Source organism: Rhodobacterales bacterium HKCCA1288 (genome assembly GCA_015693905.1).
In the GTDB taxonomy this organism is placed as follows: Bacteria; Pseudomonadota; Alphaproteobacteria; order Rhodobacterales; family Rhodobacteraceae; genus M30B80.
The window spans coordinates 286,295-739,017 of record CP065161.1; the positions used below are offsets into that span (position 1 = coordinate 286,295).

General features: G+C 56.5%; 437 protein-coding genes, 7 tRNA genes, 1 other RNA gene and 1 pseudogene (2 of these 446 running past the window's edge). 245 read left to right on the plus strand and 201 right to left on the minus strand.

From position 1 onward, the window contains the following. A protein-coding gene (gene gyrA / locus I3V23_01395) for a DNA gyrase subunit A (protein ID QPI85691.1) crosses the window boundary here: on the minus strand, positions 1 to 924 show its 5' end (the start). 1,851 nt of this gene lie to the left of the window's left edge; only the first 924 of its 2,775 coding nucleotides appear in the window; the start codon lies at positions 922 to 924; its stop codon lies beyond the left edge, outside the window. A gap of 253 nt (positions 925 to 1,177) precedes the next feature. Between gyrA and I3V23_01400 the strand changes: the two genes are divergently transcribed. After that, positions 1,178 to 1,468, plus strand: a complete 291-nt coding sequence (locus I3V23_01400; GenBank protein QPI85692.1) for an usg protein — start codon at positions 1,178 to 1,180, stop codon at positions 1,466 to 1,468. Between the two features lie 20 nt (positions 1,469 to 1,488). On the opposite strand, the gene I3V23_01405 is transcribed toward I3V23_01400, so the two are convergent. Next, on the minus strand, positions 1,489 to 1,986 hold the full coding sequence (locus I3V23_01405) for a disulfide bond formation protein B (protein QPI85693.1): 498 nt from the start codon (positions 1,984 to 1,986) through the stop codon (positions 1,489 to 1,491). Then, complete coding sequence (locus I3V23_01410; protein QPI85694.1) at positions 1,983 to 2,564, minus strand: DedA family protein; 582 nt, start codon at positions 2,562 to 2,564, stop codon at positions 1,983 to 1,985. Before I3V23_01410 ends, I3V23_01405 begins: the two co-directional genes overlap by 4 nt. 412 nt (positions 2,565 to 2,976) lie before the next feature. Here I3V23_01410 and zwf point away from each other — a divergent pair, with 412 nt between their 5' ends. From zwf to pgi, 3 genes are read left to right on the plus strand one after another with little or no spacing between them, the layout of a single operon-like run. Continuing rightward, positions 2,977 to 4,428: a glucose-6-phosphate dehydrogenase gene (zwf, locus tag I3V23_01415; protein ID QPI85695.1), complete on the plus strand. Its 1,452-nt coding sequence runs from the start codon at positions 2,977 to 2,979 to the stop codon at positions 4,426 to 4,428. A 4-nt stretch (positions 4,429 to 4,432) separates the two neighbouring features. After that, positions 4,433 to 5,104, plus strand: a complete 672-nt coding sequence (pgl, locus tag I3V23_01420) for a 6-phosphogluconolactonase (protein QPI86627.1) — start codon at positions 4,433 to 4,435, stop codon at positions 5,102 to 5,104. 3 nt (positions 5,105 to 5,107) lie between these two features. Then, entirely contained in the window at positions 5,108 to 6,715 is a 1,608-nt protein-coding gene (gene pgi / locus I3V23_01425) for a glucose-6-phosphate isomerase (GenBank protein ID QPI85696.1), read from the plus strand. Here pgi and I3V23_01430 read toward each other — a convergent pair. Together I3V23_01430 and I3V23_01435 are read right to left on the minus strand one after the other, a co-directional pair. Continuing rightward, a complete protein-coding gene (locus tag I3V23_01430) occupies positions 6,712 to 7,188 on the minus strand; it encodes a DUF2938 domain-containing protein (GenBank protein ID QPI85697.1) in 477 nt (158 codons plus the stop codon). The two genes, pgi and I3V23_01430, sit on opposite strands and share 4 nt — an antisense overlap. A gap of 25 nt (positions 7,189 to 7,213) precedes the next feature. Continuing rightward, a complete protein-coding gene (locus I3V23_01435; GenBank protein ID QPI85698.1) occupies positions 7,214 to 7,903 on the minus strand; it encodes a fumarylacetoacetate hydrolase family protein in 690 nt (229 codons plus the stop codon). Between the two features lie 307 nt (positions 7,904 to 8,210). Here I3V23_01435 and I3V23_01440 point away from each other — a divergent pair, with 307 nt between their 5' ends. The 12 genes from I3V23_01440 (at position 8,211) to I3V23_01495 (ending at position 17,050) form a co-directional block, all read left to right on the plus strand. Beyond that, a complete protein-coding gene (locus I3V23_01440; protein QPI86628.1) occupies positions 8,211 to 9,185 on the plus strand; it encodes an ABC transporter substrate-binding protein in 975 nt (324 codons plus the stop codon). Between the two features lie 75 nt (positions 9,186 to 9,260). Further along, entirely contained in the window at positions 9,261 to 10,055 is a 795-nt protein-coding gene (locus I3V23_01445; GenBank protein ID QPI85699.1) for an ABC transporter ATP-binding protein, read from the plus strand. After that, complete coding sequence (locus tag I3V23_01450; GenBank protein QPI85700.1) at positions 10,052 to 10,819, plus strand: ABC transporter permease; 768 nt, start codon at positions 10,052 to 10,054, stop codon at positions 10,817 to 10,819. Before I3V23_01445 ends, I3V23_01450 begins: the two co-directional genes overlap by 4 nt. Before the next feature lie 359 nt (positions 10,820 to 11,178). Continuing rightward, positions 11,179 to 11,832 carry an urease accessory protein UreD gene (locus I3V23_01455; protein QPI86629.1) on the plus strand — a complete coding sequence of 218 codons (654 nt, stop codon included), beginning with the start codon at positions 11,179 to 11,181 and terminating at the stop codon, positions 11,830 to 11,832. A gap of 3 nt (positions 11,833 to 11,835) precedes the next feature. After that, complete coding sequence (locus tag I3V23_01460) at positions 11,836 to 12,138, plus strand: urease subunit gamma (GenBank protein ID QPI85701.1); 303 nt, start codon at positions 11,836 to 11,838, stop codon at positions 12,136 to 12,138. Positions 12,139 to 12,156: 18 nt separating this feature from the next. Continuing rightward, complete coding sequence (locus I3V23_01465) at positions 12,157 to 12,324, plus strand: peptidase M23 (protein QPI85702.1); 168 nt, start codon at positions 12,157 to 12,159, stop codon at positions 12,322 to 12,324. Continuing rightward, complete coding sequence (locus I3V23_01470; GenBank protein QPI85703.1) at positions 12,321 to 12,626, plus strand: urease subunit beta; 306 nt, start codon at positions 12,321 to 12,323, stop codon at positions 12,624 to 12,626. The genes I3V23_01465 and I3V23_01470 overlap by 4 nt, the downstream gene beginning before the upstream one ends. Beyond that, positions 12,626 to 14,338: an urease subunit alpha gene (gene ureC, locus I3V23_01475; protein QPI85704.1), complete on the plus strand. Its 1,713-nt coding sequence runs from the start codon at positions 12,626 to 12,628 to the stop codon at positions 14,336 to 14,338. The genes I3V23_01470 and ureC overlap by 1 nt, the downstream gene beginning before the upstream one ends. Before the next feature lie 14 nt (positions 14,339 to 14,352). After that, positions 14,353 to 14,841 (plus strand): urease accessory protein UreE, encoded by a 489-nt coding sequence (locus I3V23_01480; protein QPI85705.1) that lies wholly within the window; start codon positions 14,353 to 14,355, stop codon positions 14,839 to 14,841. Beyond that, complete coding sequence (locus I3V23_01485) at positions 14,795 to 15,481, plus strand: urease accessory protein UreF (protein ID QPI85706.1); 687 nt, start codon at positions 14,795 to 14,797, stop codon at positions 15,479 to 15,481. Before I3V23_01480 ends, I3V23_01485 begins: the two co-directional genes overlap by 47 nt. After that, the gene (gene ureG / locus I3V23_01490; GenBank protein QPI85707.1) at positions 15,478 to 16,122 is read left to right on the plus strand and encodes an urease accessory protein UreG; all 645 of its coding nucleotides are present in this window, start codon (positions 15,478 to 15,480) and stop codon (positions 16,120 to 16,122) included. Before I3V23_01485 ends, ureG begins: the two co-directional genes overlap by 4 nt. A gap of 112 nt (positions 16,123 to 16,234) precedes the next feature. Further along, positions 16,235 to 17,050: a (S)-ureidoglycine aminohydrolase gene (locus tag I3V23_01495; protein ID QPI85708.1), complete on the plus strand. Its 816-nt coding sequence runs from the start codon at positions 16,235 to 16,237 to the stop codon at positions 17,048 to 17,050. Here I3V23_01495 and I3V23_01500 read toward each other — a convergent pair. Continuing rightward, positions 17,045 to 17,527 (minus strand): ureidoglycolate lyase, encoded by a 483-nt coding sequence (locus I3V23_01500; protein QPI85709.1) that lies wholly within the window; start codon positions 17,525 to 17,527, stop codon positions 17,045 to 17,047. The genes I3V23_01495 and I3V23_01500 overlap by 6 nt on opposite strands. Then, entirely contained in the window at positions 17,524 to 18,936 is a 1,413-nt protein-coding gene (puuE, locus tag I3V23_01505; GenBank protein QPI85710.1) for an allantoinase PuuE, read from the minus strand. The genes I3V23_01500 and puuE overlap by 4 nt, the downstream gene beginning before the upstream one ends. Before the next feature lie 175 nt (positions 18,937 to 19,111). Between puuE and uraH the strand changes: the two genes are divergently transcribed. Continuing rightward, complete coding sequence (uraH, locus tag I3V23_01510) at positions 19,112 to 19,465, plus strand: hydroxyisourate hydrolase (protein QPI85711.1); 354 nt, start codon at positions 19,112 to 19,114, stop codon at positions 19,463 to 19,465. Here the strand turns inward: uraH and I3V23_01515 are convergent. Further along, positions 19,462 to 20,379, minus strand: a complete 918-nt coding sequence (locus tag I3V23_01515; protein QPI85712.1) for a LysR family transcriptional regulator — start codon at positions 20,377 to 20,379, stop codon at positions 19,462 to 19,464. The two genes, uraH and I3V23_01515, sit on opposite strands and share 4 nt — an antisense overlap. 104 nt (positions 20,380 to 20,483) lie before the next feature. On the opposite strand from I3V23_01515, the gene I3V23_01520 reads away from it, so the two are divergent. Beyond that, a complete protein-coding gene (locus I3V23_01520; protein ID QPI85713.1) occupies positions 20,484 to 21,710 on the plus strand; it encodes a urate hydroxylase PuuD in 1,227 nt (408 codons plus the stop codon). Here the strand turns inward: I3V23_01520 and I3V23_01525 are convergent. After that, positions 21,707 to 22,522: an IclR family transcriptional regulator gene (locus tag I3V23_01525; protein QPI85714.1), complete on the minus strand. Its 816-nt coding sequence runs from the start codon at positions 22,520 to 22,522 to the stop codon at positions 21,707 to 21,709. The two genes, I3V23_01520 and I3V23_01525, sit on opposite strands and share 4 nt — an antisense overlap. Before the next feature lie 168 nt (positions 22,523 to 22,690). Here I3V23_01525 and I3V23_01530 point away from each other — a divergent pair, with 168 nt between their 5' ends. The 4 genes from I3V23_01530 to I3V23_01545 are packed head-to-tail and all read left to right on the plus strand — an operon-like array spanning position 22,691 to position 27,005. Beyond that, the gene (locus I3V23_01530) at positions 22,691 to 23,881 is read left to right on the plus strand and encodes an aminotransferase class V-fold PLP-dependent enzyme (protein ID QPI85715.1); all 1,191 of its coding nucleotides are present in this window, start codon (positions 22,691 to 22,693) and stop codon (positions 23,879 to 23,881) included. Between the two features lie 12 nt (positions 23,882 to 23,893). Continuing rightward, positions 23,894 to 24,865 (plus strand): pyridoxal-phosphate dependent enzyme, encoded by a 972-nt coding sequence (locus tag I3V23_01535; protein QPI85716.1) that lies wholly within the window; start codon positions 23,894 to 23,896, stop codon positions 24,863 to 24,865. A gap of 4 nt (positions 24,866 to 24,869) precedes the next feature. Beyond that, positions 24,870 to 26,033: a DSD1 family PLP-dependent enzyme gene (locus I3V23_01540; protein QPI85717.1), complete on the plus strand. Its 1,164-nt coding sequence runs from the start codon at positions 24,870 to 24,872 to the stop codon at positions 26,031 to 26,033. 12 nt (positions 26,034 to 26,045) lie between these two features. After that, positions 26,046 to 27,005, plus strand: a complete 960-nt coding sequence (locus I3V23_01545) for an ornithine cyclodeaminase family protein (GenBank protein QPI85718.1) — start codon at positions 26,046 to 26,048, stop codon at positions 27,003 to 27,005. Positions 27,006 to 27,020: 15 nt separating this feature from the next. Here I3V23_01545 and I3V23_01550 read toward each other — a convergent pair. The 5 genes from I3V23_01550 to I3V23_01570 all read right to left on the minus strand — a co-directional run bounded on the left by I3V23_01550 (position 27,021) and on the right by I3V23_01570 (position 31,671). Then, a tRNA-Gly gene (locus tag I3V23_01550) sits at positions 27,021 to 27,094 on the minus strand. Positions 27,095 to 27,161: 67 nt separating this feature from the next. Further along, the gene (locus I3V23_01555; GenBank protein ID QPI85719.1) at positions 27,162 to 29,225 is read right to left on the minus strand and encodes a DUF4445 domain-containing protein; all 2,064 of its coding nucleotides are present in this window, start codon (positions 29,223 to 29,225) and stop codon (positions 27,162 to 27,164) included. Between the two features lie 101 nt (positions 29,226 to 29,326). Then, the gene (locus tag I3V23_01560; protein ID QPI85720.1) at positions 29,327 to 30,403 is read right to left on the minus strand and encodes a methyltetrahydrofolate cobalamin methyltransferase; all 1,077 of its coding nucleotides are present in this window, start codon (positions 30,401 to 30,403) and stop codon (positions 29,327 to 29,329) included. A gap of 6 nt (positions 30,404 to 30,409) precedes the next feature. Continuing rightward, positions 30,410 to 31,339 carry a methylenetetrahydrofolate reductase gene (locus I3V23_01565; GenBank protein ID QPI86630.1) on the minus strand — a complete coding sequence of 310 codons (930 nt, stop codon included), beginning with the start codon at positions 31,337 to 31,339 and terminating at the stop codon, positions 30,410 to 30,412. Positions 31,340 to 31,368: 29 nt separating this feature from the next. Then, positions 31,369 to 31,671: a virulence factor gene (locus I3V23_01570; GenBank protein ID QPI85721.1), complete on the minus strand. Its 303-nt coding sequence runs from the start codon at positions 31,669 to 31,671 to the stop codon at positions 31,369 to 31,371. A 367-nt stretch (positions 31,672 to 32,038) separates the two neighbouring features. Here I3V23_01570 and I3V23_01575 point away from each other — a divergent pair, with 367 nt between their 5' ends. After that, a complete protein-coding gene (locus I3V23_01575) occupies positions 32,039 to 33,154 on the plus strand; it encodes a Ppx/GppA family phosphatase (GenBank protein QPI86631.1) in 1,116 nt (371 codons plus the stop codon). A gap of 25 nt (positions 33,155 to 33,179) precedes the next feature. Here I3V23_01575 and I3V23_01580 read toward each other — a convergent pair whose 3' ends face one another. From I3V23_01580 to I3V23_01600, 5 genes are all read right to left on the minus strand, one after another. Beyond that, positions 33,180 to 34,175: a hypothetical protein gene (locus tag I3V23_01580; GenBank protein QPI85722.1), complete on the minus strand. Its 996-nt coding sequence runs from the start codon at positions 34,173 to 34,175 to the stop codon at positions 33,180 to 33,182. A gap of 15 nt (positions 34,176 to 34,190) precedes the next feature. Beyond that, positions 34,191 to 34,397 carry a hypothetical protein gene (locus I3V23_01585; protein QPI85723.1) on the minus strand — a complete coding sequence of 69 codons (207 nt, stop codon included), beginning with the start codon at positions 34,395 to 34,397 and terminating at the stop codon, positions 34,191 to 34,193. A gap of 167 nt (positions 34,398 to 34,564) precedes the next feature. Beyond that, positions 34,565 to 35,779 (minus strand): NADP-dependent isocitrate dehydrogenase, encoded by a 1,215-nt coding sequence (locus tag I3V23_01590; protein ID QPI85724.1) that lies wholly within the window; start codon positions 35,777 to 35,779, stop codon positions 34,565 to 34,567. Between the two features lie 102 nt (positions 35,780 to 35,881). After that, a complete protein-coding gene (locus tag I3V23_01595) occupies positions 35,882 to 36,106 on the minus strand; it encodes a hypothetical protein (GenBank protein QPI85725.1) in 225 nt (74 codons plus the stop codon). A 6-nt stretch (positions 36,107 to 36,112) separates the two neighbouring features. Further along, on the minus strand, positions 36,113 to 36,772 hold the full coding sequence (locus tag I3V23_01600; GenBank protein ID QPI85726.1) for an alpha/beta hydrolase: 660 nt from the start codon (positions 36,770 to 36,772) through the stop codon (positions 36,113 to 36,115). Between the two features lie 255 nt (positions 36,773 to 37,027). On the opposite strand from I3V23_01600, the gene I3V23_01605 reads away from it, so the two are divergent. The 13 genes from I3V23_01605 (at position 37,028) to I3V23_01665 (ending at position 46,472) form a co-directional block, all read left to right on the plus strand. After that, positions 37,028 to 37,489 carry an Rrf2 family transcriptional regulator gene (locus tag I3V23_01605; protein ID QPI86632.1) on the plus strand — a complete coding sequence of 154 codons (462 nt, stop codon included), beginning with the start codon at positions 37,028 to 37,030 and terminating at the stop codon, positions 37,487 to 37,489. Next, a complete protein-coding gene (locus I3V23_01610; protein ID QPI85727.1) occupies positions 37,489 to 38,541 on the plus strand; it encodes a cysteine desulfurase in 1,053 nt (350 codons plus the stop codon). The genes I3V23_01605 and I3V23_01610 overlap by 1 nt, the downstream gene beginning before the upstream one ends. Positions 38,542 to 38,661: 120 nt before the next feature. Next, complete coding sequence (sufB, locus tag I3V23_01615) at positions 38,662 to 40,179, plus strand: Fe-S cluster assembly protein SufB (GenBank protein ID QPI85728.1); 1,518 nt, start codon at positions 38,662 to 38,664, stop codon at positions 40,177 to 40,179. After that, entirely contained in the window at positions 40,179 to 40,373 is a 195-nt protein-coding gene (locus tag I3V23_01620; GenBank protein ID QPI85729.1) for a hypothetical protein, read from the plus strand. The genes sufB and I3V23_01620 overlap by 1 nt, the downstream gene beginning before the upstream one ends. Before the next feature lie 4 nt (positions 40,374 to 40,377). Continuing rightward, complete coding sequence (locus tag I3V23_01625; GenBank protein QPI85730.1) at positions 40,378 to 40,572, plus strand: hypothetical protein; 195 nt, start codon at positions 40,378 to 40,380, stop codon at positions 40,570 to 40,572. A gap of 5 nt (positions 40,573 to 40,577) precedes the next feature. After that, on the plus strand, positions 40,578 to 40,889 hold the full coding sequence (locus I3V23_01630; protein QPI85731.1) for a heavy metal-binding domain-containing protein: 312 nt from the start codon (positions 40,578 to 40,580) through the stop codon (positions 40,887 to 40,889). 33 nt (positions 40,890 to 40,922) lie between these two features. Next, positions 40,923 to 41,678 (plus strand): Fe-S cluster assembly ATPase SufC, encoded by a 756-nt coding sequence (gene sufC, locus I3V23_01635; protein QPI85732.1) that lies wholly within the window; start codon positions 40,923 to 40,925, stop codon positions 41,676 to 41,678. Beyond that, on the plus strand, positions 41,678 to 42,976 hold the full coding sequence (gene sufD, locus I3V23_01640; protein QPI85733.1) for a Fe-S cluster assembly protein SufD: 1,299 nt from the start codon (positions 41,678 to 41,680) through the stop codon (positions 42,974 to 42,976). The genes sufC and sufD overlap by 1 nt, the downstream gene beginning before the upstream one ends. A 15-nt stretch (positions 42,977 to 42,991) precedes the next feature. Then, positions 42,992 to 43,498: a YIP1 family protein gene (locus tag I3V23_01645; protein QPI85734.1), complete on the plus strand. Its 507-nt coding sequence runs from the start codon at positions 42,992 to 42,994 to the stop codon at positions 43,496 to 43,498. A gap of 4 nt (positions 43,499 to 43,502) precedes the next feature. After that, on the plus strand, positions 43,503 to 44,099 hold the full coding sequence (locus tag I3V23_01650) for a YIP1 family protein (GenBank protein QPI85735.1): 597 nt from the start codon (positions 43,503 to 43,505) through the stop codon (positions 44,097 to 44,099). 9 nt (positions 44,100 to 44,108) lie between these two features. Continuing rightward, on the plus strand, positions 44,109 to 45,329 hold the full coding sequence (locus I3V23_01655; protein ID QPI85736.1) for a cysteine desulfurase: 1,221 nt from the start codon (positions 44,109 to 44,111) through the stop codon (positions 45,327 to 45,329). Between the two features lie 56 nt (positions 45,330 to 45,385). Next, positions 45,386 to 45,462 (plus strand) — tRNA-Arg (locus I3V23_01660). Positions 45,463 to 45,539: 77 nt separating this feature from the next. Next, entirely contained in the window at positions 45,540 to 46,472 is a 933-nt protein-coding gene (locus tag I3V23_01665; GenBank protein ID QPI85737.1) for a 3-hydroxyacyl-CoA dehydrogenase, read from the plus strand. A 5-nt stretch (positions 46,473 to 46,477) separates the two neighbouring features. Here the strand turns inward: I3V23_01665 and I3V23_01670 are convergent, their stop codons facing one another. The 12 genes from I3V23_01670 to I3V23_01725 form a co-directional block, all read right to left on the minus strand. Further along, positions 46,478 to 48,109, minus strand: a complete 1,632-nt coding sequence (locus tag I3V23_01670; GenBank protein QPI85738.1) for an acyl-CoA synthetase — start codon at positions 48,107 to 48,109, stop codon at positions 46,478 to 46,480. After that, the gene (locus tag I3V23_01675) at positions 48,106 to 48,915 is read right to left on the minus strand and encodes an enoyl-CoA hydratase (GenBank protein QPI85739.1); all 810 of its coding nucleotides are present in this window, start codon (positions 48,913 to 48,915) and stop codon (positions 48,106 to 48,108) included. The genes I3V23_01670 and I3V23_01675 overlap by 4 nt, the downstream gene beginning before the upstream one ends. 24 nt (positions 48,916 to 48,939) lie before the next feature. Next, a complete protein-coding gene (locus I3V23_01680) occupies positions 48,940 to 49,386 on the minus strand; it encodes an OsmC family protein (GenBank protein QPI85740.1) in 447 nt (148 codons plus the stop codon). 27 nt (positions 49,387 to 49,413) lie between these two features. After that, entirely contained in the window at positions 49,414 to 50,592 is a 1,179-nt protein-coding gene (locus I3V23_01685) for an FAD-dependent oxidoreductase (GenBank protein ID QPI85741.1), read from the minus strand. Beyond that, complete coding sequence (locus I3V23_01690) at positions 50,589 to 51,653, minus strand: Ldh family oxidoreductase (protein QPI85742.1); 1,065 nt, start codon at positions 51,651 to 51,653, stop codon at positions 50,589 to 50,591. The genes I3V23_01685 and I3V23_01690 overlap by 4 nt, the downstream gene beginning before the upstream one ends. A gap of 76 nt (positions 51,654 to 51,729) precedes the next feature. After that, the gene (locus I3V23_01695) at positions 51,730 to 52,869 is read right to left on the minus strand and encodes a deoxyribodipyrimidine photolyase (GenBank protein QPI86633.1); all 1,140 of its coding nucleotides are present in this window, start codon (positions 52,867 to 52,869) and stop codon (positions 51,730 to 51,732) included. A 121-nt stretch (positions 52,870 to 52,990) separates the two neighbouring features. Continuing rightward, positions 52,991 to 53,539, minus strand: coding sequence for a carboxymuconolactone decarboxylase family protein (locus I3V23_01700; protein ID QPI85743.1), 549 nt, complete (start codon positions 53,537 to 53,539; stop codon positions 52,991 to 52,993). A 15-nt stretch (positions 53,540 to 53,554) separates the two neighbouring features. Further along, on the minus strand, positions 53,555 to 55,591 hold the full coding sequence (locus I3V23_01705) for an NADH:flavin oxidoreductase (protein ID QPI85744.1): 2,037 nt from the start codon (positions 55,589 to 55,591) through the stop codon (positions 53,555 to 53,557). A 109-nt stretch (positions 55,592 to 55,700) separates the two neighbouring features. Beyond that, the gene (locus tag I3V23_01710; protein QPI86634.1) at positions 55,701 to 56,309 is read right to left on the minus strand and encodes a nucleoside/nucleotide kinase family protein; all 609 of its coding nucleotides are present in this window, start codon (positions 56,307 to 56,309) and stop codon (positions 55,701 to 55,703) included. Between the two features lie 16 nt (positions 56,310 to 56,325). After that, positions 56,326 to 57,123 carry a sugar ABC transporter ATP-binding protein gene (locus I3V23_01715; GenBank protein ID QPI85745.1) on the minus strand — a complete coding sequence of 266 codons (798 nt, stop codon included), beginning with the start codon at positions 57,121 to 57,123 and terminating at the stop codon, positions 56,326 to 56,328. After that, positions 57,099 to 58,187: an ABC transporter permease gene (locus I3V23_01720; GenBank protein ID QPI85746.1), complete on the minus strand. Its 1,089-nt coding sequence runs from the start codon at positions 58,185 to 58,187 to the stop codon at positions 57,099 to 57,101. The genes I3V23_01715 and I3V23_01720 overlap by 25 nt, the downstream gene beginning before the upstream one ends. Positions 58,188 to 58,396: 209 nt before the next feature. After that, positions 58,397 to 59,416, minus strand: coding sequence for a substrate-binding domain-containing protein (locus tag I3V23_01725; protein ID QPI85747.1), 1,020 nt, complete (start codon positions 59,414 to 59,416; stop codon positions 58,397 to 58,399). A gap of 149 nt (positions 59,417 to 59,565) precedes the next feature. On the opposite strand from I3V23_01725, the gene I3V23_01730 reads away from it, so the two are divergent. Further along, positions 59,566 to 60,768: an ROK family transcriptional regulator gene (locus I3V23_01730; protein ID QPI85748.1), complete on the plus strand. Its 1,203-nt coding sequence runs from the start codon at positions 59,566 to 59,568 to the stop codon at positions 60,766 to 60,768. A gap of 106 nt (positions 60,769 to 60,874) precedes the next feature. After that, a complete protein-coding gene (locus tag I3V23_01735) occupies positions 60,875 to 62,341 on the plus strand; it encodes a methyl-accepting chemotaxis protein (GenBank protein QPI85749.1) in 1,467 nt (488 codons plus the stop codon). A gap of 523 nt (positions 62,342 to 62,864) precedes the next feature. Here the strand turns inward: I3V23_01735 and I3V23_01740 are convergent. The 7 genes and pseudogenes from I3V23_01740 to I3V23_01770 form a co-directional block, all read right to left on the minus strand. Beyond that, a complete protein-coding gene (locus tag I3V23_01740; GenBank protein QPI85750.1) occupies positions 62,865 to 63,311 on the minus strand; it encodes a hypothetical protein in 447 nt (148 codons plus the stop codon). A 51-nt stretch (positions 63,312 to 63,362) separates the two neighbouring features. Continuing rightward, on the minus strand, positions 63,363 to 63,749 hold the full coding sequence (locus I3V23_01745) for a response regulator (protein ID QPI85751.1): 387 nt from the start codon (positions 63,747 to 63,749) through the stop codon (positions 63,363 to 63,365). Positions 63,750 to 63,751: 2 nt separating this feature from the next. Next, a pseudogene (locus I3V23_01750) lies at positions 63,752 to 64,659 on the minus strand (protein-glutamate O-methyltransferase CheR). Then, positions 64,656 to 65,084, minus strand: a complete 429-nt coding sequence (locus I3V23_01755; protein ID QPI86635.1) for a chemotaxis protein CheW — start codon at positions 65,082 to 65,084, stop codon at positions 64,656 to 64,658. Before I3V23_01755 ends, I3V23_01750 begins: the two are co-directional and overlap by 4 nt. A 47-nt stretch (positions 65,085 to 65,131) precedes the next feature. After that, entirely contained in the window at positions 65,132 to 67,273 is a 2,142-nt protein-coding gene (locus tag I3V23_01760) for a chemotaxis protein CheA (GenBank protein QPI85752.1), read from the minus strand. Between the two features lie 24 nt (positions 67,274 to 67,297). Continuing rightward, positions 67,298 to 67,666 carry a response regulator gene (locus I3V23_01765; protein QPI85753.1) on the minus strand — a complete coding sequence of 123 codons (369 nt, stop codon included), beginning with the start codon at positions 67,664 to 67,666 and terminating at the stop codon, positions 67,298 to 67,300. Further along, entirely contained in the window at positions 67,663 to 67,962 is a 300-nt protein-coding gene (locus I3V23_01770; protein ID QPI85754.1) for a hypothetical protein, read from the minus strand. The genes I3V23_01765 and I3V23_01770 overlap by 4 nt, the downstream gene beginning before the upstream one ends. Before the next feature lie 226 nt (positions 67,963 to 68,188). On the opposite strand from I3V23_01770, the gene I3V23_01775 reads away from it, so the two are divergent. The 3 genes from I3V23_01775 to I3V23_01785 all read left to right on the plus strand — a co-directional run bounded on the left by I3V23_01775 (position 68,189) and on the right by I3V23_01785 (position 71,980). Then, positions 68,189 to 69,160, plus strand: coding sequence for a chemotaxis protein CheB (locus tag I3V23_01775; GenBank protein QPI85755.1), 972 nt, complete (start codon positions 68,189 to 68,191; stop codon positions 69,158 to 69,160). Further along, a complete protein-coding gene (locus I3V23_01780; GenBank protein ID QPI85756.1) occupies positions 69,157 to 69,705 on the plus strand; it encodes a chemotaxis protein CheD in 549 nt (182 codons plus the stop codon). The genes I3V23_01775 and I3V23_01780 overlap by 4 nt, the downstream gene beginning before the upstream one ends. 136 nt (positions 69,706 to 69,841) lie before the next feature. Beyond that, entirely contained in the window at positions 69,842 to 71,980 is a 2,139-nt protein-coding gene (locus I3V23_01785) for a Cache 3/Cache 2 fusion domain-containing protein (protein QPI85757.1), read from the plus strand. Positions 71,981 to 72,051: 71 nt separating this feature from the next. Here I3V23_01785 and msrA read toward each other — a convergent pair whose 3' ends face one another. The 3 genes from msrA to I3V23_01800 all read right to left on the minus strand — a co-directional run bounded on the left by msrA (position 72,052) and on the right by I3V23_01800 (position 73,708). Continuing rightward, positions 72,052 to 72,552, minus strand: a complete 501-nt coding sequence (msrA, locus tag I3V23_01790) for a peptide-methionine (S)-S-oxide reductase MsrA (protein QPI85758.1) — start codon at positions 72,550 to 72,552, stop codon at positions 72,052 to 72,054. A gap of 3 nt (positions 72,553 to 72,555) precedes the next feature. Beyond that, complete coding sequence (gene msrB, locus I3V23_01795; protein QPI85759.1) at positions 72,556 to 72,999, minus strand: peptide-methionine (R)-S-oxide reductase MsrB; 444 nt, start codon at positions 72,997 to 72,999, stop codon at positions 72,556 to 72,558. Between the two features lie 142 nt (positions 73,000 to 73,141). After that, complete coding sequence (locus tag I3V23_01800; protein QPI85760.1) at positions 73,142 to 73,708, minus strand: DUF882 domain-containing protein; 567 nt, start codon at positions 73,706 to 73,708, stop codon at positions 73,142 to 73,144. A gap of 474 nt (positions 73,709 to 74,182) precedes the next feature. Here I3V23_01800 and I3V23_01805 point away from each other — a divergent pair, with 474 nt between their 5' ends. The 4 genes from I3V23_01805 (at position 74,183) to I3V23_01820 (ending at position 78,491) form a co-directional block, all read left to right on the plus strand. Then, positions 74,183 to 75,826: a L,D-transpeptidase family protein gene (locus I3V23_01805; protein QPI86636.1), complete on the plus strand. Its 1,644-nt coding sequence runs from the start codon at positions 74,183 to 74,185 to the stop codon at positions 75,824 to 75,826. 66 nt (positions 75,827 to 75,892) lie between these two features. Continuing rightward, the gene (locus I3V23_01810) at positions 75,893 to 76,984 is read left to right on the plus strand and encodes a UDP-3-O-(3-hydroxymyristoyl)glucosamine N-acyltransferase (protein ID QPI85761.1); all 1,092 of its coding nucleotides are present in this window, start codon (positions 75,893 to 75,895) and stop codon (positions 76,982 to 76,984) included. A 32-nt stretch (positions 76,985 to 77,016) separates the two neighbouring features. Next, a complete protein-coding gene (locus tag I3V23_01815; GenBank protein ID QPI85762.1) occupies positions 77,017 to 77,283 on the plus strand; it encodes an acyl carrier protein in 267 nt (88 codons plus the stop codon). Continuing rightward, the gene (locus I3V23_01820; GenBank protein QPI85763.1) at positions 77,280 to 78,491 is read left to right on the plus strand and encodes a beta-ketoacyl-[acyl-carrier-protein] synthase family protein; all 1,212 of its coding nucleotides are present in this window, start codon (positions 77,280 to 77,282) and stop codon (positions 78,489 to 78,491) included. The genes I3V23_01815 and I3V23_01820 overlap by 4 nt, the downstream gene beginning before the upstream one ends. Before the next feature lie 22 nt (positions 78,492 to 78,513). Here I3V23_01820 and I3V23_01825 read toward each other — a convergent pair whose 3' ends face one another. Then, complete coding sequence (locus tag I3V23_01825; GenBank protein ID QPI85764.1) at positions 78,514 to 79,026, minus strand: invasion associated locus B family protein; 513 nt, start codon at positions 79,024 to 79,026, stop codon at positions 78,514 to 78,516. Positions 79,027 to 79,506: 480 nt separating this feature from the next. Here I3V23_01825 and I3V23_01830 point away from each other — a divergent pair, with 480 nt between their 5' ends. From I3V23_01830 to rpsI, 10 genes are all read left to right on the plus strand, one after another. Continuing rightward, the gene (locus I3V23_01830) at positions 79,507 to 81,051 is read left to right on the plus strand and encodes a DUF853 family protein (protein QPI85765.1); all 1,545 of its coding nucleotides are present in this window, start codon (positions 79,507 to 79,509) and stop codon (positions 81,049 to 81,051) included. A gap of 152 nt (positions 81,052 to 81,203) precedes the next feature. Then, the gene (locus I3V23_01835; protein ID QPI85766.1) at positions 81,204 to 83,183 is read left to right on the plus strand and encodes a heme lyase CcmF/NrfE family subunit; all 1,980 of its coding nucleotides are present in this window, start codon (positions 81,204 to 81,206) and stop codon (positions 83,181 to 83,183) included. After that, the gene (locus I3V23_01840; protein ID QPI86637.1) at positions 83,183 to 83,656 is read left to right on the plus strand and encodes a cytochrome c-type biogenesis protein CcmH; all 474 of its coding nucleotides are present in this window, start codon (positions 83,183 to 83,185) and stop codon (positions 83,654 to 83,656) included. Before I3V23_01835 ends, I3V23_01840 begins: the two co-directional genes overlap by 1 nt. Positions 83,657 to 83,683: 27 nt before the next feature. Then, the gene (locus I3V23_01845) at positions 83,684 to 84,460 is read left to right on the plus strand and encodes an enoyl-CoA hydratase/isomerase family protein (protein QPI85767.1); all 777 of its coding nucleotides are present in this window, start codon (positions 83,684 to 83,686) and stop codon (positions 84,458 to 84,460) included. Positions 84,461 to 84,573: 113 nt separating this feature from the next. Further along, the gene (gene fabZ / locus I3V23_01850; protein QPI85768.1) at positions 84,574 to 85,056 is read left to right on the plus strand and encodes a 3-hydroxyacyl-ACP dehydratase FabZ; all 483 of its coding nucleotides are present in this window, start codon (positions 84,574 to 84,576) and stop codon (positions 85,054 to 85,056) included. Next, positions 85,056 to 85,856, plus strand: a complete 801-nt coding sequence (lpxA, locus tag I3V23_01855) for an acyl-ACP--UDP-N-acetylglucosamine O-acyltransferase (GenBank protein ID QPI85769.1) — start codon at positions 85,056 to 85,058, stop codon at positions 85,854 to 85,856. Before fabZ ends, lpxA begins: the two co-directional genes overlap by 1 nt. Positions 85,857 to 85,867: 11 nt before the next feature. After that, entirely contained in the window at positions 85,868 to 86,653 is a 786-nt protein-coding gene (gene lpxI / locus I3V23_01860) for a UDP-2,3-diacylglucosamine diphosphatase LpxI (GenBank protein ID QPI85770.1), read from the plus strand. Beyond that, on the plus strand, positions 86,650 to 87,837 hold the full coding sequence (lpxB, locus tag I3V23_01865; GenBank protein ID QPI85771.1) for a lipid-A-disaccharide synthase: 1,188 nt from the start codon (positions 86,650 to 86,652) through the stop codon (positions 87,835 to 87,837). Before lpxI ends, lpxB begins: the two co-directional genes overlap by 4 nt. A 169-nt stretch (positions 87,838 to 88,006) precedes the next feature. After that, a complete protein-coding gene (rplM, locus tag I3V23_01870) occupies positions 88,007 to 88,465 on the plus strand; it encodes a 50S ribosomal protein L13 (protein QPI85772.1) in 459 nt (152 codons plus the stop codon). Between the two features lie 3 nt (positions 88,466 to 88,468). Further along, the gene (gene rpsI, locus I3V23_01875; protein ID QPI85773.1) at positions 88,469 to 88,978 is read left to right on the plus strand and encodes a 30S ribosomal protein S9; all 510 of its coding nucleotides are present in this window, start codon (positions 88,469 to 88,471) and stop codon (positions 88,976 to 88,978) included. A gap of 97 nt (positions 88,979 to 89,075) precedes the next feature. Here rpsI and I3V23_01880 read toward each other — a convergent pair whose 3' ends face one another. Together I3V23_01880 and I3V23_01885 are read right to left on the minus strand one after the other, a co-directional pair. Beyond that, positions 89,076 to 90,494 (minus strand): methyl-accepting chemotaxis protein, encoded by a 1,419-nt coding sequence (locus I3V23_01880; GenBank protein ID QPI85774.1) that lies wholly within the window; start codon positions 90,492 to 90,494, stop codon positions 89,076 to 89,078. 113 nt (positions 90,495 to 90,607) lie between these two features. Then, complete coding sequence (locus I3V23_01885; GenBank protein QPI85775.1) at positions 90,608 to 91,390, minus strand: glycosyltransferase family 25 protein; 783 nt, start codon at positions 91,388 to 91,390, stop codon at positions 90,608 to 90,610. Between the two features lie 226 nt (positions 91,391 to 91,616). Here I3V23_01885 and I3V23_01890 point away from each other — a divergent pair, with 226 nt between their 5' ends. From I3V23_01890 to I3V23_01900, 3 genes are read left to right on the plus strand one after another with little or no spacing between them, the layout of a single operon-like run. Then, entirely contained in the window at positions 91,617 to 92,510 is an 894-nt protein-coding gene (locus I3V23_01890; protein ID QPI85776.1) for an ABC transporter permease, read from the plus strand. Beyond that, positions 92,507 to 93,313: an ABC transporter permease gene (locus I3V23_01895; GenBank protein ID QPI85777.1), complete on the plus strand. Its 807-nt coding sequence runs from the start codon at positions 92,507 to 92,509 to the stop codon at positions 93,311 to 93,313. The genes I3V23_01890 and I3V23_01895 overlap by 4 nt, the downstream gene beginning before the upstream one ends. Then, positions 93,310 to 94,398, plus strand: a complete 1,089-nt coding sequence (locus tag I3V23_01900; GenBank protein ID QPI85778.1) for an ABC transporter ATP-binding protein — start codon at positions 93,310 to 93,312, stop codon at positions 94,396 to 94,398. The genes I3V23_01895 and I3V23_01900 overlap by 4 nt, the downstream gene beginning before the upstream one ends. On the opposite strand, the gene I3V23_01905 is transcribed toward I3V23_01900, so the two are convergent. After that, positions 94,395 to 94,637 (minus strand): sulfurtransferase TusA family protein, encoded by a 243-nt coding sequence (locus tag I3V23_01905; protein QPI85779.1) that lies wholly within the window; start codon positions 94,635 to 94,637, stop codon positions 94,395 to 94,397. The genes I3V23_01900 and I3V23_01905 overlap by 4 nt on opposite strands. Before the next feature lie 107 nt (positions 94,638 to 94,744). Between I3V23_01905 and I3V23_01910 the strand changes: the two genes are divergently transcribed. From I3V23_01910 to I3V23_01925, 4 genes are all read left to right on the plus strand, one after another. Further along, positions 94,745 to 95,491, plus strand: coding sequence for a cytochrome c biogenesis protein CcdA (locus I3V23_01910; protein ID QPI85780.1), 747 nt, complete (start codon positions 94,745 to 94,747; stop codon positions 95,489 to 95,491). Between the two features lie 52 nt (positions 95,492 to 95,543). Next, on the plus strand, positions 95,544 to 96,716 hold the full coding sequence (locus I3V23_01915) for a hypothetical protein (GenBank protein ID QPI85781.1): 1,173 nt from the start codon (positions 95,544 to 95,546) through the stop codon (positions 96,714 to 96,716). Then, positions 96,713 to 98,068, plus strand: a complete 1,356-nt coding sequence (locus I3V23_01920; protein QPI85782.1) for a cytochrome P450 — start codon at positions 96,713 to 96,715, stop codon at positions 98,066 to 98,068. Before I3V23_01915 ends, I3V23_01920 begins: the two co-directional genes overlap by 4 nt. Positions 98,069 to 98,168: 100 nt before the next feature. Then, positions 98,169 to 99,053, plus strand: coding sequence for a fructose bisphosphate aldolase (locus I3V23_01925; GenBank protein QPI86638.1), 885 nt, complete (start codon positions 98,169 to 98,171; stop codon positions 99,051 to 99,053). Here I3V23_01925 and I3V23_01930 read toward each other — a convergent pair. The 7 genes from I3V23_01930 to ssrA form a co-directional block, all read right to left on the minus strand. Continuing rightward, entirely contained in the window at positions 99,035 to 99,265 is a 231-nt protein-coding gene (locus I3V23_01930; protein QPI85783.1) for a ribbon-helix-helix domain-containing protein, read from the minus strand. The two genes, I3V23_01925 and I3V23_01930, sit on opposite strands and share 19 nt — an antisense overlap. Continuing rightward, on the minus strand, positions 99,262 to 99,459 hold the full coding sequence (locus I3V23_01935) for a DUF4169 family protein (protein ID QPI85784.1): 198 nt from the start codon (positions 99,457 to 99,459) through the stop codon (positions 99,262 to 99,264). The genes I3V23_01930 and I3V23_01935 overlap by 4 nt, the downstream gene beginning before the upstream one ends. Before the next feature lie 112 nt (positions 99,460 to 99,571). Beyond that, positions 99,572 to 100,966: a class II fumarate hydratase gene (fumC, locus tag I3V23_01940; GenBank protein QPI85785.1), complete on the minus strand. Its 1,395-nt coding sequence runs from the start codon at positions 100,964 to 100,966 to the stop codon at positions 99,572 to 99,574. Positions 100,967 to 101,014: 48 nt separating this feature from the next. Next, entirely contained in the window at positions 101,015 to 101,593 is a 579-nt protein-coding gene (locus I3V23_01945) for a methyltransferase type 12 (GenBank protein ID QPI85786.1), read from the minus strand. Between the two features lie 63 nt (positions 101,594 to 101,656). Continuing rightward, positions 101,657 to 102,154, minus strand: a complete 498-nt coding sequence (locus I3V23_01950) for a hypothetical protein (GenBank protein ID QPI85787.1) — start codon at positions 102,152 to 102,154, stop codon at positions 101,657 to 101,659. Positions 102,155 to 102,233: 79 nt separating this feature from the next. Continuing rightward, positions 102,234 to 102,584, minus strand: a complete 351-nt coding sequence (locus tag I3V23_01955; GenBank protein ID QPI86639.1) for a DUF4345 family protein — start codon at positions 102,582 to 102,584, stop codon at positions 102,234 to 102,236. A 121-nt stretch (positions 102,585 to 102,705) separates the two neighbouring features. Next, positions 102,706 to 103,059, minus strand: a transfer-messenger RNA (tmRNA) gene (gene ssrA / locus I3V23_01960). A 63-nt stretch (positions 103,060 to 103,122) separates the two neighbouring features. Between ssrA and I3V23_01965 the strand changes: the two genes are divergently transcribed. Next, positions 103,123 to 105,417 carry an AAA family ATPase gene (locus I3V23_01965; GenBank protein QPI85788.1) on the plus strand — a complete coding sequence of 765 codons (2,295 nt, stop codon included), beginning with the start codon at positions 103,123 to 103,125 and terminating at the stop codon, positions 105,415 to 105,417. Positions 105,418 to 105,548: 131 nt separating this feature from the next. Here I3V23_01965 and I3V23_01970 read toward each other — a convergent pair whose 3' ends face one another. After that, the gene (locus I3V23_01970) at positions 105,549 to 106,592 is read right to left on the minus strand and encodes an extracellular solute-binding protein (protein QPI85789.1); all 1,044 of its coding nucleotides are present in this window, start codon (positions 106,590 to 106,592) and stop codon (positions 105,549 to 105,551) included. Positions 106,593 to 106,874: 282 nt separating this feature from the next. On the opposite strand from I3V23_01970, the gene I3V23_01975 reads away from it, so the two are divergent. The 7 genes from I3V23_01975 to I3V23_02005 all read left to right on the plus strand — a co-directional run bounded on the left by I3V23_01975 (position 106,875) and on the right by I3V23_02005 (position 115,034). Further along, positions 106,875 to 108,290, plus strand: a complete 1,416-nt coding sequence (locus I3V23_01975; protein QPI85790.1) for a deoxyribodipyrimidine photo-lyase — start codon at positions 106,875 to 106,877, stop codon at positions 108,288 to 108,290. 78 nt (positions 108,291 to 108,368) lie between these two features. Continuing rightward, positions 108,369 to 109,580 (plus strand): class I SAM-dependent methyltransferase, encoded by a 1,212-nt coding sequence (locus I3V23_01980; protein QPI85791.1) that lies wholly within the window; start codon positions 108,369 to 108,371, stop codon positions 109,578 to 109,580. Positions 109,581 to 109,588: 8 nt separating this feature from the next. Next, positions 109,589 to 110,695: an NUDIX domain-containing protein gene (locus I3V23_01985; GenBank protein QPI85792.1), complete on the plus strand. Its 1,107-nt coding sequence runs from the start codon at positions 109,589 to 109,591 to the stop codon at positions 110,693 to 110,695. 79 nt (positions 110,696 to 110,774) lie between these two features. Then, positions 110,775 to 111,803 (plus strand): cysteine synthase A, encoded by a 1,029-nt coding sequence (locus I3V23_01990; GenBank protein ID QPI85793.1) that lies wholly within the window; start codon positions 110,775 to 110,777, stop codon positions 111,801 to 111,803. Continuing rightward, a complete protein-coding gene (locus I3V23_01995; GenBank protein QPI85794.1) occupies positions 111,803 to 114,133 on the plus strand; it encodes a mechanosensitive ion channel family protein in 2,331 nt (776 codons plus the stop codon). Before I3V23_01990 ends, I3V23_01995 begins: the two co-directional genes overlap by 1 nt. Positions 114,134 to 114,141: 8 nt before the next feature. After that, positions 114,142 to 114,858: an alanyl-tRNA editing protein gene (locus I3V23_02000; protein ID QPI85795.1), complete on the plus strand. Its 717-nt coding sequence runs from the start codon at positions 114,142 to 114,144 to the stop codon at positions 114,856 to 114,858. 86 nt (positions 114,859 to 114,944) lie between these two features. Continuing rightward, positions 114,945 to 115,034, plus strand: a tRNA-Ser gene (locus I3V23_02005). Between the two features lie 21 nt (positions 115,035 to 115,055). Here I3V23_02005 and I3V23_02010 read toward each other — a convergent pair. Next, on the minus strand, positions 115,056 to 115,388 hold the full coding sequence (locus tag I3V23_02010) for a hypothetical protein (protein ID QPI85796.1): 333 nt from the start codon (positions 115,386 to 115,388) through the stop codon (positions 115,056 to 115,058). A 129-nt stretch (positions 115,389 to 115,517) separates the two neighbouring features. On the opposite strand from I3V23_02010, the gene I3V23_02015 reads away from it, so the two are divergent. Next, the gene (locus I3V23_02015; protein ID QPI86640.1) at positions 115,518 to 116,270 is read left to right on the plus strand and encodes an SDR family oxidoreductase; all 753 of its coding nucleotides are present in this window, start codon (positions 115,518 to 115,520) and stop codon (positions 116,268 to 116,270) included. Positions 116,271 to 116,275: 5 nt separating this feature from the next. On the opposite strand, the gene I3V23_02020 is transcribed toward I3V23_02015, so the two are convergent. Further along, positions 116,276 to 117,802: an altronate dehydratase gene (locus I3V23_02020; GenBank protein ID QPI85797.1), complete on the minus strand. Its 1,527-nt coding sequence runs from the start codon at positions 117,800 to 117,802 to the stop codon at positions 116,276 to 116,278. An 86-nt stretch (positions 117,803 to 117,888) separates the two neighbouring features. Here I3V23_02020 and I3V23_02025 point away from each other — a divergent pair, with 86 nt between their 5' ends. From I3V23_02025 to I3V23_02035, 3 genes are read left to right on the plus strand one after another with little or no spacing between them, the layout of a single operon-like run. Beyond that, complete coding sequence (locus tag I3V23_02025; GenBank protein QPI85798.1) at positions 117,889 to 118,617, plus strand: GntR family transcriptional regulator; 729 nt, start codon at positions 117,889 to 117,891, stop codon at positions 118,615 to 118,617. A 10-nt stretch (positions 118,618 to 118,627) separates the two neighbouring features. After that, positions 118,628 to 119,620, plus strand: coding sequence for a TIM barrel protein (locus I3V23_02030; GenBank protein ID QPI85799.1), 993 nt, complete (start codon positions 118,628 to 118,630; stop codon positions 119,618 to 119,620). Continuing rightward, complete coding sequence (locus tag I3V23_02035) at positions 119,610 to 120,506, plus strand: bifunctional hydroxymethylpyrimidine kinase/phosphomethylpyrimidine kinase (GenBank protein ID QPI85800.1); 897 nt, start codon at positions 119,610 to 119,612, stop codon at positions 120,504 to 120,506. The genes I3V23_02030 and I3V23_02035 overlap by 11 nt, the downstream gene beginning before the upstream one ends. Here I3V23_02035 and I3V23_02040 read toward each other — a convergent pair. Next, complete coding sequence (locus tag I3V23_02040) at positions 120,501 to 121,340, minus strand: amidohydrolase family protein (GenBank protein QPI85801.1); 840 nt, start codon at positions 121,338 to 121,340, stop codon at positions 120,501 to 120,503. The genes I3V23_02035 and I3V23_02040 overlap by 6 nt on opposite strands. Positions 121,341 to 121,362: 22 nt before the next feature. Next, positions 121,363 to 122,385, minus strand: coding sequence for an aldo/keto reductase (locus I3V23_02045; protein QPI86641.1), 1,023 nt, complete (start codon positions 122,383 to 122,385; stop codon positions 121,363 to 121,365). Positions 122,386 to 122,494: 109 nt separating this feature from the next. Here I3V23_02045 and I3V23_02050 point away from each other — a divergent pair, with 109 nt between their 5' ends. From I3V23_02050 to I3V23_02065, 4 genes are read left to right on the plus strand one after another with little or no spacing between them, the layout of a single operon-like run. Beyond that, positions 122,495 to 123,298, plus strand: coding sequence for a BtpA/SgcQ family protein (locus I3V23_02050; GenBank protein QPI85802.1), 804 nt, complete (start codon positions 122,495 to 122,497; stop codon positions 123,296 to 123,298). Beyond that, on the plus strand, positions 123,295 to 124,386 hold the full coding sequence (locus I3V23_02055; GenBank protein QPI85803.1) for a M20/M25/M40 family metallo-hydrolase: 1,092 nt from the start codon (positions 123,295 to 123,297) through the stop codon (positions 124,384 to 124,386). Before I3V23_02050 ends, I3V23_02055 begins: the two co-directional genes overlap by 4 nt. A gap of 15 nt (positions 124,387 to 124,401) precedes the next feature. Then, positions 124,402 to 125,898, plus strand: coding sequence for an FGGY-family carbohydrate kinase (locus I3V23_02060; GenBank protein QPI85804.1), 1,497 nt, complete (start codon positions 124,402 to 124,404; stop codon positions 125,896 to 125,898). Then, positions 125,898 to 126,638 carry a creatininase family protein gene (locus I3V23_02065; protein ID QPI85805.1) on the plus strand — a complete coding sequence of 247 codons (741 nt, stop codon included), beginning with the start codon at positions 125,898 to 125,900 and terminating at the stop codon, positions 126,636 to 126,638. The genes I3V23_02060 and I3V23_02065 overlap by 1 nt, the downstream gene beginning before the upstream one ends. 13 nt (positions 126,639 to 126,651) lie before the next feature. On the opposite strand, the gene I3V23_02070 is transcribed toward I3V23_02065, so the two are convergent. The 4 genes from I3V23_02070 to I3V23_02085 form a co-directional block, all read right to left on the minus strand. Continuing rightward, entirely contained in the window at positions 126,652 to 127,107 is a 456-nt protein-coding gene (locus I3V23_02070) for a fucose-binding protein (GenBank protein QPI85806.1), read from the minus strand. Beyond that, a complete protein-coding gene (locus tag I3V23_02075) occupies positions 127,107 to 128,024 on the minus strand; it encodes a carbohydrate ABC transporter permease (GenBank protein QPI85807.1) in 918 nt (305 codons plus the stop codon). Before I3V23_02075 ends, I3V23_02070 begins: the two co-directional genes overlap by 1 nt. Position 128,025: 1 nt before the next feature. Further along, positions 128,026 to 129,213 (minus strand): sugar ABC transporter permease, encoded by a 1,188-nt coding sequence (locus tag I3V23_02080; protein QPI86642.1) that lies wholly within the window; start codon positions 129,211 to 129,213, stop codon positions 128,026 to 128,028. Between the two features lie 77 nt (positions 129,214 to 129,290). After that, the gene (locus tag I3V23_02085) at positions 129,291 to 130,940 is read right to left on the minus strand and encodes an extracellular solute-binding protein (GenBank protein QPI85808.1); all 1,650 of its coding nucleotides are present in this window, start codon (positions 130,938 to 130,940) and stop codon (positions 129,291 to 129,293) included. A 221-nt stretch (positions 130,941 to 131,161) separates the two neighbouring features. Here I3V23_02085 and ugpC (I3V23_02090) point away from each other — a divergent pair, with 221 nt between their 5' ends. From ugpC (I3V23_02090) to I3V23_02105, 4 genes are all read left to right on the plus strand, one after another. Beyond that, complete coding sequence (ugpC, locus tag I3V23_02090; GenBank protein QPI85809.1) at positions 131,162 to 132,226, plus strand: sn-glycerol-3-phosphate ABC transporter ATP-binding protein UgpC; 1,065 nt, start codon at positions 131,162 to 131,164, stop codon at positions 132,224 to 132,226. Positions 132,227 to 132,256: 30 nt separating this feature from the next. Next, positions 132,257 to 132,709 carry an RbsD/FucU family protein gene (locus I3V23_02095; protein QPI85810.1) on the plus strand — a complete coding sequence of 151 codons (453 nt, stop codon included), beginning with the start codon at positions 132,257 to 132,259 and terminating at the stop codon, positions 132,707 to 132,709. Positions 132,710 to 132,718: 9 nt separating this feature from the next. Next, the gene (locus I3V23_02100) at positions 132,719 to 133,639 is read left to right on the plus strand and encodes a ribokinase (protein QPI85811.1); all 921 of its coding nucleotides are present in this window, start codon (positions 132,719 to 132,721) and stop codon (positions 133,637 to 133,639) included. A 69-nt stretch (positions 133,640 to 133,708) separates the two neighbouring features. Beyond that, the gene (locus I3V23_02105) at positions 133,709 to 134,716 is read left to right on the plus strand and encodes a LacI family DNA-binding transcriptional regulator (GenBank protein QPI85812.1); all 1,008 of its coding nucleotides are present in this window, start codon (positions 133,709 to 133,711) and stop codon (positions 134,714 to 134,716) included. Here I3V23_02105 and I3V23_02110 read toward each other — a convergent pair. Genes I3V23_02110 through I3V23_02120 form a run of 3 tightly spaced genes read right to left on the minus strand, consistent with a single transcriptional unit; the run spans position 134,706 to position 137,873 of the window. After that, positions 134,706 to 135,842 carry a Gfo/Idh/MocA family oxidoreductase gene (locus I3V23_02110; GenBank protein QPI85813.1) on the minus strand — a complete coding sequence of 379 codons (1,137 nt, stop codon included), beginning with the start codon at positions 135,840 to 135,842 and terminating at the stop codon, positions 134,706 to 134,708. The genes I3V23_02105 and I3V23_02110 overlap by 11 nt on opposite strands. An 18-nt stretch (positions 135,843 to 135,860) precedes the next feature. Beyond that, positions 135,861 to 136,751 (minus strand): TIM barrel protein, encoded by an 891-nt coding sequence (locus I3V23_02115; protein ID QPI85814.1) that lies wholly within the window; start codon positions 136,749 to 136,751, stop codon positions 135,861 to 135,863. A gap of 18 nt (positions 136,752 to 136,769) precedes the next feature. After that, complete coding sequence (locus I3V23_02120; protein ID QPI85815.1) at positions 136,770 to 137,873, minus strand: Gfo/Idh/MocA family oxidoreductase; 1,104 nt, start codon at positions 137,871 to 137,873, stop codon at positions 136,770 to 136,772. A 188-nt stretch (positions 137,874 to 138,061) separates the two neighbouring features. Between I3V23_02120 and I3V23_02125 the strand changes: the two genes are divergently transcribed. From I3V23_02125 to I3V23_02135, 3 genes are read left to right on the plus strand one after another with little or no spacing between them, the layout of a single operon-like run. Continuing rightward, positions 138,062 to 138,967: a permease gene (locus tag I3V23_02125; GenBank protein ID QPI86643.1), complete on the plus strand. Its 906-nt coding sequence runs from the start codon at positions 138,062 to 138,064 to the stop codon at positions 138,965 to 138,967. Positions 138,968 to 138,979: 12 nt separating this feature from the next. Continuing rightward, positions 138,980 to 139,837, plus strand: a complete 858-nt coding sequence (locus I3V23_02130; GenBank protein ID QPI85816.1) for a 5-deoxy-glucuronate isomerase — start codon at positions 138,980 to 138,982, stop codon at positions 139,835 to 139,837. Next, positions 139,834 to 140,661 carry a class II fructose-bisphosphate aldolase gene (locus I3V23_02135; protein QPI85817.1) on the plus strand — a complete coding sequence of 276 codons (828 nt, stop codon included), beginning with the start codon at positions 139,834 to 139,836 and terminating at the stop codon, positions 140,659 to 140,661. Before I3V23_02130 ends, I3V23_02135 begins: the two co-directional genes overlap by 4 nt. Here the strand turns inward: I3V23_02135 and I3V23_02140 are convergent. Next, on the minus strand, positions 140,658 to 141,734 hold the full coding sequence (locus tag I3V23_02140) for a fatty acid desaturase (protein ID QPI85818.1): 1,077 nt from the start codon (positions 141,732 to 141,734) through the stop codon (positions 140,658 to 140,660). The genes I3V23_02135 and I3V23_02140 overlap by 4 nt on opposite strands. A 149-nt stretch (positions 141,735 to 141,883) precedes the next feature. On the opposite strand from I3V23_02140, the gene I3V23_02145 reads away from it, so the two are divergent. Then, a complete protein-coding gene (locus I3V23_02145; protein ID QPI85819.1) occupies positions 141,884 to 142,654 on the plus strand; it encodes an SDR family oxidoreductase in 771 nt (256 codons plus the stop codon). 30 nt (positions 142,655 to 142,684) lie between these two features. On the opposite strand, the gene I3V23_02150 is transcribed toward I3V23_02145, so the two are convergent. The 6 genes from I3V23_02150 to I3V23_02175 are packed head-to-tail and all read right to left on the minus strand — an operon-like array spanning position 142,685 to position 148,654. Then, on the minus strand, positions 142,685 to 142,885 hold the full coding sequence (locus I3V23_02150; GenBank protein QPI85820.1) for a hypothetical protein: 201 nt from the start codon (positions 142,883 to 142,885) through the stop codon (positions 142,685 to 142,687). Positions 142,886 to 142,888: 3 nt separating this feature from the next. Beyond that, entirely contained in the window at positions 142,889 to 144,802 is a 1,914-nt protein-coding gene (gene iolC / locus I3V23_02155; protein ID QPI85821.1) for a 5-dehydro-2-deoxygluconokinase, read from the minus strand. Between the two features lie 28 nt (positions 144,803 to 144,830). Beyond that, positions 144,831 to 145,727 (minus strand): MurR/RpiR family transcriptional regulator, encoded by an 897-nt coding sequence (locus I3V23_02160; GenBank protein ID QPI86644.1) that lies wholly within the window; start codon positions 145,725 to 145,727, stop codon positions 144,831 to 144,833. A gap of 11 nt (positions 145,728 to 145,738) precedes the next feature. Next, positions 145,739 to 146,860: a Gfo/Idh/MocA family oxidoreductase gene (locus I3V23_02165; GenBank protein ID QPI85822.1), complete on the minus strand. Its 1,122-nt coding sequence runs from the start codon at positions 146,858 to 146,860 to the stop codon at positions 145,739 to 145,741. Next, the gene (locus I3V23_02170) at positions 146,850 to 147,833 is read right to left on the minus strand and encodes a hydroxyacid dehydrogenase (protein ID QPI85823.1); all 984 of its coding nucleotides are present in this window, start codon (positions 147,831 to 147,833) and stop codon (positions 146,850 to 146,852) included. Before I3V23_02170 ends, I3V23_02165 begins: the two co-directional genes overlap by 11 nt. Then, the gene (locus I3V23_02175; GenBank protein QPI85824.1) at positions 147,833 to 148,654 is read right to left on the minus strand and encodes a 2,4-dihydroxyhept-2-ene-1,7-dioic acid aldolase; all 822 of its coding nucleotides are present in this window, start codon (positions 148,652 to 148,654) and stop codon (positions 147,833 to 147,835) included. The genes I3V23_02170 and I3V23_02175 overlap by 1 nt, the downstream gene beginning before the upstream one ends. 230 nt (positions 148,655 to 148,884) lie before the next feature. Here I3V23_02175 and iolD point away from each other — a divergent pair, with 230 nt between their 5' ends. From iolD to I3V23_02205, 6 genes are all read left to right on the plus strand, one after another. Beyond that, on the plus strand, positions 148,885 to 150,720 hold the full coding sequence (gene iolD, locus I3V23_02180; protein QPI86645.1) for a 3D-(3,5/4)-trihydroxycyclohexane-1,2-dione acylhydrolase (decyclizing): 1,836 nt from the start codon (positions 148,885 to 148,887) through the stop codon (positions 150,718 to 150,720). Positions 150,721 to 150,728: 8 nt separating this feature from the next. After that, the gene (iolE, locus tag I3V23_02185; protein QPI86646.1) at positions 150,729 to 151,622 is read left to right on the plus strand and encodes a myo-inosose-2 dehydratase; all 894 of its coding nucleotides are present in this window, start codon (positions 150,729 to 150,731) and stop codon (positions 151,620 to 151,622) included. Beyond that, positions 151,619 to 152,434, plus strand: coding sequence for an SDR family oxidoreductase (locus I3V23_02190; GenBank protein ID QPI85825.1), 816 nt, complete (start codon positions 151,619 to 151,621; stop codon positions 152,432 to 152,434). The genes iolE and I3V23_02190 overlap by 4 nt, the downstream gene beginning before the upstream one ends. Positions 152,435 to 152,535: 101 nt before the next feature. Beyond that, entirely contained in the window at positions 152,536 to 153,447 is a 912-nt protein-coding gene (locus tag I3V23_02195; GenBank protein ID QPI85826.1) for a sugar ABC transporter substrate-binding protein, read from the plus strand. Between the two features lie 86 nt (positions 153,448 to 153,533). Next, positions 153,534 to 154,646: an ABC transporter permease gene (locus I3V23_02200; GenBank protein QPI85827.1), complete on the plus strand. Its 1,113-nt coding sequence runs from the start codon at positions 153,534 to 153,536 to the stop codon at positions 154,644 to 154,646. Between the two features lie 2 nt (positions 154,647 to 154,648). After that, the gene (locus I3V23_02205) at positions 154,649 to 155,419 is read left to right on the plus strand and encodes a sugar ABC transporter ATP-binding protein (protein ID QPI85828.1); all 771 of its coding nucleotides are present in this window, start codon (positions 154,649 to 154,651) and stop codon (positions 155,417 to 155,419) included. Here the strand turns inward: I3V23_02205 and I3V23_02210 are convergent. From I3V23_02210 to I3V23_02240, 7 genes are all read right to left on the minus strand, one after another. After that, on the minus strand, positions 155,416 to 156,051 hold the full coding sequence (locus I3V23_02210; GenBank protein ID QPI85829.1) for an ATP-binding cassette domain-containing protein: 636 nt from the start codon (positions 156,049 to 156,051) through the stop codon (positions 155,416 to 155,418). The two genes, I3V23_02205 and I3V23_02210, sit on opposite strands and share 4 nt — an antisense overlap. Next, positions 156,048 to 157,718, minus strand: coding sequence for an ABC transporter permease subunit (locus I3V23_02215; GenBank protein ID QPI85830.1), 1,671 nt, complete (start codon positions 157,716 to 157,718; stop codon positions 156,048 to 156,050). The genes I3V23_02210 and I3V23_02215 overlap by 4 nt, the downstream gene beginning before the upstream one ends. Continuing rightward, positions 157,718 to 158,905 (minus strand): ABC transporter substrate-binding protein, encoded by a 1,188-nt coding sequence (locus I3V23_02220; GenBank protein ID QPI85831.1) that lies wholly within the window; start codon positions 158,903 to 158,905, stop codon positions 157,718 to 157,720. The genes I3V23_02215 and I3V23_02220 overlap by 1 nt, the downstream gene beginning before the upstream one ends. A 12-nt stretch (positions 158,906 to 158,917) precedes the next feature. Further along, complete coding sequence (locus tag I3V23_02225) at positions 158,918 to 159,535, minus strand: CDP-alcohol phosphatidyltransferase family protein (protein QPI85832.1); 618 nt, start codon at positions 159,533 to 159,535, stop codon at positions 158,918 to 158,920. After that, positions 159,532 to 161,685, minus strand: coding sequence for an FAD-dependent oxidoreductase (locus tag I3V23_02230; GenBank protein ID QPI85833.1), 2,154 nt, complete (start codon positions 161,683 to 161,685; stop codon positions 159,532 to 159,534). Before I3V23_02230 ends, I3V23_02225 begins: the two co-directional genes overlap by 4 nt. A gap of 103 nt (positions 161,686 to 161,788) precedes the next feature. Next, on the minus strand, positions 161,789 to 162,661 hold the full coding sequence (locus tag I3V23_02235) for a universal stress protein (protein QPI85834.1): 873 nt from the start codon (positions 162,659 to 162,661) through the stop codon (positions 161,789 to 161,791). Between the two features lie 12 nt (positions 162,662 to 162,673). Further along, positions 162,674 to 164,164, minus strand: a complete 1,491-nt coding sequence (locus I3V23_02240; protein QPI86647.1) for a SulP family inorganic anion transporter — start codon at positions 164,162 to 164,164, stop codon at positions 162,674 to 162,676. Positions 164,165 to 164,353: 189 nt separating this feature from the next. Between I3V23_02240 and I3V23_02245 the strand changes: the two genes are divergently transcribed. Then, on the plus strand, positions 164,354 to 164,902 hold the full coding sequence (locus I3V23_02245; protein ID QPI85835.1) for an N-acetyltransferase: 549 nt from the start codon (positions 164,354 to 164,356) through the stop codon (positions 164,900 to 164,902). A 70-nt stretch (positions 164,903 to 164,972) separates the two neighbouring features. Beyond that, positions 164,973 to 165,920: a tRNA dihydrouridine(20/20a) synthase DusA gene (gene dusA / locus I3V23_02250; protein ID QPI86648.1), complete on the plus strand. Its 948-nt coding sequence runs from the start codon at positions 164,973 to 164,975 to the stop codon at positions 165,918 to 165,920. Here dusA and I3V23_02255 read toward each other — a convergent pair. The 3 genes from I3V23_02255 to ccmI are packed head-to-tail and all read right to left on the minus strand — an operon-like array spanning position 165,917 to position 167,897. Then, a complete protein-coding gene (locus I3V23_02255) occupies positions 165,917 to 166,147 on the minus strand; it encodes a DUF1289 domain-containing protein (protein ID QPI85836.1) in 231 nt (76 codons plus the stop codon). The two genes, dusA and I3V23_02255, sit on opposite strands and share 4 nt — an antisense overlap. A 14-nt stretch (positions 166,148 to 166,161) precedes the next feature. Beyond that, on the minus strand, positions 166,162 to 166,653 hold the full coding sequence (gene ruvX, locus I3V23_02260) for a Holliday junction resolvase RuvX (protein QPI85837.1): 492 nt from the start codon (positions 166,651 to 166,653) through the stop codon (positions 166,162 to 166,164). Beyond that, positions 166,650 to 167,897: a c-type cytochrome biogenesis protein CcmI gene (ccmI, locus tag I3V23_02265; protein QPI86649.1), complete on the minus strand. Its 1,248-nt coding sequence runs from the start codon at positions 167,895 to 167,897 to the stop codon at positions 166,650 to 166,652. Before ccmI ends, ruvX begins: the two co-directional genes overlap by 4 nt. Before the next feature lie 240 nt (positions 167,898 to 168,137). Here ccmI and I3V23_02270 point away from each other — a divergent pair, with 240 nt between their 5' ends. From I3V23_02270 to rarD, 6 genes are all read left to right on the plus strand, one after another. Continuing rightward, the gene (locus I3V23_02270) at positions 168,138 to 169,382 is read left to right on the plus strand and encodes a sarcosine oxidase subunit beta family protein (GenBank protein ID QPI85838.1); all 1,245 of its coding nucleotides are present in this window, start codon (positions 168,138 to 168,140) and stop codon (positions 169,380 to 169,382) included. Positions 169,383 to 169,425: 43 nt separating this feature from the next. Next, positions 169,426 to 169,746, plus strand: coding sequence for a sarcosine oxidase subunit delta (locus I3V23_02275; protein QPI85839.1), 321 nt, complete (start codon positions 169,426 to 169,428; stop codon positions 169,744 to 169,746). Continuing rightward, complete coding sequence (locus I3V23_02280) at positions 169,743 to 172,745, plus strand: sarcosine oxidase subunit alpha family protein (GenBank protein QPI85840.1); 3,003 nt, start codon at positions 169,743 to 169,745, stop codon at positions 172,743 to 172,745. Before I3V23_02275 ends, I3V23_02280 begins: the two co-directional genes overlap by 4 nt. Then, positions 172,738 to 173,295 (plus strand): sarcosine oxidase subunit gamma, encoded by a 558-nt coding sequence (locus tag I3V23_02285; GenBank protein ID QPI85841.1) that lies wholly within the window; start codon positions 172,738 to 172,740, stop codon positions 173,293 to 173,295. Before I3V23_02280 ends, I3V23_02285 begins: the two co-directional genes overlap by 8 nt. Before the next feature lie 81 nt (positions 173,296 to 173,376). After that, complete coding sequence (locus I3V23_02290) at positions 173,377 to 173,979, plus strand: superoxide dismutase (GenBank protein ID QPI85842.1); 603 nt, start codon at positions 173,377 to 173,379, stop codon at positions 173,977 to 173,979. Positions 173,980 to 174,148: 169 nt separating this feature from the next. Further along, a complete protein-coding gene (rarD, locus tag I3V23_02295; GenBank protein QPI85843.1) occupies positions 174,149 to 175,021 on the plus strand; it encodes an EamA family transporter RarD in 873 nt (290 codons plus the stop codon). Here rarD and I3V23_02300 read toward each other — a convergent pair. Continuing rightward, on the minus strand, positions 175,006 to 175,560 hold the full coding sequence (locus I3V23_02300; GenBank protein QPI85844.1) for a TIGR00730 family Rossman fold protein: 555 nt from the start codon (positions 175,558 to 175,560) through the stop codon (positions 175,006 to 175,008). The genes rarD and I3V23_02300 overlap by 16 nt on opposite strands. Positions 175,561 to 175,770: 210 nt before the next feature. Between I3V23_02300 and I3V23_02305 the strand changes: the two genes are divergently transcribed. Both I3V23_02305 and I3V23_02310 read left to right on the plus strand, forming a co-directional pair. Beyond that, entirely contained in the window at positions 175,771 to 177,057 is a 1,287-nt protein-coding gene (locus I3V23_02305) for a LysM peptidoglycan-binding domain-containing protein (protein ID QPI85845.1), read from the plus strand. Positions 177,058 to 177,157: 100 nt separating this feature from the next. After that, positions 177,158 to 178,990 carry an ABC transporter ATP-binding protein/permease gene (locus I3V23_02310; protein ID QPI85846.1) on the plus strand — a complete coding sequence of 611 codons (1,833 nt, stop codon included), beginning with the start codon at positions 177,158 to 177,160 and terminating at the stop codon, positions 178,988 to 178,990. A gap of 15 nt (positions 178,991 to 179,005) precedes the next feature. On the opposite strand, the gene I3V23_02315 is transcribed toward I3V23_02310, so the two are convergent. Both I3V23_02315 and I3V23_02320 read right to left on the minus strand, forming a co-directional pair. Continuing rightward, complete coding sequence (locus I3V23_02315) at positions 179,006 to 182,701, minus strand: efflux RND transporter permease subunit (protein ID QPI85847.1); 3,696 nt, start codon at positions 182,699 to 182,701, stop codon at positions 179,006 to 179,008. After that, positions 182,698 to 183,885, minus strand: coding sequence for an efflux RND transporter periplasmic adaptor subunit (locus tag I3V23_02320; GenBank protein ID QPI85848.1), 1,188 nt, complete (start codon positions 183,883 to 183,885; stop codon positions 182,698 to 182,700). Before I3V23_02320 ends, I3V23_02315 begins: the two co-directional genes overlap by 4 nt. A gap of 294 nt (positions 183,886 to 184,179) precedes the next feature. Between I3V23_02320 and I3V23_02325 the strand changes: the two genes are divergently transcribed. From I3V23_02325 to I3V23_02340, 4 genes are all read left to right on the plus strand, one after another. Next, on the plus strand, positions 184,180 to 184,851 hold the full coding sequence (locus tag I3V23_02325) for a hypothetical protein (protein QPI85849.1): 672 nt from the start codon (positions 184,180 to 184,182) through the stop codon (positions 184,849 to 184,851). A gap of 13 nt (positions 184,852 to 184,864) precedes the next feature. After that, a complete protein-coding gene (locus I3V23_02330) occupies positions 184,865 to 186,229 on the plus strand; it encodes a PQQ-like beta-propeller repeat protein (GenBank protein ID QPI85850.1) in 1,365 nt (454 codons plus the stop codon). A gap of 74 nt (positions 186,230 to 186,303) precedes the next feature. After that, entirely contained in the window at positions 186,304 to 186,915 is a 612-nt protein-coding gene (locus tag I3V23_02335) for a peptidoglycan-binding protein (protein QPI85851.1), read from the plus strand. Continuing rightward, positions 186,906 to 187,385: a holin family protein gene (locus tag I3V23_02340; protein ID QPI85852.1), complete on the plus strand. Its 480-nt coding sequence runs from the start codon at positions 186,906 to 186,908 to the stop codon at positions 187,383 to 187,385. Before I3V23_02335 ends, I3V23_02340 begins: the two co-directional genes overlap by 10 nt. On the opposite strand, the gene I3V23_02345 is transcribed toward I3V23_02340, so the two are convergent. The 3 genes from I3V23_02345 to I3V23_02355 all read right to left on the minus strand — a co-directional run bounded on the left by I3V23_02345 (position 187,382) and on the right by I3V23_02355 (position 191,078). Further along, positions 187,382 to 189,802, minus strand: coding sequence for an FAD-dependent oxidoreductase (locus I3V23_02345; GenBank protein ID QPI85853.1), 2,421 nt, complete (start codon positions 189,800 to 189,802; stop codon positions 187,382 to 187,384). The genes I3V23_02340 and I3V23_02345 overlap by 4 nt on opposite strands. A 131-nt stretch (positions 189,803 to 189,933) precedes the next feature. After that, positions 189,934 to 190,713, minus strand: a complete 780-nt coding sequence (xth, locus tag I3V23_02350; protein QPI85854.1) for an exodeoxyribonuclease III — start codon at positions 190,711 to 190,713, stop codon at positions 189,934 to 189,936. A 26-nt stretch (positions 190,714 to 190,739) separates the two neighbouring features. After that, complete coding sequence (locus I3V23_02355) at positions 190,740 to 191,078, minus strand: iron-sulfur cluster assembly accessory protein (protein ID QPI86650.1); 339 nt, start codon at positions 191,076 to 191,078, stop codon at positions 190,740 to 190,742. Positions 191,079 to 191,172: 94 nt separating this feature from the next. On the opposite strand from I3V23_02355, the gene I3V23_02360 reads away from it, so the two are divergent. The 7 genes from I3V23_02360 to I3V23_02390 all read left to right on the plus strand — a co-directional run bounded on the left by I3V23_02360 (position 191,173) and on the right by I3V23_02390 (position 198,237). Beyond that, on the plus strand, positions 191,173 to 192,336 hold the full coding sequence (locus I3V23_02360; protein ID QPI85855.1) for a deoxyguanosinetriphosphate triphosphohydrolase: 1,164 nt from the start codon (positions 191,173 to 191,175) through the stop codon (positions 192,334 to 192,336). A 70-nt stretch (positions 192,337 to 192,406) separates the two neighbouring features. Next, on the plus strand, positions 192,407 to 194,134 hold the full coding sequence (locus I3V23_02365; protein ID QPI85856.1) for an arginine--tRNA ligase: 1,728 nt from the start codon (positions 192,407 to 192,409) through the stop codon (positions 194,132 to 194,134). A 188-nt stretch (positions 194,135 to 194,322) separates the two neighbouring features. After that, positions 194,323 to 195,387, plus strand: coding sequence for an SPOR domain-containing protein (locus I3V23_02370; protein ID QPI85857.1), 1,065 nt, complete (start codon positions 194,323 to 194,325; stop codon positions 195,385 to 195,387). A 12-nt stretch (positions 195,388 to 195,399) separates the two neighbouring features. Then, positions 195,400 to 196,413: a glycoside hydrolase family 3 protein gene (locus I3V23_02375; GenBank protein ID QPI85858.1), complete on the plus strand. Its 1,014-nt coding sequence runs from the start codon at positions 195,400 to 195,402 to the stop codon at positions 196,411 to 196,413. Further along, on the plus strand, positions 196,410 to 197,240 hold the full coding sequence (locus tag I3V23_02380; protein ID QPI85859.1) for a segregation/condensation protein A: 831 nt from the start codon (positions 196,410 to 196,412) through the stop codon (positions 197,238 to 197,240). The genes I3V23_02375 and I3V23_02380 overlap by 4 nt, the downstream gene beginning before the upstream one ends. Further along, complete coding sequence (gene scpB / locus I3V23_02385) at positions 197,237 to 197,974, plus strand: SMC-Scp complex subunit ScpB (protein ID QPI85860.1); 738 nt, start codon at positions 197,237 to 197,239, stop codon at positions 197,972 to 197,974. Before I3V23_02380 ends, scpB begins: the two co-directional genes overlap by 4 nt. Positions 197,975 to 198,054: 80 nt before the next feature. Next, positions 198,055 to 198,237: a hypothetical protein gene (locus tag I3V23_02390; protein ID QPI85861.1), complete on the plus strand. Its 183-nt coding sequence runs from the start codon at positions 198,055 to 198,057 to the stop codon at positions 198,235 to 198,237. A 51-nt stretch (positions 198,238 to 198,288) separates the two neighbouring features. On the opposite strand, the gene glnA is transcribed toward I3V23_02390, so the two are convergent. The 3 genes from glnA to I3V23_02405 form a co-directional block, all read right to left on the minus strand. Continuing rightward, complete coding sequence (glnA, locus tag I3V23_02395) at positions 198,289 to 199,695, minus strand: type I glutamate--ammonia ligase (GenBank protein QPI85862.1); 1,407 nt, start codon at positions 199,693 to 199,695, stop codon at positions 198,289 to 198,291. Positions 199,696 to 199,772: 77 nt separating this feature from the next. Continuing rightward, positions 199,773 to 200,111 carry a P-II family nitrogen regulator gene (locus I3V23_02400; protein ID QPI85863.1) on the minus strand — a complete coding sequence of 113 codons (339 nt, stop codon included), beginning with the start codon at positions 200,109 to 200,111 and terminating at the stop codon, positions 199,773 to 199,775. A 165-nt stretch (positions 200,112 to 200,276) separates the two neighbouring features. Then, positions 200,277 to 200,762 (minus strand): hypothetical protein, encoded by a 486-nt coding sequence (locus I3V23_02405; protein QPI85864.1) that lies wholly within the window; start codon positions 200,760 to 200,762, stop codon positions 200,277 to 200,279. Positions 200,763 to 200,946: 184 nt separating this feature from the next. On the opposite strand from I3V23_02405, the gene I3V23_02410 reads away from it, so the two are divergent. Then, positions 200,947 to 201,031, plus strand: a tRNA-Leu gene (locus I3V23_02410). A 41-nt stretch (positions 201,032 to 201,072) separates the two neighbouring features. Here I3V23_02410 and I3V23_02415 read toward each other — a convergent pair. From I3V23_02415 to I3V23_02430, 4 genes are read right to left on the minus strand one after another with little or no spacing between them, the layout of a single operon-like run. Next, a complete protein-coding gene (locus tag I3V23_02415) occupies positions 201,073 to 201,654 on the minus strand; it encodes a PepSY domain-containing protein (protein QPI85865.1) in 582 nt (193 codons plus the stop codon). A 5-nt stretch (positions 201,655 to 201,659) separates the two neighbouring features. Next, positions 201,660 to 202,391 (minus strand): hypothetical protein, encoded by a 732-nt coding sequence (locus I3V23_02420; protein QPI85866.1) that lies wholly within the window; start codon positions 202,389 to 202,391, stop codon positions 201,660 to 201,662. A 6-nt stretch (positions 202,392 to 202,397) separates the two neighbouring features. Continuing rightward, positions 202,398 to 202,667, minus strand: a complete 270-nt coding sequence (locus I3V23_02425) for a hypothetical protein (protein ID QPI85867.1) — start codon at positions 202,665 to 202,667, stop codon at positions 202,398 to 202,400. Continuing rightward, complete coding sequence (locus I3V23_02430; GenBank protein ID QPI85868.1) at positions 202,664 to 203,071, minus strand: hypothetical protein; 408 nt, start codon at positions 203,069 to 203,071, stop codon at positions 202,664 to 202,666. The genes I3V23_02425 and I3V23_02430 overlap by 4 nt, the downstream gene beginning before the upstream one ends. 152 nt (positions 203,072 to 203,223) lie before the next feature. On the opposite strand from I3V23_02430, the gene I3V23_02435 reads away from it, so the two are divergent. Then, positions 203,224 to 203,730 (plus strand): helix-turn-helix transcriptional regulator, encoded by a 507-nt coding sequence (locus I3V23_02435; GenBank protein QPI85869.1) that lies wholly within the window; start codon positions 203,224 to 203,226, stop codon positions 203,728 to 203,730. A 101-nt stretch (positions 203,731 to 203,831) separates the two neighbouring features. On the opposite strand, the gene I3V23_02440 is transcribed toward I3V23_02435, so the two are convergent. Beyond that, complete coding sequence (locus tag I3V23_02440; protein QPI85870.1) at positions 203,832 to 204,287, minus strand: c-type cytochrome; 456 nt, start codon at positions 204,285 to 204,287, stop codon at positions 203,832 to 203,834. Positions 204,288 to 204,462: 175 nt separating this feature from the next. Between I3V23_02440 and I3V23_02445 the strand changes: the two genes are divergently transcribed. The 4 genes from I3V23_02445 (at position 204,463) to I3V23_02460 (ending at position 209,388) form a co-directional block, all read left to right on the plus strand. Then, on the plus strand, positions 204,463 to 205,992 hold the full coding sequence (locus tag I3V23_02445; protein QPI85871.1) for an aldehyde dehydrogenase (NADP(+)): 1,530 nt from the start codon (positions 204,463 to 204,465) through the stop codon (positions 205,990 to 205,992). A 9-nt stretch (positions 205,993 to 206,001) separates the two neighbouring features. Then, entirely contained in the window at positions 206,002 to 206,859 is an 858-nt protein-coding gene (locus tag I3V23_02450) for an SMP-30/gluconolactonase/LRE family protein (GenBank protein ID QPI85872.1), read from the plus strand. Positions 206,860 to 207,000: 141 nt separating this feature from the next. Further along, complete coding sequence (locus I3V23_02455) at positions 207,001 to 208,326, plus strand: trigger factor (protein ID QPI85873.1); 1,326 nt, start codon at positions 207,001 to 207,003, stop codon at positions 208,324 to 208,326. Positions 208,327 to 208,497: 171 nt separating this feature from the next. After that, positions 208,498 to 209,388 (plus strand): hypothetical protein, encoded by an 891-nt coding sequence (locus I3V23_02460; protein QPI85874.1) that lies wholly within the window; start codon positions 208,498 to 208,500, stop codon positions 209,386 to 209,388. Between the two features lie 80 nt (positions 209,389 to 209,468). On the opposite strand, the gene rplI is transcribed toward I3V23_02460, so the two are convergent. The 3 genes from rplI to rpsF are packed head-to-tail and all read right to left on the minus strand — an operon-like array spanning position 209,469 to position 210,715. Beyond that, complete coding sequence (gene rplI / locus I3V23_02465) at positions 209,469 to 210,101, minus strand: 50S ribosomal protein L9 (GenBank protein QPI85875.1); 633 nt, start codon at positions 210,099 to 210,101, stop codon at positions 209,469 to 209,471. Between the two features lie 12 nt (positions 210,102 to 210,113). Next, positions 210,114 to 210,341 carry a 30S ribosomal protein S18 gene (locus I3V23_02470; protein ID QPI85876.1) on the minus strand — a complete coding sequence of 76 codons (228 nt, stop codon included), beginning with the start codon at positions 210,339 to 210,341 and terminating at the stop codon, positions 210,114 to 210,116. 20 nt (positions 210,342 to 210,361) lie between these two features. Next, positions 210,362 to 210,715: a 30S ribosomal protein S6 gene (gene rpsF, locus I3V23_02475; GenBank protein QPI85877.1), complete on the minus strand. Its 354-nt coding sequence runs from the start codon at positions 210,713 to 210,715 to the stop codon at positions 210,362 to 210,364. 247 nt (positions 210,716 to 210,962) lie between these two features. Here rpsF and fabD point away from each other — a divergent pair, with 247 nt between their 5' ends. The 5 genes from fabD (at position 210,963) to mltG (ending at position 215,707) form a co-directional block, all read left to right on the plus strand. Beyond that, positions 210,963 to 211,895: an ACP S-malonyltransferase gene (gene fabD, locus I3V23_02480; GenBank protein QPI85878.1), complete on the plus strand. Its 933-nt coding sequence runs from the start codon at positions 210,963 to 210,965 to the stop codon at positions 211,893 to 211,895. Between the two features lie 11 nt (positions 211,896 to 211,906). After that, a complete protein-coding gene (gene fabG, locus I3V23_02485; protein ID QPI85879.1) occupies positions 211,907 to 212,644 on the plus strand; it encodes a 3-oxoacyl-[acyl-carrier-protein] reductase in 738 nt (245 codons plus the stop codon). A gap of 213 nt (positions 212,645 to 212,857) precedes the next feature. Beyond that, positions 212,858 to 213,091 carry an acyl carrier protein gene (locus I3V23_02490; GenBank protein ID QPI85880.1) on the plus strand — a complete coding sequence of 78 codons (234 nt, stop codon included), beginning with the start codon at positions 212,858 to 212,860 and terminating at the stop codon, positions 213,089 to 213,091. A 189-nt stretch (positions 213,092 to 213,280) separates the two neighbouring features. Further along, complete coding sequence (fabF, locus tag I3V23_02495) at positions 213,281 to 214,537, plus strand: beta-ketoacyl-ACP synthase II (GenBank protein ID QPI85881.1); 1,257 nt, start codon at positions 213,281 to 213,283, stop codon at positions 214,535 to 214,537. A 3-nt stretch (positions 214,538 to 214,540) separates the two neighbouring features. After that, entirely contained in the window at positions 214,541 to 215,707 is a 1,167-nt protein-coding gene (gene mltG, locus I3V23_02500; GenBank protein ID QPI85882.1) for an endolytic transglycosylase MltG, read from the plus strand. Here the strand turns inward: mltG and bchJ are convergent. Both bchJ and bchE read right to left on the minus strand, forming a co-directional pair. Continuing rightward, entirely contained in the window at positions 215,704 to 216,276 is a 573-nt protein-coding gene (gene bchJ / locus I3V23_02505; GenBank protein ID QPI85883.1) for a bacteriochlorophyll 4-vinyl reductase, read from the minus strand. The genes mltG and bchJ overlap by 4 nt on opposite strands. After that, the gene (bchE, locus tag I3V23_02510) at positions 216,277 to 217,887 is read right to left on the minus strand and encodes a magnesium-protoporphyrin IX monomethyl ester anaerobic oxidative cyclase (protein ID QPI85884.1); all 1,611 of its coding nucleotides are present in this window, start codon (positions 217,885 to 217,887) and stop codon (positions 216,277 to 216,279) included. A 480-nt stretch (positions 217,888 to 218,367) separates the two neighbouring features. Here bchE and I3V23_02515 point away from each other — a divergent pair, with 480 nt between their 5' ends. The 18 genes from I3V23_02515 (at position 218,368) to cysE (ending at position 234,050) form a co-directional block, all read left to right on the plus strand. Then, positions 218,368 to 219,774: a DNA-packaging protein gene (locus tag I3V23_02515; GenBank protein QPI85885.1), complete on the plus strand. Its 1,407-nt coding sequence runs from the start codon at positions 218,368 to 218,370 to the stop codon at positions 219,772 to 219,774. 24 nt (positions 219,775 to 219,798) lie between these two features. Next, positions 219,799 to 220,968: a phage portal protein gene (locus tag I3V23_02520; protein ID QPI85886.1), complete on the plus strand. Its 1,170-nt coding sequence runs from the start codon at positions 219,799 to 219,801 to the stop codon at positions 220,966 to 220,968. Further along, positions 220,965 to 221,207, plus strand: a complete 243-nt coding sequence (locus I3V23_02525; GenBank protein ID QPI85887.1) for a hypothetical protein — start codon at positions 220,965 to 220,967, stop codon at positions 221,205 to 221,207. The genes I3V23_02520 and I3V23_02525 overlap by 4 nt, the downstream gene beginning before the upstream one ends. Positions 221,208 to 221,218: 11 nt before the next feature. Then, a complete protein-coding gene (locus I3V23_02530) occupies positions 221,219 to 221,800 on the plus strand; it encodes an HK97 family phage prohead protease (protein QPI85888.1) in 582 nt (193 codons plus the stop codon). A gap of 35 nt (positions 221,801 to 221,835) precedes the next feature. After that, positions 221,836 to 223,029 carry a phage major capsid protein gene (locus tag I3V23_02535; GenBank protein QPI85889.1) on the plus strand — a complete coding sequence of 398 codons (1,194 nt, stop codon included), beginning with the start codon at positions 221,836 to 221,838 and terminating at the stop codon, positions 223,027 to 223,029. 185 nt (positions 223,030 to 223,214) lie between these two features. Then, positions 223,215 to 223,799, plus strand: a complete 585-nt coding sequence (locus tag I3V23_02540) for a hypothetical protein (protein ID QPI85890.1) — start codon at positions 223,215 to 223,217, stop codon at positions 223,797 to 223,799. Positions 223,800 to 223,801: 2 nt separating this feature from the next. Next, positions 223,802 to 224,125, plus strand: coding sequence for a head-tail adaptor protein (locus I3V23_02545; GenBank protein ID QPI86651.1), 324 nt, complete (start codon positions 223,802 to 223,804; stop codon positions 224,123 to 224,125). Then, positions 224,122 to 224,532 carry a DUF3168 domain-containing protein gene (locus I3V23_02550; GenBank protein ID QPI85891.1) on the plus strand — a complete coding sequence of 137 codons (411 nt, stop codon included), beginning with the start codon at positions 224,122 to 224,124 and terminating at the stop codon, positions 224,530 to 224,532. Before I3V23_02545 ends, I3V23_02550 begins: the two co-directional genes overlap by 4 nt. A 36-nt stretch (positions 224,533 to 224,568) precedes the next feature. Beyond that, positions 224,569 to 224,985, plus strand: a complete 417-nt coding sequence (locus I3V23_02555; GenBank protein QPI85892.1) for a phage major tail protein, TP901-1 family — start codon at positions 224,569 to 224,571, stop codon at positions 224,983 to 224,985. Positions 224,986 to 224,988: 3 nt separating this feature from the next. After that, positions 224,989 to 225,312, plus strand: a complete 324-nt coding sequence (locus I3V23_02560; protein ID QPI85893.1) for a gene transfer agent family protein — start codon at positions 224,989 to 224,991, stop codon at positions 225,310 to 225,312. Then, positions 225,299 to 225,502: a phage tail assembly chaperone gene (locus I3V23_02565; GenBank protein QPI85894.1), complete on the plus strand. Its 204-nt coding sequence runs from the start codon at positions 225,299 to 225,301 to the stop codon at positions 225,500 to 225,502. Before I3V23_02560 ends, I3V23_02565 begins: the two co-directional genes overlap by 14 nt. 6 nt (positions 225,503 to 225,508) lie before the next feature. Beyond that, on the plus strand, positions 225,509 to 226,168 hold the full coding sequence (locus I3V23_02570) for a phage tail tape measure protein (GenBank protein ID QPI85895.1): 660 nt from the start codon (positions 225,509 to 225,511) through the stop codon (positions 226,166 to 226,168). A 21-nt stretch (positions 226,169 to 226,189) separates the two neighbouring features. Further along, positions 226,190 to 226,822 carry a DUF2460 domain-containing protein gene (locus I3V23_02575; GenBank protein QPI85896.1) on the plus strand — a complete coding sequence of 211 codons (633 nt, stop codon included), beginning with the start codon at positions 226,190 to 226,192 and terminating at the stop codon, positions 226,820 to 226,822. Next, positions 226,819 to 227,691, plus strand: coding sequence for a DUF2163 domain-containing protein (locus I3V23_02580; protein ID QPI85897.1), 873 nt, complete (start codon positions 226,819 to 226,821; stop codon positions 227,689 to 227,691). The genes I3V23_02575 and I3V23_02580 overlap by 4 nt, the downstream gene beginning before the upstream one ends. Next, positions 227,688 to 228,125 (plus strand): C40 family peptidase, encoded by a 438-nt coding sequence (locus I3V23_02585; protein QPI85898.1) that lies wholly within the window; start codon positions 227,688 to 227,690, stop codon positions 228,123 to 228,125. The genes I3V23_02580 and I3V23_02585 overlap by 4 nt, the downstream gene beginning before the upstream one ends. Further along, positions 228,125 to 232,444: a glycoside hydrolase/phage tail family protein gene (locus tag I3V23_02590; protein ID QPI85899.1), complete on the plus strand. Its 4,320-nt coding sequence runs from the start codon at positions 228,125 to 228,127 to the stop codon at positions 232,442 to 232,444. Before I3V23_02585 ends, I3V23_02590 begins: the two co-directional genes overlap by 1 nt. Continuing rightward, entirely contained in the window at positions 232,434 to 233,144 is a 711-nt protein-coding gene (locus I3V23_02595; GenBank protein ID QPI85900.1) for a DUF2793 domain-containing protein, read from the plus strand. The genes I3V23_02590 and I3V23_02595 overlap by 11 nt, the downstream gene beginning before the upstream one ends. 90 nt (positions 233,145 to 233,234) lie before the next feature. Continuing rightward, entirely contained in the window at positions 233,235 to 234,050 is an 816-nt protein-coding gene (cysE, locus tag I3V23_02600; GenBank protein QPI85901.1) for a serine O-acetyltransferase, read from the plus strand. A 36-nt stretch (positions 234,051 to 234,086) separates the two neighbouring features. On the opposite strand, the gene typA is transcribed toward cysE, so the two are convergent. Both typA and I3V23_02610 read right to left on the minus strand, forming a co-directional pair. Next, positions 234,087 to 235,904: a translational GTPase TypA gene (gene typA / locus I3V23_02605; protein ID QPI85902.1), complete on the minus strand. Its 1,818-nt coding sequence runs from the start codon at positions 235,902 to 235,904 to the stop codon at positions 234,087 to 234,089. Positions 235,905 to 236,011: 107 nt separating this feature from the next. Continuing rightward, positions 236,012 to 236,101 (minus strand) — tRNA-Ser (locus tag I3V23_02610). Between the two features lie 322 nt (positions 236,102 to 236,423). On the opposite strand from I3V23_02610, the gene rplU reads away from it, so the two are divergent. The 7 genes from rplU to I3V23_02645 all read left to right on the plus strand — a co-directional run bounded on the left by rplU (position 236,424) and on the right by I3V23_02645 (position 242,681). Then, positions 236,424 to 237,071, plus strand: coding sequence for a 50S ribosomal protein L21 (gene rplU / locus I3V23_02615; protein ID QPI85903.1), 648 nt, complete (start codon positions 236,424 to 236,426; stop codon positions 237,069 to 237,071). Positions 237,072 to 237,083: 12 nt separating this feature from the next. Further along, complete coding sequence (gene rpmA / locus I3V23_02620; protein ID QPI85904.1) at positions 237,084 to 237,353, plus strand: 50S ribosomal protein L27; 270 nt, start codon at positions 237,084 to 237,086, stop codon at positions 237,351 to 237,353. Between the two features lie 96 nt (positions 237,354 to 237,449). Continuing rightward, a complete protein-coding gene (locus I3V23_02625; protein QPI85905.1) occupies positions 237,450 to 237,989 on the plus strand; it encodes a GNAT family N-acetyltransferase in 540 nt (179 codons plus the stop codon). Between the two features lie 71 nt (positions 237,990 to 238,060). Continuing rightward, positions 238,061 to 239,101: a GTPase ObgE gene (gene obgE, locus I3V23_02630; protein QPI85906.1), complete on the plus strand. Its 1,041-nt coding sequence runs from the start codon at positions 238,061 to 238,063 to the stop codon at positions 239,099 to 239,101. Positions 239,102 to 239,118: 17 nt separating this feature from the next. Next, a complete protein-coding gene (locus tag I3V23_02635) occupies positions 239,119 to 240,225 on the plus strand; it encodes a glutamate 5-kinase (GenBank protein QPI86652.1) in 1,107 nt (368 codons plus the stop codon). Between the two features lie 39 nt (positions 240,226 to 240,264). After that, on the plus strand, positions 240,265 to 241,500 hold the full coding sequence (locus I3V23_02640) for a glutamate-5-semialdehyde dehydrogenase (protein QPI86653.1): 1,236 nt from the start codon (positions 240,265 to 240,267) through the stop codon (positions 241,498 to 241,500). A gap of 44 nt (positions 241,501 to 241,544) precedes the next feature. Next, on the plus strand, positions 241,545 to 242,681 hold the full coding sequence (locus I3V23_02645; protein ID QPI86654.1) for an aminotransferase class I/II-fold pyridoxal phosphate-dependent enzyme: 1,137 nt from the start codon (positions 241,545 to 241,547) through the stop codon (positions 242,679 to 242,681). A gap of 8 nt (positions 242,682 to 242,689) precedes the next feature. Here the strand turns inward: I3V23_02645 and I3V23_02650 are convergent, their stop codons facing one another. Further along, entirely contained in the window at positions 242,690 to 243,064 is a 375-nt protein-coding gene (locus I3V23_02650; GenBank protein QPI85907.1) for a hypothetical protein, read from the minus strand. A 187-nt stretch (positions 243,065 to 243,251) separates the two neighbouring features. Between I3V23_02650 and I3V23_02655 the strand changes: the two genes are divergently transcribed. The 8 genes from I3V23_02655 (at position 243,252) to I3V23_02690 (ending at position 252,170) form a co-directional block, all read left to right on the plus strand. Further along, positions 243,252 to 244,307, plus strand: coding sequence for a two-component sensor histidine kinase (locus I3V23_02655; protein ID QPI85908.1), 1,056 nt, complete (start codon positions 243,252 to 243,254; stop codon positions 244,305 to 244,307). Positions 244,308 to 244,516: 209 nt separating this feature from the next. Continuing rightward, the gene (locus I3V23_02660) at positions 244,517 to 245,536 is read left to right on the plus strand and encodes a substrate-binding domain-containing protein (protein QPI85909.1); all 1,020 of its coding nucleotides are present in this window, start codon (positions 244,517 to 244,519) and stop codon (positions 245,534 to 245,536) included. A 96-nt stretch (positions 245,537 to 245,632) separates the two neighbouring features. After that, entirely contained in the window at positions 245,633 to 247,201 is a 1,569-nt protein-coding gene (gene pstC / locus I3V23_02665) for a phosphate ABC transporter permease subunit PstC (GenBank protein QPI85910.1), read from the plus strand. Continuing rightward, a complete protein-coding gene (gene pstA / locus I3V23_02670; protein QPI85911.1) occupies positions 247,201 to 248,970 on the plus strand; it encodes a phosphate ABC transporter permease PstA in 1,770 nt (589 codons plus the stop codon). The genes pstC and pstA overlap by 1 nt, the downstream gene beginning before the upstream one ends. 24 nt (positions 248,971 to 248,994) lie before the next feature. Further along, a complete protein-coding gene (locus I3V23_02675) occupies positions 248,995 to 249,783 on the plus strand; it encodes a phosphate ABC transporter ATP-binding protein (GenBank protein ID QPI86655.1) in 789 nt (262 codons plus the stop codon). A gap of 22 nt (positions 249,784 to 249,805) precedes the next feature. Next, positions 249,806 to 250,519 carry a phosphate signaling complex protein PhoU gene (gene phoU / locus I3V23_02680; protein ID QPI85912.1) on the plus strand — a complete coding sequence of 238 codons (714 nt, stop codon included), beginning with the start codon at positions 249,806 to 249,808 and terminating at the stop codon, positions 250,517 to 250,519. A 22-nt stretch (positions 250,520 to 250,541) separates the two neighbouring features. After that, positions 250,542 to 251,228 (plus strand): phosphate regulon transcriptional regulator PhoB, encoded by a 687-nt coding sequence (phoB, locus tag I3V23_02685; GenBank protein ID QPI85913.1) that lies wholly within the window; start codon positions 250,542 to 250,544, stop codon positions 251,226 to 251,228. Between the two features lie 192 nt (positions 251,229 to 251,420). Next, positions 251,421 to 252,170 (plus strand): autoinducer binding domain-containing protein, encoded by a 750-nt coding sequence (locus I3V23_02690; protein ID QPI85914.1) that lies wholly within the window; start codon positions 251,421 to 251,423, stop codon positions 252,168 to 252,170. A 310-nt stretch (positions 252,171 to 252,480) separates the two neighbouring features. On the opposite strand, the gene I3V23_02695 is transcribed toward I3V23_02690, so the two are convergent. Both I3V23_02695 and rpsB read right to left on the minus strand, forming a co-directional pair. Continuing rightward, positions 252,481 to 253,356 (minus strand): elongation factor Ts, encoded by an 876-nt coding sequence (locus tag I3V23_02695; protein QPI85915.1) that lies wholly within the window; start codon positions 253,354 to 253,356, stop codon positions 252,481 to 252,483. Between the two features lie 109 nt (positions 253,357 to 253,465). Next, positions 253,466 to 254,257 (minus strand): 30S ribosomal protein S2, encoded by a 792-nt coding sequence (gene rpsB, locus I3V23_02700; protein QPI85916.1) that lies wholly within the window; start codon positions 254,255 to 254,257, stop codon positions 253,466 to 253,468. A gap of 220 nt (positions 254,258 to 254,477) precedes the next feature. On the opposite strand from rpsB, the gene I3V23_02705 reads away from it, so the two are divergent. The 3 genes from I3V23_02705 (at position 254,478) to I3V23_02715 (ending at position 257,090) form a co-directional block, all read left to right on the plus strand. Beyond that, entirely contained in the window at positions 254,478 to 255,368 is an 891-nt protein-coding gene (locus tag I3V23_02705) for a kinase (GenBank protein ID QPI85917.1), read from the plus strand. A gap of 2 nt (positions 255,369 to 255,370) precedes the next feature. Continuing rightward, positions 255,371 to 256,282, plus strand: a complete 912-nt coding sequence (locus I3V23_02710; protein ID QPI85918.1) for a pseudouridine-5'-phosphate glycosidase — start codon at positions 255,371 to 255,373, stop codon at positions 256,280 to 256,282. Between the two features lie 94 nt (positions 256,283 to 256,376). Next, complete coding sequence (locus I3V23_02715) at positions 256,377 to 257,090, plus strand: DUF502 domain-containing protein (GenBank protein QPI85919.1); 714 nt, start codon at positions 256,377 to 256,379, stop codon at positions 257,088 to 257,090. Positions 257,091 to 257,150: 60 nt separating this feature from the next. Here the strand turns inward: I3V23_02715 and I3V23_02720 are convergent, their stop codons facing one another. Then, complete coding sequence (locus tag I3V23_02720) at positions 257,151 to 258,962, minus strand: ABC transporter substrate-binding protein (protein ID QPI85920.1); 1,812 nt, start codon at positions 258,960 to 258,962, stop codon at positions 257,151 to 257,153. A 256-nt stretch (positions 258,963 to 259,218) separates the two neighbouring features. Between I3V23_02720 and I3V23_02725 the strand changes: the two genes are divergently transcribed. Genes I3V23_02725 through I3V23_02735 form a run of 3 tightly spaced genes read left to right on the plus strand, consistent with a single transcriptional unit; the run spans position 259,219 to position 261,862 of the window. Then, positions 259,219 to 260,004 carry a 3-hydroxybutyrate dehydrogenase gene (locus tag I3V23_02725; GenBank protein QPI85921.1) on the plus strand — a complete coding sequence of 262 codons (786 nt, stop codon included), beginning with the start codon at positions 259,219 to 259,221 and terminating at the stop codon, positions 260,002 to 260,004. Then, the gene (locus tag I3V23_02730) at positions 260,001 to 260,654 is read left to right on the plus strand and encodes a DsbA family oxidoreductase (GenBank protein ID QPI85922.1); all 654 of its coding nucleotides are present in this window, start codon (positions 260,001 to 260,003) and stop codon (positions 260,652 to 260,654) included. Before I3V23_02725 ends, I3V23_02730 begins: the two co-directional genes overlap by 4 nt. Further along, positions 260,651 to 261,862, plus strand: a complete 1,212-nt coding sequence (locus I3V23_02735) for a multidrug effflux MFS transporter (GenBank protein QPI85923.1) — start codon at positions 260,651 to 260,653, stop codon at positions 261,860 to 261,862. Before I3V23_02730 ends, I3V23_02735 begins: the two co-directional genes overlap by 4 nt. Here I3V23_02735 and mfd read toward each other — a convergent pair. Beyond that, positions 261,859 to 265,314 carry a transcription-repair coupling factor gene (mfd, locus tag I3V23_02740; protein QPI85924.1) on the minus strand — a complete coding sequence of 1,152 codons (3,456 nt, stop codon included), beginning with the start codon at positions 265,312 to 265,314 and terminating at the stop codon, positions 261,859 to 261,861. The two genes, I3V23_02735 and mfd, sit on opposite strands and share 4 nt — an antisense overlap. Positions 265,315 to 265,352: 38 nt before the next feature. Beyond that, positions 265,353 to 265,874 (minus strand): hypothetical protein, encoded by a 522-nt coding sequence (locus I3V23_02745; GenBank protein ID QPI85925.1) that lies wholly within the window; start codon positions 265,872 to 265,874, stop codon positions 265,353 to 265,355. A 119-nt stretch (positions 265,875 to 265,993) separates the two neighbouring features. Here I3V23_02745 and hemB point away from each other — a divergent pair, with 119 nt between their 5' ends. From hemB to I3V23_02760, 3 genes are all read left to right on the plus strand, one after another. Further along, positions 265,994 to 266,992 (plus strand): porphobilinogen synthase, encoded by a 999-nt coding sequence (hemB, locus tag I3V23_02750; GenBank protein ID QPI86656.1) that lies wholly within the window; start codon positions 265,994 to 265,996, stop codon positions 266,990 to 266,992. A 114-nt stretch (positions 266,993 to 267,106) separates the two neighbouring features. Beyond that, on the plus strand, positions 267,107 to 267,694 hold the full coding sequence (locus I3V23_02755) for a twin-arginine translocation pathway signal (protein QPI85926.1): 588 nt from the start codon (positions 267,107 to 267,109) through the stop codon (positions 267,692 to 267,694). Positions 267,695 to 267,705: 11 nt separating this feature from the next. After that, positions 267,706 to 270,180: a penicillin acylase family protein gene (locus I3V23_02760; protein ID QPI85927.1), complete on the plus strand. Its 2,475-nt coding sequence runs from the start codon at positions 267,706 to 267,708 to the stop codon at positions 270,178 to 270,180. Here the strand turns inward: I3V23_02760 and hflX are convergent. From hflX to dusB, 9 genes are all read right to left on the minus strand, one after another. Beyond that, positions 270,177 to 271,427 (minus strand): GTPase HflX, encoded by a 1,251-nt coding sequence (hflX, locus tag I3V23_02765; protein ID QPI86657.1) that lies wholly within the window; start codon positions 271,425 to 271,427, stop codon positions 270,177 to 270,179. The two genes, I3V23_02760 and hflX, sit on opposite strands and share 4 nt — an antisense overlap. Before the next feature lie 44 nt (positions 271,428 to 271,471). Continuing rightward, positions 271,472 to 271,705 carry an RNA chaperone Hfq gene (gene hfq / locus I3V23_02770; GenBank protein ID QPI85928.1) on the minus strand — a complete coding sequence of 78 codons (234 nt, stop codon included), beginning with the start codon at positions 271,703 to 271,705 and terminating at the stop codon, positions 271,472 to 271,474. 132 nt (positions 271,706 to 271,837) lie between these two features. Further along, on the minus strand, positions 271,838 to 273,346 hold the full coding sequence (locus tag I3V23_02775) for a TrkH family potassium uptake protein (protein ID QPI85929.1): 1,509 nt from the start codon (positions 273,344 to 273,346) through the stop codon (positions 271,838 to 271,840). 60 nt (positions 273,347 to 273,406) lie between these two features. Beyond that, positions 273,407 to 274,783, minus strand: coding sequence for a Trk system potassium transporter TrkA (gene trkA / locus I3V23_02780; GenBank protein QPI85930.1), 1,377 nt, complete (start codon positions 274,781 to 274,783; stop codon positions 273,407 to 273,409). Between the two features lie 108 nt (positions 274,784 to 274,891). Continuing rightward, positions 274,892 to 276,280 carry a sigma-54-dependent Fis family transcriptional regulator gene (locus I3V23_02785; protein QPI85931.1) on the minus strand — a complete coding sequence of 463 codons (1,389 nt, stop codon included), beginning with the start codon at positions 276,278 to 276,280 and terminating at the stop codon, positions 274,892 to 274,894. A 13-nt stretch (positions 276,281 to 276,293) separates the two neighbouring features. Continuing rightward, positions 276,294 to 278,621, minus strand: coding sequence for a PAS domain-containing sensor histidine kinase (locus tag I3V23_02790; protein QPI85932.1), 2,328 nt, complete (start codon positions 278,619 to 278,621; stop codon positions 276,294 to 276,296). A 21-nt stretch (positions 278,622 to 278,642) separates the two neighbouring features. After that, complete coding sequence (locus I3V23_02795) at positions 278,643 to 280,037, minus strand: response regulator (GenBank protein QPI85933.1); 1,395 nt, start codon at positions 280,035 to 280,037, stop codon at positions 278,643 to 278,645. A gap of 15 nt (positions 280,038 to 280,052) precedes the next feature. After that, positions 280,053 to 281,120 (minus strand): PAS domain-containing protein, encoded by a 1,068-nt coding sequence (locus tag I3V23_02800; protein QPI85934.1) that lies wholly within the window; start codon positions 281,118 to 281,120, stop codon positions 280,053 to 280,055. Continuing rightward, on the minus strand, positions 281,117 to 282,121 hold the full coding sequence (gene dusB, locus I3V23_02805) for a tRNA dihydrouridine synthase DusB (protein ID QPI85935.1): 1,005 nt from the start codon (positions 282,119 to 282,121) through the stop codon (positions 281,117 to 281,119). The genes I3V23_02800 and dusB overlap by 4 nt, the downstream gene beginning before the upstream one ends. A gap of 192 nt (positions 282,122 to 282,313) precedes the next feature. On the opposite strand from dusB, the gene I3V23_02810 reads away from it, so the two are divergent. The 4 genes from I3V23_02810 to I3V23_02825 all read left to right on the plus strand — a co-directional run bounded on the left by I3V23_02810 (position 282,314) and on the right by I3V23_02825 (position 285,796). Beyond that, complete coding sequence (locus tag I3V23_02810; GenBank protein ID QPI85936.1) at positions 282,314 to 283,513, plus strand: bifunctional 2-C-methyl-D-erythritol 4-phosphate cytidylyltransferase/2-C-methyl-D-erythritol 2,4-cyclodiphosphate synthase; 1,200 nt, start codon at positions 282,314 to 282,316, stop codon at positions 283,511 to 283,513. Continuing rightward, on the plus strand, positions 283,510 to 283,998 hold the full coding sequence (locus tag I3V23_02815; protein ID QPI85937.1) for a phosphatidylglycerophosphatase A: 489 nt from the start codon (positions 283,510 to 283,512) through the stop codon (positions 283,996 to 283,998). Before I3V23_02810 ends, I3V23_02815 begins: the two co-directional genes overlap by 4 nt. Further along, positions 283,986 to 284,465, plus strand: coding sequence for a CinA family protein (locus I3V23_02820; protein ID QPI85938.1), 480 nt, complete (start codon positions 283,986 to 283,988; stop codon positions 284,463 to 284,465). Before I3V23_02815 ends, I3V23_02820 begins: the two co-directional genes overlap by 13 nt. Before the next feature lie 149 nt (positions 284,466 to 284,614). Then, a complete protein-coding gene (locus I3V23_02825; protein ID QPI85939.1) occupies positions 284,615 to 285,796 on the plus strand; it encodes an ammonium transporter in 1,182 nt (393 codons plus the stop codon). Positions 285,797 to 285,844: 48 nt separating this feature from the next. Here I3V23_02825 and I3V23_02830 read toward each other — a convergent pair whose 3' ends face one another. Beyond that, on the minus strand, positions 285,845 to 286,297 hold the full coding sequence (locus I3V23_02830) for a type II toxin-antitoxin system RatA family toxin (GenBank protein QPI85940.1): 453 nt from the start codon (positions 286,295 to 286,297) through the stop codon (positions 285,845 to 285,847). Between the two features lie 78 nt (positions 286,298 to 286,375). Between I3V23_02830 and hpt the strand changes: the two genes are divergently transcribed. From hpt to I3V23_02850, 4 genes are all read left to right on the plus strand, one after another. Then, positions 286,376 to 286,912: a hypoxanthine phosphoribosyltransferase gene (gene hpt, locus I3V23_02835; GenBank protein ID QPI85941.1), complete on the plus strand. Its 537-nt coding sequence runs from the start codon at positions 286,376 to 286,378 to the stop codon at positions 286,910 to 286,912. A 65-nt stretch (positions 286,913 to 286,977) separates the two neighbouring features. Then, positions 286,978 to 287,139 (plus strand): hypothetical protein, encoded by a 162-nt coding sequence (locus tag I3V23_02840; protein ID QPI85942.1) that lies wholly within the window; start codon positions 286,978 to 286,980, stop codon positions 287,137 to 287,139. Between the two features lie 185 nt (positions 287,140 to 287,324). Next, positions 287,325 to 287,792, plus strand: coding sequence for a cytochrome c (locus I3V23_02845; GenBank protein QPI85943.1), 468 nt, complete (start codon positions 287,325 to 287,327; stop codon positions 287,790 to 287,792). 21 nt (positions 287,793 to 287,813) lie between these two features. Continuing rightward, a complete protein-coding gene (locus I3V23_02850) occupies positions 287,814 to 288,701 on the plus strand; it encodes a c-type cytochrome (protein QPI85944.1) in 888 nt (295 codons plus the stop codon). Here I3V23_02850 and lipA read toward each other — a convergent pair. Both lipA and I3V23_02860 read right to left on the minus strand, forming a co-directional pair. Then, the gene (gene lipA, locus I3V23_02855; GenBank protein QPI85945.1) at positions 288,698 to 289,648 is read right to left on the minus strand and encodes a lipoyl synthase; all 951 of its coding nucleotides are present in this window, start codon (positions 289,646 to 289,648) and stop codon (positions 288,698 to 288,700) included. The genes I3V23_02850 and lipA overlap by 4 nt on opposite strands. Positions 289,649 to 289,724: 76 nt before the next feature. Continuing rightward, positions 289,725 to 290,831: a helix-turn-helix domain-containing protein gene (locus I3V23_02860; GenBank protein QPI86658.1), complete on the minus strand. Its 1,107-nt coding sequence runs from the start codon at positions 290,829 to 290,831 to the stop codon at positions 289,725 to 289,727. A 245-nt stretch (positions 290,832 to 291,076) separates the two neighbouring features. Here I3V23_02860 and I3V23_02865 point away from each other — a divergent pair, with 245 nt between their 5' ends. After that, a complete protein-coding gene (locus tag I3V23_02865; protein QPI85946.1) occupies positions 291,077 to 291,427 on the plus strand; it encodes a hypothetical protein in 351 nt (116 codons plus the stop codon). Here I3V23_02865 and I3V23_02870 read toward each other — a convergent pair. Continuing rightward, complete coding sequence (locus tag I3V23_02870; GenBank protein QPI85947.1) at positions 291,382 to 292,929, minus strand: trimethylamine methyltransferase family protein; 1,548 nt, start codon at positions 292,927 to 292,929, stop codon at positions 291,382 to 291,384. The two genes, I3V23_02865 and I3V23_02870, sit on opposite strands and share 46 nt — an antisense overlap. Positions 292,930 to 293,117: 188 nt before the next feature. Between I3V23_02870 and guaA the strand changes: the two genes are divergently transcribed. The 4 genes from guaA to I3V23_02890 all read left to right on the plus strand — a co-directional run bounded on the left by guaA (position 293,118) and on the right by I3V23_02890 (position 297,205). Continuing rightward, positions 293,118 to 294,686, plus strand: a complete 1,569-nt coding sequence (gene guaA, locus I3V23_02875) for a glutamine-hydrolyzing GMP synthase (GenBank protein ID QPI86659.1) — start codon at positions 293,118 to 293,120, stop codon at positions 294,684 to 294,686. A gap of 190 nt (positions 294,687 to 294,876) precedes the next feature. Beyond that, entirely contained in the window at positions 294,877 to 295,152 is a 276-nt protein-coding gene (locus I3V23_02880; protein ID QPI85948.1) for a hypothetical protein, read from the plus strand. Continuing rightward, positions 295,146 to 295,871, plus strand: coding sequence for a ferric reductase-like transmembrane domain-containing protein (locus tag I3V23_02885; protein ID QPI85949.1), 726 nt, complete (start codon positions 295,146 to 295,148; stop codon positions 295,869 to 295,871). Before I3V23_02880 ends, I3V23_02885 begins: the two co-directional genes overlap by 7 nt. Then, positions 295,868 to 297,205, plus strand: a complete 1,338-nt coding sequence (locus tag I3V23_02890; GenBank protein QPI85950.1) for an APC family permease — start codon at positions 295,868 to 295,870, stop codon at positions 297,203 to 297,205. The genes I3V23_02885 and I3V23_02890 overlap by 4 nt, the downstream gene beginning before the upstream one ends. 382 nt (positions 297,206 to 297,587) lie before the next feature. On the opposite strand, the gene ccmE is transcribed toward I3V23_02890, so the two are convergent. Genes ccmE through speB form a run of 5 tightly spaced genes read right to left on the minus strand, consistent with a single transcriptional unit; the run spans position 297,588 to position 301,824 of the window. Beyond that, positions 297,588 to 298,031 carry a cytochrome c maturation protein CcmE gene (gene ccmE / locus I3V23_02895; GenBank protein QPI85951.1) on the minus strand — a complete coding sequence of 148 codons (444 nt, stop codon included), beginning with the start codon at positions 298,029 to 298,031 and terminating at the stop codon, positions 297,588 to 297,590. Between the two features lie 39 nt (positions 298,032 to 298,070). Continuing rightward, a complete protein-coding gene (locus tag I3V23_02900; GenBank protein QPI85952.1) occupies positions 298,071 to 299,099 on the minus strand; it encodes an N-acetyl-gamma-glutamyl-phosphate reductase in 1,029 nt (342 codons plus the stop codon). Positions 299,100 to 299,109: 10 nt separating this feature from the next. Continuing rightward, the gene (locus I3V23_02905; protein ID QPI85953.1) at positions 299,110 to 299,937 is read right to left on the minus strand and encodes an aspartate/glutamate racemase family protein; all 828 of its coding nucleotides are present in this window, start codon (positions 299,935 to 299,937) and stop codon (positions 299,110 to 299,112) included. Next, the gene (locus I3V23_02910; GenBank protein QPI85954.1) at positions 299,918 to 300,856 is read right to left on the minus strand and encodes a lysophospholipid acyltransferase family protein; all 939 of its coding nucleotides are present in this window, start codon (positions 300,854 to 300,856) and stop codon (positions 299,918 to 299,920) included. Before I3V23_02910 ends, I3V23_02905 begins: the two co-directional genes overlap by 20 nt. Next, the gene (speB, locus tag I3V23_02915; GenBank protein QPI85955.1) at positions 300,853 to 301,824 is read right to left on the minus strand and encodes an agmatinase; all 972 of its coding nucleotides are present in this window, start codon (positions 301,822 to 301,824) and stop codon (positions 300,853 to 300,855) included. The genes I3V23_02910 and speB overlap by 4 nt, the downstream gene beginning before the upstream one ends. A 136-nt stretch (positions 301,825 to 301,960) precedes the next feature. Between speB and I3V23_02920 the strand changes: the two genes are divergently transcribed. The 12 genes from I3V23_02920 to grxD all read left to right on the plus strand — a co-directional run bounded on the left by I3V23_02920 (position 301,961) and on the right by grxD (position 313,262). Beyond that, complete coding sequence (locus I3V23_02920) at positions 301,961 to 302,488, plus strand: flavin reductase family protein (protein QPI85956.1); 528 nt, start codon at positions 301,961 to 301,963, stop codon at positions 302,486 to 302,488. A gap of 11 nt (positions 302,489 to 302,499) precedes the next feature. Further along, complete coding sequence (gene mazG, locus I3V23_02925; GenBank protein QPI85957.1) at positions 302,500 to 303,312, plus strand: nucleoside triphosphate pyrophosphohydrolase; 813 nt, start codon at positions 302,500 to 302,502, stop codon at positions 303,310 to 303,312. 87 nt (positions 303,313 to 303,399) lie between these two features. Continuing rightward, entirely contained in the window at positions 303,400 to 304,296 is an 897-nt protein-coding gene (locus I3V23_02930) for a DMT family transporter (protein QPI85958.1), read from the plus strand. Between the two features lie 93 nt (positions 304,297 to 304,389). Continuing rightward, on the plus strand, positions 304,390 to 305,523 hold the full coding sequence (locus I3V23_02935) for a hypothetical protein (protein ID QPI85959.1): 1,134 nt from the start codon (positions 304,390 to 304,392) through the stop codon (positions 305,521 to 305,523). A 92-nt stretch (positions 305,524 to 305,615) separates the two neighbouring features. Next, complete coding sequence (locus I3V23_02940; protein ID QPI86660.1) at positions 305,616 to 306,488, plus strand: ATPase; 873 nt, start codon at positions 305,616 to 305,618, stop codon at positions 306,486 to 306,488. Between the two features lie 34 nt (positions 306,489 to 306,522). Next, the gene (locus tag I3V23_02945; GenBank protein QPI85960.1) at positions 306,523 to 307,470 is read left to right on the plus strand and encodes a homoserine O-succinyltransferase; all 948 of its coding nucleotides are present in this window, start codon (positions 306,523 to 306,525) and stop codon (positions 307,468 to 307,470) included. A gap of 57 nt (positions 307,471 to 307,527) precedes the next feature. Then, positions 307,528 to 308,418, plus strand: coding sequence for a polyphosphate kinase 2 (ppk2, locus tag I3V23_02950; GenBank protein ID QPI85961.1), 891 nt, complete (start codon positions 307,528 to 307,530; stop codon positions 308,416 to 308,418). Further along, complete coding sequence (locus I3V23_02955) at positions 308,411 to 309,025, plus strand: TetR/AcrR family transcriptional regulator (GenBank protein ID QPI85962.1); 615 nt, start codon at positions 308,411 to 308,413, stop codon at positions 309,023 to 309,025. Before ppk2 ends, I3V23_02955 begins: the two co-directional genes overlap by 8 nt. 144 nt (positions 309,026 to 309,169) lie before the next feature. Beyond that, positions 309,170 to 310,072, plus strand: a complete 903-nt coding sequence (locus I3V23_02960; protein QPI85963.1) for a LysR family transcriptional regulator — start codon at positions 309,170 to 309,172, stop codon at positions 310,070 to 310,072. 329 nt (positions 310,073 to 310,401) lie between these two features. Then, positions 310,402 to 312,564 (plus strand): phosphoribosylformylglycinamidine synthase subunit PurL, encoded by a 2,163-nt coding sequence (gene purL, locus I3V23_02965; GenBank protein QPI85964.1) that lies wholly within the window; start codon positions 310,402 to 310,404, stop codon positions 312,562 to 312,564. Positions 312,565 to 312,652: 88 nt separating this feature from the next. After that, positions 312,653 to 312,889 carry a BolA family transcriptional regulator gene (locus I3V23_02970; GenBank protein QPI85965.1) on the plus strand — a complete coding sequence of 79 codons (237 nt, stop codon included), beginning with the start codon at positions 312,653 to 312,655 and terminating at the stop codon, positions 312,887 to 312,889. A 13-nt stretch (positions 312,890 to 312,902) separates the two neighbouring features. After that, on the plus strand, positions 312,903 to 313,262 hold the full coding sequence (grxD, locus tag I3V23_02975) for a Grx4 family monothiol glutaredoxin (GenBank protein ID QPI85966.1): 360 nt from the start codon (positions 312,903 to 312,905) through the stop codon (positions 313,260 to 313,262). Between the two features lie 55 nt (positions 313,263 to 313,317). On the opposite strand, the gene der is transcribed toward grxD, so the two are convergent. Then, positions 313,318 to 314,778 carry a ribosome biogenesis GTPase Der gene (gene der, locus I3V23_02980; protein ID QPI85967.1) on the minus strand — a complete coding sequence of 487 codons (1,461 nt, stop codon included), beginning with the start codon at positions 314,776 to 314,778 and terminating at the stop codon, positions 313,318 to 313,320. Between the two features lie 81 nt (positions 314,779 to 314,859). After that, a complete protein-coding gene (locus tag I3V23_02985) occupies positions 314,860 to 315,327 on the minus strand; it encodes a YaiI/YqxD family protein (protein QPI86661.1) in 468 nt (155 codons plus the stop codon). 283 nt (positions 315,328 to 315,610) lie between these two features. Here I3V23_02985 and I3V23_02990 point away from each other — a divergent pair, with 283 nt between their 5' ends. From I3V23_02990 to I3V23_03010, 5 genes are all read left to right on the plus strand, one after another. Continuing rightward, the gene (locus I3V23_02990; GenBank protein QPI85968.1) at positions 315,611 to 316,795 is read left to right on the plus strand and encodes an ABC transporter substrate-binding protein; all 1,185 of its coding nucleotides are present in this window, start codon (positions 315,611 to 315,613) and stop codon (positions 316,793 to 316,795) included. Between the two features lie 75 nt (positions 316,796 to 316,870). Then, a complete protein-coding gene (locus tag I3V23_02995) occupies positions 316,871 to 317,653 on the plus strand; it encodes an ABC transporter ATP-binding protein (GenBank protein QPI85969.1) in 783 nt (260 codons plus the stop codon). Beyond that, positions 317,650 to 318,369, plus strand: coding sequence for an ABC transporter ATP-binding protein (locus I3V23_03000; GenBank protein ID QPI85970.1), 720 nt, complete (start codon positions 317,650 to 317,652; stop codon positions 318,367 to 318,369). Before I3V23_02995 ends, I3V23_03000 begins: the two co-directional genes overlap by 4 nt. A gap of 3 nt (positions 318,370 to 318,372) precedes the next feature. Next, positions 318,373 to 319,383: a branched-chain amino acid ABC transporter permease gene (locus I3V23_03005; GenBank protein ID QPI85971.1), complete on the plus strand. Its 1,011-nt coding sequence runs from the start codon at positions 318,373 to 318,375 to the stop codon at positions 319,381 to 319,383. Further along, positions 319,380 to 320,690 (plus strand): branched-chain amino acid ABC transporter permease, encoded by a 1,311-nt coding sequence (locus I3V23_03010; protein QPI85972.1) that lies wholly within the window; start codon positions 319,380 to 319,382, stop codon positions 320,688 to 320,690. Before I3V23_03005 ends, I3V23_03010 begins: the two co-directional genes overlap by 4 nt. Before the next feature lie 63 nt (positions 320,691 to 320,753). On the opposite strand, the gene I3V23_03015 is transcribed toward I3V23_03010, so the two are convergent. The 8 genes from I3V23_03015 to I3V23_03050 form a co-directional block, all read right to left on the minus strand. Further along, positions 320,754 to 321,347 carry an OmpH family outer membrane protein gene (locus I3V23_03015; protein QPI85973.1) on the minus strand — a complete coding sequence of 198 codons (594 nt, stop codon included), beginning with the start codon at positions 321,345 to 321,347 and terminating at the stop codon, positions 320,754 to 320,756. After that, the gene (gene bamA / locus I3V23_03020) at positions 321,347 to 323,584 is read right to left on the minus strand and encodes an outer membrane protein assembly factor BamA (GenBank protein QPI86662.1); all 2,238 of its coding nucleotides are present in this window, start codon (positions 323,582 to 323,584) and stop codon (positions 321,347 to 321,349) included. The genes I3V23_03015 and bamA overlap by 1 nt, the downstream gene beginning before the upstream one ends. A 420-nt stretch (positions 323,585 to 324,004) precedes the next feature. Beyond that, positions 324,005 to 325,336: an RIP metalloprotease RseP gene (rseP, locus tag I3V23_03025; GenBank protein ID QPI85974.1), complete on the minus strand. Its 1,332-nt coding sequence runs from the start codon at positions 325,334 to 325,336 to the stop codon at positions 324,005 to 324,007. Positions 325,337 to 325,351: 15 nt separating this feature from the next. Further along, positions 325,352 to 326,530: a 1-deoxy-D-xylulose-5-phosphate reductoisomerase gene (locus I3V23_03030; GenBank protein QPI85975.1), complete on the minus strand. Its 1,179-nt coding sequence runs from the start codon at positions 326,528 to 326,530 to the stop codon at positions 325,352 to 325,354. Between the two features lie 15 nt (positions 326,531 to 326,545). After that, positions 326,546 to 327,289, minus strand: a complete 744-nt coding sequence (locus tag I3V23_03035; GenBank protein ID QPI86663.1) for a phosphatidate cytidylyltransferase — start codon at positions 327,287 to 327,289, stop codon at positions 326,546 to 326,548. Between the two features lie 41 nt (positions 327,290 to 327,330). Then, entirely contained in the window at positions 327,331 to 328,047 is a 717-nt protein-coding gene (locus I3V23_03040; GenBank protein ID QPI85976.1) for an isoprenyl transferase, read from the minus strand. Between the two features lie 19 nt (positions 328,048 to 328,066). Next, a complete protein-coding gene (frr, locus tag I3V23_03045; protein ID QPI85977.1) occupies positions 328,067 to 328,633 on the minus strand; it encodes a ribosome recycling factor in 567 nt (188 codons plus the stop codon). Positions 328,634 to 328,702: 69 nt separating this feature from the next. Further along, entirely contained in the window at positions 328,703 to 329,434 is a 732-nt protein-coding gene (locus I3V23_03050) for a UMP kinase (GenBank protein ID QPI86664.1), read from the minus strand. A gap of 128 nt (positions 329,435 to 329,562) precedes the next feature. Between I3V23_03050 and miaA the strand changes: the two genes are divergently transcribed. After that, entirely contained in the window at positions 329,563 to 330,525 is a 963-nt protein-coding gene (gene miaA, locus I3V23_03055) for a tRNA (adenosine(37)-N6)-dimethylallyltransferase MiaA (GenBank protein ID QPI85978.1), read from the plus strand. Positions 330,526 to 330,577: 52 nt separating this feature from the next. Next, entirely contained in the window at positions 330,578 to 331,453 is an 876-nt protein-coding gene (locus I3V23_03060) for a helix-turn-helix domain-containing protein (GenBank protein QPI85979.1), read from the plus strand. Between the two features lie 12 nt (positions 331,454 to 331,465). Here I3V23_03060 and I3V23_03065 read toward each other — a convergent pair whose 3' ends face one another. The 9 genes from I3V23_03065 to pdxH form a co-directional block, all read right to left on the minus strand. Further along, positions 331,466 to 332,488 (minus strand): glycine betaine/L-proline ABC transporter ATP-binding protein, encoded by a 1,023-nt coding sequence (locus tag I3V23_03065; GenBank protein ID QPI85980.1) that lies wholly within the window; start codon positions 332,486 to 332,488, stop codon positions 331,466 to 331,468. Then, positions 332,485 to 333,375: a proline/glycine betaine ABC transporter permease gene (locus tag I3V23_03070; GenBank protein QPI85981.1), complete on the minus strand. Its 891-nt coding sequence runs from the start codon at positions 333,373 to 333,375 to the stop codon at positions 332,485 to 332,487. Before I3V23_03070 ends, I3V23_03065 begins: the two co-directional genes overlap by 4 nt. Before the next feature lie 99 nt (positions 333,376 to 333,474). Continuing rightward, positions 333,475 to 334,488 (minus strand): ABC transporter substrate-binding protein, encoded by a 1,014-nt coding sequence (locus I3V23_03075; protein ID QPI85982.1) that lies wholly within the window; start codon positions 334,486 to 334,488, stop codon positions 333,475 to 333,477. A 417-nt stretch (positions 334,489 to 334,905) separates the two neighbouring features. Further along, on the minus strand, positions 334,906 to 338,565 hold the full coding sequence (locus I3V23_03080; protein QPI85983.1) for a vitamin B12-dependent ribonucleotide reductase: 3,660 nt from the start codon (positions 338,563 to 338,565) through the stop codon (positions 334,906 to 334,908). Then, positions 338,555 to 338,881 (minus strand): hypothetical protein, encoded by a 327-nt coding sequence (locus I3V23_03085; protein QPI85984.1) that lies wholly within the window; start codon positions 338,879 to 338,881, stop codon positions 338,555 to 338,557. The genes I3V23_03080 and I3V23_03085 overlap by 11 nt, the downstream gene beginning before the upstream one ends. Before the next feature lie 231 nt (positions 338,882 to 339,112). Beyond that, positions 339,113 to 339,189: transfer RNA gene (locus tag I3V23_03090), tRNA-Pro, on the minus strand. A 54-nt stretch (positions 339,190 to 339,243) separates the two neighbouring features. After that, positions 339,244 to 339,732 (minus strand): DUF192 domain-containing protein, encoded by a 489-nt coding sequence (locus I3V23_03095; protein ID QPI85985.1) that lies wholly within the window; start codon positions 339,730 to 339,732, stop codon positions 339,244 to 339,246. Then, entirely contained in the window at positions 339,707 to 340,234 is a 528-nt protein-coding gene (locus I3V23_03100) for a CspA family cold shock protein (GenBank protein QPI85986.1), read from the minus strand. The genes I3V23_03095 and I3V23_03100 overlap by 26 nt, the downstream gene beginning before the upstream one ends. A 220-nt stretch (positions 340,235 to 340,454) precedes the next feature. Next, a complete protein-coding gene (gene pdxH / locus I3V23_03105; GenBank protein ID QPI85987.1) occupies positions 340,455 to 341,066 on the minus strand; it encodes a pyridoxamine 5'-phosphate oxidase in 612 nt (203 codons plus the stop codon). Positions 341,067 to 341,219: 153 nt separating this feature from the next. On the opposite strand from pdxH, the gene fabI reads away from it, so the two are divergent. From fabI to gpt, 3 genes are read left to right on the plus strand one after another with little or no spacing between them, the layout of a single operon-like run. Continuing rightward, the gene (gene fabI, locus I3V23_03110; protein QPI85988.1) at positions 341,220 to 342,035 is read left to right on the plus strand and encodes an enoyl-ACP reductase FabI; all 816 of its coding nucleotides are present in this window, start codon (positions 341,220 to 341,222) and stop codon (positions 342,033 to 342,035) included. A 7-nt stretch (positions 342,036 to 342,042) separates the two neighbouring features. After that, positions 342,043 to 342,663, plus strand: coding sequence for a LysE family translocator (locus I3V23_03115; GenBank protein QPI85989.1), 621 nt, complete (start codon positions 342,043 to 342,045; stop codon positions 342,661 to 342,663). A 19-nt stretch (positions 342,664 to 342,682) separates the two neighbouring features. Beyond that, on the plus strand, positions 342,683 to 343,201 hold the full coding sequence (gpt, locus tag I3V23_03120) for a xanthine phosphoribosyltransferase (GenBank protein ID QPI85990.1): 519 nt from the start codon (positions 342,683 to 342,685) through the stop codon (positions 343,199 to 343,201). Here the strand turns inward: gpt and I3V23_03125 are convergent. Together I3V23_03125 and I3V23_03130 are read right to left on the minus strand one after the other, a co-directional pair. Next, positions 343,198 to 344,313, minus strand: coding sequence for a 3-dehydroquinate synthase (locus tag I3V23_03125; protein ID QPI85991.1), 1,116 nt, complete (start codon positions 344,311 to 344,313; stop codon positions 343,198 to 343,200). The genes gpt and I3V23_03125 overlap by 4 nt on opposite strands. Continuing rightward, the gene (locus tag I3V23_03130) at positions 344,310 to 344,891 is read right to left on the minus strand and encodes a shikimate kinase (GenBank protein QPI85992.1); all 582 of its coding nucleotides are present in this window, start codon (positions 344,889 to 344,891) and stop codon (positions 344,310 to 344,312) included. The genes I3V23_03125 and I3V23_03130 overlap by 4 nt, the downstream gene beginning before the upstream one ends. Positions 344,892 to 345,200: 309 nt before the next feature. Here I3V23_03130 and I3V23_03135 point away from each other — a divergent pair, with 309 nt between their 5' ends. Genes I3V23_03135 through I3V23_03150 form a run of 4 tightly spaced genes read left to right on the plus strand, consistent with a single transcriptional unit; the run spans position 345,201 to position 349,625 of the window. Then, on the plus strand, positions 345,201 to 346,751 hold the full coding sequence (locus tag I3V23_03135; protein QPI85993.1) for a hypothetical protein: 1,551 nt from the start codon (positions 345,201 to 345,203) through the stop codon (positions 346,749 to 346,751). Positions 346,752 to 346,763: 12 nt separating this feature from the next. Continuing rightward, positions 346,764 to 347,714, plus strand: a complete 951-nt coding sequence (locus tag I3V23_03140; protein ID QPI85994.1) for a tyrosine recombinase — start codon at positions 346,764 to 346,766, stop codon at positions 347,712 to 347,714. A gap of 8 nt (positions 347,715 to 347,722) precedes the next feature. Further along, positions 347,723 to 349,024, plus strand: a complete 1,302-nt coding sequence (locus I3V23_03145) for an HlyC/CorC family transporter (GenBank protein QPI85995.1) — start codon at positions 347,723 to 347,725, stop codon at positions 349,022 to 349,024. Further along, positions 348,951 to 349,625, plus strand: coding sequence for a nucleotidyltransferase family protein (locus tag I3V23_03150; protein QPI85996.1), 675 nt, complete (start codon positions 348,951 to 348,953; stop codon positions 349,623 to 349,625). The genes I3V23_03145 and I3V23_03150 overlap by 74 nt, the downstream gene beginning before the upstream one ends. Here the strand turns inward: I3V23_03150 and I3V23_03155 are convergent. Next, positions 349,622 to 350,278: a Hint domain-containing protein gene (locus tag I3V23_03155; protein QPI85997.1), complete on the minus strand. Its 657-nt coding sequence runs from the start codon at positions 350,276 to 350,278 to the stop codon at positions 349,622 to 349,624. The genes I3V23_03150 and I3V23_03155 overlap by 4 nt on opposite strands. A gap of 617 nt (positions 350,279 to 350,895) precedes the next feature. Here I3V23_03155 and I3V23_03160 point away from each other — a divergent pair. Beyond that, positions 350,896 to 351,582: a haloacid dehalogenase type II gene (locus I3V23_03160; GenBank protein QPI85998.1), complete on the plus strand. Its 687-nt coding sequence runs from the start codon at positions 350,896 to 350,898 to the stop codon at positions 351,580 to 351,582. A 15-nt stretch (positions 351,583 to 351,597) separates the two neighbouring features. Here I3V23_03160 and I3V23_03165 read toward each other — a convergent pair. The 5 genes from I3V23_03165 to I3V23_03185 form a co-directional block, all read right to left on the minus strand. Continuing rightward, positions 351,598 to 351,682: transfer RNA gene (locus I3V23_03165), tRNA-Leu, on the minus strand. 37 nt (positions 351,683 to 351,719) lie between these two features. After that, entirely contained in the window at positions 351,720 to 352,559 is an 840-nt protein-coding gene (locus I3V23_03170; protein ID QPI85999.1) for a YdcF family protein, read from the minus strand. A gap of 9 nt (positions 352,560 to 352,568) precedes the next feature. After that, entirely contained in the window at positions 352,569 to 353,153 is a 585-nt protein-coding gene (locus I3V23_03175; GenBank protein QPI86000.1) for an HNH endonuclease, read from the minus strand. 187 nt (positions 353,154 to 353,340) lie between these two features. Further along, positions 353,341 to 354,012, minus strand: coding sequence for an alpha/beta fold hydrolase (locus I3V23_03180; GenBank protein ID QPI86001.1), 672 nt, complete (start codon positions 354,010 to 354,012; stop codon positions 353,341 to 353,343). Further along, positions 354,009 to 354,635 (minus strand): DNA-3-methyladenine glycosylase 2 family protein, encoded by a 627-nt coding sequence (locus I3V23_03185; protein ID QPI86002.1) that lies wholly within the window; start codon positions 354,633 to 354,635, stop codon positions 354,009 to 354,011. Before I3V23_03185 ends, I3V23_03180 begins: the two co-directional genes overlap by 4 nt. 100 nt (positions 354,636 to 354,735) lie before the next feature. On the opposite strand from I3V23_03185, the gene I3V23_03190 reads away from it, so the two are divergent. Continuing rightward, positions 354,736 to 355,953 (plus strand): MFS transporter, encoded by a 1,218-nt coding sequence (locus I3V23_03190; protein ID QPI86003.1) that lies wholly within the window; start codon positions 354,736 to 354,738, stop codon positions 355,951 to 355,953. Between the two features lie 2 nt (positions 355,954 to 355,955). Here I3V23_03190 and I3V23_03195 read toward each other — a convergent pair whose 3' ends face one another. The 3 genes from I3V23_03195 to I3V23_03205 form a co-directional block, all read right to left on the minus strand. Further along, complete coding sequence (locus I3V23_03195; GenBank protein ID QPI86004.1) at positions 355,956 to 356,732, minus strand: squalene/phytoene synthase family protein; 777 nt, start codon at positions 356,730 to 356,732, stop codon at positions 355,956 to 355,958. Then, positions 356,729 to 358,351: a citramalate synthase gene (locus tag I3V23_03200; protein QPI86005.1), complete on the minus strand. Its 1,623-nt coding sequence runs from the start codon at positions 358,349 to 358,351 to the stop codon at positions 356,729 to 356,731. Before I3V23_03200 ends, I3V23_03195 begins: the two co-directional genes overlap by 4 nt. Before the next feature lie 88 nt (positions 358,352 to 358,439). After that, positions 358,440 to 359,807, minus strand: coding sequence for a cysteine--tRNA ligase (locus tag I3V23_03205; protein QPI86006.1), 1,368 nt, complete (start codon positions 359,805 to 359,807; stop codon positions 358,440 to 358,442). 194 nt (positions 359,808 to 360,001) lie between these two features. Between I3V23_03205 and I3V23_03210 the strand changes: the two genes are divergently transcribed. Further along, a complete protein-coding gene (locus tag I3V23_03210) occupies positions 360,002 to 360,370 on the plus strand; it encodes an MmcQ/YjbR family DNA-binding protein (protein ID QPI86007.1) in 369 nt (122 codons plus the stop codon). Here I3V23_03210 and eda read toward each other — a convergent pair. From eda to I3V23_03245, 7 genes are all read right to left on the minus strand, one after another. Next, positions 360,367 to 361,008: a bifunctional 4-hydroxy-2-oxoglutarate aldolase/2-dehydro-3-deoxy-phosphogluconate aldolase gene (gene eda, locus I3V23_03215; GenBank protein QPI86008.1), complete on the minus strand. Its 642-nt coding sequence runs from the start codon at positions 361,006 to 361,008 to the stop codon at positions 360,367 to 360,369. The genes I3V23_03210 and eda overlap by 4 nt on opposite strands. A gap of 17 nt (positions 361,009 to 361,025) precedes the next feature. Next, the gene (locus I3V23_03220; GenBank protein ID QPI86009.1) at positions 361,026 to 362,831 is read right to left on the minus strand and encodes a phosphogluconate dehydratase; all 1,806 of its coding nucleotides are present in this window, start codon (positions 362,829 to 362,831) and stop codon (positions 361,026 to 361,028) included. A 71-nt stretch (positions 362,832 to 362,902) separates the two neighbouring features. Continuing rightward, the gene (ugpC, locus tag I3V23_03225) at positions 362,903 to 364,036 is read right to left on the minus strand and encodes a sn-glycerol-3-phosphate ABC transporter ATP-binding protein UgpC (protein ID QPI86010.1); all 1,134 of its coding nucleotides are present in this window, start codon (positions 364,034 to 364,036) and stop codon (positions 362,903 to 362,905) included. Positions 364,037 to 364,070: 34 nt separating this feature from the next. Further along, positions 364,071 to 365,723 (minus strand): DUF3459 domain-containing protein, encoded by a 1,653-nt coding sequence (locus I3V23_03230; protein QPI86011.1) that lies wholly within the window; start codon positions 365,721 to 365,723, stop codon positions 364,071 to 364,073. Between the two features lie 9 nt (positions 365,724 to 365,732). Further along, positions 365,733 to 366,911, minus strand: a complete 1,179-nt coding sequence (locus tag I3V23_03235) for a carbohydrate ABC transporter permease (GenBank protein ID QPI86012.1) — start codon at positions 366,909 to 366,911, stop codon at positions 365,733 to 365,735. Further along, positions 366,911 to 367,912 carry a sugar ABC transporter permease gene (locus tag I3V23_03240; GenBank protein QPI86013.1) on the minus strand — a complete coding sequence of 334 codons (1,002 nt, stop codon included), beginning with the start codon at positions 367,910 to 367,912 and terminating at the stop codon, positions 366,911 to 366,913. The genes I3V23_03235 and I3V23_03240 overlap by 1 nt, the downstream gene beginning before the upstream one ends. A gap of 92 nt (positions 367,913 to 368,004) precedes the next feature. Further along, positions 368,005 to 369,366 (minus strand): carbohydrate ABC transporter substrate-binding protein, encoded by a 1,362-nt coding sequence (locus tag I3V23_03245; protein ID QPI86014.1) that lies wholly within the window; start codon positions 369,364 to 369,366, stop codon positions 368,005 to 368,007. 337 nt (positions 369,367 to 369,703) lie between these two features. Between I3V23_03245 and I3V23_03250 the strand changes: the two genes are divergently transcribed. Genes I3V23_03250 through I3V23_03260 form a run of 3 tightly spaced genes read left to right on the plus strand, consistent with a single transcriptional unit; the run spans position 369,704 to position 373,078 of the window. Further along, entirely contained in the window at positions 369,704 to 370,723 is a 1,020-nt protein-coding gene (locus I3V23_03250; protein QPI86015.1) for a substrate-binding domain-containing protein, read from the plus strand. A 60-nt stretch (positions 370,724 to 370,783) separates the two neighbouring features. Continuing rightward, positions 370,784 to 372,112 (plus strand): beta-glucosidase, encoded by a 1,329-nt coding sequence (locus I3V23_03255; protein ID QPI86016.1) that lies wholly within the window; start codon positions 370,784 to 370,786, stop codon positions 372,110 to 372,112. Between the two features lie 15 nt (positions 372,113 to 372,127). Further along, entirely contained in the window at positions 372,128 to 373,078 is a 951-nt protein-coding gene (locus tag I3V23_03260; GenBank protein ID QPI86017.1) for an ROK family protein, read from the plus strand. Here the strand turns inward: I3V23_03260 and I3V23_03265 are convergent. Further along, positions 373,075 to 373,548, minus strand: a complete 474-nt coding sequence (locus I3V23_03265; protein QPI86018.1) for an Lrp/AsnC ligand binding domain-containing protein — start codon at positions 373,546 to 373,548, stop codon at positions 373,075 to 373,077. The genes I3V23_03260 and I3V23_03265 overlap by 4 nt on opposite strands. A 119-nt stretch (positions 373,549 to 373,667) precedes the next feature. Between I3V23_03265 and putA the strand changes: the two genes are divergently transcribed. Continuing rightward, on the plus strand, positions 373,668 to 377,150 hold the full coding sequence (putA, locus tag I3V23_03270) for a bifunctional proline dehydrogenase/L-glutamate gamma-semialdehyde dehydrogenase PutA (protein ID QPI86019.1): 3,483 nt from the start codon (positions 373,668 to 373,670) through the stop codon (positions 377,148 to 377,150). Here putA and I3V23_03275 read toward each other — a convergent pair. The 5 genes from I3V23_03275 to I3V23_03295 form a co-directional block, all read right to left on the minus strand. Then, positions 377,147 to 377,872, minus strand: coding sequence for a VIT family protein (locus tag I3V23_03275; protein ID QPI86020.1), 726 nt, complete (start codon positions 377,870 to 377,872; stop codon positions 377,147 to 377,149). The two genes, putA and I3V23_03275, sit on opposite strands and share 4 nt — an antisense overlap. Continuing rightward, positions 377,865 to 379,280, minus strand: a complete 1,416-nt coding sequence (locus tag I3V23_03280) for an FAD-binding protein (GenBank protein QPI86021.1) — start codon at positions 379,278 to 379,280, stop codon at positions 377,865 to 377,867. The genes I3V23_03275 and I3V23_03280 overlap by 8 nt, the downstream gene beginning before the upstream one ends. Positions 379,281 to 379,359: 79 nt before the next feature. Next, on the minus strand, positions 379,360 to 380,838 hold the full coding sequence (locus I3V23_03285; GenBank protein QPI86022.1) for a carboxypeptidase M32: 1,479 nt from the start codon (positions 380,836 to 380,838) through the stop codon (positions 379,360 to 379,362). Continuing rightward, on the minus strand, positions 380,835 to 381,992 hold the full coding sequence (locus I3V23_03290; GenBank protein ID QPI86023.1) for a COX15/CtaA family protein: 1,158 nt from the start codon (positions 381,990 to 381,992) through the stop codon (positions 380,835 to 380,837). Before I3V23_03290 ends, I3V23_03285 begins: the two co-directional genes overlap by 4 nt. 83 nt (positions 381,993 to 382,075) lie before the next feature. After that, positions 382,076 to 382,843, minus strand: a complete 768-nt coding sequence (locus tag I3V23_03295) for an RNA methyltransferase (GenBank protein ID QPI86665.1) — start codon at positions 382,841 to 382,843, stop codon at positions 382,076 to 382,078. A 100-nt stretch (positions 382,844 to 382,943) separates the two neighbouring features. Here I3V23_03295 and I3V23_03300 point away from each other — a divergent pair, with 100 nt between their 5' ends. Further along, positions 382,944 to 383,564, plus strand: coding sequence for a thiamine phosphate synthase (locus I3V23_03300; GenBank protein ID QPI86024.1), 621 nt, complete (start codon positions 382,944 to 382,946; stop codon positions 383,562 to 383,564). Here the strand turns inward: I3V23_03300 and I3V23_03305 are convergent. The 3 genes from I3V23_03305 to I3V23_03315 all read right to left on the minus strand — a co-directional run bounded on the left by I3V23_03305 (position 383,536) and on the right by I3V23_03315 (position 385,508). Further along, the gene (locus I3V23_03305) at positions 383,536 to 384,384 is read right to left on the minus strand and encodes a 1-acyl-sn-glycerol-3-phosphate acyltransferase (GenBank protein QPI86025.1); all 849 of its coding nucleotides are present in this window, start codon (positions 384,382 to 384,384) and stop codon (positions 383,536 to 383,538) included. The two genes, I3V23_03300 and I3V23_03305, sit on opposite strands and share 29 nt — an antisense overlap. A 4-nt stretch (positions 384,385 to 384,388) precedes the next feature. Further along, positions 384,389 to 385,162: a GNAT family N-acetyltransferase gene (locus I3V23_03310; GenBank protein ID QPI86026.1), complete on the minus strand. Its 774-nt coding sequence runs from the start codon at positions 385,160 to 385,162 to the stop codon at positions 384,389 to 384,391. Positions 385,163 to 385,322: 160 nt separating this feature from the next. Then, on the minus strand, positions 385,323 to 385,508 hold the full coding sequence (locus I3V23_03315) for a DUF3553 domain-containing protein (protein QPI86027.1): 186 nt from the start codon (positions 385,506 to 385,508) through the stop codon (positions 385,323 to 385,325). Between the two features lie 14 nt (positions 385,509 to 385,522). Here I3V23_03315 and I3V23_03320 point away from each other — a divergent pair, with 14 nt between their 5' ends. Then, positions 385,523 to 386,152 carry a histidine phosphotransferase gene (locus I3V23_03320; protein QPI86028.1) on the plus strand — a complete coding sequence of 210 codons (630 nt, stop codon included), beginning with the start codon at positions 385,523 to 385,525 and terminating at the stop codon, positions 386,150 to 386,152. Here the strand turns inward: I3V23_03320 and I3V23_03325 are convergent. After that, the gene (locus tag I3V23_03325) at positions 386,147 to 386,665 is read right to left on the minus strand and encodes a gamma carbonic anhydrase family protein (GenBank protein QPI86029.1); all 519 of its coding nucleotides are present in this window, start codon (positions 386,663 to 386,665) and stop codon (positions 386,147 to 386,149) included. The two genes, I3V23_03320 and I3V23_03325, sit on opposite strands and share 6 nt — an antisense overlap. Beyond that, a complete protein-coding gene (gene gmk / locus I3V23_03330; protein QPI86030.1) occupies positions 386,662 to 387,339 on the minus strand; it encodes a guanylate kinase in 678 nt (225 codons plus the stop codon). The genes I3V23_03325 and gmk overlap by 4 nt, the downstream gene beginning before the upstream one ends. A gap of 238 nt (positions 387,340 to 387,577) precedes the next feature. Here gmk and I3V23_03335 point away from each other — a divergent pair, with 238 nt between their 5' ends. After that, the gene (locus I3V23_03335; GenBank protein ID QPI86031.1) at positions 387,578 to 388,210 is read left to right on the plus strand and encodes a PAS domain-containing protein; all 633 of its coding nucleotides are present in this window, start codon (positions 387,578 to 387,580) and stop codon (positions 388,208 to 388,210) included. Between the two features lie 20 nt (positions 388,211 to 388,230). Here I3V23_03335 and I3V23_03340 read toward each other — a convergent pair whose 3' ends face one another. Continuing rightward, positions 388,231 to 389,616, minus strand: coding sequence for a 3-deoxy-7-phosphoheptulonate synthase class II (locus tag I3V23_03340; protein ID QPI86032.1), 1,386 nt, complete (start codon positions 389,614 to 389,616; stop codon positions 388,231 to 388,233). Positions 389,617 to 389,841: 225 nt separating this feature from the next. On the opposite strand from I3V23_03340, the gene I3V23_03345 reads away from it, so the two are divergent. Further along, positions 389,842 to 390,840 (plus strand): GlxA family transcriptional regulator, encoded by a 999-nt coding sequence (locus tag I3V23_03345; GenBank protein ID QPI86033.1) that lies wholly within the window; start codon positions 389,842 to 389,844, stop codon positions 390,838 to 390,840. A 4-nt stretch (positions 390,841 to 390,844) separates the two neighbouring features. Here I3V23_03345 and I3V23_03350 read toward each other — a convergent pair whose 3' ends face one another. Further along, positions 390,845 to 391,111 (minus strand): hypothetical protein, encoded by a 267-nt coding sequence (locus I3V23_03350; protein ID QPI86034.1) that lies wholly within the window; start codon positions 391,109 to 391,111, stop codon positions 390,845 to 390,847. 39 nt (positions 391,112 to 391,150) lie between these two features. Beyond that, complete coding sequence (locus I3V23_03355) at positions 391,151 to 393,964, minus strand: bifunctional [glutamine synthetase] adenylyltransferase/[glutamine synthetase]-adenylyl-L-tyrosine phosphorylase (protein QPI86035.1); 2,814 nt, start codon at positions 393,962 to 393,964, stop codon at positions 391,151 to 391,153. A 59-nt stretch (positions 393,965 to 394,023) separates the two neighbouring features. On the opposite strand from I3V23_03355, the gene I3V23_03360 reads away from it, so the two are divergent. The 3 genes from I3V23_03360 (at position 394,024) to speE (ending at position 396,089) form a co-directional block, all read left to right on the plus strand. Next, the gene (locus tag I3V23_03360) at positions 394,024 to 394,497 is read left to right on the plus strand and encodes a YbaK/EbsC family protein (GenBank protein QPI86036.1); all 474 of its coding nucleotides are present in this window, start codon (positions 394,024 to 394,026) and stop codon (positions 394,495 to 394,497) included. Positions 394,498 to 394,656: 159 nt separating this feature from the next. Continuing rightward, positions 394,657 to 395,157, plus strand: coding sequence for an adenosylmethionine decarboxylase (gene speD, locus I3V23_03365; protein QPI86037.1), 501 nt, complete (start codon positions 394,657 to 394,659; stop codon positions 395,155 to 395,157). A 68-nt stretch (positions 395,158 to 395,225) separates the two neighbouring features. Continuing rightward, the gene (gene speE / locus I3V23_03370; protein QPI86038.1) at positions 395,226 to 396,089 is read left to right on the plus strand and encodes a polyamine aminopropyltransferase; all 864 of its coding nucleotides are present in this window, start codon (positions 395,226 to 395,228) and stop codon (positions 396,087 to 396,089) included. Between the two features lie 4 nt (positions 396,090 to 396,093). Here speE and ispG read toward each other — a convergent pair whose 3' ends face one another. The 3 genes from ispG to hemA form a co-directional block, all read right to left on the minus strand. After that, entirely contained in the window at positions 396,094 to 397,221 is a 1,128-nt protein-coding gene (gene ispG / locus I3V23_03375; GenBank protein ID QPI86039.1) for a flavodoxin-dependent (E)-4-hydroxy-3-methylbut-2-enyl-diphosphate synthase, read from the minus strand. Positions 397,222 to 397,334: 113 nt separating this feature from the next. Next, complete coding sequence (locus I3V23_03380) at positions 397,335 to 398,588, minus strand: DUF4115 domain-containing protein (GenBank protein QPI86040.1); 1,254 nt, start codon at positions 398,586 to 398,588, stop codon at positions 397,335 to 397,337. 151 nt (positions 398,589 to 398,739) lie between these two features. Beyond that, the gene (gene hemA / locus I3V23_03385; protein QPI86041.1) at positions 398,740 to 399,963 is read right to left on the minus strand and encodes a 5-aminolevulinate synthase; all 1,224 of its coding nucleotides are present in this window, start codon (positions 399,961 to 399,963) and stop codon (positions 398,740 to 398,742) included. Between the two features lie 271 nt (positions 399,964 to 400,234). Here hemA and parE point away from each other — a divergent pair, with 271 nt between their 5' ends. Further along, the gene (parE, locus tag I3V23_03390) at positions 400,235 to 402,196 is read left to right on the plus strand and encodes a DNA topoisomerase IV subunit B (GenBank protein QPI86042.1); all 1,962 of its coding nucleotides are present in this window, start codon (positions 400,235 to 400,237) and stop codon (positions 402,194 to 402,196) included. A 30-nt stretch (positions 402,197 to 402,226) separates the two neighbouring features. Here parE and I3V23_03395 read toward each other — a convergent pair whose 3' ends face one another. The 5 genes from I3V23_03395 to I3V23_03415 all read right to left on the minus strand — a co-directional run bounded on the left by I3V23_03395 (position 402,227) and on the right by I3V23_03415 (position 406,660). After that, a complete protein-coding gene (locus I3V23_03395; GenBank protein QPI86043.1) occupies positions 402,227 to 404,056 on the minus strand; it encodes an ABC-F family ATP-binding cassette domain-containing protein in 1,830 nt (609 codons plus the stop codon). A 51-nt stretch (positions 404,057 to 404,107) separates the two neighbouring features. After that, positions 404,108 to 404,659 (minus strand): peptidylprolyl isomerase, encoded by a 552-nt coding sequence (locus tag I3V23_03400; GenBank protein ID QPI86044.1) that lies wholly within the window; start codon positions 404,657 to 404,659, stop codon positions 404,108 to 404,110. Further along, positions 404,652 to 405,158, minus strand: a complete 507-nt coding sequence (locus I3V23_03405) for a peptidylprolyl isomerase (GenBank protein ID QPI86045.1) — start codon at positions 405,156 to 405,158, stop codon at positions 404,652 to 404,654. The genes I3V23_03400 and I3V23_03405 overlap by 8 nt, the downstream gene beginning before the upstream one ends. 43 nt (positions 405,159 to 405,201) lie before the next feature. Then, complete coding sequence (gene coaD / locus I3V23_03410) at positions 405,202 to 405,696, minus strand: pantetheine-phosphate adenylyltransferase (protein QPI86046.1); 495 nt, start codon at positions 405,694 to 405,696, stop codon at positions 405,202 to 405,204. A gap of 76 nt (positions 405,697 to 405,772) precedes the next feature. Further along, the gene (locus I3V23_03415; protein QPI86047.1) at positions 405,773 to 406,660 is read right to left on the minus strand and encodes a LysR family transcriptional regulator; all 888 of its coding nucleotides are present in this window, start codon (positions 406,658 to 406,660) and stop codon (positions 405,773 to 405,775) included. Positions 406,661 to 406,776: 116 nt separating this feature from the next. Here I3V23_03415 and I3V23_03420 point away from each other — a divergent pair, with 116 nt between their 5' ends. The 5 genes from I3V23_03420 to I3V23_03440 all read left to right on the plus strand — a co-directional run bounded on the left by I3V23_03420 (position 406,777) and on the right by I3V23_03440 (position 411,135). After that, positions 406,777 to 408,276, plus strand: a complete 1,500-nt coding sequence (locus tag I3V23_03420) for a CoA-acylating methylmalonate-semialdehyde dehydrogenase (GenBank protein QPI86048.1) — start codon at positions 406,777 to 406,779, stop codon at positions 408,274 to 408,276. 84 nt (positions 408,277 to 408,360) lie between these two features. Beyond that, positions 408,361 to 409,410, plus strand: a complete 1,050-nt coding sequence (locus I3V23_03425; protein QPI86049.1) for an enoyl-CoA hydratase/isomerase family protein — start codon at positions 408,361 to 408,363, stop codon at positions 409,408 to 409,410. Between the two features lie 21 nt (positions 409,411 to 409,431). After that, the gene (mmsB, locus tag I3V23_03430; GenBank protein QPI86050.1) at positions 409,432 to 410,307 is read left to right on the plus strand and encodes a 3-hydroxyisobutyrate dehydrogenase; all 876 of its coding nucleotides are present in this window, start codon (positions 409,432 to 409,434) and stop codon (positions 410,305 to 410,307) included. 111 nt (positions 410,308 to 410,418) lie between these two features. Further along, a complete protein-coding gene (locus I3V23_03435) occupies positions 410,419 to 410,820 on the plus strand; it encodes a DUF2852 domain-containing protein (protein QPI86051.1) in 402 nt (133 codons plus the stop codon). A 90-nt stretch (positions 410,821 to 410,910) separates the two neighbouring features. After that, positions 410,911 to 411,135, plus strand: coding sequence for a hypothetical protein (locus I3V23_03440; GenBank protein ID QPI86052.1), 225 nt, complete (start codon positions 410,911 to 410,913; stop codon positions 411,133 to 411,135). Here I3V23_03440 and I3V23_03445 read toward each other — a convergent pair. Further along, positions 411,104 to 412,165: an IS630 family transposase gene (locus I3V23_03445; GenBank protein ID QPI86666.1), complete on the minus strand. Its 1,062-nt coding sequence runs from the start codon at positions 412,163 to 412,165 to the stop codon at positions 411,104 to 411,106. The genes I3V23_03440 and I3V23_03445 overlap by 32 nt on opposite strands. Before the next feature lie 112 nt (positions 412,166 to 412,277). Between I3V23_03445 and I3V23_03450 the strand changes: the two genes are divergently transcribed. Together I3V23_03450 and I3V23_03455 are read left to right on the plus strand one after the other, a co-directional pair. After that, complete coding sequence (locus I3V23_03450) at positions 412,278 to 412,484, plus strand: RDD family protein (protein QPI86667.1); 207 nt, start codon at positions 412,278 to 412,280, stop codon at positions 412,482 to 412,484. A 90-nt stretch (positions 412,485 to 412,574) separates the two neighbouring features. Next, positions 412,575 to 413,423 (plus strand): arginyltransferase, encoded by an 849-nt coding sequence (locus I3V23_03455; protein QPI86053.1) that lies wholly within the window; start codon positions 412,575 to 412,577, stop codon positions 413,421 to 413,423. Positions 413,424 to 413,515: 92 nt separating this feature from the next. On the opposite strand, the gene I3V23_03460 is transcribed toward I3V23_03455, so the two are convergent. The 3 genes from I3V23_03460 to I3V23_03470 form a co-directional block, all read right to left on the minus strand. Continuing rightward, entirely contained in the window at positions 413,516 to 415,873 is a 2,358-nt protein-coding gene (locus I3V23_03460) for a TRAP transporter large permease subunit (GenBank protein QPI86054.1), read from the minus strand. Positions 415,874 to 415,911: 38 nt separating this feature from the next. After that, positions 415,912 to 416,811 carry a TRAP transporter small permease subunit gene (locus I3V23_03465; GenBank protein ID QPI86055.1) on the minus strand — a complete coding sequence of 300 codons (900 nt, stop codon included), beginning with the start codon at positions 416,809 to 416,811 and terminating at the stop codon, positions 415,912 to 415,914. Positions 416,812 to 416,984: 173 nt separating this feature from the next. Continuing rightward, entirely contained in the window at positions 416,985 to 418,070 is a 1,086-nt protein-coding gene (locus I3V23_03470) for a TRAP transporter substrate-binding protein (GenBank protein QPI86056.1), read from the minus strand. A 706-nt stretch (positions 418,071 to 418,776) separates the two neighbouring features. On the opposite strand from I3V23_03470, the gene I3V23_03475 reads away from it, so the two are divergent. From I3V23_03475 to I3V23_03490, 4 genes are all read left to right on the plus strand, one after another. Next, complete coding sequence (locus I3V23_03475) at positions 418,777 to 420,531, plus strand: acetolactate synthase 3 large subunit (GenBank protein QPI86057.1); 1,755 nt, start codon at positions 418,777 to 418,779, stop codon at positions 420,529 to 420,531. Positions 420,532 to 420,546: 15 nt separating this feature from the next. Further along, on the plus strand, positions 420,547 to 421,107 hold the full coding sequence (ilvN, locus tag I3V23_03480) for an acetolactate synthase small subunit (GenBank protein QPI86058.1): 561 nt from the start codon (positions 420,547 to 420,549) through the stop codon (positions 421,105 to 421,107). 118 nt (positions 421,108 to 421,225) lie between these two features. After that, entirely contained in the window at positions 421,226 to 422,380 is a 1,155-nt protein-coding gene (locus I3V23_03485) for an aromatic ring-hydroxylating dioxygenase subunit alpha (protein QPI86059.1), read from the plus strand. Next, a complete protein-coding gene (locus I3V23_03490; GenBank protein ID QPI86060.1) occupies positions 422,338 to 422,604 on the plus strand; it encodes a hypothetical protein in 267 nt (88 codons plus the stop codon). Before I3V23_03485 ends, I3V23_03490 begins: the two co-directional genes overlap by 43 nt. A gap of 4 nt (positions 422,605 to 422,608) precedes the next feature. Here the strand turns inward: I3V23_03490 and I3V23_03495 are convergent, their stop codons facing one another. Continuing rightward, positions 422,609 to 423,124, minus strand: coding sequence for a lytic transglycosylase domain-containing protein (locus I3V23_03495; protein ID QPI86668.1), 516 nt, complete (start codon positions 423,122 to 423,124; stop codon positions 422,609 to 422,611). Positions 423,125 to 423,353: 229 nt separating this feature from the next. Between I3V23_03495 and ssb the strand changes: the two genes are divergently transcribed. From ssb to I3V23_03510, 3 genes are all read left to right on the plus strand, one after another. Beyond that, complete coding sequence (gene ssb / locus I3V23_03500; protein QPI86061.1) at positions 423,354 to 423,866, plus strand: single-stranded DNA-binding protein; 513 nt, start codon at positions 423,354 to 423,356, stop codon at positions 423,864 to 423,866. Between the two features lie 131 nt (positions 423,867 to 423,997). Further along, a complete protein-coding gene (locus tag I3V23_03505) occupies positions 423,998 to 425,854 on the plus strand; it encodes a SurA N-terminal domain-containing protein (GenBank protein QPI86062.1) in 1,857 nt (618 codons plus the stop codon). Positions 425,855 to 425,864: 10 nt separating this feature from the next. Next, positions 425,865 to 427,388, plus strand: a complete 1,524-nt coding sequence (locus tag I3V23_03510) for an anthranilate synthase component I (GenBank protein ID QPI86063.1) — start codon at positions 425,865 to 425,867, stop codon at positions 427,386 to 427,388. A 9-nt stretch (positions 427,389 to 427,397) separates the two neighbouring features. Here the strand turns inward: I3V23_03510 and I3V23_03515 are convergent, their stop codons facing one another. Then, complete coding sequence (locus tag I3V23_03515) at positions 427,398 to 428,324, minus strand: divergent polysaccharide deacetylase family protein (protein ID QPI86064.1); 927 nt, start codon at positions 428,322 to 428,324, stop codon at positions 427,398 to 427,400. Positions 428,325 to 428,512: 188 nt separating this feature from the next. Here I3V23_03515 and I3V23_03520 point away from each other — a divergent pair, with 188 nt between their 5' ends. From I3V23_03520 to lexA, 6 genes are all read left to right on the plus strand, one after another. Next, on the plus strand, positions 428,513 to 429,100 hold the full coding sequence (locus I3V23_03520; protein ID QPI86065.1) for an aminodeoxychorismate/anthranilate synthase component II: 588 nt from the start codon (positions 428,513 to 428,515) through the stop codon (positions 429,098 to 429,100). Then, the gene (gene trpD / locus I3V23_03525; GenBank protein QPI86066.1) at positions 429,097 to 430,113 is read left to right on the plus strand and encodes an anthranilate phosphoribosyltransferase; all 1,017 of its coding nucleotides are present in this window, start codon (positions 429,097 to 429,099) and stop codon (positions 430,111 to 430,113) included. Before I3V23_03520 ends, trpD begins: the two co-directional genes overlap by 4 nt. A 13-nt stretch (positions 430,114 to 430,126) precedes the next feature. Continuing rightward, positions 430,127 to 430,939: an indole-3-glycerol phosphate synthase TrpC gene (gene trpC / locus I3V23_03530; GenBank protein ID QPI86067.1), complete on the plus strand. Its 813-nt coding sequence runs from the start codon at positions 430,127 to 430,129 to the stop codon at positions 430,937 to 430,939. Positions 430,940 to 430,946: 7 nt separating this feature from the next. After that, positions 430,947 to 431,429 carry a cyclic pyranopterin monophosphate synthase MoaC gene (gene moaC / locus I3V23_03535; GenBank protein QPI86068.1) on the plus strand — a complete coding sequence of 161 codons (483 nt, stop codon included), beginning with the start codon at positions 430,947 to 430,949 and terminating at the stop codon, positions 431,427 to 431,429. Next, the gene (locus tag I3V23_03540; protein ID QPI86069.1) at positions 431,426 to 432,613 is read left to right on the plus strand and encodes a molybdopterin molybdotransferase MoeA; all 1,188 of its coding nucleotides are present in this window, start codon (positions 431,426 to 431,428) and stop codon (positions 432,611 to 432,613) included. The genes moaC and I3V23_03540 overlap by 4 nt, the downstream gene beginning before the upstream one ends. A gap of 106 nt (positions 432,614 to 432,719) precedes the next feature. Then, entirely contained in the window at positions 432,720 to 433,427 is a 708-nt protein-coding gene (gene lexA / locus I3V23_03545) for a transcriptional repressor LexA (protein QPI86070.1), read from the plus strand. A gap of 9 nt (positions 433,428 to 433,436) precedes the next feature. On the opposite strand, the gene I3V23_03550 is transcribed toward lexA, so the two are convergent. Both I3V23_03550 and I3V23_03555 read right to left on the minus strand, forming a co-directional pair. Then, complete coding sequence (locus I3V23_03550) at positions 433,437 to 434,315, minus strand: ComEC/Rec2 family competence protein (protein ID QPI86071.1); 879 nt, start codon at positions 434,313 to 434,315, stop codon at positions 433,437 to 433,439. 15 nt (positions 434,316 to 434,330) lie between these two features. Beyond that, a complete protein-coding gene (locus I3V23_03555; protein ID QPI86072.1) occupies positions 434,331 to 435,557 on the minus strand; it encodes a ComEC/Rec2 family competence protein in 1,227 nt (408 codons plus the stop codon). A gap of 114 nt (positions 435,558 to 435,671) precedes the next feature. Between I3V23_03555 and I3V23_03560 the strand changes: the two genes are divergently transcribed. Next, the gene (locus I3V23_03560; GenBank protein QPI86073.1) at positions 435,672 to 437,078 is read left to right on the plus strand and encodes a glutamate--tRNA ligase; all 1,407 of its coding nucleotides are present in this window, start codon (positions 435,672 to 435,674) and stop codon (positions 437,076 to 437,078) included. 104 nt (positions 437,079 to 437,182) lie between these two features. After that, positions 437,183 to 438,475 carry a citrate (Si)-synthase gene (gltA, locus tag I3V23_03565; protein QPI86074.1) on the plus strand — a complete coding sequence of 431 codons (1,293 nt, stop codon included), beginning with the start codon at positions 437,183 to 437,185 and terminating at the stop codon, positions 438,473 to 438,475. A gap of 77 nt (positions 438,476 to 438,552) precedes the next feature. Here gltA and I3V23_03570 read toward each other — a convergent pair whose 3' ends face one another. The 3 genes from I3V23_03570 to recA all read right to left on the minus strand — a co-directional run bounded on the left by I3V23_03570 (position 438,553) and on the right by recA (position 442,761). Next, positions 438,553 to 438,843: a DUF1330 domain-containing protein gene (locus I3V23_03570; protein QPI86075.1), complete on the minus strand. Its 291-nt coding sequence runs from the start codon at positions 438,841 to 438,843 to the stop codon at positions 438,553 to 438,555. 1 nt (position 438,844) lies between these two features. Further along, on the minus strand, positions 438,845 to 441,511 hold the full coding sequence (gene alaS, locus I3V23_03575) for an alanine--tRNA ligase (GenBank protein QPI86076.1): 2,667 nt from the start codon (positions 441,509 to 441,511) through the stop codon (positions 438,845 to 438,847). A gap of 179 nt (positions 441,512 to 441,690) precedes the next feature. Then, positions 441,691 to 442,761 (minus strand): recombinase RecA, encoded by a 1,071-nt coding sequence (gene recA, locus I3V23_03580; protein QPI86077.1) that lies wholly within the window; start codon positions 442,759 to 442,761, stop codon positions 441,691 to 441,693. A gap of 182 nt (positions 442,762 to 442,943) precedes the next feature. Here recA and I3V23_03585 point away from each other — a divergent pair, with 182 nt between their 5' ends. Continuing rightward, positions 442,944 to 443,546 (plus strand): gamma-glutamyl kinase, encoded by a 603-nt coding sequence (locus I3V23_03585; GenBank protein ID QPI86669.1) that lies wholly within the window; start codon positions 442,944 to 442,946, stop codon positions 443,544 to 443,546. Here the strand turns inward: I3V23_03585 and I3V23_03590 are convergent. The 4 genes from I3V23_03590 to I3V23_03605 all read right to left on the minus strand — a co-directional run bounded on the left by I3V23_03590 (position 443,517) and on the right by I3V23_03605 (position 449,457). Further along, the gene (locus I3V23_03590; GenBank protein QPI86670.1) at positions 443,517 to 445,778 is read right to left on the minus strand and encodes a response regulator; all 2,262 of its coding nucleotides are present in this window, start codon (positions 445,776 to 445,778) and stop codon (positions 443,517 to 443,519) included. The two genes, I3V23_03585 and I3V23_03590, sit on opposite strands and share 30 nt — an antisense overlap. Positions 445,779 to 446,019: 241 nt before the next feature. After that, positions 446,020 to 447,189, minus strand: a complete 1,170-nt coding sequence (locus I3V23_03595) for an RsmB/NOP family class I SAM-dependent RNA methyltransferase (protein QPI86078.1) — start codon at positions 447,187 to 447,189, stop codon at positions 446,020 to 446,022. Between the two features lie 9 nt (positions 447,190 to 447,198). Beyond that, positions 447,199 to 448,653 carry an IMP dehydrogenase gene (gene guaB / locus I3V23_03600; protein QPI86671.1) on the minus strand — a complete coding sequence of 485 codons (1,455 nt, stop codon included), beginning with the start codon at positions 448,651 to 448,653 and terminating at the stop codon, positions 447,199 to 447,201. Positions 448,654 to 448,740: 87 nt separating this feature from the next. Beyond that, a complete protein-coding gene (locus tag I3V23_03605; GenBank protein ID QPI86079.1) occupies positions 448,741 to 449,457 on the minus strand; it encodes an RlmE family RNA methyltransferase in 717 nt (238 codons plus the stop codon). Between the two features lie 166 nt (positions 449,458 to 449,623). Here I3V23_03605 and I3V23_03610 point away from each other — a divergent pair, with 166 nt between their 5' ends. Both I3V23_03610 and I3V23_03615 read left to right on the plus strand, forming a co-directional pair. Continuing rightward, positions 449,624 to 450,562, plus strand: coding sequence for a nucleoside hydrolase (locus tag I3V23_03610; GenBank protein ID QPI86080.1), 939 nt, complete (start codon positions 449,624 to 449,626; stop codon positions 450,560 to 450,562). Continuing rightward, positions 450,559 to 452,016, plus strand: a complete 1,458-nt coding sequence (locus I3V23_03615; GenBank protein ID QPI86081.1) for a YdiU family protein — start codon at positions 450,559 to 450,561, stop codon at positions 452,014 to 452,016. Before I3V23_03610 ends, I3V23_03615 begins: the two co-directional genes overlap by 4 nt. Here the strand turns inward: I3V23_03615 and I3V23_03620 are convergent. Further along, a protein-coding gene (locus I3V23_03620) for a DMT family transporter (protein QPI86082.1) crosses the window boundary here: on the minus strand, positions 452,013 to 452,723 show its 3' portion. The gene runs 186 nt beyond the window's last position; only the last 711 of its 897 coding nucleotides appear in the window; its start codon lies beyond the right edge, outside the window — the gene reads right to left on this strand; the stop codon is at positions 452,013 to 452,015. The two genes, I3V23_03615 and I3V23_03620, sit on opposite strands and share 4 nt — an antisense overlap.

The following is a 452,723-nucleotide window of genomic DNA, read 5'->3' on the forward strand; positions in this document are numbered from 1 at the left end:
GTCCGCCACGCCTGAGATGCCTTCGACCTTTTTCTCGCGCACCAATTCTGCAATGCGTTCGATCATCGAGGCCTTGTTCACCTGATAGGGGATCTCATCAATAATGATGGCAAAGCGGTCTTTACGAATTTCCTCAATATGGGTGCGCGCGCGAATGACCACGCTGCCGCGCCCCTCGGTATAGGCCCGCCTTGCGCCAGAGCGGCCCAAGATGATCCCGCCTGTGGGGAAATCGGGGGCAGGGATAAACTCGATCAACTGTTCCGAACTGAGGTCGGGATCTTGGATCAAGGCCTGACAGGCATCAATCACCTCGCCCAAATTATGGGGTGGGATATTGGTGGCCATGCCAACCGCAATGCCGCCCGCACCATTGACCAACATATTGGGAAAGCGCGCAGGCAGAACGGTGGGTTCTTTTTGCTTGCCATCATAATTGTCTTGGAAATTGACCGTGTCCTTGTCGATATCGGCCAAAAGATAGGCGGCGGGTTTGTCCATGCGCACTTCGGTATAGCGCATGGCGGCGGGGTTATCGCCATCCATAGAGCCGAAATTGCCCTGACCATCGAGCAGGGGCAGGGACATCGAAAAAGGCTGCGCCATCCGCACAAGCGCGTCATAGATCGCACTGTCGCCATGCGGGTGATATTGACCCATCACATCGCCCACGGGTCGTGCAGATTTCCGATAGGCCTTTTCATGCGTGTTGCCCGTTTCGTGCATCGCAAACAAAATGCGGCGATGCACGGGTTTGAGGCCATCGCGCAAATCGGGGATCGCGCGGCTGATGATCACCGACATCGCATAATCGATGAAGGATGTTTTCATCTCATCGGCGATATCAATCGAAGGGCCAGAATGCGGGTGCCGCGCGGGGAGCGTGGCGGGGTCATTCTCGGGGGTTTCGGGCGTATCTGTCACTGTGCGGGCCTGCTGTCTTTTCGATCTTGTTCTGCGATGACATGCTGCACCTCTTGGCACAGCTATATTTTGTTATTTGACACTATAGACCCCCGCGATATAGGGCGCAATGCTCCTGTCTGGTGAATTGGCCTTTGTCGGTCTACCGCTTGTTATCAGCCACCGCAGGATGCTGCTAATGCATTGTTTTTGTTGATTTTTAATTTGCATTTGCAATCATGAGACATCATGAACCAAGCAAGGGAAAGTGCAGATGACTTGGGGGTCTCGCAACAGTGATGAAACCGCAACGGGGCTGATGCTTGAGGGGTATGGGCTGACCACGGCGGAATTTTACTATCGGATGCCTGATTATCGTAATGTTATCAACGTGTTCATCTGGCAGGATTACGATCTCGCGCCAGATTATCCGCGCATTTTCGGATTTATTGATTTCTGGAAGCGCGAGATTGAGGCACCGTTGCATTCTGTGCGTTTTGCGCATCGGCGGCTGATATCTGACGGGTCATGGCGCAATGTCGTTGAGGAGATTTCCTATCACTAGCCCACGGGACAGGCGTGGGGCTATGCTTTGGCCGCTGCGGCCTTGGCCCAGATCACGAACAGGGCCAAGCAAATCAGGCCATTCCATGAGGCCATCGACAGACCCGCAAAGGCCCATGCAACCTCGTCACACATAACAATCGCAGGCGCGGTGTCTGTTGAGAGCAATTCACTGGCCGAAAGCGACTGGATATCTTCTGCGCCCCCCGTGCAGGAGGTGGGGCCTTGCCACCACCCGCGCTCAACCCCTGTGTGATACAGCGCGATCCCTGCATTCACGAGCATCGCGCCCGCCCCAATCAGGGTCAAGCCGCGCGCCAATTTGGGGGCAATGGCGGCAATGATTACGATGAACAGCGCAACCAGTGCAGCGCCCGCATGGGGCCAACGTTGCCACAGGCACATGGCGCAGGGCGCAAGCCCGCCAAGATACTGAAACCCAAAAGCGCCCGCCAATGTCGCGGCAGACCCCAGACCCGCGAGGGCGGATAATTTTGACAAATTCAGATCCCGCATCATCCCATGAACCTAACAGCATAAAATCCGCCAAGCAAGATGACGATGAACAATGTAAACATCAGCCCCAGACGGCGCTCGATGAAATCGCGTAAAGGGGCGCCGAATTGGCGCAGCAATGCCGCGATGACAAAGAATCGAATCCCCCGCGCGATGATCGAGGTGACAATGAATGTCCCCAAAGGCAGGCCTGTCCACCCTGACATGATGGTGATGACCTTATAGGGGAAGGGGGTTAGCCCTGCGATCAATACGGGCCAAAAGCCAAGATCATTAAAGCGCGTGTTAAACTCGGCCATTGCATCGGCCTTGCCAAGGGCCGCCAAAATCGGCGCGCCGATTTGGTCATAGAACAGCGCCCCAATCGCATAGCCTGCAATACCCCCCAAAACTGAGGCGATTAAGCAGACAGAGGCAATTAAAAAAGCCCGATTGGGCCGCGCAAGGATCATTGGGATCATCAAAATATCAGGGGGAATGGGAAAGATTGAACTTTCCGCAAAGGACACAATCGCCAAGGCCCACAGGGCGTGGCGATGACCCGCCAAACCCATTGTCCAATTATAGAGCCCGCGCAGCATCGCATTTATCCTAATATCGCCCCAATGTCAGAGGCGATGCCCGACAGGGCGGAAAAGGTCAAGCCAAAGCCAGATGACATGAGTGTGACAAAACTCTTGACGGATCGTTGCAAATGATAAAATGTCGCAGGCACATTGAATACGCGCGAGCCCCGAAAGGGAGTTTCACGTCGCGTTGAGGCTCAAGCGGAGGGGAGGCCGCTTGAGCCTTTTTCATTTTACGCCGCGCCACAGCGCGCGAAAATCTGCCCCGCCGCTTTGCCAAATCTTCAGGCTCTGCTAGACTTTGGGTTCGAGATTGGCTAAGCCCGCCTTAGCTTTCGTTAGCGCTAACGTAAATCGCGGCCAAAGGCGGCAATAACCTGTGAATTTCCCAAAGAATTTGGGTCAGATGCAGGGCAAAGGAGAGAAAATGGTTTCGCGCGTCATTCCAGTTGAAGATTTTGATCTGGTCATTTTTGGGGCGACAGGGGATCTGGCGCGGCGCAAAATCCTGCCTGGACTTTATCGGCGCTTTCATGACGGGCAAATGCCGCCCGAGGCGCGGATCATCGGCGCAGCGCGCACATCCCAAGATGACGTAGCCTTTCGTGATTTTGTCCGCGCGGCCATTGCCGAATTCACCCCCGAAGCCAGACGCGATGAAACCAGCCTTGCCGCGTTTTTGCAGCGTTTGAGCTATGTCGCCATTGATGCGCGCGGCACGGATGGATGGGCCGATCTCGCGGGAACAATGCGTGATGGTGTCGTGCAGGCCTTTTATTTCTCGGTCGCGCCCGCCTTGTTTGGCGATCTGGCCGAACGTCTGCACACCCATAAAGTTGCGCGCTCTGACGCGCGGATTGTGGTGGAAAAGCCCTTTGGTCATGATCTGGCCACCGCCAAGGCCTTGAACGCAACTCTGGCCGAGCATTTTGACGAAGGCCAGATTTACCGCATCGACCATTATTTGGGTAAAGAAACGGTGCAAAACCTGATGGCGATCCGCTTTGCGAATATCCTGTTCGAGCCGCTGTGGAACGCCCAATATGTCGACCATGTGCAAATCACTGTGGCCGAAGAGGTCGGTGTTGGCGGGCGGGGGGCCTATTACGATAAATCAGGCGCGATGCGTGATATGGTGCAAAACCATTTGATGCAGCTTCTGTGTTTGACCGCGATGGAGCCACCCAATCATTTTGACCCTGATGCGGTGCGCGATGAAAAGCTTAAGGTGATCCGCGCACTCGATCCTGTGCGCCCCGAGGATATTGTGCGCGGCCAGTATAAAGCAGGCGATAAGACAGCGTCTTATTTGGACGATGTCGAAGACCCCAAAAGCCGCACAGAAAGTTTTGTGGCCATGAAGGTGCATATCGCCAATTGGCGGTGGAACGGCACGCCATTCTACTTGCGCACAGGCAAACGGATGCGCGCGCGGATGTCCGAGATTGTGATCCATTTCAAAGAACCGCCCCATTCCATTTTTGATGAGGATGCAGGGACGAAGCCCAATGTTTTGTCTATTCGCCTGCAGCCTGATGAGGGCATTGATCTAAGCGTCACCATCAAAGAGCCAGGCCCAGGGGGGATGCGTTTGGTCGATGTGCCGCTTGATATGACCTTTGCCGAGGCGCTTGGGGCGGATGCGGCCGATGCACCCGATGCTTATGAGCGGCTGATCATGGATGTGATCCGTGGCAATCAAACGCTATTCATGCGCGGCGATGAGGTTGAGGCAGCTTGGCGTTGGACGGATCCAATCATCCAAGGGTGGCAATCGCGCAATGAGCGCCCCGTGCCCTATCAGGCCTTTAGCACAGGGCCAGAAGATGCGCTGATGTTGTTGCATCGCGATGGGCGGCGTTGGCGTGAGGTGGGCTGATCTCATGGAATTGATCACCTATCCCGACCGCGATCTATTGATGATGTCCTTGGCGGATCGTATCGCCTCGGAATTAGGGCAGGCCTTGCGCATGGCGGGGCGTGCCTCGCTCTGTGTTCCAGGCGGCACGACACCGGGCCCTGTGTTCAAAACCTTGGCCGAAGTGGATTTGGCTTGGCGCGATGTTGCAGTCTTTCTCAATGATGAACGCTGGCTTGGTGAGGATAGCCCACGCTCCAACACAAGACTTTTGAGGGAAACGCTATTACAATCAAAGGCATCCGCGGCAAAGTTAATTCCCTTATTTAACGGCGCCGATACGCCAGAGGATGGCATCCCCGATCTGACAAACGGGCTGTTGCCGCATTTGCCGATCACAGTTTTGCTGTTGGGGATGGGCGCAGATATGCATACCGCAAGCCTCTTTCCCGATGGGGATAATCTCAACGCAGCTCTCAGCGCAGATGCGCCGCCCCTGATGGCGATGCGGGCCGCAAATGCGGGCGAGCCGCGGATCACCTTGAGCGCCCCCGTGCTGAAAGCCGCGCTGCATTGCCATATCTTGATCACAGGGCCAGAAAAGCGCGCAGCACTTGAGCGGGCCGCAGACTTGCCTGAAGATCAAGCACCAATTGCCACTGTTTTAAAGACCGCCACCATTCATTGGGCTGAGTAAATCATGACCATCTGGACAGAGCTTTCCACCGCGTGGGATCACCTGCGCAGCACCCGTATGTCGCAGCTTTTTGACAATGATCCTGCCCGCGCTGCGCGGTTTTTGGCCAAGACGGGCGATATGATGTTCGATTTTTCTAAGACACATATCACCGATGAGGTGCTGTCACTCTTGGTGGAATTGGCGCGCAAGTCCAATGTCGAAGAAAAACGCACGGCGATGTTCGCGGGCGAAAAGATCAATGAAACCGAAGGTCGCGCGGTGCTGCACACGGCCTTGCGCGCGCCCTCTGGCCCGATCATGGTGGATGGGGTGGATGTTCTGCCTGCCGTGCAAGAAACCCGCGCCCGTATGGCACAGTTCGCCGATGATCTGCGCGCAGGCCGCTATAAGGGGCAGGGCGGCAAGATCACGGATGTGATCAATATTGGGATTGGCGGGTCTGATCTGGGCCCTGCGATGGCCACGCTTGCGCTTGCACCTTATCACGATGGGCCGCGCGTGCATTATGTGTCAAACGTGGATGGGGCACATATCAACGACACGCTGCAAGGGCTTGATCCAACAACAACTTTGGTCATTGTGGCCTCGAAAACCTTTACCACGATTGAAACCATGACCAATGCGCAAACGGCGCGCGATTGGATGGCGCAGGCGGTCAACGAGCCTGCCGCGCAATTCGTGGCCCTGTCCTCTGCCACGGATAAAACAGCGGCCTATGGTATTGATCCGTCCCGCGTGTTTGGGTTCGAGGATTGGGTCGGCGGGCGCTATTCCCTCTGGGGGCCAATTGGCCTTGGGGTGATGCTGGCCATTGGGCCAAAACAGTTTGACGAATTCCTTGCGGGTGCGGCGGCCATGGATGCCCATTTCCGCGAGGCTGATCTTCCCGAGAATATGCCCGTATTATTGGCCTTGGTCGGGCTGTGGCACAATCAGGTTTGCGGTCATGCGACCCGCGCGGTGTTGCCCTATGACCAACGCCTATCGCGTCTGCCCGCCTATTTGCAGCAATTGGAAATGGAATCGAACGGCAAGGGCGTGTCTATGGATGGGCAGGATTTGCCATATCATTCAGGCCCGATTGTTTGGGGCGAGCCGGGCACAAATGGGCAACACGCGTTTTATCAGCTGATCCATCAGGGCACGCGTGTCGTTCCGTGCGAATTTATGGTGGCCGCCGCAGGGCATGAGCCTGAATTGGCGCATCACCATACCCTGCTCTTGTCGAATTGCTTGGCGCAATCTCAGGCCTTGATGCAGGGCCGTAGCCTTGAGGTGGCGCGCGGCATGATGGCTGCAAAAGGCCTGTCTGGTGCGGAATTGGAACGCCAAGCGCGGCACCGCGTTTTCATGGGCAATCGCCCGTCAACCACGCTGATCTACCCCCGCCTGACCCCGTTCACCTTGGGGCAGATCATCGCCCTTTATGAGCATCGGGTGTTTGTGGAAGGGGTAATTTTGGGGATCAATTCCTATGACCAATGGGGGGTGGAATTGGGCAAAGAACTGGCTTTGGCGCTGCAACCCGCCGTTGAAGGCGCGGCGGGGGCAGAGGGGTTAGACCCTTCTACCGCAAGCCTGTTGCGCTATATCCACGCGCATCGTTAACCAAGCGCCACCGCGCCCATCCACATTCCAAGGCCAAAGACCGTATGGGCCATAAGGCCCAAAACCCGCCCCTTCCATGGGGCGGCGGTTTTGGCAAGCGCCCATCCAAGCCCGAGGCCTGGATGCAACAAAAACCATCCCGCCCCGATGGTCAGGATCGCGAAAATCCAAAGCGGCAGGAAATTGGGCGCGCTTAACCACGCTTGGCCCATGATCCCCAAAAACAGCGCACCATAGACCGCACCGACCGCATAGTGGAAAATCCAACCAATTAGGCGTTCGCGGGCCACGGGGGTGCTGGTATTGATATCAGCGTGAAACACTGTCCCGCGCCCCAAATGCGCAACCCAACGGCCCACATTGCCCCAATTGGGCGCAGGGATGCCCGCAATCCGTGTCAGGATGACCGCCCAGATATCCATCGCAACAGTGCCACAGATGCCCATGATGAGGCCCAGTGTGATGACGCTCATTTTCTCTTCTCCCCTGCTTGCAGGTTCAGGTCACGCGGACGCGCAACGTGCCCAGACCTGCAACCTTTCCTTCCATCACATCGCCGCGCGCCACGGGGCCAACCCCCGCAGGTGTGCCCGTTAGGATCACATCCCCTGCCGCCAATTCAAAATATTGCGACAGATAGCGAATGATTTCGGGCGTTTTCCAAATCATTTGCGCCAAATCCCCCTCTTGGCGCAGCGCCCCATTCACATGCAGCGTGATCTCTCCTGTGCTGGGATGGCCCACTTGGGCCACTGGCAAAAGCGGGCTTATCGGGGCGGAGTGCTCAAAGGATTTACCGATCTCCCAAGGGCGGCCTAATTTCTTGGCCTCGCCCTGCAAATCGCGCCGTGTCATATCAAGCGCCACGCCATAGCCCCACACATGGGATAGCGCGTCTTCAAGTGCGATATCGCGCCCGCCTGATTTCAGCGCCACCATCATTTCGATCTCATGATGCAAGTCAGACGTGCCAACAGGGTAGGGCATCTCGCCTGACGCATCCAAACTGTCTGGATTTTTCTGAAAGAAGAACGGCGGCTCGCGGTCGGGATCATGACCCATTTCAATCGCATGGGCGGCATAATTGCGCCCGATGCAATACACGCGGCGAACAGGAAATACGCCGCCCCCCTCCACGGGAATCATTGGGTGCGGGGGGGCAGGGATCACAAAATTATCTTGGTTCATTTGGGCTATTTTCTTTTTCAGTTCTCACGCGACTGCCACGCTAGGGGCTTGGGGTTCGCTTGGCAATTGGAGAAAAATTTAAGGGAATTTTACAAATTCTTCATCTATCAGCTTCGCGGTTTGCTTTTTTTCTAGGCAAAATTTCTGGAACTGCCTAATCTTTAACAGGCCTTCGTCATGGCGCGCCGTCTTGCCCATGCCGCGGATTGACCGCAGGCGGGTGGGATCATGAGGTGGCTTCACAGTGCTGCATTGGATTGGAGAATAAGCCGTGCTTCGTAAAACACTACCACTGATCGCCGCAGGGATGATTGCAACCACCCCTGCCTTCGCCCAAACCGATATCCCCTTTACGCTCGATTGGCGGTTTGAGGGGCCATCTGCGCCTTATTTCTTGGCTATCGATAATGGCCATTTCGCAGATGCAGGCCTTGATGTTGAGATTTCTGCAGGCGAAGGGTCGCTTGATGCGATCCCCAAGGTTGCCACGGGTGCATTTCCCATTGGGTTTGCCGATATCAACTCATTGATCCGCTTCCTAGATCAAAACCCTGGCGCCCCTGTGACCGCCGTTATGATGATCTATGACAGCCCACCTTTCTCGATTGTGGGTCGTAAAAGCCTTGGGATTAACGGGATTGAAGATCTCGAAGGCTCTACCCTTGGTGCACCGCCCCCTGATGGGGCATGGGCGCAATTCCCGATTTTGGCAGCCGTAAATGGTATCGATGTCAGCACAATCACGGTCGAGCCTGTTGGCTTCCCCACGCGCGAGCCATCTTTGGCCGAAGGCACAGTGGACAGTGTGACGGGCTTCAATTTTAGCTCCTATCTCAGCGCCGCACGTTTGGGCGTGCCTGAGGATGATCTGACCACGATCCTTTTCGCGGATCACGGGGTTAAACTTTATGGCAACGCGATCATCGTAAACACGGATTACGCCGCCGCGAACCCCGAGATTGTGACCGCGTTCTTGGGTGCGGTTGTCGATGGTGTGCGCGATGCTATGGCTGACCCTGCCGCAGGCGCAGCTGCCGTAATCGCGCGCAACCCTGCAGGCGATGTTGATTTGGAAACGCGGCGTCTGCAAATGGCGCTCGATGCGAATATCGCAACCGCTTATGCGCTTGAAAATGGCATGGGCGATATTGACCCTGCCCGCATGGCTGAGGCGCTTGAGCAGATGACCATCGTTTACGATTTCCAAAACGCGCCTGACGCATCGCTCTATTTCACCGATGCCTATCTGCCCCCCGCTGAGGAGCGCAGCTTGGCCCAATAAAGCCAAACCATAAGACAATAAAGGGCCAGCGCGACCTGATCTCGCTGGCCCAATTTTTCAGGGATAAAGGCACAGATGGCGTTTCAAATAGAATTAAAAGGGGTCACTCATGCCTATCGCACGGCATCGGGGCCTTTGCCCGTTCTTGATGATCTCTCTTTGCAGATTGAAGAACATTCATTTTGCGCGGTGGTTGGGCCTTCGGGCTGTGGGAAATCCACGCTGACGCGATTGGTGTCAGGGCTGATGCGCCCTGACCAAGGCGAGGTCTGGTTGTCAGGTCAAAAGGTAACAGGGCCACGCCCCACAGTGGGGATGGCGTTTCAAAACCCCGTTCTGTTGGAATGGCGCACAATTTTGGAAAACGTGCTTCTGCCCTTGGAGATTGTCAAAACCCCAATGAGCCGCGCCGAGGGCGAGGCGCGCGCGCGCCATTTGTTGGAATTGGTGGGGCTCAAAGGGTTTGAGGGCAAGAAACCCTCCGAGCTTTCAGGGGGGATGCGCCAACGGGCCTCCTTGTGCCGCTCTATCATCCATAAGCCCGATGTGCTGATCTTGGATGAACCCTTTGGGGCGCTTGACGCCTTCACCCGCGAAGACCTGTGGTGCACCATGCATGATCTGCGTGCGGAAGAGCCCTTTACCTGCCTGTTGATCACCCATGATCTGCGCGAAAGTGTGTTTTTGGCAGATCAAGTGGTGGTTCTCTCGGGTCGCCCCGCCCATGCCCAACATATTTTGCAGGTTGATCTGACGGGCAAGCGCAGTCTTGAAGATCTCTACAGCAAAAAAGCGGTCGATATGTTGGCCGTGCTGCGCCACCAAATTCAACTGGCGCAAGGTCGCGTTCCTCAGGAGGGCGCAGCATGAATGATAAGTTCCTTAAAATCGGCGTGCCGATCCTGTTCATCGCGGCTGTGATTGCCATCTGGGAATGGTTGGTCTGGTTCTATCAACTGCCCAATTATCGCATGGCCTCACCTTCGGATTTGATCCCAAAATTTTGGCAATTCCGCGAATTATTCGTTGTGGCCTCGTGGGAAACGCTTTGGCGCACAGTGGTGGGTTTGGCCTTGGCGGTGGTGTTTGGCACAGGGTTGGGGATGATCATGGGCTTTTCGCGCATCGCGCGCGAGGGGTTATACCCGCTCTTGGTTGGCTTCAACGCGATCCCCAAGGCGACAGTGGTGCCGATTGTGGCGCTGATCTTCGTGGGTCAGCATGATTTCAACACCGTGCTTATCGCCTTTATGATCTCGTTTTTCCCGATTGCAGTCTCTGTCTCAATCGGATTGTCCACGCTAGAACCTGAATATCGCGATATTTTGCGCGCACTTGGTGCCTCGAAATTCACGATTTTCTGGAAAATTGCGTTGCCCAAAACCCTGCCCGAATTTTTCGGGGCGTTGAAGGTTGCTGTCACCTTGGCCTTTATTGGCACAAATTTGATGGAAATCGTCAGCCCGCATGGTCGCGGCCTTGGGGCGTTGTTCGATTCAGGGCGGATTAGCGCAGATTATCCATTGATGTTTGCGGTGCTGTTCATGTTGGCCGCCCTTGGCATCTTGCTGTTCTATGTGGTTGTGGCGCTTGAGCGTATCTTTGCAGGATGGGCAGAGCGCGCGCCAAATTGACCCGAGTGATTTGGCCCCCGCAGGCACGCGCCGCGGGGGCTTTTCATTTCGCGCTATTTTTGGGCGCAGATCAAAATTTCGATTAAAATTTAATCAATCATCCGCGGGGGCCGATTGGGGCCAAGCGCGCCTCTTTTCCTTGCTGCCCGAGAGGGAAATCGTGGGTCAGACGTGCAATCCACCATCAAGGCCGCCTCCGCGTGACTGAAACTTTGCCCATATCGCCACCATGCGCCCCCCCGCGTGCAAAGGGGGCTTTGCGTGTGGCTTTGGGGCCCTCGGGGCGATTACAGGATTTTCGGGCCGAAGGATCATTGCGCGCGCTGTTTCCGCGCCGCGAAGGCACCGTTGAGGCGGTGATGATCAACACTGCTGGCGGCATCACAGGCGGGGATCGCTTCGCCATTGTGGGCGATGTGGCGGGCGGGCATCTGACGTTGACCACGCAATCGGCCGAACGCATCTATCGCGCCGCAACGGGCCGTGGTCAGGTCAGCACGCAGTTAACCATTGCAGCAGGGGCTGCGCTGTCATGGCTGCCGCAGGAGGTGATCTTGTTTGATGGCGGCGCGCTGCGGCGGCGCCTCTGCGTGGAGATGGCCGAAGACGCGTATCTATTGGCCGCAGAAAGCGTTATCCTTGGGCGCGCTGCGATGGGCGAGGTGGTGCGACAGGGCTATCTGCAAGATCACATCAGCATCACCCGCGCAGGGCGTCCCCTCTATCGCGATGCGCTGCGGATGGAGGGTGATCTTCACGCCCATCTTGCGCGTGCCGCCATCGGGCAGGGGGCTGCGGGATTTGCCACGGTGATATGTGCCGCGCCTGGTGCCTGCGCCAAGCTTGAGATGATCCGCACCCTGTTGCCCCAAACCGCTGCCGTATCAGCCCCGCAAGCGGATTTATTGCTGCTGCGCATTCTAGCCGAAGATGGGTTTGGCCTGCGCCGCACTTTGGTGCCCGTTTTGCGCGCCTTATCCCCCCATGATCTTCCCCGTTCTTGGAGCCTGTAAGAGATGAACCTCACCCCCCGTGAAAAAGATAAACTGCTAATCTCGATGGCCGCTGAGGTGGCCCGCCGCCGCCTTGCGCGGGGGGTGAAGCTGAACCATCCCGAGGCAATCGCGCTGATCACCGATGCGGTGGTCGAAGGGGCCCGTGATGGCCGCAGTGTGGCGGATTTGATGCAGGCAGGGGGCCATGTCATCACGCGCGATCAATGTATGGAAGGCGTGCCTGAGATGATCCACGAGGTGCAGGTCGAGGCCACATTTCCCGATGGCACAAAATTGGTCACTGTCCATAACCCTATTCGTTGAAGATAAAGGAATAAATTCATGAAAACTATGATCCTTTCTGCCCTGTCCCTCATGCTTGCTAGCCCTGCAATTGCGCATGAGGGTCTGCATCTTCACCCGCATGGGGTCGAACCTTGGGCCGTGGCGCTTGGCGCTCTTGGCGCAATTGGATTGGCTGTTTTGATCATTGCGGAGCAGCGGAAATGATCCCGGGCGAGTTGTTTGTTGTAGAAGGGGATTTGACCCTGAATGCGGGTGCCGCGGCGATGACTGTCATGGTTGCCAATACGGGCGACAGGCCTGTGCAAGTGGGCAGCCATTATCATTTCGCTGAAACCAACCCCGCGCTAGAGTTTGACCGCAAGGCCGCCCGTGGGATGCGCCTTGATATTGCCTCAGGCACATCGGTGCGGTTCGAGCCTGGTCAGCGCCGCGAGGTCACTCTGATCCCGATTTCTGGGGCGCGGCGGGTCTTTGGCTTTAACGCCGCAATCATGGGGGATTTGTGATGCCTGCCTCAATTTCGCGCCGCGATCATGCAGGGATGTTTGGGCCGACCACAGGCGACCGACTGCGCCTTGCCGATACAGATTTGATCATCGAGGTCGAGCGTGATCTCACAGGCCCCCATGGGGAGGAGGTCAAGTTTGGCGGCGGCAAGGTGATCCGCGATGGTATGGGCCAATCGCAACTGACCCGCGCTGAAGGGGTGATGGACACAGTCATCACCAACGCGTTGGTGGTGGATTACACAGGGATTTATAAAGCGGATATTGGCCTGAAGGATGGGCGCATCGCCGCCATCGGCAAGGCGGGCAATCCCGACACGCAGCCCAAGATCACCATCCCCATCGGCGCAGGCACCGAGATCATCGCGGGCGAGGGGCGTATCCTGACCGCAGGCGGGTTTGACAGCCATATCCATTACATCTGCCCGCAGCAGATCGAAGATGCGCTGCATTCGGGCCTGACCACGATGTTGGGCGGGGGCACGGGGCCTGCGCATGGCACGCTTGCCACCACCTGCACGCCTGGGCCGTGGCATTTGGGGCGGATGTTGCAGGCGGCGGATGCCTTTCCGATGAACCTTGCCTTCGCGGGCAAGGGCAATGCCAGCCTGCCCGCCGCCCTTGAGGAACAGATTATGGGCGGGGCTTGCGCGCTGAAACTGCACGAAGATTGGGGCACAACGCCTGCTGCAATCGATTGCTGCCTCAGCGTGGCCGATGCGATGGATGTGCAGGTGATGATCCATACCGACACGCTCAACGAGTCGGGTTTTGTCGAACATACGATCAAGGCGCTGAAAGGCCGCACGATCCATGCCTTCCACACCGAAGGGGCGGGGGGCGGTCATGCGCCTGACATCATCAAAATCTGCGGCGAGGCACATGTGATCCCGTCCTCAACCAACCCAACACGGCCCTTCACCGTGAACACGGTCGAGGAACATCTCGATATGTTGATGGTCTGCCACCATCTGGACAAATCCATCCCCGAAGATATCGCCTTCGCCGAAAGCCGCATTCGCCGCGAAACCATCGCCGCCGAAGATATCCTGCACGATATGGGCGCGTTTTCGATCATTGCGTCTGACAGTCAGGCGATGGGGCGGGTGGGTGAAGTGATCATCCGCACATGGCAAACGGCGGATAAGATGCGCAAACAACGCGGCCGCCTGCCCGAGGAGACGGGCGAGAATGACAATTTCCGCGTCCGCCGCTATGTCGCGAAATACACGATCAACCCCGCCATTGCGCATGGAATTTCGCATGAGATTGGCTCGATTGAGGTTGGCAAGCGCGCCGATCTGGTGCTGTGGTCACCTGCCTTTTTCGGGGTCAAGCCTGAGATGGTCTTGATCGGCGGCACGATTGCCATGGCGCAAATGGGTGATCCCAATGCCTCAATCCCAACCCCGCAGCCCGTCTATTCGCGGCCCATGTGGGGGGCTTATGGGCGTTCGGTGGAACGCGGATCGGTCAGTTTCGTATCCGAGGCCGCGCAATCGCGCGACATCAAATCCGCGCTTGGCCTCGCCAAAGCGACCCTTGCGGTGCGCAACACACGCGCCATCGGCAAGGCAGATATGAAGCTGAACACCGCCACCCCACAGGTCGAGGTGAACCCTGAAACCTATGAGGTGCGCGCAGATGGGGAATTGCTGATCTGCGAACCTGCCGAGGTGCTGCCAATGGCGCAGCGCTATTTCCTATTCTGAAAAAGGGGGGAAGGATGACTGATCTACCCTTGTGCCATGAGGTGATGCGCGGGCCTGTCACGGGCGTGGCCCTTTCTTTTGACACGATCACGCTGGATTACGAGGCGCGGTTCTTACGCCGCAAGCGCCTTATCAGCGATGGTGGGCGGGCGTTTTTATTGGATTTGGCGCAGACCACATCGCTGGACGCGGGGGATGTTTTGGTGCTGACCGATGGTCGCCGCATTGCAGTGCGCGCCGCCCCTGAGGCGGTGTTGGTCATCCGTGGTGAAAACTTAGCGCGTCTCGCGTGGCACATTGGCAATCGCCACACCCCTTGCGAGATTGGACAGGGCTGTCTGATCATCCGCCGCGATCCCGTAATCGCGCATATGTTGGGGCAACTTGGGGCGGATTTGGTGGAAGAAACCCGCCCCTTCACCCCCGAGGGCGGGGCCTACGGCCATGGGCGCACCCATGCCCATGAACATGGCGCAAGCGCGCATATGCCCCATGCGCATTGATGCCGATTATATCACACTGGCGCAGTGGGTTTCGCCTGCCTTCCCTGTGGGGGGCTTTGCCTTTAGTCATGGGATTGAGGCCGCCATTCAAGACGGGCTAATCACATCTGCCGATGATCTTGAGGATTGGTTATGTGACCTGCTGCATCATGGCACGGGGCGCAATGATGCGATTTGGATCGGGCTTGGCGCCAAAGCCGAGGGGCATGGCGCCTTGATCGCACTCCAAGATGAGGCCCGCGCATGGCAGTTTGCGGCCCCCCGTCTGCGCGAGGCGCAAAATATGGGGGCCAGTTTCAGCGCCTTGATGCGCGATGTTTGGGGGCAGGAGGGCCTGCCTGATCTGTTTGTGCCAATCGCGCTAGGCTTTGTGGCCGCACAGCGCGGGATTGCGCCCGCCGATGCGGCGGCCCTCTATCTTCAGGGGTTTTTCGCAAATCTTGTCGCTGCGGCGCAACGCTTGATGCCCTTGGGGCAGGTGGCGGCACAAGGGATATTGGCGCGGCTTTCGCCCCAGATTACCGCCCTTGCCCCGATTGCTGAAACCGCAAGTTTGGATGATTTGCACAGCACCGCCTTTCTTTCTGACATTGCCGCCGCACACCACGGGTTGGCCCCTGCGAGGATGTTTCAATCATGACCAATCTTTCCCCAAATGGCCCGCTTCGAATTGGGATCGGTGGCCCTGTTGGCGCGGGTAAAACCACGCTGACCGCAAGGCTCGCCGCGCGTCTGAAAAACCAGTTTTCCATTGGTGTCATCACCAATGATATTTACACCCAAGAGGATGCAGAGGCGCTGATGCGGATGCAGATCCTGCCCCTTGATCGGATCATTGGGGTTGAGACAGGGGGCTGCCCCCATACGGCCATCCGCGAGGATGCCAGCATCAATTTGGCCGCGATTGCGCAAATGCAGGCGCGCCACCCTGACCTTGAAATCGTGTTGATCGAAAGTGGCGGCGATAACCTATCGGCGACATTCAGCCCTGAATTGGCGGATTTGACGATTTATGTGATTGATACGGCATCGGGCGAGGATATTCCGCGCAAAGGCGGGCCTGCACTGACACGCTCGGATATCTTGGTGATCAACAAAACTGATCTCGCGCCTTATGTCGGGGCGCGGCTTGAGGTGATGGAGGCTGACGCCACCCGCGCACGCGCAGGGCGGCCCTTCGTGATGGCGCAATTGCGCAATGAGCAGGGCGTAGAGAAAATCGTTGATCTGATCCTTGAGATGGGCGGCTTGCCTAAGGTGCAGTCTGCAAAAATTGCCTAATAGAGTGCTGTGATTGTCAAAGAAACCCGAAAACTGCCTTCGTGCTTTTTGGGTGCGACAGCGCCGCAACAAGCGCCTATCATAGTCTCAGTTTTCAATGTGAGTTGCCTTTATGAGCCCCAAATATTTCGCCCCCACAGGCGGCCATCCCCCGCAGGAACAGCTTTTGACAGATCGTGCGGTCTTTACCGAGGCCTATGCCGTGATCCCACGCGGCACGATGCGCGATATTACCACCAGTTTCCTGCCCTTTTGGGAGAAAACCCGCCTTTGGGTGATTGCGCGGCCCCTGTCGGGCTTTGCTGAAACCTTTTCGCATTACATCATGGAAGTCGCGCCCGAAGGTGGCAGCGCGCGCCCTGAAACCGATGAGGAGGCCGAAGCGGTTCTTTTTGTGGTGGAGGGCGAAGCAAGCCTGACAGTGGATGGTCAAACCCATCTGTTGGAGGAGGGCGGTTACGCCTATTTGCCGCCTGCCCATGCATGGGAATTATATAATCGTGGGCAGTCGCCTTTGCGGTTTCATTGGATCAGAAAGGCCTATCAAGAGGTTGAAGGTCTTGATCACCCTGATGTTCTAATCTTGAACGAGCGCGATATCGCGCCCACGCCAATGGCGGGCACAGAAGGGAAATGGGCCACCACGCGCTTTGTTGACCCGGCTGACCTGCGCCATGATATGCATGTGACCATCGTGACATTTGAGCCTGGCGCGGTGATCCCGTTTCTGGAAACCCATGTGATGGAGCATGGTCTTTATGTGCTAGAGGGCAAGGCCGTCTATCGCCTCAACACGGATTGGGTCGAGGTTGAGGCGGGCGATTATATGTGGCTGCGCGCCTTTTGCCCGCAAGCCTGCTATGCAGGGGGGCCGGGCAAGTTCCGTTATCTGCTCTACAAAGATGTGAACCGCCACATGCCCTTATGAGGTGGCAATAATCACCTCATCAGGCAGCCAATATTCTTCTAAATTGGGGCCTTCGCCGATGCGGTCGATGACCGCGAAAAGACCAGGGTCATAAAGCGGCGTCAGCACCCCATGCCAGACGCCGCGATGAATATTGATCGCTTGCCCGGCCTCGGTCAGGAAGGCGCGGATGTTCTGCGGTGTCCCGTTTTGATCTTCGGCCACGACCACCAAAAACGGCTGGTGGCTCATCGGAACAAAGGCCTGAGATCCTTCAGAGTGCCGCTCGACCAGATCAAGCTTTAAGGGCAAATCGCGCTTTTCTGCGTGAAAGATACTGATCCCCGCACGCCCATCCGAAAAATCCATCCGCGCGCGGTCGTGGAAACGGCCACATAGGCCTTGATTGATGATTTTATCAGGCGTGCCTTTCGCCTCAAGCAGATCGCCAAACGGGGCGAAGGCATCGGCGCTCATGGGTTCGATGATGATTTTCATTGTGCGAACCGATCTATCAGACGCAATTCTGCGATACGCTCGACCTGACGGCAGGCTTCGGTGAATTCCACATCGCGCGATTGCGTCACCCGGCGCTTGAAGGCCTCCAAGATACTGGCCTTGGTGTTGTCGCGCACGGCGATAATAAAGGGAAATCCGAAGGCTTCGGTATAGCGGTCATTCAAGGCGGTGAATTCGGCGCGTTCTGCATCTGTCAGGCTATCAAGCCCGACTGAGGCCTGCTCGGCGGTGGAGTCTGCCGTCAGACGCTTGGCCGCGGCCAGTTTCCCCGCCAGATCAGGGTGGGCTTGCAACACCCCAAGCTGTTCCGCCGCACTGGCGCTGCGAAAGGCGCGCGCAAGAACCGAATGAACCCCCGCCGCGCAATCATGTGCGGCACCAAGCTCCATCTCAAAGGCACGTTCAGCAATCCACGGGCTATGCTCAAACATGCCTCCAAATTCGGCGACAAATTCCTCCCGTGTCATTTGCGAGGGGGTCATGCGCGCGGTCACGGGGTGGGTCGCGGCCCAATGATCGGCAATCTCCGCGCGAGTAGCAAACCAAACGCCCTCATGTGCTTGGAAATGCGCAAGCGCGCGTTTCAGCGCCAGCGCACGGGCAGGGCGCCCTGCAAGGCGGCAATGCAGACCGATCGACATCATCTTGGGCGCGCCTGCCGCCCCTTCGGCGTAAAGCTGATCAAAGGTGTCGATCAAGCTGCGCTCAAATTGCGCGCCTTCGGTGAAACCTGCTTGGATTGCAAAGCGCATATCGTTGCAATCCATTGTATAGGGCACGATCAGTTGATCCTTGCCGCCCGCCTTGACCCAATAGGGCAGGTCATCGGCATAGCTGTCTGCGATATAGGCCAGATCCCCCTCTTGCGCGGCAAGATCCACAGTGTTCATGGAGCAGCGCCCCGTATACCACCCGCGTGGCGGGGTTCCGGTCACCTCGGTATGCAGGCGGATGGCCTCGCGGATTTGCGCGCGCTCCTCTTCGGGGGGCATATCTTTGTGTTCCACCCATTTCAGGCCGTGGCTGGCAATTTCCCAACCCGCCTTTTTCATCGCCGCCACCTGTTCGGGGCTGCGGGCAAGGGCCGTGGCCACACCATAAACTGTCACGGGTAGGTCGGACATCATGGAATAAAGCCGCCAAAACCCTGCACGCGCACCATATTCGTAGATCGACTCCATATTCCAATGGCGCATCCCAACCCATGGTTGCGCGCCTGTGATCTCGGATAAAAAAGCCTCGGAGGCAGCATCGCCGTGCAGGATATTGTTTTCGCCACCTTCCTCGTAATTCAGCACGATCTGCACAGCGATTTTCGCGCCATTGGGCCAAGCGGCATGGGGCGCATCTGGCCCGTGGCCGCGTAAATCTCGGGGGTAGCGTGTCATATCAGCCTCGTTTGTTTTTCTATGGCATAATGCAGATAATCGCAGATGATTTTAAAAAAAATCTATAAGCACTCTTTTGATCGCTCTGCACTGTATCAGGCGCATAATCTCGCCTATCATGGGCGCAAGTTTTGAGATTTTCTAGGGTTCATTTACAGGCAAAAGGACGCGCGCGATGGCGGGATATTTGACCACCCATGTTTTGGATACGGCAACGGGCCGCCCTGCGGCAGGCATGAAAATTGATCTTTATCGCATCAGCGGTGCTGGGGCGGAGTTGATCAAAACTGTTGAAACCAACGCAGACGGGCGCACCGATGCGCAGATTTTGCCAAGCGCGGAATTTGCGCGCGGGGTTTATGAGCTCTGCTTTCACGCAGGCGCCTATCTTGACGCGCAAGGCGTGCCACCCGAAAGCCCCCGTTTCTTGGATATGATCCCGATCCGCTTTGGCATGTCAGAAGACACGCATTACCACGTGCCGCTTTTGCTGTCGCCTTTTGGCTATTCCACCTATCGCGGCAGTTAATCGCGCGCGCTGTTGCGGATCACATCCCCCACGCGGTCAATCATGAATTCCATGAAAAGCCGCGTTTTGGGGTCTTGTCTGCGCCGATGGGTGAAAAGACAGGCCATTTGAATAGGGGCGGGTGGGGTTTCTGTTGCCACGGGCACAAGCGCGCCTGAGCTGAGATGCTCGGCCACCTCAAAGATGGGTTTCATTACAATCCCATGCCCCGCCAAAGCCCAGTCTGTCAGGACATCGCCATCATCGGATTCGTAACGCCCGGCCACGCGGAACCGCTCAAACCCTGCTTTGGTTTGCAACCGCCATTGAAATTCCTTTGCCCCTGGAAAGCGCAAGTTGAGGCATTCATGTCGCTCGGTCACGAGATCAGCGCCTGATTTGGGCATCCCCCGCGCCGCGATATAGGCAGGCGCTGCACACAATACCCGCGCGACATCCGCAATCTTGCGGATGCGCAGATTGCTATCCTCGGGTTCCCCGAGGAAAAACGCCAGATCAAGCCCTTCGGTGGTCAGATCAATCTTGCGATCTGACAGGCGCAGACGCACATGAATTTCAGGGTATTGCGCGATAAAATCTGGCACATGGGGCGCGATCAAGCGCCGACCCACCCCCAAAGGTGCGGCCACATAGAGACTGCCTTTGAGGTTCTCTGTGATGTTGACGATCTGCGCTTCGGCATCCTCGACCGATTCCAAAATCCGCGTTGCCCCCCTATAAAAGGCTTGGCCCTGCTCGGTGGGGGTGAGGTTGCGGGTTGTGCGCTGAAACAGACGCACGCCCAAATGTTCCTCAAGTTGAGAAATCCGCGAAGATGTCACGGCAGGTGAGATGCGCAAATCGCGCCCTGCCGCCGACATTGACCCAAGCTCGTAGACACGGACAAAGGTTCGGATATTATCAATATAGGACATTGTTTTGCTTTTTTTGATACTGCTTGGCGTTTGCCCGTAATAGCAGAATAAACCTCAGCCGCCTAGTATGCAGGAAAGACAAGTAACAACAGGGAGATGCCGGTATGTATGATCTGGCCATCATTTGGGATTGGATCGCGTTTTCCGTCAGGTGGCTGCATGTCATCACGGCGATGGCGTGGATTGGTGCATCCTTGTTTTTCATTGCCTTGGATTTGGGGCTGCGGCCTGTGCCAAATATGCCCAAAGGGGCCTATGGCGAAGAATGGCAGGTGCATGGCGGCGGCTTTTACCACATTCAGAAATATTTGGTCGCCCCTGAAAACATGCCCGAGCATCTGATCTGGCACAAATGGCAAAGCTATATGACTTGGGTCTCAGGTGCAGCTTTGTTGATGATTGTTTATTGGGTCGGGGGCGAGTTGTTCTTGCTTGACCCGACAAAGGCCAATTTGGCGCTGTGGCAGGGGATTTTGATCTCAGGCGGCTCGTTGGCCTTGGGGTGGGTTCTGTATGACCAGCTTTGCAAATCGCCTTTGGGTGAGAACCCTACGACCCTGATGTTGATCCTGTTTGTGATCCTTGTGGTGATGTCTTGGGGGTATCATCAGGTCTTTACGGGGCGGGCGGCGCTGCTGCATTTGGGGGCCTTTACCGCGACTATTATGACGGGGAATGTGTTTTTCCAGATCATGCCGAACCAACGCATTGTGGTAGCAGATCTCAAGGCGGGGCGCACGCCTGATGCGAAATATGGCAAGATCGCCAAGCTGCGCTCAACCCATAACAATTACCTCACGCTGCCCGTTATTTTTCTGATGCTGTCCAATCATTATCCGCTCGCCTTTGCGACCGAATATTCGTGGATCATTGCAAGCTTGATCTTCCTGACGGGTGTGACCATTCGCCATTATTTCAACACGATGCACGCCACGGGCAAGGGGCCGCATTGGACATGGGCGGTCACGGTCTTGCTGATGATTGTCATCGCTTGGCTGTCAATCCCACGCACGGCAGAAACCTACGAGGCCGCAGCAAGCCGCGCCTTGACGCCCTATGAGGCCGAGATGGTCGCGGCAGACGGGTTTGAAGAGGCCTATTATGCCGTGATCGGCAATTGCTCGATGTGCCATGCCCGTGAACCCGCATGGGATGGTATCCGTTGGGCCCCGAAAAATGTCTATCTCGAAACCGAGGCGGATGTGGCCCGTCATGCCAGCCAGATTTATACTCAGGCGGGCGTTTCCCATGCGATGCCGCCCCCAAATGCCTTTGCAATGGATGATGAGGCGCGCCGCGCCATCGTGGCATGGGTGCAGGCCGCGCGCTAGGGGCAGCGCCCCCCAATGGCGGCGGTGACCTGATCGGCGGCTTCGCGCACCATGCCGCCAAAATCCATGGAACGTGTCAGCGACAGCCGAAATGCGGGGCCAGAGATTGAGATGCCCGCCACAGGTTCGCCATGCACATTGAAGATCGGGGCTGCAATGCAGCGCATTCCTTCGGCGCGCTCTTGGTCATCAATGGCAAATCCGCGCGCACGGGCCTGATCGAGATCGGCGCGCAAGGCTGCCTCATCTGTTAGGCTATGCGCGGTAAAGGCCGACAAGCCCCGTTTGAGGATGATTGACTGCACATGGGCGGGCGGAAGCCATGCCAATAACGCCTTACCAATTCCAGAGACATGCATCGGCGCGCGGGTTCCGGGTGGAAAAAAGGCGCGGATCGCTTCGTGGGTTTCGACTTGCGTCAGGAATAAAACCTCATCCTGCATTTCGACACCCAAATTTGCCGTCTCGCCCGTTTCGCGCATCAGCCGCGTCATGCCTGCGCGGGATCGTTCCACAACATTGGTGCGGCGCAAAAAAGCAGACCCGATTTGAAAGGCGCCCGCGCCGATATGCCAGACCTGCTGCATCTCATCGCATTCGACCATCCCGCGCGTCTGCAATGTGGTCAACGCGCGATAGAGCGTTGCGGTGGCCTGACCCGTTTCCTCGGCCAGTTCAGACAGCCGCAAACCAGGTTTTTGTGCCACCACCTCCATCACGGCAAGCGCGCGATCTAGGGCCTGCACCGTGTTTTGTTCGGTCTTGTCATGAAAGGCCTTCGGACGGCCCCTTTGACGCGTGGTTGATGTCATATTTGCGGCCCTTTCATTTGCAAAGAGAGAAGTGAAAAACTGCAACGCATTGAATTTTATGATGAAAAAGTATTTTTTCACCTATTAAAAAATTATTTCGAAAAAATTGCGAGCTGTAAAGCCCCCCTGTTAATCTGCACCCAACCTTTGAAGGGAGGGCCGCACGAGATGTCGTTTCAAAATCCAGTTTTCATTCCTGGGCCAACCAATATCCCAGAGAGCATTCGCAAAGCCTGTGATATGCCCACGCTTGACCACCGCAGTCCCGCCTTTGGCGCGATGTTCAAACCCGCCGTGGCGGGGGTGCGCCGCGTGTTGAAAATGACCGAGGGCGAAGTGATCTTGCTGCCCTCGACAGGCACAGGCGGGTGGGAGGCGGCCATCACCAACACATTGAGTGCGGGTGACACTGTTCTTGCCGCGCGGTTTGGCATGTTCAGCCATCGCTGGATTGACATGTGCCAACGCCATGGTCTGAACGTCCAGATCATTGATGTGCCATGGGGGCAGGCGGCCCCGATTGCGCAGATTGAGGCGGCGTTGCGCGCGGATGTTCAGGGCAAGATCAAAGTCGTCCTTGCCACCCATAATGAAACCGCGACAGGGGTGCGCTCTGATATAGCGGGGATACGCGCGGCCCTCGATGCCGCAGGCCATGATGCGATGCTGTTTGTCGATGGCGTGTCATCCATTGCGTCTATGCCATTTGAGTTTGACGCTTGGGGGGTCGATATTGCCGTGGCAGGTAGCCAGAAAGGCTTCATGCTGCCTGCAGGCCTTGCGATTTTGGGCGTCAGCCCCAAGGCCTTGGCGGCAATGGACAGTGCCACCCTGCCGCGCTGTTTCTTTGATTTCCGCGACATGCTGAAATCCTACGCGGCGGGGGGATATCCCTACACCCCTTCTGTTGGTCTGATCGCGGGCCTGTCTCACTCTATCGCACTTCTTGAGGGCGAGGGGTTAGAGGCTGTTTATGCCCGTCACCACCGATTGGCTGAAGGGGTGCGCCGTGCTGTTGCGGCATGGGGTCTGCAGATTTGTGCAACCGATCCTGCCACGGCCTCTGACACAGTGACGGCGGTGGTGGTGCCTGCGGGGAAATGCGGCACCGAACTCGCGCAGCTTGCCGCCACTAAATATGGCGTGGCCTTTGGTGTGGGTCTGGGCGAGGTCGCAGGCAAGGTGTTTCGCATCGGCCATTTGGGGATGTTGACCGATGTTATGGTTCTTTCTGGTCTGGCCACTGCCGAAATGTGCATGGCCGATCTGGGATGGGACATCCCGCTTGGGTCAGGGGTTGCCGCTGCGCAGGATTATTTCCGCGCGGATCAAACCGCCCTTCGCCAAGCTGCTGAATGAGAGGGTAAAAATATGAACGACCTTAGCCCAATTTCCGTGCCAAGCTATCAAGACAGCCTTGATGCCTACGCACGGATCACGCCCTATATCCACCGCACGCCCATTCTGACCTCGCGCTTTTTGAACGCGTTGGTCGGGGGGGAGATGTTCTTTAAATGTGAGAACTTTCAGAAGGCAGGCGCCTTCAAGGTGCGCGGTGCATGTAATGCGGTGTTTGGCCTGTCAGATGCAGAGGCGGCACGCGGCGTTTGCACCCATTCGAGTGGCAATCACGCCTTGTCTTTGTCCTATGCAGCAGGGCGGCGGGGCATTCCGTGCCATGTGGTGATGCCGCACAGCGCGCCGCAGGCCAAAAAAGACGCGGTGCGGGGCTATGGCGGGATCATCACGGAATGTGAGCCTTCGACAACCTCGCGCGAGGCGGTCTTTGCCGAGGTGCAGGCGAAAACAGGCGGCAATTTTGTGCATCCCTATAATGATCCCCGCGTGATTGCAGGCCAAGCCACCTGTTCGCGTGAATTGATCGAAGATGTGCCCAATCTTGACGCTGTAGTGGCCCCAATTGGCGGGGGTGGTATGATCTCTGGCACCTGTTTGACGCTGTCAAATATCGCCCCTGAGATCAAAATATATGCCGCCGAACCAGACCAAGCGGATGATGCCGCGCGCAGTTTTCGGGCAGGCCATATCATCGCGGATGACGCGCCCCAGACCATCGCGGATGGTTTGAAAGTGCCGTTGAAAGACCTGACTTGGCATTTTGTGAAATCCCATGTCACCGATATTTTGACCGCAAGCGAAGATGAAATCGTGGATGCGATGAAACTGACTTGGGCGCGCATGAAAATTGTGATCGAGCCAAGCTGTGCAGTGCCCTTGGCGGTGATTTTGAAGAACAAACATCTCTTTGCGGGCAAGCGCACTGGGGTGATTATTACAGGCGGCAATGTCGATTTAGACCGTTTGCCATGGATGAAAGGCTAAGAGCATGAACACCCATACAAGTTTTGAAAATCTGGAAGTTGGCTATGACATTCCCGCGCTGCCTGGCATGGCGGAGGCGGATATCCAGACCCCGTGCTTGATCCTTGATCTCGATGCGCTTGAGCGCAACATCAAGAAAATGGGCGATTATGCCGCCGCCCATGGGATGCGCCACCGTGTGCATGGCAAGATGCATAAATCAGTCGATGTGGCGAAGTTGCAAGAAAGCCTTGGCGGGGCCTGTGGTGTCTGCTGCCAAAAGGTGAGCGAGGCCGAAGTTTTTGCCCGCGGCGGTATTCGGGATGTTTTGGTCAGCAATCAGGTGCGCGACCCGCAAAAAATTGATCGTTTGGCACGGATCCCCCTTTTGGGCGCGCGCGCGATTTGCTGTGTCGATGATCTGAGCAACATCGCCGATCTTTCTGCGGCTGCCACCCGTCACGGCACGGTCATCGAATGTCTGGTTGAGATTGATTGCGGGGCAGGGCGCTGTGGTGTCACCACCACCCCCGAGGTTGTGGCCTTAGCCCGCGCCATTGATGCGGCCGAGGGGTTAAAATTTGCAGGCATTCAGGCCTATCAAGGCGCAATGCAGCATCTTGATCACTATGAAGACCGCAAAGCGAAAATTGCGGTTGCCGTGGCCATGGTCAAGGACGCGGTCGATACATTGGCCGCAGAAGGGATTGCCTGCGATATCGTGGGCGGTGGCGGCACAGGCAGCTATTATTTCGAAAGTACATCGGGCGTCTATAACGAGCTTCAATGTGGCTCTTACGCCTTTATGGATGCGGATTATGGCCGCATTCTTGATGAAAACGGCAACCGCATTGACCGCGGCGAATGGGAAAATGCCCTGTTCATCCTGACCTCGGTGATGAGCCATGCCAAGGCCGATAAGGCGATTGTCGATGCAGGGCTCAAGGCGCAATCGGTCGATAGTGGCTTGCCTGTGATCTATGGGCGCGATGATGTCGAATATGTCAAATGCAGCGATGAGCATGGCGTGGTGGCCGACCCAAAAGGGGTTTTGGCCATCAATGAAAAGCTGCGTCTTGTGCCAGGTCACTGTGACCCGACCTGCAATGTGCATGATTGGTATGTCGGCGTGCGGGGCGGCAAGGTTGAGGTGGTTTGGCCCATCTCGGCCCGTGGCAAGGCCTATTGAGGCGGGGGGACGATGTATATCATTCCAGAAAGTTTGATTGCCGATCTTGTCAGTGCCGAAGATGCGTTTGAGGCAATGCGCGGCTGTTTCGCCGCGATGGCCGATGGCGATGCCTATAATTTCCCCGTGATCCGCGAGGCCTTGGGCGAGGGGCGCCAATATGGGTTCAAGTCGGGCTTTGATCGCGCAGGCGCGGTGATGGGGGTGAAATCGGGCGGGTATTTCCCCGGAAATGCCGCGCGCGGTTTGATCAATCATCAATCCTGTGTGCTGTTATTTGATCCTGAAACAGGCCGTCCCACCGCAATGGTGGGGGGGAACCTGTTGACGGCCCTACGCACAGCCGCCGCATCGGCCCTGTCGATTGATCAATTGGCGCGTCCCGATGCCCAAGTTTTGGGTATGGTGGGCGCGGGGCATCAGTCGGCATTTCAATTGCGCGCGGCCCTGCAGGTGCGCGAATTTACCCGCGTTTTGGGTTGGAACCGCAATCCTGACCGCCTGTCCCGCTTGGCGGAGGTCTGTGCCGAAGCGGGGGTTGAGTTCACCCCCGTTGATCTGGCCGCGATGCAGGAGGCCGATGTGATCATCACCATCACCTCATCCAATGCCGCAAGCCTGCTTACGGACCATGTCAGTGCAGGCTGCCATATCTCTGCGATGGGAACCGATACAATCGGCAAGCAGGAGATTGATCCTGCACTCTTTGCGCGCGCTGCGGTCTTTACCGATGAGGTCGCACAATCTGTCACTATCGGCGAGGCACAACACGCCGTGGCGCAAGGCTTGATTGGGCGCGAGGATATCACCCCCTTGGGGGCGGTGGTCACAGGGGCGGCCAAGGGCCGTGTCTCGCCCGATCAGATCACGATTTTCGATGGCACGGGTGTCGGGCTTCAGGATTTGGCCGTAGCCCAAACCGCCCTCAGCCGTGCCCGCGCGCAGGGTTTGGGTTCAGAGGTCGTGTTTTAGGGAAAGACATAAGGCTGGAGCGGGTAGCGGGAATCGAACCCGCGCCAAGAGCTTGGGAAGCTCGTGTGATACCATTTCACCATACCCGCGCATGGCCTTGATGGGCCAGTCGATACGATAAGGCAGGGGTTTCGTCAACCTCTGCCTTTCTCTCAGTCAGCCCCGCCGTCTGCGCCGCCGCCCGTCATCATTGGCCCCGCCGCCAGAGGCGCCAAAATTTACATCAGGCAGGCTGACCACTGTGGTCAGATGGGGCATGGCGGCGGTTTTATGCGGGATGGCGTTTGCGGCCACGAAATGTTCCTGAAACCTTGGCTCAATCGCGGTTTCAACCTTTTGGATGGCGCGCACGCCCCCCTCAATGCGCTTGCGTGCCGCACGGTTGCACAGCGCAATGCGCGCGCCATGGCCTGCGGCATTGCCTGCGCTTGTGACTTTCTCAAGCGGGGCATCGGGGATCATCCCTAAAATCATTGCGTGTTTTGGGCTGATATGCGCGCCGAAAGCCCCCGCCAAAACCACGCGATCGACCGCTTCTACATCCATCTGATCCATCAACAAACGCGCGCCTGCATAAAGCGCGGATTTCGCCAATTGAATGGCGCGAATATCGCCTTGCGTGACGGTGATGCGCGGCCCGCCCGTGGCGGTGCCGTCAAAGATTAGATATTCATGGGTGCGCCCTGTGGGGATAGACCGCGGGGTTCCTGTTTGCTCGGCACTGCCAATCAGACCTGACCCGTCCAACAGGCCCGCGGCGCGCATTTCCGCCACGGCCTCGATTATGCCAGAGCCACAAATGCCCGTAATGCCTGTCTGCGCGGTGGCCTCGGCAAACCCTGCCTCGTCAGACCACAGATCGCAGCCAATGACGCGAAACCGCGGTTCTTTGGTGGCGGGGTCGATTTCGATATGCTCAATCGCACCAGGCGCGGCCCGTTGCCCTGACGAGATTTGCGCCCCCTCAAAGGCAGGCCCCGTGGGCGAGGAACAGGCGAGAACCTTGGTCTTATTCCCAAGCAGGATTTCAGCATTGGTTCCGACATCCACGATCAGCACCAAATCCTCAGATTGTTCTGGGGCCTCCGATAGGGCCACGGCGGCGGCATCGGCCCCCACATGGCCCGCGATACAGGGCAGCAGGTAAATCTGCGCTTGTGGGTTCAATGTGGACAGCCCCAAGTCAGGCGCACTGAGACGCAAGGCATCCGAGGTTGCCAGTGCAAAGGGCGCTTGGCCCAATTCCACAGGATCAATTCCCAAAAGCAGATGGTGCATCACGGGGTTGCAGACGAATACGGTTTCCACGATCAGCTTGGGGTCAATGCCCGCATCCTCGGCAATTTGCCCGGCTAATGTGTTAATGGCCTCGCGCACCGCGCGGGTCATCTCAGTGGCACCGCCTTCTTGCATCATGGCATAGGAGACGCGGCTCATCAGATCCTCACCAAAACGGATTTGTGGGTTCATGATCCCCGCAGAGCCCATCACTGCACCCGTGGTCAAATCACACAGATGCGCCGCGATTGTGGTCGAGCCAAGATCAATCGCAAGGCCGTAAATTCCGCCCTCATGAAGATTTGGCCAAATCTCAAGAATTTGCGCCACGCCGCCCTCATCGGGTTGAAAGAGGGCGACTGAAATTTGCCATTTGCCCTTGCGCAAAACGGTTTGCAGCTTGGCCAAAACGGGCAGGGCGGCGCTGACCTGATGCACATCCCATTGTTGTGCGAGGGCATCTTTCAAGCGTTCAAAATCGCCCGAGGGTTCATGCATGTCAGGCTCGGCCACCTCGACCATGACAATCCGCGTGGCGGGATCCATAGTGATTGGCTTGGTCGAGGCCTCTTTGCGCACGACCTGACGATGCACCTGACTGGTTTCAGGCACATCAATCACAACATCGCCCAACACCTTGGCCTGACAGCCCAAACGGCGGCCTGAAATCAGACCTTTCACGCGGTCATAGCGGGCCTCAACCTCGTTCCATTCGGAAAGGGCATCTTCGTGCACTGTGACGCCATGTTTGGCAAATTCACCGAAACTGGGGGTGATCTGGCATTTGGAACAAATGCCGCGCCCGCCACAGACACTATCCAAATCCACCCCGAGCGCGCGGGCCGCCTGCAGCACGGGCGTGCCTTTGGCAAAGCGACCGCGTTTGCCAGAGGGGGTAAAAATCACCAAAGGGTCTTTGTCATCTGTGCCTGCGCTGCCCATCGGGAAGGATCCTGTTTTGGTCTTTCATTGCTTTTATTGGCGCAAAGGCCAGAGCATAAGGTTAAATATGCTCTGGCCCGCGATTTTCAAAAAATGGTGCCTTAGCCGCGGCGGCGACCGCCTGCGCGGCGGTTGGCGCGCCCCCCTTGCAGGGCGGCATCTGGATCTTTGTTGAAATTGATCCAAGCAGTCCCACCGTCATCTTGGTTAAGCAGCAGGTTGGCGGCGCGGATCGCCTCCATCTCCTTGCCCGCGCGCGGCTTGGTCGAGCCCATGCCGAACAATTTGACGAAGGTTTCATCGTCCAGATCTGCGGGCAGGATAATTCCTGCGGCCTCAATCGCGGCTTTCTTTTCGGCAATCGCTTTGGGGCCAACGGGCAGGGCGACTGGGTTCATGATCGCACTGGTCATGCCCGCTGCATAGGCCATGGGCAAAAACGCGTTATTCACGCCGTGGCGGTTCGGCAAGCCAAAGCTGATATTGGATGCGCCGCAGGTGGTGTTCACGCCCAATTCCTCGCGCAAGCGGCGCACGAGGGTAAAGACCTGATGGCCCGCTGTGGCCATCGCGCCAATGGGCATGACCAATGGGTCAACCACGATATCATGGGCGGGAATGCCATAATCAGCCGCGCGTTCAACAATCTTTTTGGCAACGGCAAAGCGCACTTCGGGGTCTTCGGAAATGCCTGTGTCATCGTTAGAAATCGCAACAACGGGCACGTTGTATTTCTTGACCAAGGGCAAAACCATCTCAAGGCGTTCTTCTTCGCCTGTGACAGAGTTCAAAAGCGGGCGACCTTTGGCAGCAGCCAGACCATTTTCCAAGGCACCGGGAACCGAGCTGTCGATGCACAAGGGGCAATCGGTTACTTCCTGCACGCATTCGACCAAGGCCTTCATCAAGGCAGGCTCAACAAAGTTATTGTCGGCATAGCGGGGATCTTCGGCCATTTTGTTCGAGAACACCGCGCCAGAGTTGATGTCCAACACGGTCGCACCCGCCGCCACCTGTGCAATGGCATCCGCTTGCACGCGTGAGAAATCACCGCGTTCCAGCTCTTCGTTCAAGATTTTGCGCCCTGTGGGGTTGATCCGTTCGCCAATCACGCAAAACGGTTCGTCAAAACCGATCACGGTGGTTTTGGTTTGGGATTCAATGATGGTGCGAGTCATGCTGGCTTATACTCCTTCAACGGCCGGACGCGTGGATGCGCCGCCATGGTCGATGGCCCATTGGGCATTTGTCTTGATCCCGCCAAGCGGGAAGAAATGGACGGATTCAATCCCGAAATCAGGATTTGCGGCCTTATGCGCGGCGAGTTCTGCGATGATCTCGTCAGGCTCGAACGGCAAAAGAAGTTTCGAGACATCCTTGGCGCGTTTTTGCAAAACCGACAGAGATGGGCCAACGCCGCAGGCAATGGCGAATTTGATCAAGGTTTGCAGCTTGGCGGGGCCTGCGATACCGATATGGACGGGCAGATCAATCCCCGCGGCCTGCAAGGCATTCACCCATGCAATCACGGGCTTGGCTTCAAAGCAGAATTGCGTGGCAAGGGCCATTTTTGCATCTGTGCGCGCGCTAAAGGCCTGTTTCCAACGCAAAGCCTCCATCACATTGGCATCGCTGCCATCTGGGTCGATGTCGCGGTTGCCTTCGGGGTGGCCTGCCACATGCAAGCGTTTGAACCCTGCTTGATCAAACAGCCCCGTTTCCAACAGCTGCATCGAGCTTTCAAATTCACCATGCGCCTGAGGGATGCCGCCCGCCAAGATGAGGCCAGAGGTGACACCTGCCTCGCCCTGATAGCGCGCGATCCAATCGCCAAGCGTGGCCTTGTCTTTGATTGAGCGGGCGGGGAAATGTGGCATCACCTCGAACCCGTCACGGGCAAGGCGCGCTGCGGTCGCGACCATGTCATCAATCTCGGTGCCGTCAATATGGGCGATATAGACGCGGGTGCCCTCGGGCAAAAGGGCGCGGAAATCTTCCACCTTTTCGGCGGTGCGCGGCATAACCTCAATCGAATAGCCTTGAAGAAAGGCCTCAACCTGAGGGGAATGGGGCGCGACTGGCGCGCTTGGTTTTTTAAAGTTTAACAAGGCCATAATCTGATCCCTCACGCGCTCAAGGCTCATCAGGCTGCCTCAACGCCATCGCCCGCGATCAAACGCTTGAGGCGGTCGGTGTCATAGTCGGCATCCAAACGATCTGCATAGACGCGCGCGATGTCGGATGGGTCACCTTCGACCTCGGCCTCTACCACACGGCGCCACTCGGCGAGATAGGCTTCGTCATCTTTTGCCCCGACCTTCATCGCGCAGCGGTCAATTGCCTGCTCGAACCGTTCGGGCAGGGGCAATTTGGCTGCAGCGCGGCCTTTGCCCACAATCACTTGGGCAGGGATGTCGCGCCAGTAAACGATGGTCACAGATGGCATTGAATGCGATTCCTTTCTCGTACGGCGCACCATATGGGCGCAACCCCCGCGCAATGGGACTAATTTCGACACTAAAATCGGCGCAACCGACCTTGTAAGAGGCACATAGCCCGCGCATACGCACATTGCGAGTGGTCGAACATCCCAAAATTTTCATGATGATCATGCGCCAAAGCGCCCAACTGCCCCCGAATGCCACGCGAAAGCAGTTGTCGCTTTTTCATGGGGGCGCTACCATGCCCATGAAGGAGGGGCAGAAATGGCCCGCAAACGCCGCAACCCAAACCGACAGAGAGACGCAAAAGAGGGCGGGGTAAACCCTGCGCCTGTGGCGCATATTTCTGATCCAAGCGGCCTTGATCCGAATATGGGGCAGGGGCAGCGTAGATTTTATAGCAAACCCAAACCTGCCGCCCCCGCACAGATCGAAAAAGCAGACCCAGCCGATCTTTACGCCGCTCTTGATTTGGGCACGAATTCCTGCCGAATGTTGATTGCACAGCCGAAAGGCACGCATCTACATATCGTTGATAGTTTCTCGAAATCGGTGCAACTGGGGCACGGGCTAGAGGCCTCGGGGCGCTTGTCGCGTGCCTCGATGGCGCGGGCGATTGGGGCGTTGAAAATCTGTCAACGCAAACTGGCCCAACACCAAGTGCGCCATATGCGTATCGTGGCCACCGAGGCCTGCCGCCGCGCCACCAACGGGGGCGAGTTCCTCAACCTTGTGAAGCGCGAAACGGGCTTGCAGATGGAGATCATCAAGCCCGAAGAAGAGGCGCAGCTGGCGGTGATCTCCTGCGCGCCATTGGTGTCAGCCAAAACCGAACAGCTTTTGGTGGTGGATATCGGGGGGGGATCAACCGAATTGGTTTGGATCGACCTGTCTCGGGTTGCGCCCTCGGAACGCGCCCGCGCGATCATGCGCCTGCATCAAGGGTTTGGGCATGAGGAAACCATTTTTCCCCGCGCGAAAGTCGTGGATTGGATTTCTGTGCCTTTGGGCGTGGCAACCCTGAAAGACCTTTATCACGATGTCGAAGATGACGGGGCGCGGTTTGCGCTGATGTCATGGTATTTCGAAGAACAGCTTGCAAAATTCTCACCCTATGTCGATGCGGCGGATCAAGCACGCGAAGGGTTCCAGATCATCGGCACCTCTGGCACTGTCACAACTGTTGCCGCCAGTCATTTGGGCCTCAAGCGCTATGATCGCAATAAGGTCGATGGTCTGCGGATGACTTCGGATCAGATTGACACTGTGATCCAAACCTATCTTGCCTTGGGGCCAGAGGGGCGGCGCAATGATCCGCGGATCGGGCGGGATCGGCACAGTCTGATTATGTCAGGCTCTGCGATTTTGCAGGCGCTGCTGCGCGCATGGCCAACGGATCGCTTGTCTGTGGCAGATCGTGGCCTGCGCGAGGGCTTGCTCTATGCGCAGATGTGCCGCGATGGGGTGATGGAAGACGGGCTTCTGTAACAGCCGCCCGCCTTGAAAAAAGCCGTTACGCGGCCTTTTGCAGTTCAAGCCGAACAAGGGTTTGGTTCAGCAGCATATAGGCAATTTCCCCAAAGGTCATTGGGCCTGTGAAACCTGACACTGATTTGCCCTCCATTTCGCCGTAGAGATAGTTCAAGATGCAATTACAACTGTAATCAGCGCCTGTGACCTTATCGCAGAGCGAGCCGGCAAAGGCTTGGGCATAGTCATCGGGAAGGGCTGCGGCGGGGCGATAGACCACGCCCTCCTGCACAGGGGCATAGAAGCTGACAATGCCTGTATCGGCATCAACCGATTTGATCGACACATTGAGATGGGCGCCGCCGTAATTGGCGATGAGCGGCAAGCGCGTATCCCAATTTTGCGCCGTCAAATAACGTGCCAAATTCCGCTTGGCCCCGTTGATCATGGCATCTTCCGCTTCGAAACCAGAGGTTTCAAAAATAATGCTTGTGGCCGTATCCCCTGCCTGCTCGAAAATATTCACAATCTCCAAGTTGGGGGTGACCCCTTTGGCAAAGCCGAGATGCATCACGATCGCGGCATCCTCGTGGGTCTGACCGGTGCTGCCATCAATGACAATGGCATGATCTTGGCCGATCCGCTCTAGCGCAGTGCCTGCGACCCATCCCATCAAGGGCTGCGCGAATAAAGCAGGGTTTTGCGGCGCATCAATCGCAAAGCGGCGATGTGCGTGACCAAAAGCGGGGATCAAGATCAGACTTGCCCCGCCTGTCTGATACCCTGTGGCGATATCGGTTAAATTATCGGGGGCGATGACGCGGATTTCTGCGGCTTCGGCCTCGTCAAAACTGGTGCAATAGAGGCGGTTTTCGATTTTTTTGCCACCTTCAGAGGTCACAAAGTAATGGCTGCTGCCCCCGATCCAAGTTCCCTTTGGCAATTGCGCCAAATAAGCGGGGTGGCCTGCAATGCTTAGGATTTCCCCTGAGACGATGCGCGCGGATGCCTCCGCGAGGGTCAAAACTTCGTTTTTCATTTTGTTTTATCCTCGTTAGCGGGTCATTTTCGCCAAATCATCGGCGGCGAAGGCATTTGCTTTGGCAAAATCAGCCAATTCCTTGATCTTGGCTTCAAGCAATGTAGGGGTGCTTCGGATTTCGATGCGCAAACGACCGATCAAGATACGTGTGGCAAGCGAAGCTTGGGAAAGATCCTGATTGGATTGGATCACGCCCGCGAGAAAGCTGTGTGAAAACATGCAGATGGGTTCCGTTTTAAATGCGGGGCTGCGCCCCTTGGTGATGTTCGCGCATCTGTTGAAACGGCAGGAGCGGCTTTCAGCTTAGGGGTGAGGGCCGCTTTGTCGCATAAAAAACGCGCCGCACGGGTGCGGCGCGTGTAAGGTCTTGAAAGGAAAGGGGGGTCTTAGCCCACCAGTGCCTTGTTCAGATTTTCATCAATTTTCTCAAGGAAGCCTTGCGTGGTCAGCCATTTCTGATCTGGCCCAACCAAAAGCGCCAAATCCTTGGTCATAAAGCCTGCTTCGACTGTATCGACCACGGTTTTCTCAAGCGTCTGCGCAAAGCGCAGCAGCGCGTCATTGTTATCAAGTTTTGCACGATGCTTAAGCCCGCCTGTCCATGCATAGATGGAGGCGACCGAATTGGTTGAGGTCGCCTCGCCCTTTTGGTGCTGGCGGTAATGACGGGTCACGGTGCCATGCGCGGCTTCTGCCTCGACAATTTTGCCATCGGGCGTCATCAACACCGAGGTCATCAACCCAAGCGACCCAAATCCTTGGGCGACAGTGTCGGATTGCACATCACCATCATAGTTTTTACAGGCCCAGACATAGCCGCCCGACCATTTCAGGGCAGAGGCCACCATGTCATCAATCAGGCGATGCTCATACCAGATTTTCTTTTTCTCAAATGCCTCGCGGAATTCTTCGTCATACACTTTCTGGAACAAATCCTTAAAGCGGCCATCATAGGCTTTGAGAATGGTGTTTTTGGTCGACAGATAAACGGGCCATCCCAAATTCAGCCCGTAATTCAGACTGGCGCGGGCGAAATCAATGATGGACTGATCAAGGTTATACATCCCCATCGCCACACCTGCGGCGGGGGCATCGAAAATCTCATGCTCAATCGTGGTGCCATCTTCGCCCACAAATTTCATCGTAAGCTTACCCTTGCCTGGAAAGCGGAAATCGGTGGCGCGATATTGATCGCCAAAGGCATGACGCCCCACCACAATGGGCTGCGTCCAGCCTGGCACAAGGCGGGGCACGTTTTTGCAAATAATCGGTTGGCGGAAAATCACGCCCCCAAGGATATTTCGGATTGTCCCATTGGGGCTGCGATACATCCGTTTGAGGCCAAATTCCTCAACCCGCGCTTCATCTGGGGTGATGGTGGCACATTTCACGGCCACGCCAACCTCGCGGGTCTTTTCGGCAGCGGCCACTGTGATGGCATCATCGGTGCGATCCCGCTCCTCGATTCCAAGATCATAGTAAAGCAGATCAAGATCCAAATAGGGCAGGATGAGCTTATCTTTGATAAAGGCCCAAATGATGCGGGTCATCTCATCCCCATCCATATCCACGATGGGGTTTTCAACTTTGATTTTGGTCATATCAGGCAGCCTCGCGCGGGGAAGAAATACTGAGGCTGCGCATATCAAATTCTGGCGGATTCGCAAGAACTGTATGCCGTTGTATACAGATTTGTGATGCCACTAGTTTGGGGCTTGGCTGCGTTTGGTGCGCAAAAAATCATAGCCACGTTTTTCGGCCATGCGCATGCGTATCGCAGTGCGCAAGGCTTCCTCGACAGTGGGGGAAAGCGCACCAACGGTTTGGCACAGCTCATCAGTCAGGCGTTCATCCCCCGTTTCTTGCGCGACACGCAGGGCCTCTTGGGCCAAGGCATCTGCGATTTCTTCGGCAAGACGGGTGCTCATGGTGGATTACCGCGTGTTTTCCGTCAGGCGCCGCTTCACATAGGCCTTAACCATGTCGATCATCGGGTTCATCTGGGTCTCTTCATCTTCAAAGAAGTGACCCGCCCCCTCCATCTCCTCATGGGTGATGGTGATGCCTTTTTGCTCATGCAGCTTATCGACCAAGATACGGGTGTCTTGGGGTTTGGCCACGCGGTCGGCGGTGCCGTTCACGATCAAACCTGACGCGGGGCAGGGTGCAAGGAAGCTGAAATCATACATATTCGCGGGCGGTGCGACCGAGATGAACCCCGTGATCTCCGGGCGCCGCATCAGCAGCTGCATCCCAATCCATGCGCCAAAAGAAAACCCCGCAACCCAACAATGTTTCGAGTTAGGGTTCATCGTTTGCAGATAATCCAAGGCCGATGCTGCATCAGACAATTCGCCCTGACCTTGGTCATATTCGCCCTGACTGCGCCCGACACCGCGGAAGTTAAAGCGCAGAACGGTGAAGCCCATATTGTAGAAGGCGTAATGCAGATTATAGACCACACGGTTGTTCATCGTGCCGCCAAATTGCGGATGCGGATGCAGGACGATGGCAATCGGGGCATCCTTTGCCTTTTGTGGATGATAACGGCCCTCAAGCCGCCCTTCTGGGCCTTGGAATATCACCTCGGGCATGTCGTTCCCCTTGTCGCTTTCTGGCGCATGCGCGTCATGCTTGACCTGCGCAATCGCCCTACCTAGAACCTGTGTCACCGCAATGCTGCGGTTTTGCCCCTAAACGCGGGGCGCGCGTGTCTGTGCGGTTTGCACCACGCATTGCAGTTAAGCGTGACGGATCAAAAGGTCAATCACGGGCTTGGTGTGAATAAGGGCGCGCGGCAAAGTTTCTGCGAAACAGGGCTGCCAAAATGGCACAATTCGGGGGGCAAGATGAAGCTCAGCACAAAAGGCCGATACGCGATGGTGGCTATGGCCGATCTTGCCTTGCAAGCGGACGGCGCGTTGACCTCTCTTGCGGATATTGCCAAGCGGCAGGATATTTCGCTGCCCTATCTTGAGCAGCTGTTTGTAAAACTGCGCCGCGAGGGTTTGGTGGTGTCTGTGCGCGGGCCTGGCGGGGGGTATAAACTGGCCAAAGCGCCCGCAGAAATTCGCGTGGTCGATATTTTCTCGGCGGTCGAGGAAACGGTTTCAGCGATGCATAAGGGGGCGGGCGCCTCTGGCGGCATGTCGGGCAGTCGTGCGCAAAGCATGACCAATCGCCTTTGGGAAAGTCTCAGCGCCCATGTTTATGTCTACCTGCATCAAACACGGCTTTCGGATGTGATCCGCAATGATTTGACGCCATGCCCGGCCGTTCCAACCCTCTTTACAGTGGTGGATGGGGCCTGATGGCGCGCGTCTATCTGGATCACAACGCCACAATGCCGCTTCGGCCCGAGGCGCGCGCGGCAATGATCGCTGCAATGGATGTGGTGGGTAACCCGTCCTCCGTTCATCAAGAGGGGCGCGCGGCCAAGGCGTTGATGGAACGCGCGCGCGGTCAAATTGCCAGTGCCATCGGCGCAGAGGCCGCCGATATCGTGTTCGTGTCTGGCGCGACCGAGGCCGCCGCATTGGCCCTGTCTGGGCGCAATCTTAAAGGGGCCGCGATTGAACATGACGCTGTGCGCGCGTGGATCCGCGAGGAACTAGAGGTCGATGCGCAAGGTCAGGTGCATGTCACAGATCCTGCAGAAGCGACCCTCCAACTTGCGAATTCCGAAACGGGGATCATCCAATCCTTGCCCGAAGGTTTGGCCGTATCTGATTGGACGCAAGGCTTTGGCAAGCTGCCGCTTGCCTTTGATTGGTCGGGGGTCGATATGGCGTTTATCTCGGCGCATAAAATTGGCGGGCCGAAGGGAATCGGCGCGCTGATCTTGCGGCGTGGCCTTGATGTGGCGGCGCAAATTCGTGGCGGCGGTCAAGAAATGGGGCGCCGATCTGGAACCGAGAATTTAATTGGCATTGCAGGATTTGGTGGTGCAGCGCAGGCTGCAATACAAGATATTGAAAATGGCCTGTCGAAAAAGCTGGAAAAACTTAGAAATATTCTAGAAAAGACACTGGAACATCGCGCCAAAGATACTATTTTTGTCGGGAAAGATGTCGCGCGGCTTCCCAATACCAGCCTGATGGTCACGGAGGGGTGGAAAGGGGAAAGCCAAGTGATGGCAATGGATCTAGCAGGATTTGCGATTTCCGCAGGCTCTGCTTGTTCCAGTGGCAAGGTCAAATCCAGCGCCGTTTTGCAGGCAATGGGGCTGACGCCAGAGATGGCAGGATGCGCGATCCGTGTCTCTCTTGGGCCACAAACGCAGGAGGCCGATGTAATGGCCTTCGCGGAAGCTTGGGCCGATGCCTATGACAGGCGCAAGGCGCGGGCAGGGTTAAACCGCTAGGGGGCCGCATCATCATAAGATGCGGCAGGGCCACCGCGCCGCACCCCTTGCGATCGAATAGATGCACGAGGGGGTGGGTGGCCTATACGCACCCATCAGGAAGAAACAGGAGTTGATCCCATGACCGCACTCGACAGCGATATCCGCGAAGGTGTCGATCGCGAAACCGTTGAAACCGTCAAGGCGATGGGTGGCGCGTATAAATACGGTTGGGAAACCGATATTGAGATGGAGTTCGCCCCAAAAGGCCTGAACGAGGACATTGTGCGCCTCATCTCAGAAAAGAATAACGAGCCCAAATGGATGCTTGATTGGCGCCTGCAGGCGTTCAAACGCTGGAAGCAGATGGCTGAACCTGATTGGGCCATGCTGAATTACACGGCGATTGATTACCAAGATCAATATTACTACGCCAAACCCAAAAGCATGACCGAAAAGCCCAAAAGTTTGGACGAGGTCGACCCAAAGCTTTTGGCGACCTATGAGAAACTTGGTATCCCCCTGAAGGAGCAGATGTTGCTCGCAGGGGTTGAAGGCGCAGACGCCGAGGCCGCACCGCGCAAAGTGGCGGTTGATGCGGTGTTTGACAGTGTCTCGGTCGGCACGACATTCAAGGATGAATTGGAAAAGGCAGGAGTCATCTTCTGCTCCATTTCCGAGGCGATTCAAAAGCACCCAGATCTGGTGAAGAAATATCTTGGCTCGGTTGTGCCGATTTCGGATAATTTCTTCGCCACTTTGAACTCTGCCGTGTTTTCGGATGGTTCCTTCGTCTATGTGCCACCTGGCGTGCGCTGCCCTATGGAATTGTCCACCTATTTCCGCATCAATGCGGAAAATACGGGCCAATTTGAGCGCACATTGATCATTGCGGATAAAGACGCCTATGTGTCCTACCTTGAGGGCTGCACCGCCCCGATGCGCGACACCCACCAATTGCACGCCGCAGTTGTGGAATTGGTCGCCCATGATGATGCCGAGATCAAATATTCCACAGTGCAAAACTGGTATCCGGGCGATGAAAACGGCAAGGGCGGGATCTACAATTTCGTAACCAAGCGTGCCGATTGCCGTGGGGATCGCTCGAAGGTGATGTGGACCCAAGTGGAAACGGGGTCGGCCATTACATGGAAATACCCGTCTTGCATCCTGCGCGGTGATGACAGTCAGGGGGAATTCTACTCCATCGCCATCGCCAATAATGCGCAGCAGGCCGATACAGGCACCAAGATGATCCATTTGGGCAAGAACACCAAATCGCGGATTGTCTCCAAAGGCATCAGCGCAGGGCGCGCGCAAAATACCTATCGCGGTCAGGTTTCGATGCATCCAAAGGCGAAAAACAGCCGCAATTACACCCAATGCGACAGTTTGCTGATTGGTGATAAATGCGGCGCGCATACTGTGCCATATATTGAGGTCAAGAATAACTCTTCGCGGGTTGAGCATGAGGCCACCACTTCGAAAGTGGATGATGATCAGCTGTTCTATTGCCGCTCCCGCGGGATGGATGAGGAAGAGGCGGTGGCCTTGGTGGTCAACGGCTTCTGCCGCGAGGTGTTGCAGGCGCTGCCAATGGAATTTGCCATGGAAGCGCAGCAATTGGTTGCAATCAGTCTTGAGGGGAGTGTCGGCTGATGAACTGGAAATATTGGCTCACCGCAGGGGAACCACGCCCGCGTTATGCGCTGTTGGTTGCTATTGGTGTGGTTGTGATGATGGCCTTGACCTATTCTATCTGGCATCCAGGTGGGCCAGGCCTCGCGGCCTTCGCCGCCGTGGCGGCCACCATTATCAGCCATGTATCGGCAAAAATGATCATGCGGAAATAAGCCCATGTTGCCAGAGCTGTTGCATCAAACCGCGGGGATCGGCGTTGGCACCTTTCTTGGGGCGCTGATTGGCCTGTCTGTGCGGGCGCGCCAAGGCAAGCGCGGTGGATTGGTGCGCAGATCGATCTTTTTGACCTCAGTTCTGGTGGGCATGGCGGCTTGGGTTGCAATGGCCGTGCTGCGCGGCGTTATGGGGTAAGGCGGATGATCGTTACAACAACACAATCTATCGAAGGTCGAAAAATCACGGACTATCGTGGTATCGTGGTGGGTGAGGCGATTTTGGGCGCAAATGTGTTTCGCGATATTTTCGCAAGCATCACTGATATTATCGGCGGGCGCTCTGGGGCCTATGAGGGCGAGATGGCCCGTGCGCGCGAAACCGCGCTGGCCGAAATGCAAGATCGCGCGCGCGAGCAGGGCGCGAATGCGGTGGTCGGTGTCGATCTAGATTACGAAGTTATCAACAATATGCTGATGGTCAGTGCCTCAGGCACGGCTGTCACGGTGGAATAAGGTAAAGGGCCTACGCCCTTGAAGGAGAAGATAATGCTTGAGATCAAGAACTTACATGTCGAACTTGAGGAAGAAGGAAAGCAAATCCTCAAAGGTGTCGATCTGACCGTAGAGGCGGGCAAGGTTCATGCGATCATGGGGCCAAATGGCTCGGGCAAATCGACCTTGTCCTATGTGCTGTCGGGGCGCGATGGGTATAGCGTCACGGATGGCTCTGCCACTTTGCTCGGCGAAGACATCCTTGAAATGGAACCCGAAGAGCGCGCCGCCGCAGGCCTGTTTTTGGCATTCCAATATCCCGTTGAGATCCCCGGTGTTGGCAATATGACCTTCTTGCGCACGGCGCTGAACGCCCAGCGTAAGCTGCGCGGCGAGGATGAGGTAAGTGCGGCAGAGTTTCTGAAACTGGTGCGCGAAAAGGCCAAGACCCTCAAGATTGACGCAGAAATGCTCAAGCGTCCCGTCAATGTGGGCTTCTCGGGCGGTGAGAAAAAGCGCAATGAAATTCTGCAAATGGCGATGTTGGAACCCAAGATGTGCATCTTGGACGAAACCGATAGTGGCCTTGATGTGGATGCGATGAAACTGGTCTCCGATGGTGTCAACGCGTTGCGGGATGCGGGGCGTGGGTTCCTTGTGATCACCCATTATCAGCGCCTGCTTGACCATATCAAACCTGATGTTGTGCATATCATGTCGGATGGCCGTATCATCAAAACGGGCGGGCCAGAATTGGCCTTGGAAGTTGAGAAAAACGGCTACGCGGATCTGTTGGCGGAGGTTGCGTAATGGCTTTGGCGCAGGCACGCATTGATTTGACCGAGGCGCGGATTGCGGCGCTTGAGTTGCCGCACGGGGCCAATTGGGCCAATGAGGCGCGCCATACTGCCCTCACACGGCTGCGCGCCATGGGTTTGCCCACCGCGCGGGATGAATATTGGAAATACACAAACCCCGCCGAGTTGACCGTGGCCGATACACCCGAAGCGGCGCTGTTTGATCCGGGCCAAGATCGGCGTGTCTTTGAAGACATTGATCGCCTCAAGATTGTCTTTGTGGATGGTGTGTTTGACGCGGCTCAATCAGATGATCTCAGCCTTGAGGGGCTGGAAATCTCGCGACTGTCGGATGTTTTGAAAACCGACATTCACTGGGCGATGGATCTTTATGGTCATCTTGAAACCCATGGCCAAGACCCTGTCGCGCGCCCCTTGGCTGCGCTGAACACGGCCTTTGCCACGGATGGCATTGTGATCCGTGCCACAGGGCGGGTGTCCAAACCCGTCAGCCTGATCTATCTGCATCAGTCTGAAACCTCCGATGCCGTGTTGCACCATGTGATCCGCGTTGAGGAAGGCGCAGAGATGACCTTGCTTGAACAGGGCCCTGCGGCGGCGCGGTTCAATAAATGCACTGAGGTTGATCTGGCCCCGACCGCACGCTTTCATCACATCCGCGCACAGGGGCGCGATCACGCCCGCCGCGCCGTGACCCATAGCTTTGTGCGCGTGGCCGAGGCGGCGCATTACAAAAGCTTTACCCTCACCTGCAACGGCGTTCTGACCCGCAACGAGCATGTGATTGATATCGTTGGGGATAATGCAGTTGCCCATGTGGCGGGTGCAGCACTTGGCGATGGCAAGCGGGCCGAATTCCATCATGACGACACGGTCTTTGTGACCCATCGCGGTGAGGATTGCGAAAGCCGTCAGGTGTTTAAAAAGGTGTTGCGTAACGGGGCCTCTGGCGTGTTTCAGGGGAAAATCCTTGTGACGCCTGGTGCGCAAAAGACCGATGGCTATCAAATCAGCCAAGCCCTGCTTTTGGATGATGACAGCACGTTCTTGGCCAAGCCCGAGCTTGAGATTTACGCCGATGATGTGAAATGCAGCCACGGCTCGACCACTGGCGCGATTGATGAAGAGGCGTTGTTCTATCTGCGCTCGCGCGGGGTGGATCACTCAACAGCCACCGATCTTTTGGTTCTGGCCTTTTTGGCCGAGGCGATTGATGAGATCGAAGATGAGACGCTGCGCGCAGATATATTGGCCCAGCTAGAGCTGTGGTTGGCACGGCGGCGCGGCTAAAGGGTAGGGTCTGCAATGTCAGTCAGCCGCGATATTGTCGCCTCTTGGCGTCGCCCGCGACAGGTGCTGCGGTCTATGCTGAACCATGGCCGCCGCGAGGATCGGGCGATTGCCTTTGTCATGATCGCGTGTTTCCTGATGTTTGTGGGGCAATGGCCCAAACTGAGCCGTGAGGCGTTTTTGGATCCATCGGTGCCACTGCAGGCGCGCCTGGCCATCACATTTTTCTCAATGATGATGGTGATGCCTTTGATGCTCTATGTCTTTGCAGGGATTTCGCATTTGGTGGCGAAATTGTTTCGCGGGCGCGGCACGTTTTATTCTGCGCGGTTGGCGCTGTTTTGGTCGCTTTTGGTGACGGCACCGCTATTTTTGCTGAACGGGCTTGTGGCAGGGTTCATCGGGCAGGGGCCTGCATCCGATGCCACGGGTTTGGTGACATTGCTTGGCTTTTTGGTGATTTGGCTGGCGTGCCTGATTGAGGCAGAGCGCGCACCAGAGGCCGTAACAGAAGGGGTTTAGGCGCGTGAACCTGTCAGAGATTCTCACCCTATCGGGTCTGTGGCGTCATACGCGTGACACGATCCGCGCCCCGCAAGAGGCGGCGCAGGCGGTTTTGACCCTCAATTTGCCGCGCAATGTTTTGTGGTTGGGCTTGGCCTTGGTCATTACCCTATCAACCCTGTTGGCAAGTGCGGTCTTGTTGATGGTGCCGATGCCAGAGGCGGGCGCAGGCGTGCCGATGCCTGTCGTGATGGGGATTGTTCAGGCGGTTTTCCTTGTTTTGGTGTCCCTTGGCATCGCGGTGATTGGTGCGCGCTTTGGGGGCAAGGGCGATTTTGACGGTGCGCTTGCGTTGATGGTCTGGTTGCAGGCCGTGTTTCTGGTCGTGCAGGCCTTTCAAATCGTAGCCATTGCCATTGGTTTGTCGGTTCTTGCCGATATTGTCAGCCTTGCCTCTATCCCACTATTCTTTTGGCTCATGGCGCAGTTTGTCACTGTTTTGCATGGGTTTTCGTCCGTTTGGAAAACCTTTTGGGCGATTATCATGTTTCTCATCGCCTTTGCCTTTCTTCTTTCGCTAGTCGTGACAAGTTTCGGTCTTGTCCCAATGATGCCGTAAAGGGTTTCCATGTTTGATGTAGATAAAATCCGCGCTGATTTTCCGATCCTCTCACGTGAGGTGAACGGAAAGCCATTGGTCTATCTCGACAATGGGGCGAGTGCGCAAAAGCCGCGCGCGGTGATTGATGCGATGACCCATGCCTATGAGGCGGAATACGCCAATGTGCATCGTGGTCTGCATCATCTCTCTATGGTTGCGACCGAGGCCTATGAGGGGGTGCGCGGCAAGATTGCGCGCTTCCTCGGCGTGGCGGACGAGCGCGAGATTGTCTTTACCTCAGGGGCAACGGAAGGCATCAATCTGGTTTCCTACGGTTGGGCCGCGCCGCGCCTGCAGGCGGGGGATGAGATCATCCTCACCATTGCCGAACATCACGCCAATATCGTGCCGTGGCATTTTCTGCGGGAACGTCTTGGCGTGAAATTGGTCTGGGTCGAGACAGATATGAACGGGGATTTGGACCCGCAAGCGATGATTGATGCGATCACCCCGCGCACGCGGCTGATTGCGATGTCGCATATGTCAAATGTGCTTGGCACTGTATTTGACGTCAAAACGGTGATTGATGCCGCCCATGCCCGCGATATCCCCGTGTTGGTGGATGGGTCGCAGGCGGCTGTGCACATGCCGCTGAACCTTGATGCGCTTGGCGCGGATTTTTACGCAATCACAGGGCACAAACTCTATGGCCCGTCAGGATCAGGTGCGATCTATATCAAATCGGCGCGCATGGCTGAGATGCAGCCCTTCTTGGGCGGGGGGGACATGATCCGCGAAGTGCATCGTGATGAGATCACATGGAATGACCCCCCAATGAAATTCGAGGCGGGGACACCGGGCATCGTGCAGCAAATCGGTCTTGGCGTTGCCCTTGATTACATGAGCGCCGTGGGGATGGAGGCAATTGCCGCCCATGAAGCCGATCTAACCCAATATGCACGCACCCGCCTTGCGGGGCTGAATTGGCTGAATGTTCAGGGGAATTCTGCGCATAAAGGCGCGATTTTTTCCTTCACGATAGATGGGGCGGCGCATGCCCATGATATTTCCACTGTCCTTGATAAAAAAGGTGTGGCCGTGCGCGCGGGCCATCATTGTGCACAGCCTTTGATGGAACATATGGGTGTGACGGCCACCTGCCGCGCGTCCTTTGCGATGTATAACACCCGTGCCGAGGTGGATGCCTTGGTCGAAGCCTTGGAACTGTGCCACGATCTTTTCGCCTAAGCGCGCACGGATTGATGATTGCGAAACCGCGCCCGCGCCGCTAAAAGCGGGCTCAGGCACCCGTAGCTCAGCTGGATAGAGCGCTGCCCTCCGAAGGCAGAGGCCAGAGGTTCGAATCCTCTCGGGTGCGCCAGTTTTCTTTTTCATCTGGAATGCCGCCCCGCCGATCCTATAGCATATCGGCAGATATGATGGTGGAGGGCGCGAGATATGGGCAAGATTGCGATTGTGGGGGCAGGGCTGATTGGTCAGGCATGGGGGGCTGTGTTTGTGGCAGCGGGCCATGATGTTGTGCTTTATGATCCTATCGCGGGTGTTGCCGATGGCGCGGCGCCAAAGGTTTTGGCGCGGTTGCAGGATTTAGCCGATCACGGCCTGATTGCCGCACAAGAGTATCGCAGTCAGATCAGCGTGGCTGCGAGCTTGGCCGCGGCGCTTGAGGGGGTGATATATGTCCAAGAAAGTGGCCCAGAAAAACGCGATGTAAAGGCGACCCTGACTGCCGAAATGGATGCAATTCTGCCGCCCGATGTGCCGATTGGCAGTTCAACCTCGGGCATTCCTGCCTCGTCCTATGCGGCTGATGTCGCGGGGCGCGCGCGCTGCTTGGTCGTGCATCCGATCAATCCCCCCCATCTGGTGCCCGCCGTTGAGATTGTGCCTGCCCCTTTTACCGCAGCTGAGGTTACCCAAAAAGTGCGCGATTTGATTGCACAGACAGGGCAAATTCCCATTACATTGAAGCGCGAGATTGACGGGTTTGTGGTTAACCGATTGCAAGGTGCGCTGCTGATTGAGGCGTTTAAGCTGCTGCAAAATGATGTGGCTGCGCCCGAGGATATTGACCGCGCCATTTGCGATGGTTTGGGGATGCGATGGTCGTTTATGGGGCCGTTTGAAACAATCCACCTGAATGCACCGGGGGGCGTGTCGGATTATGTCACGCGCTTTGCGGGCATGTATCAGACCATGTTTGAGGGCGACACAAAGATCAGCGATTGGTCGGCTGCCTTAGACCAAGGACTGACGTCCTATTTGGATGATCTGCACCCGCAAGACAGCCTGCCAGAGGCGCATCGCGCGCGCGATCTAAAGCTTATGGAGCTTTTGCGCGCGCGGCGTGCGGGGGGGCGCAGGGGATAAGCCTGTTAGCTTGCCCCTGCCTTTGCCATGTCGCGCAGTTGGAATTTCTGGATTTTACCCGTGCTTGTGCGCGGGATCTCTGTGAAAATAAAATCACGCGGGCATTTATAATGGGCAAGGCGGTCGCGGCACCATTCGCGCAGATCATCGGCGCTTGCGCGTTCCCCTGATTTCAATTCGATAAAGGCACAAGGCGTCTCGCCCCATTTCTCGTCTGGCTTGGCCACCACGGCCACGACAGCCACGGCTGGGTGTCCGTAAAGCACCTCCTCCACCTCGATGGAGGAAATATTCTCGCCGCCCGAGATGATGATATCCTTTGAGCGGTCTTTCAGCTGAATATACCCATCTGGGTGGATCACCGCCAAATCGCCCGAATGGAACCAACCGCCCGCAAAGGTTTTTTCGGTGGCGCTTGGGTTGCGGAAATATCCTTTCATCACGACATTGCCGCGGAACATGACCTCGCCCAAAGTTTCCCCATCGCGCGGGACGGGCTGCAATGTATCGGGATCAAGCACATCCAACTGTTCTAGCGGCGTGTATTTCACGCCCTGACGCGATTTAAGCCGCGCTTGTTCGGGCGGGGGCAAATCTGACCATTCCTGATGCCATTCATTGACCACGGCGGGGCCATAGGTTTCGGTTAGGCCATAAAGATGGGTCACATCAAACCCCGCCTGTTGCATATCGGCCAAGACCCGCTCTGGTGGCGGGGCTGCGGCAGTAAAGAAATTCACCTGTGATGGCAGTTTCTCTCGCTCGGGCGCATCCAAGATCACCGACATCACAATTGGCGCGCCGCATAGATGGGTTACGCCATCCTCGGTCAAGGCGCGCCAAATCGGCGCGCTGCGCACTTGGCGCAGGCAGACATGGGTGCCAATGATGGCGGAAATTGTCCAAGGGAAGCACCAGCCGTTGCAGTGAAACATCGGCAAGGTCCACAGATAGACCGCGTGTTTCTGCATCGAAGTGATCAGCGCATTGCCCTGTGCCAGCAAATAAGCCCCACGATGGTGATAAACCACACCTTTGGGATCGCCCGTGGTGCCGGAGGTGTAATTAAGCGCAATCGCATCCCATTCATCATCGGGCAGGGCCCATTGATAGTCAGGATCGCCTTTGGCCAGATAGGCCTCGTAATCTTCGGCTGTTACATCGCTGCGCGGGCCGTCATATTCGGGGTCATCATATTGCACCAACTGCGGCTTGGATTTCGCCAGTTGCAGCGCCTCTTGGGCCAGTGGCATGAATTCCGCATCTACGATCAGGATTTTGCTTTCGGCATGGTCAATCTGAAAGGCGATGATGGCCGCATCTAGCCGCGTGTTAATAGAATGCAGAACAGCGCCGCACATTGGCACGCCGTAATGGCATTCCAACATGGCGGGTGTATTGGCAAGGATCACAGAGACATTATCGCCCCTGCGCACCCCGTCTTGTGTCAGGCGAGACGCCAATTGCCGCGCGCGCGCATAGAAATCGCGGTAACTGCGGCGCAAGGGGCCATGAATGATAGCCACATGATCTGGGTAAGTGCCTGCAGCGCGCTCAAGAAAACTCAGCGGGCTGAGGGGTTGATGATTGGCCGCGCGCCGCGCAAGGCTTGGGTCATCGTGATAAATCTGGCTCATTTGTCCTGCCATTGTGGATGACGTTTTTCGATAAAGGCCCCGATCCCTTCTTCGGCATCATGGGTCAGCATATTATCCACCATAACCTGCGCGGCATAATTATAGGCCTCGGCCAGCCCCATTTCGGCTTGGCGATAGAAGGCCGATTTTCCAGTGGCGAGGGTCATTGTGGATTTTGCGGCGATTTTGGCGGCCATCTCTTCGGTTGTGGCGCTGAGTTCTGCCTCAGGGACAGCCTTATTCACCAATCCCATCTCAACCGCACGCGGGGCCGCGATCATATCGCCCGTCAACAGCATCTCCATCGCGTGTTTATGGCTGACATTGCGCGACAAAGCGACCATGGGGGTCGAGCAAAATAGCCCAATATGCACCCCTGGTGTGCCAAAGCGCGCGCCGTCTTCGGCCACCGCCAAATCACAGGTCGCAACCAATTGGCACCCCGCTGCCGTGGCCACGCCCCGCACCTCGGCAATCACGGGCTTGGGGCAGGCCACAATCGCCTGCATTACGGATGCGCAAAGCGCCATGATCTTGGTGAAATAGGCGCGCCCCCCATCGCCCTCAGCGCGGGCGGCAGTCAATTCCTTCAGATCATGACCCGCACAAAAAGCGGGGCCACGAGAGGCAAGAATGACCACCCGCACCTCAGGATCATCGCTTGCCGCATGGATCGCCTCAAGAAGGTGGTTCAGCATCGCCTCGGACAGCGCATTGCGGCGTTTTTCGTCATTCAGGGTCAGACGTAAAATCCCCCGCGCATCAAGCGCGCTGTCTAGGATATTGGTTTGGCTAGCTATGGTCATGGCATCCTCTCCCAGATTAGGGGCTTAGCTGATCGTCACCTCAACATAGTCGGCGATGGAATTTGCAACAAAGCAATAACGATGGGCGCGGTGCTGCATCTCGTCAAGCGTTTCCTGATCCACCGAAAAGCCGGTATCAAAGGTCACTTTGGGGTGCAGATCAATACGGGTCACGGCCATGCGGCCTTTGGGGCTTTTGCCCAAATGGGCCACGGCATGGTCGCTATAGCTTGCCACAGGCCAACCTGCCTTCGCGGCAAGGGCCAGAAAGGTCATCATATGGCAACTCGACATCGCAGCGGCCAAGGCCTGTTCTGGATTGGTATAGGCGGCATTCCCGCCCCAATCGGGCGCGGCATCCCCCATGACCTTGGTGTCATCAGTATAGGTGATCTCATGGGCGTTGCTGTACTTCTGCGGGGTCAGCGTGGCCTCTTGGCGCTGCCAGTTTAGGGTGATGGATAGGCTCATGACGCGGCAACCTTTCTTTCGTTACAATCAGATAAATTTGGTTTTGAAATCGGTATCATACCCCTCAGGGGCGAGGGGTTGGCCTGTGGCCGCCAAAGCCCCCAGGCGACCGATTTCATCACAGCTTTTCGCGGCGGCCCCATTGCCGCCTGTCAGAATGGTCAGGTGATCATCAAGCCGCTCGATATAGGGGTATCCTGTGGCGGTGAAACTGATGACGCATGTATCGGTGTGATAGGATTGCACTGGCAGATCGGGCAAAATTGCCGTCAAATAGCCTTGCAAACGCGCGGCGGCCTCTGCGCTGCCCTGAGAGCGGAACCATGCGGTCATCTCGGCCTGATTGGTCAGGCTTGGCGAGGCAGGTTCGCCCCCGATTTTCAGATAATATTTCCCATCGGGATATTGGATCGGTGGCAGCAGATACAGGTCTTCATCCATGCGCCCATCTTCGGGCATGGAAATCAGCGTGGGCATCTCGGCCAAGCGCGCCACGTCATCCGGCGCGATTTCGGCCAAAAGCACGGTGCGTGCCATCACGTTCATATCGGGGCGGGCGGGCAAAAGCCTGTCGGTGCGCGCATAGCCCCCCGTGGCGATGACGACATGCCCCGCATCCACTGTTTCGCCGGTTGTAAGGGTGACTGTGCTCTGATCCTGCGCCACGGCGGCGGCGTCAATCACCACGCCCCCTGCCTGTTCCATCGCGCGTTCCTCTGCGGCGCGCAATAAGCGGGGGTTGATCCAACCGCCTGCGGCCTCCCATGCGGCGGCTGTTCCTGCGGGAAACCGCATAAAGGGAAAGCGCGCGGCAAGCCCTGCATCATCAAGCCGCTCATGGGGAATGGCCAAGGCCTCAGCCGCCTGCAGAAAGGCGCGCGTAAAATCCGCAGCGGGCCCTGCGATTGGCCCTGCCATCATCACCCCGCATGGGGTGTAGAACCTTTGCCCTAATACCGCCTCAAGTTCACGGTATCGCGCCATTGAACGTAAGGCGAGGCGGGACCAGTCCGCCTTTTCAGCAAGGCCGCGCGTGATCCTGCCTGCGTCATGGTGGCTGCCAAAGGGGCCATCATGGGTTGCACGGTTCTGCGGCTCGGAGGGGCCGATTAGGGCCACGCGATGACCCATTTGCGCCAGATACCGCGCAGCGGCTGTGCCCATCAGGCCACGACCAACCACCGCGATATCAAAGCGCCCCGTCACAGCGACAATCCTGTTGTCTTGGTCAGTTCGGCAAAGCTTGCTTGGGTAACAGGGTCAAGAGGGATACCCTTTTGAGCGCGTAAGGCTGCCACATCCCATTCGCGATCCCCAGGCGCCATGACGCGCGCGCCTGTGCGTGGCGTGCTGGTGCGCAGCTTGGTCAGGTAATGCTCCATGCCCGCAATGAACATCGGGCCTGTTAAAAAGGCCTCTGGGTCAATCGCAATCACAAATCCCCCCACGCCCCGCGGACGGGTCATGTCACCGCCCACCATCGCATCGAGATCGGGCGAGATTTTCATGCCCGTGAAAACCGCCGAAAAGATTTCTGCAACGCCCCCCAATGCGGCCCCCTTAAACCCGAATTCGCCCCCGAGCGGGGCCAACATTTCAGCTTTATTAGGGTCGGTTGTGTTCACACCTGCGGCGTCAGATGCGACATCTTCGGGCAAGGTCACGCCAAGGGAGGCATAAAGTTGCACGCGGTTATAGGGCACAGAACTGGTCGCCATATCCAAAAGCCAAGGGTTTCCTGCGGTGGGAAAGGCGATGGAGATCGGATTGGTGCCGTGAAACCGTTCGGCCCCGTCATGCAGGCGCACAAGACTGTCTGAATTGCCAAAGACCATCCCACCCATCCCGCGCTTGGCCAAGGCCATGGTGTAGGCCCCCGCAGCGCCGTAATGCGAGCTGTTCATCACCCCAACCGCACCAATGCCCGCCTCACGGGCCAAATCGGCGGCATGATCTGCTGCAGCATAAAGTGCGCGCGCACCATGCGCATCATCCGCGTCCAACATGCCCGTGCCTGCACGGGTTTTGGTGAATTTGAGATTGGGGCGCGGGTTAACACGCCCGCCGCGCATCACCGCCTGATAATGCGGCAAAAGGCGGAAGCCGTGGCTGTCTACGCCATGCAGGCTGGCATGCATCATGGCATCTGTAGTGGTTGTGGCTGTGGCCTCATCTGCGCCCGCAGCGCGCAATATGGCGTGGCTGAAATTTGTTATTGCCTCGGCACTGACCCAAATTTGATTATTATCCTGCCCTTGCGCTGTCATTTTACCCTCCCGCCAGATTACAATTTCGCGCATGTTGCCTCAGCGCTACGGGCGATGCCAGTTAAGAATTTATCTCTCAATCCAATGCGGCAATCAGCTGGGGGATTTTCTGTTTTACTTTGAAGAAACCCGCCGTGGCATGGGGCCATATCCTTTGATCCCAAGGGTCGCACCATTCGGCGAAGGCGATATTTGCGGCCTCAAGGGGCCTGCGCGCCTCGGTCATCCAATCGAATAACGGCCCTTGCGGGATATAGGGGGTGGCGATTTGCACGGCCCCAAGCCGGGTGGCCATTTGCGCCAAGAGTTTTGGATCGCGCGCCTCGACCATTTCAGCGGTCAGGTCAAGCCGATTTGCGCAATCGCGAATGGCCTCGGCCTCGAAGGCGGCGACACTTGGGCTTGCATGGCGCAAATGCGATTGGGTCAACCCCACCACGGCAACAACATCAAAGCCCGCAATATCGGCGCCTGTGATCCCGCAGTCTTCATCAGTGATCAGCAAAAGGGTTTTCTTCCCCGTCTGTGGCGCAACGGGGCGGCGCAGCGGTAGGGTCGGGGGCAGGCCATCAGGTTCGGTTGCTTCAAGCCCTTCTGTCACCACGGCCAAATCTACATCGCGCGGGGTAAATCGGTTTTGCGTGAATTTTGCGATATTCCACGCCTCGGCCGCGTAGAATTTGCCCCGTGTATGTAGGCCCGCAACCCATCGCCAGCCCAAGGTATTAGACGCTGCATCCCCATCCAAGAGATGACGATAAAAGAAATCCGCGCCAAGCCGCCATGGCAATCGCAGCGTGAATATCCAGATCGAGGCAAACCACATCCGCGCGTGATTGTGCAGATAGCCCGTTTCAACCAATTCGCGCGCCCAATGGTCAAAGCAGTCTATCCCCGTGCGCCCTTCGATGGCGCGGGTATAGGCGCGGGACAAAGGGCGATCTTGGTCGAGCGCGCCCATATCGGCCTCAAGACCTGATACGTAACTGCGCCATATGGCAGGGCGCATCTCAAGCCAGCCTTTGAAATAGCTGCGCCAAATCACCTCTTGAATGAATTTTTCAGCGGCAACCGCGCCATGTGTGCCAAGCGCGGTTTTGACGACCTCTGCCTCGCGGATCAGGCGGCGGCGGATATAAGGCGACAGGCGCGACACAGATTTATGTGCGCCATGTCCCAGATCGTAATTGCGGCCATTGGCATAGGCCTTGCCCATTTTGGGGGTGAATTCGATGAGACGCGCCTCTGCCTCTGCCCGTGTAGCCTGCATGTTTTTGCCTCGCTTGGATGTGCGTTGCGCATCTAGCTAAGGCAGCAGGGGGCAAGGTCAACTGCGCCTAAGCGCCCTCAAACGGGGTTTCGCGCAGCTCGCGCGCGACCGCCTCATCCAGCGGTGGGGGGAAGGAATTGAGGATAAAACCAAGCGTGCTGTAAAAGCCCACTGTGGCAATCAAATCAAAAATGCCCTCTTTGCCAATTTCCGCCTCAAGCGGCCCCTGCATCTGGGGGGGGATCGCGCGCGCGCTCATCAGGGCATCGACTGCGCGGGCGATGGTTTGATCCTGACCTGTGATCTCGTCAATTGGGCCTGCGAGACGCGCGATGCGGTGATCTTCAAACCCGAGGGCGCGCGCACGGCTGACATGATGCGCCCATTCATAATCCGAGCCCATCCAATGCGCGGCACGCAGGATCACCACCTCGCTCAATTCGGGGCCAAGCGCGGTTTTGACCACCACATGATCCCGCAAATCTGCCCAAGCCCGTAGTAATGCAGGGTGATGCGCCATCACCCGATAGACATTCAGCCGCCCCGCAAACCCTGCTTGCATATCCGCGATTTCGGCGGGCCAATGGGCGTTGTCTAGGGGCGGGTAGCGGGTCATTTTTGGGCTCTTTTCTTAGAGGCTGCGCGCAAGGCGCAACCCATCATAAATTGCGGCATGGGTGTTGCGCGGTGAGACTGCATCACCAATGCGGTAGAGGTCAAACTGCCCGTCTGGATTTTTGATAATCTTTTGGGACTGCCCTGCAAGAAAGGCATGGTAATCCATCTCGCCCAAATTGCGCGACTGTGGTTTGAGCGCAAAATAAAGATCATCAAGCGGCGTTGTGCCTTGATTGACCACGACCTGATCCACCTCGCGGGTTTCGATTTTGTCGCTATAGTCACTGATTAAATGCGCGGTCAGGCGATTGCCTGTGCGCGTTACATGGCTGAGATACCACGTGATGGTCATCTGCGCGCCTGAGTGTTGCAGCGCACGAATATAGGGGGTGAGGTTCATGCCCATCACCTCGGGCGCGATGGCGCGGTCGCGGGTGACGATCTCAATGCTGCGGGCATGGGGGGCTGCAAATTCCGCGGCCTGCAACCCCGCGTGATCGCCTGCCTCATCAAAGATCAGCATATCGCCTTCGGGTTTGACATCGCCCGACAAAATATCCCATGCGCTGCAAATGAGGTCGCTGCCCGTCTCTAACCCCCCTTCGCGGGCCATGCCGCCTGTGGCCACAATCACCACATCGGGCGCAGTCGCCAAAACATCTTCTGCCTCGGCATAGGTGTTATATTGCACGCGCACGCCCAGCTTTTCGCATTGTGCAACCCGCCATTCGGTGATCGCCAGCATCTCGCGGCGGCGGGGCGATTGCGCAGTGAGGCGAATTTGCCCGCCTGCCTGCGGGGCGGCCTCAAGGAGATGCACCTGATGCCCGCGCGTGGCCGCAACCCGCGCGGCCTCAAGGCCCGCAGGGCCCGCGCCGATAATGGTGACGCGGGTCGGGGTGTCCGTTGGGGCAATCTTATGCGGTTGGCTTAATTCCCGCCCCGTTGAGGGGTTATGCAAACACAGCGCTTTTTCGCCCTGATAGATGCGGTCGATACAGTAATTTGCCCCCACGCAGGGGCGAATATCCTCCTCGCGCCCCTCGAGAAGTTTTGCCATGATATGCGGGTCGGCAATATGTGCCCGCGTCATCCCCACCATATCCAACTTGCCCGCAGCAATGGCATGACGCGCGGTCGATAAATCGGGAATACGCGCGGCGTGAAAGATCGGTATGCCCGTTTGCGCGCGTAACTCGCCCGCAAAATCCAGATGCGGGGCCGAGGCCATGCCCTGCAACGGGATCACGCGGGTCAGGCTTGCATCGGTGTCGATATTGCCCCGAATGACGTTTAGGAAATCGACCAACCCGCTGTCGCGCAGACGGCGGGCAATCTCTTGGCCTTCGGTGGCAGAAATACCGCCCTTGATATCTTCATCGGCCACAAAACGGACGCCAACGATGAAATCATCCCCAACGCGGGCACGAATGGCGCGCAGGACATCCATCGAAAAGGCCATGCGCGTCTCAAGCGTTTCAGCCCCGTATCGCCCGTCTAGGTGATTGAGGCGGGGCGACCAAAACGCATCCATCAAATGGCCGTAGGATTCCAATTCGATCCCGTCTAGCCCTGCATCCTTCATCCGTTCAGCCGCATCGGCGTAATCACTGATGATCCGCGCGATGTCCCAATCCTCAAGCACTTTGGGATAGGCGCGATGTGCGGGTTCGCGCAGCGCACTTGGCGAGAGGACAGGCAGCCAATCGCCTGTGTCCCACCGCGTGCGCCGCCCCAGATGGGTGAGTTGGATCATCACAGCCGCGCCCTCGTCATGCACCTCGCGGGCAAGACGGGCCATATGCGGGGTAATCTCGTCCCGATAGGCCAAGAGATTGCCAAAGGCGGGTGGGCTGTCGCGGCTGACCACGGCAGAGCCCGCCGTCATGGTCAGAGCAATGCCAGCACGGGCGCGCTCCACATGATAGGCGCGATAGGCATCGGTGGGTAGGCCATCCTCGCTATAGGCGGGCTCGTGGCTGGTGATCATGACCCGATTGCGCAAGGTCAGATGTTTCAGCTGAAACGGCTGCAAGATCGGGTCTGCCATAGGATGCCTCTTAGCGGTTCGCGACTGTGCCAGCCTAGGCTGGCCGTGACGGGCTCTGCTTGTCAAGGAAGGGGCGCGTCACGAAAAGGCGCGTTTGCGCCATTTGCGCCTAGGCGGCCTCCGCCATGACCCAATCTGCCGGCAGGGCATTGGCCAAGACCAATTCGGCATTTGGCAGGTCATTCGCATCGCGCCTTGCGCGGGCCGCTTCGGGGGTGTGACCGTGATCAATCCATCTCTGCAACAGCCGCGCCTCAATTTCCGCGCGCGGAGGCATCAACATAATTGCGCTGTCCCAAAACTTGCGCAAATCACGCCATCCGTCTTGATCCAAAAGCAGATAATTACCTTCGACAATGACAAATTCCACGGAGCGGGGCAGGGTGGCTGCCCCCGCGATCGAGATATCACGCGCCCGATCAAATAAGGGATAAGCGATCTCAGCCTCGGAATTTTCGGAAATACGAGCCAAAAGCTGCGTAAAGCCCTGTAAATCAAAGCTATGCGGCGCGCCTTTGCGCGACAAAATCCCGCGCGCTGCAAGCACCGCGTTATCAAGGTGGAACCCATCCATTGGGATCACGGCGGCGGATTTACCTGCCCGCCCAAGGGCATGGGCAAGCGCGCGCGCAGCGGTGCTTTTGCCCGAGGCGGGCGGCCCCGCAACCGCAATGATCTGGCGCGGTTTCTTGGGCAGGCCCAAGATGTGATCGCGCATTTGACGGGCAATCTCTTCAGGCGGCTGCGACATGATCGGGCTGCATTGCTCCTGTCATCAGGGCCACGGCATCGGACATAGAGACTTCACGCGGGTTCACCACGCAGAGCCGTTTGCCCAAGCGGTGGATATGGATGCGGTCGGCCACCTCGAACACATGGGGCATGTTATGGCTGATCAAAACCACAGGCGTGCCACGCGCACGCACATCTTGGATAAGATCCAGAACCTTGCGGCTTTCTTTCACCCCGAGGGCTGCGGTCGGCTCATCCAAGATAATGACCTTTGACCCAAAGGCCGCAGCACGCGCCACAGCCACCCCTTGGCGCTGCCCCCCTGACAGGGTTTCAACCGCCTGATTGATGTTTTGGATGGTCATCAGACCCAATTCGCTGAGTTTTTGCCGCGCGAATTCCTCCATCGCGCGATGGTCAAGCATCCCAAAAACCGAGCCCAAAATACCCTTTTTACGCAATTCGCGGCCCACGAACATATTGTCCGTGATCGACAGTGCGGGCGACAGCGCGAGGGTTTGATAGACGCATTCAATGCCCGCTTCGCGCGCCTCTAGCGGCGAGGTGAAATTGATTTTGCGATCTTCAAGAGTGATTTCGCCCTCATCGGGGGTGACCGCCCCTGATATCGCCTTGATCAGTGACGATTTGCCAGCACCATTGTCACCGATCACGGCCAGAATTTCACCGGGCATCAGATCAAAATCAGCATGATCTAGGGCGGTGACACGGCCATAGCGTTTGACCAAACCGCGCGCTTTGAGAATGGGTTGTGTCATGCGGAGACCCTCCTGATCCATTGGTCAACGGCAACGGCGATGATAATCAGCCAACCGATTGCGAAAATTTGCCAAAGCACATCCACCCCCGCGAGGCGCAGACCTGACTGGAATACGCCCACGATGAGGGCGCCAAAGAGCGCGCCCATGATAGAACCACGCCCCCCAAAGAGGCTGATGCCGCCGATCACAACAGCCGTGATTGATTGCAAATTGCCCTCATAAAAACTTTGGGGTGAGATGGACCCAACTCGCCCGATTGAGGCCCAGGCCGCAAGCGCGCAAATGAACCCCGCAAGCATGTAAACCTGACGCAGGGTGCGGTCGGTGCGAATACCTGCCAATTCGGCCGCGTCCTTGTCGTCACCGATCATATAGACATGGCGGCCCCAAGCGGTTTTGTTCAGCAAATACCAAAGACCCGCAAAGACCAACACCATCAGAACCGTGCCATATGTCAGCCGCGCTGAGCCCAGTTCGATATTCTCACCAAAGAATTTGAGGAGGGGGGCGGCGTTGTCGATATCTTCGCCACGGATAGATTGCGCGCCAGACAGCCACAGGTTCAACGCGAAAAAGATATTCCATGTGCCAAGCGTTGTGATGAAGGGTGGCAGTTTAATCTTTGTGACCAACAGACCATTGAGATAGCCTGCAAATGTGCCTGCGACAAAGCCGATGAGGATGGCAATTGGGGCGGGAACGCCAAATTCCACCGCCAATTTTCCAGAAATTACGCTGATCAAGACCATGATTGCCGCAACCGACAGGTCAATCCCTGCGGTTAAAATCACAAGGCTTTGCGCTGCGGCAAGGATCCCGATGATGGAAACCTGCTGCATGATCAAAGTCAGGTTAAACGGGGTGAAGAACCGCTCGCCTGCAATTAGGCCAAACACCAAAACGGCGCTAACCAACACGATCACAGGCACAAATGTGGGGTTGCCGTGCAAAATATGCTGCAGCTTGGCCGCAAAGCCCCGTTTTTGATGCTCAAACTGCGCCACGCGATCATCGCTTTTGGCGAGATCAGCCTCGTAATCTTGGCCCTTCGGGGCAGGTGCGGTGCGTTCTTGGTCTTGCATGGCTCTCTTCCAATTGGGGCGGTCGCGCCGCGAAAGTTTCGTCAAAAAACCTGCGCGCGGTCAAACCAAAACCGATGGATCAAAGTTTTGCCCCTGTGTCCCCAAAGGGGGAAGGGCGGGTCAGATGGGCGCGGTGCGTAGGATGCGCCGCGCCCTCTGGGATTGGGGGGCGGCAAGCCACCCCCTTTGGGATAGATCAGGTCAGGAGCTTAGCCCCAGCACTGCTCCAACGCTTCTTCGGAAGAGATCGACTCGATGCCGTCTACAGGCTGGTCAGTGACCAAGAGAACGCCTGTGTTGAAGAAATCGAGGCCATCTGTGTTTTGTGGCATCGTGCCATCGGCTGCGAATTGTGCAATCGCGTCAATGCCCAATGAGGCCATCTTCAGCGGGAACTGCATGGAGGTCGCGCCGATCACGCCCGCAGCAACATCACGCACGCCAGGGCAGCCGCCATCGACCGAAACGATTAGGGCTTGGCTTTCCAAACCAAAGGCGCGCAGCGCCTCATAGGCCCCTGCAGCGGCAGGTTCGTTGATCGTGTAAACCACGTTCACGCCGCTGTCGATTTGCAGCAAGCTTTCCATCGCGGTGCGGCCACCTTCGGACGAGCCGTTGGTGACATCATTGCCAACAATGCGCGGGTCATCTTCATCACCGATATCGGTTGGGTCTTTTACATCGACACCAAAACCCGTGAGGAAGCCTTGGTTGCGCAGATAGTCCACCGAAATCTCGGACGCGTTGAGGTCAAGCATAGCGATCCGTGCGGTCGAGGTGTCCCCCATCGCAGCAGCGGCCCATTGGCCGATCAATTCGCCTGCGCGGAAGTTGTCGGTGGCAAAGGTTGCATCAGCCGTATCTGCAGGCTCAAACGGTGTATCAAGCGCGATCACCAAAGCACCAGCTTCGCGGGCCTGTGTAATCACAGGGGCCAAGGCACGGCTGTCAGATGGTGTGATCAAAATCCCTTGTGCGCCTGCCGCGATGCAGGTTTCAACAGCGGCAACTTGGCTTTCAACATCGCCATCAATCGCGCCTGCGTAAGTTTGCAGGTTAATCCCTGCCGCTTCGGCGGCAGCGGTCGCGCCTTCCTTCATTTTAACAAAGAAGGGGTTTGTGTCGGTTTTTGTGATGAGACATGCGGTGATGTCCTGTGCTGATGCAACATTTGCAAAACCGAGGGCTGCAACACCCCCCAACAGCACTGTTTTCAAACCTTTGGTCATTTTTTCCTCCCCAATGATCCAATGGAGGCAGAATCTGCCTATGCCCAATGTGATGCGCGATGCATTTAGCCCTGTCAATAAATAAATCACTCTTATTTATTAATTGACAGGAGGTGACAGCGCGCGCATCTTTTGGCAGGGAGGATGTCATGGCAGATGGCAGTGACAAAACAATAGCACAGGGCGGGGCCGAGTTTCGCGGCACCAACCAAACGGGTATGCGTGCGCAAAATGAGCGCGTGGTTCTCACATTGATCCGCCGTCACGGGGCATTGGCCAAGGCAGAGATCGCGCGGCTGAGTGACCTGTCGGCGCAGACTGTTTCGGTGATCATGCGCGCGCTTGAGGAAGACGGGCTTCTTTTGCGTGGCGAGCCGCAGCGCGGTCGCGTGGGGCAGCCCTCCGTTCCGATGACGCTAAACCCCAATGGTGCCTTTTTCTTGGGTCTGAAAATTGGGCGGCGTTCCTCGGAAATGGTGCTGACCGATTTCTTGGGCAATATTCTAGAGCGGCGAATAAATCTGCAGGTTTATCCCGATTATGCGGATGTTCTGCGCTTTGCCCTTAGGGCCGCGTCTGACTTGCAGGAGACGCTTCCCAAAGAAGCGCAATCGCGCATCGAGGGGTTGGGGATCGCGATGCCCTTTCAGATGTGGGACTGGGGCCCCATTATCGGCGTAAGCCCCGCCCAGATGGAGCCGTGGCGCCATCACGATATTCAGGCCGAATTGCAGGCGGAATTGCCGTTTCCAATCTTTCTACAAAATGACGCCACCGCGGCCTGCGCGGCGGAACTGGCCTTTGGCACGGGCAGTCAGCCCGCTTCGATGCTGTCCTTCTACATCGCCTATTTCATTGGCGGCGGCGTGGTCATGGAGGGCGGGCTTTATGCAGGGGTGACGGGAAATGCGGGGGCGATTGGCTCGATGCCAGTGCCCGATGCCGAAGGCGAATTGCGTCAGTTGATTGACCAAGCCTCGCTTGTTTTGCTTGAACGCGCGCTTGAGGCGCGGGGGATCGACCCGATGACGCTGTGGCGCACGCATGCGCAGTGGGACATTCCCGATGATATTCGCAATGGCTGGATCGCACAGGCGGGGCGGGCGATTGCCCATGCGACCCATGCCGCGATTTCGGTGATTGATTTTCCCGTGATCCGTATTGATGGCTGGATGCCAAGTCCCATCCGTGCGGCCTTGGTGGCGCGGGTTGAGGCAGAATTGGCAGGGCTTGATTTCACAGGCCTAGAGCGACCCGTAGTGCAAGAGGGCACAGTTGGCGCAGATGCCCGTGCCCTTGGCGCGGCAAGCCAACCCCTGTTTCGGCGGTTCCTGACGGGGCTGACACGCTAGATATTCTTCGCGCAGATTTACCGAATTTTATGCTTTCTGCTCCACAGACAGCGCGTGGGTTGGCTGTGTTGCACGCCCCTTACACACGCTGTTTTTGGAGTGCGCGATGAATCGTCCGCTGAATGCGAAAGCCCTTATTAATGGTGATGATGCGGTATTCGGCTCGCCCGTTGAACAACAGACGCGCCAAGCTGCGAATTTGGGCGGCGTGATTCAAGATGTGGCGGATCGGGTTGGGGTCTTATCGGTCACATTGGCCGAGGTGTCTGGCGATGTGCAGGATGTAACGGCGCTGTATAAAAGCAAGACCAAAGGCTTTCAACAATTGCGCACGGGCGTCCATTCCATGGCTGAACGCGGGCGGCAGGTTGTTCATGCCGCGGGCGAGGCGTTGGATACGGCGGCCAATGCGCGTGCGCGGGTGGACGAAACATCGCACAGGTTAAAACAGGTGATGCAAGATGTGTCTGCGCTGACCGCCCATGCGAATGATATTTCGGCCCAATTGTCGCGCGTGTCTCATAGTATGGTTGAGGTGACAAAAATTTCGGCCCATGTGTCTGAATTGGCGCGTCAGACGAACCTTTTGTCTTTGAATGCGGCGATTGAGGCCGCCCGTGCTGGGGAACATGGGCGCGGGTTTAAGGTGGTGGCAGGCGAGGTGAAGGAGCTGTCAAATCAAGCAGGTAATGCCACTGCGGAAATTAGCAAAACCATGGATGCGCTTGGCGCGCAGATGAATGCCGCAATCGCGCAGGCGGGGGCGGCTACGAAATTGGCCGACCAAATCCGCAACAGCACCGATATGGTCGGCGCCGATGTCGAGGTTTTGCCCAAGGTTTTGACAGTCGTGCATCAGGTGCAAACCGATATTGTGGGCGCGGCGCGTGCCATCGGGGATGATTTGAACCATGCAGAGACCGAAATTGACCAGATGACCAAGGCGGTTGAAACGGCGTCCGTTTCTCTTGCCTCTGCCTCGGATAAATTGACCGCCCTGACCGATACGTCAGAGCAGATGATCTCACTGACCGCGCGGCTTGGGGTTGACACAGTTGACACAGCTTACATCCGCGCGGTGCAGCAGGTGTCCCGACAAGTGGCCGAGCGGTTTAGAGACGCAGTTGAGGCGGGGCAGATTTTGCTAAACGACCTCTTTGACGAGGTCTATGTGCCGATCGAAGGCACAGATCCGCAACAACATATAACGCGCTTTACCGCCTTTACCGATGAGGTTTTGCCGCCACTGCAAGAGCCCGTATTGAAATTTTCAGACAAGGTCGTGTTTTGTGCGGCCATTGACAGGAATGGGTATATCCCAACCCATAATGTGAAATTCAGTCATCCGCATCGCCCAAATGAGGCCGATTGGAATGCGCGCCACGGGCGTAATCGGCGGATCTTTAATGATCGCGTGGGGTTGAATGCGGGGCAAAATCAACAACCCTTCCTCTTGCAGGCCTATCGCCGTGATATGGGCAATGGGGAATTTGCGATGATGAAAGATGTCTCTGCCCCGATTGATATCTTTGGCAGGCATTGGGGTGCAGTGCGTTTGGCATATCTGGTTTAGCGCAAGGCCGCGGCCTCCAAAATATTCCGCCGTTCAATTGGTCAAATCATGGGGCCCTCCATAGCGATCGCTGGTGCCTTGGTTGCGCCCTGCGGAGGGTGTTGCCGAATGCCCAAGGGCCTGTGGCCGACCCTGTTGGCAAGGATAGGCGCCCATTCAGTGCGAAGGTTCAACCTTTCTTCCGAAGTCAAGCTTCCCCGCGAGATGCGCAGAAAACCGCGGTTCTTCTCGTCATCGGTTCATGATTGGGGGGCCAAAAGGTCAACACGCACCGATACTCGATACTGGGTTGCGCCTATACACACGGCGTTGCGCAAGGGGCGCGCGACCTTCCTCCTGCGGCCTTTGCCAAAATGAACTTGACCATGCGAGCGAGATTTTTTCTGGGGTTTCGCCCGCAAATTTTGGCCCCGCGGGGGGATCTCAGGCGCAGGGGTGTCAAAATAGACATCCCGCGATTGCGGTTCACCCATGTGGATCAAACAGGGCAAGGTCCTACTGCATCGCGTTCTCGGATCGCTTTTCACCCATTCTGCGCGATGCGGCTGCGCTGTGCGCCCAAGAGAAGCCTTGCAACGGTTTGGCCGTCCTCAATCGGCTGCCGTAAATCTCCAGCACGATCAGAGGAAATGTCGCAAAGACCCTGGCTGTATATTTGCGCCCCTTCTAAAAGTTGGCACAACAGATCTAGCTTCTGCAAAGCTGCAAGATGGGTTGTGCTAAAATGCTTGGTCATTTCGGGGCTGCTGCCAATGGCCTGATCGAGATCTCTTGCTATCTCGGCGCATAGAGAAATTTCGGCGTAAAGCCGTTGCATACAAATCTCAAAAGGGCGGGCGCCGTGGCCTTCGCTGTCCGAGATGTCATGCGGCCCGTCATCCAATAACTGATATTCGTTCAATTCAATGTGCCAAAGGTCAAGATCTGTTTCGGCACAGTCTGGCACAGTCTGCGGCTGGCTGTCAGGCATTGTGATCCCGTCTTATTGTGGCAAGTTTCAAACTGCGAGCGGATCAACGCCTCACAGGGGGCCAAAAACAGATTCAATCGAGTGTGCAAAAGCATCGCGCGTAAAGGGTTTTTTCAGGTAATTATTCATTCCCAAAGCCCGACCTCGGTCGATCAAAGCCTGATCGATGCGGCCTGAGATTAATATAAAACCAATGCGCTGCGTGGCAGGGTTGGCGCGCAAATTCTGGAGCAGCGTCAAACCATCCATTTCAGGCATATTGTAGTCCGAAATCACAAGATGCACGGGCTGTGCCTGCAAACGGCGCAGCGCGCTGCGACCATCAGGTTCATAGACGACATTTTCAATGCCAATCCAATCAAGCGCCTGATCAATTAAGCCACGGCTGACGGACATATCGTCAACAACCATGACATGTAGTTGCTTCTTTAGGCTCATATTCAGGCTCCTTGTTGCATTTTTAGGGCCATGGGGGCGCTGTATGTGGTGTCACCCTGTGCCTCTGCGCTACGGCGATAGCTGGTGGTGCCGTTTAGGTTAAAATGCGCTAACGCCTGCGTATCGAGACGTTCTGAATGGCCTGTGAACAGCCAACCCCAGGTGCTACGATTTTCGCAAAGCGTTGCCATAGCTCTGTGCGGGTGGCTTCATCAAAATAGATCACGACATTGCGGCAAAAAATAACATCGAACGGGCCGCGCATTGGCCAAGGGCCATGTAAGTTCAGTGGTTCAAAGGCAATCAGATGACGCGGCTCCGCGCGGATATTCAACCACGGCTCGCCTTGATGATGTTCTTCTTGGAAATACCGAGATATTTGGTCTGCGCTGAGGCCCTTTGTCAGCCCCGCGCGATATCGGCCTGCACGCGCCTTGTCGATGGCATAGGTGTCAATATCCGTTGCGAGGATTTTGATGTCATATCGGGCCGCATCAGGCAAAAGATCAAGCAGAGTGATGGCGATGGAATAGGCCTCTTCGCCAGTGGAACACCCCGCTGACCAAATCCGCAGGCGCGCATCTTGTGATTTCGCCCGCGCAATCAGAGGTGGCAGAATATCGCGGGCAAGCTGTTTGAAATGATGCCCTTCGCGAAAAAACGAGGTGACATTCGTGGTCATGGCCGCGACAAATTCGCGGCGCTCTTGGCCCGTTTCATCTTGCTCTAACGCCAGCAAATAGCGATCAAAATCCGTCAGGCCCAGATGGCGCAAACGGCGATTGAGGCGCGAGACCATCAAGCTCGATTTTGAGGATGAAATGACAATACCGCTTTCGCGATAGAGCATGTCGCGCAGCCCTTCAAAGGCCACGCTTGACAAGGTGGGGTCACAATCGGATTGGGTCATCTGGCGATGGATTTCGCATCTGGCAGGATGCGCGTCAGATCAAGCTTGCGCAGCAATCGGTTATCATCAAGTGTGACCAAGCCTGTTATAAAGGCTTTTGCCTCTTCAGCGGCGACATCGGGCATGGGTTTGATCGCCTCGGGAGGAACGGGCAGAATATCGGCAACATGATCCGCCAAAAGACCCACGGTTTGATTTTCCACCTGGGCGATAATGATGACGTTGCGCGGGTCTTCTTGGGTGGTCCCCAGTCCTAATCGAGCGGCCAGATCAATCACCGCAACCACAGCACCGCGCAAATTGATCACCCCTTTCACATAGGGCTGCGCATGGGGCAAGAATGTGGTTTCTGACCAGCTGCGAATTTCGCGCACCATCCCGATATCAATGCAGAAATCCTGATCAGCGACCCGAAAGGCGACCATGTCTTGGCGCGTGTCAGACGCAGTGCGCAGGGTATTGTCGAGCATGTTCAAGCCTCCAAAGCAATGGGAAGTGGTCCTGCACCTGCGGCATGGACAATTTCGTCAGGGTCAAGGATCAGCGCAATCCTACCATTTCCAAGGATTGTAGCTGCGGAAATGCCAGGAATTTCACCGTAGTTTTCTTCGAGACTTTTGATCACCACTTGGCGTGTATCGTGGATGCGGTCGACCAAAAGTGCTGCGCGATTGAACTTATCCGTTTCAACAATGATCAAAATTCGATCCGTTATATTTTGCAGCGGCGCGCGCAGGTTTAAGGAGTGCCCCGCATCGACCAAGGGCACCAAGTCACCGCGATTTTGCACCACGCGGGTATGGGTGCCCGTGCTGTGAATTTTGACCGTATGGGGTTGGATCGTCTCAACAATTGCATTGATTGGAATGACCACGGTCTGGCCTTCGACCTCGACCAACATGCCCTGCAACACCGCTAATGTGAGCGGGAGAGATATGGTAAATGACGTCCCGATCCCATTAGTGGATTGTATGATGACCCGCCCGCCAAGCGAGGTGATTTCACGGCGCACGACATCTAGGCCAACCCCACGACCAGAGAGAGCGGAAATCTCGTCTTTTGAGGAAAACCCAGGTAAGAACAGAAGGTTGTCGATCTCGGTCTGACTGAGCTGCGCGTCAGGTGAGATCAGGTTTTTGCTCTCAGCAATTTTGCGGACTTTTTCGCGGTTTATGCCCGCACCATCATCGCTGACCTCAATCACGATCCGACCTGATCGATGTGCGGCGGTGAGGCGAATTTCGCCTTCCTCATCCTTGCCCGCAGCGCGGCGCTGCGCGCTTGGTTCTAGGCCGTGGTCAATCGAATTGCGTAACATATGGGTGAGCGGATCAACCAATTTTTCGATGATGGTTTTATCAACCTCTGTCTCTTCCCCCTCGGTCACGAGGCGCACAGGTTTTTGCGTGGCATCACTGGCCTCGCGGATCACGCGATGCATCCGCTCGAACACCGATTTCAGGGGCTGCGCACGGATCGCCATGACACTTTCTTGGATTTCAGACGCTAATTGTCTAACCCCATCAAGCCCTTTGTGAATGTCCGAATTTTGCGGCAGCCCCGCCATATCAATGGTTTGTTCAAGCATCGCTTCCTTGATCACCAATTCGCCAATGAGGTTGATCAACCGATCAACGCGGTCGAGATTGACACGAATGGTCGCCACCGTTTTCGATTGGTTGGCGGTGCCCATCCCTTGCGCGGGTTGGGGCGGCTGTTTCTGACTGAGGGCGGGGGGCGCATCTTGGCCCTCTGCAAGTTTTTTGGGGGGAAATGCGTCTGTCGGCTCAGGGGGCGCTTGAATTGTTTCAGAGGTCGCCATGGATTGATCATCAACTCTGCGGATGGCGATATCGGCCAAATCTTCGACAAATTCGAAGATCCCGCTGATTTCTTGATCACTGGCATCGCTGGTGAGGGTGATGTCCCATGACAGACCCGCAGATCCGATATCAGCATCCGTGAGATTTGGTAGCTCAGCATGGGTTAGGGTGACATCGATTTGGCCCAAATCGGCCAAGGCGCGCATGAAGAGTGCAGGGTCATGGCCCGCGCGATAGAGGCTAGCATGCGGTGCAAACCGAATGATCCGCTGAATAAGGGCGGGGTTTTTGTCACTTATGGCGTCTCGCGGATTTTTTGTGTCGGGCAGCGCAAGCCCTGTGAGGGCATCGAGGGACAAGGTGAGGGGGGTAAAGTCAGGGATGACCTCTGCTGCCATCTCTGCATCGGCGGGCAGGGCCGCATCCATGGCAGCAAGAATTTTCGGATCACTTTCCAGGATTGGATCAATAGCGCCTTTCGCAGCATTCACATGGTCGCTGAGGTGGTCGCCCGCCCGATGCAAAAGACCCATCAAATCGGGATCAGGGGCCAAACGGCCCGCGCGGATATGATCCAAGAGCGTCTCAAACCTGTGTGCGAATTCCACCAATTGGGAGAGATCAAATGCACCAGCGCCCCCTTTAATCGAATGCACGGCCCGAAAGACGGAATGAATGGCCTCGCCGCCATCCGAATGTGCCTCCATCTCGCGCAGGCCTTCGGCCATGGCTTCGAGTAATTCGTCACATTCTTGAAAATACAGCTCTTTTAAATCGGCAAGACTGGCCATCTTCACCCTCCTTCGCGCCGCGCCTTATGCGCCGATCGTGCGACCGATAATGGCGCGCAGCTTTTCTTCATCGAAAGGTTTGACGATCCATCCCGTGGCCCCCGAGGCGCGCGCGCGCGCCTTAAGTTCGGCCCCGCTTTCCGTGGTCAGAACAAGGATCGGGATACTGGCGTAATCCGCAGTCGCACGCACAGCCTCAATCACGCCGAAACCATCCATCCGTGGCATATTAATATCTGTAATCACCAAATGCGGGTCGGCTTGGGGTAGGATCTCCATCCCGGCTACGCCATCTTCTGCGAAATGCATGTCATAGCCATGCGGCTCAAGCGCCGCGCCGATCAAATGGCGCATTGTGCGCGAATCGTCTATCGCCAGAATACGCAGGCTCATGCGGCCTCTCCTGTGAAAATTGCCGATGGGGTGGTTCCAAGCAGGGCTAAATGTGTAGGCCATTCCGTGCCGCGCCAAAGAAAGGGCAGGGTCTGCTTGCGCCAAGCCTCGCCTGCGATTAGCACGACCTCAAGCGCGGCGGCCCCCAAGAATTGCAGGCCATGCGCCTCGATGATGACGGGGTTTGTTTGGCTTTGCAGCAATGCATCGCGCAGCTGGGTCGCCGCGCGTGTGTCGACCCGCGCGGGCAGCGCGATCACCCGCCGGCCCTGTTCATCAAGTATTTCTAAATCCATTCTTAAATCCCTGTCTTGCATCCGCGTCACGGCACAGGAGTAGGGCAGGATATTTAACGAAGCGTTGCCAAGCTGCGGAAAAAGCCCGTGCAAACTGAGCTAATTTTTCATCATTTCGCTAATCGAACTGGGGGAGGAGAAGGCCAATTTAAATCTTGCGTTAAGGGCTGCTGCCTATGGTCGCGTTCATAGGTTTTTGGCCCATAGGGGCGTTGGGGTTCGGCCGATGTCGCATATCAAATTGCTGGTTATAGACAGTCGCGCGCCGCGGCGACACATCTTGGTTGAGGCGCTTGGCACAGTGCCCTCTGCGCGTCTGTTGGGGCAGGGGGCGGATCTCAGCGATGGCCATGTTCTGGCCGAAGATCACATGCCTGATGTTATTCTTCTGTCATCGGAATTGGCGGCCTTGCCTGAGTTTGAGATGTTTTTTGCCATGATCCGAATGATCGGGGCACAATGTTTGATCTATGGCTCCCAATCCGATTTTGGCGATTTGCCCGCGCTTTGTTTGCCCCTGAATTCACAGGCCGATGCGCTGAGCATCGCGCAACGGTTTGCCGCGCGCCCAAGCCCTCAGGATGTGGGAACCTTTCGCCCTGACCCGCAGGCAATCGTGGTGATTGGTGCGTCAACGGGTGGGGTTGAGGCGCTTGATCATATTATGGCCGATTATCCCACAACCTGCCCCCCAACTGTGATTGTGCAGCATATTCGCGGGGCTTTTTCCTATAGTCTTGTGTCGCGATTGGATCGGATCGCCCGCGCGTCTGTGCGTGCCGCGGAAGAGGGGGCGTTGCTTCGTGCGGGCACGGTCTATGTGGTTTGTGGCAATGAGCACCACGCCCGCCTTGTCGGGCGCGGCGTGCCTTACATCAGTTTGCAAGGGGATCTGCCCGTCCATGGCCACAGGCCATCGGTCGATGTTCTTTTCACCTCCGCAGCGGAGTATGGGGCGCGTGTGACGGGGGTGATATTAACAGGGATGGGCCATGATGGGGCCGCGGGTTTGATGGAAATTCGCCGTGCAGGCGGCAACACAATCGGGCAAGATGCCCAATCAAGCCGCGTATATGGTATGCCACGGGTGGCGGCTGAACGCGGCGCCGTGCAACATCAAGTGCCGCTATCCGACATCGCGGCAAAAATTCGTGACCTAACGGCTGCGACCCTTCAGGGCGAAAGGGTCAAGGCATGAATATCTCTGCGCGTGATGGACATGCCGCCTTGCCCGCGCGCGTCATCCATGTGGTTCAAGGCGAATTTGCCGTTTCAAAAGACGCAGATGTGGTGATGTCCACTGTGCTTGGATCTTGTGTTGCGGCCTGTCTCTTTGATCCGCTGCGTGGGATTGGCGGGATCAATCATTTTTTACTGCCAAATGCGCGGGGCGATCATTCTGACATCCGCTTTGCGGCCGCCGCGATGGAGCAATTGCTCAATGCCCTGCTGAAAAAAGGGGCGTTGAAATCTGATATTCGCGCCAAGCTGTTTGGCGGTGCAAAAATGATCAAAACACTGCCCGATATCGGCCGCAATAACGGGCTAGCTGCATTTGAATTTCTTCGAAACGAGGAAATCCCCTGTTTGGCTGAATCCTTAGGCGGAACACGGGCCAGACGTTTGCGCTTTTTCCCAAATACGGGTCGGGCCCAGATCAAATTCTTGGGCGATGATGTGCCCGATCCAGTGGTTCATGCCGCCCTGCCTGAGCCACGGGCAGGTGAGGCTGAACTTTTCTAAGCGGTGTATACGGAATTTTATCACTTAGGGACGTAGCACAGCTGAAAGTGAGTGGCGTGACCGCAGCTAGATCACGCAAGCGCATTAAGGCCTTCACATGGCCAATTTGATACACCGCGGAAGGAGTTGATGTTCCATGGTTCGTTCTGAAATTTTCCATCGGGTCTGGGGGCAACGCCCTTTGCGGTTTAAAATGCTCGCCATGATCCTGGCATTGTTGACAGCAAGCACTGTTGCCATTTCTGCGATGCTCATCGAAAGCATGCGCCAAAATATGGTCGAAAATATCGAGGAGACGCTGTCGAAATCAGGCCGTGTCGCCGCTGAGTTCATGGCCATTTACGCGGTCGATTTCGAGGTTGAAAAAGATGCGTCCGATACGATTACACAGGTGAATTGGGGGCAGGTGCCCGATACATTCTCATTCAGTGTGATCGATCAAATTGGGGTTCTGACCCGCGGGTATGTCACGCTATTTGTATGGGATGAAGGGCAGGGCGAATTCGTGCGTCGTGCGACCAATATTACCCGCGCCGATGGCACCCGTGCAATTGGAACAGTTTTGGGAAATACGGGTGCCGTTCATCAAGAGATTATCGCGCGGCAAGCCTTTCATGGCCGGGCCGATATTTTGGGGCTGCCTTATTTCACCCATTATTATCCAATTATTGACAGTTCGGACCAGGTTGCAGGCATTTTATTCGTTGGGCAAAGCTGGGCCCCTTTTCAGGCGAATATTCAGGCAAAAATTTCCTATGTCATCGCGGCTGCACTTGGGATTTTTGCAATATTCGCCTGTGCGATTTATGTCGCCATCGGTCAACTTCTGCGTCCGCTTGAGCAGCTAGCCCAAGACATCACCACAATATCCGAAGGCGACTTGTCGTTAAAAATTGCGATGCAGGATCGGCAAGATCCGATTGGCGATATCGCGCGGGCCTTGGTCAAGTTCCGCAACAAGTTGCGTGATACGCGCCTTCTTGAGGAGCAGCAAAACCAACTGCAAGCAAAAATAGATCAAGACCGCATTGAACAAGGCGAGGTTATGGCGGTTTTAAGCGAAGGGTTAAAGCATCTTGCCGATGGTAATTTGACCCATCGTATTCACAGCAGTGCAGAAAAACCTTTCCCCCCTGATTACGAGCCTTTGCGCGTCAGCTTTAACGGTGTTGTAGATCGTTTGTCTGAGGCAGTGCAAAGCATCCGTGCGGTGGCAACGGCCGTGCGTGGCGGGTCAGAGGAAATCACCAAGGCGAGCGAGGATTTGTCGGGCCGCTCTGAAACGCAAGCGGCCACTTTGGAACAATCATCTGCAGCATTAAACCAGTTGACCGAAAGTGTGCGCAGCACCTCCGAGCGCGCAGAGCGCGCCAAGGAGGCCAGCCGCGCCAATCGTGAACGCGCCGAGCACGGCGCCTCGGTCATGCGCGAGGCGATGGATGCCATGGCGCGCATCGAAGAAAGCTCTGGTCAAATTACGCGGATCATCGCCGTGATCGAGGATATTGCTTTTCAAACCAACCTTCTTGCGTTGAACGCAGGCGTTGAAGCCGCCCGCGCGGGCGAGGCAGGGCGCGGGTTCACGGTTGTGGCCTCCGAAGTGCGGCTTTTGGCGCAACGCGCCTCCGAATCTGCCCGCGAAATTCGCAATCTGATTTCCGAAAGCACCGCGCAAGTCGCGAACGGGTCTGATCTCGTAAAACGCTCGGGCGGCACATTGGATGAAATCCTACAAACTGCACAGGAGGCCTCAAGCCTCGCCAGTGAGATTGCATCTGCGGCGCATGAACAGGCCATAGGCCTAGAGGAGGTGACGACAGGTGTGAATACCCTTGATCAAGTCACACAACAAAACGCCGCTGTCGCGGAGGAGGCAAATGCCGCAGCGGCAACTTTGCTGGCCCGCGCGGAGGATTTGATCACGGCGCTTAATGGTTTTCATTTAACTGGGCAGGGGGATGCCGCGGTGAAGGGTCAAGCAAAGGCCAAGCCCCGCACGGATATGGCGGCAAAAGACGGGCATCACGCCCTGCCTTATGGCGCGCGCGCAGAAAAATTAGGCTCGGCAAAAGATCAAAAATCGCAAGATTGGGGTGAGGCTGCCCGCGCGGCATTGCTCAATGGATCAGATGTTATGGCCGACCCTGCCCCCCCTCAGATGCAGGATCATGGGACGAAGCAGGCGCCAGAAAAGCCCGAGATCATCCCCACACCGCAACGCCCGTATCTGCAACGTGAGGCCAGCACGGGCGGTGTTGTTTGGGAAGATTTTTAAAATTGATGAAACCGCAGAACGCAAAAATGGGCCAGCGATTTGGCCCATTTTTTGATCTAATCGGTTGTCATTTAGGCGCGCTTTGGCAGCACCCAATCAGGGCGCGGGAAATGACAGGTATACCCATTGGGAAGGCGCTCAAGATAATCTTGATGTTCAGGTTCTGCCTCCCAAAACGGGCCCACAGGCGCTACCTCAGTCACAACCTTTCCAGGCCAAAGCCCCGATGCGTTGACATCTGCGATAACCTCTAACGCGGTTTCGCGTTGCGCTTCATCGACATAAAAAATCGCAGACCGATAGGACATCCCAATATCATTTCCCTGACGGTTCAATGTGGTGGGATCATGAATTTGAAAGAAAAACGCCAACAGATCACGATAGGTTAGGCGCTCGGGATCAAAGAAAATTTCAATCGCCTCGGCATGGGTGCCATGGTTGCGATAGGTAGCATTTTGAACATCGCCCCCCGAATAGCCAACACGGGTTGCACACACCCCATCCATGCGGCGGATCAATTGTTGCATGCCCCAAAAGCATCCACCCGCTAAAACCGCCCGTTCTTGCGCCATTGTTCACGCCTCCAACATCATCAGATACTCGCCATACCCTTCGGCCTGCATATCTGCTTCGGGAATGAAACGTAAAGCGGCCGAATTGATACAATAGCGCAAGCCCCCGCGATCCCGTGGCCCATCGGGAAAAACATGGCCCAAATGGCTGTCGCCATATTTCGAGCGCACCTCAACGCGCACCATCCCATGGCTGAGGTCGCGCTTTTCGACCACCATTTCATCGCTGATGGGCTTTGTGAATGAGGGCCAACCACAGCCAGAATGAAATTTGTCATTAGACAAAAACAGCGGCTCGCCAGATACGATATCTACATAAATCCCGCGCGCCTCTAAATCGGTATAGGCCCCCGTAAAGGGGCGCTCGGTGCCATTTTCTTGGGTAATGTGGTATTGCTCGGGCGTCAGTGCCGCGATGGCCTGCAGCGTCTTTTGATATTTTGTCATTAGGAACGGCTCACTCCTTATGGGGTTTGAGCCATAATGTGGGGGCGGCGCGAAAATTATCCAGTGAAAATGGCAAGCCACACAAAGACGTTACGCCGAAATAAGCGCACTTTATGCCGAATTGAGGCGAATAATGGCTGACTTACCCGCCCCAACGGCGGACATCGCCGCAATCCATATGCACAAAGTTCGAGCGCGAATACCGCCCAACCCCACCTGCGGCGCAGCTTTCAGCCGCGCGCGCAATTTGACTGACATTGCGGGAGGTGAGGCGCAAATCAGCCGCCTCGCCAACCATATGGAGTGAGTTGCGAGCAACACCTGACGAGCGTTGACGCAGCATCGCGTTGGTTGCAGGCGAGCGATAGCCAGACAACAACAGATAAGGTTCGTTTGTATCCAACAGATTATGAGAGGCTGCCATGATGTCCAAGGTGCGCGGGTCAATCGCATGCACCTCATTTTGGCGCCAGTCGCGCATGAAGTAGCTGATTTCTTCAATTGCGGGGCGAATATAGTCGCCATCAATCCAGTAAATCATATCCAGCGTTTCGCCCGTGCGGCCATTATGCATGCGCAATTTGCGAAAATCGCCTGCGCCGCGCAAAATCCCAAAGGCGTTAGCAGATACAGGTGCCGCCGCGATCGTTGTCGCAGCAAATGCCCGCAATAAGCCCCGACGGCTAATCAATTTCATTCCAGTCCCCATGCTTCTGCCCTGATTACCACTACACTTGCTACGGGTGCCTCTGTCCCTGAGCTGGACGGATCCAGCGTGAATGACAGCGGGCGGTTTTTTATTCGCACGTTACGTCACGAAATGTGACACAGGTGAAATGATTGTGAAAGCATTGATTAACCTTTTGGCGGAAAGGGTCTTTCGATTCGGCGGAAATTTGCCAATCGGTGTAATGCACTGTTTTTGCGTAAAAATTCACCTGCCTCTGCGCGGGTTTGGCCTCGTGGCGGCCATCAGACCCTCGTAAAGGGTAAAAAACATCTGTTGCAACGCTGCATAGGCGTGACGCCTGAGCGATCGTGCGCCCGCGATTGAACATGGACGGCGCGCGCCTTCTTCCCCATATTTGGCATAGGGGTTCGTTTGAAAATAGGTATTATCGTGCGTGTTGAAAGAACTGGTTTTTGGGTTGAGTTGGTGACTGGCGCGGGCTTAGGCCTGATCATCGCGGGCGCTGCTGTGGCGCAAAGCCTGCCTGCCACGGTGGTTACCTCTCCGCCATCATCGGCGCAGTTCTGGCAGGATGTCGCCGCGCGCCAGGCGGTGGCGGCCCGCTTTGCAAGCCATCCTGAGGTATTCGACTTTTATGCCGCACGCGACTTTGCGCCAATTTGGACGGGCGAGGGGCCTGAATTTGAGCTGCGCCGCGCTGCGCTGCTCGCGGCCCTCGAGGCATCTGGCGATCACGGCCTGCCGCGCGCGAGTTATGACATTGCAGGTTTACGCGCGGGCTTTGCAACTGGGGCAGATATTGCAACCGAGTTGCGCGCGGCTTTGACCTATCTGGACTATGCGCAAGATATCAGCGCAGGGGTGTTAGAGCCTGCGACTTTGGCCGAAGACATTCATAAAACCACCCCGCGCCAAAGCAGTGAGGCCCTGCTGTCAGGTTTTGCATCGGCTGATAATCCATTGATATATTTGTCAAATTTGACACCGAAGCACCCGCAATATGCCCGTCTTCAGCGCGCAATGTTTGATTTGGCGCGCGTGGTTGAAGCGGGCGGATGGGGCGCGCCTGTGGTGGCGGAAAGACTGGAATTGGGCGACCAAGGGCCCGCTGTCGCGGCCTTGATCGCGCGGTTGCAAGCGATGGGATATCTCGCCGAAGAGCCCAGTTCTGCATCCGTAACCCTATCAACCGCGAATGATGCGCAAACGGCCACCGAAGCGCCTGCGCCAGCCCTGTTTGATGATAGGCTGGTCGGGGCGGTGATGCGCTTTCAAGCGGATAACGGGTTAACCCAAGATGGAATTGTTGGCGCCAATACATTGGCCGCGATCAATGTGGATGCCGAAACGCGCCTTAAAGATGTGATCTTGGCCATGGAGCGGCAACGTTGGATGAATTTTGACCGCGGTGAGCGCCATGTCTTGGTCAATATCCCTGACTTCCATGCGACTGTGGTGGATCAAGATGTCGTGACCTTCTCAACCCGTTCGGTTGTAGGGCACCCCGATCCACGCCGTCACACGCCCGAATTCTCGGACGTCATGGAATATATGGTCATTAACCCCAGTTGGACGGTGCCCCGTTCAATCACCACACGCGAATATCTGCCGCAATTGCAAGAAGACCCCACAGCGCAAAGTCAGTTGGAATTGTGGAGTGGGGGGCAAGTTGTCGATCGCGCGCAGGTGGATTTCACCCAATACACGGCGAGCACCTTCCCTTATACGTTGCGCCAAGCCCCCTCGACCAGCAATGCTTTGGGGTTGGTGAAATTCATGTTCCCCAATCCGTGGAACATTTACCTGCATGACACACCTGCAAAAAACCTCTTCGCGCGCGAAACGCGGGCCTATAGCCATGGCTGCGTGCGGCTGCAGGATCCGTTTGATTTCGCCTATCATCTTTTGGCCCCTCAAGTGGACAATCCCGAAGCCTATTTCGCGCGTATCCTTGCAACGGGTCGCGAAACAACGGTGCAGCTTGAAACGCCGATCCCCGTGCATTTGGTCTATTGGACATCCTTTGTGGATCCCGATGGGCGACTGCAGCATCGCGCCGATATTTACGGGCGCAATGCCGATTTGTGGCAGGCCCTTGAGGCGGCGGGGGTTTCCGTTGCGGCAATCTCAAGTTAAAGGCTCAAGGTAAAGGCAAAGGGTGGCCCCGTGGTTGGGCCATAGCAAGAATAAGGCGCATCCCACATGGCTGGCAGCAGCATTGAGCATATCGCCAAAGAATTGGGCGCAAAAGCCGAAGGCGCGGTTGGATTAGTCGTCTCGCGCCTGTCCGAGCCCGCCATGGCCGCCGCTGATCATCTGGCCTTGGCGATGTCAGAAAAATATTTGCCCGATTTGGCCAAAGGACAGGCCAAGGCCGCGATTGTGGCCGAGGGCACGGATTGGAAGGCGCTTGGATTAGAGGCTGCGATTTTAATCGCCCGCCCGCGCTATGCGATGGCGGGTGTCACGGCTCTCATGGATCAAGGGCCACATATTGTGGCCGGAATTCACCCCAGCGCGGTGATTGACCCAAGCGCCCAAATTGGCGCGGATGCCGCCATCGGGCCTTTCGTGGTCATCGGGGCGGGCGCCATCATTGGGCCGCGCGCCCGCATCGCCCCGCATGTCAGCATTGCCGAAGCCGCGGAAATTGGTGCCGATGCGTTGATCCATGCGGGTGTGCGCATCGCGCATCATGTGCAAATTGGGGATCGTGTGATCATTCAACCCAATGCGGTGATTGGGGGGGATGGGTTCTCTTTCGTCACCCCAGAAAAATCCCAAGTCGAAATTGCCCGCCAATCCTTGGGGAAATCAGACGCGGCGCAGACCCCGCAATCTTGGGCGCGCATTCACTCCTTGGGTCGTGTCGTCATCGGGGATGATGTCGAAATTGGCGCAGGCGCTGCGATTGACCGCGGCACAGTGGCCAATACGGAAATCGGATCAGGCACAAAGATCGATAATTTGGTTCATATCGGCCACAATTGCCGCATTGGTCGCGATTGCCTGCTCTGCGGGCAGGTCGGGTTTGCGGGATCTTGTAGCGTGGGCGATCGCGTGGTTTTGGGCGGACAGTGCGGTGTCTCCGATAATATCGAGATCGGCTCTGATGTGGTCGCCGCAGGGGCCACCAAGATTTATTCTAGCCTTCCATCGGGCAGAATGGTGATGGGCAGCCCGGCTGTCAAAATGGAGACACATATCGAGATGTATAAGGCGCTAAGGCGATTGCCGCGTCTTGCAAAAACTGTGGCGGCGCTTGAGAAGAAACTGACCAATCCGAAAGGCTAGGCCTTTGGATATGCTGATGGAGGCAAGGTTTTATGTCTGGAGATATTTCTGAGCAGATCATCAAGATCATTGCAGAACAAGCGGTGCTTGAGACAAGCGATGTCTCGCCTGAAAAAACACTCGAAGATTTGGGGGTCGACTCGTTAGGGTTGGTCGAAGCCATCTTTGCCATCGAAGAAGAATTCGACATTCAGGTGCCGTTCAACGCCAATGAGCCTGACAAAAGTGATTTTGATATCTCATCGGTTGCGGCCATTGTGGCGGCAGTCGAAAAACTCGTGGCCGAGCAGCACGGATGAGACGTGTTGTTATCACGGGGCAGGGCACAATCAATGCATTAGGGCATGATGTGCCGACCACTTTGGCGGCGATGCGCGAAGGCAAATGTGGGATAGGCCCGCTTGATTTGCGCGATGTGGATCGGCTGTCCGTCAAAATTGGGGCGCAAGTGACGGGCTATGATCCAGAGGCGCTGTTCAACCGCCAGCAAATTGCGCTCTATGACCGCTTTACGCAATTCACCTTAATCGCTGCGCATCAAGCCTTGGATCATTCTGGCCTTGTTTTTGGGGGCGAGGCGGCCACGCGGGCGGGCGTGGTTCTGGGCACGGCAGGGGGCGGTGTTAATACATGGGACGAGAATTACCGCACTGTCTATGAAGAGGGGAAAAATCGCGTTCACCCCTTTGTTGTTCCCAAGCTGATGAACAATGCCGCAGCCAGCCATGTGTCGATGGAATGGAACCTTAAGGGGCCATCCTTTTCGGTGGCCACCGCCTGCGCCTCGTCAAACCATGCGATGGGTTTGGCCTTTCAATTGATCCGCGGCGGGGCCTGTGACGTGATGGTCACGGGCGGGTCTGAGGCGATGCTCTCCTTTGGTGGGGTGAAAGCTTGGGAAGGGTTGCGGGTCATGTCCAAAGATGCCTGTCGTCCTTTTTCGGCCAACCGCAATGGGATGGTGCAGGGCGAAGGGGCCGCGGTGTTTGTGTTCGAAGAATATGATCACGCCAAACGGCGTGGCGCCGAGATTTTGGCCGAAGTGGTGGGGTTTGCCATGACATCGGACGCGGCGGATATCGTCATGCCGTCCAAACAAGGGGCAGGTCGGGCGATTTCAGGCGCGCTCAAGGATGCGCGGCTGAACCCTGAGGATATTTGCTATATCAATGCGCATGGCACGGGCACGGCGGCCAATGACAAGGTGGAATGCGCGGCTGTTGCCGATGTATTTGGCCATCACGCCGATGATCTGATGATATCCTCCACCAAATCGATGCACGGGCATTTAATCGGCGGCACAGGCGCGGTCGAGCTGTTGGCCTGTATCATGGCGCTGCGCGATGGGGTGATTGCGCCCACCATCGGCTATGAGGAGCCCGACCCTGAATGCGCCCTTGATGTTGTCCCCAATGAGGCACGAGAGGCCAAGGTTGATGCGGTTCTCTCCAACGCCTTTGCCTTTGGCGGGTTAAACGCAGTTTTGGCATTAAAAGCAGCGCCCTAAGCGGGGCGCTGCTCCTGATGGTTTATTCAGGTTGAAGGCTGGCAAAGGCTGCGGTGAACCCGTCAAAAGACAGGGTTAGGGCAACCTCTGCATCGGGCGCTGCAATTGGCACGATGGTGACAGCTGCCGCCGTGGCCCCTTCGAAGGCGTCAATATTGTCTTGCGTCAGACCAATTTGCACCACGCATCCACCGGGTTGGCAGAAATTGAACGGTAGGCGGTTTTCATCGAATTCATCGACCTTGAACCGAACACCTGGCAAAAGCAGCGTATCAAGCGGGGTTGCGATGCTGATCGCGCCCACCGTATCGCCGCCGTCAATGACATCGGCAATACTGACCTCGGCCACGTTATTGCCATCCGTATCTTGCAGCACCTGCGAAATCAGACAGGTTTGTGCCTCGCCTTCGCCGCTGCAAATTTTCGTCCATGCGCCAAAGGTTTCAGTGTCTTGCGCGATGGCCTGTGGGGCCACGCCCCCGCAAAGCGCCAGAGCCAGAACCGTGTGCAAAAGGTGACGTGAAAATCGGGTCATAATATCCTCATATGTCATATGACCCCTGCGCTAACATAGCATGGCACCATTGTCAGCGGGTGCAGCGCGATATGATCTAAATTCTTGGCCGGCGGGGCAGAATTGCCATGTTTTCCATGTGGCGCGTCCCCAACAAAAAAGAGCCTCAAAACGAGGCTCTTTTTTGATCAGTCTTTGCGACTGATTTATCGCTCCCTGTCGGACTGGCCGACTTATTGATGCGAACGCTATGTCAGGATTTTCATTCCGTCAACAGGGGTTTTTTATGAAGCTGCGATTTTTTACTGCGGGCCGATGGGGCACAAAAAAGCCGCGCCAGCAGAGATGCGTGGCGCGGCCAGTCCACAGGGAGAACAATGACGCCAACACCCAAGAGGAGGATACAAAACACACAAGCATCAGCATCACTGCAAATCATACTGGCACAAAAGCATTAAGAATGTATTGTTTGGGCAGGGTTACGAAATTTTGGGGTTACTTATGTCGGATGAGGCCATTTTTATAGGTGGCGGCGGGGCGAATTATGCCACGGCGCAGCAGTTACTTTTGAAATACGCCAATCGCCACGGGCTGATTGCGGGCGCAACGGGAACGGGAAAAACCGTCACCCTTCAAATCATGGCCGAGGCCTTTTCCGCGCAAGGCGTGCCTGTGTTTCTCTCTGATGTGAAGGGGGATCTGTCGGGTCTGGCCGAGGCGGGCAGCGCCGGGTTCAAATTGCATGATGCCTTCATGTCGCGCGCGCAGAAAATCGGTCTTGCGCCCTATGATTATCGCGCTTTTCCCGTCAGCTTTTGGGATATTTTCGGCGAAAAGGGCCATCCTATCCGTGCCACGGTGACCGAGATGGGGCCTGTCCTTCTGTCGCGTCTGTTGGAATTGACCGAGGCGCAAGAGGGGGCGTTGACCATTGCCTTTCGCCTTGCGGATGAAGAAGGAATTGATCTTCTTGATCTCAAGGATTTGCAGGCCCTGTTGGTTTTCGCGGGCGAAAATGCAGATCAATTGCAATTGCGATACGGCAACATCGCGGCCGCCTCTATCGGGGCGATCCAGCGCCGTCTATTGGTGTTAGAGGATCAGGGCGGGGCAGGTTTCTTTGGGGAACCTGCATTGGAATTGGCAGATTTAATGCGCTGCGATGCGGATGGCCGTGGGGTGATCAATATCTTAGCGGCGGATCGTCTGATGATGTCACCGCGCCTTTATGCAACCGCGCTTTTGTGGCTGTTATCAGAACTTTTTGAAACGCTGCCCGAGGTGGGGGATCCAGATAAGCCAAAATTGGTGTTTTTCTTTTATGAGGCCCATCTTCTGTTCAATGACGCGCCAAAGGCCTTGGTTGAAAAGGTCGAACAGGTCGCCCGCTTGATCCGATCAAAGGGGGTGGGGGTGTATTTCGTCACTCAAAACCCCGCCGATGTGCCCGATGAGATTCTCGGCCAACTGGGCAATCGGGTGCAGCACGCATTGCGGGCCTTTACCGCCAAAGACCAAAAAGACCTGCGTCAGGCGGCGGACACCTATCGCCCGAACCCGAATTTCGACACCGCCGAAGCCATCCGCGAGGTGGGGGTGGGGGAGGCTGTGGTGTCCTTCCTTGAGGCAAAAGGCGCACCAAGCGTGGTTGAACGCTGTTTGATCCGCCCGCCATCGTCCAAATTGGGGCCAATGAATGAGGCGGCGCGGCAGGCGATGGTGAAATCCGCGCCTCTGCAGGGCAAATATGGCCCTCCACTCGATCGTGAAAGCGCCTATGAGATCCTACAGGCCCGCGCGGCAAAGGCCGCAGCCGAGGCAGAAGCCGCCGCTGCACGCGAAGTCCAAGAGGTGGCCGAGGCAGAAGCCGCGCGCGAGTTTACCGCAGCGCGCCGTTATACTGCGGGGGGCAGCCCCAAGCCAAAAGCATCCTCGCGTGGCGATAGTGTTGGCACAGCCTTTGCCAAAAGTTTCGCCCGTCAATTGGGCACAAGGGCAGGGCGCGCCGTAATGCGCGGTGTCTTGGGGGCACTCACAGGGCGCTAAGATGTCCGTTGGTAGATCACGGCGCTGTGAGCAGGGGTGCGGCTCTTTCGCGCTAACCCCTTGGATGCGGGTGGCTTTGTCGTTACTCTTCGCCACGAAGGGACCGCAAAATCTAGATCATGCGGGTCGTGCTGTGATGAAGGAGGGCAGAGATGATCGTTGAATTTGGCCATTTTGCTTTGGTTTTGGCCTTTGCCGTGGCTGTGTTCCAAATGATTGTGCCGATGATTGGCGCACATAAAAATTGGAGCGCGTGGATGGCGGTTGCCAGCCCTGCGGCCAGCTTGCAATTCGCGCTTGTGGCGATTTCCTTTGCCGCGCTGACCTATGCCTTTGTAACCTCTGATTTCTCGCTGAATTTGGTTGTTGCCAATTCCCATACCGACAAGCCGCTGCTGTATAAAATCAGCGGTGTCTGGGGCAATCACGAAGGCTCGCTTCTTCTATGGGTTTTGATTTTGGCGCTATTTGGGGCCTCAGCCGCGTGGTTTGGTGCAAACCTGCCGCCGCGCCTGCGTGCGCGCGTCTTAGCCGTGCAATCTTCGGTGGGGGTTGCGTTTTACGCCTTTATTTTGTTCACATCGAACCCGTTTTTGCGGCTCGAATTGCCGCCCTTTAATGGCCAAGATTTGAACCCGCTTCTGCAAGATCCTGGTCTCGCCTTCCACCCGCCGTTTTTATACTTGGGGTATGTTGGCCTTAGTATGGCGTTCTCTTTTGCTGTGGCGGCCTTGATCGAAGGGCGCGTTGATGCAGCATGGGCCAGATGGGTGCGCCCATGGACATTGGCGGCATGGGTGTTCCTGACCATCGGGATCGGACTTGGGTCTTGGTGGGCCTATTACGAGCTTGGATGGGGCGGGTTCTGGTTCTGGGATCCAGTTGAAAACGCCTCTTTCATGCCGTGGTTGATTGCGGCGGCGCTGTTGCATTCGGCAATTGTGGTCGAAAAACGCGAGGCGCTGAAAAGCTGGACAATTCTCTTGGCGATTTTGGCCTTTGGTTTCTCGCTCATCGGCACATTTATCGTGCGCTCGGGCATCATCACATCGGTTCACGCCTTTTCGAATGATCCAGAGCGCGGGATGTTCATCCTGCTAATCTTGGCCGTTTTCATGGGCGGGGCCTTTACGCTCTATGCTTTCCGTGCTGGCGCGATGGAGGCTAAGGGCGTGTTCTCAACTGTGAGCCGCGAAAGCGGTTTGGTCTTGAATAACCTTTTTTTGGCGGTGTCATCGTTTGTTGTGTTCATCGGCACAATCTGGCCCTTGGTGGCAGAGATGTTCTGGGGCCGCACCGTTTCGGTAGGGCCACCTTTCTTTAATGCGGCCTTTACGCCCTTTGCCTTTGCCATTGCGGTGGCCTTGCCCATTGGGGCGGTGTTGCCGTGGAAACGCGCGCAGCTTGGCCGTGCCATGCGCCTGATGAGTGGTGTTGCCCTTTTGACCATCGCGCTTTTGGGTTTGTTTTATGCGCTTGGAACGGGGCGTTCCTTGGCGGGGTTGATTACCCTTGCGCTTGGGGTTTGGCTGGTCGCAGGGGCCGCCGTTGATCTGTGGCAGCGCACAGGGCAGGGGCGTGAGATTGCCGCGAAATTTGGCCGCCTGACCCGCCTGCCGCGCGCCGATTGGGGCAAGGCCGTGGCCCATGCAGGGCTAGGCATCACCTTTATTGGTGTGGGGGCCTTGGTGACCTATCAAATCGAAGATATCCGCGTGGCACAAATCGGCGAAGAATTCGATGTGGGCGCCTATCATTTGACAGTGCGCGATGTGCGCGAGGTGCAAGGGCCAAATTACATCTCAACCATGGCCTTTGTCGAAGTCGCCAAAGACGGGCGTATCGTGGATGTTTTGACCCCTGAAAAGCGGATATATCCCGTGGCGGGCATGCCCACCACGGAGGCAGGGATCGACAGTGGCTTTACCCGTGATGTTTATGTGGCGCTTGGCGATCCCCAGTTGGATGGGGGGTGGGCCGTGCGCACATGGATCAAACCCTTTGCAAATTGGATTTGGGGGGGCGCAATCATCATGGCGCTTGGCGGGGCGCTTAGCCTGACCGATCGGCGTTATCGTGTCGCGGCAGGGGCCGCGCGGGATCGCGCCGCTGTTGGGGTGCCTGCGGAATGATGCGGGCCTTCGCAAAAGCCGCGCTTGCCGCAGTATGGTTGATCTCAACCCCCGCGCTTGCGGTGCAGCCTGATGAGGTTTTGCCTGATCCTGCCCTCGAGGCGCGGGCGCGTGAGATTTCAGCAGATTTGCGCTGCGTGGTGTGTCGCAATGAATCGATTGACGAAAGCAACGCCACAGTCGCCCGCGATCTGCGCATTTTCGTGCGCGAGCGGATCATGATGGGCGATAGCAACGAGCAGGTCATCGCAGAAGTGGTGGATCGGTATGGTGAATATGTGCTGATGCGTCCGCCGATGTCGGGTAGCAATCTGGCGCTTTGGCTCGCGGGGCCTGCCTTGCTTTTGTTGGGCTTTGGTGTGGCCTTTGCCTTTATCCGCACGCGAGCGCGCAGCACGAACCCCACCGAAGCAGAGCTCACCCCAGAAGAGCAGGCCGCGCTTGCGCGTATTCTTGGCGACAAGCAAAGTTGAGCCTTCCAAACCTAAATTGAGGCGATCATGAACTACGAGCGGATTCTCTATGAATTGGATGATGGCATTGCGGTGATTACGCTCAATCGTCCCGATGTCTTAAATGCGCTCGACACGCAGATGCGGGCCGAATTGACCTATGCGATTGGTCAGGCGGGGGCCTCTGCGCGGGTTTTGGTGATCACGGGCGCAGGTCGCGCCTTTTGCGCGGGACAGGATCTAGGCGATGCGGGCCGTGTGGCTGATCTCAATCTTGAGCGGGTTTTGCGGGATGAATACATGCCGCTGATCTCGGCGATTGCCGATTGCCCGATCCCTGTGATTGCGGCGGTCAATGGCGTGGCGGCGGGGGCGGGTGCAAGCCTTGCCTTGATCTGTGATGTCGTCATTGCTGCCGAAAATGCGCGATTCATCCAAGCTTTTGCGCAAATCGGCCTCATGCCTGATGCGGGGGCAACTTGGGTTTTGCCCCGCCTCGTGGGGCAGGCCCGCGCCATGGGGGCAGCACTTTTTGGCGAACCTGTCACCGCGCGGGAGGCCGAAGCGATGGGGATGATTTGGCAAGCCACAAGTGAGGCCGAATTTGACGCCACATGGCGCGCCCGCGCCGCGCATTTGGCCAGTGGCCCCACACAGGCCTACAGTAAGATAAAATCTGCACTGCGCGCCTCGGCGCAACAGGGGCTTGAGGCGCAAATGCTGCAAGAAGCCGCGCATCAAGGCGCGCTCAGCCGCACGCGCGATTTCAAAGAAGGCGTTTTGGCCTTTAACGATAAGCGCAAACCCACATTTGAAGGGCGCTAAGGCCGCTTGCGCAGGCTTGCCCCAAGGGGCGCCAAAGTGCTAGGGATGCAAGGCCGCGGGGGGATGTGACCGTCCCACCCACGCAAGGCGGAATTTGATAAAGGAAGACCAAAATGACGGGCGAGACGCCGAAAGAGGCAGATATTCATCTGATCCAGCGGATTATTCCGCATCGCTATCCGTTTTTGTTGATTGACCGCGTGCGCGATATCGAAGGGTATCATTCGGCCACGGGCATCAAGAATGTCACCTTTAATGAGCCTCATTTTCAGGGTCACTTCCCATCCGCCCCCATTATGCCCGGCGTCACAATCATCGAGGCGATGGCGCAAACCGCCGCCGTGATGGTTGGGGTGGCTATGGATATGGCGGATCGCAATTTGCTTGTGTATTTCATGGGCATTGATGCCTGCAAATTCCGCCGCAAGGTTGTGCCGGGCGATGTGCTGGAGCTGAAAATCGAAACCACGCGCGGCAAGCCCGGTGGTAAGGTCTGGCGCTTTAAGGGGCAGGCCACTGTCGAGGGGGAAATGGCAGCCGAGGCTGAATTTACCGCGATGATGGATCTTGAGGGTGCCACGGGTGGGGCGGCGTAATGGCGATTGATCCTTCGGCCTCGATCCATCCATCGGCTGTCGTTGAAAGCGGGGCGAATATCGCTGCGGGCTGCCAGATTGGCCCGTTTTGCCATGTTGGCCCTGAGGTGACCTTGCATGAGGGGGTGGTGCTGAAATCCCACGCCGTGGTCACAGGATTGACCGAAATTGGCACTGAAACCGTGATTTTCCCCTTCGCGAATATCGGCGATATTCCGCAGGATTTGAAATATGCGGGTGAAAAGACGCAGCTGATTGTGGGCAAACGCAACCGCATCCGCGAAGGTGTGACCATGAATACGGGCACAGATGGCGGGGGTGGGATCACCCGTGTTGGTGATGACAACCTCTTTATGACAGGCGCGCATGTTGGCCATGACGCAATCGTGGGCAACCATGTTGTGGTGGCCAACCAATCCGCCATTGCAGGCCATTGCATCATTGAGGATGGCGTGATCATTGGCGGGCTTTCGGGCATCCACCAATTTGTGCGCATCGGGCGCGGGGCCATCATTGGCGCGGTCACGATGGTGACCAATGATGTTATTCCCCATGGCCTCGTGCAAGGCCCGCGTGGGGCCTTGGATGGTCTGAATTTGGTCGGCCTAAAACGCCGTGGCGTGGCCAAGGATGATATCACCGCATTGCGCGCCGCCTATCAGGCCTTGGCGCAAGGCGAAGGTGCATTTCAGGAACGCGCGCGCCGTCTATCAGAAGAGGCACCAAATTCCCAATATGTGCGGGATGTGGTGGATTTTGTGCTCAAAGGCTCGGATCGGTCATTCTTAACGCCGGGTTGAACGGGGGGATCATGCCAAAACGCGCAATCTTGGCAGGTGGGGGTGCCCTTCCGCAATCGCTGCTTGAGGCGGGGGACGCGATATTGGTCACCTTCCACGGCACGCCCGTGGACGCCCGCGCATCGCAGCAGATTGAGGCGCGGTTCGAGCAATTGGCCTCCCTGTTTGCGCGTCTGAAATCCGAAGGCGTGACGGAGCTGTGCCTTGCTGGTGCAATGCGCCGCCCCGTATTTGACCCCACCGCGCTTGATGCGGGCACAGCCGCGCTGATGCCACGCCTTATGGCGGCCTTGCAGCAGGGCGATGACGGGCTGTTGCGCGCCGTGATCGCGCTGTTGGAGGAGCAGGGATTCACCATTTGCGCCCCGCATGACATCCGCCCCGATCTTTTGGCGTCCGAGGGCGTGATGGTGGGCGAGGTCAGCGCGGCCTTGCAGGCCGATGCACATCGCGCTGCCGCCGTTTTGGCGGCCCTTGCACCCCAAGATGTCGGCCAAGGTGCCGTGGTGGCCAAGGGCCAAGTTCTAGCGATTGAAACCCTACCGGGCACAGATGCGATGCTGGAATTCGTGGCGCAGACCTGCCCCAATTCGGGGGGTATTCTGATGAAGCGCCCTAAGGCAGGACAGGATTTGCGCGTTGATATGCCCGGAATTGGCCCGCAGACGATTTCGATGATGCAAAAGGCGGGGCTATCTGGCTTGGTGGTGCAGGCAGGCGGCGCGCTGATCCTTGAGCGGGAAAAGGTTCTCGCCCGCGCGGCATCGGCGGGCATCACCCTATGGGCCGCGCCGTGAAACTGTTTCTCATTGCGGGCGAACCTTCGGGCGATGCGCTTGGGGCCAGCCTGATGGCGGGGCTGAAGGCCGCGCGTTCTGACATTGAATTCTCAGGCATTGGTGGCCCGTTGATGCAGGCCGAAGGGCTAAATAGCCTCTTTCCCATGTCTGATCTGTCGGTCATGGGGCTGGCCGAGGTGCTGCCGCGCCTTCGGCATTTGTTCAAGCGCCGCGATCAAGCGGCCAATGCAGTGATTGAGGGGCAGATTGACGCGCTTATCACTATAGACAGCCCCGATTTTTGCTTGCGCGTGGCAAAGCAGGTGAAGAAACGCGCTGCAAAGCTTCCTGTGATCCATTATGTCGCCCCAACTGTCTGGGCATGGCGGGCGGGGCGTGCGCGTAAAATGGCACGCTTTGTTGACCATGTGCTGGCGCTGTTCCCGTTTGAGCCGCCATTGATGCAGGCTGTGGGGATGGGCTGTGATTTTGTGGGGCATCCAGTCGCGCAGATGCCGCAAGCCGCGCCCGAGGACTGCAGCGCCTATCGCGCGGGCCTTGGTGTTGGGGCAGGGGATCCCATGCTGTTGATGTTGCCTGGTTCGCGGCGGGGCGAAATTGCGCGGCTTGGCCCCCGATTTGGGCAGGTGGCGCGCGGGTTCTTGCAGGCGCATCCACGCGCCCACATCGTTTTGCCTGCGGCCCCCGCCATTGCCGATGATGTCGCGCAGATGATGGCTGCTTGGGATCTTGGGCCAAGGGCGCACCTGCTCGACCCGCGGGCCGCGGGCGCGGACTATCCACATCAAAAATCCTGCGCTTTTGGGGCGGCGGATCTGGCGCTTGCGGCTTCGGGAACCGTGTCCTTGGAATTGGCTGCCGCAAAAACCCCGATGGTGATTGCTTATGATATGGCGCCGCTGTCACGGGTTTTGATGCGGTGGATGTTGAAAATTGACACGGTCACTTTGGTCAATTTAATCAGCGAAACCCGCCATATCCCCGAATTTTTGGGGAAGGGTTTTGAACCTGCGCCTGTTTTGACGGCGCTTGAGCGGTTGGTGAGCGATCAGACCGCGCGCAATGATCAAATCCAAGCTGCCGAAGTGAGCATGGCGCGGCTTGGGGCAGGGGATCGCGACCCAAAGGCCCGCGCGGCTGAGGCAGTTTTGCGGGTTTTGGGTAAGGAAATAGTGGGGTAAAATATAACCCCATATTTAAGCGATTGATTTTAAATAATTAATTAGAATTTGATCGCGCTAAAAAGGCTTGACCTTACCCCGTCTCTGCCGCATAAGCCTGCCATCTTTAACGGGGGTCGCACAGGCGGCCTCTTTTTTCGGTCAAAATCTAAGACCAAGGAACGTATACATGAAAACCTTTACCGCAACTCCTGCGGATATCGACAAGTCATGGATCGTGATTGACGCTGAGGGCGTTGTTCTCGGTCGTCTTGCCTCGATCATCGCCATGCGGCTGCGCGGCAAGCACAAGCCGTCCTTCACGCCCCATATGGATATGGGCGACAATGTCATCGTCATCAACGCTGAAAAGGTGCAGGTGACGGGCAACAAGCGCAACAAGCCAAACTATTGGCACACAGGCTATCCCGGCGGGATCAAGAGCCGCACCACAGGCCAGATCCTCGAAGGTGCGCATCCTGAGCGCGTTGTGATGCAGGCGGTCAAGCGCATGCTTCCTGGTGGCCCGCTGTCGCGCCGCCAGATGACCAATCTGCGCGTCTATGCAGGTGCAGCGCACCCGCATGAGGCACAAAACCCCACAGTTCTGGATGTAAAATCCATGAACAAAAAGAACACGCGGAGCTAAACCATGGCCGAGACACTCTCTTCGCTCGATGAGCTGAAAGGCGCCGTGGCTGAGGGCTCTGCCCCCGCCGCAGGTGCGACATCCATTTCCGTGGATGCCTCCCCCCGCGAGCCTGTGCGCGATGCGCTTGGCCGCTCTTATGCAACGGGTAAGCGGAAAGATGCGGTTGCCCGCGTCTGGATCAAGCCAGGCTCTGGCAAGGTCACCGTGAACGGCAAAGAGATCAAAACCTATTTTGCCCGCCCTGTGTTGCAGATGATCCTGCGTCAGCCTTTCTCTGTGGCTGGTGTGGAAGATCAGTTTGATGTGATGGCAACCGTCAAAGGCGGTGGCTTGTCAGGTCAGGCAGGCGCGGTAAAGCACGGCATCTCTAAGGCGCTGCAGCTTTATGATCCCTCCTTGCGCGGCGCGCTGAAGGCGGCAGGCTTCCTGACCCGCGACAGCCGCGTTGTGGAACGTAAGAAGTTCGGTAAGCGCAAAGCACGCCGCAGCTTCCAGTTCTCCAAGCGTTAATCTGGATCAACGCTTTTCAAGATTACAAAAAGGCCACCCGTTTGGGTGGCCTTTTTCTTTGTCCCTTTGACGCGTCCCCATTTTGTGCGCGCTCAATTTATATGGCGCGCGCATAGTCCTGTTGTGATGGCATCGGCCCGCTCTGTGCTGGATAGGCGCGATCATAGCCCTGTGTCGCCCCCCCAAGCTTGAAGAACTGCAATTCCCCCGTCAGGCCCGTTGCGGCTTGGGTCATGGCGCCGCTGTCTTTGACCAATTCTTCGGCCATCGTGGCATTTTCTTGGGTCGCGCGTTCCATATTGAAAATGGCGCTATTAATATCAGCAAGGGCGATGCTTTGTTCGCTGACACCCGCCACGATTCCATCGACCTCATGGGCGACTTGGCCAATATCTTCGAAGATGCGGCGCAGTTCGCTGCCTGTTTTATCGACCAAATCAACCCCGCCTGTGACATGGCGGCGGCTTTCTTCGATGAGGGTGCTGATTTCGCGCGCGCTATCGGCGCTGCGTTGTGCCAATTGCCGCACCTCCGAGGCCACGACCGAGAACCCGCGCCCTGCTGCGCCCGCGCGTGCGGCCTCAATCGCGGCATTCAGAGACAGCAGATTGGTCTGTGCCGCGATCCCGTCAATCACGGAAATGATTTGCGCAATACGATCAGAGCTTTCCTTGATTTTATGCATGGCGGCAACGGCATTAGCCACCACTGCCTCGCTCTCGCGGGTGCGGTCACGGGTGGAATTGGCCCCTGATAAAACCCGCCGCGCGGTGTCGACATTGGCCTTTGTCGAGGTGGTGAGTTCCTCAACCGCAGCAGCCGTTTGTTCGATCTGCGCGGCCTGTTCGGTGGCGCGATTTGCCAATGCATCTGCGGCGCTGTTGATGGCTTGACCCACCTCCTTCACCTCGCGGCTGACATCGGTTGCATTGCGCATCAGATTACCCAATTGCGTTGCGGCCTCATTATAGGCCACAGCCACCTTTGCCAGATCAGGCAGTTGGCTGAGGGCGACCCGCGCGGTTAAATCGCCGTCGCGCAAGGCAAATAGCGCCTCTGCGATTTCCTCGATTGCTGTGACGCGTTCGGTGATATCGGTTGCGACTTTGACAACACGGGTCAGGTTGCCGTTCTCATCCTTCACGGGCGCATAGGTGGCTTGGATCCAGATGGTTTGACCTGTCTTGGTGCGGCGTGGAAATTGATCCGTGAATATTTTGCCGCTCTTCAGATCATCCCAAAATTTCGCATAGGCCGCGCTGCGGGCATAGTCAGGATCCACAAAAAGGGCGTGATGTTTCCCCACCACCTCATCTAATCGATAGCCGAGTGTGGAAAGGAAGTTGTGATTAGCCGTAATGATAGTGCCGTCAATTTTGAAATGAATGACCGCTTGGGTGTCATTCACCATGGACAGGAGAGCCTGATCTACGATGGCAGAAAGGCGGGCTTCTTCGCCATCAATATCATGCTGATGTGGTGTGGCGCGCTGTAGGGTCATGAAGGCATCCGTCATCTATATTCAGTTACAGATGATAACGAACAGCTTAAGGTTGAGTTTAGACTCTCGCGTAAAAAATATTTGATGCAAAGATTTTGAATCAAAGCTTTGATTTTGCTGCGATCATCTTATCGCAGAAGGCCAGTGCCCCATGCACGGAATAGTTGAAATAGCCGTATGATCAAGCGAGAGACTTCCAGCCATGCGCGATAGGGCAAAACCGTCAAATAGCGCCATTTGGGCAGTTTGAAATCCGGCCCTTGGTTTTGGATTTGCGTCACCTCGCCCGTAATTTGCGCGCAAGGCAGGGGTTTGACGAAAACCGCCCGCAGGCCTGCAAGATATTCGAGGTCAAACATAATGTCATAGGCCAACCGCATGGGCATTTGCCGCACCAACCATTTGGCCGCGCGCCGATTGACCATATAGGCCCCCGCACCTTTTTCTCGGGTCAGGGCCACGGCCAGACGATAGCGCCCTGTAAGCCCGCTATAGGGAATGGCGCGGCCCGTATTCACAGTTGAAAGGCGCAGAATATCCCATTCGCCCGCGCGCGCGATCGCGGCCTGCATCACCTGCGTAAAATCAGGCTCGAATGTAATGTCATCCTCTAAGATCAACGCGTGATCCGCGTCACTGTTTAGAAATTCGCGCAAGGCCTCGATATGGCTGAGGTAACACCCAACCTCAGCGGGCGCGCGTCTGCGGCCATGCAGCAGGCGATAGGCCAAATCGCTGAAATCAGGATGCGGAAACTGCAGCATTTTGCCATCCACCGCCGCGATCCGCTGATAGGGCAGGCCAATCGCCCGAAGCCGCGCGTCAAGTTTGGCCAAGCGCGCAGGCGCGCGATCCAAATTGATCAGATAGGTTTTGACCTTATCAAGGGAGGCGCGTGCAGATTGGGGCATAGATATTATGATGGGCCTGTCAGTGTTGGTGAAAAAGGGGCTACAGGCTTGCCTGCGTTGGTGCAAGGGCCAAGGCGTAGGCAATGGTGCGGCACGACTGTGCAGAATATTCGCGCAAGCGCCCGATCTTGCGCCTTCACGCATCGAATCCCTTGCGCAAAGATTGATTTCTTCTAAAGGTCGAATGCTATGCACCCCTGATTAGGGGCGAATTTGGGGGATATAAATGGCCCGATCCTTTGATCTGGGAAGGTTCCTGCGCCGCGATGAGACCAAAGGAATGGTTCTGATCGCGCCCCCATTCATTTACGCGGTTTTGCTGCTGGCGGCGCCTTTGGCCGCGATTGTTTTGTTTTCCTTCTGGACGCAGGATTTCATGACGATTGATCGCAGCTTTACTTTGTCGAATTACCGCGAGGCCTTCACAGACCCGCTATATATGGAATTGCTGTCGCGCTCTTTGCGTATATCGTTGTCGGTGACGGCTATCACGGTCGTATTGGCCTTTCCCGTGGCCTATTTCGTGTCTTTCTATGTGGCCCCAGAACGCAAATCCTTGTGGTTGTTTTTGATCACAATCCCGTTTTGGACAAGCTACCTGATCCGCGTGTTTTTGTGGCGGGTGATCTTGGCCTATGATGGGCCCGTAAACGGCACATTGGTGGGCCTTGGTGTGATAGACGAGCCTTTGGCCTGGATCCTCTACTCGGCCAATTCCGTGGTTATTACGTTGGCGCATGCTTACGCCCCATTTGCGATTTTGCCGATTTTCGTCAGTCTTGAGAAAATAGATAGATCCTTGCATGAGGCGGGGCGCGATTTGGGAGAAAATCGCGTAATGGTGTTTTTGCGCGTCACATTGCCCCTTGCGATGCCGGGTGTTTTGGCGGCGGTTTTGATCGTGTTTATTCCGACAATCGGCGATTACGTCACCCCGCGTCTTGTGGGCGGGTCGGATGGCACGATGATTGCCAATATGATCCAAACACAATTCATGCGCCTCAATAACGCGCCGATGGGGGCGACCTTATCGGTTCTGGCAATGTTGATGGTGGGGTTTGTCTCGCTTGTGATGATCCTTGGCACATTGCGGTGGACACGCGGGGGCAAGTCGAAATGAAGGGGCAAAGCCTTAAGATCTATGTGATCCTTTATTTGGTGTTTTTATACGCACCGATTGTGCTTTTGCCTTTATTTGCCTTCAATTCGGGCACCGTCATCGCCTTCCCGTTGCAGGGCTTTACCTTTGGCTGGTTCATCGAGGTTTTCACCACCCAAGCCTTGGTTGAAGCCACGCACAATTCCGTCTTTATCGCGGTTTCGGTTGCGGTCTTGTCGACCTGTTTTGGCCTGTTCGCGGCACGCGCGGCCACGCGGTATAATTTTCCTGCCAAAGGGGGAATTGTGGGCTTTGTCATGTTGCCCTTGGTCCTGCCCGAAATCATCGTGGCGGTGTCCTTATTGGTCGTGTTGATCCAAGCGGGGCTGTCCACGGGGATTTGGTCGGTGATTGCGGGCCATGTTTTGATCTGCACCCCGTTTTCAATTGCGATCCTGCAAGGCAGCTTTGCCAATATGGACAAAAGCCTGGAAGAGGCGGCTGTGGATTTGGGCGAAACACCGCTCAGCACGTTTCGCCTTGTCACTTTGCCGCTTGTCGCACCTGGGATCATTGCGTCCCTTTTGATCTGCTTCACGATCAGTCTGGACGAATTTATTATCGCCTTCTTCCTGTCTGGGAATGAGCCAACCTTGCCCGTTTATATCTGGGGTTTGCTGCGCTTTCCTGCGCGGGTTCCTGTGATCATGGCGCTTGGCACATTGTTGGTGTCGTTGTCGATTATTCTGTTGATCACTGCCGAATATTTCCGCCGCCGTGGCCTGCGCCGTGCAGGCAAGCGCGATGTTGGAGGGTTTTTATGACCAAGCAAGAGCCAATCATCCGTCTAGAGAATGTCCACAAATATTACGGCGATTATCATGCGCTGCGGGGCATCACGGCCGAAATCGGGCAGGGTGAATTCTTTTCGCTGCTCGGGCCATCAGGCTGTGGCAAGACCACGCTTTTGCGCGCGATTGCGGGCTTTGAGGAGATCTCCTCAGGCGCGATCATGCTTGGCGGCAAGAATATGGAGGGGGTGGCGCCAAACCATCGCCCCACCAATATGGTGTTTCAATCCTATGCGATTTTCCCGCATTTGAATGTCGAGCAAAACGTGGCCTTTGGTTTGCGAAAATCGGGGATGTCTACAGTGGATAAGACACGCGCCGTAGGGCAGGCCTTGGAAATGGTGGGCCTTGGGGGCTATGGCGCGCGCGCGGCACATGCGCTTTCGGGCGGGCAAAGGCAGCGTGTCGCCTTGGCCCGTGCCCTGATCCTAAAGCCGAAGGTTTTGCTTCTTGATGAACCGCTTTCGGCCTTAGACAAAAAAATGCGCGAGGTGATGCAGGTTGAATTGATCAAACTGCAACGCGAAGTGGGGATTACCTTTATCCTTGTGACCCATGACCAAGAAGAGGCTTTGGTCATGTCTGATCGCATCGCGGTGATGTTCGAGGGCGAGATCGCGCAATTGGATGACCCCGAGCGCCTGTATCGCCGCCCTGTCAGCCGTAGGGTGGGGGAATTCATCGGGATGATGAATTTCCTTGAGGGCAGTTTGGAACACTCGGGCGGTTTGTCTGTAGATATCGCGGGGCTTGGCCGCGCGGAGATCGCCCCCGAGCAAGTGGTTGGATCAGGCGCTGCGGGGGCCGTTTCTATTGGGCTGCGCCCTGAAACCTTGTCGATCCTCTTTGACGATGATCCCAAATCCGCGCGAACCGCCCAAGGTGTGGTGGATGAGGTCGTCTATTATGGCGATATGACCTATTATGATTTGCGCCTTGACGGGGCAGCGCGCCCTGTGCGGATTTCTATGCGTAATGTTGTAGGCCGCCCCGTTCTCGAGGTCGGCGCGCGCGCCCGCGTCAGTTGGGATCCCCGCGCGTTTACGGTTTTCACTTAACCGCGTTTTTCCACAAAAAACGTATAGGTGCCATTCTCTTGGTGAGATGAGATGAGGGCGTGGCCCGCCTCGGCACAAAAATGCGGCACATCAATCTGGGCCATCGCATCGGTGGCACAGAGCTTGACCACCGCGCCGATCTGCGCCGCCCGTATCGCCTTTTGCAGACGCAAAACAGGCAGAGGGCAGCGCAAATCGCGCGCATCAATTTCAATCTCATATGGGGGTTGGTCTTGCATGGGGTGTGGCTTAGCCTGCGGGCCTGCCTGCCGTCCACAAGAATGTGATCTCCCGCGCAGACAGGCCATGGGTGACGCAGGGGCAAAAATACCCTAAAGCCAAACTCATGTTCGGAATCGATTTATATGGCGCATCGCTTTTGCCCGCGGTCTTAGTGGCGTTAACCGCAGGGGTGCTGAGTTTTCTCAGCCCTTGTGTGTTGCCCATTGTTCCACCTTATCTGGCCTATATGGGCGGGATCAGCCTAGACGAGGCTAAGGGGCGGGGACGCAATCGTGCGGTCGTTGCGGCCTTGTTTTTTGTTCTGGGCCTTTCGACCGTGTTTTTATTTTTGGGCTTTACCGCCTCGATTTTCGGCAAGTTTTTTCTGCAAAACCAAATTCTTTTGTCCCGTATCTCAGGCGCGGTTATCATCGTGTTTGGCCTTCATTTTTTAGGGGTTTTCCGTATCCCGATGTTGGATCGCGAAGCACGGCTTGATGCGGGTGATCGGGGCGGGTCTGCACTTGGGGCCTATGTTTTGGGCTTGGCTTTTGCCTTTGGCTGGACGCCGTGCATCGGCCCGCAGCTTGGCGTGATCCTGACCTTGGCCGCGAATGAGGCCAGCCTTGCGCGCGGCACAATCTTACTTGGGGTATATGCCGCAGGCTTGGGGATTCCGTTTCTGCTAAGCGCGCTGTTTCTTGAGCGTGCGATGGGGGTCATGGCGCGGCTCAAGCGCCATATGAAGCTGATCGAGCGGCTGATGGGCGCGCTTTTGATTGTCGTGGGGCTTGCCCTTTTGACGGGTGCGTTTTCCGCCTTTTCTTTCTGGCTTTTAGAGAATTTCCCAGCCCTTGGTTCGCTTGGTTAAAGGTTTCTTTTTCATATAGCAATTTTCACTCTTTCGGCGATAGTCTGGCCGCATGGATAGGGTGGGTCATATCGTGCGCCGTAGGGCGGTGTTCTTTGTGCCAGGGTTTGACCCTGCGCCGCCACGCGCCTTGCGCGAACGGTATCGCCGCGAGGCCGCGAAACAGGCCCGTCTCTCAGGCCATGTGATCCAAATCAGCGCGGATGGCAGCCACGCATGGCGCGTGGATGCGGTGATCGAGGGGCAGGAATGCGAAACACGAATTGAGGTTCTGGCATGGTCTGATTTGGTGCGCGCAGAAATGCGTGGGGGCGGTGTTTGGCGCAGTTTTGTTAATCTCACCCGTGCGGCGATGACCTATATTCGGGCTGGGGCGATTGCGCCCTTATTCTCGCTGCGCAAGGGGCCCGTGATTGCGATCTCTTACCCTGTCTTGGTGCTGCTGACTGAATTATTGGTTGCTGCGCTACTGGTGGGAGCAGGGGCACAATTTGGCCCCATTGGCGCGCTTGTTGGAGGCGTGGCAGGTTATGCCGCATTGTCACTGGCCGCCCGAAAAGACCCGATTTTTGCGCATTACCTGATTGATGATTATGCCTATGCCGCGCGGGAAGATGGGGCTTACCCGCCCGCGCTTGAGGCGCGCTTGGCGGCGTTTCAGGCCAAACTCGCCGCCGCCTGTCTTGCTGACTATGACGAGGTTTTGCTGATCGGTCACAGCTCGGGCGCGTATTTGGCAGTGTCCTTAATGGCGGATTTGCGCCGCGCAGGAGGGGCGCATTCCGCGCTATCGCTGTTGACCTTGGGCCATGTCGTGCCGATGGTCAGCTTTTTGCCACGCGCAACGCGCTTGCGCGGCGATCTGGCGGCGCTAAGCACCGATCAGGCCCTGACATGGGTCGATATCAGCGCGCCTGCCGATGGGTGCTGCTTTGCGCTCTGTGATCCTGTGGCTGTGTCTGGCGTGGCCCCTGACAACCAATCTTGGCCGCTTGTCATTTCTGCCGCCTTTTCTCAAACCCTGACACCCGCCACATGGGCGGCGCTGCGGTGGCGGCTGTTCGAGACGCATTTTCAATATCTCAACGCGTTTGATGGGGGCGGGGATTATGATTATTTCGCGCTTACCGCAGGCGGGCAAAGTTTGGCTGCCCGCTATAGTGGGCGCACGCCATCGCCCTCGCGGATCACGCGGGCCGTGTCGCCGCATCGGGGTGTAACATGAACGCGCCTCTCCCCCCCAAGCCGCCCGCCCGCGCGGATCGGGTGGGCCTCCTCCAATATCTGCGGCTATTTCGCCGCGATATCCTGTCTGCGCAGCCCGCGCGCCTTTACCACGCATGGATGGCGGAATTTCGCACCCCGTTTTTCCGCTCTTACCTGCTGAACCAACCCGATTTGGTTGATTTGGTCTTGAAAGAACGTCCCGATGATTTTCCAAAATCTGATCGCATTTCCGAAGGCCTGCGCCCGCTTTTGGGGAATTCAGTATTCCTGACCAATGGTGAGACATGGAAGCGGCAGCGCCGTATCATAGACCCTGCCTTCGAGGGGGGGCGCCTGCGGGCCACATTCCCCGCAATCTGGGCCGCTGCCGAGGCTGCGGTGGCACGGCTGCCGCAAGGCGAGGTCGAGATTGAGGCGCAGACCAGCCACGCTGCGGCTGATGTGATCTTTCGCACCTTGTTTTCAGTTCCGATTGAGGATCAAACGGCCCAATCCGTGTTTCACGGGTTTCGCGCCTATCAAAGAACGCAGCCCTTGGTGAATTTGGCGGCATTTTTGCCATTTCCGCGATTTATGCCGCGATTTATGCCACGTGGCTTTGCAAAATCCACCAAACGGGCCGCGCGCGATATCCGCACCTTGATCGCGCGGATGACAGAAAAGCGCGTGGCTGAGATTGCCGCAGGGCAGGCCCCAGATGATCTGGCAACCAAGATTTTGACGATGCATGACCCGCAAACGGGGCAGGGCTTCTCGCCTGATGAAATGGTGGATCAGGTCGCGATTTTCTTTCTGGCGGGTCATGAAACATCGGCCAGTGCGTTGGCATGGGCCATATACCTTTTAGCACTTTACCCTGAGTGGCAGACCCGTATCGCCCATGAGGCGCGCGCCCTAGAGGGGGGATGTGATTTTGCGGTGCTGTCTCAGTTGCCCGTCACGCGCGATGTGTTTCGCGAAACATTGCGCCTTTATCCGCCCGTGCCCATGATGGTGCGCGAAGCCACGCGCCCCGAGCGGTTTCGAGATCGCGTGATCAAACGCGGGGCGCAATTGGTCATCTCGCCCTTTCATATCCACCGCCATACACGGCTGTGGGACAATCCTGATGAGTTTGACCCCACCCGATGGGAAAAAGGGCGCAGGCGGGGGCCGTATTTGCCGTTTTCAGCGGGGCCGCGCATCTGCACAGGCGCGGGCTTTGCAATGGTCGAGGGGGTTGTGCTCTTGGCTATGCTGGCCCGCGCCTATCGGTTCGACTTGATCGAAGGGCGCGCCCCTCCGCGCCCTGTGGCCCATCTCACCTTGCGCGCCGCCAATGGGATTTGGCTAAATATCACGCAGCGCTAACGGTAGCGATAACATCGCCCATGCCCCTATGCAGCCTTGTTTTATTGGCGTATGCAGCCAAAAGGCGCAGCTAGAAAAAGGCGGTTTTACGATGTTTGATATGTTCCAAGACATGCGCACGCGCATCATGACGGATGCAGGCTTTATCGCCGCTTTGGATCAATCGGGCGGCTCCACCCCAAAGGCGCTGGCGCTTTATGGCATCACGGAAGATGCTTATAGCAGCGAGGCGGAAATGTTTGCGCTGATGCATCAGATGCGCGCACGGATCATTATGGCGCGCGATTTCACCGCCGAGAAAATCCTAGGCGCGATCCTGTTCGAGCGCACCATGCGCGACACGATCAACGGCACGCCTGTGTCAGAACTTCTGTGGCGCGATAAGGGCGTAGTGCCGTTTTTGAAAATCGACAAAGGCTTGGAAGAGACACGCGATGATGTGCAGCTTCTTAAACCGATTTCGGGCTTAACGGCACTTTTGTCAGATGCGCGCGCCTTTGGCGTCTTTGGCACCAAGGAACGCTCGGTCATCCATGCCGCCAATGCTGGTGGCATCGAGGCGGTCGTGGCGCAACAATTCGATCTTGCGGCAGAGGTCTGCGCAGCAGGGTTGGTGCCGATTATTGAGCCAGAAGTGAATATTCACGCAGATACAAAATCCGAGGCGGAAACCCTATTGCGCGATGCCATTGCCCGCCATTTGGATCAACTGGCCGTTGGCCAGGAGGTGATGCTCAAGCTGACCATTCCAAATGAAGCAGGGCTTTATGATGGTTTGGCCGATCACCCCCGTGTCTTGCGGGTGGTGGCCCTGTCGGGGGGCTATAGCACAGATGACGCTTGTGCGCGCCTGTCGCAAAACCCAAAAATGATAGCAAGCTTTAGCCGTGCCCTGACCGAAGGCTTAAATGTGGCGCAATCCGATGCCGAATTTAACGCGGCACTTGGGGCGAATATTGATAAGATTTACCGCGCGTCTCTTTGAGCGCGCAGTTCCTTCAGGACAAATAATCTAATCGCCGTGGCAAGGCCCGAGGATAATCCACGGGCCTCGTCTATTTCTGCGGCTAGGGCATTCACCGACTGCCCGCGCGCAGCGGCAATGGCGCAGAATTCCTCCCAAAACGGATCCTCCAATGAGACGGAGCTGCGATGCCCGCGCAAGGTGAGGGAACGCTTTTTGGGGCGGTCAGTCATTCTGCATCATATTCTGAATCGGGGGTCAGTTTATGCTGATCCAACACTTCGCGTAGACGCGCCTCGCGCGTGGCGGCGAGTAATTTCTCAGCCTTTGATTGGCCAAATTTTACAGCATTTTCAGATGCCTGTTCGCGGTTCTTCATGCGTTGTTTTTCCTTGCGCGCGCGGCGTAGATTGATGATCTGGCTCATACTCGTCACTCTTTGCAAGGTGGCTATCTGGCGGTTTCATCAGTGATTTGGCAAGAAAAATGGGGTGCCTGCAAGAGGCACCCCATCATCCGTGATGAAAATGCAGCAGTGATTAGCCTTTGGGGCCAATCATATCTTCGGGGCGGACCACGCGGTCAAAGGTTTCCCCATCGACAAAGCCCAGATTAATGGCCTCTTCGCGCAAGGTGGTGCCATTCTTATGCGCAGTTTTCGCAACCTTGGTGGCATTGTCATAACCGATTGTGGGCGCAAGCGCGGTGACCAACATCAGGCTTTCGCGCATCAGTTTTTCGATCCGCTCGACATTGGCCTGTGTGTCTTTCAGCATACGCTCGGTAAAGCTATCGGCAGCATCCCCCAACAGCTGCATGGATTGCAGCAGGTTATAGGCCATCATCGGGTTATAGACGTTCAATTCAAAATGGCCTTGGCTGCCCGCAAAGGAAATCGCGGCATCATTGCCCAAGATATGGGCGCAGACCTGTGTCATCGCCTCGGCCTGTGTTGGGTTCACTTTGCCGGGCATGATCGAGCTGCCTGGTTCATTTTCGGGCAGGATCAATTCCCCAAGGCCAGACCGCGGGCCAGAGCCCAAGAAGCGCATATCATTGGCGATCTTATAGGCGGCCATCGCCGTTGTTTTAATCGCGCCCGACATAAAGACCATCGCGTCATGCGCGGCCAAGGCTTCGAATTTATTGGGCGCGGTGATGAAGGGCAGGCCCGTGATCCGCGCCATATTGGCCGCAACGGTGGTGTCCCAGCCTTTATCGGTGTTCAGGCCAGTGCCAACCGCTGTGCCGCCCTGCGCCAACTCGTAAATGCCCGGCAGGGCCATTTCGATACGGGCAATCCCATTGCGGATTTGCTGCGCATAGCCCGAGAATTCTTGCCCCAAGGTCAGCGGGGTCGCATCTTGGGTATGGGTGCGCCCAATCTTGATAATGTCTTTGAACTCCTTGGCCTTCGCCTCAAGGGCGGTGGCCAGTTTGTCGAGGCCAGGCAGCAATACATCGCGCGCGGTCATTGCGGCGGCGATATGCATGGCGGTGGGGAAGGTGTCGTTAGACGATTGCCCCATATTGCAATGGTCATTGGGGTGAACGGGAGTTTTCGACCCAATCACACCGCCCAAAATCTCAATCGCGCGGTTCGAGATCACCTCATTCGCGTTCATGTTGGATTGCGTGCCAGAGCCTGTTTGCCACACCACAAGGGGGAAATGATCATCAAGCTTGCCATCGATCACCTCTTGCGCGGCGGTGATCATGGCATCGGCCAAGTCCGCGGGCAGCTTGCCGCTTGCCTTATTCGCCTCGGCACAGGCGCGTTTGATCACCCCAAGGGCACGCACGATGGCAACGGGCTGTTTCTCCCACCCAATGGGGAAGTTCATCAGGCTGCGCTGTGTCTGCGCGCCCCAATAGCGGTCGGCAGGAACCTCCAACGGGCCAAAACTATCGGATTCGGTGCGGGTTTGGGTCATCAAAGATCCTCCAGTATGCTGTTGCATACCAAATAGGGCCTGCGCCGCTTAATCGCAACGGGGAATTAAGTGCATCGGCCTCGTAAAGCGATAGACGCGGGCAGGGGGCAGGTTGCGCCAAATCTTATCGCTGCGTGTCCATGACAGGGCCATCTCTTTGCGCAGATCGGCATTCACCGAAGGGTTTGGCCCATAGGTGAATTGCACAAAGCTGCCCTCGGGCGCGAGGCTGTTGAAACTGCCTTTGAGAATATCGCGCTGCACCCCGATGGGCATCGACAGGAGCGGCAGACCCGAGATCACGGCCTGCACATTGTTTAACCCCAACTTGTCGAGATCACAGGCGCTCATGTGATGGACATTCACCGCTGCAAAACTCTCGCGCAGATGGGTGCAAAAGTTGGGGTTCATCTCAACCGAATGCAGCATCTGCGGGGCAATGCCACGGCCCAAAATGGCGCGGGTGATATTGCCCGTGCCTGGGCCCAATTCGATCACGGGGCCTTTATTGGGATCAAGACCTGCAACCATCTCTTGGCACAGCGCCGCCGATGAGGGGGCCAATGCCACAACCTGATGAGGTTTTGACACAATCTGAGAGAGGAATAGGCGCAGATCTTTGTTCATACCGCATCCGATGCAGGGTTATTGTAATTTATTTATGTCGAATATGCGGGATGCCCACAAATTTCAGGTATTTTTTCTGAACCGATCCAGAGATACCACTTCGCCCTGCGCTTTGGCCCCTTTCGGGGCGGGGTCGGGGTCTGTGACGGGGTCATCCTCGGCGGGGGTGTCTGGATCAGGGGTGTCATCTTCGGCTTCCACCGATTCAAACCGCAGACCAAATTCAACCGAAGGATCAACAAAGGTGACAATCGCGTCAAAAGGCACGCGCAGCGCCTCAGGGTTGTCGCCAAAATTCAGAACGATGGAAAACCCGTCCTCATCCACCTCAAGCGCGTCATACCAATGTTGGATCACAATGGTCATTTCTGCGTCATAGCGCTCGCGCAGCCAATCGGCCATTTCCACATCAGGATGGCCCGTGGCGAAGGTGATGAAGAAATGATGGTTCCCGGGCAGGCCGTTATCCGCAACATCCTCTAGCACAGTCTGGATCAGCTTGCGCATCGCGTGATGCATCAAGCGACCATAGGGGATAGAGGCGTTGGAACTCGAACTCATCATCATTGCCTTTGCTGCATCTGCAGCCCCAAGCATAGAAGATTCGGAACGGAAAGAAAGCGCGGTTTTGGCCCGCGCCTCAGCTATTTGCGAGGATCAACCACGCGGCCAATCCCGCTTCGCAGCCAAAAAAGGTCAGGCTTTGACGCGACCACGCCTTGTCGCGCAGGATCGAGGTGATCCGACCAAGCGCCGCCCCCGCATAGGCCAATCCCACCACAACCCATGCCAGCGGGTCATTGATCAAGATCGCGCCCAGACCAAGGCCCACAAACAAACAGCCCGAGGCGGCAGAGACTTCGGTATAGGCCATATTGGTGGGGCCTGCGCGCATATCAAGCACATCCATCGTCCAACGCGTGGCCAACCACCCAAGCGCGCCAAGGGCGATGGTGATCGCGCCCGCCGCGAAATTTAGAATATCAACGATGCCCATCTGACCCTTCCAAGCCCTGTCTTTCCTCTTATTCGGTGGGGACGGGGGATTGGATCACTTTTCCTTGCATTTGCAAGAAAATCTTTTCCGCGTCTTGATTGGAAATCGGGGGGGAAGTGCAGGCTTCTGTTGCCAGGTGCCTGCGGACCCCGCCTTACGCGGCTAGGCGCAAGGGCTTAGTTTCGGCGACCCGAACTGCTTACGCAGCCAGAGCCATTGCCGGAGCACGGTTGTCATTTGCAACTGTACGATTTGAACCGATAACGGTGGTATCTCACCGAGACAAAGCTAACCCCTTTAGACGTTCGTCGATCCTATTTCGGCCCCATGATCCGCAAATGACGGGGTATGGTGGAGCCGCCGGGTACCGCCCCCGGGTCCGATCCGCTTATTACGAGCGCGTTTATGTCCATAGCCCCCCGAAGGGAGCAGGTGGAATATAGGCGCTGTGGGGGCGGATGGGAAGGGGGGATGGAATGAGGATATAAAGTAACATACATTTTGTGTATGAAAAACGTTTAAGGATTTTGCAATGCAAGAGCGTTCGATCATCATTTCTAAGGTGTCGCAAATTAAAAATGCGGGCGTTTGGAAGAATTTCTCCGCTTCTGCGGAAGTTACTTTTGCGCCAAGAACCCTTCTCTATGGGTTTAACGGCTCAGGCAAGACCACTCTTTCAAGGTTATTTTCTTCGATTGAGCGGGGGGGGCTAGAGGTTCGGCTGCCTGCCGAAACGACTTTTAGCATAGAGACCTCAGACGGCACTGTGGTTACGCAAGAATCAACTTCAAATCCGTTTGGCAATAACTTGCTAGTCTTCAATACGGATTTTGTGTCGAGAAACTTTGAGTGGGATAGGAGCAGCACGAAGGGAATTGCATATCTTAGCGAAAAGAAAGTCGATGCCCGAAAAGAGTTTGATGAAGTAACGCCGAAACTTGCAGTCGCAAAACAGGAGGCTAAGGCTAAAGAAAAGGCGAAGGCCAAAGCTGATAAAGACTTATCGGACTTCAAAACTAGAGTGGCTCGCAACATCCGAGAAGTCGCTTCATCAAGCATATACACACAGTCCTACGACGCTCGAAAAATTCAAGGGCATTACTCCAAAGTATCCTTCGGCGCGGGAAGGAAGTTGTCCGAAGAAGAGCTGACAAAAAACCAAGAAGTGCTTGCTCAGCGGCAACCATTGCCAACGCTTTCGTTCTTCCCAAGCCTTCCTGCTAGCCTAATTGATTGGTTCACGGCTGGCAAAGCTCTGCTTGCTCAGAGCGTATCTAGCATCGCCTTGAAGGAGTTCGAAGCTCACTCTGATGCTCTTCGTTGGGTAGAAGAAGGGCTCCATTATCATGACGAACACAGTGTGAGCGATTGCTTGCTTTGTGGTAACGCTTTCTCTGAAGAGCGACGAGCGCAGCTCCGGCGTGTGTTCGACAAATCGTGGACAGAGGCTTTGCGCGTCCTAGAAGACGCTGTGAGGCAAGGGCAGGCACATCAACAAGCTCTTAGAGACCTCTATAGGTCTATTCCGAAGGAGGCAGAGGTTACCGCGGAAGAGCGGAAGGATTTTGTAGAGAACCGAGTGCTTTTTGAAGCCGCTATTAAGCAGCTTGGCCTTCATGTCGGGGAGCTTATCAAAGGGCTCGGCGTGCGGGCGGCAAACCCCACTAAAGAAGTCGCCATCACTGGAGACATCGCCGATTTCAACATTGAGGAGTGGGTGCAGAATTATATAGCCGTAGAGACCACTCTGACTGAAGTCGTTAAGAGGCATAACGAAGCCTTCACGACTTTTGCCGAAATGCAGGAGGATGCCTTCACGAAAATCGAAGCACACGTGTTGGCGACTAACCAAGGTGGTTGGAGCCGCTTCCAGAAGGCAGTGCGGGACGCTGAAGAGGAGCTCAAGGCTGCCCAAACAGACGAAAAGCGTCTTGCCGAACGTCAGCTAGAACTTCTCAACGATCTACAGGACAACGGTATTGGCGCGGACAAATTGAACGAGCTCATATGGGCCTACCTAGGGCATAAAGAACTTCGCCTAGTCGCCGAAGCTGGCGGCTATAAAATCCTTCGCCCGAGCGGAAAACCTGCAACAGAGCTCAGTGAAGGAGAGCGGACAGCGGTTTCCTTCTGCTACTTCCTAACACAACTTGCTGCCGAGGATCGCAAGGTTGAAGATCTCGTACTGGTCATTGATGACCCGATTTCGAGTCTCGATACCGCCGCTCGAACCCATGCCTATAGTCTGATGACCCGCATGACCAAGAAGTGCGCTCAGGTGATCGTTCTCACCCACAACACGAGCTTCATGAACATGGTGAAGCGCGAGTTTAAAACCCTTCAGAAGCGGGATGCCACTAAACAGGTGACCACGCTCTTGTCGCTCGACTGTCGGAATTCTGGCAATGGGGATGAGCGCGTGACCTCGCTGACCACTATGCACACGTTGCTGGTGAACTATGATAGCGAGTATCATTACCTCTTCAGTTTGGTTCGGGATGCAGCTCGCAAAGGGACGACAGATTATGTGTTCTTGCTTCCCAATGCGACTCGAAAGCTTTTAGAGATGTTCGCAACCTTCTGTTCTCCCGGACAGTCGAGTTTTGCAGGCGCGCTCATGGACCACCACGATACCGTGAAAGACAAGCTCGACGTTCGCGCCCTCGAGCGGCTCGTGCAAATTGAGTCACACGGCACAATAGACGGCCTTGGCACTCTGCCGAACCTTACTCTTGAAGAAGCTATTCGTGCGGCCGAAGCAGCCATAAGTTTCATCGAAGAGGTTGGGAAGGACCACTACACGAAGATGTGCGTGGCTTGTGGATGATGCGGTCACCTAAAGATACAAAACACTGATTTTTAATGCGGTCGATGACTTCACGGGCTGGCCCGAGTGCCCCCCAAACAAAAACGAGCGCCCTTTCGGGCGCTCGTCTCATGTCCACCATCTGACCTTAATCAGAAGCCTGCTTTGATCCGCACAAAGGCCTCGGCCTGTGCTTCGCGGCGGTCGTTGCTGATGGGCAGCTGTGCCAGAACGGGCACGGTCACTTCGCCCAAGCCATTGGCCTCGAGCGTTTCTGCGCCAAGGGCGGCAAGGGCCGCGCTATTGGCGGTGCCAAAGCCGCCATCCAGCAGGGGCTGTGCTGACACCTCGGACTGCATCGCGTTGACGAAGTCATAGGCCTTATCCTCGGACCCTGGTGCATCGGCCATATTCACATAGCCGCAGAGCCAGACGGATGTGCCCTCGACCGTGTTACGCTCGAACCCAACGGGGAAGCCTTCATCGGCTAATGCTACGGGCACCTCGTTCCATGCCCAAGCCACCAGAACCTCGCCCGATGCCATCAACTGGCCCAATTCGGCGGGGTCGGTCCAATAGGTGCGCAGGTTTTCGTGGATCGAACGCAGCCATTCGGTGGCAGCCTCGAACTCGGCATCTGTGGCTTTTGTCCAATCGGTCACGCCTGTCGCCAGATAGGCCAGCGCATAGGCGTCATCCACATTGTCAGGGATCGACAAGCGGCCTGCGAAGGCGGGATCAGTGAAGACCTGCAAGGAGGCCACCTGTTCGGCGGTCACTTCCTCGGTGTTATAGGTGATCGCGGTCGTGCCGTAATCGGTGGGCAGGAAGAACAATTCAGACGTGCCCGCAAGCACATCTTGGCCCACCAGGCTTGCATCGAGATTGTCAAAGGCCGCGATGCGGTTCTGATCCCATGGTTCGATGATGCCCGACTCTTGCCACCGCGGCACGGAGCCTGCGCAAATATGGGTCACATCAGATTTGAACCCAGAGACGAGACGCTGAAACGCTTCGTCCTCATCCCCGAAGAACACGAAGCTGGGGCTTGCGCCATGTTGGTCGATATAGGGTTGGTGGTAACCAGGTTCTTCAAAGCCCGAATAATCGAACACGGTCAATTCGCTATCTTGGGCGAGGGCCACACCAGACATCGCCATCAGTGCAACAGTGCTAAAGAGCATTTTCTTGGTCATAAGCAGCAATCCCGATCCTGTGAGTTAAGGGAAAAATCGCAACGGACGCTAGGGCGAAGCCAACCATCACGCAAGAGGATTCGCGAAATTCGCGCTTTGGGATCGGGCAAGTGCCAAAGCATTAAGCAGTTTGTGACCCGAGATTTTACCCCCCATACCTTGACCCGCCAGATGCTGCACTAGCTTGCACCCAAATGATCGGGTTGGGCCTTGTGACGCCGCCCCAAAACAGGAAATGCCAAGGCCAATCGCGCCAACGGCCAAAGATAAAAAAGAGGGGCCATGACAGACGCGCCTGTCCTATATTGGATCCGCCGTGATTTTCGCCTCAGCGATAATCCCGCGCTCGTTGCCGCCGCCGCCATGGGGCCTGTGATCCCCGTTGTGATTTTGGATGACAGCATTGATCAGATGGGCGCGGCCCCCCGTTGGCGCTATGAAATGGGGCTGCGCGCCTTGGCCCGCGCCTATCATGCGCAGGGTCTTGATCTGGTGATCCGCAAGGGGGCGGCTGATGCGGTCTTGGCGGATCTTGTGGCCACGACTGGGGCCAAGGCGGTGCATTGGAACAGGCTCTATGACCCCCATGCTCGCGCGCGCGACAGTGCCATCAAGACCGCGTTGCGCGATCAAGGCATCGCCGCGCAGAGCCATAATGGCCATCTCCTGTTCGAGCCATGGGAAGTGCAAACAGGGCAGGGCGGGTTTTATCGCGTCTATACCCCCTATTGGCGCGCGGTGATGGGGCGTGATGTGGCGCGCCCCTTGCCTGTGCCCGCCTTGCGCGGGGTCGATCACGCGCTTGACAGCCTATCGGCCGAGGATCTGAACCTTGCGCCGCAGATGCGCCGTGGCGCGGGCGTTTTGGCGCGCTATGCGCAAATCGGGGCCGAGGCCGCCCAAACCCGTCTGGCGCAATTCCTCGGTGACAAGGTGGCCGCCTATAAGGACAAGCGTGATTTTCTCGATCAAGACGCCTGTTCTAACCTGTCCGAGCATCTCTCGCTTGGCGAAATCAGCCCGCGCGAGATTTGGCATATGGGGTGGGAGGCACATCGCCATGGTGCGGCGGGGGCCGAGCATTTTGTGAAGGAATTAGTTTGGCGCGAATTCGCCTATCATCTTCTCTATCATTCGCCCCAGATTGCGACTGAGAATTGGCGCCCTGACTGGGACAGTTTCCCATGGGCCACCGACCCTGATGCCCCGCAGGTTCAGGCGTGGAAACAGGGACGGACAGGCATTCAAGTGATCGATGCTGCGATGCGCGAGCTGTATGTGACGGGGCGCATGCACAATCGCGCGCGGATGTTGGTGGGGTCCTATCTGACCAAACATATGATGTGCCATTGGAAAATTGGGCTTGATTGGTTCGCCGATTGCCTGATTGATTGGGATCCCGCCGCCAATGCAATGGGGTGGCAATGGGTTGCGGGCTCTGGCCCTGATGCGGCCCCTTATTTCCGCATCTTCAACCCAGAAACCCAGGGCGAAAAATTCGACAAGCACGGGCGGTATCGGGCGCGCTGGATTGCTGAGCTATCAAACCCTGCACCGCAAACCGCGCTTGATTTCTTCGAAGCCGCGCCGCGGTCGTGGAATTTGCAGCCCAAAATGGGCTATCCCACCCGCCCAATTGTGGATCTGGCCGAGGGGCGCGCGCGGGCGCTTGCCGCATATAGCGCGCGAAATTCTTAACACATGCAACGATGAGATGAATTCGCTTGAGCCTGCACAGGTTTAAGGCGAAACTGGCTGACAATGTCAGGGGGAACGATGACAATAAAAACAACCACCAAAGGTGAACCAAACCTACCGCGCTATTTTGAGGCGGTTTTTGCCAAATCTGTGGACATGAAAAACGGCCGTTTGGATATGGTTCTGCCCGATGGTCGCATCTTCCGCGCCGAAGGGGCTGGTCAGGGGCCTGTTGCTGAAATTCACATTCACAATGTGGATGTATTTGCGCGCCTGATCCGCGAAGGGGATCTTGGGTTTTGCGAGGCCTATTTGGATGGGTGGTGGTCAACCCCTGACCTGCAAGCCTTCCTTGATCTGGTTCACGCGGGCAATGACGATATCTATGACGGTTTCTTGGGTCTCAAAATCGCCCGCGCCTATGAACGGTTTCGGTTTTGGCTGCAAAGCAATTCCAAATCTCAGGCGCGCAAGAATATCTCTTATCACTATGATCTGGGTAATGATTTCTACAAATTGTGGCTTGATGACACGATGACATATTCCTCGGCCCTGTTCCAAACGGGCCAAGAAAGCCTTGAGGCCGCGCAGATCGCCAAATACGCCTCGATGGTGGATCAGATGGGCGCACAGCCTGGGGATCATGTTTTGGAAATCGGCTGTGGATGGGGTGGGTTTGCCGAATATGCTGCGCGCGAACGCGGCCTCAAGGTCACGGGCCTAACCATCTCGCGCGAGCAGCATGATTACGCGGTTGATCGGATTGCCCGCGCGGGCCTGTCTGATCAGGTCGAGATCAAGATGCAAGATTACCGCGATGAAACGGGGCTTTATGATGGGATCGCCTCGATTGAGATGTTCGAGGCGGTTGGCGAGAAATATTGGCCCGTCTATTTCAAAACGCTGCGAGATCGCTTGAAGCCTGGCAAACAGGCGACTTTGCAAATCATTACAGTTCAGCATCGCCGTTGGCAGATTTACCGCAATACGGTCGATTTCATTCAGAAATATATCTTTCCCGGTGGCATGCTGCCATCGCCCGTTGTTTTGCGCGAAGAAGTTCACAAAGCGGGGCTTGAGGTAGCGGGGTCAATTGAATTTGGCGAAAGCTACAGCCAGACCTTGCGGCGTTGGTATGACACTTTCAACGATCGTTGGGATGAGGTGGCCGCCCTTGGGTTTGATGATCGCTTCCGCAGGATGTGGAATTTCTATCTAACCTCTTGTGCTGCAACCTTTCATTTCCGCAATTGCGATGTGACCCAAATCACGGTGCGCAAGCCAAGCTGAGGGATAGTATGACTGATCTCGCGCTTTACGGCACGCTGCGTGATCCTGATATCCTCAAGATTGTCTTAGGGCGGGCAGGGGGCGAGATGCCATCTGCCCGTCTTTCTGGCTATCGTGTGGCGATGGTTGCGGGACAGCATTATCCCATGATCTGGCCCGAGGGTGGGGCGGACTGCGAGATCGACATTTTGCAAGGGTTGGATGCGGGCGATCTCGCACGGCTAGATTTTTATGAGGATGTGTTTGGATACACCCGCACAACCATTTCCTATGAGGCGCGACCGCTGCAGATTTATCTGCCACCTGAAGGTGGGTCTTGGCCTAAAGGTGGGGCCTTTGACCCTGCAACTTGGGCTGTGGCACATGGCGCGCTGACACGTTTGGCCGCGCAAGACATCATGTCGTCATATGGTATTGAAACGGCCAAGGCCGTTGCTGCCCGTCTGCCAATTATTCGCGCGCGGGCGCAGGCCCATCTGCGTGCGGGCGATCATCCGCCTGCGGGCGAGACCCTCAAGCGCCGCTTGAATATCGCGCATCAAAGTGCTGTATATAATGGATTTTTTAATTTAATCGACATTGCGGCCTCTTACCAACGATTTGATGGTAGCCTGTCTGACCCTGCGGGGCGTTTGATCCTTGATCTGGGCGAAGCTGTCACTGTGCTGCCTTATGACCCCAAGAGGGACTTGGTGCTTTTGATTGAACAATTCCGCCCCGCCGCTGTGATTCAAGGTGACCCAAACCCATGGCTGCTTGAGACTGTGGCAGGCATATGTGACGAGGGCGAAACCTATGAGCAGACTGCACAGCGCGAAGCCCGCGAGGAGGCAGGGGTTGCGCTGAACGCGCTGCATCTCATCGGGCGGTATTACCCAAGCCAAGGGGCGGTTGCGCAAATCCTGATTTCTTACATCGGCCTTGCTGATTTGGCGCAGGATTATGACAGCACCCATGGCCTGTTGGCCGAAGGCGAGGATATTCGCGCCTTTACCTTGCCCTTTGACGAAGCCTTTCGCCTTGTACAGGAGGCGCGCCTCAGCAATGCACCGCTTTTGCTATCTTTAATGGCGCTTGATCGCATGCGTGCCGCGCGGGGCTGGCCCTCACAATAGCGCCAACGCCCCTTGAGTTATCGCCCCATCCCACCTATCCCTTGAGAAAGCAAAGAATTCTGCCAAAAAGGGGCGCGCTATGACCATTTATTCCGATCTTTCTGCTGCGATTGGCAATACGCCCCTGATCCGTCTGAACAAAGTCAGCGATGAGACTGGGTGCGAGATTTTGGGCAAAGCAGAATTCATGAATCCCGGTCAGTCGGTTAAGGATCGCGCAGCGCTTTACATCATTCGCGATGCCATTGCGCGCGGTGATCTCAAGCCCGGCGGCACGATTGTTGAGGGCACGGCGGGAAATACGGGCATTGGTCTTGCGCTGGTTGGGGCCTCGCTTGGGTTTCGCACTGTGATCGTGATCCCCGAAACGCAAAGCCAAGAAAAGAAAGACATGCTGCGTTTGGCAGGTGCCGAATTGGTGCAAGTGCCTGCGGCACCCTATAAAAATCCGAACAATTATGTGCGATATTCAGGGCGTTTGGCGGCTGAACTTGCAAAATCCGAACCTAATGGGGCGATTTGGGCCAATCAGTTTGACAATACCGCCAATCGTCAGGCGCATATTGAGACAACGGGCCCAGAGATTTGGGAACAGACCGGGGGCAAGGTGGATGGGTTCATCTGCGCGGTTGGCTCGGGCGGCACATTGGCGGGGGTTGGTGCCGCGCTGCAACCCAAAGGCGTGCGCATCGGTTTGGCTGATCCTGAAGGGGCCGCGCTTTATAGCTTTTACACCAATGGAACCTTTGACGCGCCCGGAACCTCGATCACCGAAGGGATCGGGCAGGGGCGCATCACCGCTAATCTAGAGGGGTTTACGCCCGATTGCGCCTATCGCATCTCGGATCAAGAGGCGCTGCCAATCGTGTTTGATTTGCTCAGCACGGAGGGCTTGTGCCTTGGCGGCTCATCAGGGGTGAATATTGCAGGCGCGGTTCACATGGCGCGCGAGATGGGGCGGGGTCATACCATCGTGACCATTTTGTGCGACTATGGCACCCGCTATCAATCAAAGCTCTACAACCCTGAATTCTTGCGTGAAAAGGGCTTACCCGTGCCCGCGTGGCTTGACTGCGGTGCGGCGGATTTGCCCGTGGTATTTGAGTAATGATGAAATTCGCACGACCAAGTTTGGCCCTGACACGGCTTTTGATCGCTTTTGCGGTCTTGTGGCTTAGCCTCACAGCCGAGGTTTTGGCACAAGACCCGCCCGATTACACTGCGTGGTCACAACTGAGTGCGCGCGCGCAGGTGATGATTGACGGGGATCGCGCGTCAACCTCGATGCTTGAGGCGGTGCGCGCTGAGATCGTCACGTGGCGCACGGTGTTTTTGGACGCGCAAGATATCAATGCCAGTCGCATCGCAACTTTGCGCGAACAGATCGCGGCCCTTGGCCCTGTCCCCGCAGAGGGGGAGGTCGAGCCTGCTGCGATTGCCGCAGAACGCGCGGATTTGACCCAACGCCTGACCGATGCAGAGGCACCCGCGCGGCGCGCGGAGGCGGCCTATCGCGAGGCGCAAGGCCTCATCGGCGAAATTGATGCGCAAATCGCCGCCCGTCAGGCGGGCGCCTTGTTGCAGCTGGAACCCGCCCCGATTAACCCCGCCAATTGGCCCAGTGCGGTTGCAACACTGCTTGGCTTCGCTTTTGCTGTAGGGCAGGAGGTCGTAACCTATTCACTTGCGCCTGCGCAGTTATCCGCCCTTGGGGCGAACCTGCCGCTTGTGGCGATCTTTGTGATTGTGGGGCTTGTTCTTTTGACCCGTGGCAGGGGGTTTGTGGGGCGGTGGATGCAAGCGCATCACAGCCCAAGCCCGACCCCCACGGCGCGGCTTGCCTTGTTTGGTCTGTCTCTTTTGCATCATGCCATGCCCGTCTTTGGGGTTTGGGCCTTGGCCTATGCGGTGCAGATTTCGGGCATGGTCGGGTTTCGCGCGGCGGTGTTGGTGCAAATGGCCGCCCCGATGGCGCTCAGCTTTATGGCGGCGATATGGCTTGGGCGGCAGGTTTTTCCCTTCGATGAGGCCAACCGCCCCCTTCTGCAGCTAGACGAGGCGACACGCGCGACAGGGCGCCGCTTGGCGCGGGTTTTGGGGGCGATTGTGGGGCTGTGGCTTTTGGTGGGGCAGGTCGCACAAACCGAAAATTTCACCTCCGCTGATCGATTGGTGATCAGTTTCCCAATCGTGGTCTTGGCGGGTCTGATGATGTGGCAATTAGGTCGTCTTTTGGCCCTTCACGTCAAAAATTCAGCCCAGTTGGAGGGCGCGCGCCCCCTGATGCTGCGCATGACACGCGCGCTGTCTTTGGCGGTCATGGCGCTTGGTCTTTTGGGGCCGATTTTAGCGGGGGTTGGGTATTTCACCGCGGGATCGTCCTTCCTGTTGCCGATGTTGTTCAGCCTGTCTTTGCTTGCGGTTCTAGGTATCTTGCAGCGGGTGGTGACTGATGCCTACGGGGCCTTAACCCGCCGCAACGAGGGGTTGGACGAGGCCCTGACCCCGACCTTGATTGGATTTATCTTGGTCTTGGCGTCCTTGCCCGCCTTTGCCCTGATCTGGGGGGTGCGGCCCGCGCAATTATCTGACATTTGGGCGCAGATTGTCTCGGGGTTCACCATTGGCGGCGTAACGATTTCGCCCCGCAATTTCCTGATTTTCGCGATTGTCTTTGCGATTGGCTATACGGCAACCCGCGCGCTTCAAAGCACGCTGCGCTATAACCTTCTGCCAAAAACCCAAATCGACCAAGGCGGTCAAAGCGCGATTTTGGCGGGAACGGGCTATGTCGGCATTTTCTTGGCCGCACTTTTTGCCATCACCTCGGCAGGGATTGATCTATCCTCCCTTGCGATTGTGGCTGGTGCGCTGTCGGTCGGTATCGGTTTTGGCCTGCAAACAATCGTGTCCAATTTCGTCTCAGGGATCATTTTGTTGATCGAGCGCCCGTTCAAAGAGGGCGATTGGATCGAGGTCAATGGTCAGATGGGCTATGTGCGCGAAATCTCTGTGCGCTCCACCCGAATTGAAACCTTTGATCGTTCTGATTTGATTGTGCCGAATGCCGATTTGATTGCGGGCGTGGTCACCAATATGACCCACTCCTCCAACACAGGCCGCCTGATTTTGCCTGTTGGGGTGGCCTATGACAGCGATCCGCAGCTTGTGATGAAAATCATGGCCGAGGTGGCCGAGGCGCATCCGATGGTGATCTTGAAACCAAAACCAACCATCTTGATGGTGAATTTTGGGGCGGATGCGTTGGAATTTGAAATTCGCGCGATCCTGCGAGATGTTAATTTCCTATTGTCGGTGAAATCCGAGATGAACCTTGAACTGCTCCGCAGGTTCCGCGAGGCAGGTATCGAAATCCCATTCGCACAGCGTGATTTGTGGCTGCGCAACCCCGAGGCGCTTGCCGCCCCTAAATCTTGAGTGCTGGTATGAGTGAGCTTTTATTTCTGGAAGATGCCTATCGCAAAACTGCGCCTGCGACCGTTAAAGGGCTGACGGATGCAGGTGGGATCATCTTGGATCAAACCATCTTCTATGCCCAAGGGGGCGGACAGCCGGGCGATAGCGGGTGGTTGGATTACGAGGGCGGGCGCATCGCCATCGCCACCACGATGAAGGGCGAGGGCGGGGATGTTGTTCTCTTGCCTGCCGAACCCGTGGCCCTGCCAAAATCTGGCGCGGCGGTTGAGCAGCGTCTTGATTGGGCGCGCCGCTTTAACCATATGCGCATGCACACCGCCTTGCATCTGTTGTCTGTTGTGCTGCCCTATGGGGTGACAGGCGGGGCGATTGGCGCAGAACGTGGGCGGCTTGATTTCGACATTCCCGATAGTTTGCCCGAGCGTATGATCCTGCAAGGTCAGCTGAACGCATTGGTTGATCGCAACCTGCCCGTAACACAGCACTGGATCACCGAGGCGGAATTGGACGCAAAGCCTGAGATGGTCAAAACCCTCTCGGTCAAACCTCCGCGCGGCGCGGGCCGTATTCGTCTTGTGCAAATCGGCGAAGGGGCGGCCCAGATTGACCTGCAACCTTGCGGCGGCACCCATGTTGCGCGAACAGGCGAGATCGGCAAATTAGAGATCCTTAAAATCGAAAACAAAGGCCGCCAAAACCGCCGCGTCAGCATCGGGTTTGCCTAAACTCGTCCCTCGGTGAAATTCTCTGCGGGGGATGTCAATTCACGGGTTGCACAAGGGGGGTGATATCCTATAGGAGATCGCCCTACGGACAGGTGGCCGAGTGGTCGAAGGCGCACGCCTGGAACGCGTGTAGGCGGGAAACCGTCTCCAGGGTTCGAATCCCTGTCTGTCCGCCACCTCACCCTTTGATGAGTTGCTTACATCGGATCAAACTGATCGGCGGCAAAGACCGTGTGGATGACATGGCCGTCAAACATGTCAAAAAGCCGCTTTGACACTTCTTTGCTTTGCCATCTTGTGGGGGAATTCAGCGCCTCTTCGATGTCATCGCGGGTTTTGAATTTCATGGCCATCACAAGCGGGAAGGGGCTGTCGGGGTCATCGCTTTCCACTTCACGCATCACGCGCAACTCTTGCAGATTGGGAAAGGCCGACCAAAGCGGCAAAAGATTTTCGCGCCAATGGATGTGGAAGTCTGCCTCCATGCCATCCTTGATTTTACCCTTAAAAAAGGCGCATCTTACAAACATCTGTCCCGCTCCATTCTATGCGTTGCAGCAATAGGATTGCCGAAAGCCTGCGCACAAGCAAGGGGAATGGGATGGATCTTCGCCCCTGTGAAACGTGGGGGTCATGCAAGCGACAAACGGGGGCGGGTCATGGATTTTGGGCTAGAGGGGAAACCCTGCATCGTGACAGGCGGGGCATCGGGGATTGGCGAGGCGATTGTGCAAGATCTTGTGGCCGAAGGGGCCAAGGTCATCGTGATCGACAAAAAACCCTGCAAGGTGGCGCAGATTGCGACATCCGTCACCCTTGATTTGACCGATGATGCGGCCTGTGCGGCGGCATTGCGCGATATTCGCGCTGAATTTGGGGCGATCTACGGGCTTGTGAATAATGCAGGCCTCAATGATGGCGTGGGTCTAGAGGCGGGGCCTGACGCGTTTCGGGCCTCTCTCAATCTCAACCTCGTGCAATATTACACCTTGATGCATCACCTGCATCATGACCTGCGCGCAAGCCGTGGCGCGGTGGTCAATGTGGCCTCAAAAACCGCTGTGACAGGGCAGGGCGGCACATCGGCCTATGTGGCCGCAAAGGCGGGCGTCTTGGGTTTGACGCGTGAATGGGCGGCGGAGCTGGCCCCAGAGGGTGTCCGCGTGAATGCCGTTTTGCCCGCCGAGGTGATGACGCCCATGTATCAAAACTGGCTGTCGACCTTGCCTGATCCAGATGGGATGTGCGGCAAGATCGAGGCCGCAATTCCCTTGTCGCGCCGCATGACCGAAAGCGCGGAAATCGCGGCAATGGTGGTGTTTTTGCTTTCTGCGCGGTCGGGCCATACCACGGGGCAATGGATGTTCGTGGATGGTGGATACGTGCATCTGGATCGCAAGCTGACGCTGTGATCCAACTACATCACCGCCCCCACTTGCCACGGCACGAATTCGACCCCGCCAAAGCCCAGTTCCTCGCTTTTCGTGGTGCCGCCTGAGGCCACGCGTAGGATTTCGCGGTAAATCTCTTGCCCCTTATCGGCTAGGCTGATGCCGCCGCTGATAATGTCACCGCAATTGATATCCATATCGTTCCCCATGCGGGCGTAAAGATCATCATTGGTCGAAAGCTTGATACAAGGTGTGGGCATATAGCCCGACACAGACCCACGGCCCGTGGTGAATGTGATGATATTTGCGCCTGAGGCAATCTGCCCTGTGACCGAGCATGGATCATATCCAGGACTGTCCATATAGACAAAGCCCTGCGTGGTCAGGGTTTCTGCAAATTCGTAAACCCCCGCCAAAGGGGCTGTTCCACTTTTGGCAACCGCGCCCAAAGATTTTTCAAGAATTGTGGTCAGCCCGCCGCGTTTGTTGCCTGGGGATGGGTTATTGTCCATCTCACCGCCGTTTCGGGCGGTATAATCTTCCCACCACTGGATGCGCGAAATCAGTTTTTCACCAATTTCGGGCGATATCGCGCGGCGGGTCAAAAGATGCTCTGCCCCATAGATTTCAGGGGTTTCAGACAGGATTGTGGTGCCGCCCTGGCGCACGATTAAATCAGAGGCATACCCCATGGCAGGGTTGGCGGTGATGCCAGAATAGCCGTCCGAGCCCCCACATTGCATGCCTACCACCAATTTTGAGGCGGGCGCAGGGGCGCGTGTTGCACGATTGGCCACGGCTGCAATCTCGCGCAGCATGCTGAGACCCCGTTCAATTGTGCGCTTTGTGCCGCCTGTCTGCTGAATGGTCATATAACGGAAACTCTCGCCATCGCGCAGGCGGGCGGGGCCGATCAGGTCAGGCACCTGCATCACCTCGCAGCCAAGACCGACCAACAGGATCGCCCCGAAATTTGGATTTTTCGAATATCCCGCCAAGGTTCGGAAAAGCATCTGATACCCTTCACCCAAACCAGACATCCCGCAGCCAGAACTGTGCACAATCGGGACAATCCCATCGACATTTGGGAAATCCTCCAACAGCCCTGATTTTTCAGCAGCCTCCGCGATAAAGCGGGCCACGCTGCCCGCGCAGTTCACGGATGTCAGAATGCCAATATAGTTGCGCGTGCCGACCTGCCCATCAGGCCTATGATAGCCCATAAAGCTGTCGCTTTTTTCCGCCGCGGGCAGGGGGGTGTTCTGCGTGGCAAATTCATAGCCGCGTTTGTGATCGCCAAAAGACAGGTTGTGGCTATGCACATGTGCGCCTGCGGCAATATCTTCGGTCGCATAACCGATAATTTGACCATAGCGGATGACCGCCGCGCCCTTGGCAATAGGGCGCAATGCAAATTTATGCCCTTTTGGAATGTCGGATTGCGCAAGGGTTTCAAAAGATGATAGAGCCGCGCCTGATCGGATATCAACTAAGGCAATTCCGACCGTGTCATCTGCGTTCAGGATCAAAATATCTTGGGTCATCGCTGGCATCATTCATTCAAAGTGAGAGTTTACGATCTTGAAATTTCCACGGCAATCATACTAACATGCTAGAATTATCGAGATTGAGCGACACGATGCAAGAGAATTCACCATCAGACCCCACGCAAGGCAGCGAAGTTAGGCTGCGGTCTTTGGATTCCTATGAAGGGAATTTGGCACGGCGCACCTACGCCGCCCTGCGTGAGGCAATTTTGACCTTGCGCTACAAACCGGGCGAGGCGCTGCGCAAGCAGGATATTTGCGCAACGCTCGGCGTGTCGCGGTCCCCTGTGGCCGAGGCGATCACGCGCCTCTCTAACGAGGGTCTGGTGGATGTTGTGCCGCAATCTGGCACATTTGTCGCGCGCTTTTCGATGGAAGAAATTCGCGAAGGTGCGTTTCTGCGGGAAAGTATCGAACTGGCCTGCGCCGAGCTTTTGGCCGAGATTATCACAGACGAGCAGATCACCGAATTGCGCCGCAATTTGCGCCTGCAAAAGGTGATGGTTGAGGAGGGCGATTTTGCCGAATTTTATCGGCTAGATGGCGAAATGCACGATCTCATCATCGGCTTTACGGGGTTCAAGCAATTATCGACCATTGCCAAAACGGGGTGGGTTCATGTGGATCGCGCGCGGCAATTGATCTTGCCCATGCCAGGGCGCGTGGCCGAGACATTGCAAGAACATTGTGATCTGGTCGATGCGATTGCCGCCCGTGACCCGCAAACGGCGCGAAAAGCGATGCGCGCCCATTTGGGCCAATTGATGAAATCTTTGATTCCGCTTGAAAAGACCCATCCAGAATTGTTCGACCCCAGTTGAAAGTCAGTAAATGTCCTATCCTGCGAATAAACCCCGCTATGCCGCGCGTCTGAATGCATTCAAACCACTGGCCGAGGGGCGGGGTATCGCGGGCATGATTGCCGCCGCCGCCCGTGTTGAAGGGATGGATGCGGCGGATTTGAACTATCCTGATCACTTCGAAGGGCGTCCTGCGCGTGAGATTGGCGAAATGTTGCGCGACAATGGGTTGGGGTTAAACGGCCTTGCGATGCGCTATTACTCTGACCCTGCCTTTGCTATCGGGGCCTTTACCAACCCAGATCCCGCAACACGGCGCAAGGCGATTGATTTGACCAAGCAGGGTCTAGATGCTTTGGCGGAAATGGGTGGGGGCGTGATGACCCTTTGGATGGGGCAAGACGGGTTTGATTACGCGCTTCAGGCTGATTATGCGCGTCTTTGGGCCGATACGCTTGATGCTTTGGCTGAGGTCAGCGCCCATAACCGCGATCTGCAAATTGCTATCGAATATAAACCCAATGAGCCGCGCGCCTTTGCGCTGATGCCCGATATGGCCACAACATTATTGGCCATTCGTGATGTTGGGGCCAAAAATTTGGGCGTCACTGTGGATTTTGCCCATGTTCTCTATGCAAACGAGATGCCCGCGCATGTGGCCTATCTGGCGCAGCGCCATGCCAAGATTTTGGGGGTTCACCTGAATGATGGCTATGGCAAGCGCGATGATGGCTTGATGGCGGGCACGGTGCATCCTGTGGCGACAGTCGAGCTATTCGTGCAATTGCACCGCATGGGCTATGATGGTGTCGTTTATTTCGACACATTTCCCGACCATTCGGGCCTGAACCCGATTGAAGAGGGGCGCACAAATATCCTGCTCATCGAGCGGTTGCGCACCATTGCCGCAGAACTCGCCGAAAGTTCAGAGCTGTCGGATCTGTTGCAAAAGCAAAACGCGGCACTCACCCAGCGACTGATTGCCGAGCGGCTTTATGGCGGGGTGATCCCTGATGGGCGCTGATATCCTTGTGATGGGGGCGCTGCATCTTGATGTAATTGTCAACGCCCCCGCTTTGCCCGCCCCAGACGAGACGATGATGGGCAAAGATGTGGCTTATCGTTTTGGCGGCAAAGGCGGCAATCAGGCGGTTTCTGCCGCCCGCATGGGGGGCAAGGTTGCCATGATTGGCGTGGTTGGCACGGATGATTTTGCGCAGCCTTTGCGCGCTGAACTTGCGCGCGCAGATGTCGATATGTCTATGCTTGCCACCTGTGATGGGGCCTCAGGCATGAGCGTGGCCATTGTGCAAAATGATGGCAGCTATGGCGCGGTAGTCGTTTCGGGCGTGAACCGCCAAATTAATGCGCAGCAGGCAAAACTTGACCCGCCCCCCAAAGTGGTCGTGCTGCAAAACGAAATCCCTGTTGCAGAAAATCACGCGCTCTTGGCGCGTTTGCCGCAGGATGTCACCGTCATTTGGAATGCGGCCCCCGCCTTGACGCGCGATGCGGTGATGGTGGGGCGAGCGGATATTTTGGTGGTTAATCGCCTAGAGGCCGCAATGCAGGCGGGGCTGCCGCATGATCTGCCCGATCCTGAAGCGGCCTTAACGCAGCTTGCACGCGAAGGGCGCGCGGTGATCATTACACTGGGCGCGGATGGCTATATCGCGCAAGCGCGGGACGGCACCCGCTTTGGGGCCAAGGCGCATCGCGTGCCCGTCATCTCCACCCATGGGGCAGGGGATGCTTTCGTGGGGGCGCTAGCCGCTGAGATTGCGCGCGGTGCCGATTTAGCGGCGGCGGCGGCCTTTGCCCAAGGGGCGGCGGCCCTTCATGTCTCAACCCCGCTTGAGGGGCGCGCCGATATTACCCCTGCGCAACTGCGCCACGCCTTTGGCCTATAGTGCCAAGCGATAGGCCTCGGCCGCCGTGCCGCCAAAGACCCGCGCCCGTTCTTCGGCGGTTAGGGTTTTGGTCAGCTCCTCCGCCGCATGGCGCCACGCGTCATATTCCGCCCGCAGGCGGCAGACGGGCCAATCTGACCCCCACATGATGCGCTCTGCGCCGAAACAGCCAAAGACATGATCCGCATAGGGACGCAGGTCTTCGATTGTCCAACCTTCATTTGCCTCGGTCACAAGGGCCGAAAATTTCAAATAGGCCTTGGTGTCACGCGCCAAAGCCGCCATGCCATCGGCCCAAACCTGAAACGTCTCGGCGCTATGTGCGTGGATTTGCGGCTTCATGCAGTGATCAATCACGCAGCGCATCTCGCTGTGGCGGGTCAAGATGGTGTGGAAATTTTCCAAATGTCGCGGAAATCCAAGCGCGTCAAAGCACAGATCATGCTTGGCGATGGCCGTATAGGCCCATGCGATATCTGTGCGCAGCATCCAGTTATCATCTTCAATATCTTGGATCATGGGGCGCACGCCCACGAATTTAGGATGCTGTGCAAATCGCGCTAAGACTGCCTCATCGTCTGGGTTTTCAAAATCAATCCACCCCACTACGCCCGCAACAAAGGGCGTGGCATCGGCAAGGCCCAACATATAGGCGCTTTCCTCCACCGTTGGGGCGGCCTGCACCAAAACGGTTTTATCAATACCATGACGCGCCAAATGCGGGCGTAAATCATCCGGGCCATAGGGGCGATAGAGCGTGGCGTTTGAGGGATCCATCCATCCATAATCGCCACGGGCAGGGTTCCAGAAATGTTGGTGGGCATCAATTTGCATCGTTTATATCCCCGTTGCGATGTTAGACGATTGGCGCGTCTTGGCGCATCAATCCTGCGGATTTGAGATCAGACCAAAGGGCGGGCGGGATTTGCGCCTGTGCCGCGCGCAGATTGCTGGCCATTTCTGCAGGGCTTTGCCCACCGGGGATCACCGAGATCACCGATGGATGCATCAGCGGAAACCGAAAGGCGGCATCGACAAGGCGCACATCATGCGCGGCACAAACCGCGTCAATGGCCGCGACCTTGTCCAAGATGTGTCGCGGGGCAGGGTCATAGTTGAAATACGCACCCTCGCGCGCACCTGTCGCCAAAATGCCCGAATTATAGGGGCCGCCAATGACAATCCCAATTCCACGCGCGGCGCAGAGGGGGAGAAAGGTTTCAAGCGCCTCTTGCTCAAGCAGCGTGTAGCGGCCCGCAAGAAGGAAGATGTCGAAATCGCCACGCTCGGCCAGCCATTGTGACGCTTGCCATTCATTCAGGCCCGCACCAAATGCCGTGATCACCCCTTGATCACGCAAGGCGGTCAGCGCGGCTAAGCCACCCTCCATGAATGCGGCGCGCTTTTCCTCTAGAACGGTATCGGTCTTGTGGGTGAAGAGGTCAAGATCATGCACATAAAGCACATCAATGCGGTCTATTCCCAACCGCTCAAGCGAGGCCTCAAAAGAGCGCATCACACCATCATAGCTGTAATCGAACACCTCGCGCCGCGCGGGCACATCAAACCATTTCCCAAACCCATCCCGCGCCTCTGGGGCTGTGACCTGCATCAGCCGCCCAACCTTAGTCGAGATCACATAGTCTTCGCGCGGCTTGCCCCGCAAAAAATGGTTGATCCGCGTCTCAGAGAGGCCAAGCCCATAAAGCGGCGCAGTATCGAAATACCGCACCCCTGCATCCCATGCATCTTGCAGGGTGTTTTGCGCATCCTCCTCAGAGATCGCGCGATAGAGATTGCCCAAAGGGGCCGCACCAAACCCAAGCTCGCTCAGCCTCAGCCCGCCATTTCCATGGCGATCCCAATTGCGAAATTTGATCATCATGCGCCCTCCAAGGTTTAACTGACATGCTAGTATGTTTTGCCTTGGATGCAAGATAGTTTCACGTTAGGCTATGTCTCGCGCAGGTCGCGCATAGGAGAGTATCGTGCAGAAATTCAAAGCTATTTTTGGGGATAAGAAACCTGTCATCGCCATGGTTCATTTCGGCGCCCTGCCAGGTGCGCCGCTCTATGATGCAGAGGCAGGTATTGAGGGGTTGATTGCAGGCTGCAGGAACGATTTGCACGCCTTGCAGGCCGCAGGCGTTGATGCGGTGATGTTTGGAAATGAGAATGATCGCCCCTATGAATTGAATGTAGATACTGCCTCGACCGCGACCATGGCCTATGTCATCGGTCGGCTGCGCGACGAGATCACTGTGCCTTTTGGCGTGAATGTTTTGTGGGATCCAAAAGCAAGCCTTGCTTTGGCGGCGGCAACGGGCGCGCGTTTTGTGCGTGAGATTTTCACAGGCACCTATGCCTCGGATATGGGAGTTTGGGCGCCTGATGCGGGGGCGGCCTATCGCTACGGCGCGCGTGTCGGCGCGGGCGATGTTGCAAAGTTTTTCAATATCAGCGCCGAATTTGCCTATAGCCTTGATCAGCGTTCGGTCGCGGATCGTGCGCGCAGCGCCGTGTTCTCGTCCATCCCTGATGCGGTTCTCGTCTCTGGCACCATCACGGGCGAGGCCGCAAAAATGGAGGATCTCGAAAGCGTCAAGGCGGCTTTGCCCGATGCGCCCGTTTTGGCCAATACAGGCGTTAAGCATGAAACTGTGGCCGATGTTATGCGGGTCGCGGATGGCTGTATCATCGGATCGGCGCTCAAGTTCGATGGGCATACATGGAACGCGGTTGATCCTGATCGGGCCAAGGATTTCATGGATCGGGTGCGAGCAATCAGATGAGCGAGCAATTAAAAAAAGATCTTATTGATCTGATGCAGATCGTGGGCCTCTCTGGCCACGAGGATCGGGTGCGCCGCGCCATCGCAGTGCGTCTGTCGCAAATGGGTATTGCGCATGAAACCGACAGGCTCGGCAATCTTATTGCGCGGTTTTCAGGTGATCTTGATGCGCCGTCCGTGATGGTTTTTGCGCATATGGATCAGCTTGGGTTCTTTGTGCGTAAAATCGAACAAGATGGCAGCATCAGGGTTGAACGCATGGGCGGCGTTCCCGAGCGTGCGCAAGCCTCGCAGGCGGTGCGTCTCTGTATCGGGGAGGGGCGTGATATTGACGGTGTGATTGCCAATAAATCGCATCACGCAACCACCCCTGACGAGAAATATCAGGTTTTGACCACGCTGCAGATCCGCATTGATGCAGGCTTTACAGGCAAGGCTGAGGCAGAGGCCGCAGGGGTGCAAATCGGCACGCCCGTGGTCTATCGGCCCAATGTGATTGAATTGGCGAATGGCCGCATTGCGGGCACAGCCGTTGATGATCGCGCGGGCTGTGCCGTTCTTTTGGATTTGGCTGCGCGCCTTAAAGCGCGTAAATCAGGGCCGCCTGTTGCCATCGTCTTTTCGGTTCAAGAAGAATTCAATTTGCGGGGTGCAATGTCTGCTGCACAAATTTTGCAGCCCGATATTGCCATACAATTGGATCTGATGCTGGCCTGTGACACGCCTGAATTGGCGGATCGGGGCGAGATGGTTTTGGGCGGTGGCCCGGGAATGTCGCTCTATTCCTTTCATGGTCGGGGCACCCTCAATGGTGTGATCCCGCACCCTAAGATGGTTGCCCTATTTGAAGGCGCTGCCAAAACCGCCAATCTGCCCTTGCAGCGCAGCGCGCAGGTCGGGGTTTTGACCGACCTATCCTATATTCAGCAGATGGGGCAGGGTGTTGCCGCAATCGATTTGGGCTTTCCATGCCGTTACACTCATTCCAGTCTCGAGGTTTGCGCGCTCAGTGATTTGACTGATCTTGCGCAGCTTCTTGAAACAGGGCTTGCGCAAATTGGCCCAGATTTCAATCTCAACCGCGATTAACGGGGGGCTTGGGCGATGGCCGTGTTTCTTGGCGTAGACATTGGCACCTATGAGACAAAAGGTGTTTTGACCAATGAGGTCGGCCAGATTTTGGCGCAGGCCGCTGTCAGACATGAGATGATCGTGCCACGCGCGGGTTGGGCCGAGCATCGCGCAGAAGAAGATTGGTGGGGTGATTTCGTTGCAGTCACCAAGGCGCTGCTTGCCCAGTCTGGGGTTGATCCGCATGAGATTGCCAGCATCGCCACCTCAGCCATCGGCCCCTGTATGCTGCCCGTGGATGCCGCAGGCACGCCCTTAATGAATGGCGTGCTTTATGGGGTGGATACCCGCGCCACCGCGCAAATTGACCGCCTTAATGCTGAGATCGGCGAAGATCAGATCTTGGCACGCTGCGGCAACGCGCTGACCTCGCAATCTGTGGGGCCAAAAATCTTATGGCTCAAAGAGACGCAGCCCGATCTTTACGCGGCCACAGCGAAAATCCTGACCTCGACCTCGTTTCTCGTGCATCGCCTGACGGGGGAATATGTCATTGACCATTACACGGCCGCAAATTTCAGCCCGCTTTACGATGTAACCATGCAGGACTGGACGCAATCCTTAAGCGATCAGATCATCGAAACAGGGCGTTTGCCGCGCCTTTTATGGTCAAGCGAGATTGCAGGGCGGGTGACCGAACAGGCCGCTGCGCAGACGGGATTGGCCGTTGGCACCCCCGTCACGGCAGGCACAATTGATGCCGCCGCCGAAGCGCTGAGTGTCGGGGTGCAAGAGGCGGGTGATATGATGATGATGTATGGCTCGACCATCTTTATCATACAGCGCACCGCAGAACGGGTGAGTGACGCACGACTGTGGTATGCCCCATGGCTTTGGCCCGACAGCCACGCCTCAATGGCGGGTCTTGCGACATCGGGCACGCTGACCCATTGGTTTCGCGACAGGTTCGCCCCAGACCTGCCAAAGGACACGGCCTTTGGCACATTGGCACTGGAGGCGGCAGCCTCCCCCGTGGGGGCCAATGGCGTTTTGGTCTTGCCCTATTTTTCGGGCGAAAGGACGCCGATCCATGACCCGCTGGCCAAAGGGGCGATTTTTGGCCTGAACCTAACCCATAGCCGTGGCGACATCTATCGCGCCTTCATTGAGGGTATCGCGATGGGAACCGCCCATGTTATCGAAACCTATCGCGAGATAGGCCATGCACCCGAACGCTGTTTGGCGGTTGGGGGCGGCACGAAAAACCCGCTGTGGTTACAGGCAACCTCAGATTTTGGGAATATCCCGCAGATCGTCTGTGAAAAGACCATCGGCGCGTCATTTGGGGACGCATTCCTTGCCGCCTGCGCCATTGGGGCTGCGCGGCCTGAGGATATCAGCAAATGGAACCCTGCCACCCACGAAGTGGCGCCCAACCATAGTGCGGCGCATGCCAGTCACTATAAGCTGTTTCGCCAATTATACGAGGACAGCCGTGGCGTGGCGCATAGCCTCGCTGGGGGGCAGTAATGCGGTTCGAGCGGATGTTGCCCCATCAAATGCGGCATGCGATTGCCGATAACACGCCTGTCGCCTTGGCGCTTGGGGTTATGGAATATCACGGCGAACATATGGCCGTTGGGATGGATCTCTTGGCGGTCACAGAGATCCTCACGCGTCTTGAGGCGGAGATGGATTTGGTGATCCTACCTCCCTTTGCCTATGGCGCGGCCAGTTATGCGGTTGCGGGGCCAGAGGGCACGGGCAGCATGGATATTGATGCATCCAAAATTTCGGCACTGGCCGAGGATATGTTTTTTGCGCTTTTGCGCATCGGGTTTCGCAATATTCACGGCATTATCCATCACCAATCGGAAAACTTCGCCGCAGGTATGCCAACAGATCTGGCGTTCAAATTCGCGGCGCGGCGCGCCTTGTTTCGGTATCTGCAAGAGACGCGCGGCGAAGGGTGGTGGGGCGATAACGCCATGGCCGATTACTATGCCGAGCATGCCACGGGCAGTGATCCTTTCAACTGGATCAAAATTCATCCGCTTATGGGGCCTGAGGTGACGGCGCATTATCCCTTTGATCATGCAGGGGCAGGGGAAACTGCCCTGATGATGGCGCTTGCCCCCGATGTGGTCGAGGCTGCGCGCATGGCGCAGAACACAGCATGGTATACGTCCAGTGCGAGTGAGGCGACACCAGAGCTTGGCGCGAAAGGGGTATCCTTGATCATGGCTGAGATGCGCAAGCGCCTGAGCTAATACCCCGCGCGCGCTAAAGCGGCGCTAAATCCACCACACCTTTTTTCAGGATAAAGCAGCCGTAAGGCCCGCTATCGGCGGTGCGAATGATACAAAAGGCCCGCTTTGCAGCCTCGTAGAAGGCAAACCGTTCCAAGGCCTCGATCAAGACAGGTGCGCCGTTTGAGGCATCCAAAACCTTCTGCATCTTGCCGAAGATAGGCACTACCCCTTCGGGGTCACCCACAACTTGCATCCGCTTAACGGGGGCAGGGACAAAGCTATCGAGCGGCATGAGGGACAGAATGGCGCGCGTTGCGGTCGGAATATCGCACCCCGCCATATCCAAAAGCCTGCCATAGGTTGTCTCTTTTGCGATGGTCACGGCGGGGTGATTGATGTCACAGATCACCAGATCATCCCCATGCCCCATTTGCATCAGCGCATAGACGATTTCAGCGGAAAGGCGCTGATCAATGCCCTTCAGCATTATTTCACCGCCCCAGCTGCCATGCCTTTGATGATGTATCGCTCAAGGATGATGCCGATAATGATCAAGGGCACAATCGCCGCAAAGGACAGCGCCGCCATAGACCACCATGAAATGCCCTGTGAGCCCGTTTGTGAGGCCACCATCACAGGCAAGGTCTTTGCCGCAGATGAGGTCAGAAGTGCTGCAAAGAAATACTCGTTCCATGTCAGCACAAGCGACAAGATGAACGCGGCCACCATACCAGGCAGGGCGATTGGCATCACAATGGTGCTAAAGGCCCCCCAGATCGACAAACCATCCACCAAAGCTGCTTCTTCCAACTCGGTCGGGATTGAGCTGAACTGATCCCGCATGATCCAAATAACAATGGGCAGAACCGTCAGCGTATATAGCAAGATCAACCCGATCCGCGTGTCGAGAAGATCAAGCGATTTATATAAAACCAAAAAGGGCAGGGCCAAAACCACAGGTGGCAGGATCAACTGGCTAAGGAAAAAGAATGAGATGTCCGAATTGCGCATGAAGCCGAATTTATAGCTAAACCGCGACAGTCCATAGGCGGCGCAACTGCCCAAAACCACCGCAAAAAACGAAGCGGTGACAGAGACAACAGTCGAATTCCAAAATCGCTTGAGAAATTCTTCGCGCACAGTGGATTCATTTCCAATCGTATCAGGTGATAGGCCAAGCGACCGCCACCCTAACCAATTGGGCGTGAAATCTGCCCAAGGGATGATATTGCCCTGCATCACATCAGGCGCGGTCTTAAAGGCTGTTGTGGCTGTCCAAAAAATTGGAAACAGGCACACAACGGCCCAAAGGATCAACACGCCATAGATCAGACCGCGAGAGAGATACCAAACGGGGCGAAATTTGCGGTCAGTGTCACTGTCTTTGAAAATCTGCGCCGACATTTTAATACCTCGGTTTCATCCAGCGATCTGCTAGTTTCATCAGGATTGTCATCGCAATTACGATCACAACCAAATAAACAATCGCCAAAAGCGTGCCATATCCCACATTGGATCGGTCACGATATTCTCGGAAAATAAAGCTGGTTACACTATCGGTCGCGCCGCCTGGCCCGCCCGAGGTGATGTTGATGATGATATCCGCCAATTTGAGCTTAAAGATAATGCGGATCAAAATCGCAGTGATGGAAACGGGCAACATTAAGGGGAAGGTCACCTCCCAAAATTGCCGCCATTTCGAGGCGCCATCGACCTCTGCCGCTTCGAACAATTCGCGCGGGATTGCCTGAAGCCCTGCAAGGATCATGATCATCATGAACGGGATGAACGTCCACGCGTCCATCATCATGATCATCGCACGCGCAACCCCCGCAGAGCCGAAGAAGGACGGGCTTGCCCATCCCAACCATTGACCAAAATCGCTGATATGGGAGCCAATCCAAAACAGCGGGGCAGGCAGGTCGGCTGAAGGCTCGGAGGCGATATAGCGCATAAAGCGCGAAATCGGGCCAAAGCGGATTTCCAACATGGATTTGCCAATCATCCAGCTGACCGCAACGGGGGACAGCATCAATGGCAGAAGGAAGGCCACCCGAAAGAATTTGCGCGCCCGAATTTGCCCGTTCAGCAACAGCGCAAGGCCAAAGGCAATCGCATATTCCACAACAATAGCGGCCGTATACCAAACCATGTTGCGCATCGCGTTCCAGTAAAACGGGTCGCCCGCCATCTGCCGCAGGTTGTCGATGCCGTTAAATTGCCGCCCATCGGGCGAGGAGAGGTTCCAATCTGAAAAGGCAATGATCAATCCAAAGAGCAGCGGGAACACCACCATAGAGATCACGAATAATGCGGCGGGCAGAACAAATAATGTGCGCTTTCCATGTTCGCCGCGGATCAAAACTTGCGACACGCAAAGGCAGGTTGACCAAAAGAGATACGCATAAAGAGAGGGCCGCCAATTTTCAAACCCGATGGACAGCGTGCCAATCCCATCAAGGGTCTGTAAGGCCATGATCAAGGCCATCAGCGCGGCTGATCCCCAGACAAGGGTTTTTCCCAAACGGCGGCGTTGATCCGAAATATGATCCGCCGTCACCACGTGAAGCCTGTCGCCGTCTTCCATGCCTATCGCCCGATTTATTGTGTAAATGGATTAACAAATCTGTGGCCGACCCTGAAAGATCGGCCACAGCGTGTTTTTTGCCCTTAGAGCCCGAGAGAGGCGCGATAGAGGCTGATTTGGGTGTCACGACCAATTTGATCCGTGATTCCCTCCCATGCGGCTGCAATCGCATCAGCGGTCTCTTGTGCCGATCCGTATTGACCCGCAAAGCCTTTGGCCAATTCGTCTTCCGCCACCGAATAATATTGGAAGATGCCAGGGATACGAGGCTCAATCGCCGCATTGGGGTGGTTGTAGCTATCCGCGTTCGAGCCCAGATAATCCTCGATATAATCGCGGTCATAGCCCGCTGCTTCCCATTCGTCATACTGGAAGTGCGAGTTACGATAGGGCTGGAAGCCCGATGGATAGGCCGACATCCACAGCGAGATATCTTTGCCGCCCAGATGTGCCGCCGCTGACCAAGCCGCTTTGCGCTTGAGGTCATCGCCCTGCACGTTTTTGGTGACATAGATACCCCAACCCAGATAGGCCATGTTGGGCGCTTCGTTATAGCTGTCTTCCCACTGGCCCGTTTGCGAGTTGTAGACCCGATCCGAACCTGGGTTGATGCCGAAGCCCACAACATCCCCCACAACGGAGGTGTCTGAAGTGCGCGCGTTCGAGCCAATATCACCCCACCACATCAGCATCGACCCTGTGCCAGCCAAGAATTGCTGGAAGCCCGTTGTGCCAGGATCAGCATTGATCTGATCCGCAGGGTAGGCGCCTGGGGTGTCGATCAAATCCATCACATCTTGGATGGCCTGAACCCATGCTGGGTTGTTCACCCGTGGGGCCATTGTGTCTGGATCAAACAGCCACGCGGGATCATTTGGGTGCTTAGCATATGCAGCCGCGCGGTTGGCGATGAAGTAGAAGCCAAAACCACCCCAACCTTTGAGCGGATCAAGATAGCCATGTGCAGGCAGACCAGTCAGCGGGTCGGTCTTGCCAACCAAATCCTTGGTCACTTGGTTCACCTGTTGCCATGTGCGTGGCACTTCGGCCCCGCCGATTGCGCCATCGCCGAAGTAATCCTTGCGATAGCAGAATGTATGGCAGTCGCCATCAATGGTGATGCGATAGGATTTGCCATCCCATGTCCCCACAGGTGGCTGCAAATACCCTACCAAATCATCGGCTTCGATCTGGTCTTTCACCCATTCTGGCATTTCATCCAACAGGCCTTTGCCTGCGGTGTCACCTTCAAAAGGGGCGCCCATTTCGATAATGTCGAAATCAACTGTGCCAGTGGCAATCGCTTGCTGCAAGCGGGGGTTATAATCGGCCTGTGCAAGGTCGATCCAGTTGATCTTCGCGCCTGTATAGGCCTCCCATGGTTTGAGGAAACCACGGAACAAGAAGTTATGCAGGTTTTGGTTGTTGAGGCCCAAGAAGGTCAGCTCAACACCTTCAAACTCGCCTTCAGCAACACGTTCACGGGTTGGCCCGAGGCATAATTCGCCAACGCGCTGCCAGTCTGCATCGGTGGGTGAACCCATGCCCACACCTGGAATTTGTAGCAATTGCGCCCGCAAATCGCCATGTGCTGCGGCTTGCGCAGGTTTTGCACCTGTCAACGCGCCCGCGCCGCTGAGTGCGGCCATGGCGCCGACACTGGCGGCACCTTTGAGCATATTACGGCGGCTCATTTGCGCAGCCATAATAGCCTTATACATTTCAACTTTCACGACCTATCCTCCCAGATATTTTTCGCGTCTTTGACAACAGTCGGTGTGCCAGCTTTGCCCGCCTCCCGCGGATAGTGCTGATTTCGCTCAAGCCAGCCCCTCCACCTTTTCAGCCAGATTTGTGTCTGTCAAGATTCTAACATGTTAGTATGTTTAAGTCATGGACAGCACAAAATTTTCCTCTTAACGTCCAAGCCAAAGCGCATGGGAGGAGTGACAGAATGGCAGGCGTAGAAATCCGATCTTTGCTGAAGTCTTACGGCGAAACGGCCGTGTTGCATGGGTTGGATGTCGATATTGAGGATGGCGAATTTGTTGTTCTGGTGGGCCCCTCTGGCTGTGGGAAATCCACGCTTTTGCGCATGATTGCGGGGCTTGAGGGGATCACGGGGGGCACGATTCACATCGGGGATCGTTTGGTCAACAACCTACCGCCTGCCGAGCGGGACATCGCGATGGTGTTCCAGAATTACGCGCTTTACCCTCATAAGACAGTGCGTGCCAATATGGCCTTTTCGCTGCGGATGCGCGGCATGGATAAGGGCGAGATCAACAGCCGCGTTGATCGCGCTGCCGAGATTTTGGGTCTGACCCCCTATCTTGATCGTTATCCCCGCGCCTTGTCAGGCGGGCAGCGCCAACGCGTTGCCATGGGGCGCGCCATTGTGCGTGATCCGCAGGTGTTTTTGTTTGATGAGCCGCTTTCAAACCTTGATGCGAAATTGCGCGTGCAAATGCGCACCGAAATTCGGGAATTGCACCAAAGGCTGCAAACAACGACCGTTTATGTGACCCATGACCAAATCGAAGCGATGACGATGGCCGATAAGATTGTGGTCATGCAGGGCGGCTATATCGAACAAATTGGCACCCCGCTTGAGCTGTATGATCGCCCGCGCAATGTCTTTGTTGCGGGCTTTATCGGCAGCCCTTCGATGAATTTCTTCGAAGGGCAGGTGGTCAAATCTGGGCGTTCTCTGGCGGCGCAGATCGGTGATGCGGTGGTGTCCTTGCCAAAAGGGGCGGGCGTCGCCGAAGGCCAAGAGGTTATCATCGGCATCCGCCCCGAGGCCCTGCAAATCGCGGATAAGGGGATTTCTGGCACGATTTCAGTGATTGAGCCAACAGGTTCAGAGACACATGTAATGCTGCGCCACAGCACGGGGCAGGATTTTACACTGATCTCGCGCGAGCGGCGCGATTTCAAGGTGGGTCAAACGATCACGATGACGGCTGATCCAGATCACCTGCATATTTTCGATAAATCCACCAAAGAACGCGTGTGATCATCACTATTCGAGAAAAGGGGGGGTATCATGCTAAAAGGAATTGATCCAAGGCTTAATGCCGATGTTTTGCATGTTCTGCGCATGATGGGGCATGGCGATGTTCTCATCATTGCGGACACGAATTTTCCATCTGACTCGGTTGCCCGCGCTACGGTTTACGGCAACCTATTGCGCATGGATAACCTCACCGCTGCCGAGGCGGTCGAGGCGGTTCTTTCGGTCATGCCCCTTGATACTTTTGTTGATGATTTCGCAGGCCGCATGGAAATTGTGGGCGAGCCTGACACAATCCCCGCCGTTCAGGCCGAGGTGCAGCAGAAAATCAACGCTGCCGAAGGGGCGGAGCGGCCCATGATCAGCATCGAGCGATTTGCCTTTTATGATATGGCGCGGGAAAGCTATGCTGTGATTCAAACGGGCGAGCGGCGTTTTTACGGCTGCTTCATGCTGCGCAAAGGCGTGATTGGCCCTAACGCATAGGGGAAATGGATGTCTAAGGCGATTGTGATTTTGGGCGTATTTGTGGCTGATACGGCCTATACCGCACCGCGTCAGCCCGTGATGGGCGAGACGCTGATTGGGTCACGTTTTGTGTTGGGGCCAGGTGGCAAAGGGTCGAACCAATCGGTCGCGGCAGCCAAGGCAGGCGGGGATGTTCATATGATCACGCGGCTTGGCCAAGATGATTTTGCCAAGATGGCGCTTGATCTTTGGGCCGAGTGCGGCGTGACCCCCCATGTCAGTCACCATCCCGAAAGCTATACGGGGGCTGCCTATATTTTTATCGAAGAGGGCAGCGGCAATAACGCGATTATCGTCAGCCCTGGTGCGGCAGCACAGATTGCGGTTGCTGATCTTGAGGCGCGCGCCAGCGTCATTAACGCGGCAAAGGTTTTCATGACCCAACTCGAACAACCCTTATCCGCTGCAAAGCACGGGTTGAGCATGGCGAAATCCGCAGGGGCGCTTACGATCTTAAACCCCGCACCTGCGCAAGAATTGGGGCGGGATATCTTGGGCCTTTGTGATTATGTGACGCCCAATGAAATTGAGGCGGAGCAGTTGACAGGGGTAAAGGTGACCACCCCTGAAAGCGCGCAATTGGCCGCGCAAAAATTGCTTAATCTTGGTGCCAAGGCGGCGGTGATCACCTTGGGTGAGCAAGGCGCCCTTTACCATGATGGGCAGCAAACCCTGCACCAACCCGCCTTTAATTGCGGCGCGGTGGTCGAGACAACGGGCGCGGGGGATGCGTTCAATGGCGGCTTTGCTGTGGCGCTTGCCGAAGGGCAGGGGATCGAGGCCGCGTTGCGCTTTGCTTGCGCGACGGCAAGCCTGTCTGTCACCCGCCAAGGCACGGCGCCGGCAATGCCAACCCGCCCCGAGATTGAGGCGGTCGTGTCCTCGTAAGTCGCGCTTTGTGATTGCCGCGCTTCCCCGCTTTGGGTCATAGTCAGACGCGGAGAGGGGACGGGTTTGATGCGCAAGGCGAAAATCACGCTTAGGGATGTTGCGGCAAAGGCGGGGGTTTCACCCTCTGCCGTGTCTCGCGCCTTTACCGATGGTGCATCTGTTTCGCCTGCGATGCGCGCGCGGGTCGAGGCCGCCGCTGCTGCCCTTGGCTATCGCCCGAACGCCTTGGCCTCATCCCTGACCACTGGCCGCAGTAAGCTGATTGGCTTGGTTGCGAATAATTTCCAGAACCCCGTCTTTCTCGAGATTTTCGATCAGTTCACCCGTGGCTTGCAGCAAATGGGATTGCGGCCACTTTTGGTTAATCTCAGCGATGTGAGCGATATTGAACAAGCCGCCGCAATGCTGCGGCAATATTCGGTCGATGGGGTGGTGGTGGCCTCATCCACCTTGCCCGCTGGTTTGGTCGAGCAATTCTATGAAGAGGGCGTTCCTGTGGTTCACGCCTTTGGTCGCCATGATCCGCAGGCGCGGGTCAATGTTGTGGGCATTGATAACCACGCTGCAGGCCGTTTGGCGGGCGAGACATTAATCGCACGCGGCTATCGCGAGATCGGGTTTCTTGGTGGGCCAGAAGGGGCCACCTCAACCCAAGATCGTTTGGCGGGTTTCCGCGCGGCCCTTGCAGAGGCAGGGCTTAGCTGCCGCGCGCGCTTTGTGCCGGCCTATCGGTTCGAGGCGGGGCAGGCGGCCATGTCCGCCGAACTGTCCGCGGGGCCTGCGGAGGTGTATTTTTGTGGCGATGATATTCTATCCATAGGCGCTATGGCCGCGATTGGCGCGGCGGGTCTACGCTGCCCTGATGATATTGGCATATTGGGGCTGAATGATATGGCAATGGCCGCGTGGCCTAATATTCGCCTCACCACGATTGCGCAGCCGATTGAGGCGATTGTGGGGGCGGCGCTGGCGCTTGTCGTGCGCCTGAGTGAATACCCCAGCCCGCAGGCTGAGGCACAGATGTTTCCCTGTCATTTGGTCGAACGCGCAAGTTTGCGTCCGCTTACCCCCTGAACATAGGTGGGCGGGCCTCCTGCCACGCGCCGTTATCCTTGGCTGAGGCCACCGCCGCATAAACAGCCGCCAGCGAGCGACATCCATCTTCTGCCGTTGGCAACCCATCACGGGCCTGACCGCGAATGGCATCGGCCAGATCGCAGTAAATATTGGCCACAGCCAAGGGAAACCCTTCGGGATGTGCAATGGCGACACGGCTGAGGCGGGTGGCCTCGTCATGCAAGCCCCCTTCGCCCTTTTCGATGATCTCCGTGCGCCCGCCTGTGCGGGTATAGATCAATTGATTGGGCTGCTCAGACGCCCATCTTAAGCCACCTTTTTCGCCAAAGACTTGAATGTCGAACCCGTGTTGGCGGCCAATCGCAACCGAAGATGTCCAGAGCCGCCCGACAGTGCCCTTGGACATTCGGAAATTCACCATCGCGTCATCTTCTAGCACGCGCGATGAAATTGTTGAGGCGAAGTCAGCGGACAATGTGGTGACGTGATCATCACAAATAAACCCTGCCATATGCAGCGCATGGATCCCACAATCAGCAAACTGCCCAGAAACACCCGCCATCGCAGGGTCATAGCGCCACCGCACCCGTGGGTTATCGGCATCTTCCGCATCGCCGTGATGGCCATGGCTGAAATTGGTGACGACCAACCGAATGTTGCCCAATTCGCCCGCGCGCACCATGGCACGCGCCTGACGGATCATCGGATAGGCGGAATAGCAATAATTCACCGCGCAAATACGGCCAGTTGCGCGGGCAATTTTTACGATTTCTTCGCCTTCTTCGACTGTCACCGTCATGGGCTTTTCGCAAAGCACATTGAAACCTGCCTCAAGAAAGGCTTTGGTGATTTCAAAATGCGTGGAATTTGGCGTGGCCACAGTCACAAGATCAACGCGATCCTCGCGGGCGCTTTCCCCTGCCAACATCTCGCGCCAATCGCCATAGGCGCGATCAGCGGCAATTCCCAGACGCTGCGCATAGGCGCGACCCACATCCGCGCGATGATCCAAAGCGCCGGCCACAAAGTCAAAATGCCCATCCGCCTGTGCGCCTAAGCGATGTGCAGGGCCGATCTGGCTGCCTTCGCCACCACCGATTAGACCCCATTTCAGTTTTGTCATGATTTGATCTCTTTTCGTTTAAAAACCAATGGATTGCAGATAGGCGCGGTTGGCGCGTGCGTCATCAATGGGGCGCACATCTAGGGTTGGATCGCAATCTTGCTCGACTGTGCACCAGCCTTCGAAATTTGCATCCAAAAGAACCTTGCGCACCGCCTCAAAATCTACATCACCTTGGCCAAGGTTGCAGAAAATCCCCTGTCCGCAGGCCTCATAAAACCCTGTGCGATTGGCAATCACATCTGCCTTAACCTTGGGGTCTATATCCTTGAAATGCATATAGGAAATGCGACTGACATATTTTTGCATGAAGGCCACAGGATCAAACCCCGCATAGGAGTGATGGCCCGTGTCAAAGCAGATTTTCAAAAGGCCCTCATCAACCTCATCAAGCAGGCGGATCAATTCAGGTTCAAAATCCATAAATCCTGCCGCATGGGCGTGGATGCCAACCGTTAGGCCATAGTCTTCGGCGCCAATCCGCGCGCTTTCTACGATGCGGTCGCGAAAACCAGTCCATTCGGCCTTATCCATCTGCACCGCCTCATCAGCGCGGCCCGCAGTAGGGGCGCGGCGCGGTGAGATACTGTCGATAATCACCAGATGCTCGGCCCCATGTGCCTTAAGGGCGCGGGCGGTGCGATGCGTGGCATCGAGCACATCCTCCCATGCGTCAGGGTCATGATAGGGGCGGAAAATCACGCCGCCAATCAAGGTGAGGCCAAATTCATCAAGCGCCTCGCCTAAAATTGCGGGATCTTCGGGCATAAAGCCAACAGGCCCCAGTTCAATCCCGCGATAGCCCGCCTCAGCGCAATCCTGCAGGACTTTGCGCCATGTTGGATTGCGGGGGTCATTTGCAAATTCAACACCCCAAGAGCAGGGCGCATTGCCGATTTCGATTGTCATAATGGGTTATGCCCTCGTTTAAACAGATGAAATATCGCACCACGCGCCTTGATCGCTTGAGGCGATTACGGCAGCAATCACGCGGTTCACAGCGTGACCATCGCGGAAGGTGGGCCAAATCGCCTCGCCCGTTTCAATTGCGCGCAGAAAATCACGGGCTTCGATGATGATTTGGTCTTGATAGCCCGTGCCATGACCTGGCCCTTGGCAGAAGGGCAGGTAATCAGGATGCGCAGGCCCCGTTAAAATCTTGCGAAAGCCGCGCGTGGCCTCTGGCCCTGTCATCTCATAGAGCCAGAGCGCGTTTTGATCTTCCTGATCAAATCGAATGGCGCCTTTGGTGCCTGTGATCTCGTAAGCATAGCCCATTTTGCGGCCAGTTGCGATGCGCGAGGCATAGATTTGCCCCATGGCCCCGTTTTCAAAGCGACACATGAACTGCGCATGGTCGTCATTTGTCACCACGCCCTCTGGCCGTGATTTGTGGACGGTTTCATAAACCCCCATGACCGATGCAATGGGCCCCATCAGCGCAAGGCTTGCGTTGATGATATGCGGGGCCAGATCCCCCATTGTGCCATTTGCCATTCCCGATGTGCGCCAATTTGCGGGCAGGTTTGGATCGGCCAAAAAATCCTCGGTATGTTCGCCGCGAAACCATGTGATTTGGCCAATTGCCCCCTGTGCAATCAGCGCGCGGGCATATTGGCTGGCAGGGGTGCGGATGTAGTTGAAGCCAACCATATTGGCGACACCTGCGGCCTCTGCCGCGGCGACCATAGCCTGACTTTCCGCTAAAGAAGCGCCAAGGGGTTTTTCGCACAAAACGGGTTTTTTCGCCGCGAATGCGGCAAGCGCGATGTCGTGATGTGTGGTTTGCGGCGAGGCGATGATAATGGCCTCCACCTTTGGATCATTGACCAACACGCGCCAATCATCGGTTGCGCGGGCAAAACCATATGCGGCGCGATAGGTTTCTGCGCTTTTTGCGCTGCTCGCGCAGACCATTTCCAAACGGGGCCGCAATGTGGTGTTGAACACCGCACCAACGGCGGACATGGCCACGGCATGGGCCTTGCCCATATAGCCGCCTCCGATGATTCCAATCCCAATTTCTGACATGGCGGCCCCCTCGTGAAATGCACTTGCAAGCGGTTGCAAAAGAAGTAGCTTTGAACGCATAGTCATGCAAGCACGATTGCAGTGCAAGCAAGGTCACGAATGAGGGGCGGGGGTCAGTGTCCGAACTATATGCGCAATTACACAGTGGAATCGCAAAAGGCAGTTTCGTGGTGTTTGGCCGCGCGGGCATGGATCTCTATGCCGATCCGATTGGGGTGAAGGCCGAATTTGGCGAAAATTTTCGGGCCGATCTTGGCGGGTCGTCTGCGAATATTTGTGCAGGCCTCTGTAAATTGGGGATGCAAGCCGCGCTTGTGACTTCGCTCAGCGATGACACGGTGGGGCGGTTTATCCGAAACAAGCTGATCCAGTATGGCGTGGATGTGGGGCATATCCGCACTCTAGCGGGGGAATACCGCTCCTCCTTGGCGGTTTATGAATCGGTGATGGAGGATTTTCAGGTCTGCATCTATCGCAACAATGCAGTCGATTTTCAGGTCACGCCTGAGGATGTTGCAGATATTGACTATGGCCGCTTTGGCGCGCTTGTCACCGCAGGCACGGTTTTCGCAGCGGAACCTTCGCGCAGTGCCACCTTTGCCGCTTTTGATTTGGCCGAAAAGGCGGGTGTGCCGATTATATTTGATATTGATTATCGGCCCTATTCTTGGCCCTCGCCCGAAGTTGCAGCCGATGTTCTGACCCGTGCGGCAGATGCATCGGCGATGATTGTCGGCAATGATGAGGAATTCGGATTTATGGCAGGCGCCTATGAGCGCGGTCTTGACGCGGCCCGGGGCTTGGCTGCGCGGGGCAAATTGGTGATTTACAAAATGGGGGCCGAAGGTGCGATCACCATGACGGGGGATCAGGAATTTCGCACAGGCACCTATCCCGCCACGCCGCTCAAGCCTGTTGGGGCGGGGGATAGTTTTATGGCCGCAACCCTTGCGGCCTTGGCCAATGGTGCAAGCCTTGCCGATGCCGTGGATCAAGGTGCCGCTGCTGCGGCTATCACCGTCTCGCATCCAGGTTGTGCGGGGGCCATGCCCGACCGCGCGGCCCTATCCCAATTCATCGAAATTCATCAGTAAAGGAGGGGCCCGATGCATATCCCACCCCATGACAACCAAAATAAACCCATCGTTGACGTAGATCACGATTTGGTGCCGCTGAATTATTTCAACATCGTAAAGCTGAAAAAAGGCGAGGTGTTCGACTATCAGGTCGCGGGCTATGAGACCTGCATCGTGCCCGCTACGGGCAGTGTTGATGTGGATGTTGATGGCGCGTCCTTTCCCCGCCTTGGCAATCGCGGAGTCGATGTTTGGGATGGCGAACCCGAGGGTGTTTATGTTCCCGTGGGCGCGCGGGTGCGGATCACATGTGTCAGTGACACGACCGAAACCTTCATTGCGGGGGCCAAATATGACAAGGTTTTGGAGCCGTTTGATGTGCGCGAGGCAGAATTAGATGTGATCCAATACGGATCGGATGACACCAAAACGCATCGCAAGATCAAACATATCCTCGGCACTAAATACGCGGATAAGGTGGGGCGGCTCTTGGTGTCGGAATTGTTCACTGTAGGGGCAGGTGGGTGGTCAGGCTTTCCCAGTCACAAACATGACACGGATAGAACGGATGACGGGGGCGAGATCATCGAAACCCGTCATGATGAAACCTATAATTTCCGCTTCCGCCCGAATTACGGGTCGGGTGTGCAAATGTTGCAACGGGTCGATAATGAGGTGGGCGAAGCCTATCATATCATGGATGGCTCGACCATTTTGCTTGATAGTGGCTATCACCCTTGCGCCGCGTTGCCGGGCTATGAGATGTATTACTTCACCATTCTAGGCGGGCTGAGCCAACGCTCGCTCAAACAATATTTCCAACCAACCCATGCCGAACAGATCCACACGATCCCAGGCATTTTGGATATGGTGGCCAAGTTTAAATGACCCGCGCGACCCTCACCGATGTCCTGACCCCTGCCTTGGCCCAAGGTTATGCGGTGGCAGGGGTGGTCTGTTTGGGCTGGGAAGACGCGCGCGCCTATACGCGCGCCGCTGAATTAGAGGGGCTGCCCATCATTTTGCAGGCGGGCCCGGGCGCGCGGGCGCATATGCCGATTTCGATTTGGGGGGCGATGTTTGGCGAATTGGCCGAAAGCGTTTCGGTGCCCGTGGTCAGCCATTTGGATCACGGCACATCACTTGAGGATTGCGCCGCAGCAATAGCGGCAGGGTTTTCCTCGGTGATGTTTGATGGCTCGGCGTTGCCCCTGTCGCAAAACATTGCCCGCACCGCAGAAATCGCAGAGATGGCCCATGCGGCGGGTGTCTCCTGTGAAGGTGAGATCGGGTATGTCGGCTATGCGGATGGGGCAAAATCGCGGGGCACTGACCCTGAGGAGGCTGCCCGATTTGCCCAAGAGACGGGCATAGATGCAATGGCGATTTCTATCGGGAATGTGCATTTACAACAAGAAAAGCACCAAGGTCTGGATCGCAACCGCCTTGCTGCGATTGAGGCGCTTTGTGACATTCCACTGGTTATTCATGGCGGCTCAGGCGTGCCTGTGCGAGAGCGTCAAGATTTGGCGCGTATGTCTAAGATTTGTAAATTCAACATCGGAACCGAATTGCGCATGGGGTTTGGTGCGGCCTTGTCCAATGTGATGTCAGAGCAGCCCGCTGAATTTGATCGTATCAAAATCCTTGGCCAAACCGAGGAAGCCTTGGTCGCTCTGACCCGCCCCATTTTGCGCGCGCTGAAACCCTAAACCTCCAGATCGTGCAGATGCGCCTGATAGGGTTTTGCGGTTGGGGGTAAGGTTTTCTCAATCTGATATTCGGGGTCATTCAACTGCATTTTCAGCGCATGCGCCACCTCGCGCAGCCCATCGACAAAGCCACGATTTGCAGGCGGCAGATCGTGTTTGATCACCTCATGCAGGGCGGGCAGATTGTGATAGGGCACCATGGGGAACATATGATGTTCGACATGGTAATTCATGTTCCAATAGATGAAACGGCTGATGGGGTTCATGTAAACGCTACGGGAATTGAGACGGTGATCCAGCACGTTATCGGCCATGCCCGTATGCTGCAGTAAGCCCGTCATGATCAGATGCCATGAGCCCAAGACGGCAGGGCCAACGCCCACCAACATCAACGGCAAGATCGACCCCGTGATCGGCACCAATGCCAAAACCACGGCGCAGATCGCAAGCCAAATCTGCGCAATCACCTGCGCCTTTTTCCAATAGCGGTCAGGGGTGAAACTGCGTTCTTCTTTGTTCAGCCCATAAAGGGCGTGGCGGAACGTGGCCTTGAACCCATCCCATGTATGGCTGCCAATAAAGAGCCATAGAACCTTAAATATTTGCGGCGGGCGCATGGTGATAATTTCGGGATCACGGCCCACGATGATCGTGTCGGTGTGGTGGCGGGAATGGCTCCATCGCCACAAGACAGGATTACGGAACAGCATGAAGCAAGCGATGTGATAGACCACGGCATTCATCCAAGGGGTCAAGAACGCCGTGCGATGACCTGCCTCGTGCCAGCGGCTATCTGCGCCTGCAGTATAAAATGTGGCATAGATCACCCAAAAGGGCGCTGACCACCATGACCCCCACAGCATGATCCCGCCCGTGGCGGAGGCGATCAAGACCGCGAAATAAAGGATCGTATCACGAATGGCAGGCCCATCTTTGCGCTGCATCAGGCGGCGCATATCCTCGCGCGGGATATCCGAGTGATACCACTGCGCAGCAGCCAGACCCTTTTCCTCTGCCTCGACCGCCGATGCGCCAAGCAGGCTGTAATCACGGGTGATTTTGTTCACGGGCATCCTCCCTTATGCACGCCTTTACAGATGCAACCATTGCCACTCATTTCTGTCAATCCTTTCCACGATTAACCGCTTTGCGCCTTGCCGCCCAAAGGGGCAGCGGTTAGGTTTCGCGCGTAAAGAGGCATTGCCAAAGGAGGGGCAGATCCATGGGTCAGATTGATCAATCACAATTCGCCATATATCCGAGCCTAAAGGATAAATCCGTCTTTGTTACGGGCGGTGCATCTGGGATTGGCGCGGAAATCGTCAAGGCTTTTGCAGCGCAAGGCAGCCGCGTTGGTTTTGTCGATATTGATGCCAAGGGCGGTGCGGCCTTGGCCGCCGAATTGGGCGATACTGTGCATTTCGAGCAATGTGACCTGCGCGATATTTCGGCATTGCGAACAGCCTTCAAAAAATTGGCCGAGGCCTGCGGGCCTGCACATGTTTTGGTGAATAATGCCGCCCGTGATGATCGTCATGATTGGCGGACAGTCGAACCAGATTATTGGGACGAGCGATATGCAACGAACCTGCGTCATATGTTTTTCGCCATTCAGGCCGTAGCGCCCGCGATGATTGAGGCGGGTGGTGGCTCGATTATCAATTTTGGGTCGAACTCTTGGATGCAGGCCAGCGGCGATATGCCCGCCTATACCAGTTCCAAATCGGCCGTGCACGGCCTGACCCGCACAATGGCGCGCGATTTGGGGGATCACCGCATTCGCGTAAATACAGTCGTTCCGGGCTGGGTGATGACCGAGCGGCAAAAACAGCTTTGGGTGACGCCTGAGGCCTTGAAAGAGGCGCGTGATCGTCAATGTCTGCCCGATGAGATCGAACCCGTTTATCTCGCGCGGATGGTTTTGTTCTTGGCCTCTGACGATGCGGCCATGTGCACCGCAAACAACTACATGGTCGAAGCTGGATCAATCTAAGAAACCAAGGGGGCGGCACATTTGCCGCCCTTATTCCTTGCTTGGGACATCTTCCCACAGGACAAAGAAATTCCATCCGCAATAGACCGCGATGGCTGCGATGAATGCGGCCCACCCATAGGTTTGGTTCCAGATCTCGACCCCTGTCCAGAGGCAGAGAAATAGGGTCAAGGCCACCCGCCGCCACCGCGGGTTGAAAATGGGATCAGCAAGGGTTTTATGCGCGGCCATCTTTCATCCTTTTCGGGCCTGATCCCACAGCGCCGAAAGGCTGCGATAGCGATCTGCCATTTGCGAAATTGCCTGCGCATCGCTGATTTGCCCTGTAAGCCACGCGCGGGCTGCATCGCCAAAAATTGTGCGCCCCACTGCAAACCCTTTGACCAAGGGCTGACGGGCGGCGAAGGCGAAACTTGCGGCCAAATCATCGGCGGGGGCATCAAGCCCCAAAACCAAAATACCCCGCGTATGCGCATCGTTTGCTGTGATTGTTTGGGTCACAGCGCCCCATGAGGCGTCATCGGCAAAGGGTTCCAATTTCCACCAATCGGGAAAGATGCCTGCATCGTAAAAGCGTTGGATCACGGCTGGGGTGGTTGTCTGATCCACTGCGCCGCGTTTTGAGGGGATCACCTCAAGCAAGAATTCCAACCCATTGCGGCGGGTCGCCGCAAAGAGGCGGCTGACGGTGTCGATCTGGTTTTGCCACAGTGCATCGTCATCTTGGGGATGGCAAAAGCACAGGCATTTCACCACATGATTGCGCGGCCACTCCTTAAGCCCGCCGAAATCGGGGCCAAGTTCAGGTTCAAGCACCAAGGGGCAGGAGCCCGGCCATTCCACAGGGCGGCCAATCCAGAGCGGGCTGTCAGATGCCGCCTGCAAGGCAGAGCGACCCAATCGGTTGTCACATAAAATGCCATATCCCGCCCGATCATCCGCCACAACGCGCGCCGCCTCAAGGCATAGCTCTTTGAACGCATCAATCTTGGCGCGGTTTGCCCCCTCCATCTCTTCAAGTTGCATACGATGGTCAAAAGCAAAGATGTGCATATCGGGTAAATCTGGCCCCCGATTGGTGGCCCAATGAACCTGCTCTAACGGCCCGTCATTGCGCAAGTCGGGCCGAGTGATCCCGCGTGCAAGGAAGAATTGCAGTTCCTCCCATGACGGATAGGCGGGGGTGCAGCCATGCCGAGACACCGCAAATGCGCCGCAGGCATTGGCGTATTTTAGTGCGGTCGCCCAATCAATCTGACCCGCGGGGCAATCAAGCCAACCTTTGATAAGGCCTGACATAAACCCGTCCCCCGCGCCAAGCACGTTGAACACCTCAATCGGAAAACCCTGACCTGCGATCCCGTCATCAAGGCTTGCAGGGATCTCGCCTGTGATTGCCACGGCCCCTGCGGCCCCGCGTTTGCACACCAATGTGGCACCGCTGACTGCGCGCACGGCCCGCAGCGCCGTCAGCGTATCGGTGCTGCCGCCCGCAATGTGAAATTCTTCCTCTGTGCCCACGATTAGGTCAAAGAGATGCAAGGTTGATTGCAGTTTGGCCGTAACGGCCGCGCTTTCCACAAAGCGGCTTTCACCATCGCCATGCCCTGCCACGCCCCAGAGGTTCGGGCGATAATCAATATCAAGGGCGGTGCGGGCACCCCCCTCGCGGGCTAAGCGCAAGGCTTTCAATACCGCGGCTTCGGTCTGCGGGTTGCTGAGATGCGTGCCTGTTGCCACAACTGCGCGGGCGCGCGCGATATAGCTGGGGTCGATATCGTCTTCGCACAGCCCCATATCGGCGCAATTCTCGCGATAGAAAATCAAGGGAAAGCGTTCTTGATCACGGATCCCCAACAGCACCAACGCGGTCAGGCGATCGGGATCGACTTTGATGCCCTCGATATTGACCCCTTCACGGGTCAGTTCTTCGCGAATAAACCGCCCCATATGCTCGTCACCCACACCCGTGATAAGGCCAGATTTCAGCCCCAAACGCGCTGTGCCTGCGGCCATATTGGTGGGTGAGCCGCCAATATATTTGTCAAAGCTGCGCATATCCTCCAAGCGGCCACCGATTTGGGCGCCGTAAAGGTCAACCGAAGCGCGGCCAATTGTGATGACATCAAGGTCTTTTTTCACGCTCATTGCGGATCTTTCCTTTGGAAGTCGGGGTTTAAGTGTCTTTTTGGGTTACATGGGGGATCAGCGGTGCTTCTGTCCCCTTTTGTAAGCGCGCCGCTGTCGCCACGACCAAAGCCTGCGCCACGCACATGGGCGCGGCCAAGGAGCGCGAGAGGCTTTGCTGGTATTCAGGCACGGCGAATAGGATCTTTGCCGATTTTGCGAGGGGCGATAGGGTCGTGTCGGAAATGGCAATAACATCATGCCCCTCCGAGGCGGCCTGATCGACAATCTGCACAACCTCATTGGCGTAGTAGCGAAAGGATACCGCAAAGAGCACGTCTCGCGGCCCCATACTACGCGCCATATGGGTGGCAAGGCCGCCGCTGGCATCCAGAAGGATGCAGCGTTTGCCAATCATGGTCAGCAGATAGCGCATCAGCAAAACCACGGGCGAAGAACGATTTTGTCCGACCAAATAAATGGTTTCGGCCCGCTCCATCAGCTTGGCGGCGGCGGCCATATCAACGCCTGAAATCTCATCAACCAGACCTTCGAGCGAAGCAATGTCTTGCACGATCATCTCGCGCAGGAACCCGATTTCCGAGATATCATCGCGGGCGGCCATGCCATCGCGCAAGGATTGCACCCGCGCCCCAAATCCAGGCGCAGCCGTCTCTAGGCGTTGTTGGAACAGGGCCTGCACATCCCGAAACCCTTTATACCCCACGGCCTGCGCAAAGCGCACGAAACTCGAGGCATGCACCCCGCAGCTTTCGGCAATCGCATTGACCGAGCGCACCGCCACATCATTGGGGTTCTGCGTCAGATAGAGCGCGATGGCCTGATAGGTGTTGCTCATCGCGCCGTGACGTTCATGGATTAGGCGGATGAACCCCTCATAGGTGTCAGGCGGCGGGGCATCGGTGAGGGATGTGTTGTGATCCATCACGCCCCCGATCAGACTGTCGCGATCCACGTCTCGGACTTGGCCGAGGCTTGGATGGTTTCAACCAGATATTGGATGCGCAACCCAGCACGAAAGTTAAAGGGTTCAGGCGCGCGATCTGCGATGGCATCAAGATAGCCTGCGACCTCAATCGCCTTGAGGTCGTTAAAGCCAATCTGATGGCCCGGTGCGACACAGAATTGCCCATAGGGCGGGTGATCTGGGCTGGCCTCGATTTTGCGAAATCCTTGACGGCCTGTTGCGTCATCGGTGTTGTAGAAATGCAGCTCGTTGAACCGCTCGCCCGTAAAGATGAGGGCGCCTTTGCTGCCATAGACCTCGAAATCATGCTGCATCTTGCGGCCCGTGGCGACCCAATTGGCCTCAATCGACCCTGTTGCGCCATTTTTAAACCGCAAAAAGGCGCGCCCGACATCATCGACCTCGATCTTGCGGGCGGAGCCCGTGGCATCCTTGCGGTGGTCAATCATGGTGACGCAATCCCCCATAACGCGGGTGATGGGCCCCAACAGATATTCCGCCGTGGCCAAAGCATGGCTGCCAATATCGGCCAAGGCCCCGCCGCCCGCAGGATCATGACGGAAGGAATAGGGTGCGCTTGCATCACGCATATAATCCTCGGCATGCACGCCGCGATAGCTGCGAATGTCACCCAATTCGCCGCCCGCAATCATCTCGCGGGCCAGCGCCATGATGGGGTTGCACAGGTAATTGAACCCAACTTGGGTTTTGATCCCTGCCGCCTCTGCCGCAATGGCCATCTCCTCTGCGTCACGCGCCAAGGGGGCCAAGGGCTTTTCGCAATAGACATGCTTGCCCGCCGCAATCGCGGCCATGGCCATTTCTTTGTGCAACGCATTTGGCGCGGTGATATCGACCACATCTATATCGGGGTTTTCGATTAAATCCTGCCACCGATCCGTGGCATGGGCAAAGCCAAACCCAGCCGCCGCGGCCTGAGCCCCCGCAAGCGTGACATCTGCCAGCGTGTGTAATTCCACCTCATAGGGCAGATCAAACACCCGCGCAGCGGTAGCAAAGCCAAACACATGCGCTTTGCCCATAAAGCCCGATCCAATCAAGCCAATGCGAAGTTTCGGTTTAGCTGCCATTGATTGCCTCGTGATTGACAATGAGCGCAGGATCAATCCTGCCTTCGATAAAGTTCAGCGCGTTTTCCACACAGGCGCAGGCCATACGTTCAGCCGCCTCATTGGACAGCCCGCCAATATGGGGCGACAGGATCACCCGCGGATCCGAGAAAAGCGGGTTATCACGGGCAGGGGGCTCGGATTGGAACACATCCAATCCTGCCGCGGCCACCGTGCCATCCTTGAGCGCCGCCAACAGGGCCGCCTCATCGACAACGCCACCGCGCGCCGTGTTGCAGATCACAACGCCGCGTTTCATTTTCCCAAAGGCAGCGCGATCCAGCAGCGCGCCTTTGGCGGCGGGGATATGCACCGATATGAAATCAGCCTCAGCCAAGGCTGCGGATAAATCTGTCACTTCTTGCGCGGCCCCTTCGGGCCATGCGCCCATTTGGGAAAGATAGGGGTCATAGGCGGATATATGCATGCCAAACCCATCGGCCATTTTCGCCAAACGCCGCCCGATGCGGCCATAGCCGATGATCAAGAGGCGTTTGTTATACACCTCACGCGCGCGCAATAGATTACGCCAGTTCCACTCGAACCCTTCGCTGCCACGCGTGGCGAAATGCGCCTCTAGCGCCTGTTTCGCGCCAGCAAGCATCATCATCATGGCCTGCTCGGCCACGGAGATAGAATTCACATCCCCCACAATGGCCAAGCCAATTCCGCGGGCCGACAATGCATCTACATCCACCGCGTCATATCCCACGCCGTGGCGCGAGACGATTTTCAGGTCTGGTGCAGTTGCAATCATCTCGGCCGTCAGGGGTTGTGTGCGCAGCACAAGCGCATCGGCCTGCGGCAGATAGGGCAGATAGGCCGTAGGTGCGGGATCGGTCACATAGGTGACATCCACGCCCTGCGTTTTAAGCCGCTCAAGCAGCGCCTCACCTGTCGGGTGAAGCGCCCCTGCAACCAAGAGCCGTGTCATCAATAGCCCCCTTTGCCAGCACCCGTGCTGTCCGACCCACCGGCGCGGCCCACAACCTCATGCCAGCCCGTGACCGCCGCGCGGGCTGATTGCGCCAAAAAGCGCACGTCACCCCCAACAGTGGTGAGGCGATAGCCCCAGTCAATGGCGCGGGCCGCATAGGCGGGGTTGCCGCAATGCAGGCAGGCGGCGATTTTGTTCTTGCGGCATACGGCGGCGATTTCCTTAATCATCGCGATCATCTCGGGTTCTTCGCGGTCAAATCCTGGGGGCAAACGCCCCGCTTGGGTGCCGAGGGTCAGATCAGCAGGGCCAACATAAATACCGTCTAGGCCAGGGGTCGCTGCGATTTCCTCAAGATGTTCCATGCCTGCCGCGGTTTCGATCATGGCAATGGCCAGAACCTGCGCATTCGCGTCTTTGACATTGTAACTGGGGTCGGCAATCACCGCGCGGGTCGGGCCATAGCTGCGCTGCCCATGCGGGGGGTAGCGCAGGTAGCTGACGAATTCTTCTGCTTCGGCGCGAGAATTCACCATGGGGCAGATGATCCCCTCAACGCCCATATCCAAGGCCTTCATGATCCAACTGGGGTCACGCCACGGCACGCGGGCCATGATCGTGGGGCCTGCATTGCGCAAGGCCTGCATCATGGGCAAAGCCATGCCATAATCCAACGCGCCATGCTGCATATCAATGGTGATGCTGTCAAAACCCTGCGCCGCCATGATCTCGGCGGTAAAGCTAGAACCGATGGAACACCACCCATTCAACGCGGGCTGATCCCCTTGCCATAAGGCCTTGAGTCTGTTTGCTTTCATTTCTAACCTCCCCATGACTGCGGTCGCGATTTGGGGGAATCCCTCGCCCAAAGTTTAAGCAAGCGCACAGTCTTTCAGCGTCACTATTGCAGCGTCAAAAAGTTTTTGCAATGATCGTTGCATAAAAATTTTTTTGTCAATATACATTTCGTGTGAGGACGAATCTAGCCCAGGGGAGGGGTGCTGGTATGAGTAACCGAGCAAGTGCAAACGGCACTGTGCGTCTAACTATGGCGCAGGCAATCGTGCGCTACATGGTTAATCAATTCACCATCATTGATGGCGAGGAGGTGCCGCTGTTTGCAGGGGTGTTCGGGATCTTTGGCCACGGTAACGTAACCTGCTTGGCCGAGGCGCTAGAGCGCGTTCAAGATCAGCTTCCCACATGGCGCGGGCAAAATGAACAATCCATGGCCTTGGCCGCGATTGCCTATGCCAAAGCAAAGAAACGCCGTCAGATCATGGTCGCGACCTCATCTGTCGGGCCAGGGGCCACGAATATGGTCACCGCTGCGGGTGTTGCGCATGCCAACCGCTTGCCCGTCTTGTTGTTGTCGGGCGACACCTATGTGAACCGCTTGCCCGATCCTGTGTTGCAGCAGGTCGAGCATTTCGGGGATCCAAGCATCACGGTGAACGACAGTTTCCGCGCTGTGACGCGCTATTGGGATCGGATCACCCATCCTGCGCAGATCATCCAATCCTTGCCTGCGGCTGTGGCCACGATGCTAGACCCTGCGGATTGTGGGCCGGCCTTCCTTGGTCTGCCGCAAGACACGCAGGAATTGGCCTATGATTATCCAGAGGCGTTTTTCGAACGGAAGGTTTGGACTATCGCCCGCCCACGCCCCTCGCGCGATCAGGTCGAGGCGGCGGTCGAGATCCTGAAAACCGCGAAGAATCCCTTCATCATCGCGGGGGGTGGGGTGCGCTATTCTGGGGCCGAGGCCGCGGTGGCTGATTTCGCGAAGCGCCGTGGTATCCCCATGGCTGAAACCATTGCGGGCAAGGGCGGCGTTGTGCATGACAACCCTGCCTATGCAGGCCCAATGGGGATTGAGGGCACCGAGGCCGCGCGGCAATTGGCCGAAACGGCGGATGTGGTGATTGCCATTGGCACCCGTCTGCAGGATTTCACGACAGGATCATGGACAACATTCCCGAAGGATGCGCGGTTTATCAATATCAACGCCGCGCGGTTTGATGCGCAGAAGCACCGCGCACAGGCCGTTGTGGGGGATGCGCTTGAGGCGATCACCGAGATTGATGCGCAATTAGGCGATTGGTCTGCCCCGTCTGCCCGTATGGCGCAGGCGCAAAAATGGTATGCCGAGTGGAATGATTTCTTGGACAAGGGCCAAGCGCCCACAAACCAGGCCGTGCCATCCTATGCGCAGGTCATCGGTGTTGTGAACCGCATGGCGCGCCCCGAAGATGTGATGGTGACAGCCGCAGGCGGCTTGCCCGGTGAAACGATCAAAAATTGGCGCTGCAAAGCACCGCACACCTATGATTGTGAATTCGGCTATTCCTGCATGGGCTATGAGGTTGCAGGGGGCTGGGGCCACGCGATGGCGATGGCAGGCAGCAAAGGCACACCCATCGTCATGGTCGGGGATGGGTCTTATATGATGATGAATTCCGACATCCATTCCTCGGTGATCTCAGGCCATAAGATGATTGTTATCGTCTGCGACAACGGTGGTTATGCAGTGATCAATCGTTTGCAGACCAATACGGGCGGGGCAGGGTTCAACAACCTGCTCAAGGATTGCCGCGTGAAAGACCCTGCCAATGTGCGCCATGTTGATTTTGCAAAACATGCCGAGGCCATGGGGGCCTATGCGCGCCATTGTGACAGCCTTGCTGATCTAGAGGCCGCGATGGAATGGGCACAGACCACCGATGCGACAACCGTGATTTCAATCGCCTCTGATGCCTATACTTGGACAGATGGCGGCGCGGATTGGTATGTCGGCGTGCCCGAAGTCAGCCCCCGTGAAAGCGTTCAAGCCGCCCGCAAGGGGCAAGAAGAATTCCGCAAAAAACAGCGGATTGGAGTGTAAACCTCATGTTGAAGGCCAAATTGGGCATTGCCCCGATTGCATGGTGGAATGACGACCTGCCTGAATTGTCAGATGACGTCAGCCTAGAGGAATGTCTGGCCCAAGCGTCCGAGGCAGGGTTTAGCGGCATGGAAACAGGCCGCCGCTTTCCAATGGATATGGCGGTTTTAGGCCCGATCTTGGATCGCTATCGGATCTCGGTTTGTGGCGGTTGGTTTTCGGGTGAATTGCTTGATGGGGATATCGAGCGCGAGAAAGATCGCATTGCAGAGCAAATGGCGTTTTTCAAAGCCGCAGGCGCGCCGTGCATCGTCTACGGGGAAACAGCGCGATCTGTGCAGGGTAAGCGCGAAGTGCCTTTGGCGCAAAAGCCAGTGATTAGCGAGGCCGAGATGGCCGCCTACGGGCGCAAGATGTCGGATTTTGCCGATTGGTGCGCGGCCCAAGGGATGCCGATTTCCTATCATCATCACATGGCCGCTGTGGTCGAAACCGAGTCTGAGCTTGATTTGTTTATGAAGCATTCCTCGGTTCCGCTGCTGTTTGATGCGGGGCATATGGCCTTTGCTGGCGGGGATAATCTGCGCGTCATCGACAATCATCACGCGCGGATAACCCATGTGCATACGAAGGATATTCGGAAAAATGTGATAAACACCCTTGACCGAAGCAGCGAAAGCTTTCTTGATGCTGTTGTTAAGGGGGCCTTCACAGTGCCAGGGGATGGGGATTTAGATTTTCATGCGATTGTTTCAGCGCTTGCAGGCCATGGATATGAGGGTTGGTTCGTGATCGAAGCCGAACAAGACCCCAAACCAAATCCGCCGAAGGAAATGGCCATCACGGGGCATAAGACCCTGATGGATGTCATGGCGCAGGCGCATTATGAGGTCATTGGATGAACCGTATTGACGGAAAAATTGCCGTCATAACGGGCGCAACCCAAGGTCTTGGGGCCGCGATTGCGCGCGTATTCGCACAAGCGGGGGCCGAGGGGCTTATTCTGGTCGGTCGTGATAGCGCTAAAGGTCAGCGCGTTTGCGATGAAATCGCGGGCGAATTTGGCACCCCATGCCACGTTGTGGGCGCGGATCTGGCCGATTTGGATGCGGTGCGTGGTATTATTCCCGCAGCCAAGGCGCATTTTGGCCGCGTGGATATTTTGGTCAATGCGGCAGGCATGACCGATCGTGGCAATCTGCTGAACACCAACGCCGCGCTGTTTGACAAGATGATTGCGGTTAACACCCGTGCGCCGTTTTTCTTGATGCAAGACGCCGTTTTGCTGATGCAAGAGGCAGGTGTCAAAGGCAGCATCGTCAATATTGGATCCGCATCTTCGCGGGTAGGGCAACCGTTTCTTGCGCCTTACGCGGTGTCAAAGGGTGCGCTTGCCACGCTGAGCCGCCATGCGGGCTTTGCCCTCATGCGCAATGGGGTGCGGGTGAACCAATTGGATATCGGATGGATGAACTCCGATGGCGAACGTGCCTTGCAAGAGGCGGAGACGGGAGATGCAGGCGCCCTTGATCGCGCCGCAAAAGAATTACCTTACGGAAGACTGCTTGACCCGGTGGAGGTGGCAAAAGCAGTTTTGTGGATGGCGTCAGACGATAGCGGGATGATGACGGGCTCTGTCATTCATTTCGATCAATCTGTCTGGGGCGGGTATGATGGACAGGCACCTGCGCCTGCCCATGCATTGGTGCCATGAGGAGGGGCCAAGCATGAGGGCGCGCCCGTAGGTGTTTCAAAGAATTCTGCCATAAGCGCAGAATAACAGCTCTTCGGAGCATATAACTTGGGAGGAAGACCATGAAAAAACTTATTCTCACCGCTGCAGCAGCTGCTTTGATGGCAGGTGCGGCACATGCTGAGCGTTATGTTATGATCACCCACACGCAGGGCACAGACCCGTTCTGGCCTGTGGTGGAAAAGGGTGGCCGTGATGCAGCCGAGGCTGTAGGTGCGACCCTTGAATATAACTTTGACGTATCTGGCGACATGGCTGCAATGGCGCAGCTGATCGAAGCCGCAGCAGCAACGCAGCCCGATGGAATCATCGTATCGCTGCCTGACGCAGACGCGCTCGGGCCAGCAATTCGTTCCGCTGTTGCCGATGGTATCCCTGTGATCACCATGAACTCGGGCCTCGAAGCATCTGCAGAGCTGGGTGCATTGATGCACGTAGGTCAGCCAGAGCGTTTGGCAGGTCAAAAGGCCGGTGAGCGCGCAGCAGCAGAAGGCGTGACCAACGGGCTTTGCTTGAACCAAGAAGCGTTCAACACCGCGCTTGTGGATCGTTGCACAGGCTACTTTGAAGGTATCGGCGGCGATCTGAACATGATTGACGTGTCAAACGACCCTGCACAGATCGAAACCCGCACCGCAGCGGCGCTGCAGGCAGACGCATCCATCGATGGCGTTTTGGCTGTTGGCCCACATGTCTGTGAAGCGGCAAACCGCGCGATCAAGGAAGTTGGCGCAGACGTGCATTTGGCATGTTTCGACCTTTCCCCTGGCGTGATGGACATGATCCAAGCAGGTGATGCGGCCTTCACAATCGACCAGCAGCAGCGTCTGCAGGGCTACATGCCTGTGATCGTCCTGCACCTCTACAACACAGGCGCAGGCCTGTTGCCTGGTGCGAACATCCCATCTGGCCCAGGCTTTGTGGATGCATCCAACGCGGCATCGGTTTCTGCACTCGCAGGCATCGATCGCTAAGTTTTGTGATCAGTCGAGACTTGAAACAGGCGGGATTTCCCGCCTGTTTTCACCCTCAAAATCCAAATAAAAACAGGATGTGAGATATGGCCGATCGAAGCGAAGCGAACAGGCTTCAACAAGAAACTGCCTTTCAAAAAATCTTACGCCGTCCCGAGATCGGCTCTTTCGTGGTGATGATTATCATCATTGCGGCCTTGGCGATTGCCTCGGATGGTAAGGCGTTTAACCCCTTGGGTCTGAAAAATAACATCGCGATTATTGCCCAATATGGGATCATTGCCACGGGGGCCGCTGTGTTGATGATTGCAGGCGAATTTGACCTGTCAATCGGTTCGATGATTGGCTTTGCGGGCATGTCGATGGCGATGATGCTGAAATGGGGTTTGCCCTTTGGTCTGGGCGAAGCAACCCCTGCCGCAGCGTTTTTCATCACCCTTGCGATGACATTAGGGATCGGTTGGGTGATTGGCATGATCGTTGTGCGATCTGGCCTCTCGAGCTTCATTGTGACCTTGGCGTTTTTGTTTTTCTTGCGCGGGGTTACCGAAGTTAGCTTCCGCCTGATCAACCAATCGACCCAAATCTCGGGTTTGCAAGATTTCAAACTGGAAAGCTGGTTCGCCGACATCATGGGCGGCGAGGTGTTCGGGTGGTTCTATGATATTTGGTTCGCGCTTGGCGGTAATCTTAACCGCAATGGCGAACAATGGGTTCACGGGTTTGACGCGCGGTTTTTCTGGTGGATTGTGATCGCGGGCGTGTCTTATTTCGTGCTCAGCCGCACCCAAATCGGCAACTGGATTTACGCGACAGGCGACAACAAAGAGGCCGCGCGCGCCAATGGTGTGCCAGTCGACAAGGTAAAAGTGGGCCTGTTCATGTTCACCGCCTTTTGCGCCACGATGTTTGCCGCATGTCAGGTGTATGACACCAACACATCAGATGCCGCCAAAGGCAATTTGATGGAATTGTTCGCGATTGCCATCGCGGTTGTAGGTGGCACACTGATGACGGGCGGGTTTGGATCCATCCTTGGCGTGGTCTTTGGGGCGATCACCGTTGGCCTTGTGGCGAATGCGGTGTTCTTCATTCCTGCTATCGATGGCGCATGGTTCCGCGTTTTCCTTGGCGGTATCCTGCTTGCTGCGGTTTTCGCCAATGAGCGTATCCGCAAGCGTATCACGGGAGGGATTTAACCATGGCTGAACCATATCTTCGCGTAGAAAATCTGGTCAAACGCTTTGGCCCTTTCACGGCCCTCGGTGGCGTTGACCTTGAGGTCTTTCCAGGTGAGGTGCATTGCCTGTTGGGGGATAACGGGGCGGGTAAATCGACCCTGATTAAAACCCTTGCAGGTGTTCACCAACCCACCGAAGGCAAAATCTATATCGAAGGGAAACCTGTTACCTTCCGCTCGCCGCGGGATGCCTCTGCGGCTGGCATTGGCACAGTGTATCAGGATTTGGCCCTGAACCCGTTGATGAGCGTCACCCGTAATTTCTTTATGGGTCGTGAATTGACGGGGCCGCTTGGCAGCTTGCGCATGAATGAAATGAACAAGATTGCGCATGATGAGATGCTGAAAATCGGTATTGATTTCTCTGACCCCACGCAGGCGGTTGGCACAATGTCGGGCGGTCAGCGTCAGACATTGGCGATTGCGCGCGCGATTTATTTCGGGGCCAAGGTTCTGATCTTGGATGAACCAACATCAGCGCTTGGTCAGCGTCAGCAGATGGGTGTTTTGAAAACAATCAAACGCGTCCGCGCACGCGGGGATATTGCGATTATTTTCATCACGCATAACGAAATCCATTCGCGTCTGGTGGGGGATCGCTACACGTTCCTTGCGCTTGGTAAAACGATTGGGGCGGGCACCGCTACCGAGATCGGTGACAAGGAAATGCGCCGCTTGATGTCAGGGGGCGCAGAGATGGGCGACCTTAAGGCAGAGCTAGACGTGATCTAATCTCGCTGTAACTGACAGCAGGGGCCGTGCGCGGCCTCTGCATCCGCGGGGTCATGTGTGACCAAAACCGCAGGAATATTGCGCGCGCGGATATGTGCAAAAACAAAGCGGCGCATCTCATCTCGCAATTCCATGTCCAAGGCGGAAAAAGGCTCGTCCATCAACAGCGCGCGCGGCTCTGCCAAGAGGCTGCGCATCAGGCTGGCACGGGATTTTTGGCCGCCTGAAAGGGTGTCTGGGTCTGCCTCATAGAGGCCCGCAAGGCCCGCTGTCTCAAGGGCTGCCTCTATGCCTGCGCGGCGCGCGGTGCGGTCGGCGCTTGCCCGCAGACCAAAGGCAAGATTGTCACCAAGGCTGAGATGGGGAAAAAGGCACGGATCTTGAAAAATCATGCCCACCCCGCGTGTTTCGGGGGTAAGGGCGGCTAGGTCTTGCCCCTCAAGGGTCATATGACCAGTCGCCGTGACGGATGGATCAAGATGGCCTGCGATCGCCGCCAAAAGGGTGGATTTTCCGATGCCAGATGGCCCCATGATCGTGGCAACCTCGCCACGCGCAACACTCAGGCTGAGGGGCTGAAACAGCCTCCGTTTCCCAATGCTGAGGCTTAGGTCTCTGATCTCTAGGCTCATGTCACCCTCGCTTGCATCGCGCGTCTGTTGCGCCAAACATAGCGCGGGGTCAAGAAGGCCAGCAGATAGACCAACAGGGGCAGCGCGGCCTGAAGGCTGCCATAAACCCCTGTGATCCTGCGATCCCCGCCTGAGGCGAGCGTGACCGCCTCAGTGGTGATCGTAGCAACCCTGCCGCCGCCCACAAAGAGGGTCGGCAGATATTGCGCAATGGAAACGGCAAAGCCAACTGCCATGGCCACCATGATTGCCCGAAGCATCAAGGGAAGTTTCACAGCGAAAAACCGCCGCCACGGCCCTGCGCCAAGTGCGGCTGCCGCCTGTGAAACCCTGCGATCTAGTGCGCGCCACGGATCGAGCAGCATCAACAAAATATAGGGATAAACGAACAAAATATGCGCCCAAATCACGGGCGCCACCCCTGCCGTGATGCCAAGTTTCAGCGCGGCAATATTCACCCCATAAAGAAACCCAATTTGGGGCATCAACAGCGGGGTGTATATCAGCGGCAAAAGGATAGGTTTCGCCAATTTGTTGGGCAAATGATCCACCGCCTCGAGTGTCAGAAGCGCAAGCGGTGTTGCGATTGTCAGACTGATCACTGCGATCTCAAGGCTTGTCTGAAGGGGCGCAGCCCAATCGCCGCTTTGCCATGCCCTGAGGGATAGGGATTGTGGAAAAACATCAGGCCAAACCCAACGCCATGTGATCGACCACAAAAGCAAGCCCACAATGCCGAGCAGACCCAACCCCATGATCCCGCGCGGCAGGGGCGTGGTCCATGACAGGGGTATCCGCGTTCCCCCACGCCGCCCCATGCGCGCCTCGGCCTTGGCAAGTCGCATCATGCCGCGCTCACATAACCATAGGCTGAGACAGGCCAAGGCAATCAGTGCGATTTGAACCATAGCCCCCGCAAATGCGGGCAATAGCAGCGTCAAATCAGGCGCGATGAACAGGCGCGTGACTAAGACGGCGAAGGTTGGCGGCGCATTCGGCCCCAAGATCAAGGCCATATCCACCACAGATAGCCCGTAAGCCAACACTACCATCACAGGCAGTCGGATCAGCGGGTAAAGCTGCGGCAAGATCAGCAGCGCCCAAATGCGCAGCGTGCCATAGCCAAGGCTTGCCCCGATTTGGCGCGTGCGGGTCACGGGCAATTGCGCCATGGCGCTGGCGATAGCGATGACCAAAAAGGGGGTTTCTTTGATCACTAAGCCAAGGATCAATGCAAACCCCGCAGGATCATTCACCAAGGCCAGATCTGGGGGGCGCTCAAAGCCCAAAAGGGGCGTAAGCGCGCGCATGATCCACCCCGAAGGCGCAATCAAGAATGCAAGGCCAAGGGCGATTGCAGCGTGGGGAATGGCCAATAGCGGGGCTAAGATACGGCTTTCCCCCCCGCCTTGCGCCACGAAGATCAGCGCAAGCAACAGTGAGATGGCCGTGGCCACCCCCCCTGTTTGCAGCGACAGACCAAGCGCGCCCCAAAACTCGGGCACCGCCATCAAGCGCTGATAGGGCGCAAATGTCAGGTGATCTGCGCCAATCGCGGGGAAAAAGCCCAAACTGGCCGCAAGGCCAATGGCAAAGCCCGCGACAATCGGGGCCAAGACCAAGGCCGCCGCCGCGCTGAACACACCGATAGATGCGCCACGCCCCATCAGCGTGCGTAGCGCGCCGCCCAATCTTCAGCGATGGCGGTCATCCAGCTGGCATGGGGTTCAAGCAAGGTTGGCCCCAGATCGGCCAGTTCGGGCAAGGCGGGGCTTTGTGGAAGGTCTGCAAAAAACGCTGCCGCTTCGGCATCCATCAGCGCGGGGTCAAGCACGGAAAACGCGCCGAGATTGTCGATATTTTGCATATGCGCCTGCGCTTCGGGCGATAACAGGAAATCTGCCACAACCTGCGCCCCGTCAACATGGGCCGCGTTATAGGGGATCGCCACAAAACTGATATTTCCAAGCGTTCCCCCCTCGGGCACAAAAACGCGGGCCGTGTCGGGCAAAAGCCCCAAATTGATGGCCGCTGCCGCATAGCTTGGGTCAAAGGACATGGTGATATCGATTTCGCCATCGTTCAAAAGGCGCGCTTGGATCGACTCGTTTTCAGGGAATGTTTCACCCTCCCGCCACATCAAGGGGCGCAAGGCATCATACCATGCCCAAAGGGGGGCAGTGAGGGCGGCATAATCCGCCTCGCTCACAGGGTTTTGCAGGATGGCGGGGGTATCAACCAAACTGATCAAAGCCTGTTTTAGAAAACTGGCCCCCATGAAATTGGCAGGATCGGGATGGGTAAAGCGGCCGGGATTGTCACGCGCCCAATCAAGCAATTCGCCCATAGAGTGTGGCGGGTTCGGAACGCGGGCGCTGTCATGGATGAACACAAATTTGGCCAAGCGCCATGGGGCCTCTAGCCCATCAACGGGAACGGTAAAATCAACCGATGCAGGCGCATCAGGCGACAGGTCAACAAAGCGCGCATTTGGCAGGCGTTGAACAAAGGGGCCAAACAGCAAATCTTGCTCTTTCATCGCTAGAAAATTTGGGCCGTTGATCCAGATCAGATCAACCGCGCCGCCCGTGTTCTGACCTGCGGCACGTTCTGAGAGAACCCTTGTCACGGCCTCTGCCGTGTCGGTCAGCGGCACATGCTCGACCGCGATACCAAACCGCGCCTGCATCTGCGCATCGACCCAATCAATATAGCTGTTCGTGCGTGGATCACCGCCCCAAGCATGCCAATACACAGTCTGCCCGCGCGCGGCATCCACTGTCTCTTGCCATGTTTGCGCATGGGTTTGTGTAGCCATCATAAGGGCCAGTATCGGCAAAAGGCGTTTGATCATGAGGTCTCTCTCTCAATGCGTGTTCGGTGAAAAAGCCACCCATGCCGCGATGAGGCGGGTGAGTGTTGTAATGGCGCAGGCCGCTGCAAAAATAAACGCAAAGGCAGGGAAGGCCATGGGGAAAAGGCAAAAGACCACAAATGCGGCAATTGTTTCGGCCCCTTCGGTCAGGCCGCCCAAGTAATAGAACCCTTTTTGCGGAAAGGCTGAAGAATGCAACCCGCGTTTCGCGGCAATCACCGCATAAGCCATAAATGACACGCCCGTACCAATGAAACTGGCCAATAAGAGCGCAGCAGGCAGGGCGTTGCGAGTCGGGTCGAAGAGCGCAAACCCAATTGGGATGCTCGCGTAAAAGAGAAAATCAAGCGCGATATCCAAAAACGCGCCTCGATCTGTTGGCCCCGCGATCCGCGCCACAGCCCCATCCAACCCGTCACAAAGGCGGTTGAGCAGGATGAACATAAGACCCAACCCAAAGTGCCCCATTGCAAGCGCAGGCAGGGCGCACAGCCCCAGAGCAAAGCCAAACAAACTGATCTGATCTGCACTGATATTGGCCTTATACAAAGCTTCGGCAAAGGGGCGGGTCAGGCGGCGTTGTAGGGGCAATAGGCGGGCATCGATCATTTTCCGAGCCTCCAGTCGTGAAACCGCTGCAGCAGCGTAAGGGCGCGGGGGTTCACGCGTGCTTTGCGCCAATTCCCTGCGACATATTTATTCGCCTCTGCGAGGGTTGGATAAATGTGAATGGTGCCCAAGATTTTGTTCAGCCCAAGCCCGTGTTTCATGGCCAAGGTGAATTCGGCCAAGAGATTTCCCGCCTCGGCCCCGATAATCGTGGCCCCAAGAATGCGATCACTGCCTTTTGCAGTCAGCACCTTTACAAACCCCTTTCTGGTGCCATCGGCAATGGCGCGGTCAAGATCATCGAGATCATAGCGCGTGACCTCATAAGCCACGCCCTTGGTTTGGGCCTCACTTTCGGACAGGCCAACGCGGGCGATTTCGGGATCGGTGAAAATTGCAAAAGGAATAGTGCGATAATCGGCTTTGCTGCGCTTAATATCCCCAAACATCGCGTTTACGGCGGCGTAATAGGCCTCGTGGCTTGCCGTATGGGTGAATTGATAAGGGCCTGCGACATCGCCTGCGGCGAGGATATTGGGGAAAAGGGTTTGCAAATAGTCATTCGTGTCGACCTTGCGATCTGTGACAATCCCCAGTTCCTCAAGGCCAAACCCTGTTAGGCGCGGGCTGCGCCCGACTGCCACCAAAAGATCATCGGCCAGGATCACCTCACGGCCCTCTGGCCCTTCGATTTCCACGGCAATCTGATCACCCGCACGGCTCACGGATTGCGCCGTTGAGCTTGTTTTGACGGCAACCCCATCGCCCTCTATCGCGGCAAGAAGGGCGGCGCTGACCTCCTCATCTTCGCGCGCCAAAAGCCGCGGCGCGCGTTCGATTTGTGTGACCTGAACCCCAAGCCGTGCGAAACTTTGCGCCAATTCGCAGCCAATCGGCCCACCCCCTAAAACCACCATGGATTGTGGGGCGGTGTCACGGGTTTTCATCTCTGACCATAATGTGTCAGAGGTCAGATAGGGCACTTCGGACAGGCCCTTGATGGGGGGGATGGTCGGGGATGCGCCCGTGGCCACGATGATCGCGCGGGTGGATAAGGTTGTGACGCTGCCATCATTTTGCGTGATCTCAACATGCCAAGGGTCACGGATGCGGGCATAGCCTTTGATCACTTCGACCCCCAAACCCTCGTAACGCTCTACGCTGTCATGGGGCGCGATGGTTTCAATCACCTCATGAATGCGGGCCATGACGCGCGAGAAGTCCACCTTGGGGGGCGCTGCGATGAGGCCATATTCCTCGGCATGGGCAATGTCATGGGCGCGCTTGGCGGATTTGATCAATGCCTTAGAGGGGACGCAGCCAAAATTGAGGCAATCCCCCCCCATTTCTCCGGCCTCAACCAAGGTGACCTTGGCCTTGACTGCAGCGGCGATATAGGCCGAAACAAGACCAGCTGCGCCTGCGCCAATCACGATCAGATTGCGATCAAAACGGGCAGGGCGCGTATAGGGGCGATAGGCGCGATAGCGTTTGGTGCGCGCAATCGCAAATTTTGCAATCCATGGAAAAAGGCCAAGCGCTGCAAAAGATCCAATCAGCGCGGGCGACAGAATATCAGCAACGGCTGTGATTGTTGCCAATTGCGTCCCTGCGTTCACATAAACGGCCGTTCCTGCAAGCATCCCCAGTTGGCTTACTCCGTAAAAGGTCAAGGCCTTCATCGGCGATAGGCCCATCACTAGATTAACAACGAAAAAGGGCACAATCGGCACAAGGCGCAAGGTGAAGAGGTAAAAGGCCCCATCTTGTACAAGCCCGCGATTGACGCCCTCAAGCCGCGCGCCAAATCGGGCCATAACCCAATCCCGCGCCAGATAGCGGGCGGTGAGAAAGGCCAAGGTCGCCCCAAGGGATGCGGCAAAGGACACCATCAACAACGCCGACCAAAAGCCGAAAATTGCGCCAGCCCCCAAGGTCATCCAAACCGCCAAAGGCAAAGACAGCGCGGTGACCGCCACATAGATCAGGAAATAGAGGCCCCATAAAAGCCCTGCATTTTGGTCGCGCCACATTTGCGCGCCATCCACAAAGCCGCGCAGCCCCTCTAGGGATAAATCAAGCGCGGATAGAGCCCAAAACCCTAAGACAATCAGCACCACCAAAAATGCGGCTATAGCGCGTTTTTTCATCGTGGTCCCCTTAGCCTCATTCGACAGCGTTTCACCGCTTTTGACGAAGAATTCCGCGCGCGCCTAGTCTTATTTCTTTCCCTCACACCCATGTGAGAGGGCGTTACCGCATGACCAAAACGGGGGCCTTGCAGGATTGGATCATCTGCGTGGTGGTTGAACCGATCATCAATTGGCGCACACGGCTGTGGCCATAGGCCCCCATCACCAAGAGATCATGGGCAGCGCCACTGCTGCTGTCACTGTCACAGAGCCGCGCAAGCAGGTGCTCGGGCTCGCCCGCCTCGATCAGGATGTCAGCGCCCATGCCTGCCGCGGTCAGACGATTTTTTGCCGCCTCAAGCGCCGTGATCTGTTCGGCGCTTGGTGTTCCCGCAAAAACCAAAGTGACGGCGCGCTTTGAAAACGCGGGCAAAGTGGCGACATAATCGACTGCCTTTGTGGCAGAGACCCCACCATCAAATGCGATCAAAAGTTTAGAAATAGGGGCAAAGCTGCGATTGGCGATGAAGACGGGGCGGTGCGCGCTGCGCAAAATCCGTTCTAGGTTTGACCCCAAATGCGCCATGGCGTGGCTTGCAGCCTCGCCACGTTTGCCGATCATGATCATTTCAGCCGCTTGTTCTTTGTCAGCCACCGTATCGACAAGATCCCCCTGCCGCAGGCGGGTTTCGACCTCGACCCCCTCGGCGCTGATAAGGGCAGCGGCATCCTCTAGCACAGCGCGGCCTTGCTCTTGGGCCAATTTCGCGCGGGCTTCGTCCATTTGTGACAGCTCGGCCAAAAGGCGGCTGCGCGCACCAAGTCGAATTGCGCCGCTATAATCTCCCCGATCATGCCCCGACCGGCGACCTAAGATGTGATAAAGCTTGACCTTCCACGCGTTCTGCCCCGCGATCCATGCTGCGTAATGGCACAGGCTTTCGGAATAGGCCGAGGCATCCACAAGCGCCATCAGGTTTGGTTTATCGGTCATCACACAATCCCCTTAATGGCCCGTCAGCGCATCCAAAGCGCCTGGTTTGTCATGAATGGCAAGTTTATCAACGATGGTCTCTGAGGCCTCGTTTAGGCCGATGACCTCAACCTCAGCACCCTCGCGGCGGAATTTCAAAATCGCCATATCCAAGGCGGCTACGGATGAAATATCCCAGATATGGGCATGGGTCAGATCAATGGTGACACGATCTAAGGCTTCTCGGAAATCAAAGGCCTTCATAAAATCTTCGGAGGAGGCAAAGAAAAGCTGGCCTTCAATCCGATAGTTGCGATGGCGTCCATCGGCCGTGATGCTCGATGTAACGCGAAAGAGCTGCGAGATTTTCCACGCAAAGAAAATGCCAGACAGAAGCACCCCAACCAAAACGCCAATTGCAAGGTTGTGCGTGTAAATCACAAAGAACACGGTTGCCAACATCACGATAGAGGAGGATTTGGGATGCTCGCGCAAATTGGTGATGGATGACCATGAAAATGTGCCAATCGACACCATGATCATAATCGCGACCAAGGCGGGCATGGGGATAATCGCCACGATGTCACCAAGCGAGACGCAGAGAATCAACAAGAAAATTCCCGCCACAAAGGTCGAAAGCCGTCCCCGCCCGCCTGATTTTACATTGATAATCGACTGCCCAATCATGGCGCAGCCCGCCATCCCGCCGATGAACCCGGTGGCAGAATTGGCCAGACCTTGGCCGATGCATTCTTGATTGCGATCTGACGCTGTGTCGGTCAGATCATCCACAATCTGCTGGGTCATCAGGCTTTCCAACAGGCCCACAACCGCAACGGCGAGTGAATACGGGAAAATGATCTGCAATGTTTCAAAAGTCAGCGGGATATCAGGGATCAAAAATACGGGCAGCGTGTCAGGCAATTGCCCCATATCGCCTACAGTGCGCACATCCCACCCCATGAAGACACATAGCGCCGTCAACACGATGATCGTGACAAGGGGTGATGGAACAGCCCGCGTCAGGCGCGGAAATAGATAGATGATCGCAAGCCCCGCCGCGACCAAGGGATAGGTCAAAATCGGTACATTGCGCGGGTCAAGTTCGGGCAATTGCGCCATGAAGATCAAAATGGCCAAGGCGTTCACAAAGCCCGTCATGACGGATTTTGAAACAAAGCGCATCACATAGCCAAGCCGCAAAAGACCCGCCATGATTTGCAAAAGGCCCGCCAAAACAGTGGCCGCCAAGAGATATTGCAGCCCGTGATCGCGCACCAATGTCACCATCAAAACGGCGGTGGCGGCGGTGGCCGCCGAAATCATGCCAGGCCGCCCGCCTGTGATTGCGCAAATCACCGCGATGGAGAAACTGGCGTAAAGCCCTACTTTGGGGTCAACACCTGCAATGATGGAAAAGGCGATTGCCTCAGGGATCAGGGCCAAGGCCACAACCAATCCTGACAAAAGATCGCCACGGATATTATGCGTCCATTCATGGCGGTAATGCGCGAGAGATATCATCAAATCTAGTCCCTTGCCGGCCTTGGAATGCCAAGGCGGGGTCATGTCCGATCAGCGTGATCAAGCGTTGATTTTGGCCGCGAGGGGCCGGTGCGCCCCTCTGCTGTTCGGGCGGGTTTTAGGGGGAAATGCCGAACTTGCCAAGCCCAGAGGGCAAAGTCGCATTTTGGCTTGAGTTCGTGATGGCCGATGCTAACTCTGCCAGACATGCAGCATAGCCGTGCCATAAATCCTGATCCCGCCGCTTTTGCGGATGTGTTTTTGAAAAGCTTCACCGCCTCTGAAGGGGCGGAGGAGGGGGGATTTGTATCAACACTGGCCGCTGACTTGATCAAAACTACCCCAGAAAATGACATTGCAGCCTTTGCCGCCCATGAGGGCGATCTGTGCGTGGGCGCGGTGATTTTCACGCGGCTCTATTTTCTGCAGACGAGTAGGATTGTGTTCTTACTCTCGCCAATGGCGGTATTGCCAAACCATCAGGGGCAGGGCGTGGGGCAGGGGTTGATTGCCTACGCCCTTTCACAGTTGGTGGGCGATATCGTGGTCACATATGGTGACCCTGCGTTTTACGGAAAGACGGGGTTTGCGGCCATTGACCCTGTGGTTTTGCCCGCACCTTACCCGTTAAGCCAACCGCAAGGGTGGATTGCACAATCCTTGACAAAGGCCCCGATTTTACCGCTAGAAGGCCCCGCAACCTGCGCGCCTGCCTTGCGAAACCCCGCATATTGGTAGGCCCCACCACCAACGCGGTAATGATGTGACCCAGACCCTCACCCACAATGCCCGCCTCAGCGTGGCGCCCATGATGGATTGGACGGATCGGCATTGTCGTTATTTCCATCGTCTGATGTCGCGTCACGCTTTGCTTTATACCGAAATGGTGACCTCCGCCGCTTTGGTGAATGGGGAGGCTGCACGGCATTTGACCTATGATGCGGCCGAGCATCCCGTTGCGCTGCAATTGGGGGGCTCTGATCCTTCTGAATTGGCGCAGGCGGTGAAAATTGCTGCGCCCTATGGGTATGATGAGATCAATCTCAATGTGGGGTGCCCGTCTGATCGGGTGCAATCAGGGTGTTTTGGGGCGGTTTTGATGAAGACCCCACAGCTTGTTGCGGATTGCGTGCGGGCCATGCAGGATGCTGCGACTGTCGAGGTGACTGTGAAATGCCGCATCGGGGTGGATGATCAAAACCCCGCCGAAATTTTGCCCGCATTTTTGAAACAGATGGCAGAGGCAGGGGTCAGGCGTCTGACAATTCATGCACGCAAAGCGTGGCTTGAGGGGCTAAGCCCCAAGGAAAACCGCACCATCCCGCCGCTTGATTACGCCTTGGTGCGGCGCATGAAGGAAGAATTTCCGAACCTGCATCTATCAATCAATGGCGGTGTTGAGGATCTAGACGCGGTCGCATCCCACCTTAGGGATGGTCTTGATGGGGTGATGGTTGGGCGCGCGGCCTATCATAGCCCTTATGTGATCTTGGGCCACGCGGATGCAGTGGTTTTTGATGACCCGCGCACAGTGCTGTCGGCGCATGAGGTGGCCGAGGCGATGATCCCCTATGCCGAGCGTCATATCGCGCAAGGCGGGCGGTTGCATCATGTGACGCGTCATATTTTGGGGCTATTTGCGGGGCAGCCTGGCGCGCGCGCATGGCGGCGTATTTTGTCGACCGAGGCACAAACAGCCGATGCAAGCCCCAAGGTGATTGCGCGCGCGATGCAGATGATGCGTGAGCCTGCCTAGCTCTGCACCCGTGCCGCGCGCCCGCCACGGCGCTTGCTCAAAAGATTTGCGCGGCTTGGCAGGGCTTTCATGATGTCCGCGCGTTCTTCGGGTGACTTGCGGCCCCATGTGCTGATTTCATCAATCGTGCGATAGCATCCTGTGCAAATCCGTTCGGTCGGATGAACAAGGCAGATTTTTATGCAAGGCGAAGCGATTTCTTCGCGCGACCAAACCTCATCCACCATTGCCTGCCCTGCCTCTATTCTGCGCTGCGGATTACCCGCATGCGATCCAGTGATCCTTGCAATATATAGCTTGCGGCGACCGCATCAATCACCTCGGCGCGACGTTTTCGGGACGTATCCGCCTCTAAAAGCGCCCTTTCTGCGGCCACAGTGGATAATCTTTCATCCCAAAACGCGGCGGGCAAATGCGACAGCCCCTCAAATCGGCCGATATTGCGCAAAAAAGCGCGGGTTGATTGGGCGCGGGGGCCTTCGCTGCCATCCATATTGCGGGGCAGGCCAAGGATGAGGCCGCGAATATCGCGTGCCGCCACCAGTTTCGCCAATTCTGCGGCGTCTTGGGTGAATTTCTCGCGCTTGATTGTGACCAACGGGGTTGCAACGCTTTGGAACAAATCGCTGATGGCAATGCCAATGGTTTTGGTGCCAAAATCCAAACCCAAAATCGCGGCAGGCGGCGGGGTGGCCGCTGCAAAGTCGTGAAGGTCGACAAAACCCTCGGTCATTGGGGCAGGCCTGCCTCGGCATTGTCGAGCACTGCCGCAGCGCCGTCTTGGCCCGCAAAATTTGCGCGCGCCTCAGCCAGAATTGTGCGCGCCTCATCAAGGCGGCCCAGAACCCCCAAGGCCGTAATCAGCTGTGCATATTCTTCAACAGTGCCACCCTCATTGGCCAAACGGGCCGATAAATTGCCAATCATGCCTTCAATCATTGCAGCGCGATCTTCGGCGCTCATTTGACCTGCGGCTTCCATTTGCGCGGCATCGGGGCCGCGAAGAGGGGCGTCTTCACGGCGGGGTTGAGGCAGGTCATCCACATTGATGGGATCACCCGCAAGAAAGGCCACTTCTTCAATCTGCAAGCGGATGGGTTCAAGCCATGGCGCATCAGGCGTGCTTTCGGCCAAAAGAGTGCGCCAGATTGTATAAGCCAGATCAGGGCGCCCCCCTTGGGCATACATGAGGCCCATGTAATAGCGCGCGGTTCCATTGCGCGGCTCTTGCGCGATGGTGTCGGTCAACACGGCCTCAGCCTCGGGTGAAACATACCCGCCCGCCGCCAAAATCATCATTTCGGCCAGATTGGCCCTTGCGGCCACACCCTCGGGGGTTTCTGGGGCAAGCAGGCCGACAAGCTGTTCTTGCGCGGCAACGGCAGCCTCGAAATTGCCAAGGCGCAACTCGTTTTCCGCCAAGAGGCGCCATCCTGTTGGATCATCGCGCCGCTCGGCCATTATCGCGCGCAAACGTTCAACCAAGGCCTCAAGTTCTGGGTTTTCGGGGATGGCAGGGCGGGCCGACACCGAAGCCTCGGCCACCGCCTCGGCCTGTGAGGGGCGGGTGGCGCGATTTTCTTCAATCCGTTCAATGCGGGTTGCAATCGGCATATCTGGATAATTGGGCACCCCCAATTGCGCATAGACCAAAACCGCAAGGGCCAATGTCGCAACCAAACCCACAGGGATCAAAACCTTGCCATTGGCGAGGCCCGTTCCCGCCTCTTGGGCCGCTTGCAGGGCGCGATCTGCCTCAATCAGGCGGCGTGAAACTTCGGCGCGGGCGCGTTCTGCATCTTGCGGCGATAGCACGCCACGCGCTTCATCGCGCTCAAGTTCCTGCAATTGGTCGCGATAGACCTGCACATCATAGGCTTCGGTTGGGGTTGTCGCGGATACGCCGCGCAGAAAAGCACGCAGCAAAATCAAGATAGCTGCCACAGAAATTGCAGCAGTTGCGATCCAGAAAACCATCAAGCCTATTCTCCCGCGAATGTCGTCTTGGCTCAGATGTAAGCCCTTGGCCCGCAGATCAAAAGCATAATCGTGACACAAAGCCGCGACCATCTTGCGCAGGCCCGCAAAGCGCGGCAAGAAATGCAGGAATTGCGTTTTGCATCTGGTCGTTTTTGCGCGCAAATATGCCGCCCGCAGTATCCTTTTGCGTCCCGAACAGGGCCAAACAGGGGCAAGTTTTCAGGAGTGTCTTTCGCCATGCGCCACTATTCTGTCTTTGCCATCGTCAAAGAGGCATTGGGATATCACCAAGGTTGGGAGCGCGCGTGGCGCAACCCAACACCAAAGGCCCAGTATGACGCGATCATCATTGGCGCAGGCGGCCATGGTTTGGCCACGGCCTATTACTTGGGTAAGAATTTTGGCATCACCAATGTAGCGGTGATTGAAAAGGGCTGGCTTGGCGGCGGGAACACGGGGCGCAACACCACGATCATTCGCTCGAACTATCTCCAAGACCCATCTGCCGCGATCTATGAGAAATCGCGCAGCCTTTATGAAACCCTGAGCCAAGATTTGAACTATAACATCATGTTCAGCCCGCGTGGCGTGATCATGTTGGCGCAGACCGAGCATGAAAAGCGCGGCTATTTGCGCACGGCACACGCAAATTCGCTGCAGGGCGTTGAGACACGCTTCATCACCCCGCGCGAGGTCAAAGAACTTTGCCCGATCATCCATCTTGAGGGGCCGCGTTATCCTGTTTTGGGCGGTCTGTGGCAGGCGCGCGGCGGCACGGCGCGCCACGATGCGGTGGCTTGGGGCTATGCGCGGGCCTGTTCCGCGATGGGGATGGACATCATCCAACAATGCGAGGTCACAGCCATCCACCGTGAAAATGGCGCGGTCAGCGCGATTGAAACCACCAAGGGCCGCATTGGGTGCAATAAATTGGGCATCGTGGTGGCGGGTCATTCCAGCCATGTGGCCGACATGGCAGGCTTCCGTCTGCCCATTGAATCGGTTGCGCTGCAGGCGCTGGTGTCTGAACCTATTAAGCCCTGCATGGATGTGGTGGTTATGGCCAATACGGTGCATGGCTATATGAGCCAATCTGACAAAGGTGAAATGGTCATTGGCGGTGGTGCGGATGGCTATAACAACTACACACAACGCGGCTCTTTCCAGCATATCGAGGAAACAGTGCGCGCCTTGGTCGAGACATTCCCGATGATTTCGCGGCTTAAGATGCTGCGCCAATGGGGGGGGATTGTTGATATGACGGGGGATCGTTCCCCGATTATCTCGAAAACCCCTGTTGAGAATTGCTTCATCAACTGCGGTTGGGGCACAGGCGGGTTCAAGGCTATCCCCGGATCAGGTTGGGCGATGGCGGAACTTATGGCCAAAGGGCATTCACCCTTGGCCGATGAGTTCGGCTTAAACCGCTTCCGCGAGGGCCGCTTCATTGATGAAAGCGTGGCCGCAGGGGTGGCGCATTGATGCCTGCCTTGATGTTTAAGATTTACCAAAGCGAGGTTCAGCTATGCTGCTTTTGACCTGCCCTTATTGCGGTGTCTCCGCCGATGAGACTGAACTTTCCCCAGGCGGTGAGGCGCATCTCAAACGCTTTGGCCCAGGATCTTCGGATGAGGATTTTGAAGGCTATTTGTTCATGCGGCACAACCAAAAGGGCGTGCATTTTGAACGTTGGCGGCACACATATGGCTGTGGCAAATGGTTCTTGGCGGCGCGCTGCACCGCGACCCTAGAGGTGTTTGGAACCTATAGCGCACAAACGCCCGAACCCCCCAAAGAGATTATTGCAAAGATACAGGCAAAACGCCCTGATTGGAGCCTGACATGAGCCATCGTTTGCCTCAAGGCGGCCGTCTGATCGACAAGGCCCGCACGGTTTCTTTTGAATTTAACGGCCAGAAAATGCGCGGGCTTGCGGGCGATACGCTGGCCTCTGCGCTTTTGGCGGAAGATCAGATGTTGGTGGGCCGCTCGTTCAAATATCACCGCCCGCGTGGCATTGTGGCCTCGGGCGCGGAAGAACCAAACGCGCTTGTTGGTTTGGGCCGTGATGCGCGGTTTGAGCCGAACCAACGCGTGACCACCACCGAATTGTTCGAAGGACTTGAGGCGCAAAGCCAAAACCACTGGCCGAGCCTTGAGAACGATATCGGCGTGGTGAACAATTACCTCGCGCGGTTCTTGCCTGCGGGCTTTTATTACAAGACATTCATTCACCCGCGCCCGTTTTGGAAACATGTGTTTGAACCCATTATCCGTCAATCCGCGGGTTTGGGCAAAGCCCCCAAAGATCGCGATGCAGATCGTTACGAGCATTTCTACGCCCATGTTGATCTGCTGATTATCGGCGGCGGTATTGCAGGGCTTCAGGCTGCGTTGGACGCAGGCAAGCAAGGCAAGCGGGTGCTTTTGGTTGAACAAACCGCCCATTGGGGTGGCCGTGCCCCTGTCGATGGGATCGAATTGGGCGGTAAATCTGCGGATGAATGGATCACCGCAACATTGACCGCCCTTGGTAAGATGAAGAATGTCACCTTGCGCACCCGCACAATGGGGGCAGGGGTCTATGATCACGGCTATGCCTTGGCCTATGAGCGCGTGACGGATCACGCGCCGAGCCTTGATGCCCCCCGTCATCGCTTGTGGCGTATTCGCGCCGCACGCATCATCACCGCGACAGGTGCAATCGAGCGCCCGCTGTCTTTTGCAGGCAATGATATTCCAGGCGTGATGTTGGCCAGCGCCCTGCGCGATTACATCGTCAATTATGGCGTGGCTGCGGGCAAGCGTATCGTGATTGCCACCAATAATGATGATGGCTATCGCAGTGCTTTGGTCGCCAAAGAGGCGGGTCTTGAGGTTGCAGCCGTTATCGACCCACGCCCCGATGCGACAGGCGATTTGATTGAAGCCGCCCGTTCTGCGGGGATTGCGATCAAGCAGGGGATGGCCATTGCAGAGGCGCAAGGGGGCAAGCGTGTCACGGGCGTGGAAATCTGCGCGCAAGACAGCGATGGCAGCACGGGCGAGGTCATCGCCTGTGATGCGGTCGGCATGTCGGGCGGATGGTCGCCTGTGGTGCATCTGTGGTCACATTGCGGTGGCAAGCTGATTTGGGATGAGGCACAGGCCTGTTTCCGACCCGATCCCGCCCGCCCGCCGCTCAGCCATGATGGCGAAGGGTTTGTTTTCGTTGCGGGGGCGGCAGACGGGCATTCCACCGCAGCTGCGTCTTTGAAATCCGCGCAGGCGGCTGTTGCGGCCGCCACGGGCCAAGCGGTGAAATCGCGCCTGCCTAAAGTGGTGGAGCCTGAATTGGGGGCCTTGGCCCCGATTTGGATCATGCCCGCCCGCGCACCCATTCAGAAACGCGCAAAAATGTGGCTTGATTTCCAAAACGATGTGAAAGTGTCTGACGTTCAGTTGGCCGCGCGCGAGGGTTATGAAAGCGTTGAGCATACCAAACGCTATACCACATTGGGCATGGCAACCGATCAAGGAAAGCTAAGCAATATCAATGGCCTTGCGGTGCTTGCTGATGCACTTCAGGCGCAAATCCCTGCTGTGGGAACCACCACATTCCGCCCACCCTATACGCCCATTTCCATGGGGGCCATCGCAGGCGAGGCGCGTGGTGCGGTGTTCCAACCGCTGCGCCGCACCCCGATCTTTGACTGGCACGTTGAACATGGCGCCGATTTTGAGCCTGTGGGTCAGTGGCGGCGCCCCTATTGCTATCCACGGGCGGGCGAAGATCGCCACGCAGCCGTGACCCGCGAGATCAATGCCACCCGCGGCTCGCTTGGTCTGCTTGATGCATCGACCTTGGGCAAGATCATCGTCAAAGGGCCTGATGCGGGGCGGTTCATGGATATGCTCTACACCAATATGATGAGCACCCTGAAACCGGGCCGCTGCCGCTATGGTCTTATGTGCAATGAGAACGGCTTTTTGATGGATGACGGCGTTGTGGCCCGTCTCGATGAAGAGACGTTCCTCGTGCATACCACCACAGGCGGGGCTGATCACATCCACGCGCATATGGAAGATTGGCTGCAATGCGAATGGTGGGACTTTAAGGTATACACGGCCAATGTGACCGAAAGATGGGCACAGGTGGCCGTGGTTGGCCCAAATGCGCGCAAGCTGTTGGAAAAGCTCGGCTCTGATACGGATTTGTCGGCAGAAGCCTTGCCCTTTATGGCGTGGACAGATGCGAAAATCGGCGGGTTTGAGGCGCGGGTGTTCCGTATTTCCTTCTCGGGTGAGCTGTCCTTTGAAATCGCTGTCCCTGGAAGTCAGGGATTGGATTTCTGGAAAAGCCTGATTGAGGCGGGCGCAGAATGGAACATCACCCCCTATGGCACCGAAGGGCTGCATGTCATGCGGGCCGAAAAGGGCTTTATCATGATCGGGGATGAAACCGATGGCACGGTCATCCCACAGGATTTGGGCCTTGATTGGGCGATTTCCAAAAAGAAAGAGGATTATTTGGGCAAACGCGCACAGGCGCGGAGTTTCATGGATAATCCCGATCGGTGGAAATTGGTCGGTCTTGAGACGCTGGATGGTGGGGTTCTGCCAGATGGTGCCTATGTGATCCGCGCAGGCAAAAACGCCAATGGTCAGAACAATGTCCAAGGGCGGGTGACATCGACCTATTATTCACCAACCCTAAAACGCGGGATCGCAATGGCGCTGATCCATAATGGCCCTGATCGCATGGGCGAAGTGGTGAATCTCACCGATGGTAAGGGTGGTCAGATCAAGGCACGGATTTGTTCGACCATCTTCTTTGATCCCGAGGGGGAGAAGCAAAATGTCTGATCTCAGCACCCTAACACCTTATGTCAGCGTCAGCGAACTGCCGCTGCAAGGGATGATCACCTTGCGCGCAGATCTGTCCCAGAAAACAGTGGCGACAGCGGTCAAGGCCATCACAGGCCTTGCCATGCCCGCCCCGCGCGCAATCCTTGAGAAGGGTGCCTATGGGGTCGCATGGATGTCACATGACGAGGTGATGATCCTCTGCCCCTATGCGGAATGCGCGGCCCATGTCGCCACCTTGGACAAGAAATTGGCCAAGCTGCATCATTTGGCGCTGGATATGTCTGATGCGCGCGCGGTGTTTGAGATCACCGCACCCACAGCGGGCGCATTGCGCGATTGTTTGGCCAAATTGATGCCCGCAGATTTTCATCCCGACAGTTTTGGGGTCGGTGAATTGCGCCGCAGTCGCGTGGCACAGGCCGCTGCCGCAGTTTGGCTAACCGATCCAAAAACAGCACGGCTTTTTGCGTTTCGTTCGGTCAAGCAATACGTCCATGACCTGCTGCGCGTCTCTGGCGCAAAAGGCGGCGAGGTGGGGTATTTCTGATCTGCCCCCCCTTGACCTTTGGGGGCGATGCCCTCCATCTGTGGTCTAGAAATTGAAACCGCGAGACGAGGGGATAAACCCATGGCTTTTACACTTCCTGACCTGCCCTATGCCCATGATGCGCTTGCCGCAAAGGGGATGTCGGCCGAGACATTGGAATTCCACCACGACCTGCACCACAAGGCCTATGTCGATAATGGCAATAAGCTGATTGCAGGCACCGAATGGGAAGGCAAATCTGTTGAAGAAATCATCACAGGCACCTATCAGGCAGGCGCTGTGGCCCAAAACGGCATCTTCAATAATGCAAGCCAGCATTGGAACCATGTGCAGTTCTGGGAAATGATGGGGCCGGGGTCATCGGCCATGCCATCGGAATTGGAAAAGGCACTGGTTGACAGCTTTGGCTCGGTTGATCAGTTCAAGGCTGATTTCGCCGCCGCAGGCGCGGGTCAGTTTGGCGCGGGCTGGTGCTGGTTGGTGCAGGACAAAGACGGCAGCCTCAAGGTCACCAAGACCGAAAACGGCGTGAACCCGCTCTGCTTTGGTCAAACAGCCCTTCTGGGCTGTGATGTGTGGGAACATTCTTATTACATCGACTACCGCAACAAGCGCCCTGCCTATTTGGACAATTTCCTGAACAACCTCGTGAATTGGGAAAACGTGGCTTCGCGGATGAAGTGAGGCAGTTCACGGCCTAAGACGAAACAGAACCCCTCGCGAAAGCGGGGGGTTTTTTGTTTCCCTTTGGATTTCAGGCGAAGGGGGAAATCTATCGCAAGTGCCCCCCTTGACCTCCCCCAAATTCCTCCCTCACATACGGGCGCAACCACGGAACCGAAGGCGATGCTTCATGACAGAGGCCACCAAAGGCGTTTTGGCGATGGTGGGGGCCTGTGTGATTTGGGGCTTCTCCGCGCTTTACTATAAATTATTGGCCGATATCCCGCCGTTGGAGGTTTTGGCGCATCGCACGCTGTGGTCGGTCTTTGTCTTTATTGGCGTGCTTGCGTTGCAATCGCGACTGGGTGAATTGCGCCGCGCCTTGTCGGGCGGGCGGTCGTTTTTATTGATCGGGGCTGCGGCCTTGATGATTTCAACAAATTGGTTTTTCTTCATTTTTTCCATCCAAACAGGCCATTTGATGCAAAGCTCGCTTGGCTATTACATCTTTCCTTTGGTGGCTGTGGCGCTTGGTGCGATTGTGTTGAAAGAGCGCCTTTCGCGGTCAAAAAAAATCGCCGTTCTTTTGGCGGCCATTGCGGTTGTGCAATTGACCCTCGGTCTTGGGGTGGCGCCATGGATTTCGCTGATCTTGGCCTTCACATTCGGCCTTTATGGTCTGATCAAACGCTATGTCGCGGCGGGGCCGGTTGTATCGGTCACGGCTGAGGTGTTTTTGCTGATGCCAATCGCGCTTGCCTATCTGGTCTGGTTGGGGCGGGTTGAGGGCGTCTTTGGCGCTGATCTGATCCAATCGGGGCTGTTGATCTTGTCTGGCCCTTTGACCGCGGCACCTTTGATTTTGTTCTCCTACGCGTCAAAGCGTGCGGCCCTCTCAACGATTGGTTTGGTGCAATATCTGAACCCCACGCTGCAATTCACGATTGCCGTGGTCATTTTTGGTGAGGTTCTCACCCTGTGGCACGCGATTGCCTTTGCGTTGATTTGGACAGGTCTTGCGATCTATTCGGTGGGGGCCATGCGCCCTCAGGCCGCGCGATAGGTGTTAAGCCGCGCCAAGATATCGGCAGGCGTATCTGCCGTTTCCACAAAGCCCAACAGGCTGGCATCGGCAAAGCCATCTGTGACCACATGGTGCAAAAGATCGGTCAGCCTGTCCCAATAGCCCGCGGTGTTCATGAGGATAATGGGCTTATCATGGAGGCCCAATTGCCGCCATGTCAGCACTTCAAAAAACTCGTCCAAGCTGCCAGCGCCACCTGGCATCATCACGACCGCATCGCAATTCATGAACATCACCTTTTTGCGCTCATGCATGGTTTCGGTGATAACAAAACGTGTCAGGTCGCGTTTGCCGACCTCACGCGCCATCAGATGAGTTGGGATGACCCCGAATGTGTCACCCCCTGCCTCTTGCGCGGCGCGGGCGATATGCCCCATCAGCCCGACATCACCCGCCCCGTAAACAAGGCGCATTCCCGCCCTTGCAATTGCAAGGCCTAAGTCACGCGCGGCCTTTGCATAAAGGGGATTTACCCCGTCCCGCGCGCCACAAAAGACACAAACTGAAAAATCGCGCATCGGGCCTATCCTTTGGTTTTTGCATATTGGGTTGGTTCTGTGATAGCCGCCTTCGGCAAAGGGCTCAACTGTTGCGGCGCTGTCAGTGTGACACAGTTTTGTGTCAGATAGGTTTCGCAACATCTTGCGGATGGTGCTAAGCGTGGTGCAATATCTGCGTAAGCCCTTGGGTTTGGGGATAAATCTATACGCCCGCAATGCGGTGCGATCATGAAGGTAGAAAATATGGCAAACGGGTCAAAAATGGCGGGCGGTTTGTCGGGGGTTGGGATGGGCATTATTGCCCTTGCCATCGCCGCTTTGGGTTTTTTGGGCTGGCAAGTGGTAAACGAAGACCGCGCTGGTGACGAGGCCGTAGCAGAGGTACCCGCCGTGGCAGATGACGCCACAAGCAGCACGGAAGCGCCAGAGCCCGCAGAAGAAGCGGCTGCGGAAGAGGCCAGTTCAGAGGCCACCGAAGAAACCTCGGCGACTGAGGAAACCGCCGCCACTGAGGAAACCGCTGGCACTGAGGAAACTGCAAGCGAAGAAACCGCTGGCACTGAGGAAACCGCCGCGACTGAGGAAACTGCAAGCGAAGAAACCACCGCGCCCGAGACATCTTCGGCTGCGCAAGTTGCGGCAGATGTCGCTGAGGCCGTGGTGACGACCACGCCTGTTTTGGATGTCATCCGTGTCTCGCCCGATGGCATGACCGTGATCGCCGGCAGCGCGATGCCAAATGCCGAGATTTATCTCTTGCTCGATGGGGTTGATAACGCTGATGCCGCTGCGGACCGCGCGGGCAATTTCGTGCTTTTGTCCAAACTTGTCCCTTCGGACAGTCCGCGTCTTTTGTCGGTCGAAGCGACCGATGAGACAGGTGCGCGGGTGGCTGCAGCACAAACCTTGGTCGTGGCGCCGATTGCCGCTCCAGTGACTGTTGCAGAGGCCACAGACGAGGCGGAAACAGTGACCCAAAGCACCACAACGCCCATCGTTTTGCAATCAGACGGGCAGGGCGTTTCCCTGGTGCAAGGTGGCAGCACTGATGGCGTGGCCCTCAGCATTGACACGGTCAGCTATTCCAGTGCGGGGGATGTTCAAATTGCGGGGCGTGCCGATAGCGGCGCTGCTTTGCGGGTTTACCTCAACAACGCGCTTGTGGCTGAGGTGACAGGAGGTGACGATGGCACATGGCGCGCCGATGTCGCCAATGTTGCCGCAGGGGCCTATGATCTGCGCGTGGATCAACTGGCCGCAGATGGCACAGTGATCGCGCGGTCTGAAACCCGCTTTATCCGCGAGGCTGCGGCTGAGATTGCAGATGCCGCAGGTGGTGCGCAAAACGCCATTCGTGTGGTAACGGTTGAACGCGGCTTTACGCTTTGGGGAATTGCCGAAAATATGTTGGGGTCTGGCTTTGACTATGTTCAGATTTTCAATGCCAACCGCGACCAAATTCGGGATCCCGATCTGATTTATCCGGGTCAGGTCTTCACCATCCCTGCGCAATAGGTCGCGGGGGCAGGGGCAGGATCGCACAAGCGGGGCTCTGGTCATCAGCGCCCCGCTTCTTTACGTTTGGGTCACCTGACCAAACCCGAGTCTCCAAATAATGACCGCACCACATACAAACGGGCCAGCGATTGATCCTGAAAGTCGCGCCTCTAGCATGATCACCTTGCGCAAGGTGGGGCCTTATCTCTGGCCCAAAGAGATGCCATGGGTGAAATATAGGGTTGTCTTTGCCCTTGCCGCCTTGGTGGTTGCCAAATTGGTCGCGGTTGCGGGGCCTTTTGCCTATAAGGCTGCTGTGGACGCGCTTGGGGGCGATGCCCCAAGCCCCGCTTGGGCCCTTGGCCTTGGGGCGGTTGGCCTGACTATCGCTTATGGGCTCGCGCGCGCGGGCAATGTTGGCTTTCAGCAATTGCGTGATGTGATTTTTGCCCGTGTTGGGCAGCGCGCCCTGCGCATGATTGCGATTGAAACCTTCCGTCATATCCATGCCTTATCGATGCGGTTTCACATCACGCGGCGCACAGGGGGCCTAAGCCGCATTATCGAGCGCGGGGTCAAGGGCGTAGATTTTCTTTTGCGGTTTTTGCTGTTCTCAATCGGGCCGCTGATCCTTGAATTACTGCTAACGGGGATCATCCTCGCCACGGTGTTTGACATCAGCTATTTGGCGGTTCTGATTGTCACCATTGCCCTCTATGTTTGGTTTACCTTTAAGGTGACAGAATGGCGCGTGAAAATTCGCCGCCAAATGAATGATCAGGACACCGATGCCAATCAAAAGGCGGTCGATAGTCTTTTGAACTTTGAAACCGTCAAATATTTCAACGCCGAAGAGCGTGAGGCACAGCGCTATGATCGCGCGATGGCGGGCTATGAAGAGGCGGCGATCAAGACCAATTACTCGCTTGGATTTCTAAACTTCGGCCAATCATTGATCATCACCACGGGTCTTGTGATTGTGATGATCATGGCGGCTTTGGGGGTTGAGCGGGGCGATTTGACTGTGGGTGATTTCGTCATGGTCAACGCGTTTATGATTCAAATCACCATGCCATTGAATTTCTTGGGCACAGTCTATCGCGAAATTCGACAGGCTTTGGTTGATATGGGCGAATTATTCACGCTGCTTGAGCAGCCCGCCGATGTGCATGACGCCGCTGATGCGCAAGTGCTGAAGGTCAGCCGTGGCAAGGTGGAATTCCGCGCCATTGATTTTTCATATGAAAGCACGCGCGCGATTTTGCACGGGGTGGATTTCACCCTAGAGGCAGGTCAAAGTGTGGCACTGGTTGGGCCGTCTGGTTCGGGAAAATCCACCATTGGGCGTTTATTGTTCCGCTTTTACGATCCCCAAAAGGGCCAGATTTTGATTGACGGGCAAGATGTCGCCAAGGTGACGCAAAGCTCGCTGCATGACGCCATTGGCGTGGTGCCGCAGGATACGGTTTTGTTCAATGATACGATTTTCTACAACATCGCCTATGGCCGGCCCGATGCCACCCGTGCCGAGGTAGAGGCCGCCGCAAAATCCGCGAAAATCCATGATTTCATCGAAAGCCTGCCCGAAGGCTATGAGACAATCGTGGGGGAGCGGGGGTTAAAGCTCTCTGGGGGTGAAAAGCAGCGCGTGGGAATTGCGCGCACCTTGTTGAAAGATCCCCCCATTCTTTTGCTCGATGAGGCGACATCGGCCCTTGATACGGAAACCGAGCGCGAGATTCAGGGCCAATTGCGCGCGCTTGGTCAAGGGCGCAGCGTGATCATGATTGCGCATCGCCTGTCGACTGTGGTGGATGCGGATTTGATCATGGTGCTTGAAAAAGGCGTTGTTGTAGAACGGGGACGCCACGATGATTTGGTTGCCGCAGGTGGCCGTTATGCGGCCATGTGGGCGCGTCAGATGAGTGAGCAGGAACGCGCGCCCCAATAAGGGGCGCGATTGTCTTTACTGTGCGGCGTGAACGGTCGGGCCTGCAGGTTTTGTCTTTTGATCTTCGGCTGTGTCATCCTCCCACAAGATGAGGGGGTTTGCCGTTTCCAATGCCGCGCGCGCCAAAGCGTAATCTTGGGTGCGTTGTGACAAGCGCGCCGCGCCAATGCGCGCCAAGGCCTGCGCAATCCAGCCTAAAATTTCATTCCACCAGACCCGCACCGCCAAAAGCGATGGCGTGAAGACCAAAGTCAGAACTGTGGCAATGCCCAATCCAAAGACCACTGCCGTGGCAAGGTTTTTCCACCACAGGGCAGTCGGGCTATCAATCGTGTAACCGCCATTTGCAAAATCAAGGCTGATGCCAAACATCATCGGCGCAAGCCCCGCCATCGTGGTGATGGTGGTCAAAAGAACAGGGCGAATGCGCGCCTCGACCGTGCGGATGATCGCCTCAATCGGGGCCAGATAGCGGCTATATTCTTGATAGGTGTCAATCAGAACAATGTTATTGTTCACCACAATACCCGCCAAGGCGACAATGCCCGTGCCCGTCATGATGATCGAAAAGCTTTGCCCCATGGTCAAAAGCCCGATCAATACCCCTGCGGTCGACAAGACAACCGCCAGAAGCACCAGAACCGAATTGTAAAACGAATTGAACTGCGCCAGCAGGATGATGAACATCAAGCCCAATGAGGCCGCAAAGGCCTGAGATAAGAAGGCTTGACTTTCGGCTTGCTCGGCTTGGTCGCCGCCCCATTGCCAATTCACGCCATCGGGCAAAATTGTGCCTTTTTCTAATGCGGCGGTGATATGGGCAATCCGTTCATTGGCCGTGATAGGCGTCAGGGTAACATCGCCGTTTAATGCATCGTCAAACTCGGCGCGGCTTACGCCTTCGGCCAAGGAATGAAGCACATAGTCGCGCCCATCTATGCTGAATTCAGCGGGCCTGTTGGCGTGTTCAGGCGCCGCATTGCGCAGCAATCCCAAGTCACGATCCCCGATCGTCACCCGCATAAGGCCCGAGATAACATCGGCCTTCACGTGAAAGATGCGCGATTGATCAAGGCGTTTGATCTCGGCCAAACGGCGCACGGGTTCCCATGTGACGAAATTTGACAGGGGCACCAATCCATCTGCGGTGCGCACGCGCAAAGTGTCTAGGGTCGACAGGACGCGGGCATCTTCTGGAAAACGCACGCGAATTTCAATCTCATCATCCGATGTCGGTACGCGCATCCGATCAAGCAAAATCCCGCGCGTGACCAATTGCACCATAGCGCCCACTGTGGCCACATTCGCGCCATAGCGGCCTGCGGCCTCGACATCGACATTGATCTGCCAATCAATCCCCGGAAGGGGCAGGGTATCTTCGATGAGGGTCAGCCCTTCGAGGCTCTCGAAATAGGCATGAACGTCTGCCGTAGCTTGCTGAAGCTGCACCCAGTCATCGCCTGTTAGTTCGAGATCAATCGGCTTGCCGTTGGCAGGGCCATTGGCCTGCTCGAATATCTCGGTATGGATGCCCGGAATGGTGTCCAACTCCGCTTGGATCGCATCAAGGATGATATTGCCATCGGCCCGCGTGCCCCAAGGGGCGAGGTCGATTTGAACCTGACCGATTGTGTCTTCAGGGGCGCTTGCGCCGCCTGTGTTATTGTTCAATCCGCCATCACCCGAAAAGGCAAAGACATCGCGCACGCCCTCGAACCCAAGCACCCGCGCCTCGACCTGTGCGACCAAAGCGTCTTTTTCTTCGACCGACAGATTGCCGCGCGCGCGCACATAGACAATTGCGTTTTCAGGCTCGGTCTCCACGAAGAAATCCACGCCGTTATTGTTGGCCCCGTAATAGCTGAAGGTCACGACAACAAAGCCCAAAACCGCGGCAATGGTCAAAACGGGGGCAAACGGGTTGCCCACCAAACGCTCGATCAGCAGGCCAAATCTTGTGCGTTTATATCCGCCCTCAACCCGTTCCACCACGCGCGGGCGGATCAATGTACCCATGACAACCGACATGGCCAAACCTGTAACCGAAAAAGCCAAAACGCCCGGCAGAATCGCAAGAAGGGCGGGGGTGTCTGGCCCTGCGCCACCGCCACGCATAACCATCAAAGCGGATTGAAACAGGGCAAACCCCACCACAACCGCAAGAGCGATGCGAATGGCGCGACTTGGCACAAGGCGCATCAACAGCACACCAAAGCGATCCGCGCTGCGCGACAGACGGGCGGCAACGCCCCCCATCACGGGCAGATAGACCAGCGCTACAATCAGAGAGGCCGAGAGAACAAAGATCAACGTGACGGGGAGCATCCCCATAAATTCACCCGGAACCCCAGGCCAGAATAGCATCGGCAGAAAGGCGCAAAGCGTGGTCGCAGTTGAAGATATAACGGGCCAGAACATCCGCTTTGCGGCATCAGTATAGGCCTGCATAGGGCGCGCGCCCTCAGCAAGGCGTTTGTCGGCATATTCGACCACAACAATCGCGCCATCAACGAGCATCCCAACGGCCAAGATCAGGCCGAACATCACGATATTTGAAACCGCGATGCCCATGATGCCCAGAAAGATAAAGCACAATAAGAATGAGGTGGGGATGGCAAAGCCCACAAGAAGCGCCGATCTTGTGCCAAGCGTGGCCAGAACAACGATCATCACAAGCGCGATTGCAGTCAAAACCGACCCTTCAAGCTGTGCCACCATCGAGGCCACGGTTTTGGATTGATCCAAGGAGGTGGTGATATGAACGGCGGCGCGTAATTCTTCGGGCCATTCCGCCTCGAAGGCGGCCACTTCTTGGCGCACCAATTCGGCGGTGTCTATAATGTTAAACCCTTGGCGTTTGACGACCTGAAGCGCAATCGTGGGGTTTCCGTTAAAGCGCGCAGCGCCCGTGCGATCCTCATAGGTGAGGCGAATTTGCGCCAAATCCCCTAAGGTCACAACGCGGTCACCATTTACCTTGACGGGCAAATCATAAACGTCTTGCGGACTTTCAAACGAGGATGGAATGCGCACAGATAAGGCACCCGTTGGGGTGTCGACCACGCCTGCCGCGATCAATTGGTTGTTGTTCACAACTGCCGAAATCAATTCCTGCGCCGTGACATTATAGGCCTCTAGCGAGAGCGGGTCGATCAAGACCTCCAACATCTCATCGCGCGCGCCTGCAATCCCCGCCTCCAAAATAGGCGACAACCCCTCAAGCCGTGTTTGCAAATCCTGCGCAAGGCGGATCAATGTGCGCTCGGGCGCGTTGCCAGACAGCGCCACGATGATGATTGGAAATTCCGAAAAATTGATTTCATTGATGGAATAGTTCTCCGCCCCTTGCGGGAATTGCGTCTCGGCGCGGTTCATGGCATCGCGCACATCGGCAATGGTTGCGGATTTATCCCATCCAAATTCAAACTCGATAAAGATCCCCGCATACCCTTCGGCGGCGGTGGAGTTGATGGATTTCAATCCATCGAGATCTTGAAACTCGGCCTCCATCGGACGCACCAATTGGCGCTCGCTATCCTCTGCGGAAATGCCGGGGAAGGGGACAGAAACAAACAAACCGGGAATATCAATGTCAGGTTCACCCTCTTTGGGCAGTCCGACATAGGCGGCCGCACCAACTGTCAGCGACAAAACGATAAAGGCCACGACCATCCGCGCACGGGCGGCGGCCCAATCGATGATCCCGGTCATTGTGCCCCTCCAAGCGCGGATCGCGCTGCATCAATCGTGGCATTTTGGCCTGCGGGTATGTCATGGATCGAGACAGGCACGACCTGCCCCCCGTTTGAGACAAATTCCTGCCCTACGATGATAATGTCGACCTGCTCAGGCAGCCCTGTGACTAAGGCCCCATCAGGCGTGTCACGCAGGAGGGTGACGGGGTAAAATGCAACGAGATTATCTTCGGCCACCACACGCAGCCCCAAATCACCCTGATCATCCAAAGTCAGCGCAGAACTTGGCACCAAATGGGCGGCTGTCCCTTCGGTGGCAATGGCGATATCGGCACTTTGGCCATCCCCAATGCTGAGATCGGGGTTTTCTGCCTCAATCTCAACGCGGAAGGTGCGGGTTTGCGGATCAGCGGAACGCGCGACAAATCGCACAATTCCGTCCACCTCACGCCCATCCACCAGCCGCGTGGTTGCCGTTTGGCCGATGCTGATGCGCGCCAATTCAGCCTCGGGCAGGAACCCAACGAATTTGATGGGATCAAGATCAATCACCGTGGCGCATAATGCGCCCGGCTGCATCAATGTGCCCAGTTCCGCGGTGTCGCTTTCCAACAGCCCGTTGAAGGGGGCGCGGATTTCTACGCGGGCCAATTCTTCGGCGGCGCGATCAATGGCCGCCTCAGCCGAGCGCAAGGCGGCCTCTGCACTGCTGAGGCTGGCTGAGGCGCTGGCCGCGCGTGTCTCAGAGGCAAAACCGCTCTCATTCAGGCGGGTTGCGGCATTGGCGTCAATTTGCGCGGCTGCAAGTTGCGCCTCAGCGGTGCTGCGCGCGGCCTCAGCCTCGGCGAGGGCTGCGGCGCGGGTGCCTTCATCGATTTGGCACAGAATATCACCTGCGGTCACGGATTGGCCCGCCTTGATCGGGTCTGAAATAATCCGACCCGAGGTTTCTGCGCGAATCTCAACAAAGCGCGCGGCCTCGGATCGTCCGCGCAGACGCACGGCATCGGAAATCACCTCAGCGCGGCTTGGCAAAATCACCACGCGCATCGCATCCCCAAATGTGCCGCTGTCCATTTGCGCGGCCTCAGCCGCCGCAGGGCTTTCACTGTCGCGCCCCATCAAGGCATCGCGCTGAAAAATAAGCACATAAAGCGCCGCGCAGACCAAAAGGGCCGTGATGACTGGAAAAATGCGCATTAAATAACCTCTTTTCGGGGCGGATATATGATCTGATCACGCCCGCTGATCTTTTGTGTTCTGCGTTTGGTTGAGTAACGCTTTCTGTCTCATACGAGTGAACTGTTGCGTTTAGATTAGTCTTTTATACCTACGTCCGCAAGAATGAACGGAATGGTTTAGTTTTTATTTTGTGACAGAATTTGACCATCTGTTGCGAATACGCCGTTTGGGTGCGGTTGCACTTGGCAAAGCTTTGTGCTTCGCGTTAAGTGAGACACGTGGGTTTTGATTTCAAAGAGAGAACGGCACAGCATGAGCCAAAGCGACAGTTTCATTGATGAAGTCACCGAAGAATTGCGCCGCGATCAGCTGTTTCGCGCGCTCAAAAGGTGGGGCTGGATTGGCGTCTTGGCTGTTGTCGCATTGGTGGGGGCCGCGACCTATCGCGAGATCAGCACAAATCGCGATCTTGCAGCGGCGCGTGATTTTGGGGACGCGGTGATTGCCGCCCTTGATCTGCCCGATGCCGAGGCCCGTGCTGCGGCCCTCGCTGAGATCACCCCAAGCCGCAGTAATCAAGAGGTTCTGCTAGCTTTCATTCGTGCCTCAGACCTCAGCGAAAGCGACCCGGTGGCTGCTGCAGCGGCGTTGCGCGCAATTGCAGATGCACCCGATCTCTTACCACGTTATCGCGATCTGGCCCTGTTGCGCGCTCATATCCTCGCCCCCTTGGAGGATCAGGGATTGGTCGATGCAACATTGGCGCGTTTGGCCGAGGATGGTGCGCCTTTCGCAGGCATCGCGCGTGAAATGCAGGCGTTGGAACTCTTAAAGGCGGGCGATAAAGAGGGGGCGATTGCAGCACTTGAGGCCTTGTCTGAACAATCCGTTGTGACCCTGTCACAGCGTCAGCGGATCAGCGCCTTGATTTTCGCGCTGCAAAGTGGCGCTACGATCACGGGCCAAAGCGCGTCATCTGAATAAAGGGACAGGTTTCATGCACAACACCGTTTCTTACGCAAAACCTGTGGCGCGGCTCTGCGGTGTCAGCCTCATCGCTTTGGCCCTTTTGACGGGTTGTGAGCGCGAGCCGATCTTGCAAGGTGAACGGTTCGGGACACGCGTGCCTTTGGCGCAAACCCTGCCAAGCGAGGATGGGGTGGATGCCACCGCTGAGGCGGCAGATGCGGCCCTCGTGCCTTTCACGCAACCAACAGCGCAACGTTTGACGGATTGGCCATTGCGCGGTGCGAATGCCGCGAATGCGATCCCTGCGCTTGGGTTTTCGCAATCGGCAAGCCTGTTGTGGTCAACGGATATTGGCCAAGGCAATGGCAGACGCACCCGACTGACCGCTGACCCGATTTTCACAAATGGCGCGATTGTTACGCTTGATAGTGATGCAGGGCTTCAGGCGACCTCGCCCGAGGGAGCCGTGATTTGGCGCACTGATTTGACCCCTGCAAGCGAACGCGATGGCGGTGTCTCTGGCGGCGGGATTGGCGCCGCAGGGGATCAGATTTTTGCAACCACTGGCTATGGTGAATTGCTGGCCATTGATGCCGCAAGCGGTGCTATTTCATGGCGTCAACGTCTTGGGGCAACGCTTGGCGCACCAACGGTGGCGGGCGGCGTTGTTTATGTGACGGGCCGTGATGATCAGGCCTATGCCGTGGATGCGGCCACGGGGCGTGTGCGGTGGGAAATCCCCGCAACTGGGGCCGCTGCGGTCTTGTCAGGCAGCCCATCCCCTGCGCTGACCTCGCGCTTGGTCGTGTTTCCCTTTGGCTCGGGCGAGTTGACAGGCGTGCTGCGCCAATCGGGCGTGCGGGTTTGGTCGGGTGCCATCGCGGGTGAGCGGATCGGTGTGGCTTATAATTATATCAACGATATCACCTCTGACCCCGTTGTGGTGGGGGGCAGGCTTTATGCGGGCAATCTGTCTGGCCGCGTTGTCGCGATCGATGCGGGATCAGGCGAGCGTCTTTGGACAGCGACAGAAGGGGCCTATTCGGGTCTGATCGTTGCAGGAAATTCCGTGTTTTTCGTATCTGACCGCAATGCGTTGATCCGTCTTGATCAAGCGACTGGTGAGATGATTTGGGAAACCGAATTGCCCCTTTACGAGGCCCGCCGCGAGCGCCGCCGCAAGGCCGTATTTACCTATTACGGGCCGATTTTGGCGGGAGGTCATTTGATCTTGGCTACGGGCGATGGGGAAATTCTGCGTTTTGACCCTGAGACAGGTGCCGCGCTTGATGGCAACCTTACCCTGCGCGGCGGGGCGGCAAGCCAACCCATCGTTGTCAATGATACGCTTTATGTGGTCAGCGCAGATGGTCGCCTGCATGCCTATCGCTGAGCCGTTAAGCCTGTTTTAACCATAGTCTGATAGACCTTCCCCGTCATTAACCGCAGAGCAGGGAGGGAGCGCCCATGCTTTCGGTTCGGGCGATTTCACACCAGATCCTAAGCCATGAGGGCGGCTTTTCCGATGATCCCGATGATCCGGGCGGCCCCACAAATTTTGGCATCACCTTGGCCGCCCTGCGAAATGCAGGGCGCGATTTGGATGGCGATGGTGACATCGACCGCGAGGATATCCTGCGCCTGACGCGCGCTATTGCCATCGAAATTTTCGAAGAAGATTACTATCGCGCCCCGCGCATATATTTGCTGCCTGAGGCGTTGCAGCCTGTCGTTTACGATATGCAGGTGAATGCGGGGGCGCAGGCAATCATTTTGCTGCAACGCCTGCTGCGCGATATGGGGTTTGATATCGCGGTTGATGGGGTGATTGGCCCCATCACCGCACGGGCCGCAGAGGCCGCGAGCAGCCGCAATGAGCGCGCGTTGATTGATGCCTATGCCATTGCGCGGCGCAATTTCTATTACAGCTTGGGGGAGAGACGCCCCAGTTTGCGGAAATTTGCGCGCAAGCGCGATGGCGGAAAGGGCGGTTGGATCACGCGGGCAGAAACCTTCTTGTCGCCCAAATATCATTTAAGCGCGGCAGAGCATCACGAAAGGGTTAAATCATGGCGGTGATTGGGGCGCTTGGCGGGCTAACGGCCCTTGGCCAGACTGCTGAAAATATATCCGAGGTCTTTGCCGGCAATGCGGCTGCGCGCGAGGCCGCAGATGCAGAATTTCGCGCAGAAATCTTGCGCAGCTACGCGGCCGAATTCACCCATAGTGGCAGCACGGGGTTTGACCGCGCGATTAATGGGCTAAACCGCCTGCCGCGTCCTTTGATGGCGCTGTCGGTCATTGGCCTATTCGCCTTCGCCATGATCGACCCTGCGGCTTTTGCCGCGCGCATGACGGGTTTGGCGGCCATCCCCGAGCCGCTTTGGTGGCTTTTGGGGGCGGTGGTGAGTTTCTATTTCGGCGCGCGCGAAATGTATTATGCCCGCATACCCGACACACCGCCGCAAAGATCAGCACGCCGATGGTGGCCATTTGGCCAAAGGGGCAGCCACGAAAATCCCGCGCTTGAGGAATGGCGCGCCGATTAAGGCGCGCGCATCACCTTCGCCTCTGGGTCAAACAGGGGCTGGGGCAGGGGCGTGGCCTTTAGGGCATGGCCCAAAACCTCGATTGTGAAACCATCCGCCTGATCGGCATATTCCTTCGGCACATATCCCATCGCAACCGATGTCGCGCTGGCATGGGCATAGCCGCCAGATGTAACCCAACCGATGGTTTTCCCCTGAAAATCAATTGGCTCATCCCCGATCACATCGGCATCATGTGCGTCAATCGCGAAACTCATTAGGCGTAAAGCTCCGCCCGTCTCCCGCTCGGCCAAGGCTGCGGCTTTGCCGATAAAATCAGCGGGTTTGTTATAAGCCACAAACCGATCAAGACGGGCCTCAAGCGGGCCATAGACGGGGCGATATTCGCGCGCCCATCCACCAAAGTTCTTTTCCAAACGCAAAGAATTGAGCGCACGCAGACCGATAGGACGCAGCCCGTGATCCGCCCCAACGCGCAACAAGGCCTCAAAAATTTGGCGCTGGAATTCTGGGCGCATCCAAATCTCATAGCCCAAATCACCCGTAAAGCTGACCCGCCCGACATAGGCGGGGGCCATGGACACATCCATTTTCGCAAAATCCATGAAGCGCATCTTCGCCATGTCAGGGGCAATTTGCGCAAGGATGTCGCGCGCTTTTGGCCCTGCAATATGCAGCCCGCAAAGACCTAAACCGATCACCTCAATGGTGACCTCTTCGGTGCTCAATTTTTGGGCCTCGAACCAACGGGCGTAGAAATTTTCAGCCATGCCAGAGCCAAACAGCATATAAGTCTCAGGATCTAGGCAGGCGCAGGTGAGATCGCCTTGCAGCTTGCCATTTTCCTTTAACATTGGCGCCAACGTCATCCGACCAGGTTTGGGCAAGGCACAGGCCAAAACGCGGTCAAGAAACGCGCCTGCATCCGCGCCCGCGATCCGAAATTTCGAATAGCCCGAGATTTCCAACAGGCCCGCAGCCTCGCGCAGGTTGCGCGCCTCGGCCCCAACATGGTCAAAATCACTTGAGCGCCGCCATGAGAATTGATCCCGCACACCTTCGGGCGCGAACCAAAGCGGCACTTCAAGCCCCCAAGATTCACCCATCTGCGCGCCAAGCCCGACCATGCGATCATAAATTGGCGTGGTCTTATGGGGGCGGGCGGCCTGCAATTCCTCATTCGGGAATTTGATGGAGAACCGCCGCGAATAGTTTTCTTGCACTTTCGGGTTGGTGTAGCTGAGGGTCGTCCAATCGCCATAGCGCGCGACATCCATCGCCCATACGTCAAAGCCAGGATCCCCTTGGGTGATCCAATTGGCCAGCGCCAGACCGACACCGCCCCCTTGGCTGAAGCCCGCCATAACCCCGCAGGCTGACCACATCCCCTCGAGCCCGCGAATAGGCCCGATCAGCGGGTTGCCATCGGGGGCAAAGGTGAAGGGGCCATTGATGATTTGTTTGATGCCCGCATTCGCAAAGGCGGGGAAATGTTCAAACCCCACCTCAAGGCTTGGCGCGATGCGGTCAATATCGGGTTGCAGTAACTCATGCCCGAATTCCCAGGGCGTGTTGCGGGTCGACCATGGAACACAGGCCTTCTCATAGGTGCCCATAAGCATCCCGCCACGTTCTTGGCGCAAATACAGCTCGCCATCGAAATCGACCGCATGGATCACTTCGCGGCCCGTTTTTGCATTGATCTCGGCCACTTCGGGCATGTCTTCGGTGATGAGATACATATGCTCCATCGCCAAGATGGGCAGTTCAAGGCCAACCATACGCCCCACTTCGCGCGCCCAAAGCCCGCCTGCATTCACCACATGCTCGCAGGCGATATCGCCCTTGTCGGTTTGCACGATCCAACCGCCCTCGCGCGCGCGCAGGATGCCCGTCACCATGCGGTGGGTCTGATAGCTCGCCCCAAGAATTTTGGCGGATTTGGCATAGGCATAGGTCACACCAGAAGGGTCAAGATGGCCATCGACAACGGTGCGCAAAGCGCCCGTAAACTGCCGCGGATCAAGAAGCGGCATCAGCTCATGCGCCTCTTCGGGGGTGATTACTTCGGCTTCAATACCCTGATAGCGCCCTTTGGCAGAGATGGATTTCAACCAATCAAACCGCTCAGGCGTGGAGGCCAACATCACCCCACCTGTCATGTGAAAGCCTGTGGCCTGACCTGACAGCTCTTCAATTTCTTTATAAAGATCAATCGTGTATTTCTGAAGCTTGGCAACATTTGGATCACCGTTGATGGTGTGGCACCCGCCCGCTGCGTGCCATGTGCTGCCCGAGGTCAGTTCAGACCGTTCGATCAAAAGGCTATCTGTCCAACCCGCTTTGGCGAGGTGGTAGAGAACGGATGCCCCCACAACACCACCCCCGATAATCACGACCCGCGCTGTTTCAGACATCCATACCTCCCGTTGAGATGATCTTTACCTTGCACCAAACCTAGACCGCCAAATGGCGGCTGAGGTGCTTAAATTCGACCAAATTGGGGGGGCAAATGCCGCGAATAGGCTAAATCGCGGGGCGCTAGAAATCAGGCGGCCAGTTCAACCCAAACCGGCACGTGATCTGATGGCTTTTCACGCGCGCGGATTTCACGATCTATTCCAACATCTTGCAAAAGATCAGCCGCGTAGGGGCACAGCAAAATGTGATCAATGCGGATCCCATCATTGCGGTTCCACGCCCCCGCTTGGTAATCCCAGAACGAATAATTGTCGCCACCTTGCACCCGTGCGCGAAACGCATCCGTCAGACCAAGGTTCACGATTTTGCGAAACGCCTCGCGGCTGGTTTGACGCGCCAATGCATCCTCACGCCATGCATCGGGGCGGGCGGCATCTTCGTCTTGGGGGATGATATTGTAATCCCCCGCAAACAAAACGGGGGTTTCTTCCGCCAAAAGTTCGGCAACACGCGCCTGCATCCGCGCCATCCACGCCAATTTATACTCATATTTCGGGCCAGGGCAGGGATTGCCATTGGGCAGATAAAGCCCGCAAATCCGCAGCGCCTTTTGACCGACCACTGTGGCCTCGATCCAACGTGCCTGCTCATCCTCCGCGTCACCGGGCAGGCCGCAGATCACATCTTCGAGCGGGTATTTTGATAAAATCGCCACGCCGTTGAAACTTTTTTGACCATGGGTTTCCACGTTATAGCCCCGCTCCTCAAAAATCTCGCGGGGGAAGGCCTCGTCAACCGATTTGATCTCTTGCAATAGCGCCACGTCAGGGGCCGCCTCATCCAACCATTGCGGCAGGGCATCAATGCGGGCTTTGATCCCATTGATGTTGAATGTGGCTATTTTCATAAGCGCAGGCCTTTTTAATCAATGGGTTAAAGAGAAAAGCTAATCCCGCAGCCGCAGGATGACGCGGCATTTGGATTGTCGATAACAAAGCGCGCGCCGATCAATTCTTCGGAAAAATCAATCACGGCATTGGCCAAAAACGGCAGCGAGGTTCCGTCAACCACAACCTTTTGGCCTGCATCCTCCAAGATCAGATCACCCTCGGCGGGATCATCAAGCCGAATATCATATTGAAAGCCAGAACACCCGCCCCCCTCAACGGCCACGCGCAGCGCCTTCGGGGCGGGTGTATCTGCGTTAATCTCAGCCAGACGCGCAAAGGCGCGAGGGGTTACTTTGGGGGGTAGGTTCAAATCCATCGCCATCTCGTTTGGGCAAAAATTGCTGTGATTGCGGGCTGTTAGAACAGTGTGTTTTCCAATATAAGACCGCCAAATTGAAACGGCAAGGATAGGGATCATGCGCGCAAACTATGCCTGCACTCCGAGCGACAGTCGCGGCAGGCTCTACCCCGAGGCGGAAAGTGGGCACAGATCTTGCTTTCAGCGCGACCGTGACCGCATCATCCATGCCTCTAGTTTTCGCCGCCTCAAGCATAAGACTCAAGTTTTTGTCGAGCATGAGGGCGATTATTTTCGCACCCGTCTGACCCATTCGATCGAGGTCGCGCAAGTGGCCCGCACGATGGCCCGCGCCCTTGGGGCGAACGAGGATTTGACCGAGGCGATTGCGCTGGCCCATGATCTGGGCCACACGCCCTTTGGCCATACGGGCGAGGATGCGCTTTGCGATTTGATGGCCCCCTATGGCGGGTTCGATCATAATGCGCAGGCCATTCGCATCGTCACCAATCTCGAGCGCCATTATGCCGATTTTGACGGGCTAAACCTGACATGGGAAAGCCTTGAGGGGATTGCGAAACATAACGGGCCTGTAGCCGCCCCATATCCTTGGGCCTTGGCCGATTATAATGCGCGCCATGATCTAGAATTGACCACCTATGCCAGCCTTGAGGCGCAGATTGCTGCAATTGCGGATGATATCGCCTATAATCACCATGATCTGCATGACGGGCTGCGGGCAGGGCTATTTGAGGTGGCCGATATTATGGCGCTGCCCCTTGTGGGCCCGTGTTTTGGCGAGGTGGATACGGCCTATCCCGATATTGACCCAACCCGCCGCAGGCACGAGGCGCTGCGCCGCTTTTTCGGGGTATTGGTTGAGGATGTGATTGCCTATGCCACCACGGCCCTCGGCGCGCTTGATCCTGCTTCGCCGCAAGATATCCGCCATGCAGGGCGCGCAATGGTGCGGTTTTCGGATCAGGTTTTTGCTGATCTCAAAGAGGTGCGCGCGTTTTTGTTCACCCGCATGTATCGTGCGCCGCGGGTGGTCGAGACACGCGCAATCGTCACGGATGTCGTGAATGATTTATTCCCGCATATGATGGCCCACCCTGACCAACTGCCCCGCCAATGGCAGGCCGAAGTGCGCGCAGCACAAGATGACACCACGCTTGCGCGCTTGGTTTGTGATTATATCGCGGGCATGACGGATCGGTTCGCACTGCAAACCCATCGGCGGATCTTCAACCGTGACTTGGGTCTGGGGGCCGTCTTCTAAGGGCCTTGTGGCATTGACCTTGCCCTGCAACCTGATAGAGCAGGGCGCAAGACAATCAGGATGATAAAACATGATGCTTTTTGCCGATATTCGCGCCTTGGTGATTGACGCTTTGGGTCAGATGGAGGCTGCAGGCACGTTGCCCGCAGGGCTTGATTTCGCCAATGTCGCGGTTGAACCCCCGCGCGATGCCGCTCATGGCGATATGGCAACGAATGCGGCCATGGTTCTGGCAAAACCTGCAGGGCTAAAGCCACGTGATATCGCCGATGCATTGGCCCCGATCCTGATGGCCGACCCGCGGATTGAGACCGCCGATGTGGCGGGGCCAGGCTTTCTGAACCTTCGCCTTTCTGCGCAGACATGGCGCGAGATGCTGCGCGGCATTGCGCAGGCGCGCGGTGCCTATGGCCGCGTCAATATCGGGCAGGGGCGCAAGGTGAATATCGAATATGTGTCGGCCAACCCGACAGGGCCCTTGCATGTGGGGCATACGCGCGGCGCGGTCTTCGGCGATGCTTTGGCCAGCCTGTTGGATTACGCAGGATATGACGTGACGCGCGAATATTACATCAATGATGGCGGGGCGCAGGTCGATGTTTTGGCGCGTTCTGTGTATTTGCGCTATCTCGAGGCGCATGGTCAGGCTGTGTCCTTTGAGGATGGCACCTATCCAGGCGATTACCTAATCGAGGTGGGTCAGGCCCTGAAATCTGAGGTTGGGGATGCGTATCTTGGTCGCCCCGAGGGGGAATGGCTTGCCCCCGTGCGTGAGTTCGCCATCGCGTCCATGATGCAGCTGATCGAGGCTGATCTCGACAGTCTTGGCGTGAAAATGGATCACTTCTTTAGTGAAAAATCCCTCTATGGCACGGGGCGGATTGAAGCCGCGATTGAAGACCTTAAGGGTAAGGGCCTGATTTATCGCGGTGTGTTAGAGCCACCAAAGGGCAAAACCCCAGAGGATTGGGAGCCGCGCGAACAAACCTTGTTCAAATCGACCGAGCATGGCGATGATGTGGATCGCCCGATTATGAAATCGGATGGCGCATGGACATATTTTGCCCCTGACATCGCCTATCATTATGACAAGGTCACGCGTGGCTATGATGAATTGATTGACGTCTTTGGCGCCGATCATGGCGGCTATGTCAAACGGATGAAGGCCGCCGTGGCGGCGCTGTCCGAAAACAAGGTGCCGCTTGATATTAAGCTGACGCAATTGGTGCGCCTCTTCAAAGGCGGCGAGCCGTTTAAGATGTCAAAACGCGCAGGCACTTTCGTCATGCTGTCTGATGTGGTCGAGGCGGTCGGGCGCGATGTCACGCGCTTTATCATGCTAACCCGCAAGAACGATGCGCCTTTGGATTTTGATATCGACAAGGTTTTAGAGCAATCCAAAGATAACCCCGTGTTCTATGTTCAATACGCCCATGCCCGCATTCAATCGGTGCTGCGCAAGGCGGGTGAATTGGGCATCGCGATAGATCACAAAAATCTGGACGCGATCAACGATCCTGCTGAATTCGCGCTGGTGGCGAAACTCGCGGAATGGCCGCGTGTGGTCGAGATCGCGGCACAATCGCACGAGCCGCATCGCATTGCGTTTTTCCTCTATGATCTGGCCGCTGAATTCCACGCACTGTGGAATAAGGGCAATGCCGCACCCCATCTGCGCTTTTTGCAAGAAGATGATTTGGCCACGACTTCGGCAAAATTGGCCCTTATTGATGCAGTAGCCGTTGTTATTTCCAACGGTCTTGGTATCTTAGGGGTAACACCTGCGGATAAAATGTAAGGCGATAAACGTCTTCAGCTTCCGCAGGCCAGAGGCAGAGCAGGATAGTGCCGTGACATAAGCCCATAAAACAAAGGGCATCACGGCGGAAAAGGGCAGGCATGGCGGCTTATGAAAAAGAACCTCCCGCGCAAAGACCGTTTCAGCGCATAGCGAACTCTGCGCAGGCCAGACGCCCTGTCGGGGGGATGGCGGTTGATCCGGCGCGTCTTTTTGCCAACCCGCCGCAAAGATTTGATCCCCCATCCGCGCGCGCGCCACAGATGCCGCAAGCGGGGTGGGATCCTCTCAGCGCCACAGCCGAGCCCGACCTTCAGGCCTCCGCCGATCAGATCACCGCGAGCCTTGCCGAGGTCGAACGCACGCAGTCTGTGCGCAAGCTCGGCCTTGGGGTCATGGGGCTGATGTCGGTCGCCATGGTGGCGCTTGGGGCGTATTGGGGATATGAGGCGCTGAAACGGCAAACCCTTGGTGTGCCTGTGATTGCCGCACCATCCGAGCCGTTTCGCGTGCCGCCGGATGATCCGGGCGGGGTTGAGGCGGATCACATGGGCCTTGCCGTGAATGAGATCGCCGCAGGGCGTGAGGCGGGGCCTGCAGCCGCGCAAATCATCCTCGCGCCGCCGCCTGTTGATTTGATCGAGGATATAACCCTTTTGGTGACGCCTGAGGCTGAAATGCCCCAAGCCGCGCCTGAATTGGACATTATCGCGCCTGACAGTTTTGACTTGATCGGGCCGCCTGCGCGGCCTGTCGCGGATGTGCCGCAGGCGACCGAAGATTTGATCACCGCCCTTTTAGCAGAGGCTTTGGGGGAAAGCCCGAATGCGTCTCAGCCTGATCTTGCGCCTGAGGTCGACAGAATTCCTGCCTCTGTCGCGGGCGTGGCTGTATCACTTATTCCAACGCCGCGACCCTTTACGATGGATCTGAGCCTTGCGCAGGCGCCCAGTGATGCAAGCCGTGATGACGTCATTGAAATTGATCCTTCAACCCTTGCCGCGGGGGACATGGTTGTGCAGCTTGGCGCCTTTGACAGCCCCGATGCGGCGCGGCGTGAATGGGATCGGCTTGCGGCGCAATATGATGGTTTTTTCGAAGGGCGTGGCCGCGTGATTATGGCGGCCAGTTCGGGCGGTCAGGAATTCTTCCGTCTGCGTGTCGCGGGGTTTGACGGGGTGGATGATGCACGCCGTTTCTGCACGGCGCTCTTGGCATTGGGTCAGGCCTGTATCCCTGCGACCATTCGGTGAGGGGGCAGGGCTATGTCTATCCCTTATTCTGCCACAATCCTTGGCTTGAAGGGCCTAAGTTTGTCGGCGGATGAGGCGCAGTTTTTTCGCGCGGCCAACCCTTGGGGATTTATTCTTTTTGCGCGCAACATTGATACCCCCGACCAACTGCGGGCCTTAACCGATAGCTTGCGCGATTGTGTTGGGTGGGATGCGCCCATTTTGATTGACCAAGAGGGCGGGCGTGTGCAGCGCATGGGGCCACCGCATTGGCGGCACTGGACACCGCCCCTTGATATGATCGCAGGCCGTGATCCGCACTCGGCTGCGCGCGCCTTATATTTGCGCGCGGCCTATATCGGGCTTGAGATGCGTGCCGTGGGGCTTGACGTTAATTGCGCGCCTTTGGCGGATGTCGCGCGGCCTGAAACTCATGCGGTGTTAAAAAATCGCCTTTACGGGTTTGCGCCTGACACAGTTGCAACCTTTGCCCGTGCCTATGCACAAGGGTTGATGGATGCGGGCGTGGCCCCGATTTTGAAACATCTGCCCGGATATGGTCTTGGTCAGGTGGATAGCCATCTCAGCTGCCCCCGTGTCAGTGCCGCGCCCAGTGAATTGAAGGCGGTTGATTTCGCGGCCTTTCGGCCCCTGATTGATCTGCCAATGGGGATGAGCGCGCATATCATATATGAGGCAGTTGACCCCGACCTGCCTGCAACCCTGTCGCCTGTGCTGATGCGGATGATCCGCGAGGATATTGGGTATCAAGGGTTGATGATGACCGATGATATCTCGATGGGGGCGCTTGGGGGCAGTTTGGCAGAACGCAGCACACAGGCCCGCGCAGCGGGCTGTGATGTGATTTTGCATTGCAATGGCAAGCTGCCCGAAATGGAGGAGGTCGTTGCCCATTCTGGACAGTTGGACGGGATCGCGGCAAAACGCGCGCAGGCGGCACTTTTGGCCCGCAAATCCGCGACATCGCTTGACTTATATGCGATAGATGCCGAACTTCGCAGCCTAAGCGAAAAAGGCCCAGTATGAGCGATACACCTGCGCTGCCCCCTGAGGCGGCAAATGACAATCTTCTCGCCGATCCCGGTGAATGGGATAGCGTGGCCGAACGCCGCGCGGCCGAGGCGTTGATTGTTGATGTCGATGGGTTTGAAGGGCCGCTTGACCTATTGCTGACATTGTCGCGCACGCAAAAGGTGGATTTGCGCAAAATATCGGTGTTGCGATTGGCCGAACAATATTTGGCCTTCGTGGAAGAAGCGCGCAAATTACGGATTGAATTGGCAGCGGATTACTTGGTTATGGCCGCGTGGTTGGCCTATCTCAAATCGCGCCTCTTATTGCCGCCTGATCCCGAAGAAGAGGGCCCGTCAGGCGAAGAATTGGCGGCGCATTTGGCCTTCCAGTTGGAGCGATTAAGCGCCATGCGTGAATGCGCGGCCAAGTTGATGGCGCGGGATCGTTTGGGACGGGATCGTTTCGTGCGTGGCATTCCCGAGACCGTTACCCATGCCCGCAAGGTCAAATATACCGCAAACCTTCTTGATTTGATGCAAGGTTATGCCCGGATTAGAACCCGTGATGATTTTCGCCCCTTTGTCATGGATCGCGACAGCGTCTTTACAATGGAGCAAGCCCTAGAGCGGATGCGCGGTCTGATCGGATATGCGGGCGAGTGGACGGATATCTTGACCTATCTGCCCGATGGGTGGGGCATGGATCCGAAAAAACGCCGCTCTGCCACTGCGGCCACATTTGCGGCGAGTTTGGAATTGGTAAAGGCGGGAAAATTGGTCATTCGCCAAGCGGAAACATTCGCGCCAATTGAAGTGAAACGAAGGGATGATGAAAGATGAGCGGCGTGGCGGATACACCTGAAACTTCACCCGAAACACCTGCTGAAGCACCCTCAAACACGCCTGAGAAGAGCCTGTTTCAAGCGCCCCCTTTGGCGGAACAGGAACGCATGATTGAGGCCTTGCTTTTTGCCAGTGCCGAGCCTGTCTCAATCCGCGAGATGGAAGCACGTCTTCCGCATGGTTGTGATCCTGCTGAAGCCTTGCAACTGCTGCGCCGCCGCTATGAGGGGCGCGGTGTGAATGTGGTCAAAGTGGGTGACGCATGGGCGATGCGCACCAGTGCTGATCTGGGCTTTCTGATGAGCCGCGAAACGGTCGAGACACGGAAACTGTCGCGCGCGGCAATCGAAACCTTGGCAATCGTGGCCTATCATCAACCTGTGACACGCGCCGAGATTGAAGAAATCCGCGGCGTGTCGGTCAATCGGGGCACGATTGATCAATTGATTGAAATGGAATGGATCAAATTTGGCCGCCGCAAGATGACGCCGGGCCGGCCCGTCACATTCGTGGTGACGCCTGCGTTTTTGGATCATTTCGGTTTGGAATCTGCCCGCGATTTGCCGGGCGTGAAGGAATTGCGCGATGCGGGGCTGCTCGACAATCGCCCACGCGGCTTGAACCTGTCCGAGGAGGGCGCAGAAGCCCCAGAGGAGGAGGAGGGCGGTCTTCCCTTTGATATGGATGACGCAGATGAGGATGGCGCCTTGTTCGAGGATGACGCGCCCTGATTTTGCCCCAATACGCTGGTATTATCTCACATGGCCCGCGGTCTGCGGGTCTTGTTTTAGGGGCCGCGATTGAGGGTGAGATGAGCAACCTTATTTCAGCACTGATCCGTATGGTGATAAGGCGGATGGTTTGGCGTGGGGTGAATAAAGCAACCGACCATGTCGCGCGGCGGGGCGCGCGCGGTGATCCTGCACAGGCCCGTGCGACTGAGCGCCGTCTGCGCCAGACTACCGGTCTTATGCGGCGGTTCATGCGGTTCTGAATAAAAAAGGCGCAAGCATTGCTTGCGCCTTTTCTGTTCGATTTCTGCTGCTTAGCAGGAGAAATACATCTTGTATTCCACAGGGTGTGGGGTGTGTTCGAAGGCATAGACCTCCTGCCACTTAAGCGCGGCATAGGCATCGATTTGATCCTTCGTGAACACATCGCCTTTGAGCAGGAAGTCGTGATCTTTTTCCAGCTCTTCCAATGCCTCGCGCAAGGATGCGCAAACAGTTGGGATTTCGGCCAATTCTTCTGGGGGCAGATCATACAGATCTTTGTCAGAAGGCTCACCTGGGTGGATTTTGTTCTGAATGCCGTCCAGACCTGCCATCAACAAGGCCGAGAAGGCCAAGTAGGGGTTTGCGGATGGATCAGGGAAGCGGGCCTCAACGCGCTTGGCTTTGGGGCTTTCTGTCCATGGAATACGCACGCAGCCCGAACGGTTCCGTGCAGAATAAGCGCGCAGAACGGGGGCTTCGAAGCCGGGGATCAGACGCTTATAGCTGTTGGTGGATGGGTTTGTGAACGCGTTCAACGCTTTGGCGTGCTTGAGGATGCCGCCGATGAAGTAAAGCGCCTCATCTGACAGATCCGCGTATTTGTCGCCTGCAAACAAGGGCTTGCCATCTTTCCAGATCGACATGTTCACATGCATCCCCGTGCCGTTATCGCCTGCCATAGGCTTGGGCATGAAGGTGGCTGTTTTGCCATAGGCATGGGCCACGTTCTGGATGATGTATTTATATTTCAGGATGTTGTCGCCCTGTTCGGTCAATGTCCCGAAAATCAGGCCCAATTCATGCTGACAGGTCGCCACTTCGTGGTGATGCTTGTCCACTTTCATCCCGATGGATTTCATGGTCGACAGCATTTCAGAGCGCAGGTCTTGGGCTTCGTCAATTGGGTTCACAGGGAAGTAGCCGCCCTTGTGGCCCGCGCGATGGCCCATATTGCCCATCTCGAACTCAGCATCGGTGTTCCATGCGGCTGCGACCGCGTCAATTTCGTAACCCACTTTGTTTGGGGCGACCGAGTAGCGCACATCATCGAAGATGAAGAATTCGGCTTCTGGGCCGAAATAGGCCACATCGCCAATCCCTGTGGATTTCAGATAGGCCTCTGCCTTAACGGCGGTGCCGCGTGGGTCACGCTCGTAAGGCTCGCCCGTGTCGGGCTCGACCACGTTACAATGCACGCACAGGGTTTTCTCTGCGTAGAACGGATCAATATAAGCGCTGTCTGTGTCTGCCATCAATTTCATGTCGGAGGCTTCGATGCCTTTCCAACCAGAAATGGAGGAGCCGTCAAACATGAAGCCCTCATCGAGGAAATCTTCATCAACCAGATCAGACATCACGGTAACGTGCTGGATCTTGCCGCGCGGGTCTGTGAAACGAATATCGACATATGCGATGTCTTCGTCTTTGATCAGTTTAAGAACCTTGTCTTTGCTCATCGTGACCTTCCCTTACATTTTGGTCTTTGGGGAGTGAGATAGGGCCAAAGAGACCCTGGCTATTTTGGCCTCATGCCTTAGAGCGCGTCTTCACCAGACTCGCCTGTGCGGATGCGGATTGCTTGCTCGATGGTGGAGACGAAAATCTTACCGTCCCCAATCTTATCGGTCTTCGCCGCGTCAATGATCGCCTCAATCGCGCCATCGACCATATCATCGGAAAGAACAACTTCGATTTTCACCTTGGGCAAGAAATCAACCACATATTCCGCGCCGCGATAAAGCTCTGTATGACCTTTTTGACGGCCAAACCCTTTGACTTCGGTCACCGACAAACCTTGAATGCCGATTTCCTGAAGCGCTTCTTTTACTTCATCAAGCTTGAATGGTTTGATGATCGCTTCGATTTTTTTCATGTGGCCCTCGCCTTCCTGCGTGCATTGCGCCTTTCTGACACCATGTTGTGCGGGGCGGGGCAATCTGATTGCCCGCTCGCGCTGCTCTCTCTCAAGGGAAATTTAGAGACTTGCAACATATTTGTGCGCTGCGCACAAAATTTAATCAGTTTGAAAACTGTGACTTTAGGCTGCGGCCTGATCGACTGAACGGGCCGCCTGTAGGATCAGCCCATTGGCAAAAATCTGGACATCGCGCGCAAAATGCAAGGCCAACAAGCGCGCCTGTGGCAGATTGCGATACCTAACGCGCCGCTGCCCGATGAAATCCCGCGCAAAGGCCATGTCACCTTGGCGCGTTTTCAACAATTGACTGGGAAAGAGATCACAAGGCTGCGTCTGGTCAGAGCCAAGCGCATAGGCCTCAAGATGCACCACGCGCAGGGGGTGGGCGAGATGCACAGGCATCATTGCCTGAAGGGGCAGGGCGCCAATACTGGTGATGACACGATCCCCCACATAGAGATGTTCTGCGGGCAAGGCCCCCTCAAGGGTGAGAATGGGCAAATTTGCCATAATGAGCTGCGTCTCTAGAGCGGGCTTTGCGTCAATTGGGCTTTGCACCAAATCGCGCAACCCCATAAGCATCGCAGGGCTAACGGGAATTGTCATTTGTTTTGCTCGCATTTGACGCGGGTCTTTGCCCGCTTTTGCCTCTGTGGGGAGGTAACATCAGAAATAAGGCGAAATTGTGGCGCAGCCTTTGGTGCGGGGCGATGCGGCCTTTGAGAAATTGCAAAAAGGGTAATTTTCCCCCTCGCACTCCGCAAAGGCCTCTGCTAAGGACAGCTCCGTTGCGGGTGTGGCGAAATTGGTAGACGCACCAGATTTAGGTTCTGGCGCCGCAAGGCGTGGGGGTTCAAGTCCCTCCACCCGCACCAAATCATGATAAATTTATGCGCTTTGACAATATTGGCGCAGCTCACTTTGGCCAAAGGCCACCCAAAGCGCGCAAGTAGCGCTTGTGCCGTGGGAAGCCCCAGATAAACAAACCTGAAAATCCAAAAATAATCAGGGCCCAAGCGGTTATATCCGCTAAAATTGTGCCAAAGCGTGTATCGACCCAACCCAGATTGTGGAAGGTTGATAAAAATCGACCCCAATAGATTTTGCGATGCAATCGGGTGCCATCAGGCGCAAAGGTTGTGCGGGTGAGACGGGTTTTGTGGTAGAAATGCCCTGTATCAGCGGCGACAATCACCTGTGCCCGTTCACCTAAAAACTGATAACCACGAAAGCCATGATAGGTGGTTTGTTTGGCATCTGTGATAACAAGATCGGGAAAGTGATCTTCCACCAAGGCCAGCGCCTGCGCCGCTGATAGCGGTGCGTCAAGCATGGCTTCGGAGAGGGCGGTCTCGTCATATTCACCCGAGGGCAGGATATTTAACACCGCTTGTTGGTGATTGAAATAAAACCCCGAAAACCCAAACAAGATGATCCACGGCAAAATCAGCAATCCAAGCCAACTGTGTAGAGTTCGGATGAAGCGAAAAACGCGCATTGGATTTACCCCTCTAGGGTTTCAGAGTGAAAATTCGTCAGCGATTTCGAGATTGAAAAGGTTTTGATCCGCGCCAAGAGTTGCGTCAGAGGAACTGGCGCAGGGGTCGGGGTCAGCTCGACAATTTCATCGGGGAAAAAAGCGAAGCCTGCAGGCGCGATGTCAAAAGCATCCCGCCGTGAATAGGCGATGGATTTGCCCGCGATGAAGCGCTGCCCAAGATCAGTGTCGAGTTTGGGCAGGGGGCGGCGCATCCTGAGCGGCAGACCAAGACAAATGAAGCGATTTTTGCTGCGATCCCAGAGCAGGAGATCATCCGCGAATATGCGATCCCCGCGATAGGCGTGGTGAAAGGATAGGGTGGATTTACCAACGCCCTTTTTGCCGAATGCGATTTGTGTTGCTCCCTTTGTCCCAAATGCGGCGCAATGCAAAAGCGTGGCATTTGAGGATTGCGCGGCACAGCAATAGGCAAGATCCAAACAAAGATAATTCAGCGCATCAATCGGGTCTGGGCTGTGGTTGATGATCATCTGGGTGCGACCCGAAATCTTAAGCACCGCATCACTCTTGGTCACAATGATGTCCAATCGTGGTGGATTTGTCGCCTCCACGATCTGCCAACCCGTAAGGCAGGTTTCAATTAACTGTAAGAAGGGGGCAGGGCAGCGCAAGTAAAGGCAAAAATCCCCGCCTTTGAGTTGCGCTGTCCTTATCGTGCCCCAGTCTAGTGTCACGGCAGATTATCTCCACTCGCCGCCGCGGATCTTGCAGAAACTTTCGGTGTGAAAGCGGCCTTCCGTTTCGACATTGACAACACGGCAGAGGCGGCGCCCATCTGTTCGCGTGGACACAATTTCAAAGCGTCCCGCGCCTGATGCGAGAGCCCCGCTATAGCCATCAAGTTGGCTGTCCAATGCACTATAAAGGTTAGGCGTGGCGCTGCGATTAAATGTCGTGGCGACACATGCCGACAAAAGTGCCACGCCTAGGATCAGAACAGCTGCCCTCATTGGAAATCCGCCAAGACATTGGCCAGATTATCCATCGAAACGGGTTCTAGCCCGTCATCATTTAGGGACTGGTCAATATTTTGCGTCTGTTGAAGGCGCAGAAGATCGTCATTGGACGAACTGCCGCTCAGCGTGTCATCAGGGCCAGAGGGGCTATTTGGCGATGAGCCGCCGTTTGAGCCATTGCTGCTGCTGCCCGATGTGCCGTTATCATCATTACCGCCGAAGCTACCTGATGAGCTGTTATCATCATTGCCGCCGAAGCTGCCTGACGAACTGCTGTCATTGCCGCCAGAACCGCCGCCGTCATTCGAACTTGCGCGGGCTTGGCCTGCAAGCATGGCGGTCATAGGCAAGGCTGCTGCGCCGCCCAAGAGAAGTTGTAAAGCTGTGCGTCTGATCATTTTGATACCTCGTAAATTGCGTGCCTCGCGGCAAATTGATAGGTATCGAGTTAGAACCCATATTGAATTTTGTCGTTAAACTTTAGTTCAATGGCGTCTAACTTGGGTTTACTCTAAGCGGAAAAGATCGGCGTGCAATAAGGACGGAACTGATGCAAAACAAAAAAAGCTTCATTCTCGTATCTTTGGGTTTGATGCTCGTCAGCAGCATCTTTTTCATTTTCGATGTTGCGGCTGATTTGAGTGAACATTTGGCGGCGGGTGTTTCCTACTCTCAAGTCGAACTGGTGCATCTGATTTTTGAATTAACCGCGGTTTTGGCCCTCATTCTAGGGATGGTTCAAATGGTGATGCATCTTCGGGGCTTGGAGCGTCTCAGCGATGCGCAAGCGGCCTCTCTCCATCATCTGCGCGAAGATTTTGACGCGTTGATCCGCCAGAAATTTGGCGATTGGGGGCTGTCCAAAACAGAGGCCGATATCGGGCTTTTGATTGTGCGGGGATTGAACAATGAAGAGATCGCAAAGATGCGTGGTGTAAAGTTGGGCACGATCAAGTCACAGACCCATTCGCTGATGGGAAAGGCAGGGGTGAAGTCGCGCGTTGAGCTGCTTTCGCTCTTTGTGGATGAGTTCATTGACATCGGCGCGACCAAGTAAGCAGCGCCCAAAGATGGCCATCAAGCCATGCGTGACTTTCACGCTTCGAATTCATCTCGCGCGGATGGCTGAAACACCATGCCGCGCGAGAATGTTTGGCGTTACTCTGTCGCCAAAGATTGCAGATAGGCGTAAAGGTTGCGGGCATCTTCCTCGCCACGCACACGGAACGACATCGCGCTGCGCGCGCCATTGTCGCCTAGCGCCTCGCGCAGATAGGCGGTTGGGTCTTGGACATAGGCCACAAAGGCCTCTTCATCCCAAACATTGCCTGCCTCACCATAGGCTGCAAGGCTGGAGGAATAGCGGAACCCTTCGGCCGCCCCTGCAGGGCCGCCTGCCACGCCGTATAGGTTTGGCCCTGTGCGCCCATTACGCCCCGCAAGCGTGTCGCCTGCTGCGTTTTTAACAACGTGGCACGCCACGCATTGGTTGAACGCGCGTTCACCCGCAGCGGCATCACCGCTTGCCCATGCTGCCCCGCCCGAAACTGCAAAAGCCAAGGCTGCGGCCAGTCCGATTTTTTGCGTCAAATCACTTACTCCCTTGTCAGTCATTATTGGCACGAATGACTGAAATGACGCCGTCACAAGGCTAGTTTTGGTGTTGATTGATCTGATTTCAAGTCAGGCTTGCGCGACAAATTCCCGCAAACCCTGACGCCCCTCCCTTGCAGCATGGCTTGCAGGTCTTTAACGATAGCGCCAACAGCCAGTGATAAGGGAGCGCGTTATGGGATCTGAGCCAAAATTTCACCCGCATGGACAGCATTTGATTGCAGGCCACTGGCATGCAGGGGAGGGGCAGTTTACCTCGGCCCCTGTGGATGGTCAGGGTCACGCGGTTTCAAAGGGCAGCACCGCTTTGGTGGATCAGGCCGTTCAGGCCGCTGAAACTGCATTTTGGGATTATAGCGCCACATCCCGCGCTGCGCGCGCTGCCTTTCTCAACAAAATCGCGGATGAGATTGAATCGCGCGGCGAGATGATCACCGATATTGGTACGCGCGAAACGGGCCTGCCTGCCGCGCGCCTTGAGGGGGAGCGGGGTCGCACCACGGGCCAGTTGCGGATGTTTGCGGCGCATATCTTGAAAGACGACTATCTTGATTTGCGCCATGATGCAGCCCTGCCTGATCGCGCGCCCTTGCCACGCCCTGATTTGCGCATGATGCAGCGCCCTGTTGGCCCCGTGGCGGTGTTTGGCGCCTCTAATTTCCCACTCGCCTTTTCAACGGCGGGGGGCGATACAGCCAGCGCCTTGGCGGCAGGCTGCCCCGTGGTGGTCAAGGCGCATGAGGCGCATCCAGGAACGGCTGAAATCATCGCTGAGGCTATCTTGGCCGCGATCCGCGCCTGCGAAATGCCTGAGGGCGTGTTCAGCATGATTCATGGCGGCGCCTATGAGGTGGGCGGGGCGCTTGTGCAACATCCATTGATCAGCGCGGTTGGCTTTACGGGATCGCTCAAAGGCGGGCGCGCCTTGTTTGATCTTTGCGCAGCACGCCCAACCCCGATTCCATTTTTTGGCGAATTGGGCAGCGTAAACCCGATGTTCTTGATGCCTGCGGCGATGGCCGCGCGTGGTGCGGCGATTGGCACAGCGTGGGCGGGGTCGCTGACCATGGGCGTGGGGCAGTTTTGCACCAATCCAGGGATCGCCGTGGTGATTGACGGGGCTGAGGCCGATGCATTCGTGGCCGCCGCAAGTGAGGCGCTCGCCGCGACCGCGCCTCAGGTGATGCTAACCACAGGCATTGCCGAGGCCTATCGCAATGGGGTCAAAACCATCTGCGCCCAAAACGCGGTGCGTGAGGTTTTGGGAACCATGTGCGACAACCGCGATGCAGCCCCCTATCTCTACGAGGTGAGCGGTGCAGATTGGTTGGCCAATGATGCGCTTGGTCACGAGGTATTTGGCCCAATGGGGATGGTTGTGCGCGCCCGCGATCTTGCACAGATGCGCGAAATTGCCCTCAGTCTTGAGGGGCAGTTGACCTGCACGTTGCATATGGATGACGGCGATTTGGCAGAGGCCCGCGCGTTCTTGCCGATCCTTGAGCGCAAAGCAGGCCGCGTTTTGGCCAATGGCTTCCCCACTGGGGTCGAGGTCTGCGATGCCATGGTGCATGGCGGGCCTTATCCAGCATCTACAAATTTTGGGGCGACATCCGTGGGTTCTTTGGCAATCCGCCGCTTTTTGCGGCCTGTCTGCTATCAAAACATGCCCGAGGGTCTGTTGCCCAGTGAATTGGCCGAGTGAGGTTAGATCATGGGTGTGCATGCAAGCGCGATAACGACACAGCCAAATTTTCTAGGTGAGGGGCCTTTGTGGCATCCGTTGCGTGGCGAATTGCTGTGGTTCGATATCATGAACAAAACCCTGTTTGCGCTGAAAGATGGCGCTCAGCGCGAATATGGGTTCCCAGATTTGGTTTCGGCGGCGGGATGGGTCGATGAGACCCGTATCGTCATCGCCTCTGAACGCGCGCTGTTTGTGTTTGATTTGGACACAGGCACCGCCACACCATTGTGTGATCTTGAGGCAGATAACCCCGTGACACGCTCAAATGATGGCCGCGCGGATCATCAGGGCGGGTTCTGGATCGGGACGATGGGCAAGAAATTCGAAGAGGGGGCAGGGGCGATTTATCGCTACTATAAGGGCGAATTGCGCAAATTATTCGCCGCCGTGACCATACCCAATTCGATTTGCTTTTCGCCCGATGGCAAGATCGCTTATTTCTGCTCGACCCCAGATCAGCAGATTATGCAAGTCGGCCTTAATGCCGATGGATGGCCCGATGGGCCAATTTCGGTCTTTCTTGATCTGCGAGGGGAGGATTTGAACCCTGACGGGTCTGTGGTGGATGCCGAGGGCTATGTTTGGAATGCGCAATGGGGCAGGGGCCGTGTTGCGCGATATGCCCCCGATGGCAAGCTTGAGCGCGTGGTCACGCTTGACGGGCGGCATTCCAGTTGCCCCGCCTTTGGTGGGCCTGATCTTCAAGACCTTTACATCACCTCCGCACAGGAGGGGATGGAAGCCCCAGATGCGCCGCAAGGATTGCTCTATCATGCACGGCTTGAGGTCAAAGGCGTGGCCGAACCACGGGTTATTTTGCCCTAATTTATGTGAATGCAGAGGCCAAGCGCCGCTTGGCCCGCATTTCGGGGTTGAACGCCCCCTTGCCTGTCAATAGTAAGGCGCAAATTCCCTTTTTGCGGGTCGCCTTTGGGTGACCACCGTTTTCGATTGCGAGGAAAGCAGATGAACGTCACGGAAACCCTAAACGAAGGCCTAAAGCGCGCCTATGAAATCACCATCACGGGTGCGGAACTTGAAGCCAAGGTCAATGAGAAACTGGCCGAAGCGCAGCCTGAGATTGAGATGAAAGGCTTTCGCAAGGGGAAAGTGCCAATGGCGCTTTTGAAAAAGCAGTTCGGCCCCCGTGTCATGGGCGAAGCGATGCAAGACGCTGTTGATAGCGCGATGCAAAACCACCTTGAAACATCTGGCGACCGCCCTGCGATGCAGCCTGAGGTCAAGATGGTGAACGAAGATTGGAAAGAAGGCGATGATGTCATCGTCTCGATGTCCTATGAGCGTCTGCCAGAAATCCCTGATGTGGATTACAAGAAGCTGAAGCTTGAGCGCATGGTTGTGCCTGCATCAGATAAAGAGATTGACGAGACACTGGCGAAACTGGCTGAGACAGCCCAGAATTTCGAAACCAAAAAGGGTAAAGCCGCTAAAGATGATCAGGTCGTCTTTGATTTCGTAGGCAAGGTCGATGGCGAGGCGTTTGAAGGCGGCAGCGCCGAAGATTACCCACTTGTTTTGGGCTCGAATAGCTTCATCCCAGGGTTCGAAGATCAGTTGATCGGCGTAAAAGCAGGCGAAGAAAAGCAGGTTTCTGTCACCTTCCCCGAGGAATACGGCGCAGAGCATCTGGCAGGGAAAGCAGCGACCTTTGATTGCACAATCAAAGAGGTCAAAAAGCCCGTTCCTGCGGCGATTGATGATGAGCTTGCCAAGAAATACGGCGCAGAAAGTCTTGAAGCCCTGAAGGGTCAGGTGTCGGAGCGTTTGCAGGCTGAATATGCAGGGGCCGCGCGCCAGATCACAAAACGCGCTTTGCTCGATCAGTTGGACAAGCAAGTTAAGTTTGATCTGCCTCCAAGCCTTGTCGAGGCAGAAGCCGCGCAGATCGCGCATCAGCTTTGGCATGAAGAAAACCCTGAGCATCAGGGCCATGATCATGGTGAGATCAAACCAACCAAAGAGCACACAAAACTGGCCGAGCGCCGTGTGAAGTTGGGCTTGCTCTTGGCGGAATTGGGTCAGAAGAACGAGGTTCAAGTGACCGATGCGGAATTCACCCAAGCGGTCATGAACCAAGCGCGTCAATACCCTGGTCAAGAGCGCGCCTTCTTTGAATTCATTCAGAAAAATCAGCAAGCGCAGCAGCAGCTTCGCGCACCATTGTTCGAGGATAAGGTCGTTGACTACATCTTTGAGCAGGCTGAAGTGAAGGATGTTGAAACCACCAAAGCCAAGCTTGAAAAAGCTGTTGAGGCCTTGGACGAAGAGTAATCTTCAAAAGACTTATTGCAGCATTACGAAAGGCCCCCAATGAAGATTGGGGGCTTTTTTTGTGGTGTTTTGGGGATTTCGGCGTAAGCTAGAGACGGGGTGCACTGCATATATGGGTCGCGCGTGCCATTCGCGACTTGGGGGTAAACCAAAAAAATGAGGGACGAAGTCATGCTACGCGTTTTACTATCAGCCTATGCCGTGTTGTTTGTGTCTGTGGTCACGGCAACCGCCTGTCCAACCTTTGCCAAAAGCGGCACTTATCTGAATTTTACCGGGGATCAGCTTTATTCACCGCAAAGCTATTCAACCATCGCAACGGGCGGGGCAATGCTCAGCAGTTGCGGCATATCGGGTGCAGGATCAGTCTCGGCAAGCCCGCAATATACGCTAAACCTGTCAGGCATGCAGGGCTATGATCTTGAGATCCAAGTGAACAGCAGTTGCGATGCTACGCTACTTGTGAATTCAGCGAATGGAATTTGGTATTTTGACGATGACAGCAACGGCAATCTTGATCCGATGCTGCGTATGTCGGGCAGTGATGCGCTGAATGGGCAGGTGGATGTTTGGGTTGGCACCTTAGGATCAAATTGTTCGGCTACGATTGAATTTGAAACATGGACGGCGAGCACCGCCGCGCCAAGCAATTCGGGCAATTGTCCGACCATCGGCCTGACGGGGCCAAGCTATGATTTGAACGGGCCGCAACTATACTCACCCACCAATTTCTCAGCTTCGGCCTATGGCAGCGGCGAGATTTCTGGGTGCGGTTTGCCTGGTCATGGCTGGTTCACGCCTGCACCGCAATTTTCCTTCAACCTCAGCCAGATGCAGGGGTATCGGTTGGAATTACAGGTCAATGCGAGCTGCGACACGGTGATGTTGGTCAATACCGCAGATGGAACATGGCTGTTTGATGATGACAGCAATGGCAACCTTGATCCTTTGATCAATGTCTATGGGCCATCGGCGCTAAACGGGCGTGTTGATGTTTGGCTTGGCACATATAATGGTCAAAGCTGCCCCGCCAATTTGGAATTGGAGACTTGGACGAACTGATCCAAGCGAAGGTGGTAAACAGAAAAAACCGCGCCCTGTTTGGGGCGCGGTTTTCTTTTGGTTTGCAGTCTGAGAAACGCTTATGCGTTTTCTTCACCTTCGTCTGCTGCCTCTGCCTCTGCCGCAGGGGCAGGGGCGTCTTCGTCATCGTCCATCTGAGCTGCGCCGATATCGTCAAAGAGTTCTGCAATTTCGAATTCTGCAGCAGCTTCTTCTTCGGCGGCCAGGTCTTGGATTGACTTACCAGAGGCTTGCAATTCTGCCTCTTCGGTCGAACGTGCCACGTTGAGGGTGATGGTCACATCTACCTCAGGGTGCAGAACGACAGACACAACGTGAAGGCCAAGCTCTTTGATCGGCGCGGTCAGGGCAACCTGCTTGCGATCAATGCTGAACCCTGCATCGGTGGCCGCATCAGCCGCGTCACGGGTGGTGACAGAGCCGTAAAGCGCCCCAGAATCAGAGGCCGAGCGGATCACAACGAATTGCTGACCACCCAAGCGGGCTGCCAAATCCTCGGCTTCTTTCTTTGTCTCAAGGTTGCGCGCTTCAAGCTGGGCTTTTTGCGCTTCGAAGGCCTTGAGGTTGTTGTCATTTGCACGCAACGCCTTGCGCTGTGGCAAGAGATAGTTGCGCGCATAGCCGTCTTTTACCGAAACGACATCGCCCATCTGGCCAAGTTTGGCCACGCGTTCAAGAAGGATCACATCCATATCGGTTTCTCCTTACTTCACTGCATAGGGCAACAGCGCGAGGAAACGAGCGCGCTTGATGGCCTGTGCCAGCTTGCGCTGGTTTTTTGCGGATACGGCAGTGATACGTGCAGGCACGATCTTGCCACGCTCAGAGATGTAACGCTGAAGCAAGCGCACATCTTTGTAATCGATTTTTGGCGCGTCTTCCCCGTCAAACGGGTCGGACTTGCGGCGGCGGAAAAACGGTTTTGCTGCCATGATTCTATCCTTCCCTTAAATTAACGGCGTTCGCGGCGTTCGCCGCGTTCTTCGCGTTTTTGCATTTGAACCGAAGGGCCTTCTTCGTGGGCGTCAACCTTGATGGTCAAGACGCGCATCACGTCATCATGCAAGCGCATCAAACGCTCCATCTCATGCACGGCGCCCGCTGGGGCATCGCTGCGCAAGAAGGCATAATGGCCTTTGCGGTTCTTGTTGATTTTGTAGGCCATGGTCTTGATACCCCAATATTCGGCATCAACCACGGAACCACCATTGTCCTTGAGGACGGTGCTGAAATGCTCGATCAAGCTTTCAGCTTGCGCGTTGGACAAGTCCTGACGCGAGATCATAACATGCTCGTAAAGGGGCATGTGAACTCCGATACTGTTCGGGCGCGTTTCAAAGACCGATGCGTTCCACTTTCGCCCCATCAGTCACGAGGGATCACGCCGTTGCATTTATATTAGGCGAAAGATGCCTGCCTTATACACAGATCACGGCAGGGTGCAAGCTGTCGCGGGCTTGCCGTAAAATCAGGGCAAAATTGCGGTTATGAATTGCCCTTGCCCCCTATATCTTGTAGCCATAACCCCAAGACAAACAAGTGGGAGAGGCAATATGAGCCGTGCTTTTATCTTTCCAGGCCAAGGGGCGCAGACCATTGGAATGGGCCGTGATTTGGCTGAAACCTATGCCGCGGCGCGCGCGGTGTTTGAAGAGGTGGATGAAGCACTGGGTCAAAACCTGTCGCATTTGATTTGGGAGGGGGATCAGGACGAATTGACCCTGACCGCCAATGCGCAACCTGCGTTGATGGCAACGTCCATGGCGGCCGTGCGCGCGCTTGAGGCCGAAGGGTTTGCCCTGAAAGATCACGCAAGTTTTGTGGCGGGGCATTCTTTGGGCGAATATTCCGCGCTTTGTGCGGCAGGTAGCCTGTCGGTGGCGGATACGGCCAAGTTGTTGCGCATTCGTGGCGATGCAATGCAAAAAGCTACACCCAAAGGGCAGGGCGCGATGGCCGCAATCTTAGGCCTAGATTTTGATACGGTGGCGGATTTGGCCTCTGACGCGGCTGAAGGGGATGTTTGCCAAGCGGCCAATGACAATGACCCCGCGCAAGTTGTGATTTCGGGTCATGCAGCGGCGGTGGAGCGCGCCGTTGAGCTTGCCAAAGCACGCGGGGCCAAGCGCGCTGTGATGCTGCCTGTCTCTGCCCCCTTTCATTGCGCGCTGATGCAACCTGCGGCCGATGCAATGGCGGAGGCGTTGGCAAGTGTCACATTAAACGCGCCCGTTGTGCCATTGGTCGGAAACGTGATGGCGGGGCCAAGCGATGACCCCGCGCTGATCCGCGACAATCTGATCACGCAGGTCACAGGCCGCGTGCGGTGGCGGGAATCCGTGATGTGGATGGCGCAAAATGATGTGACCGAGGCGTGGGAGGTTGGCGCAGGAAAAGCGCTGTCTGGGATGGTCAAGCGCATTGCGCGCGAGATGGAGACAAAAGCAATCGGAACGGCCGCGGATATTGCCGCGCTTAAGGTATAAGGACAGGCTTTATGTTTGATTTGACAGGAAAATCTGCGCTTGTGACGGGCGCATCTGGGGGGATTGGGGCAGATATTGCGCGCGCGTTGCACAGCGCGGGGGCGGTGGTTGCCTTATCTGGCACGCGGGTTGAGCCGCTCGAGGCCCTCGCCGCTGAACTGGGTGAGCGCAGCCATGTTCTGCCGTGCAATTTGTCCGATGCTGAGGCGGTTGAAGCCCTGCCAAAACAAGCCATCGAGGCCATGGGTGCGATGGATATTTTGGTCAATAATGCGGGCATCACACGCGATAACCTGTTCATGCGGATGTCAGACGAAGAATGGGCGCAGGTGTTGGAGGTTAATCTGACCTCAACCATGCGGCTGTGCCGCGGCGCGTTGCGCGGTATGATGAAATCGCGTTGGGGTCGGATCATCAATATCAGCTCTATCGTGGGGGCAACGGGCAATCCAGGGCAGGGGAATTATGCAGCCGCGAAAGCGGGCATGGTGGGTATGTCAAAAAGCCTTGCCTATGAGGTGGCGAGCCGTGGCGTGACTGTGAACTGTGTCGCGCCGGGTTTCATTGCAACACCGATGACAGACAAGCTGAATGATGATCAAAAAGCGGCCATCAATGTCAAAATCCCCGCAGGGCGCATGGGAACCCCCGAGGAGATCGCGGCAGCCGTGCTGTATCTGGCATCAAATGAAGCGGGATATGTTACAGGGGCCACGTTGCATGTGAATGGCGGCATGGCGATGCTGTAACAGTTGTGCCGTTATGGTGGGATTGAGGCATTGCCTTATTTCGCAAACATGCTATAGCGGCGCTGATTTTCACCGAAAGGCTTTGCTTTTCGGCGGCTCTGGTTCTGACATTTCTCTGGTTGAGTCGGTTGGGATCGGGATTGAGCGGCCAAAATCGGCCCAGTGAAACAGTGCAGGGGATAAACCCACGCACGAAACGGATGAGGAAAGAACATGAGCGATATCGCAGGTCGCGTGAAGAAAATTGTTGTCGAGCATCTGAGCGTAGATGAAGACAAAGTGACTGAAAACGCGTCTTTCATTGACGATCTGGGCGCGGATTCGCTCGATACAGTCGAGTTGGTAATGGCGTTCGAGGAAGAATTTGGCATCGAAATCCCCGATGATGCGGCGGAAACGATCCAGACTTTCGGCGATGCGGTCAAGTTCATCACTGACGCGCAATAAGTCATTCCCCCACAGTCCGCCTAGTGGCTGAGGGATAGGTTTTGAAAACGGCATCGTTGCGGCGGTGCCGTTTTTTTGTGCCAAAATGGCAAGGGAATCTGCCTGATTTCAGCGAGAGGGATTGCCCATCTTGGCACCCCTAGGCTATCAACGTGCAAGCTTTCGCGAAACGAGAGAAGGGCAGTGAAGATGCGGCGCGTTGTTGTGACAGGATTGGGACTGGTGACACCTCTGGCCACAGGGGTGGAGGAGACATGGTCGCGGCTTTTGGCGGGCCAATCAGGGGCGGGAACCATCACCCGCTTTGACGCAAGCCATCTGGCAACGACCTATGCCTGCGAAGTGAAGCGCGGCGATGGGTCGGATGGAACCTTTAACCCTGATCTTTACATGGAGCCGAAAGAACAGCGCAAAGTGGATGAATTCATCCTCTATGGCGTTGCGGCGGCAGAGCAGGCCATCAAAGACGCAGGATGGGAACCCGAAGATCGTGATGCGCTTGAGCGCACAGGTGTTTTGATTGGGTCTGGTATTGGTGGCTTGGCCTCGATTGCGGAAACATCCATCACGCTGAAGGAAAAAGGGCCGCGCCGCGTATCGCCTTTCTTTGTGCCAGGCGCGCTGATCAACCTGATCTCTGGGCAAGTGTCGATCAAATATGGTTTTCGTGGGCCAAACCATGCGGTGGTAACGGCCTGTTCCACGGGCGCACATGCCATTGGGGACGCGGCGCGTTTGATCCAATGGGGTGATGCGGATGTGATGATTGCAGGCGGTGCAGAAAGCCCGATTTGTGAAATTGGTATTGCGGGCTTTAACGCATGTAAGGCGCTGTCGACCAAGCGGGGCGATGAGCCTCAAAAGGCAAGCCGTCCATGGGATAGCGACAGTGACGGGTTCGTCATGGGCGAAGGCGCGGGCGTGGTTGTGTTGGAGGAATATGAACACGCCAAAGCGCGCGGCGCAAAAATCTATGCGGAAATTTTAGGCTATGGCCTGTCGGGCGATGCCCATCACATCACGGCCCCACCGCCTGACCATGAAGGGGCCGAGCGCGCGATGCGTGCCGCGCTTAAGCGTGCAGGGCTAGCGCCGTCAGATGTGGATTATGTCAATGCGCATGGCACCTCTACTATGGCCGATACCATTGAATTGGGCGCAGTTGAGCGGTTGATGGGGGATCATGCGAAAAATCTGCTGATGTCCTCAACAAAATCCGCAACAGGGCATTTGTTGGGTGCAGCGGGCGCGATTGAGGCGATCTTCTCTATCTTGGCCATTCGTGACCAAATCGCCCCCCCAACAATTAACCTTGATACGCCTGCGGCAGAAACGGCCATTAATCTTTGCGCCAATCAGGCTGTGAAGGGCGAGATCAATGTGGTGCAGAGCAATTCCTTTGGCTTTGGTGGGACAAATGCCTGTCTGATTATGGGGAAAGTCTGACATATGTGGAAAAGCGTGGCTGCGAATGCGTTCAGCCTGCTGATTGTGCTATGTATCGCCGTGGCTGGCGCGATCGGGTGGGGTCAGCGGGAATTTACCAAGGAAGGGCCGCTTGAGGGGCCGATCTTTTTCGAGGTGCCGCGCGGTGCGGGCCTGTCGCAAGTGGCTGCGCGTTTGGCCGAAGCGGGGGCTGTGACGCATCCTGCTATTTTTCGTTTGGGCGCAGAATATAGTGACATGGCAGGCGCTATTCGTGCAGGGTCTTTTGAAATCCCTGCGCGCGCCTCAATGGAGGAGATTTTGGGGGTCATCACCCAGAATGCCGCCCCCGTTTATCGTTATGTTGCAACCTATGTTCTGCGCATTGATGGCACGGGCGAGCAGCGTCTGGTCGAGCGGGTGCCTGGCACGGGCGAGGTCATTGAATTGGCTGAATTTGCCTATGATGCGGAAATCCCAACGATTTACAGCGATATCACCGAAAGCGGCGCAAGCATTGCCTATCGCGTGTCGATCCCAGAAGGTTTGACATCGTGGCAGATTGTCGAAGGGCTGAAATCAGCAGAATTCCTAACCGGTGAGGTAGCGGAGATCCCTGCCGAAGGGGTATTGGCCCCAGACACCTACGAGGCCACGCGCGGCATGGAGCGGGCGGAGCTGTTGGTTCAGATGCAAGCCCGCCAAGAGGCCATTTTGATGGAGGCGTGGGCCAATCGCGCGGAAAACCTGCCAATCAGCACGCCGCAAGAGGCGTTGATCTTGGCCTCAATCATCGAAAAAGAAACGGGGCAGGCTGAAGAGCGCGGGGTTGTTGCCAGTGTCTTTACCAATCGTCTGCGGCAGGGAATGCGTTTGCAGACTGACCCGACTGTGATCTACGGCGTCACGGAGGGGCAAGGCGTGTTGGGGCGCGGCTTGCGGCGCAGTGAACTTGACCGCGTAACCCCTTGGAACACGTATCAAATTGACGGCCTGCCACCAACGCCGATTGCAAATCCAGGGCGCGCTTCTATTGAAGCGGCGTTGAACCCTGACGACACGAACTACATCTTTTTCGTGGCGGATGGCACGGGCGGTCACGCCTTTGCTGAAACACTGGCCGAGCATAACCGAAATGTCGCGCGCTGGCGCGAGATTGAGGCGGATGCACGAGCCAATTCTGGAAATTAACCGCGGCGCAGAACGAAACGGCAGGCGTCCGCGCCTGCAGCAGCGCAAGCTGTTTCACGGCAGATGACATCAGGACTGACGAGGCGGCGATAGAGCCGTTCAAAAACCGCGCAGTGCCAGTGGCACAGGGGGTGGTCTGAGCTTTCGCCGCCAATCACGGGGTTGTCCGCAATTTCAAATTCCCAAGGTGATATCACGCGAAAGCGGCCCGAGCCTGCAAATGTCCACGCATTGCGCGCAATCGCATGAGACAGGGCGCGAGCGGCGAAATTTGCGGGCAAAAACCCCATCAATATTTGTGCCTTTGCGGGGATGCGATGGGTGATGATGTAATCGGCCGTTGCCCGCCCTGCCTGTGCGCAGAGCCCTGCGGCCTGTTGCGGGAAAGCCGCGCGCAGGCCTTGGTGGATGCGGGCGGCATCGCCTTCGGGGATCATGTGATCACCTGAGGGAATTTCGGTTTGTGTTCGCAAAAACAACGCCTTGCGGGCCTGTTCACCCACCGAATGATCAAGAACGGGGATTAATTGCAGGATCGCATTGGGGCCGATGAGGGCGGCATCGGCCATTTAGACATCCTCCGCCGCTTTGCCCCGTTCGGCGCTGCGGGCCTTCATTTGATCGCGCACTGCTTCGCGGCGTTCTTTTGCGCGGGCCGCGCGGTCTGCTGCGGCCTCCCAATCTGCGACTTGAGCAGGGGCTAGGGTGCGGCTTTCGTCAAATTGAAAATCGACAGATTTCTTGGTTTGCGGCCCCCAATAGCCTGCCTTGCCCAGGTCATAGAAACTGCGCTGCACACCCGCCTTGAGAAAGGCCTTGAGACAGCCAAGCAGGTAACGCCGCCGATACCCTGTGCCGCGCCATGGGTAATGGAAAAGCGCCTTGCGCATATAGAAGCGGCGGTAGTTTTTCATCACCCCGTCAAGCAATTCGCCCCGCTCCATCGCGGCGGGTTTCATGATCGGGGTGACAAAGTTGTATTTGGAAAAGTCGTAGATCTCGACCTGATCCTTCAATTCCTGAAACAGGGGGGTGAAGGGCCAAGGCGTATACATAGCCCATTTTGCCAAATCAGGCTGCCAATCCCACGCCATTTGGAAGGTTTCCTCGAGCGTTTCAGGGGTTTCATTGTCGAGCCCTACGATGAATTGCGCCTCAGTAAAGATATCGGCCTCACGCAAGAGACGAATGGCCGTCTTGTTCTCTTCGACCTTGGTCTCTTTGTTGAAGCGGTCGAGTTTCATCTGTGCTGCGGCCTCTGTCCCGAGGCTGACATGGACAAGACCCGCTTTGCGGTAGAATTTCAGCAATTCTCGGTCGCGGTAGATATCGGTTACACGCGTGTTAATACCCCATTGCACACGCCGCGGCAGGTCGCGCTTAATCAATTCCTCACAAAATTCGATGAATTTACGGCGGTTGATCGTGGGTTCCTCATCGGCAAGAATAAAGAAGCCAACTCCATGATTTTCAACCAAATCTTCGATTTCATCGACCACGGATTTGGGATCACGCACGCGGTAGTCGCGCCAGAATTTCCATTGGCTGCAAAAGGAGCAGGTGAAGGGGCAGCCGCGCGCCATGTTGGGAATGGCGACACGCGTGCCAAGGGGGATGTAGATATATTTGGGCCAATCGAGAATTGTCCAATCGGGTTTAATCGCGTCTAGGTTCTTGATTGTGGGCGCGGCCTGGGTGGCGACAATTTCATCGCCGTCTCTGAAGGCCAGTCCATGGATGCGGGCGCGATCTTCTGGATAGCGGCCTGTGGCGATGGCCTGCATCAGGTTGACCAAGATTTCTTCGCCCTCGCCACGGACGATGACGTCAATCCATGGGGCCTCGGAGAGCACCTGCTTGAACATGAACGTGGCATGGATGCCGCCCAGAATGCGCACGGCATTTGGGGCCACCTCAGCGGCGCGGCGTAAGATTTCCTCGGCCTTGTAGATTGAGGGGGTGATAGAGGTGACACCGATCGCATCCGGAGAGATGGCCGCGATTTTGTCTGCGACAGTGTCATCGCTGAGGTCATCCGTCATTGCATCAATGAAGTGAATATCCTCAAACCCTGCTTGGCGCAGGTGGCCCGTGAGATAGGCCACCCATGCAGGCGGCCAATTTCCTGCAATTTCAGCCCCGCCTGAACGATAATTGGGATGGATAAACAAAATGCGCATGATCTGACCCCTGCGGTTATTTTGGGTCAGCGTGACATTACTTATGTCAAATAAAATTGACACATATCAAGTCAGATGAAGAATTCTTTAACCAGATCGCATCCCATTAACCATCTGTTATACATAAATATTTTGACAGAGCGCGCGGTCTGATGTAGTGATTATGACATGCTGGACGAAGTGGGTAAACGGTCTGCCACTGCTGTGGTTTGACCGTTTTTTTATTTTCGCATTCTCGGGGGGCTTTTTCATTCAAGCCATTTTCGGGAATTTTCATGTCACAAAAATTAGATGCACGCGGCAAGCGTGTTTTGATGCTGGCAGATGCTAGAGAGGCCTTTGAAACCGCGCGCGCCACATTGGCCGAGGCGGTTGCGGACTTGAAAGCATCGCAAAGCAAATCAGGGGACACGTTGATCAAAGATCTGCGTGCGCTGAATTCTGTATTGATCCAAGCCTTGGCACTGGAGGGCAAGCTAGATGAGCTTGAAGCCGAAACCACTGGCGCCCGCGCAGGGGAATTTGACCTTGAGCGCGCCAGAGAGGAAATTTTCTGCCGCTTGGCTTGCCTTGCAGCCGCAGGAGAGGATCACGGAATTTCTTGACGGGTTAAGCGCCGAAGCGGTGGCAGCCCTGCCTTATGTTTTCGAATTTTGGGCCTTGCCGCATCAGCGTAGGCCCGAGGGGGATTGGAAAACCTGGGTCATTATGGGCGGTCGCGGGGCGGGAAAGACCCGTGCGGGATCGGAATGGGTGCGCGCCCAAGTTGAAGGCGCGCGCCCACGCGATGCAGGCCGCGCGCGCCGCGTGGCCTTAGTCGGGGAAACCTACGACCAAGCCATTGCGGTCATGATCAAAGGGGAGAGCGGAATTTTGGCCTGCTCCCCCCCTGATCGGCGGCCAAAATTCGTGGCGGGGGAACGCAAACTAATTTGGCCAAATGGCGCTGAGGCACAGGTCTATTCGGCCCATGATCCCGAAGCCTTGCGAGGGCCGCAATTTGATGCGGCATGGGTGGATGAATTGGCAAAGTGGCGCAATGCGCAAGCCACATGGGACATGCTGCAATTTTCACTGCGTCTGGGGCAGCATCCGCAACAAGTGGTCACGACTACGCCGCGCAATATTGCGTTGCTGCGGGATCTGTTGGCGCGCAAGACCACGGTTGTGACACGCGCGGCGACCGAGGCTAACCGCGCCTATTTGGCCCCGTCCTTTTTAGATGAGGTTCGAGCGCGCTATGGAAAGTCGCGCTTGGGGCGTCAGGAATTGGATGGGGAGTTGTTAGAGGATCACGCAGGCACATTGTGGCAGGCTGCCGCGATTGAGGCCGCCCGTGTTTTTGACCGCGACCCGCAAGCAGATGTGATTGTGGCCGTTGACCCGCCCGTCACGGGACATGACGGGTCAGATTTATGCGGCATCGTTGCTGTGGCGCTTTATCGGACGGGGCGGCCCCAAGATTGGCGTGCTGTTGTCTTGGAAGATGCAAGCGTGTCTGCGGCAAGCCCCCAAGTATGGGCCGAGGCCGCGGCAAAATGTTATCATCGACACGGGGCCAATCGCCTTGTCGCAGAAGTCAATCAAGGTGGCGATTTGGTCGAAGCGATGATGCGGCAGGTTGATCCGTTGATCGCCTATCGCGCCGTGCGCGCGACAAAGGGCAAGGTCGCGCGGGCCGAACCCGTGGCGGCGCTCTATGAGCAGGGGCGCGTGTCACATTTGGGATATCTGCCGCAGCTGGAAGATCAAATGTGCCAAATGGCGCAAGCGGGATTTGAAGGGCAGGGCAGCCCCGACCGTGTGGATGCATTGGTCTGGGCGTTGAGCGAGGGTCTGCTTGAGCCCGCTCGCCATTATTCTGAGCCGCGCCTTAGGGTGCTTTAATCTCACATGAGAAAGGGGCATTTCATGCTCGAATTTATCAGGAAGCGTCCGCCAGCGGAGGTGAAAGCCTCGGCTGTGGGGCGGGTTGTGGCGATGGCACATGGCGCGCGCAGTGCCGCATGGACAGCGCGCGACACGGGCAGCCTGACGCGCGCAGGGTTTATGGGCAACCCAATTGGATTTCGCGCCGTTCGGATGATTTCAGAGGCGGCGGCGGCCTTGCCCCTGATCTGTCAAGACCATGTCACGCGGTATGAGGATCATCCCGTTTTAGCGCGACTGAAGGCGCCAAACCCGATGCAGGGCGCATCTGCTTTTTTAGAGGCGCTTTATGCAACACTGCTTTTGTCGGGCAATGCCTATATCGAAGCGGTCATGCAAGATGAGGCAGGTGGGGTGCCTCATGAGTTGCATATCCTGCGATCGGATCGCATCCATGTGCAGCCTGGGCCAGATGGGTGGCCACAGGCATTTGATTATCATGTAGGGGGAAAATCGCATCGCTTTTCTGCTGATGTGGTTTGCCATATTCGTGGGTTTCATCCGCAAGATGATCATTACGGGCTTGGGCCACTGCACTCGGCCGCGACAGCGATTGATGTGCATAATGCGGCGACCCTATGGTCGAAGGCGCTGCTAGATAATGCCGCACGCCCGTCTGGGGCGATTGTTTATCGCGGGGTCGATGGCGCGGCGGCCAGCATGAGCGATGCCCAAGTCAGCCGATTGCAAGAAGAATTGGACAGCTATCACATGGGCGCACGCAATGCGGGGCGTCCTATGCTGCTGGATGGCGGTCTTGATTGGAAGCCTATGGGGTTTTCACCTTCAGACATGGAATTTCACAAAACGAAAGAGGCCGCCTCGCGCGATATTGCCTTGGCCTTTGGTGTGCCGCCGATGTTGATGGGCATTCCCGGAGATGCGACCTATGCCAATTACGCCGAGGCGCATCGCGCCTTTTACCGCCTGACGGTTCTGCCCCTTGCGGGCAAAGTTCTTGCCGCGTTGTCGCGGTTTTTGGGGGCGGGGCATGGGGCCGATTTGGAATTGCGGGTCGATTTGGATCAACTGCCCGCCTTGGCCGCAGAGCGTGATGCACAATGGCGCCGCGTGTCTGAGGCGACATTCCTCAGCGCATCCGAGAAGCGGGTGATGTTGGGCTTGCCCGCCCTAGCGTCAGAGCCGTCATGAGCCTGCGCCGAGAAAGCGGGTCGCGATTTTTATATGATCCGTTTGATATCGCCGAGGCGCGCATCGAGGCCAATGAGCGGGTTCTAGAGGAGCGTTGGCAGGCGCTTACCTATCGGCTTGGCGCGATTGAAACGGCGATAGAGCGACTGGAAAAGCGCCTATGGCTGGCGGTTTTTGGCATTGTGGGCGTGGTTTTGGCAGAGGCCGCAACACGCCTGATTGAACTTTCTCATCCATGAAAGGTTACGGCATGGAGACCAGCGTGATATATCGCCCCAATACGGGGCTTGAGACGAAGTTTTGTAAATTTGAGCGCAGCCCGAGCCTTGGTCAATCAGGTGTTCTGTCGGGCTATGCCAGTTTGTTTGACACGATTGATCAAGGCGGAGATTCCGTTGCCAAAGGGGCCTATGCGGCGGCCCTGGCGCAGATGAGCGCACGCGGCACTAAGGTGAAAATGCTGTGGCAGCATGATCCTGCAAGCCCGATTGGCGTATGGGATGATATTCGCGAAGATGGGCGGGGGCTTTGGGTGTCGGGGCGTCTTTTGGAGAGTGTCGCCAAAGGACGCGAGGCCCGTGCCCTGATCGAAGCGGGGGCGATTGACGGATTATCAATCGGATACAGGGTGGTGAAATCTTATCGCAGCACAGAAGGCGTGCGGGTTTTGACGGAAGTTGAGCTTTGGGAAGTGTCTTTGGTGACCTTTCCGATGCTGAGCCAAGCGCGGGTGGCCGCTCAAAAAGCCGAAGATCGCGGCGCGGGTGACATTGAAGGCGTGACCCGTTTGTTGAATGAGGCGCGCGCAAAGATGCGCCAAGCGGGCCAATAGGGCGCGAAATTTCTAACCAATCCAAGGAAACAAACATGAAAGACCAAAAATCGGATGCGCCGCGTGCGCATCAGACTGGCGGAGCCATGGCGGACATGGCCGCGGCACTGGACGGGCTATTGGGGGATGTTCATCGCCTACATGCCGAAATCAACGTGAAACTGAACAAACAAGATGAGCGTATTGCAATGTTGAAAAACCAATCCCTGACTATGACCCGTCCACAGCTATCCTTAGCGGTGGAAGATGGTGCGCCGCATCGTAAGGCGCTGGATCGCTATTTGCGCAGCGGTGATGATGACGCGTTGCGTGGGATCGAGTTGGAGGGCAAGGCCCTATCAAGCGCGATTAATGCCGAGGGCGGGTTTTTGGTTGATCCGCAAACCGCAGGTCGCATTTCGTCAGTGTTGCGCAGCTCTTCCTCGCTGCGGGCTGTTGCAAATGTTGTAAATGTGGAAGCCAGTTCATTTGATGTCTTGGTCGATCACAGCGATATTGGGGCGGGTTGGGCCACAGAGACGGGCGCAACCGCTGAAACAGATACGCCGCAAATCGAGCGTATCTCTATCCCGTTGCATGAATTGTCGGCCTTGCCGAAGGCGAGCCAGCGTTTGCTGGATGACAGCGCGTTTGACATTGAAACATGGCTTGCAGATCGCATTGCAGATAAATTTGCCCGCGCGGAAGCGGCGGCATTTTTGATTGGGGATGGGATTGATAAGCCGCTTGGATTGTTGGCGCACCCCTCTGTCGATAATGAGATTTGGTCATGGGGCAGTCTGGGCTATGTGGTCACGGGCGCAGCAGGTGATTTTGACGCGGCGGCCCCCTCGGACGCGATTGTGGATCTGGTTTACGCGCTTGGCGCGCGTTATCGGGCCAATGCCAATTTCATCATGAATTCCAAAACCGCAGGGGCCGTGCGCAAGATGAAAGATGCGGATGGTCGGTTCTTGTGGTCGGATGGATTGGCGGCAGGAGAGCCTGCGCGTTTGATGGGCTATCCTGTTTTGATTGCAGAGGATATGCCCGATATTGCCCTTGATAGCACCGCAATTGCCTTTGGGGATTTCCGCGCGGGCTATACCATTGCCGAGCGCCCTGAGCTGCGCGTTCTGCGGGATCCGTTCAGCGCCAAACCCCATGTTTTGTTCTATGCGACAAAGCGCGTTGGTGGCGATGTGAGCGATTTTGCGGCTGTCAAATTGTTGAAATTCGGCACTGCATAACGGCGGGTGAACCCGATCCCTGTGCGGCAGCCGCACAGGGGGGCGATGTGCCTTTGCTGCACGGGGGCGGTCTGCATGGTCTGGCAGATACGACATACCCCCGATGCGACATGCAGACTTTGCACTTTCGTGCGGTCGGGCGCATCGCCCCAACAGACCACCCTCATATTCTGGAGAATTTTCCTATGATGATGGTCGAATTGACCTCTATCCCCACGGCAAGCCTGCCAGTTGCAGAGCTGGGTCACTATCTGCGTTTGGCCACAGGGTTTGCGGATGATGGCAGCGAAGATGCCCCGTTGGAGAGTTGCCTGCGTGCGGCTATTTCCGCGATTGAATCGCGCATTGGAAAAGTGCTGTTTGAGCGGCGCTTTTTGATGCAACTGTCGCAGTGGCACAGCGGGTCGGCGCATAAATTTCCGATGGCCCCCATCAGCGAGATTGAAAGCGTAACTTTGGTCAATCGTGCGGGGCAGGACAGCCAGCTTGATCCTGCGCGTTACGCCTTGCGGCAGGATGGCGACAGGCCTGCTGTGATCTCGATCGGGCCTGCATTGCCGCAGCCTTCGCTTGGCGGTCATATCGATGTGATTTTGCGCGCGGGGTTTGGCCCAAATTGGGCGGATATTCCCGCAGATCTGCGCCAAGCCGTGTTGATCATGGCGGCAGATTTTTATGATGGGTCTGGGCGCGAAAAGGGGGATCTATCCTTTGCTGTTGCCATGTTGATTGAGCCCTATCGCCCCCTTCGTATTGGCGTGCGGCCATGACGGTGCGGGTGCAGTTGACGCGCAAGCTGAGGCTTGAGGCCCCAATTCGTGAGGCCGATGGCGCAGGTGGGTTTCGTCTGACCTGGCAACCCTTAGGGTGGGTCTGGGCTGAGGTCTTGCCGCGCGGCGGCAGCCAGTCTGAAAACATCGTCCGACTTGGATTGCAGATCACGGTTCGCAATGTGCCACAAGGTGCTGCTGCACGGCCCACGCCCTCGCAACGATTTGTCGATGGTGCGCGTCTTTATGTGATTGACGCCGTAACCGAAGCCGATGCGCAAGGTCGCTACTTGATCTGCTTAGCCACAGAGGAGACGGGGGCATGAGTTACGGCGCAAGCGCGGCTTTGCAACAAGCGCTTTTTGATCGATTGAGCGGCAATCCAACGCTGAACACTTTGTTGGGCGGTGCGATTTTTGATGCCCTACCCGAAGGGAGCCTGCCATCCCTTTATCTGATGATTGGGCCCGAAGAGGCTCGGCAATTTTCTGATATCAGCGCGGGCGGGGCGGTGCATGAGTTTGCGCTGACCATCGTTGGAGGGGAGGCAGGCTTTCTCAGCGCGAAACAGGCTGCGGTGGCAGCATCGGATGCGCTGCTTGGCGCGCCGAATTTAACCTTGTCGCGTGGAAGATTGATAAATCTAGACTTCTTGCGCGCGCGTGCCCGCAAAACCGACACTGCGCGCGAGATCGAATTGTGGTTTCGCGCCTTGATTGATGATGTCGCGTAAGCATCTGAATTTACACCACTTCAAAGGAGAGTTGCCATGGTGGCACAAAGCGGCAAGGATTTGCTGATCAAGATTGATATTGATGGCAACGGCGTTTTTGAGACCCTCGCAGGGCTGCGCAGCACGCGCATTAGCTTTAACACTCAAACAGTTGATGTAACTTCCCTTTCTTCGGATTTAGGGTGGCGTGAGTTGTTGGCAGGTGCCGGCGTAAAAACCGCCGCCCTATCGGGGTCGGGTATTTTCCGTGATGAAGCCAGTGACGCGCGTGCGCGCCAAGTGTTCTTTGATGGGCAGATCCCAGAGTTTCAGGTGATTATTCCCGATTTTGGCGTCATTGAGGGCAAATTTCAGATCACATCGCTTGACTACTCGGGCACGCATGACGGGGAAGAAAGCTATGAAATTGCCCTAGCCTCGGCAGGGGTGCTGACCTTTGTTGAGCTTGCCTAACCCATGGTGAACGAATGGCGTGGCGAAGTTGCGATTGTTATTGATGGCACCCGCCATATCGCGCGGCTCAGTTTGCATAGTCTTGCGGAACTTGAGGCCGCGCTTGGCAGTCTCAGCCTCAGTGATCTGGTCGCGCGCTTTGAGGGGGATGAACTCCGCGCAAGCGACATCCTTGCGTTATTGGTTGCAGCGCTGCGGGGCGGGGGGTGGCAAGGTGATGCCGATGCCTTGGCCCAATCCCATATCGAGGGCGGTTTGCCCGAAGCCATGCGGGTTGCGGCGCGTTTGCTGATCTTAGCATTCGAGGGGCCAAATGGCGCATCTTAATTGGCCAGCCCTCTATCGCGTGGCCTTGCGCGATCTGGGGTTAAGCGTGTCGGATTTTTGGAGCCTGACCCCCCACGAATTAACCATGATCTATGATGCGCAAGCGCTGCCAGGACAGGTTTTGCGGCGCAGTGATTTGGAGGCGCTGATGGCGCAATTCCCAGATCATCACGCCAGCCCAAAAGGATAAGCACGGATGATTTCACAGTCACAAACATTGGCCCGTCAATTGGATCAGGTGGAAGATGCTATGAATGCATCCACCACAATGGCGCGGCAATTTCAGGCCGAGTTGCGCAATATTCAATCGGCCATGACCGCCACGAGCCGCGATGCGCAAGGATTGTCGCGCACGCTGCAAGGTGGGGTCAGCCGCGCGATGCGCGAAGTTGTCATAGATGGGGCAAGCCTGTCTGACGCATTTCGTGCGCTTGCTGATCGAATGATCAATAGTGCCTATAGCAGTGCTATGCGCCCCCTTGAACGAGAGATTGGCGGGGCGGTCGGGCGCGGGTTGCAGGGCCTCTTAGGGGCAATTAGCCCGTTCCAGATGGGCGGTGTGTTTGGCTCAGGCGGAATTCAGCCCTTTGCCCGTGGTGGCGTGGTTGATCGCGCCACGCCGTTTGCAATGGCACATGGCGGCTTGGGGGTCATGGGAGAGGCAGGGCCAGAGGCAATCATGCCGCTTGCCCGTGGCAGTGATGGACGGCTGGGTGTGCAGGCCACAGGGCGCGCACGCACCCCGCAGGTGACCATTAACATCACCACGCCCGATGTTCAGAGCTTTCAGCGCAGCAAGAGCCAAATCGCAGCGCAAATGGCGCGAGCCTTGGATATGGGCCAGCGCAATCTTTAATGCGGGTAAGGATTTAGACAAATGTCATTTCACGAGGTGCAATTCCCCGTCAGTCTGAGCTTTGGCGCATCGGGCGGGCCTGAAACACGCAGCGAGATTGTGACGCTGCAAAATGGCTTTGAGGAGCGCAACACGCCATGGTCACAGTCGCGCCGCAGATATGAGGCGGGCTTGGGCCTTCGCGATATGGATGACGTTGCCGCAGTCTTGGCCTTTTTCGAGGCACGGCGCGGGCCGATCTACGGGTTTCGGTGGAAAGATTGGTCTGACTATAAAAGCGGATTGCCAAGTGCCGCCCCAAGCGAGGCGGATCAGCTGATTGCCATAGGCGATGGGGAAACGGCCGCATTTCAACTGGTTAAGACCTACCGCTCCGGCGCATTCGAGCAACGGCGTGAGATCACCAAACCAGTCGCAGGCACGCTACGCGTTGCAGTGGCGGGCGACACTATGGTTGAGGGTATCCATTTTGAGGTCGATCCCACGACAGGCATTCTCACCTTTAGTGAAATTCCCGAATTGGGCGAAGAAATCACCGCAGGCTATGAATTTGATGTGCCTGCGCGGTTTGACACAGATATGTTGTCCATCTCGAATGCAGGGTTCAATGCGGGCGAAGTGCCTAGCATTCCCGTTGTGGAAATCCGTCTATGAGCGGGCGTGACGCGCTTTTGGCGCACTTGGCAACGGGGGTCACAAAGGTGGCGCGTGCCTGGAAGGTTGAGCGCGCCGATGGCGCCGTTTTCGGGTTCACGGATCATGATCGCGATTTGAGCTTTGACGGGGTTATATTCCTTGCAGAGAGCGGTCTTTCGGCGGGGGCATTGGCACAGGCTACGGGCCTGTCGGTGGATAACGGCGTGGCTGTCGGTGCCTTGCGCGATGATGTGATCGCCGAGGCGGACATCAAACGGGGCCTTTACGATGGGGCAGAGGTGACCGCCTATTTGGTGCAATGGGACAACCCCACCGCGCGGATGGTTCAGTTCAAAGGCACAATGGGGGAGATCACCCGAAAATCTGGCGGGTTTGAGGTGGAGCTGAGCGGCCTGTCTGAGCCGTTAAACCAATCTCGCGGACGCGTATTTTCGCGCAACTGCGATGCGATTTTGGGCGATGCACGCTGTGGCGTTGATCTGGATAATGCGGCTTTGTGGATCAGCGACACGGTGACTGAGGTCATGCAGGGCGGGCATGTTCTGCGTTTTGAGGCGGCGGCAACCCTTGCCTTTGGCCCTGCACATTTCGAGCGTGGACGGGTTGAGCGGGCAGGGCAGCTTGCCCTGATCAAACTTGATCAACGCTTTGAAACCTATCGACAGATCACCTTGTGGTCAGCGATTGATGTGAGGGCAGGTGATGTCGTTCACCTACGTGCGGGATGCGACAAAATATGGACGACCTGCCGCGACAAGTTTCAAAACCTGATGAACTTTCAAGGTTTTCCCGACATTCCAGGGGAAGATTGGCAAATCTCATACCCTGCGCGCGCGGATGATCGTAGCGGCGGAAGCCGCCGATGACAGAGATTGTCGATATCGCGCGCGACTGGATTGGAACGCCCTATCTGCATCAGGCGAGTGTGAAAGGTGCGGGCTGTGATTGTCTTGGTTTGATCCGTGGCGTTTGGCGATCTCATCTTGGGGCTGAGCCTGAAGTGCCGCCTGCCTATAGCTATGATTGGTCTGAGGCCACGGGAAAAGAAATCCTGTGGCAGGCAGCCCTGCGTCATCTGTGCCCTGTTTCAGCGGAGGATGTGAGGGTTGGGGATGTGCTACTTTTTCGGATGACCGAGACGGCGGTGGCAAAACATTTAGGGATTTTGTCGAGGCCCGCGCCCGCGCCCCATTTCATTCATGCCTATAGCGGACATGGCGTTGTTGAAACGGCGCTTGGGTCTGCGTGGGCACGGCGCATTGTGGCGCGTTTTCGGTTTCCAGAAAGGTATAATGTCTGATGGCAACGCTAGTTTTATCGGCGGCAGGCGCCGCGATTGGGGGCATGATTCCTGGCGCCATTTTTGGCGTAACAGGGGCGACCATCGGGCGCGCTGCGGGGGCGATGATTGGACAAAGATTTGATGCGCCCTCTGCTGGTGTTGGATCTACATCGGTGTCGCAGGGCTATGTTGATCGATTTCGCCTAACAAGCGCGGCAGAAGGGGCGGGTATGCCCCGCCTTTATGGTCAAATGCGTATCGGTGGTCAGGTAATTTGGGCCAGTCAGTTCAAAGAAACTGTCACGACCAGCACCCAAAGCATTGCAACGGGACGGGGCAAAGGCGGTCGTGGGTCGGGCGCCGTTGAGCAAACCACAACGCGGTATAGCTATTCAATTTCCCTCGCCGTGGGTATTTGTGAAGGGCCCATTCTTGGCATTGGTCGGATTTGGGCCGATGGTATGGAGCTTGATCCCGCCACAGTTGAATATCGGCTTTACACGGACAGTGACGATCAACTGCCTGATGGCAAGATAGAAGCAGTCGAAGGGGCAGGGCAGGTGCCTGCTTATCGCGGCGTGGCCTATGTCGTCTTTGAAGATTTGCAATTGGCCGCTTTTGGAAATCGGGTGCCGCAATTTGCCTTTGAAGTGGCCCGCGCCGCAGAACCACCCGAAGGCCTTGATGCGCCTGTTTTAAACACGGCTGTGCAGGCGGTGGCCCTTATTCCGGGCACGGGCGAATACGCACTCTCCACCCGATCCGTTACATTTGAGGAGGGATTGGGGCGTGTGCGCAGCGCCAATATCAATTCGACCTCAGGACGGCCAGATTTCACCACCGCGCTTGAGCGATTAGAGGCGGAATATCCCGCGCTCTCCTCCGTTCTATTGGTCAGTAGTTGGTTCGGGGATGACCTGAGGGTTGGCCAATGCCGTATCCGACCCAAGGTTGAACAACGTGATGTGGATGGCCGCGAAATGCCATGGCAATCAGGCGGCATTACGCGCGATCAAGCTGAGGTCATCGCGCGGATTGACGGGCGATCGGTGTATGGCGGCACGCCCGCAGATGACGCAGTGATCGAGGCGATTGCAACGCTGAAATCTCGGGGCATCAAGGTCCTGCATTACCCATTTTTGTTGATGGAAATCTTACCGCAAAATGGCTTGCCTGATCCTTATGGCGCTTCGGAGCAGGCGGCCTTTCCTTGGCGGGGACGGATCACCACAGATATCGCACCAGAACGCGTGGGAAGTGCAGGGGGAACTGCGGCCGTCACCGATGAGGTGGCGGCCTTTTTTGGCACAGCATCGGCCAATGATTTTTCGATTGGCGAAGGATCGGTTGGCTATACTGGGCCAGATGAATGGAGCTATCGCCGTTTTATTTTGCACAACGCCGCCCTGTGCGCGGCCGCAGGCGGGGTAGAGGCGTTTTCCATCGGATCAGAGATGCGCGGTCTGACCAGTCTCAGAGATCGTGTTGGATTTCCCGCAGTTACGGCGCTGCGCGCACTCTTGGCCGAGGTACGGTTGATTTTGCCAGAGGCCAAACTTGGATATTCCGCAGATTGGAGCGAATATTTTGGGCATCATCCACAAGATGGAACGGGGGATGTCTTTTTCAACCTTGATCCGCTTTGGTCTGATCCCGCGCTCGATTACGTGGGAATTGATAACTACATGCCCTTGGCAGATTGGCGCGATGGGGCTGACCATCTAGACGCGCAAATCTATGACAGCGAGAAAAATATCGCATATCTGCAAGCCAATATTGAGGGCGGTGAAGGATATGATTGGTTCTACGCCAGCCCTGCGGATCGTGATGCGCAGAACCGTAGCACGATCACCGATGGCCTCGCCAACAAGCCATGGGTGTTTCGATATAAAGATATGCGCAATTGGTGGGCGAACCCTCATTTTGACCGGATAGACGGGGTTGAGGGGAACGCACTTGATCTGCGCGGTGAGGTTGCAGAAGCGGCCACAGCGCAGAACGCGACAGTCGAAAACCGCGTTGGCCTGAACCCATCAGGGCGGGCGGTCGCGCAGATTACCCTTTTCACTGGGGGGCGCGTGTACCTATCGCGGGCATTGGAGGTTGATAAGGTTTACCGATTTGAGGCGCTTATGCGCAGCAGCGATGGCACGCCGCTGTCGGGCGCGCTGAGCCTTAATGATGGCACTGTGGCTGAGCCCTATAGCCTTGGCGCGGATTGGCAGCGCGTCACACTTATATTTACTGCAACAACATCCGCCAATGAATTGAATATATGTGATATTCGTTCAGGTGGCGATAGTGGTACCGTTGATGTATCCGAAATCGCCTTGGTGCCTGAGGACGCGCAAACAGCATGGGTGCCGCGCGCCAAACCAATTTGGATGACAGAAATCGGCTGCCCCGCAGTGGATAAGGGGGCCAATCAACCGAATGTCTTTCTTGATCCAAAATCAAGCGAGAACGCAGTGCCCTATTATTCGAACGGCGCACGCGATGATGCGATGCAAATGCAATTCCTGCGGGCCTGGTTCGGGTATTGGGGGAATCCCGCAAAGAATCCCGTCTCAGATGTCTATGATGGGCCGATGATTGATATGCGCTTTAGCCATATCTGGGCGTGGGACACCCGCCCTTACCCTGCTTTCCCTTTGCGGGATGACACGTGGTCGGATGGCAAAAACTATGCGCGGGGGCATTGGCTGTCTGGTCGCGCTGCGGCACAGCCCTTATCCGCTGTGGTTGCTGAAATTTGCGCGCGCGCAGGCGTGCGGGATATTGATGTCAGTCGTCTTTATGACGTGGTGTCAGGGCATATCAGCCTAGAGCAAGACAGCCCGCGTGGTCAGCTGCAGGATTTGATGCAAGCCTATGGGTTTACCGCATTCGAGCGAGAAGGTGCCTTGCGTTTTGCAGGCCTGCCGTTGCGGGCAAAGGATGACATCACTTCAGATTACACGGCGGTTGATGGTGAAACAGGGGGGATCACTCTGATCCGAGATGGGGCAGCGGATGATCTAGGCACCATTCAATTGGGATTCAGCGAGCCCGAGCGGGGCTATGAGCCTGTGACAATAGAGGCGCGCTTTCCACAATCTGACCCCACGACAGTGCGACAGGCGCGCCTCTCTCTGGCATTGCGGCGCGGTCAAGCCAAGGCGATTGCATTGCGTTGGATGGCAGAGGCCCGCTTGGCCCGAGATAAAGCGGTTTTTTCGCTTCCACCTTCGCGCCGCGATATTGGGGTGGGCGATGTTATAACAACGGATAATAGGGATACATGGCGCATTGAGCGAGTCGAAGATCGCGGCAGCCTATCTTTGGAGGCCACGCGTGTTGATTTATCGCTGCGCAACAACATTGAAGAAGTTGAGGGGCCATTGCGCTTTATCGGGGGTGTCGCGCCTACGCCCGTGACGCCCGTCTTTTTTGATCTGCCCCTCTTGCGGGGAGATGAAAACCCTGTGGCACCCTATATTGGCGCAACCGCCGTGCCATGGCCGAACCGCGTGGCGGTTTATTCAAGTGATGCAGGGGCCTTGGGGGGTGTGCGGCTTGATCAAGTCTTGGATCAGCCCATGATCCTTGGACAAACCGAAACTGTCTTGAGGCAAGCTCAGGCAGGCATTTGGGATCGCGGGGGTGAGTTGCGGATCCGCCTTGTGTCGGGGGCATTCTCCGCAAGCGACACAAAAAGCGTTCTGAACGGGTCGAATTTGGCGTTGATTGGCACTGGTGATGGCGCTGAGTGGGAAGTCTTTCAATTTGCGAATGCCCGTTTGATTGCGCCAGATCTATGGGGGGTTTCGATGCGACTGCGGGGGCAGGCGGGGAGTGACGGGATCATGCCCCCAGAATGGCCGATTGGAAGCTATGTTGCCTTGATTACACCGGCCATCGCACAAATTGATCTTGCGCTTTCAGCGCGGGGTTTGGCGCGAGATTATCGCATTGGCCCTGCATCGCGCAATTTCGATGACCCAAGCTATGTGATGCGCAGCCTTGCCTTTGAGGGGGCAGGATTGCGGCCTTATGCGCCTGCGCATCTGCGGGCGCGGTGGCAAGCAGGCGGGTGGGATATCACTTTTATCCGCCGCACACGGATTGACGAGGATAATTGGCAGGGCGCCGAGGTGCCCCTTGGAGAAGCGCGCAAGGCTTACCTTTTGCGTATTCGCAAAGATGGGATCGCTCTGCGCGAGGTCAGCCTAGATCAGCCAAACTATCGCTATGATGGTGCAGATATCGCGCCAGCCCCTTTTGATATTGAAGTTGCCCAAATCTCCGACAGTTTCGGGGCGGGGCCATTTGCAAGGATCATGATCAATGACACTTAGCCCTAATCTTGCACTGCCGTTTCTCAGCGCAGCACAGGCACAAAAACATGTTACAGTGAACGAGGCTTTGACCCGTCTAGATAGGGTGGTTCAATTGCGGCTGAGCGGGATTGACACGAACCTTCCCCCCGCAAATCCTGCGGAAGGGTCGATTTATGCGGTTGGGGCCACTGCCCAAGATGATTTTGCGGGTCACGCAGGGCAACTCGCGCTGTTTAGCAATGGGGGATGGGATTACATCACGCCCGCAATCGGGTGGCAGGGCTATGATGTGAGCGCCCGTGAAATCTTGCGATTTGATGGCGTGACGTGGCAACGCCCGCAGATCAGCGGCGCGCCCTTGGGCGGGGGCGTTGAGGTGCGATCCGCATCCCTTGATCTCGTGATTGCCCCCGGTGCGAGTGCCACAACAGACCCGATTTTTCCAGAACGCAGCATCGGGTTGGGGGTCACGGGATTGGTCACATCCACGCTCACGGGCACGCTGAGCACATGGGCGATTGGGGTCGCAGACGACCCCTTGCGATTTGGATCAGGCATATCTTTGGGTGTCAATTCATGGGTGAAAGGGCCGCAAGCGCCGCTTGTTTATTGGTCACCAACGGCCCTCACCCTGACTGCAGAAGGCGGTGTGTTTTCAGGTGGAACGGTGCGATTGGTGGCGCATTATATTGAATTAAGCCTGCCCGATTGGGTCTAAACCGCCCCAAAATTTTGAAAGCGCATTGGGTTTTCAAATATGCTATACCTGCTATATCGGTCGCCTGAATTGACGTGATGGAGGCAGAATATGGCCCAAACACATCCAAAACCATCGAAGCTGGATCCTGTATGGGATCGTATCTTGCGCGAGGCGGAGGAGGCTATTGTGGCCGAGCCTCTGCTGGGTGGTGTGATCCATGGCTGCGTGCTGCATCATAAATCGCTAGAGGCGGCACTGGCCTATCGAATGTCGCAGAAGCTAGCCTCAAGCGAGATGAGCGAACAAATCCTGCGTGAGATTGCAGACGAGGCCTATCGCAGCGACCCATCTCTTGGGGCAGCGGCCCGTGCAGATATTGTTGCCGTGACGGATCGCGACCCTGCCTGCCATCGTTTCATCCAACCGCTTCTCTATTTCAAAGGGTTTCAAGCGGTGCAGGCCTATCGTTTGGGTCATTGGCTGTGGCGGCAGGGACGGCGCGATTTTGCATATTTCATCCAAATGCGCACCTCTGAGCTATTCGGCGTGGATATCCACCCCAATGCGCGGATCGGGCAGGGGATCATGATCGACCACGCGCATTCTATCGTGATCGGTGAAACGGCCGTGGTCGGCGACAATGTGTCGATGCTGCATTCGGTGACCTTAGGCGGCACAGGCAAAGAGGAAGAAGATCGGCATCCCAAAATTGGGGATGGCGTGTTGATCGGCGCAGGCGCCAAAGTTTTGGGCAATATACGTGTTGGTCACTGCTCGCGCATTGCCGCTGGTTCTGTTGTCCTGCACGAGGTGCCTGATTGCACCACAGTTGCAGGGGTGCCTGCAAAGGTTGTGGGTGAGGCAGGGTGCGCACAGCCCTCTATCAGCATGGATCAACTTTTACCAACTGGCAAAAACGAATAAGGAAAAGCCCGCCAAAATGGCGGGCTTTTTTCTTTATTAGCTTGCCGCGCGCGATTGGCGTTTACGCTCGTGCGGATCAAGGAAGCGCTTGCGCAAACGGATCGAATTTGGCGTCACTTCAACCAGTTCATCATCATCAACATAGGCGATGGCCTCTTCGAGGCTGAATTGAACATGCGGGGTCAGGCGCACTGCCTCATCAGAGCCAGAGGCGCGCACATTGGTCAATTTCTTGCCCTTAAGCGGGTTCACTTCTAGATCATTGTCGCGGCTATGTTCGCCAATGATCATGCCTTGATAGACCTTTTCCTGCGGGCCAATGAACATGCGGCCACGCTCTTCAAGGTTCCACAGGGCATAGGCCACGGCCTCGCCATCTTCCATCGAGATCAAAACGCCTGCGCGCCGACCGGGAATTGGCCCTTTATGGGGTGCCCATTCGTGAAAGACGCGGTTCAGCACACCTGTGCCGCGCGTATCGGTCAAGAATTCCCCGTGATAGCCGATCAAACCCCGCGATGGCACATGTGCCACGATACGGGTCTTGCCGCCATTTTGCTTCATCTCGACCAGATCGCCCTTGCGCGGGCCTGTGATTTTCTCAATCACCGCCCCTGCATATTCATCATCCACATCGACAGTCACTTCTTCGATGGGTTCTAGACGTTGGCCGCCTTCCTCACGGAACAAAACTTGCGGGCGGGAAATCGACAGTTCAAACCCCTCGCGGCGCATGTTCTCGATCAAGACACCCATCTGCAATTCGCCGCGCCCTGCGACCTCAAACGCCTCGCCGCCAGGTGTATCAGTGACCTTGATGGCCACATTCGATTCCGCCTCTTTCATCAGACGCTCACGGATCACGCGGCTTTGCACCTTTTTGCCATCGCGGCCTGCAAGAGGGCTGTCATTGATGCCGAAGGTCACAGTAATCGTAGGCGGGTCAATCGGTTGCGCAGGGATCGCCTCGGTGACTTGGGGCGCGCAGATTGTATCTGCCACAGTGGCCTTGGTCATACCCGCAAGGGTCACAATATCCCCCGCTTCAGCTGCATCGATGGGTTGCTGGCCCAAGCCGCGGAAGGCCAAGATTTTGCTCACCCGAAAGCTTTCGATTTGGGTGCCATCACGTGACAGCGCCTTAACGGTTTCATTTGGCTTTAGCGTGCCGCTTTCAACGCGCCCTGTCAGGATGCGCCCAATAAACGGGTCAGAACCAAGCGTTGTGGCCAGCATCCGAAACGGCGCGCTGCATTCTGCAATCTGACGCGGGGCAGGGACATGGCGCATCACCAATTCAAACAGCGCCGTCAAATCCTTGCGCGGCCCTTCTAGCGATGTATCCGCCCAACCAGAGCGCCCCGATGCATAGAGATGCGGGAAATCAAGCTGCTCATCACTTGCCCCAAGCGAAGCAAACAGATCAAAACATTCGTTCAAGGCGCGATCAGGCTCGGCATCAGGTTTATCCACCTTGTTCAGCACAACAATGGGGCGCAGACCTAGCGCCAGTGCCTTGGACGTTACGAATTTCGTCTGCGGCATTGGCCCTTCTGCGGCATCCACCAACAACACCACGCCATCCACCATGCTCAAAATGCGCTCCACCTCACCGCCGAAATCGGCGTGGCCTGGAGTGTCCACAATATTAATGCGCGCGCCATTCCATTCCACACTAGTGGCTTTCGCCAGAATAGTGATCCCGCGCTCGCGCTCTAGGTCATTGCTGTCCATCGCGCGCTCAGCCACGGCTTGGTTCTCGCGGAAGGCGCCCGATTGCTTGAGCAGCTCATCAACAAGGGTTGTTTTGCCATGGTCGACATGGGCGATAATCGCGATATTACGCAGTTCCATCGGAATTCCTTATCCGCAAAGGGGGAGAGTTTCGCAGGCCCATAACGGCAAAGCCCGACAAAAGCCAGACGCAAATGCGCGGGGCAGGGATTGAGAGTGCAGGGATGTGGCGGAGAGACAGGGATTCGAACCCTGGGTGGAGTCACCCCCACAACGGTTTTCGAGACCGCCCCGTTCGACCACTCCGGCACCTCTCCGCGCTTTGGGTCAGGGTGGTGGGGGAATAGCGGCAGGCGGCAGGGCGCGCAAGGGGGTGTGGGCAGCTGCTTGCAAGATTTTTTGCGGCCTTGAATGCATAGCCCTATTTGCCATGATTTGCCTCTGACTTCACCTTGACAGCCAAACGCCCTTGGGGCATACGCAGCGCACAGGCCGCGCGAGGTGACTCGGGCGGTTTCTGATTTTTGTGATGAACGCCCTGAAAACAGGGTGCGCAGCCAGAGGCGCAAGTGGGTCAAACCCTTGCATCAACACCCCAAGGCGGGGGCCACACGGCGCGGAACTGGAAAGGAAAGACCCATGTTCGCGGTCCTTAAGACAGGCGGCAAACAGTATAAGGTGCAGGCGGGTGACGTTCTGCGCGTTGAAAAACTGGCTGCTACAGCGGGTGAAACCGTTCAATTCAACGAAATTCTGATGGTCGGTGGCGACAAGCCTGTGCTTGGTGCGCCGCTTGTGTCTGGTGCTGCTGTTCAGGCCACTGTGATCGACCAGATCAAAGGCGAAAAGCTGATCCACTTCGTCAAGCGCCGCCGTAAGCACAGCTCGAAGCGCACGAAGGGCCATCGTCAGCAACTGACCCTGTTGCGCGTGACAGAGATCCTTGCCTCGGGCGCGGATAAATCTGGCGTTAAGGCGGCTGTTGGCGCGGGTTCTGTTTCTGCGGCTGAAATGGCAGCCTTGGTTGCAGCAACCCCTGCAAAAGCCCCAGCGAAAGCGCCTGCCAAGAAGGCAGCGGCGCCGAAGGCGACAGACGCGGCAGAGAAGCCTGCAAAGGCAGCCGCGAAAAAGCCTGCGGCCGCAAAGGCAGAGGATGCAAAGGCAGACGCCCCTAAAAAGGCCCCTGCCAAGAAAGCAGCCCCTAAGAAGGACGCCGCTGATAAGAAAGCCGCAGCACCTAAAAAGGCAGCTGCGAAACCCAAAGCCGCGAAAGCGGACAAGGCATAAGGAGAGAGACACATGGCACATAAAAAAGCAGGTGGCTCGTCCCGCAACGGTCGCGACAGTGCTGGTCGCCGCCTTGGCATTAAGAAATTCGGTGGCGAAGCCGTAATTCCAGGTAACATCATCTGCCGTCAGCGCGGCACAAAATGGTGGCCGGGTGAAGGTGTTGGCATTGGCAAAGATCACACGATCTTTGCAACCGCTGAGGGCAATGTCAGCTTCCGCAAGGGCTTTAAGGGCCGCACATTTATCTCTGTGTTGCCGACAGCAGAAGCCGCTGAGTAACGCCACGCTTTTCGCGATGATTTCGAAAAGGGGCCGGCGTTTCAGCCGGCCCTTTTTTCGTTGGTTAAGCCCTATAATGGGGCAATAGGTGCGATCATGAAGCAAGACAAAATCACCACGCAATCTGTCATCTCGACAGATCGCTTTCAGCTGCGCCCCTTAAGCATGGCGGATACAGGGTTGATGTCGCTTTACGCATCCGACAAACGGGTGGCCGAGATGACACCCAATATCCCGCATCCGCTGCCCCCAGGGGCAGTTGAAGCCATGATTGAACGCGCCTTGGCGGATCAATCCCAAGATGTGATTTGGGCCATTGATGCCAGCCCTTCAGGTGGGGCGGAATTGGTTGGCGTGATCGAATTGCACCAAATGGATCGCGGGCAGTCAGAAATCCGCTATTGGGTGGCCCCCACAATGTGGAACACGGGTATCGCCTCTGAAGTGGTGCGCGCCCTCATTGCTGCCAATCCGCTGGCCAATGACACAATTTTCGCAAGCGTCTTTCAAGACAACCCAAGCTCGGCCCGGGTTTTGGTGAATGCAGGCTTTGAATACTTAGGCGATGCAGAAAGCTATTCAGTCGCGCGCAGCGCGGCATTGCCCACATGGACATATTTGAAAAAACTGATCTAAGGCGCTAAGGCAGGTCAGACATTCCGAATTTGGCAAGGGAGCGCCATAAGCTACCCGCGAAAGGTGAACTTATGAAATTCCTTGATCTTGCCAAAGTTTATATCCGCTCGGGCGCGGGCGGTTCTGGCTGCGTCAGCTTTCGCCGCGAAAAATTCATTGAATATGGCGGCCCTGATGGTGGCGATGGCGGGCGCGGCGGTGATGTCTGGGCGGTTGCGGTTGATGGGCTAAACACCCTCATTGATTTTCGCTATCAGCAGCATTTCTTTGCCAAAAACGGGCAGCCTGGCATGGGGCGCCAGCGCACGGGTAAAGATGGTGACGAGATCATTTTGCGCGTGCCTGCGGGCACAGAAATCCTAGACGAGGATATGGAAACCGTCATCGCCGATCTGACCGAGGTCGGCCAGCGCGTGCTATTGGCCAAGGGGGGAAATGGCGGCTTTGGGAATTTACATTTCAAATCTGCCACCAATCAGGCCCCCCGCCGTGCAAATCCTGGCCAAGAGGCGGTCGAGCGCACCATTTGGCTGCGCCTTAAACTGATTGCGGATGCGGGGCTTTTGGGTTTGCCAAATGCGGGAAAATCGACATTTCTCGCAGCAACGTCCAATGCCCGCCCGAAAATCGCGGATTATCCCTTTACCACCCTGCACCCGAATTTGGGGGTTGTTGGGGTCGATGGGGTTGAATTTGTGGTTGCTGACATTCCTGGTTTGATCGAAGGCGCATCTGAGGGCAGGGGGCTTGGCGATCTCTTCTTGGGTCATATTGAACGCTGCGCGATCTTGTTGCATCTCATTGACGGCACATCCGAGGATGTCGTGGGTGATTGTGAAACCATTCTGACCGAGCTAGAGGCCTATTCAGACGCGCTGTATGACAAGCCCCGTGTCACAGTTCTCAATAAAATTGACGCGCTCAGCGATGAAGAAATCGCCGAAAAGCGCGAGGCTCTGCAAAAGGCGATTGGCGGTAAAGTCATGTTGATGTCAGGGGTCGCAAAAACAGGCGTGACCGAGGTGTTGCGGGTCTTGCGCGCGGGGATTGATGACAGCAATCTGCGCCAAAAGAAATTGGACGCAAAGGAAGACGAAGCGTGGCGGCCATAACACAGCCCCAGCAGGCGGTGCCGCAACTGGCACAGGCGCGGCGATTGGTGGTTAAAATCGGCTCGGCCCTTTTGGTCGATGGTGTATCGGGCCAATTGCGCGAGGCATGGTTGCAAGATTTGACCGCGGATATCGCGCGGCTGCGCAATCGCGGCACGGATGTGATCGTGGTGTCGTCTGGCTCAATCGCGCTTGGTCGCGGCGTGCTTGAATTTGGGGCCAAGGCGCTCTCCCTTGACGAGGCGCAGGCCGCCGCCGCCGTAGGGCAAATCCGTTTGGCCCGCGCCTATGAAGAATATCTCGCCCCGCATGGGATTACGGCCGCACAAATCCTGCTGACCTTGGATGATAGCGAAGATCGGCGGCGCTATTTGAACACGCGCGCAACCTTTGCAACGCTTCTCGCACAAGGTGCTGTTCCCATCGTCAACGAAAATGACACTATTGCCACCGATGAAATCCGCTATGGTGACAATGATCGTCTGGCGGCGAATGTGGCCGCCATGGCGGGCGCGGATCAATGTATTTTGTTGTCAGATGTGGATGGGCTTTATTCCGCCAACCCTTCACAAGACCCAAGCGCCATACATTTCCCCATGATCCATGACATCACCCCTGAGATCGAGGCGATGGCAGGCGATGCGGGAACGGGTCTGTCAAAAGGTGGCATGAAAACCAAACTGATGGCCGCACGCAATGCCATGAGTGCAGGATGCGCCATGGCGATTGCCCAAGGGGCGGTGAGTGCGCCCCTTGCGGCGATTGAGGGCGGCGCACGGGTGACATGGTTTATTCCAACACTCGACCCTCAAGATGCGCGCAAGCGTTGGATTTTGGGAATGAAGCCCAAAGGTAGCCTGACCTTGGACGCAGGCGCGTTGCGCGCGCTCAATCTGGGGAAGTCTCTGCTGCCTGCTGGGGTGCATAAGGTTTCAGGAAGTTTCTTGCGCGGCGATCCTGTAGAACTGCTTGGCCAAGACGGCGCGCATATCGGAATTGGCTTGTCGCGCTATAGTGCCGATGAAACCAAGATTATTGCAGGCCATCATTCTGATCAGATTGAAGAATTACTTGGCTATCCAGGGCGCGCGGCCTTGGTGCATCGCGATGACATGGCCTTATAAGGGAGGGCTGCGCCAGTGACAGAGGATATCACAGGATTGATGAACGAGCTATGCGCGGGCGCGAAAACTGCGGCGCGCGCCTTGGCCACAGCATCGGCTGAACGCAAACATGCAGCCCTGATTGGCGCGGCAGACTACGTGTGGAAATCCCGCGCAGATATTCTGGCCGCGAATGCGCAAGATCTGGATTACGGACATGAAAAAGGGCTGACAGCGGCGATGATGGATCGCCTCACCCTGACCGAGGATCGACTGCGCGATATCGTGGGTGGCCTGCGGGCGATTGCAGAACAGCCTGATCCGATTGGCGCCACGATTGCAGAATGGGACAGGCCCACAGGGTTGCATATCGCCCGCGTGCGCACCCCGCTTGGGGTGATTGGCGTCATCTATGAAAGCCGCCCCAATGTGACTGCGGATGCAGCGGCGCTCTGCCTCAAATCTGGCAATGCCGTGATCTTGCGGGGGGGATCGGAAAGCTTTCATTCTTCGCGCGCCATCCATGCTGCGATTGTCCGTGGCATTACTGAGGCTGGCCTGCCCGCAGAGGCCGTGCAAATCGTGCCAACACGGGATCGCGCGGCTGTCAGCGCCATGTTGAATGCACAAGGACAGATTGATGTCATCGTGCCGCGCGGTGGCAAGGCCTTGGTCGGTTTGGTGCAGGCTGAGGCCCGCGTGCCTGTCTTTGCCCATCTTGAAGGCATCTGCCACATCTATATCGACAAGGATGCCGATTTGGATAAGGCGCTGCGCGTGGTGTTAAATGCAAAAACCCGCCGCACAGGTATTTGTGGCGCGGCTGAATGTTTGCTGATCCATCAAGACGCGATCAATAGCCATGCGGAACCCATTATTGCCGCACTTCTTGCCGCAGGGGTTGAGGTGCGCGCCGATGGGGCCTTGGCAGATATCGCAGGCACAAACCGCGCCGCACCAGACGATTTTGGCAAGGAATTCTTGGATATGATCATCGCCGCCAAGCCCGTGGAAAACCTATCTGCTGCGATGGATCATATTGCCCAGTTTGGCTCGGGCCATACGGATGCGATCCTGACGGAAAACCCTAAGGCCGCGCAGATTTTTGCCGCGAATGTCGACAGCGCGATTGTGATGGTCAACGCCTCAACCCAATTCGCCGATGGTGGGGAATTTGGAATGGGCGCTGAAATCGGTATCGCCACAGGCAAAATGCACGCCCGCGGGCCCGTAGGCGCAGAGCAGCTGACCTCATTCAAATATATCGTCAAAGGAAATGGGACGACCCGCGCATGAGTAAAGATCCCAAAACCACCAGTCAGATCATCCGCCGCCAAGCCATGGATATTGGCGCGGCGCGGCCAGTGGCCACGCCTTTACACCAATCCGTGGTCTATGCCGCAGGCAGCCCTGACCAGCTGGATGCGCAATATAGTGGGCAATTAGCGGGCTATACCTATGCGCGCGAAGGTCATCCTAACGCAGCCGCATTGGCCGCGCGTATTGATGCCTTAGAAGGCGCAGAGGGCGGCCTGATCACGGGGTCTGGCATGGCCGCAATCACAGCCGCACTTCTGGGGCTTTTGAAGGCGGGTGATCACATGATCGGCGCTGACCAGCTATATGGCCGCTCCTTGCGGTTGATGTCGCAAGACCTGCCGCGTTTTGGAATCGAGACGGGTCAATTTGATCCGACCGATGCGCCAAGCCTCAAACGCGCCCTTCGCCCCAATACAAAATTGGTTTTGGTCGAGGCCCTCTCAAACCCCACCTTGCGTGTGGCCGATATGGCAGGCATTGCCAAGATTTGCACCCAACATGGTTTGATCATGGTGTTGGATAACACCTTCACCACGCCCGCAATGATGCGCAGCTATCAGGTCGGGGCAGATATCATCATCCATTCCGTGACCAAGCTTTTGGCGGGCCATGCCGATGTGACCTTGGGATATGTTGCCGCGAAAAACCCAGACCATCGCAAAGCGATCTATGATTTTGCGGTCACAACGGGCATGACGCCTGCACCCTATGAATGTTGGTTGGCCGAACGGGGTCTGTTCACCTTTGATCTGCGCTATGCGCGGGCACAGGAAAATGCCGCTGCCTTGTCCGAATTTTTGGCCCACCATCCAAAGGTAAAGCGCGTGCTATATCCAACGCGTCCTGACCACCCTGATCACAACCGCGCCATGGCGCTATTTGAGGGGCAGGGGGGCAATATGCTGTCCTTTGAGATTGAGGGCGGTCGCGAGGCGGCCAATCGCTTTGTGCAAGCGGCCCCCAATATCGCCTTTGCGCCCACATTGGGGGATGTGGCCTCCTCTCTTAGCCATCCCGCCTCGAGCAGTCACCGCGCCTTAACGCCAGAGGGGCGCGCGGCCCTTGGCATCAGCGAAGGCTTTTTCCGCCTGTCAGTCGGGATTGAAGATGTGACGCAACTGAAATCCGATTTCACAGCGGCATTGGCGGCGGTCTAAACCCTGATCTACCTGTCCTTATCGCCCAAAACCAACAGGCTAACCGTAAACCCCAAGGCCTGATTTTCCAGTTCTTGTCGGATCAAAGAGGGGTCAGGCAACTTATCGCAAATGACCACCAACCGCCCCCGAAATGCGGCCTTGCGCAGTTGAACCGCCAATTCAATCGCGTCAAATTTCGGGCCAATCAAGGGTGAGATCACCATATCAGGGCGCTCAGTGGCCAAAATTTCGGGCATTTTATCAATATTCGCCGCCATAACCATTTCCGCGGCATCAACCACCATGCGCGGCAAACGAGATGCGAGATTTGGGGGAACATCCACCAAAACCAAGTTGCGCATCTGACGCAACGCGGTGTCGTTATTCGAAGCCGATGACATCGTCCCGCACTCTCAATTCGGACATCTAAGCCCTAACGCCTAATCCATTATCCGCCGCAAAATCGTTACAGATGCAACGAATTAGAATGAAAAAGCACAAAAAAAGGGGCGGTCGACATTTTCTGAAACTTGGCGAAGCTAAAGAGCGTATTGATTCGACCCTTTACCCCCCGAAAAGGCCCAGAAAATGACCAACACCCATTCCTTTGAGGCAATTGTGACAGCCATGTTCGATTGCGTGCCTGACCCAATGGTGCGCTTGGGGCCAAATGGTATTTTGCTCGAACAAAACGAAGAAGCTGAGGCCATGTTTGGAACATGGGCGCAAGGCCGCTCTTATGTGACACTGTTTCGCCAGCCTACTTTAGCACAGGCGATTGAGCAGGTTTTGCAATCTGGCGTCTCATCCGAGGCGGAATTTATCCAAACCAGCACCGCAGGGGCCGAGCGGTTTATCGTGCGCATCACGGCCTTGCCCGAAGCAAATCTGGGCATTGTTTTGCATTTCGAAGATGTCACCCATCTGACCGAGGTCGAAGAAATGCGCCGCGATTTTGTGGCCAATGTCAGTCACGAATTGCGCAGCCCGCTTACGGCAATTCTTGGGTTTATCGAAACACTGCGCGGGCCTGCCGCCAAAGACCCCGCAGCGCAATCGCGTTTCTTGCAGATCATGCAGGATGAAGCACAGCGGATGAACCGCCTGATCGGGGATCTTTTGTCGCTGTCACGGGTTGAATCGCAACAGCGTCAACGCCCCGATCAAGTGATTGACGTGATGCATGTTGTCTCGCGCGTGCAGGCAGCCTTGCGCCCCTTGGTCGAAGAAAGCGGCTGTCAGGTGATGATACAGCGCCCCGATGATGTCAGCACCGAATTGCGCGGCGACAGCGATCAACTGACACAGGTTTTCCGAAACCTTATTGAAAACGCCCTGAAATATGGCGGACAAAACAAGACCGTAACAATCAAGATGCGCCACGAGATGGGGCAGGGCAGCCTTAAGGGCAGGCTTTTATGTGTCGATGTCATCGATCAAGGGGAAGGAATTGATCCCTTGCACATCCCGCGCCTGACAGAGCGATTCTATCGCGTGGACAATCACCGCAGTCGCGCCATGGGGGGAACGGGTTTGGGCCTTGCGATTGTAAAACACATCGTCCAGCGCCATCGCGGGCGTTTGAAAATCACTTCGGAACAGGGGAAAGGCAGCTGCTTTTCCGTGATTCTTCCGAGCGAATAACCATCGAAATCCGCCGTTTTCCTAATGAAATGCTCAAAATTTCCAAATTTCGCAGAATTTTCACAAAATTTGGGCGATCCGAGGGCATTGTCACATAACTGTTACGTTTCTGTCACAAAAGCTTGGTGAACCACGCATAGGCAGGCCCACAAGAGCGCGGCACTGGTGCCCGTTCTGCCAACCCGAAAACCACTTGGAGTGACAGAAGAATGTCTTTCACAAAATTGACCGTTTCCGCCCTTGCCTTGGCGGCATTGTCCGCAACGGGCGCAGTCGCGCAAAGCCGTGACTATGTCAGCATCGCGGGCTCATCCACGGTTCTGCCTTATGCAAATATCGTTGCCGAAGCGTTTGGCGCTGAAACCGATTTCGCAACCCCCGTTGTTGAGGGTGGCGGTTCGTCCACTGGCCGCCGCATGCTGTGCGAAGGCGTTGGCGAAGGCACAATCGATATCGCGAACTCCTCTAGCTTGATGAAAGACTCCGAGCGCGAAGTATGCGCAGGCAACGGTGTAACCCCAATCGAAGTTCGCATTGGCTATGACGGCATCGTATTCGCCTCTGACATCAATGGCCCTTCTTTCGCTTTCACACCTGCAGATATCTACTTGGCGCTTGCCGCTGAGTTGCCTGTTGATGGCGCAATGGTTGCCAACCCAAATGCCAACTGGGCTGACGTAAATGGCGATCTTCCTTCTCAGGAAATCAACATGTTCGTTCCTGGCACGAACCACGGCACGCGCGAAGTTTTCGAAGAAAACGTGATCCTCGCAGGTTGTGAGGATACTGGCGCAGCAGAAGCAATGGCTGGTATGGGCATGGACGAAGATGCAGTTGAAGAAGCCTGCATGACCCTGCGCACCGATGGCCGTTCGGTTGATATCGAAGGCGACTATACACAGACGCTTGCAAATCTCGACAGCACCCCAACAGGTATTGGCGTATTCGGTCTGTCTTTCTATGAAAACAACACCGACCGTCTTCAGGTTGCGACTATGTCTGGCGTAACTCCAACCGTTGATGCAATTGCATCTGGCGAATACCCCGTATCGCGCCCTCTGCAGTTCTACGTCAAGCAAGAGCATATCGGCGTGATCCCAGGTTTGAAGGAATATGTTGAGTTCTTCATCTCTGACGAAATCGCAGGCCCTGGTGGCCCATTGGCTGAATACGGCCTTGTTCCTGATCCAGAATTGGCAGCGACCCAAGCAATGGTTGCAGGCCTCTAAGATCTGACGGCTTTCTAAATTCGGTCTGGGCGGTTCCACCGCCCAGATCCACCCCGCCCAAAGGGCAAAACTTAAAAGAGCAGAGCGGACGACCAAATGCCCCTGACAATCAGCATTTCGCTTGTTTTGGCCCTAATTGCAGTGCTTGCGATTGTGGGCTTTTTTATCGGGCGCGCCCGCGCGATTTCTGTCGCAAACGGGGTCGAGTCGAGCCTGCATTCACTTCCGAAACAGCATGGCATGCATGTGGCCCTTGCGGCCTCTGTGCCAGCACTGATTTTCATTATTCTCTGGTCGATTGGATCAGGGATTGCTTCGAACAGCTATACCGCTTCGATCATTGATCCCAATGCACCTGAATTGCAGTTATCCGCTGACGTTACCGATGGCTTGCCGCAGGACGAGATAGACGTCCGCCTTGCCGCGCAGCGCGATCTCTTCGTTGCGAATGTCAAAGGGTTGGCGGTTGCGATTGATGGCTATATCGCCAATGGCAACGCAACCGAAGCCGATGTTGAGGGCTGGCGTGTAGATTTCACCCCGTTGGCGCAGCGCTTGCGCGATGACGGGCAAATTATTGGCGCGAATATCTCGCAAAAAATGTTTGAGACCGCTTTGCGCCTGCGCGGCTTTAACGCCACGATCGAACTGATAGGGCGGCTCGGCGCAGTATTTTTGGCCATCGGCGGGTTTCTCTATGGTCTAAAATTGATCAACCGCGATTTCCGCGCCCGCATCTCGGTCGAGCGTTGGATTCTTGCCTTTTTGATCTTTGCCTCCACTATCGCCATTTTGACCACTGTTGGCATTCTGTCAGCCATCACATTCCCCACATTAGCCTTTTTCAAGGAATACGGGATTTTCAATTTCCTCTTTGGGATGGAGTGGGCCCCTGCAGGTGATGTTGCAGGCGCGCCTGAGGGGCCAGATGGCAGCTATGTCTCGGCGCTTGGCTTTTTGCCTTTGATATGGGGCACGCTTTACATTGCGCTTGTGGCACTTTTGGTTGCGGTTCCCTTAGGCCTCTCTGCGGCAATCTACCTGTCGGAATTCGCCCCAAGCGCGCTACGCGCCACGATCAAACCCGCGCTAGAGATCCTCGCGGGGATCCCGACAATCGTTTATGGTATCTTCGCCCTTGTGACAGTCGGCCCGTTTTTGCAGGCGGTGGTGGGGTCAACGATTATGCCCAACACGGTCTCTGTTCTGACCGCAGGCGTGGTGATGGGGATGATGTTGGTGCCGTTCGTCTCGTCATTGTCCGATGATGTGATCAATGCCGTGCCACAGGCGATGCGGGATGGCTCGCTTGGTCTGGGGGCGACACCCGCGGAAACGGTGACCAAGGTGATCTTGCCTGCCGCGCTGCCTGGCATTGTGGGCGCCATCGTTTTGGCCGCGTCCCGCGCGATTGGGGAAACCATGATTGTGGTTCTGGCCGCAGGCGCGCTGTCTTCGGTCACAGGGTTGGAGCCAAACCCATTCGGGGCGGTTGTGACTGTGACAACCCGCATTGTGGCCGTTCTCACGGGCGAGGGGTCAGGGTTCGACTCGATTGATGTTCTGGCGGTTTTCGCGCTGGCCTTTACACTCTTCTTCGTCACGCTGGGGTTGAACCTGCTCGCACAGCGGATTGTTGCCAAATATCGGGAGCAGTATGACTGATGACTGATCTGTCCAACCCCTCTGATCTGCCAAAGCGCAGGATGCAATCGTTGTATGCCCGCTCAGAACAGGTGCAAAAGCGCCACCAAAAGGGTCTTGCGCTGCGGATTCTTGGCATCTCGGCCATCACAGTGGTTTTGTTTTTCCTATGTGTGCTTCTGTGGTCAATCGTCTCGCGCGGCATTCCCGCGCTCTGGCAATATCAAGCCGAGATTGAACTCTATTACGACCCTGCAATTCTGAATGAAAACGGGGGCGAAGTTACGCCAGAGGAACTCGCTGACGTCAGCCTGCGCTCGGGGTTTGAGCGCGGGATTTACGCAAACTCTCTCAAGGCCACAATTGAGGCCGCAGGGATTGACGTCATGGCCACTGTGACCGCGCGCTACGCTGACCGTGCGGAGGAAATTCTTGCCCAAGCAGGGCTCATGGATGGGGCAGGGGTGCCTCTGTCGGATCTGCGAAACGGTGCTGTTGCAGGGGGTGATGTCGCCCGTATCTTCGGCCAAGCGGGCAGCGCTTTGCGCGGGGCACAATCTGCCCTTGAGGGCGACGATGTCGCGGCCGCAAATACCGCGCTTGAGGCCGCCGTTACGGCCCTTTCTGGTGCGGGCTTTGCATCTGCCGCGTCACAGGTTCAGGCCATTGCCGATGGGATCACGGTTGATGCCATGCCCGCTGCCGCCGCCGCATTGGCGCAAACAGGCCTGCAATCTGCCTTACTCGATGCCGCAGGTCTGATGCGCCAACCCGCTGAATTTGATGATGCGGCCTTGGCCTCGATGATCTATGCCGCCAATCGCCGTGATACGCGTGATTACCTCGTAGCTAATCCCAATCTGGTCGGCGAAACTGAATTCACAGGCGTGCCTGTTGCAATCTCGCTCACCCGCTATCTGACGGGTGAATTGCAAGGCCGCGGTCAGGCCGATATGCCACCTGGTTTTGGATTGGGTCATCTGGCCATGGCGGATGCAATGGTTGAGGCCGACATCATCAATCGCCATTTCCATTGGAAATTCTTCACCAATCTTTACTCGCAAAGCGGTGAGATTACGGGGATCGGCCCTGCCTTGATGGGCTCGCTCTATATGATGCTGGTGGTGTTGGTGTTCTCGCTGATTTTTGGGGTCGCAGCCTCGATTTATCTTGAGGAATTCGCGCCCAAAAACAAATTCACCGATTTCATCGAGATCAACATTGCCAACCTTGCGGCGGTGCCGTCCATCGTGTTCGGTATCCTTGGGGCCGCAATTTTGTTCGCGCTGACGGATCTTGGAATTACAACCTCCATTCGCGGCACGGCCTTGCTTGGTGGCTTTGTTCTGTCTTTGATGACACTGCCCACCATTGTGATCGCGACCCGCGCGGCCCTCAAGGCGGTGCCGCCTTCAATCCGCGAAGCAGCCCTTGGGGTAGGGGCCTCGAAGGTGCAGGCCATGTTCCACCATATTCTGCCCCTCGCAGCGCCTGGCATTCTAACGGGCACGATTATCGGTATCGCGCAGGCCCTTGGGGAAACCGCACCTTTGCTGTTGATTGGTCTGTCTGTATCAACGGGCGCGGATCTGCTATCCTCGCCCTTCAGCGGGGGTCTGTTGGAGCAGACACAATCGATGCCAACGGTTGTTTACCTTTTGGCACAAAATGAAGATGCGCCTGTGCGCGAAGGTTTGGCACAATCCGCGATTATCGTGATGCTGGCCCTTCTGTTCTTGTTGAACTTCCTCGCCATTATCCTGCGCCGTAAATTCGAGCGGAGGTGGTAAGTCATGGAGACGAAAGTGAATAATATGCAACTCGACACCCGTATTGCAGGCGAGGATGCCATCAAGATCGCCGCGCGCAATGTGCAGGTCTATTATGGCGACACCCATGCGATTAAGGATGTGAATGTCGACATTCTCGATAAAACTGTGACCGCCTTTATTGGGCCGTCAGGCTGTGGAAAATCGACCTTTCTGCGCTGCTTGAACCGCATGAATGACACCATCTCGATTGCGCGTATTGAGGGCGATATTCGCATTGATGGCGAGGATATTTACGACCGCCGCGTTGACCCTGTGCAATTGCGCGCCAAGGTGGGGATGGTGTTCCAAAAACCAAACCCGTTTCCGAAATCCATTTACGAAAACGTGGCCTATGGCCCGCGCATTCACGGCTTGGCCCGCAGCAAGGCTGATCTAGACGAGATTGTCGAAAAAAGTTTGCGCCGTGCGGCCCTGTGGGATGAGGTGAAAGACCGCCTTGATGCCCCGGGAACGGGTCTATCGGGCGGGCAGCAGCAGCGCCTTTGTATCGGGCGGGCTGTGGCCACCAACCCTGAGATTTTGTTGATGGACGAGCCTTGTTCAGCGCTTGACCCTATCGCGACCGCGCAGGTGGAAGAATTGATTGACGAGCTGCGCAGCAATTATTCGGTCGTGATTGTAACCCACTCGATGCAACAGGCCGCACGCGTCAGCCAAAAGACCGCGTTTTTCCACCTAGGAAACTTGGTTGAATTTGACGACACCTCAAAGATTTTCACCAATCCCGAAGACCCGCGCACCGAAAGCTATATCACGGGCCGTATCGGCTAATTCTCGGCTTGGAAGGGCTGCCATGAACACGAATGAACATATCGTTTCCTCATTTGACCGCGACCTAGAGAGCATTCAGGCGGGGATCATGAAGATGGGCGGGTTGGTCGAGGACTCGATCCATAAATCGGTCTTGGCTTTGGACACGCGCGACCCTGAACTGGCCGATCTGGTGCGGGCAGGGGACGCGGCCATTGATGCCTTGGAAACCCAAGTGAACGAGGAAGCCGCGCGCATTTTGGCCTTGCGCTCGCCGACAGCGTCCGATTTGCGCACGGTGCTTTCTGTTTTCCGCGTCTCGACCAATTTGGAACGGATTGGGGATTATTCCAAAAACATCGCCAAGCGCAGCCATGCGGTGATGGCGCAGCCCCCGATTGAGGGCGCAACTGCCTCACTGCGCCGAATGGCGCGCGAGGTGGAACTGATGCTTAAAGATGTGCTTGATGCCTATATCCAACGGGATCTGGGCTTGGCCGAAGATGTGCGCGAGCGCGATCTTGAAATTGATCAGATTTATTCTGCACTTTTCCGCGAATATCTGACCTTTATGATGGAAGATCCAAGATCAATTACGGCCTGTATGCATTTGCATTTTATGGCAAAAAATATTGAGCGCATGGGGGATCACGTCACCTCGATTGCAGAGCAGGTGGTCTATCTCGTAACAGGCGCAATGCCTGAGGATATCCGCCCCAAGCAAGATGTGATCTCTGAATCCTCTAACAAGTCGTAATCCAACAAAAAAGTAGCGTAACATGGCACATTCCCCCGTAATTTTGGTTGTCGAAGACGAACCCGCACAGCGCGAGGTTTTGGCCTATAATATCGCGGCCGAAGGGTTTGACGTGCTGACCGCCGATAGCGGTGATGAGGCATTGCTTATCGCGCGCGAAACACCGCCCGATTTGATTATCTTGGATTGGATGCTGCCCAATGTGTCAGGCATCGAAGTGTGTCGTCAGTTAAAGTCAGGCACGCAAACGGCGCGGATACCTGTGATCATGCTTTCTGCGCGATCCGAAGAGGTCGACAAAATTCGCGGCCTTGAGACGGGCGCAGATGACTATGTCACGAAACCTTATTCCTTGGCCGAACTTCTGGCCCGCACCCGCAGCCAGTTGCGCCGCACACGGCCATCTTCGGTGGGGGAGACATTGGAATATGAGGATATCAAACTCGACACCAGCGCACATCGCGCATTCCGCGGTGAAGCACAGATTAATCTTGGGCCGACTGAGTTTCGTTTGCTGACCGCCTTCATGGAACGTCCTGGTCGCGTTTGGAGCCGTGAACAATTACTCGACCGCGTCTGGGGCCGCGATATCTATGTCGACAGTCGCACAGTCGATGTTCATGTTGGCCGTCTGCGCAAGGCGCTGCGAGGCGGGGGCGAGGGCGACCCAATTCGCACTGTGCGCGGCGCCGGATACGCTCTTGGGTGATCAGAGGGGCGCGAGATTTTGCGCCTATCCATTTATCCGATAATCATGATTATGTTAATTATTGTAATGCGGAAACACGCAGGATCACTTCAATAAAGCAACGCAACCACCTAATTTAACGAAGAAATAATATTCGCTCGACAGCCATCCCCCCGCGCAGATACATTCAATTCGCTAAACTTGGGGGTTGTTATGGTTGATGCACGAACTGCGCGTTACTTAGCCTGCGCTGATGCCGAGAGCTTGGTCACGCTTCATCAAGAGATGCTGACGTCTTACGGCTTTCGCTGTTTCATATATGCCACCAACCCAATTGCTGCTGAATTTGGCAAAACGGGTCACGCGCATGACAACCGTATCCTGCACAACTGCCCTAAAACGTTGGTTGCGGGCTATGTTGGCGAAAATCTCTATCGCGTCTGTCCTATCGTCAAATGGGCCATGTCCAACACTGGTGCAGAACCTTGGACACATCTGTCATCAGCGACACCTGATGGAACCGCGTTATCTCGTGCCGAGCGCGAATTATATGAGCTTTTTGCGGCTCACGCGATTACAGCGGGATATACAGTTTCGCTGCCACAGCGCCACCATGCGGCAAATGCGGAATTCGGATTGATCGGCGCAGAACATATGACCCAAGAGACACTTATCGACATCTGGGATGAATATGGTGCAGCTATCTTTGGCTATTGTCATCTGTTTCACCTATGCGCCACTGCACTGCCCGTATCGCCACATTTGCGAATCTTAACCGAACGACAGCGCGAAGCGTTGGAATTGGTAATCAAGGGACGCACCATGCGCGAGATAGCCTTTGCCATGGAGATAAATGTAACAACGGTTGAGAAACATCTACGCGGCGCACGAGATGTGCTACAGGCTGACACAACTGCGCAAGCCGCCGCTAAGGCACTGGTTTTAAATCAAATTTTTATTTGAGATTGATCGCAGAGCAAGTTTATTAACCAATTTTTAACCTATCTCACAGTTGCGTGACCATGGTCAGCCCTGAGGAATTCCTCAGTGTCGAATGTTCTTAAATTGAATATAATAACGCTATGTGTCGCGCGGTGTCCCCCGCAGGCACATACAGGTTGTACCTAGAGCAACCTGTCAGTCCCGCGTCCCCAAATTAAAAGCGGGCTGTTGGCGGCGTCATTCATGTCCCTGAGTGACGCCGTTTTCATTTAACAAGAAAAAAGGCAGGGGTTGCCCCCTGCCCTTCATTGTTTCGCAATTTGGTGCGGAGTTAGCCTTGGACGGCCTTCGCAACTTCTGCGGCGAAATCTTCTTTTTCCACCACAATGCCTTCACCAACCTCAAGGCGCACAAACCCTGTCAGCTCAACACCCGCTTCTTTCGCTGCAGCCGCGACAGTCAAGTCTGGGTTGATGACGAAGGCTTGGTTCACCAAGGTTACTTCGGAGAGGAATTTCTGCATACGGCCTTCGATCATCTTCTCGATGACAGCCTCTGGCTTGCCAGATTCACGCGCGATGTCGATTTGCACCTGACGCTCTTTTTCCACAATCGCAGGATCCAGATCATCCGTAGACAAGGATGCAGGGTTCACTGCTGCAACATGCATCGCCACCTGACGGGCAAAACCTTCATCGGTGCCATTGAACGCGACAAGAACGCCGATCTTGCCCATGCCATCAGCCGCGGCGTTGTGCACATAAGACACAACCGTCTGGCCCGACAATTTTGCCATGCGGCGCAGCGCCATGTTTTCACCGATTTTCGCAATCGCATCGGTGATCACTGTTTCAACAGGCTTGCCGCCCATATCCGCAGCTTTCAACGCATCTACATCATCCACGTCAAGCGCCGCTTGCGCGATGCTTGCAACCATGGATTGGAATTCAGCGTTTTTCGCAACGAAATCGGTTTCCGAGTTCACTTCAACCGCAACCGCGCTGCCGTTTGAAACAGCAACAGCAACCAAACCTTCGGCCGCAGTGCGACCAGATTTCTTGGCCGCCTTCGCCAAACCTTTGGTGCGCAACCAGTCAATCGCGGCGTCAAAATCGCCATCGGTTTCGGTCAGCGCTTTTTTTGCGTCCATCATGCCTGCGCCAGTTGCTTCGCGCAGGTCTTTTACCATTGCAGCTGTAATTGCCATGGTGAGAATCTCCTGATTTGTAAGTCAGGCGGGGATATGCCCCGCCGATATGTCACAGATATGTCAGTCGAGCGGGAAAGGCGCGCTTCCCCGCCAAACTTAGAACCCCTTAGGCAGAAGCGTCTTCTGCGGCTTCTTCAGCAGGTGCTGCTTCGGCCAAGGTTTCTTCGACAGTCTCTTCCATTGCGCCAAGGTCAACGCCAGCTGCATCCATCTGCGCGCTCATCCCATCAAGGGCTGCGCGCGAGATCAGATCACAGTAAAGGCTGATGGCACGCGCCGCGTCATCATTTCCAGGAATGACGTAATCCACGCCTGCGGGCGAACAGTTGCTATCAACAACCGCCACAACGGGAATGCCCAGCTTGTTGGCTTCGGCAATGGCGAGGTCTTCTTTGTTGACGTCAATCACAAAGATCAGATCAGGCAGGCCGCCCATTTCGCGGATACCGCCAAGCGAGGCTTGCAGCTTCGCCTGATCGCGCTCCATGCCAAGACGCTCTTTCTTGGTCAGGCCCTCAATACCATTTTGCATCGCTTCATCAATCTCGTTCAAACGCTTGATCGAGTTGGAAACAGTCTGCCAATTGGTCAGCGTGCCGCCCAACCAACGGTGGTTCATGTAATACTGTGCGCAACGCTCTGCCGCTTCGGCAATGGGGCGCTGTGCCTGACGCTTGGTGCCTACGAACAAGATGCTGCCGCCTTTGGCAACAGTTTCGCGCACAGCAACCAAAGCCTGCTCAAGCAGGTCAACAGTCTGGGTCAGGTCAAGAATGTGAATCCCATTGCGGTCGCCGTAGATATACGGAGCCATGCGAGGGTTCCAACGATGGGTCTGGTGACCAAAGTGAACGCCAGCTTCCAAAAGCTGACGCAAAGAAAAATCAGGAAGCGCCATAATAGTTTCCTTTCCGGTTTGCGCCTGAGCGAGGGATCAGGGGCCGTGCCCCAACCGGTGGATCGATAGGGATGTCTCCCCTATGCGACCCGCCCTCGCCTGTGAATTGCCCTTTCGGACAGGCGCGCTTTAGGGCATTTTCCCCCTGCCCGCAAGGGCCATCTGCAACAGCACTGCTGGGGCATAGACGTAGGCCGATAGGCGGGATAGAGACGCAGCCATGACAAAAAACAGCATTATCTGCATCGGATCGGTTCTGTGGGACGTGATTGGTCGCACAGATACGGCAATGGCCCTTGGCGATGATGTTGCGGGGCGTGTTACGCGCATCCCTGGCGGGGTGGCGTTGAATATTGCCATCGGGCTTGCCGCCTATGGGATGCAGCCCGTTTTGCTGACCATGATCGGGCGTGATGCCGAAGGCGCGGATTTGCTGGCCTTTTGCGAAAAGCGCGGCATGAATTGCGACCATGTTTTTCGCAGCTCTGAATGGCCGACCGACCACTACATGGCGATTGAGGCGCAAGGCCAAGTGATGGCTGCCATCGCCGATGCACATGGCCTTGAGGCCGCAGGCGCGCAGATTTTAGCCCCCCTAGAGCATGGCCCCTTGGGGGATGCCGCGGCCCCCTATCAAGGCGTAGTGGCGCTTGATGGCAATTTGACCGAGGCGCTTTTGGCTTATATTGCGGATGCCCCTGCCTTTCAGGCGGCGGATTTACGCATTGCGCCCGCATCACCCGGCAAGGCCACGCGTCTTTGCCCGCTTTTGCATCACCCAATGGCAAGCCTTTATGTCAACCGCCGTGAGGCCTGTTTGATTGCAGGGCAAGCGCCTGACCTCTCGGCCACAGAGGCCGCAGATGCGCTGATCGCGGCGGGGGCGGCGCGCGTGATCGTGACCGATGGTGCGGGCCTGACTGTAGACGCCAAGGCGGGTGCCGAAAAAGTAACGGGCACGCCACCACAGGTCACCGCCACCCGCGCGACAGGTGCAGGGGATCGGTTCATGGCCGCCCATATCGCCGCCGAAACCGGTGGTGCATCGCGTCAAGAGGCGCAAATGTTTGCACTCAACGAAGCCGCCGCTTATGTGGCGGGAAAGGATTAAGCATGCTTCCCCTCACCATAGCCCCGGATGTTGCGCATGCCCTAAAGACAGGCGGCGCTGTGGTTGCCCTTGAAAGCACCATCATCACCCATGGCATGCCCTACCCCGCCAATTTTGAAACCGCACAGGCCGTTGAGGCCGAAATTCGAGACCAGGGTGCGGTGCCTGCCACAATCGCAGTGGTTCAGGGGGAAATTAAAATTGGGCTTTCCGAGGCAGAGTTGCGCAACCTTGCGCAGGTCACGGGGGCTGCAAAACTTTCGCGGGCTGATTTGGCGGCGGCGCTTGTTCTTGGCCAGACAGGTGGCACCACAGTGGCCGCAACCATGATCTGCGCCCATCTTGCAGGCATTCGCGTGTTTGCTACGGGGGGCATTGGGGGCGTGCATCGCGGGGCGGAGCACAGTTTTGACATCTCTGCCGATTTGCCAGAACTGGCCGAAACGCCTGTGACGGTGGTCTGTGCGGGGGCAAAGGCCATTTTAGATTTGCCCAAAACATTTGAAACGCTCGAAACATTGGGCGTGCCTGTCATTGCCTATGGCCAAGAGATGATCCCTGCCTTTTGGTCACGCGACAGTGGCATTCGCGCGCCCCTGCAAATGAACAGCCCCCAAGAGATCGCCCGCGCCCATCTGATGCGCGGGACATTGGGGCTGAATGGCGGGCAATTGGTTACAAACCCAATTCCTCAGGCGGATGAAATCACCGCCGAAACCCTTGCGCCTGTGATCGAAAATGCGGTGCGCAAGGCCGATGCACAGAACATCACCGCAAAGGCACTGACCCCCTTTCTTCTCGCTGAAATTCTAGAGGCCACCCAAGGGGCAAGCCTTGCAGCCAATATTGCCCTGATCCGTAACAATGCGCGCCTTGGCGCGCAGATTGCGCTGGCCATGGCAATGGAACCCTGACGACCCCGCCGCCCCTTGCCTCTTGTAAGGTTAACGAAACCCCCTTACATCTGATCAACACAGATTTAACGGTTCCCCAACGCGCCCCCGCATCATGCAATTGCCCGAAAATCCCAAACCCCCACGCCGCGGCATCTTGGCCGCCCTACGCAATAATTTCTTTACAGGCGTGGTGGTCATTGCCCCGATTGCGGTGACCATTTGGTTGGTCTGGACGCTGATCGGATGGATCGACAGTTGGGTTTTGCCCTTTATTCCAGGCCGCTATAACCCGCTTTTTTTGATCCAACATTATACGGGCCTTCAGGTTGATATTCGCGGCCTTGGCGTGGCGACCTTCCTCGTTTTTGCGGTGATTGTTGGCTGGATTGCCAAGGGCCTCATTGGCCGCTCGCTGATCCGTTGGGCCGAAAGTTTGGTTTTGTCGATCCCGCTTGTGCGCTCTGTCTATTCAGGGCTGAAACAGATTGTCGAAACTGTTTTGGCACAAGGCGAGCAGAATTTTGACCGCGCCTGCATGGTCGAATATCCGCGCAAAGGTATCTGGGCCATCGCCTTTGTCTCGACCAAGGCCAAAGGCGAAGTAGCCGAAAAGCTTGGCGATGATCTGATTTCCGTGTTTTTGCCCACTACACCAAATCCGACATCAGGCTTTTTGCTCTTTGTGCCTCGCAAGGACACGATTGAACTGGATATGACTGTCGAGGACGCAGCAAAGCTGATCATTTCCGCGGGGCTTGTCTACCCTAATGGAAAGGATGCAAAAAAAGCGGTCGAGGCTATGGCCGCGTCCAAGACCGCAAAATAGACCCGCGACCGCATCAGCCTAAAACACTAAAAAAGGGCGGCTCTTCGACCGCCCCTTTTTTTATTGCGCCTCTACCCACCAGACATCGGGCTGCCATCCGATCCAATCGCCATAAATCGGGATGTAGTCGGGGAATTTCAGCTCTGCATTATGCGCCAAGCGGCTGATTGGCGAATACCAAAATGGGATCACATAACGCTCGCTCATCAGCACGCGATCCAAAGCGTGGACAGCCGCGCGGTAATCCTCTTGACTTGCCGAGGTCAACATTTGGTCAATCATCGCCTCAATCGCAGGATGGCAGGCCCCCATCAAATTGCGTGATCCTGTGGTTTCCGCCAAATCACAGCCCCAATAAAGCCGCTGCTCATTGCCCGGGCTTAGCGACAGACCGCGGGTGATATCGGTCATATCAAAGTCGAAATTATCAATCCGTTCGCGATATTGTGCGCTGTCAACAGTTGTGACTGTGGGAACAATCCCAAGCCGTGCCAAAGCCTCGACATAGATATTCACGATGGATTGCATCTCGGTCGACCCTTGGGAGAGCAGAATATCAAAGGTAAAAGGCGCCCCTTCAGGCGTCTGCATCACGCCATTTTCAACGCGATATCCTGCCTCCTCAAGCAGCGCCATTGCGCGGCGAATGCCTGCGCGATTGGCCTCGGTGCTATCGGTTTGTGGCAGGGCATAGCCCTCAAGCGCCCCTTGCAGCAAATCCGCCTCAAACGGCGCAAGGAACTCGGCCACACGGCCCGTGGCCGCCCCATCGCGCATGCCCAAGGGCGAGTTTGAGAAATAAGAGGTAATCCGCGGCTCGACCCCGCCATTCAAGGTGAGATTGATATATTCGAAATTAAAGGCTTGGATCATCGCCTCGCGGACGCGCCAATCGGAAAAGGCCGCGCGGCGCGTGTTCATCACCAACCCATTCATTCCAGAGGGGCGCTGATGCGGCACTTCGGAAAGAATAACCTCGCCTGATTGCACGCGGGGGAATTGATAATTCTCAGCCCAATTTGCCGCGTTTGTTTCGCGCATTGTCGTCACGATACCCGCTTTGAACGCCTCAAACATCGCATTGCCATCGGCAAAGAATTCCAAGCGGATTTCATCAATCACATTGGTGCCACGGCGCACGGGCAAGTCCGCCCCCCAATAATCAGGATTACGGCGTAAGGACACAAAACGCCCCGCCTCGAAATCATCAACCACATAAGGGGCCGAAGCGATGGGGATCACATCCAAACCTGAGGCCTGAAAATCTTGCCCGTCCCATTGCGCCTTTTTCAAAATGGGGCGCAGGCCCATGATCAGCGCCATTTCACGATCAGCTTCCTTGAACGTGATCCGCAAGCGGCGCTCATCAAGCGCCTCGATTGTTTCGACATTCTGCCACGCATTCAGATAGCGCGGATGCCCTTCGGTGCCCAAAGTCTCGTATGACCAAATCACATCTTCCATTGTGACAGGGCTGTTATCCGAGAATCGCGCCGCAGGGTTAAGCGTGAACTCAACCCAAAACCCCGCAGGATCAACCTCTACCGATTCGGCCAACAGGCCGTAAAGCGTGAACGGTTCGTCCCAAGAGCGGATCAAAAGCGATTCATATGCCAAGAACCGCAATTGCCATGGCGTGCTGCCCAAACGGATATGCGGGTTGAGGCTGTCAAAGCCCCCAACCTCGCCTGTCACGATCCGCCCGCCTGTCGGCGCATCTGGATTTGCATAGGGCAAATGCACAAAATCTGGTGGGAGGGCAGGCTCGTCATACATAGCAATGCCATGTTGCGGTTCGGCATGTGCGGTTGACACAGCGACAATCGCGGCCCCCACCCATACCCCCAAACGTGTGAAACAAACTCGTGCCATTTTGAAAACAATCCCCGTTTTCTTATGAATTATAGGAACAATGCTAGGGGCTTGGCGCAAGAAGCGCAAACTTTTCTCTTGGAACTCTACCGCAAACATGATTATACATAGGGCACTGCTCGATAGGTTTCTTGCCTGTATGAAACCTGCCTCAATAACTTGCGCCGGCCTTGTGCCGGCGTTTTTTTTGGGGTTTTCTCTGCGGCAGCGGGTCTAGGCCCCCTCCCCCATATTCGAGCCGCAGGAGATTCTTACCATGGCATTGCAGACTGATCTTTCAGGAAAAACCGCTGTTATCACGGGTTCAAACTCGGGGATTGGGCTGGGCGTGGCTGAGATACTGGCGCAGGCGGGCGCGGATGTTGTTCTCAATTCCTTTACGGACCGTCCCGAAGACCATGATCTGGCGGCTGATTTAGGCAAACGTCATGGCATCAGCGCACGCTATATCGCGGCAGATATGTCGAAGCCCGATCAATGCCGCGCCCTTATTGAGGCGGCGGGGCGATGTGATATTCTTGTGAACAATGCGGGCATTCAACATGTCGCCCCGATTGAGGGCTTCGCACCCGAAAAATGGGACGCGATCATCGCGATCAATCTCTCCTCCGCGTTTCATACCACGGCTGTGGCGCTGCCGATGATGCGCAAGGCGGGTTGGGGGCGCGTGGTCAATATCGCCTCGGCGCATGGATTGACCGCCTCGCCCTATAAATCGGCCTATGTGGCGGCAAAGCACGGGGTCGTTGGCCTGACCAAGGTGACCGCCCTTGAAACTGCCGAAGACCCCATCACAGCAAACGCCATTTGCCCGGGCTATGTCTTGACGCCATTGGTCGAGGCCCAAATCCCCGATCAAATGAAAACGCATAATATGAGCCGTGACCAAGTTGTGCGGGATGTAATGTTGGCCCGCCAACCTTCCAAAGAATTCGCCACAGTTGAACAACTGGGCGGCACAGTTGCGTTTCTGTGCAGCGCTGCAGCCGATCAGATCACAGGAACAACCCTATCCGTTGATGGCGGTTGGACAGCCCTATGAGCATCAAACTCGATATCCTATCCGATCCGATTTGCCCGTGGTGCTATATTGGTTGGACAAACCTTGCCCGCGCAATGGAACAGCGCGCAGACCACCCCTTTGTGGTCGAATGGCATCCGTTCCAATTGAACCCCGATATGCCGCCCCAAGGGATGGATCGTGCCACCTATCTTGAGACAAAATTTGGCGGGCGCGCCAATGCCGCCACCGCCTATGCCCCCGTTCTGGAACATGCCGAAAAAGCGGGTTTGTCGATAGATTTTGCCGCTATTCCCCGCACGCCCAATACATTGAACGCGCACCGCCTCATCCATTGGGCGGGGCTAGAGGGGCGCCAAACCGCGGCTGCGGTGGCAATTTTCAAGGCCTATTTCATCAGCCACCGCGATATCGGTGCCGCAGATGTTCTAGAGGGTATCGCAAGCGAGATCGGTCTTGACCGCGCAATGATCGCGCGCCTCTTGGCGGGTGATGCGGATCAGGCCGACATCACCGCACGCGACCAACATGCCCGCACCCGTGGGGTGACGGGGGTGCCCTGTTTTATTATCGCCAATCAACACGTTGTAACTGGCGCACAGCCTAGCGATTTCTGGCTCAATGTGATTGATGAGCTCAACCAACAAGTCCAAGAAACGGCCCCCGAATGACCCCTGCCTCAAAATCCCCGTCAAAGCTTGAATTTACAGCGATGATGGGGGTGCTCTTTGCAACCATCGCCTTTTCGATGGATGCAATGCTGCCCGCCCTGCCCCAAATCGCGGCCGAGCTTTCGCCAGATGACATCAACCGCGCGCAATTGATCCTGACCTCATTTATTTTTGGCATGGGGATCGGAATTTTCATCGCTGGCCCAATTTCAGACGCTTTGGGACGCAAGCCCGTGATTTATCTCGGCGCAGGGTTCTATGCGCTTGGGGCGATCTTGGCCCATTATGCCCCCTCTCTCGAGCTTGTTTTGGCGGCGCGCGTTTTGCAGGGCATCGGTGCCGCAGGCCCGCGTGTTGTGACCTTGGCAATGGTGCGCGACCTTTATCAGGGCCGCGCGATGGCACAGATTGTGTCCTACGCCATGTTGGTTTTCACCATTTTCCCTGCCATCGCCCCGTTAATCGGTGCGGCGATTATCGCGGGCTTTGGCTGGCGGGCGATCTTCGTGGCGTTTTTGGTCTTTATCGTTTTATCAGTCTCATGGCTGGGTCTGCGGCAACCCGAAACGCTACCGCCCGAGCGGCGGCAAAAGCCAAATCTTGCTGCCCTTAAATCCGCCATTTCGACCGCCCTTGGCATGCGCCAAATGCAGCTTTCCATTCTTGTGCAAACCTGCGTATTCGGGGCGCTTTTTGGGGTGATTTCCTCAATTCAGCAGGTGTTTGACCTCAGCTTTGGACGCGGCGCTGAATTTCCATTCTGGTTTTGTGCGATTGCATTGATGGCTGCCCCCTCAGGGCCAATCAACGGCAAAATGGTTATGCGATTTGGTATGCGCGCGATGGTGCGCGGCACGTTATTTGTGGTGCTGTTCAACAGCAGCATCGCGCTATTAGCCTTTGGCCTGATCTTTGAGGCGGGGCAAGGCTTTGCGCTTTATATTGCATGGACGCTGACCATCTTTGCCGCTGCAGCCTTTACCTTGGGCAATCTAAACGCCCTCGCGCTAGAGCCTTTGGGCCATATCGCGGGCACGGCCAGTTCGGTAATGGGCGCCATCGCAACCATCGGCGGCGCGGTTCTGGGGGCGATTGTGGGCCAGTTTTTTGACGGCACACCCCTGCCCCTGATCTCATTCGCGCTGATCTTTGCCGCAATCGCCGTGGGGCTGATGCAAATGATGCCAAAATCCGAACAGGCAGGCTAGCCCTTCGCCTGTTCGGCCAGATCGCGGGCAATTGCGAAGGCCCCTTTGATCTTATCGGCATCCTTGGCCCAGTCACGGCGAATGACGATTTTATTATCTTTGATCTTAGCCAACCCGCGCTGATTTTCGACAAAGGCAACAAGGCCCGCAGGGTTCGGGAATTTGTCATTATGGAATTGCAAAGTCGCCCCTTTGGGCCCCGCATCCATCTTGGCGATATGGGCGCGTTTGCACATCGCCTTGATGCGCATGACCAAAAGCAGCGTGTTCACTTCGCGCGGCAGCGGGCCGAAGCGGTCAATCATCTCGGCGGCAAACCCTTCGAGATCGACCTTGCTTTCCAATTGCGACAGGCGGCGATAGAGGCCAAGCCGCACATCCAAATCGGGGATATAGGCCTCGGGGATCATGACAGGCACGCCCAAATTGATCTGCGGCGACCATTGCCCGTCACTGACAGTGCTTTCGGCCGCACCAGAGCGGATGGCGGCAATCGCCTCCTCCAACATGGATTGATACAGCTCGAACCCCACCTCGCGGACATGGCCCGATTGCTCCTCACCCACGATATTGCCTGCCCCGCGAATATCGAGGTCTTGGGATGCGATGGTGAAGCCTGCACCAAGACTGTCGAGGCTGCCCAACACCCTGAGGCGTTTTTCAGCGGCGGGGGTCAATTTTCCGCGCGGCTTGGTCGTCAGATAGGCATAGGCGCGGGTTTTCGCGCGCCCTACACGGCCCCTGATCTGATACAACTGCGCCAGACCAAACATATCCGCGCGGTGAATGACCATCGTATTGGCGGTCGGGATATCAATCCCCGATTCAATGATCGTTGTGGCAAGCAGAACATCGTATTTGCCATCGTAAAACGCATTCATGCGATCATCGAGATCACCTGCGGCCATCTGGCCATGCGCCACCACGAAACTGACCTCTGGCACATGATCCCGCAGGAAGGTTTCGATCTCGGGCAAGTCTTCAATGCGCGGCACAACATAAAAGGACTGACCACCGCGATAATGTTCGCGCAACAGCGCCTCGCGGATGGTGGCCGCGTCAAATTCGCTGACATAAGACCGAATAGCCAACCGATCAACCGGCGGCGTTCCAATCAGGCTAAGGTCACGCACACCAGAAAGCGACATCTGCAATGTGCGCGGAATGGGCGTGGCCGATAGGGTCAGCACATGAACCTCAGAGCGGAATTCTTTGAGCCGCTCTTTGTGGTTCACGCCAAAGCGTTGCTCTTCATCAATCACCAAAAGCCCAAGATTGGCAAAGCGCACCCCTTTGGCCAAGAGCGCGTGGGTGCCGATGACAATATCCACTGTCCCATCCGCCAACCCTGCGCGGGTTTCTGCGGCTTCTTTCGCGGACACAAAGCGAGACAATTGCGCAACTTTAAGCGGGAAGCCACGAAACCGCTCGGCAAAGGTGCGGGCGTGTTGACGCGCAAGCAATGTCGTGGGGGCGATCACCGCCACCTGCAGGCCAGAGGCCGCCGCAATAAAGGCCGCGCGCATGGCGACTTCGGTTTTGCCGAACCCAACATCGCCCACGATCAAGCGATCCATGGGGCGGCCACGGGCCAAATCTTCCACCACATCCGCGATGGCAGACAGCTGATCCTCGGTTTCCTCATAGGGGAAGCGGGCGCAGAAATTCTCCCACATGTCATCGGGCGTGCCCAAAATCGGCGCTTGGCGCAATTCGCGTTCGGCGGCAATCCGAATAAGCTTATCCGCAATCAGGCGGATGCGTTCCTTCATCCGCGCCTTTTTCGCCTGCCATGCGCCACCGCCAAGCTTATCAAGCAGACCCTCATCATGGCCATAGCGACTGAGAAGTTCGATATTCTCAACGGGCAAGAACAGACGATCCCCGCCTGCATATTCAAGGGCCAAACATTCATGCGGGGCGCCCGCGGCGGTGATGGTTTCAAGCCCCTTAAACCGCCCGATGCCGTGATCAACATGCACCACCAGATCACCCGCTGAAAGGCTTTGCGCCTCGGTCAGGTAATTCTCGGCACGTTTGGTTTTGCGGCGGGGACGGATCAGCCGGTCGCCCAACACATCTTGCTCTGAGATCACTGCTAGATTGGGGGCGGTAAACCCCTCCTCAAGCGGCCAGATCACGCAAGAGATGCTGCCTTTGGGCAGATCAGGCGTGAAATGATCAAGTTTGACCAAACCAGACAAGCCTTGATCGGTCAAAATCTGCATCAGGCGTTGCCGCGCCCCTTCTGACCAAGAGGCCAAAATTACCGCGCGCGATTGGCGCATATCGCGGATATGATCGCAAAGCGCCTCAAATATATTGATATTCTCTTGCTGCCGTTCAGGCGCGAAATTGCGCCCGACACGTCCGCCTGCATCAATCACATTCGGGCCCGTGGCGGCAGGCAGCGGTGAGAAATGCAAAACCCGATGCGGCGCCAAAGCGGCGGCAAACCGCGTCTCGTCCAGATAGAGCAAGTCAGGCGGCACAGGTTTATAGACGCTGTCCAACCGCCCCTTTTGCGTCAATGCCGTTTTGCGCGTGTCATATTGATCGCTGATCGTCTCCCATCGTGCGGCGTGCTGCGGCGCAGTCTGGTCATCCATCGTGACCACGGCATCGGGCAGATAATCAAACAAAGTCTCAAGCTTGGGGTGAAAATAGGGCAGCCAATGTTCCACGCCTTGGTATTTACGCCCCGCACTGACCGCCTCGTAGAGCGGATCATCATTTCCCGCAGCCCCAAATTCGATGCGGTAATTCTGTCGAAACCGCGTGATTGCGGCCTCGTCCATCACAACCTCGGAGACGGGCGAAAGCGATAAATGGGTCAGAGTTTCAAGACTGCGCTGCGTGACAGGGTCAAAACTGCGCAGCCCATCAAGAACATCGCCAAAAAGGTCAAGCCGATAGGGTTGCGGCGTTCCCGCAGGCCAAATGTCAATAATCCCGCCGCGCAGGGCATAATCCCCCGCCTCGGTCACAGTGGGGGTTTGCGTGAACCCCATGCGCACCAAAAAGGCGCGCAAGGCGTCTTCGTCTATGCGCTGACCCACAGTGGCGTGAAAGGCCGCCTCACGCAGCAAATCGCGCGGGGGCAAAAATTGCGTGGCCGCATTGAGCGTGGTTAAAACAACCGCAGGCCCAACCCCGCCCTGCACCAACCGCGCTAAGGTCGCCATGCGCCGCGCTGAAATTTCGGCATTGGGGGAGATGCGATCATAGGGCAGACAATCCCAGCCGGGAAAGCGCAGAAGGGTCAGATCAGGGGCAAAGAATTGCAGCGCAGCGGCAATGCTTTCAGCACGTTTGTCATCACGCGCAATATGCAGCACCATTGTCTCATCAGACCCCGCGCGCTCTAATTCGCGCAGGATCATCTGCGCGTCATATCCTTCGGGCACGCCAGAGGCGCGAATATGGGCGGGTTGGGGTTTTGCGTGTGACATGAAAGCGTCAGGTAAAGGGGCAGCCCCGCGTGTCAAGATCAAAGCGGTGATTGCGGCACCCGTTGAAGGAAAAACACGCCCCAAATCGCCGTGAAAAAAATCAACACGCTGCCAAGGAATTGCAAACGGCGGCGATGGCGCATCAATGCGCGGATCTGATCCTGTGGCGGGATCTGCGGCCAAGCCTTCGCCAAACGATTGCGCAAATAGCCGACACCTACGGCGGGCATCACAAGAAAGAACACCGACTGCGCCAAAGGACTGTCATAATAAAAGCCAAGCGCAGCCAGAAAGCCCAAGATCAGCCCTAAAAGCGTCACCAAGATTGGCCCAAACTGTGCATTGAGGCCGCGCAAATCACGCGCGGTGATCTCGGCCAATTGCAGCGCATCGCTTCGCGCAGTTTCATCCCCTAATTCGGCACGGCGGATCATTGCAAAGGGCACACCAAGCGTGGTTTGTGTCCAATGTGACCACAAAAGCGCAAACAACACCCAATACCACACCGCCTCAAAAGCGGAGAAATCCAAAACCGTGATGATATGATCGAGAAACTGCACTGATTTTCTTGGCCCTATTTTCGCACCCCGCCCCCTTCTACGCGGCAATTATGGCCTTTTCTAGCCTTGAGAAATCTCCTGTGACCTGTCAGAAATTTGAGACAGATAGGATCAAGGAGATCAGCGTGACCCAAGCCCCGTTTCCCCTCGCCCGTCATCGCCGCACCCGCGCAAGCGCCGCTTTGCGCAATCTGACCCGCGAGGTGGAATTAAGCGTCAATGATCTCATTTGGCCCGTGTTTTTGCGCGATGGCGAAGGGGTTTGCGAACCTGTCGCCTCCATGCCTGGGGTCAATCGTTTGTCGCTTGATTTGGTGGTCAAAGCCGCGCAGGAGGCCGAGGCGCTTGGCATTCCCGCGATCTGCCTGTTCCCCTATACAGATCCCGCGCTGAAAACCGAGGACTGCGCCGAGGCGTGGAACCCTAAAAACCTGACCAATCGCGCGATTGCCGCCATTAAAAAGGCCGCCCCGAATATTGCGGTCATGACCGATATTGCCCTCGATCCTTATAATATCAAAGGGCATGACGGCTATGTGCGCAATGGTGAAATCATCAATGACGAAACCGTTGAGGCATTGGTGAAAATGGCATTGGCGCAGGCCGAGGCAGGCGCAGATATCTTGGGGCCATCGGATATGATGGATGGCCGCACCCGCGCCATTCGCAGCGCGCTTGAAGGGGCAAACCACCGCAATGTGACGATTATGTCCTATGCGGCAAAATTCGCCTCAAGCTATTACGGGCCATTTCGTGATGCGGTAGGTGCGTCTGGTGCGCTGAAAGGTGATAAAAAAACCTATCAAATTGATCCCGCCAATCGCAACGAGGCCTTGGCCTGCGTTGAGCGCGATTTGATGGAAGGGGCGGATATGGTTATGGTGAAACCAGGCCAGCCCTATCTCGACATTGTGCGCGCGGTCAAAGACCGCTTTGGCGCGCCGACCTATGCCTATCAGGTCTCAGGCGAATACGCGATGATCGAGGCTGCCGCAGCTAACGGGTGGATTGACGGCGAGAAAGTCATGCTTGAAAGCCTGATGTGTTTCCGCCGCGCGGGCTGTGATGGTGTGTTGACCTATTTCGCCCCAAGGGTTGCGGCCATCCTACAGGGCTAGGCAAAAACACCTCAAACCTGCGTCAATTGATAAAATTGCGCCGCTTTGGTCATGACAAACCACGCGCGACCCCGTAAAAGATAGGCAGAGACATTACAGGGAATGAGGTCACATATGAGCAGTGAAACAAAAACATCTCATTCGCCCCAAATTTTGACCCGCCGCAATTTCGTGCTTGGCGGGTCGGCGGTGCCGCTCTTGGCGGCCTGCGGCAATGGGGTGAATTCGCAAGCCTCGCAGCGTCTGGATGCACGCGTGGACAGCGCGCAGGAATTCATGTTCCAAGAAGTTCCAGGAACAGAAGAACTGGCCTATAACGCGGCTGGTGTTCTGATCATGCCATTGGTCACCGAGGCTGGCTTTGGCTTTGGCGCATCTTATGGGCGCGGCGCATTGCGTATCAATGGCGCAACAGTTGATTATTACAACGCAATCAGCGGATCTTTCGGATTTCAAATCGGTGCGCAGCAATATGCACATGCGCTGTTTTTCATGACTGAGGAGGCGCTTAGTTCGTTCCGTGGCTCGCCGGGTTGGGCGGTTGGTGCCGATGTACGCTATGCCTTTAACGCAAGCGGTGCATCTTTGGGCATCGACAGCAACACCCTGACAAATCCCGTGATTGCGGTGGTGTTTGGTCAGGCGGGGCTGATTGCGGGCGCCACGCTTGAAGGCACGCGCTACTCGCGCATCATCCCGTAACTGACAGGGCAATGGGGTCGCTGCTGCGTTGGTTTGTGCGGATCACCTCAGTGGTGATCTTTGTGGTTGTGGTTGCAACCACGATTGCCTATTGGTTTGCCGCGCGATCCCTGCCCCAGTATAACGCCACATGGCGTATGGCAGGCTTGGAAAACGGCGCCGAGATTGTGCGCGCGCAAGGGGCAATCCCGCATATTTTTGGGACGACTGACCAAGATGTGTTCTACGGCCTTGGCGTTGCGCATGCCCAAGACAGGCTGTGGCAGATGTTGGTTTTGCGCCGCACGGCACAAGGCCGCCTTTCTGAAATATTCGGAGACCGCAGCCTACGCAGCGATGACCTTATGCGCCGCCTTGATCTCGAGGCCTATGCGGAAGCATCCTATGCCAATTACTCGGCCGCCGCCCGCAACGATCTCGAGGCCTATGCCGCAGGGGTCAATGGGTGGTTGGATCAAATCGCGCGCGAGGCCTTAGGGCGTGGTGCGCCCGAATTGTTCTTGTTTGAACCCGATATCGCCCCATGGCGACCGCAAGACAGTATCGCAATCTCAATGTTGATGGCCCTCACCTTGAGTGACCAAGCGCAAAGCGATGTCTTGCGGGCCCGCGCGATTTTGGCCCTAGATCGCCCTGAACGCATTCGAGATTTGCTGCCCGATGCCCCGGGTGCGGGCATCGCGGCGCTGCCGCAATATGCAAGCCTATTCAACGCCGATCCCAGTGATTTTGCTGAAATCACAACCACGCCCCGCATTGAGGACCCGCTCTATCCTGTGGCGCCCCGCGGCCTTGCGGGGGCGTCCAACGCATGGGCCGCAGCCCCATTTCGCGCGACAAGCGGCGCGACCCTTCTGGCCAATGACCCCCATTTGGGTTTAAGCGCCCCATCGATTTGGTATCTGGCGCGGCTTGAACTGGCCTCAGGCGGGGTAATTGGGGCGACCATTCCTGGCATGCCCATCGTGGCCGTTGGGCGGTCTGATCGTTTGGCATGGGGCATGACCTCGGCCTATATCGATGATATGGATCTCTTCGTTGAAGAACTTGATCCAAACGATCCTACGCTTTACCGCGCGGGGGCGGAGTTTATCCCCTTTGAAACGCGCCAAGAGATTATTCAGGTCGCCGATAGTGCGCCTGTAACCATCACTCTGCGCAACAGCCGAAATGGCCCCGTTATCCCTGCGACCCATTGGGATTTGGGCACGGTCACGCCTGAAAACCATGTCATGGCTTTGGCATGGACGGCGCTCAACCCCCGCAATACCAGTTTGCAAGCGGGGCTTGCCTTGATGCGTGCGCAATCCGTGGATGCAGCCATTCGCGCCACGCGCGCTCATATCGCGCCCTCGCAAAACCTGACTTTGGCCGATAGTGCAGGCAATATCGCGCTGCAGGTCATTGGCCGCCAACCCCGCCGCAATCCTGAGATGATTGGTCAGGGGCGCATCCCTGCGCAAGGATGGCTTGACCAGAACCGATGGCGCGGCATGATGCCCGCTGAGGCCAATCCAAGCTTTGTGAACCCAGAGGGCGGGATCGTTGGCAACACCAATAACAAAACGATAGATCGCGCCTTTCCAGATCATTTGAGCTATAATTGGGGCGATACGCAGCGCGTGTTGCGCTGGCAGCGGTTGATGCAAATGCGCGAAGTGCATACGCGCGATAGTTTCATCGAAGCGCAGCTTGATCCCGTCTCTGCTGCGGCTGTGAATATTCTGCCTTTGGTTGGGGCGGAGTTGTGGTTCACAAGCACAACCGCCCCCGAAGGCACGCCCGAACGGATGCGCGCCCGCGCCTTGGAGCGTTTGGCGGATTGGGACGGCAATATGAACGAGCATATGCCCGAGCCCTTGATCTACATCGCGTGGATGCGCGCGCTGCAACAGCGGCTGATCCGTGACGATATCGGCCCCTTGGCTGATCAATTTTATGCGGTTGAACCAATTTTTATCGAGCGCGTGTTCCGTAACATCGATGGCGCAGCGGTCTGGTGTGATCTGCGAACGACATCGCGCGTTGAGACCTGCCCCGAAATCGCAGAGGCCGCGCTTGACGATGCCTTGCTTGAATTGCGCGAGACATATGGCGCGAATTTGGACAGTTGGCGGTGGGGCGCGGCACATGAGGCGGTGCATCGTCATCCCGTCTTGGGCCAAACCGATCTTTTTTCGTGGATTGTAAACATCCGCCAATCCACATCGGGCGGGCCGCATAGCCTGATGCGCGGGGCTATTTCATGGGAGGGGAATGCGCCCTATGAAAATCGTCACGCGGCAGGCTATCGCGGGGTGTATGACTTTGCCGATCTCGACAGCAGTGTCTTTGTCATTTCCACGGGCCAATCAGGCCATCCGTTAAGCCGTCATTATGACGACTTATCTGAACTGTGGCGGCGCGGCGAATACCTTCCCATGAGCCTTGATCCAACCCTTGCGCGGGCCGGAAATCTTGGTATCACAACCTTGATCCCCCGCTAAAGTTTTGAAAACCGCGCACTTTGGGTGGCAGTCCATTCGACTGTGAAATGCTGGCCCTGATCATCAACGTGCTCTTCGCGCACCACGCCCTGCTCAAACAGCCATGCACGCGCGCGGCCTGCGGAATGGGGCAGATGCAGGGTTTCGGTGATCTTTGGCGGGGCCAGTTGCGCGGCAATCATGCGGTGCAGGTGATCTACCCCCTCGCCTGTCAATGCCGACATTGCGACAACATCAGTGCGCCGCGCGGCTAACACGCGCAAACTGTCCTGCGCCTCAGGGCTAAGTCGGTCGATCTTATTCCATACTTCGATCTGCGGCACATCCTTGGACACCCCCAATTGCTCAAGGATCAAATGCACTTCGGCGGCCTGTTCCTCGGTTTGCGGGTGCGAAATGTCGCGCATATGCAAAATAAGGTCAGCGTCCAAAACCTCCTCCAAGGTGGCGCGAAAGGCCGCCACCAATTGGGTCGGCAAATCCGAGATAAAGCCAACCGTATCGGACAAGATCACCTCTGACCCATCAGCCAAATGAATGGCGCGCATGGTCGGATCAAGCGTGGCAAAAAGCATATCTTGCGCCAAAACATCCGCACCCGTTGCGCGATTGAACAGCGTGGATTTCCCCGCATTGGTATATCCCACCAAGGCCACAACGGGATAAGGCACTTTGGCGCGCGCCGCGCGATGCAAAGATCGAGTTTTGACCACCTTTTCTAATTGCCGCTTCAGGCGCACCATTTGCGCGTCAATGGCACGGCGGTCTGCCTCAATTTGGGTTTCGCCAGGACCGCCCACGAACCCCAAACCACCCCGCTGACGTTCAAGATGCGTCCATGCACGCACAAGGCGGGTGCGCTGATAGGATAGGGCCGCCAAATCGACCTGTAACACACCCTCGCGGGTGGCGGCGCGGGCTGCAAAAATCTCAAGGATCAGACCTGTGCGATCCAGCAGCTTGACCCCCCAATCCTTTTCCAAATTGCGCTGCTGCACGGGCGTCACTGCGCCATTGATCAAGACAAGACCCACATCATGGTCTTTGATTTGATCTTTCAATTCTGCCAATTTGCCCGTGCCAAACAAACGCCCCGGCTTAGCCGCCGGCAGCCGCACCACCTGAGACAGGGCAACCTCAAGATCAGGCAGCGCCCTAGCAAGCGACACCGCCTCCTCAAGGGCTGCGGTGGGTTCGGGACGGTTTTTATCGCTCAGGATGTCAGGCTGGAGAACAAAGGCGCGCATATCCACGCCCTTGGTCAGACCTTCATCACGGCCCTTATTTGGCGTCACTCTTCGCCTTCATAGAGACTGATTGGTTGCGCGGGCATAATCGTGGAGATCGCATGCTTATAGACAAGCTGCGACTGGCCATCGCGGCGCAGAAGCACGCAGAAATTATCAAACCAAGTGATGACGCCTTGCAGCTTCACCCCGTTAATCAAGAAAATTGTCACAGGCACTTTTGCCTTGCGCACATGGTTCAGGAAAGAGTCCTGCAAGTTTGTTTTCGTGTCGGCCATTTTAGTTTCGCCTTATCGTTGTGCTGTTTGGTTGGCTCCAAACACTGTCAGATTGCGTTAAGTATGAAGATAATTTTGGGAAAATTAAACCCCGATTCCAAACTGCCAAAATAAAACGTGAAAAAATATATATTAACCGCGCCAGAACCGTGGCGAGATCAATGCGACCAGCACCAATGTTTCCATCCGCCCCACAATCATCGCAAAGGCCAGTAACATTTTGGCAAGGTCATTCAAACCCGTGAAGCTGATCGCCGTTTCCCCCCCAACAGCGGCCAAAGGCCCTGTAGTGGTGAGCGCAGAGATGGTCAAAATCATGGCTGTCTCAAAATCGAGGCCCGTGGCCGCCAAAAGACACATGAACAGCGCCATGGAGAGGGTCAAAAGCATGAAAAACACCCATGCGATATAGGCCCCCTCACGGCGGATGCGCCGCCCCAAGCGGCCTGCGCCCGCGACCGAATGCGGGTGGATCAGTTTCTCGACTTCGCGCAACCCGTGCTTATAGAGCGCGTAAACCCGCAGCAATTTCACCCCGCCCGCCGTGGTCGCAACCCCACCCCCCATCAGGGCCAGACCGATCAACACCATGCCCGGCGCATCGATGCCCGACCATTGGCTTGCAGCATCCCAGCCTTGGCTGACAAAGCCCGTGGTGGTCAGGAAAGAGGCCACGGTGAAAATGCCCCCCCATAGGGATGCCACTGCATCTGAAAACTGCGCTGTGTCCGTCTCAACGGCGCCAAACCAATGGCGCAGAAACAACAGCGCAGGCACGATCACAATCGCGGCCAAGGCCAGACGCACTTCACGATCTTTTAACATGCGGCGCGGGTATTCGCGGTTCAACGCATGGGTGAAACTGCGGCGTGACAGGGCAAATATAAAGAAAATCAAAACCATCGCCTCGGCCCCAACAGAGCCAATTTGACCATTCAAACTGATCCCGGATGTGGACAAGGTTGACATTGCATGGATCAGCGCGGCCAAGCTTTCCGACCCTGTGATCATCAGCAAAACCCACAAGATAATCGTCAAGGCGATATAGGTCGGGGCCAAGCGGCGTGCATGTTTGACAAGGCGCTGCTCTGGCGAAGCGGCGCGCATCTGCCCCGCTGATCGGGTCTGAAGCCCCTGCACCTGCGCCTCGGATGTCACCTCATAGCCGCCCAAATTCAGCGGTGCCAAAATCGCAATCGCAGAGAGCCAGATTAGGAAACCGCCAAACCACGCCACAGTCGCGCGCCACATCACCAACGGATCGCTGAGGCGTTCTGCATCAAAGAAGCTTGCGCCTGTCGTGGTCAGGCTCGAAACCATATCGATATAGCAGGTGAAAAAGCGGGCATCCTCCATGGCGGCATCCATAGGAAAGGCCAAGATCAGCGGCAAAAGCAGATAGGCCAAAAGCAAGGTGATCAGCTGTGTCCACCCCGTTTGCACCCGCGCGGAACTGGTGGTCACAAACCCAAGAAGCATTGCCAGAATGAAGAATAAAATTGCGCTGTAAAAGAAGACGCGGCTTGTTGGCATGTCGTCTTGCCCCAAAGCCACGATTGAGGGCAATAACATCGCCGCTGCTGAAATCCCGATGAGGACAACGAACAGCGGCAGTTTAGCGATGCTTTGACCAATGCTCATACTGACTTCACGGGCTGACTTCACGGGCTGACTAGACGGGCGGGCCGCAGCGGCGGCTGCTTAAAAGAAATCGACCGAGACTTGTAACAAGGCCTCGACCGCAGGCACATCTTTCGACAAGGCGAACATCACGATAATATCGCCCTCATCCAAACGGGTCGAGCCTGCAGGGCGGATCACATCCCCCGCTTTCAACAGCGCCCCAACCAAAACGCCCTCGGGGAATTCGATATCGCGGATTTGCTTACCCGCAAGCGGCGAGGTCGACATTACTTCGGCCTCGATGATCTCGGCCTCGGCATCGCCAATTGAATAAACCCCTTGCACACGGCCATGGCGGATATGGCGCAGGATGCTCGACACTGTAGTTGCACGCGGGTTGACATAGGCATCAATGTCCAATGGGCCCATCATCGGCACCATAGTAGGATCATTCACAAGCGCAATCGCCATCCCTGCCCCTTCGGCCTTGGCGCGCACAGAGGCGAGAAGGTTGGTTTTATCGTCATCCGTGACGCAAAGAACGGCATCGGATTTATCAATCCCCGCCTCGCGCAGGATCTCGATATCCATGCCATCGCCATAAAGCACGATGGAGCGTTCCAACGCATCTGCCGCCCGTTCAGCGCGGGCGCGATTGGCCTCGATCAGACGCACGCGGGGACGATGTGCAGCACTTTCCAATTTGCGCGCAACAGCAAGCCCCACATTGCCCCCGCCAATGATCACCACACGTTCTTGACGCGATTGCGTTTTGCCAAAAATCTCAAGGGTGCGCGCCGCATCATCCGTATGGGTAAAGACGTAAATCTGATCCCCTGCAAAAAGCTGATCGCGGGGTTCGGGGGCAAAAAGCGTGCCGTCACGGCGCACCCCCACGACCATCGCGCGCAAGGTCGAGAACAATTCCGTCAACTGACGCAACGGGGTTTCCAAAACGGGGCTGTCATCCTCAAGCTGAATACCGAGCAGCTGCACCTTGCCGCTGAGGAATACCTCGGACTCAAAACTTGCGGGTTGTGACAAACGGCGCAATGCGGCCTCGGCCACCTCGCGTTCGGGGGAAATTACAACATCAATGGGCAGGTGATCCCTACGATAGAGATCGGAATAGTCCGCCTTGAGGTAGGATTGCGCACGCAATCGCGCGATTTTGCGCGGAACCCCAAAGACCGAGTGCGCCACCTGACAGGTGACCATGTTCACCTCGTCAGAATAGGTAGCTGCGATAACCATATCGGCATCGCGCGCCCCTGCGCGCTCAAGCACATCGGGGTGGCTGGCAAACCCCGTGAGGCCCTGCACATCCAACGTATCGGTCGCACGGCGCACCAATTCGGGGTTGTTATCCACCACCGTTACATCGTTGCTTTCGCCTGAAAGATGTCGCGCAATTTGCCAACCCACTTGGCCCGCGCCACAAATGATGACTTTCATCTTTCCCGTATCCTTACGCGATAACGTTCAGTGCGCCTTCAAGGGGATCAGGATTGGCAGAAACCCAGCACGGGGTCAATTACCAATACCCACCCTTACGCTTGTGGCTCACTCCACCTCTTCGCCCGATTGCGTCTTGCCAGATGTCACCACGCCGAGCGATTTCAGCTTGCGGTGCAGCGCGCTGCGCTCCATCCCGACAAAGCCCGCAGTTCGGCTGATATTGCCGCCAAAGCGGTTGATCTGGGCCATCAGATATTGCCGTTCGAACAATTCACGCGCCTCGCGCAACGGCAGCATGGTCAAACCCGGTGAGAGGCTGGCCTCACTGGTGCCTAATTTTCCTTCATCGCTCATGGGAAGATCATCCAAGCTGATCGGGCCTGTCCCTTCGCCCAAGATCAAGACGCGCTCGATCAAGTTGCGCAATTGGCGCACATTGCCTGGCCAACGCATGGTTTGCAAAGTTGCCATCGCATCATCGGCAATTTTGCGCAAAGCCAGACCTTGCTCGCGGTGGAACATCTCGATGAAATATTCAGCCAAGATCGGAATATCTTCGCTGCGCGCCTCAAGGCTTGGCACCTCAATCGGCACAACATTGAGGCGGTGATACAGCTCCTCGCGGAAGCGACCTTCGGAAATTTCGTTCGGCAGATGTTTTGTCGTTGAGGAAATCACCCGCAAATCCACATGCACCTTTGAAGCACCGCCAACGCGGGTAAAGGCCTGATCGACCAAAACCCGCAAGATTTTCGACTGCGTGCCAAGGGGCATATCTGCCACCTCATCAAGCAGCAAAACACCGCCATTTGCCTGCTCAAGCAACCCCTGCTCAACCCCGCGTTCGGGGCTTTCGCGGCCAAACAGCACCACCTCCATCTGATCAGGTGCAATCGCGGCACAGGCCACAGTGACAAAAGGCCCGTCCGAACGGTTAGAATGTGCATGAATATAGCGCGCGGCCATCTCCTTGCCGCTGCCCGCAGGGCCTGTCAGCATCACGCGACCATTGGATTTCGTGACCTTATCCAATTGCGATTTGAGATTGCGGAAGGTGGCAGATTGCCCAAGCATTTCGCCAACCCGCGTCTCGCCACGCTTCAGTGCCGAATTCTCGCGGCGCAGTTTGGACGTCTCCATCGCGCGGCGAATGACCACCAAGAGCTGATCAATATTAAAGGGCTTTTCAATAAAATCATAAGCCCCCTGTTTAATCGCAGCCACCGCGATTTCGATATTCCCATGACCGGAAATGATGACCACGGGCACCTCTGGCATATCGCGCTTGACTGTTTTGAGGATATCAATCCCATCCATATGGCTGTCTTTGAGCCAAATATCGAGGATGATCAGCGCGGGCAGCTCTTGCTGCAATTGCGCCATGCATTCATCGGAATTTCCCGCCATGCGCGTGGAAAACCCCTCATCCTGCAGAATATCGCAAACCAATTCGCGAATATCACGCTCATCATCGACAACAAGTATATCAGCCATGAATACCCCTCATTTAGCCAATCATTAACGGCAGGTGGATCACCGCCTGCGCTCCTTGATGCGCGCCATCCCCAAATGGCGGCGCATCTCTCAATTCTAGGCTTGCGCCATGTTCTTCGATTATTTTTTTCACAATCGGCAGGCCAAGCCCTGTCCCCTTTTCACGGGTGGTGACGTAGGGCTCAAAGAGGCGCGCACGGTCTTCGGGCAGGCCTATTCCATTGTCGCTGATTGTAATTTTCAGCACGGGCTGCGCTGCACCAGTCTCGACCACCAAATCCACGCGGATCTCGCCGTGATGGGGCGTTTGTGGATGTTTCTCGCAATATGTTTCGATGGCCTCGCCCGCGTTTTTGATCAAATTGGTAAAGGCTTGCCCGATCATGGTTGCGTCAATCTCGGCCCAAATCTCGCCTTCGGGCTTTGTCAGGGTGATCTCAACCTCAGGCTGACCTGCGCGTTGAAGGGTCACAACCCCCTCCAACAGCTTGGCGATATCCTCACGGCGGCGGCTTGGTTCAGGCATACGCGCAAAGCGCGAGAACTCATCCACAATATGGGCCAGATCATTGGTCTGGCGCACGATCACATCGGTCAACTCTTTAAGGCTTTGACCGTCTTCTTCGGGCAAAATCTTGGTAAATTTACGCGCCGCACGTTCCGCTGACAAACGAATAGGGGTGAGTGGGTTTTTGATCTCATGTGCAATGCGCCGCGCGACATCGCCCCATGCGGCCATGCGCTGTGCCGCGACCAAATCGCTGACATCATCAAATGCAACCACATATCCCTCAATCGCGCCATCACTGCGCCCCCGCACCGCGATGCGCACCAAAAGCGTCTCTTGCGCCCCATTACGGGTGAGGCGCAATTCCTCTTGCAACGTATCGCTGCCCCGTTCCCGCAAGCGCGAGGGCAGATCAGCAAATTCTGGCACAAGCGCCGCCAAGGCACCGTGATGCTGCAATTCATCCTCAGACAGGCTCAAAAGCCGCTGCGCAGAGCGGTTGATAAACTCAACATCGCCCTCTGCTGTGACACCAATCACGCCAGCCGTAACCGACCCAAGCACACTATCAAAGAGGCGTCTTTGCCCCTCGGTTCTGTCATTTTGTTCAACCAAGCGATCGCGCTGCGCCTTAAGTTGCAGGGTCATCTGGTTAAACACGCGACCAAGCGTTGCGATTTCATCCCCGCTTTTTTCTTCAGGCACGCGCGCCTCAAGATCACCGTCACCGATCCGCTCAGCAGCGGCGGCCAACCGCCCCACGGGACGCGACAGACGTTCGGCAAACCACAGCCCCAACCAAATGGCCGCCATGATCACAATCAGAGCAAAGCCAATATAGAGCAGGCCAAATTCGAATAAAACGCGCCCGCGCTCATTTTCCAATTGCCTGTAAAGCTGCACAGTTTGTTGGGTTTCATCGAGCAGCGACATAATCTGCCCATCCACCTCGCGGCTGACATAGAGATAGCGGTCAAGATATTGCGAGAGCTTCAGCAGGGCGCGGAACTCATTTTGGGCGCGATCTTCGATCAACACGACCTCACCCTCAGCCGCACGGATAAGATCAGCGTCACTGGGTTGATCATAATCAAACAAATACGAGCGTTCGCCGCGCGCGCGAATTTCGCCTGTTGCACTGATCACATAAGCCTCGCGCAGACCACGCTGAATAAGGCCCTGCCCCTGCCCCAAAAGGCGGCGAAGGTCGCCATCGGTGGTAGCCCCGTCATTGCGTGCGGCATTGTCCAAAAAGGCCGCAAGGGCGCGCGCATCTTCGTCTAAATCCGTGCGATGTTCTTGCTGATAGGCGATGGCGGCATCCACCGAATTGCCAAGTGCGCCTGAAACGCGGGTCGAAAACCATCCTTCAAGTCCCATGTTCAGGGTGATGGTTGCAAAAACCGCTACCAAAATGGTCGGCAAAAGTGCAACAATCGCAAAGACGCCTGTCAGGCGCATATGCAATCGCGATCCTTGCGAGCGGCTGCGCCGTGCTGCGATCATCCGCACCACTTGGCGCGCCACGAGCGCGGCGATTACAAGAATGTAGACCAAATCCGCCAACAAGATTAGGCGCAAGGCAGGCGAAGAGGCTAAATCGCCAAGCGGGCCAAGCACCAAAAATGTCAGAAGTGCCAATACAGGCCCGAGCGTTACAAGCCCCAACGTGCCCGCATTGCGCAAGCGCTTGGTGCTTTGTAACAGGATCAATCGGCGCCAAGCCGATATCGCCTTATCATTTGATGGCTTTGCCACCTGCCCCGCCTGTATTTTACGCGGCCCCGAAACGCGGCCACGAATTTCGCCTGACGCGCGCCATATGTCGCCCATATGTCACGCCCTGTGGCGGGTTTACATCAATTTGCGCCGCCGTGTCACGCGTATATCGAGATCAGAGACTTTCTTTCTGAGGGTATTTCGATTGATCCCGAGCAAATCAGCACATTTCGCCTGATTGCCGCCCGTGGCCTCAAGCGCAATTTCCAAAAGTGGCGTTTCCACTTCGCGCAGGATTCGTGCGTGCAAGCCTGGGGGCGGCAAAACACCGCCGTGAAGATCAAAATAACGCCGCAAATGCTTGGCCACAGAGGCGGATAAACGATCCCCATCGCCGCCGCCTGTTAATGGCTCCATCGCGGGCTGGTTGCCAAGCACAATTTGCAATTCGGCACGCGCGATTTCTTCGCCCTGTCCTGTGACCACCAAACGGCGAATGGTATTTTCCAATTGCCGCACATTTCCCGGCCATGAATAGGCACGCATCAATTCAACCGCATCATCAGACAAGCGGCGCAAGGGCATGCCATCGCGTTCAGCGCGGATCAAGAAATGCTCGGCCAAAAGCGCAATATCATCCACCCTTTCGCGCAAGGAGGGCACAGAAATCGACACGCCCCCAAGGCGGTAGAATAAATCTTGACGGAAATCGCCTGCATCCATTTTTTCGGACAGATCGCGCTGGCTTGTGGCCATCACACGGGCATCATTCTCGCGCATCGTGTCAAGCAGACGCACGATACGGGCCTGCGCCTCATCGCTGAGATCAGACACCTCATCAAACAGGATCGAGCCGCCCTTGGCCCGCGCAAGCAGCGTGGATGGCCCATCGACCCCCTCAAGATCATCGGCGCTCGCCACAACAAAAGGCAGCGTACGGCGGTCTGAAAAATCATGGATCGCCCGTGCAATCAGGCTTTTGCCCGTGCCGCTTTCGCCAGAAATCAGAACGGGCAGATCGGTGTTCATCACCCGCGCAACCAATCGATAGAGCGCCTGCATCGCTGCCGTGCGCCCCACAAGCGGCAGATCATGCTGCGCGACAGTGGCGCGCGCCTCACCATCAGCGCCAGTATCCCGCGCAGGCGGCGCAACGGCGGCCCGCCGTTTTTGATCCAGCGCGCGGGCCGCGCGTTTCATCAAATCTGGCAAGTCAAAGGGTTTAGGCAAATAATCATAGGCATCTTTTTCGGTGGCTTGGATCGCCGTCATGATCGTGTTTTGGGCCGATATGATGATGACCGGCAGGCCGGGGCGCGTTTCGGTGATCTTCGGCAATGTCTCAAGGCCGTTGCCATCTGGCATGACCACATCGGATATCACCAGATCACCCTTGCCTTCTTCGACCCACCGCATCAGCGTCATCAAGCTAGAGGTTGCGTGAACCTTGCACCCTGCCCGCGTCAACGCCTGCGTCAATACAGTGCGGATTGTGCGGTCATCATCTGCAACCAGAACGGTGCCATCCATCGTCTCAACTCCTACTCACACGCCGCGCGGCGCGATTGGCAAAGATATCCGAAACACTGTTCGGCCTGGCACGCTGTCCAGCGCGATCCAGCCATCGTGGTCGGAAATGATTTTAGAAACCAAGGCAAGGCCAAGCCCCGTGCCATTTTCGCGCCCCGATACGAAGGGTTCAAAAATTTCGCTTTGACGCTCGGGCGCAATGCCTGGGCCATCGTCAATGATCTCGACCTGCAGGGGCATAGACGCGGCGCTGCCATCGCGCTTGCGCAGTCGCAAGCCTGCCTCGTAAAAACTGCGAATGGTGATTGTGCCCCCTTCACGGCCCGCTTCGGCGGCGTTTTTCAAAAGGTTCAAGAACACCTGCAAAATCTGATCCGAGTCCACCCAAGTCGGCGGCAAAGACGGGTCATATTGATCCAAAATGCGCATATGCGCAGCAAACCCCACCGCCGCAGATTTGCGCGCGCGATCAAGGATATCGTGGATATTTACCGCCTTACATTCAGGCGGGCGCAGGTTTCCGAATTCTTCGACCTGCTCAAGCAGTTTTACGATACGCCGCGTTTCCTCTACGATGAGATCGGTCAACTCGCGGTCTTCGCCGCTGGCATTCATCGATATCAACTGCGCGGCACCCGTGATGCCTGCAAGTGGGTTTTTGATCTCATGGGCCAGCATCTCGGCCATACCAATGGCTGACCGCGCGGCGGATTTACTGACCAAGCCCCGATCAAGCCGCCCCGCCAATTCGCGGCTTTCAAGCAGCATCATCACCTGATCGCCCCCCTCGCTCACAGGGGCAAGCTGCACGTCACAAGATACTGGTTTTTTAGATCCCGTGCCAACATCCACACCGCCCACAAAAAGCGCGGATTGACCTTGACGCACGCGGGCCAATGCCTCCTCCATCGGGGCATCCACAAAGACGCGATCCCAGACTGGGTTGCCTGTCAAACTGCGCTCTGAGGCGTTCAGAAATGTCTCAGCCGCAGGATTGACCGATAGGATCAAATCGCCCCCGTCAATGATCAGCACGGGGATTGGCAAGGATGACCAGATCATATCAGAGGTTACAGGGCTCATGCGGCGCAGCCCGTTTGTGCGCGTTCATCGGTTAGGGCCGCGCGCAGCAGGCGCAAAACCTGCTCGGGGTCATCTGTGGTCAGCACGGCACGCCGTGGCGCATCCCCAACCCCAGCCGCATCCAGATACCAACCCAGATGCTTGCGGGCGACCTTTGCCCCCAGTGTTTTGCCGTAGAAGGACAGCATATCCTCGTAATGGCGCGCGATGATCTGAAAAAGAGCCGCGCCTTTGGGGGCATCAGCGCGCGTCTGGCCCGATAGGCCCGCCGCGATATCGCGCAGCACCCAAGGCCGCCCTTGCGCACCGCGCCCCACCATGACGCCATTCGCCCCCGATTGCGCCATGGCCCGCGTGGCGCTTTGCGGATCCACGATATCGCCATTGGCGATCAGCGGAATATCAACCACCTCACGAAAGGCACGAATGGCCTGCCAATTGGCATGGCCCTTATAGAACTGTGCGCGCGTGCGGCCATGCACGGTTAGCATCGCAATCCCCAAATCTTGGGCCATACGGGCGACCTGCGGTGCGTTTTCGCACGCATCATCCCAACCAAGGCGCATCTTTAGGGTGACGGGAACTGCAACCGCATGTGTCACCGCCTCAAGGACGGCGCGAGCATGAGACAAATCGCGCAGCAAAGCCGCCCCACAGGCCCCCGCACCTGAGCCAGATGTGACCTTTTTCGCAGGGCAGCCCATATTGATATCAATGATCCTTGCGCCTTCGGCCTCTGCCATGCGGGCGGCCTCCCCCATCCAATGGGGGTCACGGCCAGCCAATTGAACGGCTGAGGCCGCAATGCCGAACCCAAGCTCGGCCTTCGCGCGGGCGGCGGGCTTGGCGTTGACCATATCTTGGCTTGCAACCATCTCTGAGACGACCAACCCCGCGCCGAAAGACGCAACCAATTTGCGATACGGCAAATCGGTGATCCCTGCCATCGGGGCCAGAAAGACGGGCGGGTCAAGACTGATATCGCCAAGTTGGATGGGCATATGCGCTGTGCTGCCTATTCTTTGTGCAGTTGGGTTTGGCCTAATCTGCTTTGGGGCGGGAGATCAAAGGAAACGCCACCTTATACTGGGGCAATTTACACAAATGCACAATATTTAATCACTACGACCAAAAAATGTGCAGGACGTTGATCCGTATTGTGCGTCATAGGCTTAGCCCCTATCACCTGATCCATGGATAAATCTGGCCCATCCCACACCGCACACTCTTTGACGGCTGCACCGCTCGTGGCGCTGGTTGTGGCCGCGGGGCGGGGCACGCGCGCAGGCGGCGGTTTGCCCAAACAATATCGCAGTTTGGGGGGCGTCCCCGTTTTACGCCGCGCCGTTCAGGCGCTCTGGGATGCTGCTGATTTCGCGCAAACCATCGTGGTTATTCACCCCGATGATGAGGCGCTCGCCCGTGAGGCGCTTGGGGCGGATGCCGCGCGAGTTACACTTGCCCCTGGCGGGGCCACGCGCAGCGCCTCGGTGCAGGCGGGTTTGGCCGCCGTGAGGGATAAAACCGCCCATGTTTTGATCCATGATGCCGCGCGCCCCTTTGTGGCGGCCCGCATCGTGCAAGATGTGATTGCCGCGCTGCGCGAACCCGGCTGTTTTGCTGCCGCACCTGCCCTGCCCATGACCGATGCCCTGTGGCGCGCGGGCGAAGGCCACGTTTCACAAATTCAATCTCGAGACGGATTGTTTCGCGCACAAACGCCACAAGCCTTTCATTATCCCACCATTTCACAAGCCTATGCCGCCGCAAGCGAAGACGCCGCAGATGATGTCGCAATTGCCCTAGCGCATGGCGTGAAAATTAAGGTGGTTGCGGGGGATGAACAAAATTTTAAACTGACCACAGCGGCGGATTTTATCCGCGCGGGCCATGTCATAGGGGCAAGCGGCGCAATGGATATTCGGATTGGTAATGGCTTTGATGTTCATGCCTTTTGCGCGGGGGATCACGTCATCCTCTGCGGGGTTAAAATTCCGCATGATCGCGCGCTCAAAGGGCATTCGGACGCGGATGTTGGGTTGCACACGGTAACAGATGCGATTTACGGGGCCTTGGCCGAAGGGGATATTGGCACCCATTTCCCGCCATCCGACCCGCAATGGAAAGGCGCGCCAAGCGACATTTTCCTCATTGATGCGGTCAAACTGGCAGCATCGCGTGGCTATGGGATCAGTAATGTTGATCTGACCTTCATGTGCGAGGCCCCAAAGATCGGGCCCGTCTCAGCCGCGATGCGTGCGCGTTTGGCAGAATTGCTGAGCATCGACCTAGATCGCGTATCGGTCAAAGCCACAACAACCGAAAAACTGGGCTTTACAGGCCGCAAAGAAGGGATCGCCGCGATGGCCACAGTCACATTGGTGAAACCATGACATATTGGATTGCAACTGTTTTTGGCGTGGGTCGCCTGCGCCCTGCCCCTGGCACATGGGGCAGCTTGGCCGCGCTGCCGCTTGCATGGGCCTTGCATGAATTGGGCGGGTTTTGGCTGCTTGCTATGGCGACAATCGCCGTCTTTGCCCTTGGATCATGGGCGATTGAAACCGAAATCCGCAGTGGCGCGGAAGATGACCCTTCGGAATTTGTGATTGACGAGGTCGCAGGACAATGGATCGCGCTCTGGCCCGTCTCTTATGGGGCTATCTTCGCTGATGTCTCTATCTTGGCGCTATGGCCGGGCATTCTAACGGCCTTTGTCGCGTTTCGCCTTTTCGACATTTGGAAACCCGCCCCCGTGGCTTGGGCAGATGCCAAGCGCGGCGGGGTTTGGGTGATGATGGATGATGTGATTGCAGGCTGGCTTGCCGCGCTTGTGGTCGCAATTCTGGCCGCGATCGCGCATCTATGGCTGATTTAAGCGCGGATATCATCCAGACGGCCCGCGACAAGGGGCTGCGCATCGCGACTGCCGAAAGCTGCACGGGCGGCATGGTCAGTGCCGCGCTGACCGATATTGCGGGATCAAGCGCCGTGTTTGAGCGCGGCTTTGTCACCTATTCCAATCAGGCCAAAATTGACCTTCTCGGTGTCTCGCCTGAGACGCTTGCCGCGTTTGGCGCGGTTTCAAACGAGGTTGCGCGTGAAATGGCCCTCGGCGCGAAAACCCGTGCGGGGGTTGAGATGGCCGTGTCGATTACCGGCATCGCAGGGCCTGGGGGTAGCGCACATAAACCTGAGGGCCGCGTTTGCTTTGGCCTTGCAAGCCCTGCGGGCGTGGCGGTCGAGCAAGTTGATTTTGGTGCGCTTGGACGCGCGAATGTGCGCATCGCCGCGCGCGATTACGCCTTGCGCCTGCTGCACGACGCCATTTCGCAAAGCGATTAAAATTTAAGCATAGCGTGTAATTTGCGCATTAATTTCGCGCCAATTTGAAGATTGACCAAGATTTCAGCGCCCATTTCACAGCTTGCCTCTTTTTTCGTCAGATGAATCCCGCTTTGAGGCGGGCAAATGACAAAAGAAGGGACGATGCAATGAATGCTGCCGATACAGCGTGGATCATAGTCGCCACAGCGTTGGTTTTGTTCATGACCTTGCCAGGCTTGGCGCTTTTCTATGGAGGGTTGGTGCGTGCGCGCAACGTGCTCAGCGTGTTTATGCATTGCTACGCAATCGCCTGTTTGATGTCGATTTTATGGCTCGCTTTTGGCTACTCCATCGCCTTTGGGTCTGGCACCTCAGGATTTTGGGGCGGGTTGGACAAGGCATTTCTCAACGGGGTTACCGCAGATAGCCTGTCTGGCAGCCTGCCGGAAATCCTGTTTTTCGCGTTCCAAATGACCTTTGCCATTATCACGCCCGCCTTGATTGTGGGCGCCTATGTGGAACGGGTTGGGTTTGGCTTTGTGCTTTTGTTTTCTGCGCTTTGGATGCTGATCGTTTATGCGCCTGTCGTGCATTGGATCTGGGGCGGCGGTATGATGTCGGATGGTGGCATCTTTGGCGAGACAGGCGTGCGCGATTTCGCGGGCGGGATTGTCGTGCATGAAACCGCAGGCCTTGCGGCCTTGGTGATCGCAGTTTTCTTGGGCGCACGGAAAAATCAAACCACGCCCCCCCACAATCCGGGCTTTGTGATGATCGGGGCCGCGATGCTGTGGGTGGGTTGGTTCGGCTTTAACGGCGGCAGTCAGCTTGCGGCGGATGGCGGCGCGGCAATGGCGCTGACGGTCACGCATATTTCTGCCGCAGCAGCCTCGCTTAGCTGGGGCCTGTGGGAGCGCGTGAAATACGGCAAAACCTCGCTTGTGGGTGTCGTCACAGGCACGATTGCAGGTTTGGCCTCTATCACCCCTGCCTCTGGCTTTGTCGGGCCTGTGGCGGCGCTGATCATCGGGACGATTGCGGGCATTCTTTGCCAAGAGGCGGTGAATTTGATCCGCAACAAGGTCAAGATTGACGACACATTGGATGTCTTCGCTGTGCATGGTGTGGGCGGGATTTTCGGCACCATCATGATCGCCGTCTTTGGACAGGGTGCATGGGTGGCGCAGCTTGGCGCCTTGGCGGTGGTTGGCGCTTACACCATCGTCTTGACCGTGGCCCTTGTAAAACTCGTTGGCATGATCACGCCGCTGCGCGTGGATGCGGAGACCGAAGTAAATGGCCTTGATCTCAGCGTCCATGGCGAACGCGCCTATGATATGAGCAGCTAAATCAAAGATTTACCTGACGACATGAAAGCGGGCTGTCAGGCCCGCTTTTTATTTTTTCCCATATAACGCCTCTGCGCGGGCCTCAAAGGCGCGCACAATCCGCGTCATCGCCTCATGGAAAAACATGCCTGCCGCCCCTTGCAGCAGGCGGTTTTTGAATTCGAAATCCACATCAAAGCTGACCTCGCACCCGCCCTCGGGCAAATCACGCATGCGCCAATTGGATATCATATGGTGAAAAGGCCCATCAATATAGGCGGTTTCAATCCGCATTTCTGCATCGAACAGGCGCACGCGGCTGCCAAATTTTTCGCGAAACATCTTAAAACCGACGATTAAGTCCGCCAACATTTCGCGATGGTCGCCCTGATCTGTGACACTGCGCACGCGTGCGGCCACGGCCCAAGGGATGAATTCAGGATAGCGCGCCACATCCGCCACAAGATCATAGATCTCATGGGCGCGATAGGGCAGCGTGCGCGTCTCGGAATGGGAGGGCATAGACAGCCTTTCATCTTTCTTTGCACCTTGTGATGTCTTAGATATGGCGGCGGAATTCAAGGTAATGAGCGCAAGAAAATGACAGATCGCCCCTATGAAATTGACGTTTTAATCTCGGCCAAGGCCATTGCCGCGCGGATCGAGGAATTGGCACGCGAGATTGAAGCGCGATTTGAGGATACCGATAAACTGGTGGTTGTGGGGCTTTTGCGCGGATCATTCATGTTTATCGCGGATCTGTTGCGCGAATTGAACTTGCCTGTTGAAGTCGATTTCTTAGAGGCGTCTTCCTACGGGAATGAAATGACCTCCTCGCGGGAAGTGCGGATTCTCAAGGATTTGCGCGGCGAAATCGGGGGGCGCGATGTGTTGGTTGTCGAGGATATCGTGGATACAGGGTTTACCTTGAGCCATGTTCTGTCGCTGTTAAAATCGCGCGATCCGAAACGATTAGAAACAATCGCGCTTTTGGATAAACCCGTGCGCCGCGAGGTGGACATCAGCGCCACATGGACGGGGTTCGAAATTCCCGATCATTTTGTTGTGGGCTATGGCATTGATTACGCGCAACGAAATCGTAATTTGCCCTATATCGGCGCCGTGCGGTTCACCTAAGTTAATTGCAGCCAAGGCGATCTACCCCCATATGACAGGGGCTAAATCGGTTTTGGGGGTGGAAGATGGGGCCAATATGGTTGATGCGGGCGGCCAAATGGGCGCGCAACCCGCCATCGGCGCAGCAGGTGAAGCGCCTATTGGTGATTTTCGCGATTGTATTTGCAATCTTTATTGCCGAGCGTTTGGGATTTTGGCCCGATGCCCTAACCTTACCCCCGCGTTAGGGCCGGTCATGTCTCTCACAATCTTGTGACCTTAGCGCGCTATGGCACAGGTCTTGTGCAAAATTAGCATATAAAGTTCGTGCCATTCGTGCTTGAATGTCGCGATACTGCTGGTGGTGACCTGATGCTGGACGGGTCATTTGGGACGACCGATTAACAATCCCGCATGAAACGGAGGGTTTCACATGACGTTTTCTGCAAGTTTCACGACCAAATCCATCTTACTGGCTGCTGCTCTTGCTATGGCGGGCCTGCCTGCTTTTGCCAATGAAGGGGCGATTGGTGCGCGTCAGGGGCAGTTCAAGATTATGGCGCTGAATATTGGGGTCTTGGGCGGTATGGCGCGCGGCACAGTGGAATATGACGCTGCACAGGCACAAATTGCGGCAGATAATCTGGCGGCAATTTCGCAATTGAACCAAGCCTTTAACTGGCCCGAAGGCAGCGACATGATGGCCGCAACGACCAATCGCGCCTTGCCCGCCATTTGGGAAAATCAGGACGATTTTCTTGCAAAATGGGCGGCCTTTGGCACAGCCGCGACAGGGTTGCAGGCCGCAGCGGGCAACGGCCTTGAGGCGATGCAAGCGGCGCTTGGCCCTGTGGGGGGCAGCTGCGGCGCCTGCCACGATGCCTATCGCCAGCCCCAATAAGACACAGGATACGGGCCGCCCATGTGGAAGAAACTGATCATCAGCGCCAGTTTGGCCGCTTTTGGCGGGTTTCTTTTGATATGGGCGGTCTTTCCGCGCAACCCAATCACGGCAAGCACAATGGCGGCCCTCGCTGACCCCAATTTAGAGAATGGCGCGCGGGTGTTTTGGGCGGGGGGATGTGCCTCATGCCACGCAGCAAACGGGGCCGAGGGTGAGGCGAGGTTGATCTTGGCAGGTGGGCGCGCCTTTGAAACGGAATTTGGCACATTTTACGCGCCAAATATCAGCCCTGACGCGACTGCAGGCATAGGCGATTGGACAATGCCGCAGTTCTTACACGCCATGCAACATGGCCGCGGACCGAATGGTTTGCCCCTTTATCCTGCCTTTCCTTACACAGCTTATCGTTTGGCTGACCCTCAAGATATGGCTGATCTATATGGCTATCTGCAAAGCCTGCCTGCCGACCCAAGTCTGTCGCGCGACCATGATCTGACCTTTCCCTTCAACATCCGCCCCGCCCTATTCTTCTGGCAGGCCCTCTACCTTGAGCGGGGATATGCGGTCACGGCCCCCTTGAGTGACGAAGCCCTGCGGGGTCGTTATCTGGTTGAGGCCCTCGCGCATTGCGGTGAATGCCACACATCCCGCGGCGCGCTTGGCGCAGTGGATCATGGCGCGTGGTTGAGAGGGGCACCAAACCCTTCGGGACAGGGGCGCATCCCCCCCCTCACCCCAGACGCATTAACCTGGTCGAAGGATGAGATCGCGGCCTATCTTAATGATGGCTTCACCCCAAGCTTTGACAGCGCAGGCGGCCATATGGTCGATGTGATCCGAAACATGGCCATGCTGCAGCCCGATGATCGGGCCGCAATTGCGCAATATCTCAAAGAATTGCCTTAAGCGCCTAATTTTGCCAAACGCGCCGCTTTGAGGCGGGCAAAATCATCCCCTGCATGATAGCTAGAGCGCGTCAAAGGCGTGGCCGAAACCATCAAGAACCCTTTGCCAAACGCCGCCTTTTCATAGGCCTTGAATTCCTCTGGCGTCACAAAACGATCCACCGCGTGATGTTTTGGGGTTGGCTGCAAATATTGGCCAATGGTCAAAAAGTCGATATCGGCGGCCCGCATGTCATCCATAACCTGCAACACCGCTTGGCGGTCTTCCCCAAGGCCAACCATGATACCAGATTTGGTGAACATGGTCGGATCCATCTCCTTGACCCGCTGCAGCAGGCGCAGGCTATGGAAATAGCGCGCACCGGGGCGCACCTCAGGGTAAAGACCTGGCACAGTTTCGAGGTTATGATTGAACACATCGGGCTTTGCACGCACCACGATTTCCAAAACACTTGGGTCGCATTTCAAAAAATCGGGGGTTAGAATCTCGATGGTTGTGTCAGGGGATTGGCGGCGAATAGCGCGAATGGTCTGGGCAAAATGTTCTGCCCCACCATCCTCAATGTCATCGCGATCCACCGAAGTGATGACAACGTGGTTCAGGCCAAGTTTCTTGACCGCATCGGCCACGCGGCCCGGTTCGAAGACATCCAAGGCCTCGGGCGGTTTACCGGTTGCGATATTACAAAAGGTGCAGGCACGGGTGCAAACCTCGCCCATAATCATCATCGTGGCGTGACCTTGGCTCCAACATTCGCCGACATTGGGGCAACCCGCCTCCTCGCAAACGGTGGTCAATTTATGCTCGCGCATGATTTTATGCGTGGCCTTATAGCCTTCCCCAACAGGGGCCTTCACCCTTATCCAAGAGGGTTTTTTCGGCTGTGCCTGATCGGGACGATGCGCCTTTTCTGGGTGACGCTGCTCGGGCAATTTAAGGTCGCGCATGGGTCTGGCTCCGTGACGTTGCGGGGGTAATTTAATCCCTTTGCCACACGATTGTAACCCCGCAGATCACTTTGCCTCACTCGATCATGGCGGGCACCAAGCCGTGATGCGTTTGATAAAATTCCAAAAGGCGTTGCAGCCCAATTTTCAGAACAACCTTTCCTGACCGCGCCGACCATCCCAAGCGGCGCTCGGCCGATTCCATCCCCTCAAGGAAACAGCAGACCCGCATCACAACATCGGACAGACCCGGCCCTAAATGATCCATTGCATCCAAGACACGTTTGCGCGCGGCGGCAGGCCCTTCGCCGATCCCACCATCGCCAAACACGCCGCGATCTGCTGAGGTCAAAAACCGATCCCAATTTTGCGCCACGCGCGGCCCCAATTGGGCGCGCTCAAAATCTTCGCGCAGGCGTTCAGCAGCCTGCACCAAAGGCGCGCTGAGAAACGGCTTGCCATCTGCACCCTTGCGCCGCGCCAAGCCTGACAGGGGCGACTCGTTAAGGTTAACGCGCATCTGTGCATGGCTGCCATTGGCAAAATTTTCGCGCTTGAGGGCATAGTCACCATGCTGCGCAGCAAAGACATTTGGCCCCTGCCCCATATCCCCATCCGATTTGCGGCGGCGGCGGTCTTCCTCGATCAGGCGCTTTAGGGCCAAACGCCCCGTTGGCGTAATCCGATAGGAGGCCACCCGCCCTTTGCGGGTGGCGCATATCCAATCCTTCAGCACAAAAGATTGTGCGTGGCTGCGATCCATCACCGCCGTGCGGGTTTGACCCCCTTCAAGGTTCGGGCGCAAAACAACCGCGCGATCCATATCTTGAGCCACAACCAAAACCGCGTCTTTCTCGCAAAGACGGCGCAAGATACGCCGCGCCTCGCCATCGCTATTAGGGGGGTATTTTTGCGCCTGCTTTGGCGCATGAGCATTCGGAATTGAGGGCATAGGGAGAACATCCTTGGGAGGGAGAGGATCATCGAGATCGGCCAAAGCCTGATCTAAAAGCGGATCATCACGGGCATCTTCGATTTGGCGCACATGGCGCAGTATCGTGCTGGGATGGCTGTGATAGGCCGCGGCGATTTTGGTGAAGGTCAGCCCGTAATGAACGTGGCAAATGTAGTGCTGCACAGGGTCAGAAAACCCCGTCAGCCGATCTGGGTCGGGAAGATCAATCTGATAGGTCAGATCATCATCAGTCATGGATGGAGCCCCCAGATCAAACAACCATAGCGGTCAAGTTGCTTAAGATTTCCCGCAAAGGGTTACTGAAGGGTTAATTTTTGCGAATATGGGGAAAACTCTTTAAATTTCGTAAAGAAAAACGGGCCGCGCGCGCGCTGTGCGCGGAATTCTGCAAGCCTTTGATATGCGAGTGCATTCTTGGGGGGTAAATCTTTATCAGAGAAAGACCCCTCCCCATGGCTGATTTGATGACAACCCTTCAAGATATGCGCCGCCCGCCTTCTCTTGTGCGTGCGGCGCGCTTTGCCGCCGCAGGTCAAAAACCCTTGCGCCAATCAAGCCAAGATCTTTTGGCACGCGAAGAAGCTCTCAATACTGCGCGCTTAAGCGGGGCCGCCCATTACTCGCCCACGCAACATATCACGACCCTTGCTGCGCTGATCCAACTGGCTGAGCGCAAAAGCACAGATGCGACTGCCGCAAAAGAAAACCGCCCCAAGCTTGTGGCATGGGGCGGCGAAAGATCGTGTGACCTAGAAGCTCAAATAAAGGCGTCTGGCATCTCAGATTTGCGTTGCGCGATATAGGCCTTGAGGGCCTCGTCAACCGCAGGGTCTAGCGCGGGCTGGACATATTCAGACAGCATTTTGTCCACCCGCGCAGCCGCCAAGGCCACGCTGTCACGGCTGCCCTCATCCACCCATGTTTCATAGGGCTTATAATCAAGCACATTGGTTTTCCAGAAGGCGGTTTTAAAATTCGCCTGTGTATGCGCACAACCCAAGAAATGCCCGCCAGGGCCAACTTCGCGCAACGCATCCATCGCTTGGGCATTCTCGTCAATCGGCACACCCGCCGCCAGATGGTGCAACACGCCAAGCTGATCCGCATCAAGCACGAATTTCTCAGGGCTTGCGGCCAAGCCACCCTCAAGCCAGCCGCAAGAATGCAGCATGAAATTCACGCCTGACAGCAAACCCATATTCAGCGAATTTGACGTCTCATAGGCTGCCTGCGCATCGGGCAATTTCGAGCCGTTAAACGACCCCGCCGAGCGGTAAGGCAAGTTCAAACGCCGCGCCAATTGGCCTGCACCATATGTGATTTGCGCAGCTTCTGGCGTGCCAAATGTGGGTGCGCCTGAATTCATATCAATCGATGTCACAAAGGCCCCGAATATCACAGGCGCGCCTTTGCGGATCATTTGGCTATAAGCGACAGCCACCATCACCTCGGCCAACACTTGGGTCAGCGTGCCCATAACCGAAACAGGCGCCATTGCGCCCCCCACGATAAAGGGCGAGACGATGCAAGCCTGATTATTCGCGGCATAAACCTCCAATGCGCCCATCATGGTTGCATCGAAAGTCAGCGGGGAATTGATATTGATCAGCGATGTCATGACCGTGTTATTGGTCGCGAAATCTTCGCCGAACAGGATTTTGCACATATCAACTGAGTCTTGCGCCCGCGATGGTTCGGTCACCGACCCCATAAAGGGCTTATCGCTCAGGCTCATATGCGCGTACAGCATATCAAAATGGCGCTTGTTGACGGGAATATCCGTAGGTTCGCACACTGTGCCACCCGAATGGTGCAACCATTTCGACATATAGCCCAATTTCACGAATTTCTGAAAATCAGCCATAGTCGCATAACGGCGGCCACCGACACTGTCCCAAACGAAGGGAGGGCCGTAAACAGGCGCAAGCACCAAAGATTTGCCGCCGATCTCAACACTGCGCTCTGGGTTACGGGCGTGTTGGATAAACGAGGACGGCGCGGTTTTAATCAGGCTGCGAAGCAGTCCTTTGGGAAAACGCACACGCTCGCCGTTTACATCGGCCCCGACATCTTTCCACCGCTTCAGCGCCTCGGGATTTTCCACGAAATTGACACCGATCTCTTCGAGAACAGTTTCCGCGTTCGCCTCGATGATCTCCAGCGCCTCATCCGAGAGGATTTCGAGATTGGGGATTTTGCGTTCGATATATTTCGCCGCTTCAAGTTTGGGTGCGCTGCGCTCCGCACGGCGGGCGGCTCCGCCACCCCCTCTGCCCCGACGTCGATCTGCTGCTGCTTCGCTCATGGTTTTGCCCTCTCGAAGTGACATAAATTTCAATCCCGCAAAAATTGCGGGGCAGGTGTGTTGCCGCTTTTATCTTGCGAAACATTGGGGGCGATGGCGATTTGCGCCATTTGCGAGGGGAAAGCGACATTCGCGCTCTTGCGCGCGCTCAAAGCCTCGCCTATGCGAAGCATATGACGATAGAACCCATTGCCCAATCCCATGAGCGGCTTCTGATCATTGATTTCGGCAGCCAAGTGACGCAACTGATTGCTCGCCGCCTGCGCGAGCAAAATGTATATTGCGAAATTCATCCCTATCAAAATGTCGATGCCGCGTTTTTGGCGGAATTCGACCCCAAGGCGGTGATTTTCTCTGGCGGGCCAGATTCGGTGATGCGCGAAGGATCCCCGCGCCCGCCGCGCGCCGTGTATGATCTGGGCGTGCCGATCATGGGCATCTGCTATGGTCAGCAGGTGATGATGCAGGATCTCGGTGGCACGGTTGAGGCAGGCGAACACGCCACCGCCGAATTTGGACGCGCCTATGTGACAAAAACCACCTCCCAATCAGATTTTGTGGATGGATGGTTCAGCGCGGAGGATGGCCGCGAACAGGTTTGGATGAGCCACGGCGATCATGTCAGCAAAATTGCCGATGGGTTCGAAGTGCTTGGCACTTCCCCAGGCGCGCCTTTTGCGATCACCGCCGATGTGAACCGCCGTTTTTACGCGGTGCAATTCCACCCCGAGGTGCATCACACCCCCAATGGCGCGCAGCTCTATAAGAATTTTCTCTCCATCGCAGGTTTTCGCGGCGATTGGACGATGGCGGGCTATCGTGACCAAGCGGTCGCCGCCATTCGCGAACAAGTTGGCGATGCTAAGGTGATTTGCGGCCTCTCAGGCGGGGTTGATAGTTCGGTTGCGGCGGCGCTCATCCATGAGGCCATTGGCGATCAGCTCACTTGCGTCTTTGTCGATCATGGCCTGCTGCGCATGAGCGAGGCTGAGGAAGTGGTCACGATGTTCCGCGATCACATGAACCTGTCCGTGATCCACGCGCAAGAACAGGATTTGTTCCTTGGTGCGCTCGAAGGGGTCAGCGATCCCGAAGTAAAGCGCAAAACCATCGGCAAATTGTTCATCGATGTGTTCCAGAAATATGCCGATGGCATCGAAGGTGCCGCCTTTTTGGCGCAGGGCACGCTTTACCCCGATGTCATTGAAAGCGTCAGCTTTTCTGGCGGGCCAAGCGTCACGATCAAAAGCCATCATAATGTGGGCGGCCTGCCCGAAAAGATGGGTCTGAAACTGGTCGAACCCTTGCGCGAATTGTTCAAGGACGAGGTGCGCGCCTTGGGGCGTGAACTGGGTCTGCCCGCGCATTTCATCGGCCGCCACCCCTTCCCTGGGCCCGGTCTTGCGATCCGTTGCCCCGGTGAGATCACGCGCGAAAAGCTAGAAATCCTGCGCAAGGCCGATGCGGTTTATATCGACCAAATCCGCAAGCATGGGCTTTATGACGAGATTTGGCAGGCCTTTGTCGCGATCTTGCCCGTGCGCACCGTGGGTGTCATGGGCGATGGCCGCACCTATGACTACGCCTGCGCCCTGCGGGCTGTGACATCAGTTGATGGGATGACAGCGGATTACTACCCCTTTAGCCATGATTTCTTGGGCGAAACCGCAACGCGCATCATCAATGAGGTCAAGGGCATCAACCGCGTGACCTATGACATCACCTCAAAACCGCCCGGAACGATTGAGTGGGAATAAGCACAAAGCTCACCTTTTCAGACGGAAACAATTCGACGCACAGCACGGAATTGTTTGCCATTTTCATAATTATTTGAGTAAGTTTTTCTCATTAAATGCCCGAAGACTTGGGACAATCTGGCCCGAAGGGTAAACTCCGCCTGAATCGCCTTTGCGGCAGTTCTTTGTGTGGAATCAGTTAGGTGGTATTATGAAACTTATTAGATGGATCTTTGCGATCGCCGTCCTGTCGGTATGGTGCGCCCTGATCGGAACCGGGCTTTACGTCGCAATGTACGAGCCCAAAACAGAACTCCCCGAAGCAGAAGCAATCGTCGTCGTCTCTGGCAATGCCGGTAAGAATGGCGGCCTCTTTGGCGAAACTGAAGAGCGGCTGGACCTGGCGATCCGTCCGCTCGACGGGCTTTCGCCGAAATCGGCATTCGAAGCGGCAATCTTCTCCACCCAGGGAGGTTTGAAATGGTGAGGTTCCCAACGATCAAACGCCATGCGGTCGTCATTCTGATCGCAGCCGGCATCACATACGCCTTTCTGGCATCAAGGTCCGAATGGTCTGAAATGCATCGTTATAACAGGGCTTTCGGCGATGCGTCGCTGATCCTGGTTTCTTTGGCCATGGGTCTGGGCCCACTGTCACGCCTGACCCGTTGGAAGTGGGTGCGCAAACTTCTGCCTTATAGACGTGAATTCGGCATCTATGCGGTTGTCGCTGCGTTGATCCACACGATTATCATTTTGATCGGTTGGGTGGAGCTGGACCTTTGGCGGCTATTTGGCTTCGAATTCCATCCAGGCCTTCAACAATATGTGATGCTTCGGCACGGGTTCGCGATAGCGAACGCGGTGGGCATCATGGCACTGGCCTACGGTTTGGTGCTTGCCTTGACGTCCAATGACTTCAGCCAGCGCCTGCTTGGGCAAAACGTCTGGAAGTTCTTGCAGCAAGGCGCATACGTTTTATGGTGGCTTGCTGTTCTCCACACCGCCTACTTCCTGTTCGTCCATTTCCTCGATTACCATCGTCGGACACCGGATCCGAATTGGGCACAGTGGCCCTTTGTGGCACTGGTTCTGACTGTCATGTTGCTACAGTTCTTAGCCATGCTTGGCACGTGGCAGCGCCAGCGCGCGCGGTCTGGTGGTCTTGTGGAAGATAAAGGTCGAAACGGGGTGCATCGCCGATGACCGATCACAGCCACAAGGCAACACGCGACAGCGGCGAAGGATCGATCAGCCTGACAAGCGCCGTGGCAATGGGCACCGGGGTGATGATCGGGGCCGGTATCTTTGCGCTGACCGGTCAGATCGCAGGCCTCGCGGGGCCGTGGTTCCCGTTGTCCTTTGTCGCGGGTGCCGTAGTGACGGCTTTCAGCGCGTATACCTATATTGCCATGTCCAACCGCTGGCCTTCCTCGGGTGGGATCGCGATGATCCTGACAAAGGCTTATGGCCCGGGTGCCGTGGCTGCCGCTGCGTCGCTTCTCATGGCGCTGTCGATGGTGATTAACGAAAGCCTCGTGGCGCGAACCTTTGCAACCTATGCACTCAGGCCCTTCGACATCGAGGGCGGACCTCTGGTTCCCATCATTGCGGTCGCCCTCATCTTGTTCGCCTACCTTGTCAATGCGTCGGGTAACCGCTCTGTTGGGCTGCTGTCGGTCGTGATGTCCGCACTGAAGATCGGTGGCATCCTGCTTTTCGCAGTTGCGGCGCTTTGGGCCGGTGGCGGATTACAAGACACACCGTCAGAGCCGCCAAATTTTGCCGCCCTAGGGTTTGTGGGCTCCGTAGCCTTGTCGATTCTGGCCTTCAAGGGGTTTACCACCATCACCAACTCGGGCGGAGAGATCACCGACCCGCACCGCAATGTTGGTCGCACGATCCTGATCTCGATCCTGATCTGCACCGTCACCTATCTTTTGGTCGCGTTGGCGGTGGGGTCCAGCCTGTCGCCAGAACAGATCGCCTCTGCCCGCGACTATGCGTTGGCGGAAGCGGCCGAGCCGGTGCTGGGGCGGGTTGGCTTTTATCTCACTGTTGCTCTGGCCATGATCGCCACGGCATCGGGGCTGGTGGCCAGCGTCTTTGCGGTATCGAGGATGCTGACGATGTTGACCGATATGGAGATGATTCCGCACAGCCACTTCGGCATGTCCGGTTCCATTCGGTCGCATATGCTGGTCTATACCGTCGTCATTGCAGGCGTTCTCGCGGTGTTGTTCGACCTGTCGCGCATCGCCTCGCTGGGCGCGTTCTTTTACCTGGTTATGGACATGGCCGTGCACTGGGGTGTCTGGAGCCGCCTGCGCAATGAAATCAACGCGCGCGGTTGGGTGATCCTCACCGCCCTTGCGCTTGACGGGCTGGTCCTCGTCGCCTTCACCGGGCTCAAGCTGCAATCCGACCCGATGATTGTCGTCTATGCCTTCATCGGCATCGTCGCGGTGTTTCTCTACGAGCGATATTTTCTCGATGCATGGTTCGAAGAACAGGACGGAGGGCCTCACGGCGCAATGTAATGATCTGGCGCAGGACAAACAGCCTCTTTTTCGGCCTTGTAGTTGGAGGGGCTTTGGGATGGTTTGTCGCCTGGGTTACTGAAACACCTTACCTATGGCCGGTTTGGTCCGTTTCTCTGTTTGCGGCCGCGCTCGTTCTCCGGATCAGCTGGTTGGTTATGACAGTTTACCGTCGAGGCGGGCCGGACGATAAACTCATCTGGCGGGCGACACGGGCTTGCGTCCTGATGGTGCTTTCGCCTGCCTTGGTACGCGTATTGAGCGCGCGGGAGATCAGTGACGCGACTGGCCATCATCGCCTTCCGGCCAGCGAAATCGACTGGATTGTCGATGCAATAGAACCGATGGCAGCGCGCCTGCGAGATGGAGTGAGGCGCGAGCCTTAACTCTCGGGCGCTTGATACACACCTTGTTCCTTCAGAGCGTCAATCACCTCTTCGGGCATATAGGTCTCGTCATGGCGGGCGAGGATTTCGGTTGCTTCAAACACGCCATCAATTAGGCGGCCTGTGCCAACCATGCCTTCGCCCTCGCCAAACAGATCTGGCAAAACACCCGTGTAAGACACAGGGATGGATGCCGCGCCATCGGTGACGTTGAAGGTGATGGTCGCCCCTTGGCCGCGGCGCAAGGTCCCCTCCTCGACTAAACCGCCAATGCGGAAGGTTTTATTCGCTGCGGGCGGGTTTTCGGCCACCTCGGCGGGCGGCATGAAGAAATTGATGCCATCACGAAACCCATACCCAACCAGCACGGCCATGCCCCCAAGGAAAAACACAGCCAGCATCACAATTTGAATACGGCGTCTTTTTTTCAATTTTTGCATCGTCTTACACCTATCATTCCATCACGCCGTCACGCGGGATCATGGGAAAAGCGCGAGGTTTTCTAACCCTTGCTTTTCGTCAAACCCAAGCATCAGATTGGCGTTTTGCATCGCTTGACCCGATGACCCTTTGCACAGGTTATCAAGCGCGGCAAAAACAATCGCGCGGCCCGCGCGCCGATCTTTTGCCACCCCTATATAGGCATGGTTCGAGCCACGCACATCATGCGTTGACGGGGCTGCGCCAAAGGGTAGCACATGCACAAAAGGCTCGGATGCATAAGTTTCGGCCAATGTGTCGTAAATCGCCTCAGCCTCGCCCTTGACATAGACCGTAGCCAAGATCCCGCGGTTAAACGGGGCGAGATGGGGGGTGAATTGCACCTCAACCTTGCGCCCTGCGAGGGCCGAAAATTCTTGATCAAATTCCCCCAAATGGCGATGTGTGCCGCCCACCCCATAGGGGTTTGTGCCTTCGGAAAGTTCGGCATGAAGCAGGTTTTCTTTTAGGCTACGCCCTGCCCCCGACACGCCAACCACCATGTTGATGATGATCTCATCAAGATCAATCAGCCCTGCCGAAATCAAAGGCCGCAAGGCATATTGCCCCGTGGCCGCGTTGCAGCCTGTGCCTGCGACAAGGCGCGCCGCTGATATTTCATCGCGGTAAAATTCGGTCAGGCCATAGATCGCTTCGGCCTGCAATTCTGGGGCGGCATGGGGTTGGCCATACCATTTTTCATAGGCCACAGGATCGCGCAGACGAAAATCCGCGGAGAGATCCACAATTTTCAAATCGCGCGGCAGGTCTTTGATCACCGCCTGCGAGGTCGCATGGGGCAGCGCGCAAAAGGCCAGATCAATATTCGTGAAATCAATGTCTTCGATTTTCTGAAGAACGGGCAAATCTAAGTGGCGCAAAAAGGGAAACACATCCCCCATCGCCATACCCGCCTTGCGCTCGCCTGACAGGGCCAGGATGCGCATGCCCCCATGCCCATGGATCAGCCGCACCAATTCCGCGCCCGTATATCCAGAGGCCCCTAGGATCGCGATATTCTTTGTCATTCCATCTCTTTCATGCATCAGGAAGCTCTGCCTGTTCAAAGGCAATCTTGCGGCGCAAAAACTGTGTGGCCTTATTCGATACTTTTTGCGGGTCGCCTGTTGTCAAAAACTTCGTCACGGCCCCCGCACCGACCATTTCAGGGCGGCGGGTCAGATAATCGGCCAGACTTTCGGCAACCAGATTGGGCTGGCTGTATACGGCCACATCAGGGCCAAGGGCACTGCGGAAATGCTCTTCAACCAGCGGGTAGTGGGTGCAGCCCAAAATGGCCGCCTCGGGGCGCGGCATACGGCGCAAAAGCGCCTCAACATGGCTACGCACCATCGCCTCGGCCAAGATCATATCGCCCATCTCAATCGCATCCACCAAGCCGCCGCAGGGCTGTGCTTCGACATCAACGCCAATGGCGCGAAAGGCCAATTCACGTTGAAACGCGCGGCTTGAGACAGTTGCAGGCGTAGCAAAAAGCGCCACATGTTTTACCGCAACTTCGCGGGGGGGCGAGTTATCCCCCCACTGCCGCTCGGTCAGCGCCTCAATCAGGGGCACAAACACGCCAAGGACGCGCTTGTCTTTCGGAACCCACCCCTCCTGCATGCGCCGCAACGCGGCAGCAGAGGCGGTGTTACAGGCTAAAATCACCAGATCACAGCCTTGATCAAACAGGCATTGCACCCCGCGCGTGGTCAGGTGGTAGATATCTTCTGCATCCCGCACTCCATAGGGCGTGTGCGCGTTATCGCCGAAATATACCAATGGCAAATCGGGCAATCGCCGCGTGACCGCATCCAACACTGTCAGCCCGCCAAGGCCTGAGTCAAATATGCCGACCGCCATCTTCCTGCCTTTCATGCCGCTTGGCGAGACGCTTTTGATCAAATTCAAACCCGCGCAGGCGGGGGTCAATCGGCGTTTGGCTCAAGCGATAGGTTTCGCTGCGTAGAAAATCCATCAATGCGGGCGGATTGTCCAGATGAGCTGCCATATCTTGCCGCGAAATTGGCCTGCCCACGGTCACGTCAAGCGGCACTTTCATCCGTTTGCGAAATTCACGGATCAGCAACCCCATGCGCAAGGTGACATGGATATGGCTCATGATCTGGAAAAGACGCGAATTCTGCCCTTCAAAGAAAATCGGGATCACGGTTGCCCCTGAACGCGCGACCATGCGCGCGGTAAAGACTCGCCAATCTGGATCCATCGGAACGCCAAAGGGCTTGGCCGCAGTCGAAACTGTGCCGCCAGGAAAAATGCCAATCGCGCCCCCTTGATCGAGATAGGAAAACGCGGCCTTACGTGTGGTGATGTTTTGCGCAACCGCCTCTTTGGTTTCATCGAAGGAGACGGGCAAAATGATCCGCTCAAGATCGGGGGCCTTGCGGAAAATTTGATGCGCGAGAATGCGAAAATCCCCGCCACGGCGCTGCGATAAGATATGCCCCATAATCAACCCATCCAAAATACCAAACGGATGGTTCGCAATCAAAATCAGTGGCCCCGCCTCGGGAATGCCCTCTAGCCCTGCCCCGTGATAATTGATCTTCAGGCCGTAGCGATCGCACATCACCTGCCAAAAATCATGACCTGCCGCCACTTGATCCTCATAGCCTTCGGCACGGCGGATCAAGGACAGGCGCCCTGTCGTGTTTTCCAACAGACGTATCACCGCACGCCCCATTCGGGTCTGCGCCGAGGTCGCATAGGTGATATCACGCGCCACCTGATAGCGCTTTAATTTGCGGGGATGTTCTGTCATCCATGCCCCCGCTTCGGCCAACCCCAAAGGCAGATCAGCTCTAGCGCAACATGGGCGGCAGCCACCGCCGTGATCTCGCCCGTGTCATAGGGGGGGGACACCTCAACCACATCGCCGCCGATTAGGTTAATCCCCGCCAATCCGCGCAGGATCAGGGCCACCTCACGGCTGCTCAAGCCCCCCCAGACGGGCGTGCCTGTTCCAGGGGCATGGGCCGGATCAAGCGCATCAATATCAAAGGAAAGATAGACAGGCGCATCACCAAGCCGCGTGCGAATTGCTGAAATCACATCCGCCACACCGCGCCGCGCCACATCTTGGGCACTGATGATCTCGATGCCAAGATTGTCGTCCACCACTGTGCGGATACCCACATGGATTGACCGCTGAACATCAATCAAACCTTCCTTCACCGCCTTGTAGCAGAAGGTTCCATGATCCACCCGCGCAGGCGCATCATCAGGCCATGTGTCGGTATGGGCATCAAATTGCAGCAGCGCCACGGGCCCGAATTTGGCCACATGGGCGCGCAAAATCGGCAGGGTGATCGAATGATCTCCGCCCAAGCTAATCACATTCGCCCCTTGCGCCAAAATGCCTGCGATATGCGCCTCAATTGCGGCGGGCGTCTGCGCGGGTTGCGCATAATCCAGTGCCATATCGCCGTAATCGGCGATCGCAAATTCCTCAAGCGGCGAGAAACCATCCCACCCAAAGGGCGGATCAAAAGGTTGCAAACTTGAGGCGGCGCGGATGGCGCGCGGGCCAAATCGGGTGCCTGCGCGATGCGTCACCGCCTGATCAAAGGGAATGCCTGTAATAGCCAGGTCCACCCCCGATAGGTCTTTAGACAGTTTGCGGCGCAAAAAAGAAGGCACCCCAGAAAACGCATTCTCAAACGCAAGCCCTTTGAACGATCCCGCCGTAATGGCCAGATCAATTTGGCTTTTGGCATCTTCCAGCGCCATTTTGCGCCTCTCCCTTACTGTCCTTGATCCGTTCTGTTCCAGCTTTGGGAAAAACTCAAGCCAAACCCGCCACGGCGACTGGCCTCAAGGGTGAAATTCGACTAGATCTACCCCAAAGATCAAAAAGGATGGGCAGATGACCGAGCAGACCGATAAATTGCGCCAAGATTTTATTGACGCGATGAGCCTTTGCGCGAATTCCGTCTGCGTGGTCAGCACCGATGGTGTTGCAGGTTTGGGCGGCTTGACCGTCTCAGCCATGAGTTCTGTTTCTGCAGACCCAGACACCCAAGCCGATGGCCCAACCATGTTGATTTGCGTTCATGCCAATTCGACATCGCTGCCCGTCATTCTGGAAAATGGCGTATTTTGCATCAATATCCTCGGCCAAGGATCTGATAAGATAGCAGAAATTTTTGCAGGCCGGCATGGCCTCACAGGGGCTGCGCGCTTTGACGGGGTGGCCTATGCCCCGCTTGCCACGGGTGCGCCTGTTTTCTCAGATGCTTTGGCCGCCTTTGATTGCAGCATATTAAAATCAGACACCATCGGGACGCATCATGTGATTTTCGGCGTGGTGCGCGCCGTGACCCTCTCCGATCAGACCGAGCCGCTGATTTACCACAAACGCCGCTTTCGCGCCCTTGCGCCGGAAACCAAATAAAGGGATGCGCCATGTATGATCGTGATCTGATTGAAAATGGCGGCGGTTCTATGGCCCGCCTTCTAGAGATCATGCGCGCCTTGCGCGACCCAGAGGCGGGCTGCCCTTGGGATATCGAGCAAGATTTCGACAGTATTGCCCCCTACACGATTGAGGAGGCCTATGAGGTGGCCGATGCAATTTCGCGCCGTTCATGGGGCGAATTGCGCGGCGAATTGGGGGATCTGGTTCTGCAATCGGTCTATCATGCGCAAATGGCGGAAGAAGCGGGATATTTCACCTTTGACGATGTTCTGCACGACATTTCCGACAAGATGGTCGCGCGCCACCCACATGTGTTTGGTGCAGAAAATCGCGACAAATCCGCAGACCAACAGGTCGAAGATTGGGAAAAGATCAAGGCCCGCGAGCGCGCCGCCCGTGCGAAAACGGGGGTTTTGGCCGATGTTGCACTCGGCTTGCCCGCCTTGATGCGGGCGGAAAAACTACAAAAACGGGCAGCACGCGTGGGGTTTGATTGGCCACAGATAGATCAGGTGATCGATAAAATCGCCGAAGAATCCGCTGAATTGGCCGAGGCGCGCGCGACCCTCCCCCAAGAGAAAATTGCAGAAGAAATGGGGGATTTGCTGTTTGTGATGGCCAATCTGGCGCGCCATCTCAAGGTAGACCCTGAAACGGCCTTGCGCAAAGCGAATGAAAAATTCACCCGCCGTTTCAATTATATAGAAAACGAACTTCGGGCTGTTGGTCGCAGCGCAGATCAGTCCAACCTCGAAGAGATGGAAGCCCTGTGGCAAGAGGCCAAGACCAAGGGGCTGTAACGCCGCCATCTTGCCAAGCCTGTGATTTTGGCTACCTTCCTGCCTTGGCGCGATTTTGGGGCGCCTAACCTAGGAAAGCGTGCACTGATGAGCCAAGCAAACCAACAGCGCCCCGCATTGGCGGCGCTCTGGATGACAGGGGCAATTGTCGCCTTTACCCTAATGGCCATCGCAGGGCGCGCTGTCTCCTTTGAATTGGACACATTCGAGATCATGACCTATCGCTCGGCTGTGGGGGTTGTGGTGGTTGCGATCCTTGCCACTGTCTTTGGCAAATGGAGTGAGGTCAAACGCGACAAGCTGCCGATGCATATGGGGCGCAATATCTTTCATTTTGCGGGGCAAAATCTGTGGTTTTACGCGATCACTGTGATCCCACTTGCGCAGGTCTTCGCGCTTGAATTCACCTCGCCGCTTTGGGTCATGCTTTTGGCTGCCCTGTTTTTGGGCGAGCATTTGACGCGGCTCAAGCTATTTGTCGCGGTTGTGGGGTTCATCGGCATCCTCCTTGTCGTGCGCCCTTGGGTGGCGCCCCCCTCTGCGGGAATGATCATTGCCGCAGCGGCGGCGCTTTGTTTTGCCAGCACCGCGATTTTCACCAAGCGCCTGACGCAGAGCCAAACCATCACCTGCATCATGTTTTACCTCACCATCATGCAACTGGTCTTTGGACTGGTGTGCAGCCTTGCCGATGGGGATATGGCCTTGCCGACAGGGGACAATGTGGCGTGGATTGTTTTGATCGGCTTTGCGGGGCTCGTGGCGCATTTTTGCCTGACATCCGCCCTCAGTGTCGCGCCCGCCTCGGTGGTGATGCCACTGGATTTTGTGCGCCTGCCTGTGATTGCCCTGATTGGGGTCATGCTCTATGCCGAACCCCTTGACGCCATGGTTCTTTTGGGGGCAGCCCTTATTTTCGGGGCGAATTACCTCAATATTACAGGCGCCGCGCGGCTAGAACGCCGCAATTCCGCCATCAGCTAAATGTAACTTTTTAGGCATTTTTTATATATACAAGAAGGGTGTGCTTGCGCTTAATGATCACCAAGGGGGATCATTGTAGGAGGGACACCCATCATGACCCGTAAGCGTTGGTTGCTTGCACCCGTTTATTCACTTTTATGCAGCCTTTGCATTGGCCAAGTCGCCTATGCAGGGGGCCTAGATCAAACCACATTCTCACCGCTCATCCTGTTCGAGGATGGCGGTTATGCCGAAATCAGCGCACAGCGCCGCGATATTACAGTGTCAGGCGCACTTGTCGCCGCGCCAAACGTGGGCGCACAAAATGTCCTGCAAAACCGCACCACGCTGAATTTGGGATATAAGCAAGATTTGGGTGATCGCATGGGCGTGGCCTTGCAAATCACCACCCCCTATGCTGCCAACACCGCCTATACTGCGGCGGGCTATCCGCTGAACGGCACCACTGCCACATTGGAAAGCCGTGCGATCACGGCGCTTTTATCCTATGACATCGGCCAAAACGCCTTTGCTTATGGTGGTCTGCGCCTGTTGCAATCGGATGGTGATATTTACGTTTCGCTGAATGCAGGCTTGCCGAATGTCTTTTCCTACCGCTTTGATGGCGAAAGCGATACAGGCCTTGGCTATGTTCTGGGGCTTGCCTATAGCCGCCCTGAATTCGGCACCCGTCTGGCCCTTAGCTATACCAGCCCGATTGATTTGACGTTTTCAGGCCAAGAGGGGCGGGTATTGGGCGCGGCAGGCGCGACCCCTGCCCTCAGCGACACGCGGTTTGGCGTTGAGATGCCCGCAACCCTCAGCCTTGATTTTCAACAGGGCATTGCGACCAACACCGCCCTTTTTGGCCGCATTCAACAAAGCCGTTGGGGGGGATTTGAGATCAGGCCAAACCTCTATCCCGCAGGTGCATTGGTCACCTATCGCGATGATGTCATGCGCTATGATTTGGGCGTCAAGCATCGCCTAAGTGAGGCATGGGGTATATCGGCCCTGTATTCGCAAGAACCGCAAACGGGCGGCCTATCAAGCAACCTTGCCCCTGTTGATGGCCTATGCGGCTTCACGCTTGGGGCCGAATATACACGCGGCGGCGCGGCCATCGGCTTTGCCCTCTCTGAGGTGCGATTTGACAACACAACAACGGGGCTTGGAACCACGCCCTTTGCGCGGTTCAACGGAAACAGGGCAAGGCTTGTCACGATCCGTCTCAGCCATCGCTTTTAAGGCGGCGCGCAAAATCGCCATTGGAATTTGGCAGGTTTTCGGGATAGACCTGCCAAAACAAGGCTTTGGCAAAGGCGGCAGGCCCTATGGAAATGCTTTATAAATCCGCAAGCGATTGGCGTGCAGCGGCGCAAAAACAGGTTCTTTTTTTCGGGATGTCAGGCCTTGGCAAGACACGGCTTGCCAATTTGCTACGCGATGCAGGGGATTGGTTCCACTATTCCATCGATTACCGCATTGGCACCGCCTATATGGGCGAGCATATTGTCGACAATCTCAAACGTCAGGCAATGCAAGTGCCGTTTCTGGCAGATTTGCTGAAGTCGGATTCGATTTATATCGGTTCGAACATCACGTTTAACAATCTCGCGCCGCTCTCTACCTTCCTTGGAAAACCTGGTGATCCTGCCAAGGGAGGGGTCGGGTTTGACGAATATATGCGCCGTCAGGCGCTGCATCGGCGCGCTGAGATCAACGCCCTTTTGGACACGCCCAGCTTTATCATCCGCGCGCGCGACCTTTATGGATATGCCAATTTCGTCTGCGACACCGGCGGCTCTATTTGCGAGGTGGTTGACCCCAATGACCCGCAAGACGAGGTGCTGCGCACGCTTGCGCAAAATTGCCTGATGATTTGGATTGAAGGCAGCGAAGATCATACTGAGGAATTGATCCGCCGCTTCACCCGTGCGCCAAAGCCCATGTATTACCAACCGCAATTTCTGAACGCGCGATGGGCTGACTATCTGGCAGAAACAGGGCTGTCGCCCGATGCGGTCAATCCAGATGACTTTATCCGAAACACCTACGCGGCGGCCTTGCATCATCGCGCGCCGCTCTATCGCGACATGGCGAAAAACTGGGGCCTGAGGGTCAGCGCCGAAGATGTGGCGCGTGTGTCCGATGCCCAAGATGTGATTGATTTGATCGCCTCTGCCCTTGAGGCGCGCGGCGAGATCACCTAAATCCCCTGCTCGCGCTGAAGATACGGATCAACAAATGCCGATAACCCTGCCAACCAGCCTGCCTGCATTCTCCATCCTTCGGGATGAGGGGGTGATGGTCATGGGGCGCAGCGCGGCAGAAAGCCAAGATATTCGGCCATTGAAAATTGGGCTTTTGAACCTGATGCCCAAGAAAATTCAGACCGAGACGCAATTTGCCCGCCTGATTGGCGCATCGCCGTTGCAGACGGAATTTTCGCTGATCCGTATGAGCGAACATGAAACCAAGAACACCGCCGCAGAACATATGGCCGAATTTTATCAGCCATTTCGTGATGTGCGCGACCAAAAATTTGATGGCCTAATCATCACAGGCGCGCCGATTGAGCATCTGGATTTCGAAGATGTGACCTATTGGTCCGAGCTGTGCGAAATCTTCGAATGGACGCAAACCAATGTCCATTCCACCTTTGGCATTTGCTGGGGCGGGATGGCGATGATCAATTATTTCCACGGCGTCAAAAAACATATGCTGCCCGCAAAGCAATTCGGGTGCTATCGGCATCGCAATCTGCAATCAGACAGTCCCTATTTGCGGGGGTTCTCCGATGATTTGGTGATGCCCGTCAGCCGTTGGACGGAAATGCGCCGCCCCGAGATCGAGGCCGCGGGTCTGCCCGTTTTGCTCGACAGTCCCGAGGTTGGCCCTGCCTTGGTCGAAGATAGCGCACATCGCGCGCTCTATATTTTCAATCATCTTGAATATGATAGCACCACCTTGGCCGAAGAATATCAACGTGATCTGGGCAATGTGCAGGTGGACGGGGCCAGTATCGCCCTGCCCGTCAATTACTTCCCTCACGATGATCCAAGCCAAAAGCCACTCAACCGCTGGCGCAGCCATGCCCATCTTCTATTCGGCAATTGGATCTCGGAAATCTATCTGACGACACCCTTTGATATGGCGCGCATTGGTCAAGACAGCACCGATCTGCGGCGGTGATAGACGGGCGCAAGATGCGTCCCTATATTCACCCCAGTCTGCACTGGGAAATTGGCCATGATTGATAGAAAACCATTTGATGGCGCCATTACGCGCTATTTTGAAGACGATGCGCCCGAGGCGATCCGCGCGGCCCTAAAGACGGCCGAGACTTCCGACATTCTTGATCCGACTTATCCCTATGCTGCGCGGATGCAGAATAGTCTCTACATGGCTGGAATGACCGCCTTGCAAATTGAACTGGCAAAATTTCACGCATGGGTGCGCGAAACAGGGCAACGGATTGCCGTGATTTTCGAGGGGCGCGATGCCGCAGGCAAGGGTGGCGCGATTGCGCGCGTCATGGAAAACCTAAACCCGCGGGTGGCGCAAATTGTGGCCTTGTCGAAACCCAGCGAAACCGAAGCGGGGCAATGGTATTTCCAACGCTATATTCAGCATCTGCCAAGCCGCGGGCAAATTCGGCTCTTTGATCGCTCATGGTATAATCGGGGCGTGGTGGAACATGTGTTCGGGTTTTGCACGCCCGCGCAACGTGAGGCCTTTTTTGCCCAAGCCCCACGGTTCGAGGATATGCTGCTTGAGGATGGGATCAGCCTGACGAAAATCTGGCTCAATCTGGGCCGTGCCGAACAACTGCGCCGCTTTTTGGCGCGTGAAAATGACCCGCTCAAACATTGGAAACTGTCGCGTATCGATGTCGATGGTCTGGCGAAATGGCACGAATACAGCGCCGCGATCCGCGAAACCTTGACCCGCACCCATACCGCGACAGCGCCGTGGCATGTGATCCGTGCCGATGATAAACGCCGCGCGCGTTTGGCGGTGATCCGACAGATTCTCAGCCAGTATGACTATCCAGAAAAAGACCCCAACCTTGCGTCCGCCCCCGATCCTGCCATAAGTGGCGGGCCTGAGGCTTGGACAGATCAAGGGGACAATGCGTAAACAGGGCTATCATCACGGCAATTTGCGTCAAGCCTTGGTTGAGGCCGCTTTGCGGCTGATCACCGAAAAAGGCCCTGCAGGTTTTACCTTGGCCGAGGCGGCCAAGGATGCGGGCGTGACCCCTGCCGCCGTGTATCGCCATTTTCAAGGCCGTGAAGAATTGATCACCGAGGCAGCCTTGCAAGGTCACGCGATCTTTCGCGAGGCGATGGAGGCCGCGTTCAACAGCAAATCTGCCCCTCTGGCCGCATTCGAGGCCACGGGCCGCGCTTATTTGCGTTTTGCGCAATCTTATCCTGGTCACTACATGGCCATGTTTGAAAGCGGCCTTTCGGCCAATGCCCATCCTGATTTGGCCCGTGCATCAGAAAGATCCCGCGCGATTTTGGAACGGGCCGCCGAGGCACTTAGCGCACAATTGCCCGCCGATAGACGCCCGCCTGCATCTATGTTTACCGCACATATCTGGGCCATGAGCCACGGGGTGGTCGAACTCTTTGCGCGCGGTCGCGAGGGCGGCAATGCCCCCTTCCCCGCCGAAGACCTTCTTGAGGCAGGGATCGGGATTTATCTGCGCGGTCTTGGCCTGCTCGACAAAGACTGTTAGCGCAGGACACAGGCGGCGTCACGCAGTGCCAAAAAAAAATGGCACTGGCCCGTAAAATTTACACAAATGTGACGATCTCTCTTTAAGGAACGCAAGAAAACCCTTATAGTCCAACTACTTGGATATGCGCGCAGGATAAATGCAATGGATTGGGATCGTTTACGCATCTTTCACGCCGTGGCGGATGCTGGCAGTTTGACCCATGCGGGGGACGTGCTGCATCTCAGCCAATCGGCGGTGTCGCGCCAAATTCGATCCTTGGAAGACGAATTAAACGCAACCCTGTTCCATCGTCACGCGCGCGGTTTGATCCTGACCGAACAAGGCGAATTGCTATTCGATGCCACGCGCCATATGGCAAAGCGTCTTGATGCTGCCGCCGCCCGCATTCGCGACAGCGAAGAAGAGGTATTCGGTGAATTGCGCGTGACCACCACCATCGGCTTTGGCTCGCTATGGTTGGCACCGCGCCTGCCCGCGCTTTATGAAAAATATCCCAATCTCAAGATTGATTTGATGCTTGAGGAGCGGGTGCTGGATTTGCCAATGCGCGAGGCCGATGTGGCCATCCGCATGAAGGAACCCAGCCAAGCGGATCTCATTCGCAAGCGTTTAATGAATATTCGCATGCGGCTTTACGCATCGCCCCAATATCTCGAACAAAACGGCGTCCCCCAAACACTTGACGATTTACGCGACCATCGCCTGATCAGTCAAAATGCAACGGCGGCACAGGTCTCCTCAGGTGCGCTTTTGGTGCGTCAGCTGATGTCTTATGAAATTGGCAGCTTCTTGACTGTAAATAACTATTTCGGGGTGCTGCAGGGCGTCATCCATCACCTCGGCATTGGGGTATTGCCCGATTACCTGACCCAAGACTTTCCCAATTTGGTGCGCGTTCTCGACACGGTCGAAAGCAATGATGTGCCCGTTTTCCTTGCCTATCCCGAAGAACTGCGGCAGTCCAAACGCATCGAGGCCTTCCGCGAATTTGTGACCGAAGAAATCATCGCACATCGCCGCAAAGAACGGGACGGAAACGTCTAAACTGCCCGAACTCCTGCGTGACATTTCCGCCATGACCCTGTGTGATATGCGCCACATGCATAGCGGGTTTGCATTCTTGTGGCGGGATTTTTCTTGATACTTCGCAAAGTGATCATTAATTGGGCAGCAGTGATGACATTTGCACAAAGTGTCATGACTACCTCCCTGTTGGACTTCGGCCGAGACTTGTCTCGGCCTTTTTTTTTGGCCAAAGCGCAAGATGCGGCTTTTGCAAAACCTGTGCCCCGCCCCCCTTTCCCCTCGCGCGCCTATGCCGTAAAGACGGGGTGTCTGCGCGCCTTTGCGCCTCGCCACAGGAACGATACCCCATGACCGAACCCGAAATCACCCCCGAGTTGATCGCTGCACATGGCCTTAAGCCTGATGAATATGAGCGCATCCTCGAGATTATCGGACGTATCCCGAATTTCACGGAACTTGGCATTTTTTCGGCGATGTGGAACGAGCATTGCTCGTATAAATCTTCGAAAAAATGGTTGCGCACCCTACCAACCGAAGGGCCGCAGGTCATTTGCGGGCCAGGCGAGAACGCAGGCATTGTCGATATTGGCGATGGTCAGGCGGTCGTGTTCAAAATGGAAAGCCACAACCACCCCTCCTATATCGAGCCCTATCAGGGCGCGGCCACGGGCGTAGGTGGGATTTTGCGCGATGTTTTCACAATGGGCGCGCGTCCAATTGCGGCGATGAATGCACTCTCCTTTGGTGCGGTAGATCATCCCAAAACACGCTCTTTGATCCATGGGGTTGTGCGCGGTGTCGGCGGCTATGGCAACAGTTTCGGCGTCCCCACTGTGGGCGGCGAGTTGCGCTTTGACGCGGCATATAATGGCAATTGCTTGGTCAATGCCTTTGCCGCAGGTCTGGCTGAGACGGATAAGATTTTCTATTCCGCCGCCTCTGGCGTAGGGATGCCTGTTGTCTATTTGGGCGCCAAGACAGGTCGTGACGGGGTTGGCGGGGCCACGATGGCCAGCGCCGAATTTGACGACACGATTGAAGAAAAGCGCCCAACTGTTCAGGTTGGCGACCCTTTCACAGAAAAGCGCTTGCTTGAGGCCTGCCTTGAATTGATGGCCTCAGGCGCGGTGATCTCGATCCAAGATATGGGCGCCGCAGGTCTGACCTGCTCTGCGGTCGAAATGGGGGATAAGGGCGGCTTGGGGATCAAGCTGCAACTTGATCATGTGCCGCAGCGCGAGCCCAATATGACCGCCTATGAAATGATGCTCTCCGAAAGCCAAGAGCGCATGTTGATGGTGCTACGCCCCGAAAAAGAGGCAGAAGCACGCGCCATTTTTGAAAAATGGGATCTCGATTTTGCCATTGTCGGGGAAACGATTGCTGAAGACCGCTTCGTGATCATGCACGGCAATGCAGTTAAGGCGGATTTGCCGCTGTCGAAACTGTCCTCTACGGCACCAGAATATGACCGCCCTTGGGTCGAAACCCCTGCCGCCGAGGCGGTGGATTTCATCCCAGAAATCGACCCTATTGATGGGTTAAAGGCGCTTTTGTCTTCGCCAAATTACTGCGGGCGCGGCTGGGTCTATCAACAGTATGACACCCAAGTTGGCGCAGACACGATCCGCACGCCGGGCTATGGGGCGGGCGTTGTGCGCGTGGCAGGCACGAATAAGGCGCTGGCATTCACCTCGGATGTGACACCGCGCTATGTCAAAGCGAACCCCTTTGAGGGCGGCAAGCAGGCCGTAGCCGAAGCCTATCGCAACCTTGTTTCTGTCGGGGCAACACCGCTTGCAACCACCGACAACCTGAATTTTGGCAACCCTGAAAAGCCCGAAATTATGGGCCAATTCGTGGGTGCCATTAAGGGCATTGGCGCGGCCTGTTCAGCGCTCGACACCCCAATCGTTTCGGGCAATGTCAGCCTTTACAATGAAACCGATGGCAGCGCGATCCTGCCCACTCCCACGATTGGGGCGGTTGGTTTGATTGCGGATATTGACCGCGACCTGATCAATGGAACGGCACGCGAAGGTCACTGGGCGCTTTTGATCGGGGAAACCAAAGGTCATTTGGGCCAATCTGCGCTATTGGCCGAAGTGTTCCATCGCGTTGAGGGCGATGCCCCCCCCGTGGATCTTGAGGCAGAGCGGAAAGCGGGCCAATTCATTCTCGACAATCGCGAAATGATTTCGGCGTGTAATGACCTCTCGGATGGCGGGCTTGCCTTGGCTGCGTTTGAGATGGCCGCAGCCTCCGACACGGGTGTAACATTGGACGCAAGCGATGCGGCCAGCTTGTTTGGCGAAGATCAGGGGCGCTATTTGATTGCCTGCTCGACCGATAAGGCCGAAGCCTTGATGGTTGCCGCGGGCCAAGTGGGCCTTCAGATCACCACGGTTGGTAAATTTGGCGGCGACCAGATCACCATCGCCGGCTCTAGCGAAAGCCTTGATGCGCTTCGGGCCCTATCAGATGGCACGCTGTCCCGCTTGTTTGACTAACCCATAATGCGCCTCCAACAGGCCCCTTGTTTGGGGCCATATCGGGGCCTAGATTAGACGTAACAGACTGGAATTCATGAGGGCAGATATGGCAATCACAGCACAAGATATCGAGGATCTAATCCGCGCATCCTTTCCCGAAGCGCAGATTACGGTTGAGGGTGATGATGGCCAGCACTTCGCTGCTCAAGTGATTGATGCCAGCTTTCAGGGCATGAACCGCGTGGCCCAACAACGTGCTGTTTATGCCGCCCTCAAAGGCAAAATGGATGGCAGCGCGGGCGAATTGCACGCGCTCGCCCTCACCACCCGCGCCCCCGATTAAAAGGAAGACCCAGATGAGCGTAGAAGATCAGATCAAAGAGATGATCACGAAAAATGACGTGGTCTTGTTCATGAAAGGCACAAAATCCATGCCACAATGCGGGTTTTCCAGCCGTGTGGCAGGTGTTCTGAATTACATGGGCGTAGAATTTGCCGATGTGAATGTGTTGGAAGATGAAAATATCCGCCAAGGGATCAAGGATTTCTCAGATTGGCCCACGATCCCGCAACTCTATGTGAAGGGCGAATTCGTAGGTGGGTGCGATATCATCACTGAGATGACCCTCTCAGGCGAGCTGGACGCGATGTTTGACGCGCAAAATGTCAGCTATGACAAAGAGGCAGCAGATAAAATTCGTGAGGCAAACGCCTGATTTCGTTTGATATTGTGAAAAATGGCGCGTTAGGTTTTGCCTGACGCGCCATTTTTTATTTCTTCTTCGTATCCCCCTTGCGCACATGTTTGCTGAGGCGCGAGGGAATAGATTTTTTGCGATCCTTGTAGGGGTTTTTATCCGCTTGGCTGCGCATGAACAGACGGATCGGCACACCAGGCATGTCAAAACTATCGCGCAACCCGTTTACCAAATAGCGCGAATAGCTTTCAGGCAGCTTTTCTGGCATCGAACACATCACAACAAACGAGGGCGGGCGCGCTTTGGCTTGGGTCATGTAGCGCAGACGAATACGCCGACCTGATGGTGCGGGCGGTGGATGCGCCTCCACCATTTCCCCTAACCATCGGTTCAGCGTGGCTGTTGGCACACGGCGGTTCCAAATCGTGGCGGCGTTAATGATTGCCGCATGCAGTCGATCTAGCCCTTTGCCTGTCTTGGCCGAAACCGTGACCATCGACACGCCTTTTATTTGCGGCAATAATTTTTCAAGACGATCCCGCAGGAATTTTAGTTTTTCCTGCTTCTCATCCTCAACATCCCATTTGTTTACCGCAATCACCACCGCGCGCCCCTCACGCTCGGCCAGATCAGCGATGCGCAAATCTTGCGCCTCAAATGGAATGGCCGCATCCAGCAAAACCACGACCACTTCGGCAAATTTGACAGCACGCAGACCATCGGCCACGGAGAGCTTTTCCAGTTTTTCCTGCACGCGGGCGCGTTTGCGCATCCCTGCCGTGTCGAAAATCCGCATCGGCACCCCATCCCATGTCACTGGAAGGGAGATCGCATCACGGGTGATCCCCGCCTCGGGGCCAGTGAGCAAACGCTCCTCCCCCAAGATTTGGTTGATGAGGGTGGATTTGCCTGCATTGGGGCGGCCGATTACGGCGATTTGCAAAGGCCGCTCAAGCGTTAATTCGCGCAGGCCCCCTTCCTCAGTTTCATCTTCATCAAGCTCGATATCGGTTTCTGGGCTGTAATCCTCGGCTTCCTTCGCCTCGATCAGCGGGGCAAGGGCCACGGCCAATTCGCCCATACCTTCGCCATGCTCAGCGGATAGGGCTAAGGGCTCGCCCAAGCCCAGTTCATAGGCCTCAAGCCACCCTGCCTGCCCTGCCCGTCCTTCGGATTTATTTGCGCCCAAAAGAACAGTGACACCGCGCTTGCGCAGTAGATCGGCAAAGGCGTGATCGGTCGGCGTCAGGCCTGTGCGCGCGTCAATCAAAAATAGGCACGCATCCGCCATATCGACCGCCCGCTCCGTCAGGCGGCGCATACGGCCTTGCAGACTGTCATCTGTGGCCTCCTCAAGGCCCGCCGTGTCAACCACAGTGAACCGCATCGACCCAAGCCGCGCCGCCCCTTCGCGCAGATCACGGGTGACACCGGGTTGATCATCAACCAAGGCAAGGCGCTTGCCCACCAAACGATTGAACAAGGTGGATTTGCCCACATTGGGCCGACCAATAATGGCGAGGGTAAAGCTCATGATCTCGACAGTGTAAAATTCCTAAGACCCGTCCCCTATCTTAAGGCAGGGACGAAGGAAAGCCCAAGCAAATCTCGACTGCTATTTTGCGCGGCGCAGCATCAGATCGAACCGCTCGAGAAACCGCGAACGATCCGCCTTGGCAAAGGGGCGCGGGCCAGAAGGGGCGCCCTCCTGCGGCAGGCCAGCCCGCAAATCAGCCATAAGCGCGCGTGTTGCCACCTGCGCGCCGATTGTGTCCATTGTATAAGCATCCCCCTTGGGCGAAATCACCTGTGCGCCTGATTTCAACGCGCGTTCCGCCAAAAGAATATCGCCAGTCACCACAATATCACCCGCTTCAAGCCCGGCTATGATCGCATCATCAGCGGCATCAAACCCGTCCCCCACCAGATGCATCGCCAAAAGCGGGTGATCGGGCAGACGCAAATATTGATTGGCCACAAAGCGCAATCCAATCTTGTGGCGCAGCGCCACGCGAATGGCCTCTTCGCGCACGGGACAGGCATCTGCATCCACAAAAACCATCGGAGAGCTTGGCCTTGGCATTTCAGTCTTGGGGGCATCTTCCGTCATTTTCACGTCTCCCGCGCCTGCTGTGCGCGAATCTTCCAATTTCCGCCCGCGGGAAAAAAATCGTCTAGCGGGGCATTTTGCAGAAAAATGTAAGGCGAATTGGCTCAATTCCCTCCATCCACAGGCGAATGATCCGCAAATCCGCGCAAATGCGGTTCAATTCTCCGCCGTTATGGGTCGTTTTCTCTTTCCAACCCCGTAAGCTGGCATTAATTCTTATCCATCTGGGGTAATAACAACAACTTGGGAGTTCTTCATGAAAAAACTTTTGCTGGCTTCGGCCGCCTCCTTGGCGCTTGCGTCCATGGCAACCGCACAAGAGGTAAAGATCGGCACTGTTGTGGGCTTTACAGGCCCGCTTGAATCGCTTGCGCCTGACATGGCTGGTGGCTCGGAATTGGCGATGAACGAAGTGAACGCAAGCGGCAATTTCCTGAACGGCGCGACTGTTGTCTCCGTGCGCGGCGACAGCACGTGTATTGACGCGGCCGCTGCAACCGCTGTTGCAGAACGCCTCATCACATCTGATGGCGTCAGCGGGATTGTCGGCGCGGATTGCTCGGGCGTCACCAACGCAATGCTGCAAAACGTAGCTGTGCCAAACGGCATGGTCATGGTGTCCCCATCCGCCACTTCGCCTGCGCTGACCACCGTTGAAGACAATGGCCTCTTCTTCCGCACCGCGCCTTCTGACGCGCGTCAGGGTGTTGTGATGACCGAAGTGATCATGGATCGCGGCATCAAATCCGTGGCTGTGACCTATACCAACAACGATTACGGCCAAGGCTTGGCTGATAGCTTTGCCGCAGCATTCGAAGCTGCAGGTGGCACTGTGACCCTCGTTGCAGCGCATGAAGATGGCCGTGCGGATTACTCTGCAGAGGTAGGCGCCTTGGCGGCTGCGGGCGGTGACGCATTGGTCGTTGCAGGCTATGTGGATCAGGGCGGCTCGGGCATCATCCGAGCGGCGCTGGATTCTGGCGCGTTTGAAACCTTCGTCTTCCCTGACGGCATGGTATCTTCTGCCCTCGTTGAAAATTTTGGCAGCGAGATTGATGGCTCCTTCGGCCAGCACCCTGGCACCGATAGCGAAGGTGCATCGATTTTCGAAACCCTCGCCGCTGAAGCAGGGTTCGATGGCACCCAGCCTTTCGCAAAAGAATCCTATGACGCAGCAGCCTTGATCATGTTGGCCATGCAGGCCGCAGGCTCAAGCAACCCTGCCGATTACGCAGGCGAGATCATGGATATCGCAAACGCCCCAGGCACACCAATCCTGCCTGGTGAATTGGGCAAAGCCTTGGAATTGATCGCAGCGGGCGAAGACATCGACTATGTTGGTGCCTCTGCCGTTGAATTGATCGAGCCAGGTGAATCCGCGGGCAACTATCGCGAGATCGAAATCTCTGGCGGCGAGATCACAACAGCACGTTTCCGCTAAGTTGATCTAATCAAGACCAACGGGCAGCCCGGAGTGATTTCCGGGCTGCTTCGTTTAAAGGATGCGGGACAAGCGATGATTACTGTCGAAAATCTGCACAAACATTTTGGCGGCTTTCACGCCGTGGATGGCGCAAGCCTGACAATTGAAACAGGCTCTATCACCGGTCTGGTTGGCCCCAATGGCGCGGGAAAGACCACGCTGTTTAACGTGATTGCGGGCGTTTTGCCCCCGACATCGGGCCGCGTTGTCATGGATGGCGAGGATATTACGGGCCTTCCGCCCCACGCGCTATTTGGCAAGGGATTGCTGCGCACATTTCAGATCGCGCATGAATTCTCATCCATGAGCTGCCGCGAGAACCTGATGATGGTGCCAAGCGGTCAATCGGGGGAAACCCTGTGGAACACATGGTTCGGGCGCAAACGCATCGCCGAAGAAGAGCGCGCGCTTAAAGCCAAGGCCGATGAGGTGTTGGAGTTTCTGACCATTTCCCATCTCGCAGATCATCCGGCAGGCGCGATTTCTGGTGGTCAAAAGAAGCTGCTGGAACTGGGTCGCACGATGATGGTTGATGCAAAGATCGTGTTTCTGGACGAGGTGGGTGCAGGCGTTAACCGCACGCTGTTGAACACGATCGGCGATGCGATCATCCGCCTGAACAAAGAGCGCGGATATACATTCTGCGTCATTGAACATGACATGGATTTCATCGGGCGGCTTTGTGACCCTGTGATCGTTATGGCCGAAGGGCGCGTTTTGGCCGAAGGCACATTGGACGAGATCAAAGCCAATGACGATGTGATTGAGGCCTATCTTGGGACAGGTCTAAAAAATAAGGACAAGATCGGGGCATGAGCGAGACATCACCCTTTTTGATCGGCGAGGCGATGACGGGCGGATATGGCAAAGGGGCCGATATCCTGCACAGTTGCACCATCGCGGTCGAGCGCGGCGAGATCGCCGTCATTGTGGGCCCTAATGGCGCGGGCAAATCGACCGCCATGAAGGCGGTCTTTGGCATGCTGTCGCTGCGCGAGGGGCGTGTTGTGTTGGACGGGGATGATATCACCGCACTTTCGCCGCAAGATCGCGTTGTGCGCGGGATGGGGTTTGTGCCGCAAACCAATAACATCTTCACCTCTATGACAGTCGAAGAAAATTTGGAGATGGGTGCCTATATCCGCCGCGATGATTTTCGCGACACGATGGAACAGGTCTATAGCCTCTTTCCAATCCTAAAAGACAAACGCCGCCAAGCGGCGGGCGAATTATCAGGCGGGCAGCGTCAACAAGTGGCCGTGGGTCGCGCGCTGATGACCAAGCCGAAAGTGTTGATGTTGGATGAGCCGACCGCAGGTGTTTCGCCCATTGTTATGGACGAGTTATTTGACCGCATCATCGAAGTGTCCCGCACGGGCATCCCCATTTTGATGGTCGAACAAAACGCCCGTCAGGCGTTGGAAATCGCGGATAAGGGCTTTGTTTTGGTGCAAGGGCGCAATGCCCATACAGGCACAGGCAAAGAACTGTTGGCAGATGCGGATGTGCGCCGCTCCTTCTTGGGGGGTTGAGGAATGGATCTTCTAAACGCAATTGTCGCTTTGTTGAATTTCGTGATTGTGCCTGCCACCGCCTATGGCGCGCAATTGGCGCTTGGGGCGCTTGGGGTGACGTTGATTTACGGCATCTTACGCTTTTCCAATTTCGCGCATGGTGACACGATGGCCTTTGGCACGATGATCACCATTCTGGCCACATGGGGCCTGCAATCTTTGGGCGTCACGGCGGGGCCTTTGCCAACCGCCCTCATCGCCCTGCCCCTTGGCATCGCTGCCACAGCCGCCTTGGTGGTCGGCACGGATAAGATGGTCTATCGCTTTTATCGCCAAACCAAAGCCAAGCCTGTGATCTTTGTGATTGCCTCAATTGGCGTGATGTTCGTGATGAATGGGATCGTGCGCTTTATCATCGGGGTTGATGATCAAAACTTTGCCGATGGGGCAAGGTTCCTAATCTCTGCTCGTGATTTCAAAGACATGACAGGCCTTGACGAAGGGCTTGCCATCCGTTCGACCCAAGCGATCACGGTGATCGTGGCGATTTTGGCGGTGGTGGCCCTGTTTTGGTTCTTGAACAAAACCCGCACGGGCAAATCCATGCGCGCGTTTTCCGATAACGAAGATTTGGCACTGCTCTCAGGCATCAACCCTGAGCGTGTTGTGATGATCACATGGTTGATTGTGGCGGCTTTGGCGACCACGGCGGGCGTGCTTTATGGTCTCGACAAAAGCTTTAAGCCCTTCACCTATTTCCAACTGCTCTTGCCCATATTTGCCGCCGCGATTGTGGGCGGGCTTGGCAATCCTCTGGGGGCAATTTTGGGGGGCTTCCTGATCGCCTATTCCGAAATCGCGGTCACCTATGCCTTCCGTAAGGTGGTTGGATATATCGGCCCCGAAGGCTGGAGCCCCGAAGGAATGCTGCAGCTTCTATCGACCGATTATAAATTTGCCGTCAGCTTTACGATCCTTCTGATCGTGCTTCTGTTTAAACCCACAGGGATCATGAAAGGAAAATCGGTATGAACCTGACACTGGATCGCAAGGCGGCAGTTCTCTTTGCGTTGGTGGCTGTGCTTTATATCGGCACAGGCTTTGTTCAATCTTGGAACACCGCGCTGTCTATTCTGAACATGGGTCTGATCTCGGCCATCATGGCGCTTGGTGTGAATATCCAATGGGGCTATGCGGGCCTCTTTAACGTGGGTGTAATGGGCTTTACCGCGCTTGGCGGTTTGGCGGCTGTTTTGGTGGCCTCTGACCCTGTTGAGGGGGCATGGGGGGCCACAGGCGGATGGCAAATCTTGCTTGCCCTGTTGATGGGCGGCGCAACCATTGCCGCCGCGATTGCGCTATGGGGCAAGATGAAAGGTCACAAATTGCGCGGCCTTGCGATGGCGGGCTTGTTAATCGCGGGCTTTTTCATCTTCCGCGCGGTGTTTGACCCTGCTGTGGCCACGGTTGAGGCCATTGACCCTGCCTTGACAGGCAATATCGGGGGCCTTGGTTTGCCCATCATTCTGGCATGGCCTGTGGGTGGGCTGCTTGCCGCAGGGGCCGCATGGATCATCGGGAAAACCGCGCTTGGTCTGCGGTCGGATTATCTGGCGATTGCCACTTTGGGTGTGGCTGAGATCATCATCTACATCCTGAAAAACGAAGATTGGTTGGCGCGCGGCGTGAAAAACGTCATCGGCCTGCCCCGCCCTGTGCCTTACGAGGTTGCCCTACAAGCCAACCAAGCCTTTGTTGGCGCAATGCAAGGATTAGGCGCTGACCCTGTCACCGCCTCCTCCATCGCGGTCAAGCTGTCCTATGCGGTGTTATTCTCAATCGTTCTGATTGCCCTGATCTGGCTGACACAGCGCGCGCTCAACTCGCCTTGGGGGCGGATGATCCGCGCCATTCGCGACAACGAAGTTTCTGCCGCCGCGATGGGAAAAAATGTCACGGCGCGGCATTTGCAGATTTTCATCCTTGGTTCGGCCGTTTGTGGCCTTGCAGGCGCAATGATGACCACGTTGGACAGCCAACTTGTGCCAAGCACCTATCAACCGCTGCGCTTTACCTTCCTGATCTGGGTGATGGTGATTGTGGGCGGATCAGGCAACAATATCGGCGCGGTCTTGGGCGGCTTCTTGATCTGGTGGTTCTGGATTCAGGTCGAACCTTTGGGTCTGTTGCTGTTGCAGGGGATCACGGCGGGCATGGCCGAAGGATGGCTGAAAGATCACCTGATGGATGCCGCCGCGCATATGCGCCTTTTGACCATGGGTCTTATCCTGCTATTGGTCTTACGCTTCAGCCCGCGTGGCCTGTTGCCAGAACGCTGAAAAAACAGCGCCCGCGGAGCGAAGGGGTCCCCTTGGGCTGCGCGGGCGCGTCAAAACCACGCTTCAAAGCTGAGGTTCAGGTAACTCAGCGAGGATCTCATCAATGCGATCTGCCAAGGCCGCGTCAATCGCGGCAATCGCCTCATCGGTGATATCAATATCATCTCGGGCAAAGATCACAGCGCGGCGATCCATCAGCACCTCAGCCCCGCTGCGCTGCACCAGATCAATAAGAATTGGCCCCATAATTTCAAGGAACCGCTGTCGCGCCGCTTCCGCATAGGCGCCAAGCGCGCGGTTTTTCGCGTCTTGCTCGCTGCGGATTTCAACGACACGGGCGTCAAATTCAGCAGCACGCAGGCGGAAATCCTCGATGCTGAGGCTGCTGCGCAATTCGGTCAACCGTTGTTCTTCTTGGGTCAGAACATCTTCAATCTCACGGTTCTGTGCCGAAAGATCACGACCCACGCGATCAATCACCCCCCCGACCGCTTGACCAAAGACCGAGCCAGAAAACAGGCGGTCTTGATCAATCAGCAACACCTGCGCGGGTGCTTGCGGGGGTTGAACGGTAATATCCTGCGCCCTCGCCCCTGCCCCATAGATGGCAAGCACAAGGGCACATCCACCCACGCGCAGCCAAGCGCGCAAAGGCATCAGAACCGCGCCTCAACCGTAAAGTCGAAGTTGCGGGTGCGGTCATAGGATTCATTAGAAACAGGCCGCGAGAAGTTAAACCGCAGCGGGCCGATTTGCGTATCCCAGAAGATCGAGAAGCCAATCGTGCTGCGCAGATAGCTGTCATCGTCAACGAGGTTGCCACCTGTGCCCAAGACGTCATCCAAGCCCCATAGCGTGCCAACGTCATAAAAGACGCCGCCTGAAATGCCATATTCGGCGGGCACCCCGATGGGGAAGCCTGCCTCAAAGCGCGCAACGGCGAATTGGTTGCCGCCAAGCGCGTCTTGGTTCGCAGAATTGCGATCCCGTGGCCCGATCCCGCCTGCATCAAAACCACGCATTTGGCGCGACCCGAGGAAGAAACGATCCGTAACGCGGCTATTGCCATCAAGCATATTCACCGAGCCAAGCTCGAACGCGGCACGCAACGAGACCTCTTCACGGAAGGCCGTGGTCTCCCCCTGCACAAGCGCAGTGGTGCGCAGGAATTGATCATCACCCAATCCCCCCAATTCAGCATTGGCGCGCAACAATACGCCCGAGGTTGGGTCAAGCCCCACGCCGCGTGTGTCGTAAATATAGCCCAGACCGATGGAGCTGCTGTCATAGCTGCCCGCCTCGCGCCGCAGAATATCCGATGATGTGGTCGGAACATTGGTCAATTCTGACTGCGCAATCCGCAAAGAGGGGCGCAAACGTCCGTATTCACTGACAGGAAATTCCAACGCACCGCTGACACCCACTTCATTGGTGTTATAGGTCGCATTTTGTTGGTCGGTCGAACTGCTGAAAACCGACAGAGCCAATTCCAAATCACGGCGCAAATAGGCGGGTTCAATAAAATTCGCCTGCAAGGAACGCGAGCCAGAGGTGGTATCAAAGGACAGACCCACGGTCTGACCCCGCCCGCGCCAATTGCGTTCGTTAAACTGAACCGCAAGCCCGGTGCCAACATCGGTCGAATAATTGACCGAGAAGCCAAGCGTGCCTGTTGGCGTTTCTTCGACATTCACATCCACGATCACCTGATCGCTGCCTGTGCCTTCGCGCGCATTCACGTCAACATTTGAAAAGAAATTCAGCGCACGGATCCGTTCGGCCGCTTGGCGAATTTCGCGTGGATCAAACGGATCCCCTTCGACCATATCGAATTGACGCCGCACAACGCGGTCAAGCGTGGTTGCATTGCCCTCAATATCAATCCGCTCTACGAAAACACGCGGGCCGCGGACAATGGCAAATTCCACATCCAAGGTGAGATCTTCGTCATTTCGGGTGATCCGCGGTTCAACACGGATGAAGCGCAACCCCTGCTCGGTCGCCAGATTTTCAAGCCGCGAAATCGTGCGATCCACCAGACGCGGAGAATAGGTTACACCCTCGTCCAGGCCGATTGCCGCTTGGAATTCTTCGACATTCACTTCGGGCAAGTCACTGCTTGCGGTTAATGCACCGAAGGAAAAGCTTTGCCCTTCAACGATGTTAAAGGTCACAAAGAACCCGTCCCGCGCACGGGCAAGTTCCGATGTGACAGATTGCACTTCAAAATCAACATAGCCGCGATCACGATAGAAATCGGTCAAAAGCTGTTGATCAAAGGCCAGTCGATCCGCCACGAATGTATCGCGGCTGATAATCGCGCGGAAAAACCCCGCTTGGGTGGATTGCAGAACACGGCGCAAACGGCGGTCTGAAAAGGCGCGGTTGCCGACAAAGGTGATGCTTTCGGTTTCCACCACGCGGCCTTCGGTAATCTCAAAGGCTAGATCAACGCGGTTGTCGCTGCGGCGGATGATCTGCGGGGTCACGGTTGCACTCAGGCGGCCTGTCTGGCGATAGGCATCCACGATGGCCTGTGCATCGGCCTCGGCGATGGCGGGACTATAGACGCGGCGCGGTTGTGATGTCAGCAAAGCTGAAAGCGCATCATCATCAAGAAGATCATTTCCCTCGATGCTGATCTCGTTGATCGTAGGGTATTCTTGCAACTCGATAAACACCGTGTTGCCCTCTAGGCGCAGATCAACTGTTTCAAACAGACCTGTATCCTGCAGGCGGCGCAAGGCATCATTGGCTTGGCCTGCTGTGATTGTGCCGCCGGGCGTGATGCCTGCATATGAGAGGATCGTTGCCTCCTCGATGCGGATATTTCCGTCAATAACAATCGCGTCCAGCGCAATATCCTGCGCAACCGCAAGCCCTGAAAGGGCCATCCCCATCGCCAAAACCGAGGCTGTCATCAGCCCGCTGCGATATTTGCGATTGTTTGATTTACGCGACATACTGCGCCCGCCTTTTTTGCTTTAGCAAATCCTAAAGCATCCCTAGCGATTGCAGGGGGCAATGTCAAAAAAATGCGCGCAAAAACGGGCGAAACTTACGCCCTTTTCAGCCTCTCGGTGTTAGCTTTGCACAATCGGTGCAAGCATCACCGCAAAACCCAAAGCCAAAACAACGATACTGGGGCCAAGGATACGATCCCCAAGAATCGCCGACAGATAGCTGAGGCGCGGCAATTGGCGCTGTAAAAATTTCATCGGTCTTTGATCCCCGAATATGTGAAACACATATTAGCGGATACCAAAACACTTGGGCAGAATTGGGGCGAATTCAGGGGAATTCAGCGGCCTGCCTTAGGGGCAAAGCAGAACATCATTGAATACCGCGAACACCATCAACCCCATGATCAGGGTCAACCCAACCGTCATAAAAACACGCATGAACATTTCAGGCGGTTTGCGTCCTGCAACGGCCTCAAAGGCGTAAAGCATCAGATGCCCACCATCCAGAATTGGGATCGGGAAAAGATTCATCAAACCAACCGCGGTGGAGAGAACCGCAATCAGCCAGATAAAGCTTGCAATCCCTTGCGCGGCGGCGGCACCTGAGGTTTCCGCAATTCCCACTGGGCCTTGCAGATTACAGGTCGAAATTGCCCCTGTGATCATATGCCAAAGCCCCGATAGCGATGAGGTGATGATGAACCCTGTTTGCGACACCCCATAGGAGAGCGCGGCCAATGGCCCCACCGCCTCGGTTTGCGGAACAAAGAGCATGCCCCCCGTGACGCCGATCAGGTAACGCGTTTCAAACCCACCCGATGCGACAGGCAAATCGGTGCGCCGCGGCGACAGGGTCACAGCGATTTCCTGCCCCTCTTGGGTGCCATTCGCCCGCCAAAGCGTCAAATCAATCGGCGCACCCTCCGCCTGATCAACCGCCGCGCGGAGTTGCGAAAAGCTCCAGATATCCGCGCCATTCACGGCCAAAATCACATCGCCCTCGCGCAAGCCCGCTTCCATGGCCGCCGATTGCGGCTGAACGCCATCAACGACAGGCGGCAGCGGCGCTGAGGCCTCGACCAAAATGGCGCGATCATCGCGCAGCACTTCATAGCTCACACGCGGACGAGGCGGCAGGTCAGAGGCGATTTGCAAAAGCGCCGCAAAACTTTCAATCTCCTGCCCCTCAACGGCAAGGATCAGATCCCCCGCCTCAAGCGATTGATAGACAGGCGGCAGGGCGCGCGGCGCCCCAACACGGGGCTCATCCGTTGCTTGACCCGAGACCAAGACCACGCCTGCGAAAATCGCAATGGACAGGATAAAATTGAACAACGGCCCTGCCACAACCGTGGCCGCGCGGGCCCAAAGGGGCGCGCCATGCATCGTATTGCGCGCAGGCGTAACCGCCACATCCGCCCCGACCGAGGCGGCATTCGCATCACCTGCAAATTTGACATAACCGCCAAACGGCAAAGCCGCGATTTGCCATTGCGTGCCCCGCCGATCTTTGCGCGAGAGCAGCACAGGCCCAAACCCGATAGAAAACACATCCGCACGGATGCCAGACCACCGCCCGACAATATAGTGACCATATTCATGGATCGCTACGATGATTGAAATCGCCGCAATAAAGGCCAACATGGTAAAGGCAAAACTGCCGAATTGGGGGAGGAAATCCATCACTTGCCCTGTATTTTATGTCTTTTTGATCTGCACAGAAATCACTGACCGCGCCCGCACCCTTGCGAGATGGTTCATCGCGAGAACATCTGCAAGGGTTTCAAGCGGATTTGACAGGGTTAATTCCTTGGAAAGCGCGGCAAGTGTCTCTTCAACCACCGCAGCCATGTCCATAAATCCAATCTCGCGCGCCAAAAACGCGTCAAGCGCCACTTCCTTGGCGGCGTTGAAGGCGGCCCCAGCCCCCCCGCGCATCTCCATCACATCGCGGGCAAGGCGCAAGGCAGGAAAACGCGCCAAATCTGGCGCCTCGAATTGCAGTTGCGCAATCTGCGCCAGATCAAGCCGCGCGACAGGAAGATCCTGACGCTTTGGCCAATATAAGGCATAGCCAATCGCATGGCGCATATCTGGCGGGCCAAGATGGGCCATCAACGCACCATCGCGAAACCCCACCAAAGCATGGATTAAGGATTGCGGGTGGATGATGGTTTCTATCTGCGCGGGCGAAATCCCAAAATATTCTCGCGTTTCAATGAGTTCCAGCGCCTTGTTAAACATTGATGCGCTGTCGATTGTAATCCTTTGCCCCATATCCCAATTCGGATGCGCCCCCGCATCTTCGGGTGTCGCATGGGCCAATTTCTCAATCGGCCAATGCCGCAAACCGCCGCCAGACGCGGTGATGATCACGCGCTCAACCTCGGCAATATCTTCACCGACAAGGGCTTGAAAAACGGCGGAATGTTCGCTGTCTACGGGCAAGATCCTTGCACCATGGGATGCGGCCGTTGCCAAAAGCAATTGCCCCGCCGCAACCAAGCTTTCCTTATTTGCCAAAGCCAGCGTCGCGCCTTGTTCCAGCGCCGCAAATCCAGGCGCGATGCCCGCCGCGCCTACAATGGCCGACATGACCCAATCGGCAGGGCGCGATGCGGCCTCGATCAACGCGGCCTCGCCTGCGGCGGCCTCAACCCCCGTTCCTGCAAGCGCAGATTTCAGATCAGGCAGCCGATCTTCATAGGCGGTTACCGCGATTTCGGCACGATGTGAGATGGCATCCCGCGCCAATTGGTCAATATTGCCCCCGCCCGAAAGTGCCACAACCCGATAGGCATCAGGGGCACGCGCGATCAAATCGAGGGTGTTCTGCCCGATGGAGCCAGTGGCCCCAAAAATACTGACACGGCGCATCTGAGCAATTTTCCCTTATTGCGGTGGGAAGCTTGTTAAGCTTTCAACCAAGAGTAGCAAAGCCGCAGCGCCAATCATACCATCAAAACGGTCAAAAACTCCGCCATGTCCGGGCAATAATCGCGAGCTGTCCTTGACCCCCACATGACGCTTAATGGCGCTTTCCGCCAAATCCCCCATCTGGCTGGCAAAGGCCAAGGCAACTGAAATTGCAATAATCCCTGCGCCTGCTTCTGTTTGGGTCATATAGGCAACCCCAACGCATCCCGCACCAATCCAGCCTGCAATCGTTCCAGACCATGTTTTCTTTGGGCTAACACGCGGCCAAAACTTTGGCCCACCCACAACGCGGCCAACGAGATAGCCCGCAATATCGGTCGCAACCACAACCAAAACGAGCCATGTCATCCAGACAAAGCCAAAGGTCTCGCGATGTGCCAAAAGGCCGTAAGCGGCAAAGCTGATCAACAGCGCGAAGGGCATATATTTTTCGCGCCGCTCTTGCAGCAAAACAAGGCCAAGAAAGGCAGGCAAAAACAAAATAGGCAGCGCATAGGCAGGTGGCAGAATATGGGCGGCATAAAGGCAGGCAATCATCCCTGCCCCAAGCCCCGCCGAGCGCATCAACGAGGCGCCCAACATCACGGCCAATTCCCAGATCAAAATCCCTGCGATCAGGAAAATCATGCCAACATAAACGGGGCCACCCAACCAAACCGCATAAAGACCCGTCACAGCCATCAAAAGCCCTGTGATCATACGCGGCCAGAAATCAGAAAACAGGCTTTGGGGTTGATCGCTCACGCAGTGACCCCACCAAAACGGCGCTCGCGCAGACCATAGCGGGCAAGAATTTCGGCAAATTCTTGGGCAGTGAAATCAGGCCAAAGCGTATTGACGAATTCATATTCAGAATAGGCAGATTGCCACAAAAGAAAATTCGAAATGCGCGCCTCGCCCGATGTGCGGATCACCAGATCAGGATCAGGCAACACATAGGTGTCGAGATATTTGGGGAAGGTTTCGTCATCAATATCAGCGGCTTTGATTTTCCCCGCGGCCACATCATGGGCCAAACGCTTGGCGGCGCGGCTCACCTCATCGCGGCCGCCATAATTCAAGGCAACCGTCAAATGCAGCTTGTCATTTTCAGCGGTCATCAATTCAAGATTGTCCATCATCTCGACCAAAGACGGCTCAAGGCGCACGCGATCCCCGATGAAACGCACCCGCACCCCTGCCTTGATCAAGGCCTTGGTTTCATTGGTCAGATACCGCCGAAACAGGCGCATGAGGCCCGCAACTTCTGTTTGGGTACGTTTCCAGTTTTCGGTCGAAAAGGCGAAAATCGTCAGGTATTTCACACCTAAATCAGGGCAGGCCCGCGCAATTTCCTTGACCCGCGCAGCGCCCGCATGATGGCCAACAAGACGCGGGCGGCCGCGCATCTTTGCCCAACGACCATTGCCATCCATGATAATGGCGACATGGGCAGGATTGCTTCGGCTCATCCGCATATCCCCTTTTTTACTTTGCCTAGACCTGCATGATCTCGGCTTGCTTGCCCTCAAGCGCCGCGTCAACTTTGGCGATAAAACTATCGGTCAACTGTTGCACTTCGGTCTCCCAGAATTTCTGGTCATCCTCACTCAGGCCCGCTGATTTGGCTTTTTTGATTTGATCCATCCCGTCACGGCGCAAATTGCGCACGGCCACACGGGCGTGTTCGGCATATTGCGCAGCAACTTTGGTCAATTCGCGGCGGCGTTCTTCGTTCAATTCGGGGATCGGCAGCATGATGATCGTGCCGTTCAGTTGCGGGTTAATACCCAAGCCCGATTCACGAATGGCTTTTTCCACCTTACCGACCATTGCCTTGTCCCACACATTGATGGTGACCATGCGCGGCTCTGGCACGTTTACGGTGCCCACCTGATTGATGGGGGTCATCTGGCCATATGCCTCAACCATAACAGGTTCGAGCATCGTGGCGGAGGCGCGGCCTGTGCGCAGAGAGGCGAATTCCGTTTTCAGGGCGGAAATTGCGCCCTCCATCCGGCGGGTCAGATCATCTAGATCAAGTTCGAATTCATCTGCTGACATTGCCTCACTCCTCGCTTGTCAGGTCGCTTTGGCCCCATATAACCTGCGGGGCTGCCTGTTTCTATGGCTTTAGCGCACTTTTGTATAGGTTCCCTGCCCCGACAAAATCCCCCGAAATCCACCTGGCTCATCAAGGCTAAAGACAATGATCGGGGTGTCGTTTTCGCGCGCAAGCGCGATGGCCGAGGCATCCATGACGCCAAGATGCTGTGCGAGAACCTCATCATAGCTGATCTCGTCAAAGCGTTTCGCATCGGCGTGTTTTTTGGGATCTTTATCATAGACCCCGTCCACCTTGGTGCCCTTAAAGATTGCATCACAATGCATCTCATTGGCGCGCAATGTGGCGGCTGTATCTGTTGTGAAATAGGGGTTTCCTGTGCCTGCTGCAAAAATACAGACGCGCTTTTTCTCCAAATGACGCACCGCACGGCGGCGGATATAAGGCTCGCAGACCTGATCCATCGGAATGGCCGAGATCACGCGGGTAAAGACCCCAAGCCCCTCAAGCGCGCTTTGCATCGCAAGCGCGTTCATCACCGTGGCCAGCATCCCCATATAATCGGCTGTGGTGCGCTCCATCCCCTGCGCGCTGCCTTGCAAGCCGCGAAAGATATTGCCGCCCCCAATGACCATGCAAATCTCCACCCCCAAATCATGCACCGATTTTACCTCGCGCGCGATCCGCTCGACTGTGGGCGGATTGAGGCCAAAGCCCTTATCGCCCATCAAGGCCTCGCCCGAAATTTTCAGCATGACGCGTTTATAGGTTGTTGTGGGGGTGGCATCGCTTGCGGCCATGATATCCTCGTTCAAACGGGTGGCAGGCCGCAGATCGGGCCAAAGCCACCAATGGGTGATTGAGCTTGGCGCATCATCGTCTAAAATGCGGATCACTTCAACGGTCGCGCCTGCCCTAGCGACTAAATATGCCAAAGCACGCCCAAGCGAAACCAGATATTGCTAGGCGCGCCGCAAAAGATCAGGAAAAAGGCACGGCATTGGACGCATTTAATTTGGAATTCGCAAAAGACATTGCGCCTGATCGTCCGATCCTGATTGCGGGGGCCACGGCCAGCGGGAAATCTGCGCTTGCCCTTGCCTTGGCTGACAGGTGGGGTGGGCAAATCATCAATGCAGACGCGCTGCAAGTCTATGACGGATGGCGCCTCTTGACCGCCCGCCCCAGTGCCGCGGACGAGGACAGATGCCCGCATCATCTCTATGGGCATGTGCCGTTTTTGGGCGATTATTCCGTGGGGGCATGGCTGCGCGATTTGGCGCCGCTGCTGCGCACAGGGCCGCGTCCCATTATCGTGGGAGGCACAGGGCTTTATTTTCGTGCGCTAACCGAAGGTTTGGCCGAAATCCCGCCTGTGCCAAAGGCCGTGCGCATCGCGGCAGATGGACAAAGCCATGCGGACCTTTTGGCCGATTTAGAGCAATCCGACCCCGTGATTTATGCAAAGATTGACAGACAAAACCGCGCCCGCGTTCAGCGCGCTTGGGAGGTGTGGCGCGCCACAGGAAAACCCCTCTCGCAATGGCAGGCCGAAACGCCTGCCCCCCTTCTGCCTCTGGATCAGGTGGCGGCGTTCAAACTCATGGCCGATCGAGATTGGCTCAATGACCGCATCGCCCGCCGCTTTCATACAATGATAAAAGAGGGCGCATTGGATGAGGCGCGGGCCGCCTTGCCCCATTGGGAGCAGCTGCAAGGCGCGGCCAAAGCCATCGGCGCACCTGAATTAATCTCCCACCTTCGCGGTGACATTTCGCTTGAGACAGCCATAGAGGCCGCCATTATCGCCTCGCGCCAATATGCAAAAAGGCAACGGACGTGGCTGCGCGCGCAGTCCACAGGATGGACAGATATATATATTCCTGTCTAAATTTTAGGTGCCTATACATTTGGGGACATAGGCACGAATCGGATAGGGGATAATGTCGGATCAGCAAGAGGTGGGCCCTACCAACGCGCCCGCCTATGCCGCACGAACGATTGGTCAAATTCGACTTCATGGCGCTTGGCGGCATGAATTGGCGCATCACTGCCCCAAATCGCGCTTGTTTTGGCTGACGCGCGGCACAACCCGCATCACGGCGGATTTGCACCCGATCATGGCCACAGGCCCCAAGATTTTATTCATTCCAGCCTCAATGCTGTTATCGATTGAATTGCCCACGCAATTACAAGGCCATGTGGCCTATTTCCCAAATCTTGCCGATTTGGAATTGCCGCAAACATCCCTTTGCCTCACCCCCAGTTCCGCCGAAGCGCAGGTAGAGTTGACGGGCCTCATTGAGCGGATGGCGCGGCTAGAAGATCAAGACACCCCTTCAGCGAGACGCATGAAACGGGGATTTGGTCTGCTGCTCTCAGCGATGCTTGAGCGTGAAACACTCATTTCAAACCAACGTGACCGCGATGCCACCCACAGATTGCGCACCCAAATCAAAAAGCCCAGCAAATCGGCGCAGCTCCTCTCGCGTTTTGCGGCGCTCTTGGCGCAAGGGTTCAACGCGCAATTGGGCGTGTCCGACTATGCCGCACGCCTTGATGTGACGCCCACCCATCTCACGCGCATCTGTCGCGAAATCACAGGGCGCACGGCCCTTGCCCTGATCAATGAGGTGCTGATGGCCGAGGCCCGCCGCCGTTTGGTCGATACCCATGACAGCGCCGCAAAAATCGCGCGCGATTTAGGCTATTCGTCACCCGCCTATTTCACGCGCGCCTTTGGTCAAGAAACAGGCACAACCCCCACCGGATATCGCGATCAAAAACAGGGGCAATGGCACAGCATGCGCCACCGATAGCCCCTGTTTCCCTTAGCCATGCAGCGCCTCAATGACAGCGCGGGTGGTGATTTTTCCCTTGGGCTGACCGCGTTCTTCAACAATTACGGTGTTGCCCTTTGATTGCGCGACCACCATCAGCGCATCTTGCAAAATGGTGTCAGCATCCAAGCGCGGTGCAGAGTCAGGCAATTTCCCGCGACCCAGAGGTTGCATGATGGAACCCAATTTGATCACGCGGGCGCGGTTGATGTCCTTGATGAAATCCTCAATGTAATCATCGGCAGGACGCAACACAATATCTTGCGCGCTGCCTTGCTGCACCAAATGACCATCGCGCAAAATCGCGATATTATCGCCAAGGCGCAGCGCCTCGTCCAAATCATGGGTGATGAACACAATCGTTTTGTGCAGTTCCTTTTGCAAATCAATCAAAATGGATTGCATATCATAGCGGATCAACGGGTCGAGCGCAGAAAACGCCTCGTCCATCAGCAAGATATCCGCATCCGTTGCCAAACCGCGCGCCAGACCCACGCGCTGCCGCATGCCGCCCGATAATTGCCCAGGGTAATTGTTTTCATACCCCTCAAGCCCCACGCGGGAAATCCATTGCTTGGCCCGCTTTTCGGCCTCGTTCTCATCCACGCCTTGCACGATCAAACCATAGGTGACGTTTTCAATCACACGGCGATGCGGGAAAAGACCAAAATGTTGAAACACCATCGACATCTTGAAACGCCGCAGATCCCGCAAAGCATCCTTGTCCATGGTCAGAACATTTTCGCCATCCACCAAAATTTCACCTGCGGTCGGCTCAATCAGGCGGTTGATATGGCGGATTAGGGTGGATTTACCCGACCCAGAAAGACCCATCACCACCTGAATATTTTGCGGCGCAATATCAAGCGAGACGTTATCCACGCCCAGAACATGCCCCGTTTCTTCGCGCAAAGCATCCTTGCCCATGCCAGATTGGACGGATTTCAACGCTTTTTGGGGCGATTTTCCAAAAATCTTATAAAGGTTTTTGATCTGAATTTTGGGATCGCTCATTTTTCGCCCCCCTCACGATGCGCCTGTAGGCGTTTGCCATAGGATTGGCTGACGCGGTCGAAGATGATGGCCAACGCGACAATCGCCAAACCATTCATCAAACCAAGGGCCAAATATTGGTTGGAAATCGCGCGCAATACAGGCACGCCAAGACCCCGCACCCCGATCATTGACGCAATTACAACCATGGCCAAAGCCATCATGATCGTCTGGTTCACGCCTGCGAAAATATTGGGCAGAGCCAAGGGAATTTGCACATCAAAAAGCTTCTGCCGCGGGCTTGCGCCAAAGGCCTCGGCGGCTTCTAAAACCTCGCGATCCACCAGTCGGATGCCGAGATTTGTCAGACGCACGATGGGGGGAATAGCATAGATGCAAACCGCAATCAGACCAGGCACCTTGCCAATACCAAGCAGCATAACCACGGGGATCAAATACACAAATGACGGGATTGTCTGCATCACATCCAAAATCGGCGTAATCGCGCCCTGCAGCCTGTCAGATTTTGCCATCAAAATCCCCAAAGGGATCCCCACGATGATACAAACAAAGGTTGCGACCGAGATGATCGCCAAAGTCGCCATCGTATCTTCCCACATTCCAAAATAGCCAATTACGGCAAAGGCAAGGAATGTTCCGATGGTGATTTTCCATGACCGTGAGCCAAGCCATGCAAGCCCGCTGAGAACGACCAAGATAATTGGCCAAGGCGTGGCCAGAAGCAGTTTTTCAAACCACACCAAGAAATGCAAAAGCGGGCTGAAAAATATCTCAAGCGCCTCGCCATAGGCACGCGAAAAGGCGCGGAACCCGTCATCAATGCCCTGTTGTAATTGGCTCAGATCGCGGCGCCCGATGCTTGGAAATTCGGCAAAGAAATCCCACATTTAGATGGCCTCGTATATTTTAATGAATTGAAAAAGCGGAAAGAGCAGCGCCCTTTCCGCTTGGATGTCTATGCCCGTCTCAATCGCACAGACAGCGTTTTACAGCGCGCTGCGAATTGCAGCGGCGGCATCCTCAGTCACCCATTGCGTCCAAATATCCTCATGGGTGGCTAGAAATTCAAAGGCCGCAGCCTCGCCCGTGGCTTGGTTATCGGTCATGTAGACCAACATCGCGTTCATCGCTTCGCCGGGGAAGATGCGGTTGGCCAGATAATCCACCGCGATACCACCCTCCTGCATCAGGCGATCTGTGATGACCGTATGCACCTCGGATTCGGTATAAGAGGTTGGCTGTGGATCAAGGCATTCCTGCTCTGGCTTCACGATACAGCCATCCCAGTTTTCAGAACCGCCCCACGGGGTTTCCCACTCCAACATCACAAGGTTGTATTTGCCGACAACGGCGGTAGGCGACCAGTAATAGCCGAACCAATATTCGCCCCGATCCACCGCACGGGCGATTGAGCCATCAAGCCCTGCCGCAGATCCAGGATCGACCAAATGCCACCCCATATCTTCCATACCAAAGGCGCGGAATAGTTGCGCATTCGACAATTGGCAGCCCCACCCTGCGGGGCAGCCCATGAAGGCCCCCATATCTTCGTCTTCCGCCCATGGGAACAGATCAGGCCGCGCCAGCACTTTCTCGACTGTGTCTAATTCGGGGTGATCAATCGCAAATTGCGGATCAACCCACCACCCTTCACCAAGGCCAGTAATCGGGCCTTGCACCACGGAATGCAGGCTGCCTTCGGCAATCGCAGTGTTCAGCGGGTCGCGCACCGCGTTGATCCACAATTCAGGCGCGACATCAGGTTCCGCCTTTTCATTCATCGAGGTGAAAGTGGTCATGGTCGCACCAGGGATCAGCTCGACATCGCAGCCATAGCCTTCCTCAAGGATGATCTTGTCGACATTTGCCATCAATTCGGCAGATGCCCAGTTCATTTCAGCAATGGTCAATGAACCACAATCTTGCGCAGATGCAGCCCCCCCAAACCCAAGCGCGGCAGCGCCAACAATGCCAGCGGCAAGTGGTTTTACGAATTTCATATGATCTCTCCTGTCGGTCGTTTTATTGTGGGCCACGCAAAGCGCCCCAGACGAATTATGTCGTTATCGTTCTATATCGACTTAAAATTCTCAAGCACTTATTTCTAAAATCGCCCTAAGGCACTGAAATAATGTGATTAAAAATATGTCACAACCCAAGGATGAATATCGCAAAAGCGACATTTCTATGCTTTGCGACATCATTTTACAATTCAGTTACAAACCAAACGCCACAAAAAATGGGGGTGCCGATGGCACCCCCAGTTTCGCTGATCAAGCTCACTCTATTTACCGCCCGTTGTTTCTGCCTGCGGCTTGATCCGCGTCAGGGGCGAGCGCACCCGCCCCGTGTTCCCCTCCCGCTGCGCGTGATCGTGGGCAAACGACCATCAGCGCGGCGGGATGGAAAATCTGTGCTTAACTGCAGCCCGATGTGCCGCCGCAGGTGTTGCACTTCATGCATGTGCCGTTGCGCACGAGGGTGTAGTTGCCACATTCCCCACAAGCCTCGCCCTCATAGCCTTGCATCTTGGCCTTTGTGCGCGCGTCAATCTCAACGGCGCCTGTGGTGACAGCAGCAGCTTGCACCGCCTCGGCCACGACCGCACCAGATTGGCCGACCGCCGTAGCGGCAAGGCTAGAGACACCCCCCTGCAACACGACCAAATCCTGTGGGACACGCTTGCGCAAATAGCCTGTTGAGCTGATCTGTTTGAGCACTTCCAAGGATTTTGACGCCGCGCTGTCGGACAGTTCCTTGACGTTCGAGACACCCTCTTCGACACCGCGGCCCATATCGTCAAAGCTTGCGCCTTCTGGCTTTACATGGGCCAGATCGGTTCGGTCGAGATAGGACACCGCCAATTCGCGGAAGATATAGTCAAGGATCGAAGTTGCATTCTTGATCGAGTCATTGCCCTGCACCATGCCCGAAGGCTCGAACTTGGTGAAGGTGAAGGCATCCACGAATTCCTCAAGCGGCACACCATATTGCAGTCCAACCGAGACTGCGATGGCGAAGTTGTTCATCATAGCACGGAAGCCTGCGCCCTCTTTGTGCATATCGATGAAAATCTCACCAAGCGCGCCATCGGCATATTCACCTGTGCGCAGGTAGACCTTGTGACCACCCACAATTGCCTTCTGGGTGTAGCCTTTGCGGCGCTCAGGCAGTTTCTCGCGCTTGGCGCGGGCCACTTCCTTGATCACAATCTTTTCGATCACCTTCTCCGCCAAAACAGCCGCTTTTTCTTGCGGGCTGCCGCTTTCAAGGATTTCTGCCGCCTCGTCATCATCTTCGACCAAGGCCGCTGCCAAAGGCTGGCTCAATTTGGAGCCATCACGATACAGCGCATTTGCCTTGATCCCCAAAGACCAACTCAATTCATAGGCCTCTTGGCAATCTTCGATTGTCGCCGAATTTGGCATGTTGATCGTCTTGGAAATCGCGCCCGAGATAAAGCTCTGCGCTGCAGCCATCATATAGATATGGCTGTTGACCGAGAGGTAACGCTTGCCCTTCTTGCCGCATGGGTTGGCGCAATCGAACACGTTGTAATGCTCTTCCTTGAGGAAAGGTGCGCCCTCCAAGGTCATGGTGCCGCAGACATGATCATTGGCAGCTTCGATGTCCTTCTTCGAGAAGCCCAAATGTTGCAGAAGATTGAAGCTCGGATCATTCAGCTTGGCCTGCGGAATGCCCAAGGTTTTGGTGCAGAATTCCTCACCCAAGGTCCACTGGTTGAACACAAAGCGGATATCAAAGGCCTGTGGCAAAGCCGCTTCGATCTTGTCCAATTCAGCCTGACCAAACCCATGCCCCACCAAGGCGGTATGGTTGATACCAGGCGCATTGCCAAGCGTGCCATGGCCGACCGCATAGGCAATGATTTCTTCAATCTCGGAGGAAGAATAGCCCAGTTTTTCCAAGGCGGCAGGCACAGAGCGGTTGATGATTTTGAAGTAGCCACCACCGGCCAGTTTTTTGAACTTAACCAGTGCGAAATCGGGCTCGATGCCTGTTGTGTCGCAATCCATGACCAGACCGATTGTGCCCGTTGGCGCAATCACAGTGGCCTGAGCGTTGCGATAGCCATGCTTTTGGCCCAAATCCAACGCCTCATCCCATGCTTGTTTGGCCAGATCGACCAGACGCGCATCAGGGCAGTTGGCGTGATCCAATGGCACAGGGGTGACGTTGACGTCTTCGTAACCATCCGTCTCGCCATAGGCCGCACGGCGATGGTTACGGATGACGCGCAGCATGTTATCCGCGTTGCGCTTATACCCTGAGAATGGCCCCAGTTCAGACGCGATTTCCGCAGATGTTGCATAGGACACGCCCGTCATAAGTGCCGTCAATGCACCACATAATGCGCGCCCCTCATCACTGTCATAGCCCAAGCCCATATTCATCAACAGGCCGCCAATATTGGCATAACCCAGACCCAAGGTGCGGAAATCATAAGAAAGCTGCGCGATTTCCTTTGAAGGGAACTGCGCCATCATCACCGAGATTTCCAAGGTCAATGTCCAAAGCCGGGTCGCGTGCATGTACCCATCTGCATCAAACTTGCCCTCCTTGTAGAAGGTCAGCAGGTTCATCGAGGCAAGGTTACAAGCCGTATCGTCCAAGAACATGTATTCCGAACAGGGGTTCGACCCACGGATCGGCCCGTCTGCAGGGCATGTGTGCCATGCGTTAACGGTGTCATGGAACTGGATGCCAGGATCGGCACAGGCCCATGCAGCATGACCAACCTTTTCCCACAGATCACGGGCCTGCAGGGTTTTGGTGGGCTTGCCGTTCACGCGTGATTTCAGATGCCATTCCGCATCATCCTTGATCGCCTGAAGGAAATCATCCGTCACGCGGATCGAGTTGTTGGAATTCTGACCCGAGACGCTGGCATAGGCCTCGCTGTCCCAATCTGTGTCATAGGTCGGAAATTCAATCGATGTGTAACCCTGACGCGCATAATCCAAGACGCGCTTGATATAGGTTTCGGGGATCGACACTTTTTTCGCCGCGCGGATTGCATCCTTCAGCGCGCCGTTTTTCGCAGGGTCAGTCGCATCCGCGAGATCCCCGTCCCATGTCTTGACCGCCGCAAAGAGGCCGTTGAGCATTTTCTCATGCATCTTCGAGCCAGCAACAAGCGAAGCAACCTTCTGTTCTTCGATCACCTTCCAATCGATGAAGGCTTCGATATCAGGGTGGTCTGCATCCACGATCACCATCTTTGCCGCGCGGCGTGTGGTGCCGCCCGACTTGATGGCGCCCGCCGCACGGTCACCGATTTTCAAAAAGCCCATCAGACCGCTGGATTTGCCGCCGCCCGACAGTTTTTCACCTTCGCCCCGCAGCATCGAAAAGTTCGTGCCTGTGCCAGAGCCATATTTGAACAGGCGCGCTTCGCGCACCCAAAGATCCATGATCCCGCCCTCATTCACCAGATCGTCCGCAACGGATTGGATGAAGCAAGCATGCGGTTGGGGATGCTCATAGGCCGAGGCTGATTTGGTCAGCTTACCCGTTTTATAATCAACATAGTGGTGGCCTTGGCTTGGGCCATCAATGCCGTAAGCCCAGTGAAGGCCTGTGTTGAACCACTGCGGGCTGTTTGGCGCGGCCATCTGGCGCGCCAGCATCAATTGCATTTCTTCGAAATAGGCGCGCGCATCGGCCTCGGCCGAGAAATAGCCGCCCTTCCATCCCCAATAGGCCCATGCCCCTGCCAAACGGCGGAACACTTGCTTGGCTGATGTTTCGCCCACAATGCGCTGATCTTCGGGCAGCTCGGCCAAGGCCTCATCATCCGCCACATGGCGCCAAAGAAAATCAGGCACACCCTTTTCTTTCACGGGCTTCAGCCGTGCAGGAACGCCTGCTTTGCGGAAATATTTCTGTGCGATCACATCCGAGGCTACTTGGCTCCACGATTTGGGAACCTCTACTTCGTCTAGTTTAAAGACGATGGTGCCGTCTGGATTGCGAATTTCAGAAGAAGTGAGAGTGAATTCGAGATCTGCGTATACATCTGCGCCGTCGCGGGTGAACCTACGTTCAATTTTCATGGCTGCCTCTTTTGTTACTAACCCTGTTCCAACTAACGCGGCCTGCCAGCGTCTTACGCGCTCTGACCGTCTTTTTTTGCGGAACCAGCCCTACACACCCAAACAAACTTGCCCGCACCGCCAAAAGAGGTTCGCTATGACAAAGGTTGAGGAACTGCCCCGCACCGAGACCACTAGATATTGTAGTAACATTCTCAGCCCCCACAACCTGACGTAGGGACACATATTTGGTCAATCGGTTTTTTTGTGAATTTTCAAAATTTTCAGTCTTGAAATCTGCCCAAACTGCAAAACCACAAGAGGCGCTGTGATTCATCAAATCCCCTACAACGGGCTCAATTTGTGAAAGAATTGTTACAGCACGACAGGTTAGACCATGAAACGAAAGCCATGGATCAGGCCGCGCGCATCGTGGCGTGGTCTGTAAATAAAAACCTTGGCCTCAAGATCTGCCTACAAAATATAGTATGTCTTTTAGAGGTAAATTCACGCCAAACGCAAACCACGCCCCATCTCAGGCTCAAATGACGATCTGCTTTTGTGGAAGTGGTCGGGGCGATAGGATTCGAACCTACGACCTACGGTACCCAAAACCGCCGCGCTACCAGGCTGCGCCACGCCCCGACTGCGTGCCTCTTAGCGCCTCTTTTCACGGATGAAAAGAGCACTCATGCACTTCTATTGAACTTCACAGGGCCACAAAGCGCCCTGTTGTGGCATTTGCGGGTGGCGGATCACCGCACCGACCTGCAAATTCAGCATTTCTGACATGCCACCATTGATTTCAAGCACTGCGAGAATCTCATCACCGCCACGGATGGGCGTGCGATCAAGGGGAATCGCGTTTTCATGGATGTGAACCACCTGCCCGCGCGAATCGATGAACAACATATCGAGAGGGATCAGGGTGTTTTCCATCCAAAAGCTGGCGGGCTGCGGACGCTCGTAGATGAACAACATCCCCGCCATACGCGGCATTGCGGGGCGATTCATCAAACCGACTGCGCGCTCTTGCGGCTCGTCTGCGATTTCCACTGTAAAGCGTGCCGTCCCGAAATCACCTTTGATCTCGACCCGTTCGGGGCGGCAAGCTGCCTGCGCAGACATCGCAGTGAACGCCAACCCAAGGGCCGCCGCCGTGTTAATCCAAATTCTCGTGCTGCACATAATCCCACGCGCGCACCTCTGCGGCCATCTTACCGCGCGGGCCATCGACAATGCGAACGGCAAGCGCCTCGCCCGGCTGCAAATCGGCAAAGCCAAAGCGGCGCAAAATCTCGACATGGATAAATATGTCATCGGCAATGCCAAATTCATTCGCAAAGCCAAACCCCTTTGCCTTGTCAAACCATTTCACCCGCGCCGCAACGAAAGGTGCATCTGTCTGCGGTATATCAATACGCGGGTGAAAATCCACCTCTTGCTCGCTTGGCGGTGTTAATGACAACACCTCCTGCGCTTGCGCACCGCGGTCTGTGTAATTCACGACCACCTCGACATATGCATTTTCAGCAATCGAGCTTTGGCCAAAATTTCTCAATACATTCGCGTGCAATAAAATGTCTGGGCCACCGTCATCGGCAAGGATAAATCCATACCCTTTGGTGGCATCAAACCATTTCACTTTGCCACGAACCGCCACCCCCATGTAGCGATCGACTTCCGTCATTGTGGTGCATCCTATGTCTTCGGGCCTAAGCCCATCCGTCCCTGCCTAAGGGTTTGGCCCGAAGCGAATATATCTGCAAGAAGAAATTAAAATTTATGTCGAAAAAAGATAATTATTGGTGATTTATGCAAAATCACCACCTAAAAATAATCAAATTAAGCATTTTCTGATGGCGCAGTTGATGCGTTTCTCAACAAGAAACGTCCCGCCCTCGCGCAATTTAAGGGTTTAACCGCTGCACGGTCCAATTCGATGCATCTGCCCCGAGATCACGCGTCCACCGAAACCGATCATGCAGACGAAATGCACCATCGGCCCAAAATTCAATTTCCACAGGTGTGATGCGAAATCCGCCCCAAAATGGGGGGCGCGGTGGGTTTGGGCCTTTCTCAACGGTGATTTTAGCAACATCCGCCATCAATGAGGCGCGACTGTCCAAGGGTTGTGATTGACGCGAGGCCCATGCCCCAAGCCTACTTTTCAGAGAGCGTGAGGCGAAATAATCATCCGCCTGCGCCCCATCCTCACGGGTCACCATGCCCCGCACCCGAATCTGACGGCGCAAGGATTTCCAATGCAGCACAAAGGCCGCCTTGCCACTCGCGCTGATCTCTTGGCCCTTTTTACTGTCGTAATTGGTGAAAAAAACAAAAGCGTCATCTTCAATTTGACGCAGCAAAACCATGCGCACATTGGGCAGGCCATGCGCGTCAACCGTGGCCAAAGCAATCGCATCAGGATCGTTGAGTTCGCTTTTCTCAGCCTCCTTCATCCATGCGCGCGCAATGGCGAATGGATCATCCCCTGCAAAAATTCCTGTGCGATCGGTCATGCTATGCCTCATTTATTATTGCGGCATTTCTGCCGCGTCTCAACCTAGAGCGCACACGCCCCCCCTTCAAGGCTGACGGGACATCTTGAAGCTGTGACCCCAAAGGTCTAAACCCTTCCTAACCCAACAATAGCGACAAGGATTGAGGGCGGCATGGGGATTATGACTGGCAAGCGCGGGCTGATTATGGGCCTTGCAAATGACAAATCCATCGCGTGGGGGATTGCAAAAGCCCTTGCAGAGCATGGCGCCGAATTGGCGTTTTCATATCAAGGCGAACAACTGCTCAAGCGGGTGCAACCATTGGCGGCGGAACTGGGTTCCGATGTGGTGCTGCCTTGCGATGTGACCGATAATTACAGCCTAGACGCGGTTTTTGAGTCTCTCAAAGACAAATGGGGCAGTCTCGATTTCATCGTTCACGCTATTGGATTTTCCGACAAAAACGAATTGCGTGGCCGCTATGTGGACACAAGCGCCGCGAATTTCGAAATGACGATGAATATATCGGTCTATTCTTTCACCGCTGTGATGCAGCGCGCCGAAAAGCTTATGACCAATGGCGGCTCGGCGCTGACGCTGACCTATTATGGCGCGGAACAGGTGATGCCGCATTACAACGTCATGGGGGTCGCGAAAGCCGCGCTTGAAGCGTCCGTGATGTATCTGGCCGAAGATCTGGGCAAACAGAATATCCGCGTGAATGCTATTTCCGCGGGGCCGATCAAAACCTTGGCCGCCTCGGGCATTGGCGATTTCCGCTATATCCTCAAATGGAACGAGCTGAATTCGCCGCTGCGCCGCAATGTCTCCATCGAGGATGTGGGCAAATCCGCGCTTTATCTGCTGTCTGATCTCGCCTCTGGTGTGACGGGCGAGAATTTGCACGTGGATGCAGGATATCACGTGGTGGGCATGAAAGCGGTGGATGCGCCTGATATTGATGTCGTGACGGGGCGCAAGGACTAGGGGCGCCATGACAGTCGCGGCATTTCTCGCGATTTATTTGGTGCATCTGGCCGCCGCCATGAGCCCCGGCCCCACAACACTTTTGGCGGCCCGCAGCGCGGCGCGCGATGGGTTTGATCGCGCAATTTTCCTCGCCATTGGTTTTGGCGTTGGGGCCTGCTTGTGGGCCGTAGCCGCGATTTTTGGCCTTGCGATTCTGTTCGAACACGCCCCTGCCGTGCTTTTGGGGTTAAAACTGGTTGGGGCGGGATATCTCTTTTACTTGGCTCTCAAGGTATGGCGCAGCGCCGCCCTGCCCTTTGAGGTCACGCCAATCCCCGCGGATGAGGCCCCAAAATCGGCGGCGAAATTGATCTGGTTTGGCATTGCGACACAGCTTGCCAATCCCAAGCCCGCCGTGTTTTTCGGCACGATCTTCCTCACCTTCCTGCCCGCCAATCCAGTTCACTGGGTCTATGCGGTGGTGTTGGGCATGATCTTTGTAAATGACGCAGGCTGGAACCTGATTGTGGCGCGTATTTTCTCGCTATCGGGGCCACGGCGTGCCTATTTGGGTTTCAAACCCGTGATTGAGCGTATATTTGGCGGGCTTCTGGCACTTATGGGTGCCAAGCTTGCCCTTGGTTGATCAAAGGAGAAACAGTGCCATGGATCGTTTGCCGCATGAGAAAGGCTTTCATGTCTCGTGGGATCAATTGCACCGCGATGCGCGCGCGCTTGCGTGGCGCTTGGACAAACGCGGGCCAGGGCCTGATGGGTCGTGGCGGGCGGTGGTTGCCATCACACGCGGCGGCATGGCCCCTGCAATGATTGTGGCGCGCGAATTGGATATTCGCACAGTGGATACGATCAGCGTCAAATCCTACCATTCTGGCGGCGGCAAGGCCGATCAGCGCCGCGAGGCAGAGGTGCTCAAAAGCCCAGATGTCGACATGATGGGGGATGGTGAGGGCGTCCTGATCGTGGATGATTTGGTCGATACAGGAAAAACCCTTGAACTGGTGCGCAAACTTTACCCCAAGGCGCATTTTGCTACGACCTATGCCAAACCCAAGGGCGAGCCTATGGTCGACACATTCATCACAGGTGTCAGCCAAGATACATGGATTTTCTTTCCATGGGATATGGCCCTGCAATATGTCGAGCCTTATCGCGGCAAGGATTAATCGCGCGCGCCAAGCGCCTCATTTAAAAGTGTTTTAACGGCATCAGGCGGCACATCTGAGGTCACAAAGGATGTGCCAATGCCGCGCATCAAGATAAAGCGCAGCTGCCCTTCAAGCACCTTTTTATCTTGCGCCATCAGCGCAAGCAGCGCGTCTGCATCGGGCAAATCGCCCTCAATATCCGCCAAATCGCGCTTCATGCCCATCTCGGCCAGATGCGCGCGGATGCGGGATGGTTCTTCCTGTGGGCACAACCCCAAGCGCGCCGATAATTCCGCCGCCAAAGCGCACCCAATCGCCACCCCCTCGCCATGCAACAGGCGATCAGAATATCCCGTGGCTGCCTCAAGCGCATGGCAGAAGGTATGGCCCAAATTTAGAAGTGCGCGATCCCCCTGCTCTGTCTCATCGCGGGCCACGATATCGGCCTTCATCTGAACTGACCAACGCACCGCCTCTTCGCGCAAGGCCAAATCACCTGCGGCCATGGCGGGGGCGTTTTCCTCAAGCCAGTCGAAAAACGCGGCATCGCCAAGCAAGCCGTATTTCACCACTTCGCCATAACCCGCCAAAAAGTCACGCGGGGCCAAAGTGGACAAAAGATCAATATCTGCCAAAACAAGGCTAGGTTGATGAAAGGCACCAACGAGGTTTTTGCCGTGCCGCGTGTTGATGCCCGTTTTGCCACCAACCGAACTGTCGACCTGCGCCAGAAGCGAGCTTGGCATCTGAACGAAGCGCACGCCACGGCGCAGGATTGCAGCGGCAAAACCAACCAGATCCCCGATCACACCGCCGCCAAGTGCGATCACGATATCGCCCCGTTCAACCTTTTCATCGAGCAGCCATTCAACGGTCTGCGTCAGATATTGCCATGATTTTGTGCCCTCGCCCGCAGGCAAAGTCAGCGCGCGTGCGGCAATCCCGCCTGCGCTCAAGGCCGCCTCAAGATGGGCCAAATGCAAGGGTGCCACCCGATCTTCGGTCACGATCCAAACTTTTGGACGCCGCAACAAAGGCGCAAGATGGGTTGCCGCCTGCGCAATCAGACCAGAGCCAATTACCACATCATAGCTGCGACTGTCCAGATTTACCCGCACTGTGGATGTCATGTTGCGACCTCCGACAAGACATTATGAGCGTGAAGCAAACGCAGCACATGATCGGTCGTATCCTCAATCGACCAATCATGCGCGATTTCAAGGCGCAATTCAGCCTGCTCATAGGCAGGGCGGCGCGCCACCATCAAAGCCTCAAGCTTGCCGCGCGGATCAGGCCCATGGAGCAGCGGCCGCGTGGTTTTGTGGCGCACCCGCGACCACAAAAGCTCAATATCGGCATCCAACCACAAGACCGCCGCTTGCGCTGAAATCAAATCGCGGTTTTCAGGCGACAGCCACGCCCCCCCGCCAGTAGACAGAACTGCAGGCGCGCCCGTCAGTAGCCGTGCGATGACTTTGCTTTCGCGGTCACGGAAAAACGGCTCGCCGAAGCGTTCGAAAATCTCGGCGATGCTCATCTGTGCGCTTTCGACAATTTCGGTATCAGAATCGCGCAACTCGACCCCAAGGCGTGCGGACAAGGCCCGCCCGACAGCGGTTTTGCCCGAGCCTGGCATCCCGACCAAAACCACGGTTTTGTGCAAATTATAGGCGGTTTCAGCCCGTGTTTGCCCGTTCACCCTGTGCATCCTTTATGCATTTGCGAAGATTTTGCAAAATTCCCCCAAGAAATTCTGCGCGAACTCCCCTATATTGGCGCAAGATCGTCTATTATTCCACGCAATACGCGTTGAGGGACAGACACGCAAGCAAGCAACCGCGCGAGAATAAGCGCAGAAGGCAGAGGCACGAGAAATATGGTTAAGCTGTTCATGGGATTGGTGATTTTAATCCTGCTCACTGCTGTTGGCCTGTTGGGATATGGCTATTCGGGCCTTATGAAACCCGAGACAGTAGAATTGCGCGACACAATCTCGATCCCGCTTGAGTAACAGATCATGCGCAGGCTGAGGGGCGGAACATTTTGGGGGCTTGTGGCAGGTCTGATTTGGCTTTTGCCTGCGCTGCCACTGGCGGCACAAACGCCGCAAATGTCGCCGCAGGATATTGCGCCCACTTGGCTTTCCGACACGATTGCGCCGCGCAGCCCCGATGTTGCCGCAGAAATTGTCACCGAAGATATCCGCGTGATGCCGATAGGGCCGATCACGCGCAACGCCGTGGGACTTTTGCCTGCGCGGGTTACGGGCTTTCCCAGTGGGCTTTGGGGCCAATCTGACAGTGCCGAGCTTGCAGGCCTGTTTCGCCGCCTGCCGATGACAGGGCCGCCCGCCATTTTGGATTTAACCGAACGTTTGGCCCTGTCCGAGCTTGATCCCCCTCTTGGGGGCACTGATGCGGCGGCGGATGATCTGTTTTTGGCGCGGATTGACATGCTCTTGACGCGCGGCGCGCTTGAGCCTGCCCGTGCATTGATCGAACGCGCAGGGGTAGAAGACGGCGAGGTATTTCGGCGCTGGTTCGATGTCTCGCTTCTTTTGGGGCAGGCAGATCGTGCCTGTGCCGCGATGCGCGCAAGCCCTGATATCGCACCGACATATCCCGCACGGATTTTTTGCTTGGCCCGTTCAGGCGATTGGTCAGCGGCGGCGCTCTCAATGGGCACAGGCGTTGCCTTGGGGTTCATCACCGAAGATGAGGCGGATTTGATCGCGCGCTTCCTTGATCCCGAGCTATTCGAGGGGGAGCCGCCCTTGCCCCTAGACCCCGATATAACACCGCTGCGCTATGTGATGCGCGCGGCCATTGCAGAGCGCCCCTCCTCGCTTGGGCTGCCTTTGGCCTTTGCCCATGCCGACCTCGCCCCGCAGGCGGGGTGGCGCGCACAGCTTGATGCCGCAGAACGCCTGTTGCGCGCAGGCGCGATTGAGCCAAGCCAATGGTTGGCCATTGCCACCTCGCGCCGCCCCTCCGCCTCGGGCGGGATATGGGAGCGCGTTGCAGCCGTTCAGGAATTTGATGCAAGTCTCCTTGCGGGTGATGTGGCGGGCATTGCCCGCAGCCTTGCGCGCGTGGTGGATGCCCTTGGCCCCACAGGTCTTTTGCCCGCTTTCGCGCAGCTTTACGCCGACCCGCTTGGCCGCCAACCTTTGGTGGGTGAGGCGGCGATCCTCGCCCGCAAAATCGAACTCCTCTCCCGCAATTACGAAAGCCTTGCCCTGCGTGCGGTGCCGCAATCCGCAGATGAGGCGGTGGCCTTTGCCTTGGCGCGCGGGCAGATGCCCAATTTGCCCGCAACGGCAAGCCCACGGGTTATGGCCCTTGCGGCGGGATTTGACGAAATTGCGCTGCCTGACCGCTATGCGCCCCTGATTACAGGCAATCGCGCGGGAGAGGCGCTTTTGCTCGCAGCCCTCACCCTATCAGGGGATGGTGCAGATTTAGACGATCTCTCGGATGCCTTGCGGGTCTTGCGCTATTTGGGTCTAGAAGACAGCGCGCGGCGCGCGGCACTTCAGCTATATCTCCTGCCCGATAGAAACGGATAAGAGCGCCCGATCATGACAGATCAAAGATTGATCACCCAATTCCTTGAGGCGCAAGCAGCCGAGTTGAACGCAGCGCAAAACACGCTCTTGGCTTACGCCCGTGATTTGGACGATGCGCGGGCATTTTTCACCGATCACGGCGCAGATTTCCTCAGCGTCACGCGAGATGGGATCGAAACCTATCTTGCCGATCTAGAGGTTCGGGGGCTGTCACGCGCCACGCGCGCGCGGCGCTTATCTGCGCTGAAACAAATGTGTCGATTTCTGTTTGAGGAAGGCCTGCGTAACGATAACCCAAGCCTCAAAATCAAGGGGCCCACGCGCGAGAAATCTTTGCCCAAAACCCTCAGCCATGAGGCCGTGGATCAGCTTTTGGCACAGGCTGAAATCCATGGGCGCAGTGCCGATGATCGGTTGCGCAACCATTGCATGATGCAAATTTTATACGCGACAGGGATGCGCGTAAGCGAGCTTGTCACCCTGCCCGTGGCCGCCGTGCGGGGTGACCCCAAGCTGATCTTAATCAAGGGCAAAGGCGGCAAGGAACGCATGCTGCCACTGACGCAATCCGCGCGTTTGGCGTTGCAATCTTGGCTTACCCGCCGCGATGCATTGGAAGAGCTTGCAACACGCGAGGGGGGGGCAAAACCCTCGCGCTACCTGTTCCCCAGCCGCAGCAAAGAAGGCCACATGACGCGGGTTCGGTTTTACACGCTGATCAAGGAAATTGCCCGTGATGCAGGCGTGCCACCGCTATCGGTCACCCCGCATCGTATGCGCCATGCCTTTGCCACCCATCTTTTGGCCGGTGGCGCAGATTTACGCAGCATTCAGGCCCTTTTGGGTCACGCGGATATCGCAACGACCGAAATCTATACCCATATCCTAGATGAGCGGTTAAAAGCCCTCGTGCTCGAACATCACCCTTTGGCGGATCAGACATCTGCCTCGACTGAAAATTGATAGGCCCCATGACTGAAACGATTTCGTTTGATTCTGCCCTTTGGATAAGCGCCGCCTCGATTATGGGGCTTTTGGTGCTGTCCGCGTTTTTCTCAGGTTCTGAAACGGCATTGACCGCTGCCTCGCGCGGGAAATTGCGCGCACAGGCGGATCGGGGCTCAAAGGGGGCTGAGCGCGCCTTGCGCATGACCGAAGACAGCGAGCGGCTGATCGGATCGGTTCTATTGGGCAATAATGTGGTCAATATCTTGGCTGCTTCTTTGGCGACCGCCCTATTCACGCGCCTGTTTGGGGAATCGGGCGTGGCGCTTGCCACGCTTGTCATGACCCTATTGGTTTTGATCTTTGCCGAAGTGCTGCCCAAAACCTATGCCATCACCAATGCCGAAAAGACCGCCGCCCGCGTCTCGCCCGTGATTGCGGTGGTGATTTTCTTGTTTTCGCCGATTGTGGGCGCGGTGCGAATTTTGGTGCGCGGGGTCTTACGCCTCTTTGGCGTGCAAACCGACCCTGACAGTAAAATCCTGTCCGCGCGCGAGGAAATCGCAGGGGCGATCACGCTGGGCCATTCCGAAGGGGCGGTGGAAAAAGAACATCGCGACCGCTTGCTTGGCGCGCTGGATTTGCACGAGCGGATGGTTGAGGAAATCATGTTGCATCGCTCGAAGATCGAAATGATCAATGCTGATGCCACGCCTGAGGAAATCTTGAGCCAAGCATTGCAATCCCCCCATACCCGCCTGCCCGTCTATCGCGGCGAGACAGAAAATATAATTGGCGTGATCCATGCAAAGGATTTGCTGCGCGCCATGGATGGTCTGACGCGCGGTGAAAACGCGAAGGGGATCGAAAATTTCCGTATCACCGATGTGGCCATGAAACCCTATTTCGTGCCTGACACCACCACATTGGACGAACAGATGCGCCAATTCCTGCGCCGCAAAACGCATTTCGCGTTGGTGGTGGACGAATACGGCGCTTTGCGCGGCTTGATCACGCTTGAAGATATCCTTGAGGAGATTGTGGGCGAAATCACCGATGAATTTGATGTGGATGAAGCGCCGCAGTTGAAACCTGGCCCCGATGGGCATTTCTTGATTGATGGGGCAATGACCATTCGTGATTTCAACCGCGCCACAGATTGGAGCCTTCCCGATGAAGAGGCCAACACTGTGGCAGGGTTGGTGATCCACGAGGCGCAAACAATTCCTGTCATCGGTCAGGCATTTTCCTTTCATGGCTTCCGCTTTGAGGTGGTGGCCCGTGAGAACAACCGTCTCACCCAGATCAAAATTCGCAAACTTGGCTGATCCGATCCCGCATAAAGCGCCCGCAATCGTGGTTCTCGCGGCAGGCAGGTCAAGCCGCATGCGGGGCCGCGACAAGTTGTTGGAAGATGTCGATGGCCAAGCCTTGCTGCGCCTCATGGTGGCGCGGGCACGCAAGGCGGGTGCATCTGCGGTGCGTGTGGTTCTGGCTGAGGGTCAAACAGACCGCGCCGCAGAACTGAGGGATTTCACGGATATCGAGATCATCCACCTGCCCGCAGGGCGCGACATGAGTGACAGTTTGAAAGCAGGGATTGCGGGGCTTGACTGCGCGGTGATGATCCTGTTGGCAGATCTGCCCGATCTGACCGCACATGACCTGTATCTGATGCTCACCTTCGCACAAATGCATCCAGATGCCATTTTGCGCGCGGCTGACAATAAAGGCCGCGCAGGACATCCAATTGTCTTTCCCCGCGATCTTCTGCCCGAACTTGTGAAAGTGACAGGGGATCAGGGCGCCCGCGCGGTGCTAGAGCAACATGGGGCGCGCATTGTGCATATCCCCCTGCCCGAAACCCGCGCGACAACAGACCTCGATACGCCCGAAAATTGGGCGGCGTGGCGCAAATCGCGGGCTTAGATAATATTGCGCATCATCCGATCCGTCCGAATATCGGACGCATAATCAACAATCGGGCGGGCGGCGGTTGCCTGAGCGCTTTGGCCTTCTTCTGTCTCTAACTCTGGGAAGAGAGACAAGATCTCACGCCGCTGCGCCGCATCCATGCCCCGCAATGTTTTGGTTTCTGCGTGAAAGCTTTCTGTCCAAATGCTGTCAGACATCACGATTTGATGATGCTCGAACATGATATGGATGTAATTCACCCGCACCGTATCGACCGCCATCACCTCGCGGTGGTCAATCAGATCGCGCGCGGCAATCAGGCTTTCGCCCGCCAATGCGGCGGGATGTTCAGGCATCAACAAAATGCGGTGACTGGGCGAAACCAACATATCACGCACGGGTAGTCCATGTCCCAAACAGCCCGCACGCAAAAGGACGGGGCGTAAGCTTGCGGCGCGCTGCATATCTGCACGCCCCAAAACACGGCCACCAATCCAAGCAATTTCTTGCACACCATTGTCACGGGTGACGATTTTATCCCCCTGCTGCAATGTCTCCACCGCGCGTTCGCCACGCAACGTGGCAATCATCGTGCCCGGCGTAAAGCAGGGCGTTACGGCAGTATGCGCGTCTTGTGCATGAAAATAGGATTGGGGCTGTGCTGTCATTTTTTTACTCCAAAATTCATTACTAACTCGATGGCACGGCTTAGACTCAGCCGAGGCGCCAAATTTTGACGGCCACATGCCTGTTCTCTGCCTCAATTGCTGCGATTCTAGGGCGCTCTTGCGGCGCTTTCATGACCATTTGAAATCCATGCCCCCGATTCCGTATGGCCGATACCTGTATATATTCTTCATGCAAAATATTAACACATTTTTTTCACCTCTTCGCCCCACCTAGGACGGTCTGGCTGCAAAACAAAGACGCCCGCCTGCAACGGGCGCAAAAGCGTGAAGATGCAGCAAAGGATAACCAAACCCATACTTTCGACAACTGGTGTCAATAGCAGTAAAACCCTAAACATAAAGGCACCCCTAATACCCCGCTGCTCTCAATGTGGCTTCCCCTAGGCGACATTGAGAGCAGCCCCCAAATCCCAAATGTTGCCACGGGATTCAGCCCCGCATTCCCCCAACGTGGCTGAAGAGAAACAGAATGTTTCTCACATGGGACAAGTTTGACGGGCCCCCTCACACGTAAAACATCGAAGGCTGACTTGGTTTTGCCATGGCGCAGATCACACGCTAGGCTGATTGCGCCCATTCCCGCTTTGTGAGGCCCCATGCAAACCACCGACCGCCCGACCCTCGTCTTTGACGTCAATGAAACATTGCTTGACCTGACCACGCTTGAACCTGTGTTTGCCCGCGCCTTTGGCGATGAGGCCATGATGCGGGTCTGGTTTTCTGAATTGATCCTTTATTCCCAAACCCTAACATTCGCGGGTCACTACCGCCCGTTTGGTGACCTGGGCATGGCGGTCTTTACAATGCTGGCCACAGTAAAAGGCATCGCTGTTCACAAGGATGATACAGCGGCGCTTGGCCATGCCCTCACCCATATGCCGCCCCATGGGGATGTTGAGGCAGGATTAACGCGCTTGCGTGCGGCGGGGTTTCGATTGGTCACACTGACCAACTCGCCCCTTGGCGCAGAATCGGCCCTGTTTCGCGCGGGGCTAGACCGCTTTTTTGACGGAAATTTCAGCGTGGCCGAGGTTGCAGCCTTCAAACCCGCCCCCGCGGTTTACGAACATCTTGCCACATCGCTGAACCTAGCCCCTGCTCAGTTGTGTATGATTGCCTGCCATATCTGGGATACGATCGGCGCACAGGCCTGCGGCTATCGCGGCGCGTTTTTGCATCGCACAGGCAATGCGCCCTTGCCGATTGCGGAAATACCGCAACCCGACATCATCGCGCGCGATATGACCGATCTAACAGATCAAATCATTGCGCGTTGGGGATAAGGGAAAAACAGAGCTTGGTACCCGAGGCCGGACTCGAACCGGCAAGCCGTTAGGCGGTGGATTTTGAATCCACTGCGTCTACCAATTCCGCCACTCGGGCTCTGTGCAAAGCGTCCTATACCGCGCACGGGGGCGCGTCAACGGGTCAACACGCAGCCAAGCGCGAAAGTTTGATCTTCGCTTACCGCGCGCCCTGTAAAGCGATAGACCAAAGACCCGACCCGCTCATGCAATGCGCGCCGCATAACCGCCACCTTATCGCGATATTCCCCAGAAAACCACTGATCCGCCATCGGACTATGATCCACGGGATAAGGGATCAAACTGCGCCACCCCGCCGCACAAAAGCTTGAGATCGCGCGCGGCATATGCATCGCCGATGTCACGATGATCCAATTCTGATTGGCCAAATCGGGGGTGATCTCACGGGCAATCGCGGCGGCATTCACCGCTGACTCGGCTGAATTGCGACTTTGCGATTCGAGGGTGAGGCGCTCAGCTGCAATCCCCGCCTCACGAATGGCCCTTGCGCTGACTTCAGCCTCACTCAAAGAATGGCCTTGAAGATCAAGCCGCCCCTGCCCACCTGCCACAATCACGGGCACATTCGGCAGGGCATGGGCCAAGGCAATGGTCGCCAAAATACGATCCGCCGCCTCGCCCGTATTGACGAGGCCCGTGCGGGCGGTGCGATCCGTATTCTCGGCGCCCGTCATCAGCACAACACCGCGCGCCCCTGTCAGATCAGGATTGGCCATAAAACGCGCCTCAAGCGGCCCTGCAATCCAACGATCCACCGGCGCGGCCATCACAAACCCCACAAAGCCAAGCGATAAGAGCCAGAACCAAAGCGCAGCACGCCGCCACCGCACAAGCAGCGCCAGCACCCCAAGCGCCCCCAAGATATGTGGCCATAACTCAACATAGAGCGCGAACCGCATCAGTTTAGACGCGTGGTAAAAAAGGTCTTCCCCCATCTCAGCCTTTCACGCTTCGAGTTCTGCATCCCAATACAGGAAATCCAACCAACTTTCATGCAGATAATTGGGTGGAAATTTTCGGCCCAGATTGCGCAGCTCCTCAGCCCCCGGTTGACGCGGGGCTTGGCGCAGGCTCATACCCGCCTGACGCAGGCTTTTTGCCCCTTTGCGCAGGTTACACCGACCACAGGCCGCCACAACATTTTCCCAAGATGTAACGCCACCCCGCGCGCGCGGCACAACGTGATCAAAGGTCAAATCCCCGCGCGAGCCGCAATATTGGCAAGAAAATTGATCCCGTAAAAAAAGATTAAAGCGCGTGAAGGCCACGCGCTTTTGAGGTTTCACATAATCTTTGAGAACAACCACAGAGGGGATTTTGATCTTGGTCGTTGGCGAATGAACGAAGGTGTCATACTCAGCCACGATATCCACCCGATCCAACCACACCGCCTTGACCGCTTCCTGCCACGGCCAAAGGGATAAAGGATAATAAGAAAGGGGGCGGTAATCCGCGTTCAGCACCAAAGCAGGATGTTGCTTTAGCGATGCGGGTTCGCGCGTAAATTCCGTCCTGAAATCGCCATCCATGAGTGACTCCGTCTCCGCTCTGTTTGCCTGCGCCTCAAGCACCAGAGCGGGAGCCCCGCTCCAGCATTGACCCCACTATATATGGGCATTGCAATCTGGCAAGCCCCTTCATCTATGTGGTCACAATCCCAAGGGTAACGAAACTGAACGTCACTTTTGTGACATTGGGGGCACTCACCCCGCCTGTCTAATCTTCCAGCCCGAATTTATCGCGCAAAAAGGCCAGACAAACCTGCAACCCATCAGGCGCAATCCCATGCCCTGTGCCCCGCATGATATGGGCATAAACCTCGCGCCAGCCTGCTTCTTGCAGCGCCTCTGCGGCTTCGGGCAAGGCTTGTGGGGGGACAACATCATCTTGATCGCCATGGATCAGCAATACGGGCGGGCGACACTCCGCCTCCTCTTTCAGGCGTTCTGGCTCCAACAAACGGCCCGAAAACCCAACCACTGCGCGCAGGCTATCTTCCAGGCGCGGCGCAACATGTAAGCTCAACATCGTGCCTTGCGAAAACCCAACCAAGGCTACATCGCGCGCCGTCAGATTGTTCTCTTCCATCACCTGTTCCAAAAACGCGTTGAAATCATCAAAGGCCCGCGCAAGCCCTGCGCGGGCATCCTCCTCGGATGAGCCATCAATCCACGGGATCGGGAACCATTGATACCCCATCGGATTAACCGAACAGGCCTCGGGCGCATTAGGGGCGATGAAAATTGTGTCAGGCAGATGTGGGGCCATCGGATCGGCCAATCCCAAAAGATCAGCCCCATCCGCGCCATAGCCATGCACGAAAATCACCGCGCGGGCGATATAGCCTGACTGCGGCTCGCTGCTTTTGTAATCCAATGCGCGCGTCATGCGACCCCCTCACGTTCTTTGACCATGTGGTAGTAGCCCCAGAGCGCCCGCGCGGCAATGGCCCGATGCGGCGTCCAAGGCGCCGCCATGGCGCGCAAGCGCCGCTCATCTGGCCGCTGCGGCAGATCAAACAAAACGCGCGCCGCCTCTTGCAGGGCCAAATCACCCGCGGCGAAGGCATCGGAATGGCCAAGGGCAAACATCGCGTAAATTTCTGCCGTCCAACGGCCAATCCCTTTGACAGCGGTCAAAGCGGCCACCACCTCATCGGTGCTTTGGCTGTGCAGCCGCGCATAATCAATCCGCGCCTCGGCCAAAGCGCGCATATACCCTGCCTTTTGACGGCTGAGGCCAAGCGCGCGCAAATCGGCCTCGGATGCAGCCAAAACCGCATCTGGCTGTAACATTCCCGCCTCTGCAAGGCGCGCGGTGATCGCATTCGCACTGGCCACTGAAACCTGCTGCGAGATAATGGCCTTGGCGAGGGCCACAAACCCCGCCTCTCTTGATCGCAAGGTAACGCGGGCAGGATCAACACGGGCAAAAGCAGGTTCAATCTGGCACAGGGCGGCCAACCCATCAGACAGCAAATTTTCGCCTTTGAGATGATAAGCCTGATCCATTGTTCAACCTGTCGCAGCAAAATCTTGCATTCCACCCTAGACCTGATGCGCAGAAAGGCCTAGCCCTGTGGCCATATGTGCCAAAGAATGAATATATCCCATGACCACCGCTCAAATTGATGATCGCGCCGCCAAACGCAATGTTTTCGTTTTGATCCTTGCGCAGGCCTTCCTTGGCGCGCAAATGCCGATGATCTTTGTGGTGGGCGGGCTTGCGGGCCTGATGATCGCACCAAGCCCCGCATTGGCCACAATCCCGATTTCTTTGATCGTCTTTGGCTCGATGACCACTGCACCGTGGTTGTCGGCGCTCATGCAGAAATATGGACGGCGGGTTGGGTTCTTTGTTGGCGCGCTTGGCGGGGCCTTAGGGGCGGGCATTGCCAGTTTGGGCCTCTATCTCGACAATTTCGCGGTCTTCCTAATCGGCTCCTATCTGACGGGCATTTATATGTCGGCGCATGGGTTTTACCGCTTTGCCGCTGCCGATAGCGCCTCGGACGATTTTCGCCCGCGCGCCATTTCCTACGTTATGGCGGGCGGCCTTCTGTCGGCATTGATAGGGCCGCAATTGGTCAAATTCACCTCCGATGCCACTGTTGTGCCCTTTCTGGGCACTTACCTTTCTGTGGTTTTGATCAATCTCATCGGTGTCACTTTGTTCTTCTTCCTCGATGTGCCACCCCCCAAAGCCCCAAGCGCGGATGCGCCGCAGGCCCGCAGTCGCCGCGAATTGCTGCGCGACCCGAAAATCGCCGTTGCGATTATCTGCGGCATGGTTTCCTACGCTTTGATGAATTTGATGATGACATCGACCCCCTTGGCCGTGGTCGGATGTGGATTTCCAACCGGAACCGCCGCAGATATCGTCTCGGCCCATGTGATCGCGATGTATGCCCCCTCGTTTTTCACGGGCCATGTCATCGCGCGATTTGGCGCGGTGCGGGTTTTGGCGCTTGGCCTATTCTTACTCGCGCTTGCGGGCGTGGTAGCCTTGATGGGCGTTGAATTGACGAATTTCTTCATCGCGCTTGTTCTCTTGGGCATTGGTTGGAATTTTGGGTTTATCGGCGCAACCGCCATGCTGACCCAAGCCCATCCTGCGCATGAGCGGGGGCGCGTGCAGGGCTTGAATGATTTTCTGGTCTTTGGCTGCGTCACCCTTGCATCGCTGTCATCAGGGGTTTTGATGTCTTTGGGGGAAACCACCCTTGCAGGGTGGAATGCGGTAAATATCGCAATGATCCCGTTTTTGGCCCTCGCAGGCGCTGCCCTAATCTGGCTTGTGCTGCGCCCCGCTGATGAGGCCGCCGCCTGATCCTACCAGCGCCCTGTCAGGGAAACATAGGCAAGGCGCAGACGCTTACCTGCCTCTGATGGCTCTAGCCCGCCTTGCGCGACAAGGGCAGGATGGGCAGCCGCCTTTTTCAAAATAGGCTCTGCCAGCCATGCCGCGTATAGCGCGGGCGTCACATGGGCGGGGATCATTCCCCGCTCTATGCGCGCGGCGCGCAATTTACCAAGCCCCATTCGCGCCAAATGGGCCACAGTGGACGGGCGACCATCATGTAAAGGGGCATGCCCCTTTTCCTCAAGCGCGGGGATCGCGCGCAGATAATTGGCCAACCCCATGGCCCAACCAATCGCACGAATGGCAGGCTCGAACATGTCCTGCGCCCCCAAACTGCGCGCAGCCATCCACAAAAGCCCTGCCCCCGTGGCCTCGATATAGGCGCTGAACGCGGCCTCATCCGCGAAGCCATCCTTGGTGGTGTCGCGCATCCGTGCCGCCACAAGATCGGACAAAAGCCCTGCATCGCGCGCGGGCAAACTGGCCGCCAAAGGGGCCGCCCATTCATGCGCAGGCAAGGCCCGCCCCGCCTGCAATGCATCGGCCAGATCCGCCCAAAATTGCAAGCGCATCTGTGCCACCAATGGCTCAGGCGAGGCATAGGGCGCGCGCGCAATTTCCAAATTTACCGCATAAATTGCAAAAAGACGGGCGCGCAGATCGGGCGGTGCGGCCATCACGGCCAAGAACCGCTCGGGATCGCCACGCTCGATCACGCTTGCAAGCCGCGCCAAATCTTGGCTCATGATGCAGGCGCCCCGTCTTGGATCAGTTTCCAATGTACCGCATCCAAAAGCGCCTCGAAACTCGCATCCACGATATTCGCAGAAACACCCACAGTCGACCAACGCCGCCCTGTATCATCTTCGCTGTCAATGATGACACGCGTAACCGCCTCGGTGCCCCCTTGGGTGATCCGCACTTTGAAATCAACCAGACGGATCGTGTCGATATAGCTTTGATACGGCCCCAAATCCTTGGCCAAGGCTTTGGAGAGCGCATTTACGGGGCCGCGATCTGATCCTGTCTCATCCATGCTTTCAGAGACAGACAACATTTTCTGATCGCCAATTTTCACAACCACGACCGCCTCGGAAAGGCTGACCATCTTGTCATATTTGTTTTTGCGCCGCTCAACAGTCACGCGATAGCGTTTGACCTCAAAAAAGCGGGGCATCTGGCCAAGGGCGCGCCGCGCAAGCAATTCGAAACTTGCTTGGGCGGTGTCATAGGAATACCCTGCCGCCTCGCGCGCTTTGATCTCCTCTAGGATTTGGCCAAGCGCGGGGTCACCATCATCCACCATAATCCCCGCCTCGCTCAGGCGGCGGCGCAGATTGGATTGTCCCGCTTGGTTTGACATCGGGATCACCCGCGCATTTCCGACCAACTCGGGCTGGATGTGTTCATAAGTGGTGGGGTTTTTCAGGATTGCCGAAGCATGCAAACCCGCCTTATGCGCAAAGGCGGAGCTGCCCACATAGGGGGCTTGGCGCTGTGGCACGCGGTTGAGAATTTCATCCAACAAGCGCGAGGCACGGGTCAGGTTTTTCAACCCCGCTTCGCTGACGCCAATTTCATATTGGCTGCAATAGGGGTCTTTCAAAAGCAGGGTCGCAATCAGTGTGGTCAGATTGGCATTGCCGCAGCGCTCGCCCAAACCATTGAGCGTGCCTTGAATATGGCGCGCGCCCGCATCTATCGCGGCCAAACTGCCCGCAACGGCGGTTTCGGTGTCATTGTGGGTGTGAATGCCCAAACGATCCCCCGCCACGCCAGAGGCGATTACCGCCCGCGTGATATGGCCAATCTCATCAGGCAAAGTGCCGCCATTCGTATCGCACAGAACGATCCACCGCGCCCCCGCATCGTGCGCCGCGTGAATGGCGGCCAATGCATAATCTGGGTTGGCCTTATAGCCATCAAAGAAATGTTCTGCGTCAAACAGCGCCTCGCGCCCTGCTTCCACGAGATGGGCGATGGAGGCGCGGATATTTTCAAGGTTCTCTTCAAGGCTGATCCCAAGCGCCTCGGTCACATGGAAATCATGGGTTTTGCCCACCAGACAAACCGCAGCCGTGCCCGCATTCATCACGCCCGCCAGAACATCATCATTCGCGGCAGAGCGGCCTGCGCGTTTGGTCATACCGAAGGCCGCCATGGTCGCACGGGTCTCAGGCACCGCTTCGAAAAAGGCACTGTCCGTAGGGTTGGCGCCGGGCCAGCCCCCTTCGATATAATCCACGCCCAGATCATCGAGCATCGCGGCGATGCGCAGCTTGTCTTGGGTGGAGAATTGCACCCCTTGGGTCTGCTGCCCGTCCCGCAGGGTGGTGTCATAGAGATAGAGGCGATCGCGGGTCATGTTGCCCCCCATGTTTTGCCTGCGCAAAGCGCAGGCAGCGCCCGCACCGCCCCCCAAGGGGCGGGCGTAGTTCTGTTCCAAAGGCCACTCACAAGAGGCCCTCCAATTTCAACGGGTCAAATTTCGCGGTCGGGATCAACTCGACCCCCTCCTTACTCATCCGCACCTCGACCCCCGCATCGCTCAGGGCAGATTTCAGCGCGTCAACAGGTGCGAAATCTTTGGTCTCCATTGCAGTCTGCCGCACGGCAAACAACTGCGCCTCCAATGCCGAAAGATCAACATCGGGGGAGGCTGCCCAATCAGGCACTCCGACAGAGGCTAGACCCAAAATCGAGAGGCCCGCACGCAAGGATGCAGCATCCCCAGACTGCGAAATCTGATGCAAGGCCGTAATCGCAAGGGGTGTGTTCAAATCATCAAACAGCGCCGCAAGCATCGCGTCAGGCACAGGGGCCTGCGGCGCATCAGCGGCCTGAGCATACCATTTGCGCAGCGTCTTCTCCGCCTCCGCCGCCTTCTTCGCGGTCCAATCCATGGGCTTCGAATAATGCGTGGACAGCATCACGAAGCGGATCACTTCGCCCGGCACACCCTGATCCAGCAAATCGCGCACGGTGAAGAAATTGCCCAAGGATTTGGACATTTTCTTACCCTCGACCTGCAGCATTTCATTATGCATCCAAATATTGGCAAAGCCCGCGCCTTGATGGGCGCAGCAGCTTTGCGCGATCTCGTTCTCATGATGCGGGAACATCAGATCATTGCCGCCGCCATGGATGTCGAAATGCGGCCCCAGCAATTCGTGGCTCATGGCCGAACATTCAATATGCCACCCCGGACGGCCATACCCCCATGGGCTGTCCCATCCGGGCGTGTCCGCATCAGATGGTTTCCACAGCACGAAATCCATCGCATCGCGTTTATAGGGGGCCACCTCGACCCGCGCGCCTGCGATCATATCCTCGACTGTGCGCCCTGAAAGGCGGCCATAATCAGGATAGGAGGCAACAGAAAAGAGCACATGCCCTTCAGCCGCATAGGCGTGACCCTTGGCGATCAGATCTTCGATCATCGCGATCATCTGCGGGATATATTCGGTCGCGCGCGGCTCATGGGTGGGGCGGCTTACGCCGATAGCATCCATATCGGCGTGATACCAACCGATGGTTTCCTCAGTGATCTCGCCAATCGCGCGCCCTGTTTCACGGGCCTTCGCGTTGATCTTGTCATCCACATCGGTGAAATTGCGCACATAGGTGACATGATCTTTGCCGTAGACATGGCACAGCAGCCGATACAGCACATCAAACACAATCGCAGGGCGGGCATTGCCGAGATGGGCGCGGTCATAGACAGTTGGCCCGCAAACATAGAGGCGCAGATTCGTTGGATCAATCGGGGCGAAAACCTCGATTTTGCGCGTCATAGAATTGCGAAGCTTGATCTCACCCATCGCTTAGATTGCCCCTCTCCCTGAGCCTGACGCGGCACTGCGGCCACAGCAGAATTAGCGCCATTGCCCTATCAGGTTGTTTTGGAATTGAAAATAACCCTTCGCGCGCCCGTTCCCGTCAGCGCGACCCAACCCTCGAGCAAGTGCCGCATAAATTCCTTGCATTCGATAAGAAATTGCACATTTTTAGGGCCATGTTTGAAGAGTTTGTCGAGCGCCATTGCAAATCCCTGCCTGGTGCGCGCCTGGCTGAACCATTTGGCCCAGACATGTATGTCTGGACAGTGGCCGAGAAGATGTTTGCTGCTTACACCAAAGGCAGCACGGGCGTGTCTATTCGCGCCAGATCGGCCCAAGAGGCGCAAAAAATGATCCAACAAGGCAAGGCCGTCTCTGCCCCCTATCTCAAAAGCGGGGGCTGGGTGATGGTTGAGTGGCGCAACACAAGCCCGCATGAGCTGCGCCGCTATATCACGCAAAGCTATGCCCAAGTGCGGGCAGAATTAAACCCAAACCAACAGGCCAGCCTGCCGCCCTTTGATGCGGCGCAATTCAAGGGTTAACGGGGCAATGCCGCCGCTTCGCGCGCAAGGCTGGTGATTGCCTCCCAATCCCCTGCGGCCATGGCCGCCTTTGGCGCGACCCATGATCCGCCTGCGCACAGCACATTGGACAGGCTCAGATAGCTTTGCGCATTGGCAAGGCTGATCCCACCCGTGGGGCAAAAGGCCACTTGCGGGATTGGCCCGCCGATGGATTTCAACGCAGGCGCCCCGCCAACCGCCTCGGCGGGGAAGAATTTCAGCATATCATAGCCTCGCTCATAAAGCGCCATCACCTCAGACGCGGTGACAGCGCCTGGAAGAAGCGGCAGCGCCTCATCTTCTGCCGCGGCCAAGACACGATCTGTCGCGCCGGGGCTAACCGCAAAACGCGCCCCTGCGGCCTTTGCGGCCTTCATATCGGCAGGGGTCAAGATCGTGCCTGCACCTACAATCCCACCCTCAACCTCAGACATGGCGGCGATGGCATCCAAGGCACAGGCGCTGCGTAATGTGACCTCTAGCACAGGCAGACCACCCGCAACCAAGGCACGGGCCAAAGGCACCGCATGGGCGAGATCCTCGATCACCAAAACGGGAATTATGGGGGCGTGGGCCGCAAGGCCCCGCGCGAATTTTGATTGATCTTGCGGTGTCATGGGACCCCTTCCCTTTGTTACACGACAACACCAGCACCGCTTGAGGCGGGGCCAGCATGGGCGCGGAAGATTTCAAACAATTCACGGCCAATCCCGTGGCCATTGGCGCCAAGATCAGGTGTGACGGCGGCGCGATCTGCCAAATCAGGCACCAGAGCCTCAAGCACGCCTTTGACAGCATCCACGCGGATCATATCGCCCTCCTGTAACCGCGCAAGGAAACCACCATCCAACGCCTCGGGGCTGACATGGATTGCGGCAGGCACTTTGCCCGATGCGCCCGACATACGGCCATCCGTCACCAAGGCCACCTTGTGGCCGCGATCCTGCAACACCGCCAAAATCGGTGTCAGGTTATGTAATTCTGGCATCCCGTTGGCCTTTGGCCCTTGGAACCGCACCACGACCACAACGTCGCGGTTCAAATCGCCTGCCTGAAACGCCGCTTTGACCGAGGCTTGATCATGGAAAATTGCGGCGGGGGCCTCGATCACCTGACGCTCAGGGGCGACAGCGGACACCTTCATCACACCTTCGCCCAAATTGCCCTTAAGCGCCACAAGCCCGCCTGTGCTTTGGAAGGCATCCTTCGCAGGGCGCAGAATTTTTTCGTTCAGCGTGGTCTTGGGCCCTGCCTGATACACCACCCCGCCATCGCTTAGTTTTGGCTCTTGCGTGTAATGGGCCAAACCCTGCCCCATCACTGTCTGGGTGTCGGGGTGCAATAAGCCCGCATCGAGCAATTCGCCAATCATAAAGCCCAAACCGCCCGCAGCGTGGAAATGGTTCACATCGGCCAACCCATTGGGATAGACCCGCGCCATCAGCGGCGTTGCAGCAGAGATATCCGCGAAATCCTGCGGCTCTAGGATAACACCCGCCGCGCGGGCCATGGCGACCAAATGGATGACCAAATTGGTCGACCCGCCTGTGGCCATCAACCCAACAAGACCGTTCACAAAGGCCTTTTCATCCAGAATATCGCAAACAGGGCGATACTGATCCCCAAGCGCGGTGATCTTGGCCACCTGCGCAACCCCAGCATCGGTCAGCGCATCGCGCAAGGGCGTATGCGGGTTCACGAAACTGGCGCCTGGCAAATGCAGACCCATAAATTCCATCAGCATTTGGTTGGAATTGGCCGTGCCATAAAAGGTGCAGGTGCCTGGCCCATGATAAGAGGCCATCTCGGCCTTCATCAATTCCTCGCGGCCGACCTCGCCTGCGGCGAATTTCTGGCGCACCTTCGCCTTTTCATCATTGGGTAGACCACTGGTCATCGGCCCTGCAGGCAAAAAGATGGATGGCAAATAGCCAAATGTCGCCGCTGAAATTACCAAACCCGGAACGATTTTATCGCAAACGCCCAAATAAATTGCCGCGTCAAAGGTATTATGGCTTAACGCGACACCCGCGGCCAAGGCGATTACATCGCGGGAGAACAAGCTTAGCTCCATCCCCACCTGCCCTTGGGTGACCCCATCGCACATGGCAGGCACACCGCCCGCAACCTGCGCCGTGGCCCCGTTGGCCCGCGCTGCGGCCTTAATCCGTTCGGGGAAAGCCTCAAAGGGCTTATGCGCGGAAAGCATATCGTTATAGGCGGTCACAATCCCAAGATTTGGCGCGCGTGCCGCCACCAAAGGATCCTTGTCCCCCTCCATCGCCGCATAAGCATGGGCCTGATTGCCACAGGTCAAATGCGCACGGCGCGGGCCATCGGCGGCCGCTGCACGCATCCGATCCAGATAGGTCTTACGCGGCCCTTGCGAGCGCGCAATGATCCGCGCGGTGACAGCTTCGATACGGGTATCCAAGGACATAGACAAAAACCTCCATCTTCTGAGGCTTGCTATAATATGTTAGCGCTAACTATGCCAGAGGGAAATCGCACTCAATGCGGGGCTACATTCGGCAAAAACACCTTTTCACCGCGATAAAGCAGCGAAATTCCCTTGTGGAAAAGGTGAATTTTCTCAGGTGCTGCACCCAGTCGCAGAACTTCCCCGCGCTTTGAGGGGTGAATCCCCGAAAGTTTTGCAATCACAGGATCATCGCCCGTGCTGCTTTTGCTGTCGAAATAGAGAAGCGTCACTTCGCCAAGCGCCTCGGTGATGCCGACACGCCCCTCAAAAGCGAAATCATCCCCTTCTGCGGCGACAAAATCTTCGGGACGGATGCCGATCTCAACCTTCATCCCTTCATCGCCCTTTTGGGTCGGGATGGCGGCTGTGATGATCCCGCCGCCTTGATCCGTGCGGATCTTGGTGGTTTTGCCTGTGCCAACCACCTCACCCGAGAGCAGGTTCATCGCGGGGCTGCCGATAAACCGCGCCACGAATGTGGAATTGGGCCGCTCGTAGAGATCAAGCGGCGCACCGACCTGCGCAATACCGCCACCTGCTAAGACCACGATACGGCTTGCCAAAGTCATGGCTTCAACCTGATCATGGGTCACATAGATCATGGTGGTTTCTGGCATCGCCTCTTTAAGCTGCGCGATCTCAAGGCGGGTCGCCACACGCAAAGCCGCATCTAGGTTCGACAGAGGCTCGTCAAAGAGGAACACTTTGGGGTCGCGCACAATGGCACGGCCAATTGCCACGCGCTGCCGCTGACCGCCTGACAATTCCTTGGGCAGGCGATCAAGCAAGCTGCCAAGCTGCAATTTCTCGGCAGCGGCGCGCACCGCCTTGTCAATGGCCTCTTTCCCCTGCCCTGCAATCCGCAGGGAAAAGGCCATATTATCATAGACGCTCATATGCGGATAAAGCGCGTAGGATTGGAACACCATCGCAATCCCACGTTGCGAGGGCGGCATATCATTGACGCGCATCCCGTCAATTTCCAACGTGCCGCCCGTGATCCGCTCTAGCCCCGCGATCATCCGCAACAGCGTGGATTTCCCGCAGCCAGAGGGGCCAACGAAAACAACCAATTCGCCCGTCTTGATCTCAAGATCAATGTCAGACAGCACCTTGACCTTCCCATAAGCCTTTTCCACGGCACTCAGTTTCAAATCGGTCATCTTCAGCCCCCCTTTTGAACAGCCTTGCCGCGCCTTAGCGGTTCTGCGCGCCAAACCATGCTTGATAGGCGGGCAAGGTTAACATGCCCCCCGCAACCGTTGCATGGAATGGTGCGGTAATATCGTCATACGCGCCCTCAGGCAGTGGCAGCTCGCGCGTCTCGCCACTTAGGTTGAACGCACAAAGGACCGCGCGCCCCTGATATCTGCGCCAGAACGCGACCACATCTTGCGTATGGGTGACAAATTCAAACTCCCCTTTGACCAATTCAGGCAAAGATTTCCGCAAAGCGATCATGTTGCGATAGAAGGCCAAAGTGCTGTCTTCAAGGCGGGTCTGCGCCTCGACCGAGCGCTGCAAATGCTCCACCGCGACAGGCAGCCATGGCTTGCTTTGGCTAAACCCGCCATTGTGATTGTCGCTGACCCATGGGATCGGCGTGCGACAGCCATCACGGCCCTTGAATTTTGGCCAAAAGCGGATGCCATAGGGATCCTGCAATTCTTCAAAGGCGACATAGGCCTCGGTCAGCCCCAATTCCTCGCCCTGATACAGGCAAACCGAACCGCGCAGCGACAACAAAAGCGCCGCAAAGACGCGCTGCCCTGCCTCATCCAAATTCCAACGGGTTGGATGGCGCACCACATCATGGTTGGAAAAGGCCCAACAGGCCCAACCATCGCCAATGCTGGCCTCTTGCTTTTCAATGACCGCGCCCACGGTTTCCGCGCTTGGCGTCTCCCCTGAGAGGAAGTCAAAGCTATAGCACATATGCACCTTATCACCGCCTGAGGTGTATTGTGACTGTATCTCAAGGCCATATTGCGCATCACCCACCTCGCCTACAGCGGTGGCAGCAGGATATTCGTCCATCACCGCGCGCATACGGCGCAAGAAATCCAAATTCTCGGGTTGGTTTTTGTCATAAAGGTGATCTTGCCAATTATAAGGGTTCACCTCAGGCGCGATGGTGAAATTCCGCCGCTCGGGCGCAAGCGCGGGGTTATCGCGCAGCAGCTTGTCATGGAAATAGAAATTGATCGTATCAAGGCGGAACCCATCAACCCCCCGATCCAACCAGAAGCGGCACACATCCAAAAGCGCATCCTGCACATCTGGATTATGCAGGTTCAAATCTGGCTGCTCGACAAGGAAATTGTGCAGGTAATATTGCATCCGCTCGGGCGACCATTCCCACGCGCTGCCGCCGAAAATAGACAACCAGTTATTGGGTGGGCTGCCATCTGGCTTGGCATCGGCCCACACATACCAATCCGCTTTTGGATTGTCGCGGGTTTCGCGGCTTTCGATAAACCAAGGATGCTGATCCGAGCTGTGCGACAGCACCAAATCAATCAGAACCTTCAGGCCCAGATTATGCGCCTTTTCAATCAACGCATCGAAATCACCCAATGTCCCGAACATCGGATCGACATCGCGGTAATCCGAGACATCATAGCCGAAATCAAGCATGGGGGATTTAAAGAATGGCGAGATCCAAATCGCGTCCACCCCAAGGCTTGCGATATGATCAAGGCGGTGAATGATCCCCGCCAGATCGCCAATCCCATCATCATTGCTGTCTTGATAGCTGCGCGGGTAGATCTGATAGATCACCGCACCACGCCACCAATCCTTATCAATGCCAAGGATATCGTTGGGGTTAATTTCAGGCATGATTGTCATTTATATCTCTCATTTTACAGAGCCAGCCAAAAGGCCGCGCACCAAGTAACGTTGTAAGGAAAAGAAAACCACCAAAGGCACCGCGATGGATACAAAGGCAGAGGTTGCCAATATTTCCCAATCGCCGCCGCGTGTGCCCATCATTTCGACCAATTGCCGCGTCATCACCGTGGTTTCACCCGAACTGTCGATCAAGAACACCATCGCGACCAAAAGGTCATTCCATGTCCAAAGAAATTGGAAAATCGCAAAGGACGTCAAGGCGGGAAAACTGAGCGGCAGGATAATGCGCGTGAAAATCTGAAACTCGGTCGCGCCATCCACGCGCGCGTTTTCAATCACCTCGCGCGGCAGGCCCACCATGTAATTGCGCAAAAGGTAAATAGCCAAGGGCAAACCAAAACCCGTATGCGCCAACCAAACACCCAAATAGCCTTTGCCAATACCGATATCATTATGCAGCTTCAGCAGTGGAATCAGCGCCAATTGCAGCGGCACAACCAACAACCCCACAACAGCCGCAATCAGCAGCGCCCGCCCTGGAAACTCCATCCACGCCAAGGCATAGGCCGCAAAAGCCGCGATCAAAATGGGAATAATCGTTGCAGGAATTGTCACCGTCAGCGTGTTGAAAAACGCCTTTGACATCCCCTCGCGGTTCGAAGGGTCGAACAGAACATTTTGATAATTGCCAAGGGTGAAATCAGGGGGGGCAGAAACAGTCACGAAAATCCGCGCACCGCGTCCCTCAATCTGATCCGCAGTGCCGCGCCATTCATAATCGCCGCGCGCCGTGACGGTCAGGGTTTCCCCCTCGCCCAGATCAGCGACCTCATCGGGTTGATAGGCGTCAATCGCGCGCGAGGATGCACCCCATACGGTGATCTCTCGGACGATCTCATCCAAGTTTGCGGCGGCCCCGCCCTCGACAAAAATATTGCCAGAAACGAGATAGAAACCATCGCCCAAATCCACCCGCGCCTCGTCAGGATCTGCGGTGCGATAGGTTTCGTTTTGCACCGCAGGAAACAGCGCAGCCCACCATCCCGAACTGCGGATTTGATCCGTTGTGCGGAAGGAAGACACCAATAGCCCCAGTGTCGGCAGCACCCATACGATCACAAGGGCCAAGGCCGAAAAATGCACCGCCCATGACAGGCCCGATTTGCGCCCCGCAACATGATCCATCAGCGCATCTCCCGTCTGGCGTTATAGACGTTCCACACAAGGATCGGCAGCACCAAGATCATGATCACCATGGCAGCGGCCGAACCCACCCCCCAATCATTGGCGCGGAACAGTTTGTCATACATGTAATTCGCCAAAACTTGGGTTTCCCATTGTCCATTGGTCATCGCAAAAACGATGTCGAACACCTTGAGAACCACAATCGTAATGGTCGTCCAAACCACGACAATCGTGCCCGCGATTTGCGGCACTTTGATTTTGAAGAAAATTTGAAATGGGTTTGCCCCGTCCACGATGGCGGCCTCAATGGTTTCCTCAGGAATACCGCGCAAAGCCGCAGACAGGATCACCATGGCAAAGCCTGTCTGAATCCAAATCAAAACGATGATCAGGAAAATATTGTTCCAAAAGGGCACAGTCAGCCAAGTGATTGGGCTATCGCCGCCAAGCTGCAAATAAACGGCGTTAAGAATCCCGATCTGTGCCACATCCTCGGGGCGGGCATCATAGACCAATTTAAAAATCACCGCCGCGCCAACAAATGAAATCGCCATCGGCATAAAGATCAGGGATTTCGCGATATTCCCCCAACTGATCCGATCTGTCAGCTGCGCCGCCAACAAGCCAAAGGCAGTCGAGGCCGCAGGCACGATCAAAAGCCACAGGAAATTGTTGCGCAACGCCTCCCAAAACTTGGGGTCATCCGTCATGCGTGCGTAATTCTCAAGCCCAACAAAGGCGCCACCAAGGCTGCGGTCAGTCAAGGACAGACGCAAGGTCTCAAAGACGGGATAGGTCAAATAGAGCGCTAGCGCGAAAAGAGCGGGAAATAGAAAAAGCCATGGGCGTATCGCATTGGCGCGATTGATATTGCGCCCTGCATTTGCCCCGCGCGCAGGAAACAGCACGCGATCAAGAATTTGGTTCGAGAGGTAAAAATAACCCACGCAGCCCCCCACCCCGATCAGGATGGTCAATGCCGCTTGCATGATTGGTGACATGGGTGCCCTCCCCCGATGCGCACGAAAAATCCGCGCAAACACAAATAGGATCAGCCCGCGATACGCAGGCTGATCCAAAACCTAGCGCGATCTTATTTAATCGCGTCCCAGCTTTGCTGGATGGTGTCTGCTACAGCCGCCGCATCTGCGCCGCCTGCATAATCCACCATACCCGTCCAGAAGCTGCCTGCGCCAATCGCGCCGGGCATCAGGTCGGAGCCATCAAAACGGAAGGTCGTTGCGTTGAGCAAGATTTCCCCCTGACCGCGCAGTGTATCGGTTTCATATGTGGCCAAGTTCACGCCAGAATGGGGCGTCAAGAAGCCACCCTGCGCCATCATGATCTCATGGGCGACAGGTGTTTTGAGAAACTCGATAAACGCCATGGTCGCGTCAGATGGATCTGTGATTGCCATCAAAGTGCCGCCACCCAAAACTGGGCTGCCAAGGTCTTTTTCCGCGAATGCAGGGAAGTAGAAGAAATCAGCATCCTCGCCCACAACCGTGCCATCAGGGAAGAAGGCAGGAATAAAGCTGGCCTGACGATGCATGTAGCAGCCGGGAGGGGACTGGAACAAGCCCGCAGGGCTATCACGGAAATCGGTGGTTGCAACTGCGCCAGCGCCGCCCATCACATAGGCATCATTACGTGCGAATTGACCAAAGGTTTCGATCGCCTCAACAACGCGCGGGTCATTGAATGGGATCTCATTGGCAACCCATGCGTCATAGACATCAGGTGTCTGTGTGCGCAGCATCAGGTCTTCAACCCAGTCAGTCGCAGGCCAGCCTGTAGCGGCCCCAGAACCCAGACCAATACACCAAGGCGTGCCCCCATCCGCAACGATCTGGTCAGAAAGTGCGATCAACTCTTCCATGGTTGTTGGCACTTCGTAGCCTGCATCCTCGAAATTCTCTGGCACATACCACACCAAGGACTTCACGTTGACGTTGAAGAAGAAGCCATAGAACTGATCCGCGCCCGATTGATCGGCATATGTGCCCAGATCAACCCATGATGGGCCTGCTGCAAAATTCTCAGACACCCATGCGGCATTATCCGCGCCAAGCGGGGTCAAAAGACCATTGGCCGCCATATTGGCCGCAAGGCCAGGCTGAGGGAAAACCGCGATATTGGGGGCAGAGCCTGCCTCAGCGTCAATCACGATTTGCTGCTCAAAGCTATCCGACCCTGTATAGGTCGCATCCGCGCCTGTTGCCGCCTCGAAATAGGCCAAAAGCGCATCAAAGCGATCCGCCTCAGGCGAAAGCCAAGGGCCAGAAATCGTGACAGTCTGACCTGTCAAATCATGCGCCGCTGCGAATGCCTCGTAGCTGGCCCAATTGAAATCCCCCTCACCCACGGGGAACACCAAACCACCATGCGCGTCAGCCATCGCCATCCCTGAGGACAGCGCAAGGGCTGCGGCGCTTGCGTAAAACGAACGTTTCATAAGTAACCTCCCAGAACCGCACCCCCTGAGTGAGGATGCTTAGAACCTGCATTTCAAAACCTATTCCGCGATTCCGTCAAGAGTGTTTCAAAGCGCTTTGGAAAAGAAATGTCTTTAAATGCCCAAGACGCTGAAAGGACAAGAGAATTACAATATATTTGATTTTGCATTTGTTTTTCGCAGATACAGCGCGCCGCAATTTTAAAAATTTACTTTTGACAAGCCGCATAAAATTCGCCTAGCTGAGAAGAAATTTGAAAGCGCTTTGAAGGCAATCGTGTCGCGCCAGACGATGAAACGACCCAGCGCCATGCGCGACAAAGGAAGGAGGGAGGCGATGAATTTAAAAGAATTGGCATCATCGCTTGGGCTGTCTCAAACCACAGTCAGCCGTGCCTTGAATGGCTATCCCGAGGTGAACCCTGAAACCCGCGCCCGTGTCGAGGCTGCGGCGCGCGCGGCGAATTATCAACCCAATTCCCGCGCCCGCCGCTTAGCTACAGGGCGCGCGATGACCATCGGCCATGTGATCACGCATACGGGCGAAACTGAAATGGTAAACCCGATTTTTGCAGATTTTCTTGCAGGTGCAGGCGAGGTTTATGCCCGCGAAGGATATGACCTGCTTTTGTCTATCGTGCATGAGGGGGCCGCCGAACGCGCCTATCGCCAGATGGCAGCGAATGGCTCGGTTGATGGGGTGATGGTGCAAGGCCCCCGCCAAGAAGACCCGCGCATTGCGCTGCTACAGGAATTGGGGCTGCCGTTTTTGGTGCATGGCCGCACGGGGGATGCGCGTGGCTATAACTGGCTAGATATTGCCAATTTGCGGGCCTTTCGCCGTGCGACCGAATTCTTGTTGGATTTGGGGCATAGCCGCATCGCCCTGATCAATGGCCAAGAGGCGATGGATTTCGCCGCCCGCCGCCGCCGCGGATATGAAGAGGCGCTGCGCGCGCGCGGCATCACCCCTGACGCAAGCCTGATGTATGCCGATGTCATGACCGAAGGCTATGGCCACCGCGCCGCGGCACAATTGCTTGACCGGGAAAACCGCCCCACCGCCTTTTTGGTGTCATCGGTGATTTCTGCCATTGGGGTGCGCCAAGCGGCATGGGAGCGCGGGCTACAACTGGGCCGCGATGTCTCGATCATCACCCATGATGATGTGCTTTCCTATCTCAACAATGATGCCGAAGGCCCCGCATTTACCTCAACCCGCAGTTCAATTCGTTTGGCGGGGCGGCGCTGTGCAGAAATTTTGATCGAAAGGATCAAACAGCCTGACGCGCCCTTTGTGCATGAATTATGGGAGGCTGAATTGATGGTCGGGCGCTCGACTGGCCCTGCACCATAACGCCTGTCTCTGCCCGCACTGCTTTAACCCCGCTGCCGCATTTCAATGAGTTCTCTCACCATGACCACCCCCACCCTTCCCGCGCGGTCGGATTTTCCGCAAGATTTTCTGCTTGGTGTCGCCACATCGGCCTATCAAATCGAAGGCCACGCTCAGGGTGGCGCGGGCCAGACCCATTGGGATACATTCGCCGCTACGGGCAATAACGTCACCCGCGCTGAAAATGGCGCGCTTGCCTGCGATCACCTGAACCGATGGGAAGACGACCTTGACCTGATCCGTGATCTTGGCGCCGATATATATCGCTTCTCGCTGTCATGGGCGCGGATCATGCCCGAGGGGCGCGGCGTGGTGAATAAGGCGGGCTTGGATTTCTATGATCGTTTGATTGACGGGATGTTGGCGCGCGGGCTGCGCCCTGCAGCCACGCTGTATCATTGGGAATTGCCCTCGGCCCTCGCGGATCAAGGCGGTTGGGTGAATGGCGATATGCCAAACTGGTTTGCCGATTACACCGAGATTGTGATGGCACGCCTTGGCGACAGGCTGTGGTCGGTCGCCCCCATTAACGAGCCGTGGTGCGTCTCATGGCTATCGCATTTCGAGGGGCATCATGCGCCCGGTCTGCGCGATATTCGCGCCGCAGCCCGCGCTATGCACCATGTCCTCTCCTCGCATGGCCGCGCGATTGAGGTGATGCGCGCGCGTGGCATGTGCAATCTGGGTGCCGTGTGCAATTTTGAGGCCGCCCTGCCCGCCGATGAAAGCCCCGCATCAAAGGCCGCCGCCGCGCGTTACGATGCGATCTATAACCAATTCTTCCTGTCAGGCCTGTTTCATGGCCGCTATCCAGATCTGGTGCTTGAGGGGTTAGAGCAACATCTTCCCCAGAATTACCAAGACGATTTTGCCCATATCACCGCCCCGCTCGATTGGTTGGGGCTGAATTACTACACCTGCAAACGCCTGACCGCAGGATGTGGAATTTGGCCGAATTACCAAGGCGTTGAGGGGCCATTGCCCAAAACCCAAATGGGCTGGGAAGTTTACCCCGAGGGGTTGCATCTTTTCCTGACCCATACGGCGAAAACCTACACGGGCGACCTGCCGCTTTATGTGACCGAAAACGGCATGGCGAATGACGATACGCCCGAACAGCCAGATGTGGCGCGCATCACCTATCTTGATGCCCATATGCGCGCCTGTTTGCGCGCGATTGAGGATGGCGCACCTTTGAAAGGCTATATCGCGTGGTCGCTGATGGATAATTACGAATGGGCCTTTGGGTATGAAAAACGCTTTGGCCTTGTCCATGTTGATTTCGACAGCTTGCAAAGACGACCAAAAGCGTCTTATCACGCGCTCGCACAGGGCTGGCGCGCGGGCTAAATAAGGCAGGACAGGATGACATCTTCCCCCGATTTGGATTTGGTCGCAGATATCGGCGGCACCAACACCCGCGTGGCTTTGGCGCGCGCGGGCGTCATTGACCGCGACAGCATCCGCCGCTTTGCCAATAAAGACGCCGCTGATTTGCGCGAGATATTGGCGCAATTCATGGAGCAGGCGGGCCTCCGTTCTGGCGCGCTCTCGGGCATTTGCGTGGCCGCCGCAGGCCCCGTGCGCGATGGCGTGGCCAAAATGACCAATTTGGATTGGCATATTGACCGCGCGATGTTGGCTGATGTCTCGGGCGCATCACGCGTGGCTGTGCTCAATGATCTACAGGCGCAAGGCTATGCGATTGGCCATATTTCCGATACGGAATTGCGTGTAATCCTGCCCCATGATCCCGCCTCTGCCCATGCGGCGAAATTGGTCATCGGGCTTGGCACGGGGTTTAACGCCGCCGCCGTATTTGACGGGCCGCGGGGCCGCGTGGTGCCCCCTTCGGAATCGGGCCATATCACCCTGCCCACCCCTGATGACCAAACCCGCGATCTTGCCCGCTTCTTAGCCGAAAAGCATGGCTTCGCCGCAGTCGAGGAAGTTCTCTCGGGGCGTGGGATCAGCCATGTTCACGCCTTTTTGCACGGGATTGCTCAGCCCGCCCAACAGATCATGGATGCGCTTGAGCAAGATGATGCCAAGGCCCGCGCTACTGCTGCGCTCGTTGCACAGGTTCTGGGAAATGTCGCAGGGGATCTGGCCTTGGTGAACCTGCCTTTTGGTGGGGTCTATCTGATTGGCGGCGTCTCGCGCGCCCTTGCCCCCTATTTGATGCAATTCGGATTTGCCGAGGCCTTTGCGAATAAAGGCCGCTTTGGCCCGTTTATGGCGCAATTCGGGGTCAGTGTGGTGGAAGATGATTTTGCCGCGCTCACAGGCTGCGCGCAGGCCTTGATCGAGCTTTAGAACGCGCGGTCTTTCACGGCCTGCATAGAGACATGTGTCGAGGTTGAGGCGACATGCGGCAGGGCGGATATGACCTCGCCCAACACGCGGCGATAGGCGCCCATATCGCGGCAGCGCACCTTGACCAAATAATCAAACGCCCCCGCAATCATGTGGCATTCTTCGATTTCGGGCACGGCAATGGTGGCTTTGTTAAAGGCTGCCAATGCCGCCTCGCGCGTGTCGGACAATTTCACCTCAACAAAAGCCACATGTTCGCGGTCAAGCTTTACGGGATCAAGTTCCGCGCGGTAGCCACGAATATAGCCTTCCTGCTCAAGACGGCGCAGACGCACTTGGGTTGGGCTTTTCGACAGCCCCACGCGATCCGCCAATTCCGTGACGGAAATTCGGCCATCTTCTGAGACTTCCTTCAGAATCTTCCGATCAAACCCATCAATTTGCCCGCGTTCTGGCGATTTTGATACCATCAGACCCACCCTTTTCCTGTTTAATCAATTTATTTTCCCGCCAAACTACAAAGTCAAGGCGGATTTCCCGCCAATATCTTCGTATTGTAATTCATCTTCATTTTACCCCTGGTGTCCACATGACCGACCTTTCTGTGCTGCGCGATGCGATCCGTGACGATCACTTGGCCGATGAGGCTGCTATTCTCGACCGCTTAATAAAATCGCATGGCCCCGATCAGGCGACGCGCACAGCCGCTAAGGCGCGCGCAACCCGCTTGGTCACATCCATCCGCAATGACGCGGACGCAGGGTTGATGGAGGTGTTTTTGGCCGAATATGGCCTCTCAACCCGCGAAGGCATTGCACTGATGTGTTTGGCAGAGGCGTTGTTACGCGTGCCAGATGCGACCACGATTGATGCTTTGATCGAAGATAAAATTGCCCCTTCAGCCTGGGGCGAGCATTTGGGAAAATCCTCCTCCTCGCTTGTAAACGCATCCACTTGGGCGCTGATGCTGACGGGGCGCGTTTTGCAAGACGGCGAAGGCATGGATCGCGTGTTGCGCGGGGCCTTGCGCCGTTTGGGCGAACCTGTGATCCGCACAGCCGTGGCGCGCGCCATGCGCGAGATGGGGCGGCAATTCGTGTTGGGGCAAACCATGCCAGACGCGATGGCCCGCGCCGCCAAGCAAGAGGCAAAGGGATATAGCTATTCCTATGATATGTTGGGCGAGGCGGCGATGACCATGGCCGACGCGGATGCCTTTTTTGCCTCTTACAAAACGGCCATTGCCAAGATCACGCCGCGCTGTAACGCTGGGGATATCCGCAGCAACCCTGGAATTTCGATCAAACTCTCGGCGCTGCATCCGCGCTATGAGGTGGCACAAAAAGATCGTGTTATGTCCGAACTTGTGCCGCGCGTTTTGGAATTGGCCCTTAATGCGCGTCAGGGCGGGATGGGTCTTAACATTGATGCCGAAGAAGCAAATCGTCTTGATCTGTCGCTTGATGTAATTGAGGCGGTCTTGGCTGATCCACGCCTTGCAGGATGGGACGGGTTTGGTGTTGTGGTGCAGGGCTATGGCCTGCGTGCAGGCGCGGTGATTGACTGGCTTTACGCCCTTGCCACCAAACTTGATCGCAAGATCATGCTGCGTCTGGTCAAAGGCGCCTATTGGGACACCGAGGTGAAATTGGCGCAGGTTGAAGGGCTATCTGGCTTTCCTGTCTATACACGAAAATCCGCCACCGATGTGGCCTATCTGTGTTTGGCCAAAAAGCTGCTGGGTCTGACGGATCGCATCTATCCGCAATTTGCCACCCATAACGCCCATTCTGTGGCGGCCATTATCGAAATGGCAACAGACCCTACCCTTTTTGAATTCCAACGCCTGCATGGGATGGGCGAGGCGCTGCATGATCTGGTGCTGAAGGGTAACGCCACGCGCTGCCGCATCTATGCGCCTGTGGGGGCGCATAGGGATCTTTTGGCCTATCTCGTGCGCCGCTTATTGGAGAATGGCGCAAATTCTTCCTTCGTGAACCAAATCATGGATGAAAACACGCCACCTGAGGTGGTCGCAGCCTGCCCCTTTGAACGGCTCGAAGGCGCAGGGCCAAATCTTGCTGTGCGCCACCCAAGCGCGCTTTTTGCGCCCGAGCGCGCAAATTCACGCGGGTTCGACCTTAGCGATCCTGTCACCTTGGCCGAGCTAGACGCGGCGCGCGCGCCATTTCGAACGCATCAGTGGCAGGCAGGCCCTATTTTGGCCAAACCTGCGACAGGGGCCGATGACATCACCCAAACCTGCCCTGCCGATCCCACCGACATCGTGGGCCGTGTTACCGAGGCCGCCGCAGGTGATATCGAGACTGCACTGACATCTGCGCAGGCTTGGGACGCACCTGCCGCAGAACGCCGCGCCTGCCTTGAACGGGCCGCCGACCTTTATGAAGCGCATCATGCCGAATTATTTGCGCTTCTGGCCCGCGAGGCGGGCAAAAGCCCAGCCGATGCAGTGGCCGAACTGCGTGAGGCGGTGGATTTCTTACGCTACTACGCGGCCCATGCGCCGCTTTTGCAGCAGCCCGCGCGCGGGGTGTTTACCTGTATCAGCCCATGGAATTTCCCCTTGGCCATTTTCACAGGGCAAATCGCTGCCGCGCTTGCGGCGGGAAATGGCGTTTTGGCAAAGCCCGCTGAGACAACCACCCTCATCGGTGCGCGGGCCGTGGAATTGCTCCATGCCGCAGGCGTGCCACGTGGCGCCCTGCAATTTTTGCCAGGGCAAGGGGCCAAGGTCGGGGCGGCCCTTGTCAGCGATGCGCGTGTTGCGGGCGTGTGCTTTACGGGATCAACGGCAACTGCCCAAGGGATCAACCGCGCCATGGCGGCCCATCTGCACCCCGCAGCCCCTTTGATTGCAGAGACAGGCGGCCTGAATGCCATGATCGTGGACAGCACAGCCCTGCCCGAACAGGCCGTGCGCGACATTGTCGCCTCGGCCTTTCAATCAGCGGGTCAGCGTTGCTCGGCCCTGCGGTTGCTCTATGTACAAGAAGATATCGCAGAGGGCCTGTTACAGATGTTGCAGGGCGCGATGGAGGAACTCTCCCTCTCCCACCCATGGAACATATCCTGCGATGTGGCCCCCGTGATCACGGCAAGCGCGGCGGCAGAGATCAATGCCTATGTCCAACAGGCCCAGAGAGAGGGGCGTTTGATCAAACAGATCACCCCGCCCAGCACGGGCCATTATGTGGGGCCTGCCTTGATCTCATTGCCCGGTGGGATCAACGACCTTGAGCGCGAAGTCTTTGGCCCTGTCTTGCATGTGGCCACTTATAAGGCCCGCGATCTTGCGCGGGTTGTGGCGGATGTGAATGCAAAGGGCTATGGCCTGACCTTTGGGATGCACAGCCGCATTGATGACCGCATCGCCGAGGTGGCGAGCCAGATCAAGGTTGGCAATCTCTACATCAACCGCAACCAAATCGGTGCCATTGTGGGCAGTCAGCCCTTTGGGGGCGAGGGTCTGTCTGGCACAGGGCCAAAGGCGGGCGGGCCGCACTATTTGCCGCGCTTTACGACCCCCGACCTCGCAGCAGAAGGCCCAATGGGCGATGCGCCCCCCTGTGATGAGGCCAAAGTGACCCGCGCCCTGGCAGCACTTGCGCACCCCTCTGACAGGCCCCTTTCCCAAACAGAAATGCCTGGGCCTACAGGTGAATCAAACCTCTTGTCACGCTATGCGCGCGGGCGGGTTCTGTGTCTTGGGCCAACGGCGGAAGCGGCCATGATGCAGGCGCAAATGGCCAAAGAGGCAGGCTGCACCGCCCTTGCGATTGCGCCCGGTGTTGGCGCGCATGGAGTTGAAGGGCTACTTCCTGCTGACATGCTGCGCAGTCTCACGGGGTTTGATGCCGTGATCTTATGGGCAGACCCCGAAGAGGCCCGCCCCTATCGCGCGGCTTTGGCTGCGCGCGAGGGCGCCTTGATCCCGCTGATTTGCGAGAGCGACCCTAAACCGCGCCTGATCCTTGAGCGGCATATCTGCATTGACACCACGGCGGCGGGCGGCAATGCGCGGCTTCTGGCAGCGGCAGGTGAGGCTTAGATCGCCAACCCCACGGCACGGCCAATTAGGGATGTGGCTACCATTGCCAACACGCCCCAGAACATAACACGGAATGCGGCGCGCCCTTTGGGGGCGCCGCCCGCCTGCGCACCAAGCGCCCCAAGCGTGCCAAGGGCCGCCAATGTGGCCGCCCCCACCCAAATCTCCACCTGATCATGCGGGGCCACGACCCCCATCAGCAACGGCACCAAAGCACCGCCTGCAAATGTCGCGGCAGACACCACCCCTGCCTCTACAGGCTTGGGCGGCGAAAGATCAGTCAGCCCAATCTCATCGCGCAAATGTGCGCCAAGCGCGTCTTTGCGGGTCAATTCGCGCGCCACCTCATCGGCCAACTGCTCCGACAAGCCGCGTTGACGATAGATCGCCGCCAATTCGGCCAATTCGCCCGCTGGGTTCAATTTCAACTCGCGCTTTTCGCGCTCGACATCGGCGCGCTCAACATCGGCTTGGCTTGAGACGGAAACATATTCCCCCGCTGCCATCGACATCGCCCCTGCAACCATGCCTGCAATCCCCGACAAGAGGATCGTGCCTTGATCCGCACCGCCCGCAGCAACCCCCACGATCAATGACGCTGTCGACAAAATCCCATCATTCGCCCCCATCACCGCCGCGCGCAACCATCCTGAGCGTTGCGACAAATGCGGTTCCTCATGGGCCGAGGGGACATTGTGGGTATCAGGTCGGTGTTCAGCCATAATTGGGCAATCCCATTTTTCCTGGGTTAAAAATATTTTGCGGATCAATCCCGCGCTTGATTGTGGCCATGACCTCCATCGCTTCTGGCCCCAATTCGCGGATCAGATAGGCGGCTTTGCCTTGGCCGATGCCATGCTCACCTGTGCAGGTGCCCTCCATCGCAATCGCCATATCATTCAGCCATGCAACAAACCCTTCGGCCATCTCAACCTCGGCAGGACTGTCCGTGTCGATCAACATCAGCACATGGAAATTTCCATCGCCCACATGGCCCACAACGGGGGCGATCATGCCCAATTCTGACGCACGCGTCTGTGCCTTTGTCACAGCCTCGGCCAGACGGCTGACGGGCACGCAAATATCGGTGGAAATCCCCTTTGCCCCAGGGCGCAGGGCCAAACCCGCCCAATAGGCATCATGGCGCGCTTGCCACAGTTGATTGCGCTCCTCCTCAAGGGTGGTTGCGGCAAAACCCGTGCCGCCAAAATCAGCTGCAATCTCGCCAAAACTTGCCGCATCCTCGGCCACGCCTGTCTCACTGCCATGAAATTCCAATAACAAAAGCGGCGTTTCTGGCAGGGCCAGTTTGGAATAACGATTAACGGCCTCAACCATCAGCTTGTCGAGCAATTCAATGCGCGCCACGGGCAATCCATATTGCACAGTCGCAATGACACATTCGCAGGCAGCCTCGACCGAAGGGAACGAACAGGTCGCCGCAGAAATGGCCGCAGGGATACCGCGCAGACGCAAGGTTAACTCGGTGATCAGGCCAAGCGTGCCTTCAGAGCCGATCATCAGATGGGTCAAATCATACCCTGCCGAAGATTTCCGCGCCCGCGCGGCGGTTTTTACAATCTCCCCCGATGGCAAAACCGCCTTCAGCCCAAGGATATTTTCCTTCATCGTGCCGTAGCGCACGGCATTCGTGCCGCTTGCCCCCGTGCCCGCCATACCGCCAAGCGTTGCATCTGCTCCTGGATCCACAGGAAAGAACAGCCCCGTGTCGCGCAAATGCATGTTCAACGCCTTACGCGTGACACCTGGCTCAATCACGACATCCATATCCTCGGCACTGACCCGAAGAATGCGGTTCATCTGACTGAAATCAATACAAATTCCCCCTGCGGACGCATTCACATGCCCCTCAAGGGATGAGCCTGCCCCAAAGGGGATCACAGGCACATGATGACGCGCGCATAGACGCACAACATCTTGGACTTCCTCGGTCGATTGCACAAACACCACAGCATCAGGCGCTTGGGTGCGCAGCCATGTGGTGGTGTGGCCATGCTGTTCGCGCAAGGCGGCACTGGTCGCAAGCCGCGCCCCAAATTGCCCTGCAAGCGCCTCGATTACGGCGGCAATGCCATGCTCATTGCGCGGAAGATCTAAAATTTCAGCCATGGTGATGCACTTTCTCTGTTGCTGCCTTTATGTTTAGCGACAGCCGCATAGAAGAAAAAGGGGGCGCGCGCCCTCGGGGCTAAAGCCCGTAAAGGGCGCCAAATTTTTCCTCGAGATAGCGCAACAGCGGCTCAGGGGAGACAGGCCCACCGATTGCATCCTCAATCGTCTGGCGCGGCGGTTTCAGGCTGCCGTGGCGTTGCAATCTTTCGCGCAGCCAATCGGTTGCAGGGCGTGGATTGCCCTGTGCCAATGCCACATCCAAATTCGGCACATCCGCGCGCAAAGCCTGCATCAAGCAGCCAGCATAGACATTGCCAAGCGCGTAGGTGGGGAAATATCCAAACAGGCCCGCCGACCAATGCACATCTTGCAACACCCCGTGGCTGGGGCGATCCACGGCGAACCCAAAATCAGCCATAAAGCGATCATTCCATGCCGCCTCAAGATCACCCACGGCCAGATCACCGCTGATCAATGCCTGCTCTAGATCAAACCGCAGCATGATATGCAGGTTATACTGCACCTCATCGGCCTCGGTGCGGATATAGCCTTTGGCAACTCGATTGATCGCCGCGTATAGCGCAGCGGGGCTATCAGTTGAAAGCCCACCAAAGGCCGTCTGCATCTGCCCATAAAGCCATGTCACAAAAGGCAGGGACCGACCAAGTTGATTTTCATAAATGCGGCTTTGGCTTTCATGCACCCCCATCGAGGCGCCCTGCCCCAATGCGGTCAAATGATAGAGCGGATCTATGTTTTGCTCGTAGCAGGCATGGCCCACTTCGTGAATGGTCGAATAAAGCGCATTAAACGGGTCATCCCGCGCCACCCGCGTGGTGATGCGACTGTCACTGCCTGAGCCAGAAGAAAAGGGGTGAACGGCAAGATCAATCCGCCCTTTATCGAGATCATAGCCAAAGGCCAAAGCAATCTCGCGCGTCAGGGCAAGCTGCGCCGCCTCGTCAAAATCACCCGATATCGCCGCAGGCATCGGCTTTTCAAGGATCGCCGCGCGCAAAGCCACAAGGCGCGGGCGCATCGCATCAAACAGGGCCGCGATTTCGCTGGCGCGCATCTCAGGTTCGTAATCGTTCAACAGCGCATCATAAAGGGCCGCACCACGCGTCTCGCCTGACAGACAGGCAGCCTCTTCGCGGCGCAGGGCGATGAGTTGCTCAAGAACCGGTAGAAATCCCGCAACATCATCTTCGGCGCGGGCCTTGGCCCAGACCCCATGGGCGAGCGAGGCCGTCCGCGCCAATTCCGCCGCCAAACGCGCAGGGATTTTTGTAGCACGCTGATATGACCGCGAGATCAGCCGCAAAGAGGATGCTTCAAAATCCGTTTCAGCCTGTGCGGTTTCCAGCAGTTCGCCAAGTGCAGGGTCAGTGCGGCGGGCGTGCAGAACCCCCTCCATCGCTGCGATTTCCTCGGCGCGCTGTGCCGCTGCACCTTTGGGCATCATGGTTTCTTGATCCCAATGCAACCGCCCCGCGACCTGCTCAAGCGCGGCGGTTTGCGCTGCATGCGCCAAAAGATCCCCCATCGCGCTCATGCGGCTGCCCCACGCAAGGATTGCTCAGGCGGATAAATCGCAAGGAAGCGCGCGCGCAAAATCAAGACGACCAAGGCCACCGCGCCAAGCTGATGGGTCAACCCAAGGGCAATTGGCGCAGAATGCATCACCGTTACGATCCCGATCACCACCTGACCAAACAGCATCACCGCCATCCACGCATAGGATTGGCGCACCAGCGCATTGCCCGATTTGCGCCCTTTGAGCCAAACCGCAATCCCATAGGCAAAGACCAGATAGCCCAGCATCCGATGGATGAATTGGACGGTGCCATCATTTTCGAACAGATTGCGATACCAAGGGTCAATCGCCCACATATCAGGCGGGGTGAACCCGCCCGCCATCAAAGGCCAATCAATATAATTGCGCCCTGCATCGATCCCCGCGACCAAAGCCCCAACCAAGACTTGCAAAAAGGTGAGATGCAAAAGCCCCGTGGTCATACCAAAAAGGCGCTTATCGCCCGCACGCCGCGCCGCCAATAACGCGGGCGCAGGTCGGCTGAGCTGCAAAATAAACCATGTGATAAGGGCAAGGATGAAGAACGCGACACCCAAATGTGTCGCCAATCGATAGGAGGCAACATCAAACATGCCAGGCGCAAGACCTGAATAGACCATCCACCATCCGATGGCCCCTTGCAGACCACCAAGCGCCCCAAGCGCCACGATTTTTGGAACCCACCCTCTGATCAGATTGCCAGAGAGCGCAAGCGCGGCAAACCCAAGGGCCCAAACAAGACCGATTGCGCGCCCCCATTGACGATGGCCCCATTCCCACCAGAAAATATACTTAAACTCGGCCATCGACATGCCGCGATTTTGCTGTTGGTATTCGGTTGTCTGCTGATAGGCGGTGAATTGCTCTTGCCACTGGTCATCACTGAGCGGCGGAATGGCCCCCGAAATCGGCGCCCATTCAACGATAGACAACCCTGAATCGGTCAGGCGCGTCATGCCCCCAATGGCAATCATTGCCGCAACCATCACAAAGAGAACCGCCAAATAGGCCCGCATCCATCTGCGCGCCGCGCCCGTGTCGCGGGAAATCCCCGAAGGGTTCGGGCCTGTTTTCCCCGCCCCAGAGGGCCCTTTGCCGGATTGGTCGACCTCTTCGAAAATATTGCGGCTCATGGCGCGGCCCCTTCTCGATCTTCATTTGGCAAAAGACCTAGCGCCTTGGCAAAGGCTTCGCAAGAATGCGCGGCAGTTTGGCGCTAGGGCCGATCGCGCCAACGCTGCATCTGTCGCAAAATGCCGTGAAACAGCTGAACATCGGCCCGCGTCAGGGGCAGACGCCCCCACAGATTGCGCAAGACCAGCTTCATGCCTGCGGCCTTTGTTTCAGGAAAGAAATAGCCCATTTCATCAAGCTTTTCTTCGTAGTGATCCGCCAGTTTTTCCACCTCAATCGCGGTGGCAAAATCGCTGCGGGCAAATTCCATGCGCATTTCCACCACCTCGGTGGTTTGGCGGCGCCACTCATAAGCGCAGAGCAGCACAGATTGCGCCAGATTGAGCGATGGAAAATCAGGGTTCACGGGCACAGTTATAATCGCATCAGCCCGCGCGATATCGTCATTTTCCAAACCTGCGCGCTCGGGGCCAAAGATCACCGCAACCTTGCCGCCCGCGGCATGGATGGCCCGCGCCTGCGCCATCGCCGCCTCGGGGCTAAGGATGGGTTTGGTCAGGCCCCGTTCGCGGGCAGTGGTCACAAACACATGGGTGCAATCGCCAATCGCCTCGGGCGTTGTCTCCACCACCAAAGCAGGATCAAGCACCACGCCTGCGGCGCCACTGGCCAAGGCCACCGCGCGTTCATTCGGCCACCCATCGCGCGGGGCCACAAGGCGCATATGGTTCAGGCCGAAATTCCACATCGCCCGTGCCGCCGCGCCGATATTCTCACCCATCTGCGGGCGCACAAGCACGAAACAGGGCATTGGATGGGCGGTTGCGGGAATTTGGCTATCGTCACTCATGATCCTGCCATAGCGCGCGGCGGCATTCTTGCCAAGCGCCCCATTGCTGAACACGAAGCAAACCATTAGGAACAAACAAAGACTGACAAGAGGCAGCCCTATGTCCGACATGGATATTCCACAGATTTACCTTGTGACCCCGCCAAATTTCGAACTGACGGGCTTTGGCGCACAGCTTGCGGCAGTTTTGGATGCCTATCCTATCGCCTGCCTGCGCCTTGCTCTGGCAAGCCGTGATGAAGATGACCTCGCGCGCGCGGCAGATCACTTGCGCGAAATTGCCCATGCCCGCGACATCCCCTTGGTGATGTCAGAACATATCAAACTGGTCGAACGCTTGGGGCTTGATGGCGTGCATCTCTTGGATGGGTCGCGCAGCACCCGCAAAACCCGTGCGGATCTTGGCGGCGATGCAATCATCGGCTGCTTCTGTGCCAATTCCCGCCATGATGGGATGAATGCAGGGGAAATGGGGGCGGATTACATCAGTTTCGGCCCTGTTGGCGACACAAGCCTTGGCGATGGCAGCCGCGCCGAAGACGATCTTTTCGCATGGTGGAGCCAGATGATCGAACTGCCAGTCGTGGCCGAAGGCGCGCTGACGCTTACAGATATCGAACGCCTTGCGCCGATCACGGATTTCTTCGCCATCGGTGAGGAAATTTGGCGCAAAGACGACCCTGTGGCAGCCCTTAAGACGCTTCTGTCCCCTCTGGGCTGAGGGCCTGAGCAAGCCCTGCACGCACGGCCGTTTCGGCGGCCTGCGCCAGTGCCTTGCGCGATGCAAACTGTGAGACGCGCAAAGGCGCGTGATAGATGACTGTGACATGGCCATTTTTGCGGACAGATAGCACCCGCATCAGACCCGCACCAAAGGATTGATCCCCCCACCACCCGTAAAAGGCGGGATTTTCGCCTGCGGGGGCGTGATAGGCGATGGTGACGGGCTGAACAGTGATATCCCGTGGCAGATCAGCCGCAAAAAACGCCTCAAACAGGCTTGAGCGGAAGGGTAAAACGCGCAACCCATCGGTGGATGTGCCTTCTGGAAAAAACACCAAACGCTCGGCGCCCTCTGTAAGGCGCATATGCAACAGGCGATTTTGATCTTTTGCCGCCATGCGCCGCCGCTCGATGAAAACGGTGCCTGCTGCGCGCGCCAAAATCCCAATACCCGCCCAAGCGCGCACTTCGGATTTCGCCACGAATACCACAGGCCCGCCCGAATTGAGCGGGAAAATATCAAGCCAAGACACATGATTGGCGACAATCGCGCCCGCAGCTTGTGCGGCATTTCCTTTGCGCGTCACCTTGAGGCCCAAAATCATACAGACAAAGGCGCAGACGATTTGCGTGATCCGCGCAGTTAGAGGGCGGCGCAAAGGCCCCGCTATGACGCGCTCTGGCACGCGGCACAAAAGCAGGGTCAAAAAGCCAAATCCAATGACCAGAATGATCGCTGCCCCGCGCAGACAAGCGCGCAGAAGACCCAAAACCCCAACAGATGCGGGCGTGACCTGAGGGGCGCCATCCCAGCGCATGGGCCTATATCCCCCGACCCCGCGCATAGAGCGCGCGGTGTTTTTCCGACATCAGGGCCGTATCAAGGATCAAACAAATATCCGTGCAATTAAAGGCGTGATCGACAAAGGCCCCCTGCCCAACTGCACCGCCAAGGCGCAGATAGGCCTTGATCAACGCGGGCAGCGCACGCGTGGCAGCCGTGCGCTCAAGCGCGTCTTCGGCAATGAGGTTCATGTCCTGATAACCCGCTGCCCGCGCCTTTGGGCGCAGCCCCTCAGGCGCAAGATGGCGGTGATGCAGCAGCGACAGAGGCGCGGCCAATTCGGCCACATCAGTGCCATGCAGTGACGCCACACCAAATAAAATTTCAATCTCATGGGTCACGATATAATCAGCCAGCCCATTCCATAAATGCATCAGCGCCGTGCCCCCGCGATAATCGGCATGCACGCAAGACCGCCCCAATTCCAGCAAACGCCGACCCGAAGATTTGAGCGGCGCGAGATCATATTCGTCCTCGGAATAGAATTGACCTGCGGCTTTGGCCCCGTGCTCCTGCATCACGCGGTAAACGCCCACAACTTGCTTGCCCACAGCGCGGCGATGATCCAGAAGCATGAGATGATCAAAAAATGGGTCAAAGCGATCTGCCTCAAGCCGCGCCTCGTGATCCACCAAGGCCCCATCAGCGCCCAATTCCGCCACGAATACCTCATAGCGCAGGCGCTGTGCCGCGCGAATATCCTCTGGGCTTGAGGCCAATCGCAGCTCAAAATGCGGCTCTTGCGACACCATAAGGCGGGCTTTCCTGTCTTGGCTGTGCCTTTCGCGCCGCAATTTTGCGGCCTTTGGGGCAAATGCGTTTATCTGTGCAGCGCGATGCGCCTTTCCAAGATACGATCTTCGTTATGCAGAATTAGGGTATTGTTAACCATCATTCCAGTAGACCGAACCCTTAAGCGCCCCATTCGGGCAGCAATGTCACATGGCGGGAGTCGATCACTTGTTTGCCTTGATGCTCGAAATTGACGGTCACCTTGCCGCCAATATTGGATTGCACCTGTCCCAACCCCCAATCGGGTTGCGCAGGGTTGCGCACCAACATTCCAGGCTCAAGCAGCGCATTCAACTCTTCGGTCATCGGAGGCCTCATTGATGGATCAAATCGTCTTTAGCCCAAATTCACAGGATTTGTCAGCCCTGGTTGCATCACGGCTCTGCCATGATTTGGGCAACCCTTTGGGGGCTGTGTCAAACGGGGTTGAACTTCTGCAAATGAGCGGCATGGCCAATAGTCCTGAAATGGCCCTGATTGCCGATGCGCTGCGCGATACCGAAGCGCGGTTGCGGTTTTTCCGGATCGCCTATGGCGCGGCGCGGCCTGATCAGCATATCTCTGAACGCGAAGCGCGCAATATTCTGAGCCAGATGTATGGCGCGGGCCGCCTGACAGTTGACTGGCTTTTGACGGGGGATTTACCGCGCCATCATGTAAAAAGCGCCTTCTTGATGATCGCTTGTGCCGAAGCGGCCCTTCCTATGGGGGGGCATATTACAATCGCACAGCCAGAGCGCGGCACGCTTACAGTCGGCGCTGACGGGCCACGGATCTTGCACGACTTATCAGGTCTGGCATGGCTCGGCGGGGCCAGTCACAGCACCCCAAGCCCGCGCGAGGTGCAATTCCTGATGCTGTTAAAGGAGGCCGCTGACATCGGGGCTGAGATTTCCCTTAGCCTCTCGGACACCCGTGTGCAGATCAGCCTGCAGGGGTCGCAGTTATAAGGCCTGCAATCCTGCGCGAAACCGCGCGGCTTTGGCCACATACCCCGCCGCCGATTGAATAAGCCCTGCGCGCGCCGCCTCGTCTAGCGCGCGAATAACACGGCCTGGCATCCCCATCACCAAACTGCCGTCAGGAATAACTTTGCCCTCGGGGATCAAGGCCCCTGCCCCGATCAAGCAGCCCTTTCCGACAACCGCACCGTTCATCACCATCGCGCCCATGCCAATCAATGTGCCATCGCCAATCGTGCAGCCATGCAAAAGCGCACGATGCCCAATGGTGCAATCCTCGCCCACAGTCAGGGGCAGACCTGGGTCTGTATGGCAGATCACATTTTCCTGCAGATTGCTGCGCGCGCCAATGGAAATCAGTTCATTGTCACCGCGCAACGTGGCCCCAAACCAAATGCTGCTTTCGGCAGCAAGGGCAATCTTGCCGATGACATTGGCATCATCGGCAACCCATGCATCGGCGGCAATATCGGGCTGATGCCCCTCAAATGCGTAAATCATGGCGCGCGCATCCCCTCATATTCACTTTGCAAACCCCGCAAAAACCCTGCAAGGCTTGGCTGTTGAATGCGGCGCATCCGTTCAGCCATTATGATTGTAGTCAGATTGTCAAAGCACGCGTCCAGATCATCATTGACGAGAACGTAATCATAGCCATCCCAATGGCTGATCTCATCCCAAGATTTTGCCATGCGTTTGGCAATGGTTTCGGCATCATCTTGTGCGCGCGTCACCAGACGTTCGTGCAAGGCTGCAATGCTCGGCGGCAGGATAAAGATCGACAGTGCATGTGCGCCCAGCGCCGAGTTACGGATTTGCTGCGCCCCCTGCCAGTCTATGTCAAATAAGACATCACGCCCCGCATCAATGGCCGCACGCACAGGTGGCATCGGGCTGCCGTAAAGATTGCCGAACACCTCGGCATGTTCCAGCATCGCGCCCTCATCCACCATCCGCTCAAACCCAGCGCGGTCGAGGAAATGGTAATGTTCCCCATCCACCTCGCCCACACGCGGCGCACGCGTGGTGGCGGATACTGAAAACCGCAACGACCCGTCCCATGCCATCAAACGCCGTGCCAATGTGGATTTCCCCGCGCCCGAAGGCGAAGAAAGAATGATCAGCAAGCCACGGCGTGTAGCAGCGTTGAGAGATTTTGCATCGGTCTGAGACATCAGGCGCGTCTTTCTATAGCGATCTTTACTGTGCGCGCGCATCTTGAGGATCAGACCGCAGAGGTCAAGCCAAAGCAGCGCCCATGCCCCATTAACCAATTTCTGTCATATGGGCTGAATTTTCCGAAAATTTGCCGTTACTATGCCCGAGGTAACACACCTCAGCACATAAACCTTCGATCCGCCGCATAGGGGTATGCAGCAGGCGTATCGAACCCGTTGAGGATAGGGGAAAACGATGGGGAATTATTATTTTGGCGATGCCGCGCGTGACAAGGACGACAGCCTTGATCACCATATGGCCTTCACGCGATTGCGGCAGCATTGGAACAGTTTGCGTGACACCGTCCACCAACCACCCAAAGCACGCGATGTGCAGCCGCATATCTTAGGCGCGGCCCTACCATTCGTGTTTTTGGTGGAAAATCTCGGCGGCGAAATTTTGCGCCTGAAACTGGGCGGCACGCATTTATGCGATGTTATGGGGATGGAACTGCGCGGAATGCCGCTGCGGTGTTTTTTTGCCTATAATGAACGCCCGCGCTTTGCCGCTGCGGTCGAGCCTGTTTTCACGGGGCCTGCGGAATTGGATATAAGACTGCAAAGCAGCTATAGCGGGATTGAGCCACCCGTTTTGGCGCGCATGATCCTTTTGCCCTTGCAAAGCGCCTCGGGCATGATTGATCGCGCCATTGGGGCTTTTGTAACCAAAGGGCCGCTTAACCATGCGCCCTATCGGTTTGAGATTGAGCGCACGGATCTGCACCCGCTTCATGCAGAAACGGCGGCTGTAACGCCGCCGCCCCATATGGACATGAAACCCACCAAAGTGCCCTATCTACGCGTCCTGTCAGGGGGGCGCGCAAGCTAGCGCATCAGCGCGGCGGGGTTTTATCCCGCCGCCGCTGCCGCCGCATCACGGCGGGTTGAGGACAATTCCTCCGCCACCAAGAAGGCCAATTCAAGCGACTGGCTGGCATTGAGGCGCGGGTCACAGGCCGTGTGATAGCGGCTTGAGAGATCCTCATCGGTCACAGCGCGCACGCCACCTGTGCATTCGGTGACATCTTTGCCTGTCATCTCGAAATGCACCCCGCCCGGAATGGTGCCTTCGGCGCGGTGTATGGCAAAGAATTCCTGCACCTCCCGCAAAACCGAGTCGAAGGGCCGCGTCTTAAACCCACTGGCCGATTTGATCGTATTGCCGTGCATCGGATCACAGCTCCAGACCACATTTGCCCCATGCGATTGCACCGTGCGCACAAGGCGTGGCAGATGATCGCCAACCTTGCCCGCACCAAAGCGCGCAATCAATGTCAGGCGGCCTGCCTCATTTTCTGGGTTCAACTTATCCATCAGGATTTTCAGATCATCCTCGGTGGTGGTTGGGCCGCATTTCAGACCAATCGGGTTTTGCACCCCTGCACAGAATTCAACATGGGCACCCTCTGGCTGACGGGTGCGGTCGCCAATCCAGATCATATGACCCGAGCCTGCAATCGGTTTTCCGGTGGTCGAGTCAATCCGACACAGGGCTTCCTCATATTCCAACAACAGCGCCTCATGGCTCGTGTAGAAATCAACACTGTGCAATTCATGTGTGGTCTGTGGGCTGATGCCAGCCGCGCGCATGAAATCAAGGCTATCTTGGATATGATTGGCCATATCGCGGTATCTCTCCGCGTCATCGTGATCGGTAAAGCCCAAGGTCCAGCTATGCACCCGTTCGATATCTGCAAAACCACCCGTTGAGAAAGCCCGCAACAGGTTTAGCGAGGCGGCAGCCTGCGTATAGGCCTGCAACATCTTGGCAGGGTCAGGAATGCGCGCCTCGGGCGTGAAGGCCAACTCGTTGATGATATCACCGCGATAAGAGGGCAACTCGACCCCGTTGATCACCTCGGTAGGCGCTGAGCGCGGCTTGGCGAATTGCCCTGCCATACGGCCCACTTTGACCACGGGAACCTTGGCGCCATAGGTCAAGACCATCGCCATTTGCAGCATGACTTTGAAGGTGTCGCGAATGGAATCTGCAGAAAATTCAGCAAAGCTTTCGGCGCAATCGCCCCCTTGCAGCAAAAACGCCTCACCACGGGCCGCTTTGCCAAGTGCGGCTTTGAGGCGGCGCGCCTCACCCGCAAAAACCAAAGGAGGATATTTCCCAAGCTGCGCCTCGACCGCCGCCAATGCTGCCTGATCAGGATAATCAGGCATCTGCACGCGCGGCTTGCTGCGCCAGCTAGATTTCGTCCATGTTTGTGCGGCTTCAGCACCCATGGGAGCCTCCTTCGGTCTTCCATAAAAATTACGATTTCGGCCTGCTTATAGACGCGGAAACCCCCCGCGTCCAATGGCAATTTCGCAAGCTATGGATCAAAAGGGGGGCTTGCGGCGCGCGCAATTTGGTGGTTTCGCTAGAGAAACGATCACGTAAGGTTGTATCGTGATATGCGCCTCGGTGCGATGTTTAATGATTGTGGCTTTGTTCAAAGGACTTTGGAGATGAGCAGACCAACACCCCGCGATGCAGACGCCGCGAAACGCTATGTTTTCGTGCTGTTGGATCGCTTTACGATGCTCTGCTTTGCCTCTGCGGTCGAAGCCTTGCGCATTGCCAATCGGATGTCGGGACGCACTCTCTATGAATGGGCCTTGGCGGGGGATGGGGGCGAGGTTGCGTATTGCTCTGCGGGGATCGGCTATAAGCTAGATATGGATCTCGAAGAGCTGACCCGCGAAGACACAATCATGCTGTGCGGCGGGATTGATGTGCAATCCGCGACAACGAAGCGCATTCTCAACTGGTTGCGGCGCGAGGCGCGGCGCGGGTCTGTTGTGGGCGGACTTTGCACCGCAGGCTATACCTTGGCCAAGGCGGGGCTGTTAGACGGCAAACGCGCCACGATCCATTGGGAAAACCAAGACAGCTTTTCCGAAGAATTCGAAGACGTCACCCTGACAAAATCGGTCTTTGTGATTGATGGCAACCGCATCACCACCGCAGGCGGCACCGCCTCGATTGATTTGATGCTGAAAATCATCGCCAATGATCACGGCGAAGAATTGGCGAATTTGGTGGCGGATCAGTTGATCTATACCTCGATCCGCACCGACCAAGACACGCAGCGCCTGTCAATTCCAACCCGCATCGGCGTGCGTCATCCAAAACTCAGCCAAGTTATTCGGATGATGGAGCATAATATCGAAGACCCGATCAGCCCGGCAAGTTTGGCCAAAGAGGTCGGAATGTCCACGCGCCAATTAGAGCGCTTGTTCCGCCGTTACCTGAACCGCAGCCCCAAGCGGTATTATATGGAATTGCGCCTTGCCAAAGCGCGCAATCTACTGATGCAAACCGATATGAGCGTGATCAATGTGGCATTGGCCTGCGGCTTTGCATCCCCCTCGCATTTTTCAAAATGCTATCGGGCGCAATACGACACCACCCCCTATCGCGAGCGGGGCACCCATGCGAGCAAACCTGACATAATCGTCAAATAATACCTTATTGCCCCACCCTTGCGGCGCGTCCCCCACGGCGCACAGCGCGCGGGGCTTGCTCAAGCGCCTCGCGCAGGGTTTCGCTCATCGGGTGCCCTTTATCTTCGGCTGCATATTGCTCAAGCAGATGGCGAATATAGGTTTTGGGGTCATCCGCGGTGATGGACAATGCCCAATCCATGAAAATCGTGCGGCATTCGCCCCGCGTGATCCCCTCGATGCGATAGGCCTCGCGGATCAGCGCCTTTGGATCATAGATATCGCCCTTCATAACACCGAAACTCCTGCATCCCATATGCCCTTGGCCGATCTAGGGCTTGCGCGTCAAAGCGGCCTCGATAATTGCGACAGATTCCACGCGGCCAGCGTCAAGCGCAGTTTCCAAACTGGCGCGATCCGCGTGGCCCGTGGCGCGCACCAGAAATTCTAGCCCACCCTGCCCGATATCACTTGGATCAAGCGGCGCATCCGTCAAGAGGCGTGCAGCCTGCGCCGCACGAGAAAAGAGCGCATGCGCGGCAGATAAGGCCTCCGCTTCGGCTTGGGTCAGCCAACCGCATTTGGCTGCTGCGCGCAGATGGCGCGCAGTGGCGCGGGCCGCACTGCCCGCGATCAGCGCGCCCGCCTGCCCGATCAGATCAATATCCTGCATACCGCCCATGCCCGCCTTGACGTCAAAGGTGCTGCCCTTGCGCCCTGCCGCCGCAAGGCGTTGGCGCATGTCGGCCAAATCCGCGATGATCGTGCTTGGCTTGCGAGGGGATTGGATCACCTGCATCCGCGTGGCTTCGACATCTGCGCCAAGGCTTGCATCGCCTGCAACAACCCGTGCGCGGGTGAGCGCCATATGCTCCCACCCCCATGCCTCATTCATTTGATAATGCGTGAAGGCCTCCAAGGATGTCGCAACAGGCCCCTTGCGGCCTGAGGGTCGCAGACGCATATCAACCTCGTAAAGCCGCCCCTCTGAGGTCGGTGCAGAGAGTGCGGTGATCAGCATTTTTGTTGCCTTCGAAAACCACCCCCGCGCGTCCAATGGGCGCGGGCCATCCGTCATCTCAACACCGCCCGCGTCATAAATAACGATCAAATCCAAATCCGACCCCGCCGTGAGCCGCGCAGCCCCAAGGCTCCCCATGGCCAAAACAACCCCGCCGCGACCTGGCGCGACCCCATGTTTTTTTGCCAATTCCGAACAGACCAAAGGCCAGAAACAGGCAATCACCACATCGGCCAAATCGGTATATTGCTTGGCCGCTTCTTCAGCCTCAATCAGGCCGCGCAGGTGATGCACCCCAACACGGAAATGCCATTCTTTCAGCCAACGGCGCGCAGCGTCCAACTGTCCTTCATAATCAAGCCCTTCAAGCGTGCTGCTGAGAGATTGCAGCAATTCGCCCCGTGCGGGCCATGGCGCAAAGAACCCACCGCTTAGAACCGCATCTAGAACTTTAGCATTGCGCGATAAGTATATGGAAAGCGCAGGCGCCGTTGCACAGATATCAGCCAAAAGATCAATCAATGACGGGTTTGATTGGAATAAAGAAAATAGTTGAACACCCGCAGGCAAACCTTTGAGAAAGCTATCAAAATTCGAAAGACTTTCATCTGGATTTGCGGATTTCATCAGCTTGCTCAAGAGGGCGGGTTTGATCTGTTCGAAAATCTCGCGCCCGCGTGAGGCGCGCAAACAGGAATAGCCCGGCCAACGCGATAAAATCTCTATTTGTGAGGGGGTAAGAGTGACATCTTCATGTTCAATCTCAGCTTGCTTTTGCGGGGTGTAAAACGGCTCGCAGGCGTCATCAACTGCGTGCAATCGCGCCAGAAGCGCGGCACGAAATGCGGCGACATCGCCCTCGCCCATAAAGGCCGCAAGCCGCGCAAACCCTTCGGGCGATTTGGGCAAGCTGTGCGTCTGCGCGTCATGGATCATCTGCAAACGATGCTCAACCTCGCGATGCGCGATGTAATGCGCGGTCAGACTTTCTGTGACTTCTGGATCAACCCATGATTTCTTGGCCAAGGCGGCCAAAGCATCAACCGTGCGCCGCATCCGCAAATCGGGATCTCTGCCACCTGCCACCAATTGGCGGGTCTGGGCAAAAAATTCGATCTCACGAATGCCGCCCGCCCCCAGTTTCATATTATGCCCCTCAAGGGTGAACCCATGCAGGCCCTTATGGTCGCGAATACGCTGGCGCATGTCTTGGGTGTCACGGATGGCGGCGAAATCCAAATGCTTGCGCCACACGAAAGGCGTGAGGGTTTTCAAGAACCGCTCCCCTGCCGCAAGATCACCGGCGGCAGCGCGCGCCTTGATATATGCGGCGCGCTCCCAATTTCGCCCCTCCGCCTCGTAATAGCGTTCAGCCGCAGCCATTGAGATACAGACGGGCGTCACAGAGGCATCGGGGCGCAGCCGAAGATCGGTGCGGAATACATAACCCTCGGATGTGATTTCCCCCAAACTTGCGGCAATGCGGCGGGTTGCGCGCACGAACCCTGTGCGCGCCTCCATCTCATCCCCTGCATCGAATCTTGTTTCATCAAAGAGACAGATCAGGTCAATGTCAGAGGAATAATTCAATTCCCCCGCCCCCATTTTCCCCATCGCAAGCGCCACCATTCCCGCGCCATCGCGCAGCGCATCCTCCTCGGTTTGGGTGGGAATGCGTCCGCGCCGCGCCTCGGCCCCGACATGAACCCGCAGCGCCGCCTGCACACAGGCATCGGCGAATTGCGACCAGAGGGCCGTGGTGGTCAACAAATCCCAAACACCGCCACAATCGGCCAAAGCCACAAGGATCGCGGCGCGGCGCTTGAGGCGGCGCAGCCCCGCATCGAGATCACTAGCCCCTAAGGCGGCCGCCTCTGCCAAAATTGCAGCCATACCCGCCTCAGGCGCGGCGCTGAGGGTGGGGATCAACCAATCGATTTCGCGGCGGATCAGGCCCGCCAGATACGGCGCACATCCGGCCACGCCATGGATGACCTCACGCAGTTCAGGCGCAAGCTCGTTCAATTGGGGCAGATCCGCGAATAGACCTGTCGCCAAGGCACCGTCATAGGCAAGGGGCGCGCGGGTGATCCGAGCGGCAAAGGGGGCGGCGTTTTGGGTCATCTTGTCATTATCATGCGTTTGCGCTCAAAGGTTGTGACAGATGATAGAAGGGAATGCGCATGAGCAAAAGCCTTGCCCGCGTGGCCCATGCCCTAGAGAGGGCGGGGCTAGAGGCTGTGATCCTTGAGATGGCCGAAGGCACCCGCACCGCCGAAGATGCGGCGCGTGCGGCGCAATGCCAAATCGATCAAATTGCGAAATCAATCATATTCCGCGAGGTCGCGAGCGGTGAGTTGGTTTTGTTCATCACCGCAGGCGGCAATCAGGTCGATCCCTCGCGCGCCGAAGCCCTGACTGGGTGCGCCTTGGCGCGGGCGGATGCCGACACGATTCGCCGTGTCACGGGCTTTGCAATCGGGGGCGTGGCCCCTGTCGGGCATCTGCGCCCCTTGCGCATATGGTTTGACCCGCGGCTTTTGGCCTTTGATTTGGTATACGCGGCGGCAGGCACACCGCGCCATATTTTCGGCATCTCCCCCGAACAGCTTTTGCGACTGACCGGGGCAAAACAGGCCGATTTCGTGGCCGAATAAAAAGAATCGGAACAGATGCCAAGATTTTCCTTGAAATGGGAAACATGACGCACTAGGTGCCCCCCTTACGAACCGGGTGCCGATCCCAACCTCGCTGCCATCAGCGGGGGGGCGCTAAGGGCCCACCACATCAATCTGCTGGTAAGAAGGGGGCGTGCTATGTCTAGCGCCGACCTCTTCCAACTGGGGACTGGTCTGGAGACAGGCGCCCATGCGGAAGACACTCACAGCCTTTCGGCTGACCGAAGCGTGTTCGATGAGACACGCGATGATCACTTCATTCGCCGCGATGGCCGCGTTTTCGCGGGCACGCATCTGATCCTCGAAGTCGTCAATGGCCATGGCCTTGATGACGAGGCGCGGATTCAAACTGCATTTCGCGACTGCGTGCGCGAATGTGGGGCAACGCTTCTGCACATTCATACCCACAAATTCAGCCCCCAAGGCGTGTCGGGTGTGGCGGTTTTGGCGGAAAGCCATATCTCGGTGCATACATGGCCCGAGATTGGCTATGGCGCATTTGACGTCTTTATGTGCGGCGATGCCGAACCATGGCGCGCGGTGGATGTGCTTAAAGCGGCCTTTGGCACGCAAGATGTGCGCGTCAAAGAATTGCTGCGCGGCGAAGGTCTGGTGACCGAGGCGATTGCCGCAGCATAATTGCGCTTGCAGGGGCGGTGAAACCCCGCCCCTCCCCCTGCCCCAAACTGCCCGAAAGGAGGCCGCCGATGAGCGATCCTGAAACCATGCGCGATTGGAGCGTTGAGCGTCTGCACCAAGATCACGGGCAAGCCTTGCGCGTGGCGCAGATGCATTATGACAGCGAAACCGATCACCAACGCCTACGCGTGTTTGAAAACCCCACTTTCGGGCGCATCTTAACGCTTGATGGCGTGGTGCAGGTGACCGAAGCGGATAATTTCATCTACCATGAAATTCTGACCCATGTGCCGATCTTGGCCCATGGGGCCGCCAAGCGCGTGCTGATTGTGGGCGGCGGCGATGGTGGTATGGCGCGCGAGGTGCTGAAACATGACAGCATCGAACAGGTGACCATGGTCGAGATTGACGCGGGCGTGGTGGATTTTTCCAAGAAATATCTGGCCGCCATTTCAGATGGGGCCTTTGACGACCCGCGCCTTGATCTGGTGATCAATGATGGTGCCGTGTTCATGAAACAAAACGCGGATGTCTATGATGTCATCATCATCGACAGCACCGATCCCGTTGGCCCCGGTGAGGTTCTCTTTACCGATCATTTCTACGGCCACGCCAAGGCGCGTTTGGCCGAAGGCGGGATTTTGGTCACGCAAAACGGGGTTCCGTTCCTGCAAGGAGATGAGCTGACAGGCACAATGCGGGCCTTCAAGACGCTATTTTCTGATTACAGCTGCTATCTGGCGAGCATTCCGAGCTATGCAGGCGGGCCTATGGCCTTTGGCTGGGGCAGTGATAGTAACGCGCGGCATGTTGATCTTGCCACCCTTGAGGCGCGGTTCAAAGCGGCAGGGATCAGCACAGAGTATTATACCCCCGAGGTGCATCGCGGCGCGTTCGCCCTGCCCCCCTATGTGGCGCGTCTGATCCCCTAAGGGGTTATTCCGCCGCTTCGGTTTTCTGGGCCGCCTCAAGTTGGGCGGCCTTTTTTTCGACCTGCTCTACGATATGGTCGATCATTTGGTCATTGTTCAGCTTGTGGCTTTGTTTGCCTGCAAGATAGACCATACCTGACCCAGCACCGCCGCCTGTAAAGCCCACATCGGTCATCAGCGCCTCGCCCGGCCCGTTGACCACACAGCCGATAATCGAAAGGCTCATTGGGGTTTTGATATGCTCAAGACGCTTTTCCAAAGCCTCGACTGTTTTGATCACATCAAAGCCCTGACGCGCGCAAGATGGACAGGAAATAATATTCACCCCGCGATGGCGTAGGCCCAAGGATTTGAGGATCTCATAGCCAACTTTCACCTCTTGCACAGGATCGGCCGAAAGGCTGACACGGATCGTGTCGCCAATCCCCATCCACAGCAGGCTGCCCAAACCAATTGCAGATTTGATCGTGCCTGAGGTCAAACCGCCTGCTTCAGTGATGCCCAAATGGATGGGGGCATCGGTGGCCTCAGCCAGACCTTGATAGGCCGCAGCCGCCAAAAACACATCGGACGCTTTGACCGAGATTTTGAACTCGTGAAAATCGTTATCCTGCAAGATCCGAATGTGATCGAGCCCTGATTCAATCATCGCCTCAGGGCAAGGTTCGCCATATTTCTCAAGCAAATGCTTTTCCAAGGAGCCTGCATTCACCCCGATACGGATCGAACAATTATGATCACGGGCGGCCTTGATCACCTCACGCACGCGGGTTGCATCGCCAATATTACCAGGATTGATCCGCAAACAGGCCGCGCCTGCCTCTGCCGCCTCAATGCCGCGTTTATAATGGAAATGGATATCTGCAACGATTGGCACGGGGCTTTCGCGCACAATCTCTTTCAGCGCCTTCGAGCTGGCCTCATCTGGCACAGAGACGCGCACGATATCGGCGCCTGCCTCGGCACAGGCCTGAACCTGTGCGATGGTCGCCTTTATATCGGTGGTGGGGGTGTTGGTCATGGTTTGCACGGAAATCGGTGCATCCCCCCCAACTGGCACAGAGCCTACATGAATCTGACGGCTTTTGCGGCGGTCGATATTGCGCCAAGGGCGGATCGGATTATGAGACATGGGGAGTGTGACCTTTATCTTGTCGCATCGCAAAGACGTTTCACCGCGCAAGATAAGCCCTTGCCACCGATTGCACAATGCTTGGACACGCAGAGCGCGAACAGGCCCCCGATTTATTCGCCTTGCGCGAGGCGCTCGAGAACCAATTGCGCCACTTCGGGCAATTGCGGATCAGAGGCCGCGCTTGCAATGGAATAGCGGGTTTGAATCTCATCGGCAGAAATCGGCACATCCTTGATCACACTGCTGCCTTCACCTGCAGGGCCAAAGGTGACAGAGTTCAGCGCAAAATAAAGCGCACTTGAATTGCCTGCGCGCAGCACGGGCACCTCATCCATGACGGGGACGGTATAACTATCGCCCGCATTCAGCGTGCCCTCAAAAAGAACGGTGCCATCGGTCGTGGTGATCCTGATCCATGAGGGGCGCACAGCAAACAGGACAACCTCATCGCGCGGCTCTTGGGTCACGGGCGGATTGCTGGTTGAGGCGGTCGGTGTGGCCTCCCCCCCTCCTGCGGCGGCAATCGCGCGCGAGATATCATCGGGGCGCAAGACGGGGCTGTTATCGCGGGCAAAGGCCCCTGTGGTTGAGGGGTTCAAGGTGCTGATGGCGCGGTCACGCGGCACCAAGACGGGGGCCTCAAGCAAGGTGGGGCGATACAGACGCTCCATCGCGGCACTGTCGCGCGTCTCTTCTTGGGCGGGCAGAGCGGGGCTTGCATCGGCCAAATCGCTGGTTGTGTTTTGCGGCAAGGGCAGCGGGTCAAGCGCTGTTAATGCAACGGGCGTATCAGCGACAGGGGCGAATTGAACGCGCTGAAAATCATTGAGCAAGACCCACGCGCCATAGCCCACGCCAAGCAAAACCACCGACAAGACAAAAAGCGAGCCAAGCGCGCCCGCCTCAAGTCGAGGGAGAAACCCGTCATCCGTGTCGTATAAAACATGGCGTTTTGAAAAGCGGCGGTCTTCTTGCAGGCCGCCCATCTGGCCTTTGGGCATTTCAATTTTCTGCGGTCTGCGCGCGGTACGATCCACCTCGGGAGAGAACCCGCTGACACCTGAAAACCCTGTTTCCTCGCAAAACCGCGAAAACACCCATTCAGGGTCAAGACCCAGATACCGCGCATATGACCGCACATAACCCGCGATAAACCCGCGCGAGGTAAAGACCGTTAAATCTGCGTTTTCGATAGCGGCGATATATGAGGCACGGATCCGCAAATCCGCCTCAACATCCTGTAGCGATTTACCCATGGTTGCGCGTTCACCGCGCATCAGATCGCCCAAAGGCACATCCATCAGCAATTCGCTGTGCAATTCTTCTGTTGATGCCCCCATCATCCCCGTCTCATCATGCCCCATTTGGCGCCCCGCTCAACCTGCCCTTGGATGCAGTTTCTGGCCAAAACTGCTTTTCCGTTGCCCATATATCACAAGGCCGATTCGTATCGGCCCCGTCATCCCCCAATGACAGAATAGCATAAGCTAGGCTAGGTGATAAACTTATTGTGTATTAACCCGCCAACTCGGCACGATTCAGCGCACAATGGCTCCAGAGGCGATCCATGGCATGCACCAAAGCATCCATCATTTTGGGGTCATGCACAGGGCTTGGGGTAAAGCGCAACCGCTCTGTCCCGCGGGGAACAGTTGGGAAATTGATGGGCTGCACATAAATCCCGTGATCCCGCAAAAGCATATCCGAGATTTTCTTAGTATGAACAGGGTCACCTACGATCACAGGCACAATATGGCTGCCGTGATCAATGATGGGCAGGCCCATTCCCTTTAGGCGCAGTTTCAGAACTGCTGCGCGCTCTTGATGCAGATCCCGCAGGGCCTGATCCGTCTTAAGATGCGCAACCGAAGCGGCAGCGCCCGCTGCAACCACAGGTGGCAGGGATGTTGTAAAAATGAAACCCGGCGCATAGGAGCGCACAGCATCACACATTTTGGCCGATGCCGCGATATATCCGCCCATCACACCATAGGCTTTGCCAAGCGTGCCGTTGATAATGTCGATACGATCCGACAAGCCCAGTTTTTGGGCCACCCCGCCCCCGCGTGGGCCATACATCCCCACCGCGTGAACCTCGTCCAAATAGGTCAAAGCGCCGAATTCCTCGGCCAATTCTACGATCCCCGCAATCGGGCCAAAATCGCCATCCATCGAATAGACCGATTCAAAGGCAATCAATTTTGGCGCAGCAGGATCATCTGCCGCCAGTTTGGCGCGCAAATCAGCAAGATCATTGTGTTTGAACACGCGCTTTGCCCCGCCATTGCGGCGAATGCCCTCAATCATAGAGGCGTGGTTCAACTCATCCGAATAGATGATCAGACCCGGAAACAGCCGCGGCAGGGTCGAGAGGGTGGCATCATTGGCAATATAGGCAGATGTGAATACAAGCGCCGCCTCTTTGTCGTGCAAATCGGCCAATTCCGCCTCAAGGCGTTTGTGATAGACAGTGGTGCCTGAGATGTTGCGCGTGCCGCCAGACCCTGCGCCTGTGGCGTCAAGCGCCTCGTGCATAGCGTTCAAAACGACAGGGTGCTGCCCCATGCCCAAATAATCGTTGCCACACCAGACCGTGATATCCTGCTGGCTGCCATCGGGCCGCGTCCAAGTTGCGTGCGGAAATTGCCCTTTGCGGCGTTCAATATCAATGAACGTGCGATAGCGACCCTCGTTGTGAAGGCTATCCAAGGCATGATTAAGGGCGTTGTTATAATCCACACTCGTCTCCTTACATTTCCGCGCGCAGGCCGTGGTTTCAGGGATAACGGCCAGCGTTGCGTGTCAGATAGTCCCTTCGCTGTTGAAAATCCAAGTAACAAATTGACGCGCGCCTGTATTTGATCTGGCGCAAATTTAAATTTGGTTGACATGCAAACACGCGCAAGCGCCCAAGATGTAGTGGTTTGCAAGGCCGTTTTTGGCTTTTCGCCGCGAGATAAAGCTGCCAATATAGGCAAAATCGTAAAGCAAAAATGTGATTGAGCAGAGCATGGCGGATGATCTTTTGGGCCAAGCGGCCTCGGAACAGGCCTATGACGCCTCATCTATTGAGGTGTTGGAAGGGTTGGAGCCCGTCCGTAAGCGCCCGGGCATGTATATTGGCGGCACCGATGAACGCGCCTTGCACCATTTGGTTGCAGAAATCCTTGACAACTCGATGGACGAGGCTGTCGCGGGTCATGCCAATCGGATTGAGATTGAACTGGCCGCAGATTACACCGTCACAATCCGCGACAATGGCCGCGGGATGCCGATTGATCCGCATCCCAAATTCCCCGACAAATCCGCGCTTGAGGTGATTTTATGCACCCTCCACGCGGGCGGTAAGTTTTCGGGCAAGGCCTATCAAACCTCGGGCGGTTTGCACGGGGTTGGGGCATCGGTCGTGAATGCGCTTTCCGATCATTTGCGGGTCGAGGTGGCCCGCAATCGCACGCTTTACGCGCAAGAATTCTCGCGCGGCCTGCCCCAAGGGGGATTGCAGAACCTTGGCGCGGCCCCCAATCGGCGCGGCACGCAAGTCAGCTTTCATGCCGATGAACAAATCTTTGGCAGCCATCGCTTTAAGCCTGCCCGCCTGTTCAAAATGGTGCGCTCTAAGGCCTATTTATTTTCAGGCGTGGAAATTCGTTGGAAATCTGCAATTGACGATGGCGAAACCCCACAGGAGGCCACGTTCCATTTCCCGGGCGGCTTGGCCGATTATCTGGGCGAGGTTTTGGGAAATGCCGCGACCTATGCGCAAGCCCCCTTTGCGGGCAAGGTAGAGTTTCAAGAACGCTTCGGTGCGGCGGGTTCGGTCGAATGGGCAATCAATTGGACACCTGCGCGCGATGGGTTCATCCAATCTTATTGTAATACCGTTCCCACGCCTGAGGGCGGCACCCATGAGGCTGGATTTTGGGCGGCAATCCTGAAGGGCATTCGCGCCTATGGCGAATTGGCGGGCAATCGCAAGGCCGCGAACATCACCCGCGAAGATCTGACTGCGGGCGGATGTGCGTTGGTGTCATGCTTTATCGCAGAGCCCGAATTTGTCGGGCAAACCAAAGACCGCCTCGCCACCACCGAAGCGGCGCGCATGGTCGAAGGGGCGGTGCGCGACCGCTTTGACAATTGGTTGGCCGCCGATACCAAATCGGCGGGGGCGATCCTCGATTTTCTGATCCTGCGCGCCGAAGAACGCCTGCGCCGCAGACAAGAAAAAGAAACGCAGCGCAAATCTGCCACCAAGCGCCTGCGCCTGCCGGGCAAATTGGTGGATTGTTCGGCCACGAACCGCGAAGGCACAGAATTGTTCATCGTGGAAGGCGACAGTGCGGGCGGGTCTGCCAAAATGGCCCGTGACCGCAAGACCCAAGCCCTGCTGCCTTTGCGTGGTAAAATTTTGAACGTGCTTGGTGCGGCCTCCTCCAAAATGGGCCAAAACCAAGAGATCAACGATCTGTGTCAGGCGCTTGGCGTGTCGATGGGCACGAAATTCAATATTGAAGATTTGCGTTATGACAAAATCATCATCATGACCGATGCAGATGTCGATGGGGCGCATATCGCCTCGCTCTTGATGACATTTTTCTTCACCCAGATGCGTCCGATGATTGATCAGGGTCATCTCTATCTCGCCTGCCCCCCCTTGTTCCGCCTGACCCAAGGCGCGCATCGGGTCTATGCCCTTGATGAGGCCGAGAAAGAGAGTTGGATGACGCGTGGCTTAGGCGGGCGCGGTAAGATTGATGTGAGCCGATTTAAGGGTCTGGGCGAGATGGACGCCAAAGACCTGAAAGAAACCACGATGGATCCCGCCTCGCGCAAGTTGATCCGTGTCACAGTGGATGAGGACACGCCCGGCGAAACCGGGGATCTGGTGGAACGTTTGATGGGCAAAAAGCCCGAATTGCGGTTCCAATATATCCAAGATAATGCGCACTTTGTTGAGGAATTGGACGTTTAACCCTGTCGAATATTGGCACAGTTTGGGCGCTCACGCCCCTTGCGCCTTCTCCTCAAGCAGCAGCCATTCTTCTTCGGCAGCCGCAAGTTTGGCCTGACGTTCGGCCAAGGCCTCGGTCGCTTTGGCGAATTTGACAGGCTCACGCGTGTAGAGATCAGGGTCAGACAGCAATTCAGACAGCTTACCCATTTCCGCCTCAAGCCGCGCAATCACCGATGGCAATTCCTTAAGACGATGAGTTTCCGTGAAACTGAGACCTGCAGCGGGTTTTGCACCTGCATTTGACACCACCCGGTCAGGGCCTGATTTTGCGGCAGGCGGTGCTTCGCGATCCTCCGGCGCGGCCCCGATCCGCGCCCCTTGGGCCAAGGCATCGCTCCATCCGCCCGCATAGGCCTGCGCACGGCCCTGCCCCTCAAGGACAACCGTGCTGGTGGCAACCCGATCCAGAAAATCGCGGTCATGGCTGACCAAAAGAACCGTGCCCGCATAGTCACCAAGCAGATCTTGCAGCAAATCCAATGTCTCGACATCGAGATCATTGGTCGGCTCGTCCAAGATCAAAAGATTGCTTTCGCGTGCCATGATTTTGGCCAACATCAACCGCGCCCGCTCGCCCCCCGAGAGGGAGCGCACAGGCGCGCGCGCTTGCGCCTCGTCAAACAAGAAATCTTTGAGATAGCCCATCACATGGCGGGGGCTGCCGCGCACCATGACCTGATCAGAGGATCCATTCACGGCAATCTCACGATCCAAGGTCAGGCTGTCCCACAGACTGGCCTCAGGGTTCAATCCTGCGCGGTTTTGGTCAAACACCGCCATCTCAAGGCCTTTGCCCAAGGTGACATGCCCTGTGTCAGGGGCAAGTTGGCCTGTCAGCATATTCAAAAGCGTGGTTTTGCCTGCGCCATTTGGGCCGACAAACCCCACCCGATCCCCGCGCAAAATGCGCAGATCAAAGGGTTTCAGAATTTGCGTGTCTCCAAAGGATTTTGAAATTCCCTTGGCCTCGATCACCTTGCGGCCAGATTGCGGCCCCTCCTCCAACACCATGGCGGCGGTGGATTGGCGGCGGATCATTGCAGCGCGTTCTGCGCGCAAATCGGCCAAAGCGCGCACACGGCCCTGATTGCGTTTGCGCCGCGCACTGATCCCTTCAACGGCCCAACGGGCCTCGGATTTGATTTTGCGATCCAATTTGTGGCGCGCTGTGTCTTCTTCGTCCCAAACCTTATCGCGCCACGCCTCGAAGCTGGCAAAGCCTTGCTCATTGCGGCGCACCTGCCCGCGATCCACCCATAAGGTGGCGCGGGTCAGGGCGTTCAAAAACGCACGATCATGCGAGATCACGACAAAGGCTGTGCGGGTTTCTGCAAGCCGCGCCTCGAGCCATCCGATGGCCTCGATATCAAGATGGTTGGTGGGTTCGTCCAAGAGCATGATATCAGGCTCTTCGGCCAAAAGCCGTGCAAGGGCTGCGCGGCGGCGCTCCCCGCCAGACGCCTTGGCAGGATCAGCGTCAAGGCGCAGCTTAAGACCATCGGCCAAGGCCTCGACCCGCCACGCTTCGCTTGGGCCAAGCGTGGCCGTGGCAAAATCACCCAATGTGGCAAAGCCCGTAAAATCGGGCTCTTGTTCCATATAGCCGACCGAGGTGCCTTGCGGGCTTGTGATGCTGCCTGTGTCAGGTTCGGTCAACCCTGCCATGACCTTCATCAAGGTCGATTTGCCCGACCCGTTGCGCCCAACGAGCGCCACGCGATCCCCCTGATGCACAACCAAATCCAACCCATCAAAAATGGGATCACCGCCAAAGGTCAGTGAAATATCCGAAAGCTGCAAAAGCGAGGGGCGGGCCATGGGGGCTATCTTTCACGCAAGCCCGCCTGAACACGGCGGGCTTGTCTTTGGTCAATCACGAATGGCCCGAACAGCCGCCATCTGATCAGGTTCGCCAATCACAGCGCCATTTGGCCCAAGCCCACGCTTGATCTGATCGACAATCTCCATCCCCGATGTGACCTCGCCCACAACGGTGTAATCCCCATTCAATTGCGGCACAGGGGCAAACATGATGAAGAATTGCGAATTGGCGCTGTCTGGGTTCGCGGCGCGGGCCATGCCGACTACGCCCCGCTCAAAGCTGAGATCAGAAAACTCGGCAGGCAGGTCTGGATATTGAGATCCGCCCCGCCCTGCAAAGCGCATATCTTGCCCGATGCGGCCATATTCCACATCGCCCGTTTGTGCCATGAACCCATCAATCACGCGGTGAAACACCACGCCATCATAAGCGCCATCTTCGGCCAGTTGCAGCATCCGCGCCGTATGTCCTGGGGCGACATCCTCGAACAAGTCGATGACGATGGTGCCATTCGCCTCGCCCGCGATATCAATCTCTAGCCCCGCCCCAAAGGCAGGGCTTGCCAGAAGCAAGGCCATCGCTGCGCCAAGCTTACGCATCTGCGGCCACCTTCACGCTGATCATTTTATCAGGGTTTGCAGGCGGCTCGCCGCGAGTGATCGCGTCAATATGCTCCATCCCTGCAATCACGCGGCCATAAACGGTGTATTGGCGATTGAGGAAATGGTTGTCGTTAAAATTGATAAAGAACTGGCTGTTTGCCGAATTGGGGTTGGAAGAGCGCGCTGCCCCCAATGTGCCGCGATCATGCGGAATGCCAGAGAATTCAGCAGGCACATCAGGCTTGTCCGAACCGCCCGTGCCCGCCATGCGGATATTCGCGCCCTTGTCGGCATTGCCATGTTCAACATCGCCCGTTTGCGCCATGAACCCGTCAATCACGCGGTGAAAGATCACACCATCATAGGCGCCTTCACGCGCCAATTCTTTCATGCGCGCGCAATGCGCAGGCGCAATGTCGGGCAGCAATTCGATGGTGACAGTGCCGTCTTTCAGCTCCATCAGGATGGTGTTTTCGGGGTCTTTGATCTCGGCCATGCCTTTATTCCTTTTGCGGATATCTGACTTTGGCCTTGACCTATCAGGATGAGAATTTCGCGTCTAGCGCTTGATGCACAGCGGGCGGCACGAAATGGCTGACATCGCCCCCAAGCCGCGCGATTTCTTTTACCAGTTTTGAGGCAATCGCCTGATGCTCGGCCTCTGCCATCAAAAAGACAGTGTTGATCTCATCATCCAGTTTGCGGTTCATGCCGACCATCTGGAATTCATATTCGAAATCAGCGACCGCACGCAGGCCACGGATGATAAGCCCCGCCCCAACCTCGCGCGCGCAATCAATCAAAAGATTGTCGAAGGGATGCGCGACAATCTCAATGCCCGTAGCGCGTGACAGTTTCGCGCTTTCAGCCTCGACCATAGCCACCCGTTCCTCAAGGGTGAACAGCGGGCCTTTATCGCGGTTGATCGCAACACCAATCACCAATCGATCAACCAATGTGGCCGCACGGCGGATAATATCGACATGGCCCAATGTGATTGGATCAAACGTGCCCGGATATAGGCCTGTGCGCATCTGCAAATCTCCCAAACTTGGCATATGCTGCCGCAATTACGGGGTCACGCAACATTATTGCGCCGCGAAACGCAAGCTAAAAGCAGCGCGCGGCAGCCTCCGCTTCAAGCCGCGCCACCTCGGCGCGCAGCCCCGCTGACAAAGCCTCAACCAAACGCCCCAACCTGTCAGAGCGCCGATCTTGCTCGTGGCGCACAAGATAAAAGGCCCGTTTCAGGCTGATGTCATCCTTCAGCACAATCCGCAATTCGGGTGCGAATGGCAGTGCAAAATCATGCACAAATCCAATCCCGCCTTGCCGCAGCATTTGCAACTGCACCGCGACAGAATTTGACGCCATCTGCACCCGTCCGCGCCCCAACAACCCAAGATAGTCCAATTCTTTGTCGAAAATCATATCGGGAATATAGCCCACCACCGCATGATCCCGCGCCTTGGCCAGATCATCTGGCGGCGTCAGATCGGCGCGCATTGCCAAATGCAAATGATAGTCGGTGATCTTTTGCACCAAAAGCCGCCCCGCATCGGGTGGGCTGACAGTAATCGCCAAATCCGCTTCGCGCTTGGACAGGTTCACAACCCGCGGCAGGGCCAGAATTTGGATGTCGAGATCAGGGTTATCGGCGCGAATGGCCGCGCAGACCTGTGGCAGCAAATAATTGGCGCAGCCATCAGGCGCGCCGATCCGCACCGTGCCAGACAACCCCGCCTGCCCCTGCCCGCCTGCAAGCGGAACGGCAAGGGCCGCCTCGGCAGCCTCGGCTGCGGGCAAAAGCTCCTCCCCGACACTGCTTAGGACATACCCTTGCGGGGATTTCACAAACAGCTCGGCCCCCAGCTGCGCCTCAAGACGTGCGATACGCCGCCCGATTGTGGCCGCATCAAGCCGCAGGGTTTTCCCTGCCCCTGTCAGGCTTTCGGCGCGCGCAACGGCCAGAAAGACACGGATATCATCCCAATTCATCGCCCCATCCATTTTGCAAAAATGCAAGACTAATTTGGATTTCTGCCTCTTTTCCCGACAGGATTGCAAGTATAGAAGGGCCACCAAGTGTAGATTTTCAACAAAAGGGTGGGATCATGGAACAGATCGGTCACTGGATTAACGGCGCGCATGTCGCGGGCACATCGGGCCGCACAGCGGATGTCTTTAACCCCGCAACAGGGGAAGTGCAGGCGCAGGTGGCATTGGCCTCGCAGGAAGAAATGGATCGCGCGATCGCCTCCGCCGCAGAGGCGCAAATTGCATGGGGCGCCACAAACCCACAACGCCGCGCGCGCGTGATGATGGAATTGGTGCGCCTTCTTAACCGCGATATGGACAAACTGGCCGAGGCCATCAGCCGCGAACATGGCAAGACCTTCCCAGATGCGAAAGGCGATGTTCAGCGCGGGCTGGAGGTGATCGAATTTTGCATCGGCGCACCGCATCTGCTGAAGGGTGAATTCACAGATGCCGCAGGCCCTGGCATTGACATGTATTCCATGCGCCAACCTTTGGGCGTTGTTGCAGGGATTACGCCGTTCAATTTTCCAGCGATGATCCCTTTGTGGAAATTGGGCCCTGCCTTGGCATCGGGCAACGCGATGATCCTCAAGCCTTCGGAACGTGATCCGTCCTGCCCGATGATGTTGGGTGCGCTTTTGAAAGAGGCGGGTTTGCCTGATGGCGTGTTCCAAGTGATCAATGGCGATAAGGGTGCTGTGGATGCCATCTTGGACAGCGAGATCATTCAGGCCGTTGGCTTTGTTGGGTCGACCCCAATTGCGCAGTATATCTATAGCCGCGCGGCCGAAACAGGCAAACGCTGCCAATGCTTTGGCGGGGCGAAAAACCATATGATCATCATGCCCGATGCCGATATGGATCAGGCCGCTGACGCCTTGGTCGGCGCGGGCTATGGGGCGGCAGGCGAACGCTGCATGGCGATTTCCGTGGCCGTGCCAGTGGGTGACGAAACCGCAGATCGGTTGATCGAAAAACTTGTCCCTCGGATCGAGGCCTTGAAGGTCGGCCCTTATACCGCAGGCAATGATGTCGATTTCGGGCCAGTTGTTACCAAAGCCGCCAAGGAAAACATCCTGCGCCTTGTGCAAACAGGCGTGGATCAGGGCGCGGAATTGGTTGTCGATGGCCGCGATTTCAATCTGCAAGGCTATGAAAACGGGTTCTTTGTGGGCGCGCATCTCTTTGACCGCGTCACCCCTGACATGGATATCTATAAGACCGAGATTTTCGGCCCCGTTCTGTCGACTGTGCGCGCCGCTTCTTACGAAGAGGCCTTGGGTCTTGCGATGGATCACGAATATGGCAATGGCACCGCGATCTTTACCCGTGACGGCGATGCAGCGCGCGATTTTGCGTCCCGCGTGAATATCGGGATGGTTGGCATCAACGTGCCAATCCCTGTTCCCTTGGCCTATCACACCTTTGGCGGTTGGAAGCGGTCAGGCTTTGGCGATTTGAACCAGCACGGGCCAGATTCCTTCCGTTTCTACACCCGCACCAAAACCGTGACCTCGCGTTGGCCAAGCGGGATCAAGGAAGGGGCTGCGTTTAACTTCAAGGCAATGGATTGATCCTGCCGCGAAAATCACCAAACTTAAGACAAGCCCCCGCGCAGACCTTGCGCGGGGGTTCGCTGTGACACTAGGGAGGGGGCCATGAGCGAGACAGAGTTTCTCAACATCCGAAAAGACGGGCGCGCAGGTCGTATCACGCTGACGCGGCCACAGGCCCTGAATGCGCTATCGCAATCCATGTGCGCGGAAATTGCCGCAACGATTGACGCATGGGCCACGGATGAGACAGTCGAGATTGTGATCCTAGATGCAACGGGCGAGCGGGCCTTTTGTGCAGGCGGGGATATTGCCGAAATTTACGAGGCGGGTCGCGCGGGCGATATGGAGATTGGCGCACGCTACTGGGCCGATGAATATCGCATGAACGCAAAGCTATTCCACTTCCCCCGCCCTGTGATCAGCTTCATGCAAGGCTATACGATGGGCGGCGGCGTTGGGTTGGGCTGTCACGCCTCGCATCGTATCGTGGGCGACAGCAGCATTCTTGCCATGCCCGAGGTTGGAATCGGCCTTGTGCCAGATGTCGGCGGCACTTTGATCTTGAGCCGCGCCCAAGGTCGCTTGGGCGAATATCTGGGCGTCACGGGCGCGCGGATGACAGGGGCCGATGCGATTTACGCAGGCTTTGCGGATTATTATATTCCTGAGGCGGATTGGCCCACATTGATTACCCAGCTTTGCGAAAGCGCGAATTATGATTTGGTAGATCAGGCCGCCGCAGGCCACAGCTCCCCTGTGGCCCCGCTTGCCGCCCTGCAAGCCGAGATTGACCACCATTTTGGTGGCGAAACCCTACGCGATATTCTCAATGCGTTGGAATTCTCTGACAGCGATTTTGCAAAATCCACCTTAGCCGAGATGGGCAAGAAATCACCCCTGTCGATGGCCTGCACGGTGGAACTGGTGCATCGTGCGCGCCTGCGCGACACAATCGAAAATGCGCTAGAGCAGGAATACCGCTTTACCTCGCGCGCGGTGGAAAAGGCCGATTTCCTAGAGGGTGTGCGAGCGCAGATCATCGACAAAGACCGCAACCCGAATTGGATGCATAGCAGCCCGCGCGATGTGCCGCCTGCGATGGTGGCATCGCTGCTCTTGCCATTGGGGCCACGGGCGCTGAAACTGGATTAAGCGAGAATAAGGGGCCAAATCATGCAGATCGCATTCATCGGATTGGGCAATATGGGTGCACCCATGGCGCTTAATTTGCAAAACGCAGGTCACAGGGTCACGGGGTTCGACACGGCTGCCGCACCTGACGGGATCGCCTGCGCCACATCGGCAGCGAAGGCCGCCCAAGGGGCTGAAGTGGTGATCACCATGCTGCCCAATGGCAGGATTGCGCGCGCCGTGGCGGATGAAGTTTTGGCCGTTCTGCCACAGGGCGCGCTGGTGATTGATTGCTCAACCATTGAGGTTGACGCGGCCCGCGCAATTGCCGAGGCCGCCGCCGCGAAAGGGATCGGATTTCTCGATGCGCCCGTCTCAGGGGGCGTTGGTGGGGCGGCGGCAGGCACGCTGACATTCATGGTCGGCGGGAATGAGGCGGATTTCACCCGCGCCGCGCCCCTGTTCGAAATCATGGGGCAAAAGGCCGTGCATTGCGGTGCAGCGGGAAATGGTCAGGCGGCAAAGATCTGCAACAATATGATCCTAGGGATCACTATGATTGGCACATGCGAGGCTTTTGCGCTGGCCGATAAGCTGGGTCTTGAGCGGCAGGCGATGTTTGATGTTGTCTCGACCTCATCGGGTGCCAGTTGGTCGATCAATGCCTATTGCCCTGCCCCCGGTGTTGGGCCGCAAAGCCCCGCTGATAACGGCTACAAGCCTGGATTTGCGGCGGAATTGATGCTGAAAGATCTGCGCCTGTCGCAGGATGCCGCAACGGCCGCGGATGCCGCCACCCCGCTTGGCGCATTGGCCGAGGCGATCTATACGCAATTTGTCGAAAACGAAGATGGGCGCGGCAAAGATTTCTCTGCCATGCTGCCACGCTTGGCCGCAATGGGCAGAAAAAGCACCTAATTTACAAAAATATTTCCCCGCCCTCTTGTGGCGGGGTTTTTTCTGCCCATATGTGTTAATGTAATTAACATTAACATTATGGCGCGGCTGCGCAGCAAAGGAGAAACGCATATGCAAAGCCAAACACTTATGCCCCCTGCCCCTGTTCAAGGTTGGTTCTCGCGGGCCGAGGCGTTTTTGGATCAACGTGGCAAACCCGCATGGATTGCCGCGATGGTTCTGGGGTTCATCCTATTTTGGCCCGTAGGTCTGGCCCTTCTATTTTATATGATCTGGAGAAAAGACATGTTCAAAACCTGCAAAAAATCGCGCCATGCTCACATGGGTGGCAGCACAGGCAACAGCGCCTTTGACGCCTATAAGGCCGATACGCTTAAGCGCCTTGAGGAGGAGCAGCGCGCTTTTGAAGGGTTTCTTGGACGTCTGCGCGACGCCAAGGACAAAACCGAATTTGACGCCTTTATGAAAGAGCGTGATGCAAAAACAGGCGCCCCGGCCCCACAGGCCGAGTGATCCATAAATGCAACGCTTACCCCACCCTGCGCTTTTGGGTGGGGTATGGTTCTTCTCACCCTGCCCCGAAGCCATTAGGTTACACCCATCATGTCTCACCTGCCCGATCCTTACGCGCAAAGCGAATTTTATTCTTATGTCGCGCTCAAACGCTTTGGCGCTTGGGTGATTGATGTTCTGGTGATCACTGTGATCTTGCTGATTGCAGGGATTTTCACAGTGGGGCTTGCGTGGTTTTTCTGGCCCGTATTCTTTGTGGCGCTTTCTTTTGTCTATACCGCGCTTACTCCAAAACCCGAAAATCCTCGTGAGTGACGACCCTGAAGCTATCTGACACCTGATCACGGAATGTTTTCCACTCTTTGGGCAGGGTCTCTCGAAAGAACCTCAGGATCGCATCTGCGAACTTCTTTTGTGTGGGGTAGTAGCGATTGTGAGTGACGTATTGGTGCATGACCGCCCATAATCGTTCTATCGGATTTAGGTGCGGGCAATAAGGCGGTAGCTGGATCAGTCGTATGCGGCAGTCTGGTCGTTTGAGGAATTCGCGCACGTCCGGGCCCTTATGGTAAGCCGCATTATCCCAGATGACATAGATGATCCGCGAGAGAGGATTGCGTTCCTCAATCTTGGCCAGAAGCTGGGCGGCACTGACCCCGTCTACGGTGGTTGGTTCGACAAAGGGCGCATCAAAATTCTCAAGGTTGAGCGCGCCATGGATATTAACCCGCCCGCGTCCCGCGGTGGTTGTCACGGTGGGCTTTGATCCTGCCTTGACCCAGCCAAACGCAGGCTTTGTCTGATATTCGGGATGCACCGCATCGGCGAAATACACGGCTTCATCGGCGCCCAACCCGTTCAGCAGCTGCTCGTATAGCGCAATGAATTCGGCTTGTTTCTCTTCAGATGCAACGCGTGGCAGCCCTTTCGGCTTCCGGTATTCATAGCCCAGCCGCGACAGAAGCTTGATGCAGCCCGAGTGGGAATAGTCCACGCCATATTGTGCCGCGATGTACGCCCTGATCTCGACAGTCGATCGACAGAAGCGGTCGTCCAGCCAGGTGCAAAGCTCCGTCTCTTGAGCTGTCGTCATGCGGGACTGACCACCCTTCCAGCCGTCGGTCGAAAGCGCGTCCCAGCCGCCCTCTCGGTAGGTCTTGTACCAGCCCCGAATGGTATCATCGTCCAGATACAGAAACTCCGCGATAGCCTGACAGGACTTACCGTCATCAAGGAGCAGGATTGCATTGGCGCGCCGTGCAACGCCGTGATCTTCGCGCTGGCTACGCACGCAAACCTCAAGTTCACGCCGTTCTGAAGAGGAGAGAAAACCGGGACGGATCATGCGCATATCTGAATCGTTGCCCACTCGAACGTCAACCCTTCAAATCTCGGTTCTTCAATGACTCCCAGTATATCGATGGTTTACCATTGCCAGCCAATCCGCCACATGGGGGATGCGGATCATGGCGATTGAATTGCGCAATGCAACGGGCGCGCGGCTCAATAGTTTCGAGGCGATGATGCATACGTTTTTGTTCATGCTCGCCTCTGGCTTTGTTCTGCCGCAAACGATTTCTGCCCTCATGATGATTTTGGGCCCGCGCAAACAGGGTCTGCACGATCTTTTCTTAGGCACAGTCGCCATAAATCGCCCGCAATAAGCGCGCAGTTTTCGCGGTATGGTTGCAATTTACTTGCCCATGCCCCTACATTGAGGCAGGCTATATTCAAATTTTCGCCGCTGAGGATCCATGCGCCACACTTTACCGATTGCACCGCAATTCTATGTGACTGCACCTCAAACCTGCCCTTACCTTCCAAATCGGCGGGAAAGAAAGCTTTTTACCGCATTACAGGGCGATCATGCGACTGAACTGAACGATAGCCTATCGAAGCAAGGCTTTCGCCGCTCGCAAAATGTGCTCTATCGCCCCGCTTGCGCTGATTGCACCGCCTGTCTCTCTGCGCGGATCAGGGTGGCGGATTTCGTACCAAGCAAAAGCCAAAAACGCACCAAAAAGCGCAATCTGGGGATGACCCGCAATGCCCGCGCCCCTTGGGCCACGGAAGAGCAATTCACCCTTTTCCGCCGCTATCTAGATGCGCGCCACGCCGATGGCGGCATGGCCGACATGGATGTGTTCGAATTTGCCGCGATGATTGAAGAAACACCCGTGCGCTCGCGCGTGGTGGAATATCGCGATGCGGGCAAGGATGCGGGATTAGCGGCGGTCTGCCTGACCGATATTCTCGATGACGGTCTCAGCCTTGTCTATTCCTTCTTTGATCCTGATTTGGATCACAGATCACTTGGCACGCATGTGATCTTGGATCATATCGATCTCGCACGCGAGGCAGGGCTGCCCTATGTCTATCTCGGCTATTGGGTGCCGGGGTCGGATAAAATGGCCTATAAGGCGCGGTTCTCAGCCCTGGAAATATATGTTTATGGCGCGTGGCAGGATATCGGAAATCCTGATGAATATTCCAACCAGACGCACCCTTTGTCGGTTGATCCGATTGCGCAACAGGTGGCGCAGATTTCCTTGCCAGACTTGATGGCCCCGCAGACAGCGAAATCTTCGCAAGACACGCCCTGAGGCCAACCCGTTTCACATCAGTATAAGCACCAAACGCAAACGGCCCCCCAAATTGGGGGGCCGCGCTTTTTCATGCACCCTGTCCTCTGCCCTTAATTGTTGGGCAGAAGGTCAGGCACGATGGTCACGATGTCAGGGAACAGCCACAACAGGCCCAGTCCCACAACTTGGATCAACACGAAGGGGATCACGCCGCGATAGATGTTGCGTGTCGTCACGCTGGCAGGGGCAACCCCGCGCAGATAGAACAACGCAAATCCAAAGGGCGGTGTCAGGAACGAGGTCTGCAGGTTCACCGCGATCATGATGGTCACCCATTTCGGATCCAATGTGCCGCCATAAATAACAGGCCCCACGATTGGGATCACGATGTAGATGATCTCGAGGAAGTCGAGAACAAAGCCCAAGACAAACAAGATCAGCATCACCAAGAGGAACACGACCATCTCATTGTCGAAAGCGCGCAGGAATTGTTGAATGTAATGCTCGCCCCCGAAGGAGATCAGAACAAGGTTCAACAACTGCGACCCGATGAGAATGGTGAACACCATCGAGGTCACTTTTGCCGTTTCCCGCACCACAGGCGTCAGAACGCTGCGGCGATAGAGAACATAGCAGCTGTAAAGCAGCCCGCCGAAGGCGAAGTGATAGGCAAATTGCGCGATGAAATAAGCAATCCAATCTTGCAACGGCACCTCAGAGCGGCTGATGCGCAGATCGAAATTGACACCCACCAAGATCAGGATGACCAGCGCGAAAGACGCCCAGATCACGATCTTTGATTTCTTGTCTTCTTCGCTCAGCTTACGATGCGCGGCGAGCATGATCGCCCCTGCCGCACCCAAAGCCGCCGCAGGTGTCGGGTTGGAAATACCGCCAAGGATAGATCCCAAAACCGCAACGATCAGAACGAGGGGCGGGAACACCACGCGCAACAGATCATTTTGCGACATCCGCATCATTGCAATCCGACAGCCATAAATGGTGAGGGCAAACGGAAGGGCGAGGTAGATCCACGCTGCACCCGAACTGGTCGCGGGCGTGATGAACAACATATCCACCGCAAAGGCCAAGGCCACGCCGATCCCACCGATCAGCAACGGACGCGCGTTTTCATTTGGCGCAACACCGCGTGCCGTGGTCAGGATCAGTGCCAAGAGGATAAAGATTGTCGCCACGCCAGACCCGATCGGTGCCGCATTGGCAACCGCCGCCTCGCGAGCTGCAGCCATTTCCTCTTCGGACAATTCGCGGGTTTCACCTGTTGCACCTGATGCTGCAATCTCGGCCGTCTCAACCACGGCTTGATCCCATGCCTCTTGGCCATGCAGCTCAATCATCGCCGCTTGGCAGGTTTCGCTCACATTCGTGCGCAGGCTGGCGGAACGGCTGTTGTTTTCCATGTTGGAAACAAAGATCGACTGGCTGCCAATCACACCGCTACTTGCCCCAAGAACCGCCGCAAAGATAAGGGCGGCAGGCGCGGCCAAGAACCATGTCAGCGCCTCATTGCGGGTGATCGGGGTCGCATTGGTCGAGCCCATCTGAACCGCAGGCGCCTTGCTTGGATTGAACAAGGCAAAGCCGAAGGCATAAGCAGCATAAAGGAACGCCAAGAAGATACCTGGCAAAATCGCGGCTTGGAACAAGGTGCCCACAGAAAGAACCGCAGGCTCGCCCAGATAGGTCAACGCATCGGTGCAACCCGCCACTTGGGCACGGGTTTCCTGGCCCGTAGCATAGAGGTCACCCACCAATGTGCCCAGAAGAACAATCACGATAGAGGGCGGGATAATCTGGCCCAAAGTGCCAGAGGCCGCAATCACACCCGTTGCCAGTTCGGGCGAGTAGTTGTTGCGCAACATTGTTGGCAAAGCCAAGAGGCCCATGGTCACCACAGTCGCCCCAACGATCCCCGTGGAGGCCGCAAGGAACGCACCCACAATCACGATGGACACCGCCAAGCCACCGGGCAGCGGGCCAAAGACGCGCGCCATGGTGGTCAGCAGGTCATCGGCGATCTTTGAACGCTCCAGCGTGATCCCCATCAAAACGAACATCAAAACGGCCAAAAGCGTTTCGATGGACTGACCCGCGATCACACGCTCGTTCATGCGGTTCACGATAAAGGAGATGTTGCGATCCATCGCCATTTCCCACCCGCCGGGGAAGAGATGTTCCTCAATCCGCGGCAATTCGGGGTATCGGAACACCGATATGGTTTCGCGGGCAATCCCGCTTTCGACCAAGGCGTGATACTGGTCAGAGGCCGTATCAATCGCTTGGTGGATCAATAACCCCGCCGAGTCGAGCGCAGCAATAATCGCAAAGGAGATGATCCCCGCCCCGCCAATAGCAAAGGCAACGGGGAAGCCTGTCATGATCCCGCCAAACAGCGTCAGGAACACGATAATCAGACCGATCTCAATTCCATCCAATCCAAAAATCATTTTCTTTTCTTTCCTTCAGGCACGTCTAGGCGTGGATCTTAATGGCCCGCAGCATGCAGGGCTTCAGTCTCTGCATCTTGCGGGTCAAGGTCACGATACTTGTCTGCGCTTTCTTCACCCTCGACATATTCGAGGAAGGCGCGCCAAAACACCGCCAGCGCATGGACGAAAACCATGACGCAGAAGATGACCAACAAGACCTTGAAGATGAAATAGGCGTTAAACCCGTTGGGGCTAAAGCCGATGGTTTCCACGTTCCACCGCAACACACGCGCTTGCATGATCATACGATCCAACTCGCTTGAGGCGGAGGGGTTTGGCACCACAAGGTGACGCCACATGAAGAACCATGCGTAAAGGTAGGTCAGAACGGTTGTGGGCAGCATAAAGAACAGCGCCCCGCCCATGTCGACAATGCGCCTTGCGCGGTGTTTCATGCCAGAATAAAACAGGTCAACGCGCACATGCCCGCCCTGCACGAATGTGTAAGACACGCAAAGGCAGACGATCATAGCGTTATAAAGCTTTAGTTCCTCAGCCCACCAAGACAGGTCTTGCGCAAAACTGATCCCAAGCGGGCCAAGCTGAATATCTGGCACGCGGAAAATTCTTTGCAGGAAGACGATCATCACCTGCTGCAGCACCATGATTAAGCCAACCCATGCAACTGTGCGACCCACGCCATTGGCGAATGCCTCAAGCGCGCGCACCATCGCCCATAGGATTTGGCGTTTCCAAACCGCACCGATGACGGTGATGATCAAGAAGGCGGTGAAGACGACAAAGAAGAACTCCACCGATGCACCATAGTAGATGAACCGCACGAGGGACTCGTTATTGCTCCAATCCAACCATGACCCAGGGTTCATGAGCGCGATTGCCAGATTGTAAGGGGCCATCGCGATATTGGTGAAGACCCAGACAATGAAATCAATCATGTGACTATCCTTGCAGAAGCGGGCGTTGCATCAACGGAATTTGCAGCACCGCAGCACGCAGAAATCTGCACGCGCTTGGCGCTGGATCTGTCCCGCTATGAGAGGCAGCTTCGGGGAGATGTAAGAAAAACTCCTCCCCCGCTTGCACGGGAGAGGAGCCGAAGTTCAGACGATTAGCCTGCGTTCACACGGTTACGCTGGCGCATATATTCGCCATCACCGATGTCATACCAGCCGACCGATTCCTGCATCGCAGCGAAGTAGCTTTCTGCGATCTGTGCATAGATCGGATCGCCCATGTTCTCTTCGCGCACTTCTGCGGAAGCACGGCCGAACGCATCCCAAACATCATCAGGGAACTGACGTGTCTGGATGCCGCCTGCGCGCAGACGCTCAAGCGCCGCACCGTTTTCCTGCAGCGTCATCGCCAAGGATTTGGAGTTTGCTGCCGCACATGCCGCGTCAACGATTTGCTTCTGTGCATTGGTGAAGCTTTCGTAAACATCGAGGTTGAACGACAAGGTCAATGCAGAACCTGGCTCGTGGAAGCCTGCGGTGTAGTAGATCGAGGTTGCTTCCTGGAAGCCCATGCGCTCATCCGCGAAGGGGCCGATCCATTCCGCACCGTCAATCTGACCAGAAGCAAGCGCCTGATAGATTTCGCCGCCAGGAATGTTCTGAACGGATGCACCCAAGCGGCCAAGAACCTGACCACCCTGGCCGGGCATACGGAAGCGCAGACCCTGAAGGTCATCAGCCGAGTTGATTTCTTTGTTGAACCAACCACCTGGCTGCATCGCTGTGTTGCCGCAAGTGAAGGATTTCAGGTTAAAGAGACCTGCAAGCTCGTTGTGCAGCTCGTGGCCACCACGGTTGTAATACCAGTTGGCGAATTCCTGACCAGTCATACCGAAAGGCACGGCGGTGAAGAATGCAAAGCCAGGGTGCTGGTTCAAGAAGTAGTAATCAGCCGAGTGATACATATCAGCCTGACCAGAGGACACGGCGTCAAACACTTCGAACGCGCCAACAAGGCTGCCTGCAGGCATCTTGTTGATGGTCAGCTGACCATCGGTCATAGCAGTGATGTAGTCTGCCGCCATCTGTGCCGCGTCATCAAAGATCGCGAAACCATCAGGAACCGAAGTTACCAATGTCAGCGTACGATTGCCCTGAGCGTAAAGTGGTGCGGCCAAAGTCGAAGCTGCGGCTGCTGTCCCCCCAAGGGCAGACGTTCTCAAGAAAGAACGACGATCCATAGTATTCCTCCCATTCGGACACTGCCGCATTGGTGCGACAGTTTTTCGTTTCAAGGTTCTGCCACGCTACAGCAACAAAATTGCGCCGCAAACCAATTTCCGCGCTCGAAGCCCCGATTTTGTAAAATTTTTTTACCAAAAGAGCCATTTTCCCTAAAATATATCGCAAATTCTGACCTAATTTTAGAAGAGGTGAATGGATTTTACGCAAGCGATCAACTTAAGGTTACAATTGAACGCTGCGCACTCGCCATGATCTGCGCCCGCGCTCCGAATCTTTTCAAACGCAAGGGCACCTACAGTTTCCCCGATCTTGCCCCTCCCAAAGCGCATAGTCCTATCGGAAAGCAAAAGCGGCCATCATCCCCAAGTTCGGATGGTCGAATTCAGAAAACCATCCAATCGGGCTATTCTGGGATATAAAATTGCGCATTTTCGCCGCCAAAAGACAGTTTATTTAATTTCTACCCTGCAAACGCTGTTGACCTCCCCCCCGCGGATACCTAATGTCGCCCCAATTATAGGAGATTGGGATGCTAGATTTGGTGGTCGTAAATGTGGGAGTGACAGTGCGCATGGGTCGGTGACGATAGCCATAAAAACCCCCATGCGCCCTCGGATATCACCGAGGGCTTTTTTATTCGCAACACCCCATAAAACACCGCCCCGTATAGCGGCCAAAGTGTAAAACGAAGGACAAACACAGATGACTCGTCAGATGACCGGTGCAAAGATGGTGGTCGAAGCCTTGATCGAACAAGGCGTTGATACGGTGTTCGGGTATCCAGGTGGCGCCGTTCTGCCCATCTATGACGAGATCTTTCAACAAAATCACATTCGCCACATTCTTGTGCGTCATGAGCAAGGGGCGGTGCATGCCGCCGAAGGCTATGCCCGCGCCACGGGCAAACCGGGTGTTGTGTTGGTCACCTCTGGCCCCGGGGCAACCAATGCTGTGACAGGGTTGGTGGATGCGTTGATGGATTCGATCCCAATCGTGGTTCTGACGGGTCAGGTTCCAACCTTCATGATTGGGTCAGACGCATTCCAAGAGGCCGATACAGTTGGCATCACCCGCCCCTGCACCAAGATGAACTGGTTGGTCAAAGACACAGATCACCTGTCATCCACCATTCACGAGGCGTTTCACATCGCCACAAAAGGCCGCCCAGGCCCCGTTTTGATCGACATTCCAAAAGATGTGCAATTCGCAACAGGCACCTATGTCGAAAAGCCCCGCGCGAAGGTTGATCACTATACCCCGCGCGTCAAAGGCGACACCGCGATGATCACCGCCTTGGTCGAGGCCATGGAACAGGCGGAGCGTCCGATTTTTTACACAGGCGGCGGCGTGATCAATTCTGGCCCCGCGGCGAGCAAGCTGCTGCGTGAACTGGTCGAGGCGACTGGATTTCCTATCACGTCAACCTTGATGGGGCTTGGCGCCTATCCCGCATCAGGCGAGAAATGGTTGGGGATGCTGGGTATGCATGGCCTTTACGAGGCCAACCTTGCCATGCATGGCTGCGATTTGATGATCAATATTGGCGCGCGGTTTGACGACCGCATCACAGGGCGCATCAACGCGTTTTCGCCAAACAGCCTCAAGGCGCATGTCGATATTGATCCCTCCTCGATTAACAAGGTGATCCATGCGGATTTCCCTATCATCGGGGATGTGTCCCATGTGTTGGAAGATATGCTGCGCATCTGGAAATCGCGCGGCAGCAAAACGAATTCCGCAGCGGTCAAGAAATGGTGGGGCCAGATCGAAGAATGGCGCGCCGTGAAATGCCTCAGCTATAAAAATTCGACCAAGACAATCAAACCGCAATATGCGCTTGAGCGGCTTGAGGCGCTGACGAAAGGCATGGATCGCTACATCACAACTGAGGTCGGCCAACACCAGATGTGGGCCGCGCAATATTTGGGTTTTGAAGACCCCAATCGTTGGATGACCTCTGGCGGCCTTGGCACAATGGGCTATGGCACACCCGCCTCAATCGGGGTGCAGGTCGCCCATCCTGACGCCTTAGTAATCAATGTGGCGGGCGAGGCATCATGGCTGATGAACATGCAGGAAATGGGCACGGCCGTGCAATACCGCCTGCCCGTCAAGCAATTCATCCTCAACAACGAACGTCTTGGCATGGTGCGCCAATGGCAGGAATTGCTGCATGGCGAACGCTACAGCCATTCATGGTCAGAGGCCCTGCCCGATTTCGTGAAACTGGCCGAAGCGTTCGGGTGCAAGGGTATCCTGTGCGATAATCCTGATGATCTGGATGAGGCGATTAAAGAAATGCTCGCCTATGACGGGCCTGTGATTTTCGACTGTTTGGTTGAGAAGCATGAAAATTGCTTCCCAATGATCCCATCGGGCAAGGCACATAATGAAATGTTGTTGGGCGAGGCTGAAACCCAAGGCGTGATTGACGCCAAGGGCAGCGTCTTGGTCTAAGGAAAGGGTGTAATCATGTCTCCGCTCAATATCGAAAAAGGCTCTAGCAGCCATTCGGCCTATGATCTGCGCAGCCATATGTCTGACGCGATTGAAACCCACACGCTTGCGGTTTTGGTGCAAAACGAAGCGGGCGTTCTGGCCCGTGTCATCGGGCTGTTTTCGGGCCGTGGTTATAATATCGAAAGCCTGACTGTGGCTGAGGTTGATCATGCAGGCCATCGGTCACGCATCACGATTGTGACCTCAGGCACGCCGCAGGTGATCAACCAAATCAAAATGCAGCTTGAGCGTATGGTGCCCGTCCATGAGGTGCATGACCTCACCGTGGAAGGCGCGATGGTCAGCCGTGAATTGGCCTTGTTCAAGGTCAAAGGCAAGGGTGAGCATCGTGTCGAAGCCTTGCGCATTGCCGAGATTTTCCGCGCCAATGTGGTGGACAGCACTTTGGAAAGTTTCGTCTTTGAAATCACAGGCACGCCCGAGAAAATTGACGCCTTTGCCGATCTCATGCGCCCCTTGGGCCTGTTAGAGGTTGCCCGCACAGGCGTTGCTGCAATTGCGCGCGGTGCGTAACCGCATAGGTCGCTTCCCATAGTCTCAAAGGTCGCGTTTTGATAAGATCAGTGCGGCCTTAGCCTTCAAAAAAGATCATCCCCATCTGGGGCGCATCTTTTCTTGGGGGGAAAGACCTATGCCTGATGATTTGATCAAGCACGATCTCGACAGCGTTCTTGCGCCAATTTCGCGCGCCAATGGCCTGCCGAATGCGCATTACACCGACCCCGCAACAATCGCTCGTGAAAACCGCGCGGCGCTTGAGCATCAATGGGCCGCTTTGGCCGTTGGGGCCGATGTGCCTGAAAATGGCGATGCAAAACCGATTGAATTTTTGGGCCAACCCCTGCTGCTTTTGCGTGATGACACAGGGGCGGTGCGGGTCTTTTTCAACATCTGCCGTCACCGCGGTATGATTTTGGTCGATGCGCCGCGCAAAATCGAAGGCGCGATCCGCTGCCCCTATCATTCATGGTGCTATGCCAAGGATGGCCGCCTTGTGGCCACGCCCCATGTGGGCGGGCCAGGCCAAAACCAACATGAAGGGATTGAGCGGGCGACCTTGGGCCTCAAAGAGGTGCGCAGCCATATCTGGCGAGATGTGGTATTTATCAACCTTTCGGGCGATGCGCCCGATTTTGAAACCCAACACCAAGCCGCCCTCACCCGTTGGGCTGAATTTGAAAAGCCGCTTTATCATGGCGGCGAAGACAGCCGCTTTACCTTGGATGTGAATACGAATTGGAAACTCGCAGTCGAGAATTATTGCGAGAGCTATCACTTGCCATGGGTGCATCCGGGCCTGAACAGCTATTCACGCCTCGAAGATCACTATCACATTGAAGAAGAACAAAAATTCTCGGGCCAAGGCACGCTTGTCTATCGCCAGCTCAAGGATGAGAAAGGTCAAAGCTTCCCTGATTTTGACGGGCTGTCGCAGGCATGGGACACCGCCGCCGAATATATCGCGCTTTATCCCAATGTCTTGCTGGGCGTGCATCGCGATCATGCCTTTGCGATCATTCTAGAGCCTGTCGCCCATAACCGCACGCGCGAACATGTGCATCTCTACTATGCCACCCCAAAGACCGATCCTGCCTTGCGCGCGAAAAACGCCAAGCTGTGGAAGGATGTCTTTATCGAAGATATTTTTGTGGTGGAGGGGATGCAAAAAGGGCGTGCTGCCGCAGGGTTTGATGGGGGCCGCTTTGCCCCCGCGATGGACGGGCCGACACATATGTTCCACCAATGGGTGGCGCAGCGGTTGCGCGACACGGAAAGCGGATTGTGAGCGCCCCAAAATCCGCGCTTGATGCCGCACTTCTTGCGGCCCATGCGGCAGGCGATAAAGAACGCATTGCGCAGATATATGCGAAGGCCGCCGATGATATGGATGCGGCCTCTGCCGCGTTTTATTTGACCCATGCTTATGTGTTTGCCCTAGATGCAGGGCTGCCCGAGGCCGAAACCTATCGGCGTGCCTTGGTCGAATTGGGGGCCGAGCCGACCGGCTAGGCGCTCACCCACCCCCCAAAATACGGCGCACATAATTTTGTGTCTCTTGAAAGGGCGGCACACCGCCATGGGTGTTCACGGCTTGTGGCCCTGCATTATAGGCCGCCAAGGCCAAACGCCATGAGCGGAAATTGCGATATTGCATCGCCAAATAGCGCGCACCCCCTTCTAGGTTTTGCGCAGGATCATGCGGGTTTACCCCCAAGAGATCAGCCGTATCTGGCATCAATTGTGCCAAACCAATCGCCCCCGCGTGGCTGATGGCGCGCGGGTTCCAGTTCGATTCAACCGCAACAAGGCGTAGGAACAAATCCTCAGGCACGCCATGACGGCGCGCTGCATTGCGGGCAAGATCAAGATAGGCCTGAGGGGCCTGCCCCGAAAAGCGCGGGATCGCCGCGCCAAGGGCCGCATCGTAATCAGGGCGCAAGCGTTCTGAATTGGAATATTGGCTTGAGGCGCGGCTGTCCAAAACCCGTGCCGCTGAACGGAAACGATCAAGGCTATTGCCATAGGCCATAGAGATTTGCCCAAATATTAGGACAAATCCCACAGAAATCAGGCTGACTTTCTGCACCTTCACGGCCCATTCACCTCATAAACCTGTGTTGTTTTAGCCTGTATCCCCTACAGCGCCAAGCGCTTGTGCGCCGCCTGCAAATGAAATTCGGGTTTCATTAACCAATTTACGATGGTCTAAACATATCTCAAAGGCGCAGATTCGCGGCCACGACTATGGGAGAGGTGACATGGCAGGTTCGGTTAATAAGGTAATTCTGGTCGGGAATTTGGGGCGCGACCCTGAGGTGCGCAGCTTTCAGAATGGCGGCAAAGTGTGCAATTTGCGCATCGCGACATCTGAAAACTGGAAAGATCGCAACACAGGCGAGCGGCGCGAGCGCACAGAATGGCACTCGGTGGCGATTTTCTCAGAACCTTTGGCCCGCATTGCAGAACAATATCTGCGCAAAGGGTCAAAGGTCTATATCGAAGGCCAGTTGGAAACCCGCAAATGGCAGGATCAAAATGGGCAGGATCGTTACACGACCGAGGTGGTCTTGCGTCCCTATCGTGGCGAGTTGACCTTGCTTGATGGTCGCAATGACCAATCGGGTGGTGGTGGCAGCTATGGCGATAGCGGCGGCTATGGCGGCGGAGATGACCGCATCAGCGGCGGCGGTTTCCCAGATGATCGCGGAATGGATCGCGGTGGTGCGGGCCAATCCATGCCAAGCGATATGGATGACGAAATCCCCTTCTAAGTTGCTTGCCCCCCCTGCCCCAAGCGCGTAAATCCTCATCACAAATTTGGTAAATGCCACCCGCGCGGGTTGCGCGTGGTGGCTTTTGTCAGGCACAAGATCGGCACAGCGCAACAAAGCGAGATACGCATATGAGCAAATCGGCCCGAAAATCCCTGTCCAAGATTTTTGTCTGGGCAATCCTTGGCCTGCTATTTGTGGCCCTAGCAGGCTTTGGGATCGGGTCGTTCTCAGGCGGCGCCTCGCGGATGGGATCGGTCGGCGATATTGAGATCAGCGCCGAAGATTATGCCCGCGCCCTAGATCAAGAATTGCGTGCCCGCAGCGGGGAGACGGGGGAAAATGTGACCCTGTCGATGCTGATTGCCAACGGCATAGATGCACAGGTGCGTCAGGGCCTTTTTGCGCGCGCGGCCCTTGATAATGAGGCGGCGATGATGACGCTCTCCATCGGGGATGAGGAGATCGCCAACCAGATTTTGCAAATCCCCGCTTTCCAAGGTGCAGATGGCACGTTCGACCGCCAAGCCTATGAGTTTTTTCTTAGCCAACGTGGTTTGAGTGCCGGCGAATTTGAGGAAGAAATTCGTGCGGATATCGCCCGCTCCATCCTGCAATCTGCGATTTTGGGGCGCGTGCCTGCGCCTGCGGCATTGGTTGATCCTTTGGTGGCCTATCAACAAGAATCCCGTGGCTTTTCTTATCTGCCTTTGACCGCCGCCGATTTGGACGCCCCCGTGCCTGCCCCTACGGAAGAGCAGATCATAACCCATTACGAGGCGTTCCCAGATCGCTTTACCTTGCCCGAGGCCCGCGAGATCACCTATATCTGGATCACGCCCAACATCATCATGGATGATATCCCCGTCAGCGACAGCACGCTGCAAAGCCTCTATCAGGAACGCATTGAGGAATACCGCCAACCCGAGCGCCGCTTGGTGGAGCGTTTGGTCTACCCCACCGAAGCCGAGGCCGAAGCCGCTTGGGCGCGCCTCAATGACGGCAGCGCAGATTTTGAAACCCTCGTGAGCGAACGTGGGCTGTTGTTGGAAGACACCGATATGGGGGATGTTACCCGCGATGATCTCTCTGCCACCGAGGCAGAGGCCGTTTTCGCCGCAAGCGATGCGGAATTCGTGGGCCCCGTTGCCTCGCCCTTTGGCCCTGCAATTTTCCGCATCAATGCCGTGTTGGATGCGACAGAAATCCCGTTCGAAGAGGTGCAGGACGACCTGCGCAGCGAAGTCACGGCGGATGCCGCGCGCCGCGCCATTTCTGACCTGCGCGAAGGGTTTGACGACCTCCTCGCCTCAGGCGCCACCCTTGAGGAGGTCGCGGATGAGACGCAAATGGTGCTTGGCACGATCCGCTATGATGGCAGCCAAGAGGATGGCATTGCCGCCTACGAAGCTTTCCGCGCGGTTGCAGACACGATTGAAGATGGGGATTTCCCCGAAATTCTCGATCTCTCCGATGGCGGGGTATTCGCCCTGCGGCTTGACCAAATCGTGTTGCCAACCCTGCCGCCTCTTGACGATGTGCGCGCGGATGTCATCGCGGATTGGACAATCTATGCGACCCAAGACGCGCTCTTGGCCCGCGCCGAAGAAATCCGCGCCGATATCGCGGCCTCGGGTCGGCGCCTTGAGCGGTTTGGCGGCTTGATGCGCGAGACAGATGTGCGGCGCAATGACTTTATCGCGGATACGCCTGACGCGCTGGTGCAAACAGTGTTTGGCCTGTCCCGCACGGGCGAGATTGCGGTTGTCGGCGGTGAGGCGCAGGCCTTGGTCGTGCGCCTTGATGCGATCAACCCTGCCGATCGCGCCGACCCTGATACGGATCTTTTGGCCAATATCCTGACCCAACAAATCAGCCAGTCCCTGACGGCCGATTTATTCGAAGATTTCGGACGCCAGATGCAATCGGCGGTCGGCCTTACCTTTAACCAATCCGTGGTCAACCAAGTCCACGCATCCTTCCCATAAGGCACGGATCATGGCGCTAATCACCCGTTTTGACAGCTTCGCCGAAGGTTGGGCGCAAGGCAAAAACCAGATTGTCTATGCCCGTTTGGCTGCTGATTTGGATACGCCTGTTTCGCTGATGCTGAAACTTGCCAATGCGGGCCAAGACAGTTTCATGCTTGAATCTGTCACGGGCGGGGAATTGCGCGGCCGCTATTCAATCGTGGGCATGGCCCCCGATGTGATCTGGGAATGTCACGGCACCCAGGCGCGGATCAACCGCCACGCTGCCCAAGATCGGGATCATTTTGTTGAGTGCGACAGCGCGCCCCTCACCTCACTGCGCGCGCTTTTGGCCGAAAGTCAAATTGATCTGCCCGCCGATATGCCACAGGCCGCAGCGGGTCTATTCGGCTATTTGGGCTATGATATGATCCGTTTGGTGGAGCATTTGCCCGATGTGAACCCAGACCCGCTTGGCCTGCCTGATGCCGTGATGATGCGCCCATCTTTGGTTGCCGTGCTAGATGGGGTTAAGGGCGATGTAACCTTGGTGTCGCCTGCGTTCTTCTCGGCGGATATTTCGGCGGAAACCGCCTATGCGGCGGCCTGCGCGCGGGTGCAAGAGGCGCTCGACAAGCTCGAACAGGCCCCTGCCATTGCGCAACGCCATTTGGGGGCGGATGCAGACACGTCTGGCGTTGAGCCCATTTCCAATTTCACTAAAGAGGGCTATTTCGCCGCCGTGGACAAGGCCAAGGCCTATATTCGAGCGGGCGATATTTTTCAGGTTGTCCCCTCGCAGCGCTGGACGCAGGATTTCCCGCATCCGCCCTTCGCCCTCTATCGCGCGTTGCGGCGCACGAACCCTTCGCCCTATATGTTCTTCTTCAATTTCGGGCCTTATCAGGTCGTTGGCGCAAGCCCAGAGATTTTGGTGCAGGTCAAAGGCAGCCAAGTCACCATTCGCCCGATTGCAGGCACACGCCCCCGCGGTGCAACGCCCGAAGAAGATCGCGCGCTTGAGGCGGATTTGCTGAGCGATAAAAAAGAATTGGCCGAACATCTTATGCTGCTGGATTTGGGCCGCAACGATGTGGGTCGTGTCGCCAAAATAGGCACAGTGCGTCCAACCGAAGAATTCATTGTCGAACGCTACAGCCATGTGATGCATATCGTGTCGAATGTTGTGGGCGAATTGTCGGATGAGCATGACGCGCTTTCCGCCCTTTTGGCGGGTCTGCCCGCAGGCACAGTCTCGGGCGCGCCGAAATTGCGCGCCATGCAGATTATTGACGAGCTTGAGCCAGAAAAGCGCGGCGTTTATGGGGGCGGTGTCGGGTATTTCAGCGCGGGCGGCGATATGGATATTTGTATCGCCTTGCGCACGGCTGTTTTAAAAGATGCACAGCTTTACATCCAAGCGGGCGGTGGCGTTGTCTATGACAGTGACCCCGAGGCGGAATTCATGGAAACCGTGAACAAATCGCGCGCCTTGCGCAAAGCTGCGGCAGAGGCCGCGCAATTCGCGGGCCAATCCCAAAGCAAAGATTAGACCGAACGCCTAGCGCGCGAGGGTCTGTTGCAAGATCGCTGAGACGGGCGCGACCGCATAGCTTGCGTTCACCGCCGCCTGCCCTGCCCCCCAAGACAAAAGCGCCGCCAAGGTTTCGGGATAGCTGCGGCCCAAAACAATCGCGCTGCCTGTTTGCTGTGCCTCAAAAGCCGCACGATCCAAAAGCCGCAACATGACGGGCGCAGATTGCCCCTCGTCATCCAAAACGCGGTAAAGACGCGCGGCGGGAACGCCATCGCGGGTGGCGGCCTGCTCAAGACCGCCAAGACCGAAGGCGCCTGCAATCAGCCCATGGCCCGTTTCCCCCATCCGCGCCAGAACCTGACCTTGGAGGGAAATATCCCCGCGCAATGTTCCATCTGCGCTGTCAAGCAAGGCCACAGTTTGCGGCAGGCGGTCGAGCGCGGCCTCGAATGCCGCAAGATCGGCAAACCGCGCCTCTATGACCGCCTCAATCCCTGCCGCACGATATCGCGCCAGTTGCGCCTCTGCATCCATGCGCGTGGGATCAATCACGATGCTCACAGGCACAGTTAGGCTTTGCAGGGTGCTATCGGTCAGCGGAAATTCGGGATCATCATAAAGCAAGATTGAGAAAAGCGGCACAGATTGCGGTGCAGAAAACGGCGTTGCGTAGGCCACAACCGCAGGCAGATCTTCGGGCTCTGGCATGGGTGCCGAGGCCGAAACGGGGGGCATCGCGGCTTGTGCAACAGGGGCATCTGGCGTGATTGTTGGCAAAATCACGCGTTCTGGCTCGGGTTCTGGCTGCGGTTCTGGCTCAGGTGCGGCGGCAGGGGCAGGATCTGGGGAGGGGGCGACCACGGGATCAGGGCGTGCGGCCTCTTGGGCCTGCTCCACCACCCCGCTCGTGTCTTGCCCTAAGAAATAGGATGTGCCCAATAATCCCGTCAAGAGATCACCGTGCCGATCACGGCACCGACCAAAAACCCCTTTAGCATCCGACTTTACCCTCTCTTGTGCCAATCAATCTGCGCAGTGCCGCATGTTTTCAGCCCCACCTCCCTTGACCCCGAGGCGCGGCTCTGAACATTTATAGCCTGAGTGATCTGCCAAAACACCCCCAATTCCGCGAGCCCGTCATGCTTCTCTTGATCGATAATTACGACAGTTTCACCTATAACCTTGTTCACTACTTGGGCGAGCTTGGGGCAGAAACCCGCGTTTTGCGCAATGACGCGCTGACAGTGACCGAGGCCTTGTCCATGGGGCCAGATGGGATTGTTCTGTCACCTGGGCCTTGTGACCCCGCACAGGCGGGTATCTGCCTTGATCTGACCCGCGCTGCCGCCGAGGCCCGCGTGCCGCTTTTTGGCGTGTGCTTGGGGCATCAAACCATTGGCGAGGCCTTTGGGGGTAAGGTCGTGCAGTGCCATGAAATCGTGCATGGCAAACTGGGCGAGATCCATCACAAGGGGATCGGGGTCTTTGCAGGCCTACCTTCGCCCCTTTTTGCCACGCGCTATCACAGTCTGGTGGTCGAGCGCGCCTCTCTGCCCGATTGTCTTGAGGTCACAGCGGAATTAACAGACGGCACGATTATGGGGCTGCGCCATAAAACACTGCCGATTGAGGGCGTGCAATTTCATCCCGAAAGCATTCGTTCGGAACATGGCCATGCGATGCTGAAAACCTTTATCGACACAACGAAGGGAGCGGTGCCTGCATGAGCGATGCAATGAAACCCCTGATCTTTGCGGCCTCAGAAGGGCCACTGTCCCGCGCCCAAGCCGAGACGGCCTTCACACATCTGTTCGAGGGCACAGCAACCGCCGCGCAAATGGGGGGCTTGTTGATGGCCTTGCGCGCGCGCGGTGAATCCGTCTCAGAATATGCGGCGGCGGCGGCTGTGATGCGCGCAAAATGCACCGCCGTTTCCGCACCCGCAGGCGCGATAGATATCGTGGGGACAGGTGGCGATGGCATGGGCACGCTGAACATTTCCACCGCGACCGCCTTTGTGGTGGCGGGTGCAGGGGTGACCGTGGCCAAACATGGCAATCGCAATCTGTCGTCCAAATCAGGGGCGGCAGATGCGCTGACCGCCTTGGGGGTCAATGTCATGGTCGGCGCCGAAGTCGCAGAACGTGCCATTAATGAAATTGGCATCGGCTTTATGATGGCCCCAATGCATCACCCCGCGATCAAACATGTCATGCCCGTGCGCCAAGAATTGGGATGCAAAACCATCTTCAACATCCTTGGGCCTTTGACCAACCCTGCAGGGGTGAGGCGGCAATTGACGGGGGCCTTTGCGATTGACCTGATTTTCCCAATGGCTGAAGTTCTCAAGGATTTGGGATCCGAGAAAGCATGGCTTGTCCATGGGGATGACGGCAGCGATGAGGTGTCGATCTGCGGGGCCACACAGGTTGCAAAGCTTGAGGATGGAAAAATCACAGGCGGTGAAATTCACCCCGAGGATGCAGGCCTGCCCGTTCACCCCTTGCGCGATATCTTGGGGGGCTCTCCTGAGGAGAATGGCCGCGCTTTTGCCGCGCTGCTTGAGGGGGCGCCATCAGCCTATCGCGATGCGGTTCTCTTGAATGCGGCCTGTGCGCTTGTCGTTGCGGATCACGCCAGTGATCTGCCCACTGGGGTCGAGATGGCCCGCGACAGCATCGACAGCGGCAAGGCAAAGGCAAAACTAACCGCCCTTGCCCGCCTGACATCGCAAGCCTGACATCGGAGGCCGCATGAGCACCCCCACGATCCTAGAAAAAATCAAAGCCTATAAGCTTGAGGAAATCGCAGCCGCAAAGGCAGCGAGGCCTCTTAGCGAGGTTGAGGATGCGGCGCGCAATGCCCCCCCCCTCCGCCCCTTCGCCGAGGCGCTACAAGAGGCCAGCCGCGAAGGCTATGGCTTGATTGCTGAAATCAAGAAGGCGAGCCCCTCCAAAGGGTTGATCCGCCCTGATTTTGATCCGCCGGCCCTTGCACAGGCCTATGAGGCGGGCGGGGCCACCTGCCTCTCGGTTCTGACCGACACCCCCAGTTTTCAGGGTGCGCCTGACTATCTGGTGGCGGCACGCGCCGCAACCACCCTGCCCGCGCTGCGCAAAGATTTCCTCTATGACACGTATCAAGTGGCCGAGGCGCGCGCTTGGGGGGCCGATTGCATTTTGATTATCATGGCATCTGTCAGTGATGCCCAAGCCGCCGAGCTTGAGGCGGCAGCGTTTGATTGGGGAATGGATGCGCTGATCGAAGTGCATGATGAGGCCGAGCTAGAGCGCGCAAGCGCCCTAAAATCACGCCTCTTGGGGATCAATAACCGCAATCTCAACACCTTTGAGACCAGCCTTGAGACCACCCGACGCCTGTCGCGCATGGCCCCGGAAGATCGGCTTTTGATCTGCGAAAGCGGGCTTTTCACCCCCGCAGATTTGGCCGATATGGCAAAATATGGGGCGCGCAGTTTCCTGATTGGCGAAAGCCTGATGCGCGCGGATGATGTGGCCGCGGCCACAAGCGCGCTCTTATCTGACCCCTATACTGGCACAATGTGAGGGCGGCATGAGCGAGCAAAAACTGACCCATTTCGACAAAGACGGACAGGCGCATATGGTGGATATCTCTGCCAAAGACGCGACTGATCGCGTGGCGATGGCCGAATGTTTTGTGCGCATGGCCCCTGAGACATTGGCGCTTGTGGAAAGTGGCACTGCGAAAAAGGGCGATGTTTTGGGGGTCGCGCGGCTTGCAGGGATCATGGGGGCGAAGAAAACCGCCGATTTGATCCCGTTGTGCCATCCTTTATCCTTGTCAAAAGTGGCCTTGACGCTTGAGGCAGACAGCGCCCTGCCTGGGGTGCGGATCGTGGCGATTGTGAAAACCACGGGCCAAACGGGGGTTGAGATGGAGGCGCTGACCGCCGCCTCTACCGCCGCGCTGACGGTCTATGACATGCTCAAAGCCGCCGACCGCGCGATGGAAATCGGCGGGCTGCGCGTGCTGCTCAAAGATGGCGGTAAGTCAGGGAAATACGAGGCGCAATGATTTCCGTAAGTGAGGCCCTCGCGCAGTGTTTGGACTTAGCGCAGCCCTTGGGGGTTGAAGATATCCCCTTGCGCAATGCAGCGGGGCGGGTTTTGGCGCGGCCTGTTGTGGCGATGCGTGATCAGCCGCCCTTTGCGGCCTCTGCGATGGATGGCTATGCAATCCGCAAAGCGGATTTGTGCCTTGGCGCGCGGCTGCGGGTGGTGGGTGCGGCCCCCGCAGGACAAGCCTGGCAGGGCCAGATTGGCCAAGGTGAGGCGGTGCGTATTTTCACGGGCGCCCCCCTGCCGCAAGGGGCCGATCATATTGTGATCCAAGAGGATGTCACCACCTCAGAGGATCATATCGAGATCAATGCAGTGGATGACGCACCCCATATTCGCCCTGCGGGCGCTGATTTCAAAGAAGGGGCAGAGATGACCCCACCACGCCGCCTGACCCCTGCGGATCTGGCCTTGGCCGCGGCCATGAATGCGCCGCGCCTCTCGGTTTATCGCCGCCCTGAGGTGGCAATCATTGCCACAGGGGATGAATTGGTCAGCCCCGGTGAAACCCCGCGCCCTGATCAAATCATTGCCTCAAACACCTATGGTTTGGCCGCAATGGCCGAGGCTGAGGGCGCGGTCGTGCGCCTTTTGCCGATTGCACGCGACAGGCGCGACAGCCTTGCCGCCACGTTTGAGATGGCAAAAGGCGCGGATTTGATTGTCACTGTGGGCGGTGCATCGGTGGGCGATCATGATTTGGTTGGCGCCGTGGCCCAAGATCTGGGGCTTGAGCGCAGCTTTTATAAAATTGCGATGCGCCCGGGAAAGCCGCTGATGGCGGGGCGGATGGGGGATGCGGCCCTCTTGGGTTTGCCAGGAAACCCCGTATCCGCCATGGTGTGCGGGCATCTTTTCATGGTGCCGCAATTGCGCGCCTTCCAAGGCCTGCCCAAATCCCCGCGCCGCACCAAACAGGCGCGACTGTCAACGGATCTGCCCGCCAATGGCCCCCGCGCCCATTACATGCGCGCGAGCCTCGCGCCGCAAAAGGGGGCGGCGCTGCCACATATTGCCCCCTTTACAAGCCAAGACAGCGCGCTCTTGACCATTTTCGCCGAGGCGGGTGCCTTGTTGATCCGCCCCCCGCATGACGGGCCGCGCAAGGCGGGTGATCTTGTTGATTACCTCAGCCTTTAACACCTAAAATCGCAGGGGCGTTGACAAAATAGGCGAACAAGGGTAGAACATTCATCGAACATAACCGCATCACGCCAAGCGATGCATGAGCAGAGGCCCGTTCGAGATGTTGACGAAAAAGCAGCTAGACCTGTTGGAATTCATCCACCGCCGCATGCAAAAGGACGGTGTTCCCCCCAGTTTTGACGAGATGAAGGATGAGCTGGATTTGCGCTCGAAATCGGGCATCCATCGTCTAATCACGGCCCTTGAGGAACGGGGCTTTATCCGCCGTCTGGCCCATAAGGCCCGCGCGCTGGAGATTGTAAAACTGCCCGATGCGTTGGAGCAGAAATTTGGCACTGGGGCCAAAGCAGGCTTTGCGCCCCGCGTGATCGAGGGGGACAGGGTCGACCCGCCCGCCCGCGCGCAAGCGGTTGAGACCCGCGGGGTCAGCGAATTGCCAATGATGGGCCGCATCGCAGCCGGCACCCCGATTGAGGCTTTGGCGGATATCTCGCATCATGTCAGCGTGCCTGCCTCCATGTTGGCCGCAGGGCGGGCGCATTACGCGCTAGAGGTTAAAGGCGACTCTATGATTGAGGCGGGCATCAATGATGGCGATATGGTCATCATCGAAGAACGCAACAGCGCCGAGAATGGTGACATCGTTGTGGCCTTGGTCGAAGGCTATGAGGCCACGCTCAAACGCTTTCGCCGCAAGGGCAATATGATCGCGCTTGAGGCGGCCAACCCTGCCTATGAAACCCGTGTTCTGCCCGAAGGTCAGGTAAAAGTGCAAGGTCGCCTTGTTGGCTTGGTGCGGGTTTACTGACCCCCCCTTTTATCGTGACCTGCCAGACCAAAGCCGCGCACCCTGTGATGCGCGGCTTGTTTCTATGGCAATTGGGCCGATACCCCCTTGGGGCAAATGCAAGGCCACAGCGCCTGCACGGGCCATATCGCGCGCATCAAAAAATAGGCAAGGCCCCGGACTATCCGATGGGTTTAGACGGGCGGCAAGGATCACAACATCCGCTGCCCCACAGGCAGAAAGGGCATCCGCCAAGGCCGCCTCGCCCCGCCCGTGCCAAACACGATACCCTTTGACGGTGGCAGCCTGCCCTGCCCCCTCCGCCTGCCAAAGCGGTCGTGCGGCCGCCTCGGGTTGGGTCGCGCGATCCCCATCGTTTTCAAGCCAGAGATCCACCACGAACCTCTCGCCGCGCGCATGGCTTGGCACACGTAGGCCCGCCGCATCCATCACCCCGACAAGACGCGCTGAAGGGGCAATCAAGATGTCTGGTCGCGGGCTTTGGCCCGAAATCCAAAGGGCCACTCCCATGGGCAAGAGAAAGGCGGCCCGCATTGGCCCGTTCCAAATCAATCCGCCCACAAACCCCGCCGCGAAAACGGGCATGACAAGCGGTGCGGGGCTGACGACCATACGCACCGCACGCGGCCATGCCGCCACCTCATGCGCCACGGATAAGATGAGGGTCAGGCCCTGCTCCATCGGATAGAGCGCCAAATTGGCAAGACCAAAAGGCGCAAGCAGGCCTGCCACAACCCCCAATGGCATCACCAAAATGCCCATGATCGGCATCGCAATCAAATTCGCGACCAAGCCATAGGTGGTGAGGCGGTTGAAATGCATCGCCGCAAAAGGCGCAGTTGCTGCCCCTGCAAGAATGGATGAGACAACCACCCCTAACACTGCCATTCCCAACCGCCACCCCTAAGAGCGCGGGCCCGTCCGCCCCGTAAACAGGCGCAACAAGGCCCCAAACCCAACCACAAGCGCCGCCGTGGCCGCAAATGACATCTGAAAGCCCGGCGATAACAATGTCTCGGGTCGGCGGATCAGCACGATCAAAGCTGCAATCGCAACAGAGCGCAGTGAAATCGCCCGCCGATCACAGAGAACCGCCGTGAACATGACCGCGACCTGAATATAGGCGCGCTCGGTCGCGACTGACCCGCCCGAAAGGGCCAGATAGAACCCGCCCGCAGCAAGGGCTGCAATAGCCGCCCATTTCTTGGTCGGGTAGTAGAGCGCCACGCGCGGAAAAAGGGCCAAGATCACCCGCAAGGCCGTAAAAACAAACCCCGTCAAAAGCCCCATATGCAGCCCAGATATTGCAAGGAGATGGGCGATATTGGTGTCGCGCATCGCCTCGACATCGGTGGCGATCAGGCCCGCGCGATCCCCTGTTAAAATCGCGGCGGCAAATCCCCCTGCCCCCGCCTGCATGCGTGCTTGAATGGCGCGCGAAAGATCAAGCCGCGCGCGGGTCAACCACAGGCCCGATGGATCATGGTCAATCACTTCGAAATCTTTGCGGCTGTAGCCAACGGCACCAAGCCCCAGAAAATAGGCATGGCGTTGGAAATCAAACCCATTCGGTTCTGATGCGGGCGATGGCGGCAAGGCGCGCGCCTCAATCCGAATGATATCGCCAATTTGCGGCACTTGCACCGATTGCCCATGCAAAGACAGGCGCAGCCTGTCTGGCGTTCTGGGGGGGCTGATGGGGGCCATGGTGACGCGGTCTAAAGTCAGGCGCGGCGCCTCTGAGGCCGAGCGGTCAAGCATCACCACCCGCCCCTCAATCACGCCGTAATATGGCCATCCCAAGATAGGAGCCTGCATTTGATGCGCGCGCCATGCCCCAAGGGACAGCCCCATTAAGAAAAGTGAAAGCCCAATAGAGATCAGCGCAATCCCGCCACGCGCCCAAACACCAAGGGCTGCGCAGCACAGCCCCGCTGCAAAAACGGCGATGCGCGTGCCCGTGTCAGGTTCCACAGGCAGCGCAAAATATGCTGCAATGCCTGCGGCCAAAAAGACCGGCACCCATAAAAATCGATCTTGGGCTTGCGCGCGGAGGTTAGAAACAAAAGCGCGAAACCCAAGGCGGCGCGTCCAGATGTGGATCGGTGGATGTGGTGCTGCAATCGGCACGTTCTGCGCCCTTGTTTCCCTGTTGCGGAGTGCCTAAACACAGGGCCAAACCTAGCCGTAAGTTTGTAAGAGAAGGGTTAAGGGCCACCGCCCAAACCCGCGAAAGGAAAGCCGATGAGCCAGCCTGTCACACGTTTCGCCCCCTCGCCCACGGGGTATTTGCATATTGGCGGCGCGCGCACGGCCTTGTTCAACTGGCTTTACGCGCGCGGGCGGGGTGGAAAATTCCTGCTTCGGATCGAAGATACGGATCGCGCCCGCTCGACCCCAGAGGCGACAGAGGCCATTTTAAAGGGCTTGGCTTGGCTTGGCCTCGATTGGGATGGGGAACCCATCAGCCAGTTTGAGCGCGCAGACCGCCATGCCGAAGTGGCGCGCGCGATGCTGGAAAATGGCAAGGCCTATAAATGCTTTGCCACCCAAGACGAGATCGAAGCCTTTCGCGAGGCGGCGCGGGCCGAAGGCAAATCCACCCTTTATCAAAGCCCGTGGCGGGATGCGGCCCCTGAAACCCACCCTGACGCGCCCTTTGTGATCCGTCTGCGCGCGCCGCGTGATGGTGAAACCATCATCGAAGATCAGGTTCAGGGGCGTGTCACCATCGGCAACGCACAGTTGGATGATATGGTTTTGCTGCGCTCGGACGGAACCCCGACCTATATGTTGGCGGTGGTGGTCGATGACCATGACATGGGTGTGACCCATGTGATCCGTGGCGATGACCATCTCAACAATGCCGCACGGCAAAGCCAGATTTATCACGCAATGGGATGGGATTTACCGATTTGGGCACATATCCCGCTGATCCACGGGCCAGACGGCAAAAAACTGTCCAAACGTCACGGCGCTTTGGGGGTCGAGGAATATGCCGCGATGGGATACCCGCCTGCCGCAATGCGCAATTATCTCGCCCGTCTGGGATGGAGCCATGGTGATGATGAATTGTTCACCGATGCCCAAGCGACCGAATGGTTTGATCTGGGCGGCATTGGCAAATCGCCTGCGCGGCTTGACTTCAAAAAGCTCGAAAATGTCTGCCAATGGCATATCGCACAGATGGAAGATGCCGCGCTTTTGGGGGATATTGAAACATATCTCGCAGCGGCCAATCAGCCCGCCCTTTCGCAATCGCAGAAAGATGGCCTCAAATCCGCGCTCTATTGCACAAAGGATCGCGCCAAATCCCTGCCTGAGCTTTTGATGAAGGCCGCATTTGTTTTGAACGAAAGACCAATAAAACCTGATGAAAAGGCCTTAGGGGCGCTGGATAATGTATCCCGTGGTATACTGAAATCATTGACTGCGCAGTTGCAGAATGCTACGTGGACGCGTGAGGGTCTTGAAACGCTGATCGGCGCAGTCGCCGAGGCGCATGAGACCAAGCTTGGCAAATTGGCAGCACCGCTTCGTGCGGCCTTGTCGGGACAAACAGTTTCACCGAGCGTCTTTGATATGATGCTCGTGCTGGGTCGGGACGAATCCATTGCCCGACTTACGGATGCAACGGTTGGTGCGGATTAAACCAGACCCGCACCAATGAGGCCCCAAGCGCATGCTACGGCCAGATACGTCAACACCCCCCGTGCAAACCCCGTGTTTTGCGCGGCAAAGCGAGAGGGAACGTCATGACTGACACGAAAACGGCCAAACTCAGCATCAATGATCGCGACTTCGATCTACCCGTCTACAGCCCCACAGCAGGGCCTGATGTCATCGACATCACCAAACTATATGGCCAAGCGGGCGTGTTCACCCATGACCCAGGCTTTACCTCCACCTCGTCTTGCGAAAGCCAGATCACCTTTATTGATGGCGACAAGGGCGAACTTTTGCACCGCGGCTACCCGATCGACCAACTGGCGAAAGATTCGCATTATCTCGAGGTTTGCTACCTCTTGCTTTATGGCGAATTGCCGACAGCGGCCGAATTGGAAGATTTCGAGACCCGCGTGACCCGTCACACTATGATCCACGAACAGATGCATAATTTCTTCCGTGGCTTCCGCCGTGACGCGCATCCAATGGCGACAATGGTGGGTGTCGTAGGGGCAATGTCGGCCTTCTATCACGACAGCACCGATATTGCGGATCCTTGGCAGCGCGAAGTGGCCTCGATCCGTATGATCGCGAAAATGCCAACCATTGCTGCGATGGCCTATAAATATTCCATCGGGCAGCCCTTTGTGTATCCACGCAATGACCTCGATTATGCGACCAATTTCTTGCGGATGTGCTTTGCCGTGCCCGCCGAGGAATATGTGCCTGATCCTGTGCTAAGCCGCGCGATGGATCGCATTTTCACGCTGCACGCAGATCACGAACAAAACGCCTCGACCTCAACGGTGCGTTTGGCGGGCTCGTCTGGGGCAAACCCGTTTGCCTGTATCGCGGCGGGTATTGCCTGCCTTTGGGGGCCTGCGCATGGCGGTGCGAACCAAGCCTGCCTTGAAATGCTGCGCGAAATTGGCACTGTGGATCGCATTCCCGAATATATTGCCCGCGCGAAAGACAAAAATGACCCGTTCCGCCTGATGGGCTTTGGTCACCGCGTCTATAAAAACTTTGACCCTCGCGCGAAGGTGATGAAGGAAAGCGCCGATGAGGTGCTGGATCTGTTGGGTGTTGAGAACAATCCAACCCTGCAAGTTGCGAAAGAACTTGAGAAAATCGCGCTTGAGGACAGCTATTTCGCGGATAAGAAACTCTATCCAAACGTGGATTTCTATTCGGGCATCATTTTGGATGCGATGGGGTTCCCAACCTCAATGTTCACCCCGATCTTCGCGGTCAGCCGCACAGTGGGTTGGATTGCACAGTGGAAAGAAATGCTGAACGATCCTGCGGCAAAAATTGGCCGCCCGCGTCAGCTTTATACGGGCCCAACCAAGCGCGATTATGTCGATATCGCCAAGCGCTAAGGCACCACTTTAGACGGAAGAAGAAAAGCCGCTCTCTAGGGGGCGGCTTTTTTGTGTCGTTGAGGGCACGCGGTGGATTATTCCACGCCTTCAATCAAGACCAATTCGCGTATTGAGCTGTCCTTGGCAAATGCCATCGCCTCTTGATAGGCGGGGCTGTCATAGCAGGCATTGGCATCGGCCAAACTGGGGAACCAGATCACCACATTGCGCGCATGACCCTGCCCTTCTTTGATGATCACCTCACCACCGCGGGCCAAGAATTTGCCACCAAAGGCCGCAATCGCGGGGCCTGCCAATTCGGCATAGCGCGCATATTCCTCTGGATTTGTAACGGTGACATGCGCCACCCAATATGCCCCTGCCATATTATGATACTCCCTTAATCACATCCCGCACGGCTGCAAGCGCCGCATCGGCTTGGGTGGCATCCTTCGCCCCCCCTTGCGCCAAATCTGCGCGGCCACCACCGCCCTTGCCGCCAAGCGCCTCAACGGCTGCCTTGACCAGATCAACGGCGCTAAGCCGCGCGGTCAGATCATCGCTGACCCCTGCGGCCACTGCGGCCTTGCCATCGGCTTCGGCAATCAAAAGAACCGCGCCAGAGCCGATTTTGGCCTTATGCGCATCAATCAAGCTGGGCAGATCTTTGCCAGTAACACCTGCAACCACCTGCCCAAAAAAGGCGATGCCGCCGATATCTTCGGCAGCGACCTCTTTGGCCCCCGCACCACCACCCGCAAGCGCAAGCTGTTGGCGCAATTGGTCGCGTTCATTCTGAAGCGCGCGGCGCTCCTCCATCAAGGACTGGACACGGGCCAAAACATCAGGCCCTTGCGCCTTGAGCATCCCGCCAAGCTGGCTGAGGATGCGATCTTGTTGCGCCAAATAATCAAAGGCCGCTTGCCCCGTCAGCGCCTCAATGCGCCGCACACCCGAGGAAGAAGCGGTTTCCGCGAGCGTCACATAAAGCCCAATGTCGCCCGTCTGGCGCACATGGGTGCCGCCGCACAGTTCAAGACTATAGGTCGCTCCATCGCTGCCCTTGCCCGACCCTGCAAGCTTACCCATGGAGACCACGCGCACCTCATCGCCGTATTTCTCACCAAAGAGCGCCTGCGCCCCCAAATCACGCGCCGCATCAGGGCTCATGATCCGTGTCTCAACAGCCGCGTTTTGGCGGATGAATTCATTCACCTCGGCATCGACCCGCGCCAATTCCTCGGTGCTGAGCGCCTTGGCGTGCGAAAAATCAAAGCGCAAACGATCCGCCGCGTTCAATGAACCACGCTGCGCCACATGATCGCCGAGCGCGCGGCGCAGGGCCTCGTGCAACAAATGCGTGGCCGAATGGTTCGCGCGAATGGCGCTGCGGCGGCTGTGATCCACAACCAATTCCGCGGCCTGCCCGGTCTTAATCTCGCCTTCTGTCACCTTGGCGATATGCAAGAACAGGCCCGCAACCTTTTTGGTGTCTGATATTTCAGCGCGGCCCGTATCGGTCTTAACCAGACCAGTATCGCCGACCTGACCACCGCTTTCGCCGTAGAACGGGGTTTGGTTCGTGATCAGCGTGACAGCGCCGCCTTTTGCCGCGGCATTCACTTCGGCCCCGTCAGAAACAAGGGCCAAAATCTGACCTTCGGCTTGTTCCGTGTCATAGCCCAAAAATTCGGTCGGGCCATGTTGATCGGCCAGATCATACCAAATTGCGGCATCTGCCGCCTCGCCTGACCCCGACCATGCGGCGCGCGCCTTGGCCTTTTGGGCCTCCATCGCTTGGTCAAACCCGTCTGTGTCGACCTTGCGGCCCTTTTCGCGCAGAGCGTCTTGGGTCAAATCCAGCGGAAAGCCATATGTGTCATAAAGTTTGAACGCCGTCTCACCTGCCAAAGCGGCCCCTTCGGGCAGATCGACAAGGGCCTCATCCAACAGTTTAAGCCCACGATCAAGCGTGGTGCGGAAGCGTTCTTCCTCAAGCTTAAGCGTCTCGGTGATCAGCGCCTGCGCGCGGCCAAGCTCGGGATAGGCCTGCCCCATCTGGCTGACCAAAGCAGGCACGAGGCGATACATCAACGGGTCTTGCGCGCCCAAAAGATGGGCGTGGCGCATCGCGCGGCGCATGATGCGGCGCAACACATACCCCCGCCCCTCGTTTGAGGGCATAACCCCATCCGCAATCAAGAATGAGGTCGAGCGCAAGTGATCCGCAATCACGCGGTGATGCACATTCTTTGGCCCGTCTGGATCAACGGATGTTGCGTGCGCGGAAGCCTCAATCAAGGCGCGCATCAGATCTGTATCATAATTGTCGTGCTTGCCCTGCAAAAGCGCGCCAATCCGCTCAAGACCCATGCCGGTATCGATGCTCTGCATCTTAAGAGGCACCATCGAGCCATCCGCGAATTGCTCATTTTGCATGAAAACCACGTTCCAAATCTCGATGAAACGATCGCCATCTTCTTCGGCTGATCCAGGAGGGCCGCCCCAGATATGGTCGCCATGATCATAGAAAATCTCGGTGCAAGGGCCGCAAGGGCCTGTTGGCCCCATCTGCCAGAAATTGTCGGATGTGGCGATGCGGATGATCCGATCCTCAGGCACGCCCACCTTTTTCCAAATCTCAAACGCCTCATCATCGGTATGATAGACCGTGGTCAAAAGACGTTTCGGGTCGATATCAAAATCCTTGGTGATCAATTCCCATGCAAAGGGAATGGCTTCTTTTTTGAAGTAATCACCAAAGGAGAAATTCCCAAGCATTTCGAAAAACGTGTGATGGCGCGCCGTGTAGCCGACATTATCAAGGTCATTATGCTTACCGCCCGCGCGCACACATTTTTGCGCCGTGGTGGCGCGCGGCGGGTCGCGATGCTCAAGCCCTGTGAAGACGTTTTTGAACTGCACCATGCCCGAATTGGTGAACATCAAAGTCGGGTCATTGCGCGGCACAAGCGGCGAGCTTTCGACAATGGCATGGCCGTTGCGTTCAAAATATTTGAGAAAGGTTGAGCGAATATCGTTCAAACTGGCCATGAGCACGCGGTCTTTCTGACTAAATCCATCGGTTCTGCGTGGGATACAAGTTTGTCAAAGCACTGTCCACAGGACAAAAACTTTGGGCGGGGATGGAAATTTCAAGGGCCTAAAATGCAAGACGCGCGCAGCCCGATTGGGGCTACGCGCGAAATTGTGCTGACGCAAGGAGTGGGGAATTAATCCTCAACCATTGCGCTGTCATCACTGTCATCCATGCCGAATTCCAACCCATGGGCGGCACGGATTTTGTCCTCGATTTCCAAAGCCATGCTTGGATTGTCTTTCAGAAATTGCTTGGCGTTTTCGCGGCCCTGTCCAATCCGCTCGTCCCCGTAAGAGAACCAAGCGCCTGATTTCTCAACCACGCCTGCCTTAACACCCAAATCAAGCAATTCGCCCGTTTTCGAGATGCCCTCGCCATACATGATGTCGAATTCCACCTGTTTGAACGGAGGAGCCACCTTGTTTTTGACCACTTTCACACGGGTTTGGTTGCCGACAACCTCGTCACGATCCTTGATCGCGCCGATGCGGCGGATATCCAAACGCACGGATGAATAGAATTTCAGCGCATTACCACCTGTGGTGGTTTCTGGGCTGCCAAACATCACACCGATTTTCATGCGAATCTGGTTGATGAAAATCACCATACAGTTTGAGCGCGCGATGGAACCTGTCAGTTTGCGCATCGCCTGAGACATCAGGCGCGCATGCACCCCGACCGAGCTGTCGCCCATATCACCCTCAAGTTCGGATTTCGGGGTCAACGCTGCAACGGAATCCACCACCACAAGGCTAACCGCGCCAGAGCGCACCAATGTATCGGTGATTTCAAGCGCCTGTTCCCCTGTATCGGGCTGAGAAATCAGAAGATCATCCAAATTCACGCCCAATTTTTTGGCATATTGTGGGTCAAGCGCGTGTTCGGCATCGACAAAGGCGCATACCCCGCCCTTCTTTTGCTCTTCCGCGACCGCGTGAAGCGTCAGCGTGGTCTTCCCCGAGCTTTCAGGGCCATAGATTTCGATGATCCGCCCCTTTGGCAGACCCCCAATCCCAAGGGCGATATCGAGCCCGAGCGAGCCTGTCGATGTCGCCTCAATTTCTTGGATGGCGTTCTCACCCCCAAGGCGCATGATCGAGCCCTTGCCAAATTGACGCTCGATCTGTGCCAAGGCGCTGTCGAGTGCCTTTTGCTTTTCCGCCGCGTTGCGATCCGTCATGTCCAGAATATCCGCCATTGCCATTGGTTTGGCTCCTTATTTCACACTGCTGCCAAGGCGGCAATGCTTGCCCGTGTTCACTTCTTGTTCTCAGACATAAATGCAAACAAAAAGAGAACATTTCAAGTAAAATCTTGCAAGGCCCATGTTTTACAGTGAATGGTAAAGAAGTGGTTACGGGGATCGCCCTTGGCGATAATATTAATATGCTCTTGTTTTTTAAGCAGAAACTGGTGCTTTTCAGTGTGCCAAAAACAGGCACAACCGCATTAGAGGCCGCAGCCCTGCCCTATGCGAGTGCGGCGATTCTTGACCCGCCGGGGATGAAACATGTCTCGGTGTCGCGCTATAAGGCGCAGCTTGCCCCGTTTTTCGAGGCGCGCGGCAAGCAGCCGCATGAAACCATGGCCATCATGCGCGAACCCATTGACTGGCTTGGAAGTTGGTATCGCTACAGACGGCGCGATCAAATCAGGGGAAAACCAAATTCCACCGCTGATGTAAGTTTCGCCGAATTTGTTGAGGCGTGGTTGCTTGATACCCCCCCTGCCTTTGCACAAATCGGCGCGCAGGCGCGTTTTTTGGGCACGGACACGGCGCAGATCGGGGTCGATCACTTGTTTCGATATGATCAAATGGATCGGGCAGTCGCGTTTTTGGAACAAAGATTGGGGGTGTCGCTGCAGCTAGAGCGGCGCAATGTCTCGCCAAGCCTGCCATTGGAATTGCCCAAGGGGCTTGAGGCGCGCCTCAGGGCAGAGCGGCCCGAGGAATTCGCACTATGGGAGGCGCTCTGCGCGCGTTTGTAATTGATGCTCTACCTTGGCCAAGAGGTCGGCCAGCGCAAAGGGTTTTTGCAAAAAGGCAGAATTGGGGATCTCGCCCAAGGTTTTTTGATACACATCCTCCGCATAGCCCGACATGAACACGACAGGGGTTTGCGGGCGTGTTTCCAACGCCTCGCGCACCCAAGAGGGGCCATCACGCCCCGGCATCACGACATCGCTGATGAATAAATCAACCTCGCAATTTGGGGCGCGCAGCTTTTCAAGGGCTGCTTCCGCGCTCTCAGCCTCTTCCACCTCATAGCCGCGCAGGCGCAGCGCGCGGGCGGCGAAAGCGCGCACGGGCGGCTCATCCTCGACCAACAAGATTTTCTCACCCCGTCCCTTGGATTGCTTTGCGGGCGCAGGCGCCTGCGGGGTGGCCGCATTTGGCGTGTCTACGGGCGGGGCTGCCGCAGGATCATATGCAGGGCAGTAAATCGTAAATGTTGCCCCCTGCCCCAACTCGCTATCGACAAAGATATACCCGCCCGTCTGTTTGATGATGCCATAGACCATCGACAACCCAAGGCCTGTGCCCTTCCCCACGCCTTTGGTTGTGTAAAACGGCTCAAAAATCTTGTCCCGCTTGTCAGGGGCAATGCCTGTGCCTTGATCGCGCACTTGCAAGGTCACATAGCGCCCTTCTGGCACAAGCGCGCGGTCGCGCGCCAAGGGGGCATCAAGCGTCACCATTTTCGTCTCGACCGTGATTTCGCCCCCTTCGGGCATAGCATCACGGGCGTTTACCACCAAATTCATCACCACCTGCTCAAATTGGCGCCGGTCCGCCTGAATGGGCATAAGCGCAGGATCATGCGCGATGCGCAGCCTGACAGTCTCGCCCACCAATCGATTTAGAAGATGGCCCAGATCAGACAGGCAATCGCGCAAATCGACCACTTCTGGGGCCAAGCTTTGCTTGCGCGAAAAGGCCAAAAGCTGCCCCACAAGGGCGGTGGCGCGATTGGTGTTTTGTCGGATTTGTTCGATATCCGAAAAGTCAGGATCACCTTGATCATGACGCAGCAACAAAAGATCCGTGTGGCCGCTAATTGCGGTCAGAACATTGTTGAAATCATGCGCAACGCCACCTGCCAATTCGCCAATAGCCTGCATCTTTTGGCTCTGCACGAATTGGGCCTCGAGTTGCTTTAATTCGGTCGCATCATGCAACACCGCCAAGAGTGTATCCCCCCCCAACCCCGCAGGCGCATTTTCAGCAACAACACGCCCTAGGGTGATTTGCACAAAGCAATCATCATCACGATTGCGCACCCGCACCATCTCGGGGCGGTTTGGCACGCGCTCAGCGAGAACATCAGCCACCCAGTCGCGCACGGGGCGGCCTAAGCCTTCGACCAGATTGCCAAGGGGGCCGAGATCCCCCCCCGCCTCAATCGCCAAAAGCCGTTGCGCCGCGCGGTTGGCGACCAGAACCTGACCATCGCCCGCAACATGCAATAGGGCTGCAGGCAAGGCATCAAACACCTCAGATAGGCCCGTAGAATTGCGTGGCAGGTGATCGGGGCCAAGCAAGAACAATTCCCGCGTCCCATCAACCCGTGCTGCAAGCGCCGCACGCATGTCCACCACCCCGCGCGGGGAATGCACCCGATGGGTCTGGCCCGATTTCAAGGGCAAGTCATCGACAATATCCGCCAATCTTTCGATCTTTTTCCCATCGCGCGCCATAAGCCGCGCGATTGCGGCATCATTAATGGCCAAAACCTCATCTTCGGCGGATAGAAGAAGCGCGGGCAGGCCCAACCCTGCACCAAAGCCCGAAATTTCGCCACGCGCCTCCATGAATTCAATGCGCCAGATGACGAAATCGCCCGTGTTGTGCAGCGCCAGCCGCAAACCGCCCTTTGAAAGCCGCAGCACCTCGCGTGCGGGGATTTGCGCGCCGAGATCTTGATCCAATTGCGCCAGGTGACGGGCAACAACCGCCGCGGCATTGGGCAGACGCTGAGCCAAGGCCAGATCAATACGATCACATCCTTGCAGGCGCAGCATAGTATGCGCAGACGGGTTGGCATGTTCCAACTTACCGCGACTATCGGTGATCAAAACCGCATCAACATCGCCGTGATAGACCTTGGCCAAGGCCCTTAAATCTGCATCACGGCGCGATTGTGCCCATAAGGCAGGGATCAAAGCGGCCAAAAGCCCGCCCGCCCCACAAATCAGCGCGACCGACCACAGCGGTGACATAGAGGTCGTGCGCCCCGCATAGGTCAGGCCCAAGCCAAGGGTCACAATCCCAAGCACCAAAAGAACTGTCAAAAGAACAGGAGAAAATTGACCAAACCGCGGCTTGGTTTGCCCGCTCGCTATACTGGCTTGATCTGACAAGCCGCGCCTCCGTGTTCACGTTTTTTCACGCAGCATCGGCCCAAACAATTAACGATTGATTAAGATTTACGCGAAAGGCGCGGCAGCGCGCGAAGATGCTTTATTTTGCCTGTAACACGGCAAAAAAGAACCCGTCCGAGGCATTGCGCGGATCAAATCGGCGTGACTGAAGCAGGTCAAACTGCGGGTGGCGCGCCAAAAACGCATGCACCGCATCCTCATTTTCCGCACGCAGCAGCGAACAGGTCATGTAAATGATAAGGCCGCGCGGCGCGGTAAGGGTCACCGCCCGATCCAAGATCTGCGCTTGCTCACTCTGCAAGGCGGCCAGAGTTTCGGGTGTCATCCGCCACCGCACCATCGGATCACGCCGCCATGTTCCACTGCCAGAACAGGGCACATCCAAAAGAACCACATCAAATTGGACTTCGTGATCCAATTGCGCATCTTCGCGGGTTTGATAGACCATCCCCGCCCGTTCGGCGCGCAAGGCGACATCGCCCATGCGTTTGGGGAATTTATCATGTAATGTCAGATCTGCATCACTGCGCGCGGCAATGGCCAAAGATTTCCCCCCTGCGCCTGCGCAATAATCCAAAATGCGCCCTGTTTGGGGCACTGGAATCTCGGCCATTGCCATCTGCACAGACAGGTCTTGCACCTCGACCAAACCTGCCTGATAGGCGGCTGTGGCGGTAATTTTGCGCGCGCCCGTCTGCACCTCAAGCGCGGTGGCAAGGCGTGGGTCGGCTATCGCGTGCACGCCCGCTTGGGCCAAGTCGGCAATCACATGCTCAGGCGTGGTCTTGCGCGTATTTACCCGCAGATAGACAGGCGCCCGCGTGGACATGGCGGCAAGCAAGCCTTCCAAGTCTGGCCCAAATTCGGCCTTGAGCAGCGCCAACAGCCAATCGGGCGTATCGCTCAAAATATCGGGGGTTGGGTGTTCCTTCGCCTCATCCGCCGAAAGCGCGCTAGGGCCGTATGGCATCTGCCCAAAGACATCCTCAACCGCCACATTTTGCAGGCGCAAAAGCCCCAAAATCAGCGCGCGCCCCGTAGCCTGCGGGACGGTGCATCCCGCAAGGGCCGCCGCGCGGCCCCGATTGCGCAGCACATCATAGACATGATCGCTAATGGCCACGCGGTCTTTTGACCCTGCAAAGCGCGCAGACCTGCCCCATGCCCGCAAGGCGGGTTCAGGGGTTTGGCCCGCAAGAATGGCGTCTAAGACCTCAATCGCGGCCTGATATCGCGCAGCAGGCGTCACGCGCGCGCCTCAGCCCACGCGGTAATTGGGGCTCTCGCGGGTGATTTGCACATCATGCACATGGCTTTCTTGCAGGCCCGCATTGGTGATTTTCACGAACTTGCAGTTTTTGCGCATCTCATCCACAGTGGCCGAGCCCGTATAGCCCATCGCCGCGCGCAAACCGCCCACCAACTGGTGGATAACCGCATTGGCACTGCCTTTATAGGGCACCTGCCCCTCGATGCCTTCGGGCACCAATTTGTCAGAGGCGGCATCTTTTTGGAAATAGCGATCCGCTGAGCCGCGCGCCATGGCGCCAAGACTGCCCATCCCGCGATAGGATTTGAACGAGCGACCTTGATAGAGGATCACCTCACCAGGGGATTCATCTGTGCCCGCAATAGCAGAGCCCACCATCGCGCAAGAGGCGCCTGCGGCAATCGCCTTGGCAAAATCGCCCGAGAATTTAATACCGCCATCAGCAATGATCGGCGTGCCAGAGGCCGCGGCTGCTTCGGCACAATCCATGATCGCGGTTAATTGCGGCACACCAACGCCCGCCACAATCCGCGTGGTGCAAATGGATCCGGGGCCAATGCCCACTTTGACCGCATCTGCGCCTGCATCAATCAAGGCGCGAGTGGCATCGCCTGTGGCGACATTGCCCGCCACGACCTGCACAGCATTGGACAGTTTCTTAACCCGCTCAACCGCATGGGCCACGCCCTCGGAATGCCCGTGCGCTGTGTCGATCACGATCAGATCACAGCCCGCGTCAATCAACGCCTCCGAACGCTCAAAGCCCGCATCACCCACGGTTGTGGCGGCGGCCACGCGCAAACGGCCTAAATCATCTTTGCAGGCGTTGGGGTTCAGCACTGCTTTCTCAGTATCTTTCAGGGTCAAAAGACCCGTGAGCTTGCCCGATTTATCGACAACCAACAGCTTCTCGATCCGCCGTGCCTTCATCAGGCTTTTGGCTTCTTCCAAATCTGCAGGTTCGCGCAGCATCGCCAAATTATCAGATGTCATCATCGCGCGCACAGGCGTCTCGTCAGATGTCGCAAAGCGCATATCGCGGTTGGTGACGATCCCCACCACGAGGCCCTTTTCATCCACAACAGGAAAGCCCGTGAAATTATACCGCTCAATCAGGGCCTTGGCATCGGCCAAGGTCTGATCTGGGGTCAATGTGACGGGGGAATAGACAATGCCGCTTTCAAACCGTTTGACGCGCCGCACCTCGCGGGCTTGTTCCTCAAGCGTAAGATTGCGGTGGATCACCCCCATACCGCCTGCCTGCGCCATTGCAATCGCCATGCGCGCCTCGGTCACTGTATCCATAGCGGAAGACAAAAGCGGGATGTTCAGCGCAATCGATTTTGTCACCCGCGTGCGCGTATCTGCAGTCGAGGGCAGCACGCTAGACGCGGCAGGCAGCAGCAAAACATCATCAAAGGTAAGGGCCTCACGAATCTCCATCACGCATCTCTCCTTGCGGGAGTTTCAATTGGCACTGCCCTATCTCATGCATAAGCCCTGAGGGAAAGCCCCAATTGGGAAAAAATCTCAGCCGCGAAATCCTGAGGCGACCACAAATTTCTCGGAACTATCCGCGCGGCTCGCGCCTGGTTTCACATTTGCCACCTTGGCAAAGCGCTGTTTGAGGATCTTTTGCAAATCGCCCTCCGCGCCCCCTGCCAACACTTTGGCTACAAATATGCCGCCCTCTTCCAACACATCAAAGGCGAAATAGGCTGCGGCCTCGCACAAGGCGATGATGCGCAAATGGTCGGTTTGCTTATGCCCTGACGAGGCTGCGGCCATATCGCTCATCACGACATCGGCTTTGCCGCCAAGCCAGCCTTTGACCTTTTCATCTGCGTCATCTTCCATAAAATCCAATTGATGCAGCTCTGCGCCTGCGATGGCTTCGACCTCTTGCAGATCAACACCGATGATACGGCCAATGGCCTTGCCTGATTTCTCGCCCAACGCGTTGATCCGAGGCACGGCCACCTGACACCATCCCCCCGGCGCACAGCCCAAATCAACCACCCGCGCGCCTGGCACCAGAAAGCGGAACTTGTCATCCAATTCCATGATCTTAAACGCCGCGCGGCCGCGATAGCCCTCGCGCTTGGCGCGCTGCACATAGGGGTCGTTTAACTGCCGCTCCAACCAACGGGTTGAGCTGAGTTTCCGCCCGCGCGCGGTTTTGACCTTCACACGCAAATCCCGCGCGCCGCGCCCGCTGCCGCTTTTTCCTGTGGGGGTTTTGGTCATCTCAGGTTCCAACTCGCTTCTTTCCCCCGCTTACTGCGCAGACCGCATTAGCGCAAGGGACTGCGCCTTTTGCGCGAATTTCCAAAACCTGCCGCACAGGTCATGGACAAGCCCGCCAAGCCACGCCAATTTAGCCGCAATGACGCAGCGCAAGGATCAACACCACATGGCACGCAAAATCATCATTGATACGGATCCAGGCCAAGATGATGCCGTGGCTATTCTGTTGGCTTTGGCCTGCCCTGAGGCGCTTGATGTGTTGGGCGTTGTGGCCGTTGCAGGCAATGTCCCCCTGCCCCTGACCGAGCGCAATGCCCGCATTGTAACGGGTCTGTCTGGGCGCACTGATGTGCCCGTCTTCGCGGGCGAGGCTGCCCCGCTTGCCCGCCCCCTTGTGACCGCCGAGCATGTGCATGGGCAAACAGGTCTAGATGGCCCGCCTTTGCCCGAACCCCATCTGCCGCTTGACCCTGAGCATGGGGTGGATTTCATCATTCGCAGCCTGCGCGCCCATCCCAACCAAGTGACGCTTTGCCCGCTTGGCCCCCTGACCAATATCGCACGGGCCTTTCAAAAGGCCCCCGATGTGATCCCACTGGTGCAAGAGATCGTGCTGATGGGCGGCGCTTATTTTGAGGTCGGAAACATCACCCCTGCCGCAGAATTTAACATCTACGTAGACCCAGAGGCCGCCGAGATTGTGTTTCAATCCGGCGCGCCGATCACGATGATGCCGCTTGATGTCACGCATCAGGCCCTGACAACCGCGCCCCGCGTTGCAGGCTTTGAGGCAATGGGAAATCACGCAGGCGCGATGGTTGCCGCATGGACAGGGTTTTTTGAACGCTTCGACAAAGAAAAATACGGCGCTGCTGGGGCGCCTTTGCATGATCCTTGCGTAATTGCCTATCTGCTAGATTCTGACCTCTTTTCTGGCCGCACCATCAATGTCGAGATTGAAACCCAATCCGAGCTGACACTGGGCATGACGGTCGCGGATTATTGGGGTGTTACAGATCGCAAGGCCAATGCGCTGTTTATCCGCGACATGGATGCAGATGGGTTTTATGCGCTGCTGCATGACAGGATCGCAAGACTGCCATGACAGGCCAAGACAAACCCCCTCCTAGCATCGGCTTTGACAACAGCTATGCCCGCCTGCCCGATCGCTTTTTTGCGCGGGTTGCCCCGACCCTTGCGCAAGATCCAAAGCTTTTGGCGCTTAATCACCCGCTTGCAGACCGCTTGGGGCTTGCTGATACGCTTCGCGCTATGAGCGATGACGAACTGGCCCAGATTTTCGCAGGCAACAAGATGCTTGCAGGGGCAGACCCGATTGCACAGGCCTATGCGGGGCATCAATTCGGCGGATGGGTGCCGCAATTAGGGGATGGGCGTGCAATCCTCTTGGGCGAGGTGGTAACGGATCAGGGGCGCTTTGACATCCAACTTAAAGGCGCAGGGCGCACACCCTTCTCGCGCATGGGCGATGGGCGCGCATGGCTTGGGCCCGTCTTGCGCGAATATGTCTTGAGCGAGGCGATGGCGGCCTTTGGGATACCCACCACCCGCGCTTTGGCCGCTGTCACCACGGGCGAGGATATCCTGCGCGAAGATATCCGCCCCGGCGCGGTTCTCGCCCGCGTAGCTCAAAGCCATATCCGCGTGGGCACATTCCAATATTTTGCAGCGCGGGATGATCGCGAGGCCCTGCGCGCTTTGGCGGATCACGCAATCGCGCGCCACTATCCGCAGGCCCAAAGCCTTGATGATCTTTTGATCGGGATGCGCGATGCGCAAGCGCGCCTTGTTGCGCAATGGATGGGTGTGGGGTTCATCCATGGCGTGATGAACACCGACAATATGACAATATCGGGCGAAACCATTGACTATGGCCCTGCCGCCTTCATGGATCGTTATGATCCTGAGCAGGTGTTTTCATCCATCGACCAGTTTGGGCGCTATGCTTATGCCAATCAGCCCAATATCGCGGTCTGGAACATCGCCCAATTCGCCACCTCGCTTTTGCCCATCTGCGATGGCCCGCGTGAGGATGCTATAGACCGTTTCACCCAGATCGTGCAGGGATTTGCGGATCGCTTTGACGCGGAATGGCATGCGGTTTTGGGGCGCAAACTGGGGCTTGGCCCTGATCATCCGCAGGCAGGCACAATGGGGCTTCAGTTTCTCGAGCATCTCGCACGGCTGGGCGGGGATTTCACCCACGCCTTTCGGGCATTGACCGATGGGGGCCTATCTGGCCTTGAGGCTGAATTGGGCGCGACAGGGGATCAAGCCCTGCGCGACTGGGGCATGATGTGGGAGGCCGAAACCACCCCAGAGACGCGCGCAGAAATGGGTCAGGCCAACCCTGTGCGCATCCCGCGCAATCATCAGGTTGAGGCAATGATCGCGGCCGCGATGTCGGGTGATCTGTCAAAATTTCAGGCCCTAAGCCATGCCTTGGCTGCGCCCTACACGCCCGATCCCAGCCTTTCCGCCTATGAGGCCGCGCCCACTGCGGCAGAACGGGTGACACAGACCTTCTGCGGCACCTAGCGGCGATTGATCAAGATCAGCCCCGCACAAACCAAAGCAAGCGCGAGCAAAAGCTCAAGCCCAACCGCCTCGCCCAAAAAGAGCCACCCCATCGCAACCCCAAAAATCGGCGACAAAAAGCTAAAGGACGCAATGGAGGAGGCAGGGTAAATCGAGATGAACCAAAACCAGACCAGAAAGGCGGCAAAGGCAATCACCACAATCTGAAAGCCTAGCCCCGCCCAATGGATCAGCTCAGGGTCACGCAAGAACGGGCCAAAAAACAGCGCCGCCGCGATCAATATCGGGCCAGAGACTAAAAGCTGCCAAAATAACTGCATTTCAATCCGCAGCGTGCGCAACGGCGTGATCCGTGCCGACACCGCAATCGCCGCCCAACACATTGCCCCTGCAATCGCATAAATATCGCCCAAAACCCCGCCTGCGCCGCTCGCCCGCCCGTCATGCGGCCATGCCAAAGCGCACACCACCCCACCAAACGCAAGCGCCAACCCGATGCCTTTTTGGGCTGTAATCCGCTCGTCCGGGATCAGAAAATGCGCGGCCAGTGTCAGCCAAATCGGCATCGTGTAAAACAAAACCGAGGCGCGCGCGACCGTGGTGTAATCAAGAGCAAGGAACAGAAACATAAACTGTCCCGCAAAGAGCAGCGCCACCCAAAGGCCAGAGAGGGGCGCACGGGCGAAATCAAGCGGGATCCCGCGAAA

What these genes read in the sequence shown, in the direction of transcription:
- I3V23_03435 (QPI86051.1), top strand. Translation starts at nt 410,419, where the DNA reads ATGCAAAGCCAAACACTTATGCCCCCTGCCCCTGTTCAAGGTTGGTTC.
- I3V23_02225 (QPI85832.1), bottom strand. Translation starts at nt 159,535, where the DNA reads ATGATCGATGCCCGCCTATTGCCCCTACAACGCCGCCTGACCCGCCCC.
- I3V23_02570 (QPI85895.1), top strand. Translation starts at nt 225,509, where the DNA reads ATGATTTCACAGTCACAAACATTGGCCCGTCAATTGGATCAGGTGGAA.
- I3V23_02705 (QPI85917.1), top strand. Translation starts at nt 254,478, where the DNA reads ATGACAAAAAACAGCATTATCTGCATCGGATCGGTTCTGTGGGACGTG.
- I3V23_03615 (QPI86081.1), top strand. Translation starts at nt 450,559, where the DNA reads ATGACAGGCCAAGACAAACCCCCTCCTAGCATCGGCTTTGACAACAGC.
- I3V23_03340 (QPI86032.1), bottom strand. Translation starts at nt 389,616, where the DNA reads ATGGGTGCTGAAGCCGCACAAACATGGACGAAATCTAGCTGGCGCAGC.
- rpsI (QPI85773.1), top strand. Translation starts at nt 88,469, where the DNA reads ATGGCCGAGACACTCTCTTCGCTCGATGAGCTGAAAGGCGCCGTGGCT.
- I3V23_01435 (QPI85698.1), bottom strand. Translation starts at nt 7,903, where the DNA reads ATGAACCAAGATAATTTTGTGATCCCTGCCCCCCCGCACCCAATGATT.
- I3V23_01935 (QPI85784.1), bottom strand. Translation starts at nt 99,459, where the DNA reads ATGAGCCAGATCATCAATCTACGCCGCGCGCGCAAGGAAAAACAACGC.
- I3V23_02300 (QPI85844.1), bottom strand. Translation starts at nt 175,560, where the DNA reads ATGCGCGATTTTTCAGTTTGTGTCTTTTGTGGCGCGCGGGACGGGGTA.
- sufB (QPI85728.1), top strand. Translation starts at nt 38,662, where the DNA reads ATGACCGCACTCGACAGCGATATCCGCGAAGGTGTCGATCGCGAAACC.
- I3V23_01775 (QPI85755.1), top strand. Translation starts at nt 68,189, where the DNA reads ATGTCGCATATCAAATTGCTGGTTATAGACAGTCGCGCGCCGCGGCGA.
- I3V23_02320 (QPI85848.1), bottom strand. Translation starts at nt 183,885, where the DNA reads ATGCGCATTTTTCCAGTCATCACGGCCCTTTTGGTCTGCGCGGCGCTT.
- I3V23_02015 (QPI86640.1), top strand. Translation starts at nt 115,518, where the DNA reads ATGGATTTTGGGCTAGAGGGGAAACCCTGCATCGTGACAGGCGGGGCA.
- I3V23_02450 (QPI85872.1), top strand. Translation starts at nt 206,002, where the DNA reads ATGGGTGTGCATGCAAGCGCGATAACGACACAGCCAAATTTTCTAGGT.
- typA (QPI85902.1), bottom strand. Translation starts at nt 235,904, where the DNA reads ATGGAACTGCGTAATATCGCGATTATCGCCCATGTCGACCATGGCAAA.
- I3V23_01455 (QPI86629.1), top strand. Translation starts at nt 11,179, where the DNA reads ATGATCAACACTGCTGGCGGCATCACAGGCGGGGATCGCTTCGCCATT.
- I3V23_03445 (QPI86666.1), bottom strand. Translation starts at nt 412,165, where the DNA reads ATGATCCGTCCCGGTTTTCTCTCCTCTTCAGAACGGCGTGAACTTGAG.
- pdxH (QPI85987.1), bottom strand. Translation starts at nt 341,066, where the DNA reads ATGACCGATCGCACAGGAATTTTTGCAGGGGATGATCCATTCGCCATT.
- I3V23_02340 (QPI85852.1), top strand. Translation starts at nt 186,906, where the DNA reads ATGGCGGTGATTGGGGCGCTTGGCGGGCTAACGGCCCTTGGCCAGACT.
- I3V23_03075 (QPI85982.1), bottom strand. Translation starts at nt 334,488, where the DNA reads ATGAAATTCGTAAAACCACTTGCCGCTGGCATTGTTGGCGCTGCCGCG.
- I3V23_03220 (QPI86009.1), bottom strand. Translation starts at nt 362,831, where the DNA reads ATGTCCTTGGATACCCGTATCGAAGCTGTCACCGCGCGGATCATTGCG.
- I3V23_01545 (QPI85718.1), top strand. Translation starts at nt 26,046, where the DNA reads ATGTATATCATTCCAGAAAGTTTGATTGCCGATCTTGTCAGTGCCGAA.
- I3V23_01625 (QPI85730.1), top strand. Translation starts at nt 40,378, where the DNA reads ATGTTGCCAGAGCTGTTGCATCAAACCGCGGGGATCGGCGTTGGCACC.
- I3V23_01595 (QPI85725.1), bottom strand. Translation starts at nt 36,106, where the DNA reads ATGAGCACCCGTCTTGCCGAAGAAATCGCAGATGCCTTGGCCCAAGAG.
- I3V23_01765 (QPI85753.1), bottom strand. Translation starts at nt 67,666, where the DNA reads ATGAGCCTGCGTATTCTGGCGATAGACGATTCGCGCACAATGCGCCAT.
- I3V23_03050 (QPI86664.1), bottom strand. Translation starts at nt 329,434, where the DNA reads ATGGCCGCAAGCGATGCCACCCCCACAACAACCTATAAACGCGTCATG.
- I3V23_01780 (QPI85756.1), top strand. Translation starts at nt 69,157, where the DNA reads ATGAATATCTCTGCGCGTGATGGACATGCCGCCTTGCCCGCGCGCGTC.
- I3V23_03560 (QPI86073.1), top strand. Translation starts at nt 435,672, where the DNA reads ATGAGCCAGCCTGTCACACGTTTCGCCCCCTCGCCCACGGGGTATTTG.
- I3V23_02695 (QPI85915.1), bottom strand. Translation starts at nt 253,356, where the DNA reads ATGGCAATTACAGCTGCAATGGTAAAAGACCTGCGCGAAGCAACTGGC.
- I3V23_03585 (QPI86669.1), top strand. Translation starts at nt 442,944, where the DNA reads ATGCTCTTGTTTTTTAAGCAGAAACTGGTGCTTTTCAGTGTGCCAAAA.
- ureG (QPI85707.1), top strand. Translation starts at nt 15,478, where the DNA reads ATGACCAATCTTTCCCCAAATGGCCCGCTTCGAATTGGGATCGGTGGC.
- I3V23_02910 (QPI85954.1), bottom strand. Translation starts at nt 300,856, where the DNA reads ATGACAGAACATCCCCGCAAATTAAAGCGCTATCAGGTGGCGCGTGAT.
- I3V23_01890 (QPI85776.1), top strand. Translation starts at nt 91,617, where the DNA reads ATGGCCCGATCCTTTGATCTGGGAAGGTTCCTGCGCCGCGATGAGACC.
- I3V23_01980 (QPI85791.1), top strand. Translation starts at nt 108,369, where the DNA reads ATGACAATAAAAACAACCACCAAAGGTGAACCAAACCTACCGCGCTAT.
- I3V23_02660 (QPI85909.1), top strand. Translation starts at nt 244,517, where the DNA reads ATGTCTTTCACAAAATTGACCGTTTCCGCCCTTGCCTTGGCGGCATTG.
- I3V23_02140 (QPI85818.1), bottom strand. Translation starts at nt 141,734, where the DNA reads ATGCCCGTGAACAAAATCACCCGTGATTACAGCCTGCTTGGCGCATCG.
- I3V23_02990 (QPI85968.1), top strand. Translation starts at nt 315,611, where the DNA reads ATGAAAAAACTTTTGCTGGCTTCGGCCGCCTCCTTGGCGCTTGCGTCC.
- I3V23_02985 (QPI86661.1), bottom strand. Translation starts at nt 315,327, where the DNA reads ATGCCAAGGCCAAGCTCTCCGATGGTTTTTGTGGATGCAGATGCCTGT.
- I3V23_01655 (QPI85736.1), top strand. Translation starts at nt 44,109, where the DNA reads ATGTTTGATGTAGATAAAATCCGCGCTGATTTTCCGATCCTCTCACGT.
- mazG (QPI85957.1), top strand. Translation starts at nt 302,500, where the DNA reads ATGTATGATCGTGATCTGATTGAAAATGGCGGCGGTTCTATGGCCCGC.
- I3V23_02945 (QPI85960.1), top strand. Translation starts at nt 306,523, where the DNA reads ATGCCGATAACCCTGCCAACCAGCCTGCCTGCATTCTCCATCCTTCGG.
- I3V23_02800 (QPI85934.1), bottom strand. Translation starts at nt 281,120, where the DNA reads ATGAGCCCTGTAACCTCTGATATGATCTGGTCATCCTTGCCAATCCCC.
- I3V23_03570 (QPI86075.1), bottom strand. Translation starts at nt 438,843, where the DNA reads ATGGCAGGGGCATATTGGGTGGCGCATGTCACCGTTACAAATCCAGAG.
- I3V23_02115 (QPI85814.1), bottom strand. Translation starts at nt 136,751, where the DNA reads ATGACAATCGAAATCGGCAATGCGCCCTGCTCTTGGGGTGTTGAATTT.
- putA (QPI86019.1), top strand. Translation starts at nt 373,668, where the DNA reads ATGACCGACCTTTCTGTGCTGCGCGATGCGATCCGTGACGATCACTTG.
- I3V23_01500 (QPI85709.1), bottom strand. Translation starts at nt 17,527, where the DNA reads ATGAAAATCATCATCGAACCCATGAGCGCCGATGCCTTCGCCCCGTTT.
- I3V23_02440 (QPI85870.1), bottom strand. Translation starts at nt 204,287, where the DNA reads ATGACTGACAAGGGAGTAAGTGATTTGACGCAAAAAATCGGACTGGCC.
- I3V23_02325 (QPI85849.1), top strand. Translation starts at nt 184,180, where the DNA reads ATGAGCCAAAGCGACAGTTTCATTGATGAAGTCACCGAAGAATTGCGC.
- I3V23_03130 (QPI85992.1), bottom strand. Translation starts at nt 344,891, where the DNA reads ATGCACAGGGTGAACGGGCAAACACGGGCTGAAACCGCCTATAATTTG.
- I3V23_01535 (QPI85716.1), top strand. Translation starts at nt 23,894, where the DNA reads ATGAACGACCTTAGCCCAATTTCCGTGCCAAGCTATCAAGACAGCCTT.
- I3V23_01925 (QPI86638.1), top strand. Translation starts at nt 98,169, where the DNA reads ATGTTCCAAGACATGCGCACGCGCATCATGACGGATGCAGGCTTTATC.
- rseP (QPI85974.1), bottom strand. Translation starts at nt 325,336, where the DNA reads ATGGATTTCCTCCCCCAATTCGGCAGTTTTGCCTTTACCATGTTGGCC.
- I3V23_03010 (QPI85972.1), top strand. Translation starts at nt 319,380, where the DNA reads ATGAACCTGACACTGGATCGCAAGGCGGCAGTTCTCTTTGCGTTGGTG.
- I3V23_02825 (QPI85939.1), top strand. Translation starts at nt 284,615, where the DNA reads ATGAATGCTGCCGATACAGCGTGGATCATAGTCGCCACAGCGTTGGTT.
- I3V23_02530 (QPI85888.1), top strand. Translation starts at nt 221,219, where the DNA reads ATGGAGACCAGCGTGATATATCGCCCCAATACGGGGCTTGAGACGAAG.
- I3V23_02555 (QPI85892.1), top strand. Translation starts at nt 224,569, where the DNA reads ATGGTGGCACAAAGCGGCAAGGATTTGCTGATCAAGATTGATATTGAT.
- I3V23_02165 (QPI85822.1), bottom strand. Translation starts at nt 146,860, where the DNA reads ATGGCAGCTAAACCGAAACTTCGCATTGGCTTGATTGGATCGGGCTTT.
- mltG (QPI85882.1), top strand. Translation starts at nt 214,541, where the DNA reads ATGTGGAAAAGCGTGGCTGCGAATGCGTTCAGCCTGCTGATTGTGCTA.
- I3V23_01785 (QPI85757.1), top strand. Translation starts at nt 69,842, where the DNA reads ATGGTTCGTTCTGAAATTTTCCATCGGGTCTGGGGGCAACGCCCTTTG.
- I3V23_02755 (QPI85926.1), top strand. Translation starts at nt 267,107, where the DNA reads ATGAGCAGTGAAACAAAAACATCTCATTCGCCCCAAATTTTGACCCGC.
- I3V23_02650 (QPI85907.1), bottom strand. Translation starts at nt 243,064, where the DNA reads ATGTCATCGGCTTCGAATAACGACACCGCGTTGCGTCAGATGCGCAAC.
- I3V23_02285 (QPI85841.1), top strand. Translation starts at nt 172,738, where the DNA reads ATGTCTGATCTCAGCACCCTAACACCTTATGTCAGCGTCAGCGAACTG.
- I3V23_02535 (QPI85889.1), top strand. Translation starts at nt 221,836, where the DNA reads ATGAAAGACCAAAAATCGGATGCGCCGCGTGCGCATCAGACTGGCGGA.
- trpD (QPI86066.1), top strand. Translation starts at nt 429,097, where the DNA reads ATGAGCGATGCAATGAAACCCCTGATCTTTGCGGCCTCAGAAGGGCCA.
- I3V23_03360 (QPI86036.1), top strand. Translation starts at nt 394,024, where the DNA reads ATGAGCAAAAGCCTTGCCCGCGTGGCCCATGCCCTAGAGAGGGCGGGG.
- I3V23_03520 (QPI86065.1), top strand. Translation starts at nt 428,513, where the DNA reads ATGCTTCTCTTGATCGATAATTACGACAGTTTCACCTATAACCTTGTT.
- I3V23_01950 (QPI85787.1), bottom strand. Translation starts at nt 102,154, where the DNA reads ATGAGTTCGAGTTCCAACGCCTCTATCCCCTATGGTCGCTTGATGCAT.
- I3V23_02110 (QPI85813.1), bottom strand. Translation starts at nt 135,842, where the DNA reads ATGACAAAACTGAAATGGGGTCTAATCGGTGGTGGCGAAGGCAGCCAG.
- I3V23_03355 (QPI86035.1), bottom strand. Translation starts at nt 393,964, where the DNA reads ATGACCCAAAACGCCGCCCCCTTTGCCGCTCGGATCACCCGCGCGCCC.
- I3V23_02445 (QPI85871.1), top strand. Translation starts at nt 204,463, where the DNA reads ATGGGATCTGAGCCAAAATTTCACCCGCATGGACAGCATTTGATTGCA.
- I3V23_01605 (QPI86632.1), top strand. Translation starts at nt 37,028, where the DNA reads ATGAAGCTCAGCACAAAAGGCCGATACGCGATGGTGGCTATGGCCGAT.
- I3V23_03240 (QPI86013.1), bottom strand. Translation starts at nt 367,912, where the DNA reads ATGTCACCAATCATGCAAGCGGCATTGACCATCCTGATCGGGGTGGGG.
- I3V23_03035 (QPI86663.1), bottom strand. Translation starts at nt 327,289, where the DNA reads ATGATCACAGGGCTTTTGATGGCTGTGACGGGTCTTTATGCGGTTTGG.
- fabG (QPI85879.1), top strand. Translation starts at nt 211,907, where the DNA reads ATGTTTGATTTGACAGGAAAATCTGCGCTTGTGACGGGCGCATCTGGG.
- I3V23_01575 (QPI86631.1), top strand. Translation starts at nt 32,039, where the DNA reads ATGGGGCAGGGGCAGCGTAGATTTTATAGCAAACCCAAACCTGCCGCC.
- I3V23_02490 (QPI85880.1), top strand. Translation starts at nt 212,858, where the DNA reads ATGAGCGATATCGCAGGTCGCGTGAAGAAAATTGTTGTCGAGCATCTG.
- I3V23_02345 (QPI85853.1), bottom strand. Translation starts at nt 189,802, where the DNA reads ATGTCTGAAACAGCGCGGGTCGTGATTATCGGGGGTGGTGTTGTGGGG.
- I3V23_01610 (QPI85727.1), top strand. Translation starts at nt 37,489, where the DNA reads ATGGCGCGCGTCTATCTGGATCACAACGCCACAATGCCGCTTCGGCCC.
- lpxI (QPI85770.1), top strand. Translation starts at nt 85,868, where the DNA reads ATGCCAAAACGCGCAATCTTGGCAGGTGGGGGTGCCCTTCCGCAATCG.
- I3V23_02645 (QPI86654.1), top strand. Translation starts at nt 241,545, where the DNA reads ATGGATATTGGCGCGGCGCGGCCAGTGGCCACGCCTTTACACCAATCC.
- I3V23_03205 (QPI86006.1), bottom strand. Translation starts at nt 359,807, where the DNA reads ATGGGTGAGATCAAGCTTCGCAATTCTATGACGCGCAAAATCGAGGTT.
- I3V23_02595 (QPI85900.1), top strand. Translation starts at nt 232,434, where the DNA reads ATGACACTTAGCCCTAATCTTGCACTGCCGTTTCTCAGCGCAGCACAG.
- I3V23_03265 (QPI86018.1), bottom strand. Translation starts at nt 373,548, where the DNA reads ATGGTATCAAAATCGCCAGAACGCGGGCAAATTGATGGGTTTGATCGG.
- I3V23_02870 (QPI85947.1), bottom strand. Translation starts at nt 292,929, where the DNA reads ATGAGCGAAGCAGCAGCAGATCGACGTCGGGGCAGAGGGGGTGGCGGA.
- I3V23_03310 (QPI86026.1), bottom strand. Translation starts at nt 385,162, where the DNA reads ATGGTGTCGCAAGAGCCGCATTTTGAGCTGCGATTGGCCTCAAGCCCA.
- I3V23_01705 (QPI85744.1), bottom strand. Translation starts at nt 55,591, where the DNA reads ATGGCAGACCCGATCTTGCAGCCGTTTCAGCTGAAACATCTGACCTTG.
- I3V23_02655 (QPI85908.1), top strand. Translation starts at nt 243,252, where the DNA reads ATGACCAACACCCATTCCTTTGAGGCAATTGTGACAGCCATGTTCGAT.
- msrB (QPI85759.1), bottom strand. Translation starts at nt 72,999, where the DNA reads ATGACAAAATATCAAAAGACGCTGCAGGCCATCGCGGCACTGACGCCC.
- I3V23_01530 (QPI85715.1), top strand. Translation starts at nt 22,691, where the DNA reads ATGTCGTTTCAAAATCCAGTTTTCATTCCTGGGCCAACCAATATCCCA.
- I3V23_02390 (QPI85861.1), top strand. Translation starts at nt 198,055, where the DNA reads ATGAGCAACCTTATTTCAGCACTGATCCGTATGGTGATAAGGCGGATG.
- I3V23_01840 (QPI86637.1), top strand. Translation starts at nt 83,183, where the DNA reads ATGCGGGCCTTCGCAAAAGCCGCGCTTGCCGCAGTATGGTTGATCTCA.
- rpsB (QPI85916.1), bottom strand. Translation starts at nt 254,257, where the DNA reads ATGGCGCTTCCTGATTTTTCTTTGCGTCAGCTTTTGGAAGCTGGCGTT.
- I3V23_02540 (QPI85890.1), top strand. Translation starts at nt 223,215, where the DNA reads ATGATGATGGTCGAATTGACCTCTATCCCCACGGCAAGCCTGCCAGTT.
- I3V23_02030 (QPI85799.1), top strand. Translation starts at nt 118,628, where the DNA reads ATGTCCTATCCTGCGAATAAACCCCGCTATGCCGCGCGTCTGAATGCA.
- I3V23_01485 (QPI85706.1), top strand. Translation starts at nt 14,795, where the DNA reads ATGCCCATGAACATGGCGCAAGCGCGCATATGCCCCATGCGCATTGAT.
- I3V23_02865 (QPI85946.1), top strand. Translation starts at nt 291,077, where the DNA reads ATGGCTGATTTGATGACAACCCTTCAAGATATGCGCCGCCCGCCTTCT.
- I3V23_03405 (QPI86045.1), bottom strand. Translation starts at nt 405,158, where the DNA reads ATGGCCGAGATCAAAGACCCCGAAAACACCATCCTGATGGAGCTGAAA.
- I3V23_02060 (QPI85804.1), top strand. Translation starts at nt 124,402, where the DNA reads ATGGCCGTGTTTCTTGGCGTAGACATTGGCACCTATGAGACAAAAGGT.
- ruvX (QPI85837.1), bottom strand. Translation starts at nt 166,653, where the DNA reads ATGACCGAGGGTTTTGTCGACCTTCACGACTTTGCAGCGGCCACCCCG.
- I3V23_02215 (QPI85830.1), bottom strand. Translation starts at nt 157,718, where the DNA reads ATGGGGCGTGGCGCATCTATCGGTGTGTTCAGCGCGGCGGCGGCCTTG.
- I3V23_01905 (QPI85779.1), bottom strand. Translation starts at nt 94,637, where the DNA reads ATGCAAGACCAACCCCCATATGAGATTGAAATTGATGCGCGCGATTTG.
- I3V23_02845 (QPI85943.1), top strand. Translation starts at nt 287,325, where the DNA reads ATGACGTTTTCTGCAAGTTTCACGACCAAATCCATCTTACTGGCTGCT.
- I3V23_01715 (QPI85745.1), bottom strand. Translation starts at nt 57,123, where the DNA reads ATGGATCAGGAGGGTCTCCGCATGACACAACCCATTCTCAAAGCGCGC.
- I3V23_01945 (QPI85786.1), bottom strand. Translation starts at nt 101,593, where the DNA reads ATGAACAAAGATCTGCGCCTATTCCTCTCTCAGATTGTGTCAAAACCT.
- I3V23_03175 (QPI86000.1), bottom strand. Translation starts at nt 353,153, where the DNA reads ATGGATGGCGATTTCAGGACGGAATTTACGCGCGAACCCGCATCGCTA.
- I3V23_02460 (QPI85874.1), top strand. Translation starts at nt 208,498, where the DNA reads ATGCTACGCGTTTTACTATCAGCCTATGCCGTGTTGTTTGTGTCTGTG.
- I3V23_02435 (QPI85869.1), top strand. Translation starts at nt 203,224, where the DNA reads ATGCAAAACAAAAAAAGCTTCATTCTCGTATCTTTGGGTTTGATGCTC.
- I3V23_03005 (QPI85971.1), top strand. Translation starts at nt 318,373, where the DNA reads ATGGATCTTCTAAACGCAATTGTCGCTTTGTTGAATTTCGTGATTGTG.
- I3V23_02960 (QPI85963.1), top strand. Translation starts at nt 309,170, where the DNA reads ATGGATTGGGATCGTTTACGCATCTTTCACGCCGTGGCGGATGCTGGC.
- dusB (QPI85935.1), bottom strand. Translation starts at nt 282,121, where the DNA reads ATGCCCATCCAACTTGGCGATATCAGTCTTGACCCGCCCGTCTTTCTG.
- I3V23_03425 (QPI86049.1), top strand. Translation starts at nt 408,361, where the DNA reads ATGAGCGAGACAGAGTTTCTCAACATCCGAAAAGACGGGCGCGCAGGT.
- I3V23_01970 (QPI85789.1), bottom strand. Translation starts at nt 106,592, where the DNA reads ATGACCAAGAAAATGCTCTTTAGCACTGTTGCACTGATGGCGATGTCT.
- I3V23_02890 (QPI85950.1), top strand. Translation starts at nt 295,868, where the DNA reads ATGACCGATCACAGCCACAAGGCAACACGCGACAGCGGCGAAGGATCG.
- I3V23_01895 (QPI85777.1), top strand. Translation starts at nt 92,507, where the DNA reads ATGAAGGGGCAAAGCCTTAAGATCTATGTGATCCTTTATTTGGTGTTT.
- I3V23_03610 (QPI86080.1), top strand. Translation starts at nt 449,624, where the DNA reads ATGGCACGCAAAATCATCATTGATACGGATCCAGGCCAAGATGATGCC.
- I3V23_01630 (QPI85731.1), top strand. Translation starts at nt 40,578, where the DNA reads ATGATCGTTACAACAACACAATCTATCGAAGGTCGAAAAATCACGGAC.
- guaB (QPI86671.1), bottom strand. Translation starts at nt 448,653, where the DNA reads ATGGAGATTCGTGAGGCCCTTACCTTTGATGATGTTTTGCTGCTGCCT.
- I3V23_02065 (QPI85805.1), top strand. Translation starts at nt 125,898, where the DNA reads ATGCGGTTCGAGCGGATGTTGCCCCATCAAATGCGGCATGCGATTGCC.
- parE (QPI86042.1), top strand. Translation starts at nt 400,235, where the DNA reads ATGGCGGATGATCTTTTGGGCCAAGCGGCCTCGGAACAGGCCTATGAC.
- ccmI (QPI86649.1), bottom strand. Translation starts at nt 167,897, where the DNA reads ATGGTTTTCTGGATCGCAACTGCTGCAATTTCTGTGGCAGCTATCTTG.
- I3V23_02230 (QPI85833.1), bottom strand. Translation starts at nt 161,685, where the DNA reads ATGAAAAAACGCGCTATAGCCGCATTTTTGGTGGTGCTGATTGTCTTA.
- ccmE (QPI85951.1), bottom strand. Translation starts at nt 298,031, where the DNA reads ATGCAAAAATTGAAAAAAAGACGCCGTATTCAAATTGTGATGCTGGCT.
- I3V23_03540 (QPI86069.1), top strand. Translation starts at nt 431,426, where the DNA reads ATGATTTCCGTAAGTGAGGCCCTCGCGCAGTGTTTGGACTTAGCGCAG.
- I3V23_02190 (QPI85825.1), top strand. Translation starts at nt 151,619, where the DNA reads ATGAACCGTATTGACGGAAAAATTGCCGTCATAACGGGCGCAACCCAA.
- I3V23_02380 (QPI85859.1), top strand. Translation starts at nt 196,410, where the DNA reads ATGAGCGATACACCTGCGCTGCCCCCTGAGGCGGCAAATGACAATCTT.
- I3V23_03295 (QPI86665.1), bottom strand. Translation starts at nt 382,843, where the DNA reads ATGAGTGACGATAGCCAAATTCCCGCAACCGCCCATCCAATGCCCTGT.
- bchE (QPI85884.1), bottom strand. Translation starts at nt 217,887, where the DNA reads ATGCGCATTTTGTTTATCCATCCCAATTATCGTTCAGGCGGGGCTGAA.
- hpt (QPI85941.1), top strand. Translation starts at nt 286,376, where the DNA reads ATGACAGATCGCCCCTATGAAATTGACGTTTTAATCTCGGCCAAGGCC.
- rplI (QPI85875.1), bottom strand. Translation starts at nt 210,101, where the DNA reads ATGGATGTGATCCTTCTTGAACGCGTGGCCAAACTTGGCCAGATGGGC.
- I3V23_02200 (QPI85827.1), top strand. Translation starts at nt 153,534, where the DNA reads ATGGCCGATCGAAGCGAAGCGAACAGGCTTCAACAAGAAACTGCCTTT.
- I3V23_01920 (QPI85782.1), top strand. Translation starts at nt 96,713, where the DNA reads ATGAACGCGCCTCTCCCCCCCAAGCCGCCCGCCCGCGCGGATCGGGTG.
- frr (QPI85977.1), bottom strand. Translation starts at nt 328,633, where the DNA reads ATGTCAGCAGATGAATTCGAACTTGATCTAGATGATCTGACCCGCCGG.
- I3V23_03450 (QPI86667.1), top strand. Translation starts at nt 412,278, where the DNA reads ATGCGGATCATGGCGATTGAATTGCGCAATGCAACGGGCGCGCGGCTC.
- I3V23_02720 (QPI85920.1), bottom strand. Translation starts at nt 258,962, where the DNA reads ATGGCACGAGTTTGTTTCACACGTTTGGGGGTATGGGTGGGGGCCGCG.
- I3V23_01520 (QPI85713.1), top strand. Translation starts at nt 20,484, where the DNA reads ATGTATGATCTGGCCATCATTTGGGATTGGATCGCGTTTTCCGTCAGG.
- fabI (QPI85988.1), top strand. Translation starts at nt 341,220, where the DNA reads ATGGGGATTATGACTGGCAAGCGCGGGCTGATTATGGGCCTTGCAAAT.
- I3V23_01670 (QPI85738.1), bottom strand. Translation starts at nt 48,109, where the DNA reads ATGAGCCAGATTTATCACGATGACCCAAGCCTTGCGCGGCGCGCGGCC.
- I3V23_01405 (QPI85693.1), bottom strand. Translation starts at nt 1,986, where the DNA reads ATGATGCGGGATCTGAATTTGTCAAAATTATCCGCCCTCGCGGGTCTG.
- I3V23_02590 (QPI85899.1), top strand. Translation starts at nt 228,125, where the DNA reads ATGGCAACGCTAGTTTTATCGGCGGCAGGCGCCGCGATTGGGGGCATG.
- I3V23_02525 (QPI85887.1), top strand. Translation starts at nt 220,965, where the DNA reads ATGAGCCTGCGCCGAGAAAGCGGGTCGCGATTTTTATATGATCCGTTT.
- rpsF (QPI85877.1), bottom strand. Translation starts at nt 210,715, where the DNA reads ATGCCCCTTTACGAGCATGTTATGATCTCGCGTCAGGACTTGTCCAAC.
- sufC (QPI85732.1), top strand. Translation starts at nt 40,923, where the DNA reads ATGCTTGAGATCAAGAACTTACATGTCGAACTTGAGGAAGAAGGAAAG.
- I3V23_03285 (QPI86022.1), bottom strand. Translation starts at nt 380,838, where the DNA reads ATGAGCGCGATGGGGGATCTTTTGGCGCATGCAGCGCAAACCGCCGCG.
- I3V23_02280 (QPI85840.1), top strand. Translation starts at nt 169,743, where the DNA reads ATGAGCCATCGTTTGCCTCAAGGCGGCCGTCTGATCGACAAGGCCCGC.
- I3V23_03290 (QPI86023.1), bottom strand. Translation starts at nt 381,992, where the DNA reads ATGAGCCGCAATATTTTCGAAGAGGTCGACCAATCCGGCAAAGGGCCC.
- I3V23_03250 (QPI86015.1), top strand. Translation starts at nt 369,704, where the DNA reads ATGAATTTAAAAGAATTGGCATCATCGCTTGGGCTGTCTCAAACCACA.
- I3V23_02105 (QPI85812.1), top strand. Translation starts at nt 133,709, where the DNA reads ATGCGCAAGGCGAAAATCACGCTTAGGGATGTTGCGGCAAAGGCGGGG.
- I3V23_03100 (QPI85986.1), bottom strand. Translation starts at nt 340,234, where the DNA reads ATGACGGAAGTCGATCGCTACATGGGGGTGGCGGTTCGTGGCAAAGTG.
- I3V23_01735 (QPI85749.1), top strand. Translation starts at nt 60,875, where the DNA reads ATGAATCGTCCGCTGAATGCGAAAGCCCTTATTAATGGTGATGATGCG.
- I3V23_01835 (QPI85766.1), top strand. Translation starts at nt 81,204, where the DNA reads ATGATCGTTGAATTTGGCCATTTTGCTTTGGTTTTGGCCTTTGCCGTG.
- I3V23_01830 (QPI85765.1), top strand. Translation starts at nt 79,507, where the DNA reads ATGTCGGATGAGGCCATTTTTATAGGTGGCGGCGGGGCGAATTATGCC.
- I3V23_02315 (QPI85847.1), bottom strand. Translation starts at nt 182,701, where the DNA reads ATGACCGGGATCATCGATTGGGCCGCCGCCCGTGCGCGGATGGTCGTG.
- I3V23_02425 (QPI85867.1), bottom strand. Translation starts at nt 202,667, where the DNA reads ATGAGGGCAGCTGTTCTGATCCTAGGCGTGGCACTTTTGTCGGCATGT.
- I3V23_02760 (QPI85927.1), top strand. Translation starts at nt 267,706, where the DNA reads ATGGGGTCGCTGCTGCGTTGGTTTGTGCGGATCACCTCAGTGGTGATC.
- I3V23_03070 (QPI85981.1), bottom strand. Translation starts at nt 333,375, where the DNA reads ATGTGGGATTTCTTTGCCGAATTTCCAAGCATCGGGCGCCGCGATCTG.
- I3V23_01880 (QPI85774.1), bottom strand. Translation starts at nt 90,494, where the DNA reads ATGACGGATGCCTTCATGACCCTACAGCGCGCCACACCACATCAGCAT.
- I3V23_02970 (QPI85965.1), top strand. Translation starts at nt 312,653, where the DNA reads ATGGCAATCACAGCACAAGATATCGAGGATCTAATCCGCGCATCCTTT.
- I3V23_01815 (QPI85762.1), top strand. Translation starts at nt 77,017, where the DNA reads ATGTCTGGAGATATTTCTGAGCAGATCATCAAGATCATTGCAGAACAA.
- I3V23_02455 (QPI85873.1), top strand. Translation starts at nt 207,001, where the DNA reads ATGAACGTCACGGAAACCCTAAACGAAGGCCTAAAGCGCGCCTATGAA.
- I3V23_02830 (QPI85940.1), bottom strand. Translation starts at nt 286,297, where the DNA reads ATGCCCTCCCATTCCGAGACGCGCACGCTGCCCTATCGCGCCCATGAG.
- I3V23_03155 (QPI85997.1), bottom strand. Translation starts at nt 350,278, where the DNA reads ATGACAGCACAGCCCCAATCCTATTTTCATGCACAAGACGCGCATACT.
- I3V23_03415 (QPI86047.1), bottom strand. Translation starts at nt 406,660, where the DNA reads ATGAATTGGGATGATATCCGTGTCTTTCTGGCCGTTGCGCGCGCCGAA.
- I3V23_02245 (QPI85835.1), top strand. Translation starts at nt 164,354, where the DNA reads ATGCTAACTCTGCCAGACATGCAGCATAGCCGTGCCATAAATCCTGAT.
- rarD (QPI85843.1), top strand. Translation starts at nt 174,149, where the DNA reads ATGACAGAGGCCACCAAAGGCGTTTTGGCGATGGTGGGGGCCTGTGTG.
- I3V23_02675 (QPI86655.1), top strand. Translation starts at nt 248,995, where the DNA reads ATGCAACTCGACACCCGTATTGCAGGCGAGGATGCCATCAAGATCGCC.
- I3V23_02125 (QPI86643.1), top strand. Translation starts at nt 138,062, where the DNA reads ATGGATCTCTATGCCGATCCGATTGGGGTGAAGGCCGAATTTGGCGAA.
- I3V23_02690 (QPI85914.1), top strand. Translation starts at nt 251,421, where the DNA reads ATGGTTGATGCACGAACTGCGCGTTACTTAGCCTGCGCTGATGCCGAG.
- ssb (QPI86061.1), top strand. Translation starts at nt 423,354, where the DNA reads ATGGCAGGTTCGGTTAATAAGGTAATTCTGGTCGGGAATTTGGGGCGC.
- I3V23_01755 (QPI86635.1), bottom strand. Translation starts at nt 65,084, where the DNA reads ATGGTCGCCTTTCGGGTCGCTGATCAGGATTTCTGCATTGATATCGGG.
- I3V23_02640 (QPI86653.1), top strand. Translation starts at nt 240,265, where the DNA reads ATGAACGAGCTATGCGCGGGCGCGAAAACTGCGGCGCGCGCCTTGGCC.
- I3V23_01995 (QPI85794.1), top strand. Translation starts at nt 111,803, where the DNA reads ATGATGAAATTCGCACGACCAAGTTTGGCCCTGACACGGCTTTTGATC.
- I3V23_01590 (QPI85724.1), bottom strand. Translation starts at nt 35,779, where the DNA reads ATGACCAAAATCAAAGTTGAAAACCCCATCGTGGATATGGATGGGGAT.
- dusA (QPI86648.1), top strand. Translation starts at nt 164,973, where the DNA reads ATGATGGATTGGACGGATCGGCATTGTCGTTATTTCCATCGTCTGATG.
- I3V23_02150 (QPI85820.1), bottom strand. Translation starts at nt 142,885, where the DNA reads ATGGCCGCGCATAAAACCCTTGCTGATCCCATTTTCAACCCGCGGTGG.
- grxD (QPI85966.1), top strand. Translation starts at nt 312,903, where the DNA reads ATGAGCGTAGAAGATCAGATCAAAGAGATGATCACGAAAAATGACGTG.
- I3V23_02365 (QPI85856.1), top strand. Translation starts at nt 192,407, where the DNA reads ATGATGCTTTTTGCCGATATTCGCGCCTTGGTGATTGACGCTTTGGGT.
- I3V23_01570 (QPI85721.1), bottom strand. Translation starts at nt 31,671, where the DNA reads ATGCCATCTGTGACCATCGTTTACTGGCGCGACATCCCTGCCCAAGTG.
- I3V23_03605 (QPI86079.1), bottom strand. Translation starts at nt 449,457, where the DNA reads ATGACCAAAACCCCCACAGGAAAAAGCGGCAGCGGGCGCGGCGCGCGG.
- phoU (QPI85912.1), top strand. Translation starts at nt 249,806, where the DNA reads ATGAACACGAATGAACATATCGTTTCCTCATTTGACCGCGACCTAGAG.
- gmk (QPI86030.1), bottom strand. Translation starts at nt 387,339, where the DNA reads ATGTCTCAGACCGATGCAAAATCTCTCAACGCTGCTACACGCCGTGGC.
- ugpC (QPI86010.1), bottom strand. Translation starts at nt 364,036, where the DNA reads ATGACCGATTTGAAACTGAGTGCCGTGGAAAAGGCTTATGGGAAGGTC.
- I3V23_01430 (QPI85697.1), bottom strand. Translation starts at nt 7,188, where the DNA reads ATGAGCGTCATCACACTGGGCCTCATCATGGGCATCTGTGGCACTGTT.
- I3V23_02580 (QPI85897.1), top strand. Translation starts at nt 226,819, where the DNA reads ATGAGCGGGCGTGACGCGCTTTTGGCGCACTTGGCAACGGGGGTCACA.
- I3V23_03485 (QPI86059.1), top strand. Translation starts at nt 421,226, where the DNA reads ATGCCTGATGATTTGATCAAGCACGATCTCGACAGCGTTCTTGCGCCA.
- I3V23_02930 (QPI85958.1), top strand. Translation starts at nt 303,400, where the DNA reads ATGAGCCAAGCAAACCAACAGCGCCCCGCATTGGCGGCGCTCTGGATG.
- I3V23_02070 (QPI85806.1), bottom strand. Translation starts at nt 127,107, where the DNA reads ATGCTGAAGGGCATTGATCAGCGCCTTTCCGCTGAAATCGTCTATGCG.
- iolC (QPI85821.1), bottom strand. Translation starts at nt 144,802, where the DNA reads ATGAGCGTGAAAAAAGACCTTGATGTCATCACAATTGGCCGCGCTTCG.
- I3V23_03115 (QPI85989.1), top strand. Translation starts at nt 342,043, where the DNA reads ATGACAGTCGCGGCATTTCTCGCGATTTATTTGGTGCATCTGGCCGCC.
- rplU (QPI85903.1), top strand. Translation starts at nt 236,424, where the DNA reads ATGTTCGCGGTCCTTAAGACAGGCGGCAAACAGTATAAGGTGCAGGCG.
- I3V23_01730 (QPI85748.1), top strand. Translation starts at nt 59,566, where the DNA reads ATGGCAGATGGCAGTGACAAAACAATAGCACAGGGCGGGGCCGAGTTT.
- I3V23_01695 (QPI86633.1), bottom strand. Translation starts at nt 52,869, where the DNA reads ATGGGCAAGGCCTATGCCAATGGCCGCAATTACGATCTGGGACATGGC.
- I3V23_02905 (QPI85953.1), bottom strand. Translation starts at nt 299,937, where the DNA reads ATGGCGGTCGGCATATTTGACTCAGGCCTTGGCGGGCTGACAGTGTTG.
- I3V23_02335 (QPI85851.1), top strand. Translation starts at nt 186,304, where the DNA reads ATGCTTTCGGTTCGGGCGATTTCACACCAGATCCTAAGCCATGAGGGC.
- I3V23_02175 (QPI85824.1), bottom strand. Translation starts at nt 148,654, where the DNA reads ATGAAAGCAAACAGACTCAAGGCCTTATGGCAAGGGGATCAGCCCGCG.
- gpt (QPI85990.1), top strand. Translation starts at nt 342,683, where the DNA reads ATGGATCGTTTGCCGCATGAGAAAGGCTTTCATGTCTCGTGGGATCAA.
- I3V23_01525 (QPI85714.1), bottom strand. Translation starts at nt 22,522, where the DNA reads ATGACATCAACCACGCGTCAAAGGGGCCGTCCGAAGGCCTTTCATGAC.
- I3V23_03590 (QPI86670.1), bottom strand. Translation starts at nt 445,778, where the DNA reads ATGTCACCGCTGTGGTCGGTCGCGCTGATTTGTGGGGCGGGCGGGCTT.
- I3V23_01910 (QPI85780.1), top strand. Translation starts at nt 94,745, where the DNA reads ATGTTCGGAATCGATTTATATGGCGCATCGCTTTTGCCCGCGGTCTTA.
- trkA (QPI85930.1), bottom strand. Translation starts at nt 274,783, where the DNA reads ATGAAAGTCATCATTTGTGGCGCGGGCCAAGTGGGTTGGCAAATTGCG.
- I3V23_02375 (QPI85858.1), top strand. Translation starts at nt 195,400, where the DNA reads ATGTCTATCCCTTATTCTGCCACAATCCTTGGCTTGAAGGGCCTAAGT.
- I3V23_03190 (QPI86003.1), top strand. Translation starts at nt 354,736, where the DNA reads ATGACCACCGCTCAAATTGATGATCGCGCCGCCAAACGCAATGTTTTC.
- I3V23_03230 (QPI86011.1), bottom strand. Translation starts at nt 365,723, where the DNA reads ATGACAATCATGCCTGAAATTAACCCCAACGATATCCTTGGCATTGAT.
- I3V23_02795 (QPI85933.1), bottom strand. Translation starts at nt 280,037, where the DNA reads ATGGATGGCACCGTTCTGGTTGCAGATGATGACCGCACAATCCGCACT.
- I3V23_01720 (QPI85746.1), bottom strand. Translation starts at nt 58,187, where the DNA reads ATGCAAGACCAAGAACGCACCGCACCTGCCCCGAAGGGCCAAGATTAC.
- I3V23_01990 (QPI85793.1), top strand. Translation starts at nt 110,775, where the DNA reads ATGACCATTTATTCCGATCTTTCTGCTGCGATTGGCAATACGCCCCTG.
- recA (QPI86077.1), bottom strand. Translation starts at nt 442,761, where the DNA reads ATGGCAATGGCGGATATTCTGGACATGACGGATCGCAACGCGGCGGAA.
- I3V23_02850 (QPI85944.1), top strand. Translation starts at nt 287,814, where the DNA reads ATGTGGAAGAAACTGATCATCAGCGCCAGTTTGGCCGCTTTTGGCGGG.
- I3V23_01825 (QPI85764.1), bottom strand. Translation starts at nt 79,026, where the DNA reads ATGACCCGATTTTCACGTCACCTTTTGCACACGGTTCTGGCTCTGGCG.
- I3V23_02360 (QPI85855.1), top strand. Translation starts at nt 191,173, where the DNA reads ATGCGCGCAAACTATGCCTGCACTCCGAGCGACAGTCGCGGCAGGCTC.
- I3V23_03145 (QPI85995.1), top strand. Translation starts at nt 347,723, where the DNA reads ATGACTGAAACGATTTCGTTTGATTCTGCCCTTTGGATAAGCGCCGCC.
- I3V23_01460 (QPI85701.1), top strand. Translation starts at nt 11,836, where the DNA reads ATGAACCTCACCCCCCGTGAAAAAGATAAACTGCTAATCTCGATGGCC.
- I3V23_02785 (QPI85931.1), bottom strand. Translation starts at nt 276,280, where the DNA reads ATGGCTGATATACTTGTTGTCGATGATGAGCGTGATATTCGCGAATTG.
- fabZ (QPI85768.1), top strand. Translation starts at nt 84,574, where the DNA reads ATGACGGGCGAGACGCCGAAAGAGGCAGATATTCATCTGATCCAGCGG.
- I3V23_02565 (QPI85894.1), top strand. Translation starts at nt 225,299, where the DNA reads ATGGCGCATCTTAATTGGCCAGCCCTCTATCGCGTGGCCTTGCGCGAT.
- coaD (QPI86046.1), bottom strand. Translation starts at nt 405,696, where the DNA reads ATGCGCACAGGCCTATATCCGGGCACGTTTGATCCAATCACATTGGGC.
- I3V23_02020 (QPI85797.1), bottom strand. Translation starts at nt 117,802, where the DNA reads ATGCCAGCGATGACCCAAGATATTTTGATCCTGAACGCAGATGACACG.
- phoB (QPI85913.1), top strand. Translation starts at nt 250,542, where the DNA reads ATGGCACATTCCCCCGTAATTTTGGTTGTCGAAGACGAACCCGCACAG.
- I3V23_03495 (QPI86668.1), bottom strand. Translation starts at nt 423,124, where the DNA reads ATGGCCTATGGCAATAGCCTTGATCGTTTCCGTTCAGCGGCACGGGTT.
- purL (QPI85964.1), top strand. Translation starts at nt 310,402, where the DNA reads ATGACCGAACCCGAAATCACCCCCGAGTTGATCGCTGCACATGGCCTT.
- pgl (QPI86627.1), top strand. Translation starts at nt 4,433, where the DNA reads ATGGAATTGATCACCTATCCCGACCGCGATCTATTGATGATGTCCTTG.
- I3V23_01400 (QPI85692.1), top strand. Translation starts at nt 1,178, where the DNA reads ATGACTTGGGGGTCTCGCAACAGTGATGAAACCGCAACGGGGCTGATG.
- pstC (QPI85910.1), top strand. Translation starts at nt 245,633, where the DNA reads ATGCCCCTGACAATCAGCATTTCGCTTGTTTTGGCCCTAATTGCAGTG.
- I3V23_02025 (QPI85798.1), top strand. Translation starts at nt 117,889, where the DNA reads ATGCAAGAGAATTCACCATCAGACCCCACGCAAGGCAGCGAAGTTAGG.
- I3V23_02415 (QPI85865.1), bottom strand. Translation starts at nt 201,654, where the DNA reads ATGCGCGTTTTTCGCTTCATCCGAACTCTACACAGTTGGCTTGGATTG.
- I3V23_02170 (QPI85823.1), bottom strand. Translation starts at nt 147,833, where the DNA reads ATGACACGGCTCTTGGTTGCAGGGGCGCTTCACCCGACAGGTGAGGCG.
- ureC (QPI85704.1), top strand. Translation starts at nt 12,626, where the DNA reads ATGCCTGCCTCAATTTCGCGCCGCGATCATGCAGGGATGTTTGGGCCG.
- I3V23_02235 (QPI85834.1), bottom strand. Translation starts at nt 162,661, where the DNA reads ATGACCGATAAACCAAACCTGATGGCGCTTGTGGATGCCTCGGCCTAT.
- I3V23_03490 (QPI86060.1), top strand. Translation starts at nt 422,338, where the DNA reads ATGGGTGGCGCAGCGGTTGCGCGACACGGAAAGCGGATTGTGAGCGCC.
- I3V23_01665 (QPI85737.1), top strand. Translation starts at nt 45,540, where the DNA reads ATGGGCAAGATTGCGATTGTGGGGGCAGGGCTGATTGGTCAGGCATGG.
- I3V23_02735 (QPI85923.1), top strand. Translation starts at nt 260,651, where the DNA reads ATGACCCCTGCCTCAAAATCCCCGTCAAAGCTTGAATTTACAGCGATG.
- I3V23_03470 (QPI86056.1), bottom strand. Translation starts at nt 418,070, where the DNA reads ATGGATCGTCGTTCTTTCTTGAGAACGTCTGCCCTTGGGGGGACAGCA.
- I3V23_01410 (QPI85694.1), bottom strand. Translation starts at nt 2,564, where the DNA reads ATGCTGCGCGGGCTCTATAATTGGACAATGGGTTTGGCGGGTCATCGC.
- I3V23_02055 (QPI85803.1), top strand. Translation starts at nt 123,295, where the DNA reads ATGAGCGAGCAATTAAAAAAAGATCTTATTGATCTGATGCAGATCGTG.
- I3V23_01760 (QPI85752.1), bottom strand. Translation starts at nt 67,273, where the DNA reads ATGGCCAGTCTTGCCGATTTAAAAGAGCTGTATTTTCAAGAATGTGAC.
- I3V23_03030 (QPI85975.1), bottom strand. Translation starts at nt 326,530, where the DNA reads ATGCGCCGTGTCAGTATTTTTGGGGCCACTGGCTCCATCGGGCAGAAC.
- I3V23_03350 (QPI86034.1), bottom strand. Translation starts at nt 391,111, where the DNA reads ATGAAGGGCGATATCTATGATCCAAAGGCGCTGATCCGCGAGGCCTAT.
- fabD (QPI85878.1), top strand. Translation starts at nt 210,963, where the DNA reads ATGAGCCGTGCTTTTATCTTTCCAGGCCAAGGGGCGCAGACCATTGGA.
- I3V23_03305 (QPI86025.1), bottom strand. Translation starts at nt 384,384, where the DNA reads ATGCGCTGGGATGGCGCCCCTCAGGTCACGCCCGCATCTGTTGGGGTT.
- I3V23_02400 (QPI85863.1), bottom strand. Translation starts at nt 200,111, where the DNA reads ATGAAAAAAATCGAAGCGATCATCAAACCATTCAAGCTTGATGAAGTA.
- I3V23_01820 (QPI85763.1), top strand. Translation starts at nt 77,280, where the DNA reads ATGAGACGTGTTGTTATCACGGGGCAGGGCACAATCAATGCATTAGGG.
- speD (QPI86037.1), top strand. Translation starts at nt 394,657, where the DNA reads ATGTCTAGCGCCGACCTCTTCCAACTGGGGACTGGTCTGGAGACAGGC.
- I3V23_03135 (QPI85993.1), top strand. Translation starts at nt 345,201, where the DNA reads ATGCGCAGGCTGAGGGGCGGAACATTTTGGGGGCTTGTGGCAGGTCTG.
- I3V23_03000 (QPI85970.1), top strand. Translation starts at nt 317,650, where the DNA reads ATGAGCGAGACATCACCCTTTTTGATCGGCGAGGCGATGACGGGCGGA.
- I3V23_03460 (QPI86054.1), bottom strand. Translation starts at nt 415,873, where the DNA reads ATGATTTTTGGATTGGATGGAATTGAGATCGGTCTGATTATCGTGTTC.
- I3V23_02095 (QPI85810.1), top strand. Translation starts at nt 132,257, where the DNA reads ATGCTAAAAGGAATTGATCCAAGGCTTAATGCCGATGTTTTGCATGTT.
- I3V23_02305 (QPI85845.1), top strand. Translation starts at nt 175,771, where the DNA reads ATGAAGGTAGAAAATATGGCAAACGGGTCAAAAATGGCGGGCGGTTTG.
- lipA (QPI85945.1), bottom strand. Translation starts at nt 289,648, where the DNA reads ATGCGCGACCTTAAATTGCCCGAGCAGCGTCACCCAGAAAAGGCGCAT.
- miaA (QPI85978.1), top strand. Translation starts at nt 329,563, where the DNA reads ATGCCAAAGCACGCCCAAGCGAAACCAGATATTGCTAGGCGCGCCGCA.
- I3V23_03195 (QPI86004.1), bottom strand. Translation starts at nt 356,732, where the DNA reads ATGAGCCAAGATTTGGCGCGGCTTGCAAGCGTGATCGAGCGTGGCGAT.
- I3V23_01770 (QPI85754.1), bottom strand. Translation starts at nt 67,962, where the DNA reads ATGGATTTAGAAATACTTGATGAACAGGGCCGGCGGGTGATCGCGCTG.
- I3V23_03185 (QPI86002.1), bottom strand. Translation starts at nt 354,635, where the DNA reads ATGGATCAGGCTTATCATCTCAAAGGCGAAAATTTGCTGTCTGATGGG.
- I3V23_02575 (QPI85896.1), top strand. Translation starts at nt 226,190, where the DNA reads ATGTCATTTCACGAGGTGCAATTCCCCGTCAGTCTGAGCTTTGGCGCA.
- I3V23_01915 (QPI85781.1), top strand. Translation starts at nt 95,544, where the DNA reads ATGGATAGGGTGGGTCATATCGTGCGCCGTAGGGCGGTGTTCTTTGTG.
- I3V23_02040 (QPI85801.1), bottom strand. Translation starts at nt 121,340, where the DNA reads ATGCAAATTGATGCCCACCAACATTTCTGGAACCCTGCCCGTGGCGAT.
- I3V23_01710 (QPI86634.1), bottom strand. Translation starts at nt 56,309, where the DNA reads ATGCGCGATCACATCTTGGGCCTGCCCAAGAAACCGCGCCAGATCATT.
- I3V23_02710 (QPI85918.1), top strand. Translation starts at nt 255,371, where the DNA reads ATGCTTCCCCTCACCATAGCCCCGGATGTTGCGCATGCCCTAAAGACA.
- I3V23_02100 (QPI85811.1), top strand. Translation starts at nt 132,719, where the DNA reads ATGTCTAAGGCGATTGTGATTTTGGGCGTATTTGTGGCTGATACGGCC.
- alaS (QPI86076.1), bottom strand. Translation starts at nt 441,511, where the DNA reads ATGGCCAGTTTGAACGATATTCGCTCAACCTTTCTCAAATATTTTGAA.
- I3V23_02810 (QPI85936.1), top strand. Translation starts at nt 282,314, where the DNA reads ATGGATAAATCTGGCCCATCCCACACCGCACACTCTTTGACGGCTGCA.
- I3V23_01975 (QPI85790.1), top strand. Translation starts at nt 106,875, where the DNA reads ATGACAGACGCGCCTGTCCTATATTGGATCCGCCGTGATTTTCGCCTC.
- I3V23_02815 (QPI85937.1), top strand. Translation starts at nt 283,510, where the DNA reads ATGACATATTGGATTGCAACTGTTTTTGGCGTGGGTCGCCTGCGCCCT.
- I3V23_01680 (QPI85740.1), bottom strand. Translation starts at nt 49,386, where the DNA reads ATGAGCCTATCCATCACCCTAAACTGGCAGCGCCAAGAGGCCACGCTG.
- I3V23_01800 (QPI85760.1), bottom strand. Translation starts at nt 73,708, where the DNA reads ATGGGGACTGGAATGAAATTGATTAGCCGTCGGGGCTTATTGCGGGCA.
- I3V23_02370 (QPI85857.1), top strand. Translation starts at nt 194,323, where the DNA reads ATGGCGGTTGATCCGGCGCGTCTTTTTGCCAACCCGCCGCAAAGATTT.
- I3V23_01470 (QPI85703.1), top strand. Translation starts at nt 12,321, where the DNA reads ATGATCCCGGGCGAGTTGTTTGTTGTAGAAGGGGATTTGACCCTGAAT.
- I3V23_02000 (QPI85795.1), top strand. Translation starts at nt 114,142, where the DNA reads ATGAGTGAGCTTTTATTTCTGGAAGATGCCTATCGCAAAACTGCGCCT.
- I3V23_03550 (QPI86071.1), bottom strand. Translation starts at nt 434,315, where the DNA reads ATGGCAGTGTTAGGGGTGGTTGTCTCATCCATTCTTGCAGGGGCAGCA.
- I3V23_02585 (QPI85898.1), top strand. Translation starts at nt 227,688, where the DNA reads ATGACAGAGATTGTCGATATCGCGCGCGACTGGATTGGAACGCCCTAT.
- I3V23_02035 (QPI85800.1), top strand. Translation starts at nt 119,610, where the DNA reads ATGGGCGCTGATATCCTTGTGATGGGGGCGCTGCATCTTGATGTAATT.
- I3V23_03125 (QPI85991.1), bottom strand. Translation starts at nt 344,313, where the DNA reads ATGACATCCACAGTGCGGGTAAATCTGGACAGTCGCAGCTATGATGTG.
- I3V23_01495 (QPI85708.1), top strand. Translation starts at nt 16,235, where the DNA reads ATGAGCCCCAAATATTTCGCCCCCACAGGCGGCCATCCCCCGCAGGAA.
- I3V23_03060 (QPI85979.1), top strand. Translation starts at nt 330,578, where the DNA reads ATGTCGGATCAGCAAGAGGTGGGCCCTACCAACGCGCCCGCCTATGCC.
- I3V23_01900 (QPI85778.1), top strand. Translation starts at nt 93,310, where the DNA reads ATGACCAAGCAAGAGCCAATCATCCGTCTAGAGAATGTCCACAAATAT.
- I3V23_02310 (QPI85846.1), top strand. Translation starts at nt 177,158, where the DNA reads ATGACCGCACCACATACAAACGGGCCAGCGATTGATCCTGAAAGTCGC.
- I3V23_01690 (QPI85742.1), bottom strand. Translation starts at nt 51,653, where the DNA reads ATGACAGCGCAAGGGCAGGATAATAATCAAATTTGGGTCAGTGCCGAG.
- I3V23_03475 (QPI86057.1), top strand. Translation starts at nt 418,777, where the DNA reads ATGACTCGTCAGATGACCGGTGCAAAGATGGTGGTCGAAGCCTTGATC.
- I3V23_03300 (QPI86024.1), top strand. Translation starts at nt 382,944, where the DNA reads ATGTCCGACATGGATATTCCACAGATTTACCTTGTGACCCCGCCAAAT.
- I3V23_01565 (QPI86630.1), bottom strand. Translation starts at nt 31,339, where the DNA reads ATGGCCTTGTTAAACTTTAAAAAACCAAGCGCGCCAGTCGCGCCCCAT.
- I3V23_02330 (QPI85850.1), top strand. Translation starts at nt 184,865, where the DNA reads ATGCACAACACCGTTTCTTACGCAAAACCTGTGGCGCGGCTCTGCGGT.
- I3V23_03505 (QPI86062.1), top strand. Translation starts at nt 423,998, where the DNA reads ATGAGCAAATCGGCCCGAAAATCCCTGTCCAAGATTTTTGTCTGGGCA.
- I3V23_01740 (QPI85750.1), bottom strand. Translation starts at nt 63,311, where the DNA reads ATGCCTGACAGCCAGCCGCAGACTGTGCCAGACTGTGCCGAAACAGAT.
- I3V23_01560 (QPI85720.1), bottom strand. Translation starts at nt 30,403, where the DNA reads ATGACTCGCACCATCATTGAATCCCAAACCAAAACCACCGTGATCGGT.
- I3V23_03275 (QPI86020.1), bottom strand. Translation starts at nt 377,872, where the DNA reads ATGGCTGAACACCGACCTGATACCCACAATGTCCCCTCGGCCCATGAG.
- I3V23_02270 (QPI85838.1), top strand. Translation starts at nt 168,138, where the DNA reads ATGCGCCACTATTCTGTCTTTGCCATCGTCAAAGAGGCATTGGGATAT.
- I3V23_01645 (QPI85734.1), top strand. Translation starts at nt 42,992, where the DNA reads ATGTCAGTCAGCCGCGATATTGTCGCCTCTTGGCGTCGCCCGCGACAG.
- I3V23_03235 (QPI86012.1), bottom strand. Translation starts at nt 366,911, where the DNA reads ATGGATCATGTTGCGGGGCGCAAATCGGGCCTGTCATGGGCGGTGCAT.
- hfq (QPI85928.1), bottom strand. Translation starts at nt 271,705, where the DNA reads ATGGCCGACACGAAAACAAACTTGCAGGACTCTTTCCTGAACCATGTG.
- I3V23_02275 (QPI85839.1), top strand. Translation starts at nt 169,426, where the DNA reads ATGCTGCTTTTGACCTGCCCTTATTGCGGTGTCTCCGCCGATGAGACT.
- I3V23_03315 (QPI86027.1), bottom strand. Translation starts at nt 385,508, where the DNA reads ATGACCGAAGAGTTGAATGCGCTGCTTGAGCCTGGAATGTTGGTGCGC.
- I3V23_02520 (QPI85886.1), top strand. Translation starts at nt 219,799, where the DNA reads ATGCTCGAATTTATCAGGAAGCGTCCGCCAGCGGAGGTGAAAGCCTCG.
- I3V23_02625 (QPI85905.1), top strand. Translation starts at nt 237,450, where the DNA reads ATGAAGCAAGACAAAATCACCACGCAATCTGTCATCTCGACAGATCGC.
- iolD (QPI86645.1), top strand. Translation starts at nt 148,885, where the DNA reads ATGGCGCAGGCAATCGTGCGCTACATGGTTAATCAATTCACCATCATT.
- I3V23_03320 (QPI86028.1), top strand. Translation starts at nt 385,523, where the DNA reads ATGGATCAAATCGTCTTTAGCCCAAATTCACAGGATTTGTCAGCCCTG.
- pstA (QPI85911.1), top strand. Translation starts at nt 247,201, where the DNA reads ATGACTGATCTGTCCAACCCCTCTGATCTGCCAAAGCGCAGGATGCAA.
- I3V23_03065 (QPI85980.1), bottom strand. Translation starts at nt 332,488, where the DNA reads ATGAGCGATCCCAAAATTCAGATCAAAAACCTTTATAAGATTTTTGGA.
- obgE (QPI85906.1), top strand. Translation starts at nt 238,061, where the DNA reads ATGAAATTCCTTGATCTTGCCAAAGTTTATATCCGCTCGGGCGCGGGC.
- bchJ (QPI85883.1), bottom strand. Translation starts at nt 216,276, where the DNA reads ATGGCCGATGCCGCCCTCATCGGCCCCAATGCGATCCTGCAATTAATC.
- I3V23_02725 (QPI85921.1), top strand. Translation starts at nt 259,219, where the DNA reads ATGGCATTGCAGACTGATCTTTCAGGAAAAACCGCTGTTATCACGGGT.
- moaC (QPI86068.1), top strand. Translation starts at nt 430,947, where the DNA reads ATGAGCGAGCAAAAACTGACCCATTTCGACAAAGACGGACAGGCGCAT.
- I3V23_01745 (QPI85751.1), bottom strand. Translation starts at nt 63,749, where the DNA reads ATGAGCCTAAAGAAGCAACTACATGTCATGGTTGTTGACGATATGTCC.
- I3V23_03380 (QPI86040.1), bottom strand. Translation starts at nt 398,588, where the DNA reads ATGGGGCATGATGAGACGGGGATGATGGGGGCATCAACAGAAGAATTG.
- I3V23_02920 (QPI85956.1), top strand. Translation starts at nt 301,961, where the DNA reads ATGACCGAGCAGACCGATAAATTGCGCCAAGATTTTATTGACGCGATG.
- I3V23_02885 (QPI85949.1), top strand. Translation starts at nt 295,146, where the DNA reads ATGGTGAGGTTCCCAACGATCAAACGCCATGCGGTCGTCATTCTGATC.
- I3V23_01985 (QPI85792.1), top strand. Translation starts at nt 109,589, where the DNA reads ATGACTGATCTCGCGCTTTACGGCACGCTGCGTGATCCTGATATCCTC.
- I3V23_03080 (QPI85983.1), bottom strand. Translation starts at nt 338,565, where the DNA reads ATGAAAATTGAACGTAGGTTCACCCGCGACGGCGCAGATGTATACGCA.
- pgi (QPI85696.1), top strand. Translation starts at nt 5,108, where the DNA reads ATGACCATCTGGACAGAGCTTTCCACCGCGTGGGATCACCTGCGCAGC.
- sufD (QPI85733.1), top strand. Translation starts at nt 41,678, where the DNA reads ATGGCTTTGGCGCAGGCACGCATTGATTTGACCGAGGCGCGGATTGCG.
- I3V23_02560 (QPI85893.1), top strand. Translation starts at nt 224,989, where the DNA reads ATGGTGAACGAATGGCGTGGCGAAGTTGCGATTGTTATTGATGGCACC.
- I3V23_02880 (QPI85948.1), top strand. Translation starts at nt 294,877, where the DNA reads ATGAAACTTATTAGATGGATCTTTGCGATCGCCGTCCTGTCGGTATGG.
- I3V23_02715 (QPI85919.1), top strand. Translation starts at nt 256,377, where the DNA reads ATGCAATTGCCCGAAAATCCCAAACCCCCACGCCGCGGCATCTTGGCC.
- I3V23_01540 (QPI85717.1), top strand. Translation starts at nt 24,870, where the DNA reads ATGAACACCCATACAAGTTTTGAAAATCTGGAAGTTGGCTATGACATT.
- I3V23_03335 (QPI86031.1), top strand. Translation starts at nt 387,578, where the DNA reads ATGGGGAATTATTATTTTGGCGATGCCGCGCGTGACAAGGACGACAGC.
- msrA (QPI85758.1), bottom strand. Translation starts at nt 72,552, where the DNA reads ATGGCGCAAGAACGGGCGGTTTTAGCGGGTGGATGCTTTTGGGGCATG.
- I3V23_03260 (QPI86017.1), top strand. Translation starts at nt 372,128, where the DNA reads ATGACATCTTCCCCCGATTTGGATTTGGTCGCAGATATCGGCGGCACC.
- I3V23_03455 (QPI86053.1), top strand. Translation starts at nt 412,575, where the DNA reads ATGCGCCACACTTTACCGATTGCACCGCAATTCTATGTGACTGCACCT.
- I3V23_03095 (QPI85985.1), bottom strand. Translation starts at nt 339,732, where the DNA reads ATGTGCAGCACGAGAATTTGGATTAACACGGCGGCGGCCCTTGGGTTG.
- I3V23_02730 (QPI85922.1), top strand. Translation starts at nt 260,001, where the DNA reads ATGAGCATCAAACTCGATATCCTATCCGATCCGATTTGCCCGTGGTGC.
- I3V23_03170 (QPI85999.1), bottom strand. Translation starts at nt 352,559, where the DNA reads ATGGGGGAAGACCTTTTTTACCACGCGTCTAAACTGATGCGGTTCGCG.
- I3V23_02790 (QPI85932.1), bottom strand. Translation starts at nt 278,621, where the DNA reads ATGGGCGACATATGGCGCGCGTCAGGCGAAATTCGTGGCCGCGTTTCG.
- speE (QPI86038.1), top strand. Translation starts at nt 395,226, where the DNA reads ATGAGCGATCCTGAAACCATGCGCGATTGGAGCGTTGAGCGTCTGCAC.
- lexA (QPI86070.1), top strand. Translation starts at nt 432,720, where the DNA reads ATGTTGACGAAAAAGCAGCTAGACCTGTTGGAATTCATCCACCGCCGC.
- puuE (QPI85710.1), bottom strand. Translation starts at nt 18,936, where the DNA reads ATGACACGCTACCCCCGAGATTTACGCGGCCACGGGCCAGATGCGCCC.
- I3V23_03510 (QPI86063.1), top strand. Translation starts at nt 425,865, where the DNA reads ATGGCGCTAATCACCCGTTTTGACAGCTTCGCCGAAGGTTGGGCGCAA.
- I3V23_02220 (QPI85831.1), bottom strand. Translation starts at nt 158,905, where the DNA reads ATGATCAAACGCCTTTTGCCGATACTGGCCCTTATGATGGCTACACAA.
- I3V23_01515 (QPI85712.1), bottom strand. Translation starts at nt 20,379, where the DNA reads ATGTCCTATATTGATAATATCCGAACCTTTGTCCGTGTCTACGAGCTT.
- I3V23_02075 (QPI85807.1), bottom strand. Translation starts at nt 128,024, where the DNA reads ATGTCGGCGCAGATTTTCAAAGACAGTGACACTGACCGCAAATTTCGC.
- I3V23_02550 (QPI85891.1), top strand. Translation starts at nt 224,122, where the DNA reads ATGAGTTACGGCGCAAGCGCGGCTTTGCAACAAGCGCTTTTTGATCGA.
- I3V23_02205 (QPI85828.1), top strand. Translation starts at nt 154,649, where the DNA reads ATGGCTGAACCATATCTTCGCGTAGAAAATCTGGTCAAACGCTTTGGC.
- ugpC (QPI85809.1), top strand. Translation starts at nt 131,162, where the DNA reads ATGGCAGGCGTAGAAATCCGATCTTTGCTGAAGTCTTACGGCGAAACG.
- trpC (QPI86067.1), top strand. Translation starts at nt 430,127, where the DNA reads ATGAGCACCCCCACGATCCTAGAAAAAATCAAAGCCTATAAGCTTGAG.
- I3V23_01930 (QPI85783.1), bottom strand. Translation starts at nt 99,265, where the DNA reads ATGACTGACCGCCCCAAAAAGCGTTCCCTCACCTTGCGCGGGCATCGC.
- I3V23_02355 (QPI86650.1), bottom strand. Translation starts at nt 191,078, where the DNA reads ATGGCGATGGATTTGAACCTACCCCCCAAAGTAACCCCTCGCGCCTTT.
- zwf (QPI85695.1), top strand. Translation starts at nt 2,977, where the DNA reads ATGGTTTCGCGCGTCATTCCAGTTGAAGATTTTGATCTGGTCATTTTT.
- I3V23_02900 (QPI85952.1), bottom strand. Translation starts at nt 299,099, where the DNA reads ATGACAAAGAATATCGCGATCCTAGGGGCCTCTGGATATACGGGCGCG.
- I3V23_02405 (QPI85864.1), bottom strand. Translation starts at nt 200,762, where the DNA reads ATGACAATTCCCGTTAGCCCTGCGATGCTTATGGGGTTGCGCGATTTG.
- I3V23_03140 (QPI85994.1), top strand. Translation starts at nt 346,764, where the DNA reads ATGACAGATCAAAGATTGATCACCCAATTCCTTGAGGCGCAAGCAGCC.
- I3V23_02135 (QPI85817.1), top strand. Translation starts at nt 139,834, where the DNA reads ATGACCCGCGCGACCCTCACCGATGTCCTGACCCCTGCCTTGGCCCAA.
- rpmA (QPI85904.1), top strand. Translation starts at nt 237,084, where the DNA reads ATGGCACATAAAAAAGCAGGTGGCTCGTCCCGCAACGGTCGCGACAGT.
- I3V23_02210 (QPI85829.1), bottom strand. Translation starts at nt 156,051, where the DNA reads ATGAGCCTAGAGATCAGAGACCTAAGCCTCAGCATTGGGAAACGGAGG.
- I3V23_02130 (QPI85816.1), top strand. Translation starts at nt 138,980, where the DNA reads ATGCATATCCCACCCCATGACAACCAAAATAAACCCATCGTTGACGTA.
- I3V23_02120 (QPI85815.1), bottom strand. Translation starts at nt 137,873, where the DNA reads ATGTCAGAAATTGGGATTGGAATCATCGGAGGCGGCTATATGGGCAAG.
- I3V23_02820 (QPI85938.1), top strand. Translation starts at nt 283,986, where the DNA reads ATGGCTGATTTAAGCGCGGATATCATCCAGACGGCCCGCGACAAGGGG.
- I3V23_03440 (QPI86052.1), top strand. Translation starts at nt 410,911, where the DNA reads ATGTCTCACCTGCCCGATCCTTACGCGCAAAGCGAATTTTATTCTTAT.
- I3V23_02240 (QPI86647.1), bottom strand. Translation starts at nt 164,164, where the DNA reads ATGATATCTCTCGCGCATTACCGCCATGAATGGACGCATAATATCCGT.
- I3V23_03180 (QPI86001.1), bottom strand. Translation starts at nt 354,012, where the DNA reads ATGACGCGCGCATTGGATTACAAAAGCAGCGAGCCGCAGTCAGGCTAT.
- I3V23_01440 (QPI86628.1), top strand. Translation starts at nt 8,211, where the DNA reads ATGATTGCAACCACCCCTGCCTTCGCCCAAACCGATATCCCCTTTACG.
- I3V23_01620 (QPI85729.1), top strand. Translation starts at nt 40,179, where the DNA reads ATGAACTGGAAATATTGGCTCACCGCAGGGGAACCACGCCCGCGTTAT.
- I3V23_03400 (QPI86044.1), bottom strand. Translation starts at nt 404,659, where the DNA reads ATGCGTAAGCTTGGCGCAGCGATGGCCTTGCTTCTGGCAAGCCCTGCC.
- I3V23_03280 (QPI86021.1), bottom strand. Translation starts at nt 379,280, where the DNA reads ATGGCTGAAATTTTAGATCTTCCGCGCAATGAGCATGGCATTGCCGCC.
- der (QPI85967.1), bottom strand. Translation starts at nt 314,778, where the DNA reads ATGAGCTTTACCCTCGCCATTATTGGTCGGCCCAATGTGGGCAAATCC.
- ilvN (QPI86058.1), top strand. Translation starts at nt 420,547, where the DNA reads ATGTCTCCGCTCAATATCGAAAAAGGCTCTAGCAGCCATTCGGCCTAT.
- I3V23_03255 (QPI86016.1), top strand. Translation starts at nt 370,784, where the DNA reads ATGACCACCCCCACCCTTCCCGCGCGGTCGGATTTTCCGCAAGATTTT.
- I3V23_01585 (QPI85723.1), bottom strand. Translation starts at nt 34,397, where the DNA reads ATGTTTTCACACAGCTTTCTCGCGGGCGTGATCCAATCCAATCAGGAT.
- I3V23_02195 (QPI85826.1), top strand. Translation starts at nt 152,536, where the DNA reads ATGAAAAAACTTATTCTCACCGCTGCAGCAGCTGCTTTGATGGCAGGT.
- I3V23_02995 (QPI85969.1), top strand. Translation starts at nt 316,871, where the DNA reads ATGATTACTGTCGAAAATCTGCACAAACATTTTGGCGGCTTTCACGCC.
- I3V23_03325 (QPI86029.1), bottom strand. Translation starts at nt 386,665, where the DNA reads ATGATTTACGCATTTGAGGGGCATCAGCCCGATATTGCCGCCGATGCA.
- I3V23_02160 (QPI86644.1), bottom strand. Translation starts at nt 145,727, where the DNA reads ATGGATCACAACACATCCCTCACCGATGCCCCGCCGCCTGACACCTAT.
- I3V23_02515 (QPI85885.1), top strand. Translation starts at nt 218,368, where the DNA reads ATGAGCTTGAAGCCGAAACCACTGGCGCCCGCGCAGGGGAATTTGACC.
- I3V23_03040 (QPI85976.1), bottom strand. Translation starts at nt 328,047, where the DNA reads ATGCGGATGAGCCGAAGCAATCCTGCCCATGTCGCCATTATCATGGAT.
- uraH (QPI85711.1), top strand. Translation starts at nt 19,112, where the DNA reads ATGGCGGGATATTTGACCACCCATGTTTTGGATACGGCAACGGGCCGC.
- I3V23_02935 (QPI85959.1), top strand. Translation starts at nt 304,390, where the DNA reads ATGACCCGTAAGCGTTGGTTGCTTGCACCCGTTTATTCACTTTTATGC.
- gltA (QPI86074.1), top strand. Translation starts at nt 437,183, where the DNA reads ATGACTGACACGAAAACGGCCAAACTCAGCATCAATGATCGCGACTTC.
- I3V23_03395 (QPI86043.1), bottom strand. Translation starts at nt 404,056, where the DNA reads ATGGCCCGCCCCTCGCTTTTGCAGCTTTCGGATATTTCACTGACCTTT.
- hflX (QPI86657.1), bottom strand. Translation starts at nt 271,427, where the DNA reads ATGCGCGCCTTTGTTCTCCAGCCTGACATCCTGAGCGATAAAAACCGT.
- I3V23_02255 (QPI85836.1), bottom strand. Translation starts at nt 166,147, where the DNA reads ATGGTGGATGAGGTTTGGTCGCGCGAAGAAATCGCTTCGCCTTGCATA.
- I3V23_01810 (QPI85761.1), top strand. Translation starts at nt 75,893, where the DNA reads ATGGCTGGCAGCAGCATTGAGCATATCGCCAAAGAATTGGGCGCAAAA.
- I3V23_01480 (QPI85705.1), top strand. Translation starts at nt 14,353, where the DNA reads ATGACTGATCTACCCTTGTGCCATGAGGTGATGCGCGGGCCTGTCACG.
- fabF (QPI85881.1), top strand. Translation starts at nt 213,281, where the DNA reads ATGCGGCGCGTTGTTGTGACAGGATTGGGACTGGTGACACCTCTGGCC.
- xth (QPI85854.1), bottom strand. Translation starts at nt 190,713, where the DNA reads ATGAAAATAGCCACATTCAACATCAATGGGATCAAAGCCCGCATTGAT.
- I3V23_01725 (QPI85747.1), bottom strand. Translation starts at nt 59,416, where the DNA reads ATGACCAAAGGTTTGAAAACAGTGCTGTTGGGGGGTGTTGCAGCCCTC.
- I3V23_01580 (QPI85722.1), bottom strand. Translation starts at nt 34,175, where the DNA reads ATGAAAAACGAAGTTTTGACCCTCGCGGAGGCATCCGCGCGCATCGTC.
- I3V23_01555 (QPI85719.1), bottom strand. Translation starts at nt 29,225, where the DNA reads ATGGGCAGCGCAGGCACAGATGACAAAGACCCTTTGGTGATTTTTACC.
- I3V23_03245 (QPI86014.1), bottom strand. Translation starts at nt 369,366, where the DNA reads ATGAAACGTTCGTTTTACGCAAGCGCCGCAGCCCTTGCGCTGTCCTCA.
- I3V23_02940 (QPI86660.1), top strand. Translation starts at nt 305,616, where the DNA reads ATGCTTTATAAATCCGCAAGCGATTGGCGTGCAGCGGCGCAAAAACAG.
- I3V23_02955 (QPI85962.1), top strand. Translation starts at nt 308,411, where the DNA reads ATGCGTAAACAGGGCTATCATCACGGCAATTTGCGTCAAGCCTTGGTT.
- speB (QPI85955.1), bottom strand. Translation starts at nt 301,824, where the DNA reads ATGGCGCTGGAAGATGCCAAAAGCCAAATTGATCTGGCCATTACGGCG.
- I3V23_02290 (QPI85842.1), top strand. Translation starts at nt 173,377, where the DNA reads ATGGCTTTTACACTTCCTGACCTGCCCTATGCCCATGATGCGCTTGCC.
- ppk2 (QPI85961.1), top strand. Translation starts at nt 307,528, where the DNA reads ATGATTGATAGAAAACCATTTGATGGCGCCATTACGCGCTATTTTGAA.
- I3V23_01965 (QPI85788.1), top strand. Translation starts at nt 103,123, where the DNA reads ATGCAAGAGCGTTCGATCATCATTTCTAAGGTGTCGCAAATTAAAAAT.
- I3V23_02145 (QPI85819.1), top strand. Translation starts at nt 141,884, where the DNA reads ATGGGTCAGATTGATCAATCACAATTCGCCATATATCCGAGCCTAAAG.
- I3V23_01450 (QPI85700.1), top strand. Translation starts at nt 10,052, where the DNA reads ATGAATGATAAGTTCCTTAAAATCGGCGTGCCGATCCTGTTCATCGCG.
- I3V23_03210 (QPI86007.1), top strand. Translation starts at nt 360,002, where the DNA reads ATGTTTGAAGAGTTTGTCGAGCGCCATTGCAAATCCCTGCCTGGTGCG.
- ispG (QPI86039.1), bottom strand. Translation starts at nt 397,221, where the DNA reads ATGTCTCATAATCCGATCCGCCCTTGGCGCAATATCGACCGCCGCAAA.
- I3V23_03015 (QPI85973.1), bottom strand. Translation starts at nt 321,347, where the DNA reads ATGCCTTTGCGCGCTTGGCTGCGCGTGGGTGGATGTGCCCTTGTGCTT.
- I3V23_01885 (QPI85775.1), bottom strand. Translation starts at nt 91,390, where the DNA reads ATGCCCCAATCTGCACGCGCCTCCCTTGATAAGGTCAAAACCTATCTG.
- lpxA (QPI85769.1), top strand. Translation starts at nt 85,056, where the DNA reads ATGGCGATTGATCCTTCGGCCTCGATCCATCCATCGGCTGTCGTTGAA.
- I3V23_02470 (QPI85876.1), bottom strand. Translation starts at nt 210,341, where the DNA reads ATGGCAGCAAAACCGTTTTTCCGCCGCCGCAAGTCCGACCCGTTTGAC.
- I3V23_02775 (QPI85929.1), bottom strand. Translation starts at nt 273,346, where the DNA reads ATGAGCATTGGTCAAAGCATCGCTAAACTGCCGCTGTTCGTTGTCCTC.
- I3V23_01700 (QPI85743.1), bottom strand. Translation starts at nt 53,539, where the DNA reads ATGACCCGCTACCCGCCCCTAGACAACGCCCATTGGCCCGCCGAAATC.
- I3V23_03150 (QPI85996.1), top strand. Translation starts at nt 348,951, where the DNA reads ATGGCTTCCGCTTTGAGGTGGTGGCCCGTGAGAACAACCGTCTCACCC.
- mfd (QPI85924.1), bottom strand. Translation starts at nt 265,314, where the DNA reads ATGTCACACGCAAAACCCCAACCCGCCCATATTCGCGCCTCTGGCGTG.
- cysE (QPI85901.1), top strand. Translation starts at nt 233,235, where the DNA reads ATGGCCCAAACACATCCAAAACCATCGAAGCTGGATCCTGTATGGGAT.
- mmsB (QPI86050.1), top strand. Translation starts at nt 409,432, where the DNA reads ATGCAGATCGCATTCATCGGATTGGGCAATATGGGTGCACCCATGGCG.
- I3V23_01465 (QPI85702.1), top strand. Translation starts at nt 12,157, where the DNA reads ATGAAAACTATGATCCTTTCTGCCCTGTCCCTCATGCTTGCTAGCCCT.
- I3V23_01675 (QPI85739.1), bottom strand. Translation starts at nt 48,915, where the DNA reads ATGACCATAGCTAGCCAAACCAATATCCTAGACAGCGCGCTTGATGCG.
- rplM (QPI85772.1), top strand. Translation starts at nt 88,007, where the DNA reads ATGAAAACCTTTACCGCAACTCCTGCGGATATCGACAAGTCATGGATC.
- I3V23_03465 (QPI86055.1), bottom strand. Translation starts at nt 416,811, where the DNA reads ATGATTGATTTCATTGTCTGGGTCTTCACCAATATCGCGATGGCCCCT.
- I3V23_02840 (QPI85942.1), top strand. Translation starts at nt 286,978, where the DNA reads ATGGGGCCAATATGGTTGATGCGGGCGGCCAAATGGGCGCGCAACCCG.
- I3V23_01845 (QPI85767.1), top strand. Translation starts at nt 83,684, where the DNA reads ATGAACTACGAGCGGATTCTCTATGAATTGGATGATGGCATTGCGGTG.
- I3V23_03085 (QPI85984.1), bottom strand. Translation starts at nt 338,881, where the DNA reads ATGAATCACAGCGCCTCTTGTGGTTTTGCAGTTTGGGCAGATTTCAAG.
- fumC (QPI85785.1), bottom strand. Translation starts at nt 100,966, where the DNA reads ATGACCCAAACCCGCACCGAATCCGATAGTTTTGGCCCGTTGGAGGTT.
- I3V23_01445 (QPI85699.1), top strand. Translation starts at nt 9,261, where the DNA reads ATGGCGTTTCAAATAGAATTAAAAGGGGTCACTCATGCCTATCGCACG.
- scpB (QPI85860.1), top strand. Translation starts at nt 197,237, where the DNA reads ATGAGCGGCGTGGCGGATACACCTGAAACTTCACCCGAAACACCTGCT.
- I3V23_03160 (QPI85998.1), top strand. Translation starts at nt 350,896, where the DNA reads ATGCAAACCACCGACCGCCCGACCCTCGTCTTTGACGTCAATGAAACA.
- I3V23_03345 (QPI86033.1), top strand. Translation starts at nt 389,842, where the DNA reads ATGAGCAGACCAACACCCCGCGATGCAGACGCCGCGAAACGCTATGTT.
- I3V23_02430 (QPI85868.1), bottom strand. Translation starts at nt 203,071, where the DNA reads ATGATCAGACGCACAGCTTTACAACTTCTCTTGGGCGGCGCAGCAGCC.
- bamA (QPI86662.1), bottom strand. Translation starts at nt 323,584, where the DNA reads ATGGCCCTTTCAGGGCTTGCGGTTGCGCAGGATATTGCGCTGGACGCG.
- I3V23_01600 (QPI85726.1), bottom strand. Translation starts at nt 36,772, where the DNA reads ATGCCCGAGGTGATATTCCAAGGCCCAGAAGGGCGGCTTGAGGGCCGT.
- I3V23_03420 (QPI86048.1), top strand. Translation starts at nt 406,777, where the DNA reads ATGGAACAGATCGGTCACTGGATTAACGGCGCGCATGTCGCGGGCACA.
- glnA (QPI85862.1), bottom strand. Translation starts at nt 199,695, where the DNA reads ATGAGCAAAGACAAGGTTCTTAAACTGATCAAAGACGAAGACATCGCA.
- I3V23_02010 (QPI85796.1), bottom strand. Translation starts at nt 115,388, where the DNA reads ATGTTTGTAAGATGCGCCTTTTTTAAGGGTAAAATCAAGGATGGCATG.
- eda (QPI86008.1), bottom strand. Translation starts at nt 361,008, where the DNA reads ATGACACCGCAAGATCAATCAAAATTCGCGCGGGGCCTTGCGGCCCAC.
- I3V23_03200 (QPI86005.1), bottom strand. Translation starts at nt 358,351, where the DNA reads ATGACCCGCGATCGCCTCTATCTCTATGACACCACCCTGCGGGACGGG.